Origin of the sequence: Candidatus Nitrosopumilus koreensis AR1, assembly GCF_000299365.1 — an archaeon.
Classification (GTDB): domain Archaea; phylum Thermoproteota; class Nitrososphaeria; order Nitrososphaerales; family Nitrosopumilaceae; genus Nitrosopumilus; species Nitrosopumilus koreensis.
On the sequence record NC_018655.1, the window covers coordinates 1,245,044 to 1,639,964 of the forward strand.

At 34.1% G+C, this 394,921-nt stretch carries 462 protein-coding genes, 14 tRNA genes and 10 pseudogenes (1 of these 486 only partly in view); 202 read left to right on the forward strand and 284 right to left on the reverse strand.

Annotated elements, in window-relative coordinates; genetic code table 11:
* Positions 1–1,312 carry the 5' portion of a hypothetical protein gene (locus NKOR_RS07420; protein ID WP_156794367.1) on the reverse strand. The gene continues 206 nt to the left of window position 1, outside the view, so the window shows 1,312 of its 1,518 coding nt (coding positions 1–1,312); it begins with the start codon at positions 1,310–1,312; its stop codon lies off the left edge, out of view.
* Between the two features lie 238 nt (positions 1,313–1,550).
* Here NKOR_RS07420 and NKOR_RS07425 point away from each other — a divergent pair.
* Positions 1,551–1,664, forward strand: a tRNA-Met gene (locus tag NKOR_RS07425).
* Positions 1,665–1,787: 123 nt separating this feature from the next.
* Here NKOR_RS07425 and NKOR_RS07430 read toward each other — a convergent pair.
* From NKOR_RS07430 to NKOR_RS10695, 4 genes are all read right to left on the reverse strand, one after another.
* Positions 1,788–2,588, reverse strand: coding sequence for an amidohydrolase family protein (locus tag NKOR_RS07430; protein WP_014963741.1), 801 nt, complete (start codon positions 2,586–2,588; stop codon positions 1,788–1,790).
* Entirely contained in the window at positions 2,578–3,192 is a 615-nt protein-coding gene (locus NKOR_RS07435; RefSeq protein WP_016939323.1) for a GNAT family N-acetyltransferase, read from the reverse strand. The genes NKOR_RS07430 and NKOR_RS07435 overlap by 11 nt, the downstream gene beginning before the upstream one ends.
* Positions 3,193–3,362: 170 nt before the next feature.
* On the reverse strand, positions 3,363–3,524 hold the full coding sequence (locus tag NKOR_RS10075; RefSeq protein WP_016939324.1) for a hypothetical protein: 162 nt from the start codon (positions 3,522–3,524) through the stop codon (positions 3,363–3,365).
* Positions 3,525–4,123: 599 nt separating this feature from the next.
* Complete coding sequence (locus NKOR_RS10695) at positions 4,124–4,252, reverse strand: CxxC-x17-CxxC domain-containing protein (RefSeq protein WP_014963743.1); 129 nt, start codon at positions 4,250–4,252, stop codon at positions 4,124–4,126.
* Positions 4,253–4,660: 408 nt separating this feature from the next.
* Here NKOR_RS10695 and NKOR_RS07445 point away from each other — a divergent pair, with 408 nt between their 5' ends.
* Both NKOR_RS07445 and NKOR_RS07450 read left to right on the forward strand, forming a co-directional pair.
* A complete protein-coding gene (locus tag NKOR_RS07445) occupies positions 4,661–5,590 on the forward strand; it encodes a transcription initiation factor IIB (RefSeq protein WP_083879807.1) in 930 nt (309 codons plus the stop codon).
* Between the two features lie 2 nt (positions 5,591–5,592).
* Positions 5,593–6,171 carry a TATA-box-binding protein gene (locus NKOR_RS07450; RefSeq protein ID WP_014963745.1) on the forward strand — a complete coding sequence of 193 codons (579 nt, stop codon included), beginning with the start codon at positions 5,593–5,595 and terminating at the stop codon, positions 6,169–6,171.
* A 26-nt stretch (positions 6,172–6,197) separates the two neighbouring features.
* On the opposite strand, the gene NKOR_RS07455 is transcribed toward NKOR_RS07450, so the two are convergent.
* Together NKOR_RS07455 and NKOR_RS10080 are read right to left on the reverse strand one after the other, a co-directional pair.
* Positions 6,198–7,061 carry a prohibitin family protein gene (locus NKOR_RS07455; RefSeq protein WP_026089983.1) on the reverse strand — a complete coding sequence of 288 codons (864 nt, stop codon included), beginning with the start codon at positions 7,059–7,061 and terminating at the stop codon, positions 6,198–6,200.
* A 590-nt stretch (positions 7,062–7,651) separates the two neighbouring features.
* Entirely contained in the window at positions 7,652–7,807 is a 156-nt protein-coding gene (locus NKOR_RS10080) for a hypothetical protein (RefSeq protein WP_185736692.1), read from the reverse strand.
* Positions 7,808–8,497: 690 nt separating this feature from the next.
* Between NKOR_RS10080 and NKOR_RS07465 the strand changes: the two genes are divergently transcribed.
* Entirely contained in the window at positions 8,498–8,812 is a 315-nt protein-coding gene (locus tag NKOR_RS07465) for a translation initiation factor eIF-1A (protein ID WP_014963747.1), read from the forward strand.
* A 121-nt stretch (positions 8,813–8,933) separates the two neighbouring features.
* Here NKOR_RS07465 and NKOR_RS07470 read toward each other — a convergent pair whose 3' ends face one another.
* The 4 genes from NKOR_RS07470 to NKOR_RS07485 all read right to left on the reverse strand — a co-directional run bounded on the left by NKOR_RS07470 (position 8,934) and on the right by NKOR_RS07485 (position 11,969).
* Positions 8,934–9,110 carry a hypothetical protein gene (locus NKOR_RS07470; RefSeq protein ID WP_232202949.1) on the reverse strand — a complete coding sequence of 59 codons (177 nt, stop codon included), beginning with the start codon at positions 9,108–9,110 and terminating at the stop codon, positions 8,934–8,936.
* A gap of 187 nt (positions 9,111–9,297) precedes the next feature.
* On the reverse strand, positions 9,298–9,822 hold the full coding sequence (locus NKOR_RS07475; protein ID WP_014963749.1) for a hypothetical protein: 525 nt from the start codon (positions 9,820–9,822) through the stop codon (positions 9,298–9,300).
* A 781-nt stretch (positions 9,823–10,603) separates the two neighbouring features.
* Entirely contained in the window at positions 10,604–11,533 is a 930-nt protein-coding gene (locus tag NKOR_RS07480) for a transcription initiation factor IIB (protein ID WP_014963750.1), read from the reverse strand.
* Positions 11,534–11,786: 253 nt separating this feature from the next.
* Positions 11,787–11,969, reverse strand: coding sequence for a hypothetical protein (locus tag NKOR_RS07485; protein WP_014963751.1), 183 nt, complete (start codon positions 11,967–11,969; stop codon positions 11,787–11,789).
* A gap of 392 nt (positions 11,970–12,361) precedes the next feature.
* On the opposite strand from NKOR_RS07485, the gene NKOR_RS07490 reads away from it, so the two are divergent.
* Together NKOR_RS07490 and NKOR_RS07495 are read left to right on the forward strand one after the other, a co-directional pair.
* Positions 12,362–12,589, forward strand: coding sequence for a hypothetical protein (locus NKOR_RS07490; RefSeq protein ID WP_014963752.1), 228 nt, complete (start codon positions 12,362–12,364; stop codon positions 12,587–12,589).
* A 616-nt stretch (positions 12,590–13,205) separates the two neighbouring features.
* Positions 13,206–13,718: a PEFG-CTERM sorting domain-containing protein gene (locus NKOR_RS07495; protein WP_014963753.1), complete on the forward strand. Its 513-nt coding sequence runs from the start codon at positions 13,206–13,208 to the stop codon at positions 13,716–13,718.
* 377 nt (positions 13,719–14,095) lie between these two features.
* Here the strand turns inward: NKOR_RS07495 and NKOR_RS07500 are convergent, their stop codons facing one another.
* The 11 genes from NKOR_RS07500 to NKOR_RS07555 form a co-directional block, all read right to left on the reverse strand.
* A complete protein-coding gene (locus NKOR_RS07500) occupies positions 14,096–14,371 on the reverse strand; it encodes a hypothetical protein (RefSeq protein ID WP_014963754.1) in 276 nt (91 codons plus the stop codon).
* Positions 14,372–14,699: 328 nt separating this feature from the next.
* Complete coding sequence (locus NKOR_RS07505; RefSeq protein WP_039774045.1) at positions 14,700–15,620, reverse strand: transcription initiation factor IIB; 921 nt, start codon at positions 15,618–15,620, stop codon at positions 14,700–14,702.
* 10 nt (positions 15,621–15,630) lie between these two features.
* Positions 15,631–15,885, reverse strand: coding sequence for a hypothetical protein (locus tag NKOR_RS07510; protein WP_014963756.1), 255 nt, complete (start codon positions 15,883–15,885; stop codon positions 15,631–15,633).
* 282 nt (positions 15,886–16,167) lie between these two features.
* A complete protein-coding gene (locus NKOR_RS07520; protein ID WP_014963758.1) occupies positions 16,168–16,449 on the reverse strand; it encodes an AlbA family DNA/RNA-binding protein in 282 nt (93 codons plus the stop codon).
* Between the two features lie 107 nt (positions 16,450–16,556).
* The gene (locus NKOR_RS07525) at positions 16,557–16,943 is read right to left on the reverse strand and encodes a DUF6659 family protein (protein WP_014963759.1); all 387 of its coding nucleotides are present in this window, start codon (positions 16,941–16,943) and stop codon (positions 16,557–16,559) included.
* Positions 16,944–17,157: 214 nt separating this feature from the next.
* Positions 17,158–17,661, reverse strand: coding sequence for a hypothetical protein (locus NKOR_RS07530; protein WP_238535966.1), 504 nt, complete (start codon positions 17,659–17,661; stop codon positions 17,158–17,160).
* Between the two features lie 609 nt (positions 17,662–18,270).
* Entirely contained in the window at positions 18,271–19,047 is a 777-nt protein-coding gene (locus tag NKOR_RS07535) for an N-formylglutamate amidohydrolase (RefSeq protein WP_014963761.1), read from the reverse strand.
* On the reverse strand, positions 19,044–20,675 hold the full coding sequence (gene ggt, locus NKOR_RS07540; RefSeq protein ID WP_014963762.1) for a gamma-glutamyltransferase: 1,632 nt from the start codon (positions 20,673–20,675) through the stop codon (positions 19,044–19,046). Before ggt ends, NKOR_RS07535 begins: the two co-directional genes overlap by 4 nt.
* A gap of 12 nt (positions 20,676–20,687) precedes the next feature.
* Positions 20,688–21,491, reverse strand: coding sequence for an ion transporter (locus NKOR_RS07545; protein ID WP_014963763.1), 804 nt, complete (start codon positions 21,489–21,491; stop codon positions 20,688–20,690).
* A gap of 10 nt (positions 21,492–21,501) precedes the next feature.
* Entirely contained in the window at positions 21,502–23,148 is a 1,647-nt protein-coding gene (gene corA / locus NKOR_RS07550; RefSeq protein ID WP_014963764.1) for a magnesium/cobalt transporter CorA, read from the reverse strand.
* An 81-nt stretch (positions 23,149–23,229) separates the two neighbouring features.
* On the reverse strand, positions 23,230–25,392 hold the full coding sequence (locus NKOR_RS07555; RefSeq protein WP_014963765.1) for a M20/M25/M40 family metallo-hydrolase: 2,163 nt from the start codon (positions 25,390–25,392) through the stop codon (positions 23,230–23,232).
* A 115-nt stretch (positions 25,393–25,507) separates the two neighbouring features.
* Here NKOR_RS07555 and NKOR_RS07560 point away from each other — a divergent pair, with 115 nt between their 5' ends.
* Complete coding sequence (locus tag NKOR_RS07560; RefSeq protein WP_014963766.1) at positions 25,508–25,984, forward strand: cupredoxin domain-containing protein; 477 nt, start codon at positions 25,508–25,510, stop codon at positions 25,982–25,984.
* Here NKOR_RS07560 and NKOR_RS07565 read toward each other — a convergent pair.
* Positions 25,981–26,847, reverse strand: coding sequence for a methyltransferase domain-containing protein (locus NKOR_RS07565; RefSeq protein WP_014963767.1), 867 nt, complete (start codon positions 26,845–26,847; stop codon positions 25,981–25,983). The two genes, NKOR_RS07560 and NKOR_RS07565, sit on opposite strands and share 4 nt — an antisense overlap.
* Before the next feature lie 86 nt (positions 26,848–26,933).
* On the opposite strand from NKOR_RS07565, the gene NKOR_RS07570 reads away from it, so the two are divergent.
* Together NKOR_RS07570 and NKOR_RS07575 are read left to right on the forward strand one after the other, a co-directional pair.
* Positions 26,934–28,130, forward strand: a complete 1,197-nt coding sequence (locus NKOR_RS07570) for a hypothetical protein (protein WP_014963768.1) — start codon at positions 26,934–26,936, stop codon at positions 28,128–28,130.
* Positions 28,131–28,133: 3 nt separating this feature from the next.
* Entirely contained in the window at positions 28,134–28,952 is an 819-nt protein-coding gene (locus NKOR_RS07575; RefSeq protein ID WP_014963769.1) for a SirB1 family protein, read from the forward strand.
* Here NKOR_RS07575 and NKOR_RS10085 read toward each other — a convergent pair.
* The 4 genes from NKOR_RS10085 to NKOR_RS07585 all read right to left on the reverse strand — a co-directional run bounded on the left by NKOR_RS10085 (position 28,949) and on the right by NKOR_RS07585 (position 30,295).
* On the reverse strand, positions 28,949–29,119 hold the full coding sequence (locus tag NKOR_RS10085; protein ID WP_014963770.1) for a hypothetical protein: 171 nt from the start codon (positions 29,117–29,119) through the stop codon (positions 28,949–28,951). The genes NKOR_RS07575 and NKOR_RS10085 overlap by 4 nt on opposite strands.
* A 73-nt stretch (positions 29,120–29,192) precedes the next feature.
* Positions 29,193–29,354, reverse strand: coding sequence for a hypothetical protein (locus NKOR_RS10090; protein WP_014963771.1), 162 nt, complete (start codon positions 29,352–29,354; stop codon positions 29,193–29,195).
* 35 nt (positions 29,355–29,389) lie between these two features.
* Positions 29,390–29,476 (reverse strand) — tRNA-Ser (locus NKOR_RS07580).
* Positions 29,477–29,536: 60 nt separating this feature from the next.
* Entirely contained in the window at positions 29,537–30,295 is a 759-nt protein-coding gene (locus tag NKOR_RS07585) for a metallophosphoesterase family protein (RefSeq protein WP_014963772.1), read from the reverse strand.
* Positions 30,296–30,405: 110 nt separating this feature from the next.
* On the opposite strand from NKOR_RS07585, the gene NKOR_RS07590 reads away from it, so the two are divergent.
* Entirely contained in the window at positions 30,406–31,437 is a 1,032-nt protein-coding gene (locus NKOR_RS07590; protein WP_014963773.1) for an isocitrate/isopropylmalate dehydrogenase family protein, read from the forward strand.
* Here NKOR_RS07590 and NKOR_RS07595 read toward each other — a convergent pair whose 3' ends face one another.
* The 9 genes from NKOR_RS07595 to NKOR_RS07635 form a co-directional block, all read right to left on the reverse strand.
* Positions 31,438–31,971 (reverse strand): HemK2/MTQ2 family protein methyltransferase, encoded by a 534-nt coding sequence (locus tag NKOR_RS07595; protein WP_014963774.1) that lies wholly within the window; start codon positions 31,969–31,971, stop codon positions 31,438–31,440.
* Positions 31,949–32,650 (reverse strand): 16S rRNA (adenine(1518)-N(6)/adenine(1519)-N(6))-dimethyltransferase RsmA, encoded by a 702-nt coding sequence (gene rsmA, locus NKOR_RS07600; RefSeq protein ID WP_014963775.1) that lies wholly within the window; start codon positions 32,648–32,650, stop codon positions 31,949–31,951. The genes NKOR_RS07595 and rsmA overlap by 23 nt, the downstream gene beginning before the upstream one ends.
* Positions 32,647–33,213 carry a DUF655 domain-containing protein gene (locus NKOR_RS07605; RefSeq protein WP_014963776.1) on the reverse strand — a complete coding sequence of 189 codons (567 nt, stop codon included), beginning with the start codon at positions 33,211–33,213 and terminating at the stop codon, positions 32,647–32,649. Before NKOR_RS07605 ends, rsmA begins: the two co-directional genes overlap by 4 nt.
* 20 nt (positions 33,214–33,233) lie before the next feature.
* Entirely contained in the window at positions 33,234–33,560 is a 327-nt protein-coding gene (locus NKOR_RS07610) for an RNA polymerase Rpb4 (protein ID WP_012215766.1), read from the reverse strand.
* Between the two features lie 2 nt (positions 33,561–33,562).
* A complete protein-coding gene (locus NKOR_RS07615) occupies positions 33,563–33,736 on the reverse strand; it encodes a DNA repair and recombination protein RadA (RefSeq protein WP_014963777.1) in 174 nt (57 codons plus the stop codon).
* Between the two features lie 83 nt (positions 33,737–33,819).
* Complete coding sequence (locus NKOR_RS07620; RefSeq protein WP_012215770.1) at positions 33,820–34,002, reverse strand: 30S ribosomal protein S30e; 183 nt, start codon at positions 34,000–34,002, stop codon at positions 33,820–33,822.
* 40 nt (positions 34,003–34,042) lie between these two features.
* A complete protein-coding gene (locus NKOR_RS07625; protein ID WP_014963778.1) occupies positions 34,043–35,767 on the reverse strand; it encodes a B12-binding domain-containing radical SAM protein in 1,725 nt (574 codons plus the stop codon).
* A 51-nt stretch (positions 35,768–35,818) separates the two neighbouring features.
* Positions 35,819–36,631 (reverse strand): dihydroorotate dehydrogenase electron transfer subunit, encoded by an 813-nt coding sequence (locus NKOR_RS07630; protein WP_016939708.1) that lies wholly within the window; start codon positions 36,629–36,631, stop codon positions 35,819–35,821.
* Entirely contained in the window at positions 36,615–37,526 is a 912-nt protein-coding gene (locus NKOR_RS07635) for a dihydroorotate dehydrogenase (RefSeq protein ID WP_026089986.1), read from the reverse strand. Before NKOR_RS07635 ends, NKOR_RS07630 begins: the two co-directional genes overlap by 17 nt.
* Before the next feature lie 86 nt (positions 37,527–37,612).
* Here NKOR_RS07635 and NKOR_RS07640 point away from each other — a divergent pair, with 86 nt between their 5' ends.
* A complete protein-coding gene (locus tag NKOR_RS07640) occupies positions 37,613–38,890 on the forward strand; it encodes an NOP5/NOP56 family protein (RefSeq protein ID WP_014963781.1) in 1,278 nt (425 codons plus the stop codon).
* Between the two features lie 113 nt (positions 38,891–39,003).
* Here the strand turns inward: NKOR_RS07640 and NKOR_RS07645 are convergent, their stop codons facing one another.
* Positions 39,004–39,465 carry a hypothetical protein gene (locus NKOR_RS07645; RefSeq protein ID WP_026089899.1) on the reverse strand — a complete coding sequence of 154 codons (462 nt, stop codon included), beginning with the start codon at positions 39,463–39,465 and terminating at the stop codon, positions 39,004–39,006.
* Positions 39,466–39,568: 103 nt separating this feature from the next.
* Between NKOR_RS07645 and NKOR_RS07650 the strand changes: the two genes are divergently transcribed.
* The 4 genes from NKOR_RS07650 to NKOR_RS07665 all read left to right on the forward strand — a co-directional run bounded on the left by NKOR_RS07650 (position 39,569) and on the right by NKOR_RS07665 (position 45,237).
* A complete protein-coding gene (locus NKOR_RS07650; RefSeq protein WP_014963783.1) occupies positions 39,569–41,662 on the forward strand; it encodes an AAA family ATPase in 2,094 nt (697 codons plus the stop codon).
* A gap of 91 nt (positions 41,663–41,753) precedes the next feature.
* Positions 41,754–43,895, forward strand: coding sequence for an alpha-2-macroglobulin family protein (locus tag NKOR_RS07655; protein ID WP_049800826.1), 2,142 nt, complete (start codon positions 41,754–41,756; stop codon positions 43,893–43,895).
* Between the two features lie 38 nt (positions 43,896–43,933).
* The gene (locus NKOR_RS07660; RefSeq protein WP_014963785.1) at positions 43,934–44,446 is read left to right on the forward strand and encodes an adenine phosphoribosyltransferase; all 513 of its coding nucleotides are present in this window, start codon (positions 43,934–43,936) and stop codon (positions 44,444–44,446) included.
* Complete coding sequence (locus NKOR_RS07665; protein ID WP_014963786.1) at positions 44,446–45,237, forward strand: S-methyl-5'-thioadenosine phosphorylase; 792 nt, start codon at positions 44,446–44,448, stop codon at positions 45,235–45,237. The genes NKOR_RS07660 and NKOR_RS07665 overlap by 1 nt, the downstream gene beginning before the upstream one ends.
* Here NKOR_RS07665 and NKOR_RS07670 read toward each other — a convergent pair.
* From NKOR_RS07670 to NKOR_RS07685, 4 genes are read right to left on the reverse strand one after another with little or no spacing between them, the layout of a single operon-like run.
* A complete protein-coding gene (locus NKOR_RS07670) occupies positions 45,234–45,518 on the reverse strand; it encodes a hypothetical protein (RefSeq protein ID WP_014963787.1) in 285 nt (94 codons plus the stop codon). The genes NKOR_RS07665 and NKOR_RS07670 overlap by 4 nt on opposite strands.
* A gap of 8 nt (positions 45,519–45,526) precedes the next feature.
* Complete coding sequence (locus NKOR_RS07675) at positions 45,527–45,925, reverse strand: hypothetical protein (RefSeq protein WP_014963788.1); 399 nt, start codon at positions 45,923–45,925, stop codon at positions 45,527–45,529.
* 21 nt (positions 45,926–45,946) lie between these two features.
* Positions 45,947–46,297: a hypothetical protein gene (locus NKOR_RS07680; RefSeq protein ID WP_014963789.1), complete on the reverse strand. Its 351-nt coding sequence runs from the start codon at positions 46,295–46,297 to the stop codon at positions 45,947–45,949.
* A 41-nt stretch (positions 46,298–46,338) separates the two neighbouring features.
* A complete protein-coding gene (locus tag NKOR_RS07685; RefSeq protein ID WP_014963790.1) occupies positions 46,339–46,560 on the reverse strand; it encodes a hypothetical protein in 222 nt (73 codons plus the stop codon).
* Between the two features lie 16 nt (positions 46,561–46,576).
* Between NKOR_RS07685 and NKOR_RS07690 the strand changes: the two genes are divergently transcribed.
* Positions 46,577–47,089, forward strand: a complete 513-nt coding sequence (locus tag NKOR_RS07690; RefSeq protein WP_016939457.1) for an Hsp20/alpha crystallin family protein — start codon at positions 46,577–46,579, stop codon at positions 47,087–47,089.
* Here the strand turns inward: NKOR_RS07690 and NKOR_RS07695 are convergent, their stop codons facing one another.
* The 7 genes from NKOR_RS07695 to NKOR_RS10095 all read right to left on the reverse strand — a co-directional run bounded on the left by NKOR_RS07695 (position 47,090) and on the right by NKOR_RS10095 (position 52,418).
* On the reverse strand, positions 47,090–48,202 hold the full coding sequence (locus NKOR_RS07695) for a DNA topoisomerase IV subunit A (protein ID WP_014963792.1): 1,113 nt from the start codon (positions 48,200–48,202) through the stop codon (positions 47,090–47,092).
* A complete protein-coding gene (locus NKOR_RS07700) occupies positions 48,189–50,072 on the reverse strand; it encodes a DNA topoisomerase VI subunit B (RefSeq protein ID WP_014963793.1) in 1,884 nt (627 codons plus the stop codon). The genes NKOR_RS07695 and NKOR_RS07700 overlap by 14 nt, the downstream gene beginning before the upstream one ends.
* Positions 50,059–50,631: a KH domain-containing protein gene (locus tag NKOR_RS07705; RefSeq protein WP_014963794.1), complete on the reverse strand. Its 573-nt coding sequence runs from the start codon at positions 50,629–50,631 to the stop codon at positions 50,059–50,061. Before NKOR_RS07705 ends, NKOR_RS07700 begins: the two co-directional genes overlap by 14 nt.
* Positions 50,628–51,407: a serine protein kinase RIO gene (locus tag NKOR_RS07710; protein ID WP_014963795.1), complete on the reverse strand. Its 780-nt coding sequence runs from the start codon at positions 51,405–51,407 to the stop codon at positions 50,628–50,630. The genes NKOR_RS07705 and NKOR_RS07710 overlap by 4 nt, the downstream gene beginning before the upstream one ends.
* 74 nt (positions 51,408–51,481) lie before the next feature.
* Complete coding sequence (locus tag NKOR_RS07715) at positions 51,482–51,778, reverse strand: DUF424 domain-containing protein (RefSeq protein WP_014963796.1); 297 nt, start codon at positions 51,776–51,778, stop codon at positions 51,482–51,484.
* Positions 51,778–52,200 carry a translation initiation factor IF-2 gene (locus NKOR_RS07720; protein WP_014963797.1) on the reverse strand — a complete coding sequence of 141 codons (423 nt, stop codon included), beginning with the start codon at positions 52,198–52,200 and terminating at the stop codon, positions 51,778–51,780. The genes NKOR_RS07715 and NKOR_RS07720 overlap by 1 nt, the downstream gene beginning before the upstream one ends.
* A 71-nt stretch (positions 52,201–52,271) precedes the next feature.
* The gene (locus NKOR_RS10095) at positions 52,272–52,418 is read right to left on the reverse strand and encodes a DUF5679 domain-containing protein (RefSeq protein ID WP_014963798.1); all 147 of its coding nucleotides are present in this window, start codon (positions 52,416–52,418) and stop codon (positions 52,272–52,274) included.
* Positions 52,419–52,667: 249 nt separating this feature from the next.
* Here NKOR_RS10095 and NKOR_RS07725 point away from each other — a divergent pair, with 249 nt between their 5' ends.
* From NKOR_RS07725 to NKOR_RS07740, 4 genes are all read left to right on the forward strand, one after another.
* Entirely contained in the window at positions 52,668–53,168 is a 501-nt protein-coding gene (locus tag NKOR_RS07725) for a hypothetical protein (protein WP_014963799.1), read from the forward strand.
* A gap of 70 nt (positions 53,169–53,238) precedes the next feature.
* Positions 53,239–54,384 (forward strand): DUF373 family protein, encoded by a 1,146-nt coding sequence (locus tag NKOR_RS07730; RefSeq protein ID WP_014963800.1) that lies wholly within the window; start codon positions 53,239–53,241, stop codon positions 54,382–54,384.
* Positions 54,385–54,560: 176 nt separating this feature from the next.
* Positions 54,561–55,262 carry a polyprenyl diphosphate synthase gene (uppS, locus tag NKOR_RS07735; RefSeq protein ID WP_255348572.1) on the forward strand — a complete coding sequence of 234 codons (702 nt, stop codon included), beginning with the start codon at positions 54,561–54,563 and terminating at the stop codon, positions 55,260–55,262.
* Positions 55,259–55,678 (forward strand): bis(5'-nucleosyl)-tetraphosphatase, encoded by a 420-nt coding sequence (locus tag NKOR_RS07740; protein ID WP_014963802.1) that lies wholly within the window; start codon positions 55,259–55,261, stop codon positions 55,676–55,678. The genes uppS and NKOR_RS07740 overlap by 4 nt, the downstream gene beginning before the upstream one ends.
* Here the strand turns inward: NKOR_RS07740 and NKOR_RS07745 are convergent.
* The 3 genes from NKOR_RS07745 to NKOR_RS07755 are packed head-to-tail and all read right to left on the reverse strand — an operon-like array spanning position 55,658 to position 58,110.
* Positions 55,658–56,398 (reverse strand): orotidine 5'-phosphate decarboxylase, encoded by a 741-nt coding sequence (locus tag NKOR_RS07745; RefSeq protein WP_014963803.1) that lies wholly within the window; start codon positions 56,396–56,398, stop codon positions 55,658–55,660. The genes NKOR_RS07740 and NKOR_RS07745 overlap by 21 nt on opposite strands.
* On the reverse strand, positions 56,379–57,059 hold the full coding sequence (locus NKOR_RS07750) for a hypothetical protein (protein WP_014963804.1): 681 nt from the start codon (positions 57,057–57,059) through the stop codon (positions 56,379–56,381). The genes NKOR_RS07745 and NKOR_RS07750 overlap by 20 nt, the downstream gene beginning before the upstream one ends.
* Positions 57,060–57,108: 49 nt before the next feature.
* Entirely contained in the window at positions 57,109–58,110 is a 1,002-nt protein-coding gene (locus NKOR_RS07755; protein WP_014963805.1) for an adenylosuccinate synthetase, read from the reverse strand.
* An 80-nt stretch (positions 58,111–58,190) separates the two neighbouring features.
* Here NKOR_RS07755 and NKOR_RS07760 point away from each other — a divergent pair, with 80 nt between their 5' ends.
* Entirely contained in the window at positions 58,191–58,652 is a 462-nt protein-coding gene (locus NKOR_RS07760; protein ID WP_014963806.1) for a hypothetical protein, read from the forward strand.
* Here NKOR_RS07760 and NKOR_RS07765 read toward each other — a convergent pair.
* Complete coding sequence (locus NKOR_RS07765) at positions 58,649–58,930, reverse strand: Fe(2+)-trafficking protein (RefSeq protein ID WP_014963807.1); 282 nt, start codon at positions 58,928–58,930, stop codon at positions 58,649–58,651. The two genes, NKOR_RS07760 and NKOR_RS07765, sit on opposite strands and share 4 nt — an antisense overlap.
* A 139-nt stretch (positions 58,931–59,069) precedes the next feature.
* Here NKOR_RS07765 and NKOR_RS07770 point away from each other — a divergent pair, with 139 nt between their 5' ends.
* From NKOR_RS07770 to NKOR_RS07795, 6 genes are all read left to right on the forward strand, one after another.
* Positions 59,070–59,255: a hypothetical protein gene (locus NKOR_RS07770; protein WP_014963808.1), complete on the forward strand. Its 186-nt coding sequence runs from the start codon at positions 59,070–59,072 to the stop codon at positions 59,253–59,255.
* Positions 59,256–59,337: 82 nt separating this feature from the next.
* Positions 59,338–59,547 (forward strand): hypothetical protein, encoded by a 210-nt coding sequence (locus NKOR_RS07775; protein ID WP_014963809.1) that lies wholly within the window; start codon positions 59,338–59,340, stop codon positions 59,545–59,547.
* Between the two features lie 60 nt (positions 59,548–59,607).
* Entirely contained in the window at positions 59,608–60,249 is a 642-nt protein-coding gene (locus NKOR_RS07780; RefSeq protein WP_014963810.1) for a hypothetical protein, read from the forward strand.
* Positions 60,250–60,367: 118 nt separating this feature from the next.
* Positions 60,368–60,655: a winged helix-turn-helix domain-containing protein gene (locus tag NKOR_RS07785; RefSeq protein WP_014963811.1), complete on the forward strand. Its 288-nt coding sequence runs from the start codon at positions 60,368–60,370 to the stop codon at positions 60,653–60,655.
* A 123-nt stretch (positions 60,656–60,778) separates the two neighbouring features.
* Complete coding sequence (locus NKOR_RS07790; protein WP_014963812.1) at positions 60,779–61,408, forward strand: L-threonylcarbamoyladenylate synthase; 630 nt, start codon at positions 60,779–60,781, stop codon at positions 61,406–61,408.
* Entirely contained in the window at positions 61,405–61,926 is a 522-nt protein-coding gene (locus tag NKOR_RS07795; RefSeq protein ID WP_014963813.1) for a THUMP domain-containing protein, read from the forward strand. Before NKOR_RS07790 ends, NKOR_RS07795 begins: the two co-directional genes overlap by 4 nt.
* On the opposite strand, the gene cgi121 is transcribed toward NKOR_RS07795, so the two are convergent.
* Genes cgi121 through NKOR_RS07810 form a run of 3 tightly spaced genes read right to left on the reverse strand, consistent with a single transcriptional unit; the run spans position 61,918 to position 63,893 of the window.
* A complete protein-coding gene (gene cgi121 / locus NKOR_RS07800; protein WP_014963814.1) occupies positions 61,918–62,691 on the reverse strand; it encodes a KEOPS complex subunit Cgi121 in 774 nt (257 codons plus the stop codon). The two genes, NKOR_RS07795 and cgi121, sit on opposite strands and share 9 nt — an antisense overlap.
* A gap of 38 nt (positions 62,692–62,729) precedes the next feature.
* Positions 62,730–63,107 (reverse strand): hypothetical protein, encoded by a 378-nt coding sequence (locus NKOR_RS07805; RefSeq protein WP_014963815.1) that lies wholly within the window; start codon positions 63,105–63,107, stop codon positions 62,730–62,732.
* 30 nt (positions 63,108–63,137) lie between these two features.
* Entirely contained in the window at positions 63,138–63,893 is a 756-nt protein-coding gene (locus tag NKOR_RS07810; RefSeq protein ID WP_014963816.1) for a TatD family hydrolase, read from the reverse strand.
* Positions 63,894–63,989: 96 nt separating this feature from the next.
* Between NKOR_RS07810 and NKOR_RS07815 the strand changes: the two genes are divergently transcribed.
* Positions 63,990–64,211, forward strand: coding sequence for a histone family protein (locus NKOR_RS07815; protein ID WP_014963817.1), 222 nt, complete (start codon positions 63,990–63,992; stop codon positions 64,209–64,211).
* Positions 64,212–64,322: 111 nt separating this feature from the next.
* Here NKOR_RS07815 and NKOR_RS07820 read toward each other — a convergent pair whose 3' ends face one another.
* A complete protein-coding gene (locus tag NKOR_RS07820) occupies positions 64,323–64,787 on the reverse strand; it encodes a cupredoxin domain-containing protein (RefSeq protein WP_014963818.1) in 465 nt (154 codons plus the stop codon).
* Between the two features lie 75 nt (positions 64,788–64,862).
* Between NKOR_RS07820 and NKOR_RS07825 the strand changes: the two genes are divergently transcribed.
* Entirely contained in the window at positions 64,863–66,614 is a 1,752-nt protein-coding gene (locus tag NKOR_RS07825) for an AIPR family protein (protein ID WP_014963819.1), read from the forward strand.
* 157 nt (positions 66,615–66,771) lie between these two features.
* Positions 66,772–66,939 carry a hypothetical protein gene (locus tag NKOR_RS10100; RefSeq protein ID WP_016939461.1) on the forward strand — a complete coding sequence of 56 codons (168 nt, stop codon included), beginning with the start codon at positions 66,772–66,774 and terminating at the stop codon, positions 66,937–66,939.
* Here the strand turns inward: NKOR_RS10100 and NKOR_RS07830 are convergent.
* Complete coding sequence (locus NKOR_RS07830; protein WP_014963821.1) at positions 66,936–67,520, reverse strand: hypothetical protein; 585 nt, start codon at positions 67,518–67,520, stop codon at positions 66,936–66,938. The genes NKOR_RS10100 and NKOR_RS07830 overlap by 4 nt on opposite strands.
* Positions 67,521–67,624: 104 nt before the next feature.
* Here NKOR_RS07830 and NKOR_RS07835 point away from each other — a divergent pair, with 104 nt between their 5' ends.
* Positions 67,625–67,885, forward strand: coding sequence for a winged helix-turn-helix domain-containing protein (locus tag NKOR_RS07835; RefSeq protein ID WP_014963822.1), 261 nt, complete (start codon positions 67,625–67,627; stop codon positions 67,883–67,885).
* 3 nt (positions 67,886–67,888) lie between these two features.
* Here NKOR_RS07835 and NKOR_RS07840 read toward each other — a convergent pair whose 3' ends face one another.
* Complete coding sequence (locus NKOR_RS07840) at positions 67,889–68,101, reverse strand: hypothetical protein (protein WP_014963823.1); 213 nt, start codon at positions 68,099–68,101, stop codon at positions 67,889–67,891.
* Here NKOR_RS07840 and NKOR_RS07845 point away from each other — a divergent pair.
* Both NKOR_RS07845 and NKOR_RS10105 read left to right on the forward strand, forming a co-directional pair.
* Positions 68,094–68,348: a hypothetical protein gene (locus NKOR_RS07845; protein WP_232202989.1), complete on the forward strand. Its 255-nt coding sequence runs from the start codon at positions 68,094–68,096 to the stop codon at positions 68,346–68,348. The two genes, NKOR_RS07840 and NKOR_RS07845, sit on opposite strands and share 8 nt — an antisense overlap.
* Before the next feature lie 35 nt (positions 68,349–68,383).
* Positions 68,384–68,524: a hypothetical protein gene (locus NKOR_RS10105; protein WP_016939462.1), complete on the forward strand. Its 141-nt coding sequence runs from the start codon at positions 68,384–68,386 to the stop codon at positions 68,522–68,524.
* A gap of 31 nt (positions 68,525–68,555) precedes the next feature.
* Here NKOR_RS10105 and NKOR_RS07850 read toward each other — a convergent pair.
* Positions 68,556–68,629, reverse strand: a tRNA-Thr gene (locus NKOR_RS07850).
* Positions 68,630–68,682: 53 nt separating this feature from the next.
* On the opposite strand from NKOR_RS07850, the gene NKOR_RS07855 reads away from it, so the two are divergent.
* Positions 68,683–69,981 carry a phosphomannomutase gene (locus NKOR_RS07855; protein WP_014963825.1) on the forward strand — a complete coding sequence of 433 codons (1,299 nt, stop codon included), beginning with the start codon at positions 68,683–68,685 and terminating at the stop codon, positions 69,979–69,981.
* Entirely contained in the window at positions 69,965–70,915 is a 951-nt protein-coding gene (gene thiL / locus NKOR_RS07860) for a thiamine-phosphate kinase (RefSeq protein ID WP_014963826.1), read from the forward strand. The genes NKOR_RS07855 and thiL overlap by 17 nt, the downstream gene beginning before the upstream one ends.
* Here the strand turns inward: thiL and NKOR_RS07865 are convergent, their stop codons facing one another.
* Entirely contained in the window at positions 70,916–71,275 is a 360-nt protein-coding gene (locus NKOR_RS07865; protein ID WP_232202990.1) for a hypothetical protein, read from the reverse strand.
* A gap of 75 nt (positions 71,276–71,350) precedes the next feature.
* Here NKOR_RS07865 and NKOR_RS07870 point away from each other — a divergent pair, with 75 nt between their 5' ends.
* Positions 71,351–71,854, forward strand: a complete 504-nt coding sequence (locus NKOR_RS07870; RefSeq protein WP_014963828.1) for a 30S ribosomal protein S11 — start codon at positions 71,351–71,353, stop codon at positions 71,852–71,854.
* Here the strand turns inward: NKOR_RS07870 and NKOR_RS07875 are convergent.
* From NKOR_RS07875 to NKOR_RS07885, 3 genes are read right to left on the reverse strand one after another with little or no spacing between them, the layout of a single operon-like run.
* The gene (locus NKOR_RS07875) at positions 71,851–72,162 is read right to left on the reverse strand and encodes a hypothetical protein (RefSeq protein WP_014963829.1); all 312 of its coding nucleotides are present in this window, start codon (positions 72,160–72,162) and stop codon (positions 71,851–71,853) included. The two genes, NKOR_RS07870 and NKOR_RS07875, sit on opposite strands and share 4 nt — an antisense overlap.
* The gene (locus NKOR_RS07880) at positions 72,162–72,569 is read right to left on the reverse strand and encodes a DNA-binding protein (RefSeq protein WP_014963830.1); all 408 of its coding nucleotides are present in this window, start codon (positions 72,567–72,569) and stop codon (positions 72,162–72,164) included. Before NKOR_RS07880 ends, NKOR_RS07875 begins: the two co-directional genes overlap by 1 nt.
* Entirely contained in the window at positions 72,566–74,014 is a 1,449-nt protein-coding gene (locus NKOR_RS07885) for an RtcB family protein (protein WP_014963831.1), read from the reverse strand. Before NKOR_RS07885 ends, NKOR_RS07880 begins: the two co-directional genes overlap by 4 nt.
* Positions 74,015–74,320: 306 nt before the next feature.
* Here NKOR_RS07885 and NKOR_RS07890 point away from each other — a divergent pair, with 306 nt between their 5' ends.
* Both NKOR_RS07890 and purB read left to right on the forward strand, forming a co-directional pair.
* Positions 74,321–74,518: a hypothetical protein gene (locus NKOR_RS07890; protein WP_232202991.1), complete on the forward strand. Its 198-nt coding sequence runs from the start codon at positions 74,321–74,323 to the stop codon at positions 74,516–74,518.
* A 38-nt stretch (positions 74,519–74,556) separates the two neighbouring features.
* Positions 74,557–75,917, forward strand: a pseudogene (gene purB / locus NKOR_RS07895) (adenylosuccinate lyase).
* Here the strand turns inward: purB and NKOR_RS07900 are convergent.
* On the reverse strand, positions 75,910–76,665 hold the full coding sequence (locus NKOR_RS07900; protein ID WP_014963834.1) for an asparagine synthase C-terminal domain-containing protein: 756 nt from the start codon (positions 76,663–76,665) through the stop codon (positions 75,910–75,912). The pseudogene purB and the gene NKOR_RS07900 sit on opposite strands and share 8 nt — an antisense overlap.
* A 72-nt stretch (positions 76,666–76,737) precedes the next feature.
* On the opposite strand from NKOR_RS07900, the gene NKOR_RS07905 reads away from it, so the two are divergent.
* From NKOR_RS07905 to NKOR_RS07915, 3 genes are all read left to right on the forward strand, one after another.
* Positions 76,738–77,016 carry a 4a-hydroxytetrahydrobiopterin dehydratase gene (locus tag NKOR_RS07905; RefSeq protein WP_016939465.1) on the forward strand — a complete coding sequence of 93 codons (279 nt, stop codon included), beginning with the start codon at positions 76,738–76,740 and terminating at the stop codon, positions 77,014–77,016.
* Positions 77,017–77,078: 62 nt separating this feature from the next.
* Positions 77,079–77,894, forward strand: coding sequence for a 6-pyruvoyl trahydropterin synthase family protein (locus tag NKOR_RS07910; RefSeq protein WP_014963836.1), 816 nt, complete (start codon positions 77,079–77,081; stop codon positions 77,892–77,894).
* A gap of 7 nt (positions 77,895–77,901) precedes the next feature.
* Complete coding sequence (locus NKOR_RS07915) at positions 77,902–80,217, forward strand: valine--tRNA ligase (RefSeq protein ID WP_014963837.1); 2,316 nt, start codon at positions 77,902–77,904, stop codon at positions 80,215–80,217.
* 13 nt (positions 80,218–80,230) lie between these two features.
* On the opposite strand, the gene NKOR_RS07920 is transcribed toward NKOR_RS07915, so the two are convergent.
* The 6 genes from NKOR_RS07920 to NKOR_RS07945 form a co-directional block, all read right to left on the reverse strand.
* Positions 80,231–80,722 (reverse strand): tetratricopeptide repeat protein, encoded by a 492-nt coding sequence (locus tag NKOR_RS07920; protein WP_014963838.1) that lies wholly within the window; start codon positions 80,720–80,722, stop codon positions 80,231–80,233.
* A gap of 164 nt (positions 80,723–80,886) precedes the next feature.
* A complete protein-coding gene (locus NKOR_RS07925; protein WP_014963839.1) occupies positions 80,887–81,483 on the reverse strand; it encodes a PEFG-CTERM sorting domain-containing protein in 597 nt (198 codons plus the stop codon).
* 906 nt (positions 81,484–82,389) lie between these two features.
* Positions 82,390–83,070, reverse strand: coding sequence for a thermonuclease family protein (locus NKOR_RS07930; protein ID WP_014963840.1), 681 nt, complete (start codon positions 83,068–83,070; stop codon positions 82,390–82,392).
* Positions 83,071–83,129: 59 nt separating this feature from the next.
* The gene (gene pdxT / locus NKOR_RS07935) at positions 83,130–83,747 is read right to left on the reverse strand and encodes a pyridoxal 5'-phosphate synthase glutaminase subunit PdxT (RefSeq protein WP_014963841.1); all 618 of its coding nucleotides are present in this window, start codon (positions 83,745–83,747) and stop codon (positions 83,130–83,132) included.
* A complete protein-coding gene (gene pdxS / locus NKOR_RS07940) occupies positions 83,744–84,712 on the reverse strand; it encodes a pyridoxal 5'-phosphate synthase lyase subunit PdxS (RefSeq protein ID WP_014963842.1) in 969 nt (322 codons plus the stop codon). Before pdxS ends, pdxT begins: the two co-directional genes overlap by 4 nt.
* 31 nt (positions 84,713–84,743) lie before the next feature.
* Entirely contained in the window at positions 84,744–85,277 is a 534-nt protein-coding gene (locus NKOR_RS07945) for a hypothetical protein (RefSeq protein ID WP_014963843.1), read from the reverse strand.
* A gap of 90 nt (positions 85,278–85,367) precedes the next feature.
* On the opposite strand from NKOR_RS07945, the gene NKOR_RS10110 reads away from it, so the two are divergent.
* Positions 85,368–85,522, forward strand: a tRNA-Trp gene (locus tag NKOR_RS10110).
* A 98-nt stretch (positions 85,523–85,620) separates the two neighbouring features.
* Here NKOR_RS10110 and NKOR_RS07955 read toward each other — a convergent pair.
* The 6 genes from NKOR_RS07955 to NKOR_RS07980 all read right to left on the reverse strand — a co-directional run bounded on the left by NKOR_RS07955 (position 85,621) and on the right by NKOR_RS07980 (position 93,030).
* The gene (locus tag NKOR_RS07955; protein WP_014963844.1) at positions 85,621–86,049 is read right to left on the reverse strand and encodes a hypothetical protein; all 429 of its coding nucleotides are present in this window, start codon (positions 86,047–86,049) and stop codon (positions 85,621–85,623) included.
* Between the two features lie 356 nt (positions 86,050–86,405).
* Positions 86,406–87,092: an HNH endonuclease gene (locus NKOR_RS07960; protein WP_014963845.1), complete on the reverse strand. Its 687-nt coding sequence runs from the start codon at positions 87,090–87,092 to the stop codon at positions 86,406–86,408.
* Positions 87,093–87,195: 103 nt separating this feature from the next.
* Positions 87,196–87,951, reverse strand: a complete 756-nt coding sequence (locus NKOR_RS07965; protein ID WP_238535967.1) for a hypothetical protein — start codon at positions 87,949–87,951, stop codon at positions 87,196–87,198.
* Positions 87,951–88,142: a hypothetical protein gene (locus NKOR_RS07970; RefSeq protein WP_014963847.1), complete on the reverse strand. Its 192-nt coding sequence runs from the start codon at positions 88,140–88,142 to the stop codon at positions 87,951–87,953. The genes NKOR_RS07965 and NKOR_RS07970 overlap by 1 nt, the downstream gene beginning before the upstream one ends.
* Positions 88,139–90,466 (reverse strand): ORC-CDC6 family AAA ATPase, encoded by a 2,328-nt coding sequence (locus NKOR_RS07975; protein WP_014963848.1) that lies wholly within the window; start codon positions 90,464–90,466, stop codon positions 88,139–88,141. The genes NKOR_RS07970 and NKOR_RS07975 overlap by 4 nt, the downstream gene beginning before the upstream one ends.
* Before the next feature lie 281 nt (positions 90,467–90,747).
* On the reverse strand, positions 90,748–93,030 hold the full coding sequence (locus tag NKOR_RS07980) for an aconitate hydratase (RefSeq protein WP_014963849.1): 2,283 nt from the start codon (positions 93,028–93,030) through the stop codon (positions 90,748–90,750).
* Positions 93,031–93,166: 136 nt separating this feature from the next.
* Here NKOR_RS07980 and NKOR_RS07985 point away from each other — a divergent pair, with 136 nt between their 5' ends.
* Positions 93,167–93,799 (forward strand): hypothetical protein, encoded by a 633-nt coding sequence (locus NKOR_RS07985; protein WP_014963850.1) that lies wholly within the window; start codon positions 93,167–93,169, stop codon positions 93,797–93,799.
* A 9-nt stretch (positions 93,800–93,808) separates the two neighbouring features.
* Here the strand turns inward: NKOR_RS07985 and NKOR_RS07990 are convergent, their stop codons facing one another.
* The 3 genes and pseudogenes from NKOR_RS07990 to NKOR_RS08000 form a co-directional block, all read right to left on the reverse strand.
* On the reverse strand, positions 93,809–94,375 hold the full coding sequence (locus NKOR_RS07990; protein ID WP_014963851.1) for a hypothetical protein: 567 nt from the start codon (positions 94,373–94,375) through the stop codon (positions 93,809–93,811).
* Between the two features lie 17 nt (positions 94,376–94,392).
* Positions 94,393–94,632: an Lrp/AsnC ligand binding domain-containing protein gene (locus NKOR_RS07995; protein ID WP_014963852.1), complete on the reverse strand. Its 240-nt coding sequence runs from the start codon at positions 94,630–94,632 to the stop codon at positions 94,393–94,395.
* A gap of 43 nt (positions 94,633–94,675) precedes the next feature.
* Positions 94,676–95,094 (reverse strand): annotated as a pseudogene (locus NKOR_RS08000) (EVE domain-containing protein).
* Between the two features lie 254 nt (positions 95,095–95,348).
* Here NKOR_RS08000 and NKOR_RS08010 point away from each other — a divergent pair.
* Positions 95,349–95,609: a hypothetical protein gene (locus NKOR_RS08010; RefSeq protein ID WP_014963855.1), complete on the forward strand. Its 261-nt coding sequence runs from the start codon at positions 95,349–95,351 to the stop codon at positions 95,607–95,609.
* On the opposite strand, the gene pheT is transcribed toward NKOR_RS08010, so the two are convergent.
* Positions 95,580–97,223: a phenylalanine--tRNA ligase subunit beta gene (gene pheT / locus NKOR_RS08015; RefSeq protein WP_014963856.1), complete on the reverse strand. Its 1,644-nt coding sequence runs from the start codon at positions 97,221–97,223 to the stop codon at positions 95,580–95,582. The two genes, NKOR_RS08010 and pheT, sit on opposite strands and share 30 nt — an antisense overlap.
* Positions 97,214–98,377: a phenylalanine--tRNA ligase subunit alpha gene (pheS, locus tag NKOR_RS08020; RefSeq protein WP_014963857.1), complete on the reverse strand. Its 1,164-nt coding sequence runs from the start codon at positions 98,375–98,377 to the stop codon at positions 97,214–97,216. The genes pheT and pheS overlap by 10 nt, the downstream gene beginning before the upstream one ends.
* Before the next feature lie 271 nt (positions 98,378–98,648).
* Here pheS and NKOR_RS08025 point away from each other — a divergent pair, with 271 nt between their 5' ends.
* Complete coding sequence (locus NKOR_RS08025) at positions 98,649–99,761, forward strand: tryptophan--tRNA ligase (protein ID WP_014963858.1); 1,113 nt, start codon at positions 98,649–98,651, stop codon at positions 99,759–99,761.
* Entirely contained in the window at positions 99,758–100,039 is a 282-nt protein-coding gene (locus tag NKOR_RS08030) for a hypothetical protein (RefSeq protein ID WP_014963859.1), read from the forward strand. The genes NKOR_RS08025 and NKOR_RS08030 overlap by 4 nt, the downstream gene beginning before the upstream one ends.
* A gap of 118 nt (positions 100,040–100,157) precedes the next feature.
* Here the strand turns inward: NKOR_RS08030 and NKOR_RS08035 are convergent, their stop codons facing one another.
* The 3 genes from NKOR_RS08035 to NKOR_RS08045 all read right to left on the reverse strand — a co-directional run bounded on the left by NKOR_RS08035 (position 100,158) and on the right by NKOR_RS08045 (position 101,331).
* Positions 100,158–100,529 (reverse strand): hypothetical protein, encoded by a 372-nt coding sequence (locus NKOR_RS08035; RefSeq protein ID WP_014963860.1) that lies wholly within the window; start codon positions 100,527–100,529, stop codon positions 100,158–100,160.
* Positions 100,526–100,852 (reverse strand): hypothetical protein, encoded by a 327-nt coding sequence (locus NKOR_RS10440; RefSeq protein WP_014963861.1) that lies wholly within the window; start codon positions 100,850–100,852, stop codon positions 100,526–100,528. Before NKOR_RS10440 ends, NKOR_RS08035 begins: the two co-directional genes overlap by 4 nt.
* A 405-nt stretch (positions 100,853–101,257) precedes the next feature.
* Positions 101,258–101,331, reverse strand: a tRNA-Ala gene (locus NKOR_RS08045).
* Between the two features lie 80 nt (positions 101,332–101,411).
* Here NKOR_RS08045 and NKOR_RS08050 point away from each other — a divergent pair.
* Positions 101,412–101,966, forward strand: coding sequence for a thioredoxin family protein (locus NKOR_RS08050; RefSeq protein WP_014963862.1), 555 nt, complete (start codon positions 101,412–101,414; stop codon positions 101,964–101,966).
* A gap of 33 nt (positions 101,967–101,999) precedes the next feature.
* A tRNA-Ile gene (locus NKOR_RS08055) sits at positions 102,000–102,074 on the forward strand.
* On the opposite strand, the gene NKOR_RS08060 is transcribed toward NKOR_RS08055, so the two are convergent.
* Positions 102,075–102,968 (reverse strand): B12-binding domain-containing protein, encoded by an 894-nt coding sequence (locus tag NKOR_RS08060; RefSeq protein WP_014963863.1) that lies wholly within the window; start codon positions 102,966–102,968, stop codon positions 102,075–102,077.
* A gap of 1,291 nt (positions 102,969–104,259) precedes the next feature.
* Here NKOR_RS08060 and NKOR_RS08070 point away from each other — a divergent pair.
* Positions 104,260–104,679: a hypothetical protein gene (locus NKOR_RS08070; RefSeq protein WP_014963864.1), complete on the forward strand. Its 420-nt coding sequence runs from the start codon at positions 104,260–104,262 to the stop codon at positions 104,677–104,679.
* A gap of 5 nt (positions 104,680–104,684) precedes the next feature.
* On the opposite strand, the gene NKOR_RS08075 is transcribed toward NKOR_RS08070, so the two are convergent.
* Positions 104,685–104,808, reverse strand: a tRNA-Leu gene (locus tag NKOR_RS08075).
* A gap of 91 nt (positions 104,809–104,899) precedes the next feature.
* On the opposite strand from NKOR_RS08075, the gene NKOR_RS08080 reads away from it, so the two are divergent.
* Both NKOR_RS08080 and NKOR_RS08085 read left to right on the forward strand, forming a co-directional pair.
* A tRNA-Thr gene (locus NKOR_RS08080) sits at positions 104,900–104,973 on the forward strand.
* Between the two features lie 143 nt (positions 104,974–105,116).
* The gene (locus tag NKOR_RS08085; RefSeq protein ID WP_014963865.1) at positions 105,117–105,980 is read left to right on the forward strand and encodes a DNA adenine methylase; all 864 of its coding nucleotides are present in this window, start codon (positions 105,117–105,119) and stop codon (positions 105,978–105,980) included.
* Between the two features lie 86 nt (positions 105,981–106,066).
* On the opposite strand, the gene NKOR_RS08090 is transcribed toward NKOR_RS08085, so the two are convergent.
* The 3 genes from NKOR_RS08090 to NKOR_RS08100 form a co-directional block, all read right to left on the reverse strand.
* Positions 106,067–106,579 carry a hypothetical protein gene (locus tag NKOR_RS08090; RefSeq protein WP_014963866.1) on the reverse strand — a complete coding sequence of 171 codons (513 nt, stop codon included), beginning with the start codon at positions 106,577–106,579 and terminating at the stop codon, positions 106,067–106,069.
* 233 nt (positions 106,580–106,812) lie between these two features.
* Positions 106,813–107,289: a hypothetical protein gene (locus tag NKOR_RS08095; protein WP_014963867.1), complete on the reverse strand. Its 477-nt coding sequence runs from the start codon at positions 107,287–107,289 to the stop codon at positions 106,813–106,815.
* Positions 107,286–107,606, reverse strand: coding sequence for a hypothetical protein (locus tag NKOR_RS08100; RefSeq protein WP_014963868.1), 321 nt, complete (start codon positions 107,604–107,606; stop codon positions 107,286–107,288). Before NKOR_RS08100 ends, NKOR_RS08095 begins: the two co-directional genes overlap by 4 nt.
* A 117-nt stretch (positions 107,607–107,723) precedes the next feature.
* On the opposite strand from NKOR_RS08100, the gene NKOR_RS08105 reads away from it, so the two are divergent.
* Both NKOR_RS08105 and NKOR_RS08110 read left to right on the forward strand, forming a co-directional pair.
* A complete protein-coding gene (locus NKOR_RS08105; RefSeq protein WP_232202994.1) occupies positions 107,724–109,589 on the forward strand; it encodes a sensor histidine kinase in 1,866 nt (621 codons plus the stop codon).
* A 50-nt stretch (positions 109,590–109,639) separates the two neighbouring features.
* On the forward strand, positions 109,640–110,005 hold the full coding sequence (locus tag NKOR_RS08110; RefSeq protein WP_014963870.1) for a response regulator: 366 nt from the start codon (positions 109,640–109,642) through the stop codon (positions 110,003–110,005).
* Here the strand turns inward: NKOR_RS08110 and NKOR_RS08115 are convergent, their stop codons facing one another.
* On the reverse strand, positions 110,006–110,869 hold the full coding sequence (locus tag NKOR_RS08115; protein WP_016939482.1) for a hypothetical protein: 864 nt from the start codon (positions 110,867–110,869) through the stop codon (positions 110,006–110,008). It abuts the gene before it with no gap.
* A 49-nt stretch (positions 110,870–110,918) separates the two neighbouring features.
* Between NKOR_RS08115 and NKOR_RS08120 the strand changes: the two genes are divergently transcribed.
* Positions 110,919–111,083, forward strand: a complete 165-nt coding sequence (locus tag NKOR_RS08120) for a hypothetical protein (RefSeq protein WP_232202995.1) — start codon at positions 110,919–110,921, stop codon at positions 111,081–111,083.
* A 27-nt stretch (positions 111,084–111,110) separates the two neighbouring features.
* On the forward strand, positions 111,111–111,389 hold the full coding sequence (locus NKOR_RS08125) for a hypothetical protein (protein WP_014963872.1): 279 nt from the start codon (positions 111,111–111,113) through the stop codon (positions 111,387–111,389).
* Between the two features lie 112 nt (positions 111,390–111,501).
* On the opposite strand, the gene NKOR_RS08130 is transcribed toward NKOR_RS08125, so the two are convergent.
* The 4 genes and pseudogenes from NKOR_RS08130 to NKOR_RS08145 all read right to left on the reverse strand — a co-directional run.
* Positions 111,502–112,515: a hypothetical protein gene (locus tag NKOR_RS08130; protein ID WP_014963873.1), complete on the reverse strand. Its 1,014-nt coding sequence runs from the start codon at positions 112,513–112,515 to the stop codon at positions 111,502–111,504.
* Between the two features lie 270 nt (positions 112,516–112,785).
* Positions 112,786–113,436, reverse strand: coding sequence for an ammonia monooxygenase family protein (locus tag NKOR_RS08135; RefSeq protein ID WP_039774008.1), 651 nt, complete (start codon positions 113,434–113,436; stop codon positions 112,786–112,788).
* Positions 113,437–113,569: 133 nt separating this feature from the next.
* Positions 113,570–113,932 carry a hypothetical protein gene (locus NKOR_RS08140; protein ID WP_014963875.1) on the reverse strand — a complete coding sequence of 121 codons (363 nt, stop codon included), beginning with the start codon at positions 113,930–113,932 and terminating at the stop codon, positions 113,570–113,572.
* A 118-nt stretch (positions 113,933–114,050) separates the two neighbouring features.
* Positions 114,051–114,332: pseudogene (locus NKOR_RS08145) on the reverse strand (methane monooxygenase/ammonia monooxygenase subunit C); the annotation flags it as partial.
* A gap of 248 nt (positions 114,333–114,580) precedes the next feature.
* On the opposite strand from NKOR_RS08145, the gene NKOR_RS08150 reads away from it, so the two are divergent.
* The 3 genes from NKOR_RS08150 (at position 114,581) to NKOR_RS08160 (ending at position 116,122) form a co-directional block, all read left to right on the forward strand.
* Entirely contained in the window at positions 114,581–115,150 is a 570-nt protein-coding gene (locus tag NKOR_RS08150; protein ID WP_014963877.1) for a methane monooxygenase/ammonia monooxygenase subunit B, read from the forward strand.
* A gap of 94 nt (positions 115,151–115,244) precedes the next feature.
* Entirely contained in the window at positions 115,245–115,559 is a 315-nt protein-coding gene (locus NKOR_RS08155; RefSeq protein WP_014963878.1) for a hypothetical protein, read from the forward strand.
* A 38-nt stretch (positions 115,560–115,597) separates the two neighbouring features.
* Positions 115,598–116,122, forward strand: a complete 525-nt coding sequence (locus NKOR_RS08160; protein WP_014963879.1) for a hypothetical protein — start codon at positions 115,598–115,600, stop codon at positions 116,120–116,122.
* Between the two features lie 101 nt (positions 116,123–116,223).
* On the opposite strand, the gene NKOR_RS08165 is transcribed toward NKOR_RS08160, so the two are convergent.
* Both NKOR_RS08165 and NKOR_RS08170 read right to left on the reverse strand, forming a co-directional pair.
* Positions 116,224–116,493 (reverse strand): hypothetical protein, encoded by a 270-nt coding sequence (locus NKOR_RS08165; protein WP_014963880.1) that lies wholly within the window; start codon positions 116,491–116,493, stop codon positions 116,224–116,226.
* Positions 116,494–116,604: 111 nt separating this feature from the next.
* On the reverse strand, positions 116,605–116,937 hold the full coding sequence (locus NKOR_RS08170) for a hypothetical protein (protein WP_014963881.1): 333 nt from the start codon (positions 116,935–116,937) through the stop codon (positions 116,605–116,607).
* A gap of 124 nt (positions 116,938–117,061) precedes the next feature.
* Here NKOR_RS08170 and NKOR_RS08175 point away from each other — a divergent pair, with 124 nt between their 5' ends.
* The 14 genes and pseudogenes from NKOR_RS08175 (at position 117,062) to NKOR_RS08240 (ending at position 129,149) form a co-directional block, all read left to right on the forward strand.
* Positions 117,062–117,511 (forward strand): 30S ribosomal protein S15, encoded by a 450-nt coding sequence (locus NKOR_RS08175; RefSeq protein ID WP_014963882.1) that lies wholly within the window; start codon positions 117,062–117,064, stop codon positions 117,509–117,511.
* A complete protein-coding gene (gene recJ, locus NKOR_RS08180; RefSeq protein ID WP_014963883.1) occupies positions 117,511–118,932 on the forward strand; it encodes a RecJ family nuclease in 1,422 nt (473 codons plus the stop codon). The genes NKOR_RS08175 and recJ overlap by 1 nt, the downstream gene beginning before the upstream one ends.
* Positions 118,895–119,137, forward strand: a complete 243-nt coding sequence (locus NKOR_RS08185; protein ID WP_026089905.1) for a KEOPS complex subunit Pcc1 — start codon at positions 118,895–118,897, stop codon at positions 119,135–119,137. Before recJ ends, NKOR_RS08185 begins: the two co-directional genes overlap by 38 nt.
* A 48-nt stretch (positions 119,138–119,185) precedes the next feature.
* Positions 119,186–120,402: pseudogene (gene serS, locus NKOR_RS08190) on the forward strand (serine--tRNA ligase).
* A gap of 40 nt (positions 120,403–120,442) precedes the next feature.
* Complete coding sequence (locus NKOR_RS08195; protein WP_014963885.1) at positions 120,443–121,054, forward strand: 30S ribosomal protein S3ae; 612 nt, start codon at positions 120,443–120,445, stop codon at positions 121,052–121,054.
* 26 nt (positions 121,055–121,080) lie between these two features.
* Positions 121,081–121,506: an RNA-binding domain-containing protein gene (locus tag NKOR_RS08200; protein ID WP_014963886.1), complete on the forward strand. Its 426-nt coding sequence runs from the start codon at positions 121,081–121,083 to the stop codon at positions 121,504–121,506.
* 192 nt (positions 121,507–121,698) lie between these two features.
* Positions 121,699–123,156 carry an NAD(P)/FAD-dependent oxidoreductase gene (locus NKOR_RS08205; RefSeq protein WP_014963887.1) on the forward strand — a complete coding sequence of 486 codons (1,458 nt, stop codon included), beginning with the start codon at positions 121,699–121,701 and terminating at the stop codon, positions 123,154–123,156.
* Positions 123,157–123,196: 40 nt separating this feature from the next.
* Entirely contained in the window at positions 123,197–123,991 is a 795-nt protein-coding gene (locus tag NKOR_RS08210; RefSeq protein ID WP_014963888.1) for an AAA family ATPase, read from the forward strand.
* On the forward strand, positions 123,992–125,554 hold the full coding sequence (locus NKOR_RS08215) for a vWA domain-containing protein (protein ID WP_014963889.1): 1,563 nt from the start codon (positions 123,992–123,994) through the stop codon (positions 125,552–125,554).
* A gap of 66 nt (positions 125,555–125,620) precedes the next feature.
* A complete protein-coding gene (locus NKOR_RS08220) occupies positions 125,621–127,162 on the forward strand; it encodes a pyridoxal-phosphate dependent enzyme (protein WP_014963890.1) in 1,542 nt (513 codons plus the stop codon).
* A gap of 19 nt (positions 127,163–127,181) precedes the next feature.
* Entirely contained in the window at positions 127,182–127,622 is a 441-nt protein-coding gene (locus NKOR_RS08225) for an ASCH domain-containing protein (protein WP_014963891.1), read from the forward strand.
* Between the two features lie 66 nt (positions 127,623–127,688).
* Entirely contained in the window at positions 127,689–128,252 is a 564-nt protein-coding gene (locus tag NKOR_RS08230; protein WP_014963892.1) for a TATA-box-binding protein, read from the forward strand.
* A gap of 19 nt (positions 128,253–128,271) precedes the next feature.
* Positions 128,272–128,493, forward strand: a complete 222-nt coding sequence (locus NKOR_RS08235) for a hypothetical protein (RefSeq protein ID WP_014963893.1) — start codon at positions 128,272–128,274, stop codon at positions 128,491–128,493.
* 71 nt (positions 128,494–128,564) lie between these two features.
* Positions 128,565–129,149, forward strand: a complete 585-nt coding sequence (locus NKOR_RS08240) for a hypothetical protein (protein ID WP_014963894.1) — start codon at positions 128,565–128,567, stop codon at positions 129,147–129,149.
* On the opposite strand, the gene NKOR_RS08245 is transcribed toward NKOR_RS08240, so the two are convergent.
* A complete protein-coding gene (locus tag NKOR_RS08245; RefSeq protein WP_014963895.1) occupies positions 129,139–129,822 on the reverse strand; it encodes a hypothetical protein in 684 nt (227 codons plus the stop codon). The two genes, NKOR_RS08240 and NKOR_RS08245, sit on opposite strands and share 11 nt — an antisense overlap.
* Before the next feature lie 97 nt (positions 129,823–129,919).
* Complete coding sequence (locus tag NKOR_RS10115) at positions 129,920–130,096, reverse strand: hypothetical protein (RefSeq protein ID WP_016939487.1); 177 nt, start codon at positions 130,094–130,096, stop codon at positions 129,920–129,922.
* Positions 130,097–130,215: 119 nt separating this feature from the next.
* Between NKOR_RS10115 and NKOR_RS08250 the strand changes: the two genes are divergently transcribed.
* Positions 130,216–130,557 (forward strand): P-II family nitrogen regulator, encoded by a 342-nt coding sequence (locus tag NKOR_RS08250; protein ID WP_016939488.1) that lies wholly within the window; start codon positions 130,216–130,218, stop codon positions 130,555–130,557.
* A 137-nt stretch (positions 130,558–130,694) separates the two neighbouring features.
* Here NKOR_RS08250 and NKOR_RS08255 read toward each other — a convergent pair whose 3' ends face one another.
* The 5 genes from NKOR_RS08255 to NKOR_RS08275 all read right to left on the reverse strand — a co-directional run bounded on the left by NKOR_RS08255 (position 130,695) and on the right by NKOR_RS08275 (position 138,890).
* Positions 130,695–130,934, reverse strand: a complete 240-nt coding sequence (locus NKOR_RS08255; RefSeq protein WP_014963897.1) for an Lrp/AsnC family transcriptional regulator — start codon at positions 130,932–130,934, stop codon at positions 130,695–130,697.
* A gap of 140 nt (positions 130,935–131,074) precedes the next feature.
* Entirely contained in the window at positions 131,075–132,037 is a 963-nt protein-coding gene (gene dusB / locus NKOR_RS08260) for a tRNA dihydrouridine synthase DusB (protein WP_014963898.1), read from the reverse strand.
* Between the two features lie 41 nt (positions 132,038–132,078).
* Positions 132,079–134,247, reverse strand: coding sequence for a thrombospondin type 3 repeat-containing protein (locus NKOR_RS08265; RefSeq protein ID WP_016939835.1), 2,169 nt, complete (start codon positions 134,245–134,247; stop codon positions 132,079–132,081).
* Positions 134,248–134,328: 81 nt separating this feature from the next.
* A complete protein-coding gene (locus tag NKOR_RS08270; protein ID WP_016939836.1) occupies positions 134,329–136,497 on the reverse strand; it encodes a thrombospondin type 3 repeat-containing protein in 2,169 nt (722 codons plus the stop codon).
* Between the two features lie 11 nt (positions 136,498–136,508).
* Complete coding sequence (locus tag NKOR_RS08275; protein ID WP_014963901.1) at positions 136,509–138,890, reverse strand: thrombospondin type 3 repeat-containing protein; 2,382 nt, start codon at positions 138,888–138,890, stop codon at positions 136,509–136,511.
* A gap of 195 nt (positions 138,891–139,085) precedes the next feature.
* Here NKOR_RS08275 and twy1 point away from each other — a divergent pair, with 195 nt between their 5' ends.
* Complete coding sequence (gene twy1, locus NKOR_RS08280; RefSeq protein ID WP_014963902.1) at positions 139,086–140,114, forward strand: 4-demethylwyosine synthase TYW1; 1,029 nt, start codon at positions 139,086–139,088, stop codon at positions 140,112–140,114.
* On the opposite strand, the gene rdgB is transcribed toward twy1, so the two are convergent.
* Together rdgB and NKOR_RS08290 are read right to left on the reverse strand one after the other, a co-directional pair.
* Positions 140,074–140,640, reverse strand: coding sequence for an RdgB/HAM1 family non-canonical purine NTP pyrophosphatase (rdgB, locus tag NKOR_RS08285; protein ID WP_014963903.1), 567 nt, complete (start codon positions 140,638–140,640; stop codon positions 140,074–140,076). The two genes, twy1 and rdgB, sit on opposite strands and share 41 nt — an antisense overlap.
* Positions 140,624–141,244 (reverse strand): KEOPS complex kinase/ATPase Bud32, encoded by a 621-nt coding sequence (locus tag NKOR_RS08290; protein ID WP_014963904.1) that lies wholly within the window; start codon positions 141,242–141,244, stop codon positions 140,624–140,626. The genes rdgB and NKOR_RS08290 overlap by 17 nt, the downstream gene beginning before the upstream one ends.
* A 37-nt stretch (positions 141,245–141,281) precedes the next feature.
* Here NKOR_RS08290 and NKOR_RS08295 point away from each other — a divergent pair, with 37 nt between their 5' ends.
* Positions 141,282–141,605 (forward strand): hypothetical protein, encoded by a 324-nt coding sequence (locus NKOR_RS08295; RefSeq protein WP_014963905.1) that lies wholly within the window; start codon positions 141,282–141,284, stop codon positions 141,603–141,605.
* On the opposite strand, the gene kae1 is transcribed toward NKOR_RS08295, so the two are convergent.
* Both kae1 and NKOR_RS08305 read right to left on the reverse strand, forming a co-directional pair.
* Positions 141,602–142,585, reverse strand: a complete 984-nt coding sequence (gene kae1, locus NKOR_RS08300) for a KEOPS complex N(6)-L-threonylcarbamoyladenine synthase Kae1 (RefSeq protein ID WP_014963906.1) — start codon at positions 142,583–142,585, stop codon at positions 141,602–141,604. The two genes, NKOR_RS08295 and kae1, sit on opposite strands and share 4 nt — an antisense overlap.
* A gap of 1 nt (position 142,586) precedes the next feature.
* Positions 142,587–143,774, reverse strand: coding sequence for a redox-regulated ATPase YchF (locus NKOR_RS08305; protein WP_014963907.1), 1,188 nt, complete (start codon positions 143,772–143,774; stop codon positions 142,587–142,589).
* A 72-nt stretch (positions 143,775–143,846) separates the two neighbouring features.
* On the opposite strand from NKOR_RS08305, the gene NKOR_RS08310 reads away from it, so the two are divergent.
* A complete protein-coding gene (locus tag NKOR_RS08310) occupies positions 143,847–144,395 on the forward strand; it encodes an adenylate kinase family protein (RefSeq protein ID WP_016939837.1) in 549 nt (182 codons plus the stop codon).
* A gap of 31 nt (positions 144,396–144,426) precedes the next feature.
* Complete coding sequence (gene tgtA / locus NKOR_RS08315) at positions 144,427–145,938, forward strand: tRNA guanosine(15) transglycosylase TgtA (RefSeq protein WP_016939489.1); 1,512 nt, start codon at positions 144,427–144,429, stop codon at positions 145,936–145,938.
* A 38-nt stretch (positions 145,939–145,976) separates the two neighbouring features.
* On the opposite strand, the gene NKOR_RS08320 is transcribed toward tgtA, so the two are convergent.
* On the reverse strand, positions 145,977–146,279 hold the full coding sequence (locus NKOR_RS08320) for an ATP-binding protein (protein WP_014963910.1): 303 nt from the start codon (positions 146,277–146,279) through the stop codon (positions 145,977–145,979).
* A gap of 289 nt (positions 146,280–146,568) precedes the next feature.
* Between NKOR_RS08320 and NKOR_RS08325 the strand changes: the two genes are divergently transcribed.
* The 4 genes from NKOR_RS08325 (at position 146,569) to NKOR_RS08340 (ending at position 149,178) form a co-directional block, all read left to right on the forward strand.
* Positions 146,569–147,834 carry an MBL fold metallo-hydrolase gene (locus NKOR_RS08325; RefSeq protein WP_014963912.1) on the forward strand — a complete coding sequence of 422 codons (1,266 nt, stop codon included), beginning with the start codon at positions 146,569–146,571 and terminating at the stop codon, positions 147,832–147,834.
* Entirely contained in the window at positions 147,815–148,678 is an 864-nt protein-coding gene (locus NKOR_RS08330) for a DNA glycosylase (protein WP_014963913.1), read from the forward strand. The genes NKOR_RS08325 and NKOR_RS08330 overlap by 20 nt, the downstream gene beginning before the upstream one ends.
* 33 nt (positions 148,679–148,711) lie before the next feature.
* Positions 148,712–148,786: transfer RNA gene (locus tag NKOR_RS08335), tRNA-Arg, on the forward strand.
* Positions 148,787–148,827: 41 nt separating this feature from the next.
* Positions 148,828–149,178 (forward strand): hypothetical protein, encoded by a 351-nt coding sequence (locus tag NKOR_RS08340; RefSeq protein ID WP_014963914.1) that lies wholly within the window; start codon positions 148,828–148,830, stop codon positions 149,176–149,178.
* Here the strand turns inward: NKOR_RS08340 and NKOR_RS08345 are convergent.
* The 8 genes and pseudogenes from NKOR_RS08345 to thrC form a co-directional block, all read right to left on the reverse strand.
* Positions 149,175–149,636, reverse strand: a complete 462-nt coding sequence (locus tag NKOR_RS08345) for a cupredoxin domain-containing protein (RefSeq protein ID WP_014963915.1) — start codon at positions 149,634–149,636, stop codon at positions 149,175–149,177. The two genes, NKOR_RS08340 and NKOR_RS08345, sit on opposite strands and share 4 nt — an antisense overlap.
* Positions 149,633–151,222, reverse strand: a complete 1,590-nt coding sequence (locus NKOR_RS08350) for a cytochrome b (protein WP_014963916.1) — start codon at positions 151,220–151,222, stop codon at positions 149,633–149,635. Before NKOR_RS08350 ends, NKOR_RS08345 begins: the two co-directional genes overlap by 4 nt.
* Positions 151,206–151,811: a Rieske (2Fe-2S) protein gene (locus tag NKOR_RS08355; protein WP_014963917.1), complete on the reverse strand. Its 606-nt coding sequence runs from the start codon at positions 151,809–151,811 to the stop codon at positions 151,206–151,208. Before NKOR_RS08355 ends, NKOR_RS08350 begins: the two co-directional genes overlap by 17 nt.
* 43 nt (positions 151,812–151,854) lie before the next feature.
* Entirely contained in the window at positions 151,855–155,661 is a 3,807-nt protein-coding gene (locus tag NKOR_RS08360) for a S8 family serine peptidase (protein WP_016939838.1), read from the reverse strand.
* A gap of 31 nt (positions 155,662–155,692) precedes the next feature.
* On the reverse strand, positions 155,693–156,661 hold the full coding sequence (locus NKOR_RS08365) for a hypothetical protein (protein ID WP_016939839.1): 969 nt from the start codon (positions 156,659–156,661) through the stop codon (positions 155,693–155,695).
* Between the two features lie 105 nt (positions 156,662–156,766).
* Positions 156,767–161,908 carry a hypothetical protein gene (locus NKOR_RS08370; protein ID WP_014963920.1) on the reverse strand — a complete coding sequence of 1,714 codons (5,142 nt, stop codon included), beginning with the start codon at positions 161,906–161,908 and terminating at the stop codon, positions 156,767–156,769.
* A gap of 215 nt (positions 161,909–162,123) precedes the next feature.
* Positions 162,124–163,456, reverse strand: a pseudogene (locus tag NKOR_RS10675) (ThiF family adenylyltransferase).
* Entirely contained in the window at positions 163,456–164,670 is a 1,215-nt protein-coding gene (thrC, locus tag NKOR_RS08380; protein ID WP_014963921.1) for a threonine synthase, read from the reverse strand. Before thrC ends, NKOR_RS10675 begins: the two are co-directional and overlap by 1 nt.
* A gap of 216 nt (positions 164,671–164,886) precedes the next feature.
* Here thrC and NKOR_RS08385 point away from each other — a divergent pair, with 216 nt between their 5' ends.
* Positions 164,887–165,459: a hypothetical protein gene (locus NKOR_RS08385; protein WP_014963922.1), complete on the forward strand. Its 573-nt coding sequence runs from the start codon at positions 164,887–164,889 to the stop codon at positions 165,457–165,459.
* Position 165,460: 1 nt separating this feature from the next.
* On the opposite strand, the gene hisI is transcribed toward NKOR_RS08385, so the two are convergent.
* Genes hisI through hisG form a run of 9 tightly spaced genes read right to left on the reverse strand, consistent with a single transcriptional unit; the run spans position 165,461 to position 172,762 of the window.
* Positions 165,461–165,790, reverse strand: a complete 330-nt coding sequence (hisI, locus tag NKOR_RS08390; RefSeq protein ID WP_014963923.1) for a phosphoribosyl-AMP cyclohydrolase — start codon at positions 165,788–165,790, stop codon at positions 165,461–165,463.
* A 22-nt stretch (positions 165,791–165,812) separates the two neighbouring features.
* The gene (hisF, locus tag NKOR_RS08395; protein WP_016939492.1) at positions 165,813–166,610 is read right to left on the reverse strand and encodes an imidazole glycerol phosphate synthase subunit HisF; all 798 of its coding nucleotides are present in this window, start codon (positions 166,608–166,610) and stop codon (positions 165,813–165,815) included.
* Positions 166,603–167,313, reverse strand: coding sequence for a 1-(5-phosphoribosyl)-5-[(5-phosphoribosylamino)methylideneamino]imidazole-4-carboxamide isomerase (gene hisA, locus NKOR_RS08400; protein WP_014963925.1), 711 nt, complete (start codon positions 167,311–167,313; stop codon positions 166,603–166,605). Before hisA ends, hisF begins: the two co-directional genes overlap by 8 nt.
* Entirely contained in the window at positions 167,310–167,912 is a 603-nt protein-coding gene (hisH, locus tag NKOR_RS08405) for an imidazole glycerol phosphate synthase subunit HisH (protein WP_014963926.1), read from the reverse strand. The genes hisA and hisH overlap by 4 nt, the downstream gene beginning before the upstream one ends.
* Positions 167,912–168,499, reverse strand: a complete 588-nt coding sequence (locus NKOR_RS08410; RefSeq protein WP_014963927.1) for an imidazoleglycerol-phosphate dehydratase — start codon at positions 168,497–168,499, stop codon at positions 167,912–167,914. Before NKOR_RS08410 ends, hisH begins: the two co-directional genes overlap by 1 nt.
* A 28-nt stretch (positions 168,500–168,527) precedes the next feature.
* Positions 168,528–169,448, reverse strand: coding sequence for an HAD-IA family hydrolase (locus NKOR_RS08415; protein WP_014963928.1), 921 nt, complete (start codon positions 169,446–169,448; stop codon positions 168,528–168,530).
* A 4-nt stretch (positions 169,449–169,452) separates the two neighbouring features.
* A complete protein-coding gene (hisC, locus tag NKOR_RS08420; RefSeq protein ID WP_014963929.1) occupies positions 169,453–170,523 on the reverse strand; it encodes a histidinol-phosphate transaminase in 1,071 nt (356 codons plus the stop codon).
* Positions 170,523–171,785, reverse strand: coding sequence for a histidinol dehydrogenase (gene hisD, locus NKOR_RS08425; protein ID WP_014963930.1), 1,263 nt, complete (start codon positions 171,783–171,785; stop codon positions 170,523–170,525). Before hisD ends, hisC begins: the two co-directional genes overlap by 1 nt.
* A complete protein-coding gene (hisG, locus tag NKOR_RS08430; protein WP_014963931.1) occupies positions 171,785–172,762 on the reverse strand; it encodes an ATP phosphoribosyltransferase in 978 nt (325 codons plus the stop codon). Before hisG ends, hisD begins: the two co-directional genes overlap by 1 nt.
* A 56-nt stretch (positions 172,763–172,818) precedes the next feature.
* Between hisG and NKOR_RS08435 the strand changes: the two genes are divergently transcribed.
* Positions 172,819–173,694, forward strand: coding sequence for a N,N-dimethylformamidase beta subunit family domain-containing protein (locus NKOR_RS08435; RefSeq protein ID WP_014963932.1), 876 nt, complete (start codon positions 172,819–172,821; stop codon positions 173,692–173,694).
* Here the strand turns inward: NKOR_RS08435 and NKOR_RS08440 are convergent.
* Together NKOR_RS08440 and NKOR_RS08445 are read right to left on the reverse strand one after the other, a co-directional pair.
* Positions 173,691–174,950: a hydroxymethylglutaryl-CoA reductase, degradative gene (locus NKOR_RS08440; protein ID WP_014963933.1), complete on the reverse strand. Its 1,260-nt coding sequence runs from the start codon at positions 174,948–174,950 to the stop codon at positions 173,691–173,693. The genes NKOR_RS08435 and NKOR_RS08440 overlap by 4 nt on opposite strands.
* Before the next feature lies 1 nt (position 174,951).
* Positions 174,952–176,043: a PQQ-dependent sugar dehydrogenase gene (locus NKOR_RS08445; RefSeq protein ID WP_014963934.1), complete on the reverse strand. Its 1,092-nt coding sequence runs from the start codon at positions 176,041–176,043 to the stop codon at positions 174,952–174,954.
* 83 nt (positions 176,044–176,126) lie between these two features.
* Here NKOR_RS08445 and NKOR_RS08450 point away from each other — a divergent pair.
* A tRNA-Met gene (locus NKOR_RS08450) sits at positions 176,127–176,216 on the forward strand.
* Here NKOR_RS08450 and NKOR_RS08455 read toward each other — a convergent pair.
* Positions 176,217–177,569, reverse strand: coding sequence for a tRNA(Ile)(2)-agmatinylcytidine synthase (locus NKOR_RS08455; RefSeq protein WP_014963936.1), 1,353 nt, complete (start codon positions 177,567–177,569; stop codon positions 176,217–176,219).
* A 58-nt stretch (positions 177,570–177,627) separates the two neighbouring features.
* On the opposite strand from NKOR_RS08455, the gene dph2 reads away from it, so the two are divergent.
* A complete protein-coding gene (gene dph2, locus NKOR_RS08460) occupies positions 177,628–178,623 on the forward strand; it encodes a diphthamide biosynthesis enzyme Dph2 (protein ID WP_014963937.1) in 996 nt (331 codons plus the stop codon).
* Here the strand turns inward: dph2 and NKOR_RS08465 are convergent.
* Positions 178,618–179,217, reverse strand: coding sequence for a tetratricopeptide repeat protein (locus NKOR_RS08465; RefSeq protein WP_014963938.1), 600 nt, complete (start codon positions 179,215–179,217; stop codon positions 178,618–178,620). The genes dph2 and NKOR_RS08465 overlap by 6 nt on opposite strands.
* Before the next feature lie 6 nt (positions 179,218–179,223).
* On the reverse strand, positions 179,224–180,297 hold the full coding sequence (locus tag NKOR_RS08470) for a zinc-binding dehydrogenase (RefSeq protein ID WP_026089907.1): 1,074 nt from the start codon (positions 180,295–180,297) through the stop codon (positions 179,224–179,226).
* Between the two features lie 87 nt (positions 180,298–180,384).
* Between NKOR_RS08470 and NKOR_RS08475 the strand changes: the two genes are divergently transcribed.
* Both NKOR_RS08475 and pheA read left to right on the forward strand, forming a co-directional pair.
* On the forward strand, positions 180,385–180,936 hold the full coding sequence (locus tag NKOR_RS08475) for an exosome complex RNA-binding protein Csl4 (protein ID WP_014963940.1): 552 nt from the start codon (positions 180,385–180,387) through the stop codon (positions 180,934–180,936).
* Positions 180,937–180,939: 3 nt separating this feature from the next.
* A complete protein-coding gene (pheA, locus tag NKOR_RS08480) occupies positions 180,940–181,755 on the forward strand; it encodes a prephenate dehydratase (RefSeq protein ID WP_014963941.1) in 816 nt (271 codons plus the stop codon).
* Here the strand turns inward: pheA and NKOR_RS08485 are convergent.
* Genes NKOR_RS08485 through folP form a run of 3 tightly spaced genes read right to left on the reverse strand, consistent with a single transcriptional unit; the run spans position 181,752 to position 184,582 of the window.
* On the reverse strand, positions 181,752–182,219 hold the full coding sequence (locus NKOR_RS08485) for a hypothetical protein (RefSeq protein ID WP_014963942.1): 468 nt from the start codon (positions 182,217–182,219) through the stop codon (positions 181,752–181,754). The genes pheA and NKOR_RS08485 overlap by 4 nt on opposite strands.
* A 35-nt stretch (positions 182,220–182,254) precedes the next feature.
* Positions 182,255–183,685, reverse strand: coding sequence for an IMP dehydrogenase (guaB, locus tag NKOR_RS08490; protein ID WP_014963943.1), 1,431 nt, complete (start codon positions 183,683–183,685; stop codon positions 182,255–182,257).
* A gap of 45 nt (positions 183,686–183,730) precedes the next feature.
* Entirely contained in the window at positions 183,731–184,582 is an 852-nt protein-coding gene (gene folP, locus NKOR_RS08495; protein ID WP_014963944.1) for a dihydropteroate synthase, read from the reverse strand.
* Positions 184,583–184,616: 34 nt separating this feature from the next.
* Here folP and NKOR_RS08500 point away from each other — a divergent pair, with 34 nt between their 5' ends.
* From NKOR_RS08500 to NKOR_RS08520, 5 genes are read left to right on the forward strand one after another with little or no spacing between them, the layout of a single operon-like run.
* A complete protein-coding gene (locus tag NKOR_RS08500; RefSeq protein ID WP_016939495.1) occupies positions 184,617–185,351 on the forward strand; it encodes a 6-hydroxymethylpterin diphosphokinase MptE-like protein in 735 nt (244 codons plus the stop codon).
* A 35-nt stretch (positions 185,352–185,386) separates the two neighbouring features.
* Positions 185,387–185,959, forward strand: coding sequence for a hypothetical protein (locus NKOR_RS08505; protein WP_014963946.1), 573 nt, complete (start codon positions 185,387–185,389; stop codon positions 185,957–185,959).
* A 4-nt stretch (positions 185,960–185,963) separates the two neighbouring features.
* Complete coding sequence (gene guaA, locus NKOR_RS08510) at positions 185,964–187,487, forward strand: glutamine-hydrolyzing GMP synthase (RefSeq protein ID WP_014963947.1); 1,524 nt, start codon at positions 185,964–185,966, stop codon at positions 187,485–187,487.
* Positions 187,488–187,850 carry a hypothetical protein gene (locus tag NKOR_RS08515; protein WP_014963948.1) on the forward strand — a complete coding sequence of 121 codons (363 nt, stop codon included), beginning with the start codon at positions 187,488–187,490 and terminating at the stop codon, positions 187,848–187,850.
* 14 nt (positions 187,851–187,864) lie between these two features.
* On the forward strand, positions 187,865–188,125 hold the full coding sequence (locus tag NKOR_RS08520) for a DUF2024 family protein (RefSeq protein ID WP_014963949.1): 261 nt from the start codon (positions 187,865–187,867) through the stop codon (positions 188,123–188,125).
* Here the strand turns inward: NKOR_RS08520 and NKOR_RS08525 are convergent, their stop codons facing one another.
* The 3 genes from NKOR_RS08525 to NKOR_RS08535 are packed head-to-tail and all read right to left on the reverse strand — an operon-like array spanning position 188,126 to position 192,418.
* Positions 188,126–188,995 (reverse strand): ROK family protein, encoded by an 870-nt coding sequence (locus NKOR_RS08525; protein ID WP_016939497.1) that lies wholly within the window; start codon positions 188,993–188,995, stop codon positions 188,126–188,128.
* Positions 188,996–189,032: 37 nt separating this feature from the next.
* A complete protein-coding gene (gene thsB, locus NKOR_RS08530; protein WP_014963951.1) occupies positions 189,033–190,658 on the reverse strand; it encodes a thermosome subunit beta in 1,626 nt (541 codons plus the stop codon).
* 44 nt (positions 190,659–190,702) lie between these two features.
* Positions 190,703–192,418 (reverse strand): adenine deaminase, encoded by a 1,716-nt coding sequence (locus NKOR_RS08535; RefSeq protein ID WP_014963952.1) that lies wholly within the window; start codon positions 192,416–192,418, stop codon positions 190,703–190,705.
* 117 nt (positions 192,419–192,535) lie between these two features.
* Between NKOR_RS08535 and NKOR_RS08540 the strand changes: the two genes are divergently transcribed.
* Positions 192,536–192,817 (forward strand): 50S ribosomal protein L44e, encoded by a 282-nt coding sequence (locus NKOR_RS08540; RefSeq protein ID WP_012215962.1) that lies wholly within the window; start codon positions 192,536–192,538, stop codon positions 192,815–192,817.
* Complete coding sequence (locus NKOR_RS08545) at positions 192,814–193,011, forward strand: 30S ribosomal protein S27e (RefSeq protein ID WP_014963953.1); 198 nt, start codon at positions 192,814–192,816, stop codon at positions 193,009–193,011. The genes NKOR_RS08540 and NKOR_RS08545 overlap by 4 nt, the downstream gene beginning before the upstream one ends.
* Here the strand turns inward: NKOR_RS08545 and NKOR_RS08550 are convergent.
* The 5 genes and pseudogenes from NKOR_RS08550 to NKOR_RS08570 all read right to left on the reverse strand — a co-directional run bounded on the left by NKOR_RS08550 (position 192,994) and on the right by NKOR_RS08570 (position 197,175).
* Complete coding sequence (locus tag NKOR_RS08550; RefSeq protein ID WP_014963954.1) at positions 192,994–193,578, reverse strand: NTP transferase domain-containing protein; 585 nt, start codon at positions 193,576–193,578, stop codon at positions 192,994–192,996. The two genes, NKOR_RS08545 and NKOR_RS08550, sit on opposite strands and share 18 nt — an antisense overlap.
* Positions 193,575–194,300 carry an adenosylcobinamide-GDP ribazoletransferase gene (gene cobS / locus NKOR_RS08555; RefSeq protein WP_014963955.1) on the reverse strand — a complete coding sequence of 242 codons (726 nt, stop codon included), beginning with the start codon at positions 194,298–194,300 and terminating at the stop codon, positions 193,575–193,577. The genes NKOR_RS08550 and cobS overlap by 4 nt, the downstream gene beginning before the upstream one ends.
* Positions 194,293–195,263: pseudogene (locus tag NKOR_RS08560) on the reverse strand (cobalamin biosynthesis protein). The gene cobS and the pseudogene NKOR_RS08560 overlap by 8 nt, the downstream one beginning before the upstream one ends.
* Positions 195,260–196,099 (reverse strand): cobyric acid synthase, encoded by an 840-nt coding sequence (locus tag NKOR_RS08565; protein ID WP_014963956.1) that lies wholly within the window; start codon positions 196,097–196,099, stop codon positions 195,260–195,262. Before NKOR_RS08565 ends, NKOR_RS08560 begins: the two are co-directional and overlap by 4 nt.
* Complete coding sequence (locus tag NKOR_RS08570) at positions 196,096–197,175, reverse strand: pyridoxal phosphate-dependent aminotransferase (protein ID WP_014963957.1); 1,080 nt, start codon at positions 197,173–197,175, stop codon at positions 196,096–196,098. The genes NKOR_RS08565 and NKOR_RS08570 overlap by 4 nt, the downstream gene beginning before the upstream one ends.
* An 83-nt stretch (positions 197,176–197,258) precedes the next feature.
* On the opposite strand from NKOR_RS08570, the gene asd reads away from it, so the two are divergent.
* The 3 genes from asd to cyoE all read left to right on the forward strand — a co-directional run bounded on the left by asd (position 197,259) and on the right by cyoE (position 199,804).
* Positions 197,259–198,335, forward strand: coding sequence for an aspartate-semialdehyde dehydrogenase (gene asd / locus NKOR_RS08575; RefSeq protein ID WP_014963958.1), 1,077 nt, complete (start codon positions 197,259–197,261; stop codon positions 198,333–198,335).
* A 351-nt stretch (positions 198,336–198,686) separates the two neighbouring features.
* Positions 198,687–198,872, forward strand: a complete 186-nt coding sequence (locus NKOR_RS10700; protein WP_016939844.1) for an Lrp/AsnC ligand binding domain-containing protein — start codon at positions 198,687–198,689, stop codon at positions 198,870–198,872.
* A gap of 2 nt (positions 198,873–198,874) precedes the next feature.
* Complete coding sequence (cyoE, locus tag NKOR_RS08590; protein ID WP_014963960.1) at positions 198,875–199,804, forward strand: heme o synthase; 930 nt, start codon at positions 198,875–198,877, stop codon at positions 199,802–199,804.
* Here the strand turns inward: cyoE and NKOR_RS08595 are convergent.
* Positions 199,799–200,008 (reverse strand): hypothetical protein, encoded by a 210-nt coding sequence (locus NKOR_RS08595; protein ID WP_014963961.1) that lies wholly within the window; start codon positions 200,006–200,008, stop codon positions 199,799–199,801. The genes cyoE and NKOR_RS08595 overlap by 6 nt on opposite strands.
* 322 nt (positions 200,009–200,330) lie before the next feature.
* Between NKOR_RS08595 and NKOR_RS08600 the strand changes: the two genes are divergently transcribed.
* On the forward strand, positions 200,331–200,831 hold the full coding sequence (locus tag NKOR_RS08600; protein WP_014963962.1) for a hypothetical protein: 501 nt from the start codon (positions 200,331–200,333) through the stop codon (positions 200,829–200,831).
* A 13-nt stretch (positions 200,832–200,844) separates the two neighbouring features.
* Here NKOR_RS08600 and NKOR_RS10680 read toward each other — a convergent pair.
* Together NKOR_RS10680 and NKOR_RS08610 are read right to left on the reverse strand one after the other, a co-directional pair.
* Positions 200,845–200,985 (reverse strand): annotated as a pseudogene (locus tag NKOR_RS10680) (DUF5679 domain-containing protein); the annotation flags it as partial.
* A 475-nt stretch (positions 200,986–201,460) separates the two neighbouring features.
* Positions 201,461–201,958 carry a hypothetical protein gene (locus tag NKOR_RS08610; RefSeq protein WP_014963963.1) on the reverse strand — a complete coding sequence of 166 codons (498 nt, stop codon included), beginning with the start codon at positions 201,956–201,958 and terminating at the stop codon, positions 201,461–201,463.
* A gap of 109 nt (positions 201,959–202,067) precedes the next feature.
* Between NKOR_RS08610 and NKOR_RS08615 the strand changes: the two genes are divergently transcribed.
* Both NKOR_RS08615 and NKOR_RS08620 read left to right on the forward strand, forming a co-directional pair.
* On the forward strand, positions 202,068–202,451 hold the full coding sequence (locus tag NKOR_RS08615; protein WP_026089908.1) for a hypothetical protein: 384 nt from the start codon (positions 202,068–202,070) through the stop codon (positions 202,449–202,451).
* Positions 202,448–203,131 carry a hypothetical protein gene (locus tag NKOR_RS08620; protein WP_014963965.1) on the forward strand — a complete coding sequence of 228 codons (684 nt, stop codon included), beginning with the start codon at positions 202,448–202,450 and terminating at the stop codon, positions 203,129–203,131. The genes NKOR_RS08615 and NKOR_RS08620 overlap by 4 nt, the downstream gene beginning before the upstream one ends.
* A gap of 1 nt (position 203,132) precedes the next feature.
* Here the strand turns inward: NKOR_RS08620 and NKOR_RS08625 are convergent, their stop codons facing one another.
* The 10 genes from NKOR_RS08625 to NKOR_RS08670 form a co-directional block, all read right to left on the reverse strand.
* On the reverse strand, positions 203,133–203,798 hold the full coding sequence (locus tag NKOR_RS08625; protein WP_014963966.1) for a hypothetical protein: 666 nt from the start codon (positions 203,796–203,798) through the stop codon (positions 203,133–203,135).
* Positions 203,799–203,838: 40 nt separating this feature from the next.
* A complete protein-coding gene (locus NKOR_RS08630; RefSeq protein WP_014963967.1) occupies positions 203,839–204,252 on the reverse strand; it encodes a hypothetical protein in 414 nt (137 codons plus the stop codon).
* A 51-nt stretch (positions 204,253–204,303) separates the two neighbouring features.
* Entirely contained in the window at positions 204,304–204,789 is a 486-nt protein-coding gene (locus NKOR_RS08635) for an acyl-CoA thioesterase (protein WP_014963968.1), read from the reverse strand.
* Between the two features lie 54 nt (positions 204,790–204,843).
* Positions 204,844–206,175: a UbiD family decarboxylase gene (locus NKOR_RS08640; protein WP_014963969.1), complete on the reverse strand. Its 1,332-nt coding sequence runs from the start codon at positions 206,173–206,175 to the stop codon at positions 204,844–204,846.
* Positions 206,168–206,509, reverse strand: coding sequence for a proteasome assembly chaperone 4 (locus NKOR_RS08645; protein ID WP_014963970.1), 342 nt, complete (start codon positions 206,507–206,509; stop codon positions 206,168–206,170). The genes NKOR_RS08640 and NKOR_RS08645 overlap by 8 nt, the downstream gene beginning before the upstream one ends.
* A gap of 17 nt (positions 206,510–206,526) precedes the next feature.
* On the reverse strand, positions 206,527–206,970 hold the full coding sequence (locus NKOR_RS08650) for a hypothetical protein (RefSeq protein ID WP_014963971.1): 444 nt from the start codon (positions 206,968–206,970) through the stop codon (positions 206,527–206,529).
* 309 nt (positions 206,971–207,279) lie between these two features.
* On the reverse strand, positions 207,280–207,858 hold the full coding sequence (locus NKOR_RS08655) for a hypothetical protein (RefSeq protein ID WP_014963972.1): 579 nt from the start codon (positions 207,856–207,858) through the stop codon (positions 207,280–207,282).
* Positions 207,859–207,963: 105 nt separating this feature from the next.
* Positions 207,964–208,290 carry a hypothetical protein gene (locus tag NKOR_RS08660; RefSeq protein WP_014963973.1) on the reverse strand — a complete coding sequence of 109 codons (327 nt, stop codon included), beginning with the start codon at positions 208,288–208,290 and terminating at the stop codon, positions 207,964–207,966.
* A 79-nt stretch (positions 208,291–208,369) separates the two neighbouring features.
* Complete coding sequence (locus NKOR_RS08665; protein WP_014963974.1) at positions 208,370–208,711, reverse strand: nascent polypeptide-associated complex protein; 342 nt, start codon at positions 208,709–208,711, stop codon at positions 208,370–208,372.
* Complete coding sequence (locus NKOR_RS08670) at positions 208,708–209,181, reverse strand: PUA domain-containing protein (protein WP_014963975.1); 474 nt, start codon at positions 209,179–209,181, stop codon at positions 208,708–208,710. The genes NKOR_RS08665 and NKOR_RS08670 overlap by 4 nt, the downstream gene beginning before the upstream one ends.
* Before the next feature lie 91 nt (positions 209,182–209,272).
* Here NKOR_RS08670 and NKOR_RS08675 point away from each other — a divergent pair, with 91 nt between their 5' ends.
* From NKOR_RS08675 to NKOR_RS08700, 6 genes are all read left to right on the forward strand, one after another.
* Positions 209,273–210,319 carry a phosphate signaling complex PhoU family protein gene (locus NKOR_RS08675; RefSeq protein WP_014963976.1) on the forward strand — a complete coding sequence of 349 codons (1,047 nt, stop codon included), beginning with the start codon at positions 209,273–209,275 and terminating at the stop codon, positions 210,317–210,319.
* A 56-nt stretch (positions 210,320–210,375) separates the two neighbouring features.
* Complete coding sequence (hflX, locus tag NKOR_RS08680) at positions 210,376–211,488, forward strand: GTPase HflX (RefSeq protein ID WP_014963977.1); 1,113 nt, start codon at positions 210,376–210,378, stop codon at positions 211,486–211,488.
* Positions 211,478–212,011, forward strand: a complete 534-nt coding sequence (locus NKOR_RS08685; protein ID WP_016939411.1) for a tRNA (cytidine(56)-2'-O)-methyltransferase — start codon at positions 211,478–211,480, stop codon at positions 212,009–212,011. Before hflX ends, NKOR_RS08685 begins: the two co-directional genes overlap by 11 nt.
* Positions 212,012–212,037: 26 nt before the next feature.
* Positions 212,038–212,355, forward strand: coding sequence for a hypothetical protein (locus NKOR_RS10705; RefSeq protein ID WP_016939846.1), 318 nt, complete (start codon positions 212,038–212,040; stop codon positions 212,353–212,355).
* A gap of 241 nt (positions 212,356–212,596) precedes the next feature.
* The gene (locus tag NKOR_RS08695; RefSeq protein ID WP_014963979.1) at positions 212,597–213,001 is read left to right on the forward strand and encodes a hypothetical protein; all 405 of its coding nucleotides are present in this window, start codon (positions 212,597–212,599) and stop codon (positions 212,999–213,001) included.
* Between the two features lie 39 nt (positions 213,002–213,040).
* Positions 213,041–214,432 carry an NAD-dependent succinate-semialdehyde dehydrogenase gene (locus NKOR_RS08700; RefSeq protein ID WP_014963980.1) on the forward strand — a complete coding sequence of 464 codons (1,392 nt, stop codon included), beginning with the start codon at positions 213,041–213,043 and terminating at the stop codon, positions 214,430–214,432.
* A 143-nt stretch (positions 214,433–214,575) separates the two neighbouring features.
* Here the strand turns inward: NKOR_RS08700 and NKOR_RS08705 are convergent, their stop codons facing one another.
* The 12 genes from NKOR_RS08705 to NKOR_RS08755 all read right to left on the reverse strand — a co-directional run bounded on the left by NKOR_RS08705 (position 214,576) and on the right by NKOR_RS08755 (position 221,547).
* A complete protein-coding gene (locus tag NKOR_RS08705; RefSeq protein WP_014963981.1) occupies positions 214,576–214,863 on the reverse strand; it encodes a hypothetical protein in 288 nt (95 codons plus the stop codon).
* Between the two features lie 2 nt (positions 214,864–214,865).
* The gene (locus tag NKOR_RS08710; protein ID WP_014963982.1) at positions 214,866–215,423 is read right to left on the reverse strand and encodes a hemerythrin domain-containing protein; all 558 of its coding nucleotides are present in this window, start codon (positions 215,421–215,423) and stop codon (positions 214,866–214,868) included.
* Between the two features lie 95 nt (positions 215,424–215,518).
* Entirely contained in the window at positions 215,519–215,809 is a 291-nt protein-coding gene (locus tag NKOR_RS08715; protein WP_014963983.1) for a hypothetical protein, read from the reverse strand.
* Between the two features lie 36 nt (positions 215,810–215,845).
* Positions 215,846–216,502, reverse strand: coding sequence for a 2,5-diamino-6-(ribosylamino)-4(3H)-pyrimidinone 5'-phosphate reductase (locus tag NKOR_RS08720; protein WP_014963984.1), 657 nt, complete (start codon positions 216,500–216,502; stop codon positions 215,846–215,848).
* The gene (locus NKOR_RS08725) at positions 216,489–217,679 is read right to left on the reverse strand and encodes an amidohydrolase family protein (RefSeq protein ID WP_014963985.1); all 1,191 of its coding nucleotides are present in this window, start codon (positions 217,677–217,679) and stop codon (positions 216,489–216,491) included. The genes NKOR_RS08720 and NKOR_RS08725 overlap by 14 nt, the downstream gene beginning before the upstream one ends.
* Positions 217,673–218,425, reverse strand: a complete 753-nt coding sequence (locus NKOR_RS08730; protein ID WP_014963986.1) for a GTP cyclohydrolase IIa — start codon at positions 218,423–218,425, stop codon at positions 217,673–217,675. The genes NKOR_RS08725 and NKOR_RS08730 overlap by 7 nt, the downstream gene beginning before the upstream one ends.
* A complete protein-coding gene (gene ribH / locus NKOR_RS08735) occupies positions 218,422–218,838 on the reverse strand; it encodes a 6,7-dimethyl-8-ribityllumazine synthase (RefSeq protein WP_016939414.1) in 417 nt (138 codons plus the stop codon). The genes NKOR_RS08730 and ribH overlap by 4 nt, the downstream gene beginning before the upstream one ends.
* Positions 218,839–218,840: 2 nt before the next feature.
* A complete protein-coding gene (gene ribB / locus NKOR_RS08740) occupies positions 218,841–219,506 on the reverse strand; it encodes a 3,4-dihydroxy-2-butanone-4-phosphate synthase (protein ID WP_014963988.1) in 666 nt (221 codons plus the stop codon).
* 78 nt (positions 219,507–219,584) lie between these two features.
* The gene (locus NKOR_RS08745) at positions 219,585–220,169 is read right to left on the reverse strand and encodes a riboflavin synthase (protein ID WP_014963989.1); all 585 of its coding nucleotides are present in this window, start codon (positions 220,167–220,169) and stop codon (positions 219,585–219,587) included.
* 54 nt (positions 220,170–220,223) lie between these two features.
* Positions 220,224–220,928 (reverse strand): tetratricopeptide repeat protein, encoded by a 705-nt coding sequence (locus tag NKOR_RS08750; RefSeq protein ID WP_014963990.1) that lies wholly within the window; start codon positions 220,926–220,928, stop codon positions 220,224–220,226.
* A gap of 65 nt (positions 220,929–220,993) precedes the next feature.
* A complete protein-coding gene (locus tag NKOR_RS10125) occupies positions 220,994–221,137 on the reverse strand; it encodes a hypothetical protein (RefSeq protein ID WP_016939415.1) in 144 nt (47 codons plus the stop codon).
* A gap of 59 nt (positions 221,138–221,196) precedes the next feature.
* Entirely contained in the window at positions 221,197–221,547 is a 351-nt protein-coding gene (locus NKOR_RS08755; protein ID WP_014963991.1) for a response regulator, read from the reverse strand.
* Positions 221,548–221,602: 55 nt separating this feature from the next.
* Between NKOR_RS08755 and NKOR_RS08760 the strand changes: the two genes are divergently transcribed.
* Complete coding sequence (locus NKOR_RS08760; protein ID WP_014963992.1) at positions 221,603–222,214, forward strand: hypothetical protein; 612 nt, start codon at positions 221,603–221,605, stop codon at positions 222,212–222,214.
* A gap of 1 nt (position 222,215) precedes the next feature.
* Here NKOR_RS08760 and NKOR_RS08765 read toward each other — a convergent pair whose 3' ends face one another.
* The 13 genes from NKOR_RS08765 to NKOR_RS08820 form a co-directional block, all read right to left on the reverse strand.
* The gene (locus NKOR_RS08765; protein WP_014963993.1) at positions 222,216–223,070 is read right to left on the reverse strand and encodes an HpcH/HpaI aldolase/citrate lyase family protein; all 855 of its coding nucleotides are present in this window, start codon (positions 223,068–223,070) and stop codon (positions 222,216–222,218) included.
* 7 nt (positions 223,071–223,077) lie between these two features.
* Positions 223,078–224,157 carry a zinc-binding dehydrogenase gene (locus tag NKOR_RS08770; RefSeq protein ID WP_014963994.1) on the reverse strand — a complete coding sequence of 360 codons (1,080 nt, stop codon included), beginning with the start codon at positions 224,155–224,157 and terminating at the stop codon, positions 223,078–223,080.
* A gap of 42 nt (positions 224,158–224,199) precedes the next feature.
* Positions 224,200–224,481 (reverse strand): DNA-binding protein, encoded by a 282-nt coding sequence (locus tag NKOR_RS08775; RefSeq protein WP_014963995.1) that lies wholly within the window; start codon positions 224,479–224,481, stop codon positions 224,200–224,202.
* A 6-nt stretch (positions 224,482–224,487) separates the two neighbouring features.
* Positions 224,488–224,940, reverse strand: coding sequence for a 30S ribosomal protein S19e (locus tag NKOR_RS08780; RefSeq protein ID WP_014963996.1), 453 nt, complete (start codon positions 224,938–224,940; stop codon positions 224,488–224,490).
* A gap of 31 nt (positions 224,941–224,971) precedes the next feature.
* Entirely contained in the window at positions 224,972–225,238 is a 267-nt protein-coding gene (locus NKOR_RS08785; protein ID WP_187146205.1) for a ribonuclease P protein component 4, read from the reverse strand.
* Between the two features lie 83 nt (positions 225,239–225,321).
* Positions 225,322–225,395 (reverse strand) — tRNA-Gly (locus NKOR_RS08790).
* Between the two features lie 22 nt (positions 225,396–225,417).
* A complete protein-coding gene (locus NKOR_RS08795; protein WP_014963998.1) occupies positions 225,418–226,086 on the reverse strand; it encodes a ribosome biogenesis protein in 669 nt (222 codons plus the stop codon).
* Between the two features lies 1 nt (position 226,087).
* Positions 226,088–227,215, reverse strand: a complete 1,128-nt coding sequence (locus NKOR_RS08800; protein WP_014963999.1) for a beta-galactosidase — start codon at positions 227,213–227,215, stop codon at positions 226,088–226,090.
* A gap of 46 nt (positions 227,216–227,261) precedes the next feature.
* Positions 227,262–229,913, reverse strand: coding sequence for an adenosylcobalamin-dependent ribonucleoside-diphosphate reductase (locus NKOR_RS08805; protein ID WP_016939417.1), 2,652 nt, complete (start codon positions 229,911–229,913; stop codon positions 227,262–227,264).
* A 205-nt stretch (positions 229,914–230,118) separates the two neighbouring features.
* Entirely contained in the window at positions 230,119–232,284 is a 2,166-nt protein-coding gene (nrdD, locus tag NKOR_RS08810; protein WP_014964001.1) for an anaerobic ribonucleoside-triphosphate reductase, read from the reverse strand.
* Between the two features lie 136 nt (positions 232,285–232,420).
* Positions 232,421–232,582 (reverse strand): hypothetical protein, encoded by a 162-nt coding sequence (locus NKOR_RS10130; protein WP_182126295.1) that lies wholly within the window; start codon positions 232,580–232,582, stop codon positions 232,421–232,423.
* A 71-nt stretch (positions 232,583–232,653) separates the two neighbouring features.
* On the reverse strand, positions 232,654–233,019 hold the full coding sequence (locus NKOR_RS08815; protein WP_014964003.1) for a Zn-ribbon domain-containing OB-fold protein: 366 nt from the start codon (positions 233,017–233,019) through the stop codon (positions 232,654–232,656).
* A gap of 1 nt (position 233,020) precedes the next feature.
* Positions 233,021–234,184: a thiolase domain-containing protein gene (locus tag NKOR_RS08820; protein WP_014964004.1), complete on the reverse strand. Its 1,164-nt coding sequence runs from the start codon at positions 234,182–234,184 to the stop codon at positions 233,021–233,023.
* 47 nt (positions 234,185–234,231) lie between these two features.
* Between NKOR_RS08820 and NKOR_RS08825 the strand changes: the two genes are divergently transcribed.
* Positions 234,232–234,690 carry a DNA topoisomerase gene (locus tag NKOR_RS08825; protein ID WP_014964005.1) on the forward strand — a complete coding sequence of 153 codons (459 nt, stop codon included), beginning with the start codon at positions 234,232–234,234 and terminating at the stop codon, positions 234,688–234,690.
* Here NKOR_RS08825 and NKOR_RS08830 read toward each other — a convergent pair.
* The 7 genes from NKOR_RS08830 to NKOR_RS08860 form a co-directional block, all read right to left on the reverse strand.
* Positions 234,674–235,480, reverse strand: a complete 807-nt coding sequence (locus tag NKOR_RS08830) for a carbon-nitrogen hydrolase family protein (protein WP_014964006.1) — start codon at positions 235,478–235,480, stop codon at positions 234,674–234,676. The genes NKOR_RS08825 and NKOR_RS08830 overlap by 17 nt on opposite strands.
* 170 nt (positions 235,481–235,650) lie before the next feature.
* Positions 235,651–235,827: a tautomerase family protein gene (locus NKOR_RS08835; RefSeq protein WP_014964007.1), complete on the reverse strand. Its 177-nt coding sequence runs from the start codon at positions 235,825–235,827 to the stop codon at positions 235,651–235,653.
* Between the two features lie 33 nt (positions 235,828–235,860).
* On the reverse strand, positions 235,861–236,619 hold the full coding sequence (locus NKOR_RS08840) for a rhomboid family intramembrane serine protease (RefSeq protein ID WP_014964008.1): 759 nt from the start codon (positions 236,617–236,619) through the stop codon (positions 235,861–235,863).
* Between the two features lie 76 nt (positions 236,620–236,695).
* A complete protein-coding gene (locus tag NKOR_RS08845; RefSeq protein ID WP_014964009.1) occupies positions 236,696–237,961 on the reverse strand; it encodes a hypothetical protein in 1,266 nt (421 codons plus the stop codon).
* An 84-nt stretch (positions 237,962–238,045) separates the two neighbouring features.
* Positions 238,046–239,647: a hypothetical protein gene (locus NKOR_RS08850; RefSeq protein WP_014964010.1), complete on the reverse strand. Its 1,602-nt coding sequence runs from the start codon at positions 239,645–239,647 to the stop codon at positions 238,046–238,048.
* On the reverse strand, positions 239,604–239,810 hold the full coding sequence (locus NKOR_RS08855) for a hypothetical protein (protein ID WP_014964011.1): 207 nt from the start codon (positions 239,808–239,810) through the stop codon (positions 239,604–239,606). Before NKOR_RS08855 ends, NKOR_RS08850 begins: the two co-directional genes overlap by 44 nt.
* Before the next feature lie 32 nt (positions 239,811–239,842).
* Complete coding sequence (locus tag NKOR_RS08860; protein ID WP_014964012.1) at positions 239,843–241,546, reverse strand: hypothetical protein; 1,704 nt, start codon at positions 241,544–241,546, stop codon at positions 239,843–239,845.
* 112 nt (positions 241,547–241,658) lie between these two features.
* Here NKOR_RS08860 and NKOR_RS08865 point away from each other — a divergent pair, with 112 nt between their 5' ends.
* Both NKOR_RS08865 and NKOR_RS08870 read left to right on the forward strand, forming a co-directional pair.
* Positions 241,659–242,483, forward strand: coding sequence for a CFI-box-CTERM domain-containing protein (locus tag NKOR_RS08865; protein ID WP_016939850.1), 825 nt, complete (start codon positions 241,659–241,661; stop codon positions 242,481–242,483).
* A 63-nt stretch (positions 242,484–242,546) separates the two neighbouring features.
* Complete coding sequence (locus NKOR_RS08870) at positions 242,547–243,410, forward strand: PEFG-CTERM sorting domain-containing protein (RefSeq protein WP_026089909.1); 864 nt, start codon at positions 242,547–242,549, stop codon at positions 243,408–243,410.
* A gap of 13 nt (positions 243,411–243,423) precedes the next feature.
* Here NKOR_RS08870 and NKOR_RS08875 read toward each other — a convergent pair whose 3' ends face one another.
* Positions 243,424–244,053, reverse strand: coding sequence for a hypothetical protein (locus NKOR_RS08875; RefSeq protein WP_014964015.1), 630 nt, complete (start codon positions 244,051–244,053; stop codon positions 243,424–243,426).
* Between the two features lie 102 nt (positions 244,054–244,155).
* On the opposite strand from NKOR_RS08875, the gene NKOR_RS08880 reads away from it, so the two are divergent.
* A complete protein-coding gene (locus NKOR_RS08880; RefSeq protein WP_014964016.1) occupies positions 244,156–246,939 on the forward strand; it encodes a copper resistance CopC/CopD family protein in 2,784 nt (927 codons plus the stop codon).
* Here the strand turns inward: NKOR_RS08880 and NKOR_RS08885 are convergent.
* Genes NKOR_RS08885 through NKOR_RS08895 form a run of 3 tightly spaced genes read right to left on the reverse strand, consistent with a single transcriptional unit; the run spans position 246,929 to position 249,374 of the window.
* Positions 246,929–247,717: a metal ABC transporter permease gene (locus NKOR_RS08885; protein ID WP_014964017.1), complete on the reverse strand. Its 789-nt coding sequence runs from the start codon at positions 247,715–247,717 to the stop codon at positions 246,929–246,931. The two genes, NKOR_RS08880 and NKOR_RS08885, sit on opposite strands and share 11 nt — an antisense overlap.
* A gap of 32 nt (positions 247,718–247,749) precedes the next feature.
* Positions 247,750–248,472 (reverse strand): metal ABC transporter ATP-binding protein, encoded by a 723-nt coding sequence (locus NKOR_RS08890; protein WP_014964018.1) that lies wholly within the window; start codon positions 248,470–248,472, stop codon positions 247,750–247,752.
* Complete coding sequence (locus NKOR_RS08895) at positions 248,466–249,374, reverse strand: metal ABC transporter substrate-binding protein (protein WP_014964019.1); 909 nt, start codon at positions 249,372–249,374, stop codon at positions 248,466–248,468. The genes NKOR_RS08890 and NKOR_RS08895 overlap by 7 nt, the downstream gene beginning before the upstream one ends.
* A gap of 91 nt (positions 249,375–249,465) precedes the next feature.
* On the opposite strand from NKOR_RS08895, the gene NKOR_RS08900 reads away from it, so the two are divergent.
* On the forward strand, positions 249,466–249,849 hold the full coding sequence (locus NKOR_RS08900; RefSeq protein ID WP_014964020.1) for a CopG family ribbon-helix-helix protein: 384 nt from the start codon (positions 249,466–249,468) through the stop codon (positions 249,847–249,849).
* Here the strand turns inward: NKOR_RS08900 and NKOR_RS08905 are convergent.
* From NKOR_RS08905 to pyrB, 3 genes are read right to left on the reverse strand one after another with little or no spacing between them, the layout of a single operon-like run.
* Positions 249,830–251,194 carry a PEFG-CTERM sorting domain-containing protein gene (locus NKOR_RS08905; RefSeq protein WP_014964021.1) on the reverse strand — a complete coding sequence of 455 codons (1,365 nt, stop codon included), beginning with the start codon at positions 251,192–251,194 and terminating at the stop codon, positions 249,830–249,832. The genes NKOR_RS08900 and NKOR_RS08905 overlap by 20 nt on opposite strands.
* Positions 251,195–251,215: 21 nt before the next feature.
* Positions 251,216–251,926, reverse strand: coding sequence for an LON peptidase substrate-binding domain-containing protein (locus tag NKOR_RS08910; protein ID WP_014964022.1), 711 nt, complete (start codon positions 251,924–251,926; stop codon positions 251,216–251,218).
* A gap of 50 nt (positions 251,927–251,976) precedes the next feature.
* Positions 251,977–252,906: an aspartate carbamoyltransferase gene (pyrB, locus tag NKOR_RS08915; protein ID WP_014964023.1), complete on the reverse strand. Its 930-nt coding sequence runs from the start codon at positions 252,904–252,906 to the stop codon at positions 251,977–251,979.
* A 41-nt stretch (positions 252,907–252,947) separates the two neighbouring features.
* Between pyrB and pyrI the strand changes: the two genes are divergently transcribed.
* Entirely contained in the window at positions 252,948–253,409 is a 462-nt protein-coding gene (gene pyrI, locus NKOR_RS08920; RefSeq protein WP_014964024.1) for an aspartate carbamoyltransferase regulatory subunit, read from the forward strand.
* Between the two features lie 36 nt (positions 253,410–253,445).
* On the opposite strand, the gene NKOR_RS08925 is transcribed toward pyrI, so the two are convergent.
* The 6 genes from NKOR_RS08925 to NKOR_RS08945 all read right to left on the reverse strand — a co-directional run bounded on the left by NKOR_RS08925 (position 253,446) and on the right by NKOR_RS08945 (position 258,346).
* Positions 253,446–253,736, reverse strand: coding sequence for an ATP synthase subunit C (locus tag NKOR_RS08925; protein ID WP_014964025.1), 291 nt, complete (start codon positions 253,734–253,736; stop codon positions 253,446–253,448).
* Between the two features lie 67 nt (positions 253,737–253,803).
* The gene (locus NKOR_RS10640) at positions 253,804–253,935 is read right to left on the reverse strand and encodes a hypothetical protein (protein ID WP_016939419.1); all 132 of its coding nucleotides are present in this window, start codon (positions 253,933–253,935) and stop codon (positions 253,804–253,806) included.
* A 1-nt stretch (position 253,936) separates the two neighbouring features.
* Positions 253,937–254,566, reverse strand: a complete 630-nt coding sequence (locus NKOR_RS08930) for a V-type ATP synthase subunit D (protein ID WP_014964026.1) — start codon at positions 254,564–254,566, stop codon at positions 253,937–253,939.
* Between the two features lie 4 nt (positions 254,567–254,570).
* On the reverse strand, positions 254,571–255,956 hold the full coding sequence (locus tag NKOR_RS08935; protein ID WP_014964027.1) for a V-type ATP synthase subunit B: 1,386 nt from the start codon (positions 255,954–255,956) through the stop codon (positions 254,571–254,573).
* Positions 255,953–257,731, reverse strand: a complete 1,779-nt coding sequence (locus NKOR_RS08940) for a V-type ATP synthase subunit A (RefSeq protein ID WP_014964028.1) — start codon at positions 257,729–257,731, stop codon at positions 255,953–255,955. Before NKOR_RS08940 ends, NKOR_RS08935 begins: the two co-directional genes overlap by 4 nt.
* A complete protein-coding gene (locus NKOR_RS08945; RefSeq protein WP_014964029.1) occupies positions 257,732–258,346 on the reverse strand; it encodes a V-type ATP synthase subunit E in 615 nt (204 codons plus the stop codon).
* Positions 258,347–258,418: 72 nt separating this feature from the next.
* Between NKOR_RS08945 and NKOR_RS08950 the strand changes: the two genes are divergently transcribed.
* On the forward strand, positions 258,419–260,518 hold the full coding sequence (locus tag NKOR_RS08950) for a V-type ATP synthase subunit I (RefSeq protein ID WP_014964030.1): 2,100 nt from the start codon (positions 258,419–258,421) through the stop codon (positions 260,516–260,518).
* 18 nt (positions 260,519–260,536) lie between these two features.
* Here NKOR_RS08950 and NKOR_RS10135 read toward each other — a convergent pair whose 3' ends face one another.
* The 3 genes from NKOR_RS10135 to NKOR_RS08960 all read right to left on the reverse strand — a co-directional run bounded on the left by NKOR_RS10135 (position 260,537) and on the right by NKOR_RS08960 (position 263,166).
* Positions 260,537–260,701 (reverse strand): hypothetical protein, encoded by a 165-nt coding sequence (locus NKOR_RS10135; RefSeq protein ID WP_016939853.1) that lies wholly within the window; start codon positions 260,699–260,701, stop codon positions 260,537–260,539.
* Between the two features lie 53 nt (positions 260,702–260,754).
* Positions 260,755–261,531 (reverse strand): sulfurtransferase, encoded by a 777-nt coding sequence (locus tag NKOR_RS08955; protein WP_014964031.1) that lies wholly within the window; start codon positions 261,529–261,531, stop codon positions 260,755–260,757.
* Positions 261,532–261,603: 72 nt separating this feature from the next.
* Positions 261,604–263,166, reverse strand: coding sequence for an ammonium transporter (locus tag NKOR_RS08960; RefSeq protein ID WP_014964032.1), 1,563 nt, complete (start codon positions 263,164–263,166; stop codon positions 261,604–261,606).
* A gap of 129 nt (positions 263,167–263,295) precedes the next feature.
* On the opposite strand from NKOR_RS08960, the gene NKOR_RS08965 reads away from it, so the two are divergent.
* The 4 genes from NKOR_RS08965 to NKOR_RS08980 all read left to right on the forward strand — a co-directional run bounded on the left by NKOR_RS08965 (position 263,296) and on the right by NKOR_RS08980 (position 265,988).
* A complete protein-coding gene (locus NKOR_RS08965) occupies positions 263,296–263,961 on the forward strand; it encodes a hypothetical protein (protein WP_014964033.1) in 666 nt (221 codons plus the stop codon).
* A 61-nt stretch (positions 263,962–264,022) separates the two neighbouring features.
* Entirely contained in the window at positions 264,023–265,060 is a 1,038-nt protein-coding gene (locus tag NKOR_RS08970) for a V0D/AC39 family V-type ATPase subunit (RefSeq protein WP_014964034.1), read from the forward strand.
* Positions 265,061–265,070: 10 nt separating this feature from the next.
* Positions 265,071–265,307 (forward strand): hypothetical protein, encoded by a 237-nt coding sequence (locus NKOR_RS08975; protein WP_014964035.1) that lies wholly within the window; start codon positions 265,071–265,073, stop codon positions 265,305–265,307.
* Positions 265,308–265,340: 33 nt separating this feature from the next.
* Positions 265,341–265,988, forward strand: coding sequence for a Dna2/Cas4 domain-containing protein (locus NKOR_RS08980; RefSeq protein ID WP_016939421.1), 648 nt, complete (start codon positions 265,341–265,343; stop codon positions 265,986–265,988).
* 242 nt (positions 265,989–266,230) lie between these two features.
* Here NKOR_RS08980 and NKOR_RS08985 read toward each other — a convergent pair whose 3' ends face one another.
* Positions 266,231–266,785, reverse strand: coding sequence for a hypothetical protein (locus NKOR_RS08985; RefSeq protein WP_014964037.1), 555 nt, complete (start codon positions 266,783–266,785; stop codon positions 266,231–266,233).
* A 69-nt stretch (positions 266,786–266,854) separates the two neighbouring features.
* Between NKOR_RS08985 and NKOR_RS08990 the strand changes: the two genes are divergently transcribed.
* Positions 266,855–267,205 (forward strand): hypothetical protein, encoded by a 351-nt coding sequence (locus NKOR_RS08990; RefSeq protein WP_016939423.1) that lies wholly within the window; start codon positions 266,855–266,857, stop codon positions 267,203–267,205.
* Between the two features lie 5 nt (positions 267,206–267,210).
* Here the strand turns inward: NKOR_RS08990 and pyrH are convergent, their stop codons facing one another.
* The 3 genes from pyrH to tmk are packed head-to-tail and all read right to left on the reverse strand — an operon-like array spanning position 267,211 to position 269,703.
* The gene (gene pyrH, locus NKOR_RS08995; RefSeq protein ID WP_014964039.1) at positions 267,211–267,894 is read right to left on the reverse strand and encodes a UMP kinase; all 684 of its coding nucleotides are present in this window, start codon (positions 267,892–267,894) and stop codon (positions 267,211–267,213) included.
* A complete protein-coding gene (locus NKOR_RS09000) occupies positions 267,891–269,105 on the reverse strand; it encodes an HD domain-containing protein (protein ID WP_026089910.1) in 1,215 nt (404 codons plus the stop codon). Before NKOR_RS09000 ends, pyrH begins: the two co-directional genes overlap by 4 nt.
* Before the next feature lie 16 nt (positions 269,106–269,121).
* Complete coding sequence (tmk, locus tag NKOR_RS09005; RefSeq protein WP_014964041.1) at positions 269,122–269,703, reverse strand: dTMP kinase; 582 nt, start codon at positions 269,701–269,703, stop codon at positions 269,122–269,124.
* A gap of 99 nt (positions 269,704–269,802) precedes the next feature.
* Between tmk and NKOR_RS10645 the strand changes: the two genes are divergently transcribed.
* The gene (locus tag NKOR_RS10645; RefSeq protein WP_255348570.1) at positions 269,803–269,925 is read left to right on the forward strand and encodes a hypothetical protein; all 123 of its coding nucleotides are present in this window, start codon (positions 269,803–269,805) and stop codon (positions 269,923–269,925) included.
* A gap of 64 nt (positions 269,926–269,989) precedes the next feature.
* Positions 269,990–270,370, forward strand: a complete 381-nt coding sequence (gene hsp14 / locus NKOR_RS09010) for an archaeal heat shock protein Hsp14 (RefSeq protein WP_014964042.1) — start codon at positions 269,990–269,992, stop codon at positions 270,368–270,370.
* 1 nt (position 270,371) lies between these two features.
* Here hsp14 and NKOR_RS09015 read toward each other — a convergent pair whose 3' ends face one another.
* The 7 genes from NKOR_RS09015 to NKOR_RS09045 form a co-directional block, all read right to left on the reverse strand.
* Entirely contained in the window at positions 270,372–271,916 is a 1,545-nt protein-coding gene (locus NKOR_RS09015) for an ABC1 kinase family protein (RefSeq protein ID WP_014964043.1), read from the reverse strand.
* A gap of 3 nt (positions 271,917–271,919) precedes the next feature.
* Positions 271,920–272,303 (reverse strand): hypothetical protein, encoded by a 384-nt coding sequence (locus NKOR_RS09020; RefSeq protein WP_014964044.1) that lies wholly within the window; start codon positions 272,301–272,303, stop codon positions 271,920–271,922.
* 55 nt (positions 272,304–272,358) lie between these two features.
* A complete protein-coding gene (locus tag NKOR_RS09025) occupies positions 272,359–272,556 on the reverse strand; it encodes a hypothetical protein (protein ID WP_014964045.1) in 198 nt (65 codons plus the stop codon).
* A 162-nt stretch (positions 272,557–272,718) separates the two neighbouring features.
* Positions 272,719–273,051: a hypothetical protein gene (locus NKOR_RS09030; protein ID WP_014964046.1), complete on the reverse strand. Its 333-nt coding sequence runs from the start codon at positions 273,049–273,051 to the stop codon at positions 272,719–272,721.
* A 39-nt stretch (positions 273,052–273,090) separates the two neighbouring features.
* On the reverse strand, positions 273,091–274,398 hold the full coding sequence (locus tag NKOR_RS09035) for a COG1361 S-layer family protein (RefSeq protein WP_014964047.1): 1,308 nt from the start codon (positions 274,396–274,398) through the stop codon (positions 273,091–273,093).
* A complete protein-coding gene (locus tag NKOR_RS09040) occupies positions 274,398–275,075 on the reverse strand; it encodes an ABC transporter ATP-binding protein (RefSeq protein ID WP_014964048.1) in 678 nt (225 codons plus the stop codon). The genes NKOR_RS09035 and NKOR_RS09040 overlap by 1 nt, the downstream gene beginning before the upstream one ends.
* 19 nt (positions 275,076–275,094) lie before the next feature.
* Positions 275,095–276,252 carry an FtsX-like permease family protein gene (locus tag NKOR_RS09045; protein ID WP_016939427.1) on the reverse strand — a complete coding sequence of 386 codons (1,158 nt, stop codon included), beginning with the start codon at positions 276,250–276,252 and terminating at the stop codon, positions 275,095–275,097.
* Between the two features lie 146 nt (positions 276,253–276,398).
* Here NKOR_RS09045 and NKOR_RS09050 point away from each other — a divergent pair, with 146 nt between their 5' ends.
* On the forward strand, positions 276,399–277,301 hold the full coding sequence (locus tag NKOR_RS09050) for a winged helix-turn-helix transcriptional regulator (RefSeq protein WP_014964050.1): 903 nt from the start codon (positions 276,399–276,401) through the stop codon (positions 277,299–277,301).
* Between the two features lie 24 nt (positions 277,302–277,325).
* Positions 277,326–277,841, forward strand: a complete 516-nt coding sequence (locus tag NKOR_RS09055) for an NUDIX hydrolase (RefSeq protein ID WP_014964051.1) — start codon at positions 277,326–277,328, stop codon at positions 277,839–277,841.
* On the opposite strand, the gene NKOR_RS09060 is transcribed toward NKOR_RS09055, so the two are convergent.
* Positions 277,842–278,822, reverse strand: a complete 981-nt coding sequence (locus tag NKOR_RS09060) for a phosphate signaling complex PhoU family protein (protein ID WP_014964052.1) — start codon at positions 278,820–278,822, stop codon at positions 277,842–277,844. It abuts the gene before it with no gap.
* Between the two features lie 65 nt (positions 278,823–278,887).
* Between NKOR_RS09060 and NKOR_RS09065 the strand changes: the two genes are divergently transcribed.
* From NKOR_RS09065 to NKOR_RS09095, 7 genes are read left to right on the forward strand one after another with little or no spacing between them, the layout of a single operon-like run.
* A complete protein-coding gene (locus NKOR_RS09065) occupies positions 278,888–279,799 on the forward strand; it encodes a pantoate kinase (RefSeq protein WP_014964053.1) in 912 nt (303 codons plus the stop codon).
* Between the two features lie 9 nt (positions 279,800–279,808).
* Complete coding sequence (locus NKOR_RS09070; RefSeq protein WP_014964054.1) at positions 279,809–280,573, forward strand: 4-phosphopantoate--beta-alanine ligase; 765 nt, start codon at positions 279,809–279,811, stop codon at positions 280,571–280,573.
* Positions 280,566–281,405, forward strand: coding sequence for a 3-methyl-2-oxobutanoate hydroxymethyltransferase (gene panB, locus NKOR_RS09075; RefSeq protein ID WP_014964055.1), 840 nt, complete (start codon positions 280,566–280,568; stop codon positions 281,403–281,405). The genes NKOR_RS09070 and panB overlap by 8 nt, the downstream gene beginning before the upstream one ends.
* Positions 281,395–282,639 (forward strand): bifunctional phosphopantothenoylcysteine decarboxylase/phosphopantothenate--cysteine ligase CoaBC, encoded by a 1,245-nt coding sequence (gene coaBC, locus NKOR_RS09080; protein ID WP_014964056.1) that lies wholly within the window; start codon positions 281,395–281,397, stop codon positions 282,637–282,639. Before panB ends, coaBC begins: the two co-directional genes overlap by 11 nt.
* Positions 282,636–282,815, forward strand: coding sequence for a hypothetical protein (locus NKOR_RS09085; RefSeq protein WP_016939429.1), 180 nt, complete (start codon positions 282,636–282,638; stop codon positions 282,813–282,815). The genes coaBC and NKOR_RS09085 overlap by 4 nt, the downstream gene beginning before the upstream one ends.
* Complete coding sequence (locus tag NKOR_RS09090; RefSeq protein WP_014964057.1) at positions 282,812–283,654, forward strand: methyltransferase domain-containing protein; 843 nt, start codon at positions 282,812–282,814, stop codon at positions 283,652–283,654. The genes NKOR_RS09085 and NKOR_RS09090 overlap by 4 nt, the downstream gene beginning before the upstream one ends.
* 15 nt (positions 283,655–283,669) lie before the next feature.
* Positions 283,670–284,152 carry a hypothetical protein gene (locus NKOR_RS09095; protein WP_014964058.1) on the forward strand — a complete coding sequence of 161 codons (483 nt, stop codon included), beginning with the start codon at positions 283,670–283,672 and terminating at the stop codon, positions 284,150–284,152.
* Positions 284,153–284,154: 2 nt separating this feature from the next.
* Here NKOR_RS09095 and NKOR_RS09100 read toward each other — a convergent pair whose 3' ends face one another.
* On the reverse strand, positions 284,155–285,219 hold the full coding sequence (locus NKOR_RS09100) for a M24 family metallopeptidase (protein ID WP_014964059.1): 1,065 nt from the start codon (positions 285,217–285,219) through the stop codon (positions 284,155–284,157).
* A gap of 72 nt (positions 285,220–285,291) precedes the next feature.
* Between NKOR_RS09100 and NKOR_RS09105 the strand changes: the two genes are divergently transcribed.
* Together NKOR_RS09105 and sepF are read left to right on the forward strand one after the other, a co-directional pair.
* Positions 285,292–286,305 carry a DUF814 domain-containing protein gene (locus tag NKOR_RS09105; RefSeq protein ID WP_014964060.1) on the forward strand — a complete coding sequence of 338 codons (1,014 nt, stop codon included), beginning with the start codon at positions 285,292–285,294 and terminating at the stop codon, positions 286,303–286,305.
* Between the two features lie 73 nt (positions 286,306–286,378).
* The gene (gene sepF / locus NKOR_RS09110) at positions 286,379–286,657 is read left to right on the forward strand and encodes a cell division protein SepF (RefSeq protein WP_014964061.1); all 279 of its coding nucleotides are present in this window, start codon (positions 286,379–286,381) and stop codon (positions 286,655–286,657) included.
* On the opposite strand, the gene NKOR_RS09115 is transcribed toward sepF, so the two are convergent.
* Together NKOR_RS09115 and psmB are read right to left on the reverse strand one after the other, a co-directional pair.
* Positions 286,649–288,589 (reverse strand): beta-CASP ribonuclease aCPSF1, encoded by a 1,941-nt coding sequence (locus tag NKOR_RS09115; protein ID WP_014964062.1) that lies wholly within the window; start codon positions 288,587–288,589, stop codon positions 286,649–286,651. The genes sepF and NKOR_RS09115 overlap by 9 nt on opposite strands.
* Positions 288,590–288,596: 7 nt before the next feature.
* Positions 288,597–289,229: an archaeal proteasome endopeptidase complex subunit beta gene (gene psmB / locus NKOR_RS09120; protein ID WP_014964063.1), complete on the reverse strand. Its 633-nt coding sequence runs from the start codon at positions 289,227–289,229 to the stop codon at positions 288,597–288,599.
* Between the two features lie 77 nt (positions 289,230–289,306).
* On the opposite strand from psmB, the pseudogene NKOR_RS09125 reads away from it, so the two are divergent.
* A pseudogene (locus NKOR_RS09125) lies at positions 289,307–290,370 on the forward strand (NAD(P)-dependent glycerol-1-phosphate dehydrogenase).
* Between the two features lies 1 nt (position 290,371).
* Here NKOR_RS09125 and NKOR_RS09130 read toward each other — a convergent pair.
* The 3 genes from NKOR_RS09130 to NKOR_RS09140 are packed head-to-tail and all read right to left on the reverse strand — an operon-like array spanning position 290,372 to position 292,842.
* The gene (locus NKOR_RS09130; protein ID WP_014964065.1) at positions 290,372–291,118 is read right to left on the reverse strand and encodes a peptidylprolyl isomerase; all 747 of its coding nucleotides are present in this window, start codon (positions 291,116–291,118) and stop codon (positions 290,372–290,374) included.
* Positions 291,119–291,160: 42 nt separating this feature from the next.
* Complete coding sequence (locus tag NKOR_RS09135; protein WP_016939431.1) at positions 291,161–292,306, reverse strand: pyridoxal-phosphate-dependent aminotransferase family protein; 1,146 nt, start codon at positions 292,304–292,306, stop codon at positions 291,161–291,163.
* 41 nt (positions 292,307–292,347) lie between these two features.
* A complete protein-coding gene (locus NKOR_RS09140; RefSeq protein ID WP_026089912.1) occupies positions 292,348–292,842 on the reverse strand; it encodes a nicotinamide-nucleotide adenylyltransferase in 495 nt (164 codons plus the stop codon).
* A 62-nt stretch (positions 292,843–292,904) separates the two neighbouring features.
* Here NKOR_RS09140 and rtcA point away from each other — a divergent pair, with 62 nt between their 5' ends.
* The gene (gene rtcA, locus NKOR_RS09145; RefSeq protein WP_026089913.1) at positions 292,905–293,927 is read left to right on the forward strand and encodes an RNA 3'-terminal phosphate cyclase; all 1,023 of its coding nucleotides are present in this window, start codon (positions 292,905–292,907) and stop codon (positions 293,925–293,927) included.
* On the opposite strand, the gene NKOR_RS09150 is transcribed toward rtcA, so the two are convergent.
* A complete protein-coding gene (locus tag NKOR_RS09150) occupies positions 293,907–294,404 on the reverse strand; it encodes a CopD family protein (RefSeq protein WP_014964069.1) in 498 nt (165 codons plus the stop codon). The genes rtcA and NKOR_RS09150 overlap by 21 nt on opposite strands.
* A 99-nt stretch (positions 294,405–294,503) precedes the next feature.
* Between NKOR_RS09150 and NKOR_RS09155 the strand changes: the two genes are divergently transcribed.
* On the forward strand, positions 294,504–294,980 hold the full coding sequence (locus NKOR_RS09155; protein WP_014964070.1) for a hypothetical protein: 477 nt from the start codon (positions 294,504–294,506) through the stop codon (positions 294,978–294,980).
* A gap of 8 nt (positions 294,981–294,988) precedes the next feature.
* Here the strand turns inward: NKOR_RS09155 and NKOR_RS09160 are convergent.
* Positions 294,989–295,062, reverse strand: a tRNA-Val gene (locus NKOR_RS09160).
* 82 nt (positions 295,063–295,144) lie between these two features.
* On the opposite strand from NKOR_RS09160, the gene bluB reads away from it, so the two are divergent.
* The 3 genes from bluB (at position 295,145) to NKOR_RS09175 (ending at position 296,550) form a co-directional block, all read left to right on the forward strand.
* Positions 295,145–295,855: a 5,6-dimethylbenzimidazole synthase gene (bluB, locus tag NKOR_RS09165; RefSeq protein ID WP_014964071.1), complete on the forward strand. Its 711-nt coding sequence runs from the start codon at positions 295,145–295,147 to the stop codon at positions 295,853–295,855.
* A 24-nt stretch (positions 295,856–295,879) separates the two neighbouring features.
* Positions 295,880–295,972 (forward strand) — tRNA-Arg (locus tag NKOR_RS09170).
* Positions 295,973–296,022: 50 nt separating this feature from the next.
* Positions 296,023–296,550 carry an NADPH-dependent FMN reductase gene (locus NKOR_RS09175; RefSeq protein WP_014964072.1) on the forward strand — a complete coding sequence of 176 codons (528 nt, stop codon included), beginning with the start codon at positions 296,023–296,025 and terminating at the stop codon, positions 296,548–296,550.
* A gap of 412 nt (positions 296,551–296,962) precedes the next feature.
* On the opposite strand, the gene NKOR_RS09180 is transcribed toward NKOR_RS09175, so the two are convergent.
* Both NKOR_RS09180 and NKOR_RS09185 read right to left on the reverse strand, forming a co-directional pair.
* A complete protein-coding gene (locus NKOR_RS09180; RefSeq protein WP_014964073.1) occupies positions 296,963–297,424 on the reverse strand; it encodes a hypothetical protein in 462 nt (153 codons plus the stop codon).
* Positions 297,425–297,509: 85 nt separating this feature from the next.
* Positions 297,510–297,740 (reverse strand): hypothetical protein, encoded by a 231-nt coding sequence (locus tag NKOR_RS09185; RefSeq protein ID WP_014964074.1) that lies wholly within the window; start codon positions 297,738–297,740, stop codon positions 297,510–297,512.
* A 236-nt stretch (positions 297,741–297,976) separates the two neighbouring features.
* On the opposite strand from NKOR_RS09185, the gene NKOR_RS09190 reads away from it, so the two are divergent.
* Both NKOR_RS09190 and NKOR_RS09195 read left to right on the forward strand, forming a co-directional pair.
* Positions 297,977–298,453: a peptidylprolyl isomerase gene (locus NKOR_RS09190; protein WP_014964075.1), complete on the forward strand. Its 477-nt coding sequence runs from the start codon at positions 297,977–297,979 to the stop codon at positions 298,451–298,453.
* The gene (locus NKOR_RS09195) at positions 298,454–299,347 is read left to right on the forward strand and encodes a hypothetical protein (protein ID WP_014964076.1); all 894 of its coding nucleotides are present in this window, start codon (positions 298,454–298,456) and stop codon (positions 299,345–299,347) included.
* Here NKOR_RS09195 and NKOR_RS10140 read toward each other — a convergent pair.
* Both NKOR_RS10140 and NKOR_RS09205 read right to left on the reverse strand, forming a co-directional pair.
* Positions 299,334–299,489, reverse strand: a complete 156-nt coding sequence (locus NKOR_RS10140) for a hypothetical protein (RefSeq protein WP_016939432.1) — start codon at positions 299,487–299,489, stop codon at positions 299,334–299,336. The genes NKOR_RS09195 and NKOR_RS10140 overlap by 14 nt on opposite strands.
* Positions 299,490–299,717: 228 nt before the next feature.
* The gene (locus NKOR_RS09205) at positions 299,718–300,194 is read right to left on the reverse strand and encodes a hypothetical protein (RefSeq protein WP_014964078.1); all 477 of its coding nucleotides are present in this window, start codon (positions 300,192–300,194) and stop codon (positions 299,718–299,720) included.
* Between the two features lie 130 nt (positions 300,195–300,324).
* On the opposite strand from NKOR_RS09205, the gene NKOR_RS09210 reads away from it, so the two are divergent.
* Genes NKOR_RS09210 through NKOR_RS09220 form a run of 3 tightly spaced genes read left to right on the forward strand, consistent with a single transcriptional unit; the run spans position 300,325 to position 302,066 of the window.
* Complete coding sequence (locus tag NKOR_RS09210; RefSeq protein WP_014964079.1) at positions 300,325–300,774, forward strand: hypothetical protein; 450 nt, start codon at positions 300,325–300,327, stop codon at positions 300,772–300,774.
* A gap of 11 nt (positions 300,775–300,785) precedes the next feature.
* Positions 300,786–301,679, forward strand: a complete 894-nt coding sequence (locus NKOR_RS09215; protein ID WP_014964080.1) for a PfkB family carbohydrate kinase — start codon at positions 300,786–300,788, stop codon at positions 301,677–301,679.
* Between the two features lie 39 nt (positions 301,680–301,718).
* Entirely contained in the window at positions 301,719–302,066 is a 348-nt protein-coding gene (locus NKOR_RS09220; protein WP_014964081.1) for a dUTPase, read from the forward strand.
* On the opposite strand, the gene NKOR_RS09225 is transcribed toward NKOR_RS09220, so the two are convergent.
* Positions 302,063–302,539 (reverse strand): tetrahydromethanopterin S-methyltransferase subunit A, encoded by a 477-nt coding sequence (locus NKOR_RS09225; RefSeq protein WP_014964082.1) that lies wholly within the window; start codon positions 302,537–302,539, stop codon positions 302,063–302,065. The two genes, NKOR_RS09220 and NKOR_RS09225, sit on opposite strands and share 4 nt — an antisense overlap.
* Positions 302,532–303,665 (reverse strand): DegT/DnrJ/EryC1/StrS family aminotransferase, encoded by a 1,134-nt coding sequence (locus NKOR_RS09230; protein WP_014964083.1) that lies wholly within the window; start codon positions 303,663–303,665, stop codon positions 302,532–302,534. Before NKOR_RS09230 ends, NKOR_RS09225 begins: the two co-directional genes overlap by 8 nt.
* A gap of 35 nt (positions 303,666–303,700) precedes the next feature.
* On the opposite strand from NKOR_RS09230, the gene NKOR_RS09235 reads away from it, so the two are divergent.
* On the forward strand, positions 303,701–304,273 hold the full coding sequence (locus NKOR_RS09235; RefSeq protein ID WP_014964084.1) for a hypothetical protein: 573 nt from the start codon (positions 303,701–303,703) through the stop codon (positions 304,271–304,273).
* A gap of 55 nt (positions 304,274–304,328) precedes the next feature.
* On the forward strand, positions 304,329–304,517 hold the full coding sequence (locus NKOR_RS09240; RefSeq protein ID WP_014964085.1) for a C2H2-type zinc finger protein: 189 nt from the start codon (positions 304,329–304,331) through the stop codon (positions 304,515–304,517).
* Positions 304,518–304,525: 8 nt separating this feature from the next.
* Here the strand turns inward: NKOR_RS09240 and NKOR_RS09245 are convergent, their stop codons facing one another.
* The gene (locus NKOR_RS09245) at positions 304,526–304,816 is read right to left on the reverse strand and encodes a hypothetical protein (RefSeq protein WP_014964086.1); all 291 of its coding nucleotides are present in this window, start codon (positions 304,814–304,816) and stop codon (positions 304,526–304,528) included.
* 13 nt (positions 304,817–304,829) lie between these two features.
* Between NKOR_RS09245 and NKOR_RS09250 the strand changes: the two genes are divergently transcribed.
* On the forward strand, positions 304,830–305,876 hold the full coding sequence (locus NKOR_RS09250) for a tyrosine--tRNA ligase (RefSeq protein ID WP_014964087.1): 1,047 nt from the start codon (positions 304,830–304,832) through the stop codon (positions 305,874–305,876).
* Here NKOR_RS09250 and cobJ read toward each other — a convergent pair.
* The 6 genes from cobJ to NKOR_RS09280 are packed head-to-tail and all read right to left on the reverse strand — an operon-like array spanning position 305,870 to position 311,030.
* Entirely contained in the window at positions 305,870–306,667 is a 798-nt protein-coding gene (gene cobJ / locus NKOR_RS09255; protein ID WP_014964088.1) for a precorrin-3B C(17)-methyltransferase, read from the reverse strand. The genes NKOR_RS09250 and cobJ overlap by 7 nt on opposite strands.
* 45 nt (positions 306,668–306,712) lie before the next feature.
* Entirely contained in the window at positions 306,713–308,176 is a 1,464-nt protein-coding gene (locus NKOR_RS09260; protein ID WP_014964089.1) for a DUF7482 domain-containing protein, read from the reverse strand.
* 38 nt (positions 308,177–308,214) lie between these two features.
* Entirely contained in the window at positions 308,215–309,618 is a 1,404-nt protein-coding gene (locus NKOR_RS09265; RefSeq protein WP_014964090.1) for an aspartate kinase, read from the reverse strand.
* Between the two features lie 35 nt (positions 309,619–309,653).
* Complete coding sequence (gene pcn, locus NKOR_RS09270) at positions 309,654–310,400, reverse strand: proliferating cell nuclear antigen (pcna) (RefSeq protein ID WP_014964091.1); 747 nt, start codon at positions 310,398–310,400, stop codon at positions 309,654–309,656.
* Positions 310,401–310,434: 34 nt separating this feature from the next.
* The gene (locus tag NKOR_RS09275; protein ID WP_014964092.1) at positions 310,435–310,749 is read right to left on the reverse strand and encodes a transcription factor S; all 315 of its coding nucleotides are present in this window, start codon (positions 310,747–310,749) and stop codon (positions 310,435–310,437) included.
* A 2-nt stretch (positions 310,750–310,751) separates the two neighbouring features.
* The gene (locus tag NKOR_RS09280; protein WP_012216139.1) at positions 310,752–311,030 is read right to left on the reverse strand and encodes an RpoL/Rpb11 RNA polymerase subunit family protein; all 279 of its coding nucleotides are present in this window, start codon (positions 311,028–311,030) and stop codon (positions 310,752–310,754) included.
* A gap of 51 nt (positions 311,031–311,081) precedes the next feature.
* Between NKOR_RS09280 and NKOR_RS09285 the strand changes: the two genes are divergently transcribed.
* The 3 genes from NKOR_RS09285 to NKOR_RS10150 are packed head-to-tail and all read left to right on the forward strand — an operon-like array spanning position 311,082 to position 311,958.
* Positions 311,082–311,618: a hypothetical protein gene (locus tag NKOR_RS09285; RefSeq protein ID WP_014964093.1), complete on the forward strand. Its 537-nt coding sequence runs from the start codon at positions 311,082–311,084 to the stop codon at positions 311,616–311,618.
* A gap of 30 nt (positions 311,619–311,648) precedes the next feature.
* On the forward strand, positions 311,649–311,801 hold the full coding sequence (locus tag NKOR_RS10145) for a hypothetical protein (RefSeq protein WP_014964094.1): 153 nt from the start codon (positions 311,649–311,651) through the stop codon (positions 311,799–311,801).
* Positions 311,802–311,811: 10 nt separating this feature from the next.
* The gene (locus tag NKOR_RS10150) at positions 311,812–311,958 is read left to right on the forward strand and encodes a hypothetical protein (protein ID WP_014964095.1); all 147 of its coding nucleotides are present in this window, start codon (positions 311,812–311,814) and stop codon (positions 311,956–311,958) included.
* A 1-nt stretch (position 311,959) separates the two neighbouring features.
* On the opposite strand, the gene NKOR_RS09290 is transcribed toward NKOR_RS10150, so the two are convergent.
* Complete coding sequence (locus NKOR_RS09290) at positions 311,960–312,454, reverse strand: dual specificity protein phosphatase 23 (RefSeq protein WP_014964096.1); 495 nt, start codon at positions 312,452–312,454, stop codon at positions 311,960–311,962.
* Positions 312,455–312,502: 48 nt separating this feature from the next.
* The gene (locus NKOR_RS09295) at positions 312,503–313,144 is read right to left on the reverse strand and encodes a cyclase family protein (RefSeq protein WP_014964097.1); all 642 of its coding nucleotides are present in this window, start codon (positions 313,142–313,144) and stop codon (positions 312,503–312,505) included.
* Between the two features lie 75 nt (positions 313,145–313,219).
* Between NKOR_RS09295 and NKOR_RS09300 the strand changes: the two genes are divergently transcribed.
* A complete protein-coding gene (locus NKOR_RS09300) occupies positions 313,220–313,477 on the forward strand; it encodes an Lrp/AsnC ligand binding domain-containing protein (RefSeq protein WP_014964098.1) in 258 nt (85 codons plus the stop codon).
* Here NKOR_RS09300 and NKOR_RS09305 read toward each other — a convergent pair.
* The gene (locus NKOR_RS09305; protein ID WP_014964099.1) at positions 313,472–314,620 is read right to left on the reverse strand and encodes an aminotransferase class V-fold PLP-dependent enzyme; all 1,149 of its coding nucleotides are present in this window, start codon (positions 314,618–314,620) and stop codon (positions 313,472–313,474) included. The genes NKOR_RS09300 and NKOR_RS09305 overlap by 6 nt on opposite strands.
* 26 nt (positions 314,621–314,646) lie before the next feature.
* Between NKOR_RS09305 and NKOR_RS09310 the strand changes: the two genes are divergently transcribed.
* Complete coding sequence (locus NKOR_RS09310; RefSeq protein ID WP_014964100.1) at positions 314,647–315,243, forward strand: hypothetical protein; 597 nt, start codon at positions 314,647–314,649, stop codon at positions 315,241–315,243.
* Between the two features lie 130 nt (positions 315,244–315,373).
* Positions 315,374–315,673, forward strand: a complete 300-nt coding sequence (locus NKOR_RS09315) for an ATP-binding protein (RefSeq protein WP_012216147.1) — start codon at positions 315,374–315,376, stop codon at positions 315,671–315,673.
* A 32-nt stretch (positions 315,674–315,705) separates the two neighbouring features.
* Here the strand turns inward: NKOR_RS09315 and NKOR_RS09320 are convergent, their stop codons facing one another.
* Complete coding sequence (locus NKOR_RS09320) at positions 315,706–316,701, reverse strand: cupredoxin domain-containing protein (protein ID WP_014964101.1); 996 nt, start codon at positions 316,699–316,701, stop codon at positions 315,706–315,708.
* Positions 316,702–316,848: 147 nt separating this feature from the next.
* Between NKOR_RS09320 and NKOR_RS09325 the strand changes: the two genes are divergently transcribed.
* The gene (locus NKOR_RS09325) at positions 316,849–318,624 is read left to right on the forward strand and encodes a HAMP domain-containing protein (RefSeq protein WP_014964102.1); all 1,776 of its coding nucleotides are present in this window, start codon (positions 316,849–316,851) and stop codon (positions 318,622–318,624) included.
* Here NKOR_RS09325 and NKOR_RS09330 read toward each other — a convergent pair.
* Both NKOR_RS09330 and NKOR_RS09335 read right to left on the reverse strand, forming a co-directional pair.
* Positions 318,621–319,775, reverse strand: a complete 1,155-nt coding sequence (locus tag NKOR_RS09330) for a J domain-containing protein (protein ID WP_014964103.1) — start codon at positions 319,773–319,775, stop codon at positions 318,621–318,623. The two genes, NKOR_RS09325 and NKOR_RS09330, sit on opposite strands and share 4 nt — an antisense overlap.
* Before the next feature lie 100 nt (positions 319,776–319,875).
* Positions 319,876–320,298: a universal stress protein gene (locus NKOR_RS09335; RefSeq protein WP_026089917.1), complete on the reverse strand. Its 423-nt coding sequence runs from the start codon at positions 320,296–320,298 to the stop codon at positions 319,876–319,878.
* Positions 320,299–320,421: 123 nt separating this feature from the next.
* Between NKOR_RS09335 and NKOR_RS09340 the strand changes: the two genes are divergently transcribed.
* The 3 genes from NKOR_RS09340 to NKOR_RS09350 are packed head-to-tail and all read left to right on the forward strand — an operon-like array spanning position 320,422 to position 323,243.
* On the forward strand, positions 320,422–321,246 hold the full coding sequence (locus tag NKOR_RS09340; RefSeq protein WP_014964105.1) for a CBS domain-containing protein: 825 nt from the start codon (positions 320,422–320,424) through the stop codon (positions 321,244–321,246).
* A gap of 1 nt (position 321,247) precedes the next feature.
* Positions 321,248–321,931, forward strand: a complete 684-nt coding sequence (locus NKOR_RS09345; protein WP_014964106.1) for a VIT1/CCC1 transporter family protein — start codon at positions 321,248–321,250, stop codon at positions 321,929–321,931.
* Positions 321,932–321,941: 10 nt separating this feature from the next.
* Entirely contained in the window at positions 321,942–323,243 is a 1,302-nt protein-coding gene (locus tag NKOR_RS09350; protein ID WP_014964107.1) for an APC family permease, read from the forward strand.
* Here the strand turns inward: NKOR_RS09350 and NKOR_RS09355 are convergent.
* The 3 genes from NKOR_RS09355 to NKOR_RS09365 all read right to left on the reverse strand — a co-directional run bounded on the left by NKOR_RS09355 (position 323,230) and on the right by NKOR_RS09365 (position 326,830).
* Complete coding sequence (locus NKOR_RS09355; RefSeq protein ID WP_014964108.1) at positions 323,230–323,886, reverse strand: hypothetical protein; 657 nt, start codon at positions 323,884–323,886, stop codon at positions 323,230–323,232. The two genes, NKOR_RS09350 and NKOR_RS09355, sit on opposite strands and share 14 nt — an antisense overlap.
* 72 nt (positions 323,887–323,958) lie before the next feature.
* On the reverse strand, positions 323,959–325,404 hold the full coding sequence (gene glnA / locus NKOR_RS09360) for a type I glutamate--ammonia ligase (protein ID WP_014964109.1): 1,446 nt from the start codon (positions 325,402–325,404) through the stop codon (positions 323,959–323,961).
* Between the two features lie 79 nt (positions 325,405–325,483).
* Positions 325,484–326,830 (reverse strand): KamA family radical SAM protein, encoded by a 1,347-nt coding sequence (locus NKOR_RS09365; protein WP_014964110.1) that lies wholly within the window; start codon positions 326,828–326,830, stop codon positions 325,484–325,486.
* 158 nt (positions 326,831–326,988) lie between these two features.
* Between NKOR_RS09365 and NKOR_RS09370 the strand changes: the two genes are divergently transcribed.
* Genes NKOR_RS09370 through NKOR_RS09390 form a run of 5 tightly spaced genes read left to right on the forward strand, consistent with a single transcriptional unit; the run spans position 326,989 to position 332,218 of the window.
* Positions 326,989–328,728, forward strand: a complete 1,740-nt coding sequence (locus NKOR_RS09370) for a mechanosensitive ion channel family protein (RefSeq protein WP_014964111.1) — start codon at positions 326,989–326,991, stop codon at positions 328,726–328,728.
* A 47-nt stretch (positions 328,729–328,775) separates the two neighbouring features.
* Positions 328,776–329,651 carry a ribose-phosphate diphosphokinase gene (locus NKOR_RS09375; RefSeq protein ID WP_014964112.1) on the forward strand — a complete coding sequence of 292 codons (876 nt, stop codon included), beginning with the start codon at positions 328,776–328,778 and terminating at the stop codon, positions 329,649–329,651.
* Positions 329,651–330,598, forward strand: coding sequence for a TRM11 family SAM-dependent methyltransferase (locus tag NKOR_RS09380; RefSeq protein WP_014964113.1), 948 nt, complete (start codon positions 329,651–329,653; stop codon positions 330,596–330,598). The genes NKOR_RS09375 and NKOR_RS09380 overlap by 1 nt, the downstream gene beginning before the upstream one ends.
* Positions 330,595–331,494: a ribonuclease Z gene (gene rnz / locus NKOR_RS09385; RefSeq protein WP_014964114.1), complete on the forward strand. Its 900-nt coding sequence runs from the start codon at positions 330,595–330,597 to the stop codon at positions 331,492–331,494. The genes NKOR_RS09380 and rnz overlap by 4 nt, the downstream gene beginning before the upstream one ends.
* Position 331,495: 1 nt before the next feature.
* A complete protein-coding gene (locus NKOR_RS09390) occupies positions 331,496–332,218 on the forward strand; it encodes an SIR2 family NAD-dependent protein deacylase (protein WP_014964115.1) in 723 nt (240 codons plus the stop codon).
* Between the two features lies 1 nt (position 332,219).
* Here NKOR_RS09390 and NKOR_RS09395 read toward each other — a convergent pair whose 3' ends face one another.
* The 3 genes from NKOR_RS09395 to NKOR_RS09405 all read right to left on the reverse strand — a co-directional run bounded on the left by NKOR_RS09395 (position 332,220) and on the right by NKOR_RS09405 (position 333,965).
* Positions 332,220–332,942 carry a hypothetical protein gene (locus tag NKOR_RS09395; RefSeq protein WP_014964116.1) on the reverse strand — a complete coding sequence of 241 codons (723 nt, stop codon included), beginning with the start codon at positions 332,940–332,942 and terminating at the stop codon, positions 332,220–332,222.
* A gap of 79 nt (positions 332,943–333,021) precedes the next feature.
* Positions 333,022–333,420 carry an RNA-binding domain-containing protein gene (locus NKOR_RS09400; protein WP_014964117.1) on the reverse strand — a complete coding sequence of 133 codons (399 nt, stop codon included), beginning with the start codon at positions 333,418–333,420 and terminating at the stop codon, positions 333,022–333,024.
* Positions 333,417–333,965, reverse strand: a complete 549-nt coding sequence (locus tag NKOR_RS09405) for an AAA family ATPase (RefSeq protein WP_014964118.1) — start codon at positions 333,963–333,965, stop codon at positions 333,417–333,419. Before NKOR_RS09405 ends, NKOR_RS09400 begins: the two co-directional genes overlap by 4 nt.
* Positions 333,966–334,037: 72 nt before the next feature.
* Here NKOR_RS09405 and thpR point away from each other — a divergent pair, with 72 nt between their 5' ends.
* Genes thpR through NKOR_RS09420 form a run of 3 tightly spaced genes read left to right on the forward strand, consistent with a single transcriptional unit; the run spans position 334,038 to position 336,644 of the window.
* Positions 334,038–334,580: an RNA 2',3'-cyclic phosphodiesterase gene (thpR, locus tag NKOR_RS09410; RefSeq protein ID WP_014964119.1), complete on the forward strand. Its 543-nt coding sequence runs from the start codon at positions 334,038–334,040 to the stop codon at positions 334,578–334,580.
* A complete protein-coding gene (gene cca / locus NKOR_RS09415) occupies positions 334,577–335,908 on the forward strand; it encodes a CCA tRNA nucleotidyltransferase (protein ID WP_014964120.1) in 1,332 nt (443 codons plus the stop codon). The genes thpR and cca overlap by 4 nt, the downstream gene beginning before the upstream one ends.
* The gene (locus NKOR_RS09420; protein ID WP_014964121.1) at positions 335,883–336,644 is read left to right on the forward strand and encodes an RIO1 family regulatory kinase/ATPase domain-containing protein; all 762 of its coding nucleotides are present in this window, start codon (positions 335,883–335,885) and stop codon (positions 336,642–336,644) included. The genes cca and NKOR_RS09420 overlap by 26 nt, the downstream gene beginning before the upstream one ends.
* Here the strand turns inward: NKOR_RS09420 and NKOR_RS09425 are convergent.
* A tRNA-Pro gene (locus tag NKOR_RS09425) sits at positions 336,645–336,718 on the reverse strand.
* Positions 336,719–336,774: 56 nt separating this feature from the next.
* On the opposite strand from NKOR_RS09425, the gene NKOR_RS09430 reads away from it, so the two are divergent.
* Complete coding sequence (locus NKOR_RS09430) at positions 336,775–336,984, forward strand: hypothetical protein (RefSeq protein WP_014964122.1); 210 nt, start codon at positions 336,775–336,777, stop codon at positions 336,982–336,984.
* Here NKOR_RS09430 and NKOR_RS09435 read toward each other — a convergent pair whose 3' ends face one another.
* Positions 336,985–338,133, reverse strand: a complete 1,149-nt coding sequence (locus NKOR_RS09435; RefSeq protein WP_014964123.1) for an NAD(P)/FAD-dependent oxidoreductase — start codon at positions 338,131–338,133, stop codon at positions 336,985–336,987.
* Between the two features lies 1 nt (position 338,134).
* Positions 338,135–338,875 (reverse strand): SDR family oxidoreductase, encoded by a 741-nt coding sequence (locus NKOR_RS09440; RefSeq protein ID WP_014964124.1) that lies wholly within the window; start codon positions 338,873–338,875, stop codon positions 338,135–338,137.
* Positions 338,876–338,974: 99 nt separating this feature from the next.
* Here NKOR_RS09440 and NKOR_RS09445 point away from each other — a divergent pair, with 99 nt between their 5' ends.
* Entirely contained in the window at positions 338,975–339,196 is a 222-nt protein-coding gene (locus tag NKOR_RS09445) for an AN1-type zinc finger domain-containing protein (RefSeq protein ID WP_012216169.1), read from the forward strand.
* Here NKOR_RS09445 and NKOR_RS09450 read toward each other — a convergent pair whose 3' ends face one another.
* Both NKOR_RS09450 and NKOR_RS09455 read right to left on the reverse strand, forming a co-directional pair.
* Positions 339,197–339,481: a hypothetical protein gene (locus NKOR_RS09450; RefSeq protein WP_014964125.1), complete on the reverse strand. Its 285-nt coding sequence runs from the start codon at positions 339,479–339,481 to the stop codon at positions 339,197–339,199. It lies immediately after the preceding gene.
* A gap of 33 nt (positions 339,482–339,514) precedes the next feature.
* Positions 339,515–340,072 carry a DNA replication complex subunit Gins51 gene (locus NKOR_RS09455; protein WP_014964126.1) on the reverse strand — a complete coding sequence of 186 codons (558 nt, stop codon included), beginning with the start codon at positions 340,070–340,072 and terminating at the stop codon, positions 339,515–339,517.
* 53 nt (positions 340,073–340,125) lie between these two features.
* Between NKOR_RS09455 and glnA (NKOR_RS09460) the strand changes: the two genes are divergently transcribed.
* Positions 340,126–341,586, forward strand: a complete 1,461-nt coding sequence (gene glnA, locus NKOR_RS09460) for a type I glutamate--ammonia ligase (protein WP_014964127.1) — start codon at positions 340,126–340,128, stop codon at positions 341,584–341,586.
* 5 nt (positions 341,587–341,591) lie between these two features.
* Here glnA (NKOR_RS09460) and NKOR_RS09465 read toward each other — a convergent pair whose 3' ends face one another.
* Entirely contained in the window at positions 341,592–341,861 is a 270-nt protein-coding gene (locus NKOR_RS09465; protein WP_014964128.1) for a hypothetical protein, read from the reverse strand.
* A gap of 54 nt (positions 341,862–341,915) precedes the next feature.
* Positions 341,916–343,619 carry a thermosome subunit beta gene (thsB, locus tag NKOR_RS09470; protein ID WP_026089918.1) on the reverse strand — a complete coding sequence of 568 codons (1,704 nt, stop codon included), beginning with the start codon at positions 343,617–343,619 and terminating at the stop codon, positions 341,916–341,918.
* A 102-nt stretch (positions 343,620–343,721) separates the two neighbouring features.
* On the opposite strand from thsB (NKOR_RS09470), the gene NKOR_RS09475 reads away from it, so the two are divergent.
* Complete coding sequence (locus NKOR_RS09475; protein ID WP_016939435.1) at positions 343,722–345,044, forward strand: serine hydroxymethyltransferase; 1,323 nt, start codon at positions 343,722–343,724, stop codon at positions 345,042–345,044.
* A gap of 1 nt (position 345,045) precedes the next feature.
* On the opposite strand, the gene NKOR_RS09480 is transcribed toward NKOR_RS09475, so the two are convergent.
* Positions 345,046–348,423, reverse strand: a complete 3,378-nt coding sequence (locus NKOR_RS09480; protein WP_014964131.1) for a DNA polymerase II large subunit — start codon at positions 348,421–348,423, stop codon at positions 345,046–345,048.
* A gap of 12 nt (positions 348,424–348,435) precedes the next feature.
* On the reverse strand, positions 348,436–349,188 hold the full coding sequence (locus tag NKOR_RS09485) for a phosphoglycerol geranylgeranyltransferase (RefSeq protein ID WP_014964132.1): 753 nt from the start codon (positions 349,186–349,188) through the stop codon (positions 348,436–348,438).
* A gap of 65 nt (positions 349,189–349,253) precedes the next feature.
* On the opposite strand from NKOR_RS09485, the gene NKOR_RS09490 reads away from it, so the two are divergent.
* From NKOR_RS09490 to NKOR_RS09500, 3 genes are all read left to right on the forward strand, one after another.
* Positions 349,254–349,616 (forward strand): hypothetical protein, encoded by a 363-nt coding sequence (locus NKOR_RS09490; protein ID WP_014964133.1) that lies wholly within the window; start codon positions 349,254–349,256, stop codon positions 349,614–349,616.
* A gap of 125 nt (positions 349,617–349,741) precedes the next feature.
* Positions 349,742–350,344: a winged helix DNA-binding protein gene (locus tag NKOR_RS09495; protein ID WP_014964134.1), complete on the forward strand. Its 603-nt coding sequence runs from the start codon at positions 349,742–349,744 to the stop codon at positions 350,342–350,344.
* 125 nt (positions 350,345–350,469) lie between these two features.
* Complete coding sequence (locus tag NKOR_RS09500; protein ID WP_007402644.1) at positions 350,470–350,631, forward strand: AbrB/MazE/SpoVT family DNA-binding domain-containing protein; 162 nt, start codon at positions 350,470–350,472, stop codon at positions 350,629–350,631.
* 4 nt (positions 350,632–350,635) lie between these two features.
* On the opposite strand, the gene NKOR_RS09505 is transcribed toward NKOR_RS09500, so the two are convergent.
* A complete protein-coding gene (locus tag NKOR_RS09505; RefSeq protein WP_016939436.1) occupies positions 350,636–351,022 on the reverse strand; it encodes a hypothetical protein in 387 nt (128 codons plus the stop codon).
* Between the two features lie 473 nt (positions 351,023–351,495).
* On the opposite strand from NKOR_RS09505, the gene NKOR_RS09510 reads away from it, so the two are divergent.
* Positions 351,496–352,677, forward strand: a complete 1,182-nt coding sequence (locus NKOR_RS09510) for a Cdc6/Cdc18 family protein (RefSeq protein ID WP_014964136.1) — start codon at positions 351,496–351,498, stop codon at positions 352,675–352,677.
* Here NKOR_RS09510 and NKOR_RS09515 read toward each other — a convergent pair.
* Positions 352,674–354,119 carry a DNA-directed DNA polymerase II small subunit gene (locus NKOR_RS09515; protein ID WP_014964137.1) on the reverse strand — a complete coding sequence of 482 codons (1,446 nt, stop codon included), beginning with the start codon at positions 354,117–354,119 and terminating at the stop codon, positions 352,674–352,676. The two genes, NKOR_RS09510 and NKOR_RS09515, sit on opposite strands and share 4 nt — an antisense overlap.
* Positions 354,120–354,196: 77 nt before the next feature.
* Between NKOR_RS09515 and NKOR_RS09520 the strand changes: the two genes are divergently transcribed.
* Together NKOR_RS09520 and NKOR_RS09525 are read left to right on the forward strand one after the other, a co-directional pair.
* A complete protein-coding gene (locus NKOR_RS09520; RefSeq protein ID WP_255348571.1) occupies positions 354,197–354,739 on the forward strand; it encodes a stage II sporulation protein M in 543 nt (180 codons plus the stop codon).
* 75 nt (positions 354,740–354,814) lie between these two features.
* On the forward strand, positions 354,815–355,708 hold the full coding sequence (locus tag NKOR_RS09525) for a cupredoxin domain-containing protein (protein ID WP_026089919.1): 894 nt from the start codon (positions 354,815–354,817) through the stop codon (positions 355,706–355,708).
* Here the strand turns inward: NKOR_RS09525 and cbiE are convergent.
* Together cbiE and NKOR_RS09535 are read right to left on the reverse strand one after the other, a co-directional pair.
* A complete protein-coding gene (gene cbiE, locus NKOR_RS09530) occupies positions 355,705–356,421 on the reverse strand; it encodes a precorrin-6y C5,15-methyltransferase (decarboxylating) subunit CbiE (protein ID WP_014964140.1) in 717 nt (238 codons plus the stop codon). The two genes, NKOR_RS09525 and cbiE, sit on opposite strands and share 4 nt — an antisense overlap.
* 2 nt (positions 356,422–356,423) lie before the next feature.
* A complete protein-coding gene (locus tag NKOR_RS09535) occupies positions 356,424–356,915 on the reverse strand; it encodes a hypothetical protein (protein WP_014964141.1) in 492 nt (163 codons plus the stop codon).
* 72 nt (positions 356,916–356,987) lie between these two features.
* On the opposite strand from NKOR_RS09535, the gene NKOR_RS09540 reads away from it, so the two are divergent.
* The gene (locus NKOR_RS09540; RefSeq protein WP_016939859.1) at positions 356,988–358,523 is read left to right on the forward strand and encodes a peptidylprolyl isomerase; all 1,536 of its coding nucleotides are present in this window, start codon (positions 356,988–356,990) and stop codon (positions 358,521–358,523) included.
* Here the strand turns inward: NKOR_RS09540 and NKOR_RS09545 are convergent.
* Positions 358,524–359,880: pseudogene (locus NKOR_RS09545) on the reverse strand (NAD(P)/FAD-dependent oxidoreductase). It lies immediately after the preceding gene.
* 72 nt (positions 359,881–359,952) lie between these two features.
* Positions 359,953–360,603: an ACT domain-containing protein gene (locus NKOR_RS09550; RefSeq protein WP_232202984.1), complete on the reverse strand. Its 651-nt coding sequence runs from the start codon at positions 360,601–360,603 to the stop codon at positions 359,953–359,955.
* A gap of 119 nt (positions 360,604–360,722) precedes the next feature.
* Between NKOR_RS09550 and hsp20 the strand changes: the two genes are divergently transcribed.
* The 4 genes from hsp20 (at position 360,723) to NKOR_RS09570 (ending at position 364,145) form a co-directional block, all read left to right on the forward strand.
* A complete protein-coding gene (gene hsp20, locus NKOR_RS09555) occupies positions 360,723–361,220 on the forward strand; it encodes an archaeal heat shock protein Hsp20 (RefSeq protein WP_014964144.1) in 498 nt (165 codons plus the stop codon).
* A gap of 27 nt (positions 361,221–361,247) precedes the next feature.
* Entirely contained in the window at positions 361,248–363,389 is a 2,142-nt protein-coding gene (locus NKOR_RS09560; RefSeq protein ID WP_014964145.1) for a CDC48 family AAA ATPase, read from the forward strand.
* Between the two features lie 29 nt (positions 363,390–363,418).
* A complete protein-coding gene (locus NKOR_RS09565) occupies positions 363,419–363,637 on the forward strand; it encodes a hypothetical protein (RefSeq protein ID WP_016939440.1) in 219 nt (72 codons plus the stop codon).
* 64 nt (positions 363,638–363,701) lie between these two features.
* Positions 363,702–364,145, forward strand: a complete 444-nt coding sequence (locus NKOR_RS09570) for a coiled-coil domain-containing protein (RefSeq protein WP_014964147.1) — start codon at positions 363,702–363,704, stop codon at positions 364,143–364,145.
* A gap of 14 nt (positions 364,146–364,159) precedes the next feature.
* On the opposite strand, the gene NKOR_RS09575 is transcribed toward NKOR_RS09570, so the two are convergent.
* Both NKOR_RS09575 and NKOR_RS09580 read right to left on the reverse strand, forming a co-directional pair.
* Positions 364,160–365,080 (reverse strand): transcription initiation factor IIB, encoded by a 921-nt coding sequence (locus NKOR_RS09575; RefSeq protein ID WP_014964148.1) that lies wholly within the window; start codon positions 365,078–365,080, stop codon positions 364,160–364,162.
* Positions 365,081–365,256: 176 nt separating this feature from the next.
* On the reverse strand, positions 365,257–365,448 hold the full coding sequence (locus tag NKOR_RS09580) for a DUF1059 domain-containing protein (RefSeq protein ID WP_014964149.1): 192 nt from the start codon (positions 365,446–365,448) through the stop codon (positions 365,257–365,259).
* A 125-nt stretch (positions 365,449–365,573) separates the two neighbouring features.
* Between NKOR_RS09580 and NKOR_RS09585 the strand changes: the two genes are divergently transcribed.
* Positions 365,574–365,954, forward strand: coding sequence for a fluoride efflux transporter FluC (locus NKOR_RS09585; protein ID WP_014964150.1), 381 nt, complete (start codon positions 365,574–365,576; stop codon positions 365,952–365,954).
* A 6-nt stretch (positions 365,955–365,960) separates the two neighbouring features.
* A complete protein-coding gene (locus NKOR_RS09590) occupies positions 365,961–366,188 on the forward strand; it encodes a hypothetical protein (protein WP_014964151.1) in 228 nt (75 codons plus the stop codon).
* Here NKOR_RS09590 and NKOR_RS09595 read toward each other — a convergent pair whose 3' ends face one another.
* Entirely contained in the window at positions 366,189–366,461 is a 273-nt protein-coding gene (locus NKOR_RS09595) for a hypothetical protein (protein WP_014964152.1), read from the reverse strand.
* A gap of 108 nt (positions 366,462–366,569) precedes the next feature.
* Here NKOR_RS09595 and NKOR_RS09600 point away from each other — a divergent pair, with 108 nt between their 5' ends.
* Positions 366,570–367,049: an Hsp20/alpha crystallin family protein gene (locus NKOR_RS09600; protein ID WP_014964153.1), complete on the forward strand. Its 480-nt coding sequence runs from the start codon at positions 366,570–366,572 to the stop codon at positions 367,047–367,049.
* Here NKOR_RS09600 and NKOR_RS09605 read toward each other — a convergent pair.
* Positions 367,038–367,265: a hypothetical protein gene (locus NKOR_RS09605; RefSeq protein WP_014964154.1), complete on the reverse strand. Its 228-nt coding sequence runs from the start codon at positions 367,263–367,265 to the stop codon at positions 367,038–367,040. The genes NKOR_RS09600 and NKOR_RS09605 overlap by 12 nt on opposite strands.
* Before the next feature lie 107 nt (positions 367,266–367,372).
* Here NKOR_RS09605 and NKOR_RS09610 point away from each other — a divergent pair, with 107 nt between their 5' ends.
* Positions 367,373–367,672 carry a hypothetical protein gene (locus NKOR_RS09610; protein ID WP_014964155.1) on the forward strand — a complete coding sequence of 100 codons (300 nt, stop codon included), beginning with the start codon at positions 367,373–367,375 and terminating at the stop codon, positions 367,670–367,672.
* Here NKOR_RS09610 and NKOR_RS09615 read toward each other — a convergent pair.
* Positions 367,669–368,613 (reverse strand): COG1361 family protein, encoded by a 945-nt coding sequence (locus tag NKOR_RS09615; protein WP_232202985.1) that lies wholly within the window; start codon positions 368,611–368,613, stop codon positions 367,669–367,671. The two genes, NKOR_RS09610 and NKOR_RS09615, sit on opposite strands and share 4 nt — an antisense overlap.
* A 115-nt stretch (positions 368,614–368,728) precedes the next feature.
* On the opposite strand from NKOR_RS09615, the pseudogene NKOR_RS09620 reads away from it, so the two are divergent.
* Positions 368,729–369,633, forward strand: a pseudogene (locus NKOR_RS09620) (transcription initiation factor IIB).
* On the opposite strand, the gene NKOR_RS09625 reads toward NKOR_RS09620, so the two are convergent.
* Positions 369,630–371,105 carry a cation:proton antiporter gene (locus NKOR_RS09625; protein ID WP_014964157.1) on the reverse strand — a complete coding sequence of 492 codons (1,476 nt, stop codon included), beginning with the start codon at positions 371,103–371,105 and terminating at the stop codon, positions 369,630–369,632. The pseudogene NKOR_RS09620 and the gene NKOR_RS09625 sit on opposite strands and share 4 nt — an antisense overlap.
* A 113-nt stretch (positions 371,106–371,218) precedes the next feature.
* Between NKOR_RS09625 and NKOR_RS09630 the strand changes: the two genes are divergently transcribed.
* Positions 371,219–371,761: a hemerythrin domain-containing protein gene (locus NKOR_RS09630; RefSeq protein WP_014964158.1), complete on the forward strand. Its 543-nt coding sequence runs from the start codon at positions 371,219–371,221 to the stop codon at positions 371,759–371,761.
* A 36-nt stretch (positions 371,762–371,797) separates the two neighbouring features.
* Positions 371,798–372,313 carry an adenylyl-sulfate kinase gene (gene cysC, locus NKOR_RS09635; RefSeq protein ID WP_014964159.1) on the forward strand — a complete coding sequence of 172 codons (516 nt, stop codon included), beginning with the start codon at positions 371,798–371,800 and terminating at the stop codon, positions 372,311–372,313.
* Here the strand turns inward: cysC and NKOR_RS09640 are convergent.
* The 5 genes from NKOR_RS09640 to NKOR_RS09660 all read right to left on the reverse strand — a co-directional run bounded on the left by NKOR_RS09640 (position 372,305) and on the right by NKOR_RS09660 (position 375,403).
* Positions 372,305–373,120 carry a 3'(2'),5'-bisphosphate nucleotidase CysQ family protein gene (locus tag NKOR_RS09640; RefSeq protein ID WP_014964160.1) on the reverse strand — a complete coding sequence of 272 codons (816 nt, stop codon included), beginning with the start codon at positions 373,118–373,120 and terminating at the stop codon, positions 372,305–372,307. The two genes, cysC and NKOR_RS09640, sit on opposite strands and share 9 nt — an antisense overlap.
* A 9-nt stretch (positions 373,121–373,129) precedes the next feature.
* The gene (locus tag NKOR_RS09645) at positions 373,130–373,336 is read right to left on the reverse strand and encodes a hypothetical protein (protein WP_014964161.1); all 207 of its coding nucleotides are present in this window, start codon (positions 373,334–373,336) and stop codon (positions 373,130–373,132) included.
* A gap of 40 nt (positions 373,337–373,376) precedes the next feature.
* Positions 373,377–374,117, reverse strand: a complete 741-nt coding sequence (locus NKOR_RS09650; RefSeq protein WP_014964162.1) for an SDR family NAD(P)-dependent oxidoreductase — start codon at positions 374,115–374,117, stop codon at positions 373,377–373,379.
* Between the two features lie 265 nt (positions 374,118–374,382).
* Positions 374,383–374,814, reverse strand: a complete 432-nt coding sequence (locus NKOR_RS09655) for a hypothetical protein (RefSeq protein ID WP_014964163.1) — start codon at positions 374,812–374,814, stop codon at positions 374,383–374,385.
* Between the two features lie 37 nt (positions 374,815–374,851).
* Positions 374,852–375,403, reverse strand: a complete 552-nt coding sequence (locus NKOR_RS09660) for a hypothetical protein (protein WP_014964164.1) — start codon at positions 375,401–375,403, stop codon at positions 374,852–374,854.
* Positions 375,404–375,529: 126 nt separating this feature from the next.
* Between NKOR_RS09660 and NKOR_RS09665 the strand changes: the two genes are divergently transcribed.
* The gene (locus tag NKOR_RS09665) at positions 375,530–376,177 is read left to right on the forward strand and encodes a Snf7 family protein (protein WP_014964165.1); all 648 of its coding nucleotides are present in this window, start codon (positions 375,530–375,532) and stop codon (positions 376,175–376,177) included.
* 25 nt (positions 376,178–376,202) lie between these two features.
* Here the strand turns inward: NKOR_RS09665 and NKOR_RS09670 are convergent, their stop codons facing one another.
* Entirely contained in the window at positions 376,203–376,664 is a 462-nt protein-coding gene (locus tag NKOR_RS09670; RefSeq protein ID WP_014964166.1) for a hypothetical protein, read from the reverse strand.
* A 102-nt stretch (positions 376,665–376,766) separates the two neighbouring features.
* Entirely contained in the window at positions 376,767–377,408 is a 642-nt protein-coding gene (locus NKOR_RS09675; RefSeq protein ID WP_014964167.1) for a hypothetical protein, read from the reverse strand.
* A 316-nt stretch (positions 377,409–377,724) separates the two neighbouring features.
* Here NKOR_RS09675 and NKOR_RS09680 point away from each other — a divergent pair, with 316 nt between their 5' ends.
* From NKOR_RS09680 to NKOR_RS09710, 7 genes are all read left to right on the forward strand, one after another.
* On the forward strand, positions 377,725–378,012 hold the full coding sequence (locus NKOR_RS09680; protein ID WP_014964168.1) for a winged helix-turn-helix domain-containing protein: 288 nt from the start codon (positions 377,725–377,727) through the stop codon (positions 378,010–378,012).
* A gap of 3 nt (positions 378,013–378,015) precedes the next feature.
* Complete coding sequence (locus NKOR_RS09685) at positions 378,016–379,020, forward strand: helix-turn-helix transcriptional regulator (protein ID WP_016939446.1); 1,005 nt, start codon at positions 378,016–378,018, stop codon at positions 379,018–379,020.
* Positions 379,017–379,367: a hypothetical protein gene (locus NKOR_RS09690; RefSeq protein WP_014964170.1), complete on the forward strand. Its 351-nt coding sequence runs from the start codon at positions 379,017–379,019 to the stop codon at positions 379,365–379,367. Before NKOR_RS09685 ends, NKOR_RS09690 begins: the two co-directional genes overlap by 4 nt.
* Positions 379,368–379,426: 59 nt before the next feature.
* A complete protein-coding gene (locus NKOR_RS09695; protein WP_014964171.1) occupies positions 379,427–379,621 on the forward strand; it encodes a hypothetical protein in 195 nt (64 codons plus the stop codon).
* 41 nt (positions 379,622–379,662) lie between these two features.
* Positions 379,663–380,376, forward strand: a complete 714-nt coding sequence (locus NKOR_RS09700) for a 7-carboxy-7-deazaguanine synthase QueE (RefSeq protein WP_014964172.1) — start codon at positions 379,663–379,665, stop codon at positions 380,374–380,376.
* Positions 380,377–380,439: 63 nt separating this feature from the next.
* Positions 380,440–380,997, forward strand: a complete 558-nt coding sequence (gene folE, locus NKOR_RS09705) for a GTP cyclohydrolase I FolE (protein WP_014964173.1) — start codon at positions 380,440–380,442, stop codon at positions 380,995–380,997.
* 40 nt (positions 380,998–381,037) lie between these two features.
* Positions 381,038–381,292: a hypothetical protein gene (locus NKOR_RS09710; protein ID WP_014964174.1), complete on the forward strand. Its 255-nt coding sequence runs from the start codon at positions 381,038–381,040 to the stop codon at positions 381,290–381,292.
* A 2-nt stretch (positions 381,293–381,294) separates the two neighbouring features.
* Here the strand turns inward: NKOR_RS09710 and NKOR_RS09715 are convergent, their stop codons facing one another.
* From NKOR_RS09715 to NKOR_RS09725, 3 genes are read right to left on the reverse strand one after another with little or no spacing between them, the layout of a single operon-like run.
* Complete coding sequence (locus tag NKOR_RS09715; RefSeq protein ID WP_014964175.1) at positions 381,295–381,969, reverse strand: 7-cyano-7-deazaguanine synthase; 675 nt, start codon at positions 381,967–381,969, stop codon at positions 381,295–381,297.
* Between the two features lie 11 nt (positions 381,970–381,980).
* A complete protein-coding gene (locus tag NKOR_RS09720) occupies positions 381,981–382,904 on the reverse strand; it encodes a homoserine kinase (protein ID WP_014964176.1) in 924 nt (307 codons plus the stop codon).
* Complete coding sequence (locus NKOR_RS09725; protein WP_026089921.1) at positions 382,904–383,662, reverse strand: ATP/GTP-binding protein; 759 nt, start codon at positions 383,660–383,662, stop codon at positions 382,904–382,906. The genes NKOR_RS09720 and NKOR_RS09725 overlap by 1 nt, the downstream gene beginning before the upstream one ends.
* A 137-nt stretch (positions 383,663–383,799) precedes the next feature.
* On the opposite strand from NKOR_RS09725, the gene NKOR_RS10155 reads away from it, so the two are divergent.
* From NKOR_RS10155 to NKOR_RS09735, 3 genes are all read left to right on the forward strand, one after another.
* The gene (locus NKOR_RS10155) at positions 383,800–383,955 is read left to right on the forward strand and encodes a hypothetical protein (RefSeq protein WP_016939448.1); all 156 of its coding nucleotides are present in this window, start codon (positions 383,800–383,802) and stop codon (positions 383,953–383,955) included.
* Positions 383,956–384,042: 87 nt separating this feature from the next.
* Positions 384,043–385,059, forward strand: a complete 1,017-nt coding sequence (locus NKOR_RS09730) for a lysylphosphatidylglycerol synthase transmembrane domain-containing protein (RefSeq protein WP_014964178.1) — start codon at positions 384,043–384,045, stop codon at positions 385,057–385,059.
* Positions 385,060–385,094: 35 nt separating this feature from the next.
* A complete protein-coding gene (locus NKOR_RS09735) occupies positions 385,095–385,889 on the forward strand; it encodes an SDR family oxidoreductase (protein WP_014964179.1) in 795 nt (264 codons plus the stop codon).
* Positions 385,890–385,896: 7 nt separating this feature from the next.
* Here the strand turns inward: NKOR_RS09735 and NKOR_RS09740 are convergent, their stop codons facing one another.
* From NKOR_RS09740 to NKOR_RS09755, 4 genes are all read right to left on the reverse strand, one after another.
* Positions 385,897–386,301, reverse strand: a complete 405-nt coding sequence (locus NKOR_RS09740) for a hypothetical protein (protein WP_014964180.1) — start codon at positions 386,299–386,301, stop codon at positions 385,897–385,899.
* Positions 386,302–386,312: 11 nt separating this feature from the next.
* On the reverse strand, positions 386,313–386,624 hold the full coding sequence (locus NKOR_RS09745) for a hypothetical protein (RefSeq protein ID WP_012214433.1): 312 nt from the start codon (positions 386,622–386,624) through the stop codon (positions 386,313–386,315).
* Between the two features lie 153 nt (positions 386,625–386,777).
* Positions 386,778–388,013: a glycosyl transferase gene (locus NKOR_RS09750; protein WP_014964181.1), complete on the reverse strand. Its 1,236-nt coding sequence runs from the start codon at positions 388,011–388,013 to the stop codon at positions 386,778–386,780.
* Positions 388,014–388,044: 31 nt separating this feature from the next.
* A complete protein-coding gene (locus NKOR_RS09755) occupies positions 388,045–389,160 on the reverse strand; it encodes a THUMP domain-containing protein (protein WP_016939449.1) in 1,116 nt (371 codons plus the stop codon).
* 83 nt (positions 389,161–389,243) lie between these two features.
* Here NKOR_RS09755 and NKOR_RS09760 point away from each other — a divergent pair, with 83 nt between their 5' ends.
* Genes NKOR_RS09760 through NKOR_RS09770 form a run of 3 tightly spaced genes read left to right on the forward strand, consistent with a single transcriptional unit; the run spans position 389,244 to position 391,810 of the window.
* Positions 389,244–389,969 carry a phosphoadenylyl-sulfate reductase gene (locus NKOR_RS09760; RefSeq protein WP_016939450.1) on the forward strand — a complete coding sequence of 242 codons (726 nt, stop codon included), beginning with the start codon at positions 389,244–389,246 and terminating at the stop codon, positions 389,967–389,969.
* A 1-nt stretch (position 389,970) separates the two neighbouring features.
* Entirely contained in the window at positions 389,971–391,113 is a 1,143-nt protein-coding gene (gene sat, locus NKOR_RS09765; protein ID WP_026089922.1) for a sulfate adenylyltransferase, read from the forward strand.
* 31 nt (positions 391,114–391,144) lie between these two features.
* A complete protein-coding gene (locus NKOR_RS09770) occupies positions 391,145–391,810 on the forward strand; it encodes a hypothetical protein (RefSeq protein WP_014964185.1) in 666 nt (221 codons plus the stop codon).
* 77 nt (positions 391,811–391,887) lie between these two features.
* On the opposite strand, the gene NKOR_RS09775 is transcribed toward NKOR_RS09770, so the two are convergent.
* Both NKOR_RS09775 and NKOR_RS09780 read right to left on the reverse strand, forming a co-directional pair.
* A complete protein-coding gene (locus NKOR_RS09775) occupies positions 391,888–392,469 on the reverse strand; it encodes a hypothetical protein (protein ID WP_014964186.1) in 582 nt (193 codons plus the stop codon).
* 90 nt (positions 392,470–392,559) lie between these two features.
* Positions 392,560–392,751, reverse strand: coding sequence for a hypothetical protein (locus NKOR_RS09780; protein ID WP_014964187.1), 192 nt, complete (start codon positions 392,749–392,751; stop codon positions 392,560–392,562).
* 76 nt (positions 392,752–392,827) lie between these two features.
* On the opposite strand from NKOR_RS09780, the gene NKOR_RS09785 reads away from it, so the two are divergent.
* Both NKOR_RS09785 and NKOR_RS09790 read left to right on the forward strand, forming a co-directional pair.
* Positions 392,828–393,610, forward strand: a complete 783-nt coding sequence (locus NKOR_RS09785; RefSeq protein ID WP_016939452.1) for a hypothetical protein — start codon at positions 392,828–392,830, stop codon at positions 393,608–393,610.
* Positions 393,611–393,680: 70 nt separating this feature from the next.
* Positions 393,681–394,847, forward strand: coding sequence for a glycosyltransferase (locus NKOR_RS09790; RefSeq protein ID WP_014964189.1), 1,167 nt, complete (start codon positions 393,681–393,683; stop codon positions 394,845–394,847).
* The last annotated feature ends 74 nt before the right edge of the window (positions 394,848–394,921 follow it).

Sequence of the window (394,921 nt, forward strand, 5' to 3'; positions counted from 1 at the left end):
GAATATAATCAGTTACATGGCAACTTGAATAATCATATCCTCTAGCAAGAACATCTCCATACATCAAATCAATTTTTACATTAAACAATTCATCATTAGAAGAAACCCCAGTTGATTTTGCACCAGCCTTTCTAGCATTATCAACCACATCATAAAGCAATGGGGTTACTCCAGGCACTCCTACAAGTTCAAATGTAGGATTTGCTCTTGCAATCAGATTACCCTGATAAAACTCAGGAAATTCTACAATCTCAGTTCCACTATCAAAACTAAATGTAGCCACGGCTTTAGGACCAGTACCCATGTTATAATCAACTGTGACAGGCTCAGGTTCATTGTCTGGATTTACAGGACTCAATCCAGAACACTCAACATCAAGAATTTCTGCAGTAGCAAATCCGCGTTTTCCAGTATACCCTTCTTCTTTATCTTGCAAAGTTAGTATATCATATCCACTTACAATACAGCCCTCATATTCAAGTCCACGTATTTTTTGTTCAGGTACTGCTGTTAATCCACTCAATTTTTCAGGAATTACAAATTCTACATTAACATCAAAGTCTTCATTAAAACTTGTCGCAAGGCCATCAACTTTTTGAGATTTTATAATTGCATTGTCAATTAATGGGTGAGGTAGCACTGCAGTGATTATTTGGAAGCTTGGAGTTCCAATATCTTCCTCACTAAATCCTCCAGTTGATGTAAAGATTACAGATTCTATCTTTTCAGCACCATTATCAAAGTCAAATGTTAGAAAAGTTCGTAAATCATTTGCTTGTTTGAATGGCAATGCGCCATAATCTGTAAAAGTTCTTTCTCCAGGACGTACACTTGGAAAATTTTCTTTTTGATTGATTGATACACCACCGCAGTTAAACTCTATGGAATTGACAATAGCAAATCCAGAGTTTGCTGCATGATAGGATTCATAATCATCATTTTGGGTTGTTACAGAATGTGAAGTGATTTCACAGTTTCTGTATGAGAATGATTTCAAGGTTGTATCAGCTTGCATTATTTTTACATCCGCATCAAAAAATCTATGATCATATTCAAATGCACTACCGCCAGTTAATTTTGCTAGTCTGAATTTGTATGCTTCATCTAATGCCATATGAAGATGAGGGTTATGACCAACTACACCTTCCATCGAAAAACTAGTTCCAGAACCAGATACTATATCAGAAGTAGTTGAAAAGACAGGGAAATTTACAGTTTCAACACCGTCTCTAAAATGAAAAGTCGCCACATTGTGTATTCCTGCTACAAAATCATATTCATGAGGAATTCCCTCATCATCTGCAAATGCCATGTTTGAAGATACTTGAGAATACATTAGAATTGTTGAGATTATTAGAATGGATGTCAGAAAAGCGGTTTTTTGAAAAAATCTCTTCATTGAGGCCAATATTCCAAAAAAGAAGTTAAAGAGTGAGTATTCATTGCAAGGCAGTGTATTTTTTTGAAAAAATTTAGTTATAAAAAAACAAAAATGCAAGCAAAATTTTGAAAGAATCATTTAATTTCCCATATTTTCAGGCATATACTATGCCGGGGTAGCTCAGCCTGGTTAGAGTGCCAGTTACTTGGTAAACTCTAGCGGTTCTCCAACTAAGGCAATACTCATAATCTGGAGGTCGCGAGTTCGAAACTCGCCCCCGGCACACATACGGCATCCAACTAAAGATGCAATACAGTACCAGGTTCAAAACTATGTAGAACTATGCAATTTTCACAGGGTATCTAACTACACTGCAATGGAGTTTAATTCACGTGGGCTTGGATAATTAGGATATTTTGAATAATTTTTTTGCATGTTTATACATGAAACCATCCCTGAACTCACTTTTGATTTTCAATTTTGCAACAAAATTAAGATAAGAATCCATTGTACTTATTGGCCAATCAGTACCGTATAGAAGATAACGAGGTTCACCTGCATAGTTGATAAGCTCTGCAACTTTTTCCTTTATCATTTTTTCAAAATAATGATCAAACGAACCTATTACCAATCCAGAAACGTCTGCATACACATTCTTATTTTTGTAGAGAACTTCTTGGGCATCTTGAATCCAAGGATTTCCTAAATGACACATAACAATTTTTAGTTCAGGATTGTCTACTGCAACCTCATCTAGGTTAAGTGGTCTTGCAAAACGCAACTTTCCCTTTTCAGAATAAGTATCTCCCGTATGAAACATCACAGGAATGCCAAACTCTATGCATGTATCATAGACTTTTTGGTAACGCTCGTCATACGGATAATAATGCTCATATCCAGAATAAATCTTCATGGCTTTGATTTTACCGTCTTTTATCCATTGCCGATACTTTCGCAAGTCATCATCTGTATGGTTGTCAATGGTAAATCCTGCTGCAATCCCTAAATTGTCATATTTTTGAATGGCGTCAATGATCTGTTTTGTTGATGGACGTTCAGAATTGACTTTGTAAGAAGACAGTATTATGGCATAATCTACATTATTGTTGGTCATCTCAGTTTGAAGTGCGTTTAAACGATCTTCCAAGTTTGGAACATTCTGAAGTAGTTCGTATTGATTTATGTGAACGTGGCAATCAATGATCATTGTCTACAAAATTGGGGTTTTTCCATTCAATAAAAGTTGCATAGTTTAGAGACCTAGAATCTTTGATGTAATTTGGCAGAATTTTGATAAATCTGAACCCATTTCTTAATTGGAATGATAAAACAGGTTCTCGTATTTCATGGCGTTTGACCTTTTTGACATAATCAATCGGAGTCAATGATTCTGCATGTTCACAGTAATTGAAGATTCTTCCGCCTGCAATAATCCTTTTTAGTCCTAATTTTATTGCAAGATCCTTTCGGGCATTATACAATTTTGTGGCAATTCCCAATCGTCTAAAATCAGGATGAGTTAATACCTCTGCTCCATAAAGAGTATCTCCTTTCGGATCATGATTTTTAAACATGCTATCTCCACAGACTTCTCTCCACGAATGTTCTTTGTATTCAGGATTTAATGTGATTATCAAACTACTAGACGAACCAACTATCATGTCTTTGTATTCTGCTACAATCTGCCCCTCAGGAAATTTGTTTATATGCTCTTTGAGGTGCTTGGGTTTCCAATAGACCCCTTCAGCTGCCATGTAAGGAAAGGCAACTTTTTCTAATTCAATAATTTTTGAGATATCCTCCAAATCCATTTTACGGACAGTTACATAGTTTTTAGTATTCATGTTATTTTTAGCAATTTTATAGTATTTTTTTACAAATAAAAGAATTCAGAGAATTGGTTGAATGTGTATGGGATTTGATCTCAGGGAATTAGACTAGTTTGAACATTTTTGTTTTATCTTTATTATGCAAAGATATGTCATGATTCCTTGTGTTGAACAACCCAGTCTTTGATTGCCATGTCTGTGCGATGTTTCTGACATCTGACATGAGGACATGGAATCAATCTAGTGCATTCTGGCTCTTCACATTTTCTATATGATCCTGGAATGTTGGTTCCTTTAGGAGAAATTAATGTCATGTTAATTTTTTGACCGTTTAGAACTGCTCTTTTTCAAATGGGTTTTTTCGTGTTTGCGTACTTCATCAAACGTGTATGATGTTCCAATCCAATGAAAATCGCATTGACTGCATCGATACTTCATTTTTTAAGACACCTACACCCACAGTCAAACATTCCAGCTTTTTCCATGCATTGTTCATGATGTTCGTTATAGCACTTGTTACAGGTTATCATCTATGAAGACCTCTTTACCAGATGAGTCTTTTCATGGAGAAGTAATTGCTGGATGTTATCTTCAGCTGCATCCCAAGTGAAATTGCAGTGTTTGCAACGATATGTCATTATTTGGCGGTACTCTCTGATTTCTTTTTTTCAGATTCTGTGAATGCATTTACATCACTAGCACTTTCGGTTTTACAAGAACCAATTTTCAGTTTTTCAAGTATTTTTTTAAACATACTTTATCTAGTTTATCTACGATATATACCGGCGTAATTCAACAAAAATTCCAATAATGTTAATCCTTACAAATTTCATAAAAATAAAAAAAGAGGTTTTGAGAATATCTGAAAATAATCTAGTTTAAAATTAATCAAACGAAACTAATCTAAAATCTTCTACTTTCTATGTTTTGGCAAACATTCTTTGCAATATACGGGTCTATCCTGTTTTGGTTCGAAAGGAACTTCAGAATCTTTACCACAGTCAGCACATGTACATGGGTACATTTTTCTTTCTTGTGACATACTTTTGATGAATTTCTTAGCTATAAGAACCGGTGTATTTGGGGGAAAAAGATCAATAATACATCTTGTTCTTATAATAGAAGAAAAGACAAGAGCATGAAAATAAAAACCACAAATATGACTAATTGTGTGGGTATTTCAAATTTCAACGGGCTTGATTTGATGCAATATGAATTATAGAAAATCTATTCTTTACTATCTTAACATATTGGATTCAGAATATGAAGAAAATAATGAGACCTTATCAGATGATTAAGAAAATTTTTTGATGAGATAAAATATGCCAGCGTAAACTCAAAAATCAAAGGCAAGAATAGATCACTATGTGATTGGGATTAGGCACAAAAAATAATTGCAAAATAAGCCAGTTATTATATGATGAATAACAATTGATTGCGGAATGATTTTTTGGTTTTAGAAGTTATCAAGAGCGACTCTTTCTGCAATCGTTGTGGAAAAAATAGTGTGATTTCAGATAATGAGACAGGGGAAAGATTTTGTGATAAATGTGGTTTTGTAATTAGAGAAACATTACAATCATCAGGCCCAGAATGGAGGTCGTTTGCAAAAGAAGGAGGTACTGATCCAACCAGAACAGGAGCACCAACGTCGCTTACGATGCATGACAGAGGACTGTCCACAGTTATTAGTCAAAGTAACAGAGATGCTACTGGTAAGCCACTTTCAACATCTATGAAAAGTACCATTGAAAGACTGCGAACTTGGGATAGCAGAAGTAAAGTAACTTCATCTGCAGATAAAAATCTCAGACAGGCACTTGGTCAGTTATCTGTACTTAAAGACAAACTTTCACTTTCTGATTCTGTAAATGAAAAAGCATCATACATTTACAGAAAAGCATTAGAAAATGGACTAGTAAAAGGCCGCTCCATATCAGCATTAATTGCAGCATCAATATATGCAGCATGCAGAGATACTGAAACTCCTAGAACTCTAAAAGATGTTGCCGATGCAGGTAACATTAAGAAAAAAGATATTTCCAGATGTTATAGAATATTGCATTATGAATTGGAACTCAAGATGCCTGTTGTAAATCCAATTCAATGTATTGCAAGAATTTCAAGTAAATTACGAATAACAGAAAAATCAAAGCGCTATGCAATCAAAGTACTTCAAGTTGCTCAAGAACATGAAGAAAGTGCTGGAAAAGATCCTATGGGTATTGCTGCAGCTGCATTATACCTAGCATGTGTCAAAAACAATGAATATGTAACTCAACGTGATGTTGCAGAAGCATCAAATGTTACCGAAGTCACAATAAGAAATCGATACAAAGGTCTAAGATTAGACCAAGATACAGAATTACAGGTAAAATAGATATGGTTCAAACAAAAGCTGTAATTGCAATAGTCAACGTGGTGGCATCTGCAACAATAGAACAAAAACTAGATCTAGTGGATATCACAAAAAAATTTCCTCATGTAGAATATCATCCAGAACAATTTCCAGGTGCAGTATTTAGACTTCAAGAACCAAAAACTGCAACATTACTTTTTGGTTCAGGAAATATGGTATGCACAGGTGCAAAATCAGAAGAGATGGCAATTCAGGCTGTAAACACGGTTGTTAGAAAACTAAGAAAAGGTAGAATCAAGATTAAGAAAGAACCAAAAGTAACAATACAAAATATTGTATCCTCAATTAATCTTGGGGGCAAGGTTAACTTGGAACAAGCAGCTAGGACTCTTCCCAGAAGCATGTATGAACCAGAACAATTTCCAGGATTAATTCACAGAATGCTAGATCCTAAAACCGTAATTCTGATTTTTGCTTCAGGAAAATTAGTTTGTGTTGGAGCTAAACTTGAAAAAGAGATACATCGTTCCGTAAATCAAATTCATAGCTTGTTAGAAGAGAAAAATTTGATGGTATATGAAAACCCTGTATTGAAAATCTAAACTGTTGAAAATACACTACTAGTAACTTAAGGGGCCATCGGTATCTGAATAAACGGAGTTCCGCCTTCACCAACTACCAGAGGCAACTTTCCATCCCAGGCTTGTGTTTTTAGCCATTCCAAATAGTTTGGATTCTCAGAAAGTGCCTTATTGATAATTGCGATTGCTTCGGCCTCACCTTTGGCTTCTGCAATATTTGCATTAGCAAGACCAATGGCGTTTGCTTCACGTTGTCTTGCCTCCACCTCAATTCGTCTCAAATCATTTTCGGCCCGAAGTGCGTTTTGCTCTGCCTCTACTTTGGACTCGATGGCTTGAGCAAATAATGGCGAGAATTCAAAGTCAGTGATGGAAATCACATCTGTTACCACATTAAATTGGTTTAGCCTTTCTGTGATTGCAGCTTCAATATCTTGTTTGACAAGAGGCCTTTTTGTAATTAATTCTTCAGCATTGTACTTTGCAGTGACTTGTTTTACTGTCTCCTCGATTGCAGGCTGAATTACTCTGTTTTCATAATCCAGTCCCAAATTCTTGTAGAGTGTGTGTACTCTTTCTTTATCGGGATGATAGTTGACTGTAACTGTTGTCTCAACTGTCTGCAAATCTCTTGATGCACTGCGGGCATCACTTGCATATTTTAGAGTACGAACTTCAATGTTGACTACTTCATCTTGGAATGGCACTACAAAATGCAATCCTTCATCAAGTGGAGGTTGCGTTAAATCAACTGCATTCCAGTGTAAAAGAACGCCTCTGTGACCAGAATCCACGATTTTTACTGACGCAGTAGCTATTACTCCAATCAAAATAAGAACAACAATTCCTATTGCAACACCTTTTGCGGCATTCATATTTACATTAACACTAGGCGAACGGTATTGAGACAAGTACAGATTGTAGTTGTTTCTCTTTATTATACCCGTAGATTAACGCGGGTTTATTAGTAAGAACAGACATTTTATTGCGAAATGATTTTTTGGAATTTGATTCAATTCAGAGTTATGCAAACTCGAGTCTATAGAGGCTCAATTAATGAATGATTATACTTTTACACGTAATTGTTTAGAATTAGATAGAAAATATCTTTGCCATGATTGTGTAAAGAATTCATGTAATGTTGTAGAACAAATGGCGGTTTCATAGTTGTTCAAATCAAAACTTCGGAATCGTGATCAATCATCTAATATTATAATAATTACGCTGGTGGGATTATCCATACTGTTTGTTTATTTTGGATTGGAGCGATGAATATGACAAGGAAATTTGCATTAATTGAAAAAATACAGATAGTCACTTTTCAAGGATTGCTTCAACGCATAAAAATTGAGAACAGATATGGTTAAGAAAAAATGTGATAGATGCGGTTCTGTTTTAGGAATTGAAAGTACGAAAACAAAACAAAAATTTTGTGGCAAATGCAAAAAAAAGTTTCAATTGCACCGATATTAGACAATCATTCTGAGCAGATAAGGTGAGACTATTCCTTATAGTGAACTAGCAAAGAATTTCCCATGACAGGCATCACTGCAATTATGTTTTCACCTTTTTCTGCTAGAAAGTCATTTACCACATCTTGAAGATATACGCCTTCAGACAGTGTCTTTGTTTCAAAATAGCGAATTTTATGAATCATTGTAGATAAAAAATGCATGTACAAGTATATTATACTTTGAAAATGAGAAAAATTTCCCTAAATACTAGTGTGACATACAATAGTATGAACTGTAACAAGAAAAGTGAAGCACATCTTTGGAGATATTCGAAACACAATAAAATTCGTAGATGCTTAAAGTGTAAATCTAGACTGCCAATTACTGAGAAAGAATACTATCTCAAATGGGGCATGCATGAAAACATTGCAAAGTAGATAAATTATATTTTATTTATTTTCCTATTTCTCTTGCACAAGTTGATGAACAAGTAGAATCATGACTCAAACTTTCATATTCTCTGCCACAATGAACACATTTTCTAAAAGACATGTAATAATTACATGTTCATGTTATAAAAGAAAACATTTTTTCAGTTAATTCTATTGTTAGGAACAATCAGACAAAACCATCTATTTGAATTCAAAAGACAAAGAAGTTATTAAAAAACAAAACAAAATTCAAGATAATTCAAGTTTAACAAACAAATCCAAGTTTAATTACTTTCTTGAATATTCAACCACTTAAAGGAGGGTTAGATGTAGTTTAATCGGTTTAGTGGAGTTGAAGATGAGACAGTTTTGTTCACTCACTGCCACTATTCCAAAATTAATTTTAAAATTCAAATTTCATGTATTGCCAACGTTAATAGTGTAGAGTGCTTACTAATTGCATTGGGAAAACGTCAAGTAAAAAATGAAAGTGCACTAAAGGAAATAAAATTGCCTGCAAATGAGGAAGAGCAGTTTGGAAGAGTTATCAAAATGATGGGAGGAGAAAATCTCATGGTAAAATGTCAAGACAAGGTTGTCCGAAGAGGACGTATTAGAGGTAAACTAAAGAGAAGAGTGTGGATCAGAGCCAATGACGTAGTGATTATAGCACCTTGGGAATTTGGAAAAGAGGATCGAGGAGATATTTTGTGGAGATATACACTGCCACAAGTAGAATGGTTAAAACAAGAAAAATACATTCCGCTAGACTTTTAGATTCAAGTCCTTAGAGACGTTTGGAAACAAAGAAGATTCAATTTAGAATCACTGGACCAGACATCACCATTTCAACTCTAAAAATGGGTACATTATCAATGAAATGCATCCCAAACAAGATTTAATGTTGAATACAAAATTTACAAGGGATAAACCCTTGGTTTGTTGCTTGTTCTAAAATATCTGGTGTAAAGTACTGTCGATGTTTCATATCTATGTTGTAAATATCACATTCTTTTTTCTTGCAAGCAAGATGGTGAACAAGTTTAGATTTAGCATCTCCCAAATATCCTGCCATTTTTAATCCTCCAAAAATTTGTGACGCATGATACATTCGTATTGATTTTTGTATCCTGGCATCTTGACTTTAGCATTATGCAGACATGTGTTTTGTGTAATTATTTTAAATACCAAATCAAAACACCCTATCGTTAATTATGCACTCCAAATTTTTATCCTGTAAGTGACGTTATTCTTAATCATGATTATTCACTATCCTGTAATTTGTTATAATCCAACATAATTTTTGGGAGTTTATCATCATGGTTTATGTGAATTTTGTGTTTTTTGCAGTAATGAAAATAATTTGGCCAGTTCTTTTTAGTTGTGTTTAAAAAATCCTCTCCAACCATATCATCATACCAATCAATAATGCTCAAACCATATGCAAAAAATCGTTCAAGATAGGTAGCAATTCCTTTTGGTATTTTTCCAGCATCATCTAAAAAGGCTATCTCATCCACGGTGTTTAGATAATCATTTGCATATCTCTTACAATCATCTGTAGTTTTAAGAATGGAGTTTTTGTTAAGACGATTTGTCAAGTCTTCATGAAATCCTCGTAATAGTTGAGAGTAAGTTGTGTTGGTGCTTTCATGGATATTTTTCCAAGTAATCACAACCAACACAGCAAGTATAGTTGCAGTTACAGAACTTACAATAATTGCAATTGTGGATAAATCTAGAGTTTGTGGAATTTGCAGTAATATACTTTCAAAATTAAGCAACATAGTTTTATCATTAATCTACCTGATTGAAAATACAATCATTATGAGTCTGGGTCATTTTTATGGTTCCCAATGACAATCGCAATTACATCCCTTTTGGCAATGAACTCTTTTACAATCAGAACATGTTTTTTGATAATGGGATGGTATTGTGTTCACAATATTGATAGTTGTTTCATCCTAATTAACCTACAATTAAGGAAGATCTGCAAGTAAAACAGAAGTAATTACCATATCGTAGTGGTGTAAGTTTGGGAATATGCATAAAAGTACTGAATTAACTACTCAGTTACGTATACCAATTGGCAAGAAATCATCTGCATCTTATATGTTAGTACGGCCTCTTAATGTATGACAAAAAATTCATTGCCAAAACAACAAAGTAAATACAACTATCAATCAACTAACCAATTCTTGTATGGTGGAAACTAAATTTGTACTGTGCAAATTGTGGGAATCAGGCAAGTTGGAGAGATCCTACATGTAACAAATGCAAAAAACCATTACATCAAACAAATTGTAAAACAAAGTCATCTGATTGCAAATGTCACCAAATCAACGAACAGGCATGGACACAAAAAAAGACCCCAGATACAATATAAAATAGATTTAATCTAGATATTTTTCTAATTAATTCACTTTGAACATTTGTCGCATGATGATTCACCAATCATGCTATTTACAGGTTTGAATGTATTGTGGCATATTGCACAGATGTTTAGTAAGGTTATTCCATTAACGACAGTAGGATCTTTTTGTTTTTCTGTCAATTAATCAGTCTCTGCTAATTGATTGTTGAAAACAAACCCAACTTTGTTTTAAATTCACGAATTCTATTTCTTATTGAAACTGTACTGGTGTTTGCAGCTTCGGCAACTTGGGTTTGGGATTTTAGTTCTCCAGTAATCACACATGCTGCATAAATTACAGATGCTGCCAAAATTTCCGGATTTTTACCAACCGTGATTCCTGCATCTTGGGCTACAGTTAAAATTTGTGTTGCTTTGCGAATTGTTTTTTCAGATAATTCAAGTTTACTGGTAATCTTAGAAATTAACTTTATTGGATTTACTACATTTACTGTAAATCCCAATTCTTTAAACAATATGCGATAAGCCCGAGAGATCTCTTTTCTTTTAATCACAAATTGAATGGCAATTTCTGTTAGAGATCTATCATGTTCAAGATCCTTGCATGCCGCATACAGGCATGCTGCTGCAACCGATTTTACGGTTCTGCCTCGAATAAGATTTCTCTTTATTGCCTTTCTATAAAACAGAGATGCTCGTTCAATTATAGTGTCAGATAGGCCTAATTTTGATTGTACTTTGTCAAATTCCACAAGTGCAACCCTAAGATTTTTGTCTGCCGAGTTTTTTGTTTGTGACCTACTATCCCATTTTCGTAGTCTTCCAAATATCTGAACAGTTTTTACAGGTAGAGGTTTTCCAACTGAATCTCGATTCTGTGCACCTATGATTGTGTTTAGTCCTTTGTCATGCATTTTAAGTGTCAACCCAGGACCAGTTCTTGTGTTATCAGATGTACTTGAAATAAATCTACGATCCGTCCCTCTGTATTCAGCATTTTCTGAAATTACAAATCCACAACTTGAACAAACAGTTTCTCCAAGAATCTCATCAGTTACAAATCCAGAAGCATTACAGTAATTACAAAAAATTTTTGCTTTTTCAACTGTTGTAGTTAATGTCAAAAATTTTCGCTAAACCGTTATAGTTATTTTTTTAGCAATACAATCAGAATGAATTTCCTTATCTGTATTAATATTGCAATTGTGGCAAATAAACTCTATGGGGTTTTTACATTCAGAACAGCTTTGATATACTTCCATTCTGTTTCCACATTTTCTACAAGAGGTTATTTTCATGACTTACAATGTGTTATTGTTTGTATTAAAGGTGTGTAAAATTAGTAGACACTAATGTACATTGACACCACTAAACATTTTAAAGTTCATGAGATATGTACTCTACATCATCCTCATCAGATAATGCATCATGAAATTTTTGAAATATTGAATCATCCATTTTAGATAGAAATAACATAAATTCTAATTCCAATACTTTCAAACGATTCATTTCTGCTAATTCTTTTTCCATTATTTTTGATACGATTAATTGTTGATTCATTATAATTTGATAATTGGTAACCCATGTAAAAGATGGGAAAGATGTAATTCTATTCGTCTTTTTTAGAAGAGTCGTCTTTCTTTGGCTCTTCTTTTTTCTCGTCGTTACCGACTACTATTGTTGGGTTCTGTTCTTTATTTTCCATATCTATATAGATATTAAACTACATATATACTTAGTCAAAGAAGTTTATAGATAGTCAATTATATGTATAGAAAATTAGGCACAAAATAACAAAATCCAGCCAGTATATATCATAGAAGAATCATGAAAGGTATGTTCAAAAAATAATTGAAAAACTAAGGTTTGGGTCTTGTAAGACAATGCCTTCTAAAGATGCAGATTCATTCAAAGAAGCTCAGAAAAACAACAAAGAGGATTTTAAAAAATAAATGAAATATCAATGCAAAACATGTAACTTTCATTGGGAAGGCACTTCACAAACTTTTGACGAGGTACGTGATCATGAAAAAACTCATTTAAAAAATAAAACTACTGTTCGTTGTAAAGTTTGTAATGCATCAAAGAGTATGATTGATGTAGAGCATAATTCAGATGAAAAATGGGAGTGTCAAAATTGTGGGAACATACTTGATATGCAAGGTCTAATTAGTTCATAGTAAGACAATGACAAAAATAGATTTTAATATTTTTAACACATACAACACTCTTTATACTTTGTTTCCATTTTAAATGCATGTCAAATCAACTATATTGCCAAGTATGCCATAAACTCAAATTCACCAAGTTTGATAAACAACAAAAATGCGAGTGTAAAACAGGTAAAAATTAAATCATTTTTTGACTATTTCCATAACAGTTACTTTTCAGTCCACCAATGATGTTTCTCTTGGATGTTGTGATGTAAAAGCATATGTAAGATTTTTTTAATATTTTTGAAAACTTTGAAATTCATTAATTGAGTATTTCCTTTTTCCACACATTGCATGCAGGACATCTATTTGTGATTTTTTCTCCTAATTTTTTCAAGAATACATTTCCACAATTATCACAAGATCTTAGATTATCAGTTGTTATCAGGTTATTACTACGTCTTTCTTACTTAAGTACTGGATCATTTTTCAAACAAGAATCAATTAGAATACTGTTAGGCACAAAATCTCAACAATTTCAAATGCAATTCCTTGACAAACGGTTCATAATGCTGACAAATTTGTCGATAAAAGTAACAGAAAAGTCAGCGTTTGTTAATATTCCCGAATTCACATACGGTACATGGCAACAAAAAATAATCCAGGACAAAAAATTTTATGTTTTTCGATATTATTTATTGCCGTATTTGCTGTTACAAATTTTCACACATTTGCATTTGCAGAAATCTCGCTTTCATCTTATGATTCTATAATTGGTCCAACAGATAGACTGCTCATAATGGGAACCATAGAGGGAGATATTCAATCATTTAATCCAATCAAACTTGTAGTTTATGATCCATCAGGAAATATTGTTTATCAACCAAACGTGGCAATTGATGGGGATGGCAAATTCAAATATCTGATAACACCAACTCTTCCTAGCTTTGATGATGGACAATATGTTGTAGAAGCAAGTCAAGAAGATTTAAAAGAAAAAACACAGATGTATTTCACAGTTTCAAGTGATATCTCTGATGGTTTATTTGATGAGGACATGGAAACTGAAATTATACCTGAATTTGGAACAATTACAATGATGATTCTTGTTGTTTCAATTATTAGCATATTGGCAATTACAACCAAAACAAAATGATGTTCAAATCATCTTCCATTTAATAAAATAAAAAAAATAGTCTAAACTAAAAACAACTCTAGTTTTGATTTCTGTGGTATTGTTAATAGAAAATTTTAGATGATACTCAATATACAGAATTAGTTCCACCATAGATAAAAAATACCGCCATGTGGTTTGGCGAAGATATGAGACACATCTATTCAACTCACTTAGGGCATATAGAAATTGAAATAATTGAGTCTTGACAACTACAAAGTATATCTCTGAACATCATACTGCAAGTCCAAAGAGAATATGGTCATGGCTGCAATATGGCAATTATCACCCAATTTTACTATGTTTTATCAAAGATAACACAATGTAAAAAGAAAGAATGGGATTAACCCAAAAATTGATTAACGTTTAGATTTTTTGGCCTTACGTTTAGTAGTCTTTGCTGCTTTCTTAGTAGTTCGTTTTGCTTTAGTAGCTGCTTTCTTTGCTGTACGTTTAGTAGTTCGTTTTGCTTTAGTAGCTGCTTTCTTTGCTGTACGTTTAGTAGTTCGTTTTGCTTTAGTAGCTGCTTTCTTTGCTGTACGTTTAGTAGTTCGTTTTGCTTTAGTAGCTGCTTTCTTTGCTGTACGTTTTACTTTTTTTGCAGTTTTTTTGATAGCTTTTTTGGCTGTTGCCATAACTAAAAGAAAACTCTTTGTTCTTTAAGTACAAAACAAATGGACAAACTGAGCTTTAGTTAATTTTTTTTATGTTAAATTCAAAAGTTATTTTTCATTCTTTATTCTTAACATTGATCTAATTCTATATCATTTTGAAGACAAAGAGGTATACAAAGAATTTTGTAGTGATCTTGTTGTTTTTTTAGCTTTTTCAGTAATTTGCCACAAATAATTTGAATCTTAATTTTTATAAAAATTAAAAAAAGATAAAAATTGATTTTCTTTATAAGCAAAATAGTACGGCATCAAACTAAACAGAACTCTCTACCTGCACACACAAATTAATTTAAGATTCTAACTTGAAATTTGGCTGTTTTTTTAATCCTTTGTACCTATTTCTTATGGTCACTTCTGTTACTCCTGCCGCCTCGGCAAGATCCCGTTGAGTAATAGAGCCACCATGTTTCAAACAAGCAATGTATAATGCAGTTGCAGCAAGCCCCATAGGGTCTTTTCCAGCAGATTCTTTGTTATTCTGAGCTTCTTGAAGTACTTTGATTGCATGTCGTTTGATTTTTTCAGATAGTTCCAATTTGCTTGAGATTCTCGATATGCATTGAATTGAATTTACAACAGGCATCTTGAGTTCCAATTCATGATGCAATAATCTGTAACATCGAGCAATATCTTTACGTTTAACATTTGCAGCATCTGCAACATCTTTTAGAGTTCTAGGAGTTTCAGTATCTCTGCATGCTGCATATATTGATGCAGCAATCATTGCAGAAATAGATCTTCCACGAACTAGTTTTTTCTCTAATGCTTTTCTATACAAATATGCAGCTTTTTCAAGAACATTTGTAGAAAGTGCAATCTTGTCTTTTATTCTAGTTAATTCACCGAGTGCTTGTCTGAGATTTCTATCTTGAGGTTCATGAGCTTGGCTTCTGCTATCCCAAGTCCGTAATCGTTCAATGGTGCTTTTCATAGATGTTGATAGTGGCTTGCCAGTAGCATCCTTGTTTATTGGATTAATTACAGTAGATAGCCCCATATCATGTATCAAAAGTGATGAGGGTGCTCCAGTTCTTGCGGGATTTGCCCCACTATCTGTCTGAAATGCCCTCCATTCTGGACCTGACTCATTTGATTTTTCAGAAACAACATATCCACATTTACCACAAAACTGTTCTCCAGTAACATTATCAGTCTGCATGGAATTTTTTCCACAGCGTAGACAGTTAGAATCTGTAATTGAGACCACCATGAAAGGTGCTTTATGCTGCCACCTTTTTTATTGGGATTTTAAGTGATGAAACATTTCTAATTTTTTCATCTTGTGATTCTAATTTTGAGTCAGATTGTGTATTGTCAATATCTGCATTCTCAAAGATTATATTTTCATTCGTTAATGCCGCACGAAATTTTTGAGACATTGTTTCATCCATTCGGGTTTTAAAAAACAAGAATTCTAATTCTAATCTTTTCAGCCTATTCATTTCAGATAATTCTTCTTCAATTCTTTTTGTCATGATCTATGTTCCATTCATCACACTTAAAGATGATTGTATTTGGAACGGATTTGCATTTTGTGAAGAAAAAAATGAGCGGAAAATCATTTTTTTAAACAATCACACCCACAAGAAAACATTCCAGCTTTTTCCATGCATTGATCATGATGCCCATTATAGCATTTGTTACAAATCACCATTAGAACTCACTTTTTTATGGGTTTTTTCGTGTTCCAACACTTTGGAAAATGTATCAGAAAATCCATCCCATTGGAATTTACATTTTTGACAATTGTATTTCATCTATTTTACCTTCTTAGAAATTGGAATTTCTATGGTGGAGACATCTCTTTTTCGCCCATCTTGAGATTCTAGTGATTCAGAATTGATTTTGACACATCCTACTTCAAATGCGTCTGTTTTTTTTAAGAGGACCTGAGTGACATCTACTGCAAGTCCAATACTCATACCTCTGGCCTTAATGACTATGGAATCTAATGAAGATAGTTGGATTATTGCAGAGGTGACATATGACATTAACGGTTTTTTTCCGATAAAAATTGTATCATGTGGTTTATCTAACATACAAAATTAGATGTAATGCCTCATTTAAAGTGGGTGTGTGAATCTAGTCACAAATATCATAAAAATGAAAAGAGAACATCATCTTTTCTTGTTATTGTTATTCAATACTAATTTTGATGCAAATCAATTATGTCAAATAGATCTTCAGCTCGTTTGATTATTTTTGAAGAACTGGTGTCTTTGTCAGCACTAATCAATACTAGATGATTGGTAGTGGGAACACTTATGATCATGACATTTTTCCTTCGTGATGTAATATAGTCAATTGGGCCAAGAATTTCATCTAGTTCTTGTCTCATTCGTAAATCAAGCATCATTTGCATATAGACCATCTTGATTTTTTCATCATCTAACAATCTTGGAATTCCTGATTTGAATTTGCTTGCTACTGGTCGTCCTAATTTGTTAATTACTGCAACATGCCTAATTTCATCCATTTGAACCAGTTTAGCACATGCATTGTCTAATGAACTAATTTTTTCAACTGAATTCATTTTGAATTCATAGTCCTGTTTTTGTGAGACTTTTCATGAACAAGAATCTCTTGAATTTTATCAGAGTTTCCTTCCCATTGAAAACTACATTTTCTACAATTGTAATTCATTTCTACAGTTTTTTATTATGAAAATTTACATATCAATGAAGAGTAAATTGATGAAAATTTGTACAAAGTTAATCAGTTGACTAAATTCTGAGTAAAGTCAATCATCAAAGCATTTTACGTTCTATTTTTGGGTAAGATTTATGCTCATAATCCCATGAAAATTGTGTTTTTAATGGATCATATGCTTTAACCATAATCCAAGATGAAGGACATGCTTCTTTATGTAATCGATAATCTTTTCCTACCACTTGTTCTTTATCAGTAATTATAAGAATATGCTTTGTTTTTTTATTTTCATCATAACACATATTGAATTTTATAAGAAATTTGTCGTGTCCAATTTTGAGTGTAGACAGTATTTTTGCATCAGATAAAATTGTAGAGGTACTGAATGTATTTGTAATAGAAGTGTGTTTTTTTATAAAATCCGGATCTCCATACAACATCATACATTTGTCCATAATGGGGTATGAAGGATATCTTTTACGAAACTCATCTTCGCCCATCTTCAAAAATTTTGAATGAATTGTAGTACAACGTATTTCATCTGATTTTTTTATAGAAATACTTGCAAAAGAATCAGGCAGAAAATAGATTGTAAATAGCATGGCAGCTATGAGAAAAACCAAAATTTTTTGCATGATTCACATATCCTTCAAATAATAAGAAAAGAAACATGTCTCAATTTTCATACATGGACAGGGTTTGGTTTGAGGCATGTTTCCTTGTTTTATTATTCTTCATCAGTACTTGCTTTTCGTTTTCTTTTTACCAATGTTTTTGCCCCCACAACAAAATCCAAAAATCAGTATTTTAGATATGAATCGGTTATTTTCTTCCAGAACAAAGTCAACCAGTTAACTTCATCTATGCTTTAATCAAGAAATATCGTTCTTAAATTTAGAATTAACTACATTAATTTGAGACATATTTGAAAAAGATTAGAAAAAAGCTGTTTTTTGAAGATAGCGAAATGGTAAAAAACTGCAAATATTGCAATAAAGAATTTAGCAATAATTCCAGTGAATACTGTTCAAAAAAATGCGCAAGTATGAATGTTTGAGGTAATATGCTGTTTGAGAAATGCATATGTTGCGGCAGACAATTTGTTGATGATTCAGAAGATTATTGTTCCTATCAATGCGAACTCATTGCATCCATAACAAAAAAGAAATTCTATTTAAAAAAGAATCTCAGATAATTTCATTTTGACAAAGTTACACCATCATCTTTGAGATTAAGAGATTCAAAGATTCTTCAAACTTTTTGTTTAATTTTTGAAGATGTACTGGTTTGACAGATAGAGATTCTGCATCAAACCAGGGTTCAGATAGATACAAGTCTCTATTCATCTCAACTTGAATCCATGGAATAGGCTTATTTCCATATGTTTTTGTAATGTATCCCCCATGAAATGGATCATTTAGGGATATTTCTTGTCTATCAATCGAATAAGATTTAGAGATGCAATCAGCTAAAAGTTCAATCATTTCGTCTGAACATGTGTTTCCGTCTTGATTTGAAAGACAAAACAACGGGCGTTTCTTGTCTTTGCCATCTGGAGAAATTCCAGGTGCAACGGATGCCATGGAATGGCAATCAAGACATAACTGTAAATCCAGCTCGGAAAAGCTCTTTTGGAGGGTTCTATGATAAGGCATATAGTATAACTCAATCAACATGTTTCTAAGAGAATCATCAGGTTCTTTTCCTGAAATATAGATTGGTTTTTCATAACATGTCAAACTTTTGATTAGTCCATCAGAGTTATCAGGAGGCATATCTTGTAATGAGCGGTTAAGATCAACAAATGCTCTTGCAATATCTGTCTTGACTACACGTTGAACTTTGTCTCCTAAATCATATAGTTCAACTACAAAAGGATCAGAGTCATCAAACAAATCTTTATTTGTAATTGCCAGATGCCCATCAAGTTCATTTGGTTTTTTAGTTCCTCCATGTGGGATGGACAGTAATATCGGTAGCTTGTTCAATCTAATCCTTCAGCTGTCCCATCACGTCTGACCTCTGCTACACCATGAAATCCTTGTTGTGATTGTAATTTCATTGTGGCATGAATTGCACCATGATAAAACGAGTATCTTTCTTTGACAGAAATTTGATATCCCATGTCTTTAAGATATTGTACTATTTCATCACGAAATCCACCATCCTCTATACTGACTGTGCCGCCAATTGAACAATGAAATCTAGGGCGTTTGATAGCATCACTCATTGGAAGATTACCATCAATAATCCTAGATAGAAATTGAGTGATTGTTGAAAAAATTCTTTGACTTCCAGGACTTCCAACGACCATCCACAGTTTAGAATCATTGAAGATCAATGCAGGTGAAACAGAAGTCCAAGGAATTGCATTTGGTCGAATATAGAACGGATGGTTTGGATTTGTAAATTCAAAAGCTGACATGTAATTATTATACAAAAATCCCAATCCTTCAGCCGCAGCTTTTGAACCATAAGCTAATTCAATTGACTGTGTGATTCCTACTGCATTTCCCTCATTATCCATAGTTGAAAGATGAGTTGTATCCTCTCCTCCAAAATCAGGATCCATCATAGGTAATGTAGCATCCATGGAATTGTGGATTGAGTCTGCCATTTGTTTTGCAAAAGATCTTTGAAGGTGAAGTTTGTCTTGTGTTTGTTTGTAAGTGTGTCGATTAAATGGACGCTGTAATCGGTGCAAAAATGCCTTTCTGAAAGTTTCTGCTACAAAGTGATACGAACTTGGTTTTGAACTTCTTAGGAATTTTGATGGTAGGTGATTTAACATCATTAATGTGAGTAGTAAAGTTCTTCCGGCAGCTGGAGGAGGCATTGTTGTAACTGTAAAATGCCTGTATTTTCTGCTGAGCGGTTTTTTGATGATTGGTTCTGGCATGTATGCCAAATCTTCCTCTCGAATCAAGCCCTTGTTCTTTTTCATATCTTGAGAAATTTTCTTTGCAATAGAGCCATGATAAAAAACAGTATATCCGTATTCAGAAATTATCTTTAATGTTTCAGCTAGATCATGTTGTACAAATGTGTCTCCTACGTCATAAGGAACCTGTCCATCTTTCAAAAAATATTTGGCACCTGATTTTGATTTTATTGAGAGGAATTTGTCAAGTTCCCTTATTTGCAAATCGTGTTGTAGTTGTGTGATTTTGTATCCCTTTTTTGCAATCCGTATAGACGGAGCAACAATTTTTTGCCAAGACAACTGTCCAAATCTTTCATGCATAAAACCTACTGTTGCCAAGGTGCTTGGAATAGTAGTTGCTCTGTAGCCTAGTTTACGCTTTTTTTGTAATCTGTATTTTGATGAATGAGCTAAAGACGGTGCACGGCTTGAACCATCAATTGCAAATGATTTTCCATTGTAATGCATTATGACCATTGATTGACCGCCAAGTCCTGATGCTTGAGGTTCGCATACTCCTAAAGCTAACGCAGTTGCACATGCAGCATCAATTGCATTTCCTCCTTTTCTGAGCATCTCAACACCTGCTTTTGTAGCATCAGGAAACGCTGATGCAACCATTCCCTTTTTGGCAACGGCGCATTTCTTATCTGCAGTAGGCACAAATGCTTTTTCTATATGTTCTACATCCAATCCATTTCTCCTCTAATTTGGCGGCAAATCCTTTCCACAATGTGGACATGTGTTGTTGCTCCGTTCTTTTCTTTTTCGGAGTTCCTCAGTAAATGCAGACGCCATGATACCTGTTGGTATTGCATATACAGCAATACCTAAAATTGCCACGCCTGCACCGATAACTTTACCCAGTATGGTTACAGGATAAACATCCCCATATCCAATAGTTGTCAGTGTTATTACACCCCACCACATAGATGCAGGAATACTTGAGAATATTTGGGGTTGTGCCTCATGTTCTGCATAATACATCAGACTAGATGCAAAAATTAACACTATGAAAAGAATAAAGAATGCAACAGCCAAATCCCCTGCTTTTGCTTTGAAAACTTCTCCAAGTGTCTGCATTGGTTCAGAATATCTAGCAAGCTTGAACAATCTGAATAGTCTCAGAAGACGTATTATTCTGATGAATCGCATATCTGCAACCACAAACGGTAAGAAGAAAGGCAGTATTGCAGCTAAATCTATCAGCATCATTGGAGTAAATACAAATCTTAGCAATGCAAATTTTTTATTCTGATACTTTGGATTTAGTTTACAAACAATTAATCTCCCAGCATATTCTGCTGTGAAAACTAATACTGAAAATATTTCAAAAGGAGTAAACAGATAGCCGTATTCATCTAAAACAGATTCTTCTGTTTCAATAATTACAAATAACACATTTACTGCAATCAAAGATATTATGAAAATTTGAAAGCCTTTTGCAAGTTTATCATTTGTAGTGCCTTCAAGAATTTCATAAGTTCTTTGTAAGATGACGTTAACCATGATAAGATTACTACATCCACCGCTTCTTTTTGAAATATGCTATCATAGTAGTTGCAATAATTCCCATAGCTCCAAGCATTACAAAATAGCTTCCCTCCCATGCTAGTTCTGGAACATATGAAAAGTTTGTTCCATAGATTCCAGCTATGAATGTTATTGGAATGAATATGGATGCAATAATTGTAAGAGTCTTCATGACTTCATTCATTCTGTTGCTTACACTGGAAAGATAGGTATCCAACATACCTCCAATTACATCTCTTAATCCTTCTATAGAATCAGTAACCTGAATTGTATGGTTATACACATCACGAAGATACGGTCGGGTTGTTTCTGAGATCAGAGTTGATGAGTCACGTTCTAGAGCATTAATGATTTCTCTTCCGGGCCACATTGCTTTTCTTAATGCAATCATTCTACGCTTGAGTGTTTGTATGGTCTGCATGGTTTCAGCAGAAGGATTTTGCATCAATTCCTCTTCCAGATTTTCAGTGACATCTCCAATCTTTTCCAATACTAGAAAATAACTATCAACAATAGCATCAATTATAGAATAAGCTAAGTAGTCACTTTTGCGTTTACGAATTGTGCCAGTGTTGTCTCGCAGTCTTTTTCGAATACCATTAAAAAAATCATCCTCAATTTCTTGAAAAGTCACAAGGTAATGTTCAGCCAAAATAATTGAGACTTGTTCTAATTCTAATTTTCCTGTTTCAACAACATAATGAGGCATTTTCAATATGATCATAATATAATCATCAGAGATCTCTACAGAAGGACGTAGTTCGGTGTTCATAATATTTGATTGATGAAGTGCATGAATGCCAAAGTTATCGCCAAAAGTTTTGATGATGTTTGGATCATGAATGCCAATTACATTTACCCAAGATACATTTGGTTTGTGTTTAGAATCAAGACATTCATCAAAAGTTGCATCATGAATTTCATTGATGTTATCACCGTCATATTCTATCAGATTGATAATTGCCTTGTCTACTTTTTTTTCACCTACATGAATTAAAGCACCAGGGCGTTGACCAACAGTGTCTGATAGCGTAGTTTTTTGTGTCTTGGTAGGATTCCTAATTCTCATCATGTTAGGAATATCTTGTAATCCAAAATCCCTAGTGATTTGTTTGACGGCAGAAGCTTTGCTTGCAACACCTACAATGATAAATCCAGCAATTATTGAAAAAAGAATACTAACAGCTAAGGGTGTGAAATTCCCTACAAGTGCAGCTTGGTAGATTGCAGATACGTCAGTTTGTGTTCCAGTGCTGGCTATCAATCCAATTACTGAGTCCAACAAGAAAAACAAGAAAGAGATAGATGCACCGATAATTATTGCAGTGAAAATTGTAATTTTTGGTGGAACCTCTATGTATGGTTCACCTTTGTATGGAGACAAATATTTCTTGTAACGTATTATCAACAAAGCCATTATGGTGATGATGATGGTAGATGTTATCCACCATGCAACAAGCCATGGTCCTTGAGAAGTTCCAATTTGTTCAACACCTGAAATAAGATCTTGGATGTTGCCCGTAAGAGGTATTGAAAGCAGTGATGTAGCAATACCAATAACAATCTGATACAAAAATGCAAAAATAAACCCGTAAACAAGTCTGTTTATAATTATTCCAAAACTATTGTTCATTGTAAATACTCCTTTGCAGTATTTTCTCAGCATAAATTGATGTCTGTTGGTTTTTTTCTAAATCCATTTAGTACTCCATATCTATTTACTACATCGATATAATACCGATGCCAGTAATGCAGAGCGTTCTACTATGCTGTCATGAAGGATATATTCTTGGGTGGAACGATATCTATGACCAATAGGACCAAATCCATCTAATGCAGGCAATCTAGAAGGCACGTTACTAATATCTGAAGACATTATCTGTTCATGACGTTTTATTTTCAACTCATGTTTTTTAGCTAGTTCCTCCACAATTTCATAAAACCGTTTATCAGATGCTTCCTCAATAACAGGAGGTCTTGTTTGTATTTGGTTTATTGCAACTTCTAGGTTTTTTTGTCCAGATTCCTTCTTTTGCATAATGGTTCTAATCTTAGAATCCATTGTTTTCCCCAGTGCAGGAGTTTTGAAACTACATACTAATGTCAGGGTGGCATAATTTGGAGTATGTCCATGAGTGCCTTGTGCAACAACAGATGTTGTTCTCAAACGATAATTTTTTTCATCTTTTGAAAGCTTTTCAATTGCTGCAATCTTTTTGCCAAGTATTGGAATGATTCCATGTATATCAGAAGATGTAGAGTTAGGCGGAGTAGTAAATCTAATTTGATAATCATTTCTACCATAACACGTTGTAATAATTCCACCTTCTTTACTTGCAGATTTTAATCCGATGATATATTTTGATTTTCTAGAATATTGTTGGACAAGTTTTTTGCTAAAACGTCCGCCCAGACTATCATCAGTTGTAAGCAAAACACCGCATTTGATTTTCTTGAGACGTTTTGAATAGCGTAAGGCGTGCAATGCACCTAACATTACGGTCAAGCCCCCTTTACTTTCAGCTATTCCAGAACCATAAATTCTATCATCGTCTTCAAAATATGAAATAAGATCATTTGGTCCGTAATGGGTATCCATATGAGAAATTATCAGTACATCATTTTTCTCTTCGTCATGATTTTTAAAATAACGTATATCTCCAACATCAAGTTGCCTATACAAATGCTCAGAGAAACCAAGATGTTTCATTCTTCTAGACAACATTGAGCCTAACTTGTTCACATTATCAATATTATATACATGGGTATTCAGGTTGACAAAATTTCGTAAAGTTTCTTTTTGACTTTGCAGATGGCTTCTCAAATAAGTACGGGCAACGATACGAAGAGGTTGAGTAAGATCAGGTTCTGTTTCTGCCAGATGAGAAGAACCAAAATATCTTATTGTTGCAACATCTAAAATTTTATTGATTAAAGATTCGTAAGTGTATCCTGCTGTTTTGGCAGCATAAAACAAAGAGCCACCTATACCTAAACTCGCCATGGAGTTTAGTTCAAGAATGTAAAGATTTCCATCTTTGTCCATCCTAAAATCCACTCTACTATAATCATTCAGCCCCAATGCAGCAAATGCTTGTATGCACATTTGTTTTATCTCCTCTGTTTTTTCTTTGGATATTTTTGCAGGACATGTTTTATCAACTCCACCTATTTTTTTTTTGTCAGAAATTGTCTGTATTTGATCAGGATGACCAAGATTAATTTCAACAACTGGAAGAACTTCTATATTCGGACTGTTTCCAATAAGTCCCACTGCAAATTCCCGTCCAGAAATAAACTGTTCAACTAGTATATCTTGTTGGAATTTCTCAATTTGTGTTTTCACTGCTTTTCTCAGATCATTCCAGTTATCTACTACTTCCATACCCATGGATGTAGATTCTAATTTTGGTTTTACAATGACTGGAAATACCAGATCATCAAATACATCCTCCGGAGTTTTGAACACCCAAAAGCCAGGGGTAGGAATGTTGTTTCTTTGCAGAACAATTTTTGTCATTACTTTGTCTTGTACAATTGCATGGCCCGCAGGGCCTGAGCCAATGTAAGGGATTCCAAGCATCTCCATCATTGCAGGAACATGAGTGTACCTGTTTTGTCCTTGAATTCCGTATGCCATATTGAAAACCATTCCAGGGTTCTCGCCTGAAACTACTTTTGGCATAAACTCACGTAACTCATCGGCAAGATGCATATCACCTTCAATAACTTTAACAGCATGACCACCTTTTTCTAAAGCCCTTGCAACTCTTTCAACAGCTTTTGGACTGTAATGCTCTTTTGTAGTCATGCCAAAAACGTTGATTACGTCATTTGGATCAATTTGTTTTTCGTTATAGATTAAAGAAACTTTCACTTATCATCATTCTTTTTTATTATATTTATACTAGTTTTTTAATTTATTACCAAAGTTGAATTCAGTAAGTCAATTTCAAATAGTTTCTTTAATGAGAAAAATCATATCAATATAGTTGAGACAAAATGACAAAATTTTGATCATTATAGGATTAGTTGCAGGAATGGTAGGAATGGTAGGAATGGTAGGATTTATCGGACAAGGAAATGTTAGACATGTGTCAATTTTTTGGACTGAAAAAGTTGAGCAAACAATAGTATTTCAAGAAATAGATGGAGAAACACAAATCAAAGCAATCAAAGGAGTTAAAGGAGATAATAACCCAACACTAATCTCACGTACATCATTTGCTTATGTCTTGACTGTGATTAACAATGGAACCACCCATCATAGATTATACATTGATGGATTTAACATCCAAACAGACTTGCTTGAGCCAGGACAGAATGACACAATTACAATTTACCCAGACAAAGAAGGTGAGTTTACCTATTATGACAAGAGGCAGTATCTAGAACCATTAGGAAAAATCAAGATTTTTTCAGTGGTGCCTAGTGACGAGTTTACTGGAGTCTGGAAAGACCTAATCTAGTATTTTTGTGCAATAACAAAATCTACTTTGTATTTTAGTGTGGCACGGGCGTTTAACTTTAGGTTCCATGGGATAAAGGATGGTTTTTTTGTGGAAGGTGAAATTTTGAATCCCAAATTTATTAAATTTGCACGTAAAAGGGATTCATCAACAGGATTTTTTACAGAGTTTGGACCTCTATCAAAATCATAAGGATCAGATATTATAAAATATCCTTTGGTAATTTGTTTGGATATAGACTCTAGTAATTCTAGTGGCTCTATTATCTCTAAAACATTTAGAGCCAACACCAAATCAAACTGCATTTTACCAAATACAGGATTTAGTGAATCAGCTACAAAATAATCCAAGTTGTCTTTGAATTGTTTTTTTGCAAATTCTAAAGCACTAAAAGAACGATCTACTCCAAATACCAATTCATGTGAATTAGCCAAATGACTAGTCATTATACCTATAGAACACCCATGTTCCAAGACAAGTTTTGATGAAGGTAAAGAAGATAGATTATTCTTTATCGCTGAATAAAATTTTGAATTTTTACTGTTTTGGTAAATTTTAGACCATTTCACTTCAAGACTACTTCGATCATTGTCTTTTGCATTCAAAGACGATTTCACAAAACTCTTGAGTTTTTGTGAATGAACTGAGGTATACAACTTACCTCCAAGCACACGTCTAGAAGAAAGATATTTTGTAAAATCATCCCACAAGATGGGAATTTTTTTTATGATTGGGAATTCTAGTTTACATTTTTTGCATTCTAAAATTCCTTCTATGATTTCTTTTTCAGACAAAAACACATCAATTTCGAGTTTTGCCCCACACCTAACACATCTCAGAAATTTAATACTTGATGGTAACATACGAGAAATCAATTGTTACAAACTATATTTCTTTGATGCAAAACCAAGATAATATTAAATGTAGTAATCAATGATTTGATTTCAAAATGGGAGAGTTTGAAGAATTTGCTGAGGCACTTTTTGGTCAGTTATCAGTAGAAATCGACGAGGAAAAAGAGATTTCTGGACTTGCAATCAAGGCAAAAGAGGACTTGGCAGGAAAAATAGAGTTCAAAGATCTAGAAAAAATTGCAAGTGACATACTCCCAGAATTCAAAGTAAAAGTCAAAGAATTTCTAGGAATTGATGTATCAGATAGCATAAAGTTAGAATTTCCAGAGCTTGAAGATATAAAAAGACTCAAGGGTGAAAAAGTTTTTGCAGACAATGAATCAAAAGAGTTTGTAAGAGAATTATTTAATGCAGTTGCAAAAGAAGACCAAAAAAAGATTGCAGAATTAATGAAACAAGATACTGCAAAATATTTGGTGTATTCAACATATGCTATTCAATATATTTCAAAAATCACTACAACATATGGGGATTATCTTGATGGTACAATTTATCTCAATAAATTCATCTTGTCAAGGTATCCACAAATTATTCTACACAAACAAGGAGAACCATACGAAGCAAGGTTTGAGAATGTAAACTCAGGATACATGGGTGGCATAAAAATGGCAGTATTAGAAGAATTAGTCCATTCCACACAAGAAAGATTACATAAAATCAACAAGGAATCTGCAATGCAAGTGAATAAAATTAATGAAGAGTTAGCAAAAATAATTCTAGAACTAGACACAGAAACTGTTAACATGCTTGCAGAATATTGCCAATTACAAACAGTACCAGATGATTTCCCATTTGCAAAAAGAGCAAACCTATTTTTCTTTTTGAATCCAGACCATTTTCTAATTGAGCAAATTGGACCAGATGTCATGACATTTACGCATGTAGAGATGGATCCAAAAATAAAAGAAGCAATCCCACAACTCCTAGACATTTACAAAAGATGGCTTGCACCAATCCAGCATCACCATGCAGCATTTACTGCAATGGAAGGCATGGCAGGATTTGCAATTGAGAATATCCTAAAAGACGACAAAGACTTTCAAAATTATCTTACTACGTTTATGGGAACAGACTTTTCATCATATCAGGTAAGAAAGAGTATGGGTAAGGATTTTACAAAGACAATATACGAAAAATTAGGCTCAAATACTTTCAAAAAAATTATCGAAGTTCCACCAAACACACGAGAGCTAAAAGATCCTCAACTATACATTGATAGATTGAGTCAGTAATAATTGGAAGAAAATTTTGATCCATTTGTTGCAGAATGGTATGCATTTGTAAAAAACCCAAATTTCAATCTAGTTGAAAAATGCCTCAAATTTGCACAGATTCTAGAATATCCAGATCTAGATATTGAAAAATACATTGAGAAAATCAGCAAGATAGGAATGTCACTAAAAGAGTCAGTTAGTGATGTAAAGAATCCAACTTATCTTATTTCTATGTTAAATGAGCATCTGTTTGAGAATTTAGGATATAGTGGAGATGATGAAGATTACTATAATCCAAAAAACAATTTCCTAAATGAAGTATTAGATAAAAAAACAGGTCTCCCAATTACCATTTCAATTCTTTATGTAGAAGTTGCAAAGTTTGTAGGTCTGGATCTAAAGATTGTTGGATTCCCCAGTCATATTTTGGTAAAACATAATGAAGAAATCATACTAGACCCATTTTATGATGGGCGATTACTAGACATCGATGACTTGCAAGAGATTCTTGACACAAATTATGGTGGAGAGATAGAATTCAAACCAGAGTTTCTAGATGAGATTGAGTCTGAGCAAATACTAGTTAGACTCACTCGTAATTTGAAGAATTCATATGTTCAATCTTTTGTTTATGACAAGGCACTTCGTTGTGTCAACATGGTATTAGCAATTGAACCAGAATCTCCTGAAGACATTAGAGACAAGGGGATATTAGAAGAAAGATTACTAAATTATGATAATGCTTTAAAATATTTGAATAAATATTTGGAAATTAATCCAAATGCAGAAGATGTAGATTTTATTTTAGAATTAATTAGAAGTATAAAGACAAAAAATTAATCAATAATAGAATCTATGTCTTGTCCTTTCTTAATCATTGAGATTTCATGACGAGCAATTTTGTTTCTCAATGCTCTTTTGAGGATATCGACTTCGCTTCTGAGTAATGCAATTTCATCTTCAAGTTTTGCAACTCGTTCATAGATGGTTTCAGCTTCTGAACTCATGATTATCTATCAGGAAAAAATTGTCTTAAAAAGTTATGGGTAAATATTTTGATGGGCAGGTTAGCTTTTTGCACTATAATTCAAATTCTTGGCGGCATTTTTCACACTTTGCACGCTCTTCGCCAGGAGAACCAAGAATGAATATTTTACCAATCGTTTTACAAACGGGACACATTCCAGTTGTTGCATTTTTAGGACCTGTACGTATAATTTTTTGAGTTTTTCTTCGTCCCATGTAAAAACTTCTCGAATCGGTCTATTAAGTTTTAATGGCGCGGGGAGGGGGATTTGAACCCCCGTGTCCTTGCGGACATGGGATTAGCAATCCCACGCCCTACCAGGCTAGGCGATCCCCGCACAAAGATGGCTAGAATTAATCTGTAAATAAGTCAAACTTTAGAGAAATTTTTTGAAAACTTAAGCGTTGTCTAGTTCATCATGAAATTGGCTATAATTATTCACAATTTCATTGATTGGAACCCGTTTCCCACCAACGATCTTCAAGTCAACTTGGACTGTCTTGTCAGAGATTGTCAAAATGTTGTACGTGTTTTCAAACAACCCACGTACTCTCTCAGAGGTAGCAGTTCCAGCATTTACAACAGTCAGTGTTCTAAAATTCCAAGCCCATGGTCTGTGTTTGTGTCCACACAATACAACATCAACTTTGGAATCAAGTACTGTTCTTAACACATCACCTGCATCAACTACAGTTAGTTGATCAGAACCAGTATCAGGAATTGCAATAAGGTGATGATGCATTGCCACAATCTTTATCTTATCTTTGTATTTTTTCATGGTTCTCTCTAACCAAAGGTTTTGTCTGTATCCTACTTCACCTTCGTTTCTATCAGGTCTTGCAGTACCAACAGTTACCAAAACAACATCATCACCTAATTCATTAACAGTTTGAAATGGAAAGAATCTCTTGAATAGTAAATAACCAGTATTTCTATAATCATGATTTCCACTAATTGCAATAATTTTTTTTGTATTAAATTTCTCCAACAGAGATTTACATTTCTCATATTCTTTCATCAAACCTTCATTTGTCAAATCACCAGTAATTACAATCACATCAGGATTCAGATCATTGATTTCTTTTACCAATACATTAAATTTTTCTTCTAAGAATTGTGATCCAACATGAAGATCAGAAATTTGAACTATTTTCATTTAAGATGGTTTTACAAAAATAACTATTAAATCATCTCTATAGATAACATGTAGAAATCATTTCCAAGCAAGGTAGAATTAAATAATAAACTCCTCAAAAACTTGCAGTTTTGACTAAAAAAGCTGCAGTGATGAAAGGAGACGGAATAGGACCAGAAGTTGTAGATTCGATGTTAAGAGTTCTCAAAGAATGTAATTTCCAGTCAGAATTAGTTCTATGTGAGGCAGGTTCAGAGCAATGGGATAAAAATGGTAGAAAAGATGCATCATACATCCCAGACGCAACAATGAAGATTTTAGAAGAATCAGACTGTTGTTTTAAAGGCCCAACAACTACAATTCCAGTTCCAGGGGCGCCAAGGAGTGTTGCAGTAACACTAAGACAGAAATTTGATCTTTACGCAAATATTAGACCAACTAAAACTTATGATAGATTAACTCCAGATAGAAAACTTGATTGTGTTTGTTTTAGAGAAGCAACTGAAGGACTCTATACAGGAGTAGAGGCAAAAATTACAGATGATGCAGCAATTGCCATTAGAAAAATTACAAGACATGGAAGTAGGCGATTAATTAATTCAGCAGTAGATTGGGCAAATAAATTCAATATGAAAAAGATGGTTGCAGTAACAAAAAGAAACATCCTAAAACAAACAGATGGGATATTTTGGGAAGAAACTCAAAAGGCCATTGAAGGGACAGATATCGAATTATCTGAAATATATATTGACAACATGGCACAGCAAATGGTAATTGCAACTGAACAATTCAATGGATCAGTATTAGTTAGTACCAATCTATTCATGGATATCATTTCCGAGCTTGCATCAGCACTTGTTGGTTCAATAGGATTAATTTATTCTGCAAATATTGGGGATAATTATGCAATGTTTGAAGCTGCACATGGAAGTGCGCCACAATTTGCAGGACAAAATAAAGTAAATCCTACTGCAACTGTTCTATCAGGAGCATGGATGGCAGATTATCTTGGTGAAAGAGAAATCAGAGATGCAATATTTGCAGCAACAGAACAAGTAATCAATGAAGGAAAAGCAGTAACATGGGACATTGGCGGTAATGCATCTACAACACAAATGACTGATGCAATAATCAAATATGCAAAAGAAAAATTAAGAAAATAGTTAGTTAACTGCTTCTACTAGAATTAATTCCTCAAAGAAAAGTTTCTTTTTTGCTATAATACGTGTTTTCAAACCTAATTTTTGTGCATAATCTATGAGTTTTTGATAGTTTGAAAGAGAAGACGTAACAAAAACAAACTTACCACATTCCTCAAGATTTTTTATAGCAGAATCAAATATTTTTTTAGGAATCTCAAATCCTTCAAATCCACCATCTGTTGCAATATCCAAGATTTGATCAGTTGCCAAGTATGGAAGGTTACATACAATAAAATCAAATTTTATCTTTAATGCATCTGAACCGTTACAACAAATCAAATTCTGTGTTTTGTAAGAGCTTTGATGTTGTAATACTTCACAATTAATATCAGTTCCAACAACTAAAGAAAAATTTTCAGTCAATAGCTTTGTCAGATATCCAGAACCGCTTCCAATATCTAATGCATATTTTCCTTTTTCGTTTTCAATGTTGTTTGCAATGAAAAAGGTATCCTCAGATGGAGGATATTCATCATTTGAGAATTTGTTTTGCAAGATTTACTATTTCATCTCCAGACAAGTCATCAACACGTTTCTCTATTACAGTTTTTTTATTGAATTGTTTTAGAATATTTTTCACAGTCTTTCTTCGGTATGAGAAAATTTCATTAATGGTAGAAATTAGTCTTTTGTCCATATTATTTTTCTTTGTTATTTTCAGAATTACAGAATCAACTTTTGGAGGTGGTGAAAAATTATTCTTTCTAACATTAGATATTTTTTCTATATCAAATGCATAAGTGGCAATAATACTTACTGCTTTTCGATTCTTGGATTCTGCAACAAGTTTTTCTGCAAATTCTTTTTGAACCATAATTACTCCATGGGAAAATGAACGTTGAGCCAACCACTCCACAGCATCTTTGCTCTTAGAATAAGGCAGATTTGATACAAAAATAGAAAATGAGTCTTTTTTCTTGAATCCGTCACCCGATTTTAGAACAAGATTTTCAATATCTGAAAATTCAGTTCTTGCCTTTTTTACAAGTGTTTCATCTGCATCAATAGAAATCACCTTTTTTGCTTTTTTGCATAATAATGGAGTCAATATACCCAATCCAGTTCCAACCTCAAATACAACATCATTTTTTGTGATTTTAGCCTCAGATACGATAGATTCTGCGATTGTTTTTGAGTTAAGAAAGTGTTGTCCCAGTAGTTTTCGTTTTATCATCTCTTAACAAAGAGATTCATTCTACTTTCACCAGTAATTTCATCCATGATTCGTTCTGTGATGTGTTTGATTGGTTCTTTGAATCCAACTCTTTCTTGTAAATCCTCATAACTCTCAAATTGTTTTTTTTCTCTTTCTTCTAGCATTGTTTTCATGTAAGTTTTGCCTATTCCTGGAATCAATTCTAATGCATGAATTCTAGGGGTCAATGGTTGTGCTTTGTTCAAGTATTCAACAAATTTTGATTCATTCTCAGTTACAATATTTTCTACAACGTTTTGTAATTCACTTTGAGCAGATGAAGATATTTTTTCATAGTCCATCTTTCCCAGTACAGATTGAACTTTGGTTCGTCCTTCTTTTCCAATATAGATTCTCTCACCTACTTCAAAGGTAGAATTTTCAACTCCAAGAATTTCCAGGATAGTTAATCTATCTTCACCAATTGCAGTGATGATTATCCCTTCCCTTCCTCTAACAGTAGATGATTTACCTCTAGGATTAAAATCTAGAACATATGCATATTCCTCATATTTTCTAGGTGGGGATTGTGCCCTATACAAAATTAAATACTCCTGAGAAATTAAGAATGCTCCTTAATTATCTTGAGCATTTTTTCCAGAGTTTCAGCAAGAATTAATTTTTTCCAACCAAACGTGAAAGAACGTAACTCTGCCATACTTGTTGGTCTAATGTTAACAATTTCAACAGCTTCATCTTCTGTTAATTCACATTCTTTGATGAGTTTTTTCTTCATCTCTTTTGCATCTTTAGGATCAAGTGATACAAATTTTGAAACATAATCATAGGTCCAACGTTGTATTTGATCCATCTCTTCAGGATCAACTTTACCTAAGATTTCTTTAACTTCTGAAAGAGAAATAGCTTGTTTCTTTTGTACTTCTTCCATAACTATACACCGAATGGTTTTATGTGATCCAATCTAGTGATTAAGGTTTTCGATTTAATTTCTACAGGACCTCTAACGATGAGGTCCATGACGTTGTGGACACCTGCATCGGATAATTTTCTTGTAGTTACAGGACCTACGCCCTCTAAACTATCTAATCTTAAATCTTCTACCATACCGTATGGTACGGTACCAGTACTTTATAAGAGTATTGTTTTAAAAAATGATCGCACAATGATAAAATTTTAGAGAAAATTGACTATCGTCTCTTTCTTCGTTGCCCAGGTTTGTTTTGACCAGGGAATCTACCTAAGACAAATCTCTTTTTGAAATTACTCTTGTTCCTAAGACTAGAATTAGTACCTACAATTTTGCGTCCTTCTACCTTTGGAGTTTGTCCTCTTACTTTGCCTGCTTTTGTAAGCGAACCGTGAGTTGCCATAATCTACATAGCAAATTAACGAATTTATGTATTTGGAATACTACCAGTATTTTGCCTTGACAGTTTCGATAACGTGCTCATGTTCTTTGCTCTTTCTGCGAGCATATCTTTCCATAGCACCTAACGGAACACCACCCAGTGACCTTGCAATTGCATTGAAAAAGTATCTTTGAGGTCCCTTTGAACCAGTCTTAGTCATGAATTTCTGAATGCCATACTTGAAATTGTGCTGCCATGTCTTGTAAAGAACGCCTAGTTGTGCAGGAGTCATTTCATTTCCAATATTAAAGAAATCAGACTTTTCAAGTAATCCAATTGGGACAAATGTCAAGGCTGTTGCAGTAAACATAGATTCAGGTTGTTCATGTTCTAATTCACTGATTAAACGAATAGTTTCCCATGAATCTTCTGGTTGTTCATCATTATCAAGTCCCATGATTAGAGTAAATGCAGGAATCCAATAATCCTGGTTTAAGGTCTTTACACCCTCTTTTACAACCCAATGCCATTCATCAGGAGAATAAGGTGCCAGTTTTCTGTCAGCATATTTACCAATTAATCTCAAACTTCCAGTTTCAAATCCGGCTTGAACGCCAATCATGTTGTCAGGTCCTGCTTTCATAATTCTAGACAGATTTGGAATTAATTTTTCATCAGCAATTGCTCCTGCCAATGTTCCATGAGTGGGGTTTGTATGTTCAACACCCGTAGACATGATTGCAGTAAACAGTTCTTCTAATGCTTCTCGATTTGGTTCCATTCCTTTTGCAGTTCTTGGATCCATTCCATAAACAAAGATATCATCACTATGAACCCATGCAGATTTAGAACCACCTTTCTTAATGTTAATTTCAATTTCTCTTTTGACTTTTTCTGGAGGATAATATCTTAGTGATCTTAATGTCACATCACAGAATTTACATCCTCTTCCACAGCCTCTCATAACTTCAATCATTCCATGCATACTTGGTTCTACAATGTCTGGAATCTCTTCAAGCTCTGGTCTATCCCAAAAATTAACAAACCTTCCATGAAGTTTTCTGCCGTTTCTTTCAAATTCTTTAATGTTAACTTTGAAGTCACTTCGTTTTCTGAAAGGATCCATATTTTCAAAGTCACCGTTAATCAAATAGTTGAAGAACCTACCAGCATGTCCGTCAATCTCGGGTGCAATACCTCCAAGCTCACCTTCTAAAATTGCATAAATTCCAAACTCTTCAATTTTTTCTGGATCATAGTTATATTGCCAAGTTCCAGATGCGCCCGAAATTACTTTGGCCTTACTTCCAGTTTTAGCTTTGGCAGCTTTGATTCTACGATGTAGTTCAGTGTTGTAATACTCATCATAAGACATTTGTTTTCTACCATAAGTAAATGTCATAGTTACTGGCCCCATTCCTAATGGATCCATTTCATATGTTCCAACAACTAGTGTTTCAGGTCCAATGAATTTTTCAATATGATCAGGGTGTGCGACAACAACATCTTGTCTGCTAAATCCGTCTCGTAATAGACCAGCCTCTAGTTTTCGTAAACCGTAAGGAGCATAATTTGCTACACCATTTGTGTGAGGAATATAATTACAGATAAAATCAAACAAAATCTTTGGAGTCACTTGTTTTCCAAGAATTTTATACCAAAAGCTCTTGGGGTCTCTATTAGGGTCCAAAGCTGGAGCACATCCAAAAAACGTGGCAAGAGACAATCCCCGGTATGGAGACATCAATGTACGATCAGCAGTTAATACAATTTTTGGAGTTCCCATTCCCTTCACGCAATTAATTTTATGATTTATTTTAAACCTTGCTGGTCAAACTTAATAATTTTCTAAAATTCCAGCCTTATTCCTATGATAATTGCCAAATTCCTTATTTTGGGATAGGTGTTCACCATCAAAGACAGTTCCATCCTTACATACAAGATCTTCACCCATACAACAACTGCCACATATTCCAACACCACACTTCATCATTCGTTCAAGGCTGGCCTGTACAAAGACACCCCTAGAATGAGCAGATTGGACAGTTTTGTACATCATTATTTCAGGTCCACAAACATAGACTGCATCATATTTTGTTTGGTTTAGATGTTTTTCAACTAAATCAGTGACAAAGCCTTTTTCACCATAACTTCCATCATCAGTTGAGACGATTACTTTGTGAGTATTGTTTGTCAAAAGTCTATTTGCCAGTTCTTCAAAAAATACTTCATTTTTTGACTTTGCACCAATCAAAACAGTCACATCATCTGTATGTTTGACATGTGTAAGTAATCTCATCATAGGTACAAGACCAGTCCCTCCACCAACTAACAAAAGTTTTCCTTCTTTAAGATCAAAAGAATTTCCATAAGGGCCTCGAATTCCAATTTGTTGGCCTACTTTCACATTAAACAATCCAGTAGATGCTACTCCATGTTTTCGAACAGTGAATGCTGCTTTTCCAGATTCATCTGAAATCATCACACTCATGGGTAATTCATTAATTCCAGGAATCCAAACCATTGCAAATTGTCCTGGGAGAACACTTGGCATCACATCATCAGAAAAAACCAGAGTTCGAACGGTAGGAGTTTCATCAATTACTTTTTCGATTGTAACAATTGTTGTGTGATTATAATTTCTTTGCAAGCCCAACCATCTCTTTTATTTTAGAATAATTTTTTTTCTCCATGTATTGTAATATTCCTGTATTAATTTCATCAAATACATCTATCCAATTATCACCTATGGCACTTCCAAGTTGTATAGCAGAAGCTCCTGCTAGGAAAAATTCCACAGCATCCTCCCAAGTAGAAATACCACCACAACCAATAATGGGGATATCATATTTGGATGAAATTTCATAAACACATCTTAACGCAATTGGTTTGATTGGAGTTCCAGACAAACCTCCAAACTTATTACTAAGGATAGGGCGTTGTGTTTCAACATCTATTGCCATTGCCCTAACGGTGTTAATTGCAGTAATGGCATCAATTCCAGATTCAATAGCAGTTCCCACAGTGTTTAGATAATGAGTAGTTCCCAAACCAACTTTAGCAATAACAGGCACATTAGTAGAATTTTTTACAGTAGAAACAATCTTTTTTACTAGTTCAGGATCATCACCAACCTCCAATCCAACTTTTGCAACATGAGGACAAGACAAATTCAGTTCATAAGCTGCAACTTTGCAGTTTTCAAATTGTTGAATCATCTTTTCAAAATCTTCAGGAATAGAGCCTACGAGGCTTACAATTATTGGAACATCTTTGTTAGGTTCAATCATTTTTGCAAAATTTTCTGCACCAGGATTTGAAAGCCCTACAGCATTAATCCATCCTCCTCCCTTAACACTAAAGATTGTAGGATTTGGATAGCCTTCCCATGGTTCTGTACTAAGAGATTTGGTAACAACAGCCCCTGCACCTGAACGATAAAGACGATTAAAAACATCTAACGAGATTCCTAGAATTCCAGAGGCCAACATAACAGGTTTGTTTAATTGGATTGGACCGATGGAAGTTGTAAGATCAGGCTCCACTTTGATTAATGGAGGGCAGTTTCGAATATAACAGTTGATTTGTGATTCTAGTACCTTTTTTAAAGGCGATTTAGATTGAACTAGACATGTATTCTGTGATTTTAACAGAATTGGGAATCTCAGTTTTTGATGATGATAAACTAGAAAAATCATTTTCATTTTCAAATCCTGTAAAAGAGTATCTTTTAATAAAAAACAAAGAATCAAAACTAAACGAACTCATTAATTATCTAGCTTCAATTCAAAGAGGAGTTTCAGTAAGTGATGAGTCTCTACTTGCAATTTTAAAAAAAAGTAACATAGATTCTCAAATAATGGATGATTCAGAATTAGAAAGAATACAAGCATCAAAACCACAAATTATTGTTGATTCAGGATTTGCATCTAATCCTCAGGATGCATTAGGAAAACTAAGAGAATTTGCTTTAGGGTTATCATCTTCAAAGGTTACAGAAGTATCTGAAAGTCCAGACTTGCACATTATTCAAGCAATTAATTCATTAGATGAGATTGATAAAATTGCAAATGCTCTAAGTTCAAGATTAAGAGAATGGTATGGATTACATTTTCCTGAACTAGACAACGTCATTGATAGTATCAATGGTTATGCACAAATAGTCATAGCGGGAAAACGTGAATCATTAACAAAACAAGTTTTTGAAGATGCAGGTTTTCCAGAATCAAAAGTTGAGATGTTATCTTTAATTTCTACAAAAAGTAGAGGAGGAGACATATCAGATGTCAATTTAACAATTGTTCAATCAATTGCAAAACAAATTTTAGACTTTCATGAATTACGTAAAAAACTTGAAGAACATATTGAATCTGAAATGGAATCAATTGCACCAAATCTTTCTGCAATACTTGGCACAGCAGTAGGTGCTAGAATTTTGGGAAGGGCTGGCAGTCTTAAAAGATTGGCATCACTACCTGCAAGTACCATCCAAGTTCTTGGGGCAGAAAAAGCATTGTTTAGATCATTAAAGACTGGATCTCAACCACCAAAACATGGATTATTGTTCCAACATGCAATGGTTCATGCAGCACCTAGATGGCAAAGAGGAAAAATTGCAAGAGCAATTGCTGCAAAAGCAGTCATTGCTGCCAGAGTTGATGTCTATGGCGAGGGATTAAACAACACACTGCTTGAAAAGCTCAATATCAGAGTGGATGAAATAGGTAAGAAATACGAAAATCCAACAGAAAAAGACATCAGAAGACCAGAATCATTTAGACGAGATGGAGGTAATTTTAGAGACAGAGGCGGACGCAGAGATTTACTGTTTTCTTTGCGGGTTTTGCTTCTGCTTTTTTTGTTTTGGCTTTCTTTGGAGCAGAATCTAATACTTCTTTTTCTTTTTTAATGCATCAAGTTCGGCCTGAATTTTCTTTGCTTCATCAACTAGTTTGTCTTTTTTCTTTGCCATCAAATCACCTTATTTTTTAAATTTAACTTCATATTCTCCATAAGTCATTCCTATTTAACAGTAAATTTTTCACTAATCGAGATGTTTTTAAGATCTTTTGAAATCATTTCTGCTACAATTTGATATGAGCCAGGAGTGTCAATTATTTTTGAAAATTCATCTCCAACAGGAATTAACTCATTTCTTTCATCAAAACACTGTTCAAAAAATCCACCCTGAGTAATTACATCCTTTCCAGAATAGATGGTTATGTAAAGATCTCCACAATCAAATGATGAATCCTTTACTTCAATTGATACTTCTACAGATTCGGAAGAAGAATATGATTTTGATAATCCAATTATTTTAATATCAGAATCATGTGAAGACGAGTCCCTAGAATAAGACATAGAAGGCATCATGTTTAATTCTCTATCAGGTTCTTGAAGAACAGCACCCATAACAACAGATCCAAAAACGATTGAAAGAATCACGGGTAAAACAAATACAATAAAGGTTATCTTTGATACCATTTTATTTTAAAATCGCGGTTTCCCCTATATCTATTTAGCAAAACAATCAACTTCAGATCAATTTGACGAATGAGTTAAATCGTAGCCGACTAAATATCGCTTGATGCGACTTAGAAAATTCAGAGTTAGAGCATATCGTTGCATTCATGATTCTGGAGAGATTACAGTCGGAGATTTAGCAGCATTTGTTGGAAGAAATGAGAGTGGAAAGACTACTATTCTTCAAGCATTAACTCTTTTGAATAGAGATGAGGAAGTTTCAGAATTAGATCTTTGTGACGAAATGAGTGAAGATCTCAAAAATGAGATCAAATTGGCAGAAGGGGAATTTGAATTAAATCAGCATGAAATTAAAATGTTAAAAGAAAAGTTTCCAAGTCTTCCAGAAATAAAAAAAATTAGATTATTTAGAACAAATAGAAAGCCCAAAGTTCAATACGAGTTTGATGATATTGAGCTTGGAGAAGAAGAAAATAAAGGACTCAATTCATGGGAAAACTTCTCAAAACAGATTATCGAATTTTTAGATACTATTCCAAATCACCTTAGAATTCAAATTGATACATCATTCTTTGAAGGAAGAGTCCCAAATAATCAAGAATCGTTTGATAGAGGAATGGCAGAATTTAGCAATCAATTTCATGTTATTGCAATTCAAGAACCCAAAGTAATTGAAGAATGGGAAAAAATCTATGCTAAACCAGAAAATCAATTTTCAAATTTACTAAGTGGAAAAAGTGAAAAAACAGCTCTACAAAACTTCATAGAATCAGAGTTACATCCAAGATTTGTTTATTTTTCAGATTATAAAAAAATCTACGGTAACATAAATCTCAACGAATATCTTAGAGAGGAAAAAGGAGATAGGGCAGACTCTATTGAATACATAGAGGAATTTGACAAAGCTGAGACTGTAAGAAATCTATTCTATCTGGCAGAGTTAGACATGAACGAGTTAGAAGAAGTTAAAGAGAGTCCATCAAAGTGTATCAAGTTACTAAATGCTGCAAGCAATAGATTGACTAGAAAACTAAATCCAGCATGGAAAGGAGATCCAATCCATGTAGACTTGAGATACAATCCAGGAAATATCATGAGTGTTGTGATTTCAGATGTTCACAGGGATGGTACAGTAACCAATACGGGTTTACTAAACAGGAGGGCAGAGGGTTTTAAATGGACATTTTCTTTTATTGTAAATTTTGCAGCTGAAACACAAAGAGCAGAGTTAAAAGAAGCAATTCTACTTTTAGATGAACCTGCAAGAAATCTTCACCCAACCCAACAGATGGGAATTTCAGATTTGTTAAAAAATTTGGCAGGATCTAACCAAGTTCTGTATGCAACACATTCACCGTTTATGATCTTTGATTATACACCTGGAAACTTACTTGTAGTAGAGTTAGATAAAAGAAAACACCTAAGCAGAATATTTTATGATTATTGGAACGCAGATGATAAAACATTAACACCAATTTTGTACGGATTATCAAGAGGGCAAGTAGAATCTATTGTAGACAGAGAGATAGGAACAAACTCCAGACCAGTCATCATAGTTGAAACAATGTCTGATTCTATGTATCTAAATGCATTTGATAAATTCTTGCAAGATCCAAACATCTCAATGAATCCATTAAACGTGGTTGCAGCGTATAACAAAAATTCAGTTCTACCTTTGGCAATTTTTTACAGAAATCATGGATACAGAACGTTTATTCTATTAGACAATACTGAAGAATCTAAACAAATTTCAGCTCAACTAGTTTCAAACGAATTTTCAGCAGTTCAAACTATTTTCTTTGAATTGGAAGGAAAAAAGCTTGAGTCAATTGAAGACTATATTGTTATTGAAGACTATCTACATCCAGTTAATCAAACATACGAGATTAAATTAAGACAAGAAGGATTCTCAAATCTTACACCAGAAGATGTATTATCAAAAGAGGGCAAAGGTAATTTAGAAAAATTAAGAAAGATTTGGCAGGAACATAGTGATGATGATTGGGGCAAATTTGACAATGAAGAAATTACCAGATACATATGTGAAAAAATTGCATTAGAAGAGACTGATTTTCTCTCCGATAAAACAAAAGACCAGTTTAGATCATTGTATAGACTAATTGCAGAGCGAATTAGACAATATCAAAATGTTAGTACAAAGTCAGATTTAGATAAATTTCAAAAGGCCAAAGCTTAAGAAGTTTGCTCATGATAAATACTGAATTTAGAAATATGGAAATTAAAAAAAAGATTTAAGGTTTAAGAGAGAGATGAGCAGTTTGAAAATAATGAACAAGCCCTCTATGAGAGGAATTTTACTCTCAATTGTATTGTTATTTTCAATAGCGTTAATTTCAATTCCACCAGATGTTTACGCTCAAGGAATTAATGCAGAAAGTGTAGGACTGGAAGAGACAACAATAATAGAATTTACAAATGATTCAGATGAGGAGATCAATAGTTTTAGAATATGGTTAGGTGCAGACTTCAATTTCAAGTCATTTAAAACTGAAAAAGGATGGGTAGGTGAAAAAACTCCACAAGGAGTCATTATTTTTACAACTTCAGAATCAATCAAAAAAGGAGAGTCAGTGAAGTTTGGAGTAAAAACAGACAACAAAAATCCAGGAATCAACTGGAAGGCAATTGACATAAAAAGTAATGAGCAAGATACAGGAAAAGTACTACCAAAAGAATTACCCCCAGTTGTAGAAAATACAGAAATTAAATCAGGAAAAACATCCACAGGTGCAGGAATTCTTTCAGATTCAATTTTTAGGATAATCCCAGAAAAACCTAATGCAGGTTCATCTATCAGAGTAACAGGAGATAATTTTGGAGCATCACAAGAATTTGATTTTTACATAGATAATTCAAAAATTGGCAGTTTTGAAACAGATGAAAATGGTCACTTTATGACAACAATGAAAATTCCAGAAAATCAAGATGCAGAAAGAGTAGATTTTAAGGTTAAAGATAGTGACGGAGAAGAAAAAAAGATCAGTTTAAGATTAGGACAAGTAGAAAATAGAATCCCAATTGCAGAAAACATTAAACTTACAATTAAGGGAATTCCAGATGTAATTCATAGAGGCGACTTTTTAGAGATTTCAGGTACAGGAAAACCCAACAGTGCAGTTACTGCAGAAATTAAAACAGAAGATGGAAAAATAATTAATTCAAGAACAGCTGAAATTGATGCTAAAGGAAACTGGAAATTGGCGGAACCAATAATCATTCCACTAGACACCCCATTTGGTAAATATAGTGCCACTATTACTGATGGAAGAGAAAATATTCTAAAATCATGGACAGTGGAAACAGATAAAAAAATAATCATTGCACCATCTGAATTAAAATTTGAACTTGGCGAAATAATGCAATTTAATGGAACAGCGGTGCCTAACAAACCAATTGAGATTGTTTTAGAAGATCCTCAAGGAAAAGAATTGTTTTCAGACATAATTCAGGTAGATGAATCAGGATTTATAGAATTTGAATACAAAACAGAACAATCATCTGCTAAAGGCACATACACATTAATTGCAACTCAAGAAAAAGATACAGAGTTTATTTATGCCGGATTAGGTCAACTACCTACAATTCCAGTCAATTTAGAATTTGATAAATTAAATTATAGCACTGCAGATACAGCAATGATTTCATTTACTGGAAAAGCTTCTGAAATCATTAGCTTGTTAATCATAGATCCATCTGACAAACCAAAAGGTGATACGATTTCTATCAAACTAGAACCAGACGGTACTGCAGAATATGAACTTGATTTATCAGGATATGCATCAGGGGTCTATTCAGCTGTAGCTAGTAAAGGAAGTGCACAAAGTTCAGAGATCTTCACAGTAGGATTACAAACAGGATCAGGGGAAATTCAGATAAACACAACAAAGTTAAGTTATGCCCCAGGAGATTCCGTGTTAATTTTAGGAGATACTGCAAAGAACGTGTTGCTTACAGTAACAATGAAGGATCCTGATGGAAATATAGTAAAAGAAAGACAAACTTTTTCAGATAAGAACGGAAAAATTTCAGAAGGGTCATTTAGAATCCCATCAGAGGCAAAAAGTGGAATGTGGACAATTACTGCAAAGAGCGGCTCAAACTTTGACACGATAGAAATAGAAGTAATATCAACAGTTACCGAAGGCATACAAATTTCTGTTCAAAAAGGTGCAGATATCCCAGGATATGGAAAAACTTTGCAAATAAAGATAGTAGGAGTTAGTCAAACAGTAAATATTGATATTATATCTGAAGAAGGAGAGATCATAGAGTCACTATCGTTCCAAGCATCATCACAAGGAGAGATAAATCAACCATGGATAATTCCAAAAGATACAGAGCCAGGAACATACACAATTAAAGTACATGATGCGTTTACTTCAGGCGAAACTACATTTGAGATAGAGTAACATCAAACAATTTTATTTTACCTAAATTCACCACTTCTATGAACCTAAAAGACAGAATAGCTGAATATCCAAATTTCCCTAAAAAGGGGATTTTATTTAGAGATTTTAGCCCCATCCTAAAAGATCCATCAGCAATGACAACTATTGCTGATGAATTTTCAAAACATTTTCATCCAAAAAATATTGATCTTTTTGCAGGAATAGAATCAAGAGGATTCATTCTTGCTTGTATTCTAGCCACAAGATACAACAAGGGAATGATGATGATTAGAAAGGCAGGAAAACTACCAGGCAAAACCATAAAGATGTCATACACAATTGAATATGGAAAGGATACCATAGAGATTCAAAAAGACATAATCAAAGAAGGACAAAGAGTCCTTATTTGTGATGATTTGCTTGCTACAGGAGGAACAGCTAAGGCATCTGCAAAACTAATTGAAAAAGTAGGAGGAAAAATTGTAGGTTTTGCATTCATTATTGAATTAACAGATCTTAATGGAATGAAAGGAATAAGCAAGTATGATTGTAAATCATTGGTGAAGTATTAATGGAAAAAGATGTAGAAATTGGGATTTTTGGCGGTACTGGAATTTATGACTCAGGATTACTAGAAGATGCACAAGAAGTAGATATCGACACCCCATATGGAAAACCATCAGACACAATAACAGTGGGGACTTTCAAAGGAAGAAAAATTGCTTTTCTTCCTAGACATGGAAAAAAACATACAATTCCCCCACATATGATTAATTATAAAGCAAATATTTGGGCATTCAAAGAGTTAGGAGTCACAAGAATTATTGCTCCATCAGCAGTCGGAAGCCTAAAAGAAGAATTAGAGCCAGGGCATTTTGTATTGCCATCACAATTTCTAGATTTTACAAAATCAAGAGACGGTTCATTTTCTGAAAACGGCAGAGTTATTCATATTTCAGTAGCAGATCCATTCTGTCCAGAGTTGCAATCATCAATTACAAAAGTTACAGACAATCAAAATATAAAAATTCATAAAAATTGTACATACGTATGTATTGAAGGCCCAAGATTTTCTACAAAAGCAGAATCAAAATTCTACAGAACAACAGGTGCAGACATTATCGGAATGACACTAGTTCCAGAATGTCAACTAGCAAGAGAAGCACAGATTTGTTATGCATCAATCTCAACAGTAACGGATTATGATGTTTGGGCAGAAAAACCAGTAACTGCAAAAGAAGTATTAGAAACACTTTCAAAAAATGTTGAAGGAACAAAGAAAATACTAACAGAGTTAATTGAAACAATTCCTGAAATTAGAAGTTGTTCTTGTGCAAAAGCATTAGAAGAAGCAGAATTCTAGTCGTCAACAAATGATTCTTTTTTGAGTCCTTCTGGAAGAGACAAATCTCCTTGAAGTAAGTTTCTTTGAAGAGACATTATTACCTCGTCAACATCATAACCTAGTTTTTCTAATTCTTTTTCAGTAGTTTTTGAAATTTTTGCTCCAACATTTTGTCCACCTATTCTTCCAAAAGCAATTGCTGTAAAACGAAAATCATTATCACCTATGGTAAATTTACCATTAATCTTTGCAGCCATTTGACTGCCATGAATATCATTAATGTGAACTTTGAGTTCCATGTTAGAAATTAAATTTCCACTGCTTTGTTGACGTTATCATCAATCAAAAAGCTCCAGTGTTTTTCATCTTCAACTTTGTAATCTTTTACTGTTAAAGGAATTATCTTTTCATCAAGACATTCGTGCTTGATTTCGCCATTTTCTTTTAATTTTACTAATTTCCACTTGTATTTTCCCTGTTGTAATTTACAAACTGTAACACCCCATTTTGCATCAGGATCGATTTTTGGCATCCCTACAAGATCAGCTAATTCTTCAATTCCAAGTTGTTTTTCTTCACAAAATCTTTTCTTACAAACACCACATCTCCAAACATCAACGGACCCAATAGTTCTTTCATCTATGTTGATGTTAACCACACCAAAGTAAACAGGTTGATGTTTGCATGTTTCAGTATCAATAGTCAATGCAGTTCAAAAATCGAAGTGTTATTTAGTTCTTGCATCATCATATGGTTTTTCCAAAATCACACCTATATTATCAACAACTTTGTTTCGCTTAAATTCAATATTTTCTCGCTCACACATTCGTCTATACATGTTAACCACAGTAAATCTGGGATGCATTGCCTCAAATTCAGTTTCAGAAATATCTATGAAAGCACCCAGATTCATCAGATCTTTTGTTGCTATTTTTGCATCATTCAAAGAAATCTTTAATTTTTCTGAAATTGTTTGAGGAGACATTTTTCCATAACAGGTAACAAGCAAATACACTTTGGCCTGTACAGAATTCAAATGAATTTCAGATATTAGATCATCTTCAATTTTAGAATCCATATTTTTCAATTAGATGATTGTAATAAAACATGATCTATGCATTATTTTTTTACCAACAGTTTTTTTGAAATTTTTAAGGAAAAACCCATTGCAATAAAGTGAATTACTGCACCCAAAATTGCCCCTAAAATCATGTCATCTAGAAAAACCCAAACTAAGACAAATGCAATAAGAGAAGGAACAGATATGATTACAGCAACAACTGTACCTCTAATCATAATTTCACGTTTTGTTAATTTGGTAAATTTTTCATCCTCAGTCATAGCTCAAATTTTAAAAATGGTAATAAAAACCAAAGATACTTTATATTTGGTAAACTCAGATTTGGACTGTTTGGCAAGTTACAAAGGTGCATATTCAAATGAACAATCACTAAATTTTGTAATTCCAATAATTGTAATCTTATTTCTAGGAATAATCTATATCATGACTCAAAGAGCAGATTCAGGTTTTGTTAGTTTCTTCTTAATTGGAGCCGCAGCACTAACAATGTTTTACTGGGTCAGAGTATTAAAGAAAATGACAAAAGACCAAAAACCACTCTACACACAATCAAGAGAACAAGAGCAAAAGAATTGGGTATATGATCTTATCAAAGGTGAAGGGGAATTTGTTTTTGTTGCAGAAGTTCCAGGTCCTGAAGACAAAATTGCAGTAAGACTAGTAGATGGAATGCTATACATCAGAGGAACTGCAGGATTTTCAAAAGAAGTGCCAATAGAAGGTGCAAACAATATGCAGATATTTGATTTCAAATATAGAAATGGTGTATTGACACTTAGGATAAAATAATTACAGACTTTTTGCTAATTCTAATTTTTGCGGCAAATATTTGTCAGTGATGTTAGTTAGACCATATTTGGCAAAGGCCTCCAATTCAGCTTTTCTTTTTAATCTTAGAAATACTTCTAATTCTTTTTTCCAAATTCCTGATTCATATCTTGGATCTTTTTGAAGATCATAGCATCTCTTAATGTCAGATTCAGTCATTGGGATTGTTGGTAGTTTGTATTTTTCTATATCAGTAGCCCAAACCCCAACCCATTTTGCATCAGGTACGGTTAATTCTCTCAGATGTGCAGCATTTGCAGAACCAGATTTAATCACCATGGCAATGTGTTCTCCGTACACATCACCATCAGTTAGAATGATTACAGGCAATCCCAGCTCATCATGAAGGCGCTTAAGTAAAGTTCTGGTAGAACGTGGAGCTTGTCCTCCAGTATTGATAATAATAGATTTGAATTTTTTATCAATTTGTTCTTCAACAAATCTTGTAAAAAGACCACCCTTCTCAATTGCAATTACAATTTCAGCACTAGTATCAACTAATTCAGCAGTTGTCAAACTAGGCCCAATGGAATAACCATCAGGATGATTTGACAAATTCATTTTTTTCCCCTCATAACCAGGAATAGTATATTCTATATTCAAATCACCAAAAATTGAGCTTCGCTCTTCTGGAAAAATATGGAAATCCTCCCTAGGTCTCGAGGTTACTGCTTCCAAATCAACAATTATGTTATCGGATTCAGATTGATCTTCAAATTCTATGGCAAATGCTTGTGAAGAGTAATACACATCTCTTAACGTAGATGACTTTTTCTCTTGAGTTAAACGATTTGCAAAAAATGCAAGCCACATTAATTGTGTGAAAGAGCGCAGTTGAGCAGAGTTTTTAGCACTTCTCAATGCATTTGAATTGCCTAAAATGTATTGCCTTAATTTTTTATCATAAACAATATTACCTACAGATCTACTCGGGATTGAAAATTTGGGAAATCGTCCATTTTCCAAATCCTCATAGATTTTTGCTCCGTGGTTTTTTAGAGATTCAAGAACACTTTTTTGTTTTTCTTTAGCCTTTTTACTAATTTCTTTAGCTTTTTCTTTATTTGTTTTCAATTGGTTTTTCCTCCTCTACAGTTTTTGTTTCAGGTTTAGTTTCAATAGGTTCTAGTTCATCTAAAATTTTCTTGTAATTAGGTTGTTTTTTCTTTCCAGCAAGTTCAGTACAAAACTCTGCGATCATTGGGATGTATTTTGCATAAAGATTTGCCCTCTTTTTTGCCATTTCAGCTTGTCCTCGTTTGGACATAAATGCCGCAAGTTTTCTTGACAAGAATTGTAGTCCTAATCTTAATTCACGTTCAATCTCTTGCCTATCTGCAACATTTTCTTTTCCTGCAGTCTTGTACGGAATTCTAGTTGAACAAATATGAGACACTATGATAAATGGTGGATCGCCTTTTACCTTGTATCTACCCCAATCAGTATCATTTACAACTTTTAGGACCACATCACTTCCTTCATCATAAAGTAATGGGATTCTGTTTGCGTATCGATACACATGTGGCCCACCCGATTTAATATCACCACCATATGCAATTCCCATCTCAACGATAAATGGAAATCCCGAATAAGCTGACGCTGGTCGTTGAACTACTGCAACAAAATCAGGATTGAAAAATTTCTTGATTCCTTTTTCTAACGGCTCCTCACCTAATGGAGCCAAACAACTAGAGTCCGGAGCCATAAAATCATCGAATTTCTGTAATGAATCACTTAGGTTTACTAGTTCTTGATTGGTAAAAGTACCCATACGTTTTTCAGGTTTGAAGCCTGCAAATTCTGCAAATTTTACAGCTGTAGTTGGACCTATGCGCTGAAATCGTTTTGTAAGAAAAGTTGTCAGTGGCTCACCTTGAACAGTATTGGTGAGTTGCTTGAAATACTGACTTTCAGGATCCATATCAACTGTTTTTGATTGAGAGTCTCCAAAGTCCCAATAATGTAATTTTTTGTTTGGAACATCAAGATCTTCAATTCTAATTTTACTTAATTTTTCAAAATCCATTTTAAGAAATGACAACAAAGCTATTACCACACGAACCTGACGAGAGAGATTTTTCCATTTCTTTTTTGCTTTTGCCATAATTGCAGTAAAGCTAAGACTTTGTTTTGATAATCCTAAATCTTTTCTTACCTTTTCAATCATTATATCATCAATGGTTGGGATTTCAAATTGAGATTCAACTATCATTCTTCTTATTCTTTCAACATCAATTCCATGTGGATGTGGTCTGATAATTGTTGGTGGAGGAGGTATATCTTTTACAAATCTAGGATGATGGAACTTTTGTCCTTTAGGATCATCAAAAGTAATTGTCGCATATGGAGTAATTAATGATGTTTCATAGACATAATCACGAATTTTGTTTCCTGCTTTAGAGTAATCACCCTCTAAACAAATACTGACTGAAAGTCCTTTTTTTGCAACTTCTTTTTCAGTATGTTTTACAATTATCGGTTTGTTCTTTTGAATATCTAATAGAATTTCAAATTGATTTTGGATTTTTGCATCGACTGAACTTTTCACAATTACTGGTTTGTTGGTAGTAATTTGGCCATACAAAATTGCCATTGTTGCACCAAGACCAAACATACCTCTTGCTTGTTTTAATCCAAATTTGGAGCCATAAAGAACAGTTCCAAATGCAAGTGGAATATGTTTAGCATCAACTCCTGGTCCATTATCCTTAACAGTCAAAATGTAGGGTTTTGGGTCTGGTTTGTCAGGATCGACAGCCTTGATTGTCAGGTGTACATCAGGCAGAATACCTTTTTGATCACATGCATCAAGAGCATTTTCAACAAACTCCCTAACAGCAGTATATAGTGAACGGGTAGGATTACTGAATCCAGCCAAGTCACGATTACTGTAGAAAAACTCACTAGGAGAGATTTGATTAAATTTTTCTTTAATAGAAGACATCTTGATCTTCCCACAATTTCATTTTTTCTTGTTTTTCTTTTCTGTTTGCAGCTTCTAGTTTATCATAAACTGCACCATGCATACTCCCGCTTGAAATAGAAGATATTGCATCTACTGCTAATCGTAATTTACTTGCATCACCAATAATTGAAACTGTTTTTCCATAAACTGAGATATGAGTACCGCTAAGATTTTCCATATTTCTTCTTGCTCTACCACCTTCTCCAATAATTCTCCCTTTTATCCTTTCAACATTTGCGTTAGATTTTCCGGCAAACTCTCTAAGATCTATAACATGCAATGTGTTTTCTCCTTTCAACAGAGTCAAAGCGTTTTCAGGAGAAAATCCTCTACCAATTGCTGTAACAATTTCCATCGCTTTGAATGGTTGGATCTTTTCAACATCACCATTTGACTTTATGAGAACTTCGCCAGTCTCCCCATCAATATCCAAAATGACATGACATAGGTTTTCAATTTTAGATTTAACATTACCTGATTTACCAATCAAAACTGCAATTCTATCATTTGGGATACGGAGTAATTTTTCAAAGCTCATTTTACAATATCCTCAAATAATTTATCTGGATCTTCAACAGAAACCCCTCTTTTTTTGAAGAACCTGGTAATGTTATTAATGTCTCTCTTAAGAAATTCTTGAGTATTAGGGTGTCTCAAATCGACTGCAGAACCTAAATCAAAAACTACCAGTCCTTTTTGGGTCTTGAAGATATTATATTCTGAAAAATCACCATGGACCAATTTTGCTTTTTGATACATATCTTGTAGAATTTGGATTGCCTGACGGTAGTCGTTTTCATCGACTTGTGAATCCAATAACTGTTTAGATGGTGCACCGTTTTCACCCACAAATTCCATTGCCAGAACATTATTTGTTACATAGAGTGGTTTTGGAACGGGGATTCCAGCCTCAAAGCATTGCGTTAGATTGCGATATTCCTTTCTTGCCCAGAGATAGACTAGATTTTTTGTTCCCTTTTTGACACTAGAGAACCGTGGATCACCAAGAATGTATGGCTCTCGTTTTTTAAAATTTGAAGTACTTACAAGATAAATTTTCAAGGCTACATCAGAATCACTTTCATCAACTCCCCAAAACAAAACAGATTCTTTTCCAGCACTTACAGCACCATTGACATATGCAATGACATGATCTGTAATCATTTTGTACAGAGTCATAACAGTTGGTTTGTCTAAAACTTCGTTTATCACTTTGCCTTTTTTAAAACCATCATCCAAAGTTTTTCGTTTATCTTTTGAAATTAATTTTTTATCTAATTTTGATTCTAATTTTTTACTTAGTATGTCAGTCATTAGTTTGTAATACTCCCACTAGATAAAATGAATTTCTTTTTTTAGATGAAAATATGTGAAGTAAAAATAGCATCTTACATTTTAAAGACAATAAGAAAAGGAACTCCAGAGATTTTTTTAACACCATTTTCAGAACCAACACCCAATCCAAGAGATAAAGAGATAGTTTCATCTCCAACCATGTTAATGATGGCAGAATTTTTTAGTAGAGTTTCAGCTTCTTCTTTTTCCACAAATCTTTCTCCATAATATCTTTCACTGATGTGCATGTTTAGTTCACCTTCAACAATTGTTTTACCCAATAGTTCTGCATCACAAATATTCAACATTGGATTTCTTTGGTAATCAGTTTGACGTACTGCAAATGGCATTATGCATATTTACCTTTTAGAGTAGATTTTGCACCACAAGCTTCACAAATTAAAAATGATATACGATTTTCTTTTAGAATTTTTGTATCAGGGCTTTTGCAAGTTGGACATTCAAGATAATCTTTAACATAAATTTGAAACAGTCTGGTAAAGTCATCAGGATCACGTCTTCCAATAAACATGGCCTTGTCACCAATTCTTTCAGCAGGAACTGCAAACTCCTTTGAGAGATATTGCAATACTTTGTCAGGATCTCGTCTAAGCACCTTTGGGAATTCAGAGAAATTACGCAAGAAAGTTTTTTGGCCTTCCCACATCACATCTACGACAGGGAGTTCAAACCTAGCAGTAGATCCCTTTTCAGTATCACCTAGTTTATCCTGTATCCTTTTGAGTAAATTCTCATATTCTGCTTTGGTCACTAAAAAATAGTGTAGACTATACCCTATATTGGTTTTTGAAAAAGAAGAATCGTGTGGATTTTATTTCTAAATTATTCCATTTTTCCAATTCGGAAAACATTAGTTCCACATTCAGGACATGTCCCTTTTACTGCAGGACGTCCATTCTTTAGTTTAGTTTCTTTGGGGTTTTTGATGTCCCTTTTTTCGCGACATTTTACGCAATATGCTGTAACCATTCTAAAAATTGTCAAACATGGTGGTATTTAGGAAGAGGCTGTGAAAAATATTTCACTACAGGCTAGACGCAGGTAAATTTTTTTGTGCCTCAGAAAAAGATTTTCTCATAAAATTTTAACGAATGTTAGTACTTTTTAGAAAATTATGGTCAAGATTATGCTAAAAGCGAATTTTTCTAATATTTGTTTAATAATTGAAAATTTCTTTAAAGATTATCAATTATAAACTCCCAAACATTAAGAATTAGAATGGCATCAAAGAAAGGAATTGCAGTTACAATAATCATTTTAGCTGCAATTACTGGAGCAAGTTTTTTTGTATGGATGGTTCCTCAACAAAATGAAACCACATTCATCGTTACAGATTATGAAGGTTATCTAGATGGAGTAAAAAACATTCATGAAATTTTACAAGAGTCAACTGAAATTGAATATCAAAAACTTCTAGATAAGGATATTACACCAGAACAATATATTGCATCAGCTGACATCACATCATCCCAAATAACAGCTCAAATTAGTGAATTTGTCACATCAAAACCATCTGAAGAATGGCAAAATAGCTACATTAGTTACATGGATGCCATGAAGAAATTTAATGCATATGTGATAGAAACCAAAGTTCTAGCAAATCTAATAGAGAATGAAAGTTCAGAAGAAGAAATTTCAGAGATAAAACAAAAGATTGAATCATTAAAATCAGAATCACTAGAGTTAGTTAAGATTTCTGATGAGTCAAGACCAGACTAGCCTCAAAACCGAATTTTAATAATCATAATTGTTGGAAATCGTTAAAAAGTAATTCTACAAAACAAGATGAATGTCTCAACGCTCAGGCAAAGTAGAAAAAGATGTTAATGCATCTACGGCTAACAAATTACTTGTAATTTGTGTTGATAGAGATAATGATGTGGGCGAAAAGGCAGGAATAGTTACACCAGTAATTGGCAGAGATTCCTGTATTGAGGCAGCACAAAGATTAGCATTAGAAGATCCTGAAGACGCAGATTCAAATTCTATTTTTTCAGCAATTAAAACATACGAAGATTTGGTTAGTAAAGGATACCAAGTTGAAGTAGTTACGGTTGCAGGAATCAAAGATAGAGGAGTGCAAGCTGATGAAAAAATTCTTAGTGAAATAAGAAAGGTCTTAGAAAAATTTTCTGCAAATGGAGCAGTCATAGTTTCAGATGGGGAAGATGACGAAAGTGTCATTCCAGTTATTCAAAATGTCTTACCAGTAGTTTCTGTACAACGTGTTGTAATGAAAGTAAGTAGAAGTGTAGAGTATTCTTATGCAGTTTTTGGAAAATATCTAAAAATGATTGCATATGACTCGAGATATTCAAAATTTTTCTTAGGTGTTCCAGGAATACTTTTGTTAATTGGAGGAATTGCTACTATATTTGATTACACAGCAGAAATATTTGCAGTTCTTGTTAGCATTTTGGGTGGAGCATTTTTAATTCGAGCATTTGATATTGATAGAGTTTGGTCAAGTTGGTCAAAGCCTACACCTATGGGTTTTATCAGAATGTTTACAATGGTTGCAGGAATATTGTTAATACTTTCATCAATACCATCTGGAATTGCTGCAATTGATCCAGAATTAATTGAGTCAGATACAGGGTTGGTTGGAAAGATTACTGATCAAATAATTATTGGACAGTTTGTTTCAGGAGTATTACCAATCCTATGGACAGGACTTGGTGCAATATTTGCAGGAACGTTACTTAGTAATTGGATTGGAGGAATACCAAGACAAATCAGCGATATTTTGAGAATAATTGTTCTGATTGCGTTGTATCCAACAATATACCAATTTACCAACATCATGATTTCTGATGTGAGTTCATTTACTTTGATTCCACCATTACTTGGAGGTTTAGCAGCTACCTTGGTTTCAGCCACAATTCTCTTCAAAAAATACAGAAAACATAAAGATCAAGAGATGGTTTCAGATTAATTTGAGCCTGCAATCGTATGTAGGCTAAATTTTTCAAAAACACTGATATCTTTAATCTTATAGTAATTATCAAAAGGTGAACTGATATTAGCAAAATTAAAGATGTAATTTTTCAGTTATCAGGTCTATACAAGATTTATGGTAAAAGGTTAGAAAACGAGATTCAGAATGGAGATATTCCTAACCATGTTGCACTAATTTTAGACGGGAATAGAAGATGGGCCAAAAGGCATCTAACAATTCCAAAGGAAGGGCATTGGAAAGGGGCAGATGCAGTAGAGAACCTTCTTGATTGGTGTGAGGAATTTAATATCAAAATTGTTACGTTGTATGCACTATCAGCAGAAAACTTGGACAGAAATGATGAAGAATTAGAACATTTGTATGAATTAATTCGTATGAGATTAGAGAAATTATACAACGATCCACGAATTCACAGATGCAAGATGAGAGTAAAAGGAATAGGAAGAATTGAGTTGTTGCCTGAATCTATCAAAGAGGTTCTAAAACGATTAGATGATGCTACAAAAAACTATGACAATCATTTTCTAAATATTGCATTAGCATATGGTGGGCAGTATGAATTAGTTGATGCAGTAAAAAAGATAGGTGAAAAAATTAAAGACGGTCAATTAAATGTTGAAGATATTTCTAAAAAAGAGATAGAATCAAATCTTTACACATCACACTTACCACAATCATCGCCAGATATGATTTTGCGTACATCAGGTGAAAAAAGACTTAGTGGTTTTTTGATGTGGCAAAGTGCATATAGTGAATTAGTTTTTATGGATATTTTTTGGCCAGAGTTTAGGAAAATAGATTTAATGAGGGCCATCAGGACATTTCAAGAAAGAAAAAGAAGATTGGGAAAATGATAGAAGAGACATCTGCTGGAATTGTATTGTTTAGAAAAGAAGATTCTAAAAATCTGTTTTTGCTGTTGCATTATCCATCTGGACATTGGGATTTTGTAAAAGGAAAGATGGAAAAAGGAGAATCAACACACGAAACTGCAATCAGAGAAACAAAAGAAGAAACAGGAATAACAGATATCAATTTTTTAGATGATTTTGAAGAATGGATAGAATACAATTTTCAATACCAAAAAGAATTGGTTCATAAAAAAGTGGTTTTTTTCCTGGCAGAGACAAAAACTAAGCAAGTAAACATTTCACACGAACACTTGGATTATACTTGGATGGATTACAATACTGCAATGGAAAAAACTACATTTGATAATGCAAAAACGGTACTAACAAAAGCTCAAATGTTACTTACCAAGACTGTCTGATTGCAAACTTTTTGCAACATCAATTGGTTTTTTTGCATTGAGAATTGTTCTTCCTACAATCAGATAGTTTGTTCCAGACGAAATCACTTCATTTGCATTTCCACCTTGAGTTCCAACTCCAGGAGAAAAGATGTCGAGTTTTTTTCCAGCCTTTTTAGAGCAATACTGAATGATTTTTGGGAAAGTGGCTCCAACTACAATCCCATCAACTTTTGCAGTTAGGGCCCAATCCAAGAACAGTTGATAGAGTTGCTGTTTTTTTTGCATTTTGACTTCGATATCATAAGACAATTTAGCCTCAGGAGCACTCATGTGGCACAAAGTAATCACACCTTTTCCATTTTTGTGAGCAGATTTTACCAGATTTTTCAAACTATCTAATCCCATTATCGGATTGGCAATAACTGCGTCAAATCCTAAATTCCACAGGTTTTCTGTAGTTACACGATTTGTGTTACCAATGTCATTTAATTTGATATCTGCAATGGTTTGCAAACCATATCTATGAGCTGTTTTGTTTATTTTGAGAATTTGTTTTCCACTTAATGGAAGTAACAAATGAAAATTTAATTTTATTGCACAAAGATATGGATGTAGTTTTTTAATATTTGAAAGGGTTTTGGTTTCCAAATTTTTTACAGAAGGATCATAATCATTGGCAAGAATTACTTTGCCGTTAGTTTTTGCGATCTGTGAAAGTCTAGTTTTGAAGGTGAGCATAATCAACTAATGGATGAGTGTCTTTTAATTTTATTATTTTGATATACGAATAGCCATGCTCAGATGGACTGTCAACAAACGTTGGTTCAACAACATTACTTGTAGAAAATTTCAAAAATGGTTTTTCGGGATCATGATCAAGTAACACATGACAAAAATAGGAAGTTCCTTCTTCTTGAAAATTCATGAAGACACCAAGAAGCCACTTATCATTGTGTGGAAATAAGAACAAAGGAAATGGTATTTCCTCAAAGCCCCAAGTAAGTTTTGCAAGACTGGACATGTCTTCTAATTCAATTGGCTGATATCTATCAAGCGTACCATTTCCAGGTTTCAGTGTTTTTGGAAGAGATTTTATTCGAACAATGGGAGAATACAGTTTGCTAGAATCAGAAGTAGTATCTACAATTTCAGATTCTTCTTTTCCACCCTTTAGTCCATAACGAAGATAGTGGCCATTGTGCTCAAGTGGTGTGTAATACACAATTGGTTTTTCTTTTAGAACATCCATTTGTACAGATAGAATTTTTTTGCCATTATGATCATGAAGAAAAGACACGCGTGGTGCACGCTCAAGTGCACAAACAAGCCTAGTGAATTCTAAAGTAGAATTAACCTGGATGTAACGTGGTTGTTTATCAACAGTAGTAGATTGTTCCACGAAGATGTACGATCAATTAACAAATTAAACTTATCCAAAAATTTGGAGCCTAGTTTCTTCTGTCAATTACATCATTGACAGTTGGTCCGGTTCCAATAATTGTAACAGGCGTGTTTAATTCATCTTCAATATTTTTTATGAATGCTTTTGCATCATCAGATAATTCATCGTATGAAGTTTTTCCAGCACAATCTGTAAACAACACATCCAATTTTGTTATAGAGATTTGCGTTGCGCCATTAAGCATGATTGCACGCCTAGCTAAATCAAAATCAAAATCAGCTGCACGACGTTGACGGCCAGTTACAGTTCCAAACTCAGACCAGCCCTTCTTTTCAGCCTCCTCAAGTGAGAGTTCTTTGTCAAGAGGTCCCGTTCCCACACGTGTTACATAGGACTTGAAGACAACAATTACTTCATCTACTTTAGTGGGACCAAGTCCAATATCAGCACATATTCCTGAAGCAGTTACGTCTTTGGAGGTCACAAAGGGGTATGTTCCATGCCATAATGAAAGAAATGTTCCTTGAGTTCCTTCAATGAGCACATTTTCATTGTTATCCAAAGCAGAATTAATCTCATAAGGAACATCCACAATTAGTGATGATAATGAATCAAAGTCTTTTGCTAATTTTAAGACCCTCATTGCCCTATCAGCATTTGCAGGACCGGTTCCAGAACCCGTACTGCCAATTTTCTCTTTTAGTTCGCCCTTAGAGTCTCTTGCAAGATGTGTTTGCTCAATTATACCACAGTGTTTATCGATAAATGAGCGACCTGAAACACCAAAATCTTCAATCTCTTTTTTTAGTACATCTGGATTAATCACTACGCCAGGGCCAATCATGACTTTGGCATTTTTGTTTAAGAATCCACTTGGAAGCATTCGAACCTTGTAGACTTTGTCGCCATCTTTTATTGTGTGTCCAGCATTTGGACCAGCACCACCACGAACTATGATTTTTGGATTGTCTTTGATTGCCAAATATGAGATGATCTTTCCTTTTCCTTCATCTCCAAAAAATCCACCAACTACAACAGTAGATGTCATATTGTTGAACTTGAACTTGGTTTATTTAAGCTAAAGTGGTCTTGTATCATTTTATAACCAAGATAGAATTTTCTAGATCGATGGTTGGAGAAAATTTTGCAGGAAACATCATTATTAATTTAGCAAATCTTCCAGACTTTCTTAGAAATCCAATTTTAAAAAAACGCATGATGGAATTCTTTTCACTATCAAAACCAGATCAAGATGAAGTGATCAACAACGCATTAGAAGCAGGGCCAACAATTCCGTTTCCAAATTTTGCAAAGCTTTTCAAAACATGGCTTAAGATTTTAACTACACTTTCAGAAGAACAAAGAGAAGGACTATTTTCTGCATACATTACCGAAGTCTCACAAAATCCACAAAAATTAATCGCTTTTAATCTAGATGGCATTTTAGAGATTTATCTCACACTAGATGATGGTGAAAAGGAAACACTTGCAAACACGGTAAAAAGAATAATCAGCAATCTAGATGAGGATAAAAAGAGAAGAATAATGTTAGTTATTCCAGAAAATGCGAAAAAGCACTTGAAGTTTTAGGCACCTGTTGGCTCGTCAGGCTTTCTGTTATCCTCATTTGTATAATCTATAACTTCTCCTTCAGGAGACATTACACCTACAAAGATTTTCTCGTGTTTTTTCAATAATTTCCTGTGATCAGGCATGGACATATCAAGTTTCATTTCATTCATTACCATTATTTGGTATTCCTTCCATTCAGCCCAACACTTGTTACAGGTAGGATATTTCTCAGCAACTGGACCCAATTGTTCAGTATCAGGAATATCATTCTTGCATTTTGTACAAGTACGACTCATAGAAAATAGCAATCTGAAACTCCTTTTATCTTTTTAAAATTAACATGAGTATCCACAATTTTTCGAATTTTATATTAAATATGATACCTAGTTCAGATATTTTCTCTAGTTTTTTATGTCATAAAGCAGTACTGTATTCATGGTACTTGCATACATTGGAATTGCAATAGGTGTTTTGATAGTGGTAATCTTGATTGCAAAGATTGCAAGAACCAACCCACGTGAGGTTGCAGGAATAGATAGATATTGCAAAAAATGTGGCCTTGAAACAAAGGGACTTAATTGTCCTAAATGTGAGAAGAAATCCAAGTCATTTGGCGTATAATTCATAGTAGGTTCTAAACCATATTCAGTAAAACAACTATGTGAATGTAAAGTAATAATAATTAACAAAGATCAAATCATTCATGAAGATAAAGTGTCCTAAATGCAAAGAAGATGCAGAATTGGCACCAGATTTTTCTTTTGTAAAATGTGGATCTTGTGATTTAGACATGAGTTATGGAGAATATATCAAATTTGTAGCACATAATGAAGCAACATATTCAGACATACTTGGAGACTATGCAGGCAGTACAGAAGGACAAACTGCAGGGTCATTAGACGAATGGGATTAAAACCAGAGTAAAATCATCCATCAGATTAAAATAATTAGTTTAGCAAGTTTCTAAACATCATTGGAATTTTTATTAGAAAATATACTTAACCTTATAGGATTTTTGGTAGGCCTTGGAATCGGAATAATGTCATTAATTGGGTTTAGAAATACTGGCAGTCCAACATTATTTAGATTAACTATTGCGTTTTTTTCAATTAGTTTAGGGTTCTTTGTAATTTGGGCAGGATATATGGCAGAAGACTTTGTCACAAAATCAGGAAACATAGAAAGATGGGTACAAACATTAGGAATTGCAATTCAAACAGTAGGATACTTTTTCATTGCGTTTTCACATAGCATAAAATCATTTTTTCCAAAATCAAGTTACTTTAGATCAGTTGGAATCTTACCATTGTTTTTAGTTTCATCTGTTCAACTAGAGCATCTCTTTAGATCAGTGTCATTCATTTTGTTAGCATATGGTGCAATTGAAACCATGCTATCATATTTGGACAATAGGAACAAAGGTGCAATTTCTGTTTCAGTAGGGTTAGCATTATTAGCATTGGGTGAGTTTTTGGGATGGTATTCATTTGTATTCCCAGAATCAATTCTGTATTCTGTATCAATGGTAATCAAAATTGGTGGCTTGGTTGCACTGTTCATTCCAGTTAGTAAGGTTCCTCTAACCAAAATAAAATTTGATGAAGGATTGGAATAATTTCAATCTAGGCTCAAAATTTAACAAAATGCAAAATTTGTCAAATTCTTTTATCTTTTTAGTATATTGGAAAATATCAACGTCCTATCATAGAAATTATCAAAATAATTTGTAGAAAATGGCAGAGTATAGAACCCACATGAAAATTATCGGAGACATTCTATCAACTACTAGAGATGACCTTCAGGACGAGGATGGAGCAACAGTAACTTATCTAATCAGAAAAGCAAACATTTCTCATTCCAGAATTTCAAGAATTTTAAAGACATTAGTTTCTCAAGGACTATTAGAGCAAGTAGACACTCAAGGTTCAAACAAGTACAAGATCAGTCAGACAGGTAGAGAATTCCTTCAAGCATATTACAAATTTACAAGCTTTGCAGATAACTTTGGATTAAGCATTTAGTCTTCTTCATCTAAATTATCTAGATCATCATCAAAATCATCTTCAAAATCTGTATCCTCATAATTTGACTCAGACATACTGTACAATAGAAAAAATTTACTGTTAAAAACTTTTCAAAAGAAAATGGTAATTAAACAAAAAAAAGAAGGCAAAGCATTGAAAGTAGATTGTAATAAAGAGGGAATTGAAAAAGCATCTCAAATAGTTGAGAATGGCGGAATAGTTGTTTTTCCAACAGACACGGTATATGGTATAGGTTGTAACCCTTACAACAAAAAATCAGTGGAAAAAATTTATGAGATAAAGTCAAGAGACGTTGCAAAATCATTTCCAGTTTTAGTTTACTCAAAGGAGATAGCTAGTCAGATTGCTCATTTTGATAAAGTTGCAGAAAAAATTGCAAAGAAATTTTGGCCAGGTCCACTAACAATTATTTTGAAACTAACTGACAATAAATTAAAAGAATCATTAAATTTGAAAGACAAAATTGCACTAAGAGTTCCAAATCACAACTGCACGTTACAATTACTGAAAAGATGTAATTGTCTAATTGGTACCAGTGCAAATGTTTCAGGACAATCATCATTTTTTGATCCTCAAGAATGTATCAAAAATGTAGAAAATTATGATATTTTTGTTGATGGAGGAACAATTACAAGCAAAGGTGAATCAACAATTATTGAAATAGAAAATGACGAGATCAAGGTTATCAGGGAAGGCTCTTTGAGCAAAGAGGAGATTTTAGACGCATGAATTTGATAATCACATGTGCCAGACACCTTGAAACCGAAACAGAAGATGAACTAAGGGGATTTTTAGAAGAGTTTGGAGATTCTGATCCCAAAGTTACAATTACAAATATGTCAGGTATTTTGACTGCTGAAACAAAGTTAGATCCAATTGAGGTCGTAGGAAAAATCAAGGAAATGCTTCTTGATGAGCCATGGAGTGTAAGATATTGTTTGAGAATTATTCCAATTCAAAGAGTAGTTGAAACAAAAATCGAAGAGATAGAAAATGTTGCTGCAGAGATGGCTGAAAAAATTTCAAAGGATGAAAAGTATAGAATTTCAATTGAGAAAAGAAATTCAGATTTGTCTAGCAAAGAGATTATTTCAAAAATTGCAAACAAGATAAAAAATCATGTATCACTGGAGTTTCCAGACAAAGTTGTCTTAATTGAGATTTTAGGAAATAAAACTGGCATGTCCATACTAAAAAAATCAGACATCCTAAGTACGGAGAAGACCAAGCGCAGCATTTCAGAGTAAAATTGCAGCTTTTTCAACCAAGATATCTTCAAGAGGGTTCTTAGAGTAAACTGAATCAATTTGTTTTTTTGATATCTTAAAGCAGCTCTTCAAAAACTTGTCATTATTTTTTGAGAACAGTGGAATTGTTATGGATGATAATTCTTCAGATAATGAATCTAAATTTTTTTTATTTCCGATTGCAATTAAAATAAAATCAGTTTTAGCTTTTATTCCAGCAGAAGAAATTGCAGCTGAAATTTGTTTTGTCAATGCAAAACGCATCAAAATATCGGTTTCAAGTTTTTTTGAAATCAAAATATTCTTTTTTTCAGATTCTATTGAAAGTGACAAAATTTTTTTCAAATGAGAATTATTCAATACGAATTGGCTTGATACTGCCTGAAGTTGGAGTTTAGGGAATTTTTTTCTGAGATTATCAAGGAATGTGACATCAATTGTTTTTTGCCCCTTTATTTGGATAATTTGGATTTGTTTTGAGGAAATTTTGTAAAGCAGTTTTTTTGTTGCACCACCATGAATTACAGGTATTATACTTACGACATCATTATTTTTAATCATTGTATCTTTTCCATCCATTGCAGAAGAATCAACACCATTTACAGCAATCAAAATATTTTCAGTATCTAATTTTGGAGAATCATCAGATTTTAATTGCAATAACAAGTCAATTAATTCTTGAATAGTAATGTCTGATTGTTCAATTTCTAATTCATCTTTTGAGAATGATTTTTTGGCACCGCCAACAAGTTTTACCTTAATCATGATGTTTGATTAAAAGTTTGAAATTAATAATTAATTTGTTATTTGGATTTTTCTTCAGCAGTATCAGTTGTATCTGCTGCAGGTGCTTCTGTGGTTTCAATGGTTTCAGTTGTTTCAGCAGTCTCAGTTGTTTCTACTGCAGGTGCTTCTGTGGTTTCAGTTGTTTCTGCAGATTTTGTATCAATTTGAGATTCTTCTTCTAGTTTTGAAGATTCAATTTGAGCTTGTTTTGCCTTTGCTTCTCTAATCTCTTTTTTGATAAATTTTGTAATATATCCTGCAACTTCGTTTTTTAGGCCTTTTGAGCGAACAATAGAAACTTGATCTAAGACCTTTTTGTTATCAGCAAAGTCTTCACCAAACTTTGATTTGTGAGATTCCAAAACTTCGTATGAAAGGCGTTTTATTCTATCCACGCCTCGTCTAAAGATTAGGGTATTTTATATCTATATTCCAAGATATGAGTTTGAATTTTTTTCTAGCAGTATTGCAGTGTCGTCAAATGTTTTACCAAGAATTTTAGAGGCACAAAAAATCACACTAGGGATAAACCCAATTTGTCCAGACTTCATTTCAAAACATCTAGAAAATCTAACAGGTCCATCAGTTTCTACAAGAATTTTAGATTCATCACTCTTTGACAACAAAGTTTGTTTGTCATTAGCATAGATCATAACGGGTCCAAAGGATACAAAAAATCCCATATCCATGGCCCTTTGAAGTTGCTTTTTACTTCCATCAAACCAATGTAGTAAGGCATGTTTGGTATTATAGGAAGTCATAATTTGAAAAACATCATCTAGACTTTTTCGTGAATGAATAGATACTGGTTTGTGGAATTTTTCTGCAACAGATAAAAGAGTTTCAAAGACAAGAGTTTGTCTTTTAGAATCTTCATCGTTTTTAGTATAGGTAGGATCTAACCCTATTTCACCAATTCCAGAAAGAGTATCATGATTATTTTCTATCATTGTAACTACTTTTTCCAAGTCATCATTTGCACATTCAGGATGAATTCCAATAAATGGCAACACAAGATTACTTTTTTTTGCTAGTTCCAAAGTTTGTATAGAGTTTTCTGCATCCATAGACACGCAACATGCTTTAATTTTCAAACATTCCATTTCTTTTAAAATGAAATCCATGTCAGAAGAATATTGAGGATCAGATAAATGAATATGAGAATCAAAATACCAAGTCATTTCTTGATCAATTCTTAAAATAGTCTGTATAAATCGATTCCTTAGTGATATTTTTTAACTCATTATCTTTTTTCGGAAAAAACTAAAACAAAATTTATGAAATCTTCAGAATTAGGTCTATCGGCCATGTATAGAATTTTGAAAAAAGCTGGTGCGGAAAGAGTCAGCGATGAATCTGCAGATGAATTAAGAAGAGTAATAGAAGATGTGGCAAATGGTATTGCTAAAAGTGCAGTAGACATGGCTTCTCACGCAGGTAGAAAAACTGTAAAAGGTGAAGACGTGAAATTAGCTTCAAAGCCATTTAACAAATTCTAATCTAAAGAGTTTAATTGTTCATTTTGTGTTTTTCAAAACGGTACTCTGGCAGAACGGTTATGCGTGGGCCTGCAAAGCCTATACAAGGGGGTTCGACTCCCTCGGGTACCTTTATTCAACAATAACTTGTCCCTGCATCCATGGATGTAAGGTACAAAAATAATCAAAAGTTCCTACATCATCAAAAGTAAGTGTATAGGCTTCAAAGGGATCCATATATCCACTATCAAAAAGATCTATGGGTGCATCATAAAATCCAGATGTGACACTATGAAATGCAGAATCTTCATTTACCCATGTTACAGATTCACCTGCACTGATTGTAATGACAGATGGAATGTAGCATCTATCTTCTGCCTCACAACCGGGACGAGAAACTTTTGTTGGCATTATAACATCACCTTTAATCTTAGATTCAGATTGAAAAATTTCTTTAACAGAATCTGATGTTGATTCAGGAGCAGGTTGAGGTTCTGGCTCAGGTTGAGAGTCTACATCAAAATTTGAAAATGCAACAGCTAGAGCTATGATGATAACTATTCCAATTATCCCATAGGCAGTTATTTTCTTTATCAAATCTTTTCACATCTAAAACAGAGTTATTACATAATTACCAAATTCTCTAAATATATAACATACTAGAAAAGTAAATTGGCTCAAAATGGAAACGGGTTATTAGAATACATACCTGGCTCACACACACTACTAGTTCAAAAAAACTCTAGTCCACCTCTTGAAGGATTTGCAGAAAACGTTAGAGGCAGCATACATGAATATGCTGAGAATTCAAAAAGCGATGTTGAGAAAGGAAATAATTTTCTTCACTGGATATTAACACGAGTTTTTGAGGCTACAGAAGATGATGCTGCAGATGCAATCGTAGATGGAGCAAATGACTTGGGTATTGATGCATATCTTCCAGTAGATTTTTCAGATAACACAATTAGATTATTTCAATCAAAGTACGGAACATCTCATTCACTAGAGGCAATTGCAAAATTCAAAGAAGATACAAAAAGGTTACTTGCAAAAGATGTTACCAAAATGAGACCAGAATTGGCACAGCTTGTAACAAAGATCAAGGAAAAAAATCTCAAAGTAAAATGCTGTTATGTTACAGATCAGGAAGTAGATTATCACGATGAAATGGTAGAAGTAATTGATGAAAGAAAAATCATTCAAAAATTATGGGACAGGATAAAAAAGCCAGCAGCAGGTAAAAAATCATCAATACGACTAGAAAAAATGCTCAGACATGAAAATACAATACTAGGTATTTTGAAACTACGTGAACTTACAGAATTTGTAAGTAAGAACAGAGATTATGTCTTTGAATCAAATATCAGACAATGGATGCAGTTTAAGACTACAGTTAACAAAGGTCTACGAGAGACACTACAAAGTAATCCTAACAAATTCTTTTTCTACAATAACGGAATAACTATTGTAGTAAGTGATTTTTCAGAACTAGGTGAAAACATGATTGAGCTTCATGCACCACAAATAGTAAACGGTGCTCAAACATCAAATTCCATACTTGATCATTCAAAAAGAACAAAAAACATGGATGGCTCCATGACAGTAACAATAATCAAAGCAGATGATGAACAAGAACAAAACAACATCACAAAATATAGAAATTCACAAAATTCAGTGCGTGGAAAAGATTTAGTTTCTTTAATGGACTTTCACAAGTCAATCAAATCACAGTTAAAAAATTGTGGTTATTTTTATGAAATTCAAGCAGGTTCTTTTGATACAAAATCAAAATCCAAACAATGTGAATATTTGGGAGATTCTACATACAACAATTATCTTCCAGATAATCACAAAAAAGTTATTGTTGCAAAAGATGCAATTCAATCTTTAGTTGCAGGAATTGAACAGAGGCCAACAGAGGCATACAGCTCACCAGCTCAATTTCTCCCAAGAGGTAGCAAGTATGATGACATCTTCAATGACAACCTAAAAGATGATTACAGAATTCTGTTGTACCCATATCTTGTTAAGGAATATGCAAAAAAGTCATTAAAATATGGAAAGAAGGGAGGTCACAAAACAAAAAGATACGCAACATTGTTCTTTGTTGCAGTGTACTTTAGAATACTACACAAGAAGATTTTGGAATCAAAGGGGGATTTTAAGGGAGACATTAGGAAAATAGAGCCTGTTTTTCGCAGCTTCAAACTTAATTCTAGAATTCTAAAGCTAGCAGACGTGATTGTAACAAAATTTCTTGAAGATACAGTAGTCGATGATGAGATAGAGATGGCAAATACAAAGCACAATTTCTTTTCTCAGCATGTTTGGAATGAAACCATGCTTAGAGTGATTGATAAAAAAATTAGGCAAGAGGAAGATGAGATTTTGGCATTAAAGAAGCTAACAAACAGTTTGTTGTGATTCTAAAAAGGTAGAGTCCAACCAAGTAAAAATCTTGCAGGAGGTTTACATTGGTCAGACTACTACCTGAATTTTATAAAAACAAGTGGTATTTAACATAATTTTTATCAAGTTTTCTAGAATGTTTTTTATATCGATTAAAAAGAGCAGAAACACTTTGGTATTAAAAGAAAAATGTGCAATTTGTAGTGAAAAAATTAAGCTTCGTTTCAATCCGATGGAAGAATGGGGAATTGAAGGTTCAATCTGCGGAGATTGTTATTCAAAAAAAATTAACGAACACTATCCCGGTGATCATGTTAGAGTAAACAAGCACTTAGACTAGTTCTGATCTAATTTTGAAAATTCATTTGCATTAAAACAATTCCAAACTAGAGGATCAGTCTTTACATCTTTTTCTTCAAGAAATTTGATATCAGTGATTGTTTTTTTCCTTTTCAGCAAGTTTACTTGGAAACTAGAGAACTTTTTACAGTCACATTTGTTGTATAAACATACATCATCATCACCTTCGTCATGATCTGCTGCTTCATGACCACATTGACACATTGCATCTTTTTTTACATCACTAAGGGATTTTTTAGCGTACGTACCCAATCGTAGATAAGCTTCTCCTCCATGTCCTTTCTTAAAGCGTTCATAATTTTCTGATTTTTGTAAAATTTTAAAGAAAGACAAATTCGTGTCAGGTTTCTGTGAATCAGATCCCATAATGAACCAATATTTGTCGCCAACCTCTACAAATCGGATTTTAATGGATGGATCTACCCAATAACGTATGGTATCATGCCACAAAGAAGCAGATTCTTTTCGATCAGAGACCAAAGGGACAACATTCATCCTAAGATCATAGTATCTGTAAGCAACACCAACAAAGTCATTAAACCAAGGTATTGAAGCAGACATTGTTGGCGAATCAGGCTAGAGATTATTTATCTGAACTGATTAATGGTAATACCCTTATATCTGAGTTTTAAAATAGAGTACGTATGGTTTCCTATAGAACTAGTATGCAGATTGTTGCAGATTTGTTGACTGTTACTGAGCAGTCAGGACAAGAGGGCATCAAAACAACATCCCTTCTAACAAAGGCAAACTTATCACATTCTAGACTATCCAAATTCCTAGAAAATTTGACTGGCGCAGGCCTAATCAATAAAATAGAATTTGACGGAAAAAACACCTTTGTAATTACACCAAAAGGAAGACAATATTTGGAGTCTTATGCAAACTTTTCAAGTATTGCAGAATCATTTGGTCTAGAACTCTAAAATCTATTTTCTGGATCTTCGTCTAGCATTTGCCTTTTGTCGTTCTTTTTTCTCCTTGTAAGAACTGTAAATGACGATAATGATTATTCCAGCAATGGAGCCGTAAAACAATGGAATGAAAGGTTGTTCACGAAGCTCACCTGTTGTTGGAGAGAAAAACGCAATTGGAATTCCAACTACCATAAAAATCAGAATTACAGTAAGATACTTGTCCACATCCTACGTAATTTACAAAACCATATATCTTTTTGAGATCACCACAAAACTCAGAGAATACATGGCAAAAATGCTAGAATTAGGAGGATTGGTTTTGATAGCAATAATGTTTGCAAGTTTTGTAGGAGCTTTCCAACCTACAGTTGAACCTGGATTATCACCATTATTCTGGGGATGTGCAGGAGCTGCCCTTACAATAATCATGTATAGAAAATTCAAAAGAAAACAAGAAGACAAAATTGAATGAAAAAAATTCAGTAATTATTAAGAATTGATCAATATTTGATTAACCGACAGATCTATAAAGGACAATTTCAGGAAAGTTATGAGGGGAATATGGCAGAGCAAACTAAACAATGGTGGGAAGGTTTAGGTAAAGAACTAGAGATTGACATTGAAACCCTTGATGAATCAAATTCTTAATAATTTAGAAATATTTTTGAAAAAAATTACAAGCCTCGGACGGGATCTGAACCCGCGACCTAACGCTTACGAGGCGTTCGCTCTACCAGGCTGAGCTACCAAGGCACGTTTGGGTAAATCCATCAGAGTTAATAAAAAGCCTTTCTGAGTTGGATTAATTGAAAAAAACAATTTCTGGAATTCGAGGTATATTCGGAGGAGATCTCAATCTAAAAGATGTGTTAGAGTTTTGTAACAACTTTTCATCGTTAATCAAATCACAAAAATGTGTAATTGGAAAAGATACAAGACCATCAGGTTCCATGATAAAAGATACAGCTAGTGCAGCATTGATGAAAAATGGAATAGATGTTTTTGATTTAGGAACTGTTCCAACACCAGTTGTTTTCAGAGAAGCAAGAAAATATGGTGCAGGAATAGTTGTATCATCATCTCACAATCCTATTGAATGGAATGGTATGAAATTCATCATTGAAGGACGAGGAATTAATGAAAAAGAACTTCCACAAATTATCCAAAAACAAGAAATCACAAAATCAAAAATTGGCACTGAGCAAGAAATTTCATCGCCATATATTGAAGATGCAGGAAAAATCATAGGAAATTTAGAAAATCAGCCCGAAATTGTAGTCGATATTGGTGGAGGTGCAGCAAAAGGATTTGCACCTGAATTGTTAGAGTCTATCGGATGCAAGGTTCACAAAATAAATGAGAACCTAGAAGGATGTTCCAGAGGTCCTGATCCTACTGCAGATAACTTGTCTGATCTTGTTTTAGCATCAGCTAAAAAAGAAATTGGGTTTGCATTTGATCTAGATGGCGATCGCCTTGTTGTAGTTAGAAATGGAGTAAAGCAAACACCAGATGTAACGCTAGGATTAGGAGTTGCAAAGTCATTAGAACTAGGATACAAGAATTTTGTTCTAAGTATTGATACAAGTGTTTCAGTTGAGAAATTTATCAAAGAAAACGGAGGAACTGTTCAAAGAACTAAAGTCGGAGAGGCAAATGTTATTGAACAAATGTTAGAAAGCAAAGCACAAGCTGGAGGAGAAGGAAGTAGCGGAGGTTTCATTTTACCTGAATTCAATTATTGCAGAGAAGGAATTCTTACCAGTGGTTTAATTTCATCTATGTTAGGAACTGAAAAGTTCAATGAGATTTTGAATTTTATGGAAAGCTATTTCCAAATCAGAGATAAGACTGAGATCGATTCACAATTTCATGACAAAGTGATTGATAAAGTACATTCAACGTTTGCTAACGAATATTCAGAAGTTAATACGTTAGATGGAATAAAAGGAATCATTGATGAAGACAGTTGGGTGTTAATTAGAAAATCAAACACTGAAGACATCATAAGAGTTTCAGCAGAATCAAATGATAAAGAAAAGTGTAAAAAAATTGTAAAAGACACGATAGAATTGGTGAAACAAAGTTATGACAAAATTAGATGAATCATCTATAATCAAAGTTTTTCAAAGAAGACTAGGAAACAAGAATTTTGTTTCTGAAGACGTGGAGGTTTTTAGTTTTGGTAAAACCAAGATTATAGCAAAAACAGACACCTTGGTAGAAAGTACTGACATTCCACCTAAAATGAAATTAGAAGACGCTGCAAGAAAAAGCATAGTAGCATGTGTAAGTGACTTTGCAGCAAAAGGAATCAAACCACAATATGGTATAATTTCAGTCAATTTTCCTTCAAACATTTCACATACAAAAATTGAAGATGCTGCTAAAGGATTTAGAAAGGCATGCAAAGAGTTTAAAATTTCCATTCTAGGTGGCGATACAAATGCAGGAAGAGAAATTGTGTTTAATGTATGCCTGTTTAGAATATCTAATGATATAGTGCTCAGAAGAGGTGCAAAGAACAAGGATCTCATTTTTGCAACAGGTCCATTTGGCTATACCGCAGCAGGATTGAGCATACTATTACACAAAAAGAAGGGAAAAAGAGAATTTGTAAAAAAAGCTGTCAAGTCAGTGCTGCGTCCAAAGCCAAGAGTAGATTTTGGGGTGAGAAATAAAAAATATTTTTCATCGTCAATGGATTCAAGTGACGGTCTATCTACTACACTAAATGAAATGTCAAAACAATCAAAAAAGAGATTTGTCATTACAAATTCTCCACACAAAAAAGATTTGGAAGATTTTGCAAGATCACAAAAGTTGAATCAAGACAAACTAGTTTTCCACGGAGGAGAAGAATACGAGTTTTTGTTTACCATTAATTCAAAATACAAAAAAACCATCCTAAAAAACGCAAAACTACTCAAGACACCAATTATTGAGATTGGTTATGTAACTACAGGCAAGGGAGTAGTCTTGCAAAGAAACAACAAAGAGATTCCTTTGAAAGATCACGGTTGGAAGCACTTTAGATAATTATTCATCGTGAGATACATCTCTTTCAACATTATTTACAATGCTAAAAACAGATTCAGCAGGCAAAGCTGCAACACACTCAGTCATCCACAAATCATCAAGGTACAACAATCGTTTTCTGTCATCTTCTGGTAAATCATCAGGGTTTGCTTCAGGATATAGTGTATGGATTTTGTATCCTTCATTTGCAATCTGTTGGCATTTTTTTTCCAAAGGAGACAAGATTACTTCGTTGATCGGATTCATTGATTGTAGTGCCATAGAACCAAACAATGCAGCAGCTACTGCAATGCCAATTGCCAAAAACAGAATAGAGCCCATATGAAGACTGATTTTTTTCAGTATAAGAATAATAGTCATTTTTGAGTCAAGGGACCAAATTAAAGCAAGATTGGAAAATCAATGTTTTTTAAACCCCTTTAGGTTTGGTAGTCATTGTCAGAAACTGAAGCCAAAGTTGAGGAAGCACCTGTCGAAGAGACAGAGGCACCTGTCGAAGAAGTTGAATCTGAGGCAGTAAAGGAAAAAGCTCAACCAGAAGCAAAGAGTGAAGGCCCAGAAAAATGGGGAATTGCCCACATTTACAGTAGTTACAATAATACAATTATTCACATGACTGATCTAACTGGTGGAGAAACTGTTGCCATCAGTTCTGGTGGAATTCATGTCAATGCAGACAGATACGAATCATCACCATTTGCTGCAATGAAAGCTGCAAATGCAGTAGTAGAATCTGCAAAAACAAAAGGATTCACAGGATTCCACATCAGAGTTCGCGCAGTAGGAGGAGTTGGTTCTAGAGTACCAGGTCCAGGTGCTCAAGCTGCAATCAGAGCATTGGCAAGAGGTGGATTTAAGATTGGAAGAATTGATGATGTTACACCTATTCCTCATGACACCACCAGAAAGAAGGGTGGAAAAAGAGGAAGAAGAGTCTAGTTAACGACTTTAATTTTTACTTTACAATTTTTAGAAGCAAAATAGTCTGTCATAAATTCAGCAAACTTTTCTTCTGGGTTACTGGTTCTGTATTTTGATAGCATGTCAGCAAACTTTTCTTCAATTCCTTGATGCAGTTCTGGTTTGAATGCAAGTTTGAAAAAAGTCCAACCAAAGTTTTTTGTTGGCTCACTGATCAGGTATCCGTTGTATCCGCCAGTCAGAGTCTCCATGTGAGATAATGCTTTTTTGATATTGAATACATCATCTGAATAGTTTTTTGTAGAAATTTCTAAAGTGATGCTCATTAGTCATCATTCTCAGATGATTGTTTACTAAGTTTATCAGTTAATGATACAAACTTGCCGTCTTGCTCAATATTGATTTTAGTTTCCATTCTGATGTGTAGTCCAACTGCTCTAAACAGTGCCAAGAGTTTTCCACCATCAAGTGTTTCGTTTAGTTCGCCTGACTTTATCAACTCAGATAATTTTTGTACAATCATTTTAGTTTCATTTGGAAATTGAGATTCTGCATTTTGCAAAACTTCCAATCCTCTAAATCCCAAAACTTTGACTAGTATGTCTCGGGGGTTTTCAGCAGGTTTAGGCGGGTCAGATGGTTTTTGAGAATCTTGTCTGGATACAAGATTTTTTTGCATCTCTGCCAATCGCTTTGCTTTTAGTCTCTCAAGTTCTGAATCTTCTTCGCTCAACCTTTAATCACACCTATAGGCACTAATTTTGCCACTTTGGTGGCAATTCCTAGATTGTGAGAAACATCAACTACCGCATCAACATCTTTGTAGGCTTGGGGTGTCTCTTCCACAACTCCATCTCGGGTCAACGCCTTGATAAAAATTCCCTTGTCGTTTAGAGATTTTTTAACATCATTTTCAGTATAATTTCGTCTTGCCTTGGAACGAGACATTGTTCTTCCAGCACCATGGGCAGTAGAACCAAAGCTAAGATTCATTGAATTTGGTTTTCCAAGCAGAATCCAACTGGAAGTTCCCATAGAACCAGGTACCAAGACAGGTTGACCCAAATGGCGATATTTTAATGGAATTTCATCTCTATTTGCAGGAAATGCTCTAGTTGCCCCTTTTCTATGAACAACCAACTTTCTTTCCTCGCCATTTACTTTGTGTTTTTCTACTTTTGCAATATTATGTGCAACATCATAAACTAATTTCATGTCAAGATCAGATTCTGTTTGATTAAACACGCGTTCAAAAGATTTTCTAGTCCAATGAGTAATCATTTGTCTATTACTCCAAGCAAAATTTAGTGCTGCAAACATTGCTTTTCTATAAGACTCACCCTCTTCAGAAGAATTAGGAACACATGCAAGTTCTCTATCAGGCAGATCAATACCATATTTTCCCATAGCCTGTTCTGAAACTCTTAGGTAATCACTGCAAACCTGATGACCAAATCCTCTTGAACCACAATGAATCAAAACAGTAATCGTTCCTTCTTTGATTCCCATTTTAGCAGCTGCTTCTTCATCATGAATCTCTGTAACTTTTTGAATTTCAAGAAAGTGATTTCCAGAACCCAAACTACCAAGTTGTGGGGCTCCTCTTTTTCTTGCTTTATCAGAAACTTTGTTTGGATCAGCATTTTGAATCTGACCATTCTCTTCACAAACATCTGAATCATTAGAAGAACCATAACCATGGTCAATTGCCCAGTTCACACCTTTCACCAGAACTTCATCAAGTTCCGAATGACTTAGTTTAACAGCACCTTTAGAACCAACACCTGATGGAATAGAGCTAAAAAGATCAGTTACTAGTTCTTTTAATTTTGAGCGAACCGTTTGTTCAGTTAAATTTGAGCGCAATAATCGCACTCCGCAGTTAATATCATAACCCACACCGCCAGGACTGATCATTCCTTCTTCAGCATCCATAGCTGCAACGCCACCAACAGGAAAACCATATCCTTCATGACCATCAGGTAAAACAACACTATGCCCCACAATTCCAGGAATTGAAGAGACGTTACGTGCTTGCATAATGGTTCTATCAGAAAGCATCTTCTCAAGCAATGCCTCATTAGCATAGATTTTCACAGGTACTTTCATACCCAAATTAGAATCAGCATCGATTTGGTATTGGTTTTCTCCAATTTTTTTTGGAGTTGTAGAAGACATGTAATCGGTAAATTTTGTGTTCAATCCAATTTAAATCATCAGAAGAATTATGCATGATTTTGTTTTTTGAAAATCATGGATAATCTTAAGTTCAATTATTACAAGTATTGTTTATGGATAATGATCCTTTTTGTCATTGTGGCTCATGTGGTCATGAAAAAGTGGATGAGTGTTATTCAAAACAGTGCTCCTGTTGTTTAACTGATCATCAAGGCGCTTTTGGAAAAAACAGATAGTAAATCAAATTTAATAATTAAATTTGAAATTGACAAGACAATTTATCTATTAGAGACTGTTTATAGAAATATGGTTCAACGAAAATTAACTAAAGAAGAAATAGAAAAACAAAAAGAAGAACAAAAAATGAGAGCAAAAGCATCAAGAGCCGCAAGAAGAAGTGGAAAAAGCATCAAAAAAGAAGGCAAGGTAAGCAAATCAAAGGCAAAAACAAAAGAAACTAGATCTCAAAAGAAAGTTGCCACAGTAAACAAATCACGATATTAAGGAGTAGATTTATTTTCCAATGGATTCAAGTTAGAACATTGGCAATTCTACCCATTGATAGTGGTCGTTATGGCACTAAAGAGATGATGGAGATTTTTAGCGAACAAAAAAAATTAATTATCAATTAGAGATAGAAGGTGCCGCAGCAATTTCTCAAAGTGAAATTGGCATGATTCCAAAAGCAGTAGGTAAAAAAATTCTCAACGCTGCTACATCAGGCAAGATTACTGCAAAAAGAATCAAACAACTAGAAGCTAAGAGTGATCACGATACTGCAGCACTAGTAGAATCACTAAGTGAAAAATGTACAAAAGATGCCAGACCATGGATTCATTATGGATTGACAAGTAATGATTTGGTCGATACAAGCAATTCAATGCAGATGCGAGATGCATTACAAATTATTGAACCAAAGGTTGCAAAGATGGCATCAATTCTTGCAAAAAAAGCTGCAAAGCATTCAAAGATTCCAGCAGTTGGAAGAACACATGGACAACATGCAAGCATCATTTCATTTGGTTTGAAATTTGCAAATTGGGCTGCAGAGATGGCAAAACATGTAGAGAGAATTGAAGAGATTAAGAAAAGAATTTTGATTTGTAAAACATTAGGTGTTGTTGGGACAGGTTCGTTAATGGGTGCAAAATCACTTGAAGTACAACGAAGAGCTGCAAAACGATTAAAATTATTCCCAGCAGAAGTTACAACACAGGTAGTTCCTAGAGAAAGATATGCAGAATATGTGTTTGAGTTGGCTTTGATTGGCGCGACTTTAGAAAAAATTGCAATAGAAATTAGAAATCTGCAGAGAACTGAGATTGGAGAAGTTGCAGAACAATTCAAAAAAGGACAGATGGGAAGTAGTGCAGTCCCTGTTAAAAGAAATCCAATCAAGAGTGAACGTGTATCATCATTATCTAAATTAGTAAGAAGTCAGGTTGCAGTATCTTTTGAAAACATTCCATTATGGCATGAACGTGATCTTTCAAATTCAGCAAACGAGAGATTTGTTATTCCTACAGTATCCATACTAGTAGATGAAATGTTAGAAACTATGACTAAAATTATTTCAAACTTGATGGTAAATGAAAAGAGAATTGTAGAAAATCTTTACATCACAAAGGGGCAGATATTTGCAGAATTTGTTTTAGAGGCACTAATCAAAAAAGGCGTGCCAAGATTTGTAGCATACAGAGATGTACAAAGAGTAGCATTTGAAGCAAATGACAAAGGAATATTCTACAAAGATGCAATCAAAAACGATAAAGCATTTTCATCAAAGCTAACTGAAAAGGAGATTGATGCCATATTTTCACCAGAGAAACATCTTGGAGCATCACCTGCAATTATTAGTAATGTACAAAAATCTGTTCAAAAAACAGTAAAAAAATTCATCTAGTCTTTAGAAGGGATTTGTGAATTTTTGAACCATATTGTAGTGCTTTCTTTCTTTTAGTACAAGACAATTCAGGAACACCAATCACACTTGCCAATTTTCGTATGATGTGTTTTCTGTACAAATCTTCAGAGTCTAAAATTTTTTCAGAGATTGGAATAGTTTTTGCAAAGTCAATGAACTCAGGAGAAAGCAGTGGTTGCAGGATTTGTACATTAAATTCAGATGCAATAAGATTTACTGCCTTCATCATCTTTAATTCATTATCTAGTTTTGACGTCATTACTTCATTGATTTTTGATTCACCTCCTGAAAACGCTTCTCGATATGCATTATAGCCACAAAACAACTCGTCAATTCCGTTTGCAGTAACTACTGTTTCAAGGCCCAAACTTTTTGCAAGTTTTGATACATAATAAAACGCAATACAATTTTCGTTCCATGAAAGATTATCAGTTTTTATTTTTTCATGAATAGTGGACGAAATAGATGGGAAAGTTTCTGAATCAATTTCTAATATATGATGAGGGTAATTCAATTGTTCATTGACCTGTTTTGCAAATAAGATGTCATGTGATTCAGAAAATCCAATAGTAAGCAAAGTAATATCATAGTTCATGTCTGAGCAAATTTTTGCAATTAGAGTACTATCAACACCTCCAGAAAAAGCAATTCCAATTTTGTTTTCTTTTACAGTTTGAGAAATTGAATTTTTGATTTTTTCAAATAACTCTTGGTATTTAGCGTCCATCTTTATTCTCTAAATTCTACAAAGGGTAATGAATCAAACTCTTTAACTATTATTTAGAATAACATACAATAGATGATGAAACTATCACAAGAAGAAATTGATGACGAGTTGAAGAATTTGCCAGGATGGAGTGTGGTAAACGAGAAACTACACAGAGAAATTGAGTTTGATAGCTTCAATCAAGCATTTGGGTTTATGACTAGAGCCGCAATGGAGATTGAGAAGATGAATCACCACCCAGAGTGGTTTAACGTGTATAATAGAATAACAATAGACTTGATGACTCATGATGCAGGCGGCATCACAAAAAATGATATCAATCTGGCTCGAATCCTAAATTCTCTAGTTTGAGTATAATTCTAGGCACAAAATTTTCAGAATTTATATAATGACTCTAGGGCAGATGATTTCACATGACAACAAGTCCCACAGTATTAGACTCTGATTTCAAGTATATTGATAAAAATGGAAATTTGCTGAGAACTCGAACAGAGCTAACAGTAGCGCAGATGCTTTCTTTTCTTGATGAAGAATACCACTACAATCACAAGATCACATTAAAAAATGGAAACGAGGTAACAGTTGATTTCAAAACTGCAAAAGGACTCATTGAGGTAATTGATAATGAGGAAGATATTGCAAAATACAAACAAATCAAAGAAGACTTTCCTGACCAAAAAATTATGGCAATTGGACATGGAAAATATGTTGCACAGATAAATGAATTACAAGATATCGTATTTTATGATAAAACACCTCAAACTGGTTCTATCTTTTTAGATGATGGATCATTTGCATTTGATTATGCACACATACTTCCACTAGTTGAGAAATGCTCCATTTTACATGGACACACATCATCAGTAATGGTAGAACTAGTTGGACAGATGAAAGACAATTTACTTGTAGACTTTGGAGTTGCAAAAAGAATCGTTAAAGAAGTTTTAACCGCATTTGATCACAAATTTTTCATTAACAGAAAATATCTAAAATCCGAAGACGACTCTCATTATGTAATTTCATTTGAGGGTCCTAAAGGAATGTTTGAATTGCAAGTTCCAAAGAATACAACTTATCTTTTAGAAGGAGAGGCAACTGTAGAGAATCTTTCAAGTGAACTTATCAAATTACTAGCACCAAAGATGCCAGCAAATGTTGAAGCAGTAGGTGTTTACATCTATGAGGGATACAACAAAGGATCTCATATCATCTCAAATATTTCAAGATAATTAAAAAATGGACCCAAAAATTACTGAAAAGGCATGGAATCCAGAGTTAGAAGCACAGGTTCTAAAAAAATGGCAGGATTCAGACATTTACAAATTCACTCCCACTGATGATAACTACACCATAGATACACCACCTCCATACCCATCAGGCAGGCCTTGGCACATTGGAGCTGCTGCTCACTACTCCCAGATAGATATGATTGCAAGAACAGCACGAATGAATGGAAAAAATGTCTATTTTCCAATTGGTATTGACAGAAATGGATTACCTGTAGAGTTCTACACTGAGAAAAAACACAACATAAGAATGAGAGAAACAGAACGCGGCGAGTTCTTGGATTTGTGCAGAGAGGCACTTGATGACTTGGAAGAAGAGATGGTACTGATTATGACAAATCTTGGTTTGAGTGGAGACTTGAAGAATCATTACAGAACAGATTCAGAAGAATATCGTGCATTAACACAATCCACATTTATCACACTATGGAAAGAGGGAAAAATCGTTCTTGCTACTAGACCAAACAACTACGATTGGGTTTCAGGAACTACAATTGCAGATGCTGAAATTGCATACCAAGACTTGCAGACAAAGCTAGTCCACATGAAATTCAAGATAAAAGATACTGATAAAGAAATCATCATTGCAAGTACAAGGCCAGAACTACTTTGTGCATGTCGTACCATTATAGTCAATCCAGAAGATGAAAGATATGCTCCATTTGTTGGTAGTAAGGTAATAGTTCCAATTACTGGTGCAGAAGTGGAAATCAAAACTCATCATTCAGCTCAGCAAGACTTTGGTTCAGGAGCTGTAATGGTTTGTAGTTATGGTGACCAAAACGATGTTGCGTTGTTTAGGGAAATGGAACTAGAAGAGATTGTTGCAATTGGACTAGATGGAAGGATGACTGAAGCTGCAGGAGCATATGCAGGCCTTAAACCAAAACAAGCAAGAGAAAAAATTATTGAAGATTTAGAATCAAATGGATTTGTAGAGAAAATTGAAGAGATTAATCACAGAACTCCAATTTCAGAAAGAAGCAAGATTCCAATTGAGATTATTCCAATGGAGGAATACTATCTCAAACAGAAAGATTCTGTTGAAAAAATGCGAAAATTAGGCTCAGAAATTACGTTTTACCCTTCTATGCACAAGCAAATTTTGATGAATTGGCTTGATTCAATTTCAATTGACTGGCCAATTTCAAGACGAAGATACTATGGAACAGAGATTCCTATCTGGTATTGCTCTAGTTGTAATGAGCCACATGTTCCTGAACCAGGAAAATATTATCAACCATGGAAGGAGAAGTGTCCAATTGAAAAATGTACAAAATGTGGAAATGGTGAATTTACTGGAGAAGATAGAACATTTGATACATGGATGGACTCTAGTGTTTCACCACTGTTTGTCTCAAAGTATCACAAGGATAAAGAATTCTTTGATAAAGTGTATCCAACATCAATTAGGCCACAAGCAAAAGATATTGTAAGAACTTGGTTGTACTATACACTTTTGCGTTGTGATATGTTAACTGGCAAAAAACCATGGACTGAAGCTTGGATTATGGGTTATGGTCTTGATGAAAAAGGGATGAAGATGAGCAAAAGCAAGGGAAATGCAATTGATCCACTTCCAGTAATTGAAAAGTTTGGTGCTGACACTTTTAGATTCTGGAGTGCTAGTGAAATTAATCACGGTTATGACTTTAGATGCAATGAACAAAAAATAGAATCAACAAAGAAATTTTTGAGCAAGCTATGGAATGTCTCCAGATTCTTGTCTAGCTTTCCTGTAATCAAAGATGCAAAACCTACAACTGTTGACAAGTGGATTTTATCAGAACTAAACAACTTGATTAAGGATTGTAAGAAAGGATATGACCAATACAATTTCTTTGTTCCAGCAATTGCAATTAGAGAATTCACATGGAATCTTTTTGCAGCTCACTACATTGAGATGGTCAAAAAACGTGCCTACGGGGAAGGATTTTCAGAAGAAGAAAGAGATGCTGCAATTTACACCCTACACAAGACACTCTCAACAATTCTAAAACTATTAGCACCAATCACTCCATTTATCACAGAACATCTCTGGCAGACACTATACTCTGAGACTAGCATCCACACAGAAAGACAAGTGGAAGCAGAAGAAGTAGAGGACTATTCCAAAATAACAGAAGAGGTTGTTCAGTTCAACTCTAAGGTCTGGAATGAGAAAAAGGCAAAGGAGTTGTCATTGCGTGACTCTATTGCAACTGAGATTCCTGAGAGTTTGTCAGAATTTAAGAAAGATTTGCAGTCAATGCATAATTTAGAATAAAATCTTTAGAAGATTAAACTGTAATTGCTTTGAATTCATTGAGTTTTCTTATTCCTTCAAATTCTATATCAAATTTAGCTTTTTCTTTGAATGAAAAATCTAATTTTATAACATCAGATAGAAGCTTTATTCCCTCTTGAATTTTTCCAGATTTGATAAAAGATGATGCTTTGTTGTAAAGCGTAGTTGGGTTGTTAGGTTTTTCTTTTAGAACTTTATCATAACAATCTATAGCAATATCACATTGTCCCAGATAATGGTGAGCCAATCCTTTGTTAAGTAACGCCAAGAGATTTTTTTCTTGTAAAAGAACATTATCGTATTGGATAATTGCTTGCTCGTATCTGGCAAGCTGTCCTAAGATATGCCCTTTTTTTAGCAAGGCTTGGATATGGTTTGGATCTTGTGCAAGGACTTTATCATAAATTATCAGTGCATCTTTTGGATTACCTAGATTCATCAATGTCTGACCATTTTTTATCAGAGATTCAATTGTATCAGACATCAAGTAATGGTTTGATTTTATTTTCTATAAATTCTTCTGATACTCTAGTTTGTCAGAATTTAAGAAAGATTTGCAGTCAATGCATAATTTAGAATAAAACATGTGCATTACGATCAATGTTACAAATTGAATCCATAGAGTATTGCTCAGACATTCTTTTCTTCTTAACTTGAGGTAAATGATTTGAACACCATTTTGTTTTTGGCACCAATTACAATTACACTTGTGATTGAAACAACTAGGATCATCATTGCAATTGTCCCAAATTCAGGAACTATGTTAACGTCAATAGATTCTCCATTAGATATAATCATGGAACTACTTCCAACATGGTGTAATGTGATAGTAATACTCACATTATCATTACTAGGTAATGCTTGTGTAAGATGGTTACGAATACCCATTTGTTGATTTATCATTGTTTCGTACAAAATGACTTCATTATTTTGAGATGCTAAAATATCATAGTTTACATCGACTAATTCTTTTCCATTCTTATCAGTAAACCTTACATTAATTGTCATGTGTTCACGCTCTACAGGTTCTGAAGCTGTAACAAATATCCAAACAGACCCATCTTCAGAAACAGTCTGAGTTTCTATCATAGAGCCAAGATGATTTGCACCAATACTCAATTCAGCTTTTGAACTAACTGTCTCTTCTGCAAATGCAAATGTGTGAAAATTTGCAACAGCAAATATTGTTACAAGTAATATTGAAAAGCATAAAATTTTTTGTCCTGGATTCTTTTTTGTTGCCATGTATAGTATGTGAATTCGGGAATATTAACAAACGCTGACTTTTCTGTTACTTTTATCGACAAATTTGTCAGAATTATGAACCGTTTGTCAAGGAATTGCATTTGAAATTGTTGAGATTTTGTGCCTAACAATATTCTAATTCATACTAATTGATTCTTGTTTGAAAAATGATCCAGTACTTAAGTAAGAAAGACGTAGTAATAACCTGATAACAACTGATAATCTAAGATCTTGTGATAATTGTGGAAATGTATTCTTGAAAAAATTAGGAGAAAAAATCACAAATAGATGTCCTGCATGCAATGTGTGGAAAAAGGAAATACTCAGTTAATGAATTTCAAAGTTTTCAAAAATATTAAAAAAATCTTACATGTTCTATACGCGTATCTTACTATTAAGGAGCCCTTTACATTAAGATACAAGAGCAGGTTATTACAGTGAAAGTGTAATTAACATCATGAATACTGCTCCATCATACGGACAAAAAAGATGTTCTGACTGCAAAACAAACAGATGTCAAAATGGTTGTAATTGTGATTGTCATTGGGAGCCATAAACAATTTTGACACACGGTATTTTTACTCAAGAAACATGTACTCATGATGCCAAAGTCAGGATGGCAGGACTCAAGGACATGTATGAATGCACTAATTGCCATAAATTCATCCCTATTGTTGAATCAAAAGTACTCTGATCTTTTGTTTTGTTTAGAGAAAAAAAGAGGATTGTTAATCCTCAGATTATAAAGAACTATTTCTTTTTTGAAGCTTTTTTAGTTGTTGTTTTAGCTGCTGCTTTTTTCTTGGCTGCCATGAAAGGTCATTAGTTTACTAGGATTTCTATAGGTGAAATTAAAAAAAGTACACAAAACAAGTACTATTGGAAGTACAATTTAGGAAGTACAATTTAGGATTCACAACCTATCCCATCTTTGTCTGCATCAAGTCTATGTGGATCAGGTTGTAACACTGTGAACCTCTTTTGGGATATATCTCCACAATCCAAATCAGGTGAAGAGGAAGGTATACAGAAATCAGGATACGATGGATCACAGTTTGTAGTTTGTTGGGTGGTTGGTTCATTTTCAAAAGTACCACATCCATGTTTTAGTGCCCATGGTTGAGTAGAAAATTCGCTTTGATCACAAAATGCTGAATAAAGGTCTCCAAGACCTGAATCAAGTACCTCTTGGTTTAGATTCATACCATTACAATGAATCACTCCCAAAATTCTACCGTATTTGTCTTGAAGCTGGTTATCATCTTGGTCAACTACAACTGCAGAACCAACTGGACAAAGCTCTTCAACAAAGCTGCTAGCTTGCCCACCATCATATTTTAATTCAGGAGCATCAACTAATGCAAATCGGATAGATTGCCCATCCACTTTGATTGTATCCCCGTCAATTACTGAAGTTACAATTCCAGAAATGCATCTAGCAGTACCCAAACATTGAGATGAAACGTCAGGTTTGGTAGAAATATCTTGAGAGTACGTCTCTTTATTTTCAGAGTTTGGATTCGATAATGCAAAAACTCCAAGTGCAATAACTGCAATTCCAATTACTAGAGGTATTGCTTTGTTCACGACATGTTTAGAATTAAAGTTTATTTAGATAAATCTATAGAAATTGAATTTTTTTGGGATTAATTTTTTGAATCTTTGACTAGATTTACAAAATACTTGTGAACTGCCAAATCGTCAGTCAATTCAGGATGAAAAGAGGTTCCAATTATGTTGCCTTTTTTGATTGCAACAATTTTTTCATTGAATTTTGCAAGTACTTCAATATCGCCAGATGTAGACGAGATTGCAGGTGCACGAATAAAGACTCCGTTGTAACTTGGAATTCCAATAGAATCCATTGAAATGTTTGCTTCAAATGATTCTCGTTGTCTGCCAAAAGAGTTTCTTTCAAGTTCAATATCTAGAAAATCAAATAATGGTTGCTCTGTTTTTCCTACAACTCTATCACTAGCATTGTTTGCCAATAGTATCATTCCTGCACATATTCCTAAAACAGGCATTCCAGATTCTACTTTTTGTTTGATTACTTTTTGAGAGCCATTTACTAGAGATAATTGTCCAATGGTAGTACTTTCACCACCAGGAATAACTAGTCCATCCATTTGAGATATTTCGTCAGGAGTTTTTACAACATGAACGGTTGCATCTTGGTTTAGGTCAGCAATTGATGCCACCAAAGAAGATACATTTTCAGCAACATCACCTTGTATTGCTAGAATACCAATTTTGGCACTCATGCAGAACCGCCTCTATCTTGCATACGTAATTCTAGTGTTTTAACATCTAATCCAAGCATTGATTGTCTTTCATCAATCATTTTTTGTGCTTCTTTGACTTTGTCAGTCTCATTCCAGAAAGTAGTTGCCAAGACAATTGCTCTTGCACGCTCTTTTGCATCATTGGCATTAAAAATTCCAGAACCAACAAAGATTCCATCACATCCCAATGACATTAGGTATGCTGCATCAGCTGGTGTTGCAATTCCACCGGCAGCAAAGTTCACAACAGGTAATCTGCCAAGTTTTGCTGTTTGCTCAATAATATCATAAGACACTTTGAACTCTCTTGCCATTCTAACCAAGTCTTGGTTGTCTCCAGAATCATAAATTGATTTTATTGTTCTTAATTCATCATTTACTTTTTTAATATGAGTAATAGCTTCTGCAACATTTCCTGTTCCAGGTTCTCCTTTTGTTCTAATCATAGCTGCACCTTCTTCAATTCTTCTCAAAGCTTCTGCCAAAGATCGTGCACCGTTTACAACAGGAGTTGTGAGATCCCATTTCCAAATGTGACGAAGTTCATCAGCTGGAGTTAACACTTCTGATTCATCAATCATATCAACATCAGTTTCTTGCAAAACAAGTGCTTCATTGACATGACCAATTCTGCATTTTGCCATTACAGGAATTGTAACTGAATCCATAATATCTTCAATAATTCTAATACTTGCAGTTCTTGCAACGCCTCCTGCTTTTCTAACATCAGAAGGAAGTTTGTCTAGAACCATCACAGATACTGCGCCTGCTTCTTCTGCAATCTGAGCTTGCTCAACAGTTGTGACATCCATTACAACTCCGTTCTTTAGCATGTGGGCAAATCCACGTTTTAGAGTTGATGAACCACGAATAATATCAGCAGAGTCTGATTTATCAGAAATTATACCCTTTGCGTCTTTGCGTTCTCCAGATAGTGGAAGCATAGTATAATTTTGCCCAAATGGCTATTTGTACCTATTCACTAATTTCAGAAATTATCCGGTCTAGTTCTGATTCAACCATGGTAACTATTGGGGGAATAAAACCATCAGTTGCGTTTTGCTCTGGCCAATGAATTTGGTTTACGCGTCCGTTTAGAGTCACCTTGACATTAGACTTTTGGTATTCAGTCACGTTTTCAAGAATTGGAAAAGACTCAGACGGAATTGCCATGAATCCTGTCTCCTTGATTAGTGCCTTGATTTTGTTTAGTTTTTTTTCATCAAGACTAGAACGAATGTCAGGTTGAAGATATCCTTGCTCTGTCACTGAATACTTTATCTCGCCGTCATTTTTTATAACAAGAATCTCAGTCTTTTGTGCACCAGTTCTCTCAGTTACTCCATAATCAATTGTCTTTAGTTGATGTTTTGTGTATTCGATTTCAATTCTATCAAAAGAGTTAGCTGCTGAAATTGGAATTTCGTTTTTTGTTAGTAATGGAACGGAAATCAGTAATGCAACAATTACTGGAATTGCACCTAATGCTAAGAGAATGGGTTTTACCATAATTTGTCGACTGTAACAAATGAAAAATTATTGCAAATAAATCTTGGTTAAAAGTAACTTAAAATTCAAGTCCGATTCATTCTTGATTGTGGGGTCGTAGCCTAGCCTGGTAGGGCGACAGTGTCTACGAAAAAAGATCACCGCTAAGGGCTCCAGAGGTAAACTAAGCTAAACTGACTCACGGATGATGTAAGTTTGGAGCTGTAGTGACCCGTAGGTCGCCGGTTCGATTCCGGTCGGCCCCACGTCCTCTAGATTTCTTGTCTTACTTTTGTAAAAAAATAATTGTGTTATCCGGAGTTTTTCTCCGGAGTTACGCACAAAAAAAGAAGATTTTGCGGAGTTAGTTATGAAAATTCAAGTGACTTTGATCTTTGATAAACTTTTGTAGTATTTTTTGCTCCTTGCGCACATATTTGATTAGGTCATCCACTGTAGTCTTTTGCGTTACTAAGTTTAGTATTTGCTTTAAAATTCGAAATTTTTTTAAGGGATCGGATTCAGCGTCGTAGTTTTTCCAGTATTCTTTTTTGATAACTGGGAGTGTTTCCATTTCATTTTTCTCCTTATTACGAAATTCATCAGATAACAGATATTTGATAAAATTTATTCTGTGTTCTCTTAATTTTTTAAGTAATTTATAGAATTTTGTTTTTTCCATAGGATATCCATGGGATTTTAGATATGCTAGTGATTCAGATTCAGATAATCCTTTATCAATGCAATGTATGATGTGATCCATTCGATCTAATTTGTTGTTGTTTTGTTTCATGAAATACATTACAACAACTTTGTTTTGTATTGATTGGTTAATTTTTTGTTATCAAGTAAAGAGATCAAATTGTTTTATGATAAATTGTTGTAGTGAAAAATTCTAAAATGAAGTTGGTGAGCTAACAGCGAGCTAACAGCGAGATAGTAAAAGTTACAATCGGAATTAATCACAAAAACTTTTTTGTTTTTTCCAAAAACTTCTCTTAAGGAGAATTGTTTGTTTAGTTCAAATCTCCCTATTAATTTAAGTTTGAATTCGACCGGACAAGTAGAGCAAGTTGTCTCTAAAAAAGTCCCATTTATTCCTAAAATTTTGAAAATTAATGATTGAGAGATTTGGAATGGTGTCAAGGATTAGACAATATTGTCTCGTTTTTCTAAATTATGTTTAGCACAAAGAATTTGTATATTTTCAGCAGTTATTGAAGTTCCACCTTTAGAGTGAGGGATTACATGGTCAAAATGCAGGTTTTCTTTAGAACCACATTTAACACATTTTCCTTCATCTCTCTTCCAAACTTCTTGTTTTATTTTTGTAGGAATAATACGTCTGTTGTCAAGCTTGGTTTGTTTTCGTGATTCTACTTCTTCAGTAGTTGCTTCAAGTCTAAATTTGAAAACATTTCGGTTACCGTCTGATTCAGTCCAAGAATCAGTCAAATTGAAAACACCATTGTAAGCCCATATTCCAGGTTTAATTTTTTCATAAACTCGAACTTTTTCAGCATCTCTTCTTCCTTTTTTAAAATTTTGAGCTGCGTAATGGAATTTTCCATTACGTGTTAATGTTCCAATACGTGAAGTTTCAGGTTGATCAACAGATTTAGGATTTTTGACACCCCAATTTTTTGGAACGTCATGGCCTTCATAAATTAAGGTCAATCCATTATCTTTCAATTCATCTTGATATGGCGCATTAGGGGCCTGAGACATTAAAATGACAGAATATGTTCCACCAATCTCAAAATTCATTCCATGTTGTAGATGAATACCATTTTCTCGTTTAACCATTTCATCATAATCGATAATATCAGTACTCAAAGACAAATTTGATAGGGTATCTGTGTTAATATGAATTTCTTACTTTTCATGTTACATTTCAAGACACTAGTTCCTTTTAGTTCGGAGATTCCGTGGTTAAGAATTATTTGTGCATTAATGGATACTGAAAGAAAAATGTTCTTCCTATGCCTGATGATACTGGGTCCTTTATTTCATCTTCAGGAAGCTCTTGTGTCCATTTGTATGGTTTAGGGTATAATACTTGAACATCTTCATGATTTTGAGAAAATTCTGCAATTGCTAAACACTGGCTTTTAGGGCCTATGTTAACAATACAAATATCGTACTCATCATGATGTACTTCATAAATCTCCTCTAGTTTAGCAATAGTTTCATTTGGAGTTAATGCAGAAACAGAATTGGTTTCTGAACTTTCTAATAGTTTTTTACACTGCTCTATTGTTATTGCATTCCATTTCTCCCGTTCATTGTTTTGCGACGTCTCGTAAAATGTGATTAAAAGATCTGGGTCAAATTCTTCTACAACAGATTCTGCCCTACGTGATTCCCATCCCAAAAACATAATCATTAAGACTTTTTTTGATTGATCAGGAATACCAGGATAGTTTGGAAGAATGATTATTTTTTCTAAACCTTGTGAAAAATTCATTGTGTATTCTTGTGGCTCTGAGTAAAGAATGTCTGATTGCTTGTTGTGAAGTAAAGTTATGTTCAAAAGGGAATACAAGAACAACCTGGTAAATGATGTAATATCGATCAGAATGCTTTCACTGTTTTTCACATATGCATTTATTGTTTCATTAAATCGCTTTGGATTATCTGGTTCATTATTAATCGTAATTATTTCTCCTTCTACTATTTCCTGCAGTATTACCATCATGCGATTTTGATTTTCTTTATTTTTTTCTCTAATTTTGGTTCTTCTGGATGGAATAAATTTAGGATTACATTTTTTACAGTTGTTTTGCCCTTTATTTTTTCCAAACTTCCTAATGTCCTATCTTCAAACCCTGCCGAGATTATCAAAAGATCGTAATTTTCTTTGATTTGTTGATTTAGCACACTCATTTTGACCCCCCTACTAGTTTTTCATGAATTGAACTAATCAAAACATCTCCTCTAATATTCAAAGGTAAGATCTTTTTTGCTTTGAGAACATTCATCTTTTCAATTGGTCCTTCAAGAACTGTTGCATATGATGTAAGTTTGAATTCCCCTTGATGTCTGTTTATTAAATGAAAAATTGTCTTGAAGTCTAGATCGGACATACTATACCCTATAAACAGGAAATTCTTTCGTAGGAATGTATCTTTAAGTGCATTAATTATTCCGGGTCTTGTATTGTCTTCATCTAAAACATCTCCATCTGTAATTACAAACATTTCTGGATTGTTAAAATCTCCATGAATTTTGTAAACTAAAGTACAGTCGTTAGTAGCTAATGGAATTGATTCATCTCGTGTTATTTTTTGAATTTTGTGACCTTTATTAGACAAAGCATCTTCTATCGAAGTATCCCAGTTAGTTGTAAAAATTATCTTTACCCCTAAATCTGCCAATTTACTATAGGATTTAGATTCCTTTTGTTTTGATTGTTCTAATACTGATTTGATAAATCGAATGACATCTACTCTGCTTCTTTTTGTAATTGCTCTTTCTGCAATGGTAGATAGATCCTCTCCTGTATATTCAATACGAAAATGTTTTGCAATACTTCGTGCTAATTCTCCTCCTGTAGGATATCCAAGTTCTGTAGACAATCCAGAACCAATGAAAATTGCTAATTCATCTTTTTTAATATGGTCTACAATTTCATCAACTACACCCAAATGCGGAATTAAAGTTTCTGAAGATTGTATGGGTTGAATTTTCTTTTCGCCAAATTCTATTTTTGTGCCTGAAATAATACTTCTTTTATCTACTAAATTTTCTAAATCTTGTGCAGTTATTTCTTTGACTTGATGAGTGGTAAGCGGTAAATCAAAGTAAGGCAGTAAATCGTTGTTGAGGGTGATGGACAATAGTTTAATCTTATCTCTAGAATATCTCTCGAAAGAAGGAGCCATTAAATAAGAACGTTTGATTGCAATAGACAGAATTTCAAGAGTTTCTTTTGAGATGTTCTCTGGATCTTTGATTCCTATCTGTAAATAATTTCTTTTAGTATTTCTAAGATAATTTTGGAACCATAATCCTATTTTGAGGATTAATGCACGAAATAGATAAACTGAGATTGCAGGAATATAATCAATTCCATCCATTTGTTCACGTGCAAATTCTTTTACAGCAATTTGTTGAACTTTACGAGGAATATACCGCGTACTCCCATCCCACTTTGAGATTGTCATGTAAAGTAAATCCAAAAAGGTTTTAGCATTTCCACCAGATAAAATAACAAAATTAGTCAATCCAGAATAATCTGGTTTTTCATCTTCATTTTTCGAAGACTTTGGTTCTCCGTCTAATAATTCCTCAATAGTGGTACCAGTATTCTCTAATCTCTTATTCACCATAAGTTTAAAGAATTTTTGCAGTTCAGTCTGTTCAGGGGAACCAGGAGTAACATTACGTGCTCCAATATTTACAACTTGATAGTCTTGTGAAAAATCCAAATACATACCACCTGTAACTCGAGATGTTGTTAGTCCTACAGGCAATGATGCTATTTTGAACAAGGGTTTTCTTACCGAAATGATGTCTGAAAGTACTTTTTGTTGGTATTCACTTAATTCATGATATTCATCTAATAAAACTACCAGCATCTTTTCTTCAAACTCCTTTATTGATTCTTGTAAAAAATTCTGAATTTCGGCTAACTGTGAGGTGTCTGTACATTCTTCAACAATCGTACTGGTTATGTTTGTTTTTCGAATATCTCTAATTTTGGCCCTAATAGCTTTTCTGATTTCGTGAAACTTTGATTCGGATGTCAAACTAAAAATTTCTTTTATTTCATCACATACAGTCTCCTCTTCATTATTAGTAACAACAAAAAAATTTTTTTCTTTAATCAACGCTAATTGTTTTGTTAGAATTTCACAAACAGTCAGATTAAACAAATGAACAAAACGTTTTTTCCAAATGTTCTGAGGATTTCCATGTTCATCAAGAATTTCTTTTTCACTGCCGAAATAATGTTCGTTACACCTAAGATAAATTCCCAGATAAGATTTGTCATAGTCATTCAATTTTTCCTGATTAAATCGTTCAATTTGAACTGGAAATGAAAGATAATTCAATACCATGGATTTGCCTGCCCCTTTTGGCCCCATAAGATACACAGTATCCCTATCAATAATTTTGGAAAAATCAAGTGAGGGAATGAACAATGCAGATATTTCTTTAGGATTTAGTCTTTCAGCTTTTGTAATTTTTAAATCTATGCCAGACAAGTGAATTTGTTAAAAGTCAAAAATAATTAAAGTTTCTTATTTTCACAACCTGTGAATGAATGATTTAACTAATTCAAAATCTTTTGAGAAGATTTGGTTTGTAGATGTTCCACAATTTGTCATCAACCAGATAAAATTCATTTAATTAAATATCATGGTTAGTTACTAATCTGTTAAATTCCAGATACTATTTTGGGTCATTTTTAGTTCTCTCATAGAGCATAGATGTTTTAGTTCAATACCCTCAAAATCAAATTATAAGAAATTGAAGTTTTAGAATCTTATTTATTTCTCAAAACATTAAGAGCAGAACCAGCTTTGAACCACTCAATCTGAGATTGGTTGTAAGAATGATTCAACATGATTTCTTCTTTGTTTCCATCACTGTGTGTAATGATACATTTGACTTGTTTGTGGGGTTGCAGATTATCCAAATCAACCAAACTAATTTTATCATCTTCGAGAATCTTTTCATAATCATCAGGGTTGCTAAATGTCAATGCCAACAAACCTTGTTTTTTCAGATTCGTCTCATGAATTCTAGCAAGGCTTTTTGTAATTACTGCAGCACATCCCAGATACCTAGGAGTCATTGCTGCATGTTCTCTACTACTTCCTTCACCGTAATTGTTATCGCCAATTATCACCCATCTCATCTGTTTTTCTTTGTACTGTCTTGCAATGCTTGAAAATGGTTCAAGCTGGCCATTTAGAATGTTCTTGCCTTTGCCAACTTCATCATCAAATGCATTAACTGCACCTAGCAACATGTTATCACTAAGATTATCCAAGTGTCCTCGCAAAGAAAGCCATGCACCTGCAGGAGAGATATGGTCTGTTGTACACTTTCCTTTAGCTTTTACCATTATTGGAAGCTCTTCAAAGTCTTTGCCATCCCATTTTGGGAAAGGTTCGAGTTTTTGGAGTCGTTTACTGTTAGGATCAATAATTACTTCAATATCATCAGAATTCTCAGGTGGTGCAACAAAGATTCCTTCAGGTCTCATAAATCCCCGTTCTGGAACTTCAGGAGCAGGTTTTGGAGGCTCTAGTTTGAACTTTGTTCCATCAGCTGCAGTCAATTCATCAACTAGTGGATTAAAGGATAGTCTTCCGCCTAAAGAAAGTGCAATAATCATTTCAGGACTTCCAATGAAGTTCAGTGTGTTGCGGTGTCCGTCATTTCGTCCAGGGAAATTTCTGTTAAAGGTTGTGACTATGGTATTTTTCTCATCATTATCTAATTCAGGTCTACTCCATTGACCAATGCATGGACCACATGCATTTGCAAGAACAGTTGCACCAATGTCTTTTAGAGAATCCATTTGTCCATCACGTTCGATTGTTCCTCGAATTTGTTCAGAACCAGGAGTAACTAGTAATGGAATTTTTGCCTTGATTCCTTTTTGTTTTGCTTGCTCTGCCAAGCTTGCAGCCCTTGACATGTCCTCATATGATGAGTTTGTACAACTTCCAATTAGTGCAACAGAAATTGGATCAACATAATCATTTGATTTTACATCATCAGCTAGTTTGGAAATGGAACGTGCCAAGTCAGGGGTGTGAGGCCCTACGATGTGAGGCTCCAGAGTCGAGAGGTTAATTTCAATTACCCTATCAAAGAATTTTTCAGGATTTTCTTCAACTTCAGGATCAGCTACAAGGGAATCTTTGTTCTGATTTGCAAGTTCTGCAATGTCACTTCTGTTTGTATGTTTTAGATAAGTTTCCATTCTCTCATCATATGGGAAGATAGAACATGTTGCACCAATCTCTGCACCCATGTTGGTAATGGTTGCCTTTCCAGTACAACTAATTGATTTTGTTCCAGGACCAAAGTATTCAACAATGGAGTTGGTTCCACCTGAAACTGTAAGTTCTTCAGCTACTTTTAGAATGATATCTTTTGGAGCAGTCCAGCCGTTTAGCTCACCTGTTAATTTTACACCTATTCTTTTTGGGTACAGTAATTCCCAAGGCAGTCCGGCCATTGTTTCAGCTGCATCCAGTCCACCAACACCTATTGCAATCATTCCCAATCCACCTGCGTTTGGAGTGTGTGAATCAGTTCCAATCATTAATCCACCAGGGAAAGCATAATTTTCAAGAACCACTTGGTGAATGATTCCGGCACCTGGTTTCCAAAAACCACATCCGTATTTTGCAGCAGCTGATTGCAAGAATTTGAACACTTCACTATTCTCATCAAGGGAGACTTTCATGTCAACATCTCCTTGTACTTCAGCTCGAATCAGATGATCACAGTGTACAGTTGTTGGCAGAGATGTTTGTTTGAGTCCAGCTTGCATAAACTGCAACATTACCATTTGTCCTGTTACGTCTTGTAATGCAACTCTGTCAGGTTTCAAAAAGACATAGTCTTTCCCACCAGCGAAATTTGTATCATCAATTTCATTAAAATGTCCTGATAAGATTTTTTCAGTAAGTGTTAGTGGTCTGCCAGTAACATTACGGAATTTGGCGATATTTTCTTTTAATTTAGCATAAACACCGGAAACAAGTTCTGGAGTAGAATCAACATTCACAGTATGCAAAGAATGCATCCCGAATTTAATATTTACAATTAGAAAATTGGAAAATAAACGCATTAGGCATGCAAATTCTTAACAATTATAAGCCAAAAGCAGCTTTCTATTTCATTGTTGGGGAGTTACATGTTTTTAGAATTGAGGTGTAAAAATGGTCAATAAGGGTTTCCCAAAATTTGGTATGTCTCAAGCAGGTGCATTTGTTGCAGCCTTGAAAAATTACAATTTACCTGATTTCATTTTGGTACTTGTTGCCAAAGAGTGCAAGTCAGAGCTTCTAGAAAGAGGAAGAATAGATGACAGATTACAAAGTATGAATGATGATGCATTAGAATTATTGCATAAAGTGTTTGTAGGTTGTGAAGAAGATGATGCAGGAAAATATGCCCAGTACAGATTCTATGCATATGTCTCAAGCATGTACCACAAATGCGAAGTTTTAGTTAATGAAACAATTCCTGGTGCAACAGGCAAAAATCACAAAATTCCTGTTGCAGTTAAAAATAACGGAATGTATATCGCAGTTGCATACAACAAAGCAACTGGCAATCCAGTAAACAAGAAAGAAACATCAAGATTCTATGAAATGGTAGATGATATCAAGAAAGGTGATCATGGGACCATGCTAACTGATGCAATTTATGGCTCATCAGTAGGATTTAGAGGAGACGCACTAGTTGAATTGGAAGAATTGAGCAAATCAAGAGATGATGATCCTGAAAACAAATTAGATTTCAAAACTGCAAACTTTGAAAATAATATCTACTCTGTAACAAAGTGTTAATTTAAAAAATCACAATTTTAGTTCTGAAGTGTCCATTGTTAGAAACATTGGTTTTCCGTCAGTTCTTTTGAAATGTTCATCATACTGTTCAAATTCTAATTGTTCAAAGAGATGTTTTGTCCAGATATCATGAACTTCTCTAGGATGTTTTTTGTGTCCTAGTTGTCTTAATTGTTCATGAAGTATTTCATGAGATACAGTAGTACAATTTTTTTCTGCAAGGAACAATTCATCATCTGATTCTTTTAGTGGTTGCCAAAAGACCATTCCAAAATTTTCAGAATGATATCCTTCACATGTACAGTCAGTCCACATTGGTCTGAAATGAGTCAGATAGAAATGATAGATGTCTTTTCCTCTTTGGTCATGATCACGCAACAGAGTATGTGTGTCAAGTCTTTGCAAGATACTCGTAGGCTTTGTGATCATTTCATCACATCTAACTTCATAATCCTTGCCAAACTTTTCTTTAATCCATACCTTGAAGAACTGGCTCATTTTTTTGACATATTCAAACTCAAATTGTCGCTTTTCGCGTTCTTCTTCTTTTACTACAAAAATAAAGTGTAGAATCATAATAAGAAAAAAGGGTGTTATGTCTGGCCTTCAATACCCATAAGGGTTAGTGTTGAACGAATCTTTTCAATTTTTCTGATTTTCCAAGTGATTGTTTCTCTGAGTTTCTCAACGGTATCAGATTCGATCTTGGCCAAAATATCATATGCGCCGAAAGTTCCATGAACTTCCTTAACACCTTCTAGGCCCTTTAGTTGCTGTATAATTGCCTCTTCAGAACCTAGTTCACAGTTGATTAACACATAAGCTGTTGCCATGGTGTAATTACATAAATCGACTATATCAATAAACCGATTACGTTTAGCTTTGAGAGATCTTTAAAATCTCATCCCAGATTGGCTTTGGAACAGGCATCACAGATAATCTGGAAATTCGTATCAGTTCCCAATCTTTGAATTTTTTATTTTTTTCATTTCATCAAGGGTTACAGGGCGCTTTAGTGGTTTCTTGTATTTTACATCAACGACGATAAAACGCTCAACGTCTTCTTTTGGATTAGAGTAAGGTTTGGAAGTAACTTGCATAATTCCTACTGCTTGTCTTTCAGTACCTGTATGATAAAACAAGACAAGATCACCAGGTTTCATTTCTTTCATGTGTTTTAGTGCCAGGTTGTTGTGGACTCCATCCCAAACAGTGGTTTTGTCTTTTTTTAGTTGCTCAAACGGATATCCTCTAGGCCCGGATGGTTCTTGTTTTGCAAGCCAATAGTTTACCATTTCAAATTTCGTATCATTAAGGGATGCTTTATGGTTTATGTAAAAAACAAAATGTTCCCCGGTTCTGACTCGCACAATCTCATTGGTATTTTAGCCAAAACCTCCTTGGGTTCTGAAACCGGGGTTGCCCATAATGTAGCACGACTGGGTGAATTAGAAATCATTGGTATCATTACGATCGACATCATCCTAATCCGTCTTCGTGCCTGCTCTTGGGCGATTAATAATAGAGCATATCCTACTAAAAACCATTGATGAGAATAAAGAACCAAACGCTGTTTTTTAGCGGAATAATTGTTTTAATTTTAGGAACAACAATCATAATTTTTGATTATCCACAGATCCAGTTTTTAGAAAATATGGATTCTGAATCATATTATTTGCTTGATGAAGAAAAAAAGAGAATTCATCAAAGAATGATAATTGAATTTTTTGCAGGAATGGGAATTTTTGTTGGAGGGATTATACTACTGGCATTATCTTTTCTAAAGCGATTTGAGAATGGACTCAGATAAGGATATTTCAAATCCAACTACAGGTACACGGATTTTATAATTTTCAATAATCTTAGAGCTTATTTCGCCAATAACACCAACTGATTGATTGTCTATAATCACAGATGCACAGTGTCCTTTTTCAAATGAGGGATGTTCAGTAGTTTTTGTTTTAATGTCTAAACCAAATCCTGTCTTTAGTGCAGATTGAAGGACAGATTTTATTTCAGTAAAGTTTGTGTCTTGATGAGCACTAATTGCAGAAAGATTGATTTTTTCAGATATAGGATCATTTAAAGAAAAGACAGTTCCAGTTTCAAATAATTTCTGAGGATATGATTCATGAATATTTTTTGAAAGATTTTCTAGCAATCCAGGTAAAATAGAATCACGTAAAATTGTGTGCTCTTGACTTTTTGAATCAAGAACAGAGATAATTTCATTTGGTTCTCTGTTAGCCATATCATAAAGAACTCTTTTACTAGTCAAGCTAGAATTCAATGCTTCAAGATATCCAAGTCCTATCATTGTTTGACTAAGAGATTTTAGTTGTAGTGATATTGGATTTGTTTGACCAAGTGTTTGAGAAGGAGATAAAGTTGGTTCAAGGTTTTGAATTCCATATCCTAAAGCAACTTCTTCAACTAAATCCATAGGACCAAAAATATCAAATCTATATGCAGGGATTGTGCAGACAATGTTCTTGCCTTTAGCAGATGCATCTAGTCTTGATTTTTTTAGTGAAGAGATTATTTTTGAAGTGTTTAGGTTTAGGCCAAGTGTTTGATTAATCAATGCTGGACTAACAGTTATTTTTCTTTCAGCAAGTTTTGGAGAAGAGTTTTTTGCACCTGAGATTTGGACAGATTCCAAAGAGAATCCGGCACTTTGCAGAATTGTTGCAACTACAGATAACATGTCTTCAGCATCGGCTTTGTTTATTCCAGTAACCTCAACAAAGAGATTCTTTGTTTTTGTAGTTACAGTAGTTACTGCAGCATTGATTATTGGAGGAAATGATACAGTTTTCTTATTGGCATCAAGTATCAAAGGCATTTTTGTAGAATTTGCAAGCAAATTACCATAGTCTTTTCCAACATCAGTTGTTTCAAGAATTTGGGTTATTGACAATTCTTTGTCTGAATTTAATGGTGTGAAGGTGTGTTTTCTGTCAACTGTGGTATAGACTAGAGGAAATTGGATTTTATCTAAATCATGAATTCCAATTGAGGATTTTTTTCTCTTTCTTCCAATACCAAAATGAAGATCCTCCTGCATTGCCATGAGTTGTTTGATGGTTTTATCATCAACTTTTCCATTTTTTGCAACAATTCCAGTCACATATGGCCTCACTTTAGAAACATCAGGTTTTACAGAAATTGCATATTGTTTTGATTTTTTGATTTTTAGTTTGATTGCACCGGTTTTTAATCCCAACAATCCTTGCATTCCAAGTGCAATTCCAAAATCAGTAGAGTAATCGGGTCTGTTTGGACTGTATTCTATTCTAACAAGATCTTTGTCTTCAGATTCAATATCTAATCCTAGAAAGGGTAACGATTCTGCAATTTGTTTTTTTGATGCCTTTCCAATTAGTTTTTGAAGACTGGAATAAGATAATTCAACTACTGGCATTTTGTTGCACTCCTAAGCCAATTCAAATTGTTATTGTAAAATTCCCTTACATCATCCAAACCATACTTTAGCATGGCGATTCTTTCAATGCCACCACCCCATGCCAAAACAGGTTTTGTTATACCAAGTGGTTTTGTAACTTCAGGTCTAAAGATTCCCATTCCAAATAGTTCAACCCATTTTCCCAATCTTTCATTATACACCATCGTTTGAAGTGAGGGTTCAGTGTATGGGAAAAATGTTGGCCAGAACTTTATCTTTGTAATTCCAATTCTTTTGTAAAATTCTCGCTGAATTCCCATCAAGTTTCGTAGGTTAGCGTCTTTTCCAACAACAATGCCTTCAATTTGATTAAATTCTACAAGATGTTTGTAACTTACTTTTTCATTTCTAAAAACACGACCTAACGAAAATACTCTGGCCTCATCAGGTTTTGTTTCTGCAAGATGCTTGATTGTAACACAGGTAGTATGAGTTCGTAAAACCATCTTACGTGCTTCATTAATATCCCATTGGTATCTCCAATTTTTTTTATGAGAATCAGAAACTTTTCTAATTTGTTGGGGAGTTGCGATTTTTTTGTCAGAAATACCGTCAAGATAGAACGTGTCTTGTAGTTCCCGAGCAGGATGATCCTGAGGAGTAAATAACGCATCAAAGTTCCAAAAGCTTGATTGAGTCATATTTCCATAAATTTCTGAAAATCCCAATGTAACAAAGATTTCACGAATTTCATCAATAGTGTCTTTTAGAGGATGAGTTCTGGCAACAAAAACTTCAGGAACTTTAGCTTCTACATCAATCCCTCCAGAAGAATCATCAAGGTTAAGCGATTTTGCAGAATCAGTTAGAGTGATTTCTCTAGTCTTTACTACTTCTTCTATAACAAAGTCAGGGCGTCTCAAAAGTCCTGACAGATCGTCCTTATTCAGTTCATCAACTGGAAGTTTTTTCTCACCAATTTGTTTTAGAGATTTTTCTCCAGGTAAAACCGATGGAGGATTTTTCAGAGAAATTTCATCAGAGGTTGCTTCAACCCAATTATTTTTTCTTGCAAGCCCCATTGCAGGCCCAAACACTGCTCCTAGTTCTTGCTGTAAATCAGATAATTTTGATTTGGTCTTTAGCAGATCTAGCAGTCTTCTTTCAGGCAATCCTTTTTGAAAAGATTCTTTTCCATTTTTTCCTAAACTAACAATACTTGTTTTAGTCTCATCAACATTTGCAAGTTCTTTTAATTTTAGCCATTCAATTCCACGTCTAATTTGGTCAGGGGAAAGATTAGTAGATTTTTCAAGACTTTCTGGAGTTTGTTTTGGATTCTCTTTTAGCGATGTAATGATTTTTTTTCAATATCATGAAAAACCTGTGACAATAGTGAAAGTTCGAAAAAGACTTTTTAAACCTTAACCTAAGTCAAATTGAATGTCAGCTGATGACTTTATTGTTACTCCTTGGCATGTTGAAGGAGATATCGATTACGATAAATTAATCAAAAAATTTGGAACTGAAAAAATCTCTTCAGAACTAAATGAGAGAATCAAGAAGATTACTGGAGAAGACCATTTCATGCTAAGAAGAGGTATTTTCTTCTCGCACAGAGAAATGAATAGAATTCTTGATGATTATGAAAAAGGTAACAAATTTTTCCTATACACTGGAAGAGGTCCATCAGGTCACACCCATATTGGTCACTTGGTTCCATGGGTTTTTGCAAAATGGCTTCAAGAAAAGTTTGATGTTAACATGTATTTTCAGCTCACTGATGATGAAAAGTTCTATTCAAAACCAAACTTGACTTTGGAGGAAACAAGAAAATTTGCTTATGAGAACGCACTAGACTTAATTGCATTAGGTTTCAAACCTGACAAAACAAAAATCATAATCAACACAAGAAATATTCAAACACTTTATCCAATAGCAGCTCAAGTTGCAAAGAAGATTAATTTCTCAAACACTAAAGCAACTTTTGGATTTACAAATGAGACTAATATTGGCATGATTTTTTACACATCATTGCAGTCTGCTCCATGTTTTATTGAAGACAAACCAGTTTTGATTCCATTAGGTGTTGACCAAGATCCTCACTTTAGACTTACAAGAGACATTGCACCAAAGATTGGAAAACCAAAACCAGCATTAATTCACAACATAATGATTCCAGCATTAGAGGGACCAGGAGGAAAAATGTCAGCGTCAGATGAGAATGGAACAGTTTACACAACAGATGCTCCAAATGTTGTAAAAAAGAAGATTAACAAATATGCATTTTCAGGAGGACAACCAGATCTTGAACAACATAGAAAGCTTGGTGGAAATCCAGACATTGATGTATCATATCAATATCTTAGAATATTTTTTGAACCAGACGATAACAAACTAAAATCAATTTATGACGACTACAAATCAGGAAAATTACTTTCCGGAGAACTCAAAGCAATACTAATTGAAAAAATGAATGAGTTCTTGGCAGTACATCAAGAAAAACGTGAAAAAGCAAAAGAACAGATAGAAGAATTTCTTTTTGAGAATAAATGAAGATAACAGTTACATGTGAAGACAAGTATGAGGCTGAAAAATTAGCCAGTCTTATTTTCATCAAAGATGGTAAAGAGACATTCATTACAGGAATTCTAAATATCGTAAAAAACGAACTAGTGATATCATTAAAAGATAAATCAGCTCACAGCATTTTGCTTGAAAGCGAAGTAAGTGTAGAAGAATTTGCAGATTTTACTCAGTCAGTAATTGACAAAGAGCACAAAATAATCTCCACAAAAATTCGTGAAAATCAAGTGGAGATTGTTAAGGGCTGAATCTATTGACCAAAAATGGCCCAGAGGGCTACTGCCCCAACTACTGCAATTAGAGAAATTCCCAATGCCTTAAAGTCACCATTCATAATTTGAATTCAAAATTATTATAATTAAAGTGTTAATAAATTCTCAAAGATGATTTTGGATCATCGTGGGAAAAATTTACTTTTTTACGTTTAGATTGTGATCTTTGTTCCTTAGGTTTTACAATAGGTTGTCTAATTTCATTGCAATTCAAGCACAATACCTTGAGTTCATCTCGTGCAAGTTCTGGTTTTGAGATATATTTTCCCCAAGACGAAGCAGCACCTCCACGTCTAATACTATCAAATGTCTCATCATCAGAAATATGACTAAATCCTAATGCTCGTTCATCTCTAAATCCACAACTAGAGCAAACTTTTCCACCTAGAATTTCAAATAATTTCTCTTTTAGTGATTGATAAAATTTGTCAGAACCATCAGAAAAGAAACTCTCTTGTTTTTTCAATAATCGGTCAGTCTTGGATTTAGGGCGAGATTCATCTCTGCGAGAATCTCTTCTGCTGTCTCGTCTACTGTCTCTGGAATATCTATCGTCTCTACGAGACTCTCTTCTGTCATCTCTTCTAGATTCCCTTCTAAATGTGACATTTCCAATATTTTTTGTCGGAGCAGTCCTTCTAATGCAAAGATCTTGAGATATTTTATCATGGTAATTCTATTGATTCCAATTTTTTCAGAGATCTCTACTCCAGACATTCCAGATTCAGAACCATCCAAAACTGAAATCAGCTTCTCTCGAATTTCTTCCTCAGAATACCCTTTACCCATAATTGCTTTTGGATGAAGGTATTGTATAAAGACTAATTTTCATGTATCGTAATAACTTCGTATAGCATACATTATACGAAGTTATACGACCTGTGAAAAAGGGAATTAAAGTAAAATCAAAAAATGCACTTAGAATTAGTTTTTGCATCAGATTTACTTGAGATAAGGGATTAATTTTCTGTAACATATCATATAGTGAACAAGAAAGGTAACATCGTTTAACCTAGTTTACACTAGTAAAGCGGTAATTGCTAACCAGTAAATTAATCCTGGAGCTAAACCAACAATTAGTGGAATGAACACAGGCCATCCATCTGCTGCGCTTGCCATGAGAAAAACGGAAACTCTTCCTATTTAAATCCATCCAGCAGTCTGAAATCCAGCATAGATCGACGATATAAAAAGTGGACCGGACGGAATTTGAATCCGTGACCCCCCGCGTGCAAGGCGGGTATACTACCAGGCTATACTACCGGCCCACACGAGGTTTGATTAATCTGCAGATTTTAATTGTTGTCTTCTTGGCAAGGATTTTATTTGAAAGCAAGAAAATTTTCTCATGGTACTTTTAGAATCTCAAGTCAAGCTAAAAGCAGGAGATATTGCACCTGACTTTGAGTTATTGGGAATTGATGACAAGAAACATTCCCTAAATGATTATTCCAATTACAAAGGAATTTTGGTGATTTTCATGTGTAATCATTGCCCATATGTAAAGGCAAAAGTTGATGCCCTAAACGAGTTGTATGAAAAGTTTGGAAAAGATATTGCAATTGTTGGAATCAACAGCAATGATTCAACTGATTATCCTGAAGACAGTTTTGAGGCAATGAAAGAGACTGCAAAAGAGAAAGGATTTGGATTTGATTATTTGGTAGATGAAACACAAGAGGTTGCCAAGAAATATGGTGCAATGTGTACTCCAGACCCATTCTTGTTTAATGCCCAAAAACAGCTAGTGTTCCATGGAAGAATTGACAACGCAATGAAACCAGAGGATACTGCCACCGAGAAGACCATGATTAACAACATGCAAAAATTATTGGATGGAGAAAAAATAGAAAAAGACTTTGATCCATCTATTGGTTGTTCAATCAAGTGGAAAGAAAATTAGACTTAAATGACTCTGGCCTAGAGGTTTGATCGTGGGCTCGTAGCTCAGCTTGGCTGGAGCGTTCGACTGATAATCGAAAGGTCATGAGTTCGAATCTCATCGGGCCCATTACTTTAGATTTTGATATACTGTTTGGGACCACTGAATAATTTCATCTAATTTATCTGAAACAAGGTCAGAGTTATTTTTTGATTTTTTAGAAGGAATTCCACAAAGGATTAATTTCATTCGTTTGCCAGATTTTTCTTTGGTTGGGTTAATAGAGTCAGCAAAAAAGTTCAGCCCTTCCTCAGTTTGTGAAAAAACAAGTACAATCATAATTCCAGGTTTTTGTTTCCAGATTTTACCTACCAGTTTTTGAAAATCAAGATCAAACAAGACATTGATAGCAGAAGACATGTCTCCCAAATGAGAAACCCTCCACCCATCTGAATGATATACGGTAGATGCTGCCTCTGCAAGAAGGCTGCTTTGAAAATCAGCTGAAATGACAACTATGTTTTTTTTAGAATCAGCAACTATTGGAATCTGATTTAATATTTGAAGAGATTTTGAAATTGTAGTTCTGAGAAGGTTTTGCTCAGCAGTGCCAATTTTTCCATCATCAAAGATACTCCTCACATAGTCTATTGCAGGATAAATCACTTCCATTATCAAGCGATTCACAGAAGCTCCTGAATGAAGACAGTTTCGAATCAGAGAATATACTTGGTCCTCATTTCCTTTAATCAGATAATCAAGGTATTGAGGTGCCACTTTGAAATAATCATCAGGAAAGTTGAAAGATTCTTGACCAGGTTCTAAAAACCACAAGGTAACATTTCCAATGTTTTTTTGTCGGACCAATCCCTCTGCTGCAAATACCTTGAGATACTTTGTCATGGTGATTCTGTTTACTTTCATTTGTTCTGAAATCTCCACACCAGACATTCCGGATTCAGAGCCATCCAAAACTGAAATCAGTTTTTCTCGAATCTTTTCAGTGGAATATCCTTTGCCCATTATTGCTCTTGGATGATGGTATCGTATAAAGACTGATTTTTCTCAAGTTCTAATTTTGTGTAACTTTTTGTAATTAACGTAAAGCAGCGTAATTTAACGTGAATTACATTAAACCACATTAAATCACATTAAATCACATTAAACTACATTAAACTACTGTAAACTAGTGTAATTCAATCTAATTTAATGAAATTGAGCGTAAAAATGAGACCAATTTAATCCGTAATCACTGTAAATTACACGTAACTTTCTGTAACTACAGTGTAACTACGGTGAACTTTACGTAATTTACACTGTGTACTATCGTAGTTTTGCGTAACTTTTTGTAATTAACGTAACTTAGTGTAACTTAGCGTAAATTAGCGTAAGTTATGGTAAGTTACTCTGATACACTAATTTACGGAAATTAGAGAATAGTGAAGAAAATCACAAAGTTGGGTTTTAGAATAACTTTGATGGTTATTGATTATCTGATTTAATTTTCAACCTTGTCAAATATGTGCAAAGGCAACACATTGTTGCAGATGGGACAATTTGGTACAAGGTCGCTTGTGATTATTGTCTCGCATTTGTCACAAATTCGCATAGAAACCAAGTGGCAAAAATTTTGAATTTAAACCAAGAGCAAACATTCCAATTTTGGGAAAATATCCAATCATTTTTGTATGGTTGTAATTGGGTTTGAATCGAGAGGGTATTGGCAAAGGTTTGCAGTTACTGTAAAGAAGAATTTGAGGGAGCAGACAGATTTTGTAGTATCAAATGCAAAAAGTCACACATTACGAAACTTGAAAACAGAATTAAGGAAGCCGTCAAGAATGATCCAAGCCACACCAAAAAAATAAGCGATTCTTGATCAACCGAAAGGTAACAAGTAGAAAATCAACCTATAAGGTCACAGTACCTAAGAGAAGTATTTGAAAAGGGAAATTTTCTCAACAACGGCATACCGCCGTTAATCCGTTACGGAATTCGATAAAATAGTTATGAAATTAGCTTTACATTTCAGTGATAAAGTAAACTAAAGATGTACACTGTGCCTGAACAAGCATATTCTTCAAAATCATTACATCTTCCATACAATACATTATCATAACTAATATTTCAAGAATCATGTAGTTTTGGAATAGTTCAGGTGTGAACAATAAACATAACATTACAGTGATGAAGTTAAGTTAATTGTGATTTTATTTGTCATTTGACGGTTTTCGATAAAACTATGTCCCGACCCTTGACAGGGAGAATTTGTCCCATGGACTTGACAGTACCGTAAAAATAAAATCTTATATAGATGGGTACCTTAAAGTACGGTAAGGGAAAAGTAATGCCAAAAGCCGGATTCAAATCAATCACAGTTTCAGAAAGCGTCTATGATAAATTCAATGAGGTTTATCAAAAGAGCAAAGACGACCTTGCAATGAAAGGCGTCAATAGTTTCTCCGGTTATGTTACTTACATGTTAGAGGAGATGATGCAAAAGGACAAGACCTTTGCAAGATATGCTCCAAAGATTGAAAAGATTTCAGTCGATGATGATAGAATTATTCTAAAAGACAACATCAAAAACAGAATTGCCGAAGTTGCAGTTCAGAAAGGAGAGTTGTTCTGCCAGCTCTGTGATGAAAAGGATTGTGTACATGTAGGTTATGTATGGTCCATACCAGAAGTCTACGAAGTCCTTAACGCCAGAGGAATCAAACATTCAAAATAGTTGTATGGAGGAGGTGGGATTTGAACCCACGAACTCCTGAGAGACAGGATCACCCATTATTTGATCTTAAGTCCTGCATGTCCAAAAGCACAAGATGCGCTTACTTTGGCCAGGCTTGATTACTCCTCCAAAAGGGTAGAAATCTGTGTGAAATTTAACAGTTTAGAGATTTTGTCAAGATAATGAAGAATTATAAGGATTTTCTACAGGGTGAATTTGTGCTTCGATAGCTCAGCCTGGTAGAGCGTTACCTTGGTAAGGTAAAGGTCGCGGGTCCGGATCCCGTTCGAAGCTTTTTAATTTCTTCAGAATTAATTTCACAAAAATCACGAAATTACGAAGTTTGTATTTAAGCTCTCACTCAACTAGGAAAAAGTTAGTTCGAGATCAATTTTTTTTGTGTCCCTAAGTGTTAAAAAATTCTGTGATACTAACTATTGAAACAAGTATACTCCCAAGTATCAAATGTAATCCCAAAACCATTTGTAAAGTGGGCCGGTGGAAAACGCCAACTTATTCCAATTCTAAATGAGAATCTGCCAAAATCCTTTGGGACATATTATGAGCCATTTATCGGGGGAGGGGCATTGTTGTTTCATATCCTCACAGAAAGAGATGCTCAAAAATGCAGCATCTCAGATTTGAACTCTGACCTAGTTTTAGCATACACCACTATTCGAAACAGAATTGATGAACTCATATCATCTCTAAAAAATCACGAGAGAAATTATCACAAAGATTCAAAATCATACTATTATTCAGTCAGGGAATCAAACCCAAGAAGTGAGATTGAAAAGACATCAAGACTGCTCTTTTTGAATCGAACCTGTTTTAACGGATTATACAGAGTAAACAGCAAGGGAAAATTCAACGTCCCACTTGGCAGATACACAAATCCAAATATCGTAAATGAGGATAACCTCAGAGCAGTTAGTACCATCTTACAATCAAGCAAGGTTGCCATCAAGTGTCGCGATTTTGAGGCAGTTTTGGGAGATGCCAAAAAAGGCGATTTGGTGTATTTTGATCCACCATACCAACCAGTAAGTGATACTGCCAATTTTACAAGTTACACAAACAAGGACTTTACTGACAAGGATCTTAGAAGACTAGCAGAGCTATGCGACAAGCTAGATTCCAAGGGATGCAAAGTTTTACTATCCAATTCAGATTCAAAACAAGTTGCAGAAATGTTTTCAGGAAAGTCCTGGAAGACAAGCAAGATTCAGGCAAACCGTTCAATTAATTCAAATTCAAAAAAGAGAACAGGCCACTTTGAATTACTAATTAAGAATTATTAGACTGACATTAGTTTGAATTCGACCGGATTCAAGTCTGAAGTTCTAATTTGGTTCCAATATACAATAAAAAATAAAAGTTGTGAGGATTAGTTTGTATCAAATATGCTTGTAATTCCTAATCCTGATGCACATTCATCTCTTGGACCAATTGTTCCAGTTGCTGCAAATCCTGTCCACTCATCATTTTCAACGATTACAAAATGATCCTTTGCTGAAAATTCAAGTGCTGGACTTGTAATGTCTGTAAGACAAAAAGATCCATCAAATGCTGCTTCGTGTGGATGGTAACCTTGAACTGGGGATGATCTCTCAACTCCAACCTGATGATCATTGAAAGCAGGGTGAATTACTACTGCATTTACTCTTACTGCTTCTGATTCAGATTGTGTTGGAATGCTAGTTGCATAGAATACTACTGCATCTGGCATACTCTTTTTGTTGATGTTTTTGACATCATCTGCTACTTCAATGGTTACTGTATTTCCATCGGTAGTTGCTGAAACTATATCTGTATTAGATCCATTTGCCATAACTGGGACGATTGCCATCGTCAATGCAGCTATTGCAATAATAGTTCCTGCTAGAAGTGATTTTTTCATGGTACAGATCCTTGATGATGAATATTTAGTTCTTACTATATGAAATACATAATTAATCTTGATCGGAAAATATGAAATAATATAAAAATATTCAAACGTGGCAATGATACTTTATTCTATGCACGATTTTTAATCCTAAATCTGTATTTTTATTGAAATAGATCAAATGGAAGCAGATTACACGCTAATGATACTGTAAAAAAATTAAAAAGAAAATGTTGGAAGGTTTCAGTCTAAACCCTTCCTCCCAACAGAATTCTGTATTTAGTGATTTCTTTTTGTCTTTCTTGTTGTTCAGACTTACTAATTGCGGAATCACTGTTTAGTGCATCATTGAATTTTTGAAGTGCCTCGTGTTTTTCAATTAATTCTGCACCCAAAGTTTTACCATCTTTTGCATTCATTGTAGCACCATATGTTGAGCACTCACCTTTCTTGATGGTTTTATTTACTCCAAGAACTTTTTCATCAATATCTGATTTCAAGATTACAGCTGTTATAGCCAAGTTATGATCAGTTGCACATGCTTTGACAATGTATGTCCACATATCTTTTTTGCCTTTCATTGGCTTTACAACCACTTTTTCTAAATATTCTTCAACAGAGCCATCATGACCTGTATGGTATACTGCTTCGGCTACTTGTATTGATGAGAATGCTATTGTTAGTACAAGGATTGATGTTAAACTTCCGATTATTTGTTTTTTCATTGTTTCACCTCCTTTGTAAATTCATTAGCAATTTTATTTCCAAAAGAGATCAAAATTTTACAAGCATCATGTGATTTTGTTTCATCAGTCTTGCCACATTTGACACAGTGTCTGGTAACTGCTCTTTTACAACATATGCAAATTGATAATGGAATTAAAGGCCCATTACAATTTGCACATGCATAAAAAACATTCTTTGAAATATTTTTCACATCATTTGAGCTGACAAATTCTATCGTGGGACAATAGATTGTTGCAGTAGAGATAGACTCATTTTTTGAATTGTCAAATGAAGATACTTCTTTCAAAGTGTTCATGAAACAAGTAACAGGATTTTGTTATATGGCAATAACTTGTAATTTGTGGTATGCCATTTTTTAATTCAAATTAGTGATGTTTAAATTCGCATCTCATTGATCTTGGCTGGATATCTCTTGAAAATCTCCGTAATGATAATTGCAGTTATGTTTGTAGTTTCTTTAATATTTACAATAGTAGGTATTGTAACTTTTGAACTCAGTGCAGATGAGATTAAGAAATTTTTGGGCTCACGAAATGAAGGTTTTGCATTCAATATGATGCAAGATATTGATCAACATATTGAAAACAGAATATCTGATTTTCAAAAACTAACAAATCTGAATCTTATTCATGCTGCACTGCTTGAGTCAAATGAAAAATTTGAAAAAATTGAAGATATTCAAGCGTATTTGGATCTAAAAGAAGACGAAATTGAGTTTACTGAACTATCTCCTTTTGTTGGAGGAGTCTCAGATGAGGTTCTAACAGACGAGCTTGTGAACACAATAGAATTTTATCGCGAGGAATACAACTATGATGTCGTTGAAGAATTGTTTGTTACCAATGCCTATGGTGCAAATGTTGCTCTAGGATCAGGCACATCCGATTATTCTCAAAGTGATGAAAAATGGTGGCAAACTGCACGAGATACAGGCAAATATGTCGGAGATGTAAATTATAATAAAAATTATGATAGTTATTCAATTGATTTTGCATTTAGCGTAAACGACATTGATGAAAATTTTATCGGAGTATTGCGTGTTGTGATCACTCTTGATGATCTTCTTAGCACTTTTATCGAGGATTCTGAAATAATTACGATTTCTGAATACAATGTTTTGTTATTAGACAGAACAGGAAATTCTATTTATCAAAATAACCAAATACTCAGATCTAACGTACCTGTAGAATACTTTGAAAACATTTCTCAAGGAGCAGACGTGGGATTTTTTGAATTAGTTGACCCAGTAGATGATCTACAGCTAGTTTCTTATGCAAAATCTACCGGATACAATACTTTTGAGGGATTTGATTGGATTGTGGTTGTAGAGCAGAGTAGTTCCTCAGTAGTTCAAGAGCTTGTAGAATTACGTAATTCAATTTTGTTAGTGTCTATTTTAGGAATGATTGCATCAATAATTGGAGGGTTTTTTATTTCAACAAGTGTTTCTTTGCCATTAAAACGCTTGACAAAAATTGCTAGTTCTATATCCAATGGGGATTTTGATATTAAAACAACAGATAGTAAGATTGATGAAATTAAAACAATCAGTATTTCTTTTGAAAAGATGGCACAAAATCTCAAAAAATTAGTTGAAACCGAAAAACAACTAGCCGAAGCAAACATGCGAGTAAAACATGAGCGATTAAGTGCCATTGGAGAACTTGCAGCTAGTATGGCTCATGATATGAAAAATCCACTTTCGACGATTCAGAGATCCGCAGAGATTCTACAAAAAAATGCAAAACCTGATGAAGAATTGCAAAAAGTTATTGATCGAATGAATCGAGCAATGGATAGAATCACTCATCAGATAGATGACGTGTTAAATTACGTCCGAATTACACCGTTAGAACTCAAATCAATTAAAATTACAAAATTATTAGAATCAGCAAAAGCATCTATGGACATACCAAAAAATATCTCATTATTCATTCCAAATTCAGACATCGAGATAAAATGTGATGTGCAAAAATTAGAAATTGTTTTTATCAATCTTTTCTTGAATTCGATTCAGGCAATTGGAGAAAGTAAAGGAGAAATCAAGTGCAAGATTGAACAAAAAGATTCCACTGTAATCATTGAGATTCAAGATTCAGGATCAGGCATACCTGAGGATCTTTTTCCGAAGATATTTGATCCTCTGGTTTCTTCAAAACAAAAAGGAACAGGATTGGGTTTGTCTACCTGCAAAAACGTAATTGAACAACATAAAGGAACAATATCATATCAAAATAATCCAACCAGATTCACCATAATTTTTCCATCCTCGGATTAAATGATACATCTGTTCGAAAGTTTTATCATGCATAAAAATTGAAATTCAGCATGTCTTCCAAAAAAACAATTCTTTTAGTAGATGATGACATCGATCTTTTGGAAAATACTGCATATCTGATTAAAAGTATCGGATATGATGTAACTATTGCTGAAGATGGTCAGGAAGCAGTAGTGAAATACAAAGATATTCGCCCAGATCTGACCATAATGGATGTCAAGATGCCTAAAATGGATGGTTTTGATGCATTTTTTAAGATAAAACAATTTGATTCAAATGCAAAGGTCATACTAATCACAGCATTTGTTCTGGATGAGAAAAAACACCTAAAGGCAAAAAATATGTCATTAATTACAACTATCAACAAACCTTATTCTTTTGAGCAACTCGAAGAAATTGTGACAAAATATGCATGATTATGGGTTTTCTAATTTTTTCAATTTATTGAATCTATCATTATAAAATTTTATGGATTCATTTACAAAATTATAGTACCATTTTTTCAATTTTAAATCCCCTTGAATAATTTTTCTCCATTGTTTTATCTCTAATGAAGAACGTTTGCCCGAAGATCTTAATCTAGATGGTACAAGTAAGTTTGTATAAAACCATGCAGATATTTGATTTGCCAATTCTTTTTCTTCAATCTGTTCAAAATTGTTTTGGTATTTGATATTTAGATATGTCATCAACTCATATACAGGAAAATTTGAAATCTTTGCAATTTGAATATTATCCATGAACAAACCCCCTGCTAAATTTTTTAATCTATAAACTTCATTTCCAATATTTGATTTTAGGTAATCCCATCTTCCAAAAACTAGTGGCAACACATTTGAATATTTTTCTGCCATAATGTCAATTTGCTTATGTGATAAATCTAAAACATCCAAACAATACAAAATCCCGTGTAATGATAATCTGTATTTATCAGCTGGTGCTTTTGCATAGCTCTTTCCATCCTTTACCACGAGTCCTGCTTCCAATACGCCTATGGTATGTTTGCCCCTTGCCATCCTTCCTACCAACAGTCTTCGATATTCTTTTTCTTTAGTTCTAATTCCTGCAGAATCGTCAATATGCGTTTTTGCCATTCCCCATGTAGTCAGTGTTCCATTTAATGCCAAGATTTCTAGCATTCGTTGAACATTTTCATGATGTTTTATTCCAGGTTTTTTTCTGAAAGAATAACTTCCAAATAATCTCTGAGATGTGGGCCTTGTGTACATTTTGTAGGCATGAAGATTCCCGTAAACTGTACCTTGATCTTTTGATGGCATGCCACAAATTACAGGGTATCGACAAATAATAACTTCACTAATTATTTCCATGAAACAAATAACAGTTGAAAAGTCTGTCCCAACTCAGACGCTGTCAACAAAACAGGTTGGAAGTGATGCCAAAAACGCGCTTCCAACCAATACATCTTACAATGGCAGCGACATTATGGGATTATCTTGGATCTTCATGGAAGAACTGAGTGATTATGCTTAGCCAACTAGGTGGAGGTGAAAAGAAATAATGAAAACAATCTTTGCAATATCTATCATGGCAATCTTGGCTACTGGCGTAATTGCTCCAGCATTACAAGATGCTTATGCAGTAAAAGCTGATAAGGTAAGCCAATTATCTCCAAAATCATTTGGTGAAAAAACAAAAGCCAAATTACAAGTTGATAATAACAAAACCCAAAAAAGTGGATTTGAGTCAATAAAGAAAGAAGAAGTTAAAACCTTCAAGAAAATTGCTTCTGAATACACGGCAAAACAATTACTCAAAAAACTCTATAGAATGGGATAATGATTTTTTATTCCTATTTTCTATTTTTTATGCATATCATATTTTAAGAATTATTGTTCAGTATTATCCTGAATACATTCCTATCAAACAGAAATGAAAAATAAAAAAGGGATTATACTAAAGTGACTTTTCCAGAACCATCAAGGAACCATTGGCTTGAAACCTTACTGCTTGGCATCACAACGTTGAAGGATTCTGGACTAGTTCCAAAATCCCCTTCAAAATTGTTTTCAGCCTTTACAAGCAACTTCACGGTAGTTGGGTTTTGATTATTATCAATCACATGGGCAATTACTACCATGGTGTTGGTTTCACCTGAGAAACCAGGGGATGCTCGTGTCTTTCCAAACAGTACTTCATAGGTCTCACCATCAATTTCAATATGACCTCCGGTTACCTTGAATTTGGATTGGCCATCTCTAGCAAATATTGACTCTAAGAAGAGTTCACCTGAGTAATCAACTTGCGTTGTTGCATCAGATATTGCGACTGCCTTACCATCTAATGTTAAATGGTAATTGTTTGTCACATCATCTCCTCCAGGAGTTTTGCCAAAATAGGTGCCAGATTCTAGTTTGAGCATGATTGTTTGGAATCTGTTTTCAAGTTCTGTCAACCTCTGTTTTAGTTCTGCAATAACTTGCATGGCTTTTACTTTAGCATCATTGCTGTTTTCAGCAGATGCCATTGCAGAAACAGAGACTGAGGTTTTTGATTCCATTTCAGATTTTTCTTCAGACTTTACCTGAGCACCCATGTCGGATTTTACTTTAAAATCCCAAATTGAGCGAATCTCATCTTCTGAAAGCCCAGTCTGTGATTCTATTGATGCAATAATTGTAGCCTCATCATCGGTTTCAAGTACATATGCATCAGTTTCTCCGTCAAAATCAATTTGTACAGTTGCTTTTCCGTTGTTCACAGAAACTGCTATTCTTGTTTCAGATTTTGTTTTGTCTTCAGAATCATCTGGTGAATCATTCTTGTTTTCTGTACCTATTTTGACTTCAGCTCCAATACCTACACCTACTTGTGTTTGGGCAAATGTAGGAGGTATGCTAAGAGCTGTGGTAGCACATAACATCATTGCAATCATAGCAAATACAGTTATGCTGTTTTGTTTCATGGTCCAAAATAAACAAAATAATTATATCAAAATATACTCCTATTTGCGGGGTGCCATTCTGGTTAAAAATGGAATAAAAAAAGAACAATCACAGCACATATTTTGTGGATCAAAAAAGATCATAAATCAAAGTATTTGTTGGAAATTAACTAGTGAAAATTACAATTCATGTCAAATATTGAGTTGGTAAAAAAATTCCATATGAGAATGTTCAAAAATTTGTTTAGAGTTTACACTAGAAGTAAATAATAAAATGAAAAGGTTGGGTGTTTAGTCCCACTTTGACCAAGCGGCCATCCATCTGTAAGTCCAAGTGTTCAATTTACAACCTAATGCTGCAAATGTACATCCCAAAACTGCACCTGCACCTGCACCGAGAGCGACTGGGCTGTTATAGAACTTACCTACTTGGGGTTCTATCGGTGTCATGTATGGTGGCAATGTTGGTCTTGGATATTTGAATGCCGTTTCAAGTGGGTCTGCTACTGTTATCAGGTTTACCATGTTGAACAATGGTAAAGACATTCCTACCAGTACACCGCCGAACAGTATCAAGGAGTGCTTGTTCTTCTTTGTTGCCCAGTATACTAAGTCCAACAGCATTGCTGATGGTAGCCAAACTGGAGTTACAATGAAGTCATATGGATAACCGAGTGAAAACCATGCGGCTTTTGCTATCCATGTGTATACTGTCATAATTAGAGCGTAGTACGTTGCTGTGCCTGGAACGCCAGTAAATGTAAGGTAATATGTTGCACCTACTAAAAGCATCAACGTTTGCGATATTGAGAATACCGTGTACGAAGTCCAAGCCCAGTCAGTGTAGAAGATGTAGTCTCCTGCGTTAATTGTTAACAGTGTAGAGTTAACTGCAACCACTACTATGAACAAGTAGTGTGTACATCGTCTTAACCAGACCATATCAAGGTGAAGAAACGGTCAGTATATAAAATTTTAGAGTGTGATGAAGATCGTTGCATAGGAGACATGCATCACAGATTGTTCTTAAAAATTAAAATGAAAAAGAAGTGTATCTGAAGGGTTTTCCTTCTGATTACCAACCGACGTATAATGATACAAATAGCACAAATGCTACGGTAGCAGCAATACTGCCCCCAACTATACCATTACTATTCTTGTTGGAACCTTCTTCCATGACTTTAACACAGAAGATGTAACCTATTGCCTCAATGATTGCAAGCACGATGAATGCAAAGTGGCCACTTGCTGTTGGATATGCCCAAGGATAATAGAAGTATCCTGCGGCAGTACCGCCAAAAGTAGCTAATAATGCAGCCCAATATGATACAGTAATAATACCAGTCATATTTTCAACGCGTTTTCCAATCATTCGTTCAACGTCAGCACTGGATGATCCACCGCTACCGCCTGAACCGAATCCTTTTGGAAGAGTCATTCTGGAATTATTCTAATACAGAATCCTTTTAAGTCTTTCTTAAACTGCAGATAAAGGACGATCTACGTCCTTTTTGAAAATAATAAAAGAGAAAAAATTGTGCGTTTGCACATTTTGTCTATGGAATAGATCTACTGTACAATTTGCCTTCTAAGGCCATCTTGTACATCTCTGCGACATATGGGTTCTCTCCTGGAGTTTCTGCACCTAGTTCTACGAGTCTAGCATATACTCTGACTACGTATGCAAGTGCACCCATGAATGCTACTACAACACCCATGTTAAACATCCAGTGATTTGGAACTGCAAAGATTTCTTCTACAAACCAGAAGTGCCACATCTCATTGACTCCAATTGTAAACATAGTTGCTAAGTAACCAAGAATGGTCATTTTCAAACCTTTGGTGTATATTGAGAATATAAAGTAAGAGATTGAAATCAGATGTTTTTTTGTAAAATTTTTAATGAATTTACGATAAAATCTTAAAATAATTTTATTTTATATTTTTTCATTACAAAAATAACAATAGTTTTTTGCCATTTTCAATGGTTAACATCAATGATTAACATTGGTATTAGTATCGATCCTCGCAATGAAGGTAAAACATATAACGACGTGTATTATCTTTCACAATATTAGGGATAACTATGGTCGAAAAAAAGATTTTCGTATTCGGACTAGCTGTCGTACTTGCACTAGGAACTTTAGGTTTCAACTGGGTTGAATCCGTACTTCCAACTGCAGATGCACACGGTGTCCAAGCACAACTCCAGAGTCGTTTCGTCAGAATTGAAGATGAAACCTTTAACAGACAATCCCTGCAAACTGGTGAAACCTTGACACTTCAAGGAACATTAGTCAGTCTTGTAGAAAGAGACCTTAGAGGATGGATTTCCATTTTCTCAGAGTCAACTAACGCAGGTAACAGATGGGAGATGCTCGCAAGAGACCCACCAGGAAACGTCTTTGACATTCCAGGAAACTCTGTTGTAGATTATTCACTATCTGCAAAAGCACTTGAAGCAGGTGTATACCACGTACACACCCAACTCAATGTAGCCAAAGTTGGCCCAGGACTTGGTCCAGGTCAAACAGTTGTCGTTGAAGGAGAACCAATTATCAAACCAATCCCATATACCAACATCGCATATCAATCAATTATGATTGGCGTTGGATATGTCATTACGTTTGCAACACGACCCTGGCAAGTAATCTAAACACCCAACCTTTTCCTTTTCATTTTCTAAACACCTCTACGATTAACGTAAGTCAGAAACCAAGTCTTATCTGCAATTAAATCAAATAAAAAATATGCTAAACTTCAAAATCAAAAAACTAGATATTTTTCAAAGTTATTTTTTTGGAGAAGTGGAGTTTAGAGAAGACCCATACAAAATCAACGTACAGAATCAAAGAAGGGGCAAAGTCCTCAAGCTACCTTTTGAAATCAACCCAAAAAGAGAAAAGGTTCTCGTAAGAATAACAGGTCCCAAGGACTTGTTTGTAGAAGACTATCTCCCATACAAGGGAGAATCAGAATGGCTTGAAATTGATTCAGATGAGATCACATATTTTCTTGCAGACCATCAGGACCAACTAGACACAATTGAGATAATGTACGAATAACAGAAAGGACTTTAAGGAATCTGACAAAAGCCATCATTATGATATGGCCAGGAACTGGTGATCCTTACAAGAGGAAAAAGACACTAAAGTTTCTAGGGATAACGGCCATAATTGCAATATCTGTCGGAGTTGCAAGCAGTGTAATCCAAGGTCAATTAGGACAAGACAATCCTCTCAAAGTTTGCATCAATGACAGAGATACTCCTTACAAAATCAAAGCCACATTAGAGATAGTTATTGACGGGCTACCAGCAGAAATTCCTGCCAACATTAATTCAGGACTTGACGGAGAGTGTCAAAGGACAATGTATACTCTAACAAATGACGGTACGATTTATGCCGAATGGGAAGAAGATTACCCATTTGAGATTGGACACTTTTTGTGGATGTGGGATTTCCCTCTAAGAGACATGGACCAAAGCAAGTCAGCAATTTACGTAAATGGAAAGGAGTCACCTCATTTCATTAATCACCCATTCCAAGACGGATACCACTACAAGGCAGAATTCACATCAAAGGCATATGATGAATCAAAGGATACAGACTTCCTTCCTGAAAATTAGACAATTGTAGACTTTGTAAAAATCAGATAATTTCAAAAAAACAAGTCAGAGCTAGAGTTCTCTAGAGAATTAAAAATAATGAAAATGATAAAGGTAGATTTCTACCAGTATTTTCCGTTGTCTGGAATAAGACCGATACCTTCTCTTTCAAAGTGTCTGTCCAATTCATCGACCCATCTCTCACGGTTGTCCTTGTAAGCCCATCCGTGAACACGTAACCAGAATGAGATAATTCCAAGGAGGAATATTGTGAACATCATGGTTCCGAAGATGTAAATCATTACATCATAGAATAATGGATCATAGTTTGGTCCTAGTTGTCCTGTAAGTGAAGACAGGATGCTAAGGAAAGTTCCTACGATAGGAGTCATGTATATTTTGGCCCAATTTCTGCGATATATACATTTCTTTTATTATCATAAAGTACGAGATCAGTATTCACTAAAGGTTAGATAATAAAATAAGAGAAAAATTAGGTTTGCTTATCCTCTACCCATTGCTGCGTATTTACCAGATCTTCCTCTAATGAAGAAAGCTCCTGCAATACCGCCAAAGACTGCACCGGCAATAACTGCTGCACCAACGACACCACTAGCATCAAGATATGGAGTTCCTGAACCAGATGATGGGTTTGCTTCAGCAGCTTCAATTCTTCTTCTTTGAATTTCAAGTGCTTCTTCTAAGGTATAGGCTCCCGTTTCTCCTTCGCCACCTACGTTGCCCATGTATTGAGCAAATGCAACAGAAGCTGCACCAATGGCACCGAAGAAAAATACAGATAGCATGGTTGCTGTTAAGAGTACTTTTGTATTCATACCGTTTACCTAATCGATTGGACGAATAGTACTTATTTAAAACTTTATTCTGAGCCCCAAATTTTGAAGAATGTACGAGATCAGGATAAGTAACGTTTAATTCTGCACTGAAGTGAGCCAAATTATGGGACGAATGCACACACATAGACATGGAAAATCACATTCCATTAGACCAGCTACTCTACGTGCACCTTCATGGATCACACAAAGTCCTGCAGAAATCGAAGAATTAGTAATAAAATACTCAAAAGATGGTCTAACCCCAAGTCAAATTGGAATCAAACTAAGAGACCAACATTCAATCCCACTAATCAAACCAATTACAAAAAAGACTATTGGAGAGATTTTAGAAGAAAATGATTTGAAAGCAGAAATGCCTGAAGACCTTGAAAACATTGTCAAAAAAGCAGTAGGCCTTCAAAAACACCTCAAAGCCAACAAGGGAGACAGAAGAAATGTCAGATCTTTGGAATTAATTGAAGCCAAAGTTCACAGATTATCAGTCTATTACAAAAGAATTGGCAGAATTCCAGCAAACTGGAAATATAAATCCGTGGTAGCTCAATTAGAGTAATGACAAAATCACTTGATGAATCACTTTCATTTTTCAAAGATAAAGTTTCAGATTGTATAAAATCCAAAAAATCGATTTTTGTTACAACCCATATTGATTGTGATGGATTAACATCTGGAAGTATCATTACCAAAGCACTGATCAGAGAAGGGGCAAATTGTACTGTTAGAACATCTAAAGAATTTAGCAAAAATATTGTAGAATCTTTCAAAACAGATTCCAGAGATTTTCACATAGTTACAGATCTAGGAGGAGGTTTTGCAAAGGATCTAAATGAGACATTGGGAGACAATTGGATTGTCTTAGATCATCACCAGATTTCAGATGAAGAGATTGAGAATCAAAATGTAATCAATGCATGGAAATATGGAATTGATGGAGGAAGGGAAATTTGTGCAGGAGGCATGGCATACCTTGCAGCCATAGCACTTGATGAAAAAAATTCAGACTTGTCATCCATAGCAGTTGTTTCTGCACTAGGGGACAGACAGGATCAGGGAGAAAGAAAATCCTTTACAGGAAAGAATTTTGAAATTGCAAAAACAGCTAAAGAGCAAGGATTAGTTGAGATTGATTTGGATTTATTATTGGTAGGAAGAGAGACAAGACCTCTGCCAGATGCCCTTGCTTTTACATCACAACCATTTGTTGAAGGATTAACCTGGAATAGAGATGCCTGCCTTTCTCTTCTAAATTCATCTGGAATCCAATTAAAGGAAGGAAGCAGATGGAGGGTTCCAGCAGAGCTAAACGAAGAAGAAAAGAGGCAAGTCATAGAATCAATTACCAAGTTCACATCTGGAAAAAATGCCACTGAAATAATGTCAGAATTAATCGGATATACCTACACATTTCCAAGAGAAGACAAAAGGAGTTTTCTCAGAGATGGTAGAGAATTTTCAACTATGTTAAACTCTTGTGGAAGAATAAGTCGTTCTGGAGTAGGAATGGCAATCTGCATGGGAGACAGAAATAAGATCCTAAGAGAAGGGGAGACCATTTTGACAGATTATAGAAAGATGATCAGAGAATACATGAACATCCTCTCAAATGAGAGATGGAGAATATCAGAAAGTGAAACATGTGTGATGGTAAATGGCGAAGATATTGTCCCAGAAACAATGACTGGAACCATCTCATCATTAATTGCAGGGTCTCCAAAAAATTCAGGAAAAATTGTAATTTTGAGAACAAAGGGTGAGGAGAACACAATCAAGTTTTCATCAAGAAAATCATTTGGGTGCAAATCAGATGTAAATCTAAGTGAATTGATGAGAGAAGGGGCCAAGAGATTTGACGGAGTAGGAGGAGGCCACGATGCAGCTGCTGGTGCAAAAATAACTAAAGACAAATTGGATGAATTTCTCAATTATTTAGAAGTAAATGTCGTTAACGTGTCAAGTGCAGGTAGTTCTCAATAATATCTCAAAAGAAAAAGCAGAAGCTGTCAAAAAAGCACTAGAACCAGATAATGTGGACTTTCCAGAAGGATTGAGCCTTTATGTTGAAAATATTGATAACAAACTTGTTTTTAATTTTGAAAGTAAGAAGAACATGAAACAGCTAATTGGGACTATAGATGAAGTTATGGATCATATTCAAGTGGCACTTAAGGTGATTGAGTAAATGTTAGATCCCAAACTAATCAAAGAAAAGCCTCAGATTATCCGAGATATGCTCAAATCAAGAGCAGTAGATTTTGACCTGGATGGACTAATAGAGTCTGATCAAAAAAGGCGAGAGTTCATCATAAAAACAGACGAATTACGAAAAAAGAAAATCAAGTGGCCTTGGATATTGCCCAAAAAAAGAAGGCAGGAGAAGACGCATCAGAAATTTTAGCTGAAATGAAAAACGTTTCAGCTGAGCTTGCAAAGTTAGAATCAGAACAAGAAAGCATTGAAAACAAGTATTCCAAGTTAGCATTAACAATACCAAATCTTGTTCATGAATCAGTCCCAGTTGGAGCAGATGATACTGCCAACAAAGAAATGAGAAAGTGGGGAAAAATTCCTGAATTTGATTTTAAGATAAATGATCACATAGACATATCTGAAAATCTGGATTTGGTTGATTTGGAGAGAGCAGCCAAAGTAGCAGGTGCCAGGTTTTATTATCTGAAAAATGATCTGGTAAGACTAAACCAAGCATTAATCCATTTTGCATTAGACTTTCTTGTAGAAAAAGAGTATTCACTAATTCAGCCCCCATACATGATTAATCGCCAATCAATGGAAGGGGCAGTAATTGCAGACGATTTTGAAGAGGTAATCTACAAGGTTGAAGATGAGGATCTTTACATGATTGGAACATCAGAGCATGCCATGGCAGCAATGCACTCAAAAGAGATCATAGAAGGAAAAGATCTTCCCATCAGATATGCAGGAGTAAGTCCATGTTTTAGAAAAGAAGCAGGGGCGCACGGAAGAGACCAGAAAGGAATCTTCAGAGTACACCAGTTTGATAAGATTGAGCAATTTGTTTTTGCAAGGCCTGAAGACTCTTGGAAAGAACACGAAAAGATGCTAGCAGTGGCTGAAGAGTTTTATCAAAAATTGGAGATTCCACACAGAGTCATGCTGCTATCAACTGGAGACATGGGAAAGATTTCAGCTAAAACATATGACATTGAAGCATGGATGGCAGGCCAGAATTCCTATAGAGAAATTGTCTCATGTTCAAATTGTTTAGACTATCAAGCAAGAAGATTGAAGATAAGATTCAGAGACAAAACAAATGAAGACACACATTACTTGCACACACTAAACAGCACCTTGGTGGCCACAACCAGAGTCTTGGTCTCAATTATGGAAAATTTTCAGACAAAAGATGGACACATCAAAATTCCTCATGTTTTACAGAGTTACATGGGAAATCAGAAAGAGATCTAGTGACATACCCTTATATTTTGGGTTCAAAGGTCGATAATAATTGGCACGTAGAAAAGGTAGAGTAAAGGACAAGTGGCGAGAAAAACGCTGGGTCACTGTAAATGCTCCAGATTCATTTAACAATGTACCAATTGCATATGTTCCAATTACAGATGATGAAAATGCTGTAGGAAGAGTTTTAGAAGTTACACTATATGATATTCTAAAAGGAGATCCTTCACAACATCAGTACAAGATCTATTTCCAAATTGACAAAGTTGATGGAGAAAAAGCATCAACAATTTTCAAGAGATTTGAATACTCAAAAGAATTCTTACGTAGTTTAGTAAGACGTGGTTCATCCAAAATCAATTTCATTATTGATGTAAAAACAAAAGACGGATACATCTTTAGAATCAAAGTAATTGCTCTAACACATAGACAACTTAACACATCTAGAAAACATGCACTCAGATTGATTGCAAGAGATGTAATTAACAAGACAATTCCAGATATGACAATTGAGCAATTTGTTCAAGCCACATGTTACAGTAAGATTAACTCAGACATCATGGCAGCATTCAAGAAAGTTATCAGAGTAAGACATGTTGGTCTTGAAAAAGTAAAACTCATCAGAACAGCTGATAAAGAAACAGTTTTGCTTGAAGCATAAACACTCAAACATTATTCTATTACATCATGAATGACAAGATAGAGATCACAATTGATGCCATAGTTCATGCAACTGAGGATATTTCAAAAATTTTCCAATCCTTTGAGATACTGGATTTGAAAGAAGAGGACTTTACCATTAACGAGACTACAGGTCATTTTGATAACCCAATCATCATACTTGGTGCAAAGATTTCCAAAAAACAGGCTCTAAATTTTATAAAAAAATTAGTAGAGATGTTGCCAGATGAGCAGGTTAAAGAATTAATCAATGAGATTGAAGAAAGAACAGTTGATTCAAGATTTCACATGAGACTAGACAAACAAGAGTTAGTAAAAGGCAATGTTACAATTAGTGAAAAAGATACAATAAAAATAAAAATTCACACGCCAGTTTACAACAAAAAAGATACTGTCAAAACGTTTACAGAAATTTTTCAAATTGCCAACTAGATTAAATAGAATAAACCCGCAATACAGTTTGGGAATGAGGAGATAACAGCCGCTCCAGTCTGAGCGAAAGCTTTGAAGACGCCGCGACGAACCGACCCCAAATTTTGAATCGATCATAAATCAAAAACATACTATTTCTTGGATAATTCCATGGTATTATTTTAAATACGGATAGACGAACCTCTCATTATCGTGGCAGATTACGACGTTATAGTTGCAGGTGGAGGTCTTGCAGGTACAATCACAGCACAAGCTATTTCTCACTATACAAATCAAAATGCAAAAATTTTGGTTGTTGATAGAAATACAGAATTTCTCCCAGGTAGAAAATCACTAGCAGGTTGGGTTTGCGGAGACGCATGCTCAAAAGAAGCAGTGGACTTTATGGCTAACAGAATTAAGGTTCAATGGAGCAGACCAGAAATTGAACATGATGTAAAAGGAGTAATGGCATTTTCACCAGACAAAGAAACTGCGATTCCATTTGATGGTGCAGGATACATGTTGAATCGCCAGAAACTCCCAGAGATTCAAAACGAGAGGTGCAAAAAAGCAGGAATTGATTTTGAATATGAGATAAACCTTACAGGTTTAATTTATGATGGACAACAAGTTGTTGGAGTTCAAGGGTTAGATAACAAAACAAAACAACCATTTAAGAAAACAGCAAAAATTGTCATTGACGCTACAGGAGTAACATCCATGCTTAGAAATGGATTACAAAACTCAACCAAGGTGGAAAAAAGAATCGATAGACGTGATTTGGAATCTACTGGAAGATACATTATGTATTTTGAGCCAGGGCAGAAAGATCTAACAGAATTTGATCCTGATTATTGTATAATCCATTTAGATCAAGATATTGCACCAGGCGGATATGGATGGGTATTTCCAAAGGCAGAAAACAAAGTCAACATAGGTTTAGGAGTTGAAAAGTCACTTTTAGAAAGAAGAAACAAGAGATTAGGCAAAAAAGACAATGTTGAATCTTTAATGAAAGAGTATCTGAATAGAAACGCGGCAATTAAAAATCCAAAACTTTCTGAAGATCCAGAAGACATTAACAACAACTCTGGAATATTCCAAGTTTCAGTGAGAAGACAAAATGATTGCATGGTTTCTGGAGGGTACATGATGGTTGGAGATTCTGCATGGATGCCAAAACCAATTGATGCAGGAGGAATTGGCCCAGCATTAATTGCAGGGACAATTTTAGGAAACAACGTTGCACAAGCATTAGAAGCAAATGATGTATCAGAAGCAAGTCTGTGGCAATACAACTTGGACTTTATCAAAGAGTACGGATACAAAACTGCAGGTCTAGAATTGTTTAGAAGACTAGTCCAACAAATGACAAATGAGCAAATCAGTTACGGCATGAAACATTTCTTAGGAAATCTTGATGTCGAATCAATCAGTAAAGGTGAACATCCAGACTTTTCAGGTTTGGGAAAGATTGGAATGATAATTAGAGGTGCAATGAATAAAACAGTTGCAGACGGATTAAGATACACATCAAAAGAAAACCAATGGTTAGTAGAACACTACAACAATTATCCAAAAGATCCATCTGGTTTTGATGAATGGAACAAAACACTGCACCAAAGAATGGATGCAGCATTTGCAAAAGTAGAAGCATTTGGAAAATAGATCTAACAATAAATATTGTCAAAATCAATGAAAACGTACTTTGGAGGAAGTTCAATATCTTGATTGGAACAATTCAATTCAAATCCTCAACAAGGCATATGATTCAGGTCTCTTTGTACTGATTATAGGACCAAAAGGTACGGGAAAAACATCACTGGTCAGAGATTTTGCAAAAAGCAAAGGAATCAATCTAGAATCAATAAATTTTAGCCTCAGAACAAGAGAGAGTCATCTGGTTGGAACCAAAACTCTCACAAATGGAACTGTAAGTTTTGATGAAGGACTCTTGATAAAATCAATGAGAGAAGGAAGTATGCTATACTTGGATGAAATTAATTCTGCAGAGGCAGATGTCTTACTTAGATTAGATGAAGCATTGGATGACAGACGACAAATTGCATTAAAGGAATCAACAGGAGAAGTCGTAAAGGCAAAAGAAAACTGGTTTGTTGTTGCTACAATTAATCCATTGACCCACAGCGGAACAAAAGAGCTACCGCCACAACTGTTGAGCAGATTTCCAGTCAGAATTAGATTGGAATACCCACCTGAAGAAATAGAGTTAGAGATTGTAAAAAAACACGTATCAGGAGAACACGATTCAGAAGTAACCCAGGCAATCAAATTAGCAAATACACTAAGACAAGCAGCAGCTGTTGAAGAGTTATTTTATTCTCCGAGTTTAAGAGAAACAATTGCATTTGCAAAATTATTAGATGGAGGAATGGCCCCAAAAGAGGCAGCAAAGTTTGTGTTTGGAAATGTCTACACACAGTGGGGAGATATAGAATATCAAAAAGTTAGCGACATTATTACCTCAATGTTTGGAAATTAAATGCAATCAGTCAAGCTTCAAAATGAATCACTAGTAGAGATTGCCACATTTCTGGTAAGAAGGTGGTCTGAGAGAGACAATATCATTGTAGAGATTTCAGATAAAATTGAAACAAAGACAAGACTAAATGAAAACAAGGTAATCCTGACTCCATTAGAAAAAAGAATAGGAAATGATTTTCAAAAATACAGACAATTTAGAACTTCGTTATGGTATGAAGCAATGAGAATAAAGTTTTGCAAAAAAATTCTCAGCAATGATCACGCATTTGGTTTTATTCTAAACACAATGGAGACCAGACGGATAGAAGAGTTGGGCAGGAAAGTATGGAAAGGAATGGACAATGAAATTATCTTTAATTATGCCTACATGTTGGTTTCTAGACCACAATTACACACAGTTTATGGAAAAGCAAGAATAGTTGAGGCATTTTATCAATACTTTATGTTTGGTGCAATCAAAGGAGAGATTCAATCAAGCCATTTTGAAAGAATAAAAAAAGCAGATGCATTTGCAAAAAAAATTGTCAGCAAAGCAATAGAAGAAAATCACGATACAAAGTGGCTTGAAAAAAATGTCAGTGAGATTATCAATATTCTTGAAATCGATTCACTACTAACAATTCCAGGGTCATTACCATTTATGAAAGCTGGAATGCCACTATCTGAAGAAGAGTTGTTAAGGGTTCTAAAGATAGTTTCTAAAAACAAAGAAAGTGATTTTGGTGCAGTTGATCCGTCTGCAATACTAAGAGGAGAAAATGTGATTGATGAATACAATGTTTTGTTAGATGAAGACAAGAAAACAGAGAACAAGGGATTGATGCCTGAAGCAATCGGAGTGCAAACACCATCTACAAGAAATGTCGATGAAACAAAAATCTACGACATGAGTTTGATTAACGGATTAAAAACAAAATTCAAAGAATGGAAAACAGGTTGGAAAGAACAGCATTTGAATTCAGGTGACGAATTTGATGAGGAAAATTACATAGAAGGAAATGAACCATTCTTTACAGACATAAAAAAATCAATCAAAACCAAAATTGTCATTTTGTTAGATCATTCATCTAGTATTTCCGCAGATGCAATAGAGTACAAAAAAGCCACGTTGGCTCTTTGCGAGGTATTGGCATATCTAAAAGTAAAATTTGCAGTTTATGCATTTAGTACAGAGAACAGATCAGTAGTATGCTGGTCCATAAAACCAGACAACATGAAATGGAATAATGTCACTGCAAAAAGATTGGCACAAATTGTTGCAAACGGTTCAACTCCCCTAGCAGAAGTATACGACAAGATGTTTCCAATCTTGCAATCAAAAAGACCAGACATTTTTTTGACATTAACTGATGGAGAGCCATCAGACCCTGATGCGGTAAGAAACATGACAAAATCACTCAAAGGTCTAGGTATTAGCATGGCAGCACTTGGCCTAGGACCAAACACGGTTAGGGCAACAACTATTGCAAATAATCTAAGACACTTGGGATATGAAAAAACTATGGCAGTAAGCAGACTGCGAGACATTCCAAACAAAGTCATCAAAATTTTAAACATCTGAGTTGAAAATAGGCTGAACTAATTTTCTATAGATATTTTATTGAGAAAAAATCATCTAAATTAGAAATTGTCAGATACCCAAAATTACGATCCTGCATTGCTTGAAAAGTTTGAGCAAGAGATATGGAATAAGATTCCACACGTAGAAGGAGATAAGATCGTAAATGCAACACCGCTAGTTGATCTCACACAAGATTTGAAAGAGTGCGCAAAAAGTGTCTTTAAACTAAACCTTGATGACAAGGATTTCAAAATTTATGGAAAATTTGATTCAGAATTACTTAGCGGCTCAATCAAAGTAAGAGCAGCATCTCATATCATTCATGAGGCAATCAAAGAAGGAAAGTGTAATGGAAAGAGAGTAGTCATAGAGGCCACATCGGGAAACTTTGGAATCGCATTAGGATTATTGTCAAAACTTGGTGTTACTGTAGTTGCACTTGTTTCAAGAAAATTGCAAGAAGGCGTATTCAAAGAACTACGAAATGAGAATATCAAAATTATGGATTTAGACATGGATATTTGTCCAGCTCCTGGAATGGAGAACAAAGCAGATGAGATGGCTGCAAAGGCAACTGCAGGAAATATTCGCTCACAATTAACTGAGATGGGATTTGACCCACAAGTGTTTGACAACAATCTTGCAGAGATTGAAACATTGTTGGCAAAACAAGATATCATTAACTTGGCAAGATATCTTGCAGAGATTTACGATTTGTTTTGTCCAAAACAATACGACAATGAATTAAACATTGACATTCACAATACAGTAACTGCACCTGAGATTGATCAGCAGTTACATGAACTTGGCGACTCTCTAGAAGACTATGCATTGTTTTGCTCTTTTGGTACAGGTGGTACATCAGGTGGTTTGAGCAAGTACATGTCTGAAAAATACAACAAAAAGGCAGTTCATGTAGTATTTCCTCCACTAGGCCAAGATGTTGCAGGAATCAGAACAAAATCAAAAGCAGAGGGCTTGACACTATACAATCCTGAATTATATACAGAGCACGAGATTGATTTTGAAAATGCAAAATTAATTCTCAAGTATATGGTTGACAAGGGACACGACATTGGTGAGAGTAGTGCATTGGAATTGTTTGCAGCACTAGAAATGGCATACAAAGGAGAAATCAAAAAGGCAGTAGTAATTATTGCAGATGGAATTGAAAAGTACAAAAAGAACTTTGAGATGATTGGAAAAAGTGATGTTCCAATGAGAGTTTCATTGGAAGATGCAGCAGCTGTTGCAGGAGATTATGACAATATTATTTGGGTTCACACACAATACACACCCAAAGAAGAAGGAATAGAGATGATTGCAAAATCATTAGGTGTGGATAAATCAAAGATTACTGTGCCAAAAGCATCTACCATTAACAATCTATTATCAACCCAACAAGTTCCAGAAGAATTAAACAAAGAACTGCAAGGGTCTAAAGGAAAATCATTGCTAGTATGTATGGCAGGAAATACGTCACTTATGACTGCACAAGTGTTGGCCAGTAAGGGAATAGTTACCCAAAGTTTGAATGGGGGAATAACAAACTTGCCTGAAGGAAGGGGTAAAAATCCTGGAGAATATATCCAAGTAGCTAGAGAATAATAATGTGAAATGTCTCTCAGTGTCACAACCATTTGCTGATTTAATTATTTTAGGAAAAAAGACAATTGAGTTACGAAAATGGAATACAAATTTTCGCGGCGAACTATTAATACATTCACCATTAAAAATTAGAACAGAGGATTGCAAAAGACTAAAAATTAACAAAAAATTTGTCACAGGTGCAATAGTTGGCAAAGTGGAATTGTATGATGTAAAAAAATACGATTCACAAAAACAGGTTAAACTAGATCAAAAATTTCATTTTGCATCAAAAAACTTTCATGACAGAACTTTTGGATTTTTGTTAAAAAACGCAAAAGTGTTTAGAATTCCAATTCCATACAAAGGACAACTAGGGTTGTTTGAAGTAGACTTGCCCAAAACAAGGATCAAAAAAAAGGAGATTGTAACTGATATTATTGATGAAGAGTATCGGTACCAATGGATTGGGCACCATTAAACAAACCCAAATTTCTCGTAAAAATTTGACTAGTATATATAAAGGGCCTATTTAAAGTCCCTCGTTATGCCTCAAACAAAGCCAATTGTAAGTGTTGAAAATGTTGTTGCATCTGCATCAGTTGATCAAAAAATTGACCTTAACGAAATTACAGAAAAGTTTCCAGATACTGAATATCATCCAGAACAATTTCCAGGACTAGTCTTTAGACTAAAGAGTCCTAGAACTGCAACACTAATTTTTAGAACTGGAAAAATGGTGTGTACTGGAGCTAAATCCGAAGAGATGGCAATCAAAGCTGTAAACACTGTTGTTCAAAAATTAAGAAAAGGTAAAATCAAAATTAAAAATGATGCAGTAATTACTGTCCAAAACATTGTTGCAGCAATCAATCTAGGTGGAAAAATACATCTAGAAAAAGCTGCAAGAACATTACCAAGAAGCATGTATGAGCCAGAACAGTTCCCAGGACTTATTCACAGAATGCTTGATCCAAAAACAGTAATTCTGTTGTTTGCATCAGGAAAATTGGTATGTACTGGAGCTAAAAAAGAATCAGATGTATATCGTTCTGTTCATAACCTACATTCAGTCTTGGAAGAGAAAAATCTAATGATTTATGATCAATAGATTTTTTTAAAAATAAAGATTGACTGAAAATAATTTTGAAGAACAAAAGATAAAGTTAACTCCAGATACAGGATTTGATTTAGTTGGAATTGACTATTTTGCAGAGCCAGGAAATCAATTGTATCTTGTAGAGCATTTTGAAATGTATCAAGATGCATTGAATGCAAAAAAAGAAAGAAAGAATCCTGACGAATATTTTATTTTGTACAAAGGTGCAGGCGGAGAATTTTTCAGCAGATAAGCCAGAAAAATAGAAGAACTGTACTAAATTTTACAAACTCTCTTATCATTAGGTTTTTGATTCAAAAATTCATGGCCGATGATACTAATGATTTGATTGACAACATTTATGAAAAAAACAAGCCTGTACACAATGAGCATACACCTCAAATAGTTCGCAAAAGCCAAAAAGCAAAGTATCAGATTTTTGATGAATCAGAGTTTGCTCGCGGAAGGGAGGTTTTAGGTGATCTTATCGTACATGGAATGATAGCCTCAGGTGGGACCGATATTGACTGGCTAATTGAGCACAAGGGCGGGTTTATCATTCTAGAATTCAAAGGATTTCACAACGACAAGATAAACATCGCAAAAGGCCAAATGATTGCTTATGAGAAGTTACATGAAAAACTAAACCAGTCTGCAAAATGCTACCTCTACATTATAGGATGCGATGATATTGATTTTTCAAATCCGGATGCAACAGTATGGGTTTTTGAGATGAATCAATGGAAAGCAAATGCAATACCAAAAAACACCAGCGATATCTACGGGGATGAATCTAATCGTCAAAACAAGTTCATAGTTTATCGTGAATACATGGAAGAGATCAGTGTAGAAAAATTAAGAGACATTATAGATTCGCACTGGAAAGAGTTTGAAAGAATTATGCAGTAAATGAAAATGTACGGGATTTTGTTTCAGCGCCATTATCTACCTTGATGGTATATGTACCAGAATTCTCCCATCCCGGACCACCAGCAATTGCAAGCGTAGAATATTGTCCGTTACTTTTCAGAGAGAGTTGTTCTGCCCAAACAAGTTTTCCATTTTGATTTTCTATGGATAGATTTACAGAACCAATAGTATCTGAAACGCCACTAATTGAGATAATGTCCTTATTGTTATAAGATGGAAAATCAGTTTGGATTGTCAATGATTCATTTTCTGTTGGAGTATCTACAACATTAGGAGTCATATCAGAAATTCCACCAAAGTATACTGCAGCTGCAATAATTACCACCAAAGCAATTCCTCCAACACCTAACATCAATTTTGAATTCTTTGAGGATGCAGAGGTGGTTTTAGGTGGTGATTGAATTGTTTGAATTTTTTGAACAGAAGGAGTTTCAGGCAATACAACATCTGGAACTACAGGTTTTTCAGCACTAGTAGGAGTTTCAGGTTTTCTTCCAAGATGTTTTTCTGATAGTTTTTTAACATAATTTCTTTCAAAATTGCTAATGACCTCGTTATTTTCACAAGCTCGACGAATCTGTTTTAGAATTCTATCATCGCCAAAATCTTTTTCCAAAAGTGCTTTTACATCATCTAGTAACGGATCAGTCACAAATATTTTCCATCGTTATGATTATTTATGAATTCCTTGCTAAAGATATGCAAGGGTTTTCCAGGTTCGGTTTTAACTCAAAAAGGATGATTTTGAACTATTTTGAGTAAATTTTCTGGGCTTGAATGATAACGGTTCTGATGTAATCCTTTGCAGTAGAGTCAGACACCCCCATCTGTTTTGCTCTTTGATACAGAATGCCTTCTTGAGGATTACTCAGATAACATTTTAGAAGATAGTTGAGTCGATGAGATCTTTTTTCATCATTTTTCATAATTTTCCTTCTTTTCTGTACTAAAAAGCTCAGAGGATTATGAAATAACCAAGAATGTATCATAAAATCCTAAAAAAAACATATGATCTTTTTTAAACAATAGTAAAAAACAAATGAAAATGAAACGAATTGAGGCAACGGTTCAAGCAGATAAGGCCGGTGCAGTTTCTGATGCAATAAAAGACGTTGTCGGAGGATTCACTATCGTAGAGGGAAATGGTAGAGGTTCTGGAAAAAGACAGCAGATGAGATCAGGAAGAGGCACAGGTTCATTCACTGCAGAATTTAACAAAGTTGCAACAGTAGTAACAATAGTAGATGACTCAGAAGTAGAGAAAGTGTCTTCAGCAATAGCTGATGCAGCTTATACAGGAAAGGGTGGAGATGGAATAATCACAGTCACCAATGTAGAAAGTGCTCTAAACATAGCATCTAAAAAGACGGGTTCAGAAGCCCTCTAATCATTTTATTTTATTAAAATTTGTAATAATCAGCTGAGAGGAGATTCTCCTCTCAGGAGGTATCCTTTTGGAGGACATGTTTTTTGAAGGGATAGTGTCTTATTGCAATCTAAGTATAAAAGCAAAGGATTTTGGATTTATTGTTGTCCTTCAATTCCCATTAGAGTTAGTGTTGATCTAATTTTCGGAATTTTTCTTATCTTCCAAGTAATGGTTTCTCGTAATGCTTCTACTTGACCAGATTCAACTTTTGCCAGAATATCATATGCACCAAATGTGCCATGGACTTCAATAACACCTTCAATAGATTTTAGTTCTGATATCACAGCTTCTTCAGAACCTAGCTCACAGTTTATGAGAACATAAGCTGTTGCCAATTATGATTCAACTCCTATTTTCATAACTAAAATGCCATCTTGAAATATATAAGAATAGTCCGATTTACTTAAAAATTCAACATTATTTTATGCTAAATCATTAACATTTGTAAGGAAAATTATTAAATTAAAAAATAAATTTAAGAAATAAAATATGCCTCATTCATTATCTTTTCTAATTCTTCCAGATTTTTTGAAAAGGTAATTTTAGAACGTAATTTGGAACCTCCACGCATTCCTTTTGTGAATCGCATTGCCTGACTTTTAATGTTGGAGAATTTGATTTTGTATTGGATGGTAAGATGCAAGTAATCAAAAAAAGAGTCTAACCTATCTTTGAAAGAGTATTCTTTGTAAGAATTTGTCTTTAGATAGTCATTGATTTGTTCAAACAAGAAAGGATTACCCATAGCACCACGTCCAATCATGACATAGTCACAATTTGTTTCATCAAGCATTGTTTTGGCATCCTCAGGGGTGGAAATATCACCATTTCCAACTATAGGTATGCCAGATATTTCTTTTAGTTCCTTGATTAATTGCCAATCTGCATTTCCAGAATATCCTTGACTAACAGTCCTAGGATGAAGAGTTATCATTTTAATTCCTTCATCTTCTGCAATTCCAGCAATTTCTCGAAAAAGAAATTTACTTGCATCTGTTACGCCAGAACGAATTTTTAGTGTTACAGGTTTTTTTACAGCACTGACAAGAGTTTGAAAAATTTGTTGTGTCAGATTTGTTTCTTGTAAAAGTGCACCACCTGCCATTTGTTGTGTAATGTGTGGTGCAGGACACCCCATGTTATAATCAATAATATCAAAATAAGGTTCCACTATTGTTGCTGCTTTTTCTAATGCAACAAGATCAGATCCAAATAATTGAACAGATATGGGTCGTTCTTGTTCGGAAAACTCAATAAACTCTTGAATTGTTTTCATGTTTTCTTTGAATTGTTTTTCTTTTGCAATAATACTATGAATATTAGTAAATTCAGTTACAACTAGTCCAGCACCCATTCTCTTGCATTGTAGTCTTAATGCAGGATCACTTACACCTGCCATAGGAGCTAAAAAGGCCCTACTTGAAAATTTGGGAAGCATAAACAGACTGAATAATTTGAATATATTTACTATTTTAAAAATTAGTAGTCAGGACAGCCGTCTTCATCTCTATCACCATCATAGTCTTCAGGATCTAGAGGACACAAGTCTTCATCATTAATGATATCATCTAGATCATCATCATGAACAAATCTTTGTTGTTCTGGAGCAGTATCTGGGCAACCGTCATGATCATTGTATTTGTTCCAGGTCTCAGGACTTGTTGGACAAGAGTCAATTCCATCATAAAATCCATCACCATCAGAATCATATCTTGTAGGAGTAGTGGATGCTGCTGCCAATACATCAGGGCAACCGTCCCAGTCCAAGTATCCATTAAAGTTCTCTTGCTCATCAATACATGAATCCCATCTATCATCTATTCCATCACCATCAGCGTCTGGGAAAGAGTATGAAGAAGTTACAGTTCCTATAGAATCTGGACAACCGTCAGTGTCTTGGAATCCATTGTAAGTTTCAGGTTGTGTAGGACAATCATCAGAGATATCTAAAATGCCATCTCTATCTGAATCAAGAGTAGAAGAGAAATTATCTGGGCAACCGTCAGTGTCTTTGAATCCATTGAAGGTTTCAGGTTGATTTGGACACAAATCAATGTTATCAACTATTCCATCACCATCAGAATCATGAGTAGAATAACCATCTACAAGAGAATCAGGGCAACCGTCAGTGTCTTGGAATCTATTGTAAGTTTCTTTACTATAAGGACACTGATCAACGCTATCAATTATTCCATCAAAATCGGCATCTGCAGTTGAATCATATGCAATAGTGTCTGGGCAACCGTCATCATCTTGGAATCCGTTATATCGTTCACCAATTGTAGGACACATATCGCGTTCATCTGGAATTCCATCATAGTCAGTGTCAAGTAATGCAGATTTTGAGAATCCAGGAGTATCTGGACAACCGTCATCATCTAAAAATCCATTAAAGTTTTCTTTCAAAGAAATACAGGAGTCCCATCTATCTTCGATTCCATCACCATCAGTGTCTGGGAATGTGTAAGTTGAGATTATAGAATCTATAGAATCTGGACAACCGTCAGTGTCTTTGAATCCATTGTAAGTTTCAGGTTGTGTAGGACAATCATCAGAGATATCTAAAATGCCATCTCTATCTGAATCAAGAGTAGAAGAGAAATTATCTGGACAACCGTCAGTGTCTTTGAATCCATTGAAGGTTTCAGGTTGATTTGGACACAAATCAATGTTATCAACTATTCCATCACCATCAGAATCAGAAGAATATTTGTTATCAAATAAAGTATCTGGGCAGCCATCAGAGTCTTGGAACTTGTTATATGTTTCAGGTTGATATGGACAGTCATCAAATGAATTTAGTATTCCATCACCATCAGTGTCTCCACTAATTGATAATTCTAAAACATCAGGGCAACCGTCTTCATCTTGGAATTTATTGAAATTTTCACGTTCTAGTGGACATGCATCAACATCATCACCAATACTGTCATAATCAGAATCAATAAAACCATCAGAGTCAACACCTGGAATATCTATACATCCATCTCTATCTTGGAATCCGTTGTGATTTTCAGGCTCATTTAGACACTGATCCCATCTATCATCTATTCCATCACCATCAGCATCTGGGAATGTGTAAGTTGAGGGAACACCATCAATTACATCAGGACAGCCGTCAGTGTCTTGGAATCTATTATAGGTTTCAGGTTCTAGCGGACATGCATCTTTGCTGTCAGATATTCCGTCTTGATCACGGTCTAGTAAATTTAATTCATCATCAGGACAACCGTCAGTATCATCAATTCCATTAAATGTTTCAGGTCGGTTTGGACACAAGTCTAGATAATCAGGATAACCATCACCATCAGAATCAGCAACTCCTTTTGCACCGTCAGGGGACAAATCAGGACAGCCGTCTTCATCTTGGAACTTGTTGTAAGTTTCTTTTACAGTTGGACAGTTATCAACATGGTCTTGTATACCGTCATAATCAGCATCATACCAAGGAACAAAGTCTGCAGGACAACCGTCAATATTGTCACCATATTGAGGATCATAGTCTTCTAGAAGATTAGGACAAAAATCTTCACTGTTTGGGACACCGTCACCATCAGTATCAATTGCTTGATTTGCATAGATACTGGGAGACATTCCTATGGATAGGGTGAGTAAAAGTAAAAATCCTAAAAGATAGTGTTGTTTCATTATTTCCCTGACTCCGCTATTATCAAGTATTTATTAAGTTTCACGTTAAATAGATTCTTTCAAACTACTATAGAATCGAGTTTATGGATCAGGACAACCGTCTTCATCTCTGTCACCATCATAGTCTTCAGGATCTAGAGGACACAAGTCTTCATCATTAATGATATCATCTAGATCATCATCATGAACAAATCTTTGTTGTTCTGGAGCAGTATCTGGGCAGCCATCATAGTCTAGATATTTGTTCCATGTCTCAGGACTTGTTGGACAAGAGTCAACGGCATCAGGATAACCATCACCGTCGGAATCAGCATAAGTTGGAGTAGTGGATTCTGCTCCTGTTATATCAGGGCATCCATCCCAGTCTAGGTTATTGTTGTAGTTTTCTGGCTCAAAAATACATGCATCCCATCTGTCTTCGATTCCATCACCGTCAGTATCTGGGAATGTGTAAGTGGAATCTACAGCATCTACAGAGTCAGGACAACCGTCAGTGTCTTGGAATTTATTGTAGGTTTCAGGCTCTAGTGGACAATCATCAAAGGCATCCAAAATACCATCCATATCTGAATCAAGAGTAGAGGAAGAATTATCTGGACAACCGTCAGTGTCTTGGAATCCATTGTAGGTTTCAGGTTGATTTGGACACAAGTCTAAGTAATCAATAATTCCATCACCGTCAGTGTCAGCTGAGAGTTTGTTGTCTGCAATATAGTCAGGACAACCGTCAGAGTCTTGGAATCTGTTGTAGGTTTCTTTTGCAGTAGGACATTGATCTACATCATCAAATATACCATCACCATCAAAGTCACCTATTGTTTTGTAAAGAATACTATCAGGACAACCGTCTTCATCTTGGAAGCCGTTGTAACGTTCAGCAATTGCAGGGCATTCATCTAAATGATCTGGAATTCCATCATAATCAGTATCAATCACATCACCAGCAGTTGTACCTACAACTTCAGGACAACCGTCTTCATCTAAAAATCCATTAAAGTTTTCTGGCTCAAAGATACACGAATCCCATCTGTCTTCGATTCCATCACCGTCAGTGTCTGGGAATGTGTAAGTGGAATCTACAGCATCTACAGAGTCTGGGCAACCATCCCAGTCTTGGAATTTATTATAAGTTTCAGGTTGATATGGACAATCATCTACAATATCAAAAATTCCATCTCTATCAGTATCAAGTTTGTATAAGGAATCATCAGGACAACCGTCTTCATCTTGGAAGCCGTTGTATGTTTCAGGTTGTGTTGGACACAAGTCTACATTGTCAATTATCCCATCACCATCAGTATCAAAGGAAGATTTGTTATCTGCAACATAGTCAGGACAGCCGTCTTCATCTTGGAATTTGTTGTAAGTTTCAGGACTGAAAGGACAAGCATCATTATGATCTAATAATCCATCACCATCAGCATCACCAGTAATTTGTAATTGTAAAACATCAGGACAACCGTCTTCATCTTGGAATTTGTTGTAATTTTCACGTTCTAGTGGACATTCATCTACGGCATCAGGAATACCATCAAAATCAGCATCAGGAGCTTCAGGATTTGTTATTCCAGGAATGTCTGGGCAACCGTCCCAATCTAGATTATTGTTATAGTTTTCTGGCTCAAAAATACATGAATCCCATCTGTCTTCAATTCCATCACCATCAGCATCTGGGAATGTGTAAGTTGAGGGAACACCATCAATTACATCAGGACAGCCGTCAGTGTCTTGGAATCTATTATAGGTTTCAGGTTCTAGCGGACATGCATCTTTGCTGTCAGATATTCCGTCTTGATCACTGTCAATTACAGAACGATCATCATCAGGACAACCGTCAGTATCATCAATTCCATTAAATGTTTCAGGTCGGTTTGGACACAAGTCTAGATAATCAGGAAAACCATCACCATCAGAATCAGCAACCCCTTTTGCACCGTCAGGGGACAAATCAGGACAACCGTCTTCATCTTGGAATCTGTTGTAGGTTTCTTTTACAGTTGGACAATTGTCAACGTGGTCTTGAACACCATCATAATCAGCATCATACCAAGGAACAAAGTCTGCAGGACAACCATCAATATTGTTACCATACTGAGGATCATAGTCTTCTAAGAGATTAGGACATTGATCAATATCGTTTGGTACACCGTCACCATCAGTATCAATTGTTTCGTTTGCATAGATACTGGGAGACATTCCTATGGATAGGGTGAGTAAAAGTAAAAATCCTAAAAGATAGTGTTGTTTCATTTTATGAACACCTAAGGGTCAGGACATCCATCAGTGTCTAAGTCACCGTCATAGTCCTCTGGTTCAAGTGGACATAAATCATATTCATTGATAATGTCATCTAGATCAGCATCATGTTTGTATCTTGATTGTTCAGGTGCAATGTCTGGACAGCCATCTTCGTCATTGTATTTGTTCCATGATTCTTTGAGGTTTGGACATAAATCAACATCATCACTTATTCCATCTTTATCATTATCAACTATCATATTTCCAAGTGGAAGAATGTCTGGGCAACCGTCATAGTCAACATATCTATTCCAAGTTTCACTTTGTGTTGGACACATATCCATTACATCAGGAACACCATCGCCATCAGAATCAGGTTGAGTATTATCAGTGTCTGGGCAGCCATCATCATCTTGGAAGCCATTATAATTTTCTGCAACTAATGGACATTCATCATCAATATCATTAATTCCATCATTGTCTGAATCAACTACAAATGACTCAGATATAGTGTCTGGGCAGCCATCATCATCTTGGAATTTATTCCAAGTTTCTTTTGCAGTTGGACATGCATCTATTGCATCAGGAATTCCATCTCTGTCTCTATCATGACTTAGAATGTAATTATCTGGGCAACCGTCACGATCAAGAATTCCATTATAGGTTTCAGGTTGGTTTGGACAATGATCATTGTAATCATTAATTCCATCATGGTCTGAATCTGGTAGACCTTTGTTGTCAGATACAGAATCAGGACAGCCGTCTAGGTCTTGGAATTTATTGTAAGTTTCTGGACTTAATGGACATTCATCAAGGGAATCTATTATTCCATCAAAGTCAGTATCTAAACTGGTAATAAAGTCAGGATAATCGGGGCAACCGTCTTCATCTTGGAAGCCGTTGTATCTTTCTCTTTCCAATGGACACTCATCAACTGAATCAAGTATTCCATCATAGTCAGAGTCTGCCTCAGATGGGTTATCTGGGCAACCGTCTTCATCATTATATCTATTCCAAGTTTCTGCAGTTGAAGGACACTGATCTAATTCATCTCTAATACCATCACCATCAGAATCTAAAACTGCAATATCGGGACAGCCGTCAGCGTCTTGATATCCATTTACAGTTTCAGGTTCAAGTGGACATTTATCGTTCAAATCAGTAATTCCATCACCATCAAAATCTAATGCAGACAATCCAGATGTAGAATCAGGACAGCCGTCTAGGTCTTGGAATTTATTGTAAGTTTCTTTGGCAGTAGGACATTCATCAAGAGAATCGATAATTCCGTCTCTATCACGGTCTCCAGAACCATAAGTGTCAGGACATCCATCTCTATCTTGGAAGCCATTAAAAATTTCTGGTTGGTTTGGACACAAATCAATGTTATCAATTATTCCATCACCATCAGAGTCAGATGCTCCTTTGTTATCTGCAACAAAGTCAGGACAACCGTCTAGGTCTTGGAATTTATTGTAAGTTTCTTTGGCATTGGGACATTGATCAATACTATTTGGAATACCATCAAGATCAGAATCACTATCACTTGAATAAGGAGGAATATCAGGACAACCGTCTTCATCTTGGAAGCCGTTGTAACGTTCAGGTTCTAAGGGACATGCATCATCAATGTCCATTATTCTATCACCATCTGCATCATTTAGGGAACCAGTAAAAGATGGGATGGAATCAGGACAACCGTCATAGTCAGCAAATCTATTGAAAGTTTCAGGATCAGTAGGACAAATATCAAATTGGTTTGCAATGCCATCACCATCAGTGTCAATAAAGGATGAATCTAATGCAACATCAGGACAGCCATCAGTGTCTCTATAATCATTAAACACTTCAGGTTCTGTTGGACACAAGTCTCTTGAATCTTGGATTCCATCATTATCAGTATCTACAAAAGCAGAGTCAGTAACAGAATCAGGACAACCGTCTTCATCTTGGAATCTATTGTAAGTCTCTGGACTTAATGGACATGCATCAATTGAGTCAGGAACACCGTCTCTATCACGGTCTCCAGAACCAAAAGTGTCAGGACAACCGTCTCTATCTAAAACGCCATTAAATGTTTCAGGCTGTGTTGGACACAAGTCTACAGTATCTACAAAGCCATCCCCATCAGAATCAGGCAATCCTCCTTTTCCACCTTGAGGAGAGATATCAGGACAACCGTCTTCATCTTGGAAGCCGTTGTATCGTTCTTTAAGACTTGGGCATTGATCAATATGATCTTCTATTCCATCATAGTCTTCATCATACCATGGAACAAAGTTTGATGGACATCCATCTATAGTGCTTTGATAATCTTCACGTAAATTTGGACACGCATCTACAGCGTCATCAACACCATCATTGTCCAAATCACCTTCTACTGCAAATGCAGGATTGATGGGCATGCTGGTTAAAGTCGTTAATAATAACAATAGAAATGGTAAAGTATGTATTTTCTTCAATGCCTAAAATATTCCTGAGGATCCAGTTATTAAACCTCACTCTAAATTTGGCTAAAAATATCAAAGGTTTTGGTAAAAATTTCAGTCTTGAACAAAAAACTCGATCAATTTAAGTAAACCAAAACAAGATCTGGACTCATGAGTTGTTCAGGTGAAGTAGTTGATAATGAAGAACAATTAATTCAAATCAAGCCTGCAATATCTGAACAACTAAAGAAAGCAAAGTATGGTGTTTCTGATCATTCAACTGTAGAACTATGTCACTGGACAAAAAAATCATTCAAGCATGAAGGTAGTTGCTACAAACACAAGTTTTATGGGATTTCGACTCATCGATGTATGGAATTTTCACCAGCAGGAATGCATTGTGAGAATCGTTGTGTTTATTGTTGGAGGCCAATGGAGTTTTATGATTCGCTAGAAATGAAACCAGAACAAGTTGCAGAGCCTAAAGAAATTCTAACTAAACTAATGGCTGAAAGAAAAAAATTGATCAATGGATATTATGGAGATTCAAGAAATGACAAACAAAGATTAGATGAATCATTACTTCCCAGTCATTATGCTATTTCACTTTCAGGAGAACCTACAATGTATCCTAAATTACCAGAATTAATAAAATATCTAAATTCACTTGAAGCAACAAAATCAATTTTTCTTGTTACAAATGGCCAAGAACCAGATATGATTCAGAGACTACAAGACGAAGATGCACTTCCAACACAATTGTATTTATCAACTAATGCAGCAGACTATGAATCATTTTTAAAAATTAACAAACCAAAATATGATGATTCATGGGAAAGATGGAACAGAACACTTGGCATGTTAAAACACCTTAACACTCGAACGGTTCTAAGAATTACGTTGATTAGAAATTACAATGATCAAAAAGAAATGATTCCAGCATTTGCTAAAATGTTTAAAGAATCAAGTCCACATTTCATTGAAATAAAATCTTACATGCACATTGGACGTTCCACTAACAGACTAGAACACTCCAACATGTTAGAAATGGAAGAAGTGAAAAAATTCAGCGAACAAGTTGCAAAACAGAGTCAGATATTTTCAGTAATGGATGAAAGTTTTGTTTCAAGAATTTCAATTTTACAAAACAATAAAAGATTTATTGATCGTTGGATTCCAGCTTATGCAAATACCAATTAGAAAATTTTCTTAAAGCCTTGAATCTGTGTGATAATTCATTTTTACATTTTATTTCTGCAAATGTTTTTTTAGAATTTTTTGGAATGAAAATTGGATCATATCCCCAACCTTTACCCTTTTGAATTTTCGAAATTGTCCCATCTAGTTTGGCATCAAATGATTCTAAAATTTTTTTGTCACAGTAAGTAATGATTGAAACAAACTTTGCTTTTCTTTTTGTTGTAACAAGTTTTAGAATTCCTTTGTTGCCAATTGTTTTGAATACATAAGATGAGTATGGGCCTGGAAATCCATTCAAAGAGTCAATGAATAAACCATCATCTTCAATTATTATCGGTTTTTTACATTTTGAAAATGCATCCAGTGCTTTTTTTTCTGCAATTTCTTTTAATGAATTAGATTGTATTTCTTCCAAACTTAATTTAAGAAAACCTAACTTTATTCCAAACGAGTTCAGAATATTTTTGGCCTCTTTGTATTTATGGGAATTTGAAGATACAAAAAAAATATCAAACGACTTGTGCATACCTACCACGACTTTCTATATCAGATACTAATTTAGTAATTTTCACATAATTGGCACTTCCAACTATTGATTTGTATCCAAGTAGAAAATTTTTCCAAGCAGATTCCATGATTTTTGCATGAGCACTATTCAATATTTCTTTGATTAATCTTAAATCAACAGCATGATCCTCAGGCTTGATTGTATTTTGAGACAAACCAAAATCAATTACATATACAGTATTTTTGTATAAAATAAAATTCGAGGTGGTTAGATCTCCATGCATAATGCCATTTTTGTGAAGCATGCCGACTAATTTTCCAATTATTTTTGATAGATGAATAATTTTTGATTCTGATAAATCATGAATGGGCTTTCCCGGTATTTCCTGCATAATGATTGAAGAGTTTTCCAAGTTTACAAAATAAACAAGAGGTGTAGGGATTCCAAATGATTTTACTTGAGAAATTATTTGTGATTCTTTAATTGTTCGTTGCTTACGAATTTTTGAATCAAGTGAAGGATTACGATAATTTTTTGTTTTTCTAATTTTTAGGATAGCGCGAAAATCTTGCCATGTTATTTGATAAATATCTGCCTCAGCTCCTTTCTTGATTAGTTTCATTAACGTTATATTCAAATGAATTCAATAAAAATTGATCATGGAAGAAGGAGAAAAAAGAATAAAACAAGAAGATTGCAGTGAAGACGTTTTAGGATCAGGAATTCTTACATTAACTAACAAAAGATTAGCTTTTGATAAAACCAGAGCAAGAATGATGGATTTCTCAAAACATATGGGAGACACAATATTAAATGTCACATTAGATAATGTGACTAAAACATGGAAAGAAGGATTACTAATGAAAAAGGTATGTTTTATTGCAAAAACAAGCGAAGGAGACAAGACCTACAAATTTGGTGTATTTAATACAAAAAATTGGCTCAAAAGTATCAATGAGGCAATTGAGAATTACAAAAACTAGTAATTGACTTTAACAGTATCTAATCTCCAAGATTGTGTAACAAAAGTATCTTTGAGTAAAGCTCCTTTCTTGACTTTAGATTCTAAAAGACCAGTCCAGCAAATTTGGCTACCACAATCGCCAGCATATCTTAATGGAACAACATAAAATTTGGAACCGTGGCGCTTACACACATCCTGCAGCATTTCAGATAATCTTTTGTTAGCAGCGACACCACCTACAACCATTAATTCCTTTTTTCTTGTAAAAGATAAAGCACGTTCTACAGCTTCTGAAATCATTGCAAATGCAGTTTCTTGAAGAGAATAGCATGCATCAGATTTATTTTTTCTTGCTACAGATTTTGTTGCTGAAAGTAATCCAGAAAATGATACATCATTTCCCTTTACTGAATACGGTAATGTAACATAGTTTGAAGATGTTGACGCTAATTCTTCTATATTTTTTCCACAAGGAGATGCAAAACCTATTGATCTTCCAAACTGATCAAGCAGTTGGCCCAAAGTAATATCCAGGGTTTCACCAAATACCCTCCATTGTTTATTTAGAAATGCCAAAAGCATTGTATGACCACCAGATACTAAAAGAACCAAAGGATTACTTGCACCAGTCAATAATTTTCCCAATTCAATATGTCCTAATGCATGATTAACAGGATAAATTGGAATTTTATAAAATGAAGCCAGTGATCTTGCAACTACAGCTCCAACACGCAAACAAGGTCCTAATCCAGGACCTGCAGCATAAGATACAATATCTAAATCATTAATTTTGATATTTGCTTCGTCAAGACATTCAGATAATACAGATGAACTGTTCTCAATATGATGTCGTGAGGCCTCTCTAGGATGAATTCCTTCTCCATCCGCAGGACGAAATATTTTCCGGACATCTGAGAGAATCTTTCCCTTGTTTCCCTTTTTTTCTATAACTGCACATGAAAATGTATGAGCTGTGCTTTCTATTCCTAATCCTAACATTTTATCCCCTGCTTAGAGTTGAAACAATTTTGATCACATCACCATTTTTTAGTTTTTGATCACCACTGATTCTTTGTTTTGTTTTACAGTCAATTGCATGCAAGAATCCTTTTGCTATATCAGCATGAATTAATCCTGCCAAGTCTTTTGCAGTAGAATCTTGTGGAAGTAATTTAGTATCAGGTAAAACCATACCGTCCTTATTGGTAAGTTTAGTCTCATCTTCAACTGGATAAACTACTATAAAGTTAAGAGAGTCAAATACGGCGGTGTTTAAGATTTTTTGAATCCCAGTAGACGGAATTTTTTCAAATACTGTTTTTACCAAATCAAGAGCTTTTTGTTGAGGAGGTGCAATCTCTTTTCCTTCAGGAATTGTGAACCCTTCATCTCCAGAAGAGTAATTTACAATACCAGCTTTTGATGCTTTACGTAGTAACAGTTCAGTTTCAGCACTACAAGGAATAACACTACCATCAATTTTTTTGATAATTTCCAGATCAGGACACAAATCAGCTTTGTTTGCAGCAATAATCATAGGTTTTGTATTTTTTCGTAGTTCTTTTGCAAATGATACCATGTCATCATCATTCCATTCTTTTGGATCTCGTGAGATAAAACCTAGTTTTTGCAAAACATCCTGTACTTGAAAGTCTTTAATTCCCAAACCAGTAAACCGTTTTGCAATTCCATCTGTAAGTTTAGCTCTTTTTTGATGAATTTCTCTAGTAATTTTATCCCACTCACGTTTTAAAATATCAGCAAACCATTGATCAAATTCATCTTGAACAAATTCCACATCTTCAAGAGGATCATGAGTTCCTGGTGGAACAGGTTGTCCTTGAATGTCAGTAGTTCCAGCAATATCAACAACGTGAATCAAAACTTCAGCTTGTCTTGCATCATCAAGAAATTGATTTCCTAATCCCTTTCCTTCATGGGCTCCAGGAACCAATCCAGCAACATCAATGAGTTTGACAGGGATGAATCTAGTTCCTTTAACACATAATTCATTTTGATGTTCAATTTTGAAATGTTTACAAGCACAATCAGATTTTACATATGCAACACCAACATTGGGCTCAATTGTTGTAAATGGAAAATTTCCTGAAGCTACAGGTGTCTCAGTAGCAGCTGAAAAAAAGGTAGATTTTCCAACATTTGCTTTACCAAGTAAACCAATTTGCAATGATCTCAAGAATCTAATTCTACTTATTAGTATTGCAGAAATCGTTTAATGGTCACAAAACAAAATTACAGCATGTCAATAGTCATTACAGGGAACCCAGGGGTTGGAAAACATACCATTGCAAAAGAACTTGCACAAAAAATACAATTAGAAATAATGGATATTAATCAAATAGCAAAAGATTCAGGGTTATTTGAAAAAAATGATGAGTCAAATGATGTTGATACAGAAAAACTCAAAGAAATTCTAAAAGAAAAGATTTCAAATAAATGCATAATTGTAGGCCATTTGGCACCATATGTTCTAGATAAAAATAGAGTCAGTACTGTTATTGTATTGAGACGCAACCCATATGATTTAATCAAAGTCTACAAACAAAGGGGATATACTGAAAAAAAGAGTAAAGAAAATGCCAGCAGTGAAATTTTAGGTATCATTACATATGATGCAAAAAATCAATTTGAAGAAAAAGTTGTGCAAATCAACGTTAGTGAAAATGAAATGCAAGATATTCTAAATAAAATACAGGCATCTATTTCAGGCAATCAGAATTCTGAAGAAATAGATTGGCTTGAGTCAGTTACCAAAAATAATGATTTGAAAAAATTTTTTGTTGATTGATTAAATAATACCTTTTGATTTGAAAATGTACTTGTTTGAGATATCAAAAACAGATTTGGCAGGACGCATAGGTACTATAGAGACAAACCATGGAAAGATTGAAACGCCAGCTTATGTTCCAGTTATTCATCCAGTAAAACAAACAATCCCCTCAAAAAAAATCAAAGAGATTGGTTTTGACATAGTAATCACAAATGCATACATTACAAGAAACAACTATGGAGATAAAGCAATAAAAAAAGGAATTCATGAAATTATAAATTATGATCGAGGAATCATGACAGACTCTGGAGGCTATCAAGTTTTAGAGTACGGAGATGTTCCAGTATCTCCAACAGAGATGGCAAATTTTGAAGAAGGGATTATGACAGACTTTGCAATTCCATTAGACAAACCAACAGGATTTGGACTTCCAATAAAAAAAGCAGAAGCATATGTTAAACATACACTTAGAGTATGTAAACAAACTCTTGAGAATAGCAAAGACAATGGACAGATTTGGATTGGGCCAATTCAAGGAGGAGAACATTTTGATCTTGTTGCAAAATCAACAAAAGGTTTGATCAAGATGGGTTACAAGATGTTGGCTTTAGGAAGTCCAGTTGAGTTCATGGAGTCATACGAATATAGATTATTAGCTCAGATGATTGTAGCAGCAAAAAAACAAATTCCACACAATATACCATTACATCTTTTTGGTGCAGGACATCCATTAACGATTCCATTTGCAGTGGCATTGGGTTGCGATACGTTTGATTCTGCATCATACATGCTGTATGCAAAACAAAACAGGTACATCACAGAAGACGGAACACGGTACTTATCAGATATAGCAGTGTTTCCATGTAATTGTGAGATATGCTCAAAGTATACCCCTGAAGAATTACGACAGTTAGAATCAACAGAGAAAATAAACGAACTTGCAATTCATAATCTGTATGCAATAAAATTAGAAGTTGACAAGGTCAAACAGGCAATACACGAAGGCAGATTATGGGAGTATGTTATAAAAAAAGCAAGGGCACATCCAAAATTATTTGAGATGGTCGAAGTAATGACAGAAAATGCTGAATTTCTAAAAATTGCAACCCCAAAATTCAAGGAAAGAGCAATTTTTCTATTTGACAAAGAAGATCAATACAGACCTGAAGTGCAATCATTTCATGAGATAGTTAGGGAATTCAAATCAAAGAAAAAGAAACTGCTAATCACAAAAGAATCATCAACAAAACCAGGATATCTATCTCATCAATTTGTAAACATGGCAAAAAAACTCAAAGATTTTGATGAAATTCAAATTTGTCAATATAATCCACAATTAGGATTGATTCCAATTGAGATTTCAGATATGTTTCCTGCTGCACATCATGAGACATCAAGAATGAATTTTGATCCTGAAGAATTCCCAGAATTTGGAAAAACATGGCACATATTTTTTGAAAAAAATCAGTTTTCAGAAATTCGATATGATAAGGATGATGAATTTTTAAAACATTTTGTAAAAACATTGCCAAAAAAAATCAAGAAAAAATCTTTTTCGTAATTAAAAATAAGAAAAAAGAATGTGCTAAAAGATTCAGCTTATAGTGCTGCGTCTTCGGCCCAACCGTTAATGAAGACACCGTTTTTGTGAAGAGGTACTGGTTGTCCAGCAGTGTAATTCATTGGTCTCATCCAAAAGATTGATTTTGTTGGGCATACACCGATGCATGCACCATCAGAAATACATCTTTCTGGGTAGAAGACAAATGCTTTACCTCTCTTCCAGCCTTCAACTGGTTTTACTCTAAGGACATCTGGACCAAGTGTTGTACAGATTTCTACACATAGTGCGCATCCGATACATCTTTGTTCATCAATGTCTGGAAGTATTGCTATTGGCATTACAACAGTAAGATTGCTTGGTTACTATTTAAACCATGATTGATATCCATAACCCTGTTATGAAATTTGATCGTCAAAAATCATGCGCAAAGTTTGGACTGAAAATTTTAAAAAACAAAAAGATAACGTGATTATCACGTTTATTTTCTCATTGCGTCTATTTGACCAGAAGTAACCCAGTCAAGTAATTCTGCAGAAGATGGATTGAGGTCTGCTTTCTCCATGTTAGGCATAATGATCGGTTTTCACTCAAGAAGGTTTTAACGTAGATGAAAATTCATCTTAATTCTTGAATGTCAAAGTTTTAGGAGCAGCCAATGAGGTTGGCAGATCAGGTTTTTTAGTAAATTGTAATGGAACAAACCTCCTACTAGATTACGGAGTGTTGTTTGGTAGAAGGGGCACACCACCACAATATCCGCTTCACGTAAAACCCAAGGATTTAGATGCAATAATAATTACACATGCTCACTTAGATCATTCTGGAAATGTTCCATCACTTTTTGTAAGTGGAAATACTGACGTATATGCAACTCCTCCAACATTTGATTTATCAAAATTATTAATTGAAGATATGCTAAAAATTGAAAAAAATTCACATCCATTTGACATACCTGAATTAAACAATATGATGAAAAATGCAAAAGAGATTGGATTTAGGCAAAAGGTAACTAAAGGTAATGCAACGTTTGAGCTAAGAGAATCAGGACACGTGATTGGTGGAAGTACAGTACTAGTAGAATCTGAGGGAAAACGACTATTCTATACGGGAGACATTAAAACAAATGGATCAAGAATGCTTCGAGAGATGGATTTGGATATTGGAGAAATTGACATGTTAATTACTGAAAGTACATACGCCAAAACAGAACAAAAACCAAGAAAAGAGTCCGAAGATGAACTAATAGAATTTGCAAAAGAAGTAATGGACAGAAAAGGCATATTGTTTATTCCATCATTTTCAGTTGAGCGTTCTCAAGAAATTGCATGCATTTTAAGGAATGCAAATTTTAAACATAGAATCATCATGGATGGGATGGCATTAAAAGTAAATGAAATAATGTTTAGACATCCAGAATATCTCCGAGATCCAAAAGTATTTTCTGATGCAATTAAAGGTGCTACTGCAATAACAGATCATGCTGAAAGAAAACGGGTAATGGAAGAACCCTGTGTTGTTATTTCTCCTGCAGGTATGCTAGTTGGTGGAAATGCAGTTTTCTATTTACAGCATCTAGCATTTAATGATAAAAACGGGATTGCTCTTGTTTCATATCAAGGCGAAGGCACTCCAGGCAAAAAATTGTTAGAAACAGGAAAGGTATCAGCTAGAGGAAAAGATATCAGCGTAACTGCACAGGTAAAACAGTTTGAGTTTTCAGGTCATGCAGACAGAAATGAGTTATTTGACATGATAAAAAAAATCAAAGGAAATCCCAAAGTACTCACAGTACACGGAGATTCTGAATCATGTGATTTGTTTGCACAAGAAATACATGAGAAATTTGGATTAGAGGCACACTCTCCTGCAGTAAATGAAGAAATTACTGTATGATATGCAAGTCAAACAACCAATAGATGTAGAAAATTCAATAAATAGCGGCCAAGTTTTTCTTTGGAAAAAAAATGACAAGTATTGGTATGGGATCAATGGTCAAGATGTTCTTCAGGTAGACGAATATGGAAAAATAAAATCTCTTAAAAATTATAAAACAGATTTTTTTAGAAATAAAGATAATTTTGATAAAATAATAAAGTCCATTTCAAAAGATAAAATAGTAAAAAATGCTGTAAAAAAATATCCAGGATTAAGAATCACAAAACAAGATCCTTTTCAATGCATAATTTCATTTATTATATCATCTAATTCAAACATCCAAAAAATTAAAAATAATTTAGAAAATATATCAAAGAGATTTGGGGAAAGAATAGAATACAAAGATCAGGAATTTTTTTTATTTCCTAATGCAAGAATACTTTCCAAAGCATCAATAAATGAAATTAAAAAGTGTGGTGTAGGATACCGTGCAGAATTCATAAAAGAAGCTGCAAAAATTATATCCTCTGAAAAATTCAAAATTGAAAACCTAAAAACAGACAGTTATTCTGATGCAAAAAAGAAAATGTGTATCATTCCAGGCATAGGAAACAAGGTAGCAGATTGTATTTTGTTATTTTCTCTTGACAAATTAGAAGCATTTCCATTAGATAGATGGATGATTAGAATTTTAGAAAAATATTATTCAAAAAAATTTCAATTGAACACAAAGACAATTACAGAAAAACAATATGAAATTCTACATAAAAAAATTGTAGATTATTTTGGCCCATATGCAGGATATGCTCAACAATTTCTCTTCAAAATGGAAAGAGAAAACTACAGAAAAAAGTGGCTGTAAACCCTTAAAATGGTAATTAATTGCTAGGTTTTTGGGCCCATAGCTCAGCATGGATAGAGTGCCGGACTTCTAATCCGATGGTCAAGGGATCGAAGCCCTTTGGGCCCGCTTAACAAAATTATTTATTCTAACCAGAAGATGGGTTTTTTGTGAAAGATATAGAATTCAAATTAAATTCAACAGATATTCATCCAAATTCCGAGATTAAAGGAACAATTACTGTGTCATATCCAGGCAGATATGACGGAGTAGTAATCAATACACAGATTTTGGATTCAAATGAACACATCACCTACAAGTCATACAATGGAAAAACCATTTCAAATAATGTGGCAAGATTATTTATCAACAAAGACGTCATGATAGATGACAAAGCAGAATTTACTGCAGTGATAAAATTTGAGCCAACCCAAGAATATGAAGTAAAATTCAGGGCATCAATTATTGAACAACACAAAGAAATTGAAAGTCAAATAATTTTTGCAAAGTATTCTAACTAGAATCTGCTCTTTTCTACAATAACTGAACCAGTCATCCATGGATGAGGTTGGCAATGATAATGAACTTCTTGTGGCTCAGTAAATAGAAATTCATAGGTATCTCCAGGTTTTAGAACACCAGTAGAGCCAAAATCACCACTGTACGTATCAGCATGCCTATGATCAGGGGTCACAGTGTGAGCAGTATCATCATGATTTTCCCAAATCACTTTGTTATTGATTTCTAACAACGCTTCAGCTTTGTTTGGAACGTAGTTTTCATTACCTTCTATAACAGCACCAGGAACAATTTGTATAATTAGTTCTTTTTCAGGATTCAAAATGTGTTCAGATACAGAAGGCTTTGCCAAAGATTCTGGAAGGTAGAAAGATGTGTAAAATACAACAGTTGCAGACATGCCAACAATTAATGCAATTAATCCTATACCATATGCATGACTTGATGTTGGACTACTCATAATTTTTTCACCCCATCAAGATCATCGGTTCCAATATTTGAGTCATTACTTGCACCAACTCCTAAATCGGATTGAGATTTTGGAGTAGGAATTTCAGGAGCCAATTCTTTTGGTTTTTCCTCTGGTTTGGTAGTATCTTCTGGAAGTTCACTTTGTTCAGATGTCTCAGGTTCTGCAAGTTTTGGTTTTTCATCAGATACTGGAACTGGTGGTGGCGGTGGAGCATTTTTTTGTTCACTTAATCCATATCTATACACATGGAAGAATGCTGCAAATACCAACAAAATAATTCCAATAAAGAACAATGATACATTCTTCATTCCTGTTAATGCTGCATTATATGCTGCAATGTTTAGAAATACTTGGAATGCTAATAATGCAATCAATACCCAATTAATCCATTTTTCAGAAAGATTGATTGTAGCCACTTTCTTTGGACCAGTACTTTTTGCAATCTTTGATTTTCTTTCTGCTTCATTTGCAAGCTTAATCATCATGTAAGTGAATCCAAATCCTAAAGGAACCATTAAGATCATTGTAGAATAGAAGAATATTGGATCAATTACCAGACGTTCTACCAATGGAACTGAGATGTCAGGTGAGATATAGAATCCCCAATAAGTTGTGACCATTATTTGTGCAAGACTAGTAATTCCAAATGCAGTGACAATTGGTCTTTCTCTCCAAGAGAATTTCTTGTATCTATCAATGAATGGAACCAATACAAACGATATGATAAATATCAACGGCCAGAGTAACCCTGTTACAAACTTGTCATATTGTGTCCTCATGAACGCGTAAATTCCTGTCAAATACCACTCAGGAACAGTAACACCAGGCGGTACCGTAGGTTCAAACTTGAATCCCATGTCAATTGGGAACACACCTCCTGTGATGAGAATTGCACCACCAATTGCCATTACCATAGGTACATCAAATACTAAGAACCGTGGAAAATGAACAGCCATCAATCCAAGCATAACAATTGGTAACAAGAATACATGTTGAGCATAGAATCTTAATACAAAGTCAGAAAACCCACTACCCAACGCTGCATCACGAATTGTCGGGCCTGCAACAGGGATAGACGTTGTTAGAGACGCTGCAATACTAATTGCAAGTTCTGCTCGTTCACTAAAGATAACATCATATCCAGTAAATGCTTCTAAAATAGTTACAACACCCAAAATAACACCAGTCATCCATAATACTTCATTTCTAATTTTGTATCTTCCACTAAAGTATTGATAATACATGTGAAGAACAGCCAAGAGTACCATTGCATTAGAGCCATGATAGTGTATGTTTCTTATATGGAAACCAAATGGAACTTCGTCATTGATGAATTGAACACTATCCCATGCCCTATCCAAAATTGGTTGATAATAAAACATGAGTAGAGCTCCAGAAATTCCTAGAATGATAAATACAATGAATGTTAACATTCCCAAAAATCCAAATGGACTTACAAATCTTGCAGGAAATGAAAACTTGATTGCAGTAAAGATGGTTCTATCTACACCATCCCATAACCAATAAAGAAATTCAACTACACCGTTTCTTCTTTGCTCAAGCGAAACGGCCATATCCAATTACTCCATTATCATTTGCATTGAAATTTGGTGGCATGATAAACACCAATCCATCTGAATCAATTTCTAAAGTTAGTTTAGGTAAAGTGTTTGAAGGTGCTGCTTGTACTGATGCAGGACCAACAAAAGCAGTTCCAGTTACCGGATCATACATACTTCCATGACAAGGACATTCTCCTCTTTTTCTTCCCTCATCAGGCCAATATTTCCATAAACACCAAAGATGTAAACAAATCATACTATAAGCTCTAAATGCAGAGATATCATTTTTCCCACCACCTAATTCTTCAGGAAGTCGGATGAATTGCCACTTACGAAATGCTTCTGCGTCAAGTGCGGCATCCCCTGTAGCTGGATATGTAATGACTTCAGCGTGATTAACTGGATAAGTGTTAACATTTGCTTGAGTGCCATCAGGCAAAATTACAGGTACCTTTTCAAGAGAAGCCTGATTTGGGTTTGGCATGAAATTTCCAAATGGGACAAACGGAGCAAAAGCTAAACCAGTTCCTGCGGCACCCATTAACTTTAGAAAGTCTCTTCGGGATAATCCGGCAGACTTTTTTGTCCCCACCTCTGACATTCAAGCTGACGTACTCGCCAAATTGCTTATAAACCTTGTTCAGTTACTTGGTAGGTTTTTGTCTAAGAATAAAGACAGAAACAATTCCGATCGCAACCCCTATTGCTATTCCTATTGTTATTCCAGTTGCCAAGGACGAATTTGTTTCTTCAGAGGAAAATACCACATCTTTTTGAATGGATTCTTTTGTAATATTTTCAGACATTTCTCTTGTCTTTGAATCAGAAACAGGTTGTTTTGATTCTGTAATTATTTCTGTATTTTGTGAGATTGTTTCCGGAGAAATATCTGTAAATTTAGCTACAAGCGTGATTGGTTCAGTTGTGAAGTTTCCTCCAAACAAGGTAGAATGCGTCAACAGAGTATAAGTGCCAGTTTGATTGATTGGCACATACAACACAGTTGATGTATCATCTTTGTTTTTTACTGGAAAAAATCCACCACCTTGACTAAATGGAGTGTTTCCTAACCAGTCAAGTGATGGCCATCCAAGAAAATGACCAAACACACCAGAAGGAACATTTGTTTGAATTATTTGTCCCAAGGGGTCCATAACAAATACGGACAGATTTGTATCACTGTTTTTCCATGAAATTTCAATTGCTGCAGAATTTACAGATTCGTTTTGTATATCAAAGTAATATTGTCTCCAGTCACCTGCCATGTAACGATTAACCATATCAAATGCACCTTTAGTGTATCCATTTCCATAAAGAATACTGTCACTTTGTTTTCCTTTGAGCATAATTGTAGAATCATTTTCTGTTACTGGTTCTGTTATTACAAAAGATACAGGTGCATTTACTTCATGCAAGTTACTCTGGAAAGTTAAAAATCCTTGATACACACCAGTTTCTAAATCATCGGGAGTAACCAAAGTAACATCTATTGTTGAAGAATCATTAGGTGGAACAATTATCATTTCAGATTCAGGCCACAGCATAGACCATTTATCATCTTGATAATAACTTGCAGATATAGTATAATCCATTGATGTTGAGTTTTGATTTGTGTTTCCTAACCAGTAAGAGTATCGTGTTGGAACTGGATAAACGCCAACTAGTGGAACACCATCAAATTTTTCATCTGGTTCTGAAATTCTAATTTCCTGAACGGTTCCCCAAGAGCCTCCTCTATTGACTAGAGATATTTCATCACTAGTAACTTTTGTATCATTGTTATTATCCAACCAATCATACAGATACAAGGAAGATATTTTGATATCATCTGCAAAAACATCCGAAGTATTATTCAGGAATTGATTAAAAGGAAAATTTACATTAAGAACCATCAAAGAAGATTCATCAGGAACAGGATTTTTCTCATCAAAAAAATCCATTAGATCTTCATGTTGTTTGACATCAGATAGTTTTACATAGTTTGGAGCAAATGTGTCAGTTTTGTTTAGTATAGAGTCCTGCTGTCTTGGTATTGTTGTTCCATTAAATTGAGTTTGTTTGATTAAGGAAAGAGTTTTTGATTTCACATCAATTGAAAGTGGTATATCAGTAGGGTTTTTGATTGTAAAAGTTGCAGTTGTTCTGTCCCCGGCATTTAATTGTCCTGCAAACCAACTAGTCATTGGAAAGGAATGCGAAGGAAGTTTAAACTGTTCAAACCCTACTTTTGTAGAATTAAAATTGTCAATTATAGGGTCAAGTATACTTTTGATGTTTTCATAAGAGTCATTGTTTGATACAATAAACACTTCGTTATTTCCGTGTACATAATCCAAGGCAGACTCTGTGTTTACCAAACCAGAGCCCTGAGTAAATGGATCATTGTTCATATCAGTTGCAGTGGACATGAGGATATTTTTTATTAAGAAGGGATCATAGTCTTGAGATTGTTTTTTCATCTCTTCAATCAATATGGCGGCACTCCCAGATACTAGTGGTGCTGCCATGCTAGTTCCTCCAAATAATGAAAAGGATTCATCTTTGGAATTTTTTTGAGTTTTTATCACATTTGAGGGAACAAACCCATGTGCACCCATACTCATCACATCAGGTTTCGGATCACCTATAGCTGTGGGTCCTCTGCTAGAAAAATCAACTACATGATTATAGTGTTCAGTAGAATTTCCAAATCTTGGTTGTTCTTTGAATGGGCCATAACCAACAAATACATTATTTGTAGTTGCCCCAACTGCAATTCCAAATGGAGATGCATTTGGCAATCCTATTGTTCCATATCCATGTCCAGAATTTCCAGCACTAGAAACCATGACAACTCCAGGATAATCATCATCAAGTGAATGAGGAGTTGCAAGCATACTTTGAATTAAGGACAAGATATCCATTCCAGGTGCAGCATTAAATGATGGAAAATTCGAAACACCCCAACTATTAGAAATTATATCTACTCGAGGTTTACCAGAAAATGTCCAACCATTATTTTCATTTTCAAATCCTGCAGACCACAACCATGCATAAACAGTATCTCCAAACCATAATGCCTTTACAGGTAAAATTTTGGCATCAGGTGCAACTCCTGTTATGGAATATTTTTTCGTGTCATTATAGATATCGTATGTTTCTTGTCCACGTGAGATAATTGACGCAGCACTGGATGTACCATGCCCCATAAAATCAGTCATAATACCAAAGAATTCACCATCAGGATCTAATGCAGGTAAAAGCGTTCCATTAATTGCATTTAATGTATCATCAATTTCAGTAGAGTTGTTTCGAATGACACCATAAACATCTAAAACTTGTGCACCAAATGTTCCTGCACTATAATCATTTTTTCCATCAGCATTTGAATCATAAACAAGAAACTCTTTGCCACTTCCTAGAACGATTGGTTTTTCATCGGTAAAATCAAAGTCATAGTTTGGTCTTTGACCAGAAGGCAGATCAAATCTAGTATAATCCTCCCACGATGTAGTCATGTCTGGAATTATAGTATCATAAACTCCAGGAATAAAAGAATCAATTACAAGAACAGGTACAACTTGAATTTTTGCAAGAGGTCCGCTTAATCCCCCTTGATATATCACACCCAAGTGATACACACCACTTTTTGATTTTATGTAGTTTCGATTGTCTTGTCCAATTTTCATATCATTTGATAGTGTCCCGTTAAAAACTGGAGAAGAGCCAATTTGAGGAAAGAATGAATTGTAAATTGGAATATCACTTCCCTTTCCCCCCTTAGAGATATCAAGAAACACCCCTTCCTTTGTTACATACGCAGAGGAGGTCATATGTGGTGGGATTGGCTTACTATAATTTCGGATTATTTCGTTTTCATCAATGTATGCAAAAAAAGTTGCATTTGTTAGAACAATCCCTTGTCCATCAGGATCAAGCATAATTGGATGATTAATTTCATCTCGTGCAAGAGAGTGTTGAATGTCAGGATTTGAGAAATCTACCCCCGTATCCACAATTGCAACTACTATACCATTTCCTGATGCGCCATAATTTTGTTTAGCATTGTTTGAACCAGTAATTACACCAATTCTTGAAGCATCTGGAATTAAATCATTTGATGAATGAAAGTCAAGTTTAGAATCCTCAATCACATGAAGGCCTTGTACAGATAACATTGAAGCTGATTTTTCAGATAATAATGAAACATAAAAAAATCCATTATCAGACTGAGCCCCATAAATGGAGTTATTCTTAAGATAATCAAAATTTTGAGAGTTTGTTCCAAAAATCAAATAACGTTTGAAATTATTTTCAATAAAAAAACTATTATCTATATCTATTATTTGAGAATCAAATTCAATTTTATTTGGTTCATCTTGCAAATATACATCATCGCCAGTAAATGCATATGAGTTTGTTAGAACACATGATAAGAGAATGATTGAAAAGAAAATAGCCACTTTGGGCATCAAAGAATTTTTGTTTCTTACATTATTATAACTATCTTCTTCGTGCCAAAATTGCAATCTGTAATGCCACAATAATTCCAATAGATGCAATTATCGGAAAAAGCAGGGAATTTAGTTGGGATGACGCTTCACTGATAAACCCCACAGAAGTAGAAATGGTTCCTGTACTTTCATCGATTTTATTACTTGCAGTTTCCAATGTAGTACCAAACCCTTCAATTTCAGATTGTAAAACATCTAGTTCTTTGGAAGTCTCATCTAAAATTGTGTTTAGTCTAATTATTTGCTCAGATATTCCACCTAGATCTTGACTCAAAACAGTTGTTGCAGCAGAACCATGAGATGTTGTGCCCTGGCTAAATGCTACAACATGAAACACATGTGTTCCCTCTTCAATTGGAGTGTAATCGACATAGTACAGTCCTTGATGCAAAGTCTTAAAGGAATTAGTTAAAGTAACTGACATTCCTGAAGGCAAATGAACATGTGTAGTCCCAAGTAATTCAGCGGGTTGATTTCCTATCAACAGTCCGTCACTTGTTATTTGTACAAATACTCTGATTGGTTGATTTATTGCTGCAATCTCTGGTGCAAATACCAATGTGTTTACAATTCTCTGTACAGGAACATTAAGGAGATCAGCAGTTGAGGAAAACTGTACATCAATTTTTTTTGATATACCATCTTGTTCGGTACTAATTACCTCAACAGTGTATGTCCCATATGGAAAATTAGTTGATGGTTGGGGCCATGTCAATAAAGAATAATTAAAAGAGCCATCAGGATTTGTAGTTAGTTGATCAAACTTTGCGATTGTTTCATCAGGTGCAAATAACCTTAGAATCAAATTCTCTTCGGGCAAACCAGTCCCATAAACTTGAAGATTATGTGATGGTGCATAGACTTTGCTGTTTGTAGATAAATCAAGTGCTGCATAAGAGTTTGGAATTTGCATCATTAACAATATAGAAAAAAATAGAAACAAAATCTGAAATTTCATTTTAATTTATTGCCAACCTTCTCCTAGATATTACTTCTGGAAAAATTGTCTATAACTTTCGTTAAGTAGGATTCAAAAAAGAAAAAAGGGTAATGTGAACTAGTTTTATCTTACGTTGATAGTTGTACTAACTGGTGGTGATAATGCCGTTGGATTATCAACAGACTCCCAAACGAATGCAGTTGCCGTGTAGGTTCCTGCTTGAGTTGGAATCCATGATAAAGCTGGGCTGAATGATTGACCAGCAGATAGTGAACCTGTAATCCATGCTAGTGAGACTGTAACACCGTTAGCATCCTGAATCTGTACCAAGTATGCAAATGGTTGCTCTCTATCCTGACCGTTTGCTAAGTCAGCGCTGATTTGTACCTGTTGGTCAACGGAAACAGAATCTAAGCTGTTACCGAATGCATCAACGGTTCTCAAGTTAGCAGCTGGTGCTCTCTCGAGAGGTGGTACTACAGTGCCAATTAGTGAAGTGGCAGTAATATCAAGTTCATCTGCAGTTGTGTATGGATCAGGTAGTGTATTGTCCTCATATTCTGCAGTGACAGTGTCACCTTCTGAAACTCTGAGTCTGTGACCAGATGATTCATCAAGGGTTGTGAAGAACACAGTTCCCTCAAAGATTCCGGTTGCCTCATTAGTCTCAGTTACAGTAAGGTCAATACCTCCGGCATCGGAGTCAGACCACACATCGACATCGAAGTTGTCGACTGCTTCTGGATCTAAGTTCATGTCTGGATCAATAATTCTTACAACACCTGTTCCGCTAGCTGGATAACTTGCTTCAAGCCATTGGACCTCACCGATGTTCCATCTGATAAGGGCAGAGCCTACAATTGTTTCATCCTCTGAGAATTCAAAGGAGACAGTAAGTCCGTCATCATCATCAGTAGCTAAGAAGCCACCTGTTGGACCGCTACCAGTTGTGGTACCGGTTACATCGCCTGTGTTACCATCACCGTCAGCATCATGGGCGGAGAAACCTGTGAGGATTACTTCACCTGTGAAGATGCCTGTGTCAGTACCAGTTTCGACGAGTTTGTAGTTGTTGAGCTTGTGTCCTCTGGTAGAGACCTTTATTGGATCTTTATCAGTATTTCCAATCTCATCAACTAGATCACTGTCAAAGTTGTGATCTGGTGCGACAATGGTAATGTAAACTTTGTCAGTCCATGTGTATACTTTTTGGTCAAGTTCGACAGTTGCACCGAAGTTTGAAGTGTAGATTGTCAAGTTGACATCTTCATCTTCATCTCCTACATAATCAGATCCGGATGGACCCCAGTCAGTATACTCGAGGACAATTTCTTCTCCTCTTTCTAAGTTATCACCATCTAAAGCATCAGGAATTTCGATGACAATCTGGAAGATACCAGTAGAGTCACCTGTTTCTCTGAAGTCAGTTGGTTCTGGGTCAAATGCGGCTGCTGCGCCACTAACACCCTTGTTACCCATGGTTGTTGTTGCGGCATCAGAGTCCCATTCAATCAAGTCCAAGTCATAGGTCTCAGCAGCATCATTGTCAAGATCAAGGTCTGGCTCAATGAGTGTTAAGATCATGTCGGAACCGATAATGTATACGGATTTGTCGGATTGCAATACACCATTTCTAAGATCAAAGGTAGCAGAGTCAGTAACAGTATTTTCGGAACCTGATGCATCAGCTGGATCAGTGTATTCTACTTGGAGGATATCTCCTTGCAAGATACAGTATTCTGTTCCAGAAGGTGCTGCGGCATCGAATCTGTTAGTGTCAGCTGTACCAGAGGTACCGTCAAGTGCAGCATATAGTGTACTATGATTTGCACATGTGGTGGATGCTGGTCCGTCGGTGAATTTAATGTCTACATCCAACTCGTAAATACCTGCATCTGGGGCGATTTCATCAATCTCACCGAAGCTTCTAATCTTGCTAGTGGAGTTGTTATCACCAACATCAATTAGTCCAGTGTTTCTTTCTGAAGCGCCTGCATAACCGAGAACGACTTTACTTGAACCTCTGATTACAGAGATTTTAAGTGCGTCATCTTGGTTCATTACATCTTCACCAGATGGGTTTACGTCAAAGTCTGGGTCGTTAATTCTTACGTGAATTGTTAGATCTCCTGATGGCAACTCCTCATCAGAATCAATAGTACCAGAAATGCCTGTGGCATGTATTGGGAATACTGATCTTCCGTTTGGAGATGCGTTTGCAGTAGCTGAAGATTCGCCTACGGTACCAAATGGTACGGGGTAGACGGTTCTATCAAGACTGACTGAACCAGTGTTTGCTCTAACGCCTGCAGAATCACCGACTTCAACGATTTCACCAGAGGCATCTCTAAAGTCAACATAGTTGACTTCAATGTCGAGACCAGTGGTTGATTCGTATTGTCCTGGAGAACCAGTAGTGGTGGTATCTGCATTTCTACACCAAAATGATGGTATTTGGAAGTCACCTACAAAGACACCAGTTTCTTTACCTGTTTCAATTAGAGTAAATCCAGTTGCACCAAGTCCAGTATCTGATAGTACATCTTCTAATGATGAAGTTGCAGTTGCAGCTTTACCATCAGATGTACATGTGTTTTCATCAGGTGTTTCCCATTGAACATCATCAAATGTGACATCTAGTAATCTACCAAGTTCACCAAAGCTCAATGTTTGAGTTGTTTTGGAACCAACCATATCTTCGGTCTTTCCAGAACCTTGTTCGACTACGGTAAAGATGTCAATGAGGTCAGAGTCTACGTTAAGATCTAAGTCTTCTAAAGTAATTACTACAGTATCAGCTATCTTGTATGAATCTTGATTAAATGATACAACACCAGAGTGGCTTGGAGCCTCTTCTTGATCAGATACAGGAGTTACTACACCATCTGCACCCAAGTCATTATAGTTGACTCTTGGTGCGTCTTCGTCAGTAAGATCCTCAATTACGATAAATGATGGATCATCTGCGATTGGTGTGATACCAGCAAAGGTATCTGCATCCTGTATGTTAATTTGGTTAACCATGATATACTCAAGTGAACCTTCGAAGGTACTTGTGTTATCACCTGTTTCTTCGGCCTCAATTCTGATTATTTGGTTTGCAAACCTTTCGCCAGCCTGCACACCATCATCAGTGAAACCAAATGAGAAGAAGTCAGCAACGATTACTTCTTTGTCATCAATACTGGCAATACCATTTGTGGTATGTCCAGCACTAGCTACGTTAAACTCGAATACGAGACCCAAGTTTTGACTAGATGGATTAGTTGATGTGAACAATTCACTATCAAGTCCATTTAATGATACATAGTCTTGCATCTTAGTAGAGTTATCTACTAGCAAGAATGCATTGTTTGAAGTACCATTGAATTTATCGTTATCAGCAAGAATTGCAGTTGTTTGGTTAATTAAGAAGATAGTAACATCTGAGCCTCCAAATGATTCAACGTTATAGTTGAAGAAGTTAAAGGCTACACCTGTTGAACCTGCTTTCTTAATTGTTTTTTGCAATTCTTCCATTGTTGTTTCCAAGTCTATTATTACCGTATCAAATCCTGCAGTTGTGTTTGCAGTCTGTGAGATTATTGCTCTTTGACTGAAAGTGTCTACTGCAGCAGTAGAAGTTATGTTATTGTGGTTTGCAGATACGGATACTAGATTATACGTTACTTGATCACCAGCAGCAGGTGAAGATGAACCAATAGTACGTTCTGTTACATTGAATATTGCAACATCTGGTGCTGTGGTAACTTCACCAATGGTGAATGGATCACCGGTTTTGAGTGCTGGAATTAAGGTTACGCTTGGGTTGTCCAAATCTAAGTCTTCATCGGCTCTGCTGTTCTTGTTTTGATCAGCATCAACAATGACTACTGGAATCTCTTCACCAGAGGTCCATTCGTCATCGACTGGCTGAATATCAATACTTGCAAAGTCGAATCCTACAAGAATAGTTTGAGGTGTTTCATTGTAATCGATTGATGCGGAGGTTCCCCTCTTTGCATTATCTGTAATCTTTAGTACTGATTTGTCAGATTCATCATAAGTACCAAAGACACCACTGTTTGGACCTTGTTCGGTGAGGGTAACTGGGATGGAACCTATACCTAACTTAGCTGTCTCATTTGTAATACCAAATGCAGATGCATTGTTGGTACTAGCAGTTGAGTTAAGTTGGTCTAAGACAGTATCGTCATTATCCTGGATTGTCAAAACTTTTGTGCCAGAGTTTTGTGCATCGGTGTTTAATTTCAATACACAATTGTCTTCACACATCAAGTCTGACAATGTAGTTCTCAGAGATAATGCGCTTCCACCTGAAGCACCGTTTTCATCGAATACTTGGTAAAATGTATCAACATTGAAGGATGATGTTGTATTCTTCACGTTGGTAGCAAATGTCCAAGAGTCTTCATCAGTTGGGTCAATGTTTAACCATAAGTCAGTAACTGTTGCGTGAACTTGTGCCAATCTTGGATATACAGCTCTGTCCAAACTCAATTCGGCAAATTGATCAACAGTATCAAAAGTAAGTGTTGTTGATTGAACACCACCACCTTTGTTGTACTGTACGACAACGTTACCTGTTGGGTTTAGAGTATAGAGTTGAACGAAAGGCCAGGCATCATCAGCAGTAAGACCGATTTGGCCTCTGTTGACGTTTGTATTGCCTGCGTTAGGATCTTTTGCTTCTCTTACAACGTTATTGGTACCATTAGCTGTTGATCCAGTAAGGCCAGCAAGATTACATGTTGAGGTGATTGTACCACCAGAACTGCTTCCTGTTTGTGTACCGTTACCTGATCCTACTGTAATTGGAACTGCAATACCGTTTGTTTCAGAAGTTGAGAATCCTAAAATCGATGTACCAGATGCTGCGGAACAGAATGCACCAAAGTCCAATCCAGAACCTGCTGTTGTAGCAGTAGAGTCTGCGATTTGGGCTTGGTCTCTGTCTGCAAAGTAACCATACCAGTTACCATCAACTGCTTGAAGCATTCTCAGTTTCTTGCCGTTAACAGTTACGTCTGGTTCACCTTTTGCCTCATCGGTATCATTGATGTCACTGTCAATTACGACGACCTCAATTACTTGAGGTCCTGACATGTAGTTATCAAACTGTGAGTTTTCTGCGGAAACAAAGAGATTGGCGTTGGCTGCATGTGCAGCAGGCATTACACCTGGAACTGCAAATGTCAGTCCACCGGCAATCATAATTGTCATTAATGTAAGACTAGTTATTTTACGTCCTATTTCGTTATTCATGTTATTGACATTTTTCTTTAAAATTAGTATTTAACCGTAATGGACGAATTGTCCACAATTGCACAAAATATTGAAATTTTTTTAGCAATTATTATATTTTGATATAATTCCTATAAAATTAGCCTATAAGAATTATATATTATACTCTAAATATTAAAATGATCGTCATATTTTTTATATTTTCAATAGATTTTATGGAATTTTTACAGCATATTTTATGCTTTGATCTGTTTGCCGAGGAGGCTTTTGTACAATGTTATAGCGTCGCCTTCATCTTTTGGTCCAACTACTACCGCAGATCCTTTCTTCATAAAGCTTACAGACAAATCATTAGTTCTCATCGATAACCCCAAGTCTCCTTGATTGTCTACAATGAATCCTTTTTCTTTTGCAATGTTGGTTACTTGTTCTACATTAAGATCAAATGTATCAGTTGGCGTAATGGAATAGGTTCTCTTTCCTCTATTTCTTCCACATAACTCTTCTAAAATGAATTCCTCTTTTTGTGTGACTTCAAGTTTTCCTGTTCCACAAATTGGGCATTCATCAGCTCTAAATGTTCTTGTGAAATTAAAATCAAGATTTTCTAAATCAACATGTAAAATTCTTTCAGAGAGATTTGGTTTTTTTCCAAGAATTATTTTTACAGCTTCTGCAACTTCAATTGCACCGATAATAGAAAGTATAGGAGGATGAACACCTTCAATACTACATGTTGGCATTGTATCTTCGTTTAATTCTGGAAACATGCAAAAATAACATGCAGATTTTTTTGGCAAGATGGTAAAAGCTTGTCCAGATGTTCCAACTGCAGCACCTGTAACAAATGGAATGTTATATTTCACACAAGCTTTGTTTAATGCATATCTTGCATTAACACTATCAAGCGCGTCAATTACAACATCACATCCTTCAACAACTTCTAATGCAGTATAATCATTTATTGAAATAGCTAGTGCTTCAATTTTACATTCAGGATTTAATTTTTGTAGTTTTTTTTGCAGCAACTTCTACTTTGACTTGTCCAACGTCATCTTCATCAAACATCATTTGTCTATGCAAGTTTGATAATTCAATTACATCTCTATCAATAATTCGTAAATTTCCAACTCCCATTGTAGCTAATCTAGAAATTATTGGATGCCCTAGACCTCCAGTTCCAACAACACATACTTTAGCATTTTTTAGTTTTAGTTGTCCACCATATCCAATTTCTTCAAGCATTACTTGTCTCGAAAATTTGTCAAGTTCTTTTGAGGATAGTTCTTCAGAGCCTCCAGCAACTGCAGGCAAAATGTAAACCTCATCACCATCTTTTAGAGGAGTTTCCATTCCAGAAGAAAATTTAGCATTCTTACCATTAATGTAGATATTAATCAAAGAACGAGGAGCCCCATTGCCTTCTAAAACTCGTCTCTTAAAATCATCACCCATCAGTTCAGAGATTTTGGCAAATGCGTCTTGCAATGAATTTGCAGACACTTCAGTTTTCTTTTCCCCCCCACCTTGATTTAGAACGGAGGGAATTGTAAATGTGATATTTGCCATTAGTTTACTACCGCCGAAATTTCTGAGATATCTGCTTTGAGTACTTTTGGTTTTTGTAGTACTTCCATAATAGATTCAGTTGCTTTAAGACCATTTCCAGTTACATAACATACAACCTTATCATTTTTGTCAATCTTACCTTGTTCTACCATTTTTTGCAATACAGAAACAGAAACTCCTCCAGCAGGTTCTGTAAATATTCCTTCAGTTTTGGCCAAGAGAAGTATTGCATCTAGAATTTCTTTGTTGTTACATTCTTCAGCAAACCCATTGTATTGTTCTAATCTTTTTAACACATATCGTCCATCTCCAGGATCACCTATTGCCAAACTTTTTGCAATAGTATCAGGATTCTCAACTGGGATTACATCTTTAGATTTTTTCTTGAATGCATCAACAACAGGTGCACAACCATGTGGTTGTGCTGCAATCATGTGCATGTTAGATACATCACCAAGTAATGAGACATTTTGTAATTCTTCAAAGCCTTTACAAATTGCATTAAGCATTGCACCACTACCAACTGGAACAATTAGTTGATCAGGTACACTCCATTCAAGTTGTTCTGCAACTTCATATGCCAAAGTTTTAGAGCCTTCTACATAATGTGAACGCATGTTAATATTTACAATCCCAATTCCCTTAGAGTCACCAATTTGTGCTGCAATTCTGTTTGCATCATCATATGTTCCATCAACTGCAACATAGTTTGCACCATAAGACAAGGCTTGTGCAATCTTTGCCATTTCAATATTGCTTGGTGCAAATACATGACACGGAAAACCACCTTTTGCTGCATGAGCTGCAGTGGCTGATGCTAAATTGCCAGTTGATGCACAGCCAACTGCAGACAATCCAAATTCTTTTGCTTTTGATATTGCGACACCTGCAGGTCTATCTTTGAATGAAAATGTAGGATTTACAGAATCATTTTTTATGTATAGATTATTGAGTCCAAGTTTTTTACCCAAGTTTTCTGCTTTTGTTAATGGAGTCATTCCAGCATCAATACTAACAATGTTTGATTTTGATTCTATTGGAAGTAATTCGAAATATCTCCAATACGTATGTTCACGATTAGAAAAGGTATCTTTGGTAACAGTTGGAAAATCATATTTCACATCTAAGGGGCCAAAACAATCATCACAAATATACTTGAAAGCAGTATCATACTGTTTTTTGCATTCTCTGCATTGTAGTGATGTTCTAGCCAAGATCAGTTTTTCCTCCTAAATCATACATAAAAAATCCTAATATCAAATTAAGTAATACTTAATTTTAGTGTATAAAAAATATAGTAAAAAACTATCAAAAATACCTAGAAAATAGATGTCAAAAATGAAACCATATGTATTTTCTACAAAAAACTAGATTTTAATAGATTTTATACAATAAGGAAGGTTTTTAGTGATTTTTTATTAATCTGTTTTATGAATGGCAAAGTCATAATTCCCATCATTGCTGTAGTAATTGCAATAGTTGCAATGATTGCAATTAATTTTGAACAACCAGAAACCATGGAGGTTGAGGATACGGTAAATAAGGAATTGGATCCAATTGAAGAAACAATACCAGAAATTCAAGAAAAATTAGAAGACATTGAAAAAATAAATCTTGAAAACGAATACACACCAAAAGAGAGAGAGTGGATTACTTCAGGACCATTTCAAATTGATCGAACTGAATATGTGTTGGGAGAGAAAATTTTTCTCAGAATTGGCGGATTAGATTATGAAGAAAAAGGTCAAGTTGTATTTTTAAAACCAAAAAACAGTACACATTACGAAGTTTATTTATCAATTCCATTTGACGGGGCAGAAAAACCAGCATTCAATTATTATTTACAACCACAGCTTTCAAAATCAAGTGGATATTGTTCTGTGGATGAATTTGTAGGAGAATGGAGAGTTGTTTTTAGAGGGACCGATTACCCTAATTTAGAATTTAAAATCATAAATAAGATACTTCCAGGAGATGAAGAGAGTTATCAACCTGTTTGCTAATTTATTTTTCAAGTGAGTTATGAAAACATACTCTCTCTCCAGTGTGACATGCAGGTCCCGATGGTTCAACAAGATAAATAATGGCATCAGAATCACAATCGACAAGAATTTCTTTGACTTTTTGAGTATTACCAGATTCTTCACCTTTCATCCAAAGTTTGTTTCTAGAACGACTGAAAAACCAAGAGTTACCAGTTTTCTTTGTTAGTTCCAATGATTCCTTGTTTGAATATGCAAGAGTAAGTACATCTTTGGTGTTTGCATCTTGAACAATAATTGGAATCAGCCCTCCACTTTTTTCAAAATCAATTTCTTCAATTGTTTTATCCATAGACACTCATGACAGGATTTCTTTATAATCGTACAGAGATGTTTTTCTCTCTAAGAATTTCTTTGACTCTATTTACCGATTGGTCTTCATAGTGAAAAATTGAGGCAGCTAAAGCAGCATCAACATTAGATTTTTCAAATATTTCATACATGTCTTCTGGTTTTCCACATCCTCCAGATGCAATAACTGGTACAGAAACAGTATCAACTATTTTTTTTGTAAGCAAAACATCATATCCATCTTTTGTTCCATCTTTATCTATACTAGTTAGAAGTACTTCTCCAGCACCAAGTTCTGTTGCTTTTTTTGCCCATTGAATGGCATCAAGTCCAGTTTCCCGTTTACCACCATAAATGAAAACCTCAAACCAAAACTTTTTTCCATTTTCTTCAAACATTGTTTTAGTAGAATCCTCAGAATAATTTCGTTTTGCATCTATAGCTATCACAACACATTGTTTTCCAAATACAGTCATAAGTTCAGTTAACAGTGTAGGGTTTTTTACAGCACCTGTATTCACTCCAACTTTGTCTGCACCACTAAGCAAAATATTTCTTGCATCATCCATACTGTTTACCCCACCACCCACAGTAAATGGAATATCAATGACTTTAGCAACACTAGCTACCAGTTCTTTGATTGTTTTTCTTTTTTCTTGAGATGCAGTGATATCTAAAAAAACAAGTTCGTCTGCTCCATCTTTACTATATTTGGCAGCAAGCTCAACTGGATCTCCTGCATCCTTTATTGATTCAAAGTTTAATCCTTTGACTACTCGTCCATTATCTACATCCAGACATGGAATGATTCGTTTAGTCAACAAGTTGTTTTGCCTCCTCAATTGATATCTTGTTTTCATATAGTGCTTTACCCAAAATTACTGCAAATGCATTTTTTGTTTGTACATTTGATACATCATCAATATTTGATATCCCACCACTTGCAATTACATTTGTATTTTGTATAGCACATGCTTTTTCTAAAAATTCCAAGTCAGGGCCTTCCATTGTTCCATCCTTGCTTACATTTGTGAGTAAAAATTCGGTAAATCCCATGTTTACAAATTCATGTATTGCATCAATCAAAGGTGTTTTTGTACTCTCTTTCCATCCATGTGTAACAATAAATCCATCTACATGATCAACTGAGATTACAATTTTTGAAAATCCATATTTTTTAGCAATATATTGCAATAATTCTTTATTTTTAAATGCCAAAGTACCAAGAACAATTCGAGTGGCAAAAGAAATTGCCCTATCAATTGTTACCTCATCACGTAGACCACCAGCCACCTCAACAGGTATGGACAATTCCGTTGTAATTTCTTCAATCAAATCCAAATTACTTCCAGTTCCAAGTGTTGCATCTAAATCAACAATATGCAACATATCAGCTCCTGCTTCTTGCCATTTTTTGGCAACAGATACAGGATCATCACTATAAACCGTTTTTTGTTTAGGATCTCCTTTGTATAATCGAACTACTTGTCCATCCATCAAATCAATTGCAGGAATTATTTTCATTTAGAACACTCACGTAGAAAATTCTTTAGCATTAATGCACCAACATCGCCTGATTTTTCTGGATGAAATTGAGTTCCAAAATAATTTTCTTTTTGAACAATAGATGGGACTTTTACATCATAATCAGATTCTGCAACTATTACATCTAGATTTTTAGGATTTGCTCTGTAAGAATGTACAAAGTATACCCACGAATTGTTTTCTACACCCTCAAGAATTTTATTTTCTTGTTTTATTTCAAGTGCATTCCATCCCATGTGTGGAACCTTTAGAGTATCAGGTAAAACAATGACATCACCATCAATTATTCCAAGACCTTTTTCTTTTCCTTCCTGACTCTTCTCAAAGAACATTTCCATTCCCAGACATATCCCAAATACAGGCGTACTGCCCACAACCTGAAGAAAGTCTACAGAATCACGATTAATACTCTGTATTGCAGGATCAAAATTTCCAACTCCTGGCAAAAAGATTCCATCATATCCAGTTAGTTTGTCAACTTGAGTTTGAACTTCTACGGTTGCATTTTGTTTTTCCAGTGCATTTTTGAGACTGAAAATATTTCCAGCTCCGTAATCAAAAATAGCAATCTTTGTCATTACATTGCGCCTTTTGTACTAGGGATTCCTTTTTGTTTTGGGTCTTTCGAACATGCAATCCTAAATGCTACTGCCAAGGATTTTATTGCAGATTCTACCTTGTGGTGATCGTTGTCCCCATACTTTACAGTAAGGTGGATACAGCTGTTAAGATTTTGTAGTAAAGATTGGAAAAAGTGTTCAAGATCTTCTTTTGATACATCTTCAATCTTTGTTCTCTTGATGGACAAAGATAATTTGTAAAATGGTCTTTTTACCAAATCTACTGATACTTCAGCTAATGATTCATCCATTGGAACAGATGCATAGCTAAATCTAGTAACGCCTGTTCTATTTCCTAATGCTTTATCAATTGCATTTCCAATTGTAATTGCAGTATCTTCAATTAAGTGATGTACAATATTGTCTTTTGATTTTGCTTTTACTGTTAAATCCAACATTGCATGTTTTCCAAATGCAGTAATCAAGTGATCAATAAAGTTAACATCAGTAGATATGTTGGTTTTTCCTGTACCATCAATGTTAACTGTAACTGAAACACTTGTTTCTTTTGTTTCACGTTTTATTTTGCTTGAGCGTTTTTTCATTTTATCACCAGAGAATAATCATACTTTATCAAACTAAATTTAATACCTTCGGAATATCATTTATTGATTCAAGAATCATTTGCACGCCTGACTTTGCAAATAGTTTACGTCTATCTTCAGGATTTGTGCTTGTACCCACAATTGCACAAAAAGTGGTAGGATTTCCTGCCGCTGTTGCATCTTTTGCCATCATATAATCCTCCATTGAATCGCCCACATACAGACAATTTTTTGAACCCATAGCTTGTATAGCGCGAATAAGTGCTGCAGGATTTGGTTTTGCCAACGCTCTTGGTTCGTCTTCTAAAAATGCAGAGCTGTTTATGTCAAAGTAATTTAGCATGTCTTTTAGGGAATAACGAATTGATTCAATTCCTCTGCCAGTAACAACTGCCAATTTTTTTCCAAATTCTTTTTGCAATGTTTTCAATAGAGATACAGATAAAATTACTTTATCATTTGAGATCATACCTTTTTCAGAAAATTTTGATGGTTTTTCAAACAATTTTTCATACAGTTCTGGTCCAAAAAAAATCTGATCAAAGATAGAATAAACTGGATTGCGGTGTCTATCATCTAATGAACCTAATTTAGATAAAAATTCAGAAATATCACAAATGGATTTAACATAACTCTGAACAGAAAGTATTCCAGTTTTATCAGTATTTGATATAACTTTACAGATAAATTCAGAGGGATTCTCGTTTAGTTTATCAGCTACATACAATGACAATACTGCAGCATATGTCAAGTCAACTTCATCATTGAATCCCCCTGATGCTTTGAACCCATCAATTATTTTATGATCAATAGTAATGGAATCAATTCCTGCATATTCTTTAAGGATGTATTTGCATGTCTTGTCGATTGTTTTGTCATAAGACTGAGTAATATCTACCAACACTCCATCACAATCAAAAATTATAGAATCAAATTTTTGATTGTTCAATTTTTTATCCTAAAAGATCACGTATTGCTAAAAGGAATTTTGAATTCATTTCCTTAGTTCCAACAGTAACACGCAGACATCCAGAATGAGAACCAATCTTACCCAGTTTACGTATGGAAATTCCTTGTTCAACTAGTGCAGCAAACACACGCTTGTCTGCACCTTTAGCATCAAATAGGACAAAATTAGCCTTGGAATCAAATACTGTAAAAGCATCGTATTTGCGTAGAGTCTCAATGATTTTTTTGCGCTCGGCCTTGATGATTTCTGCTGCCTCCCTCATCTGATCTACTTTGTCCAGTGAGGCAATTCCTGCCTCAATTGCAAGAGTGTTAAGAGGATATGGATATTGCAATACTTGGTTGAACACCTCAACTATTTTCTTGTTTGCCACAAAGTATCCTAAACGAAGACCTGCCAAACCAAAAGCTTTGGAAAATGTTTTGACAACTACAAGATTGTCATATTTTTTGGTTAGTGAAACAGTTGATGAGTCACCAAATTCTCCATATGCTTCATCAATAATTACCAACCCATCAAATTTTTTGAGCAATGATTCTATCTGAGTCTTTGAAAATTGGAAACCAGTAGGATTGTTTGGGGAATCCAAGTATAGAATTTGACATTTTCCTAAATTAGCATTGAATTTTTCAAGATCTAATTTCATATCAGATGAAAAAGGGATCTTGATACAAGGAATTGCATATAGTTTACATCGTTCTTCAAAAAAACCAAATGTTGGATCAGACGTTAGAATTCTAGTCTTTTTTGATGCCAGGTTTGTTAAAAACAAATCCAAGATTTGATCAGAGCCATTTCCAACACCAATCATGTTTTCAGAAACTTTAAGATACTTTGATAGTTTTGATACCAGTCTTTCTATTCCACCCAACGGATATTCTCTAACATCAGAATTTGCTCTAGCATAAGAAATGACATCCTGTTGAAATTTTTTGTTTATTACAAAATTCTCATTAGAGTCTAGTTTTAAAACATCATCAAACTTTTCAGGTTTTTTGTAACCACTTAGCTTTGCATATTCTTCTAATTTTTTTGCATACCACGAGTTTTTCATTACAATCTACCCCTTACTGCCTCATAGTGATTTGGCAATCCTTCTGCTAAAGTGAGATCCTGCATAGATTTTGATATTTTCTGTAAATCTTTTTTGCTAGTTTCTACTTTGGTTAAGAGTTTTACAAAATCTAATACAGATAAGGAACCTCGAGTTTTGCCAAATCCGTTTGTTGGTAATATGTGATTTGAGCCTAGTAAATAATCACTTGCAGAAGATGGACTGTTTTTTCCGAGTAAAACTAATCCAGGATTTTTGATTTTATTCCATTTTTTAACATTTTTGCTCATAATCTCCAAGTGCTCAGGTGCCAGATCATTTACAATATTGACAATATCAGATGCCTTACACACACCAATGAATCCATTTGATTCAAGACTAGATTTTACAATCTTTGAGCGCTGAATATTTTGGAGTTTAGAATTTACACTAGATTGGATTTTCTTTGCAATTGAGTTTGAGGTAGTCAGTGCATAACAAAATGTATCTGAAGAGTGTTCTGCTTGTGAAATAAGATCTAGTGCTGCAAGATCAGCATCTGTTGCAGAATCAATGACAATTCCTAGTTCAGTTGGACCTGCCATCATGTCTATGGATACAATATTGCTTACCAGATATTTTGCTAAAGTAACAAATGCACCACCAGGTCCTACAATCTTATCTACTTTTTTGATAGAAGGTGTCCCATATGTTAATGCTGCTATTGATTGTGCACCACCAGTTTTGTAAATTTCAGTTGCGCCACAAATATCAGCTGCCACAATCGTTAATGGATCTATATTTCCTAAAGAGTTAGGTGGAGATACTACAACTATTCTTTTCACACCTGCAATTTGTGCAGGAGTAACAGACATTACAGCAGAACTTGGATATCTTGCCATTCCACCTGGCACATAACATCCAACGCTATCAATTGGAACAAAGGATTTTGAGAGTTTTGTTCCATCAAATTTTATTGTAATATCTTTGAACTGACGTTTTATTGCAGATTCTGCTTTTGATAATCTTGATTTTGCGAGTTTGATTGCAGAGATATCCTTTGCTGAAACTTTAGAGTATGCACTAGTAATTTCACGTTGTGAAACTCTTAATGACGAAATTTTACCTGCTCCAAACTTTTTTTCATATTTTTTAAGTGCAGTATCACCATTATTTTTTACATCGTTGAGTATAGATTCTACAATTTTCTGGTTTTTTGAAGAGTTTTTTGTGCCTATTTTCTTTAGAAACTGCTCTGGGTTATTAATTGAAATGATTTTCATCAATTTTCCTCATCACGTTTGATCTCCTCAAGTTCCAGGATTTGTCGTGGTTCATGTACCACTAATCCTTGTGCAATCTTTCGTAATTTTGGAATTATTTTGTGAAATTCTGATTTTTTAATCACTGTGTTTACACCATACCAACCATCTTCGCTTAGTGGACTAATTGTTGGTTTTTTTAATGATGAAATTTGTTTTAGCATCTTTGGTAGATTCTTCTCTTCTACATTTAGGTAAATGTGTAGGTATTTTTTGCCATGTACTGCACCTCTCATCAGAGTAACAATATCAAAAATCTTTTCTCGTTTTGCTTTGTCTTTAAGTGATTTTTTGTTTACTATTAGATGTGCAGTTGATGTGAGAACTTCATCTACAATTTTGAGTTTATTTTGTTTTAGCGTAGTTCCAGTTTCAGTTACATCCATGATTGCATCCACATCTTCTGGGGGTTTTGCCTCTGTTGCACCAAATGACAGATGAATCTGAACTGATTTGTTAGTTCCAATACGCAGCCAAGGAGTGATAATTTGTGGATCTTTGTTTCCAAAATATTTTTTGTAAGATTTGCAACTCTTGATAAAACGAGACGCGGTTGTGAGATATTCAGAAGAAATTCTCAAAGTCTTTTTCATTTTAGCATAATCTGCAATCATTGCATCTAGATTTTTGTATCGATAATTATCTGGAAATGCAATAACTAGTCTAATCTTACCATATTCTAGGTCCAGAATTGGTTCTACATCAGCGTTTGTTTCACCTACCCAATCTTTTCCAGTAATTCCTACATCGTATAATCCTTCATTAACTAAGGTTGGAATCTCCTGAGGTCGAAGCATCTTTACAATAATTTTTGGATCATCAAGATATACTCTGTATGTTCTACTCTTACGGTTGACCTTGGTCCATGACCTCTCCAAAAGCTTGAATGTAGCTTCCTCCAAACTTCCTTTAGGAATAGCAAACCTAATTTCAGACATAATTTTACTTCGAAAAACCAGTATATAACAGACTATTTAATTTAAAAGCAACATAAATGAAAAAAGTAGTTTTCGCTCTAAGTGGAATAATAATACTAATCACAGTTGTTTTAATATTTTTTTCACCACAAGAGAATTTGTCCAATACAGAAGAAAAAAACATCAGCCAAGACATAGTGTTTGATTTAAACTATAACCCAGGTGGAAATCGTATTAATTTAGATACATCAGACCTTTTTTTGCAATACACATATGAAGAAGATCTAAACAAGGACATGAGTTTTAGATATTCTTGGTTTGAACCTAAAGAAGAATCACTGTCAATAATTAACGAAATGAAAAAGGGTGTGGGTAAAACAATTGTTATTCTTCCAGTTTTTACTCATTCTGCATATGGTTCAAATGGATTTTATGATTATTATGATGGAATTTGCGGAAAAGAATGTTTAACTGTAAAAATAGATAGAGTACAACCACCGCAATATAATTCAGGAAAAAATGCAATCCAGATTTTAAATTTATTAGGATTTGAAATGATTTCTGATATTGATGTTCATAAAAATCCCAACATTTTGGTCCAATACGATAAAGTAATTTTGTTACATAATGAATATGTCACAAAAGAAATGTTTGACGCAATTGATTCACATCCAAAAGTGTTGTATCTTTATCCAAATGCCCTTTATGCTGAAGTATCTTATGATGAACAAAACGATGAAATCACATTAGTAAAAGGTCATGCATATCCAGATTCATCAATAGATAATGGGTTTAATTGGGAATTTGATAATACTAGACCGTATGAATATGATACAGAATGTGCAAATTGGGAATTTTATAAAATTGATAACGGTGTGATGTTAAATTGTTATCCAGAATACATTATTTGGAAAGACACATCACTACTTGAATCAATAATAAAAAACGATTAATTCATACTTTTTACTAGTTCTTTAGCATTATCAAGAGAAATATTATTTTCTTCAATCATCTGAGAAACTATCTTATCAATCTGCTCAGTAGTGGCACCTGCTGCGGATGCCAAGTTTCTTGCATGAAGACGCATGTGTCCTTTTTGTATACCATCAGTTGCAAGTGCCCTCATAGCACTAAAGTTCTGAGCAAGACCTGTTGCAGCAATAATACAGGCCAGTTCTTTTGCAGATTCTGAACCTAGAATTTTGGTACAAATTTTTGCAACAGGATGAACATTGATGATGCCACCTACAATTCCAACAGACAATGGAATTTCCAGAGTACCAACAAGATTTCCATCAGAATCTTTATTCCATTCAGACAATGAGCGGTATTGCCCAGAGCGTGCAGCATATGCATTTGCAGCGGCTTCTATTGCACGACTGTCTTGTCCGGTAGCATTTGCCACTGCAATGATTCCATTCATGATTCCTTTGTTATGAGTTACTGCTCGATACACGTCGTGTTTTGCAAATTGATATGCATGAATCATATTGTCTACAACCTCGTCACCTCCAACTGATTCCTTATCAAAAACAGCAGTTGCCTTTACCATACGTCTCGTAGAATAATTTGATAGTATTCTGAGAAGTGTTTTTCCTCCAGTTAATTTTTCAATTAATGGGGCAACACCTTCACACATTGTATTGGTAACGTTTGCACCCATTGCATCACCTACATCAATCAAAAGTTCAACAATTAACATTGGTTCAAAATCGGTGTCAAGTTTTTTGCATGTGATCTCTTTTGCTCCTTTTCCCATCTTAGAAAGTGTGTTACTTTTTGAATTTGCAAGATCCAAAATATCTTTGGTGTTTTCTTTGATTTTAGATATTGCATCATCTATATTTGCACCTAAAACTTGAATCTGTCCTATACTGTAAGACTCATCAGCAGCTACTGTAAACCCGCCTTTTGATCTTGCAAGTTTGGCTGCCTTTGATGCTGCAGCAATTACAGAAGGCTCTTCAATTACCATAGGTACAAGATAATCTTTGTTGTTGATTTTGAAGTTAGTTGCAACTCCTAGTGGTAGTGAAAATGTTCCAAACGCATTTTCTACCATCTTATCTGCTTTATCAAATGTAATTCCACCATCAGGTAGTTCTAATGATTGAATATCATCTTCCGTTAGATTTGCAAAATTTTTGATTACATCTAGTCTTTCCTTTCTAGTCTTTTCAAAAAATTTTGAAATTGACGAGTCAGGCATTTTATTTTAATATCCTCAACAGTTTATCATCATTGGCATCCGGAAAACCTTTTCCATCAGTATTAGAAGTAATCACATAAAGATAACCATCAGGTCCCTGCACAACATCTCGGACACGTCCAATTCCACTCAGTATTGATTTTTGAGAACTCAAACCTTCTTCAAAATCTACTTGATACAGATTAGATGCCCTCATTGATGCCATGATAAAGGGGAAGTCAAAATCAAATTTGTCACCAGTGTAAAATAAAATTCCTCCCGGTTCTATACTAGGATCATAACAAAGGATAGCATCTTCAAAACTTTCATTGCCTGAGCATTGTTGCTCAGGCCAACCATAATTCTCACCTGCCAAAATCACATTAATTTCATCATTCTTTTCAGGTCCAAATTCTGCCACATACAAATTACCATCACCATCCCAAGTCATTCCTTGTGGATTTCTATGTCCTAATGAATACACAGGAGAATTTGAAAATGGATTATCATCCGGAATAGAACCATCATCGTTTAGTCTCAAAATTTTTCCAGACAAAGAATTCAGATCTTGTGGCAAATGTGAAGCATCAGATATAGTTCCAGTTCCCACATACAATTTTTCATCAGGACCAAATTTGATAAATCCACCATTTGTAAAAGAAGAACCAGGGATTTTATCAAATATCGTTTCTGCGTCTTGAAGTTTATTTTCAGATTCTGTAATTCGGAGTATTTTATTCCACAAGTTTCCATTTTCTTCATAAGTCAAAAATACATAGAGAAGGTGATTCTCTGAAAAATTTGGATGCAGTGTAATTCCTAACAGACCACCATCAAAAACATTAGCAGAACGTAATGCCGCAAGTGGGGATTCTAATTGTATATCATTTTCAATTACTCTGATAAAACCATCCTTTTCTGTTACAAAAATTAGATTATCAGAAACTGCAATTGAACGAGGTTTATCTAGATTTTCTGCCAAAATAACTACTGAGTCACTTTTAGAGTTAATGTTAGGTTCAGGTAAAGGAATAGGATCTGAAGGAGAAGCTAAAACAAATACAGAAAACACAACAGCAACAACAATTACTGCAATTGAAATTTTTTTGTCCATGAAAATTCAAGTTCTTCAATTCATATTAATTACTTTCAAGAATTCAATAAAGCGTATATACGGCTCGTGTTCATTTCTGGATTAGCGGGGTGGGGAAGCCAGACTATTTAGGGCTAGGTCATCCCGGCGGGCTCATAACCCGCAGTTCAGTAGTTCAAATCTACTCCCCGCTACTAATTTTGATAAACACAAAACCAAGGAAGAGATTTTTTGAAATTATTTGATTTGTTTGTGACACCTTGTCTTTGTCTAGGGCGTGTAAGATGTCTATGGGCAGAAATTTTTGGCAGATACAACTGTTTATCAATAGATCTGGGAATTTTTTCAGTTATTTTTCTTGGTGATTTTTTCCCACAACGAACGCATTGAAATCCTTGTCCTTTACCTTTAGATTTCATTTTTTTGTTGCATTTTTTGCAAGTTGGGTTTGATGTTATGAGTTGATTTTCAAGGGAAAGGATCTCAATAAATTCAAGATTAATAATTCGAGGGAAATTTTTTGAAGCTTTTCTAACTCCTCCGCCAACAGAGATTTTATCGCCTTTGATTAAATTTGATGCAATGACCGATATACCTGTTGGTTTGTAAACTGCACACCAAAATTCGTTATTGTTTGAGAGAATTTTGAAAAAAACATGGCCACCTTTTACAATTTTAGGTGAATTTGATACAACACCAGTCAATTTTCCAGATGCGTATGGCTTTAGAGTTTCAAAAGTAAGTTCATGTTTCAAATGATCACCTGTTCCTTGATTTGATTTAAAGATCATATAACCATCCAACCTTTCTTCACTTTTCAGAATCTTAGAAGCGTGAATCAATGAACCTACATTCTCTCCGCGAACACCAAAAAAAACAGGGTCTGGGCCATGAGGAGTAATCAAAACACGTCCTTTTTTTGTATCAAAACTATTGAAAGTGTCAGGATATGTTTTTTCTTGCATTTCTTTTACGCTTTTTATAGAAATTTTTCTTTCTTTTCCAAATTTTTGTTTTTTACGATAACTCAATAATTCCAATGTGTGATCATGAAAATCGTATCCTATTGCACCAATTGCTCCAACAAGTCCTTGTCCATTTCCTTTGTAAAAATATTCAAGATTGTTTTTTTTAGCAAATTTTTTTGCATTGTTTCTGTTAATCAATTGCCACAAAGCCAAGTCACTAAATTTTGTAAATTCAGAAGGAATAGACTCGCTTTCAAAAAATACCAACCCAGGATTTGCACCATTTTTAGTATCAGAATATTTTGAGACAAGATTTTTGATTTGCTTTTTTATTTTTGATGGTTTGCTAGTCTTAATTCTAATAGAAACAGCTCCGTTTCCACGAGTTTTCCATGGGATATTTGGATTAAATCGTACTAATCTTGGAAAATCAAGAAATTCTGTTTTTTGTTTTTTGAGTAAATCAACTACTTTGTACGCTAGAAAAGTAGTGCACATTCCTTTTGGGGAATCAGTATCGTCAAATCCAATGTTAAGAACAGTTTTTTTTACCACAATTTCTTTGGGTAATTCAGACATTTTTAGTTGTTGCAAGATGCAGTTGGTTTAAATTAATAAAATAACATTTCAAGCTAAATTGATAGTTATAGATGAAAGGAGGATTTTTCAGGAAATTGAGGAAAAAAATCCAGCATCAGTTTCATTAAATGGTCCAGATGGAATTCTGCCACAAGTGCAAGAGACAGCAAAAAACATAACAAAAAAATTTGGCATTCCAGCATATGTACTAGCTGACACCACTTGGGGGACTTGTGATTTGAACTCAAATGGTTCCAAAGTTCTAGGTGCAGAAATTCAATTTAACATAGGACACACCATTAACACAGAGACATATGAAAAAAACTTGATTCTCATCGATGCATACGATGATGTAGAGTTTGACAGTGTTGCAAAAAAATGTACCGACATATTGAAAGGAAAAACAATTTCGCTGGTTACAGATAGCCAACATCTACATCAAGTAGACAAAGTTGAAAAAATTTTGACAGAAAATGGAATTACAGTTAAGATTGGAAAAGGCAAAGGTCAGTTAAATGACGGACAGGTATTTGGTTGTGAGTTTTATCCTGCAACAGATCTCAAAAAAGAAGTTGATGCATATGTTTTCCTAGGACAAAGTAATTTTCATGCATCTGGAATCGCCTTGTCTACTAACTTACCAACGTATGTTCTAGATCCTTACTTTAATGAAGTAAGAGAAGTTACAGACTTTGCACAGAAGTTAAAAAAGAAAGCAACTCTTGCAATTTACAAAGCAGCTGAAGCAAAAACATTTGGAGTGATAGTGGGGCTAAAAGAAGGCCAACTATCAAAGGTATTTGCATTAAAAATTAAAGAAGAACTAGAAGCAGAAGGAAAAGAAGTCCAACTATTTGCACTTACAGATATCACAAATGACAGGTTAAGAAATCTAAAAGGAATTGATGCCTTTATTCAGGTAGCATGCCCACGTATTTCTACAGACAATCAATTTGACAAGCCGGTTTTATCTTCACCACAGGCAAATGCACTTTTAAAAATCCTGAGAAACGAAAGTATTGAAGGATATCTAGAAATTCCACATTGGTTATGACACTAGTTTCTGAAATCTAGAATCATTAGAAACGTTTTCAAATGATTTTGATTTTTTTGCTTTGATTTTGTATTGAACTCCTTGGGAGATTGCCTTTTCAAGTAAGATTAGTGAATCGTTAGTTTTAGAAAGCATTGCAAGATTACATGATTTATCAAATAAAACATCACCATTATCAGGATAGTCTTTTAAGATTTCATCACAACATGAAATGGAATCAGCATACTTACCCAGAGAAAACAGTATTCTTTCTTTGTGATACAATGCAATATTGTATTTTGGATTATGCTCCAAAATTTTATCACATAATGACAGGCCTTCAGTAAATTTGCCTTGTTTTCTAAAAGAGGAGATTTTGTTTACCAATACAGAAAGATCATCAGGGTGATTCTCAAGTGCAACATCATAACATTTCATGGCATTATCAAAATCTTTTAGTTTACTTAGGGCATATCCTTTATTGTTAAGAGAACTAAGATGTTTTGGGTTTTCATCTAGAATTTGATCATAATACGATATTGCCTCTTTGAACCTACCTTGTAAAAATAACCTGTTTCCTTCATCTAAGATAGAATTTGTTTTAGGATCATCCATCAAAAATCAGCTTGGTTTCATTATGATTTTTCCAAAAAGTCCTTTGCCTTTTAGCATTTTAGTATGAGCTTCAGCTGCTCTTTCAAGTGGAAAAACAGAATCAATAATAGATTTTATTTTTCCTTGAGACATCCAATAAAATCCCTGTTCAAGCTCAGCTCTTGTGCCTTGTGTTGAGCCTAAAATGTTGATACCTTTAAAGAAAATATGTCGCAGATCAGTTTTAGCATCATATCCAGTTGTAGCACCAGTAGTGACTACAGTTCCACCATAGTTTAGAAGAGTAAGTTCCTTGTTCCAATGGGTACCACCAATGTGCTCAAAAATTACATCAACTCCAGGTATATCCCCATATTGTTTTGGTATTTTTTTTGCAATTGATCTTACTTCTTTGTGCCAATCCTCTTTTCTGTGATCAACTGCATAATCAGCACCAAGTTCTAACAGTTTATCTAACTTATCAGGACTTGCAGTTGCAATTACAGTACAGCCAAAAAGTTTTGCAATCTGAATTCCATAGTTTCCAACACCAGAACTTCCACCCATTATCAAAACTAATTGTCCCGGTTGGATTTTTGCTCTACCAACTAACATATGCCAAGATGTTAACATAGTCATTGATGCAGCAGCTGCTTCATCATATGAAACGCTTTCAGGGATTTTTACGACATTTACTTCTGGAAGATGTGTATATTCACAATATCCACCCCAAAGAGGGCCCGTCTCAAATCCCCAGATAGTTCGTTTTTTGCAGTCATATTCTCTTCCATCCGTACATGCTTTGCAAACTCTACAAGACATGTTTCCATGAGAAACTACCCTATCACCAACTTTGATATTTTTCACATCACTTCCAATAGCAGTTACTTCACCTGCAGCATCAGTTCCAGAAATATGAGGTAGTGGAATTGCTAAAGGTTTGCCCCTCATTCCCCAGATATCATCATAATTTAGTGACGCAGCCTTTACTTTGAAGACTACTTCGTTTGATTTTGGTTCAGGAATCGGAATATCTTTAATTTTCAAAATTTTTGAAAAGTCGTCATCTGTGGTATATTCATCATAAACCAGAGCTTTCATGGTTTTTTTCATATTTTTGGAGATATATGATTTATCAAGATCATTTATGCCACAAACAATTATAATCATAAAAACAAGAATTTTAGCATGTCTGAAAATGCAACATTTCCAGGTGAGAAAATAGCATCTATTGAGGAATATGAGGCCGGATACAACGCTTTTGATGACGGAGACATGGTCAGAGCAGCAACAATTGGAGAAAAAGACATTGACAAAACCACCAGAACTGCAAACATCAAACATCCAAAAGATCTGTCCATACCTAAAGTAGGAGATGTCGTGATTGGAACAGTTGCAGCAGTAATGTCATCTATGATTGCAGTTTCAATTGACTACATAAATGGAAATCCCACTACATCAAAAGTAGAATGTGTATGCTCAACAAGAAACATTAGAAAAAGAAACATTGCACTTGTTAACGATATTGCAAAATTAAAAATTTTAAATCATCTTAATGGAACTATTCATGCAACTATTGATGAACCAAACTTGGGAGTACTATTTACAAAATGCCGAAAATGTGGTGGAAAAGTAGTTCCAATGAGGGATGCCATAAAATGTACTGAATGTTCTTGGATTGATGAAAGAAAACTATCTACAGACTTTGGCAAAAGTGATTTCGTTAAACTGAGAGAATAAAAAATGATTAATGTATCGTTCCAAGGTGAACGAGGTGCATATAGTGAAGCTGCTGCAAGATCATTCTTTAGTGAAGATATTGAAACGGTTTCATTTGCAACGTTTGCCGAAGTTTTAGATAGTACTACCAAAGATAAAACAGAATATTCAATTTTGCCTGTAGAGAACTCAATAGAAGGAAGTGTTGGAGAGAGTTATGATTTATTGTATTCAACATCACTAAATGTAACAGGTGAGGCATATCACAGAATAGAACATTGCCTTATTGGAACAGGTAAGATAGATGAGGTAGATACAGTTTATTCACATCCACAAGCCCTAGGTCAATGCAGAAAATTTGTTGAAGAACATAAAATGAAAACAATTCCTACATACGATACTGCAGGTAGTGTAAAAATAATCAAAGAGTTAAACGAGAAAAATTGTGCCTGCATTGCAAGCAAAACAGCCTCGACAATTTACGACGTCCCCATCATTGCAGAAAACATTGCAAACAATTTGAACAACTATACAAGATTTTTGATATTATCAAAAAAAGAATCAGCAATTACAGGAAACGACAAGACTTCGATAATTTTCTCAATAAAGCACGAACCTGGATCATTATACAGAATAATAGAGAATTTTCACAAAGATAATGTAAACTTGACAAAGATAGAGTCTAGACCTACTAGAACAAACACTTGGGAATACAATTTCTATGTGGATTTTGAAGGGCATCAAAAAGACTCTAAAATTTCAGAAATGTTAGAAAAAATCAAGCAAGATACATTATTTTTGAAAGTTTTGGGATCGTATCCTTCAGCAAAACTGAGCTAAAATCCTTTGGGCTTTCTTAATGTAAAGCCCATACTAAATCCGATAATCACCATTCCAGCAGTAATTACTACCAAGTGATATGTGAATAGAATTGGATCAACTGTAATATTCAGTGTTCCAACAATATGTAAATCAGTAGAACCAGTATTTTGTATATCTATCATTGTAATGCCATCTTCTAGATGAGTCCATTCTAGGGTAACTTTTTCAGAATGAGAGGTCATAGGAATTTGTAATCCGTCACCAGGGCTAGATAATTTAAGATCAAATTTATCACCAGTAATAGTCATTAGTTGTTTTCCGCCACTGTTGGCTCTGATTTGATAGGAAGTGGACTCGCCAATTCCAAATGTTTCATCAACTTCAACTGTTTGCAAACCAATGTCTGAAATTAATGAATACACACCTATTCCAATGATTGCGATACCAACAACTAATCCAATTATGGTTCGTTTTGATAACATGATTCAATCAATTCTGATACTGCTTAAAAAATTATCTACATTAAAGAGACATCATGAGGCTGACTCTCTGCAAATCCAGCTCTTGACATTTTGATAAATTCTGCATTTGCTTGCATTTGTGGAATTGTGTGGGCACCACAATAACTTAATCCTGAACGGACACCACCTGCCAATTGTTTTAGGATATCAGTAACTGTACCTTTGTATGGAACCATAGCTTCAACTCCTTCTGCAACATAGTCATTCAAATCATCATCAAGTGAGATTGAGCCGGTCTCTTTTGACTTTCTGCCAATAGAAGCTGCAAGAGAAGCCATTCCACGATAAACCTTGAATCGTTTACCATTTTTAGTCAAAACTGTACCAGGAGATTCATCAGTACCTCCAAGCATACTTCCAACCATTACAGAGGATGCACCAGCAGCTAATGCTTTTGTTGCATCACCAGATGTTCTTGTGCCACCATCAGAAATTATTGGAATACCATAATCATTTCCAATTTTTGCACAGTCCATTACTGCAGTTAATTGTGGAACACCAGAACCAGTAATTACTCTAGTAATACAAATTGAACCAGAACCTACACCAACTTTAACGGCATCAACGCCAGCCTTAATCAAATCCTCAGCACCATGAGCAGTTGCAATGTTGCCTGCAATTAATTCACAGTCAGGAAATGCCTTTTTGATGTTACGAACTGTACTAATTGCATTTTCACTATGACCATGTGCAATATCAACAACAAGAACATCTGCTCCTGCATCTAAGAGAGATTCACTTCTCTCTAAAAAGTCACCCTTAACACCAACTGCAGCGCCAACTAACGGTCTACCTTTCTTATCTTTAGATGCATTGGGATAATCAGTGTTATTTGTAATATCTTTACTGGTAATCAATCCTTTGATAATTCCAGCATCATCAACAATTGGTAGTTTTTCAATTCTATGTTTGTGTAAAATATTTTTTGCTTCATCCAAAGTAACTCCAGGTTTTGCAGTAACAACATCTTTTGTCATCACATCAGAAACTTTGCCATTTGAATTAGCAAAAAGTAAGTCTCTTTCAGTCACAATTCCTACTAGTTTAGAATTTGAATCAACAACCAATAAACCAGAAATTTCTTTATCTTCAGCATAATCCAAAGCATCTTGAATAGATTTGTCTGATGAAATAGAATATGGATTTTCAATCATAACACTGCCTGAACGTTTTACCTTTAGCACCTCATTTGCCTGCTCCTGAATCGTCAAAAATCTGTGGACAATCCCAATTCCTCCAGCACGGGCCATGGTTGCAGCCATAGCAGATTCAGTTACCGTATCCATATTTGCGCTGACAAAAGGAATGTTGATGGTAATATTTCGAGATAATTTTGTACTCAGATCGGTCTGACTTCTACTTGTAATATCTGAATATTTGGGTACAAGAAGAACGTCATCAAAAGTTAATCCTTCTTTGAATTCCAATGAAACCTTGTTAAGGAAGTTAAATATTGATTATAAGCCTTTGTGTTATTTTTTCAGATTTGATGCAATGATGACTGCTTCTTTTGTTGCTTTTACATTATGAGTGCGTATAATATCTGCACCATTAATTACAGAGATTACTTCAGCAGCAACTGAACCAAATAAGCGATCAGAAGGATTTTTTTTTTGTAAAAGTTCTCCAAGAAAAGATTTGTTTGAAACTGAGACAAGAATTGGATATTTTCCCTTTATAGAATTCAAATTTTGAATTATGGACAAGTCTCTTTTTACCCAATCAGTTTTGATTTTAGTAAAAAATGGCCCTTTTCCTTCTTTTCTAAAAAATCCAATTGATGGATCCAATACAATCTTTTTAGAAGAGATATTAGATTTTTTTGCGATCTTCAAACTGTCTTGCAGTAGTTTTTTGGTAACAGTTACATGATTTCCAGTTACAACTTTTGAATCAAAAGCACATAAAATCAGAGAGGGTGAAAATTCTGAAACAATATCCTTCATTCTCACATCATATTTCAATCCAGAAATATCATTGATAATGTCTACACCATACTCTAAGGCATCTTTGGCAGGTTTTGCCCTACAAGTGTCAACAGATATTGGAATATTAGATATGTTTTGAATTATTTTTACTGCTTCAATGATTCTCTTTGATTCAGTTTTCTCAGATATTGTTGTGGACAGATATGGTGCAGTGGACATACCACCCACATCAATAAAATCAGCACCATCATTTTCCATTTCTTTTATAGAATTTTTTATCTGATTTTTAGTGGTGTTGATAGATTTTTTGTAAAAGGATTCAGGACTAGTATTCAAAATACCCATAATACGGATTGGGTTTTTTCCACCCACACCCACATTAGCAATTCGAGTCACATAGTTTATCAAAAACTAATGCAATTTGAGTCATATGATGATTTCAGGTTGGAAAAAAGAATATTCGGATATTTTAAAAAAATTCAACTATGATCAGAAAAAAGACAAGGAATCAGCCATATTGTTAGATTCAATTCTCAAAAAATCAAAAGTTGATGAAAAAATTTACGATTTAATATATGGGAAAACTGTGTTCGTAATAGGTTCTGGTCCTTCATTATCATTTGCAATTCCAAAACTAAGGAATCTAAAAAAAGGAACAAAAATTGTAGCAGATAGTTCATTAAAACCACTGTTAGAAAATGGAATTATTCCAGAAATTGTTGTAACTGATTTGGATGGAGATGAGTCTTCATTAAGAAAAATTGCTAAAAAATCCATCTTTGTTGTTCATGCACATGGCGATAACATTGAAAAATTAAGTTTATCAAAAGAATTCAAAAAATGCATAGGGACTACACAGACAAAACCATTTAACAAAATACAAAACTTTGGAGGATTTACAGACGGAGACAGAGGAGTGTTTCTAGCGAGTCATTATGGTGCAAAAAAAATTATTCTGTTTGGAATGGATTTTGGAAATAGAATAGGAAAATTTTCCAATACAAAAAAATCAGAAAGAAAAATAAAATTGATGAAGTTAAAAAAAGGAAGATCACTTTTGGAATGGCTTGCAACCAATACAAAATCTGAATTATTTACCACATCAATGCAGATCAAGGGATTCAAAAAAATATCATACAAAGACCTGAATACCATAATTACCTAGAATGCATTTAATACCCATCTCCCATTTACTTAATTATGAAATTTTCAGAGGAACAAATGAAGGGCATCATTACTTTGAAAGAAAGTTTGATCGAACAAGTCGATAAACATCATGAAGCCATAAAGATTTTAGAAAAAGACATTACAATTTTGGATCTGTTTTTAAAAGAATCCAGCTTTACCAAAGCCTCACAATTAACACCCACAGAAAAAGTTGAACCTCAAGAATCAGTAGAGACAATCAAAGAAATAAAAAACTCAATTCCAATAAAACAAGGAAAAGATGGAAAAATTATTGCTAACGCATTTGTTACTCCTGAACAAGTATCAATAGTGTTAGATGACAATATTGAGATTAACGTCGATACACCTCCTTTCAAATCATTTTTCCTAGACAGAATAATAGGAGAAATGAAGAAGAAAGACTCAGCAGATGTGGAGAATGGAAAAATACAAAGAGAATCAATAATTGATTATATCATTAACAAAAACGGTTCAGACATTAGAGAAATTATTATCAAAAACTATAGACAAAAAGAAAGAATCAATGAATTAATCAATACAGCAGGATGGTCATTATCAAGGATGCTAGAAAATATCAACAAGTGATTATATGGATAAGATTGTAGTTTTAGATTTTGGATCGCAGTATAGCCACTTAATTTGTAGAAGAATCAGAGAATTTTCAGTGTACGCTGAACTAGTTCCTTATGATATAAGTTATGAAGAGTTACAAAAACACAATCCGAAAGGAATAATTTTTTCAGGAGGGCCATCTAGTGTTTATAATTCGGATGCACCAGTTCCAGAAAATAAAATCTTTGAAATGAATTTACCATTACTTGGAATTTGTTATGGCCATCAACTAATTGTTAACAAATATGGTGGTAAAGTAAAAAGGGCAAACAAAGAGTATGGCTCATCATTACTTACAATTGACAATGACAAAGATTTGCTAAATGGTATTGGTGAATCAGTTAGAGCATGGATGAGTCATGGTGATGAAGCAGAAGAAATTCCTCCAGGTTTTCAGGTTATAGGACACACTGAAAGTGCAAAAGCAGCAGCAATAGCATCATCTGAAAAATCTGTGTATGGAATTCAATTTCATCCGGAAGTTGTTCACACAGAACAAGGTACAGAGATTCTCAAGAATTTTGTTTTAAAAGTCTGTGGAGCAAAACAAGATTGGACCATGGAGGGTTTTATTGATTCTGCAGTAGAAAAAATCTCAAAAATTGAAGGAAATGTACTTTGTGGGGTTAGTGGAGGCATAGATTCTACTGTAGCAGCATTGTTAATTCACAAAGCCATTGGAGACAGACTCAAGTGTGTTTTTGTAAATAATGGATTACTAAGATTAAATGAAGAAACAGAAATTGAAACAATGTTCAAAGATAATTTTAACGTGAATTTTACATCAATTAATGCAGTAGACAAATTTCTTGGAAAACTCAAAGGAGTAGAAGACCCTGAGAAAAAGAGAAAGATTGTAGGAGAGGAATTCATTAATGTTTTTACAGAATTTGCTGAAAAAAATGGCCCATTCAAATGGCTGGCACAAGGAACTCTTTATCCAGATGTAATTGAAAGTGGAGTTTCAAAAGGACCTGCAGATGTTATAAAATCACATCACAATGTAGGTGGATTACCTGACTGGCTTAATTTGGAAATTTTAGAACCGTTAAGAGAATTATACAAAGATGAAGTAAGAATGATTGCAAAAATTCTTGAAGTTCCAGAAAAACTTTTCATGAGACATCCATTCCCAGGTCCAGGATTAGCTGTTAGAATTATTGGAGAAGTTACACCAACAAAGCTACAGATTGCCAAAGTTGCAAGTAAAATTGTAGAAGATGAATTAGTAGAAGCTGGCATATATGGAAAAGTATGGCAAGCCTATGCCGCAGTAGGAGATGACAGAGCAGTAGGAGTTGTTGGAGATGAACGCAGATATGGAAATATAGTAATGATCAGAGTTGTAGATTCAATTGACGCAATGACTGCAGATTGGACAAGATTACCACATGGACTTTTAGAAAAGATGAGTAACAGAATAACAAATGAAATTGAAGATGTAACATGGGTCACATATACAATTTCAAGTAAGCCTCCAGCAACAATTGAGCCCCAATAGGTGAAAAATTTGGAATATGAAAAAATTTGTGATGAAATTTTAGAGTGTGATAAAAAAATCAGATATGTTGGAGTGTATGATTATGGCGAATTACATGACAAAATGCGTACAGGGACAGATAGTTATCTATCAAAAGAAGAAACAGAATTATCTTTATCTCAAGCAGTCTATCGCTGGTCAACACGTAAAAAAATATCAGATAAAATTGGGAAACCAGTTTTTGCATTAGCGAAATATGAAAAGATCTATAGAGTAACAATTCCTATTGGTGGTGCTGGATTAATTTTGATTAGTGCAGAATTAGATGCAGATGTAAATGGGATAGTAGAAAAAATTTTAAAAATCAAAAATAAATACTCGTAATATTTGTGATGAATATGGATTTTCATGTCTTTGATACATATGTTAAAGCAAAAGATGGCCATACAATGCATTTTGATGTAGTTACTGATAACAGCAATGTAGAAAAAGCAATTTCCTTTGCAAAAGAATGGCTCAATACAATTGGAGAAGGGGATTCCAAAGTTACAACTGAAGAATGTAAATTTTGTCACACACAATCTGTTCCTGAAGACATTGAAATTGAGATAATGACTAACGGTTATTTCATTTCAAAGATGGAAGGATGTCCTGAATAATTAATTGAGTAAAGCAGCACCATAGACGCCAGCAGAATCACCTAATTTATTTTTCAAAATAGGAGTATCAACTAAATCTGAAAATACTTTTTCATAAACTGATTTTTTTCCTTCTGTGTACAAGAAATCAATATTTGATAAGCCGCCTCCAAGAACAATTGCATCGGGATCCAAGATATCAATAACATTTGCTAGTCCAAATCCAAAATTCTCCAAAAACTCATTTTTCCATTTTTGAGCAACATCACCATCAATATTAGAAAGGATTTCAGGCATGGATTTTTTTTCTCCTGTCATGATTTCCCATCTTTTCTCCAATGCTGGACCGCTAATGTAGGTCTCCACACAACCAGTTTTTCCACAATAACACGGATTTCCATTACGATGTAAAGTATGATGTCCCCATTCTCCTGCAATGTTGGTTCTTCCTGAATGAAGTTTTCCATTAATAGAAATCCCGCCACCAACACCAGTTCCCATTATTACACCAAAAACAGAAGCAAACTTTTTTGCCGCACCCAGTTTAGATTCGGCCATTACAAAACAATTTGCATCATTTTCCATAGAGATTTTTTTGTGTAGTTTTTCTTCTAGATCTTCTTTTAGAGGTTTTCCAATTAGACATTGAGTGTTGCTGTTTTTTATCAATCCAGTTTGTTTTGAAATTGCTCCAGGAGTGCAAATCCCTAAAGAAAAATCTGAAACATCACTTGTGATTTCTGAAACTAGATTTGAAATTGTATCAATTATTTTATGATAATTTTCTTGTGGAGTAGGAACTCTTTTTCTTTCTAAAACATATAATGAATCATCTAGTAAAATTGCTTCAATCTTTGTTCCACCTAAATCAACACCTAATTTGTACAACAATGATTTAAGAAGATTAGAATGCTTAAGTTTTAATTGATTATCCCATTGGAGGCATGCCACCGGCACCGCCTGATCCACCAGATACTGCAATTACATCATCAATTCTAAGAATCATACATGCTGCTTCTGTTGCAGATTTGATAATCTGTTCTTTAACAGCAACTGGTTCTACAACATCAATAGAAAGCATATCTGCAATCTTTGTGTTTTTAGCGTCAATACCAGTCCACTTGCGACCTTGATTTTGTTTTGCTCTCAAGTTAGCCATTGTATCAATTGGATCCATTCCTGCATTTTCAGCAATTGTTAATGGAATCACCTCTAATGCTTCAGCATATTTCTTAATTGCAAGTTGTTCTCGTCCGTCAAAATTATCAGCCCAATCCTTGAGTTGTGAGGCTGCAAATGCTTCTGGTGCACCTCCACCTGCCACAATCTCTGGTTTTTCAATTACATCTTTTACTACCATAAGAGAGTCATGTATAGAGCGGTCAACTTCATCAATTACTCTTTGAGAACCACCGCGAATCAACATTGTTACAGATTGTGGATGTTTGCATCCTTCTATGAATACCCATTTATCAGATTCAACTTTCTTTTGGTGAACCAAATTAGCAGAACCTAGATCTTTTTCAGATAGATCATCAATGTTGCTAATTACACGACCGCCAGTAGCTTTTCCTAGTTTAATCATATCACTTTCTTTTACACGTCGTACTGCCATGATTCCGTTTTTGGCAAGATAATGTTGTGCAATATCATCAATTCCTTTTTGGCAGATTAAGACATTAACTCCAATATCATGTAGTTTGTCAACCATTGCCTTTAACATTCTATTTTCTTCTTCCAAGAACATCTGCATTTGAGTTGGATCTGAAATTCTAATTTCAGAACTCATTTCAGTTTTTTCAATTTCAAGTGCAGAGTTAAGTAAAGCAATTTGTGCCTTGTCAATTTTGGTAGGCATTCCACTATGGACAATTTCTTTATCTAAAACAATTCCTTTAACAATTTGTGTGTCTTGGATTGAACCACCAGATTTCTTTTCGACCTTGATATTTTCAAGATCAACAGAATAATCTTCACCTTTCTTAGTAACAATACTAAGAATGGCATCAACTACAATTTTTGATAGTATGTCACTATCTTCTGAAATTAATTTAGACTGCATACTTGTTGTAGCAATTTTAATGAGTGATTCTCTATCATCAGGTTTGATTTTCTTTGATAATTCAGAGTAAATTTCAAGAGTTTTTTCTGCTGCTGCTTGATAACCGTCAATAATTGTTGAGGAATGAACATCTTTTTTGAGAAGTTCTTCAGCTTTAGCTAAAAGTGTACCTCCAAAAATGACAGAAGAAGTTGTACCGTCACCAACTTCATTATCAACGGTTTTTGAAATCTCAACCATCATTTTGGCTGCTGGATGTTGAACATCAATTTCTTTGAGAATTGTTGCACCATCATTTGTTATAGTAACATCACCTAAAGAATCAACTAACATTTTATCAAGGCCTCTAGGCCCAAGACTGCTTTTTACTAATTCTGCAACTAATTTTGCTGCTGCAATATTGTTTTGTTGAGCATCCTTACCTTTTTGTTGTAACGCACTCTCTTTGAGTACCAAAACAGGTCCATTTGGTCCTTGTTGAATTGATGCCATTTAGATTCAGCTTCAATCCGCTGAATCCCCCTTTTTAACATTACTTAGTTGATCGGTGAGATGTAGCTTCGGTTTTTCACATCAACAATACCTCCTGAAAGAATTCTAACAGAAGGTAAGGCCAAGAAAGGCAAGAATAACGGTATTAGATGAGGTCTGGAAAATTTACATCCAGAATCAACAAGAGAATTGTTGATATTTTCAAAATTAGTTGAAACTTTTTCAAAAGAATCTGTTGAAACAATACCTGCAAATTGCAAAGGCAACGAAGCAATAACCTTACCAGATTTTACTACAACAAGACCTCCTTGATTTTTAATTATATGATTTGAGGCAAATGCCATATCAGAATCATTTGAACCAATGACAATCATATCATTTTCATGAAAACTCCAAGTTGACGCAAACGCTCCAATATCAGCTCCAAAATTTTCAAGAAAGCCGATAGAATGCCTATTTGTTCCACAAGTTCTATCAAAAGCTGCAACTTTCCATATATCAGAATCTAAAGATGCGGAAACTAGATTATCTTTTGATTGGAGTTGAGACGAATTCAGTTTTGTAATAATTTCTGTTTGCATAAAAATAGTATTTGCCATAACATCTTTCTTTTTAGATTTTATTTGAAAATCATCTTTTGAGAATTTCTTGAGTTTGACAGTGTTTTTGATCCAAGAAGGTATTACTTTTTTCTTTATTGGAGAAACAACTTTTCCGTTTGACACTACAAGTTTTCCTCCTACAAACACGGTTTTAGGTTTGAAGGATTTCAAATCATCGAAAATCAAAATATCAGCCAACTTACCAGGTGCAATTCCACCTAGATCTTTTCCCATGTTATAATAGTCAAAGTTGTTTTTTGATGCCATAGCTACTGCATCAATTGGATCTAAGCCAAGTTTGATTGATTCACGAATACAATGATCAATATGGCCAAATTTTGAAATATCGTTTGGATCAAGGCCATCTGAACAAAACATCAATCGGTTAAGATACGTCCCATGAGATAAAACTCGTGGGATAATTTCTTTCAAATCACGTCTAATAGAACCTTCTCGGATCATGATCCACATTCCAAGACGTAATCTCTCTAACACTTGATCAAAATTAATTGGTTCATGACAAGAAAGAATCCCAGATGAAACATATGCATTGAGTTTTTTTTCACTTGCACCCGCAGTATGACCGTTAATTATGCAATCACATTCCAACATTGTTGAAAGGGATTTCATTGTTTTTGGTTCGCGAAGAGTAACTTTTGTCCAAGAAAAAACTTCACCCATTCCAAGAACATGAGGATGTTTTATTGCGGCCTTTTCTTGGGACAGAGTAAGAGTCTTACTGTTACTAAATTTTGCATCAACAGGTAATCCACCAGGTACAACTTGGAAAATCCTTACAGGAAGATCTTCCCCTAGTTTTAAAAATTCTTGAAAGCCCTTGTATCCTGCTACACTAACAACATCAATAGGATCAGAAAAAAGTGAGGTTACACCACAAAGAATAGCTTGTTTTGCAAATTCTGATGGAAGAACAAATTGATCAATATGTAGATGTGGATCTGCAAATCCAGGACTAACATACTTGTTTTTAATATCAATGACTTTAGTTTTAGGACCTTGTGCATGTGTTGCATCGGGCCCAACATATGCAATTCTATCACCAGTTATTGCAATTTGAGTTTTAGGGATAATTTCTCTTGTATAAACAGACAATAAGTTACAGTTTTTTAAAACAAGATCTGCCTTTTTTTCACCCATAGATACAGAATTCAAGGATGAGATCGAATTTGCTAGGCTCGAAGTCACAATTTTGGATGGGTTTTGCACCTATTATAGATTCAATGCTTAAATTACGGTTGAGAAGGTTTTGTTGGTATGAACATACCAAAGGTGATCCGAAAGTATTGTGCAAAATGTAAGACACATACTGAACAGAAGGTCTCCATTTACAAGGCTGGAAAAAGGCGTGGTTCTGCAAGAGGTGAACGCAGACATGCTGAGCGTAAACATGGGTATGGTGGGCAAAAATTCCCAAAACTAGCAAAGCCAGCCAAAGTTACAAAGAAAGTTACTCCTATTATGACATGTACCGTATGTAAAAAGAAATACAATAAACTAGGTGTAAGAATTAAGAAATTTGAGTTGGTGGCAGCATGAAAAAAGATCACATTGAGATTCCAAAACCATCAAGTAAATTCCAAAAAATTAATTGTAATGAATGTGGCGAACTGCAAATAGTTTATTCCCATGCATCAACACAAATTGCATGCAATTCATGTGGAAACACAATTGCAGAAGCAACAGGTTCTAAAGCAAAAATTAATGGTAAAATCTCAGGCAGTGCTGAGTAAATCATAATCTTGTTTAGTATTTAGATTAAGTGCAATTCTTTTATCATCAAGTATTATGTAATTTTCTTCTAAATTTTCAAGTGAATTAATTTTTTTAGAATTTATCAATGAAATTCCTGTAAAATGACATTTTTGTTCATTATGAGTTATTGAATAATTAGATTGAATTCCAATGGATGTTAGTAGTTTATCAGTAACAAGAACACTTGTCCAAATTTTTTGGGGATCATACTGGTTTACAATTGTTTGAATGACTTTCTTGTCTAACAAGGGCATGTCACCAGATGTGACTAAAATTGAATCATTGAATTTTTGTAATGCCAAATTTAGATCTTCAACATAACCTATTCCAGAAGTATCAAAAATTTCAATATTATTTTCTTCTAGTAATTTTTTTGTTTTAGGTGAATTTGGACTAGTAACTGCAACAATTTTAGAAAAACAGTTTGAATTTTTTAATGAATCAATGACATGAAGAACAATGGGCTTTTTGTATTCTAGTAATAATTTTTCATTATCTAAATTCATGCGAGTGCCTTTGCCACCTGCCATAACAATGCCAATCATATTGATACAAACACCATCAAGGAAGCTAATCTTGTAAGTTCATTTGTAGCACCAATTACATCTCCAGTTATTCCACCAAAACTTCGAGTAGATATTCCCAACAGGAATAATGTCAAAGTGACTGTAACTCCAAGCATTATCAATCCAGTAGTCTCACCAATTACCACCACAGGAATAAGCATGATGATAAAAGCGGCACCTAATTTTTTCTTGTCTTTCATAATATGTACAAAGGGAGAACTTGAGCCCGATATAGCAGAGTTGCCCAAACTTGCCATAAGCACCATGGAAAATTTGGCTAGAATTTCACTGATCAGAACTGCCTTAAACAAATCAAATCCGCTAGTAAGGGATATTGTGACAATCAACCCAACAAGATACAAAACAAGTCCTACAATTCCAGCTGAACCAGTAGATAGATCTTTCATTGCTTTGATTTTTTTTTCTTTTGTTCCTTTTACCATAAGTCCATCTGCAAAATCAGCTAATCCATCAGCATGATGTATACCAGTAACAATTGCAATAGATGCAACAACTAACAAACTAACAAGCAGTGGATCTAAAAAGAAAGACAAGCCAAATCCAATTGAACCAATTAAAAGTCCAATTGCAATTCCAACAATAGGAAAAACGTACATGTATTTTGCAATGTTTTCTAAAGTTGCACTTGATGAAGGAAATATTGTCAAGAAAGAAAAGACATAACCTATTTCCTTAAGCATGAATCCACCATCCAATTAATGTTAAAACAGTAATAATTGGAACAATTACAATTCCAAAGAAAAGAATTGAAGTTAATTTCATTATAGATATTGCAGAACGTACATGTTCTTTTGTAAGAGTAATTTCACCATCACCTAATTTGTAATGATTTATTTTTTCAAATTTGGTTCCAAGTGCTCCGGCTAATGCAGCCATAGGATATCCTGCGTTTGGACTTTCAGTTTTTTTACCATCACGAATCATTGTCTTGTAAGATTCTTTCCAATTATTTTGTAAAAGGGCAGACGAGATAATCATTACAAATCCAGTAAGTCTTGATGGAATGTAATTTAATACAGTATCACATGTAGCAGCAAACCATCCTAAATTTTTGAAAATATCAGTTTTGTATCCTATCATAGAGTCAGCAGTATTGATTATTCTATACATAAATGCGCCAGGTAATCCAAAAATTGCATAATAAAACAAAGGACCAGTTATTCCATCGACAGTATTTTCACTTACACTTTCAAGTACGCCTGAAATAATATGATTTTTGTCTAAATTAGAGGTATTTCTCTTAACAATCATAGATAAATTGGCTCTGGCAGAATCCAAATTATCCATCTCAAGGGACTTTACAACTGCCATGGCATAACGTTCCATTCCTTTTATTGCAATAGTAGTCTTTAGCAATAAGATTCCAACTACAACTGAAACTACCAAGGTTATCCAATCAGTTGTAAGGAATGAAATTCCAAGATCCAAGATCAAAAGCAACGTAACAACAACCCCAATAGGAATGCTAACTACAAATATTCCACCAAGTTTTTCAATTTTTTATTTTCGTTTTGTCCAAGTGGAGTCAATTTAGCAATTAGTCCACCAATCCAAGCAGTTGGATGATACTTATTCTTTGGATCACCAAATGCAAAATCAAGTATCAATGCAAACCCTACAACTATCAAAGACTCTAAAATCATTTTATCATCATCTCAATTGTTTTAATATCTAAATTATTTTTTACAGTTTTTGCCAGTTTGTCTAGTTCTTTATCTATTTTTGAGATATTATTTTTAGTCCATGTAATTTGTTTTGCTTTGACATTAAGTGAATCTTCTTCAGGGAGATTCATTTTCATCATGGGAATAGTCCCAATAATAGGGATCTTTGTAAGTTGTTTTATTTTTCTAAATCCTGGTTTTAGGACATTAATGTCTCCTCTAAATTTATTTAATACAAATCCTTTTACCAATTTTTTATATTTTTTTTCAATTAAGGCCATAGTACCAATCAAACTTGCAAATGAACCGCCTTTGTCAATATCTGAAACCAAAAATACAGATGCATTTGCTTTTTGAGCAATTTGCATATTTGCAATATCATATTTTTGTAAATTAATTTCAGCTGGAGAACCTGCACCTTCCAAGATTACCAGATCATAGTTTCTTTTGAGTTTTGATAATGAAGTAGTAGCTGCTTTGATTCCTTTTGATTTTACAAATTTTGTATAGTAATCTTTTGCATGCATTTTCTTGTAATATTTTCCATTAAGGTAAACTGCACTATAGTAATTTCCCAAAGGTTTGAGCATTATGGGGTTCAAGTCAGGTTCGATTGGGCACTTTGCAGCAATAGCTTGAATTGCCTGAGCACGAGAAATCTCAAAATCAGGAGTGGTATAACCAAAATTAGACATATTTTGGGATTTGAATGGAGCTACACGGTATCCTTTTTGTTCAAAAATTCTACACAATGCTGCAACTAACGTTGTTTTTCCAGCACCAGAAGATGTGCCCTGAATCATCAAAGACTTCATGCTATTGCCTCCATAGCAGATACAAGTTTTAGATTATCTTTATGAGATTTTACTGCAATTCGAATATAGTGATTGTTTAATCCACGGAAATTTTTACAATCACGAATCAATATTTTATGTTTTAATAATTTTTTTTGAATTTTTGTTGAATCTTGTTTTGTTTTTATTAAAATAAAATTTGTTGAAGAGTCATGACATTCAAAGCCAGTAATTTTAGCAATTTTCTTTTTTAGAAAAGTTGATTCTTTTTTAATAAGTAACTTTGATTTTGTAAGGTGTGATTTATTTTTAATTGCAGTAATTCCTGCTTCTTGAGCTAATGCATTAACACTCCAAGGAATTTTTATTTTTTTTAAAATTTCAATTATAGTTTTTGAACCAACACCATATCCAATTCTGATTCCCGCTAATCCAAATGATTTTGTTAATGATCTTAAAACAAAGAGATTATCATATTTTTTTACTAAATTTATTATAGATTGATCTGATTCAGGTACCAATTCAATAAAACACTCATCAACAAATACAAAACTGGATTTATTTTTTGCAGCTAAGATTATTTTTGTTATTTGTTTTTTTGACAATATAGTTCCAGTTGGATTATTTGGATTACATACAAAAACACAGCCATTCATAGGAATTTTTGAAATGAATGAATCTATATTTTCAGAAAGATTCATTGTTTTAAAAAAAGTAAATTTACAATCAACAAGTCTTGATGCAGATTCATATTCACTAAAAGTTGGAGTTGGAATTAAAACATGCTTTTGAGATAGAAATGAATTACAGAAGTTATAGAGTATTTCAATTGCGCCATTGCCAACAACTATGTGAGAATCTGATAATCCAATGTATTTTTTGAGGCTGGAGATTAAGTTGATTGAATTTGTGTCAGGATAATGCTCCATTTTATCTAGTCTTTTTTTTATAGCAGATTTTACGGATGAGGGCATTCCTGCAGGACTAGTATTTGAGCTAAAATCTAAGACATCAATCTGTTGATTTCCTCTAGAAAATCTACCCCCATGAGATATTGGGTGGTGTTTGATAATGCTTGTTTTTGTCCGAATTTTCACATTACAAAGTAGGAACAGGCGATATAGTATCTTTTGGTAATATGAATAACGATTATTAATTGAAACCAATCAATAGTTTATTCATGGAGAAGAAAAGAGTTGCAATTATAGGGGTTACAGGTTCAGTAGGACAAGAATTCGTACAATCTTTGAATAACCATCCATGGTTTGAGGTGACTCAAATTGCAGCCTCAGAGCGTTCAGCAGGCAAAAATTATCTTGATGCTATTAGAAATGAAGGCGGAATTATCATGTGGGATGTTGGGGGAGAAATTCCAGAATATATCAAATCAATGAATGTTAAAACAATTGACGATCTTGATACATCACAATTAGACCTAGTATTTTCAGCAGTTGAGTCAGTTGCTGCAAGAGACATTGAGACTAAAATGGCAGCAGAATTACCAGTAATCTCAACTAGTTCTGCATACAGATACGAAGAAGATGTTCCAATTCTCATCCCAGGTGTAAATGATGACCAAGTTGAATTACTTGAAATTCAAAAGAAAAATCGTAACTGGAAAGGGTTTGTAGCACCACTACCAAACTGTACAACTACAGGTTTGGCAATTACACTAAAACCATTACTTGAAAAATATGGCGCAAAAAAGGTCATGATGACTTCAATGCAAGCAATTTCAGGTGGTGGAAAGTCGGGAGTATCAGCAATGGGAATTACAGACAACATCTTGCCATACATTCCAAAAGAAGAAGGAAAAGTCAGGCTAGAAACAAGAAAAATCTTAGGAAAACTAAAAGACGGTAAAATCGAAGATGCAGACATCAAAGTTAGTTGTACATGTACCAGAGTTCCAGTAATTGATGGACATACAGAATCAGTCTTTGTTGAAACCTCTGAAGATATTGATCCAGCTAAAGCAAAAGAGCTTTACAATAATTGCAATAAAGAAATATCAGTTGAAGGATTGCCATCAGCTCCAAAAGAATACTATGCGTTCCACGAGGATCCAACAAGACCTCAGCCAAGAATGGAAAGAGAAGTTGGTGGTGGAATGACCACAACAATTGGAAGAGTAGAAAGAGAAGAATTGTTTGATAAGGGACTCAAATACATGTTATTCTCACACAACAAAAAAATGGGTTCAGCAAAAGGTGCAGTGTTATTAGCTGAAATGTTATACAAAAAAGGCAAGATCTAGATTTTTTTTGCAATTTTTTCAATAATAACTTTATAAGAACCAGAAATCTAGAACGACTCAGGTGTTTTAGACGGCAAAAGTAGACGAGCTAGATCTTCAGATTTTATCAGAATTATCTAACGATGCATCTATTTCTGTTCCACGTTTATCAAAAAAAATCAATGTAAATTCATCAGTAGTATATTCAAGAATTAAGAGATTAGTGAAAAGAAAGTTAATTGAACGATTTACAATTGTTGTAAATGATGCTGAATTAGGATACAATGTCAAAGCATTAACCGGAATTAACATGGATACAAAAAACGTGATCATATAATTTCAGAATTATTCAAGATTGACGGAGTAAGAGAAGTGGCAGAAGTTACTGGAAGATTCGATATTCTAGTTACAATGTATTCAAAATCACTAGATCAGATGCATAAAATGGTCTCAGAGAAAATAGGAAGAATAGAAGGCATTCAGTCTTCAGAATCCTTTATTGAGATGAAATCCCGTGCCAAAGCAATGCCATATATGCCATCAAAGGATAGTGACTAGTATTGCAAAAACAAAAGTCAGAATCCAGAGTTGCAGTATACTATGAGCTAACAAAGCCAAAGATATGGTATTTGTTAGTATTTACCGCATTTGGGGCTGCTTTAACAGCATCCAATATTTATGGAATTGAGATTGCCCCATCTACATGGGCACTAATGTTATTTTCAGTTGCAGCAGGTTCTGCTGCAGCAAATACTTTGACAAATTATCACGATAGAGATATTGATGCAATAATGGAAAGAACAAAAGGCAGACCACTCCCATCAAAAAGAATCTATCCTGCAGTAAAAGCACGTAATTTTGGATTAGCATTAGCTGGAATTTCATTAGTATTAGCATTTGGAATTTCATTTACAACTACATTAGAACAGGGAATATGGGCAACTGCATTCATAGCATTTGGATTACTAAACAACGTTCTAGTATACTCATATGCACTAAAACGAAATTCAAGAACTAATATAATTTTAGGAGGATTATGTGGAGGTTCACCACCAATGATTGGATGGGTTGCAGTTACAATGTCAGACCTATGGACTATGGGACTTGCAATGGCAGGACTAGTATTCATCTGGATTCCAATGCATATTTGGGCATTAACATTACATTTCAAAGATGATTATAACAAAGTAAATGTTCCAATGTTAACAGCAGTTCAATCAGAAAAAACATCCGCAAGAGCAATTGCAGGTTCAACAGTAGTCATGGTATTGTTTTCAATTGCACCATTTTTCATAACAACACAAAGTGGGGAAGAAATGGTAGGAGGTGTTTATCTATGGACTGCAATTGCATCAGGTGCTTTGATGATTGCATTGTCAATATGGGTAATAGTAAAACCTATGGAAAAAGCGTCATGGACATTGTTTAAGTTTTCTAGTCCATATTTGGCAGTACTGTTTATTGCATTAATGGTAGATTCTGCATTATAATATACTGCTTTTTTCATCCAAACTGTTAAGCTCTTTTGTAATGGTAGTATGTTTTTCAACTAATTCTTCAATTTCTTTTTGTAAATCAGTTGAATTCCATTTTGATGAGATTAAAGAAGATAGTTTTGCAACAATACTCCACTGAACATTATTTTGTTCATCAATTAATTCTAAGAAGCGTTTTCCCTTCTCATCATCATTCATAATTTTGATGAAATTGATCAGTGATAAAAATCTGTAGCAGGTAATAATATAATTTCAAAGTTTTATTAAGAATTTGTCAAATGTTTAATCATTATGCAATGCAGTATTTCAGAATGCAATTCAAAAGCAGTTCAAACAGTAAAGATCAGTTTTAGAGAGACAAGAAACCTCTGTAAAGAACACTCAAAATTATTCAAAAATAAGGATAAAGAATACCTCCCAAATTTTACAAAAGCCTCAAAATTCAAATGAATCAAGTTCAAATGTTTTCAAATTTTGAAATTATTGAAAGATTTAACATCTACTATTTTTAAACTACCATATGGCTGTTAAGAAAAAGACTACAACCAAAAAAAGACCAGCAAAAAAAGCAACCAAGTCGAAAGCGACGAAATCTAAAACAACAAAAGCCAAAACAACAGCAAAATCTTCCACAAAAAAGCCAGAATTTGAAAAGGCATGGAAAGAATACAATTCTGCATTAAATGGATGGAAAGAATCACTAGCACAGTGGCAAAAGGCTACAAATGAAACTTTGATGACATATCATGATGCATGTCAAAAAGCAATTGAATCAGATGCAGAGTTATTGAAAAAAGTTAGTTCCAGTTGGGAAAGTACTTGGGAAGAAATTGGCCCTGAATACATCAAACAACAAACAAAGATGATTGAAAATATTTTCAAAGAAACCAATATTGAATCGATCAAGAAATTTAATGAGCAATGGGAAAAATTCCTAAAAACATCAGGAGATGATTCAATCACAGCATATCAGGAAGCCATAAAGAAATTCAATCAAGCTTGGCAATCAGGTCAAATGTAATTTTTGAAAATAATTATTTCTTCATTTTTCCAATACGAAAAACTTTACAGTTACAGGTTGAACAAGTTCCCTTTATTGCAGGTCTTCCATTTTTCATAATTGTTTCCTCAGGGTTTTTGATTTTCCTTTTTGTTCTACATTTTACACAATAAGCTTCTGGAGAGAATGAATCAGTAGTTGTATTAGAATGATGAACAAGTTTTTTCTCTATATCATCTAATTTTTTATTTTGTTTTTGTAATGTTTGAATGATTTCATGTTCAATATCTGCAGCTTCTAGTTTTTCAATTTCTTTTTCTAATTCATTGACCTTTGAAATCTGCTCTTGAGTAGGTTCGTCAGAAGAAGGATGTAATTTTGAAAATAACTCATCTTCTAATTCGTTAATTTGGTCCCGGAGATCATCAAATTCAGAATGTTGTTCAACAGGAATTTCTTCTTCAGGTTCAGATTGAACTTCAGGAATAGGTTTTTTGGATAATTTATTCTCTAATTCATCAATTTGTTTTTGAAGTTCGCCTAATTGTGCAAATTGTTCAGGAGTAGCTTCTTCATGTTCAGAAATTGTTTCCGTGGCACGGTCTATTTCTTCAAAAATATCGTCTGCAGATTCTTTTGGTAATGAATCTCTAGGACTGGATGGAGAGGGTTCCTGAATTGTGAATTGTTTCTTCCGAAACAGGTTCTAGTGCTAGGTCAAGTTCTTGAGGAAGTTCTTCTGCAGATTCTTTTGGTAATGAACCTCTAGGACTGGATGGAGAGGGTTCCTGAATTGTTTCTTCCGAAACAGGTTCAAAAGATAATTCTGATTCAATTAACTCAGGGTTAGATACGCTAGGTAAATCTCCTAGAAAATCTAATTTCACTTTATTTCTATCAATTCGTAAAAACGGAGTGCCGTCTATTGAAAAAGTTTGAATTTTGTGTCCCTTTTTCCAGGAGTTTTTTCCACTGTAAATTGTGATGTAGGACATTCCGTTTTTAATGTCAGATGAAATGGTTAATCGATCAACAGGTTTACCTTTAGTGATGCCTTGATCTGTATCTTGATGTCTAATAGCAACAGAAATCAAATGTTGTGCGTTATAACTGACTTCAGAAATTAGATAGTCAGCCCATTTATCCATTATAAAAAATAGTGATTATTTTCTAGTAAATAAGCGAGTCTAAATCTAAAGATTCAAGAATTAGGCTTGAAAAATAAGATTATAATTGGTTTTAGAAAACCATGTTCAAATGGAAATTTCTGTAGAGCCATGGAAAAAACTCATAATTCATGAAGTCATTGAATACAAATTTGATGATTGGGTAAAACAAATAGCATTTAGTACTAGATCCTCAGGAGGAGCCATTCCAACAATGCAATGGACAAACGGCATTGTATTCTCACCAGCAAATTTTCCAACTACAAACGCCACAGTTGAAGAGCAGTTGAAAGGAATTTTACATTGGTCATCAGTATCATTTGCAATAAAAGAGAAATTTGAAAAACAAATAGTCAAAGAAAATGCTACAATTAATCTAGTAGATGTAAGTGTAAATGAAATTTTTAAAGAGTTAGCAATTAGTTTAAAATCACAATCAAAATTTACAAATACTGAATCTGGCAATAACCAATGAATATTGATAAAGCAATTGAAGATTGTAAAATTTATCTAAAACAGATAAAACAATACGATCCTGATCCTTTTTACGTTAATTATTTTTTTTCCAAATTCATAGATTCTGTAAACACAATACTAGATAGTATTTTTGAAGAAGCAAATAGAGATTTTGGATTATTTATTACAGAAAAAATATCACAAGAAGAGTTTCTTAAAAAAGCTAAAGCAAAAAATGATACTAAAGCAATTAAATTTTCAAAATGGTATACGGATAAATTTGATCAAGAACACAATAGTAGACTTCCAAAAGTAATAAAAAAAATATGTGAATTAAAAAGTAAACAAAATGTATTACCAGAAATAAAAATTATGATAAGAGCACAAGATAGGTATGAAAATGACATCAATCAACAAATCATAGTGGGTTTAAGTAATGAAAAATTACGTTCAAAAGATGAATTACAGATTGAGATCAATAGACAGTTACCAGTATTTCTAGAAATAATTAATCATAAAAGAAAAGAAAACAACGAGCCTGTCGTGAATGAGAACCAGATAACAACATCGGCATTTGTTGATGTTGAAGATATTTTCGAGACTGAAATTGCATATGCATCTGAGATCTATATTCCTGTATTGATAAGATTAGTTGAGGAATCAAGGAAAAAAATCAAAGAATTAACATCTTGGGATTAAACTAATCTGAAAACCCAAATATGGAATGCTCATCTTTTATTTTAATTATTGGAAAATATGAGAAGCCATGATCAATAGTATCTGAGAATTCAGGGTTTTTTCCCTGATTGCCTTGATATTTTAAGAAGTTTTTTGTTGGTTCGGAATCTAACTCTACATAATTGAAATTGTAATACACTTCATCCATTTCTAGTGAGGTAATATAACCAAGTACCCAAGATGTTTTTCTGGGCAATGCAAATAATGTGAGATTTTGTCCATCGGGAAATTCAGGATCATATGTTAGTCTAGCTAAACTTCCAAGATCTTTTAGACGAATAGGATAAAACTGATCAATAATTTTTTCTTCTTTTTCAGGTAAGGGTGAAATTTCTGATTCTGCATGTATAACAGGAGCATAATGAGAAATATTTTTTGTTGATTCTACAATTTCACAAATCTCTTTGTTACCAGTTATTTGATAGGATATGTATCGTCCAGATTTTTTTAGAGGAGTGTAAAAAATCAGCAAAGTATTTGCAAGAAGCATGGTGCTTGAAACAACTCTTTTGCCGTTAAATTCCTGGGAATAAACTCGTTGTGGATATTCTCGAAATGCACAAGCATATCGTGCTAGATCATCAAAACTAGATAATTCAACAAAGCATTCATTTTGAGAAATGGTCATAAAAAATTAAGAATGAATGATGTTTTTATTCTTTCAAAATTTATTTAGATTTTGGCCACATTGAGCCCCATGTTTCAGTGAATTTTTTCATCATTTCACCATATGCATTCATCTGTTCTAATCCAGATGAGCTAAGACTCTTTTGCCAATTCTCAACAAATTGTTTGAAAGTAGCCATGTTACTATCATTGAGAGCTTTTTGCCAGTTCTCACTGAATTCTTTGAAAGAAGTCATTCCAGCATCGGTCATTGCTTTTTGCCAGTTTTCTCCAAATAATTTCATGGTTTCATTGCTAGATTCAATGCTTGCTTTTTCCCAAACTTCATTGAACTTAGATTGCATTTCATTACTGGCAGTTTGAATTTGCTCAAAAAGAGATTTCCAATTTTCAAGAGATTTTGTATATTCTTGCCATAATGAATCCCACTCATTATTTTTTTCTTGTTCAGACATTAACTAAAGAAAGAGTTCATTATTCTTAAATGGTTCCATGAAAATCAAAAATTATTTCTGTCGATTTTGCAATCTTTTTTCCATTCTTATTTTTCCTTCTTCAAATTTGACTCGATCCTCATCTGTTTTTAAAGATAATTTTGGAACATGCATAGATTTTCCATTTTTATCTAAAGCAACAAAGGTAACAAAAGCAGTTGCAGTCACAGTTCTAATTCCTGTAACAATATCTTCAGCCTCTGCTTTAACTTCTATCTCCATAGAAGAATTATGCACATAATTTATTCGAGCATTTAATGAAAGAACATTACCAACAAAAACAGGTTTTAGAAAATTTACACTATCCATACATACAGTAACAGCATTTGATTGAGAATGTCTTTGAGCGACAATTCCTGCAACCATGTCAATATGTTTTAAAATTTCACCACCAAATACATTCCCAGCTGGATTAGCGTCAGAAGGAAACATTCTAACAATAACTTCAGCATGAGATTCAGATGGACTCTTTTCTCTAAGATTTGATTCAGATGACATTTTATCTATAATAATTTTAATTAATCCAAATTTAATTTAATCAGTTGATTTTGATTATTTGAAATATTTTTCAAGTTTAATTTTGTCAATTTTTGGGATTTTTGCCAATTCAAATCCCTCTGGACGTTTTGAAAGGGATCTAGTTGCATCAATACCCATTTTTGCAGTTTGTAATTTCTTTTGATCACTTGAAGGATCAAGACTAGAACCACGTACATTTTTTAAGATTATGAGATCCTTATCTGCTTGGAATCTTGTTGCCATAGCATATTCTACCGCTTCGGCATTATTAGGGTCAATATCATCATCAACTACTGTAACTTGTTTTAATGAGCGATGAGATTCAAATGTTTTTTTAATTATTTTTTTTGCATCAGATTCATTTTTCTTTTTTATTTGTACAACAGCATGCAACCAATTACATCCACCATTTGTCATGGAGACTTGTTGTGTTTGTCTGAACGCTTTTTTCAAATCACCATTTAGTTTTGATTCAATAGGCATTCCCATTAACAATCGATGTTCAGAATATCCAGATAAAACATCATGAAAAATAGGATTATTTCTAAAATACAAGTTTTCAAGTTCAAAAACAGGTTGGGATCTTTTATGGTCATATGTTTGGAGCATCTCGACCATCCATTCAGGATGGGTTTTGTCCTGAAGAACTTTTCCTTCCATAACAATTTCTGAACCAGATGGCACGTTTAGTCCGGTAAAGGGAAGTTTTGTTAAAGTTAATTTTCCACCTAACAAAGAGTTTGCAATATTAATCTCATCTTTTCCCCACTGTTCTTGATATGCACCTGCAATAGAAATTGCAGGGTGTACACCAACAGTAAGTGCAATTTTTAGATCCTCACCATGTTCTTTAGCATCAACAAAACATCGATGCAAATGACGTCCTTCAACCATTCTTATTGAAAAATGAGTTTTGTCAATTGGCATCATTCTATGAAAGGATGAATTTTGTTTTCCAGTTTCTGGATTCTTAACATATGCAATTGAAGAAGTGATAAATGGACCAGATTCCTTTTCGAAATGAGTAACAATAGGCATGGAAAAGAGATTTTTTGACCTATTTTCTTGAAATTTTCCAGAGGATATTATTTTAGGTGCTTTTGCCTTTTTTATTGCAGAAATGACTTTTTCATGAATATTATTTTCGGTTCCACCCACTGCAAGAGCAAAGCGCTTTCTAGTACCAACCAGATTAGCAACTAAATGAAAATCACTTTCTTTAATATTTTCAAACAATACAGCATGTGAACCATCAACCTTTGCAGTAATTCCTGCAATTTCATATTTTGTTGAAACTTTAGTTTTTATAATTTTGAGTTCTTTACTTTTCTTAATTTTAGAGATATAATTTCTTAAATCACTCATTCTCAACCGTCTCCATAATTTCAGACATTAAGTCTTTTGCAGTATTTGATCCTAATTCTTTTTGAATAAATGCAGAAACCAATACAATACCTCGCACTCTAATGCTGATTTGTTCAGCAATAAGTTTGAGAAAAAGAGAATCGGTCTTAGAAGGAATTATAGTAGTTGTGACGGGAGTGGGACCAGTTGCCATTGAAGCCACCATCGAACCTATTTTATTTGAACCCTCAGATACAGAAATAAAATAACCATTTTCAAATTTTTGAATGTTTAAAGAAAAGTTACGGCCCTCCAAATTTACCAATTTTTGGAAAAATCCATTTGGAGAGTTCAATAAGCTATGAACAAGTCTTATGCTTTTATTGCTATTGATTCACTATCTTGGGAAGCATCAAGCAAAGCAGGATTTTTCTTGCAGTTCTTTTCATGTTTATCTGGATAGACAAACAATTTCTCACAGTGTTTGCATGGAGTTTTTTCCTTAGACTTTGTTGTTTTAGTTTTTGCAGTTTTTCTTTTAGATTTTGCTTTTACTGCAATTTCTTCAACTTCTGGTTGAACTTCTGTAGCAGATTTTGCCTCAATAGAATCAGCTTCAACTCTTGCACGTAGTTTGGCTTTGTATTTCAAATTACGTGGTTTAGTTCTTAATCTATAGCCACAACATGGACACCATAGTCCTTCCCATTTGATGAATATTTCACAAATTTGACATCGACGTTGTCCAGAAGCATATCTTCCGGTTCCAACAGGCTTTTGAGCCTTATATCTTACACAAATTCCTTTACAAGTCATCTTGGTAGTTTATTATAGAATTCATAAGTATATAAGGGTGGATCGATGAAATTTAGAAAAAAATAGGAAAAAAGATGAAATAATTTCAAGTAATTTTACGATCAGTATAATTAGTTTCAACGAAAAACAAGAAATCTTCAATAAATATGTATAGCTTGTTTGATTTTCATCTTTTTTGAAAAAATGACATGTATCAATATAGTTGTTTAACAAAAAATTTCAGTTTTTTCTTAAAAAAATGTAGAAAATAGATGAATATCATACAATATTATTTCATGAAAATTGAAGGGAATCATTAAATGAAAAAAACTAGCCCGTCATAGACAGGGGCAAAATTGAATGTCTATGGCCATCTCTTTGAGAGATGTATTTTGCAGACAGCATATCTCGTTTTCCGCCTTGATTAAAATTCTTAATTTTCATACTGGTTTTCCTTTCATCAACAAATTCTAATTCAAAAGATGAACAAAAATTGAGATTTAACATAGTTACAATTTGTTTGGCAATTCCCATATGCCCATTTCCAATCTTTACAATTTTTCTTTTAGCCCTAAGACCACCCAGAACTCTAATAATATGAATAACTAATTCTTCAACAGATGAATGAAATGAACTCTCAATCTCTTTTCCATAGTAAAATACAGACAAACCAGTTCTTTCCCCAGGATCAATTCCCAGAATCAGATGATCTTCCTCAAAATCAAGATTTAGTTTTTGCATCATAATGCCCCTAATGACAGTAGGATGATGTTCAAAAATATCCTCATGAAGTAGTGGTATTTCACAAATTTTTGGTGATTCTTTATGGGTGGTAAGAATTAGGTGTCCCGAATAATTTTGGATATCCTCAGGTAGAATGGAATCAAATGACAGTTTAAGGGCCTTCAAATAGGTTGAAAATCTATAATATGGTTTACCATAGGAAGTGGCAATTCCAATACGAGAGTTAAGTAAGGGATCGATATTAGACAAAATGAAATATAGAATTTAGGATTATGCCTTCAAAACAGTTGACACGACATGTTTCACTGCTTCATCAAAATTAGCATCAATTTTTGATTGAATTTCAGATAATTTAGCCTCGCCTTCTTGAGCAATTTTTGCAGATTCAGCAGTGGCTTTTTCTTTTGAAGCATTTATCAGAACTTCGGCTTCCTTAGTTGCCATTTCTCTAGTTTTTTCCACGAGAGAGTCTATTTCATTTTGAGCCTTTACTGAAAGTTGTTTTTTCATATCTCCAACCTTACTGTTTAAGGAATCAATATCATCTTCCAAGACAGTTAGAGATTTGATAATTCCAGTGACTTTAGATTCTGCCATACTCATTACACTCAAATTTCAATAATTCCATTAATTAAATCATTCAGTTTTTGGTCAATTTTAGGCACAAAATATTGGATCATCCAGTGGTTAACAGTAAAATTGCCCTAGCAAGATCGCCTTTTGCTTCTTCTAATGCACTTTTGGCTTTTTCTTCATCAACACCTGCTTGCTGGCTAACAAGTTGGATATCTTCTTCAGAGAATATAGGGACTTCTAATTCTCTTTCCTCATAACTGTCAGCAGTTACAGTAAAAATTGAATTATCTTTTGCTTTCATTTCTGTAACAGAAGGCTTTGAAATAATGATCTCTTTTTTATCGGTCTTTATGATAACTTCCTGAACATTTGACATCTCATTCATATCAAGACCCATCTTGTCCATCATTCTTCGCATTTCACGATTGCCTCCGCGCATCATAGTTCTTTTTCCTCTTTACGACTTTTTAAACTATCTCTAACCTTAACGGCCACACCTCTATCAAAATCAGAAATCATCTCATATGATAAAACAGCCCTTCCAACTGCAATCACCTTATTTTTGAATAAAACAGGAGTGTCGCCAGAAATTCTAACATTTTTTCCACATTTTACAACATGCTTGCAAAATACAGATCTGCCATCTTGAACAAATGGTGCAGCATCTTTGTTTATCTCTACACAGTTTTCTCTGAACACTTTACTTCTCAGGAGTATTTGAGCAAAGTAAGGACTAATTGCTAAACCACCATCGATTCTTAAAGTACATAGTAATTTCCCTTTATGGATAACAGTTCTAATTCTACCAGTTTTTCTTGAAAAAGTCATTTCAATATCTTTAGGTAGATATTTTGAAACGCCACTACCAAACAAGGCATCAAGTGAAGACTGTAGCTTTAACACATGATCCATATTCAGATTTCAATCTATTCTAAATATTAGTTCAATGATCATATATATCAAAATGTGCAAACTATATAGAATAGTTTTTTTTCTTTAGATTATGGAAGAAAGAGAGGAAACAAGGAAAATTCAATTTACAGGTAAATCATCATACATAGTTTCATTACCAAAACCATGGATCATGGATTTAGGATTAAAGCAAGGAGATCAAATTAGAATGATAAGAAAAGGTTCTTCAACTTTAGAACTTTATCCACCAAAATTTGAATCACGCAGTCCAAAGAAAGAAGAAGCTACGATTGAAATAAGCTCAGAAGAAAAGGCATCCTCGATTGTCAGAAAATTAATTTCACTTTATTTTTTGGGTTTTAAGACAATTAACGTAAAACCAAAAGATGGCAGATTGAGTCCAGCCCAAAGAAACACAGTAAAAGAAGCAGTCAAGCGAATGTTGATGGGTTCAGAGATCATTTCGGATTCCAGTGGAGGAATAACAATACAAGTCCTAGTTAATTTATTAGAATTATCAATAGATGGTGCATTCAAAAGAATGATCCATTTAGCAAAATCAATGTCTAGTGATGCAATCCTGGCTGTAAAAGAAAACAATGCAGATTTAGCACAAGAAGTAATAAACACAGATGATGAAGTTGACAGATTTGGATTTTATATTATTCGTCAATTAAAGATTGCAATTCAAAATGAACACATGCTAAAAGAGATGGGTTTTAGAAATCCTAGAGATTGTCTTGGATATAGATTGGTTGTAAAGAATATCGAGAGAGCAGGAGATCATGCAGCATTTATTGCAAAAGATCTTCTAGAATTCAAGAAATCAGTGAAGAAAGAAATATTGGACAAATTGCAAGACATGAATGAATTTTGTCTGTCAGTACTGGATGATGCTTGTCTTGCGTTGTTTAAAGAAGACTATCCACAAGCAGAAAAAACCATCGAAAAGACAAACGATATTACAAAATATGAGAAAAAAATCAGAGATGCCTCAAAATCACTTAAAGATGACGAGGAGATCTATAGAGTTAGAAGAATGACTGAAAACATCAAAAGAGTTTCAGAATATGCCAGCGACATTGCAGAAATAGTATTGAATATGAATATTGAAAAGACAATCAAAAAAACGACATAGATTTTCAAAACAGGTAGAATCTTTAACCCAAGTTATAGTAAAAGCATAGAATCAAAATGAAATCAGCCATTTTAATCACATATGACAAGGACGACGTGATTAATGAAGCAAAAGGACTTTGTGATGCAGCAGGATTACAGGTTGTCCACATAATTAAACAAAAATTCTTGAAAAAGCCAAAGTACGGTATAAGTGGAGGAATTTTAGAGAAGCTTGAAGAGATTTCAGAAAAGATCAGGCCAGATGTAATTGTGTTTGATGAGATTTTAAAACCAAGTCAAAATTATAACTTGGCATCAGTTTTGCATAGAGAAATTTTAGACAGAGAAGCACTAATTCTTGAAATTTTTGAAAGCAGAGCATCAAGCTCAGAATCAAAATTACAAGTAAAGTTAGCACAATTAAGATATGAAATGGCCAGAGCAAAAGAAAAAGTTCGACTTTCGAGCATGGGAGAACAACCAGGATTTATGGGAATAGGAAAATTTGAGGTCGATGTTTACTATAATGACATTAAACATAGAATGCAAACAGTTAGATCCAAACTTGAAAAAGCTGGAAAACAAAGAGAGTTACATAGACAAGGAAGAAAAAAAATGGGATTCAAAACAATCTCACTTGCAGGATATACTTCAGCAGGAAAAACAACATTGTTTAACAAGATGACAGGAGAAACAAAAATTCAAAGTAGTGAATTGTTTACAACACTTTCAACTACTACACGAAGAGTTACAATTAATCAAGTGCCATTTTTAATATCAGATACAGTAGGTTTTATCAGCAAATTACCTGCTTACATGATTGATGCATTCAAATCAACGTTAGAAGAATTAGGTCATACAGATATCATCATAGTAGTAATAGATATCAGCGATTCATTATTTGAATTGAAGAAGAAATTTTCTAGCTGTATGAGAACATTAAGTGAACTAGGAGTTGAAAAAGACAGGATGGTGTATGCACTAAATAAATCAGATTTGTTAGAAAACAGTGAGATTGAAGAAAAAATAGAAACACTCAATCTAACAGACAATAAAAAATGGATTCCAGTTTCGGCAAAAACGGGTAAAAATACAGAAAAACTCAAGGAATTGATTAAGGATATTTTGGAAAGTTATGATTCTTACCAATTTGAAAATAAAGGAATTGAAAAGACCTATGGAAATTGAAGTAGTTAGAATTGGACAGAGATTAGTCAGAGACGACAGAGTTACAACCCATGTAGCATTAGTATCAAGGGCATTTGGAGCATCAAAAATATTCATGACAGAAGTTAATCCAGAGATAAAAGATACTTTGAGAAAAATTAATGAAACATGGGGAGGAAATTTTACAGTTGAATTTATTGAAAAATGGAAATCAGTTATCAAGAAGAAAAAAGAAGACAATTTCAAAATAGTACATCTTTCAATGTATGGTGAAAAAATTAATGAAGTTCAAGAAAAGATTCGTAAAGAAGAAAAATTGTTAGTTGTTGTAGGAGCTGAAAAAGTTCCCAGAGAGATTTACGAGGTGGCAGATTATAATGTGGGAGTGGGCAGTCAACCTCATTCTGAAATAAGCGCTCTTGCCATACTATTAGATCGTATTCAGACAGGTCAACAATTTGAGAAAGAATTTCCAAATGCAAAAAGAAAGATTATACCCACAAAAACAGGCAAAAATGTACAAGTAAAGGAAACAAGGGATTAATAATAGAAAATTAGGAAAGATTAGAGTTGGTAGACAAATACGAAGATCCTTTTGTTAGAATAGCCTCAATGATTGGAGGAGATGAATATCTCAAGGTTGCTCGTTCATTACTAAAAGCAGAAGATGCAACTGATGAAGAAATTGCAAGTTCTACAGGTCTTAGAATTAACATGGTAAGAAAAGTATTGTATGATCTTTTTGGTAAATCTCTAATCACAGGAATTAGAGTAAAAGATGAAAGAAAAGGATGGTTTGTTTACAGATGGAGAACTAGAAGAGAAGAAGTAGAACATTTCATTGAAAACCAAAAAAGAAAATTGAAGAAAGATTACAACAAAGACTAGATTATGAAAATGCATCTGATTTTTATCATTGCGGAAATGAAGATTGTCCAAGAGTAACATTTGAAGATGCACTTGAAGGCATGTTCAAATGTCCATCATGTGGAAATGTCCTAAATCTGAAAAAGAACGATAAATCTAAAAAAGCATATCAAAAGAAAATTGATGAAATCAAAAAAGATATGCAGCAGATTTTCTAATTATATTGAGATAATACTAAATACTTTTTAGAGGTATTTTCTTTATGTCTCAAGATTCAGAACCCTCAGTTTGTAATATTTTCAAAGATAATTCATCTAAAATAATTAATAAATTAGAAATGCAGATTCCATCTCATTTTCAAATATATTCAGACATGTACAAAGAATATCTTCACATGCTAGATGATGTGTTTGGAACATGTATTATTTCTGAAAAAGAATTTTTTGATAAAATAAATGCGGACGAAAATTCCATGAAACATATTAAATCATTTTCAGACAGCATGACAGATTTCTGGATAAAGCAGATTGAAAATTATGACAATTATCTGAAATGGTACTATCAAATGAGAATTTCAGGTATGAAATCATATGACCAATTTGTGCATATTATGATGAATTCATATTCCAAAACACTTTCAAATTTTACTAAGAGTCTTGAAGATTAGGTTACTAAATTAAATAGGAGAAATTGTTTTCAAAAAACCTTGAATCAAATTACTACAGTAAATCCCACTACAGGTAAAGAGATCAACACATTTTCACCAATGGATAGAGATCAAGTATTTGAATTAGTTAGAAAAGCAAAAAGGGCATTTCCTGAATGGAAAAAAGATTATGAGAAACGTCGAAGTTACATTTACAATTTAGTTGAACACCTTAAGAAAAACAAAACAGAGTTAGCAAAAATTGCAACTAGTGAGATGGGAAAAGCACTCAAAGAATCAATTGGTGAAGTTGAAAAATGTGCTTGGGCCTTGGAATTTTATGCAGATCATGGAGATAGTTTTCTTTCAGACGAAGTCTTAAACACAGATGCAAGGAAGAGTTTTCTTACATTTGAACCATTAGGAGTAATTGGTTCTATTATGCCATGGAATTTTCCATATTGGCAAGCTCTAAGATTTGCAGCTCCATGTTTAATGGCAGGTAATGTAATTGTGATGAAACCATCCAGAATTACCATGCAATCAGGAATTGAAATTGAAAAAGCATTCACAGAAGCAGGGATACCAGAGGGAGTGTTTTCAACTGTAACTGGAAGTGTTGATTCTGCAAACCATCTAATTGATTCAGAAGTTAATGCAGTGACATTTACTGGCAGTACTAATGCAGGAGCAAAAGTTGGAGAAAGATCTGCCATGAATCTAAAAAAATGTGTTTTAGAGTTAGGAGGAAGTGATCCTTTCATAGTTTTAGATGATGCCATCATAGAAAAAGCGGCTGAAGGCGCAGTTAAAGGCAGATTTATCAATTGTGGGCAAAGTTGTGTAGCCTCAAAAAGATTCTTTGTGGGCAAGAATATTGCTAAAGACTTTATTGAATTGTTTATCAAAAAAGCATCTCAACTAAAAGTAGGAGACCCAATGTCAATGGATACAGATATTGGTCCAATTTCTAATAAAGACGGGTTAGAAACAATTTCTGGAATTGTTGAAGATGCAAAGGAAAAAGGTGCCGAAGTACTGTTAGGAGGAGAAAAGATAGAAGGTAACGGATATTTCTACAAACCAACAATTCTAACAAACATTACACCAGACATGAGAATTGCAAAAGAAGAAACATTTGGACCAGTTGCTCCAATAACTATTGTTGAAAATGAAAGTGAGGCAATTAAATTGGCTAATGATAGTGAATTTGGATTAGGTGCCAGTATATGGACACAAGATCTTGCAAAAGCAGATAAAATGTCAAGAAGGATTGAATCAGGAATTGTAAGTGTAAATAATGTAGTTATCTCAGATCCAAGAATTCCTTTTGGAGGAATAAAACATAGTGGTTTTGGAAGAGAGTTATCAAGATATGGGATGTTAGAATTTGTAAATCTAAAATCAGTTAGATTCTACGACAACTTGACACATCATCATTACGTAGAATAATTTTTCATAGTTGAAATTATGAGGATCCTTTAAGTATAATTTTAGCGTATTATATACTGACGAGGACACTCGATGACATACATTGTTGAGTGAAGATCAATGAGATCTTAGGAACGCCTTGAGCTTTGATATACGTTCAGAGTTCATGATTCCTCAAGGACGGAGTCCTCGTCAAATTCTTCATCATCTTCACATTCTTCTAATTCTACATAAATTGGAGTTTCATCTTCAAAGAAAATCTCAATGCAGATATCAGTAGATAAAGTAGATACTATAGTTTCAGCCAATTCTTTTGGAAAATTTCCTAAGCGACCGGGATCAGATGAATATCTGTACTCAGTTACCACATCATCATGATAAAAATCGAATTCAATGTCCCCATTTGCAAATTTTCTCACAGCAATTACTTGGCCAAATATGCTGAGAGTCATGCCTAATTTCCTTGCTCAGCAACATCTCGTGTGAGATTTTCAGCCAGATCTTCATAGTGTTTTCGTGATTTTCCCAAACCGTTGAGTTTTTCGGTTTCAATCTCGTTTAATTCACCATCAACCTTTTGTGCTACATATTGCAAACGAGCTTCTGCCATCATAAACAATCGATTATTTTCTTTCCAAAGGTGTTCTGTGATATGTTCAACATATTGTTTCATATCACTAATCAGTTTTGTAGAATCACCTGAAGAAAGGTATTCTTTTGCAGAAGCCTCCATGTTTGATCCAATTTCTCTAGAACGTTCATGATCCATCAACATCATTGCTATAGGTCCCATATTTTTTGGCATTCCAGCTTGTTCTAATGCAGGAAACAAAGAATTTTCTTCTTTACTATGATGACAAACATCGGTAAAGTTTTTGGAAAAATCAATTACAGGAAGTAAGATAGATTCAGGAATTTTTTTATTTTCGTTTAATAATTGGATAGTTGCATCCATTGCTTTGATAACTTTTTCAATTAAATCATGATCACGTCTTAATGATGCAGTTGACATGATGATTTTACATAATTTCTGGTATCTATATCTTATTTTTTCAAAAATAATTAAAAGATAGAAATTAGTTAACGAGTTATCGTTAACGAGTGGTTTTAACGATTAGAGAGGCTTTTTGATTTTACAAACGCCCAAATCTTTTTGGTCATTTCACTTGGAGCAATTGGTTTGTTGCCAAATATTTGTTCAGCAGTTTCTTTTCGACCTGCAAAACTAATGGAGTATCCACCAAATGCGGGTTTCTTTGCTTTTGATTTAGTAGTTTTCTTTTTTGGTGCTGCCTTTCTTTTTGGTGCTGCCTTTCTTTTTGGTGCTGCCTTTCTTTTTGGTGCTGCCTTCTTTTTTGTAGTAGTTTTTCTTTTGGTTGTTTTCTTTTTTACCGCCAATTTCTTGTAGTTGTAATTCAAATAAAGTATAAGAACTTAGAGCTTTTCATAATGTAGAACTAGATGATTCTTGAGCCTCTTTACTGATTTGAGTCTAAGATTTGGAGAATTGGAAATTTTGCTGAATCCTGTACCACGTAAATAGGATATAGAATCATCACCACCAATTAAGAATGGTGACAAGGTGATAATCATTTCATCAAAAAAGTCATGCTTAACAAATTCCCAATTTACGGTTCCCCCACCTTCAACAAGGATTGTTTTGATATTTTTTTCAGAGAGTTTTTTTAGTAATAATTTTAGATTAACAGAATTTTTGCCAACAGTGATTATTTCAATGGGAAATTTTTGTAATTTTGCAAGGTTGGCGTTAGTAATTTTTTTAGATGTTGCAATAATGGTAGGAACTTGGTGGCTTGATTGTAGAATTTTTGATGTTTTAGAGATGCTTCCTTCAGAATCTAAAATAATCCTAGTCGGATTTTGCCCTTTAGTGTGACGAACAGTCAGCATAGGGTTATCACGAGATATAGTATTTTTTCCCACAAGAATTGCATCTACACTAGAACGTAATTTGTGTAGTCTCTTGATATCTTCTTTAGATGAAAGTTTTGAATCATTTGTTTTTGTTGCAATTTTTCCATCAACAGATATTGCTGCACTAAGAATAACATGAGGTCTAGAGTTTTCCATGTACGATTTTTCCTCCAATCATGACAGCTTTTATTGCAGATTCAGATGCTCTATGAACAATTGATGCATAAGGATCATGTATTGGTTCTAAATCCAATGCATGTTTATCAAGAAATATACAGTCAGCAATCTTTCCAGTTTCAATTATTCCGATATTTTTTTTCAGTATTTTACCACCATTTACCGTGGACATTTTTAGAATTTCTTTAGGATTAACTCTTTTTTTATGAATGCCCATTGTGACTTTCCAAAGATAATCCATTTCTCTAAACATATCAGGTGAGTTTATCATTACATTATCTGTGCCTAATGCTAGCGTACAACCTGCTTTTTGCATTAAAGTGATGTCAGGAATCCCTTCAGCCAAAGAGGCATTAGCTCTTGGACAAATAACAATGCCTCTGATTTTTTTTGCTGCAGCACGTAAATCACTTTTTGATGCATAAGTCATGTGTACAAGAAAATGGGGTTTTAGAGACAATGCCCGAATTGTTTCAGATTTTCCAGTCATCTTTTTAGATTTTGATACGCTTTGTTTGGTTTCAGAAGAATGGATTGCTCTGATTTTTGATGTTTTAGAGTAATGATTAAGAACTGAATTACTATTTTCGTTTGCTCCACTTATACCCAATCCATCACATTTTTGAAGAATCAAAGGCAATTTTTTGGCTTGTTCTTTTGGAATAGGTAGATTTTTTTTAATTTCAAGTGAATCTTGGTAAAAATCTACTCTTCCCAAAATTATTGATCGAATGGGGAGTTTGGATAATGTTTTCTTTAATAAAATCACACCATCTAATCCCCCTTCTCTAAAATCAACAAAAGTGGTAATGCCTTTTCTAATCATAGAGTGGCAAGTATTTTGCATAAAATTTGATAAATTCTCAGGAGGTGTGTTTTTTAGAATTTTTGATTTTGCTCCAAAAACAGGATGTATTTTTTTATCTACAGAACTGTCAAGTGTAACATCCTTTCCAATAGAATCACCTATGTGAGTATGTGCATTAATGAATCCAGGAATAAGTAATAGTCCTTCACAGTCAACAGAATCCTCTTTAGTACTTGGTTTTATGTTAGGTTGGATTCGCTTGAATTCTCCATTTTTGATTTGAATATTTGTTTGTGAAACAAAATCTAATTCTTTTCCTAGTAGTAGGCTAATATTTTTGATTAACATGATAATTCATAAACTTCAGGTTTTTCTTTTCCTGAATCTCGAATTTCACGAATAGTATCTAGTGACTTTGTGGCTAGTTTTACAGCTTCTCTACAAGTACTTGCATTACCAATACCGCAATTCAAAGAAATGTTATCATCATTTTTTATCATATTGATGAAATTTTGGACAGAGTTTTTTGCATCATCACTTGCAACCACCATGAAATTATCACCACCCATAAAAAATGTCAGTGAATTTTTTTCCAAGAAATATTTTGACATTTTTGAATACAATTGAAAAATTATTGAGGATATTTCGTATGGGGAGTTTGTCGTTCTCCTAGAAGTAAGATCATCAACATCTAAATGCATTATAGTAACTTTGGAGGAAGATGTATCATTTACAAAACCAAAAATGTTGTATTGTTTATCTAGAATAATGTTATTTTTCTTGCCTTCATATGCTTTCAGATTTGCATCAAATGGAGATTCAGCAAATCCAATTGAAATGGCCAGATGTATTTCAAATGATTTTTCAAGGGTTTTTTGAATTTGGATGTGATCTTCTAGCCCAAGACCATTTGAAACAACAAAGAATTCATCAAATCTGTTAAGAAATACAAGACAATTTTTTTCAGAAAATAATTTTTGTACTTGTTTGTAAAGAGATGCCTGAAGCATTTGAAGTTCATGTTCTCTATCACTGCCCAGAGTCAAAGTCCATGGTCCATAACCAGTTATTTTTAGAATGCTTAACTGAATCATTTTTGAATCCTTTTTAGTTCAGAGGAGATTTTTACTACAGCTTCCACTGCACGTTCAGCTACAGGTCTTATTCTAGCATGTGCGTGTCTTTCTTGCATGCCAGGACCAGATATTCCTAAAGATACTGGTTTTTTGTGTTTTATAGATAAATCAGTTAATGCTTGAGCAGCTGCATGAGAGATAACCTCATCATGTTTTGTTTGTCCCTTGATAATTGCACCTAAGGTAACTACTGCATCAACATCACTTTTTTGCAACAAAGCATCAACAATGATAGGCATATCATATGCACCAGGTACAGAACAAGTATAAGTTATTTTTAGCTTTAAAGAATTGGCTTTTTCTTGTGCAACTGAAAACATCCTAGATGTCACTTTGTCATTAAATTCCGAAACCACTATAGCAATATTCAAAATTAATGCACCTTAGCGTATTCTAATAGTTCTTTTCCATCAATTAATGGAATTCCATTTTGTTTTCCAAACTTTTCTGCCTTGTCAACAGATAATGCAGTATATGTTTCAGCATCCATCATTTCACAAATTGCAGTTACAGGAGTCAAACCTGCAATCTGTGCAAGATATACGGACATCTCTGTATGTCCTTGACGTGCTGCTAACAAACCTTTTGATGCAATTAACAAAGGAACATGTCCAGGAGTTTTAAATGATGATGCGAACTTTTTTTGTTTGTTCTCAACATTATAGATATTTGCCATTTCTCTTATAGTCAAAGATCTGTCATTATCAGTAATTCCAGTATAAGTCTGATAATGATTTACAGACAATGAAAATGTTGGATGATCACCATAAGGTGCCAGTCCCATGATCATCTCCTTATTTGGAATTGAGGAATCAGATAAAATTTCGTGCATATATTTTAGTTCTAATGAATTTGCAAAGTTGTTATCTATTGCAATACAAAGTAATCCACCAGCATGTTGACGCATTCTAGCAACATGTTCAGGAGTAACAAATTCTGCAGCTACTACCATGTCAATCTCATTTTCCCTTCCTGCAGAATCAAACAAAAGTACAAACTCTCCTCTTTTTAGAGATTGTAATGCAGATTCAAGAGACATAAACAAAAAAATCCTCAAACGGATTATAAAGTTTACTAAAAAATTGGTAATTACCACTAAAGTAGTAGATTATCGTGTTTATTTTAGGATGTATTTCCCAAGAATGTCAGTTTCAATATTAACTTTGTCGCCTACTTTTTTGGTTTGAAAATTTGTAACCTCAATTGTATGAGGAATTAATGATACAGATGCAAGATTTTTTTTAATGTCAACTACAGTCAGGCTTATCCCATCAACTGCAATGGAGCCTTTCTTCACGACATACTTTGCTAATTTTTTAGGTACCTCAAACCAAACTTGAACTTCTTTAGGTTTTTTTAGAATTTTTTTGATAATTCCTACTCCATCAACATGACCTAAAACAAAATGACCTTCTAGTCTATCTCCGGCTTTTAAACTTCGTTCAATGTTTACTATTCCACCAACTTTAAGATTTCCAAGATCAGTTTTCTTTGTTGTCTCTTCAATCATTTCAAATATACAGTTTGATTTTGACAGTTTTGTTGCCGTAAGGCAAACACCATTTAGTGCAACGCTTTGTCCAATTTTAAGTCCTTTTGCATGTTTTCCCAGATTCACAGTCATTTGTATTGCACTTCTATTTTTTGTATTTTTAGAAATTTTTTCTACCTTACCTATTCCCTCAACAATTCCAGTAAACATCAAAACTATCTACAAATTCATGTATAAAATGATTTAGATGATTTTCATGTAAAATTATTTGTCATCTAATTTCTTAAATTCATTTTCACAAACTTGATGGAAAAGAGAACATTTGTTTTCTTTTGCATCTATCTTAATTTTTTCCATATCTTTGTTAAGAATTCCCTGTGCAGCCAAAAATGCATCATCCTTCTTTCCTAATTTTTCAAACAGTTTTGATTTAGCAAGAGGAATTTCCTTGAGGCTAGAGTCAACTGATTGGGCCTTATCATAAAGTTCTATTGCACTTTCATAATCTCTCAAATGGCTATAAGATATAGCTTTATTCATCAAAGCAGTAACATCATTTGGATCTATTTCAAGTGATTTGTTATAACATTCAAGCGCATCTTTGTGTCGATTTAATTCATTCAAAGACAAACCCTTACTATTCAAAGCCCAAGAATCACGGGGATTTAAAGAAAGAATTTGATCACATAATTCTAGAACTTGTTCATATTGATTCAGACTTTCTAATGCATAAATTTTATTTTTTAATGCATAAGTATCTGATTCTTTTATTTCAAGAACTCTATCACAATATTTTATGGCTTCTTGATATCTTTGTAGATAAATCAAGGATAGACAGATATTTTGCAGTGCAACCATGTCATTAGGGATTTTTTCAAGCAGTCCCTTGCAATAATTGTACATCTCCTCATATTTTCCTGCATTAAACATTCTAGTAATGACATTACATGGGTCTAGCAGATTAACCATTTTCTAACAATTAGAATAAAATTTCATCATCTTTAAGATAATCTGAAAAAAGGAAAATTTCTTAGCTATTTTAAGACTTTACGAATGGTTTCGTTTAGGACTTTGGAATAGCTGTAAGAAGTTTGTTCTTGTTGAATTAACTTTGCTTGACGAAGTCGAAGTTTTTTATCGATGTCATCATCAATCATTATTGTTACTCGTTTGGCCATTTATGTTAAATTATGATAATTATAATATAACATTATATGAAATGTCCCAAAAATGGGAATTAGTTGTTTATGTTAGAGATGACATGTTCGATGTTAAAGGGTTTTTGGATTACAGGCACATTCAATTTTTCTAATTTCTCTTCAGTCTGACTACTTGTATCGGCAGTAACTGCAATTATCCGTGCTGTTGGTTCAATTTCTTGAATTTTCTTAATTGCATAAAAACCAGAACCATTAGGCATATTGAGATCAATAAGAGTCACATCAGGTTTTAATTTTTTAAACAATTTAACAGCGGTGATACCATCAAATCCATTTCCTACAACATTAATGCCCTTCTCTTCAAGAAATTCGGAAAACAGTCTAACAGTATCTTCATCATCATCGACAATAATCACAGACTTGCTCATTATATTTATGAAAATGCTATAAGTTCTTTATATCTTACATCTTTAGATATCACACATGGCAGGATTAGACAAATTAATTTCATTATCATTACCATCAATAATTAAGAAAAAAATTGATGTTGACACGCTAAAAAAGATTGAACGAGAATTGTTTTTAGAACATGGCATGTCAATAAAACTTTCAATGGAGCACTTTCAGACATTATTAAAAATTATCAAGAAAAATTCCGAAATAGATGTCAGCAGATTTGAAATGGAATGTCTGGAACAACTATTCCAAATAAAAAAATTAAAAGAAAACTATCATGTTACAATTACCAATTCAAAATTAATTCATTTTATTTTAGACATACTTGGAGACGATGAAACCAGAAAGATGATTTTATACATTTTAAAAAGTGAACATACCATACCTGAAATTATAAAAGAATCTGGAGTTCCCAAAACCTCAGGGTATAGAAAAATAGAGAATCTATTAATCAATGGGTTTTTCATAGAGACAGGAAAAATCCTAAGTGAAAGCAAAAAAATTTCAAAAATTCAATGCGTATTTCAAGAAATTTTAGTTGATGCTAAAAAAGAAAAACTTACAGTCAGTGGAATTGTGCCTAAAAAAATATTTGAGAAAAGCACAACAATGAAATCTATTGTTAAAAACCTAGAATGAATTATTTAACAAGGTCAAGTAGTGCCTTTGCTTGTTTAAAATGAACCTCATCAATCATTTTTCCATCAACAGTAGTAGCACCTTTTCCTTTTTTTGTTGATGCAAGATAGGTTTTGCAAACTTTCTCAGCCCACAAAATTTCACTTTTGTTTGGATGAAACAATTTGTGAGTTACAGAAATATGATCAGGATGAATAATGCTTTTTCCAGAATAGCCCAAACTTTTTCCAACTTTGCAATCTTTTTCTAATCCTTTTGTATCTTTAAGATCTTGCCAGATGGCATCAATTGCAGCAATACCTGCTGCACGTGCATCTACAGGAATTTTTCTTCTAGAGTATTTTGCACCTTCAGATTCTTTAGTATATTCTACTCCAAGATCATTGAGAAGATCAAATACGCCAAAAACTACCGCTGATACTCGTTTACTACAAGAAGCTATTTCGTAGGTGTTTACAACACCTTCTGCAGATTCTATAGAAGGGATTAGTTGCACGGGTTTTAGTTTACGTGTTTTTTCCAACCCTGAAATTATTTTTTCAATTTTTTTGAGTTCTGTTGTGTTGTTGACCTTTGGAATTACAATTCCATCAATTCCTTTTTGAACAATTTCTTTAAGATCTGCAGGAATTTTGCCAGACAGAGGAGAATTTGTACGAACAAAAATTGAAGATTTGTATGATTTTCTAGATTTGAGTGCAGACTTGATTAGCTTTCTTGCAGTTGTTTTTTCAGCATCTGGAACAGAGTCCTCTAAATCAAAACAAACAATATCAGCCTGTAGCGTTTTTGCTTTTTCTAGAAACCTAGAATTATTTCCGGGAACAAAAATGAGACTACGAAAGAGCTGAGTCATTAAATGACTAAGCGCCTTCTGGCTTCATTAAGATTTTGCCAAAGAGTCCCTTACCGGTTAACATCTTTGTGTGAGCCTCAGCTGCTTGCTCAAATGTGTAAGTTGAGTCAATTGCTGCTTTGATTTTTCCTTGACCCATCCAGTAAAGGGCTTGATCAAGTTCGGCTTTGGTTCCTTGTGTTGAACCCAAGATGTTAGTTCCCTTAAAGAAGATGTGTCTCAGGTCAGTGTGTGCATCATAACCTGTTGTTGCACCACATGAAACTAGTGTAGCACCATATTTGAGTAAGGTTAGTTGTTTGTTCCAATGAGTCTCACCAATGTGATCAAATGAAACATCAATTCCTGGGACTTCACCTTTCTTTTTGGCAATTTCTTTGGTAATTGCTCTTACTTCTTTGTGCCAATCATCTTTTCTGTGATCAACCGCATAATCAGCACCAAGTTCTAGACATTTGTCTAATTTGTCTGGGCTTGCAGTTGCAATAACATCACAATTGTATAGTTTTGCAATTTGAATTCCAAAACTTCCTACTCCAGAACCACCACCCATAATAAGTACGGTTTGACCGGGTGTAATCTTGGCTCTACCAACTAGCATATGCCAAGAGGTAAGAATTGTCATTGATGCAGCTGCTGCTTCATCATATGAAACGCCTTCAGGAATTTTTGAAACATTAACTTCTGGTAAGTGGGTTACTTCTTGATAAGCTCCCCAAGTTGGACCAGTTTGGAATCCCCAAATCATTCTGTTAACACAGTCAAATTCTCTTCCATCCGTACATGCTTTACAAACTCTGCATGACATGTTTGAGTGGGAAACTACTCTATCTCCAACTTTGATATTTTTTACATCCTCTCCAACTGCGATGACATCACCTGCAGCATCAGAACCTGAAACATGTGGTAATGGTACAGGTACTGGTTGTCCTCGCATACCCCAAATATCATTATAATTTAGGGCTGCAGATTTTACTTTAAAAACAACTTCATCTGCTTTTGGTTTTGGTTCATCTATATCCTGGACTTTAAGGATCTTAGCATAATCATCATCTGGTGCATATTCATTGTATACAACGGCTTTCATGGATAAAGCAGTACCTTTCCCATAATTATATTTTATCTGAGATCAGACACGATTGAACTTGAAATCTCGTTTTGGTTGTTGTGTAGAAAGCAAAATTTGCTTTAATTGATCGTCTGAGATTTGGCCAGGAATTTTTCCTTGGGTTGCCATTCCTATCAAATATTGCTCCACAAGATCTGCTAATTCTGGCTTTACCATTTTGATATTGTTTAATCTCATTCTTGCTTCGGGCACAAGAATCTGTTTTAGAATTTGTTCTTTTTGTGCAGATTGCTCGTGATCGTTATTATCTTGAGAAAAATCGTTTGAATCAGGAAAACTCATTTTGAATCAAGTGTAAACTTTCAATTGAGGATTTTCAACAATCATTTCTTTTAGAATTTCTGTTGCCAGTCTGTCAAGTTTTTGCATACCATGTTTAGAAACTACACGACCTTTTTTCTCAACTTTTTCCAGATAACCTAATTTTTCTAATCCATGAATGGCATTTCTAATAATTGCGCCGCCAGCATCTTTGTGATGAGCTGCACCATATCCAGATGGTTTGCCACCACCATAATCTTTTCTTAATTCGTTAATTCCAATTGGGCCGTGAAGGTAAATTTTTCTCATAATTGAAGCACATCTTGTATACCACCAATCACGGTTTTGTGGTGGTTTGTCAGCATGAGCTCCAGTTTTTACAAATGGAATCCAAGAAGGTGCTGGAATATCCTCATTTTTTAAAATATCAGCTAGTTTTCCTATCAGCACATCTGCTGGTACGTCATACACCTTTGCCATGAAGACAAAAAATTGAGAATCGTCTTATAAATCATTGAGATATTATTTTACGATAAGTATGCCCACACAAGTAGCAAGATATTCTGATCGACTTGACAGACGCTCTACCTAAACGGATTCTAGAATTCACTCCAGGGGCAATGAATGATTTGCATTTTTTACAAAAAACCATTCTAAGCTCATAAGGCATTCGGATTTTGTGTCTAGTACTAATCCTTCTAGCAAGAAGTGCCTGGCGCTGAGAGAGTTTGGGATTTTCTTTTGCATTACTGATTGCATTTTTTATTAGAATGTGCATTCTCTCCATTGCAAGTTTTCTTACTGCAGGTTTCACAATAATTTCTGAGGTCACACCTAAAAATTACTTGTTATTAGAAAAGATGCAGTCAGCGGGATTCGAACCCGCGTCACAGGGTTGGAAACCCCGAATACTAACCAGGCTATACTATGACTGCAACAGAATGCAAATTTTGAGTCCTACATAAAAATGGTTTTTTCACACTCATACAGCATTCTGGCAACTACAGTGTGTCCTTCAAAGGATTCATCGCCAACCGAATACATTTGAGTGAACTTTTTTTCAATTATATCTGAAAAGTGTCCCTTTTGGAATCCCCCAAATACAAGGCAGGAGTCATTTGAAATATCGGCAGCAATTTTTTCATAAGAGTTCAAGTCGCCTTTGGTAGAAAACCCCAGTACATTTGATGGGTTTATTTCATCTACTAGTTCTGGAAATGTTTTGTCTTTGATTTCAAGTAGGACATTATTATTTGCAATTATCTTTTTTTCTTTATACAATTTTTCAATTAAACCTTCGAATCGATGATATGATTTTGGCACATGCACATTTGATCCAAAAGAAATTACCTTATCATCAACTGTATGAACATAAAATTTGATTTTATTTTTTTGGTAAAGTGGAATTGTTGTAGCTTCAAGTATTGAAAAATGTACAAGGTCTGGCCGTCCTCTTTTCAATTCATTGTCAATTCCTTTCATTGCTGCAAAATGCCATGAATTATCCAATAGAATTTCAGATGGATGTTTTCCCAATTTTCTTGCATGGGAAATTACAGATGGATGGTGTTTTAATTCAGACGGTACAAGCTCTAATGCAGATTCTGCTAGAATTAAAGAAATCATTTTAGTTTATCATTTGAATTTGATTTTTAAATTCATTCCAACTTGGTTTTGGATTGCCGTTCTCATCAAATAATCCTGCATTACAGACGTAATGGTTTAGTCTCTCAATTACATGCTCACTACTTCCAAAACCAGAACCGCCAATCTCAAGTTTGCTTTCTCCAATATCCTGTGCTTCAAATGAGCAAGTTCCTTCTGGCTTGTCATATTGTCTATACCAAGTAAAAAACTCCAACTCTGATTCATTTTCTGTATAAAATTCAAAAGATTTTCCTACAAATTCAGTCTGAGAGTCTTCACTTCCACCAACAAAGTCAGATGTGCTCCAACTAATCTCAAAGATTGCAGCCTTTTTCTCACCTGCCAAATCAAAAATTTGTTCTAAATCTTCTTTTGCTTGTTGTGGAGTTTTTACCATCTCATTTAGGACATCAACAGGAGAGTAAGAAAATGCTACAAAATCACCAACATCTAGATCAGTTACGATATATCTCAAGTTCTTACTCAAAACTTGGTGTAATGCAAATGAATTTCCAATTTTTACATCAGGATGTTTTTCTTTGATTTGGTCATACACTCCTGTGAACAGTTCTTTGTAAGCAGGAATGTTTTGTTCATGATATCGGAATTGAGATTCTGTTTGTCCTGCAAGAATCACTGTATCAATAATGTCATATCGTGATAAAATTGCATCAAGTACGCTAACTACTCTATCTTCTCTAAGAGATTGAATTGGTGGGTTTCCAATCCAACTTGGGAAAGGTCCAAGAGTTTCTCCGTTAATTATTGAAAAGTAAAGTGTAACTTTGAGATCATTTTTTTTGTTAAAGCTCATCAGTGCATCAGAATATTGCCAATCATATTCCCCACGCTCTGGTTCAACTAAATTCCAGAAAAGATAGACGTTGCTTCGTCCAATACCAGATTCAGATGCAGTAGAATAGATCTCATCTAGGTCTTGCAGTGTTACAGATTGAGTTGGAGGATTTATGACTAGTCCAATTTTATCATTAGTTTTTTGAGGAATAACTTCAGTATCTGGAATGCTAAGAACTCCAGCTGCAATTGCTATAACTACAGCTATAACTACGGCTACACCTACAGTCACGCCTAGAATCTTCTTATCCATAAGAACTCAAAAAGAAAAGAAAGTAAAAAAGTTGTGATTCTGTTATTTATCCAGACGTACAACCACTAAATCCGCATTCAATGCAGATACTGCAACCTTCTACAAATACAAGATTGTTTTTGCATGTTGGGCACAGACGATCTTCTGAAACTTCCTCTGATTGAATGGGTTCAGATTTTATTTCTTCATCATGTACCTTTAATGCAAGTGCTGCATTAACTTGGGATTTGATGTAGGGATTTGTTATTTGTTTTGTAACATATTCTGTCACATGTTCACTAGGAGTAACATCAAATATTTTTTGAGCATTCTCACTTGTCATGTGAAGAACTTGTTTGTGTCTAGAGCCATCACGGTAAACTGTAATTCCCTTGAGTCCAATTTCATGGGCTAACAGATATGCTGACTTTACATCTTCTGCAGTTACATCATATGGCATGTTGATTGTTTTTGCAATTGCATTTCCAATCCAGTCTTGCCATACACCTTGAGCCATAAGGTGATCAGACCAGTGAATATCCATTGCAGTGACAAAGACATCTTGCATCCATTGAGGAATTTCTTCGATCCCTTTCAATGAACCATAGTTGTCTGCAATCTTTGCAAGAATTTCATCTGTGTATAGATTATTTTCTTTTAGGACTTGTTCAACAATTTTGTTTGTGTAGAAGAATCTTCCTACAGTAACTCTCTTCTCAAAGACCAATGCAAATGCAGGTTCCATTCCATTTGAACAGTCTGCAATCATTGACAGAGTACCTGTTGGGGCTACAGTTGTAGTCAAGACATTTCTTATTCCGTATTCCTTTATTTTTTCAATCAATGCATCCCATTCATAGGAGTGGGATTCTTTTGGTTTTTCATAATAACCTGCAACTGGAATCTTTCCTTCAGGATATTCAGTCTTAGAACACAATGGGAATTCACCACGAGATTTTGCAAGGGCTACACTTTCTTCCATGGAATAATATGTTAGGGCTTCAGAGAGTTTGGATTGTAATTCATATCCTTCTTTGGAGTTGTATGGAATTCTTAGTTTGTACAACAGATCAGCTACTCCCATTACACCTAAACCAATTCTTCGAGATTCTTTTGATGCTACGTTGATCTCTGGTACTGGATAGTTGTTAACATCTATGATGTTATCAAGGAATCTAGTAGTCTTTCTGATTGTTTCCTCATATCTTTGCCAATCAAATTCATAGGTTCCATCTGCTTGTCTCTTGACAAGATTTACCAAATTGATTGAACCAAGATTGCATGATTCGTATGGGTAAAGACTTTGTTCACCACAAGGATTTGTTGCACGTAATGGTGCTTGTCTTGCTTTTGCAAACACGTTGTATTTGTTAATTTGATCAAAGAAGATCAAACCAGGTTCTGCACTCTTCCATGCAGACAATGCAATCAAATCAATTAATTGATGTGCATTGATTTCTTTGACTGGTTTTTTGTCACGTGGACTACGTAAGACATAGTTTCCATCACTGGTATTTACAAGTGCATGCCAAAAGTCCTCCCAAATACCTACACTGACGTTAAAGTTTTCTAAAACTCCAGGTTCTGTTTTGTTTGTGATGAACTTTTCAACATCTGGATGCCATGCTTCAATAATTCCCATGTTAGCACCACGTCTCTTTCCACCTTGCTTTACTACTTCAGTTACAGTGTTAATGATGTTCATAAATGACACTGGACCTGATGCAACGCCTGATGTAGAAGCTACAATATCACCTTCTTCACGAAGATCAGAGTAGTTTATTCCCACTCCACCACCGGATTTGAAGATTAATGCTGCATCAGAAGTTGATTTCATGATTTCTTCCATGCCATCATTCATTCCAAGCACAAAACATGCAGAGAGTTGACCTAGTCTGCCACCTGCATTCATCATTGTTGGTGAATTTGGCAAAAAGTCTTGTGCAACCATCAGATCAAAGTATTCTGTGATTTTGTCTGCATAGCTGTCTAGTTTTTTAGCTGCAAGCAATGTCAAAAGTTCTTTGAAGCTTACTTTCATCTGACCCTTTCCTGCAAGAGTCACATAGTGGTTGATGAGTGATCTGAAATGCCATTTGTTGAAGAAGTAATCTCCAACTTTGAATTTGTAATCAAAGGCATCTAGTTTTTCAAGATAAGATTTTGCTTCCTCTACGTCTTGAGTAGTGTGCCCTGACTTGTCAAATACTTGTGCATCATACAACATATCACCAATCCCTACAAGAATTGCAACTCTCTCAAACATCTGAGTTGGAGACTCAATAATCTCATTTTTTCCATTTCTGAAAAGGTATCTTGATGCTAAGACTCTGAGACAGTTCAAGTCAAACTTTTTGGAAACTGGATCTAAGGCCTTTAGATTTAGGACCTTCATCTTTTCGTCTCTTAGTTTTCGTCTCTCATGTCTGTAAACAATGTAGGCTTTAGCAATATCGCTATTACCACTATCAATCAAAGTAGACTCTACAATATCTTGAATGTCTTCAACTGTAGGTGTTCTAGAACTAGTAAATCCTTGTTCTACTAATTTGTTAACAACATTATCTGCTAACTGGTCGGCTAGGCCACGGTCGGCTTTAGAGGTGGCAGCCAATGCCCTGAATATGGCATTTGAAATTTTATCTTTATTGAAAGCCGTAACTGCGCCACTGCGCTTACGGATCTCACTGATCGTATTTTCTATTTGTGAATTATCCATTATAATCTCCCCGTAGAGGGTTATGATCAATGAGAGTATAAATGGTTTGTCAGTTTTTGTCTAAAAATTCGGTTCAATAAAATTGACAACGGTACTATGAATTTCATAACGGCATAACTTGCACAGTAGACGATGATCGTACAGGTCTGAAACAGATCAAAAAGTTTTCAAAAATGATCGTAACTAGTTTGCTCAGTTATGAAATTCAGACAACGTACGGAGACTTGCACTTTGGACACTTGTCATCAAAGGGTTCGTCCTTGAACCCACATTCACCGCATATTGCAATCTCTTGAACAGGTTTAAAGGAAGTCGTAAGTTCTGATGCTTTCTCAATTGCCTTTTTGATTTCTGCAGGCTTAGCATCCTTTGCGATTTTCAACGTTACAAACAATCCTCCGTTAAGCAGCTTTGAGAGCTTGTTGCATTCAGATATTGGCTCGCTTTTGTTAGTATAGTCAGAGATCTCAGATGCACTAATTTCTATTCCTTCTGAGTAAGAATCGCCATCCATAGAGTTCAAAGAGGAGTTTTTACCGTATTTCTCACCATCTAGGGTTGCAAAACGAGTAGAACTCTCAGTCTCAGTCATGCAAATAGCCACAGGATCACCTAATTCTTTGCCTTTTTTGGCTCCAACATCAACTGCGGTCTCAATTACCTTGTGAAGGATTTCATGCCCTTCCTTATTATCCTTGAATCCAAGAATGTTAAAGACTGCCTCCTTGAGGCCCACTAAATTAATGACTAGTGAAACAGTGCTTCTTTGCATGTACTGGGTGTTTTTAGCCAAGATGGGATTCAGTCCGCGTCTTGTCAGATCCGAGATGTCTTTCTTTCTTAGTGCCATAGATGACAAAGCTGGTTTCATCAACAATGCCAATCTTGCTCTAAAGTAAGTTTCATCTTTGTTTGATTCAAATGCTAATCTTGGAAGGTTAATTGATACTGATTGGAGCATAATTGATAGTGGACCAGAACTTTTGGTTGAGCCGTTTGTAACTCCGTAACTTGATGTTTGTCCTTTAGCAAACATAACTTTACCACCAATTGAAATTATTTCGGATACAGCTTCAGAGACATCAGTAATCTTTCCTTTTTCATTGTCTATGATCAAACCAATTTTTGGAATTGGTGTGATCTTTGCATAGTTTTGATATGCATTAATAATTGAATTAATTATTTTTGTATCAGATCCTAGTTGCAATCTGATTGAAACATTAGTACTTGATTTGTTATATTTGGAAGTTGTAGATGCAGTTGCAAATGCTGCAGTTAATTTTTGTTCTAGTTCTGGAAGTGACTTTGAATGTTTTGAAAATAATTGAACTAATCCATCAAGTACAATTTCTTGTGAAGCTTCTTTTGAAAGAAGTGAGATTACAACAGACAATGCACTGGTAATTTCGTCTAATTGTTTTGATGCAGGAATTCTTGAGACATCAAGATACTTTCCACCAAGATCTATTCCATCTTCAATTAACTCTTTAACATTAACAAAAACTGTATCAGGAATCATTGACCATACACCAGGATTTGCAATATGTAGATCACCAGAGAGATGAGAGTCGGCTACATCTTTTGGTAAGATGTTTGTAAGAAGATGTTCAGCAAAAACTCTTTGTCCTGTTTTAAACAAGAGACCTTCAGCACCGTTATCTACATTATCTAAGTTGGTAATCATCTCTTGAACATCATAAACAGGCAAGCCTAGGCGTGCAAGCTTGTTACGATATTCTTCGTGACCGTGCTCAAGGAGCACAGAATTCACCATTTCTCTGATAAGCGAGCCTGTAAGATAGGTAGTCTGATACTTGTAAATTCTGTTTTCAACTTCTTCAGTAATTTTTTGTGCAAGTTCAAGTGGAAGACTACCCTCACGAACAAGTGACTGAATGATTTTATGAGAATTAAATTCTTCAATGGATTCATGTGATGTTCTAACATACATCTTTCCACTTTCAATAATTGATCTTTCTTCGATTTGTCTTGCTAAGCTCAAAACTAATTTTCCAAGATTTGTAATTGTATAACGTCTTTCAGATTTGTTTAATGCAACTAGTGATTGTCTAAGTAATTTTCTCAAGTGGTATGCAAATTTTCCACTTTCTTTTTTTGATTTGAAACCGGCAAGTGATTTTAGTTCTGAATAAGTTAAAGGACCTTTTGAATTTAGGATTCTTAAGATATCGATTCTGTTAGGGCTTGCCATTACAGAGAAGATCATTCTGACACGTTTTGAGGTAGACTGTAAAATGCCACCCCGTTTTGATGAATCCGAATCGTCATCCAAGTCTGCATCTAGATCATCGTCTTCGACATCTAGATCACCTTCAAGATCTAATTCTAGTTCTTCATCACTCATTTTCATGTACCTTTCTAAAAAAAAGCACTAATTAAGACTTATGACAGTATTAATTTGGATCGTTTTTGATCATTTTTCTAAATGCATACAAGGGTTTTAGATCTAATTTTGAAAAATTATGAAAAAGATCAGATAACATAGATCATTTTTCTTGAACATCTAATGAAAATTCCGATGTAGAGAGTTTCTGTCCACATGACGGACACTTTCCACTATAAGGATTCATTACATCTTTTAGAGATTTTAACATCTTCATGTTTGTGATCTTTTCACCACATTTTCCACATGTAACTTCTACAGACATGATAATGATCATTGATGCAAAATAATTAAGAATCGATTCTGATTTTTTTTAATTAATTCAAACAAATATTTTTACTGTTTTTCGATGATGATTCCTCTTTCATCGAAACCAGTAATTTTTGCTCTAGTCCCAACCGGAAGATCAGAAGGGGTAGCAATTCCTGCCATAAATCCTGAAATCCTCAAATCAGAATTATCCAGTTTGAGCACAACAAAGGCATATGGAGTATATTTCTCAAAGCCTGCAGGAGCCACAGTAATTATGGTATAAGTGGCAATTTCGCCAGTACCCTCCAAAAGCACATCCTCAAATCCCTTACTGCCACACTCTCGGCAAAAATATGCTGTAGAGAGATGAAGATATCCACAATCAGTACACTTGTGAGTTAGGAGTTTACCATTTTTGGCGTTTTCAATTACTTGTTCTTCAACAGACATTTTACACACTCTGAAAAACATGAACAGCACAACTTGCACCAGTTGCACCAAAATTATGAGTTAAACCAATCTTTGCATCTTTAACAGTTCTTGCACCAGCGTTTCCAGTTAATTGATCATACACTTCTACTACTTGTCCAACACCAGTAGCTCCAATTGGATGTCCTTTTGACTTTAGACCTCCTGAAGGATTAATTGAAATATCAGAATTTAATTTTGTTCGGCCTTCACGAACTGCTTGAACACCTTTTCCTTTTTCAAAGAAACCCAAGTCTTCAGTGTCAACAACCTCTGCAATTGTAAAACAGTCATGCACTTCTGCAAAGTCTACATCTTTTGCAGTGATACCTGCCATCTTGTATGCATCAGCTGCTGCAAGTTTTGTACTTGGAATTGTTGTCATGTGATCACGTCCTTGTAATGCAGCAGGAGAACCACCACGACCAGAACCAATCACTTCAATATAATCACCGCCATGTTCTTTTGCAAACTTTTCTGAACATAGAATTACTGAACTTGCTCCATCTGAAAATGGACAGCAATCAAAAAGTTTTAGTGGACTTGCGACTACTGCAGAATTCATTACATCATCAATAGTAATTTTTTTCTGCATGTGAGCTTTTGGATTTAAGAAACCATTATCATGATTCTTTACTGCAACTCTTGCAAAATCTTCTTCAGTTGTGTTAAACTCTGTCATGTAAGCTCTTGCCATTGATGCAAACAATCCTGGAAATGATGCACCAGCCTGGCCTTCATAGAAAAAGTCTGAACAGTATGCAAAGTATGTTGTTGTCCATTCAGTTCCTGTGTGGGTTACTTTTTCAACGCCAGTAACTAAAAGACAATCATAAAATCCTGCTGCGACATTTGCGTATGCTTCTCTAAACGATACAGAACCACTGCCACATGCAGACTCTATTGTTAATGATGGTTTGTCGGGAATTCCTAATCGGCTCATCAAGACAGGACCAATGTGTACCTGTTTGTCTGCAACCCCAAATACGTTTGAGATGTAGGATGCTTTGATATCTTTAGGTGAAATTCCTGCACTCTCTATGGCTGCAACTGATGCCTGAGTAGTGATATCTGCTATACTATCGGCTAATTTGCCATATTTGGTGCTGCCTGCGCCAAGAACACAAACCTTTTCCACAAATGTCACTGACCCAAGTCCCTATAAAAATCGTATTAGTAAATTCATCATAGAACATGCCATCAAAGAAACTTCAAACTATCCAGATCAAAAAGACTGTTGTCAGACATTCAGTAAAAACTACAAAGTCAAAAACTAGCATCTTCAAAAAAGAGATCATCCAGTATTTAGATAGTAACGGGTATCTCTCTTGGTCTTCAAAAGATAAAAAATACATGATTCTTGGAACAAATTCTCCAAAAAACGGACTTGTTCCATGTCCCCAATGCAAACTGGGAGAATTAATGGTAATTCGTTCTAAAACAACAAGAAAAAGATTCATGGGTTGTTCTAATTTTTATGGTGGATGTAAAGCATCCTCACCTCTACTTCAAAAGGCAAAGCTTAGAGCAACAAAGAGTCCGTGTGATGTATGTAAATGGCCGATGGTAATATTTCGTTATTCACGAAAACAAAAGTGGTCAAAGCAATGCTCTAACTTTAATTGCAAAAGCAGAGTCAAGCCTTCAAAGTAGGATAAACATCTGTTCTTCTGTTCTTTAGTAGTGGTAAGACTTTGCGTGTTTGTTTTACCTTTTTCAAATCAATATCAACATATCCTATTCCTTGTTTCTTTTTCATGTCAAGTAAGACTTTGCCATAAGGATCGACTACCATACTTCTTCCACAGTAAATATTGCCAACTTGATCAGGTGCAATGACATAGCAACCATTTTCAATTGCACGTGTTTTGTTAATTGTAATCCAATGTTCTTCTTTCATGTTTCCCTTTACCCATGCTGATGGTGCAATTAGTATTTCAGAACCTGCTGCTGCAAGCGAGCGTGACATTTCTGGAAAACGTAGGTCATAGCAGATCATCATTCCAATTTTTCCCAACGTTGTCTTTACAGGCTTTGCAATCTTTGAGCCTGATGCCATCTTGTCTGATTCTCTAAAGCCTAATGCATCATAGAGGTGAATTTTTCGGTACGTAGAGATTACTTTACCTGTTTTGTCAATTACAAACGAAGTGTCATAGACTCTGTCTTTTTTTCTACTCTTCTCATAAAACGAACCAACAACTTGAATATGATTTTCTTTGGCAGTAGTTGCAATTGTTTTTACAAAGTTTCCATTAATGGTTTCAGCAAGATTGGCAAGCTGTTTTGGTGTTTGAGTAGAGTTTGTATAAAACATCATAAATTCTGGGAATGCACTCAGTGTTGCATTTTTTGAAGCTGCTTTTTTTATGTATGAAATAATTTTCTTTAGATTGGTTTCTTTGTTAGTTGATGCTTTGAACTGTACAACTGCAGCTTTCATTGAGAATCATTAATCATATCACAATAAAAGGATAAACTGTTGGTACAATCGTAAAATGTACCATTTTGTTATTATGCAAAGTTGCTCTACTAAAATTACACCGACCATAGTGTGTGTATGTCATCCTACGACGGGATAGAAGTTATTCCAGTCAGTTTTTTTAAAAATAATTAAAGTTGGTTTCCTGCCAAAAACCAATTTTCTTTAGGATTGTCTTCAAAAACAACAATTACGTGATTCTCTTTTGTTTTTAGAATCTCAACTGCTGATTTTGTGATTGCTTTTGCGTATTCGTCTTTTTGTTCCTGAGATCTTCCAGGATACATTGATACTGTAATCAATGGCATGAAGACACAAACTAGATTCAGGAATTTATGCTTTCAATAATCTGGTCTGTATCCGTATCTTGTACCGTATGTGTACTCTGAACTATGTGTCTTTTTGTAGAGATATCCACTTGCAAATCCTATTGCGAATCCTCCAATGTGTGCCATATATGCAACACCACCACCAGCAACACCAAAACCACCTATGAAGAATGGTAAGAGATTTTGGAAGACTAACCAGAATGGTAAGAACCACTTAGCTTGAATGTGCATCATTCTCCAGAAAAATCCCAACATAAGGAATGTAGTAATTCTAACTCGTGGGAACATTGCCAAGTATGCACCAAGTATACCAGATATTGCTCCTGATGCACCAACTGCAGGAATAGAACTTGTTGGATCAATTACAATGTGAGCTAAACCTGCACCAATTCCCCATGCAAGATAAATTAAAAGAAATTTTGCCTTACCAAATTTTAGTTCAATATTATCGCCAAATATCCACAAAAATAACATGTTACCACCCAAGTGCATCAGGCCACCATGCATGAACATTGAACTTAGTAACGAAAAGTAAGGAGTGTCAGGACAAGCAATTCCCGGCTGAATCATTGATGAGAAACCAGTAATGCAACTAGGAACTGCACCCCATTCAAAAAACATGAATGCAGCATTTTGGTTTGAAAATTCCCAGAATTGACCAGTAACAGCTACTTCATAAAAGAAAATTACGACATTTAGTATAATTAATCCAATTGTGATTTTTGGTTTGAATCCTGGTGGATGTGGGTTTTCATCTCTTAATGGTAGCATTAGTTATTTAGCTTGAATGAAATTTGTATAATAAGATTTTTTAATTAAATTATAAATTATTTGTCAAATGTTTTAACTAAATTATAATTATTTTCCTTTCAACAAGATTTTCAATTATATTTAGAAATTGTTCATCAGAAATTTTTTCTTCATACCACCAACTTGCAGGAGTTTGTACCCATGCAGGGATTCTCCATTGTGATTCAGAAACTATCTCACGTGTTGGAACAGATACAATCTGTTTCTTAAGGAGGAAATCAATTCCTTCAAGAAATTCTGAATCAGAAATTTGTTCAGTTGCCCACCAATCTGCATTTTGTTTTATCCATGCAGGAATTGTAGGTAGTTCTGGAGGCAATCCTTCATCAAAACCAGAAATTTTCAAAATACCTTGAGATTGCGGTCCAACTGTAAATGCAACATGCCAGAACCCCATCTCATCTATGCTTTGAATAAATTCTATAGGCTCATCATCAATAGTAATAGAAAATTTTTCATTTCCTGAAATTGGAGCAAATTCAAAATTAGCATATGTATCTAATGGATAACTATTGTAGCCTTTGATAGTCATTGTTGTACCAGACTCATCAAATTTTGCAGCTGAATACCATGCTCCTGAGTCATATCTAAAATCAAAATCACCATCATTTTTCTTTACAGTTACAGGAATTACAGTAGTATCAACTGGCGCAAAGCAAGAGTAGAAACGTACTGGTTCAGAGACAGATGGATCTGGATAGATAGTAAAATCTAGAATCTGTCCTGGTTCAATTTTTTCAATTGGCTCAATATTGTGGGCAACATCTAAGATAAACTTCTCATAACCATGAACAATAGCATACACTTTTGGATTGTATACTGTATGATTTCCAACATTCTCAATTTTTCCAGTAACATGTCCATCATCATGAGTGATCAAAGTTTTGTCATAGATAATTTGAATTGGAATACGATCTTTTTCAGTTTTAGTGTAACTTAGTTCTGCATCTAACAATTCAGGATTTTCACCACGTATATCGGGGAATTTTATTTTAAAAGGAATGTCAGTCATTGCAGGGATTGGCACATGAACAAGTTCTTTAGTAATTTTTGTTGCATCATCAATAACAGAAATTGTGATGGTTGGAATCAACGCAAAATCATTTTGGTTTTTGACATTTCCAACAACAGTAAAAATGCCTTGATAATCATAGTAACCAGTGTATTCATTTGTTGGAATAAAGACATCAGCAAATGCTATCTGCGGAACAAGAAATATGGATAAAATGATTCCAAATAGAAGAGTTTTGTATGATATCTTAGAATGAATTGATGATATCTTCAAATCACGCGTTGTTTTCATAGTGCTTTTAGGCCTAAACAAAGTAGTGTAATTTTCTTAATTATTCATTTAAACCGACTGGTTCGATTATCAAATCAGTGTAGATTAAACACGAATTATTCCTTTTTGAATCAAAAATTCCAATCCTTGTACGAATGTTTGATTGTCTATATGTCCTGCAGCCCACCATGCAGCATTGTTTCTAATCCAAGATGGTATCTCTTGAGACTCTGAAGTTTCCTGTTGAGTTGGAGGAAGTATAATAATTTGATTTTTGATTAGATATTCTATTCCTTGTACGAATGTACTATCATCAATTTGTTCTTCAGACCACCACAATGCATTGTTTCTAATCCAATCAGGAATTATAATTTCTTTTTGTGGTGTAACTCTATCAATAACAATCGGGATAGTTGTTTGTGCAAGCTCATTATTATTAAGATTATTAAAATTAAGATGCGCAATTCCTGTTACATCTTGTGGAATAAAAAATTCAACTACATTGTGTTCTTCTCTTGAATCAGTACTAATTCCATTTTGTTCAAAAATTATTCTGTTATTTTGTGTAATAGAAAATTCATAATTGGTTGAAACAGGTTTGTTTTTTAAGAAGACATCAGTTACATCAAAAATTATTTTTGCATTTGAATTAGATTTTAGATATTCTGGTTCCCAAGATACAAGAATTCTGAATTGCCCATTTTCAGTAACTGAGCTCAAATGAGGGTAATCCTTATCAGGTTTAATTACAAAATTCATCCCATTTGCATTTGAGCCATTTTCAAGAATGTTGAGTAATTCTTTTTGATAAATAATAAAATGGACTATACGGCCGTCAGAAAAAAAATCATCTATTGTGATTACATCTTCAGAAAGTTGCACTCCATTAATGAACATAGTAAATCCAGATACAAGCAAGTCACCAAATGTTTTTGGAATAACTAGTTCTTCATGTACAACAGATGTTTGATTGATGTTTGTATAACTCCAGTCAAAAGGCATTGAATATCTAATCTCTTTTGAATCAGAATCATATTCAAAGTCAGAAATCTCATCATAATAAGTAACGACATGAATATTCTGATCTCCAAAGTTAGGATCAACAAAATCATGTCTAGAGGTCTGAGCAATAGAAATTCCTGCGTTAAAAACTAGTGGTTCTTCAAGTGTATTGGAATAACTGTCAACAGTAAGTACACTAATATCAAATTTGTATAATCCTCCTTCGCTGAGCTTTGGACCCTTTACATGAATCATCCTACTATCCAATCCTAATAACGAACCAAAGATACTGCTTTCACTTTCTTCCTCTACAATAATAGAATCTGTTTCTTCTGAAACAAAGTTAAAGACTAAAAATCCATTATCAGCTTTGAATTCTTGTTCAAAAAGAAACTGTTCTCCCTTTTCAGATGTTATATGAAAAATAACGTCACGTAAAGTAATTTTAGAATCAAAATCAATTAACGAAATCGATATTTGTTGTCCATCAATTGCTTCAGGATCACCTTTTGATGAAGAAACTTCCAGAGCCACTTGCTTTCCGTTCAATTCGACTGGAGGAAATGTTTCGCTTCCTACCCCATGACCATGAACGTCAGTAAATGAAACTAAAAACAAAGAAGAGATTAGAAGTAATACAAATAACGATGGAGATTTCAATCTATGTCCACTTGTTTGGATCTTTTTTACGAATTTCTTTTCCATCAATTGTAACTGAATCTTTTTCTTCAAAGATAGTATGCCATTTGCCATTGCTTGGGAAAATTTTATTCATCTCTTCAACTTTATCGTTAGTTGGGGGTTTGTTCATCAATGCACCCCACTTCATGTTAGGAATTTTTGGCATGATATCATTGATGTCTTTCATATACTATCACTTGACTGAATTTATTTAAAAACTTATGATTGAATTCTCATGATTCCTTCTTTAATCAAGAATTGAATTCCTTGAATGAAAGAGCTATCATCAATTGCACCTTCTGCCCACCAACCTGCATTGTTTTTAATCCATGCTGGGATTTCATTAGAACCAGAACCTTGGCCTTGTGATGTTGGTGGAATCTTTAGAATATCTTCTTTAATCAAATATTGAATGCCCTGAACAAAGGAATTGTCATCTATTTGTCCATCAGCCCACCAACCTGCATTGTTTTTAATCCATGCAGGTATTGCAGCAGGAGGTTGTACATCAGGAGTTTTTCCTACACTAGGACCAATCTCAATTATTCCTGAACCAATTCCTGCATAAGTTTCATCATATGCTAATCCAGTACCTAAAGCTCTTACATCAATTCTGTAAGTTCCTTGAGATGGAATGTAGATTTTTTGAACATCAATTCCTTCAGAAGCTATAATTCCAGGCATATCAGGATTATCTCCCAAGAATGTCTCTAAGATCTTATCATTTTCATCAATAAAAGAAACAACATATCTCATATCACGAATGAGATCTCTGTTTTCATCAAAGAATGCTATTTCAAAAGGTACATCATCTCCGGCACCGTAATTTCCATCCCATGAAATATTCACAGTTGTTGGAACCTGTTCATAGTTTGTGGTGTCAACAAGATAGAATTCAGTAGAACTCTTTGAAACTTCATCAAGTGGCACTAGTTTCAAGTTCATTTCTGTGTTATCATAGTGACTTGGTCCCAATGTTTCATTGATTTTCTGCAATTCAGCTTTGGTAATTAAAAAGTGAACAATATTGGTATCATCATATGAATAAGGATCATTTAGTAATGCACGTTGGTCAATTTCTACACCATTGACATATCCCTTGAACTGTTTACCTTCAGCGTAAGGTGCAAAGGTTTTTGGAACTCTAACTTCTTCATGAACTACTTGAACTAAATTAACATAATCAGGATTCCAATCAAATGGCATATGAAATGAAATTGAGTTATCTGATTGATCAAACTTGAAATTATCTACATGATCATAGTATGTTTTTATAACAACTGGCACTTCAGCGTTTGCGGTTTGTATCAGAAAGTTTTGATCTTGTGCAACACTAACATAAGTTTCATAGCTTAGAAGATTTGCTAATACAGTTCTAGGACTAGTTGCACCTTCAATATCAACTCTAATCTTATACAATCCACCATTTACAAAAATAGGACCAGTCATTGATGGTCGTGCACAAATATCTAAGTTATCATCAGTACATTCTGCGCCTTGAACAAATAATGCACCGGGAGCACTAACATGTTCAGAACCACCATAAACAGTACATTCTTCAGGTTTAGGTTCATCACAGTTAGGATTTGGCTTAATTTTTACATCCAGTCTTCCATCCAAATCATAGAAAAGATTTCTAGCTAAAAGTTCGCCACTTTGCCATACTTCTATTCTATATGTTACTTTATCGAGATTTGTGTCAGTTAAGGTATCAAAGAATCGTACTTGCATGTTAGCTGAATCAACTTCACCTACTGTAATATCTGATGGACTCAATTGTGTACGTACTGTTACTTCCATATCACCAAAACTCAATGCTGGAGCTTGATCACCTCCTAATCCATGTCCAAACACATCAGGAACTAATGTCGGTATTGTGAAAATCCCAACAATTACAATTAGTAATGCAAACTTATGATACAATAATAAAACTATGAGAAATCCATATTTAAAGATGGCACAGTATTTCTATGCGTGATAATTTTTTTTAAAAAATCAGAGTACGATTTTTATTTATCGATTTAGGACAAATAGTATGAAAGTTATATTTGCGTTATTACTAATACCATTTTTGTTAACAGTTCCAGCTTTTGCTGAAACCCAAACATTACCAACTGAAAAGAATACTTTGGATGTAAAATTAACATATGATGAAATTGAACCAGGTGTTCAAACAAAGATTGGTATAGATTTTATCAATCCACAAACTCAAAAAATTCAAGAACATATTGATTATACGGTAGCTGTATCAAAAGATGGTGAAAATGTATTTGGACCAATTCCACTTACACACACATCTGTGGGATCTGTAAAAATTCCAATAGAGTTTAATCTTGGAGAAGGAATATACTCGATGGACTTTGAGATTGAAGGTATTTTATTTCAACCAATTCCAAAAGAATCGGTATCTTTTGACATTCTAGTAGGTGAAGCCAATGCACAACCAATTACACCAATAGAGAATGAAAAACTAGATGGTGAAAATGGAGGATGTCTTATTGCAACAGCAACATTTGGCTCTGAGATGGCACCACAAGTACAACAACTAAGAGAACTTAGAGACAATACAATTCTAAAAACAAATTCAGGAATGGCATTCATGACAGTTTTTAATCAGTTCTATTATTCATTCTCACCTGCTGTTGCAGACTTTGAAAGAGAGCAACCATTTTTCAAAGAAGTTATGAAAGTAACACTTACTCCAATGTTATCATCATTATCATTACTAAATCATGTAGATATTGATTCAGAACAAGAAATGCTGGGATACGGTATCTCTGTAGTACTACTGAATCTTGGAATGTATATTGGAATTCCGGCATTTGGAATTCTAAGATTGTACCAGTTTAGAAAAAACTAGTGTGTATCCATTTTCTGGAAATTCTAGTGAGGTTTTTATGTATCTGAGCAAGTAGTTTGATTAATGAAGACTATAGCAATTTGCTCTTTCTTCGTACTATTTGCTATGGTAGCTGGATTAGTTGCAACAACACCAGCTGCTTTTGCAGATCATTCAGAAGTCACAATCTCACCAGCATCAGGTTCTGGTGCACCAGGTTGTGAAGAAACCGCAGATGGATGTTACATTCCAAATACTGCAACAGTTGATGTTGGCGGTGTTGTTATCATGTCAAACACTGACACTGCAGCACACACATTCACATCAGGAACTCCAGATGATGGGCCAGATGGTGTATTTGACACCAGTCTATTAATGGCTGGAAATTCATTTGAGTGGAGTCCAACAGTTGCAGGTGAACAGCCATATTTCTGTATGGTACATCCTTGGATGCAAGGCTTGATCATAGTACAAGAAGCAGGAGCTGAAGAAGCTGATGATCATGGTGATGAGATGATGATGCCAACAGGTGCCGCTGCAGCAACAGGAATGTTGTCTGACGGTACAAAAGTTTCTGTCTGGACTACAACACCTACTAAAGGTGAGATGATGGAAATTTCTGTTCAATTTGAAGGTGCAGAACATGTCAATCACGATATGAAAGTCACACAAAATGGTAATACAGTACTAGATGATAAGGGCGCACATCATCATGATGGAAAAGGAGTACATATGACAAAAGCTCTTGGTTCATCTGATCCAGTAAACATCACAATTACCTTCCAAGGTTATGGTGTTGATGATCCTAAAACAGGACCAATTGGTGAAAAAGTAGTATTCTCAAACGTTGTTCCAGAATTTGGTACAATTGCAATGATGATACTAGCTGTTGCAATTATAAGCATTGTTGCAGTTACTGCAAAATCTAGAGTCATTCCAAGATTTTAGGAATCCTCTTTTTCTATTTTCTTTTTATTAAAGCAATTATCGCCAAGATTATAGCTGCTCCGGCAATTGATAATCCAAATATTGCAAAGTCATAAGCTGTTCCACCATCAGATGTTACTTCAGTTTCACCTGACTTTAGTTTAGAAACATCTTGTTGTAATGATGAAATTGCATTCTTTAGAGCAGCAACATCAGCAGCACCTTCACTGCTAGTAGGTGGGAAATCTAACACTGCGGTAGGCTCTACATCCTCAATAGGGATTTTAATATCAATAGGAGTTCCACGAATTTCTCCTTTTAGTTCCACCATGTATGTTCCTGTTTTAGTTGGAATTATAGGTGAAAAATAATATCCAGGTTTAGGATCAGAATTTATATCAATTTTCTTTGTTGCACCACCAAACATCACAGTTGCATCAACATCTTTGAAAGCACTTGTGATTCCTGTAAATGTACCTTCTTTTTCTCCACGTTCAATCACTTTTAGAATCAGATCATTTCTAATGCCTACAACTGGAGGCTCGATCCCCCATCCTGCTTCAATTTCGTATGGTTCGACATGAACAGTTGTATGTGCAAATGATGGTGCAATCATTCCAATTGAAAACAATAAACCAATAATACCAAAAACTAGTATTTTCATTGTTATCATTTCATAATTACACGTTATTATCTTTACGTGAATTGGCACAAATATCAAATTTGTGAAAACTGTTTAAATTATCAAAGATGATCCTAAGAGTAAATGCAAAAATTTCTCATCACGTTATTGGTAATATCATTTATTTCAATTCCATTTGCAACAGCACACCCATTTACTGAAGAGACAATTCCAAGTTTGACGTCTAATGCCCCATCTGGAACAACTGAAGTGATTGTATATTTTTCAGAACCAGTTGATATTAACTTTAGTGAACTCAAAGTATTTGATACAAATGGAGATCAAATAGACAATAAAGATACAGATTACTATGAAGGGGAATTATCTCTAATAATTACAACACCACCATTAGAAGATGGAGTTTACACTGTATCAACCAAAGTTCTCTCTAAAGTAGATGGCCATCTAGTTCCAGATGCATTCTTGTTTGCAGTAGGAGATGCTGTTATTGATCCCTCTTTACATAATGTAGAACGACCATCAGAGACAGTATTTCTGCCTGAAGCTGGTGCCAGATTACCAGGATTGGTAGGTCAAACGATTGTTTTAGGTGCAGTGATTTCATCACTCATAATTTGGGGTACACAAAATAAACAATCGATAAAAGATGAACTAGAAAAGATTCAATCTTTTCATCACGGAAAATTTATGTCAATTACAGGAATTGGACTTGTTTTAGTTTTCATTTCAGATATTTTGATGATTGCAGTTCAAACAGTTAGATTAGAAGCATCGCCGATTGATGCAATCCAAACTGATTTTGGCAATATTTGGTTAATCAGAATGACCATAACAATAGTATTACTAGGCATATGGTTTGGGTTAGACAGAAAAAAAGTACTATCAAGGAAAAATCAAATTGCAATGTTAGTAGTATCGCTTGTATTAATTGCCACAACAAGTCTAATTGGACATGGTGCAGCTAGTGGAGAAACACCTGCATTAGTATTAGATTACATTCACAATTTGGTTGCAGCAGTTTGGATAGGTGGAATTTTCTATTTTGTTTTCACATTGCTTCCAACATTTTCACAATTAAAAGAATCATCTAGAGAAAAGATGAGCCTATTAATGATTCCAAGATTCTCAATTGCATTTATCATTGCAGTAGGAATCGTTATAATTACAGGACCAACATTGATGTGGTTCCTAGAAAGTGATATTGGATTAATTACAGAATCAATTTACGGTCAATTAATTATTCTAAAAATTGCCATTGCAGTAGTAATAGTTGCATTTGGAGGATTTTTCCAGTTCAAAGTACAAAAAAATGCAGAAAGAAATTTTTCATCAGGAAAAATTTTTGTACATAAAAAACTAAAGAGATCACTCAAAGTTGATGCCGTATTGGGAATAATACTTCTTGGAGTGGTAGCATTACTAACTAACGGAACATTACCTGCAGGAGAAATCCAAAAAGTTGATGCTCAAGAAATTATCTATGGTTTCAAAACGATAGAATTTACAGAGAACGCAAAATTTGATATCGATATTTCGCCATTTTCAAGCGGACCAAACACAATCCTAATCAAGGTTAGTGACTTTGAAGGAAATCCACTCTATGATTCAGATCAACTCAAAGTCAAAATATCAAATCCATCAAAGAATATCGCACCAATTGAAGTGCCAATGGAGATAATCAAACAAGAAGAGAACAAACCAATAGAATTCCAAGGAGAATTAACATTTGGATTTTCAGGAGAATGGCTAGTAGAAGTTGAAGCACAAAGAACCGATAATGCAAGCGAGTCAAAGCTTTTGAATTTACTAGTAAAGCCAAGACTGACAGACATACAAACTCAGATTATCGAATATGAACTACCAGAGGACGCAAAACCGCTCTTTCCATTGTATGATGGGCATGATTCGATTTGGGTAAGTGATGCATCAGCGCCACGAGTATGGCAATTTTCACTGGATTCACAAGAGTTTACACCATATTCATTTGATGGTGTAGTTACAACATTCCTTACGCAGGACAAACAAGATAGAATTTGGTTTGTGGATCCACCAAGGAATCAGATTGGATTCATAGATCTTCAAACAAAACAGATCACAACAAAATCTATTCCAAAACTTGATCCTACAATCTCAGACAATACACCATTGTTCATAAAATCAGACTTTGATGGAAACATATGGATTACAATAATCAACAAAGACAGAATTGTAAAATACATACCAGGAAATGACGAATTTGAAGAAATTGTTTTGTCAGGAAAAGATAACTTACCGTTTGCATTAGCTCTTGATAATGATGGAAAAGTATGGTTTTCAGCAACAGGTACAGGAAAAATAGGATACGTTGATCCAAAAGACAATAAATTGATTGAATTTACAAAAGAGCCTCCACTACAAGGACCAGAGGCATTGCTTTTTGATGATGATGGTAATCTCTGGATTGCAGAACATACAGGCTTGGCAATCACCAAATTCAATCCAATTTTAGAAACATTTGAGAGAGTATCAGTCCCAAATGAAGAGGCACTACCATTTGGAATGACATTTGACAGATACGGAAATGTTTGGTTTGCACAGCACACGATAGATAGCATAGGTGCATATGATCCAGATAACAATAATTTGATTGAGGTTCCTATTCCATCAGAAACATCATTTGTGCAGTTTATGACATCAGATGGAGACAATAACGTATGGTTTGTTGAACAACAGACAAACAAAATTGGAACAGTAAAGATTACTGAGATTCCCGGTATTACATCGCAAGTTCAATCATCTGCCGAATTTGAATTAAAGTATACAGAACTTGCATCACCACTAATTGCGTTAGGAATCATTGCAACGTCTTTGTTTTATGTAAAAAGTATTCAGGATAAAAGAAGATTAAATTCACTAATCAGGTCTTAGAAAGCAATCCAGATGATTTAATTCCCATAGTACCAGCTAGCAATCCAATTGCAATCAAGACAATTGTTCCTGCAGGAGTAATATCAAAGATATAAGAAACCAAAATTCCCGTTACAACTGAAAAAATTGAAAAACTCATAGAAATAATTGCAGTTTGTTTGAAACCTTTACCATACATTATTGCTGAAACATTCGGAATAACAAACAATGCAGAAATCAACAGTACCCCAACAAGCTGAATCGAGGTGACAACTGTAAGGCCTGCCATAAACACTATTAGATAATTTATCTTCTCTACAGGGATTCCACTGACTTTGGCTTGCTCTTCATTAAATGTAGAATAAAGAATCTGTCTAAACAAGACCAATATCACAATCAGAATTGCGCCAGTAAGTGCAAGTATCAAAACAGTATCATCAACACTGACTAGTAGAATGCTACCAAAGAGGAAACTAAAGATATCAATTGTAAACCCTCCTGAAAACCCAATAATTACAAGCCCAACTGCTATGCCGGAGGACAAAAGTACTGCAATGGATGCATCTCCAGATATGTTGAATCTGTCTTTTACTCTAGTAATGATCAATGCACTAATTATTGATACACCATAAGCAGTCCATAATGGATAAACTCCTACTAAAAGACCCAAAGCTATTCCACCAAAAGACGAATGTGCTATTGCATCACCAAACAATGAATACCGTCTAAGAACCAAAAACAATCCAACAACTGAACAAAGAATTGCAATGGCAATCCCAGAGATTAATGCTCTGTGCATAAAACTGTAAGTTAGAATTTCAAAAGACATGACTAATGATGATGCATATGCTCCTGCATCGATGCTTCAGAGTATTGTTTGACAAGATCATCATCAGAAAAGAATTTTTCAGATTCTCCATGAAAGAACAAAGTTCTATTTAGACAAGCAACATGATTTGCTAATTTGTTTACAGCATCCAAGTCATGAGAAGACCAGATAATCGTAATCTTTTGTTTAGAGTTTAGTTCACGTAAAATACTGTAGAACAGTTCTATGCTTTGCTGATCAATTCCAGTTACTGGTTCATCTAAAATCAAAAGTTTAGGATTATTCACCAAGGCTTTTGCAATAAAAACTCGTTGTAGTTGTCCTCCAGATAGTTCTCCTATTCTTCTATTTTGTAGTTCATGTATCCATAATTGCTGTAAAATTTCATTGATCTTGTTTTCATCAGATTCTTTTCGTAATCCCATCCTTACAACATCACCTACAGTTGCAGGAAAATTTTTTTCAAAAATTGGTTTTTGTGGAACATATCCAATTTCTTTAAGATAATTTCTTGATTGTCTAATGTCTTCTCCAAAAAACTTGATTTGGCCTTTGTATGTTGTATTGAGTCCAAGCATGCAATCAAAGAGAGTTGACTTTCCAGCACCATTAGGCCCAATTATGCCTAGAAAATCACCCTGATTAACCACAAAACTCACATCATCAAGAGCTTTTACATCAGGATATCGAACAGTGAGATTGTTAATTTCAACTGCCTTCAACATAGTGCCTCCTTTAGGTTCTCAAGATTTTGGTTCATTTTTTCAATGTAGGTTCCATCAGATGCAATCTCTAATGAGGATAAAACCAAAACTTTGCCGTCAATTTCATGCGCAATGGTTTGAGAAGTTCTAGCATCAACTGTTTCTTTGCTAAAAATTATTTTGATATTAAGTTCTTTTGCAGTTGTAATTACACTCTCTAGCTTTTTTGCAGTGGCTTCTCCATGTGAATCAGTCGAAGAGATGATTGTGTGTTGATGTAAGCCATACTCATCAGCAAAATATGAAAAGGCATCATGAAATGCAATAAAATCAGAATTACAATTTGACAAATCATTTCGAATTTGTGAGTCCAATAAGTTGAGTTCTTCAATGTATGATTCAGCATTGGATTGATAAAATTGCACGTTTTGAGGATCATGTTTTGAAAATGCATCTGCAATGTTTTGAACTTGAATTTTTGCATATACAGGATTTAACCATATATGCGGATCTCCTGATTCATGATCATATTCATCTTCTTGAGATTTTTTTGCTAAAATTCCATCGCTTGTATCAATTATAGTTCCCTGATAGTTATTATCATCAAGTTTATCGACCCAATTTTCAAAACCAATTCCATTAATAATTATAAGATCAGATGCTTGCATTTTTTGCACATCTTTAATTGTTGGTTCCCAATCATGAGGTTCAACTCCAACTGGAACAAGTAATGTGACATCAACTTTGTCTTGTCCTACATTTTGTGCAAATTCATGCAACGGATTAAATGATGATATGACTTGCAGTTTTGAATTTTCTGGAGAAGTAGATTCGGTGTTTGGATTTGTTCCATAAACTGCAAGTGAGCTTAATGGAATTACTACAGATATTACAATTATTGCAAGTTTGGTTTGTATATTCACGCAACCGTTAATTAAAATTTTATTAATAAATCTATAAAATCTTAATAATATTAATTGCTAAACTTATAAGATAATTAATAACATTAGGCATATGCCAATAGTATCAATCTCACTAAATGATGAGATTCTATCTGAGTTAGACAAATTGCAATCAAGCATGGGTTTCTCAGGAAGATCTGAGGCAATCAGGGCAGGAATCAGGGCATTTGTTTCAGAAGAAAAACAAAAGTCAGATTTATCAGGTAATATTCATGCAATTCTTTTGGTGGTACACAATGATGAGTTTGATCATGTTGTGTCAGGGATAACTCATAACTTTGAAGATCTAATAACTACACATCTTCACAGTAAAATTGACAAAGAAAAATGCATGGAACTTTTTGTAATTGATGGAGATGCAGAAAAGGTTTCTACAATGACAAAAGACTTTCAGATAAACAAAAACATGGATACTGTTAGACTTGTTGCAATCTAAATGAATTTTTTCTGGTAATAAAAATTACAGATGCAATAGAAATTATCAATACAAATAATGCAATTGTGCCAAATTCAGGTGCAACTACCATACCAAATTCAGTTTCTTGTCCAGTATTTCGTATATTTTCAAATTTAATTATTGTAGGGCCTGTTTGATCTTCTGCAAATGTATATTTTTCAAATTCTCCACCAACTTGGGCTACACCAGACACGCGATGTATCTCCTCTCCATTTTGAATGATTACAAATGTATAATCAGAATTTCTCAATGGATCATTTGTTCTTCCGTCTCGGATAGTAAAAATAAAATTTGTTTCAACACCAGGTTCAAGATCCGCAGGATCCCATGACAGATTTACTTTAAAGTCCTCACTTTTTGTGTATGCCTCTAATGGAAAAGCAGTTTTATCGCTAGTCAATAAAGTAAATACAATATTATCAGGCAATTGTTCATCTGATTTTTTCATTTCATTTTTTATATATCGGATGTGATCCTGCAGCAAAACAAAATGCACTATTCTTTCATGATCTTCTGTATAATCATCAATTGATACTGAAGATTTGAATAATTCAATTCCATTTACATACCCAGAATAGCTAGGGGACAAAAGTTCAACAAAATCTTTTGGGAAATGAACTTCTACATGAATTACTGAAATGTGAGACATCTTACTTTCTTTCCAGTCAAATGGCATCTCAAATCTTACTTGTTTTGCACTAGGATCATACTGGAAATTGTCAATTTTATCAAAATATGATTTCATTCTAAATTGAACGTCATTGCCCTCAAGATCTTTTTCCATAAAAGACGATGTGCTAACTACACTCAAATCTGCATTGTAGATGCCAGAATCCTCTATAATGTTGGTAGGCTCATCAATTGTTCTAACTTCAATCTCAAAATTATACAGACCACCTGAAGAAAATAATGGTCCAGTTATCTCAATTGGATCTGACACAGTTCCATGCCAAGCCCCAAGCAGAGAGTCTTGCTCACCATGTATTGTTATCTCACCTTCATTTGATGGATTCACCTTGATTGACAAAACTCCATTTTCTGCAAAAAAGTAATTTCTAAAAATCATTTCATTGCTATGAAACAATCCAATGAGAAATGTCACGTTTTTTGCAGGTTCGTCTGTTTCATTATCAGTTGCAGTTATTGTGATTTGTTCTTGACCACCTTCAAATGTCAATGGCATCTCTACTGAAATTGAAATGTCTTTTCCAGCAACATTTACTGAAGATATGGTATCAATTCCCAACCCATGTCCGTAAACACTGCTAACAGGAAATAGCAAGCATGCAGATAATGCCAATATTGAAAATTTTGTAAATGACATCATCAAATTTTTATCCCAGGGTTATTTTATTGTCAGCAATTCTTCAACCTTTTGAATTAATTCATCCATTGTGGTAGCCTCCAAAATTGGTTGCAATTCATGAGGGTCCTTTGCACCAAGTGCAGAAAGCGAATAGATGTAATCAATTGTTGGCGTATCAGTTGTAAGATAATACTGTTCTAAAACATGGTCTAGAGAATGTGGTTCAACTACTTGTGGTAATGCTTGTTGAATAATTTTCTTTTTCCACAAGTCTACAAGTTTTTCCCATTGCTCAAGGGATATACTCTCATCAATTTCTGGAATCATTTCAACTTCTGCTCTAATGTACATTTTTTCTTCAGTTCCAATCTTTTCATGCATCTCAGAAATTTGCTGATGACCTTCAACAGAGAGTGGATCGTAGTTTTCAGGTTGTGGAATTGATGGGGGAATAATTTTTTTAATTTTAAATGAATTTCGTCCTAACGTTTCAATGTGAAGTTGCAGTCCATCCATTTCAACATCTTCACACTTTGTAATTTTGGCAATAGTACCTATCATTTGAGGCGAATTCCAGCCATTAACTGAATTGCCTTCATCAATTAAACAAACGCCAAACTGGCCATCGCCTAACATGCAATCATCAACTAGTTGTTTGTAGCGAGGCTCAAATATTCTCAAAGGAAGTTCTTGTCTAGGAAACAAGACCAAATCTAGAGGAAAAATCGGAATAGTTTTTGTTTCTGTCATTAATCATGTTGAAACGTCTCTAGATATATGGAATACGGATATTCTAAAAATTAAAAGCCATTTTCATTTAATGTCAAACCCAGTAATGCAGCACGAGTATATTTTCCATATTCTGCCTGCTCAAAATACTTTGCATTTTTTGTTTGATCGATGTCTGTTGAAATCTCATCAATTCTTGGAAGAGGGTGTAAAATTATACTGTCTTCTTTCATTTGTTTGAGTAAATCTAGCCCTACAACATAACTTCCCTTTACTTTGAGATATTCTTCTTCATCAGGGAATCTTTCTTTTTGAATTCTTGTCACATACAAAACATCAAGTTCATCAATGTGGTCTTCAATTTTAGTTGATTCAGTAAAATCCAATTTCTTTTTAATTTCATAAGTAGAGTCAGACCTGATTCTAAGTGATTCTGGGGAAATTAATTTTATGTCAACATCATAGTTTCCCAATCCATGCAAAAGTGAATAAACAGTTCTTCCATACTTTAGGTCACCTATGATTCCAATTTTTAGTCCATCAATCTTTTTCTTTTCTTTTTTGATGGTAAACAGATCTTGAATTGCTTGAGTTGGGTGTTCTTCAGTTCCGCTGCCGGCATTGATGACAGGTTTGTCTGAAACTTCAGCTGCAAATCTACTAGAACCATCAAGAGTATGTCGCAAAACAAGTATGTCAGAATAGATAGACATTATTCTAACAGTATCAGCTAGACTTTCACCTTTCTGAGTTGATGACGAATTAATATCAGAAATTCCTAGAGAATTGCCACCAACAGATGCCATTGCAGAATCAAAGCTAAGACGGGTTCTGGTACTTGGTTCATAGAACAGATATGCTAATGTGTTGCCCTTACAGATTTCTCGTCTGTCAGAGGGGTTTAGTTGCATGATTTTATCAGTAGCGGTAAAGATTTTTTCTAGTTGATCTTTGCCAAAGTCTTTAATTGAGATTATGTCTCTTTGATAGAACTCGTTCATGCTCTCAATGATATATACAGGTGGGTATACAAAGTATTCTGATGGAACAGTCCGAACTTTTGGTTCGACGAATCAAAGAAGGTACTGTAATTGACCATATTGATGAAGGCAAGGGTCTACAGGTACTCAATGCTTTGAGAATAGATGGGAAAGATGGCAGTTTGATTACCATAGCGTTGAACGTGCCAAGCGGCAAATTTAAGAAAAAAGACATCATCAAAGTAGAAAACAAGTTTCTAAAAGATGATGATACAAACAAAATCGCAGTTATTGCTCCAAAGGCAACAATCAACATGATCAAGGACTACAAGCTGGTAGAAAAGAGAAGGGTGTCACTGCCAAATGAGATTGATAAGATATTTCGATGCTCAAATCCAGACTGCATTACAAACAGCACTGAACACATTGAATCAATTATGGATGTAATTGACAAGGAAGGAACTGTACTCAAATGTAGATATTGTGCAAGAGTACTGGATGTAAACCAGCTAAAATATAATTAAAAATTTTAAAAATTGAAAAATGTTGTTGTAGGACTATTACTGTCCTAAGATGATAAACATCATAACTATACCGTAGATTGCGATTGATTCGACCATACCTACGAAGATGAATACCTTAGATTGTAAAGCTGGGTTCTCACTAATGACTGCAAGACCTGCTGCACCTACTTGACCAAGACCAATGCCTGCTCCACCTGCTGCAATACCAAAGGCCAAACCAGCACCAAGGAGTTTCATCGAGTCGCCACTAGATGCACCATCTTCTGCTGCAAATGCAACTCCAGTAGATCCTAGAATTGAAATTGCTGATGCTGCCAAAAGTAACATGACGATAGTTTTCATTTACGATGTGGCTCCACTGGGTCCATATTTAAATCATGTTGGGAGAATTTTCTTAAATTCGATCTAAGGTTTTCTTTTTGAAAGAACTCAAATCATCTTTTACAGATTTTACAAAATTATCATAATCTGCATCTAATGTTTTCTTTGAATTTTCAACAAGTTTTTTAATTTCTTCTTTTGCCATTTTACCTGCTCTCCATCTTAGCCTTGACTTTTTTTAACTTTGCGAATTCTTCTCTTTCTCTTTCCTCAAGAGTAGCAATGATGAATCTTACTTTTTGTTGGTATTGAGGAATAATGACATTTTCAAGAGCATTAAGTAACTTCTGAGTCTTTTCTAATGCTTTTGCTAGGCTAAAGATAGAATTTTCATATTCAGCAGCTTTGCAGATTTTTGGCAATAGTTCTTTGATCTGTTTTGCTCCTCGGTCAATGGAGGAATTTGTATCAGCAAAACCATATGGCATTGATTTTGTATCTTTTTCAGTAACAGATAATGCAGGAATTTTTACATCAACTACTCTTCTGACATTAACATCTACTTCCATTACAGGTGGAGTGGATTCAGCAACAGAATCTACAGTTGAAGTTCCCAATGCCAAGTATGCTTCGTTTACAGAATTGTAGATGTCTTGTAAAGGCTCCCAAATTCCACCTCGAGCTTTTGAGGCTTCTTCAATCATTTCTTCAATATTTTTTAGAAGGACTTTACGTTTATCGTCTAGAATTTTTTGGACCATTATGGCCACTTGGCTAGATTTTTTGTATTTGAAAAGTTCAATTTTTGTGGCAGCAACATTTTGTCCAAACGACATTTTGCTACTCTTCCTGGTAATATTGTTCTACGTATTTATCTTTGATTTTTGTAATTTCGTTCTTTGGTAATTTGGATACAATCTTCCATAAGATACCTAATGTCTCTTCAATGGTTCTATTCTCATCAGTTGCTTGTGAGAGGAATTCATTTTCAAAGACATCACCAACATCCATGTATTTCAAATCAATTTCAGTAAGTCCTGCTTTACCTACAATTCCTGCAAGTGCTCGGACTTCTTGTGCTCTAGAATATGCATCATAAACTTGATTTGAAATTTCACCATGATCTGCTCTGGTACTTCCTTCACCAATACCGTCTTTCATTAATCTTGAAAGACTCATCAGGATGTTAACTGGAGGATATACTCCTTGTCTGAACAAATCCCTACCAAGTACAATTTGTCCTTCTGTAATGTAACCAGTAAGGTCAGGAATTGGGTGAGTAATATCATCAGAAGGCATTGACAAGATTGGAACTTGCGTAACACTTCCTTTCTTTCCATTTAGTTTTCCTGCTCTTTCATAAATTGTTGAAAGGTCTGTGTAAAGATAACCAGGATAACCTTTTCTTCCTGGTACTTCTTCTCTTGCTGCACTAATCTCTCTTAGTGCTTCAGCATAGTTTGTCATATCTGTAAGAATTACTAGAACATGCATTCCTAATTCAAATGCCAAATATTCAGCGACTGTCAATGCAACACGAGGAGTGATAATTCTCTCAATTGCAGGATCGTCTGCTGTGTTTAGAAATAGTACACTTCTTTTTAGAGCACCAGACTCTTCAAGACTTCTTCTGAAATATTCTGCTTCACTGTATTGCACACCAATTGCTGCAAATACTACAGCAAAATCATCTTGTGTGCCAATTACACTTGCCTGTCTTGCAATTTGTGCTGCTAACAGGTTGTGAGACATACCAGAACCTGAAAAGATTGGAAGTTTTTGTCCTCTAACCAGAGTAATCATTCCATCAATTACAGATACCCCAGTTTGAATGAAATCTTTTGGATATTCACGTTGTTCTGGATTCATTGGTTCACCATTAATGTCAATAAATGAATCAGCAATTGGATCTGGAAGGCCATCTTTTGGTCTACCTAAACCATCAAAGACTCTGCCAAGTACTTCTCTTGATACTGGCATTTCCATAACTTTGCCTACAAATTTTGCATTTGTTGCAGCAATAGACAATCCAGTTGTTCCCTCAAAGACTTGGACAATTGCTTTACCGTTTCCAACTTCGAGAACTTTACCTAATCTTCTTTCACCATCTTTAGTTTCAATTTCAACTAATTCGTCAAATGCTGCGTTTTCAACGTCATCTACAATAACTAGAGGACCTTTGATTTCTGCAATCTTACTGTATTGAACTCCGCCTTCTGTTGTCAATTTGAAACTTTCACTCCCGTAATTGATTTGAATTCTGCTTGCATGTCTGCATCTAGTTGATCAAGTTTTGGCATCTCATCATCTTTGACATCCATTCTTGCTTTGAGAATTGAAGTAATGCTTGACATTGCGCGGATATCAGCAAGAGGAGTTCCTTCCTTGATTGCTTGTTGACCTTTTTTGTAAAAGTCAACTAGTAATTTCATTAGTTTGTATTGTTTTTCTGGGCTACAATAAGTATCAACATCATCAAATGAGTTTTGTTGTAATAGACCAATCTTTACCATTCTTGCAACTTCAAGAATTAATTTTTCCTCATCTGGAAGTGCTTCAGGTCCTAATAGTCTGACAATTTCTTTTAGTGTATCTTCTCTTTGCAATACGCCATAAACTTCACTTCTGAGACTCAACCAATCTTCGTTGATGTTCTCACCCCACCACTTTGCAATATCTGCAAGGTAACCAGAATAGCTGTTCATCCAGTTAATTGATGGATAGTGTCTGGAATATGCTAGCTTTGCATCCAAAGCCCAGAAAGTTTTGATAAATCTCATGGTATGAGTTGTAACTGGCTCTGTAAAGTCACCACCAGATGGTGAAACAGCACCAATCAAAGTTACAGAGCCATCACGGTCTGGACTTCCAGATGCTCTAACACGTCCTGCTCTTTCATAAAATTCTGCTAATCTTGATGCAAGATATGATGGGTAACCTTCTTCTGCTGGCATCTCTTCTAATCTACCACTCATTTCTCTGAGTGCTTCAGCCCATCTACTTGTAGAATCTGCTACAAGTACAACGTCTTTACCCATATCTCTGTAATATTCTGCAATTGTTACACCAGTGTAGATACTTGCTTCTCTTGCTGCTACTGGCATGTTACTAGTATTTGCAACAAGTACAGTTCTATCCATAAGTGGTTTTCCACTACGTGGGTCTTTGAGATGTGGGAATTCGACAAGTACTTCTGTCATTTCGTTTCCTCTTTCACCACAACCGATGTAAACTACAACTTGTGAATCTGCCCATTTTGCAATTTGGTGTAATGTAACAGTCTTTCCGGTTCCAAATGCTCCAGGAATTGAACCTGTTCCACCTTTTGCAATTGGGAAGAATGTATCAATGACACGTTGTCCAGTAAGTAATGGGACTGTTGGATCGTATCTGTTCTTGTATGGACGTGGTTTTCGTACTGGCCATCTATGATACATTTTAAGTTCAACGGTTTGACCGTCACTCTCAGTTGTTGCCAATACAGTTTCTAAATCATAATCTCCTTCTGATACTAAGTTTGAAATCTTTCCACCTTTGTGGTCTGGTGGAACCATGATAGAGTGTTCAATAAGATCAGTCTCTTGTACAGTCCCAATAACATTTCCTGCTGCAACTTCATCGCCATTACTAACTGATGGTACAAAGTGATATTTTTTGGTCATATCAACAGGGGTAGTTGTAATACCTCTTCCAATAAAGGAACCAGAAGCTTTTGATAATTCTCTTAGTGGTCTTTGAATTCCATCATAAAGTTGTCCAATAATTCCTGGACCTAACAAAACGCTGAGTGGGTTTCCTGTACCAACTACAGGTTCACCTGGTTTTAATCCACTTGTTGATTCGTAAACTTGGATAAATGCTACATCTCCAGTTAATCTAATTACTTCACCTACTAATTTTGAATCTCCTACAGTTACAGTTTCATACATCTTTGCTTCAGACATACCATCAGCCCTAACTGCAGGACCACTTACCCAAACAATTCTACCTTGAGCTGCCATCTATTCTCCTACTCCGAATTTGGATGCAATCTCTTTCCTTATTAAAGGCTTCAGACGTTCAATTCTTGCATCGATCGTATTGTCAAATGTCATTGCACCATCTTTTGATTTTACAACAACACCACCAAGACAATCAATTGTATCAGAAGACATTTCAGCTCCTGAAAATTGTGACAAAGTTGATTGAACCACATCTTTGTCTTTTGCATTTGTAGAAACTGTAATTTCTGAAGTTCCCAAGATTTGAGTTGCTTCTTCAATCATAGTTTTAATCAAATTTGAATAATCACCACTACGATCAGTATTTGCAATTTGATCGAGTGCTTTAGAAAATACTTTGGTAACTGCCTCTTCTAATGCCATTAATTGCTTGTTTCTAGCCTCAATATCGGCACTTCCGATAATCTGTTTTTCAATTTTTTCAGCTTCTTTTTTACCATCTGAGAGAATTTTATCATATTCAGCCTCTAATTTAGGAACAGAATCATCAAGATTTTTTTGTGAATCATCAAGTGCTGATTTGATATTTGAAAGGACATCATTTTCAGTATTTTTTAGAATTTTGTCAATCGTAACTTCTAAAGAATTAGATGTCAATGGGTGCCGTTCATCCATAATAGATTTTAATGTTTGGGAAAGATGACATCAGAAAGATATTAAACTCAATGAAAATACCCAAAATTTGTCTTGGGAACAGCCGATCTGAAACTTGGAAGTGTAATTTTGCCAAGAAGCGAGTCTCCAAAAGCAATTTCAAGATTAACTGAGTTTGAATGGTATCACAAAGTAGATTCTGCAAATGATCTGGTAACCCCTGAAATAGATGATCTTTTGTTAAAAGCACAACAAACATTCCAATCAATTGATGATGTTGTAAAAGGAATGGGAATTCCTTTGACTGTTGGAATTATGGAGATCATGTTCAAGGGAACTGTAATCAAGAAAAAAGACTATGAAATTAATGAAATTGAAGAGATGGTAGCAGACTTAGAAAAAGAAGCACCATCAATTATCGAAGAACCGGCAAAATTACTTGAAGAGGCTGCAAATACTAGAACATCAATTGATGAATATACCTCGCTCAAAGAAACCCTAGAAATCATCAAGAAGTTAAACATGGATATTTCTGGATTTGGTTTAATGAAATATTTTTTCACAAATCTCTTTGTTATTGACACTGCAGATTATGACGAAATTAATCGCTCTCTTGAAGGCATTACAATTTACAAATATGACTTGGATAACAAGGAAAAATCTGCAATTCTAGTAATTTCAGATACTGCAGATTCTGAAAAAGTTCTCAAAGTCTTAAGAAGTTTCAACTCCAATTCATTTAAAATTCCAGAAGGGTTCCCACAAGTTCCCAGTGAGGCATATGCACTTGCTGAATCAAAAATTAAAGAATTAACTGAGAAACAAACAAAGATCAAAAAACAGTTAGCAGGATTAACAAAGAAAAACAGACGGGATATTTTGGCTATTCATGAGAAAGCCATGGTTGCAAAGGATGTTCTTGAAACCTTGAGAAAACCAGGTGGAACCAAAAATTTTGCAGTGATACAGGGGTTCATTCCAGCAAAGATGGAATCAGAGTTCAAAGATTCAACAAAACAATGGACATCAGTTGTAGAAGACATTACTGATCCAAAACTAAAGGAACAGATTCCAACATTATTTGACAATAAGAGATTTGTTAGAACATTTGAAGTAATTACAAAAAGTCAGGGAATTCCAAAAGCAGGAGAACCAGACCCTACACCAATGATTGCACTAATGTGGCCAATTTTCTATGGACTGATGTTTGCAGATATGGGTCACGGATTATTACTCATGGGAATGGGACTTTTGTTCAAAGTAAAAGGACAAGGAGAGCTTTCTAGATGGGGAATGCTCATTGCAATTTCTGGTGCAGCAGCAGCAATAGCTGGTGTGGGTGCAGGGGAAGCGTTTGGCTATCACCTTGATCACATGGGCCCATTTGAAGGATTGTTAGAAGAAGGTGGAGCACTACATTCAGTCAGTTGGTTAGTAGGAATCCTGAGTGTTGCAGAATTAACATTTGAACAAGTAATTGATATTCTTAAAGTTTCATTATTCTTAGGAATTGTACATCTTGTTTGGGCAATGACTTTGAGAATTATCAGATTAGCTAAAGAAGGACACAAGATGGTAATGTTTACTGAAGCAATTCCAAACATCACACTTTATGGCGGAATTGTCGTTATCATGATGTGTGCAATTGGTTCACAATATGATGTAATGAACATGTATTCTAAAGTTCACACAGAATCAGTTCCATGGGTTACAATGTTCTTAGGTGATTGGGCCCAAGTATGGATTGTAACTAGAATTGCAGTAATTACAGTAATTGCATCAATGGTTATCATGATGGTTGGCGGCGTAATGCACGCAAAGAAACATCCAGAAGACGGCGCAGATCCTGCAAGTGTTATCATGGAAGTATTACTTGGAAAAACAGTAGAAAGTTTAGCTCACACAATTAGTTATGCCCGACTTGGAATTATGTTACTGGTACACGCGGCGCTATTATTGACAGTAAACAATGCATTCGTCTCACTTGGGGGAGCAGAATCTGGAGGTGCAATGGCAATGATAATTGGAGGAAACTTGGGAATTATGATGATTGAAGGATTAATCGTGTACATTCAGTCACTCAGGCTGCACTTGTATGAATTCTTTACAAAGTGGTATGTGGGCGGTTCACAGTCATTTAGACAAATCAGACCAGAATTGATTTACAACCAATTTATTTGGAAAAGAAAATAAAATTTAAAAAAAAGAATCTTAGTTACCTTTAGCTTTATCGTGTCCTTTTTTGGCAGCATCCTTTGTTCCTTCATATCCTTTGGTTCCAAGTTCTGCACCTTTTTCAACACCTTTCTTACCAAGGTCGGCTCCCTTTTCAACACCTTTTTCAGCAGTGTCTTTGAGTTTTTTTAGAAATCCCATGTTGAATATAGTGATATGATACATAAAAAGATCTGTGAGATTTCAAACAAGGATTACTGTTTTACTGGAAGTTCCAATCTGTTTCCCCATTCACCCCAAGAACCAAGGTAAACTTTGACATTTTCAAATCCAAGTTTTTTCAAAACCAAAAATGTGTTGGCAGCCCTATATGCACCCTGACAATAAGTTACAATTTCAGTATCTTTTGGATAATCATACATTTTTGATAATTCATCATCGTTTTTGAAAGTCCCATCTTCTTTGAGGTTTTTATTCCAGTCAATATTGATTGCATTTGGAATATGACCTGATCTAGCAGCACGAATTGTATCTCCATCATATTCTCCAGAGGAACGAACATCAAGAATTTTGAGATTTGTAAGATTGTCCCGGATATATTCAAATCCAGAAATTATGCCAGTGTTGATTTTGCCTGAAAATTCAGATGGTTTGAAACCGTTTGGTTTTATTTCAAGTGGAAGATTTTCCTTTTGCCATTTTGTGATCCCACCATCAAGCATCATAACATTTTGATGAGAAAAATACATCAACATCCAAACACCTCTAGCTGCAAGCATTCCAGAAACTGAATCATAAAAGATGACTTTTTTTTCAGGTGTTACTCCAAGAAAAGATAGTAATGATTTTGACTGGTTATTGAAATTCTCAATTCCTTGTCTTGTAGTATCAATCCAATGAAATGCAAATAGATCCAAATGAACTGCTCCTGGAATATGACCTTCAGAATATTCTTTGAAAGAACGAGTATCAGTAAGAATTACATCAGGATCATTTAGAATAGAATCTAGTTTGGTTGTTGAGATTAACATGAATTGGATAAAATGATCAAATCTAAATTGATTTGGATTAAATAATAAAAAGAAGAAAAGAAAAGGGTTTTTCTATTCGTTTACGTATGCTCTTTCTCCGTGCTGAGCCAAATCGAGACCAATCTCCTCTTCTTTAGGAGTGACTCTGATTCCGCCAGGCCATACGGCATCCATTACTTTGAGAATTACTATGGTAACACCAAAGGCATAGCCTATTGATATTGCAGCACCAATGATGCTGATTGCTTGCTGTTCCATTCCTTCTGCAGTGCCAGTCCATGCACCAATACCGTCTCCAGTATCCCAGATGTGTGGACTTGCTAATGTACCAGTTAAAATTGCACCTGTAAGACCACCCATTCCGTGTACTCCCCATACATCTAATGCGTCATCCCACTTGCGTGAATTTTTGAATGCTACACTTGCATAACAAATTGTACCAGCTGCAATACCGATAATAATTGCAGCCATTGGACCTACCCAACCTGAAGCTGGAGTAATTGCTACTAATCCTGCTACTGCACCTGATGCTGCACCAACAATACTTGGTTTTCCTGTATGTGCCCATGACATCAAGACCCAAGTAACTGCAGCCATACCAGTTGCGGTATTTGTAACAGTCCATGCGCTGACGGTAATGCCGTCTACCATTACTTCACTTCCTGCGTTGAAACCAAACCATCCAAACCATAGGATACCTGCACCGAGGACAACCATTGGGATGTTGTGTGGTTCCATTGGCACTTTGCCATATCCAAGTCTTCTGCCAAGGACTAAGGCTCCTGCCAATGCAGCAAATCCTGAAGAAATGTGTACTACAGTACCACCAGCAAAGTCTAATGCATACGATGGTGATAGATCTGGATTGAGGTCTATTGCACCTCCTCCTATGTATCCTCCTCCCCAGACCCAATGTGCTATTGGATCATAAACGAAGGTTCCCCATAAGAGTACGAATATGACTAATGCGCTGAATTTGATTCTGTCAATCAAACCACCAATAATTAGAACTGGTGTGATGATAGCGAATGTTGCTTGGAACATTGCAAATAATTGGTGAGGTACAGTACCTGGCCAACCTTGACTACAATATTCACCGTCTACCATCGCATTCATTTGATAAGCTGCAGACCATGTGTCAGCACAAGGACCCACTTCACCTAATGGTGCATAGTGAGATACCATGTTGAATCCAACATAATCTAAGTTACCCATGAACATGTTTGCGTCATTATCAATTCCGCCAAATGCTAGTGAGTATCCCCATAGAACCCATTGTACTGACATGAGACCCATAACAATGAGAGTCATACCAAGTACGTTGACGATGTTCTTTGATCTGGCTAAGCCACCATAAAAGAAACCGACACCTGGAGACATGAAGAGTACTAATGATGTTGCTGTGAGCATCCATGCTGTATCACCTGTATCAATAAGACAAGGTAGCATGTTGCCTTCGCCATCATCATACCAACATTCGTTAGGATTGCCAGTGTAAATTCCACTGGTTCCTGCGACATATCCGTCCATACCATCTTCAACACTTTGTGCATATGCCTGTGACATTGCACCTGCTGCTGTGATGGATACTGCGGCTACAAGTAATAGAGCATACTTGTAGTTCCTAGAATTCATTGAATTTATCGAAATTGGATTTTATTTAAGGGTTGGAGACTCCAAAATATTTAAAAAAGTAAATTATTATATTTTAGTATATTCTGATAGTAACATAAAATATGAAAATTATGTTAATGGGACACGAACATGGGAAAATCAGAAACTAAACTAGCAATATTTGATACTTTCAAAACCAAGGGAGATGATCTAACAGGAGAAGCTCAACGACAGAGAGCGATCATAGGAATTCTTGCAAGTAATGCCAATCCGGCTGAAAGAACCAGAACAGGGATCTCACAAAAAATGGCAAAGAAACAAGGAATTGCTTGGAAGAATATCTATTCAGGTATTTTTCGAGATTTAGATGAAATTCTCCTCCCAATGGGAATTGCAGAAGAAGACGGAAGATTGCCTCTACAAAGAGGACCTAAAGCTCTGCAGGAAAAAGGCATTCCATACTATCACCTTACAAAGAGAGGGATTTTAATTGCTCTTTCAATAAATGATGTCAAAAATAGGGAAAATTTACTAGCTGAGTTTTTTGCAAAGTCTGAACCTAAAGAAAAAGAGTTTGAGAAAATTCTATCCAGTCTTTTAGAGACTAGCCCTAACTTCACATATTCAATTTTTCAAAAATATGTTAAGGCATTTTGTGATAATAAAATCAAGGACCTTCTGCCATTTGATCTCTCAAAATTAAGATACATTGGAGATGAATCATTAATTATTCAAAAAGAGATTCTATCAGCCTTTGTCAAACTCTCAAAACAAGAAAAAGAAGACGCCATCAAATTTCTTGATAAAATCACTTAGAATTTGTTCCTAAACTAGATCGCCAAACATTAAAATCCGTTGCCTATTGAGATTGATCGAAATGGGCGGTTCTAAGAATGTCTATGCTTCTGTTAAGGCCTACAGTAAAAGGGGTAAATTACTAACTAAAGCAGATTTTCAAACATTAGCAGAATCTAGAGATTTAGAGGAGTTAATGACTAGAATCAAAAATACTGTTTATGGAGAAGCAGTAGCAGATGTCCAAAAGCCATTTACCTCTCAGAGTATCGAATCTGCCCTAAGAAGTAAATTAGCAGATATCCATTATTCTATTGCAAAAACATCAGGAAACTCTGGTGTACTTGATGCATATTACATGAAATTCATTGTCTCAAATCTAAAACAAATTCTAAAAGGCAAGGTATTAGGAAAATCGCAAGAAGAGATTGAAACTCATGTAAATTTGCATGCTGAAGAATTAATCAAACAAAGAGATATTGTTGTCAAAGCTTTGGTTGCCAAAGATTTTGAAGAAGCAGTTGCAAGTCTAAACTCTGTTCAGTTTGGAGAAGAAATTGCAAAAGCAGCAGCGCTATACAATGAGAAGAAGAACGTCCAAATTATTGACACCTATTTTGATAAAATTCTATATCAACATCTAGCTGGCGCAATGAAGAATTATTCTGACAAAGAAGCAACAAAATTAGTTGCAATGGATATTGACTTTTACAATATTCTCAGTGTTATTAGAGGAAAGTTTTGGGGATTGCAAGAAGACCAAATTCAAGATTTGATAATTCACACAAGTCCACCTGCAAGAGAATTGCTTGGAAGAATGATGGCAGCAGGAACTGTCAGAGATGCATTCAATGAATTATCCAGTACAAAATACAAAGAACTTGTACCACAAGTTGAAAATGAATTAGATGCAATTGCTGAATTTGAAAGAGCCTTTGAGATGATGATCTATAGAACATCACTTAGATCATTTACAAAGATGTTTAGCTTTGCAACAATTGTTGGGATTACCAAATTAACATCATTTGAGGTAAGAAATCTAGCCGCCATTGCTTTTGCAGTGGAACAAAAGATTCCAACTGAGACAACAATGTCAAAATTAATCCTAGAAGAAGAATAGGAATTCTGAGATGTTTAATCCTTCAAAGAAAAAAACCAATGTTTCTGCAGAAGTTTTAGTAAATACAATCTGGGTTAGTTCATTTTTGGCAATGATTTTCACATTGCCACCATTAGGACTATTCCTAGGAATCTACTTTATCACAGGCGAATTAGTCATTGGGGCTGTAATTGGTTTTGGAGTACATTTTGTGATACTAGCATTTTCAGGCAGGATTTCAAAGGCCATTACCAAGATCATGAGCTAAACCTTAAGAGATGAAAGGAGAAGGTAATGCATCATGATGGGAGATAGAGATTTTCGAACTACCATTCAAAATGCAATAAAATCAATTGGTAATGAATTAGAAATTGATATAGATTCAAAAGATATCCAAACTATACACCTTCAAGAAGTCGTCCGATGTATGAGACGTTCGTATTATGACAGAATAGATCCTCAAGAAATTGAAAGGAGGGGATTCAACGAGCTTCTTTCAGGATTATTAAGAAAATTGCAATATGGTAGCGACCCAAAGAATTTTGATATTAATGATATCAAACTCCAAGGACAAGCAGATATGATTGTAGATGATGCAATTCTTTTATTCAGATCAGCTACTGAAGAATTAGAAAACCCTCATGCAAGTGATGTGTTGTATCTTAATGCATGTATGTGGATATATGACAAAGAAGACGGAATTATTGTATACATTACAGGAGATAGAAAAGAAACAACATTCTCATTAACACGTAACAAAAAGATGTTTGAAGACACTATACGTAGAGTGAGAGTGTTAAACAATCTACTCAAAGAACAAAAAGTACCAATCTTAGAGCCATCTACTGAATGTAGTGAGTGTCAATATTATGAAAGATGTTTTACAAAAAAGAAGAATACTAAACAGGTATCCCTATCAGAGATGTTAGGACTAGGCAAAAAAGATTAACCTAGATAAATGAAAAATATTGTAAAGGAAAAATTCCTTTGTTTAATCTAGTGGTTCAGGGTGTCCTTTACCACGAAGAGCGAAACACACTACTGCTAGTGCAATTGCGACTCCTGCTGCTGCGCCGAATGCGGCCATTCCTGCTTCTGCCATTTGATAAAAGCCCAATGAAATGGCTTTTATAACTTTGCCAATATTTTGCTTCTAAAAACAAATTATCATAATTTTAAAATTTTATGATACTATTGGGTAAATTCAAAATGAAGTTGGTTTTCTTGTCCACTTGTCATAGAACTCAAATTGTAAAACACATCACCAGAAACTTTCCAAGTATTAGCGTTAGATTCAAAAGCAGACCACAATTCAGGAGTATTACCAGAATTTCTCAACACAATTTCATCTCGCAATATGATAGAATTTTCACCAAGCAAAGTATAGTAGTTTGAACCGAATTCAACCATTCCTTCAGCCCTATGTCCAATTTGACCTCCACCTATTTGCTCAGATTCAGAATACCCTGTCTCAAATAATTGATAATCCATAGTTGTAACAATCATAGAACGAGTGTTAGGATTTGAAATTTTAAATGCGATATCAATTGTAGCAGAACGCTCTGATATTTTTGAAACATTAATCTCTTCTAATGTAATTTGAAGAGGTTCTACTTGGGAAGCAATTGGAGTGTTACCGGTTTGTTCTTTAGATTCTAAAGTAATTGAGGGTCCCATCAAAAGAATACCACCTAATACGGCAGCAAGTGCTGCAATTGCAATTCCAACAAAAACCTTAGGATTCATAATTTTGAAGACTCTTTAGATATCTTAAATGTTGAGATAGTTATTATACCATTGGGAGTAGAAAAAATTATGCAGTATTTTCAAGCAGTACAACAGGGAAAACAACGAGCAGGGAAATCACAAATGAAGATGTTTAAAGCAGCAGGGTTTGGAATGCTAACTTTAACTACTAAAAAAATTGATGGTAATTTTCAGCCTGTTGGAGATGAAGATTTTACTGCAGTAATCAATTCGCCAGAAGGATATGTAGCTATAATTGTAGACAATGATGGATACACAAAAGCTCAATCAAAGGCAGTAGAAAAGGAAGAGGCTCTATCAATTTACAAAAAACTCAGAGAATTAGGAATGGATGAATATGCAGGAAAAGAGATTCAGATTTGGTCAGAGACAAGACCTACAATTCAAAATGAATCTTAAAAAAATTATTTTGTTGGAATAATTATCTCAGTTCCCAAATTGCTACCCTTAATGGCTTTTTCTATAATTTTTGGGCTGGCTTTAAGAATTCGTGTTTTAATTTTTGAGCGCTCAATGATTTTTAGAGCAACTATATCCATCAAATCATATCCTCCAGCAATTGAATCCTCATGAACTAACATATTTTTGAGATTTTTTAGTTCAATTCGTTTGAATTTTTTTGCTTTTTTGAATTTGTTTGGATCCATGTCATAGACTCCATCAACATCAGTAGCGTTAAGAAATTGCTCAGCTTTTACTTTTTCAGCAATCAATGCTGCAGTACCATTTGTACTTTGACCAGGATGTAACCCTCCTGTAACAACAATTAATCCATCATCTACGGCATGTCTAACTTCTTGAAGAGTGGTTGGTGGATGAGAATATGCCTTATTTTTTAGAGCATAAATCAAGAGTTTTGCATTTAGTCGAGAAATCTCAATTCCTAATTCATCAAGAGTTGATTCATCTGCACCAGATGATCTTGCATGATTAATGTAATGTCTAGCTATATTTCCACCTCCAGCAACAATGATAGGCTGACAAACTTTGCTGATTTTTACTAAGAATTCTGCCCAATCTTTTAGAAGTTTAACATTATCCATAGCAAAAACTCTACCAGATAATTTGATTACAATTCTTTTTTTCATTCTAGTTCACCAATGATGGATTTTGCGGCAATTTCAACTTTTTTTCTGTTCTTTTGAGAGGTATAGATTCTAAGAATGTTCATGAATCCCGAAATAGCAGAAACAACAGGAATTTCTGATATAGGCATCTCTTTTGCAGAAGATTTTCCGTTCTCGTTTGTGATCAGAATAACAGATTTTGATTCATTTTTGGATGGTGCAAGTGGAATTGAAGGTGTAACTGAGCTATCAACAAAAATCTCATTTTCTGAAACTTTGGATTTTTTAGAAATGATAGTTCTTAGTTCGTTTGTTTTTGTTTTCTTTAGATTTTTTCTACTTGTTAGAATACTCTCAAATACACATTTTAACAATTTTCTATTTTGGTAGTCTTGTGCAAATTTTCTTGCTCGTTTCAATTTAGAAGATTTTGATGATATTAAACTAGAAAGAATGTATTCGTCTGTTAGTTGGATAAATTCATCTATGCTAAAAGTGGAAAATCCAAATTCATCATCTGAAGATCTTAATGCCTCAAGTAACATAACTTCAGCTGCTCTGACGGTCTTATGAAAATAAACTGCTTTGAACATTTGATATCTTGAATGCATCATTGATTCAAAAGAGTACAATGCTGAACGTTCTAAGGCAAGTTTCTTTTTATTAACATCAAGGGATTGTGTAATTCTTTTATGATCAATTTTTGCATGTTCTGCTCCTGTAAAATATCCATCTCTAAGTAAATAATCCATCATATCTGCACTAAGAGCGCCTGAAACAATTTCGTTTAGGTATTGAAATTTTGAATCACCAAACGCAATTTTTGTTACAAGTTTTTTATCAAATCCATTTTTTGTCAAGATGTCACCAATTTCAGATTTTAAAATAATCTCTTTGCCAAAATCTTCATGAGAGATTTTCTTTTCTTGAATTATCTCTTCAAATAAATGTGAAAATGGTCCATGACCAATATCATGTAAAAGACCTGCTAATCGTAGGATCTCAATATCATCAGATTTGAGAAATCCTTTCTCATTTAATGTGTGACCTGCCTGACTTGCAATATGCATAACTCCAAGAGAGTGTTCGAATCTTGTATGCTGAGCAGCAGGGTATGTTAGATGAGCTCCAGATAGTTGTCTTATTCTTCTTAATCTCTGAAAAATCGGATTATCAATTATGGATAATTCATGGTCATATACTCGTATAAAATCATGAATCGGATCTATTATGTCTAGATAATTTTTTTCATAGTCCTATTTTCTTTGAAAATGTTTTCATAATTTCTTCATGTACTTCTTGTTTAGGTTTTGACGCATCGATTATTTTCCAATGTTTTTTCTTTGCAGTATTTTTATAGATTTTAGAAATTTTTCTCAAAAATTCTTTATTTTTTTCAAATTTATCTCGGTTGGTTTTTTGTCGGTTAAAAGATTCTTTTTGAGTTACATCAAGCAAGATCACCAGATCTGCTTTTGGCAACCCTGCATCTAGATTTTCTAACCATTTTTGTTTCATACCATTGGCCAAACCATAGATGAGGTTTGAATGATAATATCTATTCATTATAAGAACAGAATTTTTTTCTTGTGCATCTAATATTTGGTCTAATTTTTCCCACCTATTTGCAGCTAAAAGACAATGAATTACTTGTGGTGGAAATTTTCTTTTTCCATCAAGATATTTTCTAATTTCTTTTCCAACAGGAGTGGTATAGTCTGGAAAATGAAATAGTTTAGTTTTGATTTTCCTTTTTTTGAGTGCTTTTTCTAACATAGTTGATTGTGTTAATTTTCCTGCTTGATCTCCGCCTTCAATTACAATTATCATAAGTTATCAGAACAGAGAAATTAATTAATTAAAAATCTATCAAAGCAAATTCTTGAGAATTTACGAATTGTTTAATATCTTCGTAAAATAATTCAAGATATGGCTGAAAAGTACACATGTCCTTATTGCGAATCAATTTTTGAGAGTAAAGATGACCTTTCAAAGCATATAGATAGAATTCATGGAGATTCCGGAGTTTTAGAAGGCTCAAAATCATCCTAAACTTTTTTGTTTTTCCAAAATTTCCATTAAGGTTTATAACCAAAAATTTGCCACATAACACGAAATGGGACTAGTAAAAGAAGTGATAAAAGAGATCGGAAACAAATCACGAGAATTCTATGAGTTTGTTTTACCACCAATTGATATGTATCTTAATTCGGATAATCTTAAAGTAATTATTGACATTCCAGGATTCTCAAAAAAAGACATCAAACTTACTTTATGTGGAGATATTCTTTCAATTCAATCATGCAAAAAAGTAGATGAGAAAGAATCTGAATCATTGATTTTAAAACAGAGACCAAATATCATTGATAAAAAAATTAGACTTCCAATAGATATCAAACAAGGAGAAGAAAAAATTGATTCAGCAAAATACGAAGATGGTGTGTTAACGCTTGTAATTCCTGTAACCAAGAAAGGAAAAGATATCTCAATAGAATAAACTAGTGTTTTCTAAAAATTGCAGAGCATATCATTATCAAACCAGAAGTAAGCATTCCAGTCATTCCTAGAACTTCATTTGTTTGGTATAACAATACAGAACCAACAAAAATTGCGGATGCAAAAATACTTCCACCAAGAAAGACCATAGGTTTCTTTTTTTGCATAAAGATTTCAGCTTCATCCATAAATTTTTCCATTTCAGGTCCTAATCGTAATGCAGAATCAATTGATTTAGAAAATTTTTCAAATGAAATCTTTAATTCTTCAACATAAGCTTTTGGGATCATGTTTTCTTCTTGCAGTATGTTTCGCAAGACTTTGACAAACTTGAAATCAACATCATGTGTTTTGTAAATCCCTTCAATAATTGATGCCATTCTCATGTACAAAGCTAGGTTTTTTGGTAAAACGAAAGGAAATTTGCTCATCGTTTGATTTGCAAGTTCCATTAGGCTTTGAACTTCCATCTCATCAGGTTTGTTTCCATACATTGCACGAATTGATAATTCAATACCTTTTTCGATAACTTGTCTATTGTATCCAGGAGTAAGCATTCCTAATTCTGCCATTGCATTGACTACTCTAGGAGGATTTTTTTCAACTAATGCAAGATACAGCCTAATGAGTTTGTATCTTGTTTCATTATTTATTCTCCCTACCATTCCATAGTCATATAGAATCAGTTTTCCATCATCAGTTACTGAAATATTTCCTGGATGAGGATCTGCATGGAAAATGGAATGTTTGAGAAGCATTGTAAAAAAGACCTTATGGACATCAATCACTAATTGCTCTCTGTCAACACCTTTCTCATCAAGTGCTTGCACATTTGTAACCTTGATTCCAGGCAAATATTCCATAGTTAGAACGTTTTTTGATGAATATTCGTCATAAACGGAGGGAACTAGCACTTTATCATTATTTTCCATATCTTGTTTGATTTTTTTCAGATTCTCAGATTCGTTTGTATAGTCCATCTCTTCACGAATGGTTTCAATGAATTGAGATAGCATGGCTTTTGCAGAATATCTAAGATTGGGATCAACAAATCTCAAAGCTAGTGGCAAAATTTTCTTTAAGACTTTGAGGTCTTCTCGTACAATTTCTTCAATACCAGGTCTTTTTACTTTAATGACGATTTGCTGACCAGAGATAGAACCACGATACACTTGTCCTAAAGATGCACCAGATATAGAATTTGTATCAATATCGTCAAATTTTTCATTAATTGGTCCCAAATCTTTTTCGATGATTGGTTTTACTTGTTCAAATGGAGCAGATGGTACACTATCTTGTAATTTAGATAATTCTTCAAGATATGGTTGAGGCAGAATGTCTGCTCTAGAAGATAGCCATTGTCCTAGTTTGATGTATACAGGTCCCAAAGAAACAAAAGTGTCAAGAGCTTTTCGTGCATTTTTTCTAAATTGTTCAGAATCTATTGTATTTTTTTCTTGTTGTGCCCATTTTTTTCTATCTTTACGTAGAGCCAAAATAGATGGCAAGAGTTTGACCAATACATAAATTGTTCTTCCAGCAGACATTGCTTACTCCAAATAGTCTTTGACCTTTTTTGATGCAACATATCCAATGTATCCTGAGATAATTGATGAAACTAATCCAGATGTTAAAGAAAGTTTTTTTGAATTATTGTTAAAAACAGATTTTGCAATTTTAGTTCCTCCAAAAATTGCACAAGCTAAACCAATCAAAACTTCAGGTGCATCATAAACAAGGTGACCAACAGGATCTTTTCTTGGATCAATTTTATCAGTATGTACTAGAAATTTGTCATTATATTCTCTAATGTGTAAATTACCATAACGATATTGTTTTAATGCTCCATTTTTTTGTCCCAGAATAGTTTCTTCTGCTCCGCCAATCATAAATTCACGTAATTCTTTTGGAACTTCAATCTCATCAAATGGCATGATCGCAAGATCTAGTAATTGCTTATATTTTTAGTGTAAAAGACAAAATTCTAAATTAATCTTTGAGCCTGTCTTTTGTAAAAATTACAAAACTAATACTAAAGGCTATGAGCATAGCAATTCCAGGAATATACGCATAGTTGAATCCAACTCCAGGATGGGTTTGTTGGTGATAGTTATTGATAAGAAATGTAACAACTAACAAAATAGAACCAATTATTGTTAGTTTTCTATGAATTTCCACTAAATTCATAATTTTGATAGTTACTATATGAATTTAGAAAAAAATTACAATAGTGGGGTCGTAATAAATCCCACAATACTACCAGCTAGAAATAGAAATATTCCCTTTGCCATATAGATTCCCAATATAATATCAGACAATTATGATATAAGTTTTGAATTGATTTTCAGATCAGGGATTAGATTTCATTTCAGATAATTTTTGGATTACCTGTTCGAGTTCTGCTTTATTGTCACGAATTACTCGTTTTACAACTTCAATTTCTTCATTAAGCCTTTCTAGTTGTTCATTATCAGAATTTTTTATTTGGTTTTCTAAATCTGCTAAAACTTGTTTATTATACTGATTAATTTTTTCTAATTCATTTTTGTAGTTCTCCAAATTTGTATATTGATTTGAAATTTTAGGAATATCTGCAATTTCTTGATTTGTGATAAAACCAGAAACAGCAACAACGGCCCCTATCACTAACACTGAAATAATAACAATAATACTTAGTCTCATTTTGAATCGTTCTCTAGTCTACAGATAAAGATTAAAAATTTAATCACTGGCGTCAATTGTAGTTTTTTTACGCCTACGCATTACGTAAATTCCCACAGCAATAGCAATTACAACTGGAACAATAATCATTGTAGAATCTAGACCAGATTCATCATCATTTGAAGGCTCATTTACAAGAATAGTAACATCTTCAATAACAAAGAGCTCATCTCTAACACTATCTTTGTATCTTACGGTAATTGTAATGTCATGTTCCCCATATTTTGGTTCACCATCAAATTCAATTGGAATGTTAAATGGTACAGGTGCATCAACTTCAATTTCGTCAATAAACTGAGTGTTTGGTTTAATGTTTGAATCACCACGAGGTTCAAGACTTACAAATCCAAACAAACCATCTTCATTTCCTTCATTGATGATTTCTCCAATTACCATCTGTGTTCCAGATAATTCAATAACATCAACATTGAATATTGTAAGTTCTATCAGTCCTTTAATGTAAAAATCAACAATTTTTGAAATCACATGTTGATCACCATGAGCATTATAGTACGATATGGACAAAGGAATTCTCAAAGTATCATCTTTGAGTCCTTCTGGCACATACACTGTTGCAGTAAGATGTCTAGTAGACTTTGGTTCGATGTTTCCAACATCCCAATTAGATTCTAAGATTACGACATTCTCTACATTAGTAGTAGATGACGTAGTTGATGCACGTTCTGTTTGTGTATTAGATGCAACAATATCAACACTGGAAATTGGAGCTGTTCCATCATTTGCAATTTCAATTACTACATTGTTTGTTCGCAGAGAAGTGAGAAATGGTTCTAATGCTCTTACATTTATCACACTGTCACCTGTTACCTTGAAATCAAAGTCTTCAAACGCAGTTCGAACACCAGATTCTCTTAATCTAGAATAATCGACTTTGACAGTTCCAGGATATTGCTGAATATTGACATTTTTATCTATATTTACAAAGAATGTAAGATGGAAAGTCTCTCCCGCTAGAGAGTTTGAATCACTATCAGCTTTAATTATTGATCCAGGACCATCAGATGCAGAAAAACCAAAGGGTAATGACAATTGTCCTTTGATTCCTGTGATATCTTGAGTTCCGACATTTGCAAAGACTACAGTAAATGGAACATTGCTATCTCCAGCCTCAACTTCTATTTTCTGATTTAATGTGCCAAAATATGCATCTAAGAATTTAACGTCACCGAAATCTCTTTCAAAAGGAGAATCTCCAAACCCACCAGATGTAATTTGCCCATATGAATTTCCTATGAATAGTGGTATTACCAAAATTCCAAGTAACATAAAGAATAGTTTTTGATTCATTATGCTAAAACCTCCATTTCAGATGGCATATCTCCCTCAAAGGCCTTGCCATCTTTTATCGTAATTACTTTATCCACATCACCAAAGTGTTGACGATCGTGTGTAACAATAACAAATGTTTGGTTGAGTTTTTTTGCCATAGACTTCATCAGTTGAACGATAGTTTCAGATGTGACAGAATCAAGATTTCCTGTTGGTTCATCTGCCAAAACAATTGAGGGTTTATTGATTAATCCTCTTGCAATTGCTGCTCTTTGAGCTTGTCCTCCTGAAATATTGTTTGCACGTTTATACATTTGATCTTCTAATCCAACTGCTTTTAGCAAATCTTTTGCATCTTTTTCAGCAGTGTTATTTGTTCCTGCAATTTGTCTTGGCAGCAACACATTTTCCAAAACTGTTAGGTCAGTAAGCAAATTTGAAAACTGGAAGATGAATCCTAGTTTTTTATTTCTAAATGAAGATATTTTGTCGTCATCAAGAGTAGTAGTATCAGTTCCATCAATGAAGATCTTGCCACTTGTGGGACGGTCAAGCAAACCAATCATGTTAAGTAAGGTAGATTTTCCTGAACCAGAACTTCCAACAATTAAAACAATTTCACCTTGTTCTACTGAAAGAGTTGCATTATCAAGAGCTTTGACTCTATTCTCGCCTTCACCATAGACTTTAGTCAAATTGTTAATCTCTAATACCTTAGACAGTTCTCATCGCCTCCACTGGTAATAGTTTAGTCGCCCTATACGATGGATAGAGCGATGCAATAATAGCTAAAACAAAAGAAGTTAAAGCAGTTTGAATTATCTTCTCCCAATTGTAAGTTACTTCAAGAGGTAAACTATTGTTAAAAGACATTTTGGTTTCCTTTGCATAGAAAGTATATCCCAAGCCTGCGGCTGTGCCTACACCGGCACCTATTGCACCAATAATCATACCTTGGAAAATAAAGATAATCAGAATATCTTTTCTTTTAGCTCCAATAGATCTCATAACACCAATTTCACGGGTTTTTCCATTTACTAACATCATCTGAATTGTTACAATAGCAAAAGCTGAAGACATCATTCCAAAATAACCAATCATGTTAATCATTGCAATACCAGATCTAAAACCAGCAAGTTGTTCTTCAGCTGATTCTTCTATTGTTTCGGCAATAAAATCATCATTTGGAAACGAACGCAAGAAAAATTCCTTTACTTCAAATGCTTTTGTAGGATCATTTAGTTTTACCATAAAGGATCCCGTATCACCTTGTCTATTCATCATATCACGCAAAGTATCAATATGAACAACTGCTGTATAATCAAATCCTTGACCTCCAGGTGACTTTGCAATTCCTGAAACAGTAAATCTTCTTATTTGATCCTCTCCCCATCTGTCAGTTACTAGAACTTTTACACTGTCACCAACTTGAGCTCCACCAAGATCTCTTGCAACATTAGAACCTAATACAATAGAATTTCTTGAAAAAACATAGCTTCCTTCTGAAACAGTTTCATGGACAGTGGATGCCCTAACATCTCTAAAAGGATCAATTCCAACTATAGGAATTCGTGTTTCTTCAATTAGTTTTCCATTCTTTGTCATATTCATTTCAGCAGTTGATGAAAGCCGCGGCGTTGCCGCTTCAACATATGGAATTCGTTCAAACCAATTTACAATAGATAAATCTGATTTATCGATATAATCTGCCTCATCAGTTACAAGAATGTCACCATTTCTATAATCACTAATATCTCGAACAATTGCATCAAACAATCCCTGAAAAATTACAAAATTTACATGAATTACTAAAATCCCAATGGTGACAGCTAAAACTGCACCAATCAAACTTCCTTTTTTGTTAAACAACATTCTTTTTGCTAATCTTAATCGATATTCCACGGGATCAATAAAATAGTCTGATATATAATGTTTATAATGTCTAGTGCTAATAATATAGACAATTTTATATGATATTGGTTAACTATGAATTGTAGAATAGTATCAAGGATGATAAAATGGACAATTTAGATATGAAAATACTGAACAGATTGCTCAATAATTGTAGAGAATCTGATAGACAGATAGGAAAGGAACTAGGAATTTCAGGAGGAGCAGTACGTGTCAGAATAAAAAAAATGCAAGAAAGAGGAGTTATTGAGAAATTTTTCCTCAAAATCGAACCTCCAATTTTAGGTAATGGTGTTTTGTATTTTGTAGTATCAGGAGAAAATATCCAAGAGATAATAGAGCAAGTCAGTTTAGTGGGCGAACCTTACATAGTTGTCCCATGTGTGGGAGGAGTTACAGTATGTGGTATCGCTATTAAAGAAAATTTAAAACAAAAAATAGAGCTTGCAAAAAAATTAATGAAAGATCTCAGAGTCTTGTCAATTTTTGAAGCTGAAAATTCAGAGTTTAATTCTAATTTAACAAAAACAGATTTAGAAATTTTAGAAGAGTTGATTAAAGAACCAAGACAAAAAATTGAGAAAATTGCAAAGAAAACAGATCTATCAACTAAGACAATTACAAGATGCATAGAAAAATTACATAACAATAATGGTTTTCAATTTACTTTAATTTATGATCCTACAAAAATTGAAGATTTTATTCCACATGCAGTACTTACATGGATTGAGGGGGATTTAAAAGAAACATTAGAAGATTTGAATAATACATTTTCAGAATCTTATTTACAAATTCCTTTTATTGCAAAAAATCAAATTGTATTATTTTTGTACAGTAATAGCATATTTGAAATGGATGAACTAGCACAAAAAATTAGAACAAGAAAAAATGTGAAATCAACAGATTTGTTCATTCCTAAAAAAATTTCATTTTATACAAATTGGATCAAAAATGCAATCAAAGAGTCAAAGAAATCATCAAAATTGCATCTTACATATCAAACAAATTAAATAATAATGATTTTATGAAATTGCATGAAGAAAAAGAAGATCTACGAAGGTAAAATTTTAGGTCTTAGTGTTTATGATGGCAAGATAGAAGGTAGAAAAGTAAAACGAGAGGTTATAGAACATAGAGGAGCTGCTGCCATGCTAGCCTTTGATGAAGATAAAAAAGTAATTTTGGTAAAACAGCATAGATTTCCACATGGGTATGTTTTAGAGATTCCCGCAGGCACATTAGAAAAAAAAGAGCATCCTATCAAATGTGCATTTAGGGAATTAGAAGAGGAGACAGGATATAGAGCAAAGAAAATGACTCCGCTAATCACATACTATCCATCAATTGGTTATAACTCAGAGATAATCCACTGTTTTGTAGCCTCAGGATTGAAGAAAATTGCCGAGTTGAAACTAGATGATGATGAGATTCTTTCAGTAGTAAAAGTAGATATGAAAAAACTACTCAGTATGATAAAGTCTGGGAAAATCCAGGATTCAAAGACCATATGTGCAGTTTTGACATATGCTGCAAAAAAGAAACTATACTAATTATTCATTATAGATTGGTTGAACAAGATCTGCCACATCAGCCCAAGACTGAGCAATTCTTTCAAACATAAACACCATATCAAGAAAATCAATTGGAATTTCTTTTTTGTTGCCTAATGTGACTCTGAGTTTACCAAGTTTGTCTTCAAATTTTTTATGTAGCGATATTGCCTCAATTGCCAAAAGCCTATCAGGTTTTGTAAAAGCATCAATTGATTTTTCTGCTAATTTACTAAAGTCTTTTACAACATCATAGATTTTCTTGTATTGTTCCTTTGATAGAGAAGAGTTGTAAATAAAATCAGAAAGTTCTACAATAGAATCACCAGCATTCTCAAGAATATTTGCTGCAACTCTGTAATCAAGAACATCAATATTTTCTAAATTATATGCATTTGCTAACCTTTTATCAACAAGTGTACTACGAATTAATCGTACAAGTAAGAAATATTGTCTATTTACTTCTACATCACGTTTTGATAATGTTTGTAAGTTTGATTTATCATCAGTGATTAGACCATTAGATGCATCATTATACATCCCAAGTGCAATTGAACTCATACGTTTGAGAATTTTTTCAGGATTAAGAGTGGTAGAATCTAATAGAAACTGCATGTTAATGTGTGATGCGTCCTCTTCAATTATCTCCATTCCAACAAGTCGTCTCATAGAATTACGAATTTTTTCTCTATCTTCTCCGGGAATCATAGAATCAGAAATAATCTCAATAATATCATATCCTAAAAGATAAGCACCTGTAATATCAGCTACAATATTTTCTTCTTTTGGTAAGGGGTATGAAATTACAAGTTCTTTTGTTGGACGTGTTTCTCTGTTTGCAGAAATTGAAATACTATCTTGGCCAGTTTCGAGTTCAACTTGACTACTTTTGTCTAATTTGTTTGCATCAACCCACTCCTTTGGGAGTGAAACTAGTATGCTACTTCCAATTCTTTGTAGGCGTCTTACAAATTTAGTCAATTTATACTAATTTAATTAATTTAAGCCATATTCTTATATTTTGTGTAAAATTTAAACTCAGATCAATGGAAGGAATTGCATTTTGTCCTGCACACATCACAGGTTTCTTCAAGGCCCATTTAGAAAACGATCAAAATAATTTAGAAAGTCTAGGTTCAATGGGAGCAGGATTTTCAATCAAACAAGGTGTTACAACCAGAGTAACAGTTGATGAGAAAAATAGTCATAAATTAAACTTTAGAATCACAACAAAGGGATACCAATCAGATAAAACAGACATTTCAGAATATGTATTAAATGAATTTCTAAAGATTGGAGATTTTAAAAATAAATTCTTTGATATTGAACATGAAATTTCAATTCCAGTTGGGTATGGTTTAGGTTCTAGTAGTGCGGTAGCATTATCATTATCGTTTGCATTAGATCAAGCACTTGATACAAAATTAGATAAAAACACAATTGGAAAAATTGCACATAATGCAGAAGTGAATTGTAAAACTGGATTAGGAGATGTTTTAGCTTCATTTTATGGAGGATTTGAAATCCGTGTAAAACCAGGAGCCCCAGGAATTGGAACAGTTGAAAAAATTACTACAGGTGAGATTTCAGTCATTATGATTTGTTTTTCACCGATTTCAACTAACAAATTCATTAAAGAAAGACTGTCTCAAATTAATGGACTCGGAGGAAAGATGGTTAACAGATTATTAGAATCAAAAGACTATAAACACTTTCAAGACATGTCACTAGAATTTGCAAAGTATGTAGATGTAATGACACCAAGAATGCAAAAAATTGTAGATGAATTAATTCAAAATAATATTAAATGTGGAATTGCACTTTTTGGTGAAACAGTTTTTTCAATGGTTCCAAAAGAAGATGAAAATAAAGTTTTAGAAATTTTACAAAAATATTCTGATGGAGAAATAATCAAATCAGAATTAGACGATATTGGAGCAAGAGTTCTTAATAATTAATTGAAACATATGACATTAATTCCAAAGTCACATCCAAGAGCAAAGTCACTTTTAATTCGTGAAAAACTAGTTAATGGTTTTGACAAAGGATTGGTTGCAAAAGAAGGTCTTTTAGCTCAAGGTAGAGGTGAGGCATTTGACTACCTACTTGGAGAAAAAACAAATAAGGCTGCAAAACTGGCAATAAAGGCAGCAGCTGCTCAATTACTTCAGGCTAAACGACCTGTAATCTCAATTAATGGAAATGTAGCGGCACTGTGTCCAAAAGAGATTGTAAGACTATCAAAACAAGTCAAAGCCAAACTTGAAGTAAATCTATTTTATACAAATGAAAAAAGAAAACAGGCAATCATCAAAATTCTCAAAAAAAATGGGGCAAAAGAAATCCTAGGCACGAATCCATCAGACTCTACAAGATTGCCAGGAATTGATTCAGCACGAAGGATAGTAGATAAAAATGGAATTTTTGCAGCTGATGTAGTAGTTGTGCCATTAGAAGACGGAGACAGAACAATGGCACTAAGAAATGCAGGAAAAACAGTCATTACGTTTGATCTAAATCCACTTTCACGAACTTCACAAACTGCAGATATTACAATTGTAGATAATATTACACGAGCAATAGAATTACTAATTTCTGAGTCTAAAAAAATATCAAAAAGGAATGGAAAAGGTCGTGAAAAAATAATTTCAAATTTTGATAACAAGAAAAACCTAACAGAAAATGTTATCCAAATAAGAAATAATCTGACAAGGAGGGCAAGAGTTGCATAAATCAGTACAAGACATTGTAAATATGAAAAAAGAAAAGAAAAAGATCTCAGTAATTACAGGTTATGATTACACATTAGCATCACTATGTGACAAAGCAGGAATTGATGTATTACTAGTTGGAGACAGTGCAGGAATGGTAATGCTTGGTTATGAGAATACAATTCCTGTAACAATGGATCAAATGTCTATGTTTACTGAAGCAGTTAGTAGAGCACGAGATAATGCGTTGCTTGTTGCAGATTTACCATTTATGTCATATCAAGTAAGTATAGAAGATGCAATTAACAATTCAGGTAGATTAATCAAAGCAGGAGCTGATGCAGTTAAACTAGAAGGAGGTTCAATCATGGCAGAGACAATTAGTGCAATTGTTGATGTTGGAATTCCTGTTATGGGTCATATTGGATTACAACCTCAAACAACAATGCTGTCACAAGGTTACAAAGTACAAGGGAAAACAAAAGATGCTGCAATAAAACTAATCCAAGATGCAAAAGAACTTGAAGAAGCTGGTGTGTTTAGTATAGCATTAGAGATGGTGAGTCATGAGGTTGCACAGATAATTTCAGAAACAGTGAGTGTGCCTACAATTGGAATTGGCTCAGGAGTAAATTGCGATGGGCAGGTGTTAGTGGTTCAAGACTTACTTGGAATGTACGACAAAATAAAGCCAAAATTTGCAAAAAGATACATGAATCTATCTGAAGACATTGTAAAATCACTTGAAGATTACAAGAATGACGTAGAATCAAGTGCATTTCCTGCAGAAGAAAATTGGTTTTCAATGGATCCTGAAGAATTAAAAAAATTACGTGAGCAAATTGGCAGTTAAAAAGAAAGTAAATGATCACCCATCATTAGATATTGTTTCATCACACGGTGTAGAGTTAACAGGAAAAAAGATAGTGTTATGTGTTGCAGGAAGTGTTGCTGCATACAAAGCAATAGAGCTTGCAAGGCTGCTTATGAGACATGGTGCAGATGTAACATGTGTAGCAAGCGGTGCAGCAACAAAACTAATTCAACCTGATTATTTCAAATGGGCCACAGGAAATGACGTAATTACAAAACTCACTGGTAAGCTAGAACACATAAAATTAGCTGATTACAATCAATCAGATTTAGTAATTGTATATCCTGCAACTGCAAACACTTTGGGAAAACTTGCAAATGGTATTGATGATACTCCAATTTCAACAGTTTTAACTGTAGGATTTGGATCTAAAATTCCAATTTTGATGTGTCTAGCAATGCACGAATCAATGTATGATAATTCAGCTGTAAAAAACAATATTGAGTTTCTAAAAAACAAAATTCAATTTCTTTCCCCCCAAATGATTGAAGGAAAAGCAAAAGCACCAGAACCTGAAGATGTTTTAGAATTTGTGTTAAGGAAATTTGGTTTTTCATCTACATTACAAAACAAGAAAGTGTTAATGACTGCAGGACCAACAATAGAATACATTGATCCTGTTAGAGTAATAACAAATCTTAGTTCAGGAAAGACAGGAGTGTTATTAGCTTCAGAATTAATTTCAGCTGGAGCCAAAGTTACTTTGATTTATGGTCCAGGAAGTGAAGAACCACCCAAAGGTGCAAAAATTATCAATGTTACAACAAACAAAGAGATGTTTGATGCAACAAAAACAGAACTAAAGAAAAAATATGATATTGTGATTATGGCAGCAGCAGCATCAGACTATACCCCCGAGAATACATCAAAATCCAAGATAAAGAGTAACAAAAAATCACTCACAATCAGGCTCAAAAAAGCACCAAAAATCATTGATCAGGTAAAAAAATCTCAAAAAAATACCATACTAGTCGGATTCAAGGCTGAAACAAATCTATCAAAAAATGCTCTAATCAAAGCAGCTAAAACTAAATTAAAAGAATCTGATGCAGATATTATAATTGCAAATGATATTGGAACAAAATATCAAAAGAATCCAAATAACAATCAAATCATAATTGTTGATGACAAAAAAATAACAACATCGGGATGGAAGAGAAAAGAGAAGATTGTGAAAATAATTAGAAAAGAAATTGAAATGAAAATGAAATGAAAAATTCTGAATTAAAAAAATTAGTATCACAATATAAAGAAACTAAAAACCAACAAAAAAAGAAGCATGCAGATAATTTTAAACTAGCTGAAAAACTAAAAGAAATAGAACACAAGTATTTTCATGAAACAGGAAGAACATTAAAATCAGATCTAAAAGAGTTTAAAGAAAATTGAAAGTAAAGCCATTTGATTATAAAAAACGAAACATATCAGTTTGGAATGAAGTTGCACCAAGATATCATAAAAGATGGGCAACAGCTAAAAAAGGCCCATTTCAAAGTACAAAAAAACTAGTTGAATTAGTTGGTGTAAAAAAAGGAGATCATATTCTCGATGTTGCAAGTGGAACAGGGGTTGTTACAAAATTACTAAATCAAAAGGCAGGAAAATCTGGATTTGTGGTTGGTGCAGATACATCAACTACCGCAATCAAAGTTGCAAAAAAATGGAACATTAAATCTTCAAATTTATTATTTGTCAATGCCGATGCTGAAAACTTTTCATTTAAAGAAAAATTTGACATTATCACATGTCAGTATGCACTGTTTTTTTTTCCAAATGCCCAAAAAGCTCTAAAAAATATGAAAAATAGCCTCAAAGAATCAGGTAAATTGGGAATATCTGTTCATGGACATCCTGATAGAGTCCCATATTTTGATAGTATTTTTGAGGCTGTAACTCAATTTATCCCAAATTATGTTCCACCTGGAACTCCAGATTTTGATAGATTTGGAACAAAAAAATCACTCAAAGATGAGATAAAAAAAGCAGGCTTTAGAAAAATCACAGTAAAAGATTACAATTTTCCATACAGCCCAGGTAATTTTGATCAATATTGGGGTAATTATCTCAGATATGTAGCAAAACCAATCAAAGAGAAATTAGATTCGCTTGAAAAATCTCAGAGAAGAGAACTCAAAGAGATGGTTAAAGAGAATACAAAACCATACACAAAAAAGAATGGTATAATTGAATTTCCTTGGGAAGTTTTAATTTTAACAGCAAAACACTAGGAAATCAGAAGAGAAATGGTTAAAGACAAAAAAAAGATAGATGAAGAGAAACCAAAAAAGTCAGGTCTAAAGGCATTTCTTAAAAAAAGAGCACCATTTTATCTTGCAGCTATTGCATTAATAGCAATTTCAGCTCAAAGCGTACTGTCAGAGAAAAATTTTGAAAATAGTCTACCAGAGTTATCAGGAGAAGAACAAAGGGCGGTAGATATTTTGATGAATTATAATGCAGGAGTAGAATCCAAATTGACTGTAAAAGAAGTGATAAAAAATCAGATAGATGAAGAATATCCAGATGAGAAAATTTATGAACACAAGAAAACTGTTCTGGATTTGAATGTGACAAATGTAAATTCAGATGAATATAATGTAATTTTGAATTTCAAATCATACAAAGGAGAAATGAATTTTGATTGGAATGTTAATGTTGACACCAATACAATTACATCAAATAATCCTGAATCAAAACATGTAATTGATGTGGTTACCTTTTCCTAGGCTCAAATTGTGACTAAATCTTTTGTAAATTTATGCATCACAATAGGTTTTTTCTTAACAATCAAAGAATCTTCTATTCGAATTCCAAATTTATTTTCAATATAGATTCCTGGTTCCACTGTAATTGCCATATTTTCTTTAAGTTTTGTATCGCTTCGATATGAAACTGTTGGTAGTTCATGTACCTCCAATCCAATTCCATGTCCAGTTGAATGAATAAAATATTGACCATAATTTTTTTCATCAATGTACTTTCTACATGCATGATCAACATCTTTACAATTTACATTTGGTTTTACAGCTTTTAGTCCAAGTTTTTGTGATTCTTTAACAATTTCATATGCTTCTTTTGCTTGTGATGAAATATTTCCTATTGCAAAGGTTCTTGTTGCATCAGAAACGTATCCTTTGTATCTTAATGTAAGATCGGTTACAACAAGATCACCTTTTTTGAATTTTCTCTGTGTTACCTGAGCATGTGGTAATGCCCCATTGGGACCACCTGCAATAATTAGAGGGTTTAAAGTGGATTTGTATCCAGTATCAAACATTTGTTGTTCCATTGCATAAGTCATTAAAATCGTCTGTAATTCTGATTCTTTTTGGCCTACTTTGATCTTTTTTGCGCAGATTTCAAACATTTCATCAATGATTTTGGATGCTTTTTTGAGTATTTTGATCTCATTTTCATCTTTAATTATACGAGAATTGTAAAATGGTTCTGTAGATGATTTTATTTTTGGGACAGATTTTTTCAATGATGTCATTATAGGATAATTTTGGCAATCAGTACAAACACTGTTTTTCTTTATTTTCTTTACAAGTGAAGATACAAGACCAATTCCACGTTCTGCAGGAACAACATCACAGTCTTCAGATTCATCTTTGGCTCTTCCTACTTCAAGTTCTGGGGCAATTATAGTAGTTTTCCCATTTTTTTCTAGCAAACCTATTGCTTCACCCCAAAATCCAGTCATGTAAAAGAGGTTTTCAGGCTCAAAAGTGACCAAAGTATCACAACTGATCTTTTGAGCATGTTTTAGTAGATTTTTTCTGCGTTGCTTCACACACAAAAAACACTCGTTTCTCAATTTATGTATGATGCAAAGTTTGTATATGGAAATTCCTCCTAGATCGCTGTGACTGAAGAAAAAGAGAAGAAAAAAGTGGTTGCATTACTGTCAGGCGGTTTAGACAGTCAACTTGCAGTTAGAATGATGCAAGAACAAGGATTTGATGTTTCAGCAGTTGCAATAAAAACTCCATTTTGTGATTTTGATTGCGGAAGAGGTTGTGGATTTGAGATTAGAGAAAGAGCTGATGATCTTAATGTAAATTTGAAAACAGTATATCTTGGTGATGAATATATCGAGATGTTAAAGAATCCAAAACATGGAATTGGTGCTGGATTCAATCCATGTATTGATTGTAGAGCTATGATGTTTGATGCTGCAAAAAAACACATGGAAGAAATTGGTGCAGAATTTATTGTATCAGGAGAAGTGTTAGGTCAACGTCCAATGAGTCAACATGGACCTGCATTAAGAACTATTGAAAAAGAATCAGATCTTGTAGGAAAAATTGTGAGACCATTATCTGCTGGATTATTACCAGAAACAATTCCTGAAAAAGAAGGTTTGATCAAAAGAGAAAATCTGGGAATGATAAGAGGTAGAACAAGAAGAAACCAATTAGACATGGCAAAAAAATATGGAATTGAGAATCCTCCTAATGCCGGGGGAGGATGTTTGTTAACAGAACCACAATTTGGAATTAAAGCTAAAGATCTTTTCAGTCATGTTGAAACACCAACAATTAATGATATTGATTTGTTAAAAATTGGAAGACATTTTAGATTAGATGAAGAAACAAAATTAGTAGTTGGAAGAAATAAAGATGAAAACGAAATGATCAAAGCAATCGCATTACCAAATGATATTTTACTTGAGGTAAAGGATCATGTTGGACCAACTTCAATTCTACGAGGCAATAATGCAAAAAATCATACAGAATTTGCATCATCAGTTACACTAAGATATTCAGATGCTCCAAAAGATCAATCAGAGATTGTTTTAGTAAAAAGAGGAGATGTTAGTGAAGAAATTAGTGCAAAGAGCATAGAAGAAGAAGCTTACATTAAATTTAGAATTTAGGCGTAAATTTCTAAAAAAATTAGTCAAAACTAAGGAAGAGTTTTTGAGGGAGTAGATCGCATTTTTAATTAGAATGCAAAAACAAGAAAATACGACATTTCTAAAGGCCATAACCATTAGAGATATCAGCGATGTTCATTCGATTCAGGAAGATATCAAAAAAGATATGATTTTGATTCTTAGGGTGACACCTCTAGCTCAAAAAGATGTAGATCAGCTTAGAAAAGTTGTTGAAGAATTGTATTCTATTGCAAAAAGTGCTGGTGCAGATATTGCAAGGTTAGGTGAAGAAAGAATTATTGTTGCTCCATCTAACATAAAGATCTGGAAGCCAGAATATGATCTAAAATAATTTTATTGCTTCTTGAATTTGAGGATAATGAGCTGGAACTCTATGCATTCTTCTAATATTCATAGCAAGGTTTTCGGATTTCTTTCTTTCACCGTGATTAACTAAAACTCTTCGGAGTTTTGGTCTGAGTCTTTGTACAAATGACATTAATTGATTATAATCACTATGCCCACTAAATCCATCCAATTTCTCTACACCACAATTGATAGTTACAACTTCTACTTTACCTTCTTTTCCTAACATTGTTGCTTGTTTTGATCCATCAAGCACTCTTCTTCCCAAAGTTCCATTCACCTGATAAGAAACAAACAGTACTTTGCTCTTTTTATCAGGAGCAATATTTTTGAAGTATTCTAACACAGGTCCACCCTCTAACATTCCGGACGTTGCTAAAATTATACATGGAGAATTTTCTCTCATAGGTTCTTCTCTAGCATCAGCATGCTCAATATTCGTAAAATATTCAGAATCAAATGGATTATCATCAGTTTCTAGAATCTTTTGTTTGAGTTCACGTGCAAGATATTCAGGATAGGATTCATGGATTGCAGATGCCTCTGAAATCATTCCTTCAGTGAACACTGGTGCCTCAATCATTTCTCCAGATTTCATATAATGATCAATAACCATCATGATTTCTTGTGCACGACCAACTGCTGGAATAGGAATGAGAACTTTGCCACCATCAGCTAGAGTATTGTTTACTGCATTAATGAATGCAGATTCAACTTCTTGTCTACTAGGCTGTATGTCTTCTTTAAGACCATATGTACTTTCTATGAGTAGAGTTTCAACTCTTGGAAAATTCCAACTAGCAGCTTCAAATAAAATACTTTTTCCAAATTTGATATCACCAGAATAAACAAAATTGTGATCACCATTTCCAATATGAAAGTGACATAATGCAGAACCTAGAATATGACCTGCATTTGCAAGAACTAGTTTAATGTCAGGAGAAATATCAGTTACGGTTCCATATGGTAAAGTGATTGTTTGTCTCATAATTTGTTTTACATCACGTTCAGAATAGATTGGGGTTCTTCCTTGAGCAGCAGCAACTTTGATTGCATCTAATTGAATTAGATTCATCATAGGTAGTGTTGGTTCTGTACAATAGATTGGTCCTTTGTATCCATATTTACATAATGTAGGTAAAAATCCAGTATGATCCAAATGGGCATGACCAATAACGACTGCATCAAGATCATCTAATGTTATATTCAAAGAATCTAATCTAGGAAATGCATCCATTGGAGAACGTGCTCCAGGGTTTATTCCACAATCAATTAGTATCTTACTTTCAGGTGTAGACAATAATAATGATGAACGTCCAACTTGACCAAACCCACCAAGAGTAAAAAGTGAAACTTCTGTTCTTTGTGTTAGTCTAGGTCTAAAAATTTCATCGCCAACTTGTTTTAGTTGCTTACTTCTTTCAGCAGAAGCCTGTTTAAGAGTTGCATTAATTGTTTGAATAGTACGAGAGGGAACAGTTGTAGCCTTTCTTACACGTATTTTCCAGCCTGTTTTTTCAGTCACTTCAGCATGATTGAATTCTTTTGCATTTCTTTGCAGCAACCAGGGTCGTTTTGCTTCAATTGAAACTTCTCCAGTTGCAGTATCAAACAAAGTGGCTTGCAATTTTGCATCATCAGGAACTAAACTTGCAATAATTTTTCGTGCTTCATCTTCAGGTTTTCTAATTGATTCATCAGTTCTAACAACAATTCGTTTTTTAATAACACTAACAAGATTTGAAATTGTTTGATTATTTTCCATTAGATAACGTGGAGAATTTGTGTAAAGTGCAATTCGCGGTCCTTCGTATTCAATTTTTGTAACATTTGCTTCTTTGGGTATACTTTGCAGTATGGTGGCCATTATATTCTGGCTGCTAGGAGGTAATTCTTTTTGTTGTTGTTTTCTTTGCATTAAATCACTAAAGCTCAATGACTGCTTTCTTTTGTTCTTCAGTCAAAAGACGGAATCCATCTTTATCCATTACTGCGATGTTAATTCCATCGCCGGTACCAATGTTTCTAACTATTGCGGCTTTTACAGCTCTTAAAGCAATTTTTTTTGCTTCTTCAACTGTAAGATCTTCTTTATACTCTTCTTCAAGTAAACCATAAGCTACAGGTGAACCACTACCAGTTGTAACGTATGATTTTTTTTCAACTGAACCAAACATATCTATGTTAAACAGTGCAGGGCCTTCTGTATCATAACCACCAACCAAAATATCAGCCATGAATGGGTAGCCTCTATTTTGATGGAAGATCAATGAACAAAGTCTTGCAAGTGAATGAATTGAAATTGGTCCATGTTTTTCAACCCTATGAAGATTAGAATGATAACGTAAAATATCAACAATGTTTTGAGCATCAGCAACACCACCTGCAAGTGTTAGTCCTGCATGATCATCAATTTTTTGAATTTTCATGGTGTTGTTGTTTGCAATGAAATATCCAGCACTGGCCCTCATATCTGCACATAAAACTACACCATCCTTTGCCTTGATACCTACAGTGGTAGTCCCGTGCAGAATTTTTTCTTCGACATTATTTGACAAAAAATACACCTATTAAGATAAAGTAAATGGCATTTCACCCTTTTAAATAACTTTTTGATCTCTGGAAATCATAAATAATGACAAAAAATCAAGATCGCATGAAATCCCATACAATGGAGTTACCTAGGCAGATTGTTGTAGGTGAAAAGAACATAAATGAATTTGGAGAATTTTTGCACAATTTAACAAAACCAAAAAAAATTTCTCTAATTTCAGGAATTCATGTTAAAAAAGTTCTCAGACAAAGAATTGAAAAATCATTAAAAATAAAAAAATCAAATTTGTATGGCATACATCAAAAGATAATCAAATTAGTACTCTAAATAGAATTCAAAAAGATGTAAAGAAAGATCAAAGTGACATTATTGCAGGTATTGGTGGTGGACGATCTGTCGATACTGCAAAATTAATTTCTTTTAATTTAGATATTCCATTTGTTAGTGTACCAACTGCGGCATCACACGATGGGGTATCAAGCCCATTTGTTTCAGTTAAAAGTGACAAACCACACTCTATTGTTGCATCTGCACCATTAGGAGTTTTTGTAGATATAGACATTATCAAAAAAGCACCATCAAGATTGCTTGCTAGTGGTTGTGGAGATTTGGTAGCAAATATCATTGCGGTCAAAGATTGGCAATTAGGTCATCAAAGAACTGGAGAATATTATGGGACTTATTCAGCAGAATTAGCTATGATGAGTGCCATGATGGTATTAGATAATTCAGGGAAATATGCAAAAAATGGATTAGATGCAAGAGTAATTGTTGAAGCTTTGATTAGTGCGGGAGTAGCTTCGTGTATTGCAGGGAGTAGTAGACCATGTTCTGGTGCTGAGCATCTTTTTTCACATGCTTTGGATAAAATTGCACCAGGAAAGGGATTACATGGAGAAAAATGTGGAATAGGTTCTATCATGATGGCAAAACTTCAGGGACAAGATTGGAAAAAAATCATAAGAACATTGAAAAATGTTGGAGCACCAACCACAGCAAAACAAATTGGTTTAACTGAAGATCAGATAATTGATGCTTTAGTTATTGCACAAGATTTGAGACCTGAAAGATATACAATTCTAAAAGAGATAGAGATGACAGAAAGAAAGGCAAAAAGTCTTGCAAAGAGTACTAAAGTGATTTAATTTAAGCAGCCTTTTGTTCAGGTGCTTTTTCTTTTGTCTCAGGTTTCTTTTCCTGAGTTTGTTTGTTGATATGAGTTTCAACAAAGTTTACTTTTTCTAAAGTAGGAACAAATTTGAAAATATCTAATTGGATAAAATGTTTCATAATTTGTAAACCATCTGCACGAAGAATTTCTTCTGGAATGGTAATACTAACTTCTTTATCTTTTAAGTCAAATGAGATTTTTGAATCTTCTACTGGGAGTCTATTTTTTAAAATTCCATCGACTTTATCAGTTGGAGAATCAAGGGATTTGATAACGTTTACATCAAAAAGAATTGTTTTTCCTGCATATCTATGATTATAATCAATTTGAACTCTTCCTGAGCCAATAAAACGAATGATTCCTCGTTTATTATCAACTTCAATTGTATCACCAACTGAAACTTTCTCTGCATCTTCACCTAGTTTCCTAATTGGAATCATTCTGACTTTACCAGAATCTCTTTCTCCAAACCCTTTGTCAGGTGTAACTTCAACTGTAAGTTTGTCACCAACAGCTGTTTTTGCAAGTGCTTCATCAAGTCCTTTAAGAACTGGATATGAAACTTCGCCAATTGAAACTAGTTTTGGTTGATATTTGACATTTTGTTCATGAATAGAAAATTTTTTTGCGTCCTCTTCAATTGTTGTGTCAAATACTTCTTCACTATCTTTGACCTTTGCTGTATAATCAACTAAGATTAGTGAACCTTTATCGAAAGTCAATGTGATCGGTCTCGAATTTCCTTATATTAAGTTAACAGAGATTTAGAGAGACTTTAGTTTTTCTTCAGCAGTTTTTAGTCCTGCTTGAGAGTCTACTTCATATCCCATCATTGCTAATGTTGATGAAATTGCAGAGATTGTTCTCATTACATGATATGGACTAACTTCACCCATACATCCAACTCTGAATACTTTACCTTTAAGATTTCCAAATCCTCCTGCAACAAGAACTTTGAATTTGTTTGCAAGTGTATTTCTAAATGTCTTGTCTTCAAGACCATCTAGATAGTTTAAGGCAACAATAGAAATGGAACGATCTTCTTCCTTGGCAAATGGAGACAATCCCATAGCACTAAGTCCAGAGTATAAGGCATCTGAACAAACTTTGTGTCTATTGAATACATTCTGCAGTCCTTCTTCAAGTAAAATTGCTAATGCTTCTCTATATGCATATAGTAAAGGTAAGGCTGGTGTGAAAGGAGTATGTTTTTCTTCATCATAATATTTGAAGTATCTTGCTAAATTGAAATACATTGTAGCCGGAGGATTTTCTTGCATGTATTTTTTAGCTTTAGGGCTAACTGAAATTGGAGAAATTCCTGGAGGTGCAGCAATTGCTTTTTGTGCTCCAGTCATACATACATCAATATTCCATTTATCAACTGGAAGTGGTGCTCCACCTAAAAGAGATACAGAATCTACTACATAGAATGCATCATTTCTAGAAGTTAAGTCAGATACTTTATCAAGATAATTGACCATTGTTCCTGTTGATGTTTCGTTATGAACAACATAGAATGCTTTAACATCTTTGTTATTGTCAAATGCTTCTTTGACTTGATCAAATGTTGCATTTTGTCCAGGGGGGGTTTCAAGTTTTACAACATTAGCTCCTTGGCCTTCAATTAATTGAGATAATCTATTACTAAATTCACCATTAACTGGAATGATTACTTTGTCACCCTTCTTAACAAGATTAACAACGCCTGCTTCAACAGCACCAGTTCCAGATGCAGATAATGCTACAATATCGTTTTTAGTTTCAAAAACTTGTTGAGTTTTATCAACTACGTCTGTGTATAATTCAACAAAATCATCGCTTCTATGATTGATGATTGGTGCCAACATTGCTCTCATAACTCGATTAGGTACATTTGTTGGTCCAGGAAGCATTGAGAGATATTCCATACGTTATCTACCAGTCAGTACTATACGGGGTTTATTTATAATTAGAGATTTTTTAGACGTTCTTTGGCATTATTGTTTATCAAAAAAATTTCTGTGCCTTTGGGTACTAGAGAATTCCAATTCTGATCGCTAATAATCAAATCTCGAACATTTGTTCCAGACAGTTCGTTTCTTTTCAAAAAGGGAATTGGAATAACTTGAATATCTCGTTTTGAGTACAGATGATTTGTCAATTCATCATTGGAAAAAACTATATCAAATTCTGGAACTATAGTATCAATTTTTTCAATCCATTTTACATGATTATCTAAATCAGGGATAAAATAGATTGAAATTTTTTTTTTCATGGAATCATCTATTGATGACAGAATCATTTCCTTTCGTTCTTCTGCTGAAAAAGGATTATTTTTTTCAGGGGGTTTGTTAGAACTCCCCAAACCTACCCACAACTTATCTACTTTTGATAGAGCAAAGCGTAGCGCTTCAAGATGACCTAAGTGAAAAGGTTGGAATCTTCCTATCAATAGACCATTCATACAAAGATATAGAAAATTTCTTTTTAAAAAACTATCATAAAGAGTACCAAGAAGACAAACTTGTGGATTTTATAAAAATCAATGGAGAGTTTGGGGAAGGTGGAGGTCAAATTATTAGATCTGCAATTACTCTTTCATGCATTACAAAACAACCAATCCATATTGAAAACATTAGAAAGAAGAGAAAAGTTCCTGGGTTAAAACCACAACATCTTACTGCAATTAAAATTTTAAAAAAAATTTCAAATTCCAAAGTTATTGGTGATGAGATTGGCTCTACTGAATTAAAATTTATTCCAGGACAAATTGAAAATTCAAAGTTATTTGAAGACGTAGGAACTGCAGGAAGTATATCGTTAATTTTACAAGTTTTAATTCCTGTAGTAGCAATCTCACAAAAAAAACTTGAACTTACTATCAAAGGAGGCACAGATGTACAATGGAGTCCTACAATTGACTATACACACCATGTTCTAAAAGAAGCATATTCAAGAATGGGAATTCAATTTTCATTTGAATTAAAAAAAAGAGGGTATTATCCAAAAGGAAATGGTGAAATTGATTTGAAGATTAATCCATCAATAATAAGAGCTATTTCATTTTCAAAAAGAAAGACAACTCAAGCAAAAATTGTTTCTACCTTATCAAAAATATCATTTAAAAAAATTGAAAGCGAGATTATGAAGATTAAAGAAAAATTAACTAAAGAAGATTTTCTTGTTGAAGTAGAAATTAAAGAACAAGAGGCTCTAGATTCTGGTGCATCTTTACTAATTTACAGTATTGATGAGAATTCAATCATAGGAATTGATGCGTTATATGACAAAAAAACTCAGAGGTTTAAACTAGATTACAATAAATTTTTAGATGATCAATCAGTAGATGGAAATCTTGCAGATATGCTTGTAGTTCCCGCAAGTCTAGCTGAAGGAAAAACTACATTTGAAGTAAAAGAGATCACAAAACATTTAGAAACTAACTTGTTTGTAACATCAAAAATTACAGGTTGTAAATACGGAATAGGAAGATTATCTAATGGTTTTGAAGTAATTATTGAAGGTATATCATACCCCAGCATCAAGTAAGGCCGCAAAAAACAGTATTGCAACTGATAAAACTACAGTAATTTCTCCAAGAATGATAATTTTTTTTCTTAATTTTTGAATTTGTGGTTCAGGCATTTGATTGGACATTATTTTTTCTTCAACATCTTTTCTAATTACTCTAACATGTACTGCATATGTAATAATTAATGCAATTACAAGAAGTATTTTGATTATAAGATAAGTACCATAACTTGTTGCAACAAGAAGATCGGGTTTGCTTAATAACATATGTGAACTATACAATCCAGTTGCCATCAAAATAATCAATGAGGGAACAGCTATTTTGTTAAATCGTCTTCCAACACGAATCATGATTTGCATTCTTTCTTCAAGTGAATTTGTCATGGTTTTAAGAAGTGGAGAAAAAACTATTCCGATAAATAATGAACCGCCCACCCAAATTGCAGCTGCAACAAGATGAATCCAAGTTAAGATTGCTTGTTCAATTGCTGCCATGGTTAATCATAATTGTAATGAAATATTATGTATTTGGATCTTGACAACCTTTTTTAGTTGTACATAATGTGATACATTGAAATGGCATTACAGAGTAAGATGACAGTTTATGTTGCAATAGCAGGAGTACTTGCTTTGATGGGAGGAATTGTTTACTATGCTAGTTTAGATAATGCTCAATTAGAACAAGCTGAAATTGAATTGTTTAGTGTTGAATTAAGAGATGTGGATGAAGTAAAGAACCAAGCAAAGTTTGATGTTACATTTCTTGTGAAGAATCCTAGTGATAAAGCATTTACAGTTGGAGTTATTGACTATCATCTTTTTACTAATGGAATCGAATTAGGTTCGGGGCAATATTCTGCAATGGATGTTGCATTACCAGGAAGAGCAGTGTTTTCTTCAGGTGATCAAATACCTTTGAAAAGCACATTTGTGCTAACAAAATCTGAAACAACACCAGAAATTTATGAAGATATGATAAATGAAAAAATCAATAGTTTTTCTGCTGAGGGAATTCTTACCACTCAGACTTCATGGAGCACTATTGACAAAGAATTCAGTACTGGATTTTAATTAAAAAGTGGGCCGAGAGAGATTCGAACTCACGATCACCGCCGTGTCGAGGCGGTATCCTAACCAGCTAGACTACCGGCCCATTGAAATACAAAACTAAATGGTGGCATTATTAACGTTTAACAAAAGAAAGGATGAATAAAAAGAAGAAAGGCGTGAATTAGTTGAAAGATAATTTTACTGAAGAAGAGAAAAGAGGATTCTACAAGGCAATTTATTCAAGAAGGGATGTTAGATCTCATTTTACATCAAAGCCTATAGAAGACGATATTCTTTCAAAAATTCTTCATGCAGCACATCATGCGCCATCTGTAGGATTTTCACAACCATGGAATTTTATTTTGATAAAGGATATTGAAACAAAAAAGAAAATTAAAGAATCATTTGAAGAAGAGAAAAATCGTTCATCACAGTTAGTAGAAGAACCAAAGAGATCAAAATATCTTTCATTCAAGTTAGAAGGAATTTTAGAATCTCCAGTAAATCTATGCGTTACATATGATCCATCAAAATTTGGCCCATTTGTGATTGGCAGATCAAGTATTCCTGAAGCAGGATTGTATAGCGTATGTTGTGCAATTCAAAATTTGTGGTTGTCAGCAAGAACTGAAGGAATTGGTCTTGGATGGGTAAGTATTCTATCAAATGAAACATTAAAAGAAAATTTAGAATTACCAGAACATGTTGTTCCTGTTGCGTATTTGTGTTTAGGATACGTAGATGACTTTGCAGAAAAACCAGATCTTGAAACTGCAGGATGGTTACCAAGATTAGAACTAAAAGATGTAGTATATTTTGAAAAATGGAATGATCAAAAAAATGAAAATTGGCGAAGTATTCAAAAAATGATCAGAGAAAATTTTGACTACGCTTAAATAATTAAGAATGTTTTTTTTGCTGGGCTTGTGGCGCAGAGTCAATTTGACGCGAAACATGGATAGCGTGGTAGCCTCCTAAGTTACAGGTCGAGGGATCGAAGCCCTCCAAGCCCGTTTTATTTTTTGTAATGGAAATTTAAATAGAAAGACAAGTGGTTTGAAATATGAAAATTGTAGTAATTTCTGGCAGTCCTAGAAAGAATGCAAATACACAGATCATAATGAAATATGTTTATGAATACACTAAATCAAAGAATCAGGATACAAAATTTATCAATCTATCTGAAGGTCAGATTGAATGTTACAGAGGACCTGAAGAAGAATATAATGAAGCTACAAAAAATGCGGCACAAAACATTATGGATGCAGATGTTTGGTTGATAGGATCACCTATTTACAATTCATTTTTTAGTTCTGCATTAAAAAATCTGTTTGAATACATCAATTACAAAGAGACTGCAGGAAAGGTGGCAGGGATGGCAATTTTGGCTGCAGGAAATATTGGTTTTGTTGATGTTCAGACGTTAATTACCCAGTTATTATCATATTTCAGAGCAATCACAAATCCAAAGGCTGTTTTTTTAACTACCGAATCTATTACTGAAAATAAAATTTTGAAGGACGATGCAAAAAATAGGTTAAAAGAAATGGTGGATGAAACTTTAGAAATTGCAACAAAATTACAAAAATAGTGTATACATATGTCTGGTAAAATAATTTATAATTTTAACATCAGAGATTAGATTGTTTTTCAAGAAATTTTTTAAATCATATGATAAGATTAAAAAATGAAAATTGAATAATAGCAATTATTTTCTAATTTAAGAATACATCTGCTAATCTTTATCATCAAATGACTAATACATTTTTAAAAAATCAATTTAAACAATAAAAATTACATATTAGAGTCATCAAATATTTCATTCGTGTTAAAACTGTAAAAGTCAAATACTGACAAAACATACAAGATATACAATTGAGCGAAAGAAGAGATCCTACAGAATTATGTTCATGTAAATGTCATTATGGAGGTGCAGAAAGTTGTCCGGGTTGTAAGAGTAATCACGGTGTTGTTTGTTGTCATTGCAAGGACTAAGTTTTAGTTTATTTTTTCTTAGATGCTAGCATTTTCAGATTAGCTAATTCAGTTTTCAATGATTCAATCTGAACAAGTGTTTGAAGATTAGAAATTTCTTGATTTAGTCGTTCAATTTCACTGTCTTTTAGTTTTACAGTTTCTTTTAGATTGTTTAGTTCAGAAGATAAATCATTTTGAATTTGTTTGATTTCTGAAAGACTCACTTGTGTACCAGTAGTTGTAGTTTGAATTGTTTGTGTATTACTCAAGCTTTTTTTTTCGTTGTGATGAGCATGTTTATGCATGTAATCTGTGCTTTTTTGTGAAATCCAGCAAGTAAATGCTAAGAACCAAGTGATTGGGACGGCCATAATGAATACGAAATTTAGTATTGGTGCAAAGTCTACAAAATATGGCCAAAGCCCAGTCAATACGGCTGCAAAAACAGCAGTTACAACTGTAGCTAAATGATTTCCCAAATATCCCATAATTGATTTGAAAAATTCATTGTTTATAATAGTAATGGTAAAATTCACAGAAGAATAATAATTAAAAAGAAAAAAAGAGCCGATTTTATTCGTCTTCTTCAGAAGCAGTAGCTGCTTTAGGCATATCGGATTGTAGGATTTGGATTTTTTGTAGTAACTCAGTTCTTAGATCTCTTGCAACCCTTCTGACTGTTGGTCTTGGAACGCCAAGCTCATCAACTACTTTGGTATAGATGTCTTGTTTGTCAGTTACCCCTTTGTCAAGATAAGAATTAATTGCTTCTTTAATGATCGTACTCTGATTTGTGCGATTCAACGAATTCTAAACTTTAATTGTTCTATATAAGACTATAACTTTTGAAATGTCTAAAATCTAATTTACGGAATTCATATTTTTTATCACATAAAAAATTCTAAGTCTTCAAAAATTTAATGCGTTAACGAAAAACGTACTGATGGTTATAGATTTTTCAAGATAGACATACAATCTATAAGAATTCTCAGAAATATTTTCACAAAAGACTCTTATGATAATAGTACAGAGTGTTTCTGATGACTACAGCAAACATTGAAACAAATTTCGGAAATATTTCATTTAAACTTCTACCTGATTTGGCTCCTGAAACGGTTAGGAATTTTGAAAAATTAGCTAGAGATGGATTCTATGATGGTACTCTTTTCCATCGAGTTATTCCAGGATTCATGATTCAGGGCGGAGACCCCAATACAAAAACAGATAACAAAAGTTCATGGGGAATGGGAGGTCCAGGATATAACGTCAAAGCGGAATTTAGTTCTAGATCTCATTTGAGAGGAATTGTTTCAATGGCAAGAGCACAAGATCCAGATAGTGCAGGCTCACAATTCTTCATAGTAACAACTGATAGTACATTTCTAGATAGACAATATACTGTATTTGGAGAAGTTGTTGAAGGTATGGATATTGCAGATAAAATTGTAAATCTTGAAAGAGATGGCAATGATTGTCCTTTAGAAAAAGCAGAAATGCTTCATGTAACTGTGGAATAAATGAATTCAAAGATTTTTGTAATTTTAGTAATTATTTCTCTGATATCTGTTATTCCTACATCTTATGCACAAGTTTCAGTTGCAGACAAAGCTATTCAGGAATTAGTTGAGGTTAGAATTGATTCAGACGGTAGTGTACAGGTCATACATGTAATTAAATCAGCAACAGAACCTAGACAAGTTGATTTGATTCCTGGAACAGTTTCAAATATTTTAGTTACAAATGAGCAAGGTGAAGAAAAACAATTTGGAGAGATTGGAAATAGTTCAGTATTAATCATGCCATCTAATGAAGATTCTATTTTACAATATCAACTTGAAGATGTTATTTCAGAAATAGAAAGCATATGGACATGGAATTTTTTGTATCTTGAATCAACCAATTTTATTTTACCTCAAGAAGTTGATCTATTGTTTGCAAATGAACGTCCAGTTTATTTGGATGAAAAAAAAGGAATTACATGTCATGGATGTCAGATGCTTTTAGAATATTCCATAAATGAATCAAGAGTTTATGAAAATGTAAAATGGGAAGATGATGAATTTTTAGTTGAGATAAGAAGTCAGACAGGTATTGATGAATTTGTTTTTAACCAACCCTCAAAGAGCATTACATTTGAGATTACTGGAGAAAATAGATTTGTTACAACAGTAATCCCTTTAGAATTATTGTGGGAACCATATACAGCGTTTCTTGATGATGAGAAAATTCCAGCTCAACAGTATATCAACAACGGAACTCATGTTTGGGTTAATATCAAACCAGATACATCAGGACAAGTTAGTATTATAGGAACAACTGTTGTACCAGAATTCCCAATAATTGCACCGCTTACCATAGGATTTTTGATTATTCTTGTGTTACCATTTATGAAAAAATTTAATCTCCACTAGAACCACAGGAACAAAATCCATATTCATCAATTCTAACATTACATATAGGGCATTTTTCACCATAATCTACTTCCCATGGTTCTTTTCCAAATAGTTTAAAGTGATCATCGATTTCAATTGGAATTTCGCGCTTTTTTTCCAATAATTTGTATAGATGTTGCAACTATACATACATTATCGGAGAAAAAAATGAAAATTGAGTGTGGATGTCACTGTATTAAGTGTAAAAGTACGAATCTAGAATCCAATAAGATTGGGCCAGTAGAAAAAGATGGATACTTTGACATGCATCATACATGTAATGAGTGCAATACACATTTTGATCATTTAGAAGGAGAGACTTTTTCTAATTGTGAAAAATGTAATTTTTCTAGTTAGCCACTAGAGATTCAACAAAATAATGGGTTCTGTTCTCATGAGAGTTTTTCATAATCTCTTTGTTTGATGCCATTTTTGCCAATGCTTTTGATACATCTAATGGACTTGCAGCCCAACCGTATTCACGTAGTTGTTCAACAGTTTCTGTAACTGTTCTGGGTGAATCAAAGAATCTACTAGTTTCTAAAATACGTAATTTTGATTTCACTTCATTGGGAGAAATATGTGTTGGTTCATTAAATTCTGGTTCAAAAGTTTCTGCATCCTCAAGGGATTCTAATCCAAATTGAGTCGGATTTTCAGTAGATCTGATAACTGGTTCAGGTTCATAAACAATTTTTGCTTGATTTTCGGGCAAATGGTTTAACATGCTTTCAATAATTTCGCCTAATGTTTGATTGTCAACGTAAAAATCTCTAGAGTCAACCTCAATTTCATTCTCTCCTAACTTGAGTTTAATTCTAGCCATACAAAATAATCATAGAATTTTGATTTATTTTGTTAGCTCTAAGGAGCTTAAAGAGTAGATCAAATCTTTTACACAATTTATTGGGATTTTTTCCCTTTTGTGTTAAAATGTAATTTTCTTAAAATTAGTCATGAATTCATCAAAAAGGGGCGGATTAATCGTTCTTTTTATTCTAGGAATGAGTATTTTTGGATATTCACAATATGCTTCAGCATCTCAAATAGGAGTAAGTATTACTCAAAGTGAATTATTGAATGAGAATGAAAAAGGAGCAAACTATAACATAGAATTACAATTTGAAAATCCATCTTTGTTGATATTGACTTCAGGTGCAACTGAATTCTTTGTTATTACAGATGATCAGATGGTAGGAAAAGGTCAGTTAGAACCATTCATACTACAACCTCTAGATAGTAGTTATGTAAAGGGGACTTATCACACAGATTCAAATGATAATGAATCTAAATCAGTAAAAATTACAGGAGTGACAAAATATGATGCCATAATTACATCTGTTGAAATTCCTTTTGTTTATTATCCAACAGAAGAACAAGCAAGAGAATTTATACATCAAAAATAATTTCTTCACAAATGCTTACTGTTTTTGGTTCAACCGCACTAGATACAATTAGAACACCAAAAAAAACACTAAAGAATGTTTTAGGTGGTGCAGCTACTTTTGCTGCAATTTCTGCAAGTAATTTTGTAGATACTGGATTAATTGCAGTTGTTGGAAAAGATTTTCCAAAACAGCATCACAAAACCCTATCAAAATATCTTAATTTGGAAGGGTTGTCTATTAAAAATGGAAAAACATTTCGTTATGATGGGAAATATGATGATACACTAAGCACTAGATCAACATTAAAAACAGAACTAAATGTTCTTGCAGATTTCAAACCTACAGTTCCTGAGGAGTATAGAAAATCTCAATTTGTATATCTTGCAAATAATGATCCTGAACAAAATACTGCACTAATCAAAGAATTTGATAAAGTAAAATTTTCTATGTGTGACACAATTGATTTTTGGATTTCAACCAAGAGAGATGCTGTGATAAAGATGATAAAATCTGTAGATGCAGTTGTTATCAATGATGAAGAAGCAAAACTTCTCACAAAAGAATTCAATCTGATAAAATGTGCAAAAAAAATGATGCAGTGGGGAGCAAAATATGTAATTATTAAAAAAGGTGAGCATGGTTCACTAATGTTTTATGATGATGTAATTTTTCCAACAGCAGGTTTTTCGTTAGAAGACGTGGTGGATCCTACAGGTGCAGGCGATTCTTTTGCAGGTGCCATGATCGGTTATCTAGCAAGTAAAAAATCAACTAGTCTTTCTGAGATCAAAAAAGCAGTTGTTTATGGGAATGTTTTAGGTTCATTTGCAGTTGAAAGATATGGATTAGATGGTTTGTTGAATATTAAAAATGGAGATATTACAAAAAGAGTCAAGATGTATGAAAAAATGATCAGATTCTAAAAAGACTTAAGTTCAATAATTTCTCAAATTAATTTATCATTGTCACAAGAAGTAACTGAAGACAGATTAGATACTATTTTCCAACTTCAAAAAGGATTATCAGAAATGATGAATCTTGATAGATATCCAAAAGATTCAGAAGGAAGAGTATCTGCATTATGTACTGCAATAATGCATGAAGCAGTTGAATTACAAAGAACAACCAATTGGAAATGGTGGAAAACGCCAACTAAATTTAATGAAGCAGAAGCAAGGGAGGAATTAATTGATATTTGGCATTTTGTGGTTCAGGCATCCCTTGAGTTAGATCTCACACCAGATGATATTGTAGCAGAATACAAAAAGAAAAATGAGATCAACAGAGAAAGACAGAGAAGCGGTTATTAAGAAATTTTAATTTTTTCAGAAATTACTCCAAAGTTAGTTTCATTAATCAAATTAATGATTCTAATATTTTTTTGAAAGTGTTCTATTGCATTTTTAGAAATTGTTAGATAAGGATCTGGACTGGTGGAATTAATGATTCTGGAATTTTCATCAATTCCATTTTTATGCAATTGCAGTAATGAATGGCCTGATTTGTGACCCCAAACTTCTTTACCACAAAGAATTATTTTTTTGATATTTTTGTTTTGGTAAACATATTGTATCATATTGTCGATTCCTTTATTTTCTGAAAATAATCTGCCAATAATTGCTACTTTAGATAATATTTCAGAATCTTTCAAATCATCAAGTAATGATATGCTAGCAAGTGTACATATTGCAATTTGTGAATTGGTATTACCAATGTAAAATTCCTGCTTTATAGGCAGAACAACTTTGCATATTTCTCCAATTATGTTTCCAAGGCTATTCATCTACTAAATCACGCACGGTTTTTGCAATATATTCAATATTTTTGGCAGATACATTTGGATGAACAGGTAAAGAAATTACATGGTTTGATGCCCAATCAGTATTTTTTAATTTTGATTTTATTTTATAAATAGGAATTTTATGAACAGGTATTGGATAATAAACTGCAGCACCAATTCCTTTGGAATTTAGTTTCTTTAAAATTGAATTTCTATTTTTTGTTGCAATTGTGTACAATGACCAATTAAATTTTTCATTTTTTCTTTCTGTAGGGAGTTTAATTTTTGTATCAGACAATAATTCTGATAACAGTTTTGCGTTACGTCTTCTTAGTTGAATGAATTTTGGCAATTTTTTAATTTGAATCTTAGCTATTGCAGCACTAATTTCAGGAAGTCTTAGATTTAATCCAAATATTTTAGAATCATATCCTTTAACCATTCCATGATTTCTAATCATCTGTAATTTTTCATAAAGTTTTTTATTGTTAGTAACTATTACACCACCTTCACCAGAAGTCATTACTTTTCCTGGATAGAGGCTATAGCATCCAAGTTCAAAAAATGTTCCAGTTTGTTTGCCTTTAAAAGTCGAACCAAGAGATTGTGCAGCATCCTCAACTACGGAGATATTATGTTTTTTTGTAATTTCTCTAATTCTATCAAGTGATGATATATGCCCATACAGATGTACAGGCATTATTGCTTTAGTTTTTCTAGTAATTTTTTTTATAATGGATTCAGGATCAATTGTAAAATTTTCTTTTAAAATATCTACAAAAACAGGTTTTGCTCCAGTAGATGCAATTGCATTTGCACTAGCTACAAATGTAAAAGATGGAACAATAACTTCATCTCCTTTTTTTATATCAAGTGCATAGAGTGCAGCTTGTAGTGCAGCAGTACCAGAATTTACTGAAACAGCATATTTGGTTTTCACAAAGGTTCTGACAAGTTTTTCAAATTCCTGTACATTCTTTCCACCATCCTTAGAGGCAGAAGTTAATCCTCCCGACTTTACTACAGATACAACTGCTGAAAGTTCTTCCTTGTCTAAAATAGGCGTGTTGATTGGAATTTTCACAAATTTGGTCCTAATTACTACTGTATAAAGACAATCACTACGCATGAATTTTTATATTTCAAAATTTGGCAATCGGCATAATGAAATCACGTCATCTAGAAAGAACAGATAAAGGGTACAAAGTTTTTCTGTATATTTTCTATGTTTGTGGATTCATTATGGCATCATCACTAATCTTTGGAGTATACGTTACAATGATTGAGTGGATGGAGAATGGCACATATGTAATGGGAGAAGCCATACACAATACAACTATTCCATTTGAGAATTTTGCAAGAGTGTCAACCTGGATATTTTTTTCTACAATCATTGGATGGTATTGTGTATCTAGAATAGGTTGGAGAAGAACGGCAGGAAATAAAATTGTTGGAACAAGAATGGCACTACTTCAGTTAATGCTATTAGGATTTTCAATTATTACTTTGTTTGAAGTGTTGTATAACTTTTCAATATTAACGGCTCAGATTTCTGCGGGAATTGTTGATGGAGTACTTCCAGATATTGATAAATTATCAATCGGATATCCGGATCCGGATCGGCCTTGGAATACAATCTTTGCAATCAAGATGTTTTTTGCAGCATTTATCATCAGTACTCATGCATTCTATCTAAGTACAAAACCTAGAAAGCCATTAAATGAGCCAGATGTTTAAATCCCAAAGCAAATTTTTGTAAAAACTATTTTTTCTAGTATGATCAAAAAGTATCATGGGATTGTTTGGTGGAAATGAAAATAAATTAAAATGTAAAAAATGCGGAACAGTACTTTCAGATTCAGAGAGACTAAAGAAACATCAAGAAATAGCCCATAATAAGAAAAAAGAAAAATGCAGAGTTTGCGGAACAGAATTCAATACTCAAGAAGATCTAAGAAAACATAAAAAAAATTGCAAGTGAATTTTTGATTATTCAGAAAGGCCGGATTCATATTTTGGAGGTCGTTTAAGTGCTTTTTCTATAGATTCCAAATTTTTTATTTCATTTTTTGAATTCATAGTCAAAGTTTTGACCATTTCTGTGCCTAATTGTACAGATTGTTCAGGTAATGTCTCTAAGAATTTTTCAAGACCTTTTTTGTAATTTTCAATTAATTCCAATCCTTCTTCAAGAGTCATAATTAATGATTGAATGGTCTTGTATTCAAAGTTTCCAAATTTTAAGAATTTTTTGAATAACTTTATACGTTTACTACTCAAGAGTTGATTTGATTTGGATATAACTGAAAAAGTTGATTTGATTGAGAGATCACCAACTGAAGAAGTTGTAACACGTGATGAACTAATTGAGTTATTCAAAACAAATTCATCTCCAAAACACTACATTGGTTTAGAAATTTCTGGTTTTTTACATCTTGGAAGCTTAATTAGTACAGGATTCAAAATTAATGATTTTGTAAAAGCTGGTGTAAAATGTACAATATTTCTTGCAGATTGGCATACATTAATCAATGACAAATTAGGAGGAGACTGGGAAACAATTTCTAAAGTTTCAAAATATTATCAAGATGCTTTCAAATTAGTTTGTCCTGATGCTGAAATTATTTTAGGTTCAAAACTTTATGAAGAAAAGACAGAGTATTGGTCAGAGCTTGTGAAATTTACAAAACACATGTCATTAGCTAGAACAATGAGAACTCTAACAATTATGGGACGTTCTGAAAATGAAGAGAAGATAGATGTTGCAAAATTACTTTATCCAGCAATGCAAGCAGTTGATATTCATTCTTTGGATGTAGATATAGCACATGCTGGAATGGATCAAAGAAAAATCCACATGCTGGTCAGAGAGATATTTCCTAAGATGAAATGGAAGGTGCCAGTAGCAGTTCATCACAAACTATTACCAGGACTGTCAAAGCCTGCAGATACTAGTGATACACAGATTCTAGGAAAGATGAGTAAATCTGATCCAAATTCAGGAGTCTTTATTCATAACACAGATGAAGAAATTAAGAAAAAAATGAACAAAGCTTGGTGTGAAGAAGCAAACATACAGAACAACCCGTTATTAGAAATTGCAAAGACTGTGATTTTTCACGAATTTGATGAAATGAGTGTAGAAAGACCTGAAAAATTTGGAGGAAATGTATCATATCAAAATTATAATCAGCTTGAAACAGATTTTGCAGAAAAGAAGTTACATCCAGGGGATTTGAAGCAAACAGTTGGAAATTATTTGGTTAGAATAATATCTCCAATTAGAGACAAGTTGAATCTAACTGAAGAATTACATAATGCTATTAAGAAAAGTTACTGAACTTTGAGATCTGGATTAGTTTGTTCTTCTAGATTGTATTTTGATTTGTATCCTCTTGGATTTATCATCAAATCTTTGTAAGAGTATGTAGATGAATTTCCCACTATTACAGTACTAGTCATTCCTAATTTGTCTGAATGGTTTGGTAGATTTTCTAAGTCAGTCATAACTATTGTTTGAGATTCTCTATATGCACTCATAATAATTGCAACAGGAGTTGTTGGCTTTCTGTATTTTAAGAGGATTTTTCTAGTGTCTTGTAACTGATGAATTCTTTTTTTACTTGCAGGATTATAAATTACAAGAACAAAATCACCTTGAGCTGCAGATTCAACTCTATTTTCAATAACTTCCCATGGAACCAATAAATCACTCATACTTACAACTGCAAAATCTGTCATAAGTGGTGAACCTACAATAGAAGCACAGGAATTAAGTGCAGACACTCCTGGAATTACTTCTACTTCAAGTCCATCTTTAGGATTCCAGCCACCTTCAGCTAGAGTTTCATAGATTAATCCGGCCATTCCATAAATTCCTGGATCTCCGCTTGATACAAGTGATACAATTTTCCCTGATTTTGCAAGATCAATGCATTGATGGGCTCTTTCAACTTCTTGTGTCATTGCATAACGATGAACTGTTTTTCCTCCGATAAGATCTGAAACTAAATTTACGTATGTTTCATAACCTACAATAGTATCACTTTCACTAATTACTTCTTTTGCTCGAAAAGTCATATGATCATGGTGTCCAGGACCTACACCAACAATGTACAATTTTCCAGTCAATTTTAAAACAAATCATCTTTTCAAGTAATTTATCCCTTTAGTGAATTATTGAAAGGGATCAACAAATGGACAATTTACTATATGATCACTATTAGTTGGTCGTGCTATACTTACAGTGATTAGATCATCAGTTTTGAATGAATCTATATCAGATTTTGTTTCAAGAATTTTTGCATTTTCTGAATCATTCCATTCAATTAGATAGATTCTCCACATTGGGCTATAATTTTCATCGCCTAATCCAGCAGTAGCAATTCCAGCTTGAAATCCTAGTGGACCTGAACCTTTAATCCCATTTTTGAACTGGAAAAGATCAACTGCTGCAGAGTGTTTAATTAGATTTGCAGATGTTGGAGATGATGTCACTCCCATCATTTGAGCAGGACCAAGCGGAGTAGCATCAGTAACAATATAGTAGATTGTTCTTCCATCAGGACCCCATCCTCTATGAGCAACAAATGTTACAGTCATTTCTTCTTCATTAATTTCAGTGATTTGACCTCCCCCATATGGCATATCATCAGTAATTTCTTTCTCAGAACGTACTTGCATCTGTCCATCAGGCCAAAGTATCTGTGGAGTGTTTAGAACAATACCTGTTTCATTAAATTCAATTCGTCCACCTTCTTCAGCTGCTATTACATCACTAGCAGATTCAAAGACAGTTGCTTTTTGACCTGTTTTCCAGGTTACCTCAATTACAGAAGATAATGCACTATATTCTGATTCTTGCTGTGGAGTGCTAGAGAATACTTCATCTTGGAATCCATAAATCCCATCTCCTTTAATCCCATTTTTAAAAATGAATATTTTTTGAAGAACATCTTCTGAAACATCAGCTAGAACAGGTGCAAGTTCTACATTCCATTCTTGTTTTTCTGATAGATTTTTTGCATACTCTTCATCGCTTCCATCAGTAATAATGTACAGAACTTTTTCTCCTCCATAGATTCCTTTATGCATTGGGATGGTAGCTGGGACATTTGTTCTAGAAAGTAATGATGATGGTTCTTCTTTTTCTAATTCAATTTTTTGCATAATAATTTCAGTTGGTTGTCCCCTAATCCAGCCATCAACACTAACTGTTGATGTGAATGGTTTAGAATTTGGAGAGTGCAATCCAAGTGCTGCTCCTGTAAATTCAAAAGATCCCGATTTTTCTTGTAAGTCAATTAAAGATAATCCATATACAGTATCACCATCAATACTCCAGGTAGGTTGGCCTTTTGCATCATTTGAGTTAATTTCATGTAAAACAACAATCTGAACAGGCTCACTAGAGGTAAATGTCATAGAACCGTCATAGATTGTCCCTTCATTAGGTGACAGAATCAGAGACAATTGGTGGTTTTCATGTCCTTGCCCTGGATCTTGAGATGATGAAAAAGTTTGCGTGAAATGAATTTTTTTTCTAGAACCTGCATCAACAAACTGATCAGATATTGAAGAAATTGTAATAATACTTGTTGCAAAAATACCAATAATTAATATCGCAACTAGTTTACTCAACAAGTTTCATTGAGATTATTCCCTTAAATGATTTTGTCCTAATTGATTTTATCTAATTCAAATGCATTGTGTAATGCACGAACAGCTGCATTGGTATCAGAATTTTTAACTACAAATGCAAGATTTAGTTCAGATGAGCCCTGAGTAATCATTGATACGTTGACTTTATTTTTCTCAATTGCACCAAAAACTTTAGAGGCAACTCCTACAGTTCCACGCATTCCTGAACCAATTAATGCAATAATTGCTACATTTGTCGTCACTTCAAGTTTTTTGATGATTTTTCCTAAAAGTTCCATCTCAAGTGAGCTTACAGCTTTGTCAAGATCAGTATTCTTTACAACTATTGTTATACTAGATTCAGAAGGATTTTGAGATATCATCATAACATTGATTCCTGCTTTTGCTAATGTTGCAAAAATTTTTGCAGCAGTTCCGGGAGTTCCAACCATACTTCCGCCTCTAATGTCGATTAGCCCATTATTTTGAACATTGCTAACACATTTTACGGTATTTTTTACTGCTGATGAAGGAGAAGCTGTTACTAGAGTTCCTTCATTTTTTACACTAAAGGAACTTCTAATCTTCATTGGAATTTTCTTTGACAATAGGGGCTCAAATGTGCGCGGATGTATCTGTTTTGCACCGAATAATGCCATCTCAATTGCCTCAATGTAGGAAACTTCTTTGAGTAATTTTGCATTTTTAACTATTTTTGGATCTGCAGTCATTAGTCCGTCTACATCACTCATCAGCCAAATTTCATCTGCTTTTATGCAAGTACCAATTATGGTTGCAGAATAATCGGAACCTCCTCTTCCAAAAGTAGTTACATGTCCATGTTGATCTGCACCAACAAAACCTCCAACAACAGGTATTGTTTTCTTTAAGAAGATGTTATCCACAGTTTTTGAGACTCTTAATCTAGTTGTATCAATTAGAGGTTTAGATTCACCAAAGTTAGAGTCAGTGACAATTCCTACTTCTTTTCCAGTCAGAGGTATTGATTTCTTACCTGAATCGTTGATCGCCATTGAAACTAGCTTTATGGACAATCTTTCTCCAAATGAGAAGAGATAATCCATCGTTCTAGGAGTAACTTCTCCTAGTAATACCATCCCATCAATTAATGCAATAAGTTCTGTAAAGTCTTCATCAAAGTTTTTTAGCAATTTTTTTCGTAGATCTAATTTTTTGATTGTTTGTTTTGCTAGTTGTTTATGACGGTTAGTTATTTTTGATGCTAGTTGTTCAGCTTTTGATTTGTTTTCTTTTTTTATTGATTCAGATATCTCTATTAGATCATCTGTTGTTCCACTTGTTGCAGAACACACAACTACAATTTCATTTTTCTTAGATAGTGTGTTTAGATGATTAGCTACTGCTCTAATGTCTTTGGCAGACGAGATTGATGTTCCACCATATTTTATTACTAGTCTCAATTCAAAATACTTGAATTAGTTAATCTTTAAATGCTTTAACTTTCCACGCGTGGAGCTAAGTAAAAGTGAATTCTACCAATATTAGCTACTTTGAATTCAATTCTGAGTGGTTTTGCGCTTGAAAATTCACATGTAATAAAGCCAGCAGTGGTTCCTACTGCTTTTACTACAGGATTTAGATACTCCAAACTATAGGTTCCAACACTATCTTCTTTTGAAGAGATCTCTTCAATATCTTCATCGTCTTTATCTAAATCAATGGTAACTTCTCCAGAGTCTCCTTTTCCTGAAAAATCTCCTTTAGAATCGGATGTATGTATTGTCAGATAATCTGACACAACCTGAACATCACCTAGAATCTTGTCAAACTTTGATGAGGACAATATAATTTTAGAATCATAAGGAATTTTTGGCAATGGTGTATCTGTTGCAGAGCTTTCAATTAAACGCATTTTGTATTTTTTATTTTTACCTACAGTAACAAGTAACAGATTTTGTTCAGAAATGCTGATTTCTATACTATCTTTTTTGTCTGCTCTTTTGATAAGTTTTGAAAATTCATCTATTCTTACTCCAAATTTTATGTCACTGTCACACTCATATTTTTCAAATGCAGAATTAGGCCATGAGATATCTATTAGAGCAACATGAGATGGATCCATTCCTCTAAAAGAAATTCCTTCAGCTGTTGCAACAAAAGTTGCTTCTTCAACAAGTGTCGAAATTGCGGAGATAATTGCTTTTAGATCATCAGAACCACTTGTTTTTGCTCCAAAAGTCAAATCAATTTTGTTGACTTTACGTTCCAGTTAAACGTTATGCGTAATTACGCCAAGTATTCTTACATTTTGTACAGCGATAAAATTGTGTTGTTGGTTCATCTGCACTTCTTGTTTGAAGCATCCACCAAACTGCTTCATCATGTCCACATTTTTCACATTCAATTTTGATGGTTGGATGAGATTCTTCTCCCTCATTTCCTTCAAAAGCCAAAATGGATTCTTCTTGTTCGTTTTCAATAATTTTTTTGGCCTGCTTTTCTTCTTGTCCTTCTGTATAACCACATTTTGAGCATTGAAGGCCAGAGGTACCTTTTTTTAATTTAACCTCACATTTGGGGCAAAATTTCAATTCTAATTTACCTTAAGTTTTGAATTAAACAATTGTTTGAACTCATCTGCCATTTTTATTGCTGAATCTGTTGCTTTCTTTATTTCACCTAGTGGTTTTGAACTAGAATTAATTCTCATCCAACATTCATTTGTAAGTGGATGTTTTACAATAACACCTGCAAAATCAATATTTGATTCTTTTAGAAGCTCATGTTGAATTAGGTACAAAATTCCAATGTCGGTTTCAGTGATTGAAAGGTTGATTTCTTTGGCTTCTGAACTGATCACTTGTGCGTTCATGTATTCAGAAAAAGCACTTATTGCGGATATAAATCATTATGAGCAGTAGAAATGGGCGAAAGCAGGATTTCAGACATAGAATTGGTAAAATCCAAGGATGAATACTCTTCAGACGAAAATATTGAGATAAACGTTAGATTTTCAGTCGAAGGTGACCTAAGAGACTCATTTAATGAGGCAAATTGGACTAAAGCGTACAACAACAATGATGTTTCATTCAAAATGAAATGTGGTGTAAAATTGACTACAGGCGGATTTAGGAAAAAAGAGTTAGGCAGAACAATTGATACCTACAGAAAGGCATCAATATTTTGGACACGTAATCCTAAACTTGTTAACCCTATGAAAGACAGAAGGATTTGGGTTCAAGTGGCTAAAAATTTTGAGCCATTTATCAGACTATCAGAAGAAGAGGTAAGGCAAGAATTGTTTGATTTTAATGAAAAATTTGTTTTCAAGGCAGAAGATTTGGGAAAAGGTACACACAAAATTGGTGCAGAAGCATTTGCATCATGGCAAAAACACGATTTTACAGAACCAGGAAGCGTCAAGAACAATTCAAAAGAGATTGAAATCAAAATCAATTAGGGATATAAGGAACTTTTTGATGAAATCAATATGGCAAAATATGATGGTCTATTAGGTCAGCCAATTCTTGAAGTTGAAGATCCTGACAAGGAAGGTGGAATTACCTTTATCTTTAAAGATAACAGATTTTTATTCATCAAGGCAAATGATGGAAAAATTGAAACGGTATCAATCCCAGAATAGGTGAATATGAATGGAAAAATATGATGCAATCAAAATGTTAGAACTTGTCAAGGTAGAAGATCCAGATTCAGATGGCGGTCTCACTATGATTTTTCAAGAAAATAAAACTTTGAAAATCAAAATTGTCGATGGAAAATTAGTTTCAGAATTTGTTTAAACTAATTTTTTACATGTTTTTCATAAAAACCAATAGCTAGTTCTTGTACTTCAGATTGAATGGAACCTGGTCTTTCTTCACGAATTTTTTGAATAGCTTTCTCTGCGGAAAAATTTTTGTATTTTACAAAATAACATGCAAGTATTGTTCCAGCTCTTCCCATTCCTGCTGCACAATGAACCATCACTGCTTGATCATTTGTAATTTGTTCATGGATAAAATCTACTGCAGAATCAATTTTTTCCATATCCGGAGCTGTAAAATCAGGTGTAGGTACATGAAGATAATCAATATTTTGTACCCAATTATCAGGTAAAGCGTTTTCAGTCATAGTTACAATTGATTTTACACCCTGATTTACAATCCAACCAAATTCATCAAAACTTGTTGGCATACCTGATCCTGCTAATTTTTCTTCAATCAGCCAAGAAAAGTTAGTAGGTTTTTTTGTAATTTTTCCATGAACTTTTCTCCAAAGATTACCAGGTTTGCTCATGATAGATATCAGCATTTACTATATTTTTAGCATTACGAAAGAACATAGTTAGAATGCCACGGCTCTTACAGGAGAACCTGTTGCATCTTTTAGTTTTAGCGGAAGAATTGTAAAATTAAATTCCTTTGATGAAATTTTATCCAAATTTGCGAGGTTTTCTACTATCAAGATATTATTTTTTGATAAGACATGATGAACAGTAAATGATTCATCTTGTCCAAGATCAATGCTAGGTGAATCAATGCCTACAAGGTTTATCTTTTTTTGTACAAGATATTTGGCAGCAGATAATGCTAGTCCAGGATTCTCTGTAAAATAATTATTATTTTTAAGATTTTTTTGCCACCCGGTAAAAAAGAAAACAGATGAATTGTTGGGAATATTTCCATTTTTTTTCTCGAATTGGAGAATTTCTGATTTTGTGATGGGCGAATTTTTTGATTTTTTTAATTTGACCAATATGGCTTGGCGCATTAGTCTATCAAGTGGAATCTGATCAATTTTGATACCATTTTTAACAAAATGAAAAGGTGCGTCAAGATGAGTTCCAGTATGTGAGCTTAGAAACAATAACTCAAGATTATATCCATCTTCTTTGATATTTGACCAAAAAATGAACTGTGGTTTTGGAGAACCGGGAAAACTTGGAATAGATTTGGATATTGTAAGTGTTAGATCTATCGGTTTCACACCAGTAAGACAAAATGCTAATTAATCAATTTTTGAATTATGAAAAGTTAAATACTCTTTGAGTAAAAATTGCGTGTGCCTACTGCATATGTTCTACTAAATTCTGATTTAGGATCAGATGAATCAATCATCAATGAAGTAAAGCAAATCCTTACAGATGAGGATGTCACCTATGAAGTTCAAGGTGTATACGGAGTATACGATATCGTCTTAAAATTGTCTTCAGATGATGCTGAAAAACTACGTTCAATTATCACCAATAAAATCAGGAAGATTACCAAAGTTCAATCTACTTTAACCATGATGGTCATAGAAGAACAAGAGAATCTATAGTTTCTTTATTGCATCAATTACTGATAGTATTTCTGATTCAGTGTTAAAGAAATGAGGTGATGCTCGTACAATCTTTTTTTCCATAATTTCTCTTACAGCTAAGATTATGTTTTGTTTTTCAAGTCTGTCAACAAGTTCTTGAGAATCCATTCCATCAATATTAAAAGATACAATACTAGTTCTAGTATTAGGATCTTCAGGACCAAACAAAATAATTTTTGGAATTTTAGATAATTCTTCTCTGAGAAGATTTGACAAATGTTGATTTTTTTTACGAATGTTTTCAATTCCAAAATCAAGCAAGTAATTTGCAGAAGATTCTAATCCAACAATTCCAACATAATTTCTAAATCCAGTTTGGAATTTATCAGGAAGTTCTTTGAATGCTAGATTTGTATCATCATACATAATGGCAGATTCTCCACCAATAGTTTTTGGTTCTAACAGTTCGCTTGATTTTCTATTGCAATAAAACAAACCAGTGCCCATAGGACCACAAAGCCACTTTGAACCATTAAAGGACATAAAATTACAATTCATTTTAGAAACATTAACATCAATACAACCTACAGTTTGTGCGCTATCAACAAAAAGAGGCACCTCATCATCAAGAATTTTTGCGATTTTAGATATTGGTAAAATTGAACCAGTGTTATACAAAGCGTGGCTCAGAGCAACTAATTTTGTATTACTGTCTATTAGTGATTCTAGATCTTCAAGTTTGAAAAACCCATCTTTGTCAATTGTAAGATTTTTTATGGAAATCTTTTCTTTTAGTTTTAGCCATGGAAAAAAATTTGAATGGTGTTCATGAGTCATTCCACGTATAATCATGTTTGAATTTTCATTAAATGCAAGACCGTTTGCAACAATATTGATCCCATCAGTAGTACTTTGAGTTAAAACCACTTCATCAGGTTGACAAGAGATAATTTTTGCTATTGTTTTTCTTACAGATCTTAGTTTTTCAGTTACAAACGGTTCTGATTCCTTTGAATCAGGGCCAATAGAGTTGTATGATATTAGAAAATCTTTCATTGCTTCAATGCTTTGGGTTGGCATTAGAGAAACTGATGCATTATTTAGATAGATTTTATTAGAATTAGGAAAGTCATCTGAGATATCTTTTGATGCTAAATTCATTATTATATCTGTAAAATGCTAGATGGGTGTTGGATAAAAGTCCTGACCAAATTTTAGATAGCAAACTAGTTAATATTCAAAATGAATTTAGAGAGAAGATACCCAACATAGTACTTTGTTCAGAGCCATTTCACAAAGCAGAATTCCTAAATAAATTAATCAACTGTTTTGAGAAACCAGTGATTTTTGTAGATATAGATTTACTTTATACAGGATATGTTGAATCAGGAATAATTCAGAAAAGAGACAATGTAACAATTCTTCACATAACAAAAGAGAATTGGAAAAAAGAATTTGCAGGAATAATTTCTAAGATCTCAAAAGAAGAGTTTCTTGTAATTATTGATTCGTTTAATGGCATCTACAACATGTTTGATGATTTAGAATCAGCCATATTCATTAATTCGTGTATCATGTTACTTTCATCATTAGGAAAAGATACGAGTTCGTCTATTGTCATTACTGCAATGGCTAGGAAAAAAGAAAAGGAGGGTTGGATTCTTACTCCAGGGGGAAAGCAGATCATAAAATCTGCTAAAACAGGGGTTTACTTTCTAAAGAAGATTGAAAATAACTTGAGTATGCGTTCCATAGATGAAGATTCAAAAAATTTCAAGACATAGAAGTGGAAAAAACTGGTTTTTGTTTGAAAGGCGATCAAAAATCAAACGCCGTTATAAAATTTCAAACGCCGTTATAACGTGATATTTTTAGGCAAATTATATTAATGACAAATCAAGATTTTATTTTGTTATGCCAGTAGGAATTATTCCAGACATAAGCGAACAAATGTGTATCGGATGCGCACTATGTGTAGAAATCTGTACAACACTTGGTCCAGATGTCCTTAGAGTAAAACCAGTTGAAGGCTGGAAGAGAGGTAAAGCATTTGTCTTTTACCCAGAAAGATGTATTTCTGATGGTGCATGCATCGGTGTATGCCCAACAAAAGCAATCTTTTGGATGAGACCAATGGACTTTACTGTTGGACAACCAGTTCCACTCCACAAAGATTCAGTCTTCGTAAAAGGTTGGACCGAATTAATCGATTAGATTAGTTCAACTTTTAATTTCTTTTTCTTATTTTAGACTTTAACAGCCCCAGGTTTGGTTTTTGATACATCAGGTTTCTTCTTCAACCAAAATAATACCGCAATAAACATTACAGCTGGAATAAGAATAATGACAATCATCAACTCGTAATATGTTGTCAATCTTTGTGCAGGTTTAATATGAAAAGTTTCATGAGTAGTCTTTTCTGGATTATCATAAACTGCTGCAGTGAAATCCACTGATCTTTGTTCTTTAGATTCTACACCACCAAACACAGTAACACTTTCCTCAGCTAAAAGCGATGGAGAGTGAATTCCTTCTATTCTAACTATGATTGAACCAGAATCAGTAAAAACAAAATTTCTGTAATCACCACCAATCTGACTTAATCCTTCATCACGGAAAATTTCTTGACCATTTTGAAAAATAACAAAATCATATTTCATTTCTGCAAGATTGGAATTTGTTTGTGGATCATAGAATTGATATACAAATTGAATTTTTTCATGTGTTTTAATTACCGGAGGATCCCACGACAGATTCACTTCAAGATCTAAATCTGGAGTATATTGTAATAAAGGAAATTCAACTTTTTGGCCTGTTGCATCATGTGGATAATCAGGAATCTCCTTTTCAACAACTACAATTCCTTCCATCCAAGGATGAATTGTGCAGAAATAAGAAAAAGTTCCTGATTCTTCAAATTTGTATGACCAAGAGTCTCCTGGTGAAAACTCTCCACTATCAAATATCCCATCAGGTTTTCCAAAATTTTTATTGTCCATCCAACCAAATCGCCCTGGTCCATCACCACTAGTAACTGTATGAGTCTCTCTGTCATCATTATACCAAGTTATTGTATCTCCAACAATGACGTTAATCAAAGGAGGGTCATACCAAACTTCTGCAGGAGTATTTAGTTCGGGATTGTACGCACCAAACGGGATATCAACTATGTATTCATCTGCAAAAGCAAAAGGAATCGAGCCTGAGAATAGGATTATTGAAAGTATGAAGAAATAATGCATAAATTAAGAACGTTAAATTTTATAATAAATCTATCAGGTTATTCTCAAAATCGAAAGTAATTATCAGATGAAAGAATTATTGGAGATGAAATATACTTGGAAATACTAGAAGCCTTGATATTTACATAAAAACAACAAAGAATAAAATTGACAATCTCAGTAAATCTTGGTAAAAAACTTGTTTTGCTTGTCATGCTTGTAACAATGACTGCTTTAGGAGTCATATCTTACATGAGCATAGATTATTCCACTGAGACTCTTAAAGAGAGGGGAGGGGAGTTGCTACACGGTGAATCAGATATCAGAGGAGAATCTCTAAGATTACTTTTTGAGACAAGAATAGAACAAAACAAGATTCTTGCAAATGATCCTATGATTCGATTTTTGGTTTCAGAGATGGATGGGGTTTCAGAACTAGAATTAAAATCTATGAAAGAAGAAAAACGTAGAGATTTTCTAATTCAAGTACAAGCATTTCAAGAACTTGTCGGATTTTCAATTGGATTTGAAGATACTAAAATAATTGGGAATAATGGAAATGTGTTCTTTTCACTAGTAGGAATATCTGATGAGGATTACTCTCAAAACGAGTATTTTCAGAGAGGGTTAAAGGAGTCATTTGTTGATTTTGAACCTTCAGGAACGGGTAAAAAAATGATTGTTGTTACTCCTGTTTATGCCATAGATAGTAAAATTGGAGATGAAGCTATTGGGGTCATCATTTCTAGAATGAGAACTGCTGCAATTGACAATATTTTGCTTAACAGAAGTGGATTGGGTGAAACGGGTGAAGTCTACATTGTTAATAGTGACTTTGTAATGTTGTCTGAATCTAGATTTTTTGAAAATGCAGTATTTGAACAACGAGTAGATACAGTTGGTGTTCAAGAATGTTTTACCAATAACATGGAATATGTTGGAGTTTATCCTGATTATAGAGGAATTTCGATATATGGATCATCTTATTGCATGCCAGAATTTGGTATTGTCTTGCTTGCAGAAATGGACGAGAAAGAATTAGTTGAACCAATAAAAATTCTACAGACCAGAATTGTCCTTACTAGTTTACTCATAACGATGGCAATGGGATTAGTTGCATTTTTTGCTGCTGAGTCATTGTCACATCCACTACGTGCACTCAAAAAAGCTGCAAATAAAATTGCAGATGGTAATTTTGATGTTAGAACCAATATCAAGACAAGAGATGAGATTGCAGAATTATCTAATGCATTTGATTTAATGGCACAAAAATTACAAGAATCATTAATCGAGATTAAACAAAAAGACGAAGTCATCAAACAGCTTGAAGGTGATACGTTGTTGAAGTTCTCACAACGTGAAGAAAATGATTGTGTCGGAGTAATTGACATGGCAGATTCTACTAGAATATCATCAAAATTATCTGATCAGGATATTTCTAAGCTATATGAAATATTTTTGAATTTTATGGCAAAGATTGTTATCAATCACAAAGGAGAAGTCATAAAAAATATTGGGGATGCATTGATGTTTAGATTTGCAAACGTAGATACCAACAATGATGAAAACATGAAAAATATTCTAGAATGTTGCTTGTGTATGGTTGAATCACATAGAAAGTTACAAGAAGAACTTAAAAAAGAAAATATGCCCATAGTAGATTATAAAATTAGTTTAACATATGGTCCTGTCAAAGTAGCTGAAAGTACTACTTCAAAAATTAGTGATGTTTTTGGTCCTACTGTAAATCGATGTTTTAAAATAAATTCACTTTGTCCTAAAAACAGCTTAGTTGTTGGTGAAAATGTAGAAAAGATCTTTAGGGATTTTTCAGAATATGAATTTACAGAATTATGTATAATTGAATTAAAACAAAAATACGGTTACAATATTTTTGAAGTCAGAAGAAAAAGGCCAGAGTATTTTAATAAAAAATCTGATTAATTTCTAGAAAAACCAAACTTTGATGCCCAACCTGATTTTTGTTTTTTTGTGGGTTTTTTTGATAGATTGTTGAGCATGTCATATGTAATTGTAAATCCATGTCCTACCATGGTTGCATCATTTGCATAGTTTGCCTTGTTAGGAACAAATTCATCAGATAAATCTTTGATTTTCTTTGTTTTGAGATCAAATAATCTAATTTTCTTACCGTTTTCTAATTCAATTTTTGCATCACCACTCAATCCTTGAATTGAGAAATTTTCAAAAAATCTAATTGAGCCTCCTTCTTTTAGTTTGATAACAGAATCATACGTAAATTTTCCTCCATAAAACAAGACCTCACGTGCAGAGATTGTTACATCATCTTCTACATTTAGAACAATAACTGTGTCAGCGTCTAAAGACACGGTGTTTACTACATTTTCAGCAATAATCTTACCATTTGGAGCCGAAACTTGAGTTCTGTGTTCCAGTATTTTATAGACGCCAACCTTTCCATCAGGATCTTCAACTCTAAATTTTCTGCCAAAAATATTTCCTACTACAACGTTTCCATTATCTACAATAATTTTAGCACCATTTTCAATTTTGTATTTATTTTCCACAGGATCAACAAATTTGAAGTCTCCTTTTGTTAGATGAATATTTGTTTGAAATTCTTTAGTCCAAGATGGACTGGTAATACTTCCCTGCATAGTAATTGGGCCATCATAAGTTAAACTTCCAGCCATAAAATTTCCTTTAATAGATAAAGCACCATTGGCTTTTCTTTCCAATTCAATTTCACCAAGAGTTTTTGAACCAAATAATCTTGAGGCAGTTGAATTTGCTCGATTTAATGCTGCTGCCCACTCTTCAGCTGTTTTCATTTCTTTAGACAACTGTTGTCCCAGAATCTGATTTTTTCTTTTTACATCTGCTTCAGATTCATCAGAATATACTCTTGAGTTTTTTATTTTTTCAATATCTGTTTCAGGATATTTTTTGCCAATTTTTAGATCCTCATATGCTTGTTTAATTTTTATGAATTGTTCATTTTCTCCACCACGATCAGAATGATACTGTAAGGCTAGTCTTCTGAATGCATCACGAATTTCTTTATCACTAGTTCCTTCGACAATTCCTAAAATATCATAATTACTTTCAACCATATCCAGTACTGTCCAAATAATTTTTCATAATTCCTATACTTTTAGGTTATTACATTTACAAAATATCAAGGATTTGAAAATAAAAAATTAGAAAGGGGCACTATTTGACAACTAATACAGGTATCTTGGTTTTGTGCATTACATAATTTGATGTGCTTCCAAGAAATGCTTCTTTTGCACCACCCACACCTCTTGCACCAATTACAATCATGTCAAATTTGCCCTTTTGAGCGTATTTGACAATTTCAGAACCAGTGTGACCACCGCCTGTTTGATATTTGAATTTAGCACCAGCATTTTGTGCTTTCTTCATTGCAGGACCAATAGCTTTTACGGCTTTTTTTTGTGCATCATCTTTCATTTTTTGTGTATACTTTATTCCTGCTGTCAGAGGCAAATGAAATACATAGAATCCAGTAATTTCAGCACCACTGCCTTTCGCAATCTCGATTGCTCTATCCAAACCACGATTGGCATTTGCAGAACCATCAAGAGGGACAAGAATTTTTGAAAACTTTGCCATGTCTGACATCTGAATTCAACCAATATAAGAATAATTAGTATTTCCAAAGATGAAACTGGAAATTATAATCAGAATTGAAAATTATATCTGCAGTTTTTATACAAAAAATATTGTAAATTAAGAATGATAATTACTGAAATTTCAAACAAGCCAATCTCTATTATCAAAAATTCTACAATTTCAGATGCAATCAAAATGTTACTAAATACAAAGATCAGCAGATTAATTGTAAATGATGGTGGAAAACATATTGGCATAATTACTGAAAAAGACATAGGGCTGTTTTTGTTTTCAGAAACAACAAAGAGAGGGTTGGAAGAAATTCCCATTACAGACATTATGAATCCAATTGAATTTGTTAAACAAGATATTACACCAGAAGATGCTGCAAAGATAATGATTGAGAGAAAAGTTAGCTCATTAGCTATAGGTGAAAAGCAAGAAGTTAAAGCAATAATTACTAAAAGTGATCTTGTGAGATATTTTGCTGAAAAACCATCAGAAAAAAGTAAAGTTGTAGATTTTATGACTCATGATTATGAATATACACATACTGCTGCACCATTGTATAAAGTTGTAAGAAAAATGTTAGAAAAGAAAATTTCAAGAATTATAGTAAAAAATCAACAAGAAGAACCAGTAGGAGTTATTTCATTTAGAGATTTGTTTAGGATATCAATTGAGCTTGGCAGTGAAGATGATTTTTCGGGCACAAATTTTGACAATGTTAGACGTGGATTTCTCTCTACAGAAGGATTTGGGGATATTTCATTAGCTAGAGATGTAATGAGTAAGGGGCTAATCACTATCAAATTCAATGAAGATTTAGTAGAAGCATGTAATGTGTTATTAGAGAATAATGTAAGCGGTCTAGTTGTTCTTGATGGGAATAATAGTATTGCAGGGATAATTAGTAAAAGTGATGTAGCAAAGGCACTGTCATCATAACATGAAATGGCATTTTGATGATTTTGTTTATGGCTCTATTGATGGAGCAGTAACAACTTTTGCAATTGTTGCAGGAGTTGTAGGAGCTGGTTTATCACCTGGAATTATTTTGATTTTAGGATTTGCAAATCTTTTTGCAGACGGATTTTCAATGGCAGCTGCAAATTATCAGGCATCAAAAGCCAAAAATGAGTTTATCCAAATGAAACGAAAACAAGAAGAATGGGAAATTGACAATTTAGCAGAACAAGAAAGAGATGAAATCAGAGATATTTACAAGGAAAAAGGATTCAAAGATGAATTATTAGAAGAAGTTGTTAGGATCATTACATCCAGAAGAAAAGTTTGGGTGGATACTATGATGAAAGAAGAATTAGGATTAATTGAAGATGAAAAAAATCCTTTAGATAGTTCTTTTAGTACTTTTATTGGATTTAATCTAATTGGCTTAATTCCATTAATACCATTTATGATCTTCATAATGATTGGAGTTGAACCAAATTCGGAGGCATTTAGTTATTCTATAATTGCAGTAAGTGTAGCATTCCTTCTTGTAGGTATGATCAAAGGAAAAATTGTAAAAAAATCAAAAATTCGTTCAGGAATAAATACACTAATCATAGGAGGAGTAGCAGCATTTGTTGCATATTTTGTAGGATATGGATTAAATTTTCTAGTAAATTAGGAAAGCGTAAATGTCTGAACTAAAGCGACACATGGGACTTTTTCATCTCATCATGTATGGTGTTGGATTAATTCTTGGTGCAGGAATTTATGTATTAATTGGTGAAGCTGCAGGATTTGCTGGAAATTCAATGTGGATTTCTTTTTTGTTAGGTGCAATAGTTGCAATTTTTGCAGGGTTAAGTTATGCAGAGTTATCTGCACTATATCCAAAAGCTGCTGCAGAATACACATTTGTAAAAAATGCATTCAAGAATAATTTCTTTGGTTTTATTATAGGATGGTTAACAGCAATTACATCGATTATAGTTGCTGCAACTGTTTCATTAGGATTTGGAGGTTATCTTACTCAGTTTGTTGATTTACCAATTACGATTGGAGCAATATTTTTGATTATAGTTTTATCGATTGTAAATTTTATTGGGATAAAAGAATCTGCATGGGCAAATACTATTTTCGCATTAATCACTGCAGCAGGCTTAATTCTAATTATTGTTATTGGTTTTAGTGCAGAACCAGTTGAACCAATAGACTATTTAGAAGCACCAAATGGAATTACTGGGATAATTCTAGCATTTGTTTTGATTTTCTTTGCATTTATCGGATTTGAGGATATGGCAAATGTTGCTGAAGAAGTTAGAAGACCTCACAAAACAATTCCAAGAGCAATAATAATATCAATAGTCATCACGGGTATAATTTACGTTCTAGTTTCATTATCAGCAGTAAGAATTCTAAATTGGGAAGAATTGGCATTATCCTCTGCGCCATTGGCAGATGTAGCACATTCAGTTTTGGGTACAAATGGCAGTATTACCTTGTCATTAATTGCGCTATTTGCAACTGCAAGTACTGTTCTGATAACATTGGTTGCTGGTGCAAGAATTCTGTATGGAATGGCAAAAAGCAATTCATTGCCTCAATTTTTAGCCAGAGTTCATCCTAAGACAAATACACCATGGATTGCAGTTGTTGGAATTTTGATAGCATCAATTGGATTTGCCTTTGTTGGAGACATTGTAATTATAGCAAATATTGTAGTTTTTGCAGTAGTTATCACATTTGCAGCAATTAATTTGGCAGTAATTGTCTTGCGATATACAGAACCAGTATTGGAAAGACCATTTAGAGTCCCAGTCAATATTGGAAAATTTCCAATTTTACCATTGTTTGGATTCGGAACAACTATCTATATGGCATTACAATTTGATATTCAAGTTGTTTTTGTAGGGCTAGGCATTATGGGAATTGGAGTAGTTTTGTATTTGGTTTTAAAAAGAAGAAATTATTTTGTAGAGTCTAATTCTTTTTAGATTTTGTAAGTGCAACAACTGCAATTGCTATACCTATTAGTCCAACAGCTGTTCCTGCATAGCCCATATCCATTTGTTGTTTAGTCTCTTCTAAATCATTTACAGATTCTTTTAGTTCACCAATATCCTCAATTAATGCAGTATGTCCATCAATCATTTGTTGTATTGTAATATCAGATGGTTCAGGAAATTCAATGTATGCTCGTTCTTCAACTTTGGGAGGATGCATTGATAAACTAATTGGAGTATCTGTTATAGTTCCCAACACATTAGCCTGATAAAATCCAGATACAGTAGGATTAACAAATGCATAATATTTTCCAGGAATGTCATGGTCTGGTGAAAGTGGAAGCATTATGTTTTCATCTTTGAAAATTAATTGTATTTTTACTGTTTTTTTTAAACCTTCAATTCCGTTTTGAAATTCTTGAGATTCTGCACATTTTATGGGTTTTGAAATTTCAGGACATGGAATTAATGGACTAACATAGAATTCAATCGCATTTGTTTCTCCTGAAACAACTGGTTCATTCATCCATCCAATTTCTACTCTATATTCACCAACAGCATCTATAGTATGTCCATATACGATTCCAATTGAGCTTGGAATCAACAATAAAAGAAATAAAATTTCAAGTTTCATGCTAAAAAAACTAGATTTGATTTTAAAAATGTTATATTGTTTGAAATTAGTTATACTATGAATTTGTACCAATTATGCATCAGCATACATTGAAACTTCCCATGCTGTTGGGGTTTGAGCAAACGCAACATATTCTTTGTATTTTAATTCAGAATACACATCAAGAAAGTCTTTTGTGAACACTTCTTCAAGGAATTTTGAATCAGAGGATAAGGAATCAAGGGCACCTTTTAGCGATACAGGTAATGAACCAATTTTATATTCCCTTTTCTTTTCTGAAGAAAGTTTGTAAATATTTTCTTCAATTGGATCTCCAGGATCAATTTTATTTTTAATTCCGTCTAAACCCGCAAGTAATAATGCAGCTTCTAAGAGATAGATGTTTGCAGTAGGATCAGGGACTCTATATTCAATCCTCTTGCTTTTTTCTTGATTTCTATTATACATTGGAACTCTTATTGCAGCTGATCTGTTTCCCAATCCCCAGCAAACATTGACTGGTGCCTCAAATCCAGGAACCAAACGTTTGTAAGAATTTGTTGTAGGATTTGAAATTGCACATAACGCTGAGGCATGGCTCAAAATTCCTCCAATGTAATATCGTCCAGTCTGACTCATTTGTGCTTGTTCATCATCTTTATCATACATTACATTTGATTTATCATTCCATAAACTTTGGTGAGTATGCATTGCTGAAGCATTATCACCAAAAATTGGTTTTGGCATAAATGTTGCAACTTTGTTTTTTCGTTTAGCTTTGACTTTAACTAAATTTTTCACTCCAATTACATGATCAGCCATCTGGATCATTTCATCATATTCAAGATTAATTTCACATTGACCAGAAGTTGCAACTTCATGATGTTCTGCTTCTATTCTAATTCCAAAGAAATTATACAAGTCATCACATACATCCTTTCTAAACCCCTCAAGAGTATCCTTAGGTTGAGATGGATAATATCCTTCTTTCAGATTAATTGCAGTACTAACATTTCCTTTAGCCCAAGGTGATTCTTTAGATTCAATAGAGTAACCTGAACCACCATATGATTGAGTTGCAGCGTATGGAGATGGATAAACATTGATAGTGTCAAAAACAAAAAATTCTATTTCAGGTCCCCAATTTGTATGAGTGAATCCGAATTCTTTGAGTTTCTTTGTTGCTTTATGTGCAATTCCTCTTGAATCTCTGTTGTATCTTGAACTTTCATCAGTACTCCCATCATACAAATCACAGAAAATTCGAGCATTTCTCCTATTACCAGGATCATAATCAGGTGGAAGAATTTTAAATGAAGTTGGATCTGGCATTAAAATCATATCAGAATGATTTACAGCTTTGAATCCAACAATTGAGCTTGCATCCAATTTTTCAAGACCATTTACAAAACTATTTTCATCAATTGCATAGCTTGGCATACCAACGTTATGCAATTCACCAAAAATATCTACAAACCAAAAATCGAGAAATGATATTTTTTCAGCTTTTATGGTTTGGAGCACTTGTTCTGCGTTCAATTGATAATTTTAGAAAATCAATTTACTAATGTTATCATGTAAGATAGATTTGTCAAGATGGTCAGGTAAATTATGAAAATTAACTGCTTTTTGATGCCTTAATTGCATTTAATTCGTCTTCAAAGAAGAATTTATCACCAAATGCAGGCTTTAAATCATCTAACCAAATCGCATTTTCATCATATTTTGCAAAAAATGGTTTTTTGACCCAATCTGGGTTTCGTCCCTGCAAAAATCTCAAAACCAGTAATTTCTGGCCGTTAAATTCTGTAGTTCCAACGACCTGAACTTTTCCAGGAGTTGCTGACATACTAGGTCCGCGTACAGTTCTTGCCAACCCACTAACAGTAGAATATGCTTGGCCAAAGGTTTGATATGCTTTAACCAAAGGAACTCCAAAATAATGCTGAGCGCCTGTATCTCTTACAACAAACATGTAATATGGAATACATCCAAGTTGGACCTGTTTTGTCCACATTTTTGACCACATTTCTGCATCATCATTGATATGAGCTAAAAGTGGCGATTGAGTTCTAATTTGAGCGCCTGTTTGCCTTACTTCTTTGATTGCAGACTTTACGGCATCAGTTGATAGCTCGTTTAGATGGTTAAAGTGAGCCATAAATGCAAGATGTAATCCATTATCAGTGATCTTTCTAAAAACATCCAACATTTCTTGTGAATCTGAATCAGTCAAAAACTTGTATGGCCAATAAGAAAGTGCTTTTGTTCCAATTCTAATTGTTTTAAGATTAGGCAGTTTCGCTTCAATTAAAGCATCAACATATTTGGAGAACATTTTTGCTTTCATTATCATTGGATCACCACCGGTAAAGAGAACATCTGAAATTTCAGGATGTTCTGAAACATATTGAACAAGTTGTTCTCCTTCTTGCATTGCAAATTTCATTTCATCCATACCAACAAATTGAGGCCATCTAAAACAAAAACTACAATATGCATGACAAGTCTGACTTTGACTTGGAAAAAACAGACAAGTTTCCTTGTATTTGTGTTGCATGCCATACAATTTTGTTCCATCATTCAAAGTTGGGACATTTAGCTCCATTTGTCCTGCTGGATGAGGATTAAGTTGTAAACGAATTTCATTTGCAACATTTGCTATCTCTTTTTTATCAGAAGTATTTTTTAGAGTATTTTCCATTTTTGAGTAATGTTCAGGCTTTAGCATTCCTTTTTGAGGAAATGTCAAAACATACATCGGATCGGTTGGTATGTTATCCCAATTGATCAATTGTTCAACCACATAGTTATTTGCCTTAAATGGCAAAACATTTCCTACAACTTCCATCTCAAACTGTTTTTCTTCAGAAAGATTCTGAATTTGTGGAAGATCACGAAAATTTGATAATGTGTATGATTTGAGTGAAGGAGAATCATCCCAAACTGATTCTTGATAGGTCACTTAGTAATTAGCACGCTAACCCTTGTTAAAGGTTACAAATTTTTTACGCATAAAACTGTTCAAATTTAATAAAAAATTAGCAAAAATTTTAAAAAATATGAGAATATTCCTTAACATTTTATTCTAGACTATGAATGTGATTAGAATAGGGAATCATTTTGGCAGAAGAAGACATTTCACAAATTTCAGTAGGAGAATTTGAGACTGTTTCACAGCTTCTAGCATCTTCAGAATCACTCCAGTTGGCATTTATCATCATGATAGTTGGAATTATTGGAATTGCCATAGGATATAGAAAATTTTCATCTTGGGTAAGTTCACAAAAATTCTATTATCAGAGACCACATGTCTCAAGATTTCTTAGAAGAGCTGTTTTGCCTTTTTTTGCAATTGCTCTAATTACAACCATTAACATCTATACTCAGACAGGTATCTTACTAGAAGAGGATTTTAATGCAGTTAAAGATGGAGAAATGGCTCCTCAAAAAATATTTGCAAAAATTCTCAATACTTTCAACATACTTGTAATAGGATATACTGTTTCACATCTTATTCCAATAGCTCTTACTAAACGTGATAAATCAATTTTAGAGAGAGAAGACTTTGATGCTTGGTTTGAAATGCGTGGGTTTGTTGATGATAATGGTGATCTATTTCACAAGTTGTACAAATGGGTACCTCCAAAAATCACACCTGAAGATATTGAAGAAGATGAATTCAAAGAATTGTTAAAATCCAAAGAAGGAATGCAAAAATTAGAACAGTTCAGAACAACAAAAGGTAATCCCATTGGAGGATATGAAAAATTAGTGGAAGATCCATTTGAAGACTGGAAAAAATCAGAACGGGCAAAATATGAAAAATATTTTCAAAATTGTGTTTCAGGAAACAACCAATCCGGAAGAAAATTAACACCAGGTGCAAAACCAGAGGAAATTTATCCCATTGATGTTTGGCGAGAAGAAAAACGCACACATGGTTATGAACCAATTATTCCAAGTTCTCGTCCTCCAGGATATGCTGAAAAGAAAAGAGAGGGAATTCCAAAGTCTGCAAAACAAGTTCTACCGATAGGGATTTTTGCTGCTACCATTTTGGGAGTTATTGCATGGTGGGGAGTAGATTTGATAGTTCTTGCTACAGCAACTGGTGGTTTCTCAATTGGTTTAGGTTTAGCATTACAAGAAACGATGCAGAATTATTTTGCATATATCATGATTAGAAAAGACAAGATTGTAGTAGAAGGAGACAGAGTACAATTAGAGACAGGGTATAACGGATATGTACACAAAATAACTCCCAGAGTTACATACATTAGAGATGCATTACACGAATCAATTGCAATCATTCCAACAAGACAACTTGTTTCAGCACAGATTATCAATTATACAAAAGAAAACAAACTTGTTCCAGCAATAGTCAAAGTTGGTGTTTCATATCTTAACAACCCTCGTCAGGTTGCATCTATTTTAGTAAAAGTTGGAAAACGAGGTATGAAGGAGATTGTTGATGGTAAAGGAAGACATCTAGTAAGACAGAACAGATGTCCATATCTAGATGAAAATAAACCAAGTTGTGGTTGTGACAGAGATATTCATGTAGAAGTTGTTCAACCAGTAATTAGATTTAATGATTTTAATGATTCCTCACTTGACTTTTCAATGTGGCTGTATGTAAGAGATTACGGTGCACAATTCAAAACAAAAACTGATTTGAGGATGATAATGTATGAAGAGTTTAAGAGATACGACATCAGAATTCCATGGCCAATTAGAACCATCTATCAAGGTGATGAAAAGAAAGAATTTGAAGAAATCAGTAAAGGAGATCAGGATAGAAAAAGAGTGCTGGATGAATATGGTACGGGCGATATTGGACGTGGTGGCGGAGAAGACTAATCTCGTTTTCTCAAAACTTAAGAATCCCATCAATTCACATTTGCTTGTTGACAAAACTATCAGTAATTTGTGGAAAAGCTTCTGAAGATTTGGGTAAGAAATTAGCTAGAAAAGTTAAGGCAAATCTGGTAAGAGCAGATGTTAGGATTTTTCCTGATGGAGAAAGTAAGATCACATTAGATGGAGAGATATCAAAAAAAAAGTCAATTGTAATACAATCAACATACCCACCTGTTGATACGAATCTAATACAGATATTATCCATGATTTCAAAAGCTAAAGAAACATCATCTGAGGTAGTTACTGTAATTCCGTATATGGGATATGCAAGGCAAGATAGAGAATTTCTACCAGGCGAGATTGTTACAATGAAAGTTTTAGCAAAATTGTTCAAAGGAGCAGGCGCATCAGAAATAATTGCAGTAGACATTCACAGTTTAATTGGACTCAAATATTTTACAATAAAATCAAAAAATATTTCAGCAATTCCAGATCTTGTCAAGTTTTTTAAGAAATTGAGCCTGAAAAATCCATTAATTGTTTCACCAGATCAAGGTGGAAAAGGAAGGGCAAAAGAGTTTGCAAAAAAAATGGGAATAGAATACATCGCTCTAGAAAAAAACAGAGACAGGAAAACAGGCAAAGTAAAGATTAAAACAAAAAAAGTAGATGTTGTTGGAAGAGATCTAATTTTAGTAGACGATATGATAAGCACTGGTGGTAGCATAATTAATGCAACAAAATTTCTGAAAAAAGAAAAATGCAACAAAATATTTGTTGCATGCACTCATGCTCTTTTGATGAATAATGCTGAAAAGAAAATTAAAAAATCAGGAGTTACAAAAATTGTAAGTACAAATACAATTCCTGGTAAAACATCAATAGTTGATGTATCAGATACAATAGCAAAGGCAATAGTATAATGCCAGAAAGTTTTTTTGTATTATCCAAAGATCAGTTAAAAATTGCAGTGGATGAAATTATTGCTATATCAAAATCTTTTGATAGATTTTCCAAAGTTAAAGTTATTTCAAATTTAGTGATTATTCAATCAAAAACTAATTGGTATGAAATTTCAAAACGAGCATCATTTGTTAAAACATCAGGACAAATATTACGAAAAATGTCAGGATTGTTTCTTGATGAAGAGCATTTTGAAATATTAAAAAATGCAAAAACCTTTGTTTGTAGAATTATTAATCTATCATCAAATCAGTTTAACATACCAGAATTAGAAAATTCTATGGGTGATATGATATCAAAATTTTCTAATGCAAAAGTTAAGCTTGAAAATCCAGACATTACAGTATACCTAATTTTTACAGATAAAGAGAATTTTTTTGGATTCTCCAAAAAAATCGAAGATCAAAAAAGGCCAAAAAAAGTAATAACTCAACCACATGAGTTAGATTGGAAATTAACAAGAACAATGATTAATCTCATTGGATTAAAAGAAGGAGAAACAGTATGTGATCCTTTTTGTGGTACAGGTACAACACTCTTAGAAGCAGAATCAATGGGAATTCATGCAATTGGATTAGATTTTGATAAAAAAATGGTAGAAATTACGAAAAAAAATCTCAAAGAAAATGGCTATAAATCAAAAATAATTCATGCAGATTTTCAAGAGATCAAGAATTTATCTGACAAGTTTGATGGAATTGTTACTGATTTCCCATATGGAAAAACCTCAAAGACATCAGAAAAACCAGAAGAAATCATAAAGAAATTTGTTGCCATAATGCCAAAAAGAAAGAAAATGGCCATAATGTACAAAAAAGAATTGGGAGACAATCTAAAACTAAAAGGATCAAAAAAATATCAAATCTATAGGCATAAAAGCTTGACAAGGACAATTTTGATAAAATGAAGCTTGTATTTCTAGGAACATCAGCTGCTCAGCCCACTGAAAACAGGGGTTTATCATGCATTTGCCTTGAGAGAGAAGGAGAAATTCTTATGTTTGATGCAGGAGAATCTGCCCAAATCTCCTACATGAAATCAAAATTAGGATGGAATAAAAAAATGAAAATTTTTGTTACTCATCTTCACGGAGATCATTGTGTAGGAATTTTAGGGTTGCTGCAAACAATGTCTATGCAAAATAGAACAGAAACATTAGAGATTTTTGGACCAAGTGGAATTGAGGAATTTATTGCTGCAAATATCAAAATTTTAAATTTTGGATTATCATTTCCTATTTTAATTAACACAATTAAAGATGAAAAAATTTTTGAAAATGAAAAATTTACAATACGAACATGTAAGGCTAATCACTCAATTGTTGCATTTTCATATTTGTTTGAAGAAAAAGACAAACCAGGAAGATTCAATGTTGAGAAAGCTAAGGAATTAGGAATACCAGAAGGGGAGTTATGGAATAAACTACAAAATGGAAATGAGGTTACAATTAATGAAAAAATAATAAAACCTGAACAGGTTCTAGGAGAAAAACGTCCAGGTATAAAAATAGGAATTTCAGGTGATACAATGCCTACAAAAGAATTAGAAGAATTTTTTGAGGAATGTGACTATCTTGTATTTGATTCTACATTTCTTGATGAAGAAAAACAAAAGGCTCAAGATACATGTCATTCAACTGCAAAACAGGCTGCAACACTAGGAAAAAATGCCAAGGTTAAGAATTTAATCTTGACACATTTTTCAGCTAGATACAAAGATGAGTCTAATCATTTGAGAGAAGCAAAAGAAATTCATGATTCAGTGATTACTGCAAGAGATCTTTTAGAAATAGAAATTAAATGAAATGTTTGAGTCAATAAAAGACCAAATTAAGAATGTAAAGAAAATTGTTTTTGTTACAGGTGCTGGCATTTCACAAGAAAGCGGAATTCCTACATTTAGGGGCAAAGATGGTCTATGGAGAAACTATGATGCGATGAAATTAGCTACAATTGATGCATTTTATGAGAATCCAAGATTAGTTTGGGAATGGTATAACGAACGAAGAAAAAATATTTTTTCAGCACATCCAAATAATGGACATAAAGCAATTGCAGAACTGGAAAAATTAAGAGATGTTGTAGTTTTAACGCAAAATATTGATGGATTACATCAGAAAGCTGGTAGTAGCAAAGTTCTAGAATTACATGGAAGTATTGTAAAAATAAAATGCACTGTTTGTGATTTTATAGATGAGATGATGACAGATTTTTCTGAAAGTCCTCCTTTATGTAAATGTGGAAATATTTTAAGGCCAGATGTTGTTTGGTTTGGAGAAGCCCTACCACAAGATGTTTGGCAAAAGGCAATAATTCATGCAAATCAATGTGATTTGATGATAATTGCAGGTACATCTCTTGCAGTATCCCCTGCTAATACATTACCAATGTATGCAAAACAAAATAATGCATTGTTAATAGAAATTAATCCAGAAAATACTGAAATGTCATCAGAAATGGATCTGATCATAAGAAACACCAGTGCAAACATACTACCAGAATTTATTTCACTGTTTAAAGAAAATTAGATCATTTAAGTGAGAATATTCCATTAATTTGTGAATCTGAAGAATCTCCAGGATTAAACACAGACGATGTAACAGTACCATAATCTTCATGCTCTACCACCATATCTACGTAATATGGAATACCAGATATGTCATGTACAGTTGTTTCAAAATTTGAAGTAAAGAATGTTCCAGAAAAAATCTCTTTTTCGTTAGTTCTAATTATGACATCAACGCTTTGGGTTTTTTCACTTGAGTCAGAATATTGAAGAAGAATTTCATCATTTGATTTGTGTGTAGTGGATAATGACAATGTTTCATGAATTAATGGAGACTGATTATTTGGAATGATTGTTTCAGATTGAGAAGACTGTGTAGTTTCAGGTTCAGAATTATCTGAAAAAATATTTTTTATGGATTCAATAGGATTAAGATTTAAAATTTCTTCACTAATAATTTTTTGAGAAGATTCTTTAGTTTCGATTATTTCATTAGTAATTTTATCTCCAGTCTCACTAATTTCTTTTGTTACAGCATTATTTGTAGAATCAACAATTTTATCAACAGATTGATCAATCCGTTTTTCAACAGAATCAGATGCTTGAGTGCCAAAATTTGAGACGTCATTCTTTATAGAATCAACGACAGCTGCAGATGTTGATGGAAATATAGTGTAAATCTCATTTGAGAATATCATCCCACCTAGAACAACTATTCCTATAATTATGCCTAATTTTATGAACATCCGTTAATAATTCAAAAAAATGGATTTTAGATTCATACTGAAAAAAATAGTCAAAAATGATTGAATTTTCTTAGCTAATTTACATCTCATACACAAACCAATCAATAATTTCATCAATTTTTGACGAAGTAAGTACTACTTTGATTGGTCCAAGAGGAGATTCTTCAGATTCATCACAAATGACTATTTTTTCTACAAATGCAGCTTGTTTATTTAGATAAAACCAAGTTGAATCATTTTTTAGATTTTTTTGTAGATTTCGCCTATAGGTTTTTTGAAATTGTTTTGAATGAACTGCTTCATATATTTTTTCTAGAGAGGTCAAATCTTTGGATTCTGCTGAAATTGAAAAATTTTCAATTTTGATTGCAGAGTATGGAAAAATGTTTGATATTGATTTTTGTGTTTTTTCTGGATCTTCTGAAGGATTTATTGCACAAAACATCTCAATTTTACAATTTAGATTTGGAATTTTCATTCTACCCACCTTTGGATAATTTCATATGCTGATTCTATTAGTTCGTCTTTTGTCAATCCGATATTAGATATTGCATAATCAGATAATGCAATTGAGTTGCTAATTCCAACACCTAATTCACGATTATCTCTTTCTTCAAAATGTTCTTTGGTTTGAGGATCATCAGATCTTCCTCTCTTTTGCAAGAAATCAAATCTAGTGTCAGTTGATGCATGAATAGCTAATAATTTTACATTTCCAATTTTTCTTAAAACCTCAATTTCATCATTTGAGCGAACACCGTCAATCAAAATTACATTAGAAGTGGATGATTCAATTTGGGGTTTTATCAATTCAGCTACTGCGCCAGGTCCATTTTTTTCTCTAAGTTCAAGCATTAACTTTCCAAGATTTGATCTTGATGGTTCCAAGTTTCTTTTTTTGGCCTCATCTCTTACAGCATTTCCCATATTGATAATATCATAGCCTTTAGGTTTTAGTCCTTCAGCAATAGTAGATTTTCCAGCACCTGGCATGCCTGTTAAACACACAATCAGTTTTGTCATTGCATATCAAAAACTAAACTCGTCTATGAAGCTACCGGAAATTATTATAAAGATACGTCAAAGAAAGTTGTAATGCGAACTTTTGTTGCAATTGAAATTTCAAATAATGATGTAAAAAATTTTATAAAAAATTTTCAAAGTAATTTGAAAATTAATGCAAAACCAATAGATCCAGAACAATTACATTTTACACTACAATTTTTGGGTGAAATTTCAGAAGAAACGGGGCAAAGAGTGATTGAAGCACTACAAACTATCATGTTTTCTGAATTTACTATAAACTTGAAAGGCGTAGGAGCATTTCCTAAACCTAAATTTCCACGAGTGGTTTGGATCGGAACAGATGAAAAAGGAGGAAGAGATCTGATTGAGTTGGCAAAAAAAGTAGAAAACGTGTTAAAACCATTAGGATTGGTTTCAGACAAACCATTCAAGCCACACATTACAATATTTAGGATTAAAAAGAAGATCGGAGATATAACAAAAGAATTGAATGAAAGAAAACATATGGATTTTGGAATGCAGAAAGTTTTCAGTATAAAATTAAAAAAAAGTGAACTTACATCTAGTGGACCAATCTATTCCGATTTAGAGGAGGTAATTGCAGTAAAATGAAGAAAATCATTTCCAATGTGATGAAGAATGTCATCCCTACAAAAACAGTAGAAAAATCAAAAAAAGAAATTGCAGACTCAGCATTAGAATTGGTTAAAAAAGAAATTGAAAAGTTCCCTGAAATCATTGGATTAGAGTTTGGTGGTTCATTTGCTAAAGGCACATGGCTATCAAAAGATGCTGATGTAGATATTTTTGTAAGATTCAAAAAGTCTACATCAGAAGAGAAGTTTGAAAGAATTTCAAAAAAAATTGGTTTTGATTCATTGAAAAAATTTTCTCCATATGTAAGATATTCTGAACATCCATATGTTGAGGCTAAAATGAAGGATACTAAGATCAATGTAGTACCATTTTATGATGTTAAAGTTGGAGAATGGAAAAGTGCTGCAGATAGATCACCGTTTCATACAAAATTCATGTTAAAATCATTAACACCAAAAATGAGAAACGAGGTTAGAGTTTTGAAAACATTTCTAAAAGCAAATAGAATTTATGGTGCAGAAATTGCAAAGCAAGGTTTTAGTGGATATGTTTCAGAAGTGTTGGTTTTACATTTTGGAAGTTTTGAGAATATTATAAAATCAATTTCTAAAATTGAAGAAAATTCAATCATAGGAAAAACTTCAAAGAAATTTGATACCTCTTTGATAATAGTTGATCCAATAGATACCAATAGGAACTTAGCTGCAGCAATTTCTAATGAGAATATTGGGAAATTCGTTCTTGTCTGTAGAGCCTTTAAAGAAAATCCCAAATTAGAATTTTTTAAAAATAAAAAATTAAAAATATCAAAAAAATATTGGGAAAATTTGCTATCAATAAAATTCAGTTTTAAAATCAGGAGTCCAGATATAATTTGGGGGCAGATAAAAAGGGCCACCTCATCATTGAGTACACAGTTAGAATTGGCAGGTTTTACAGTTATACGAAGTAAAGCTTACACAGACCAACAAAAAGAAGCATATCTCTTTTTCTTTTTAGAATCGGCAAAAATTTCCGATATTCATGTAAAAAATGGGCCTGATTTTTTCAGGGAAGGTAGTTCCAAGAGCTTTATTTCTAAAAATCTTTCAAATACAGAATTAGTATGGGTAGGTAAAAATAAAAAAATAATCTCTCTAGGAAACAGGCAGTACACAAATGCTGATAAATTCATGACTAAATTTTTAAAAAATAATCTTCAAACAGGCATACCAAAAGGCCTTCAAAATGACTTTAAACGTGGTTTCAAAGTGGGTGTTGGAGAAAAAGGATTAAGCAAATCAATTAAAGAGGTTGCAAGTGAGTTGATCTCAACAGATGGCATATTCCTTCATTTCAATTAAGAAATTTGGAAAAGAGCCATACTCAACAATTCTTGGGTATCCAAAGGCAACATCACGTCAGATAAAATCTCGAATTAATGAATTAGAAAAATTAAAAATTAAATCGATTTCATTAATTGGTCCGACAACATTGGGAAAGTTGGAGATTCTTGGAAAAGGATACGCAGGTGTAGTTGTTCTTGCAAAAAAAGGAAGAAAAGAAATTGCGTTAAAAATTAGAAGAACAGATTCTCAAAGAAAAGAAATGAAAAATGAAGCAGAATTATTGAAATTTGCAAATTCTGTAAATGTTGGACCAAAAATGTTTGATGTAAGTAAGAATTTTTTGATAATGGAATACATAGAAGGGAATAAAATTATTGATTGGATAAATTCGTTAAAAGGAGTAGGTAGTGCAAAAAAATTAAAATCAACAATAAGAAAAATTCTTGAAGATTGTTTTAATTTAGATCAAATCGGTTTTGATCATGGTGAATTAAGTAATATCTCAAAACATGTCATTGTTGGAAAAACAAAATCTACTCTGATTGATTTTGAGAGCTCTAGTGTTAAAAGAAGACCATCAAACGTAACATCAGTTACTCAGGCAATCTTTATTGGTTCAGGAATTGCAAAAAAAGTGCAGAAAATTTACAAAAATCCACCTAAAGAAAAGATTATTGATGCTCTAAAGCAGTATAAACAAGAAAAGTCTCCTGAAAATTTTGAAAATCTCTTGAAAATTTTGAAATTGTAATGGGACCGGCAGGATTTGAACCTGCGACCACTAGTCCCCCAGACTAGTATCATACCAAGCTAGACGACGATCCCTTGTCACAGAGGCATAAAATGAAATTATTAAATCGTCGTATTAACAAATAAAAATTGTGAAAATTTGTAATATTTGTCACAAGATTTCTGCTACCGGTGAAGATCATACAGATTGTGTTCAAAAAAGGAATATAGAGTTAGAGGCTGAGGATTTTAAAAACAGCATTGCTGAAAAACTAAATCTTTCTAAAAATGATCAAGATTTGGGTGTTGAGATGAGAGCTGTTTTAGAACATCTGGCAAGAGAGAAAGAAAATCCTGATTGATTAAAACCATCTCGAGAGTCTTTCTTTTTCAAATTCTAGTTTGTTTGAAAGATTTTTTGAAGTTTGTGCAGAAATACTGGTGGAAGGCTTTGGTTGTGAAAACATATCTACTTCAATAACCGAAGCTGTATCTCTCCCCGATTCAATAAAACAGCCTCCTTTTCCATCAAATAATTCAGATTCTTCTTTTGACTGAAGTATTGAGACAATATTTTTGGCAACAGTTATTCCCTCACCTTCTGCAAATATTCCGGCTTTTGGTACTGCCATGTTTTCTGTAACTACTAAACTGGTTACATCACCTATTGCAAATACATTTTCAAAAGGAGTTTTGCAGTCCCTATCTATTGGAATAAATCCAGGTTCTTTAGCCAATCCAGAATCATAAATTACTTTTGGAGCAATATGAGGTGGAACAGCTAAAAGCAAATCAAATTCAGCTTCACTATTTTCAAAAATCAATTTGTTTGATTCAACTGATTTTATTTTAGATGAATTATGAAAAACAATTTTTTCAGAATTTACTAGTTTAAGAATTTCTTTACTAACTTCAGGACCAGCAGCAGGCAATGTAATTGGAGCTGGGCTGTAAAAGTCAATTTGAACAGAATCACGGACTCTACGTTTTCTAAGCATAGAATCTATCAATAAACTAGCCTCAAATGGTGCTGGAGGGCACTTATATGGCATTCCCATTATAGAAATAGCAATTTTTCCAGAATCAATATTTTGAAGTCTATTATGAATTTCTGAAAGTTGATTATGATCATACAAATTGAATCCGTTTTCTGTTAATCCGGGAATTTTTTGTGGAGCTAAAACGGCACCTAATGAGATTACAAGAAAATTATACGGTATGTTTTGTTGTTTGGTCTGAATGTTTTTGTTTTGAATGTCAATTGATAGAATTTCATCTTGTATGAAGTTTATTTCTTTTTTTTCTAATTCACGCAAATGTCCAATAGAATTTTCAAATGTTCGTGTTCCATTAATTATCCATAGTTTAGCAAACCCTACCATAAACCAGTCTTTTTTATCAATTATGGTAATTTTTACTTGTGATGAAGATAATGAATTCCTAATTTCATTTGCAGTAGAAAGTCCACCAAAACCCCCTCCTAAAATAACAACGTATGGAATATCTGTCAAGTTAACGTTCTTGGGTTGTAGGTCTTATCAAAATTTCATTAACATTAACGTAAGAGGGAGAATCTACTGCAAATAAAATGGCATTTGCTATATCCTCAGATTGTAATGCTTCCATTTTTTTTGCATTCTCAACAAATCCTTTTAATGATTCGTCAGTAATTGTATTGTTAAGTTCTGTATCTACAACTCCAGGTTCAATACTTGTTACTCTAATGTTTGAACGAACGCTAAATTCTTGTCTTAGTCCCTCACTAAATGCTGCAACTGCATGTTTTGTTGCACAGTATACACTACCAGCTGGAAAGACAATTCTTCCTGCTACTGATGAAAGATTAACAATATGACCCGATTTTTTTTCTTTCATGTGAGTGATTACGGACGCAGTGGAATACAACACTCCTTTGATGTTCACATCAACCATTTTGTCCCATTCGTCTACCTTAAGATTTTTGAAGAAGCTCAAAGGCATTAGTCCCGCATTATTTACTAGAATATCAATAGAATTCCATTTATCTAAAACAGCTTTTGCAAAATTATCACATTCTGATTTTTGTGTGACATCTAGTTTTTGATAAAAAACTTCTCCTCCGTTTTCAGTTATTGTTTTTGCAAGTTGTTCTAATCGATCGACTCTTCTGGCACCAAGAGCAACTTTAGCACCTGCTTTTGATAATGCTAGAACAGTTGCAAAACCAATACCACTACTAGCTCCAGTTATTATTGCTACTTTGCCTTTAATCAATTAACTAAATTGAATTTTAACATCGTAAAAATGTTTAGACAATGGAAAATTTAGTAAAATACTGGCAACTTTATTAGAAGAAAAATAGTAAATGAAATTGTGAAATCTGAAAAATGTGCATATTGTGGGGATTTAACAGACTTACCATTTCAATGTAATTACTGCAAGGATCCATTTTGTTCAGAGCACAGACTTCCTGAGGAACATAGATGTGTTAAACTAAGTCAAATTAGAGCAAAACGATTTGGTGAGAAAAAAGTTATCAGAGATGGTGGAAGAGATAGACCAAATATTTTTAGAAGGATTTTTGGACGATTTTAATCAATAAGGACTTTTTTCAGGAGATATTTTTGCACGTCTTCCTTGATAAATTAGCGCAATAGCAAGCGCAAACATTACCAATGCAGTTAATGGGAAATTTTGAGGTGCAGGCAAAATAAACCAGTAATAAACTCCAAAACCAATAGATACGGCAGCTTGTGTCCATAACTTTATCCATTTAGGAGCTTTTATTGCTCTACTAATACCCTCAACAATAAAAATTCCAATTACAGGATAAATTGTATAAAAAAGAAAATCAATTACATCAACACCAGTATGAGACATCTAATTAGAAAACAACTTAGGTATAATTTCTATCTAATCTTCTAAGCGAACTTTTGTTGCAGCATTTTTGGCAATTAGTGCCTGAGCATTCTCATATGGGATAGTAGCAATATCCTCAGCTTTGAAGGGACCGTATTTTTCAAGATCAGCTCCTACAATTTCACCTATCTCCTGTAGAAATCTTACTGCAATTCTCTTTGTTTTGTGATTTTGAGACAAGGACTCAAGGAATTTTGATTTTCCATTAATTGTTGCTGAAAAGATCATTTCTTTTCTATCTTTTTTCTCCTCTTGTGAATCTAGAATGAATTTTTCTTCATCAAGAAGAAAGCTAATTTCCAAATCTTTTAATTTTGAAATTTTTTCCAGTCTAATATTTATCAACAAAGATGTAAGTTCTGTAGCCATTTCTATCATAGCTTCTTTGATTTTACTTTCAACACCATCAAACTCCTGTTTTTTCAAATTTCCTATAAAATCAGATAAATTTCTGTAAAAGTTTGGATTAATTTCTAATAAAGAATCATCTTCAATTTCTCGCAATACTATATGGTGAAGATAATTGATATCAATTTGATTTGTTTCAGACATTTCTTACCTAATCCTTAAATGCTGGATGTATTTGTGTTTGATTGAAGTATAAATTGCCCTATAAAGTCAGTCACGGAAAAGCAATCCAAGTAACATATTCACCTGACGAGGTTTTTTCAAGAATTCAACATGAGGGAATTCAATTTATCGATCTTCAATTTACTGGTTTAACTGGTCATTTTCATCATACCACAATTTCAGCAGACACATTTACTCCTGAACAGATGAGAGACGGGCTACCAAAATTGGATGGTTCATCCATTGTGGGTTTTACTAGTATTGATGATTCAGATTTACTTCTAAAACCCGACCCAAATACATTTGCAATAATTCCATGGATGACAGAAAACAAAACAGCTAGAATGCTTTGTGATGTATATTGGGGAGAAGGTAGAGGCAGATTATCAAGAGATCCTCGTGGAATTTCTCAAAAAGCTGAAGAGTACATCAAAACACAAGGATTTGATTTTAGTACATGGGGTCCAGAGGTAGAATTTTTTGTTTTTGATAAAGTACATTGGGATGTTTTAACACCATACAAAGGACAATCATATTCAATTGAATCTAAAGAAGCACCATGGAGTCAAGAGGGAGATGGATATCCAATGGGATTACAGGAAGGATACTATCCCAGTACACCATCAGATACGCTTACACCATACAGAAATGAATGTGTAAATATTCTAAAGAATAATTTTGGGATTTTATGTGATAATCATCATCATGAAGTTGCAACAGCTGGCCAATGTGAGATTGATATCAAATATGATTATATGACAAATGCGGCTGATGCTGCACAATCTTACAAATATGTAATTAGAAATGTTGCTCAAAAATATGGCAAGGTTGCAACAATGATGCCAAAGCCAATTGCAATGGATTCAGGTTCAGGAATGCATGTTAATGTTAGTTTATGGAAAGGAAAGGAAAATACATTCTTTGATCCAGATGATGAAGACGAACTAAGTCAGACTGCAAGATACTTTTGTGGTGGAATAATTAATCACGCAAAAGCGTTATCAGCAATTTGTAATCCAACCACTAACTCATATCATAGATTAGTGCCAGGTTATGAGGCTCCAGCATACATTGCATGGAGTTCTGGAAACCGTTCGGCAATTGTCAGAGTTCCAAAACATCTCAAAGGAAAAGAATATTCCAATCTAAAGAGATTAGAATTTAGAGCACCTGATCCTTCATCAAACCCATATCTTGTATTTGCTGCAGTTACTGCAGCTGGTATGGATGGACTCAAAAAGAAGACGGATCCTGGTGATCAGGTTCGTGATGATATTTTCAAAATGACAAAATCAGATAGATCAAAGAGAGGAATTGGCGTTCTTCCAAAGAGTTTAGGAGAAGCGTTAGATGAGTTAGAAAGTGATAGAAAATTCCTTAATCCAATTTATACAAATGATGTAATTGATAAAATTATAGAATTAGAAAGAAGAGATCAACGTGAAATTGCCATTAGGCCCCACCCACACGAATTTTATCTGTACTTTGATGTTTAGACTCTTCAACTAATCTGAAAAATATAGTACAATGAAATTGCCATTAGTGCAAATCCACTTCCAAGAAATATTTCTCTTCTTTTTTCTGATGTTGCAGACTTGTACAACAAAACACCACCTGCCAAACCTACAAACAATACCAAAACACCTACAACAACACTATCAAAACTAGTGTTGGTGATTAATGGATGGAAAAATCCTGCCAGTAATGTAAAAAAAGCAATCAAGTAAACATACTTGAAACCAGTAAGGAATTTTGATGAAGTTTTATTCAATGTTGTTCGTAAAAGCAGTTATCAAATAAACTTTTGAAAATTTTCAAAAATAATCTACATCATTCCGCCCATGTCAGGCATTCCACCCATTCCAGGGGGCATTCCACCCATTCCACCCATTCCAGGGGGCATTCCGCCTTCACCGCCGCCAGGTGGACCGCCGGCAGATTTTTGGGTTGCAATTACATCATCAATTCTCAGAATCATACATGCAGCTTCGGCAGCTGCAGAAACAATTTGGAGTTTCACTGCAAGAGGTTCAATAATATCACTAGATTTCATATTTCCAATCTTTCCTTTCATTACATCAATACCTGTCCATTTCTCACCTTTCTGTTGTTTTGAACGTAATAATGTAAGAGTGTCAATTGGATCCATACCAGCATTTTCTGCGAGTGTTAATGGAATTGATTCTAAGGCATCAGCAAATTTTTCTGCAGCTAGTTGTTCTCTTCCTTCAAGAGATTTAGCCCAATTTCTGAGTTTTGTAGCAGCATATGTTTCAGGAGCTCCTCCACCTGCCACAATCTCTGGTTTTTCAATTACATCTTTTACAACCATCAGTGCGTCATGAACAGAACGTTCTACTTCATCAACTACTCTTTGTGAACCTCCACGGAGAAGTAAAGTAACAGATTTTGGATGTTTGCATCCCTCAACAAATACCCACTTGTCTTCCTCAATCTTCCTTTCCTCAACAAGGTCAGCACTTCCAAGGTCTTTTTCAAAGAGATCATCAAGATTTGTAACGATTCTTGCACCTGTTGCTTTTGCTAGTTTTGTCAAGTCACTTTCTTTAATTCTTCTAACAGCAATAATTCCTGCCTTTGCAAGATAATGTTGTGCCATATCATCGATTCCTTTTTGGCACAATACTACATTTGCACCAGAACCAATGACTTTGTCAACCATTGTTTTTAGCATTCTGTTTTCCTCATCTAGAAATGATTTCAATTGTTGTGGATTTGAAATGTTAATTTTAGCATCAGTTTCAGTTTTGTTTATTTCTAATGCTGTATTAATTAAAGCAATTTTAGCATCATTGATTTTTCTTGGCATGCCTCCATGAACAATTTCTTTGTCAAGAACTATGCCCTGAACAATCATTGAATCCTTAATTGAACCACCAGCTTTCTTTTCAACTTTAATATCATCAATATCGACACCATATTTTTCAGAGTCTTTTTCTGCAACAGCAAGTACTGATTTTACAATAATATCGGCAAGTAGATCAGAATCTTTTCTAACAAGTTTAGTTTGCATAGAAGTTTTTGCAATTTTATTAAGAATATTTTTATCATTTGCAGAAATTGTATCTGCAATACTTTCAAGGAATTGTTTGGCTTTTTTTGCAGCTTTTCTATAGCCGTCAACAATAATTGTTGGATGGACATCTTGATCAATCAAGGATTCAGCATTTTCAAGTAGTGCTCCTGCTAAGACTACAGCAGAAGTTGTTCCATCGCCAACTTCATTGTCAGTTGTTTTAGAGATTTCAACTAGCATTTTTGCTGCTGGGTGTTGAACATCAATTTCTTTGAGAATTGTTGCACCGTCATTTGTAATAGTAACATCGCCTAATGAATCAACTAGCATTTTATCCATGCCTCTAGGACCTAGGCTGGTATGAACAATTTCAGCAACTATTTTTGATGCGGCAATATTGTTCTTTTGTGCATCTCTACCTTTAGTTTCTGAACCGCCTTCTTTGAGCAAGACGACAGGCATATTTCCTTTGGAAGTAGCTTGCATACCCATTGATGCAAAAACTCCAGATTCCCCTTTTATACCTTCCAGATCAAGAGTGGATGGTTTACAAACTATCGGTGTTTTTAAATTGGGAAAATCAAGTTGCAAAATATGGTTAAATCACAAAATAAAGAATCTTACAATAAAATTTTTACAAAATTAAAGGAGCATCATAAATGGTTTGAAAACTCAATCCCATTAATTGCCAGCGAGAACATCCCAAGTCCTGCAGTTAGAGAAGCCATAATTTCAGATTTTGGCAATAGATACGCCGAGGGTTGGCCTGGAGAAAGAGTCTATGCGGGTTGTATCTACATTGATGATGTAGAATTTGAATGCATGAAACTGGCTAAAAAATTATACAAAGCAAAGTTTGCAGATGTTAGACCAATTTCAGGTGTTGTAGCAAATCTTGCAGTGTATTCTGCTTTTTCAAATCCAGGAGATGTTATGCTAGCCCCATCTATTCCAGCTGGGGGCCATATTTCACATGGTAAAAAGGAGCATTCTGGAACTGCAGGATTGGTTCATGGTTTAGAAATTGAGTTTTATCCATTTGATGCAGAAGAGATGACAATTGATGTAGACAAAACAAAACAGAAAGTAAAGGAGTTAAAGAAAAGTAATCGGCTTCCAAAAATAGCAATGTTTGGAGGCTCATTATTCTTGTTTCCACATCCTGTCAAAGAGCTTTCAGATTTTCTAAAGAGTTATGATATGCACATCAATTATGATGCAGCTCATGTTGCAGGATTAATTGCAGGTGGAAAATTTCAAGACCCACTTCGTGAGGGAGCAGATACAATGACAATGAGTACTCATAAGACTTTGTTTGGACCTCAGGGGGGATTAGTTCTAGGTTCTGAGAAACATGGGGAACCAATCAAAAAAGCTACATTCCCAGGTCTCACAAGTAGTCACCACATCAACAATATGGCAGGAAAAGCAGTAGCATTTGCTGAGGCTTTAGAGTTTGGTAAAGATTATGCCTCACAAGTTATAAAAAATGCAAAATCACTTGCAGACGCATTAAGTGATGCAGGATTCAAAGTCTTAGGTGAGACCAGAGGATTTACCCAATCACATCAAATTGCTGTCAATGTTTTAGATTATTCTGATGGCGGAAAAGTTGAAGCCGACTTGGAGAAAGCAAACATAATTGTAAACAGACAATTAATTCCGGGAGACATCAAAGCAGGAAGGAATTATTTCCATCCAGGCGGAATCAGATTAGGGGTTTCCGAGATCACCAGACTTGGAATGAAAAAGAATGAGATGCAAGAGATTGCATCATTCATCAAACAAGTAGTAATAGATAAGAAAGATCCAAAGAAATTACTGTCCAAAGTAAAGTCATTTAGAAAGAATTACCAAAAGGTGAAATTCTGTTTTGACAATAAATTAGGCGCATATGAATATGTCAAATTGCGATAATTCAGGCATAGTCTGTAAGAAGTGATTGGTCGCCTGGACTTTTTCCAAATACTAATTCAATTTCATCAGCAAGTGCATGAATCCTTCCCCGTTGATATTCACTAACATCATATTTGTCAACAAGTCTTTTTGCAAGTTTCAAATATTTTTCTACAGAGCCACGAGTTATTGTAGGAATTAGTTTATGGCCACATACACAAGTTTGGATTAGTGGCATACGTCGATAAGATTTACCACATCCAGTACACCTAAAGTTTTGTCTAGCATATGCTCTTAGATTTCCCATAATGTCTGGTACAAGATGAGTTGAAATGACATCTGAAACAATTTCTGAAGTATTTACAGCATCAATCAATTCTGCATTTTTAACTTGCATATCAAATTTGTCTAGCATCGATCCAAGAGTCGAATATGCACTGCGTGATTTTGAAGTTGTAAGAGATGATGTTGAGTGAGTGAAATAATAGTCATAAAACTGTCTTTCTGTTTCAAGTCTAGATTTGATAATTTCAACTGATGAAATATCTGGGGCTTTGACTTGTTGAATTGTTGATTCAAAAAATTCCAAAGGAAATGATTTTGTGACCTCAAGATTATGTGCTTGTGGTTGGGATTCATGTGGTAAAACAAGAGGTTGAACAAGCAGTGGCGCATCCATCAATCCACCTATAGCATCTGAAAGGAATTGTCTTGAAAAATTCAAAAGACTATCCATCAATAACATTATTGAGTCAGCATCGCCGTCTGCGTCCCTTCTTTTTGCTGAATGCCAGTTGGGAGTTGCAAAACAGACATGGGTTTCAGAATATCCAATGATTCTACCTACTATGCCAACTGATGTATGAGGAGCAAGACCAATTACCAAATGTCCAATCAGTTCTTTTGAGTTGTGTACATTGTAAAATGGAGTTTTACCATAGAATTTTTCTAAAAGCGTATCAATGTATTTGCAGATAGAAACAAGATATCTTCCACTTTCATAGGGGATTACCACATCTTGCATACGGAGTTCAACTATCTGTTCAGGATTTTCAAGGGGGTTGCCATCAATATCATGCGTATAACCTAATTCTTTGAGTTTTTCAATTGAGGTTCCAATCCAAGACGGTTTGAATTGTGTGAGAGGTGAGTTTGTCGCATCAAATCTGACAGTTCCATCTTTGAACACTGTAAGTCCAAAGTTTTGTCGGGCAAGTCCTTTTTCCAAAGGTTCGGCAATCTTATCTTGACTGATTAATTCCTTTACTCCCTTGAATGGTTCTTGTGCACGTAAACGGATTTTTTCTTGAGCTTCAAGGAGTTTTGATTTTAATGGAAATTCTTTATGTGAATACGCTAAAGCGGTTCGTTTGCATTTATCACAAAAAGGTTCTTCAAGTGTATCTCTACAATAAGGACACCTATAAGAAACGGTAGTTTTTGTACCACATTTTGAGCATTTTATTCCAATTGATGGTTGGTTACATTGTGTACAATGTCGATTGTAAATGTTAGTGAAAAAGTGTTCATTTCTAGATGCCTTTAACAGATCCCGTGTAGGCCCACCTTTGTCACTTATAGGAAACAACACATGTGTTGGCGGTTTCATCTGTCTAGGTGCAGCCTTTTCTGGTCTTCCAATCCTAACCCCAATAGATGTAGAAAACTTGTTTCTAATTTTAATTCCAGAGGATTTTGAAATTAATTGAGGAACGGATGAATCATTGATTTTAATTTGCTCTCGAAATAATAAATTAAAGAAAATTTTTGCTTCAAGGTTTTCAAGGAGGATGTTATCATTTTCAACTATATGTGGAACTCCTAATGTTTCAAGGATTTTTTTTACTTGTATAGAATATTCAATTGAGGTTTCATTGATTTTTTCAGGTTGTAAAAGTAGGTTGAGTTCTTCGGAGGATATTTTATCCCAAAAATACAGATAGTGTGGGTGAAGAGCCATATCAAAATCAATGGAGATTTTTAATGCTTCATCTATGGTTGGTATTTTATTGAGAAATTGGGTCAGATATTGATCCTTAGGTTCATATTTTTGGAGTTTTTGTTTTAGCTCTTCTATCCAGAATTCTTCTACATATCCTGATGGGATAAGTTGAGCATTATTTTCTAGGAAATCTCCAAACGATATTAGAATATCTCCAAGATGAAGTATTTTTTCAATGTCATTTTTAATTTCTATTCCATGTTTTGTATCTCTAATCTTCACAACATTTCCATTTTTCAGACGAACCACAGGAGTATCAATTGAATCAACAAATGCAACAGTAGAACCTTTTCCTGGAGTATCAATTTTAATTTGAGTTCCGACTGCAATTGTATGATCAAGTATCTCTGCAATTACAGGATGAATTCCGACTGCTGCAAAACCAGTATTACATGCTCTTCCATATCTTAATCGGAATCCGCCTAGTTTGTTAGGCATTGACAAGACTGATCTTCCTGTAATTACCTCATGCATCCTTTTTGTGGCTGCGTCTTCTTGTTTTTCACCAGTTTGAACAGCACCTTTTAGATCATTGAGCCATTCCCAGCCATCAAGATTGTACATTTCAATTCTTTTGAGTAGTTTTTTGGATCTTCCAATAAGACCGTCATTTAGAACACGTAAGGCACCTCCTCGTACTCTATCAGTTTTTATTCGTGCCATAGATTTGTGGTTTACAACCTCATAAGGATCTGTGTCTACACCATCTAGTTCTACAGGTAGATTTGAAATCACATGTTCAATATCTTCATCCAGTATATGGAATTGAAAACTACTTGCCTCTCTTTCATAGATTCTTAATTCCTCGACAAACCTGCCTGTTTCATCATCAAAAGAATTGGCTTGAAACTTTGCTAATCCGGCTGTCTTTCTAACATGATCAGCTATCAACATCGTAACGGCTGATTCTGTTCCTCCTGCTGAACGCATAGGGCCTGCAATAGAGACTGAAAGATATTCAGAGCCGTCTTTGTTTTTCTTTATCTTAACTTCACTGATTCCTTGTAAAGGAGCAATGGTAACTCCTTCAGTGACGATTGCCAATCCGACACGAACCGCCAAGTCAAGTTTTTCTTCCAAAGTCGAATCAGGTAGAGAGTATTTTCCTTGTGCAATCTCTTTTGATAGAATTAGTGCAGAAAGTTCTTTTCCATTGATTTTTAAGAGTTCTCTTAGAGGTTCAGCAATATCAATCTCATGCATTTTTGCTACACGATCAGCAAGATCAAATGCGATTTTCGGCTCAATTATGCCTGAGGAATCAACCAAACTGGATTTTGCAGATGCTGCAGCTTCAAAAATAGAATATGTTTCTGTGGACAAGTTTGAGTAATAATCAAGATAGTAATCAGGCATTTTGATGCCACTAATACGAGAAATTGCATCGTTTTCAGACATACTAGAGTTCTATCACTTGCTTCTTTGAATTGCTTTTGCTATTTCTTGGAGTTTTTTAAGACTACCACCTTTTTCAAGGAATGTGCCTATTACCAATGCATCAGCTCCTGCTTTCACTAAACTTTGGGCAGTTTTTACATCCTTAATGCCCCCACCTACAATCAAAAATCCATTAAACGTGTGTCTTACAGTTTTAACCATCTCTGGGGTGACACTAGATTTTGCACCAGAACCTGCCTCAAGATATACAAATCTCATTCCAAGAAATTGGGCTGCAAGTGCATATGCTGCGGCAATTTTGGGTTTTTCAAATGGAATGCCCCTTGCAGAACCAACAAACCATGCAGATGTTCCATCTCCAATTACAAGATATGCTGTTGGAAGTGGTTCTAGACCAAATTTGAGAACGCTTGGAGCCCCCAAAGCTTGGGCTTGGGAAATAAAATATGGATTCTCTGAGTTCATCAAAGAACTGAAAAGTATTGCATCTGCTTCAGGCACGACACCTGTAACATTACCAGGAAACAAGATTATTGGGATTTTGATGCCTTTTTTGATTCCTTTTACCACTTGTGCCATCTCTATTTGATCTGTAGCAGAGGAACCTCCAACTAAGATTGCAGACGCACCAATTTTTTCGACATCTTTGGCAAGTTTGGCTGAAGCTTCTAAGTTTGATACCTCAGAATCTATTAGAATAAACAATAGTGCGTTTTTCTTTTTTAATTCTGATTTCAGGAATGTTTCGACTTTGTTTCCAGCCATAGAAATGGTTCGTATGTGGCTCTTTAAAGTTTAATTGGAATGCAATTATACAGATTTGTATAGCTATGACAGGGTTTGAAGAATCTAATTTTAACAACATTATTAAAAAAATTATCAAAAAATCTTTGTTTACGGAGCGACAAATTGAAATTATTTTAAATCAAAAGAATCTTCTTGATTCAGAGTTTTCCATCTCAAAAGGTGCGTATTATAGGCAAGTTGGGCAGTCTAGGGAGAAATTAGTTGCATTATTCTATTCAATCATACTTTTACGTGGTCTAGGCATCATTTTGCCTGATGATATAGACGTGATATCAAAGCTTTCTGAGCAGATTAGTGTGATAAATGAGAGTGATATATTCCCAGAAAGGGAAGATGAGGTCATTGATGTGATTGACAGGCTTGTTAGGCAGGCATGTAATGTGTGATGTTGTGAGAATTGTTCATCAAACAAGTTGAATTGTTTGTGATAAGGTATGTGAGTTTGTTAATCTAAAGTGTGAAATAATGTTGTTCTATCACGATAAATCACGATACAGGCATGTAATGTGTGATGTTAGTTGAAATTCCGGACCCAGAAGTGATTTTGGGTGTGATTTTAGCCTTCATAGTAGGTTTGGGAGGGTTGTATGGATACTATAAGATTCGTCCATTCATAAAATCTAGGAGTGATATGGTTGATGCATCACAATCTGAACGTTTGGAGTATTATGAAAGGCAATTAATTGACATGAAAATACGCCTAGATGCATTAGAAATACAGGGAATTGAGCAAAAAACAGTGGATCCAAATTTAGAATTAAAGCAATTCTTGGAGAAATTAACAAAAAATGAAGTTAAGAGTAAGGAAAACCCAATATCACAAGAGTCACAACCAACATCTGAAAAACCAATATCCACGCCTAAAAGTTCCAATATTGAGCACACAAACCCTACCAATCATGTGTTGCATTTAATCACAAACAAGGATATGACATCACGTGACATACAAATCACATTAAAGAAGAGTCGAGAACACACTTCAAGATTGATGAAAAAATTGTTTGAAGAAGGACTTGTTAACAGAAATACACAAACCAAACCATACACTTATTCTATTACTGAAAAAGGAAAAGAAAAGGTTGAGGAAGTCGAAACAAACCCAGTTGTTGTTTGAAGATATTTTTCCAGTTTTCCCAAAGTCATTTTGTATAATTTTAGGCTAAAATTACAGGTTTTTATTATTAATTATAATTTACATAATTTATTAAATTATATATATTATTAAATTATAGTCATAATATGTCCGTACAAGAAAATGAGGTTTTAGTAAAGATTACATCTGCAGGAACTATTTCTATTCCAAAACAGTTTAGAAAGTATATGGACATTCAAAAAGGTGAATATGTTAAATTGATTTTGGGAAAAGACCGTCTTATTGTTAGAAAAATCATTATTTCTTGATCAGTTAGTGTTGTTTTTGGCCAATTTTTATGGTTTGGTAGGTCCATTCTCTACCATTTCTAATCCTATCCACCCTACCTTTTGATGAAAATCTGGATAAATATGTAGAAATTACACTAAGTTTGATAGGTTCATTGAATTCATCTTCGTATTTCTCAAGAATGTTTGTTGATGTGAATTTTCCCATTGGGAAGAATTTATCTACAATATGCCAAATTTTAGAGCCTACAGAATCTATGTTTGTTGTTTCTTGCTCTTCTTCTATATTCATCAAATCCATCATTTCAAATATCTTCAAGACTTTTTCCCTAGTCACATTACCTTCTAATTTAATATCATAACGTGCACCATCAGTATCTTCCATATCTATACGAATACGTTTTTTGGCCATAGGATCTATTCGATCTGATGTTAACAGTTCAAATGATCCGCGAATTTTTGTTAACTAAGTGGTTTGTTAACGTTGACTGTGTAAGCCACGCCTAGTCATTATTTTGTTATTAACAACTGATTATAATTAATTCCCCCAAACCATAGATTAATCACGCCTGGAGTGGAAATAAAGGGGTTATTTTTACCATATTCACACTGTTAACGTCAATCTTAACGCCTGGAGTGGAAATAAAGGGGTCAAAATGGGGTTTTTTTGTAATTCCTTAACAAGAAATTAACAGTTTGTTAACACCAAAACCCACACACCATTATTTCCACTCTTCTTTTTTTAATTATTTTTTTTTGGGGAAAAAACAAAAACAAACTAAAAATAATTAATTACAAACTAAACTACAATTACTATTCTATTCTTTACTCTCTTAATTTAGATATGGATATGATGATATTGATAGGAAACAAAGGTGTGTGAGTATGTCGGACCCAATTGATAGGTTGTTAGATGCCGCTGAATCTGGAAAATCAATTATTAAAAACAGAGAAATCCTACATTTTACCTATATTCCAAAAACCATCCAACATAGAAATGATGAACAGGAGCAGGTTACCCAATCTCTATTACCAATTCTTAAACAATCCAGACCATCAAACCTTCTAGTATATGGAAAACCTGGCACCGGCAAAACACTTGTTGTTAAAAAAATTATTTCAAAAATTCAAGAAAGGGTAGAGAAATCGAATTTCCCAATAAAACTAATCTACTCTAACTCAAAAAAAGAGACCACACTTTATGGATTATTAGTAAGTTTTGGCCGTCAATTAGGATTAAATGAAAAAGAATTACCCTCAACTGGTTTGGCTATTAGTGAGGTTTTCAAACGAATCCTAAATAATATTAATCAAGAAAAAACCAATGTAGTCTTTGTAATTGATGAAATTGATTATCTTGCAGAATTGGTTTCAAAAACTGGCAAGGATATACTTTACCAACTAACTAGAGCCAATGAAACTCTTAACACTGGTTCACTAACTTTGATTGGGATCTCAAATGACTTGACCTTCAAAGAAAAACTAGATCCTAGGGTGATTAGTGGTCTTGGAGAAGAGGAAATTGTCTTTACAAACTATAATGTTGAACAAATCAAAAAGATTCTAGAGGAGAGAATATCTGAGGCTTTCGAGGCTGATTCTGTAGACGAATCAGCACTAAATCTATGTGCTGCTTTGGCAGGGGGGGAGCATGGTGATGCAAGACGAGCAATCGATTTGATTAGGGTTGCAGGAGAATTAGCCGAAAGGCAACAATCAGACAAAGTCACTGAAAACCATGTCCGAGAAGCCTCTCAAAAAATTGAAGAAAATAAAGAAGAAACATCCCTCAAATCATATCCTCTGCATGAGAAACTAGTCATACTTGCTATAATGAAGGCTAATGGTTCATCTACTGGAGAAATCTATTCATCATACAAAAATCTCTGTAAAGTAGTAGGGCGAGACGAACTTACCCAAAGAAGAATTACTCAAATGTTAAGTGAGATTGAACTTTCTGGGATAATCTCTGGAAGACTAGTACACCAAGGAATTCATGGTAGAACCAAAAAATACAAACTAACAATTCCATCTGAAATGATAAAAAGACCTTCAAAGATGATTTAACTTTGCAAGATATTGTCTAGATTAGAATTATAATTTTGGTGGAAAACCTGAAAGGTCTTCAAATTTACTAACAAAGCAATACCTGGATTTGGAGTCATTCCAACACTTGCCTGAAATGGTGTCTGTTTTTGCCAAGAGCCTGAATTAACCAATAATATTCCCTTGTACATATCTAGTTGAGCCTTATGGACATGGCCTACATGAAAAATATCTGGTATGTCCTCTATTACCATAAGATCCTGCATTTCAGGAGCAATTGGGGTCTGACTGCCATAAATTGGACTCAAATGTCTGGCTCTCAGAAGATGTTTCATAACATTTGTTGGTTTGTCATAACTTAGACCAGGTGTGGTCTTGACAATATCATCAATACTTTGTCCATGAAACATCATAACTTTAACCCCATTCAATGAGACAACAGCTGGATTTCCAACCATGATCACATTCTCTCTATCCCACAATCCTGAGTTGTATTTTTTTGGTATTGCTGGTTGAGGAAGCGCTCTTCTTCCCGGATCGTGATTTCCAGGCATTATGACTATTTTGATATTTTTTGGAATATTCTCGATCAAACCTTCCACTTTTTTGAGTTGTTCCTCAATGGTTTGACAAACTAATTCCTTGTTTTGATTTGGATATATCCCAACTCCATCTACCACGTCCCCACAAATTAAAACAAATCGAATTTTTCTAGCAACAGGATCAGGGCTTGATATCCAAGAAACAAAGTCTGTAAACTCTTCTTCCATGAAATATTTACTTCCAATATGCAAGTCAGACAGAAATACTGCATATGCTTCTGACTCTGACTTGTTTGTGGCCTGATCAGGAATATCTGGCAAAATTAAATCCTTTATGATAAATCCAGAATTTTTCCCTGTACTGACCCTTACCATGACAAATTGGTCGATCAAAAGCGTGTCTGCATTTTTTTGTAACTCCTCATCAAAAATAACCCCTTCAAATGAGCCTGACGGATCCTCTAAAATCAACTTTGTTATGTTTCTCTCGCTATTTCTTGCAGTTACAAGACCACAAACATACATGTCATCCTTAGATCTTTCATTTTTTACAAAAGTTATAGACTTTAACATCCTAGCTTCTGGCCTGTCTGAAATTATTCTTTTTAGTTTGTTAAAACGGCTAGAAAATAATGCGTTATACCCCTTTACACCCTCACCAGTTGCTATTTTATCCGTAGGGTCCAACAAAATCTTAATTTCAGTTTCTAGTGATGGATCATCTTTGATTCCAAGATATGTTTCTAAATCATCCTGATTTATCTGAAATAATTTCTGTTTTGTTTTTTCTCTGACAATTTCCTTTATGATTCTCTCTAGTTTTCTTACATCAACATTTTCTAAGATCTTAAAAGCGTCAGGATGAATCTGGAATCCTTTGTTAAGTGCATAGTTTAACGCAAAGGACAACTCCTTTTTCATATCAAAAACTATGGTTTGGTTTAATTAAATCTGCGCCTACGCCGAACCCTCAAATATTGTTCTAATTGTATTGTTTTGTGAATAAACTCCGGATTTCATTATTTTTCATATTTATGGGAATCTTTGCAGGTGCATATCACCTTGGTTCAATATCTACAGTTAATGAAGAAGAAGCAAATACCTTCATGTCTGAATTTGAAGAGTTGGTTCTAGATATTGATGCATTTGGAATTTTTACTCATAATACAGCAATAGCACTACCAATGTTTATTCCAGGATTTGGTGTTGGGTGGGGGATTTTTTCGGCCTGGTCAACAGGGTTTGCATTTGCAGCTATTGCCACAACAACTCCTATTTTAGATGATATACCTCCTCTTACCATTCTGTTTTTATCTCCATTTGGATTAATGGAGTTGACAGCATATTCTTTAGGAATTTCTAGAAGTTTCATTTTGATCAGAGCAATATTCAAAAAAACCAATCTCAAACAATTCATTAAACCCACTGCAATTGAAATTGGAATTGTGGTTGGATTGCTTTTAGCAGGAGGATATCTGGAATTTTATATGATTGAACTTGCTCAAGAACAAGGCATGCAAATGCCTGGGTTAGACCTCTAATTTTTTAGTATTTGCCTATTGAGTCTAAAATAATTTAGTAGCAAATTATAAACCAAATTAAAAGACAAATTTGTTGTGAAGTTAGCTATATCGTTATTAGCATTATTTGTAATATTCTCAGGATATTTGTTCAATAACTCCTATGCAGAAATTTCTGAAAATCAGGCATTACTTTTAGAGGGTTCTGGATTTGCCGTAACCGAAGAACAAATCAAATTTACTGAAATTGATCTAGGTATATCCTCTCATGAACAGCGTGGTAGCACAATTAATTTTGTAATTGAAGATGGGTTTCTTACACTAGATGATGAGGAATTTATTATTTCAGAACTGGAAGGGAAATTTTTGCGTGAAGGCCGTTATATTAGAATTAATGGAAATATAGAAAGTTCTGATGAGTTTGATACTACCATTAGTTTCTTTGGAAGACTAGTTGCAGAAAGCAAAGACGCATCAATCTATGGTTTTACTGGTAGAATTACAACATCTGATGACACATACAAAATCATTTACACTACAAAATTATCTACATTATCAAAAATTGTTGAAGCAGATACAATAGAGGAACCAAAAGGACTTACAATTAGTATCCTTAAAGGCGCTTCCTTGAAAGGTGTTTCAGATAGTTATATTGGATTAATAGGTAGTTCAGCAAAATTAGGATATTTTTCAAATGATAGAATCTCAATAGAACCTGGCACAACAATTACTATGATGAATAACGATGTTGTATCTCATAGTATTCTCAGTGGAAAAGAAAATTACGGTGATAGACATAATCCATTTGATCCAGATGGAAGAATTTCAACTGGAGATATTGCACCAGGAAAATCAATCAACATAACGTTTCATGAAGCAGGATTCTACAGATTATATGATCCAGACTATCCTTGGATGAAAATTATTGCATATGTATTTCCAAGTTCAGATTCTTTAGTTCTTAGACAAGGCCAGAATCTAGGAAACTAGTTTTCCCATTGCCATCTATAATTCATGTATGAATCTAGGTTTGATTGATTAAATACCATGACTGATAAATCTGAAAATTCTTTTCCTTCCAAATCTTTTACAGTTCCTGTAAACCTAGTCTCGTTTTCAGTAGTTATTGCTTCAAAAACATGAACCTTTATCTTTTCAGTATCAAATCCATTCTTACGAAGATAAACTGCAATTTCTGATGGCATAAAATGCTTGTCTGGTTGTTTTGGCCAAGGTCTTGGGACTAAAACAACACTAAATCCATCAATCAATGCTTTTTGCAGCTCTAATTTTTTGTCTTCAATTGGAGTTGTTACATGCATTGTAATTACTTTGGATTTATCAAGTGGTACTTGTGCTTTTGATGCTGCCACTTGGATTGAACTAATTCCTGGAATAATTTCCACTTTTCCAAAAATTTCTATTAGTCTATCGACAACTTCTGATTCTGAAAAATTTACATCTCCTGTGAATGGTATTACCAAAGTCTTATCTCCTAATTTTGGAAGGATTTCTTGATATGATTTTTCTTGATCATTCATTGTAATCTCATGAACATCTTTGCCTTGGAGAAGATGTTCAATTGTTTTTAGAGTGTATTTGTACCCAATAACAATATCACAACTTTGAATAATTTCTCTTACAATTTCTGTTACGTATTTTGGTGAACCTGGACCAACACCAACAGCGAAAACTTTTCCCAATTTTACTTTGTAAATTTCTGTCTGTCTTTAATATATTGCACAAAAGGTGCCCAATCTACCTTCATGTATTTTGTAGGCTCTTTTGCAGGATATTTTACCCAATCTTGGGCAACAGAGTATTGAAACTTCTCTTTTTTCCCATTTTTTTCATATTCTAATTGTAAAACACTGCCCCAAGTCTTTTCCTCAAAACTAATACTGGAAATATCGTCAAACCCTAATTCCACATTTCGTTCATCTTCTACATCATTCATCAATTCATCCTCGTCATATCCATCATGACGAATCATCGTATTTTTTGATTTGATAAAATTTATCACCTGTCTTTGAGTAATAGCTTTCCACCATTTCATTTTGGCTTCTGTCTTGTGAATAAACATTAGATGTTTATCAGTAAGGACTAACATTCCTTCTTTGCCTCCAATTGATAGAAATTTTCTTGATTCTCTCCACACTGATACAATATGTGCCTGAATCTTTTCATCAGGTTGCATATCGATAATCTATTTGACTTTGTTAAAAACTAATACAATTGGCTTTTAAGTGAGATCCATAGGGGAAAAATATTGAAGAAAATATTTCTTGCAATTACATTTTCGTTACTTTTTGTGGGAGTTGTAAATCAAGCAACTGCTCAATCAGTTGAGTTTAATCCAATTCAAATAATGGATCCAGTAGTAATTATTGAAACTAATTTAGGGAAAATTGTAATAGGGTTTTTCCCAAATGATGCGCCAAAACATGTAGAAAATTTTCTTAAATTGTCGACTTCTGGATTTTATGATGGAACACTTTTTCATAGAATAATTCCAGGTTTTATGATCCAAGGTGGTGATCCAAACACAATTGATGGTGATCCAAACACTTGGGGAACCGGTGGCCCAGAAAAAAGATTGGATGCTGAGTTTAACACAATCAAACATAATCGTGGAATTGTTTCAATGGCAAGATCTGCTGATCCAAATAGTGGTGGTTCACAATTTTTCATAGTTCACCAAGATTCTAATTTTCTTGATGAACAATATACTGTGTTTGGAAGAATTGTAACTGAAGAAAGTTTTGAAACACTTGACAAAATTGCAGCAGTTGAAACTAATGAAAAGGATGCCCCTGTAGATCCTGAACAGGTTAGAATAACTAAAGTTACAGTTGTCAGCCGATCTGAAATTCCTGACTTGATTGAATTAACAGAGCCTGACCGAATTCAGACTGATGTTTTACCACCTACTGGAAACCAACAATTCGAAAGTGAAGAATATGATATTGCATTTGATGTACCTGAAGGCTGGCTCTTACAACAACCTGAAAAAACACAAGAAAACTCACCTGACTTTGTTGCAGTAGGACCTAAAGTAGGAAACATGAATCCTGTCTTTTCCTTAACAATACTTCCTACCGAACAGAAAACTTTGGATGATCTTATTGTGGAAAAAACTGATCAACTAACAGAAGTTATTGAATCAGGACAGTTGAACCTAATTTCAAAGGATAAAACCACAATTAATGGAAACGATGCATATGTAATTAATGCAGAAGGGCTCTTTTCTGCTAATGGCCAAAATTATAATGTAAAATTCAAAGAAGTTACCATTTATGATTTGGATAACTATTACACATTTTCATATAGTAACGGAATCGATGATTTTGATTCACACCTTGAAAGATTTGATAAAACAATAGATTCTTTCAAAAAATTATCTGAAGAAACACCAACTAATGGAACTGATGAAAATGGTGGGTGTTTGATTGCAACTGCTACATTTGGCTCTGAGATGGCACCACAAGTACAACAGCTAAGAGAACTTAGAGACAATACCCTTCTTGCAACAGAATCAGGAACTACATTTATGACAACTTTTAATCAATTCTATTATTCATTCTCGCCAACCATTGCTGATCTAGAGCGTGAATCCCCACTGTTCAAAGAAATTGTAAGATTATCAATAACTCCAATGTTGTCTACCCTTTCAATTCTAAACTATGCTGAAATTAATTCTGAACACGAGATGATCTCTTATGGTGTAAGTATTATTCTAATGAACATTGGAATGTATTTTATTGCACCTGCAATAATCATCTATAAAATTAGAAAACTAAACTAATTACCAAACATCATCAACTTCATCAAGAACCTTGTATTCTTTTTCTGGCTCACGTCTCATGAATTTCAATCTTGAGATGTCTCTATCAAAAATTGCATCAGCTACCCAATCAAGAAACACTCTAACTCGTTTATTCCATGTTGGAATTTTTGAGAGGTAGATATTTCTCCAAAGGAACCATGCAAAAATTCCATGAATATTCATTCCCAAAAATGATGCAATTCCAGTTCTTTTTCCAATAATTGCCATCTGACCTTTTGATTCGTATGTAAATTCAGTTTTTTCTCCATTTCTAATTAAAGCATGAAGATTTTTTGCAGCAATTTTTTGCTTGAGCTTCTGCAATTTGTGCAGTTGGAGCAAATGGCCTTTTAGTATTAGGATCTATAAATAATGCACAATCTCCTATTGCAAACACGCCTGGGAAATCATTTACCTCTAAATTTTTATCAACAATGATTTTTCCCTTATCTGTTTTGAATAATGATCTTTTGATGGTATTGACCGGTGTTACACCTGCAGTCCAAATTACAGTCTTTGATTGAATTGAACTTACAATTGAATCGTCAATTGCATCTTTATCAACATCTAATCTCTTTATCATGACCTCATCACCATTAAAACTGGTTACAGCTGTTTGCAACTTAATTTCAATTCCATGTTCTGTTAGTTTTTTTTGTGCAAACTTTGCAAGACTTTCAGAAAAACCTGGTAAGATATTTGGTAATGCCTCTAAAACTACAACTCGAATATCTTCTTTTTTGATATTTGGATAATACTTTCTGACATCCAGTAAGAGATCCACTATTTCTCCTGCAGTTTCAATTCCTGCAAATCCTCCACCAACAACGACAAAAGTTAGAAGACTGTGTTTTAGAATTGGGTTGGTTTCATTTTCTGCCTGCTCTAACATATCTATCATTCTATTTCTAACCATAACTGCATCGTTGAGTGTCTTCATTTGATAGGCATTTTTTTCAAGATCACTCATTCCAAAAAAGTTAGTTTCACTCCCTAATGCTACTACAAGAAAATCATAATGGAGTGAAATCCCTCTCTTGTTGCCACTTCCCCACAAATTTACAATCTTTCCGTAAGGATCAATGTTTTTGACTCTACCTTCATAGAAAATTGCTTTTTTTGTAATTGTTCTAATTGGCATAACGATATGTCTGGTTTCAATCATTCCGGATGCCACTTGGGGCAACATTGGAGTGAATAAAAGAAAATTATCCTCACTGACTAAAACAATTTCAATTTCTGAATCATTTTTGAAATATTTTTCTAATTGCCTGGTGCACTCTAATCCTGCAAAACCGCCACCTAAAACGACAATTTTCTTCTTATTTCGAGCCATTTGCTTACCCCAGAAAAATACTGAATATATCCTATAAGCTTATTTTCTCAAATTATTCTCATATCTGCCTATTTAGGCTCTAATGATATCTGAATGTAAGATCTCATACGCTTTAGATGCGTCTTTTTCATTTAGAATAATTATAATGCTATCTTGGCTGAAAAAGGCATTAACAAGTTCAATGCCGTTTGCATGTAATACTTCAGCAACATATGAGACAACGTCTGACTTATTTTGTGAATTTGGTATCGTGATCATGATTTTTGCAAGACCCGTACTGAAAATATCATCACTATTTGGGATATTGCCAAAAATTTGCCTAATGTCTTCCACATCTTCTGTAAGAAATCTAAACGAATCGGACATTCTAAAAAATTCATAGTTATTGGTAATCTTTGAGAATTTGTCTAAAATTTCCATTGGATTCATTTGGTTAGAATCTTTGATTGAAAATTTGATATCCATTATTCCATCTGTTAATACCAATCTTGCGTTCTTCAAAATTGGTTCTTCTCTTACCTCTTCTTTGATTTCAAATGAATCTGCATATCTCTTGATTGCTACGACTATTGTATTGAGGTTAACTCTGTTTCCTAGAATCTTTTCTATCTCTGGTTGAATTTTTACTGCTAAAGCTGTATAATTTATCAAATCCATTTTCATACAATCATAAATTGAACGATTTCTGGTAATTATCTCCCTGACAACCTCAGGTACAGACATGCTTGCTATTCTCATTAAGATTATTATATTATGTCAGTTATAATAGGATTATGTAAGAAATCAAAGATATATCAATAATCTTTATATAATGTCATATACATTACATATTATAGGTGAATATGACAATGTTCTTTGATAGTGAAATCGATAGAATCTTCAAGAGAATGTCTAGATCTTTTTTTAACACCAATGACATTTTTGAGGAATTCAAGGGAAATGGTTCTGAATCTGGTCCATTTTATTATGGTTATACAATGACCGTGGGCCCTGATGGAAAACCTGTTGTACAAGAATATGGAAATGTTAAACCAGGACAACTTCCAGCTTCTGATACACGAGAACCAATTGTTGACACAATTGTTGATGAAAAAGAAAAAGTTGTAAAACTCATAGCAGAAATGCCAGGAGTTGAAAAGACTGATGTCAAAATTGTTGTTGACAATAAAGTTGTAGATCTTTCTGCAGAACATGGTGATAAGAAATATCATGTTAAAGTACCAGTACAACACAAAGTTGATGAAAACTCTGCAAAAGCTTCCTACAAAAATGGAATTTTACAACTAGTCTTCAAATTAATTGAAGAAAAACCAACTGGTAAAAAGGTGGAGGTTGAATAATCCTCCCTTAATTTTTGAGGTAAAAAAATGAGTGAAATTATTTTAAAAGTTGATGAAATTCCACAACAACATGTTGGACGAGGAAGAGCAATCATTGATCCAAAAATTATTGAAGATCAAAATTGGAACACTGGCCAAATTTTGGAATTAACATATAATAAAAAAACCCATGTAAAACTCTGGCCAGGTAATCCTGAAGAATATGGTACAGGAATTGTCAAAATTGATGGGATGACAAGACAAAATATTGGAGCTGGAATTGGCGATAAAATTTCTTTAAAATCAGTAGAAGCCTCTAATGCTGAGCAAATTGTTTTGTCCCCAACTGAAAAGATCTCTGCTGAAGGATTACAAGAATATATGACTTACAACTATCTTAATCATGTATTTACAACTGGAGATACATTATCTCTTAATACACAAATGGGTGGACGAGTTCAATTCATTGTAACTAGTACAAAGCCTTCAAAACCAGTAATCGTAACTGAAAACACAATTTTCAAACTGGGGTCTATGACTAAGGCAGTTGATGTATCTGTTCCAAGAATAACATATGATGAATTAGGCGGTCTTAAAAACGAAGTTCAAAAAATTCGTGAGATGGTTGAATTACCAATGAGACATCCAGAATTATTTGATAAGATAGGTGTAGAAGCTCCAAAAGGAGTGTTGTTGTATGGTCCTCCAGGCACTGGAAAGACTCTACTTGCAAAAGCAGTGGCTGGAGAAACAAATGCCCACTTTATCTCACTTAGCGGTCCTGAAATAATGGGTAAATACTATGGAGAAAGTGAAGAGAAAATTCGAGAAATTTTCAACCAAGCAGAAGAAAACTCTCCAAGCATAATCTTCATTGATGAAATAGATTCTATTGCTCCAAAAAGAGATGAAGTTTCAGGCGAAGTTGAAAAGAGGATTGTATCTCAACTTTTGACTTTGATGGATGGAATGAAATCCAGAGGCAAGGTTGTAGTAATTGCAGCTACAAACAGACCAGACTCTATTGATCCAGCACTTAGACGACCTGGTAGATTTGACAGAGAAATTGAAATTGGAATTCCTGATGATGAGGGAAGATTTGAAATTCTTTCGATTCATACACGTGGAATGCCAATAGATGAAAAAGTTGATCTCAAACAAATCTCAAAAACAACACATGGATTTGTTGGAGCTGATTTGGAAGTATTATCTAAAGAAGCTGCAATGAGATCACTTCGTAGAATTCTTCCAGATATAGATCTTGATGAAGATAAAATTTCTTCAGAAATTCTTCAAAAAATAGAGATTACAAGTGAAGACTTTAGAGATGCGTTAAAAGAAGTCCGACCAAGTGCATTACGTGAAGTTCAAGTCCAAATTCCTAATGTAAGTTGGGATGATGTTGGAGGTCTTGATGAATTAAAAGAAGAATTACGCGAAGCAGTTGAATGGCCAATCAAGTACAAAGAGGCATTTGATTATGTTGATGTTGAAACACCAAAAGGAATCTTACTTCATGGTCCTCCTGGAACTGGTAAAACATTGATTGCAAAAGCACTTGCAAAAATGACAGAATCTAATTTTATCAGCATAAAAGGACCCGAACTACTCTCAAAATGGGTAGGTGAATCTGAAAAAGGAGTTAGAGAAATTTTCAGAAAAGCACGACAAGCTGCACCATGTATAATCTTCTTAGATGAAATAGATGCACTTGTACCACGAAGAGGCAGTAGTGGTTCAGAATCACACGTAACAGAAAGTGTGGTATCTCAGATTCTAACTGAGATTGATGGACTAGAAGAACTACACAATGTACTGATAGTTGGTGCAACAAATCGACTAGATATTGTAGATGATGCATTACTTAGACCTGGTAGATTCGACAGAATTATCGAAGTCCCAAATCCTGATGCAAAAGGTAGACAAAACATCTTTGAGATTCATACCAAAAAGAAACCCCTTGCAAGTGATGTGAATATTGCAAAACTTGTAGAGTTGACTGATGGATTTAGTGGTGCAGAAATTGCTGCAGTTGCAAATAGAGCTGCGATTGCTGCTCTCAAGAAGTATGTAGGTGGCAAAGCACAAAATGTTAAAGACATCAAGATATCTCAACAGGAATTAATTGATGCAATTGACAAGGTCAAGCCTCGAAAAAAAGAGGCTCCACCAACTCAATCCATAAAATAGTCTAAATACTAAGGAAAATGAGACAAAACATGAAACTGTATCTTGACTTTAACCCTTGCCAAGAATGCAACACCATGATGGCAGAACTTAGTAGTCCTGAGATGTTGTTTGCTGATGAAAAAACCCGAGCAGACGAATCTGCAAAGTTTCTCAGACACTTGACATATAACCACAACGAAGTGGTTCAAGCTGTAATGGATGATCTTCCAAAACAAAAAAGAGATCAAGAACCTGACTTCTACAAATAATCTTCTTTTTCATTACTAGAAATTAGTAATCATATTCATATACAAAATTACCCTAAATTCTTTAGTGCAAAAAATAAAAATCAGTTATATATTTGGCCTGATTGCAATTATCGTCTTATTTGGCATAACCCCTTCGTTTGCAGTTGAAACTGAACAAGAACCACAACCGCCAGAAATTCCTGAACCTTCACCTGAACCTAAACCAATTCCACTACCTGAACCAGAACCAACACCACAACCATTTCCAGGGGAAACCGAATCAGAAAAAATCCAAAGACTGACTGAAGAAAATGAAAAACTAAAACAACAAAACAAGAATCTTCAAGACCAAATATCCAGCCTGAAAAATGAAAAATTAGGATTACAATCTCAGATATCTGAGCTACGTGAAAAGATAGATAATCTAAAGGAAATTACAATGGAGCAAATTCGTGTAATTATGGATTTAGTAAGTAGATTAAAAGATGTATTTTATGAAAAAATAATTTCTCCTACAATTAACATGTAGGATTTTTTGGTTTTTTACTCATCAAGCTTTAATGTTTTCCTAATCAAAACAGCTCTGTTTCTTATTGTAACATCGCTTACTCCTGCCTCAACTGAGAATTTCTTTTGACTGATTTTTTCCCCGTTCATTATACATGAAATGTATAATGAAGCAGCAGCTTGTGCCACTGGATGTTTTCCGGCAGTGATCTGTTCTTTTTCACAGAGCTTTAGTATCTCAAATGCGCCCCGTTTTGTCTTTTCTTTCAAATTCATATTGTTTGAAATTTTTGAGATAAACGAGGAAGTGTCGTATTGATTAAGATTCAATCCAAGCTTTTTGATTATGGTTCTTAAATCTCTGGAAAGTATTCTTCTTTCTACATTACCGGCATTGGCAATATCATCTAATGTTCTTGGGATGTTGTTTTCTCTACATGACGCATATAACGAGGCTGAAATCAATGATGCCATTGTTCTTCCTCTAGTTAGTTTTGCACTAACTATTTTTCTGTAAATGTATGCAGCATTTTCTACTACGTTATCTGGTATTCCTAATTTTGTTTTCATCGAATGTAGTAAAGTAAAGGCCTTGCTCAAAGTAGCAGTTTTTCTTGATTTACTTCTTTGATCCCATGTTCTGAGTCTATTGAATTCATATTTTGTTTTACTTGATAATGCATTTCCAGAAGAATCTTTATTATTTCCAATCACAGTTGATAATCCTTTGTCAAACATCGTTAGTGATGTTGAAGGACCTGTTCGTGCTTGTTTCATAAAGTCTTCCTGAGTGTAACCGTTGTTTTCGTATGATGTGTCAGCTAAGTTTTGCACTAGAATAAGACCGCAACCCCCACAAAAAATTTCTCCTCGTTCAGAATCTGTTATTGCAGGATAGGTTTTGCAAGCGTCTAGTTTACACTTGACATCATAATCATTTGAATAATTTTCTACCACTGTTAACTAGTATTAGTCGACATAAAATAAAAATAAACTGTTAGAGGAAATTTTGAGATGAAAACTAAACTTTACAAACAAAAAATTCCTGATCTTTTTAAAAAATAAACTTCTTAAAAACAGTACGTCATACATCATATTAAATGTTAAAAATGAAAAAGAAATTCCTTTGAAAATTATTTTTTGATTGATTCTAAAGAATGGCCACGATTTTGGATCATCTGTGTAACTGCTTCTACAGTATAATCAATTCCATGCTCTTCTTCAAAATGGTTTCTTAATTTCTCAATTGTGCCAACAGATTTTTCTTCATCAATTTGATATTGACATTCAAAACCATAATCTTCACATCTAAGTTTGAGAGTCATTTAGTCTGGAGAAAATATTAAACCTATAAAAACCATGGACCTGTCTTTCACACAAACGAAATTAGTCATTTTGAACCTAAAATGTATCAAATAGCACTAATAACATCTGTTATTATGAATTAGATATGAAAGGGTTAGAGTTTATTTTTCTTGCAGCGGGTTCTGTTCTTGGAGCATTTCTAAGATACAAAGTAACAGAATCACCTTTGATCTTCAATACATTACCACTAAACGTTTTGATAGTAAATATGGTTGGCGCATTTGTTCTTGGAGCATTTATTGTTATTTCAGAACAATGGAATCTTGATGGAAGATATTCTCTTTTTGCAGCAGTAGGATTTTGTGGTTCTCTTACAACAATGTCTTCATTTGCTCTTGATTCTAGTAATCTGATAGAAAGCAATCATTATGGAACACTTGCAGTCAACATAATTGCCAATGTTGGGTTATCTATTGGAGCATTAATTGGAGGAAAATCCTTAATGAGTGCAATAATATCTAATTAATTAGAAATGGTCTATTCCTATCAAGTTGTAAAATTTCAATCAATATCATTTGTTCAAGGAACTCATTGGTCACAATCTGTAGGCGATAAAGGAATACTATACAAATCACTCAAAGATCCATTTTCAAAACTAATAGTTCAAACTAATGATGCAAAAAAATTATTTCATGTGCCAAAAGACAGAACTGTGGTTGTTACAAATGATACTGTTCATTTTCTAGGCGAATTAGCTTAGTTATTTAAAAAACTGATCAACTTGATCTCTATATTTCAGTGCAATCTTTCCAAAATCTGAAAAATCCTCTACAGTTGGATTTTTCATTCTCATTGCGTATTGATTCACAAATACAGACAAAGCACTACCTATGATTAAATTGTACACACCATCTGCAACATTATTTGAGTACGGAAATGCAACTTTAATAAAAGGCAGATATGACTCTGTTTGAGATATCATTAACTTGATATGCTTTTCAACAACATCTTCTACATCAGTAGGTATTGCCATGATTTTACTAGTATTGATTTCTTATAAGTAGATCTTTTACACAGGGTGTTGTTTTCAAAGTTGATAATTGCTTTTAGAATTTATTAAAAAAAATACTGGAATGGTTTTATGGTGGCAAAAAAACCTACCAAAAAACCTTCAGTCCCATCTCCATTTCTAACTTCAAGTTGGTTTGATATTGACAAATCAATTAATAATTTAAAAAAGGAGATGGAAAAAGCATTTTCTTCATTCCCAACAACAATGATGCCAAGAATATCACAAACATCTTGTGATATTATTGATGAAGGGAAACAGTTCCGTGTAAAAATGGATGTTCCGGGAATAAAGAAAAATGAAATAAAACTGAATGTGACTGAAAATTCTCTTGAAATTTCAGGAGAGCATAAGGAAGAATCCGAAGAAAAGAAGAAAAATTTCCTTACAAAAGAACGCAGTCAGGTATCATACTATAGAACTCTGCCTCTTTCTGAAAACATAGTTGCATCTAAGGTAAAGGCAAAACTTAGTGATGGGGTTTTAGATATAACACTACCAAAATCTAAACCTACAAAGACCCAAAAGAAGAAATCAGTCTCAATTCAATAGTTGTTCTTTCACAACCACTTGAGATAGATATTTTTCTTTTCCTTTTCTGCTTCTAGGCAAACACCTTAACTGCCTGTTACAACATGGGCAAGTTAGCCCGTCATAGTCTACAAATACTTCACAATAATTACATCTCTTCTGACCTGCAGCGTATCTTCCAATTTGTGACGGTTTTAGTGCTTTGTACTCTTTGCATTTACCAATACAATACGTCATCAATGAAGCCTAAAATTATTCAAAAATAAAAGGTTTGATTGCACTGCAACGCACTTTTTGAATATCTTCCAAATTGAATTTATAATACTAGTCTCCACTTTTGGCTGTTGCATTATCTGGATGAAAAAGTATTTGGAAATATCACTACAAAAGAAATCATTGGTGCAGAACCACCAGAAATTCCTGATACGAGAGATAATTTAGAAAACGAACTTGCAACTTTACTGTCCGAATTAGAATCACAGTCAAAAGAAAATCTTGAAAAACTACTAGAAAAACAAAAGGCTGCAGAGGATCATGTCAATAGTAGGCCTGGAGCTATGGCACTATCCCAACCTAAAATTCAATTGTTTACAACATACAGTCAAAGATACATAAAATCAATTAAAGAAAAATTAGAATCTTAGACTTTTTTCTTTTTGCTACGTTTTTTTGGAGATGCCTTTCTTCGTACTAGTAATGATATGATTGCACCTGCTGGAATTCCTATAATTGTTCCAAGACTAACATAGGGGGCAATAAAGAAACTTCCAATCCAAATTCCACCATCAGTTGTCAATTCCATAAATGTTCGTGGTCTTAGAGTTACTGAAACTGTCTGTGAATCTTCTTTTTGTTCTCCAACATCGTCTGTATATTGTACAATAATCTCAAATGGAATCTTGTATTCCGTATTTACTTCATCAGTTGGGGTGATGATTCTTGATGTTATTCCTATAGGAGTATTTTTTTGTATTTTAGAAAAAGTATGTGATGTTTCACCTCTAAACTCAATATCTTTAGGCGAAATGATCTTGATTCTAACATCTGTAATATCAATATCTTCAGAAATCACACCTACTTCTATTGGAAACTCTGCATTTGCAAAAATTGATTCAGGTGTTTTTGTATAAATTGTAACATTTGGATCAGCTTTTATGGTAATTGGAATTGCAATGTCATAAAAGAATGGTTCTTGTGGTGTTTTATTATTTGATACAAGAACCTGAGAATATTTTATGTTAAGAAAATGAATTCCTGGATTTGCATTATCTGTGATGTATAGATTGATATTTTCTCCATATGATCCACCTTGCGCCAATTTGTCAATTATGATATTTTTTGGCTCTACATTTAATCCTCGAATCTCAGATACCAAGAACTCAAATGAAATATCCTGTTTTTCTTCCCATCCGTTATTTTTTACTAAAATCGAGATAATTCCTTCTCGCCCTACTACAATTTCACCAGGATGCGTGATCTCAATATCCATCCCTCCTTCTAGATTCTGAACTAGGGTTTCTGCGTAAACATTTGGAATTAGCATAAAGAATCCCAACATCAAGGGGACGGTCCATAGCGGTCTCATTTCTTACCTCAAATAACTCCGTAATCCCTATTCTGTGTTATTGTCAGGCTCAAAATTTTGCAAAAAAACTTGTTGATTCATAAATACCAACCAACGGAGGACTCTAGAAATAATCATGGTAAGTAAAACAAAAGAACTCTGTCCAAGATGTGCGCAGGGAAAACTAGTAACTGATAATGAATCCGGAGAGATGTTTTGCTCCAAATGTGGGTTTGTGATCACTGAAAAATTACAAGAGGCAGGCCCTGAATGGAGATCATTTACACAAGACGAACACGGAGACAGGGCAAGAGCAGGCGCTCCTACCTCATTGACTATGCATGACATGGGTCTTGCTACAATAATTAATCCAGTAAACAAGGATGCTTCTGGAAGACCACTAACAGCTTCTATGAAAAGTACTATTGAGAGATTACGAACTTGGGATAGTAGAAGCCAAGTTCATGAACCAGTTGATAGAAATTTCAGACAAGCATTTAGTGAATTAAACAGACTAAAAGACAAACTAGCAATTTCTGATGCAGTAATTGAAAAGGCAGCTTACATTTACAGAAAAGCATTAGATAAAGGACTCGTTAGAGGTCGCTCCATTTCAGCTTTGATGGCATCAGCACTTTATGCTGCATGTCGTGATACTGAAACTCCAAGAAATCTAAAAGATGTTGAACAAGCAGCAAACATCAAAAGAAAAGATATCGCAAGATGTTACAGATTACTAGTAAAAGAACTTGACTTGAAGATGCCAGTAACTGATTCAATTCAATGTGTTGCAAGAATTGCCAGTAGAATTGGAATTGCAGAAAAACAAAGAGATATGCAGTTAAAGTGCTCAAAAAAGCACAAGAAAACGAAGTTTCAGCAGGAAAAGATCCAATGGGATTAGCTGCTGCTGCACTATACCTATCATGTGTCAAAAATGGTGAAGATAAGACTCAGCGTGATATTGCAGAAGCTGCAAACGTGACTGAAGTTACCATTAGAAATAGGTACAAAGGTCTCAAAGAATCCCTCGATCTTTAATCAAATTTTTCTTGAAAATTTACTTTTTTTACAAATCCACCTTCGTTTGACTCATCCATTAAATTTTCTACTTTTTTTGATTCATCTTTAGATGCACCATCATCAGAATCTTCAGGTGGTTTTACAAATCCACCTTCAGTTGATTCTGGAGGAGGAATATTTTTTGCTCTTCCCATTCCAATTGTTGTAATAATTACTGATGCCAAAATGATAAAGAATATGATTTGTGGATATGCTTCTGCATTTGAGAGCCCCATAGTTATTGGATATGTAGCGAGTACTGCTGCAGCAAGCCCTCTAGGAATCATAGAATTTGTAACAGCTCTGTCCAACTTGGAAAATCTTTTTGTCAGTGTAATTTTTGCAACAATTCCTCTTCCAAAGAAAACTGCAATTGTTACTAAAATTCCAAATATCATATATTCTATTTGTCCAAAACTTGCCATTAATCCAACAAATACAAAGAAAAATGCTCTTACCAAAAATGTGAGCTGGTTATGAGTTGGATCATCCATCTCGATTTTTGGTAATTTGAACTTAAGAATATGTGCTAGATGACTCTTATTTCCAACCATTAATCCAAATACTAATGCAGTTAATGCACCTGATTCTCCAAATGAATTTGCTAAGAAGAATAACACAAACAAAATTCCTAATGTAAGCATGTATCCATGTTGAGCATTTCCAAGCTTTGTTGAAACATACATCCAAGGAATTCCTACACCAAATCCCAGAACTAAACCTACTATAACTGCCCTTCCAAGTGTTTCTTGTAATGTCTGAATATCAAAATGTCCTGCAAGTACTGCTTCAAATAATATGAATGCAATAATTGTAGCTAAAATATCAGTTAGAGCTGATTCAAAACTTAGCATAGATTTTGCTTCTTCTGAAATCTGGACATTTCTAACCAATCCAAAAACAATTGCAGAACTACTTCCTCCAACAATTGAGCCCAACAAAATACTTTCTAACCATAACCATCCCAATGCATAATGTGCTGCAACTGCAATTACTGTAACTGACAAAATAAAACCAAGAATAGCTAATGTGGATGAAAAATGTGCTGTTCTTATAACATGTTTGATATCTAAATTTAATCCTCCATCAAACATGATGATTATTAATGCCAGTGCTGCAAAATATGGAACCACTTGAATTACAGCTTCTGGTTGAATCAAACCTAGTACTGGTCCTAGAATCACTCCTAGAATCATCAAGAATGCAACATCTGGTATTCCTGTTTTTTTAAAAAATGCTTCACCTGCAACTCCAAGAAAAATTACAACCCCTGCTGCAAGCAAAATTACATGAGCTGGAGCAATAACACCATCTTGAACAGATAATGTTCCAATTGAGTTTTGCAACTCTGTAATTCTTTCTAAAATAAAATTTGAATCAAAATTAGATAATGGTATTTCACCAAACTGGCCTCTAATTAAATTCAAAATAGACAAAACTATTGGATTCATCTATTATTGCATCTCAATATCTATGGATAAAAATTAAACTAGATTTGGTTAGTCATTTTAGCCTCATTAATTTTAGATACACCTTAAATCACCCCAAACAGTATTTTTCTTGAATGAGTGCTACAAATGAACTTCGCGCAGATCACGTACAGGTAAGACGTCTTGAAAAAATTGTTTTCAAATGTGCAGAGGAATTAAAAAATGGAACAGATATTCCATTTTCTGATCTTACAAAGATAACTATTGTTATATCTGAATTTGTAGATACAATTCACCATTCTAGAGAAGAGGACTCTTATTTTCCATGTGTAGCAAGCTATGATTCTCTAAAAGATGAAATTCATAAATTTCTGGTTGAACATGAATTTGGAAGAAATGTTGCAAGAAAAATCCATCACCATCTAAAACAATGGAAAGCAGGTGAAGATGCAAGAGAACCTGTCTCAAGATATCTTAAAACATATGCAATATTTCTCAACGATCATCTAAACAAAGAAAACAAATTCTTTGATAACGTAGAAGCTAATGTTTTATCAAAAGAGGAAGAAACAGACATGTATGAACAATACAGATCTATATTTGCAGTCGTAAAGAAAGTTGAGGATATGATCAAAGAAATTGATTTCTTAGAGAATCAACCTTGGTTTAAAAATTAACGTAAGCTCTTTATGGGCTGATTGGAAATTTTTTACATGAAACCTTTTGTTCTTTGGATGACTGGTCTCCCATGTTCTGGAAAGACTACAATCGTAAAAGATCTGCAAAAAGATATTCCAAATTTGGCAATGCTTGATGGAGATGAATTAAGAGAATGGTTTTCTCCAAAAGACTTTTCAAAAGCAGGACGTGATGAACACAACAAAAAAGTTGCTCATTTGGCAAAATTGTTGTTAAAACATGGTGTTCCAAGCGCAGTATCTCTGGTATCTCCATATCTTGAGAACCGAGAAAATGCCAGAAAGATTATCGACGCAGGTGATCAGTTTGCAGAGTGTTATGTCAAATGTTCATTAGAAGAGTGCGAAAAAAGAGATGTCAAAGGCATGTATGCCAAGGCAAGAAAAGGGGAGATCAAAGGATTCACAGGAATTGATGATCCTTACGAAGCTCCAGAAAAAGCAGATCTAATTGTTGATACAGAAAATGAATCACTTGATGATAGTGCAAACAAAGTAAAGGACTTTCTTAAATCAAGAAACCTACTCTAATTTTTTAAATTCATCAACTATTGTTTGATGAATAATTCCATTTGTAACTAGAATTCCATTTTGATGATACACTTCCTTATTGTTGTATGAAATATCGTTTCCCAGCATATCTGTCATTTTGCCCCCTGCTTCAGAAATTATACAATATGATGCAGCTGTATCCCATTCTTTCATTTTATTTGTAGTTGTAATGTATGCATCAGCCTCACCTGATGCAATTTTTCCAACCTTTAATGAACTACCTATACTTGTAAAGTCTTCAATTCCTAATTTTTTGATAAATGCTTTTTCTTTGTCTGACAGGTGATGCCTGGAGCCCACAGTTCTACACTTTGGAAGTTCTGATGTTGTAGTAACTGAGATCTTTTCCCATTCTTCATTATGATATCTAAATGCGCCCCTCTTCTTTTGTGCAACAAACAATGTTTTTTCAGTAGGCCAACCTATTACTCCTAGAATTGGTTTTTTGTTTTTTACAAGTGCAATCATTACAGTAAATTCACCTGTTTTATCAATAAAATCTGAAGTGCCGTCTAAAGGATCAACTATCCAAATTATCTCTTCAGATAATCTACTTTGATCATCATTATCTTCCTCAGATAAGATTTTGTACTCTGTTTTAGAAAGAATTTTTTTAATGATCTCGTTACTTTTTAGATCTGCCTCTGTAATTGGCGAATCATCTTTTTTGGTAAATTCTTCGAACTCACCTTTGTATATCTCCAAAATTGTATTTCCTGCTACTTGTGCTGCCTCAATTGCAATATCTAATTCAGGAATTTTTTCTGTAATTGGTATGCCTTTCAAAATACATTCCTATGTTGTAAGTTCTGGCTTTAGTGTCCATACCACCCCAAGCGCGATAAATGGAATGGAAATAATACCAATAATTCCCAGAATTGTGAAAAACTGAGATTCTGAAACTTCTGGATTGTTTACTATCCATGGAAGTGGCAAAGATACAATTATCCAAATAACTCCTAATAATACGATCAACTTTGCTTTAGCTTTTCTACTTTTCATCATGATTCATCTCTTTAGGTTGTATTAAATTCATGTGAATTTATTTTGTTGATTCTCCTCCATCTACTGCAAGAATAGCTCCAGTGATCCATAATGCGTCATCTGACGCAAAATAGAGTACAGCCTTTGCTACTTCTTCTGGTTTTCCTATTCTACCTAATGGATGTTCTGCATTCATGAAATCCCTATCTTTTTGAGTTTTTACAAATGGTTTTGTCATGTCTGTGTCTACTACTCCTGGACAAATACAATTCACCCTGATTTTGTTTTTTGAATATTCAAGAGCCCAACACTTTGTAAGTATGATTAATGCTGCCTTTGTTGCTGAATATGCATCAGCGTTAAATCCTTGATATGCCTTCAATCCTGCATCTGATGAAATATTAATTATTGATCCTGATGTTTTTTGTAAATGTGGGATTGCCTCTTTTGTAACCCTGTATTGTCCTGTAAGATTTACATCTAAAACTTCATTCCATTCATCTTCTTCAATTTCATGCAGTTGTTTTATCCTTGGAAAAACCCCTGCATTATTTACAAGAATATCCAACCTTCCAAATTTTTCAACAATTTTTTGTACTGCATTTTTCACCTCATTAGAATTTCTGATGTCCGCAGTAATTGCAAATACATTAGAAATTTCAGCTAATTTTTCTAATCGCTTTTGATCTTTTCCTGTAATTGCTACTTTGGCTCCATTTTCTAGCAAAACTTTTGCAGTGGCAAATCCTATTCCTCTGCTTCCACCAGTCACTAAAGCAACTTTTCCTGATAAAGACAACAGCTTTAGCATAAAACTTCGTAATTTATAGATCGATTTTTAGTAAATAGGAATAAAATATTTCAATAATTAAAAATTTATTTGTAATTTTTTATATAAACTATTAAATAGTTGAAGTTCCTATAACTATTAATGCCGAAGGATATAATTCCTATCGACTAAAATCGCGTAACCCCGCAGAACGACATAGGCAATCAAACGCAAGGTCGTTTGACAACGAGAGGGAATCTCTCATAGTTCTGCAATGAAGGGGATTACGCCTCTTTTAATTTTGTAAAATATCTACTGATACTGACCCTATCACATTTCCATTTGGATTAATAGAAATTGTAATTTGTTGATTCTCTGAAATCAAAATTTCTTTTTGACCTATATACTCCCAAGTAAAATATTGTGAAATTCCAGTTTCATGTGAAGTACCTTGTAGCCTAAAATCTTCTGAAAAATCTATCTTTTCTCCACTTAATGAAATTGATAAAATTTTTGGACTGCTACCATTTGGAACAAATCTAAATGAATATTCTCCACTATCAATTTCAAATGTTTCAGAATATACTCCCTCAATATACAAATCAGGATCTGCCAGTGTTACATGAAATATAACATTGCTTTTCTCACCAGAATCCTCTAGAGAGAAACTAACTAGAAAAATTCCAATAATTATAACTACGGGAATTATTATTAATTTTTTATTCAATAAAACAAACTCTAAATTCCATTATAAAAACAAATTTCTATTTTTCTCTTATCTTTTTTGTTAGTGCTTCTAATTTTTCAAGATTTTCTAAAATCCATGGATCATTTATCAAATCCATAATTTCTTCCATCTTGAATAGTTTTGGAGTAGTCATGCCCTCTTCAAAATCATATAGTTTGATTATTCTATTTTTTACGTTTTTAGATTCTATCTTTTTATTATGTGCAAAATTATGTGCAAAATCATTTCTAATTTCTCTAATTTTATTTAGCGTTTGCTGAATCCTTATTCTTGTTTTTTCATCAATCTCTTTTTTAAAATCTTGATGATTTTTCATGATTCTTGATATCCAAATTATTTTTGTTCCAAAAGATGCAGTTCTATCTTCATCAAATACTGTTTTGGCCCATAAAGGAAAATCATTTTTATCTCGCAAAAATAGATCTGAAATAATCACAGTAAGAGTTGAATCTAATACTGAAACATAACTGAGAAAATTACCTCTTATTCGATTTACCAAATTGATATATTCTTTGTCTGTAAGTTCTTGGGAATTATCTGGTAAATCAAAACCAAATACTTCATTCATAAGTTATGCCTAAAAAAATACTAAATAGATTTTTGTACTGCATTTTTCATCTTTGTTAGTCAAGTTACACATACTGTGAATCATTCTTTACACATGAAATTAAGTACATTTTCCTATAGTGAAACCATGGCTAATCTTAGTAAAAAGTGGACTAAACCGCCAACTCCTAGTATTGGTGAAAAACTTGGTGATGCAGTCAAGCCTAAAGGTGCTCTAAAACCAAGAGTACAAGAAGGAGTCAAAAAATTACGATTACAGATTCAAAAATTGGACAAAATGTTGTCAGGATTACAAGAACGTGATGGACAACTATTTGCAAGAATAGTAGAGGCAACACAAAAACATGATACTCAAACAAGTAAGGTTCTAGGAAACGAACTAGCCGAAATTAGAAAAGTTATCAAAATTATGAGCAGTGCAAGAATTGCCCTTGAGCAAATCGAATTAAGATTAACAACATTTAGTGATCTTGGAGATACCGTAGTAGCAATTATGCCCACCATGGGACTGATGAAGAATCTCAAATCGTCTCTTGGAAAAGTAATGCCAGGTGCAGAAGCTGAAATTGGCCAAATGGCTGAAATGTTAGGCGGATTTATGACTGAAAGTTTCTCAGGTGATGCAGCATTTGGTATGGATACATCCACAAATGCTGAATCTGATGCAATTCTCAAGGAGGCCGCAGCAGTGGCTGAGAGTTCAACAGGACAAATGTTCCCATCAGTTCCATCTGATGCAAGCACATCAACTGCAACAACTTCAAAATTTTACTAGAATAAATAAACTAATTTTTAAATTATTATGCTGACTCTCTAGATTCTTTTATCTTTTTAACTCTACTACCCTCATCATCAATAATTCTATCAACACCTGATAGTTTCTCCCGTAAATTATTGATTATAGTTCCAACTTCATCAGCTTCAGATTCTACTCGTTTTCTCTTTTCAGCAAGCTCTGAAATCCCTCTATTTTCTTCCTCAATATACTCACTAACTTTTTGGAGTTTCTCTTTAAGATTTTTGATATCTACTGATTCTTCTTCAATGTCTTTTTCAAGCAAAGTTCGTTTATCTTTAAGATTCTTAATCATTAGACCAACATAATCAATTGCCTCTTCAAGCTGGGCACGTTTCCCCATTAATTCCCCAATTCCAATTTGACTTGGAGTATCAGTAAATTCTGGAGTCTCTCCTGCAGTGTTTTCTTCAGGTCTTTCTTCTACCATTTCTCCTCCCTCTTCTTTCTTGAATTTATCAAACATTTTATGATTTACTTTTCAAAATGGGAATAAAAAGTTACTATGAATCCCAAAGCTGACAAGGTGAATGATTTTTACTCAAAAAAAAAGGAAAAATGTGGTGAATTATCTCACCGAAATTGAATTTCTGAACTCTTGGTTAGAATCAACTGATTTTTCAAAATTAGTATCTCCAATCTGAAGAAATTTGATATTTTGGCCCATCTCAGGATTTGTTGCAGAATTGAAGAGAACTTCAAAAACATTCTCATTTTCTGTAAACTTTCCAGAAAATACAACTTTGTAACTGAGATCCTCATCTGAGGCAGTTCCATGCATTACTACATGGGAACCATTGGATTTTCCACTTAATTCTAGGTCAAACTCTCTTTCTTCAAGACTGAGGACTCCGTTAGTTGAAATCTCCCACAAATCTTGCCCAACCTTTATTGCTTTTCCATCAAAGAGAGTAATCCCAGCATTATAGGCCTTGTAATTCATTATTGTCCAACCTGATATTTCAGTAGACAGCATTCTGTGCATATCTTCTTTTGAGGTATCAGATGGTAAAGCATAACGTTGGACTTCGAGCTTTCCATCAACCATTTTTTCAGTTAGAATTACTCCAAGTCCCTCTTTTTTGGAACTTTCTTTTGGCTCGTACACTCCAGCATTATCTGCAAACGAATAGGTTACAGTTATTGGAGATGCACCAAGCATCAAAAGAACAGCAATAACACCAATAGTTCTGTTTTGGGGTTTTACCATGCAAAGTACATACCAAAATGATAGATTAGGAACGGACAGAAATCGTTCTGTTCTTTATATAGTAAATTTCTCCAAATTTCTCTAAAATCATTCAAATTGAGATATTTTTCTTTAAATTTTCAAAAAATCTGTTTTTTGCATGAAAACTGGTATTTTTTATACAAAAAATTACGCACAAAATTTCTAGGAATTTTCTTCCCCGCCACAATTTTGCTAAAAATTCACCATTTTTTCCATTCAAAATGGCGTTCCGCTTTGCGTTCCGCTATGGTGTTTCAAAATGTTCCTCAATAACTAATTGATTGTATACTATACCATGTCAAAACAACAATACAGGTCCGAAATGGGCATTATGGGTGATATCCTAAACGTTACTGCTGATGGTGGTCGTGAAGGAATCATTGTATCTGCAATATCTCGCAAAGCCAACCTATCTCACTATGCAGTACTAGACAAATGTGAGAAACTGGTAGAAGCAGGTTTAGTCGAGTCTGTCAAAAATGACAGAAATAGAGTCTTTCAAATAACTGAAAAAGGACTTCAGTTTTTCCAAGAATTCAAGAGATTTCAAGGGCTCGTGGAGAGCATGAACCTAAGGTATTAGCCAATGAACCAACAAATCGTACCAATTCATAGGACCGAGTTTCGAGAAGATGGAATGCTTTTTGTAAGGACTGATGGTATCATCGATACAATGGTTAATGCACCTCTAATTGTTGCAGGATTGCTGGTTGTAGCACTAACGATGCCTTTGCAGACCTCATTTTCCGCCACTCGTACTCTTGATTTAATCATCAATACTGATGGTTCTACACATATTTCCTCCCAAATTGATGTGGATTCCTCAAACTTTGAACTGAGTCTTTTTGGCTCATCTATTGATAACTTTGTTGTACTTGGTGAGGATGACACTACTTTATCTAGAAATATCATTGCAGACAAAGCAATGATCCAAACAGATGGTAGTTCCTCTATTATTGTAAATTATGATATTCATGATCTGATTTCTAAAGAAGGCAGAATCTGGACATTTTCGTTTGACTCTCCCGTAAACTACTCTTTACTGATGCCAGAAAATTCCGTAATTGTGGGAATGAATGTTTTGCCTGAAAACATGGAACAACTTGATAGCCAAATCAAACTGGACATTCCATCTGGCCCTGCTAAAATTGATTATATCTTTAGTACTCCTGTAGATATACCTGCACCTACATCTGAATCTTCATTTGATTCTGTAACTATTGGTCTGATAGTTGGCCCAATTGCAGCTGCAACAGTTGCCTCTGTAATTATAGTAAAGAAGAGACAATCAAAACCTCAACTAAAAACAGAGGTAATTCAAATTACAAAACCAACAAAAGATTCACCTAATCCAGATACAATTTTCAATCTTAGACCTGATATGAGAGAAGACGACAAAGAGATTGTTAAATTCATCTCTCAAAATGGCGGAGAAGTATTTGAAAGTGATCTAAGGAAAAAATTTCTTCAACCAAGAACTACTATGTGGAGAGCAGTGAAAAGACTAGAAAGACTAGGTATAGTTGAAATTTATAAAAAAGATCTTTTAAACATGGTTAAATTACGAAATGATTTGGAGGAAGAAAATTGAAGAGTTTAGCATTACTAGCATTGTTGGTATTTGCAATAGGTGTTATCTCTACTAATGACGTATTTGCAGAACCTCTAGACATTGTTAACACATCTGTCTCAAATTATACTGGTCATTCAGCAACTGTGCATATTACTTGGAATCATGATAGTTCAGCTGAAAATTATAAAATTGGCTGTGTTAGTTGTAATCCAAATGTTGTAGACTTTACAACTGGTAATAACATGACCATCAATCATGTCACGCCATTTCCTAATGGTTCATATGCGTTACTCTATGTAATTAGTTATGATTATCAAAACATTATCATCAATGCAAAACAACTCATAGTTAATCTCAACCAATAATTTTCAAATCTACAAAAATTATCATAAACTTATTATAGATTTTCCATACAGGATCGAGCATGGCATCTAAAGCAATTACAGTTGGAGTAGGGATTCCAATGATTATAGTTGGTGCTTTGATGGCATGGTTATGGGCTCCATTGGAAGGAGATCTTCAAAATCAAGTAGAACTTGTTGGAAGTACTATTGGAATTTTAGGCATAGTGTTCTTTATCTCTGGATTGTTTTACACCAAAGAACCAGTAATGCATTAGAAACTCATTGAATAAATAATGAAAAAAATTACTATTGTTACTTGAAAGTAAGATTATTTGAGATATTTACATCTGTTGAAGGCGAAGGAATTCTCTATGGAACAAAGACACTTTTTGTAAGACTTGCAGGATGTCCTTTTACCTGTTTTTATTGTGATACTAAAGAATCTCTTCCACTTGATTCTGGAACCGAATACAGTATTGAAGAAGCAAACCAATTGATTGACTCTAATTTAAAAAACCAAACATACAAAGTAAATTTTACAGGCGGGGATCCGCTTATTCAACATCAAGCAGTTGCATTACTTGCAAAACATATACAAGACAAAAAAATTCCCACATATCTTGAATCTTCATGTTTTGATGTTGACAGATTTAATCATGTGTTACCATTTATTGATATTGTAAAGATTGAATTCAAAACAAAAGATTCAGACTTTGTTGATTCACAGCATTATGATAAATTAATTGGTCACACCATGAAATGTCTAGAATCTTCTGTTCGTGCAAAGAAAATAACATACATCAAGGTGGTTGTCAGCTCCAAAACTAAACCTGATGATTTCAAAGAATTAGTAAATCAAATCTTTGATACTGTCTCAAAAAATGATATTGATGGATTTATTATTCAACCAACATATGGCATTGCAGAACCCTCTCTTGATCTCTTACTAAGTTTGTACGATGTTGTTTTTCCTCATTATGTTGACGTCAAAGTTGTTCCTCAATTGCATAAATTCATTGGGGCTCCATAGGTATCATCTGCCTAACAGTCAGATTAGGTTCAAATACTAGAAAAATTGTCTCAAATCATCAAAATGGATGAAGACCGGGTAAAGAAACTCGTCAGAGAATTAATCATTGAAGTTGGAGAAGATCCAACTCGTGAGGGCCTACGTGAAACTCCTGAAAGAATTGCAAACATGTACAAAGAAATCTTTTCTGGATATGATTCTGATTCAGAGTTGGCTGTTCAGTTCTCAGAAGATTCTGATGTAGTTATTGCACGTGATATCCAGTTTTACTCAATGTGTGAACATCACATGCTTCCGTTCTTTGGTAAAATACACATTGCATATTCACCAAATGGAAGAGTTTTTGGAATTTCAAAACTAGTAAGACTAGTAGAAAAATACTCAAAGAGACTCCAAATACAAGAACGACTAACAAAGAATATTGCAGATGAATTGTATTCTCAGGGTGTAAAAGGAGTGGTAGTTTTAGCTGATGCAGAACATCTTTGTATGAAAATGCGTGGTGTTAGAAATGATGCAACACTTTCCTCATCAGCATTTAGAGGAATTTATGAAAATAAAGAGGAAAAAGAGAGTATTATGACATTAATTCGAAAACGTGCCTCTGATTCTTCCTTTTGACATATGAAAAATTAAATATCGATTATATTTCAAAAAAATCATGGATGATGGAAGAAAAATTGTTCACATTCCAAAAGAATCTTGGCCTAGTTTTACATGGTATGCAATTGAATTTGCAATAGTTCTTGCAGTCTGTATGCTGGTTGCAAGAGAGGTTGTTGGTACTCTCACAGAGTTATCCCCTGAAATTCAAAACTATATCTGGTGGGGAATTACTGGATTGATCTTTTTAGCTTGGTACATTGGAATAAGAGGATTTATCCTAAAAAAGAAGATTCTAAAAAATAGATATTAGGATTATTTTAGATATCTTGTTTTATCTGTAATGTTTGCTTTTTCAAATGCAATCTTTCTGTTGTTGCATGACTCACAAACCCCACAGTGAAATTTTTTGTTTGAATAACAACTCCAAGTTTTAAAGATGGAATTTCCCAATACTGTTTCTCCTTTCTTTAATAGATCACTTTTTGATAGTCTTTGTCTGTATGGAGACCAAATCTCTATTTTTTTTCTTAATTTTGAATTAATCCCATCTATTTCTCCTTGATTAAACGCAGCCTCTAGCTTTTTTGCAAAAACCGGTCTGCAATCAGGATAGTGCTTGTCTCCAGTATGTGCTCCATATACCACTAGGGATGCATTGAGTGTATATGCCCAGGCTGATGCAACAGATAGAAACACTGCATTTCTGATTGGAACTACAATAGAATACTCAAACTTGCTCGGAATCTTTCTTTTGGAACTTGTCAAAACATTAGAATTTCCATAAAGATCTTTCATAAAACCAATATCAATAATCTTGTGTTGTTTTAGTCCAAGTTTCTTTGCAAAAGTTTTTGCAGCAGAAATCTCCATACTTGCTTTTTGTCCATATGAAAAGGTAATTCCATACAACTCATATTTTGATTTCAGAAATGATACTGCACAAACAGAGTCTATTCCTCCACTAAAAACAACAACTGCTTTTTTCATAATTCATCAAATCATTTTCTTTTGTCTGCAGCACCCTTACTTGGTTTACAGATTACTGTCTGGCACTTTGTATTTGCTGATGTAAATCCTTTTGACATTGCTGAACTGATCTTCTTCAAATTTGCAGAACTCTTGGAAAATGCGATTACAGAAGGTCCTGCACCACTAATTGTAACACCTAATGCCCCTGCTTTTAGAGCATTTTGTTTGACCTTGGAAAATCCTGGAATCATATGCTGTCTTGCGGGCTCTACTATTACATCTTTAATAGAATTTCCAATCAAGTTAGGATCTTTTTTCATAAATCCTGCAACAATAGCTGATGCATTTGATAAATTCAAAATACTATCTGTTAATTTGATTTTCTTTGGAATGACGCCTCTTGAAACTTTTGTCTTTTTTTTAGGAACATCAAGTTTTGGAACAGCCACACACATTCTAAGATTTGTTGGAGGATCTATTCTAATTACTTGTAATGGATTTGTTTTGACAATTACAAACCCACCTAAAACAGAAGCAGCAACATTATCATAATGAACAGAACCTGCACTAGCTTTTTCACCAGAACCTGCAAATTCTACTAACGAATTTCCATCCAGTTTTAATTCAAATAATTTATCAAATGCTACTGCAGTAGCTGCAGCTGATGCAGCACTACTGCCCATCCCAAATCCTGCAGGAACACCTTTTTTGATTTTAATTTCAACACCACTCTTTATTTTGAATTTTTTTTTCATATTTTGAACAACTAATCCTGCTGTGTTGTTTTGTGGTTCTGTTGGAATGTTGTCATCAGTAACTATTGTAATTCCACTTTTGGTTTTTGTTAGAGTCACTTCGTCGTAAAATGCATCAATTGCCAAACCAAACACATCAAATCCTGGACCTAAATTTGCAGTAGATGAAGGTGCCTTTACTGTAATCTTTGATACCACTAATCTTCTACCTCCTCACCCAAGTTAAGAATTCTGCTAAGAGCTCCCTCCAAATTGACAAACCCATCACCAGTCACATTTGAAATTGGAATCAATCCTTGGGCAAATCCACTCAGATTCAAACCTCTCAAAATGTTTGTTGTTAATGTATAGGTATCACCATCTGCATCTTTTGCAATAGCATTCTCTAGTGTGCTCAAACTAGTTGACCATTGTAGAATATTTTTGAGATTTGCTCCAATGAGATCGGTTTTTGTTAATACATTAACTGTTGGCAAGTTCAAACGTAATCTAATTGATGTTGCCAGAAGTGCAATTGAAACAAAATTTACTGGAGTTGTAATTAATGCACCATCAAAAAGAAAAATACTTGTTTTCTCTTCTGATGAAATATTATCTATTAGAAAACGTCCACTAGAACGATACGCAAATAACTCAATTTGACCTGGAGTGTCAACTATTAGATAATCAGGATTTACTCTGTTTACTTCATTCTGAATGTCATCAATCTTTGATGCGATCAAATCTGCAGCCATTACTACTGCACCATTGGGACCAAGATCATATTGTTGCATGATAGATACAATGTCTACAAAATCTCTTACATCAACATCACAACTGTATGACAAGTTTTCTACTCCTGGATCTAAATTCAAAATAGACGTAAAGGCTCCATTCTTTGTATAGTAATCATACAGTTTTGATGACAGCAATGATTTTCCAGATCCAGCAGTTCCAGAAACAAAAATAGTTTTCAATCCAGTCTGATTCATAATTTGCTTATATTTCAAACTAGCTTGATTATGATCATCTAATCTATGAAAATACCAAATTGGTATCAAAAATCATAATTAAATTCCACTTGATCTTTAACTAAGAAAATTATACCTTATTTGTGATTCAAAGCGTATTTGAAAAAGAAACACGTCTCAAAGAACTAGTTGTAAAATTACTTGAGGAAAACAAATTATCTGATTTTGAGTTACTGGATTCATTATTTGGTGAAATCAGAGAGGAGCTTCAAAAACACCAAAAATCATCAATTCCATAGAAAATTTGTGCCTAACTTTAGGCGTAAAAAAATCTCCACAGTCAGATTTCTCAACTTTCATATTTGATTCTTCAAAAAAATCATTAAATGAATTGGAGACTTGCAGCTATTCCTGCTACCCTTATACCTATTTTCATTATAGCTATTCAATTTGATATTAAATTAGAAGATGTGTTAGCAATTGGGTTTTTTCCATTTATTGGTGCTGTTGTCGCAATGCTGATTAAGTTGGGTCTACAAGGAGTCAAATTTGCATACATTACAAGAAAATATCTTGGTAGTTTTGATTCTTTTTTGAAACTAACTGGTGTTCGTGTTGGTAGCGAATTTATCAAATTTACAACTCCAATGTTTATTGGTGCAGAGTTTATTGTGATCTATTATTTGCACAAAAAGGGTGTAAAACCATCCAAATCAACATGGATTGCCATCATGGATATAGTGACAGAAGTTTTTGCAGGCGGTTTGTTATCTATAATGGCAGGAATAATTGCATTGTTAAATGGTGCATATGTAGTTGCAGCAGTGGTTTTAGGAACTAGTATTATTGTAACATCTCTATGGATGGTGCTCTTCTTTTTATCATCTAAACGTACATTCCAAGTTCCCAAGATTCTGGGAAATCTTGTTAAAAGATTTGGAAAAGAAAAAGGTGTAAAGTATATTGACCAAACAAACTCTTGGATGAAAGAAGTATGTACAATGAGTAGAGAAAACCTAAAAACTTCTGAATCAAAAAAAGTTTTCACAATATCATTCTTCTTCTCACTTGCATCATGGTCATTTTATGGTATCTCATTTATGATAATTGGGCTAGGAACTGGATATGTTGTTAGTGCGTTTGATTCTATTATGGCAGTAATGGGTGCAAATGCAATTGGAAATCTTCCAATTACCATAGGCGGTTCAGGTCTTGCTGAATTTGGAATTGTAGCATATCTAAATAACCTAAATCCATTTGACTTTGATATTTCTGAAGGTGGTCTTGCTTGGGATGCAGTAATAGGCTGGAGAATTGCAACATACTACGTGCCAATTGTGGTTACTTGGTTGCTTTTAGTAAAGTTGGCCTTGAGTAGAATTTCAAAACCTCAAGCTACATAGAAACCACTTTATCTATAAACGATTTTTTTTGATTTGTGGATTTCAAAAATAAAACTATTCTAATAACTGGTGCTTCATCTGGGATTGGGAAACAGACTGCAATTGAATTTGCAAAATTGGGTGCTAACATAATTCTAGTTGCAAGAAGAAAAGAAAAGCTTGATGAACTTGCAAATGAATTAAAAAAATTCAGTATCGTAACTCTTGTTTGTCAGTGTGATGTATCAAATAAAGAACAAGTAAAAGAAATGTCAAAAACTGTTTTAGAAAAATTTGACTCTATTGATGTGTTAGTAAATAATGCAGGTTTTGCAATATATGGTTCTGTAAAAGAACTATCTATTGATGAAATAGAATCCCAAATGGAAACAAATTACTTTGGAATGGTATATTGTATCAAAAATTTTCTTCCATTTATGTTGGAAAAAAAATCTGGTCATATTGTTAATGTTGCTTCGGTTGCTGCAAGCTTTGGTCTTCCAGGAATTGCATCTTACTGTGCATCAAAATTTGCAATGCTGGGATTCTCAGAAGGTCTCAAACATGAACTAAAAGATACTGGAGTGGGAATTACCGTAGTTAGCCCAATAATGGTTAGAACAGATTTCTTTGATCATCCTTCTTTTGAAAAAATGCCAAAATATTCTCCAACATCACTTAGTTCTAATACTGTAGCAAAAGCAATTCTAAGGGCTGCAAATTCTTCAAGACTGGAAATTATTGTTCCTTCTGTAGTAAGGGGTGCTGTTTGGTTAAAACATACCTTTCCTTATTTCATAAATCCTATTATAGGAAAATCTTTCAAAAAACAATTAGATTCTGTAGAATGATTTTAAATTATTCTTCAGCGTCATCATCTTCGGCTTCACTAGAGCCTACATCTAACAATTCAAGTGATTTTAAATCAAATTGGTAAATTGCATTCATTTCAATCTCTTTTTCCTTTTCTAAATACTCTGAGACTTTTTTGCTAAGTGGTGCTTTGTGTTGGTCAAAAACAAATTCATAAACTTCTCCTTTCAACAAGTCATCCATTTTGATGCTTTTTGGAACATTCATAGTAACTATATGTCGTCCATCTTCTACTGCATCATACAACTGAACATCAATTTTGTTATCTTCATAATAAAATTCTAAAATGTATCCTGATTTTTTTAATTCCTCAGGTTTCTTAAATTTTGCATTTTGGATTTCATCTGTAACCCATTCAGGAATTTCATCTTCTTTCTTCTTTTTTACCATAATAACTCACGCTAATTTTCTGCTTTTTCTTTCTTACTTTTTGACCACCATTCTAAATAGTCGTCATGTTTATCATCACGTGTTCTTTCTTTTTGGTTGAGTTTGTATCTGATATCTGAAACTTGTTCTCTAGTAGCATAAAGGCCACATCGCTTACAGACAAAATTTCTTCTATTCTTCTCATCCATTTTCATTGGAATGTCAATTTCATCATATAATTTGAAAAGATCCTCTCTGCTTCTTTCTTCTTCAGGAACTTCTGATTCATATTTTTCTTGAATCTTTTTTCTCTCTCTGTGTGTACATTCTGGACAGTTAGGCACTGATGATTTGACTTAATTTTTTCCATAAAAGCGTTCCCACATTGTTAACTGATCGATATACATCTGACACGCGGATTTTTTCATCATCCCTTTCGGTCCGTTCGCCCATCGAAATCCCGCGTGCCAGATGAGCAAAATTCAAAAAATAATGTATTATCTCTTTTCTTCCAAGGTTTGGGCAGCAATCTTCGCTGAATTTTCAGCACCATCTGGAACAAAATTTTTAGAAAATTCCCTTAAATTCCCTGAAAATTCCTCGTAATTCTCTCTAATTTTGAAAATTCCCTCAATTACTTGATTTGTTTTTGTAGCTAATACTCCTAGATTCTTCTCCTGAGCCCATCTGATGTTGTTTGTATGCTCATCATAGATTGGGATTCCGATAATAGGTTTTGACTTTCCACCCATGATTTCACCCATAACAGTATGAGAACCATTTACTACTGCATATCTGCATAAATCCAACACGGTATCTTTTTCTTGCTCCGACAGAAATCCAACATCAATCTGAATCCAATCTATTTTTTTGTCTAGTGCATCAGATATTGAATATCTTTTTCCGTCTTTTCCAATCACTGAATCAATTTTTGGATCATTTCTTGCATGAGAAATAATTCTTCTTTCATTTTTCATCTTATCTTGTTGAAATACTTCTTCATATCTTTGACCTGTTCCATCATTTGTTGATTTGTTTCCTGTTCTCATCCAATAACCAAATTCACTATTTTCGATTAGTTTTTCAAGATCAGAACTTTCAACTTTGTTAATTTTTTTGCTATTTGTAAAGTGTCCAACATAAATTACTTTTTCTTCAGCTTCTTTTATGAAATTTAGGTTATACTCACACATTGTATATGGTGGTGGAGAATCTGCGACAAGAATTTTTGTTGCTTTTAAAATCTGTTTTGCAATAAAAATTAGTGATGGATATAGATATGATCTGGAATTATACAATTTGGGTCTAAATTGATTTGTTATAAATAAACTTGGTATGTTTCTATTTTTTGCTAAGATATTTGATCCCATGTCTCCATCATTAATTACCAAATCAAATTTTTCTTTGTCGTAGAGCTTTCTTTCTTCTCTAAGATAATTTGCAATTTGCCTAACTAGAGGTGGATTTTTTGAGATTGGTAGTAACAAATTCATCAAGGACATTGAAACACTTGGACCAAACTTCCCGTCAATTGGAGTTGGCATCAAAATTTCATGAATTTTTTCCCTTTGATCTGGGAATCTTTTTAGTAATTTTTCATACACATGATCCTTGCTTGAAAAATGAACCTCGAACTCTTCTTTGATGTATTTTCCAAGAACTTCGTTTAGTCTCATCATTCTAGAATAATGGCCACTTCCCCACGGGTAGATGAATTCTCCTATTTTGAGCACAATATTGAAACCAAATATGCCGTTTAAATTCTCAGTGATTTTCTTCTAGCGAATCTAAAATATCGTGAACATTGTTTGGTCCTACCTGAATAGAAATCATTTTTTTAGTTTTTTGGGCATTTTCGACTTGTTTTTTTGCAAAAGATGGAATTTCATAGGAGCTAATAGTCACAATCTTTTCTAATTTCTTTATACTTTTTTCCAAACCGATTTCTTTTGCTTCCTCAAACAAACTTGTGTCTACGCCAGATAATGGAATTAATGGAATTTTCTTTTTTGTAAATACTAGTTTTAATGCATTATCAATAAAATCTGAAGAAAATACCAGTGGTGATAAAGCCAACGACACTCGTTTATTTGAGTATTGTAACATTATCTCTAAAATTGAATTCACATATGTCAAATAATTCTTGATTCCATTTGGATTTATTTTTAGATGAAAGAATTCTAATTCAATTTTTTCTTGAACGAGTCTTGGAATAATTTGGTTTAGAACTTTAGCTAAATTCATTAATTCAGATTTCTGTCTATAACAAACTATTACTTTTGTATCATATCCTTGTTTTATTGTTTCATAACAAGATACTGCAGATAATTCGTCATATACTGCACAAATTGTCTTTTGACTTTGTGATTGATATGGAATTCCACCTTTTCCTTTATCTGAAAATATGCAGATATATGCATTATTTTTTGTAAGATATGTATACAACAATTTGTCATAATCTAGATCAGTTCCTGGATGAGCACCCAGCTTTGATTTTTTTTCTATAATATTTGATGTTGCAGCAATCTCCACATCTTTTGCAAGAAAACCTTTTGATGTTCCTTCAACCCTGACTAAGAATTTTTCACCTTTTAGGAGAAGATTCCCTCCTATAGAAGTAATTTCAGAAACAATATTTTGATAATTATTTTTTATTTGTTTTGCAATTGCAATCTCTTTTATTCCAAAAAGCATATTGATTGCAGATGATGCAAATACAGGATCATTGGCATCTACTAGAATAATTTCTCCATCACGTTTAACTGAATTGAATTGTTGATTTTTTATCTTCAAAATTTTTTTGATATTTGAAATTAGTTGTGGAATTTTATTTTTTGAAAATATGGTTGGAAAAACTACTACATATGACATTTCATCCATATTTTCTATTTGAAAATATACTTGTTTATAATTTAGGACAAAATTCGGGTAATCAATATAAAACAAATACTTCAATTGAATGTGTGACTAGATTTACGCAAGAACAAATTTATGATCTTAACTCAAAGATAAAGACAGCTGAAGAAGCTCTTCAATGGGTATCAGATAACCTTCATCCTAAAGTTGCAAAAGCTTCTAGCTTTGGCGCTGAAGATGCAGTTGTTATGGATATGATGCTAAAAATTAATCCTAAATTCAGGTTTTTTACATTAGATACAGGACGATTGCCACAAGAGACCTATGATATTATGGATGTCTTGAGAAAAAAATACAACATTACAATAGAAGTGTTGTTTCCTGATACCAAAGAAGTTGAAGACATGGTTAAAGAGAAAGGCCTTAATCTGTTCTATGAAAGTGTTGAAAACAGAAAACTTTGCTGTGAAATACGTAAAGTACATCCAATGAACAAAATGTTAAGCACTCTAGATGGATGGATTACTGGACTACGACGAGAACAGACCAAAATCAGAGAAGACGTTACAATGTTTCAACTTGATCATGGTCATGGTGGTATCCTAAAGATTAACCCAATAATTGATTGGACATGGGATCAGATTCAAGAACATATCAAAAAACACAACTTGCCATACAATAGCCTTCTTGACAAAGGTTATCCCAGTATTGGATGTGAACCTTGTACACGACCAATAAAACCTGGAGAAGACATTCGAGCAGGAAGATGGTGGTGGGAACAAGGAGAGCACAAAGAGTGTGGCCTTCATATAGAGCGTAAAAATGAGGATTAACATGTCAGAAAATGGTTCAATTAAACCACATGGCGGAGTATTAGTAAATAGAATTACAAATGTTGATCCTACCGGATTATTCTCAATTACAATTTCAGAAGATCTTGCAAATGATGTTGAAAATATTGCAGACGGAATCTTTAGTCCATTGGAAGGATTTCTAGGTCAACAAGATTTTGAGAGTGTTGTATCTCGAGGTAGATTGGCAAATGATCTAGCATGGACCATACCAATTGTACTGGATGTTGATGAGCAAACAGGCTCTAAAATGAAAGAGTCAGGCAAAGTCTTACTACAAAATCCTCAAGGGGTAGGCGTTGCTGTATTAAATGTAGAAGAAGTGTATACTTTTGATAAAGAAAAAACATCACAAGGAGTCTATGGGACAACTGACTCTTCTCATCCAGGTGTTGCAAAGACAATGTCAATGAAAGACTATCTTGTTTCAGGAAAGATTGACTATATTCAGAGACCTGAAGACTCTGAGATTAGAAAATACAGACTAACTCCAAAACAAACTAGAGAGGCATTTGCACAAGCTGGATGGAAAACCATTTGTGCATTTCAGACAAGAAATCCTCCACATGTAGCACATGAGATGCTACAAAAAACATCAATTACGACAAGAGATGGAGTCTTTGTTAATCCAATCATTGGAAAGAAAAAATCTGGTGACTTTGTGGATGAAGTCATCGTAAAATGCTATGAAACCATGATAAAATTATACTATCCAGAAAATAGATGTCGTCTTGGCACTTTACACACTGAAATGAAATATGCTGGACCAAAAGAGGCAATTCACCACGCAATTATGAGACAAAACTACGGTTGCACTCATATCATTATTGGTAGAGATCATGCAGGTGTTGGAAAGTTCTACGAACCATTTGCAGCACAAGAAATCTTTTCAGACTATCCCGAACTGGATATATCTCCCGTGTTCTTCCCACCATTCTTCTATTGCAGAAAATGCCTTACCTACACAACTCCAAAGGCATGTCCGCATGACAATGATGACAAAGAGCAAATCAGCGGAACCGCACTAAGAGAAATGATTCAAAATGGACAAGCACCTTCTGAATTTATTCTAAGACCGGAGGTTGCACAAGTTATCTTGAATCATCCAAAACCTTTTGTTGATTAGATATTTATTCAATCAGACTTGCACTAGCTCAATGAGATATCTGTTTGCAATAATTTTGATTTCTGGAATTTTTATTGCTCCTGCATTTGCTCAAGAGGTAAATCCGTCGCTGATCATTGATACAATAGAGATTCCTGCTGAAGAATTTAATCGAGTTTTACGTGATGCACCTATTGTTACACTAGATGACGTTCATGCGGTCAGCTGGCAAGTAACAATTGATAACAATCTTCTTTATGCAAATCCTGATGGAAATGCAGTCTTTAGACTTTATGATGTTGATACTGAGGATGAGTTTATCGAAGTGGGAATGGGTTCAATTCCTGACTACAAGTTTTGGGTTGCAGTACAAACTCCAAAAGAGGGATACATTGTAGTTCACAGTGATCTGGAAAGAGGTTGGTATCCTCAAGCAAAATCAATCATATCATTTACTGACAGAGCAGGTCTTACTGTAAACAATGGAGCAAGAATCGTTGTTACCAATCTGGATATTGGAGAATTTGCGATTGGTTCTTACTCTGTATATGGAATGGAAGGTTCTACTGATCCTCCTGCAGTTAATTCTGGAAGTATGGTTTTAGAATTTTTGTCAGGTGATCCCTCAAAGAATGCATTTGCAATGTTTCCATTTTATGTTGCAGCTGGAATTGGAGTTATAGTTGGAGTACTGTTCCTAACTAAGAAGCGTTCTTAATTTTTTAATACTTTGTATATTACAAAATATTTTTGTTAAAAAATAATAAAAAGAAATAGAATTCTATGTTAGAATATCTATGTGAGGGTTATATCCCATGATACAGTTAATGTGTCAGATGCTCCAACGTTAACTGCACTGAATACTTGTCTTGCAAGAAGTTCGCCACTAGAACCATCATTCATTAATACTGCTTCAACTACTGCTCCTGCACAATTTGCTCCACTAAAGGATGCATCTACTGTAACAGTGATTTCTCCAGATACAGAAGAATCTCCTGTAACTGTTCCATCTTGTACTCTGGCACATCCAGAGATAGCAGTACCAATTCCTACATCTGATGCATTAGCTGCAGTATTATTGGTTCCAATACCAATCCAACTGAATTGACTATCAGTAGCATTTCCATTCAAGTTTATGTTTGGAAATATTAGATCACCCATTGTATCTATGCCCACATCAACTACTAAGTTGTCAGTTTGAACATAATCAACAATATTTCCATCTACATCGGCTACAGTTAGTGTGATGTGTCCCATAATGTTACTTGATTCGGAATACATCTCAGAATTCTCTGTAGTTGGATATGCACTGAAAATACCTCCTACTGCTGCTGCAACGGCTACTACTGCAAACATTGCTGCTTGTTGTGTTTTCATAATATTGTGATATTCTAATTAATAATAAGACTAATGGCACTTTTCAGCATTATTTAGATCCTTTTTGGAACCAAACACAATTTTGAGCAATTATGGGTTTGCTTCCACACCAATACTCTCCTTGAGATTTATTGAAAGATTTTTGCCTTCTGGTACAGATTCATTCTCACTTGGAACATTGATCATTTCTTGCGAACCAAATTCTTCTGTACCTAGAGAATAGGCAATAACTCCCAAACCTATAACTCCGATTATCACTGCTATGATAATCCCAGATTTCATATATCATTATGGTGACTTAGCTATAAAAATTAGGATCATGAAAAAAATTTTAACACGGTCATCATTCTAGATTATATTGCAAACGATTGCTATAATTTTGTTATTTGCATTAAGTTTTAACTTGGCTTTTGCAGATGAAATTTTTATTACCAAAAGAACAGATGGCGATAAAACAATTTTTGATGGAAAATGGACGTTCTTACAAGAATGGAAAACGACAAGTGAAGATAAAATTAATTTTGATCAAGGCAAATATTTTGTTATGAAAACTGGTCATGACTATGAAAACATCTATGTCTTGATTGATTTTGTATCTGACAAAAAAAATGATACTAATATTGACAAAGCAATAATATGTTTTGATACAAAAAATGAAAAAAACAAAATTCCTGACTCTAATGATTTTTGTTTCTGGATAGCATCTGGTTCTAAACACCCAACTACAATTTCAGGCAATTCAGATTTCTCTAGTGTTGGAAACTGGAAAAATATCCCTAACCATCATTTACTTATTGCTGTAGCAGGCGTTTCAGATCAAAATGATAGATACAGTACTATCCCTCATATGACATACGAATTTAAAATTCCAATTGAACAAATTGGTAAAAATGATGTTTATGGTTTCTACATTACAGTTTATGATGGGTCTGAACAGAAATGGTTTAGTTGGCCAGTAAATGCAAATTCTATCAAATACCCATTTATTGCATCGCCAAGTCTCTGGGGAGATCTAATTTCTCCTGACAAATCAATTCCAGAATTTGGATACCCAATACTCTTAACTATTCCAGTGTTTCTGATGATAATTTACCTGTCCAAGAAAAATTTTTCTATATATAAGGCAAGAGATTTTCTTTAAAAAAATTAACACACATAGCCTTCAAATTAAAATTAAGATTTAATATCTAACAAATTTTTGTGTCTTAATAATGTCACAGCATGAGATTCAAGAAAATGGGCAAGTTTCTATTATAATCCCAACATATAACGAATCTCAAAATATTCTCAATATATTAAAATCAATAAAGGATAATTTACCAAAAAATATTTCAGCACAAGCAATTGTTGTTGATGACAACTCCCCTGATGGAACAGGAAAAATAGTTGAAGATTACTTAAAAAATTTCAAAAAAATTACAAATTATACAATTGAGATAATTCATAGAAGAACAAAAAATGGTTTAGGTTCTGCAATACTAAAAGGCATACAGCAGTCAACAGGTGATACAATTGTTGTAATGGATAGTGATTTTTCTCATCCTCCACATGTGGTTCCAAAATTAATTGAATCAATAAAAAAACATCATTGTGATATCGCAGTTGCATCACGTTACATAAAAGGTGGAAAGATTGAAAATTGGTCTGTAAAACGAAAACTAATCAGCAAGTTTGCAACATTGATTGCAAAAAAAGGATTAGGAATTAACACTAAAGATCCAATGTCTGGCTTTTTTGCATTTAAGAAAAATATTCTAACTGGGTTAAACATTGATGCAATTGGATACAAAATCCTTTTAGAAATTCTAGTTAAAGCAAAAAATGTATCAATTAAAGAAATTCCATATACCTTTCAAGATAGGAAATTTGGTTCAAGTAAACTAGGTTTGAAAACCGTTATAGATTACTACAAATCAGTTTGGAAACTGTATCGTTTTGGAAAACCACAAGAAGAACAAGAAAAACGCAGATCTGTAAAATTCCTCTACAAGGCTGCAAGATTTTACACAGTAGGTGCCTCTGGATTTGTTGTAAACTATTTGATCTCATTATTGTTTGCAGGTGGTATTTCCGATATGTGGTATCTGCATGCAAATGTAATTGGAATACTTGCTTCAATTACAACTAATTTCATCTTAAACAAGGCTTGGACTTTTGGTGATAGAGACTTTAGAATTAAAAGAACAATGTCACAGTATGGAAAGTTTGCCATGTTTAGCTCTTTAGGTGCACTAATACAATTGGGAATGGTCTATTTCCTAGTAGATGGTGCAGAGATTTCGTATCCATTAGCGTTAATCTTAGCAGTAGTAACAGCTGCATTTGGAAACTTTGTATTAAATAAGAAATTTACTTTCAAAGAAAACCTACTAAACTAGTTTTAAGAAATTAAAATAAAAAGAATAACTTACGTCTTTTCCCAACTACTCAAAGGTAGAAGTAGAGGTTCCTG

What these genes read in the sequence shown, in the direction of transcription:
- NKOR_RS07430 (WP_014963741.1), bottom strand. Translation starts at nt 2,588, where the DNA reads ATGATCATTGATTGCCACGTTCACATAAATCAATACGAACTACTTCAG.
- NKOR_RS07435 (WP_016939323.1), bottom strand. Translation starts at nt 3,192, where the DNA reads ATGGATTTGGAGGATATCTCAAAAATTATTGAATTAGAAAAAGTTGCC.
- NKOR_RS10075 (WP_016939324.1), bottom strand. Translation starts at nt 3,524, where the DNA reads ATGACATTAATTTCTCCTAAAGGAACCAACATTCCAGGATCATATAGA.
- NKOR_RS10695 (WP_014963743.1), bottom strand. Translation starts at nt 4,252, where the DNA reads ATGTCACAAGAAAGAAAAATGTACCCATGTACATGTGCTGACTGTGGT.
- NKOR_RS07450 (WP_014963745.1), top strand. Translation starts at nt 5,593, where the DNA reads ATGGTTCAAACAAAAGCTGTAATTGCAATAGTCAACGTGGTGGCATCT.
- NKOR_RS10080 (WP_185736692.1), bottom strand. Translation starts at nt 7,807, where the DNA reads ATGATTCATAAAATTCGCTATTTTGAAACAAAGACACTGTCTGAAGGC.
- NKOR_RS07470 (WP_232202949.1), bottom strand. Translation starts at nt 9,110, where the DNA reads ATGGCAGGATATTTGGGAGATGCTAAATCTAAACTTGTTCACCATCTT.
- NKOR_RS07475 (WP_014963749.1), bottom strand. Translation starts at nt 9,822, where the DNA reads ATGTTGCTTAATTTTGAAAGTATATTACTGCAAATTCCACAAACTCTA.
- NKOR_RS07485 (WP_014963751.1), bottom strand. Translation starts at nt 11,969, where the DNA reads ATGAATCAACAATTAATCGTATCAAAAATAATGGAAAAAGAATTAGCA.
- NKOR_RS07490 (WP_014963752.1), top strand. Translation starts at nt 12,362, where the DNA reads ATGAAATATCAATGCAAAACATGTAACTTTCATTGGGAAGGCACTTCA.
- NKOR_RS07495 (WP_014963753.1), top strand. Translation starts at nt 13,206, where the DNA reads ATGGCAACAAAAAATAATCCAGGACAAAAAATTTTATGTTTTTCGATA.
- NKOR_RS07500 (WP_014963754.1), bottom strand. Translation starts at nt 14,371, where the DNA reads ATGGCAACAGCCAAAAAAGCTATCAAAAAAACTGCAAAAAAAGTAAAA.
- NKOR_RS07505 (WP_039774045.1), bottom strand. Translation starts at nt 15,620, where the DNA reads ATGGTGGTCTCAATTACAGATTCTAACTGTCTACGCTGTGGAAAAAAT.
- NKOR_RS07510 (WP_014963756.1), bottom strand. Translation starts at nt 15,885, where the DNA reads ATGACAAAAAGAATTGAAGAAGAATTATCTGAAATGAATAGGCTGAAA.
- NKOR_RS07520 (WP_014963758.1), bottom strand. Translation starts at nt 16,449, where the DNA reads ATGTTAGATAAACCACATGATACAATTTTTATCGGAAAAAAACCGTTA.
- NKOR_RS07525 (WP_014963759.1), bottom strand. Translation starts at nt 16,943, where the DNA reads ATGAATTCAGTTGAAAAAATTAGTTCATTAGACAATGCATGTGCTAAA.
- NKOR_RS07530 (WP_238535966.1), bottom strand. Translation starts at nt 17,661, where the DNA reads ATGCTATTTACAATCTATTTTCTGCCTGATTCTTTTGCAAGTATTTCT.
- NKOR_RS07545 (WP_014963763.1), bottom strand. Translation starts at nt 21,491, where the DNA reads ATGGTTAACGTCATCTTACAAAGAACTTATGAAATTCTTGAAGGCACT.
- corA (WP_014963764.1), bottom strand. Translation starts at nt 23,148, where the DNA reads ATGAACAATAGTTTTGGAATAATTATAAACAGACTTGTTTACGGGTTT.
- NKOR_RS07565 (WP_014963767.1), bottom strand. Translation starts at nt 26,847, where the DNA reads ATGTTACCATCAAGTATTAAATTTCTGAGATGTGTTAGGTGTGGGGCA.
- NKOR_RS07570 (WP_014963768.1), top strand. Translation starts at nt 26,934, where the DNA reads ATGGGAGAGTTTGAAGAATTTGCTGAGGCACTTTTTGGTCAGTTATCA.
- NKOR_RS10085 (WP_014963770.1), bottom strand. Translation starts at nt 29,119, where the DNA reads ATGAGTTCAGAAGCTGAAACCATCTATGAACGAGTTGCAAAACTTGAA.
- NKOR_RS10090 (WP_014963771.1), bottom strand. Translation starts at nt 29,354, where the DNA reads ATGGGACGAAGAAAAACTCAAAAAATTATACGTACAGGTCCTAAAAAT.
- NKOR_RS07585 (WP_014963772.1), bottom strand. Translation starts at nt 30,295, where the DNA reads ATGAAAATAGTTCAAATTTCTGATCTTCATGTTGGATCACAATTCTTA.
- rsmA (WP_014963775.1), bottom strand. Translation starts at nt 32,650, where the DNA reads ATGATAAAACGAAAACTACTGGGACAACACTTTCTTAACTCAAAAACA.
- NKOR_RS07610 (WP_012215766.1), bottom strand. Translation starts at nt 33,560, where the DNA reads ATGGAAGAAGTACAAAAGAAACAAGCTATTTCTCTTTCAGAAGTTAAA.
- NKOR_RS07615 (WP_014963777.1), bottom strand. Translation starts at nt 33,736, where the DNA reads ATGGTAGAAGATTTAAGATTAGATAGTTTAGAGGGCGTAGGTCCTGTA.
- NKOR_RS07620 (WP_012215770.1), bottom strand. Translation starts at nt 34,002, where the DNA reads ATGGCAACTCACGGTTCGCTTACAAAAGCAGGCAAAGTAAGAGGACAA.
- NKOR_RS07625 (WP_014963778.1), bottom strand. Translation starts at nt 35,767, where the DNA reads ATGGGAACTCCAAAAATTGTATTAACTGCTGATCGTACATTGATGTCT.
- NKOR_RS07640 (WP_014963781.1), top strand. Translation starts at nt 37,613, where the DNA reads ATGTATTCTGTGATTTTAACAGAATTGGGAATCTCAGTTTTTGATGAT.
- NKOR_RS07645 (WP_026089899.1), bottom strand. Translation starts at nt 39,465, where the DNA reads ATGGTATCAAAGATAACCTTTATTGTATTTGTTTTACCCGTGATTCTT.
- NKOR_RS07650 (WP_014963783.1), top strand. Translation starts at nt 39,569, where the DNA reads ATGCGACTTAGAAAATTCAGAGTTAGAGCATATCGTTGCATTCATGAT.
- NKOR_RS07655 (WP_049800826.1), top strand. Translation starts at nt 41,754, where the DNA reads ATGAACAAGCCCTCTATGAGAGGAATTTTACTCTCAATTGTATTGTTA.
- NKOR_RS07660 (WP_014963785.1), top strand. Translation starts at nt 43,934, where the DNA reads ATGAACCTAAAAGACAGAATAGCTGAATATCCAAATTTCCCTAAAAAG.
- NKOR_RS07665 (WP_014963786.1), top strand. Translation starts at nt 44,446, where the DNA reads ATGGAAAAAGATGTAGAAATTGGGATTTTTGGCGGTACTGGAATTTAT.
- NKOR_RS07670 (WP_014963787.1), bottom strand. Translation starts at nt 45,518, where the DNA reads ATGGAACTCAAAGTTCACATTAATGATATTCATGGCAGTCAAATGGCT.
- NKOR_RS07680 (WP_014963789.1), bottom strand. Translation starts at nt 46,297, where the DNA reads ATGGATTCTAAAATTGAAGATGATCTAATATCTGAAATTCATTTGAAT.
- NKOR_RS07685 (WP_014963790.1), bottom strand. Translation starts at nt 46,560, where the DNA reads ATGACTGAGGATGAAAAATTTACCAAATTAACAAAACGTGAAATTATG.
- NKOR_RS07690 (WP_016939457.1), top strand. Translation starts at nt 46,577, where the DNA reads ATGGTAATAAAAACCAAAGATACTTTATATTTGGTAAACTCAGATTTG.
- NKOR_RS07700 (WP_014963793.1), bottom strand. Translation starts at nt 50,072, where the DNA reads ATGTCTTCTATTAAAGAAAAATTTAATCAAATCTCTCCTAGTGAGTTT.
- NKOR_RS07705 (WP_014963794.1), bottom strand. Translation starts at nt 50,631, where the DNA reads ATGAGCTTTGAAAAATTACTCCGTATCCCAAATGATAGAATTGCAGTT.
- NKOR_RS07710 (WP_014963795.1), bottom strand. Translation starts at nt 51,407, where the DNA reads ATGACTGACATACTAAGTAAAAAATTAGAATCAAAATTAGATAAAAAA.
- NKOR_RS07715 (WP_014963796.1), bottom strand. Translation starts at nt 51,778, where the DNA reads ATGCCATTTGCAGTACGTCAAACTGATTACCAAAGAAATCCAATGTTG.
- NKOR_RS10095 (WP_014963798.1), bottom strand. Translation starts at nt 52,418, where the DNA reads ATGGTTACAGCATATTGCGTAAAATGTCGCGAAAAAAGGGACATCAAA.
- NKOR_RS07725 (WP_014963799.1), top strand. Translation starts at nt 52,668, where the DNA reads ATGGCATCAAAGAAAGGAATTGCAGTTACAATAATCATTTTAGCTGCA.
- NKOR_RS07730 (WP_014963800.1), top strand. Translation starts at nt 53,239, where the DNA reads ATGTCTCAACGCTCAGGCAAAGTAGAAAAAGATGTTAATGCATCTACG.
- NKOR_RS07740 (WP_014963802.1), top strand. Translation starts at nt 55,259, where the DNA reads ATGATAGAAGAGACATCTGCTGGAATTGTATTGTTTAGAAAAGAAGAT.
- NKOR_RS07745 (WP_014963803.1), bottom strand. Translation starts at nt 56,398, where the DNA reads ATGCTCACCTTCAAAACTAGACTTTCACAGATCGCAAAAACTAACGGC.
- NKOR_RS07755 (WP_014963805.1), bottom strand. Translation starts at nt 58,110, where the DNA reads ATGACATCTACTGTTGTAGTTGGTGGATTTTTTGGAGATGAAGGAAAA.
- NKOR_RS07760 (WP_014963806.1), top strand. Translation starts at nt 58,191, where the DNA reads ATGGTTGGAGAAAATTTTGCAGGAAACATCATTATTAATTTAGCAAAT.
- NKOR_RS07765 (WP_014963807.1), bottom strand. Translation starts at nt 58,930, where the DNA reads ATGAGTCGTACTTGTACAAAATGCAAGAATGATATTCCTGATACTGAA.
- NKOR_RS07770 (WP_014963808.1), top strand. Translation starts at nt 59,070, where the DNA reads ATGGTACTTGCATACATTGGAATTGCAATAGGTGTTTTGATAGTGGTA.
- NKOR_RS07775 (WP_014963809.1), top strand. Translation starts at nt 59,338, where the DNA reads ATGAAGATAAAGTGTCCTAAATGCAAAGAAGATGCAGAATTGGCACCA.
- NKOR_RS07785 (WP_014963811.1), top strand. Translation starts at nt 60,368, where the DNA reads ATGGCAGAGTATAGAACCCACATGAAAATTATCGGAGACATTCTATCA.
- NKOR_RS07790 (WP_014963812.1), top strand. Translation starts at nt 60,779, where the DNA reads ATGGTAATTAAACAAAAAAAAGAAGGCAAAGCATTGAAAGTAGATTGT.
- NKOR_RS07795 (WP_014963813.1), top strand. Translation starts at nt 61,405, where the DNA reads ATGAATTTGATAATCACATGTGCCAGACACCTTGAAACCGAAACAGAA.
- cgi121 (WP_014963814.1), bottom strand. Translation starts at nt 62,691, where the DNA reads ATGATTAAGGTAAAACTTGTTGGCGGTGCCAAAAAATCATTCTCAAAA.
- NKOR_RS07810 (WP_014963816.1), bottom strand. Translation starts at nt 63,893, where the DNA reads ATGACTTGGTATTTTGATTCTCATATTCATTTATCTGATCCTCAATAT.
- NKOR_RS07815 (WP_014963817.1), top strand. Translation starts at nt 63,990, where the DNA reads ATGAAATCTTCAGAATTAGGTCTATCGGCCATGTATAGAATTTTGAAA.
- NKOR_RS07830 (WP_014963821.1), bottom strand. Translation starts at nt 67,520, where the DNA reads ATGTCTGCTTCAATACCTTGGTTTAATGACTTTGTTGGTGTTGCTTAC.
- NKOR_RS07835 (WP_014963822.1), top strand. Translation starts at nt 67,625, where the DNA reads ATGCAGATTGTTGCAGATTTGTTGACTGTTACTGAGCAGTCAGGACAA.
- thiL (WP_014963826.1), top strand. Translation starts at nt 69,965, where the DNA reads ATGACAAAATTAGATGAATCATCTATAATCAAAGTTTTTCAAAGAAGA.
- NKOR_RS07865 (WP_232202990.1), bottom strand. Translation starts at nt 71,275, where the DNA reads ATGACTATTATTCTTATACTGAAAAAAATCAGTCTTCATATGGGCTCT.
- NKOR_RS07875 (WP_014963829.1), bottom strand. Translation starts at nt 72,162, where the DNA reads ATGAGCATCACTTTAGAAATTTCTACAAAAAACTATTCAGATGATGTA.
- NKOR_RS07885 (WP_014963831.1), bottom strand. Translation starts at nt 74,014, where the DNA reads ATGTCTTCTACAACTCCAAAAAAAATTGGAGAAAACCAATACCAAATC.
- NKOR_RS07890 (WP_232202991.1), top strand. Translation starts at nt 74,321, where the DNA reads ATGGTTCAACGAAAATTAACTAAAGAAGAAATAGAAAAACAAAAAGAA.
- NKOR_RS07900 (WP_014963834.1), bottom strand. Translation starts at nt 76,665, where the DNA reads ATGGACGCTAAATACCAAGAGTTATTTGAAAAAATCAAAAATTCAATT.
- NKOR_RS07905 (WP_016939465.1), top strand. Translation starts at nt 76,738, where the DNA reads ATGATGAAACTATCACAAGAAGAAATTGATGACGAGTTGAAGAATTTG.
- NKOR_RS07910 (WP_014963836.1), top strand. Translation starts at nt 77,079, where the DNA reads ATGACAACAAGTCCCACAGTATTAGACTCTGATTTCAAGTATATTGAT.
- NKOR_RS07915 (WP_014963837.1), top strand. Translation starts at nt 77,902, where the DNA reads ATGGACCCAAAAATTACTGAAAAGGCATGGAATCCAGAGTTAGAAGCA.
- NKOR_RS07920 (WP_014963838.1), bottom strand. Translation starts at nt 80,722, where the DNA reads ATGTCTGATACAATTGAATCTCTGATAAAAAATGGTCAGACATTGATG.
- NKOR_RS07925 (WP_014963839.1), bottom strand. Translation starts at nt 81,483, where the DNA reads ATGGCAACAAAAAAGAATCCAGGACAAAAAATTTTATGCTTTTCAATA.
- pdxT (WP_014963841.1), bottom strand. Translation starts at nt 83,747, where the DNA reads ATGAGTGCCAAAATTGGTATTCTAGCAATACAAGGTGATGTTGCTGAA.
- pdxS (WP_014963842.1), bottom strand. Translation starts at nt 84,712, where the DNA reads ATGCTTCCACTATCTGGAGAACGCAAAGACGCAAAGGGTATAATTTCT.
- NKOR_RS07945 (WP_014963843.1), bottom strand. Translation starts at nt 85,277, where the DNA reads ATGGTAAAACCCATTCTCTTAGCATTAGGTGCAATTCCAGTAATTGTT.
- NKOR_RS07955 (WP_014963844.1), bottom strand. Translation starts at nt 86,049, where the DNA reads ATGAAACAAAACAACAACAAATTAGATCGAATGGATCACATCATACAT.
- NKOR_RS07965 (WP_238535967.1), bottom strand. Translation starts at nt 87,951, where the DNA reads ATGGTAATACTGCAGGAAATAGTAGAAGGAGAAATAATTACGATTAAT.
- NKOR_RS07970 (WP_014963847.1), bottom strand. Translation starts at nt 88,142, where the DNA reads ATGAGTGTGCTAAATCAACAAATCAAAGAAAATTACGATCTTTTGATA.
- NKOR_RS07980 (WP_014963849.1), bottom strand. Translation starts at nt 93,030, where the DNA reads ATGCATTCTTTGCATACTGTGAATGTTGATTCTACTCCAGAACTTGTT.
- NKOR_RS07985 (WP_014963850.1), top strand. Translation starts at nt 93,167, where the DNA reads ATGGTCAATAAGGGTTTCCCAAAATTTGGTATGTCTCAAGCAGGTGCA.
- NKOR_RS07990 (WP_014963851.1), bottom strand. Translation starts at nt 94,375, where the DNA reads ATGATTCTACACTTTATTTTTGTAGTAAAAGAAGAAGAACGCGAAAAG.
- NKOR_RS07995 (WP_014963852.1), bottom strand. Translation starts at nt 94,632, where the DNA reads ATGGCAACAGCTTATGTGTTAATCAACTGTGAACTAGGTTCTGAAGAG.
- NKOR_RS08010 (WP_014963855.1), top strand. Translation starts at nt 95,349, where the DNA reads ATGAGAATAAAGAACCAAACGCTGTTTTTTAGCGGAATAATTGTTTTA.
- pheT (WP_014963856.1), bottom strand. Translation starts at nt 97,223, where the DNA reads ATGCCAGTAGTTGAATTATCTTATTCCAGTCTTCAAAAACTAATTGGA.
- NKOR_RS08025 (WP_014963858.1), top strand. Translation starts at nt 98,649, where the DNA reads ATGTCAGCTGATGACTTTATTGTTACTCCTTGGCATGTTGAAGGAGAT.
- NKOR_RS08030 (WP_014963859.1), top strand. Translation starts at nt 99,758, where the DNA reads ATGAAGATAACAGTTACATGTGAAGACAAGTATGAGGCTGAAAAATTA.
- NKOR_RS10440 (WP_014963861.1), bottom strand. Translation starts at nt 100,852, where the DNA reads ATGGGTAAAGGGTATTCTGAGGAAGAAATTCGAGAGAAGCTGATTTCA.
- NKOR_RS08050 (WP_014963862.1), top strand. Translation starts at nt 101,412, where the DNA reads ATGGTACTTTTAGAATCTCAAGTCAAGCTAAAAGCAGGAGATATTGCA.
- NKOR_RS08060 (WP_014963863.1), bottom strand. Translation starts at nt 102,968, where the DNA reads ATGGGCAAAGGATATTCCACTGAAAAGATTCGAGAAAAACTGATTTCA.
- NKOR_RS08070 (WP_014963864.1), top strand. Translation starts at nt 104,260, where the DNA reads ATGGGTACCTTAAAGTACGGTAAGGGAAAAGTAATGCCAAAAGCCGGA.
- NKOR_RS08090 (WP_014963866.1), bottom strand. Translation starts at nt 106,579, where the DNA reads ATGAAAAAATCACTTCTAGCAGGAACTATTATTGCAATAGCTGCATTG.
- NKOR_RS08095 (WP_014963867.1), bottom strand. Translation starts at nt 107,289, where the DNA reads ATGAAAAAACAAATAATCGGAAGTTTAACATCAATCCTTGTACTAACA.
- NKOR_RS08100 (WP_014963868.1), bottom strand. Translation starts at nt 107,606, where the DNA reads ATGAACACTTTGAAAGAAGTATCTTCATTTGACAATTCAAAAAATGAG.
- NKOR_RS08110 (WP_014963870.1), top strand. Translation starts at nt 109,640, where the DNA reads ATGTCTTCCAAAAAAACAATTCTTTTAGTAGATGATGACATCGATCTT.
- NKOR_RS08115 (WP_016939482.1), bottom strand. Translation starts at nt 110,869, where the DNA reads ATGCCATCAAAAGATCAAGGTACAGTTTACGGGAATCTTCATGCCTAC.
- NKOR_RS08120 (WP_232202995.1), top strand. Translation starts at nt 110,919, where the DNA reads ATGAAACAAATAACAGTTGAAAAGTCTGTCCCAACTCAGACGCTGTCA.
- NKOR_RS08125 (WP_014963872.1), top strand. Translation starts at nt 111,111, where the DNA reads ATGAAAACAATCTTTGCAATATCTATCATGGCAATCTTGGCTACTGGC.
- NKOR_RS08130 (WP_014963873.1), bottom strand. Translation starts at nt 112,515, where the DNA reads ATGAAACAAAACAGCATAACTGTATTTGCTATGATTGCAATGATGTTA.
- NKOR_RS08135 (WP_039774008.1), bottom strand. Translation starts at nt 113,436, where the DNA reads ATGGTCTGGTTAAGACGATGTACACACTACTTGTTCATAGTAGTGGTT.
- NKOR_RS08140 (WP_014963875.1), bottom strand. Translation starts at nt 113,932, where the DNA reads ATGACTCTTCCAAAAGGATTCGGTTCAGGCGGTAGCGGTGGATCATCC.
- NKOR_RS08150 (WP_014963877.1), top strand. Translation starts at nt 114,581, where the DNA reads ATGGTCGAAAAAAAGATTTTCGTATTCGGACTAGCTGTCGTACTTGCA.
- NKOR_RS08155 (WP_014963878.1), top strand. Translation starts at nt 115,245, where the DNA reads ATGCTAAACTTCAAAATCAAAAAACTAGATATTTTTCAAAGTTATTTT.
- NKOR_RS08160 (WP_014963879.1), top strand. Translation starts at nt 115,598, where the DNA reads ATGATATGGCCAGGAACTGGTGATCCTTACAAGAGGAAAAAGACACTA.
- NKOR_RS08165 (WP_014963880.1), bottom strand. Translation starts at nt 116,493, where the DNA reads ATGACTCCTATCGTAGGAACTTTCCTTAGCATCCTGTCTTCACTTACA.
- NKOR_RS08170 (WP_014963881.1), bottom strand. Translation starts at nt 116,937, where the DNA reads ATGAATACAAAAGTACTCTTAACAGCAACCATGCTATCTGTATTTTTC.
- NKOR_RS08175 (WP_014963882.1), top strand. Translation starts at nt 117,062, where the DNA reads ATGGGACGAATGCACACACATAGACATGGAAAATCACATTCCATTAGA.
- recJ (WP_014963883.1), top strand. Translation starts at nt 117,511, where the DNA reads ATGACAAAATCACTTGATGAATCACTTTCATTTTTCAAAGATAAAGTT.
- NKOR_RS08185 (WP_026089905.1), top strand. Translation starts at nt 118,895, where the DNA reads ATGTCGTTAACGTGTCAAGTGCAGGTAGTTCTCAATAATATCTCAAAA.
- NKOR_RS08200 (WP_014963886.1), top strand. Translation starts at nt 121,081, where the DNA reads ATGAATGACAAGATAGAGATCACAATTGATGCCATAGTTCATGCAACT.
- NKOR_RS08215 (WP_014963889.1), top strand. Translation starts at nt 123,992, where the DNA reads ATGCAATCAGTCAAGCTTCAAAATGAATCACTAGTAGAGATTGCCACA.
- NKOR_RS08230 (WP_014963892.1), top strand. Translation starts at nt 127,689, where the DNA reads ATGCCTCAAACAAAGCCAATTGTAAGTGTTGAAAATGTTGTTGCATCT.
- NKOR_RS08240 (WP_014963894.1), top strand. Translation starts at nt 128,565, where the DNA reads ATGGCCGATGATACTAATGATTTGATTGACAACATTTATGAAAAAAAC.
- NKOR_RS10115 (WP_016939487.1), bottom strand. Translation starts at nt 130,096, where the DNA reads ATGAAAAATGATGAAAAAAGATCTCATCGACTCAACTATCTTCTAAAA.
- NKOR_RS08250 (WP_016939488.1), top strand. Translation starts at nt 130,216, where the DNA reads ATGAAACGAATTGAGGCAACGGTTCAAGCAGATAAGGCCGGTGCAGTT.
- dusB (WP_014963898.1), bottom strand. Translation starts at nt 132,037, where the DNA reads ATGCTTCCCAAATTTTCAAGTAGGGCCTTTTTAGCTCCTATGGCAGGT.
- NKOR_RS08265 (WP_016939835.1), bottom strand. Translation starts at nt 134,247, where the DNA reads ATGAAACAACACTATCTTTTAGGATTTTTACTTTTACTCACCCTATCC.
- NKOR_RS08270 (WP_016939836.1), bottom strand. Translation starts at nt 136,497, where the DNA reads ATGAAACAACACTATCTTTTAGGATTTTTACTTTTACTCACCCTATCC.
- NKOR_RS08275 (WP_014963901.1), bottom strand. Translation starts at nt 138,890, where the DNA reads ATGCCCATCAATCCTGCATTTGCAGTAGAAGGTGATTTGGACAATGAT.
- twy1 (WP_014963902.1), top strand. Translation starts at nt 139,086, where the DNA reads ATGAGTTGTTCAGGTGAAGTAGTTGATAATGAAGAACAATTAATTCAA.
- rdgB (WP_014963903.1), bottom strand. Translation starts at nt 140,640, where the DNA reads ATGCACAAGTCGTTTGATATTTTTTTTGTATCTTCAAATTCCCATAAA.
- NKOR_RS08290 (WP_014963904.1), bottom strand. Translation starts at nt 141,244, where the DNA reads ATGAAACTAATCAAGAAAGGAGCTGAGGCAGATATTTATCAAATAACA.
- NKOR_RS08295 (WP_014963905.1), top strand. Translation starts at nt 141,282, where the DNA reads ATGGAAGAAGGAGAAAAAAGAATAAAACAAGAAGATTGCAGTGAAGAC.
- kae1 (WP_014963906.1), bottom strand. Translation starts at nt 142,585, where the DNA reads ATGTTAGGATTAGGAATAGAAAGCACAGCTCATACATTTTCATGTGCA.
- NKOR_RS08310 (WP_016939837.1), top strand. Translation starts at nt 143,847, where the DNA reads ATGTCAATAGTCATTACAGGGAACCCAGGGGTTGGAAAACATACCATT.
- NKOR_RS08320 (WP_014963910.1), bottom strand. Translation starts at nt 146,279, where the DNA reads ATGCCAATAGCAATACTTCCAGACATTGATGAACAAAGATGTATCGGA.
- NKOR_RS08330 (WP_014963913.1), top strand. Translation starts at nt 147,815, where the DNA reads ATGAAGAAATTACTGTATGATATGCAAGTCAAACAACCAATAGATGTA.
- NKOR_RS08345 (WP_014963915.1), bottom strand. Translation starts at nt 149,636, where the DNA reads ATGAGTAGTCCAACATCAAGTCATGCATATGGTATAGGATTAATTGCA.
- NKOR_RS08350 (WP_014963916.1), bottom strand. Translation starts at nt 151,222, where the DNA reads ATGGCCGTTTCGCTTGAGCAAAGAAGAAACGGTGTAGTTGAATTTCTT.
- NKOR_RS08355 (WP_014963917.1), bottom strand. Translation starts at nt 151,811, where the DNA reads ATGTCAGAGGTGGGGACAAAAAAGTCTGCCGGATTATCCCGAAGAGAC.
- NKOR_RS08360 (WP_016939838.1), bottom strand. Translation starts at nt 155,661, where the DNA reads ATGCCCAAAGTGGCTATTTTCTTTTCAATCATTCTCTTATCATGTGTT.
- NKOR_RS08365 (WP_016939839.1), bottom strand. Translation starts at nt 156,661, where the DNA reads ATGAAATTTCAGATTTTGTTTCTATTTTTTTCTATATTGTTAATGATG.
- NKOR_RS08370 (WP_014963920.1), bottom strand. Translation starts at nt 161,908, where the DNA reads ATGAATAACGAAATAGGACGTAAAATAACTAGTCTTACATTAATGACA.
- NKOR_RS08385 (WP_014963922.1), top strand. Translation starts at nt 164,887, where the DNA reads ATGAATGGCAAAGTCATAATTCCCATCATTGCTGTAGTAATTGCAATA.
- hisI (WP_014963923.1), bottom strand. Translation starts at nt 165,790, where the DNA reads ATGGATAAAACAATTGAAGAAATTGATTTTGAAAAAAGTGGAGGGCTG.
- hisA (WP_014963925.1), bottom strand. Translation starts at nt 167,313, where the DNA reads ATGAAAATAATTCCTGCAATTGATTTGATGGATGGACAAGTAGTTCGA.
- hisH (WP_014963926.1), bottom strand. Translation starts at nt 167,912, where the DNA reads ATGACAAAGATTGCTATTTTTGATTACGGAGCTGGAAATATTTTCAGT.
- NKOR_RS08410 (WP_014963927.1), bottom strand. Translation starts at nt 168,499, where the DNA reads ATGAAAAAACGCTCAAGCAAAATAAAACGTGAAACAAAAGAAACAAGT.
- hisC (WP_014963929.1), bottom strand. Translation starts at nt 170,523, where the DNA reads ATGAAAAACTCGTGGTATGCAAAAAAATTAGAAGAATATGCAAAGCTA.
- hisD (WP_014963930.1), bottom strand. Translation starts at nt 171,785, where the DNA reads ATGAAAATCATTTCAATTAATAACCCAGAGCAGTTTCTAAAGAAAATA.
- hisG (WP_014963931.1), bottom strand. Translation starts at nt 172,762, where the DNA reads ATGTCTGAAATTAGGTTTGCTATTCCTAAAGGAAGTTTGGAGGAAGCT.
- NKOR_RS08435 (WP_014963932.1), top strand. Translation starts at nt 172,819, where the DNA reads ATGAAAAAAGTAGTTTTCGCTCTAAGTGGAATAATAATACTAATCACA.
- NKOR_RS08440 (WP_014963933.1), bottom strand. Translation starts at nt 174,950, where the DNA reads ATGCCTGACTCGTCAATTTCAAAATTTTTTGAAAAGACTAGAAAGGAA.
- NKOR_RS08445 (WP_014963934.1), bottom strand. Translation starts at nt 176,043, where the DNA reads ATGGACAAAAAAATTTCAATTGCAGTAATTGTTGTTGCTGTTGTGTTT.
- NKOR_RS08455 (WP_014963936.1), bottom strand. Translation starts at nt 177,569, where the DNA reads ATGTCTGAATTACCCAAAGAAATTGTGGTAAAAAAAACTGTTCTTAAC.
- NKOR_RS08465 (WP_014963938.1), bottom strand. Translation starts at nt 179,217, where the DNA reads ATGGATGATCCTAAAACAAATTCTATCTTAGATGAAGGAAACAGGTTA.
- NKOR_RS08470 (WP_026089907.1), bottom strand. Translation starts at nt 180,297, where the DNA reads ATGAAAGCTCTGGTTTATGATGAATATACCACAGATGACGACTTTTCA.
- NKOR_RS08475 (WP_014963940.1), top strand. Translation starts at nt 180,385, where the DNA reads ATGTCTGAAAATGCAACATTTCCAGGTGAGAAAATAGCATCTATTGAG.
- pheA (WP_014963941.1), top strand. Translation starts at nt 180,940, where the DNA reads ATGATTAATGTATCGTTCCAAGGTGAACGAGGTGCATATAGTGAAGCT.
- NKOR_RS08485 (WP_014963942.1), bottom strand. Translation starts at nt 182,219, where the DNA reads ATGTTATCAAAACGAACCATAATTGGATTAGTTGTTGGTATCGCAATC.
- NKOR_RS08500 (WP_016939495.1), top strand. Translation starts at nt 184,617, where the DNA reads ATGATGATTTCAGGTTGGAAAAAAGAATATTCGGATATTTTAAAAAAA.
- NKOR_RS08505 (WP_014963946.1), top strand. Translation starts at nt 185,387, where the DNA reads ATGAAATTTTCAGAGGAACAAATGAAGGGCATCATTACTTTGAAAGAA.
- guaA (WP_014963947.1), top strand. Translation starts at nt 185,964, where the DNA reads ATGGATAAGATTGTAGTTTTAGATTTTGGATCGCAGTATAGCCACTTA.
- NKOR_RS08520 (WP_014963949.1), top strand. Translation starts at nt 187,865, where the DNA reads ATGGATTTTCATGTCTTTGATACATATGTTAAAGCAAAAGATGGCCAT.
- thsB (WP_014963951.1), bottom strand. Translation starts at nt 190,658, where the DNA reads ATGGCATCAATTCAACAAGGACCAAATGGACCTGTTTTGGTACTCAAA.
- NKOR_RS08535 (WP_014963952.1), bottom strand. Translation starts at nt 192,418, where the DNA reads ATGGGTGAAAAAAAGGCAGATCTTGTTTTAAAAAACTGTAACTTATTG.
- NKOR_RS08540 (WP_012215962.1), top strand. Translation starts at nt 192,536, where the DNA reads ATGAACATACCAAAGGTGATCCGAAAGTATTGTGCAAAATGTAAGACA.
- NKOR_RS08545 (WP_014963953.1), top strand. Translation starts at nt 192,814, where the DNA reads ATGAAAAAAGATCACATTGAGATTCCAAAACCATCAAGTAAATTCCAA.
- NKOR_RS08550 (WP_014963954.1), bottom strand. Translation starts at nt 193,578, where the DNA reads ATGATTGGCATTGTTATGGCAGGTGGCAAAGGCACTCGCATGAATTTA.
- cobS (WP_014963955.1), bottom strand. Translation starts at nt 194,300, where the DNA reads ATGCTTAAGGAAATAGGTTATGTCTTTTCTTTCTTGACAATATTTCCT.
- NKOR_RS08565 (WP_014963956.1), bottom strand. Translation starts at nt 196,099, where the DNA reads ATGAAGTCTTTGATGATTCAGGGCACATCTTCTGGTGCTGGAAAAACA.
- asd (WP_014963958.1), top strand. Translation starts at nt 197,259, where the DNA reads ATGGAGAAGAAAAGAGTTGCAATTATAGGGGTTACAGGTTCAGTAGGA.
- NKOR_RS08595 (WP_014963961.1), bottom strand. Translation starts at nt 200,008, where the DNA reads ATGAATGATGATGAGAAGGGAAAACGCTTCTTAGAATTAATTGATGAA.
- NKOR_RS08600 (WP_014963962.1), top strand. Translation starts at nt 200,331, where the DNA reads ATGGCTGTTAAGAAAAAGACTACAACCAAAAAAAGACCAGCAAAAAAA.
- NKOR_RS08610 (WP_014963963.1), bottom strand. Translation starts at nt 201,958, where the DNA reads ATGGATAAATGGGCTGACTATCTAATTTCTGAAGTCAGTTATAACGCA.
- NKOR_RS08615 (WP_026089908.1), top strand. Translation starts at nt 202,068, where the DNA reads ATGGAAATTTCTGTAGAGCCATGGAAAAAACTCATAATTCATGAAGTC.
- NKOR_RS08620 (WP_014963965.1), top strand. Translation starts at nt 202,448, where the DNA reads ATGAATATTGATAAAGCAATTGAAGATTGTAAAATTTATCTAAAACAG.
- NKOR_RS08625 (WP_014963966.1), bottom strand. Translation starts at nt 203,798, where the DNA reads ATGACCATTTCTCAAAATGAATGCTTTGTTGAATTATCTAGTTTTGAT.
- NKOR_RS08630 (WP_014963967.1), bottom strand. Translation starts at nt 204,252, where the DNA reads ATGTCTGAACAAGAAAAAAATAATGAGTGGGATTCATTATGGCAAGAA.
- NKOR_RS08635 (WP_014963968.1), bottom strand. Translation starts at nt 204,789, where the DNA reads ATGTCATCTGAATCAAATCTTAGAGAAAAGAGTCCATCTGAATCTCAT.
- NKOR_RS08640 (WP_014963969.1), bottom strand. Translation starts at nt 206,175, where the DNA reads ATGAGTGATTTAAGAAATTATATCTCTAAAATTAAGAAAAGTAAAGAA.
- NKOR_RS08650 (WP_014963971.1), bottom strand. Translation starts at nt 206,970, where the DNA reads ATGACTTGTAAAGGAATTTGTGTAAGATATAAGGCTCAAAAGCCTGTT.
- NKOR_RS08660 (WP_014963973.1), bottom strand. Translation starts at nt 208,290, where the DNA reads ATGGCAGAATCTAAAGTCACTGGAATTATCAAATCTCTAACTGTCTTG.
- NKOR_RS08665 (WP_014963974.1), bottom strand. Translation starts at nt 208,711, where the DNA reads ATGATGCGCGGAGGCAATCGTGAAATGCGAAGAATGATGGACAAGATG.
- NKOR_RS08670 (WP_014963975.1), bottom strand. Translation starts at nt 209,181, where the DNA reads ATGGATCATGTGTTAAAGCTACAGTCTTCACTTGATGCCTTGTTTGGT.
- NKOR_RS08675 (WP_014963976.1), top strand. Translation starts at nt 209,273, where the DNA reads ATGGAAGAAAGAGAGGAAACAAGGAAAATTCAATTTACAGGTAAATCA.
- hflX (WP_014963977.1), top strand. Translation starts at nt 210,376, where the DNA reads ATGAAATCAGCCATTTTAATCACATATGACAAGGACGACGTGATTAAT.
- NKOR_RS08685 (WP_016939411.1), top strand. Translation starts at nt 211,478, where the DNA reads ATGGAAATTGAAGTAGTTAGAATTGGACAGAGATTAGTCAGAGACGAC.
- NKOR_RS08695 (WP_014963979.1), top strand. Translation starts at nt 212,597, where the DNA reads ATGTCTCAAGATTCAGAACCCTCAGTTTGTAATATTTTCAAAGATAAT.
- NKOR_RS08705 (WP_014963981.1), bottom strand. Translation starts at nt 214,863, where the DNA reads ATGACTCTCAGCATATTTGGCCAAGTAATTGCTGTGAGAAAATTTGCA.
- NKOR_RS08710 (WP_014963982.1), bottom strand. Translation starts at nt 215,423, where the DNA reads ATGTCAACTGCATCATTAAGACGTGATCATGATTTAATTGAAAAAGTT.
- NKOR_RS08720 (WP_014963984.1), bottom strand. Translation starts at nt 216,502, where the DNA reads ATGGAAAACTCTAGACCTCATGTTATTCTTAGTGCAGCAATATCTGTT.
- NKOR_RS08725 (WP_014963985.1), bottom strand. Translation starts at nt 217,679, where the DNA reads ATGTTAATCAAAAATATTAGCCTACTACTAGGAAAAGAATTAGATTTT.
- NKOR_RS08730 (WP_014963986.1), bottom strand. Translation starts at nt 218,425, where the DNA reads ATGATTCAGTTAAGCATTCTAAAAATAACTGGTTATGGACCATGGACT.
- ribB (WP_014963988.1), bottom strand. Translation starts at nt 219,506, where the DNA reads ATGTCTCTTGAATCTGCATTACAATCTCTAAAAAGAGGAGAGTTTGTA.
- NKOR_RS08745 (WP_014963989.1), bottom strand. Translation starts at nt 220,169, where the DNA reads ATGTTTACTGGAATTGTTGAGGGAATAGGTAAGGTAGAAAAAATTTCT.
- NKOR_RS08750 (WP_014963990.1), bottom strand. Translation starts at nt 220,928, where the DNA reads ATGGTTAATCTGCTAGACCCATGTAATGTCATTACTAGAATGTTTAAT.
- NKOR_RS10125 (WP_016939415.1), bottom strand. Translation starts at nt 221,137, where the DNA reads ATGGCCAAACGAGTAACAATAATGATTGATGATGACATCGATAAAAAA.
- NKOR_RS08755 (WP_014963991.1), bottom strand. Translation starts at nt 221,547, where the DNA reads ATGAGCAAGTCTGTGATTATTGTCGATGATGATGAAGATACTGTTAGA.
- NKOR_RS08760 (WP_014963992.1), top strand. Translation starts at nt 221,603, where the DNA reads ATGGCAGGATTAGACAAATTAATTTCATTATCATTACCATCAATAATT.
- NKOR_RS08765 (WP_014963993.1), bottom strand. Translation starts at nt 223,070, where the DNA reads ATGACTCAGCTCTTTCGTAGTCTCATTTTTGTTCCCGGAAATAATTCT.
- NKOR_RS08770 (WP_014963994.1), bottom strand. Translation starts at nt 224,157, where the DNA reads ATGAAAGCCGTTGTATACAATGAATATGCACCAGATGATGATTATGCT.
- NKOR_RS08775 (WP_014963995.1), bottom strand. Translation starts at nt 224,481, where the DNA reads ATGAGTTTTCCTGATTCAAACGATTTTTCTCAAGATAATAACGATCAC.
- NKOR_RS08780 (WP_014963996.1), bottom strand. Translation starts at nt 224,940, where the DNA reads ATGGCAAAGGTGTATGACGTACCAGCAGATGTGCTGATAGGAAAACTA.
- NKOR_RS08785 (WP_187146205.1), bottom strand. Translation starts at nt 225,238, where the DNA reads ATGCACATTCTAATAAAAAATGCAATCAGTAATGCAAAAGAAAATCCC.
- NKOR_RS08795 (WP_014963998.1), bottom strand. Translation starts at nt 226,086, where the DNA reads ATGATTTCTTTAATTCTAGCAGAATCTGCATTAGAGCTTGTACCGTCT.
- NKOR_RS08800 (WP_014963999.1), bottom strand. Translation starts at nt 227,215, where the DNA reads ATGGATAAGAAGATTCTAGGCGTGACTGTAGGTGTAGCCGTAGTTATA.
- NKOR_RS08805 (WP_016939417.1), bottom strand. Translation starts at nt 229,913, where the DNA reads ATGGATAATTCACAAATAGAAAATACGATCAGTGAGATCCGTAAGCGC.
- nrdD (WP_014964001.1), bottom strand. Translation starts at nt 232,284, where the DNA reads ATGAAAATGAGTGATGAAGAACTAGAATTAGATCTTGAAGGTGATCTA.
- NKOR_RS10130 (WP_182126295.1), bottom strand. Translation starts at nt 232,582, where the DNA reads ATGTCTGTAGAAGTTACATGTGGAAAATGTGGTGAAAAGATCACAAAC.
- NKOR_RS08815 (WP_014964003.1), bottom strand. Translation starts at nt 233,019, where the DNA reads ATGTCTGTTGAAGAACAAGTAATTGAAAACGCCAAAAATGGTAAACTC.
- NKOR_RS08825 (WP_014964005.1), top strand. Translation starts at nt 234,232, where the DNA reads ATGCCATCAAAGAAACTTCAAACTATCCAGATCAAAAAGACTGTTGTC.
- NKOR_RS08830 (WP_014964006.1), bottom strand. Translation starts at nt 235,480, where the DNA reads ATGAAAGCTGCAGTTGTACAGTTCAAAGCATCAACTAACAAAGAAACC.
- NKOR_RS08835 (WP_014964007.1), bottom strand. Translation starts at nt 235,827, where the DNA reads ATGCCATTGATTACAGTATCAATGTATCCTGGAAGATCTCAGGAACAA.
- NKOR_RS08840 (WP_014964008.1), bottom strand. Translation starts at nt 236,619, where the DNA reads ATGCTACCATTAAGAGATGAAAACCCACATCCACCAGGATTCAAACCA.
- NKOR_RS08845 (WP_014964009.1), bottom strand. Translation starts at nt 237,961, where the DNA reads ATGAAAACAACGCGTGATTTGAAGATATCATCAATTCATTCTAAGATA.
- NKOR_RS08850 (WP_014964010.1), bottom strand. Translation starts at nt 239,647, where the DNA reads ATGGAAAAGAAATTCGTAAAAAAGATCCAAACAAGTGGACATAGATTG.
- NKOR_RS08855 (WP_014964011.1), bottom strand. Translation starts at nt 239,810, where the DNA reads ATGAAAGACATCAATGATATCATGCCAAAAATTCCTAACATGAAGTGG.
- NKOR_RS08865 (WP_016939850.1), top strand. Translation starts at nt 241,659, where the DNA reads ATGAAAGTTATATTTGCGTTATTACTAATACCATTTTTGTTAACAGTT.
- NKOR_RS08870 (WP_026089909.1), top strand. Translation starts at nt 242,547, where the DNA reads ATGAAGACTATAGCAATTTGCTCTTTCTTCGTACTATTTGCTATGGTA.
- NKOR_RS08875 (WP_014964015.1), bottom strand. Translation starts at nt 244,053, where the DNA reads ATGAAAATACTAGTTTTTGGTATTATTGGTTTATTGTTTTCAATTGGA.
- NKOR_RS08880 (WP_014964016.1), top strand. Translation starts at nt 244,156, where the DNA reads ATGCAAAAATTTCTCATCACGTTATTGGTAATATCATTTATTTCAATT.
- NKOR_RS08885 (WP_014964017.1), bottom strand. Translation starts at nt 247,717, where the DNA reads ATGCACAGAGCATTAATCTCTGGGATTGCCATTGCAATTCTTTGTTCA.
- NKOR_RS08890 (WP_014964018.1), bottom strand. Translation starts at nt 248,472, where the DNA reads ATGTTGAAGGCAGTTGAAATTAACAATCTCACTGTTCGATATCCTGAT.
- NKOR_RS08900 (WP_014964020.1), top strand. Translation starts at nt 249,466, where the DNA reads ATGCCAATAGTATCAATCTCACTAAATGATGAGATTCTATCTGAGTTA.
- NKOR_RS08905 (WP_014964021.1), bottom strand. Translation starts at nt 251,194, where the DNA reads ATGTCATTTACAAAATTTTCAATATTGGCATTATCTGCATGCTTGCTA.
- NKOR_RS08910 (WP_014964022.1), bottom strand. Translation starts at nt 251,926, where the DNA reads ATGACAGAAACAAAAACTATTCCGATTTTTCCTCTAGATTTGGTCTTG.
- pyrB (WP_014964023.1), bottom strand. Translation starts at nt 252,906, where the DNA reads ATGAACGAGTTCTATCAAAGAGACATAATCTCAATTAAAGACTTTGGC.
- pyrI (WP_014964024.1), top strand. Translation starts at nt 252,948, where the DNA reads ATGGAACAGTCCGAACTTTTGGTTCGACGAATCAAAGAAGGTACTGTA.
- NKOR_RS08925 (WP_014964025.1), bottom strand. Translation starts at nt 253,736, where the DNA reads ATGTTACTTTTGGCAGCATCAGCAATTTCAATTCTAGGATCTACTGGA.
- NKOR_RS10640 (WP_016939419.1), bottom strand. Translation starts at nt 253,935, where the DNA reads ATGGCAAAAGAAGAAATTAAAAAACTTGTTGAAAATTCAAAGAAAACA.
- NKOR_RS08930 (WP_014964026.1), bottom strand. Translation starts at nt 254,566, where the DNA reads ATGTCGTTTGGACAAAATGTTGCTGCCACAAAAATTGAACTTTTCAAA.
- NKOR_RS08940 (WP_014964028.1), bottom strand. Translation starts at nt 257,731, where the DNA reads ATGGCAGCTCAAGGTAGAATTGTTTGGGTAAGTGGTCCTGCAGTTAGG.
- NKOR_RS08945 (WP_014964029.1), bottom strand. Translation starts at nt 258,346, where the DNA reads ATGGATGAACGGCACCCATTGACATCTAATTCTTTAGAAGTTACGATT.
- NKOR_RS10135 (WP_016939853.1), bottom strand. Translation starts at nt 260,701, where the DNA reads ATGGGATTTCTAAAAAAACTCAAAGACACTGCTGAAAAAGGTGTTGAA.
- NKOR_RS08955 (WP_014964031.1), bottom strand. Translation starts at nt 261,531, where the DNA reads ATGTTAATCTCAACAACCAAACTAGATTCTATTCTAAATGATCCTGAT.
- NKOR_RS08960 (WP_014964032.1), bottom strand. Translation starts at nt 263,166, where the DNA reads ATGAATTCTAGGAACTACAAGTATGCTCTATTACTTGTAGCCGCAGTA.
- NKOR_RS08965 (WP_014964033.1), top strand. Translation starts at nt 263,296, where the DNA reads ATGGGAAAATCAGAAACTAAACTAGCAATATTTGATACTTTCAAAACC.
- NKOR_RS08970 (WP_014964034.1), top strand. Translation starts at nt 264,023, where the DNA reads ATGGGCGGTTCTAAGAATGTCTATGCTTCTGTTAAGGCCTACAGTAAA.
- NKOR_RS08975 (WP_014964035.1), top strand. Translation starts at nt 265,071, where the DNA reads ATGTTTAATCCTTCAAAGAAAAAAACCAATGTTTCTGCAGAAGTTTTA.
- NKOR_RS08980 (WP_016939421.1), top strand. Translation starts at nt 265,341, where the DNA reads ATGATGGGAGATAGAGATTTTCGAACTACCATTCAAAATGCAATAAAA.
- NKOR_RS08985 (WP_014964037.1), bottom strand. Translation starts at nt 266,785, where the DNA reads ATGAATCCTAAGGTTTTTGTTGGAATTGCAATTGCAGCACTTGCTGCC.
- NKOR_RS08990 (WP_016939423.1), top strand. Translation starts at nt 266,855, where the DNA reads ATGCAGTATTTTCAAGCAGTACAACAGGGAAAACAACGAGCAGGGAAA.
- pyrH (WP_014964039.1), bottom strand. Translation starts at nt 267,894, where the DNA reads ATGAAAAAAAGAATTGTAATCAAATTATCTGGTAGAGTTTTTGCTATG.
- tmk (WP_014964041.1), bottom strand. Translation starts at nt 269,703, where the DNA reads ATGATAATTGTAATTGAAGGCGGAGATCAAGCAGGAAAATTAACACAA.
- NKOR_RS10645 (WP_255348570.1), top strand. Translation starts at nt 269,803, where the DNA reads ATGGCTGAAAAGTACACATGTCCTTATTGCGAATCAATTTTTGAGAGT.
- hsp14 (WP_014964042.1), top strand. Translation starts at nt 269,990, where the DNA reads ATGGGACTAGTAAAAGAAGTGATAAAAGAGATCGGAAACAAATCACGA.
- NKOR_RS09015 (WP_014964043.1), bottom strand. Translation starts at nt 271,916, where the DNA reads ATGTCTGCTGGAAGAACAATTTATGTATTGGTCAAACTCTTGCCATCT.
- NKOR_RS09020 (WP_014964044.1), bottom strand. Translation starts at nt 272,303, where the DNA reads ATGCCATTTGATGAGATTGAAGTTCCAAAAGAATTACGTGAATTTATG.
- NKOR_RS09025 (WP_014964045.1), bottom strand. Translation starts at nt 272,556, where the DNA reads ATGAATTTAGTGGAAATTCATAGAAAACTAACAATAATTGGTTCTATT.
- NKOR_RS09030 (WP_014964046.1), bottom strand. Translation starts at nt 273,051, where the DNA reads ATGAGACTAAGTATTATTGTTATTATTTCAGTGTTAGTGATAGGGGCC.
- NKOR_RS09035 (WP_014964047.1), bottom strand. Translation starts at nt 274,398, where the DNA reads ATGAATCAAAAACTATTCTTTATGTTACTTGGAATTTTGGTAATACCA.
- NKOR_RS09045 (WP_016939427.1), bottom strand. Translation starts at nt 276,252, where the DNA reads ATGTTGTTTAACAAAAAAGGAAGTTTGATTGGTGCAGTTTTAGCTGTC.
- NKOR_RS09050 (WP_014964050.1), top strand. Translation starts at nt 276,399, where the DNA reads ATGGACAATTTAGATATGAAAATACTGAACAGATTGCTCAATAATTGT.
- NKOR_RS09055 (WP_014964051.1), top strand. Translation starts at nt 277,326, where the DNA reads ATGAAGAAAAAGAAGATCTACGAAGGTAAAATTTTAGGTCTTAGTGTT.
- NKOR_RS09065 (WP_014964053.1), top strand. Translation starts at nt 278,888, where the DNA reads ATGGAAGGAATTGCATTTTGTCCTGCACACATCACAGGTTTCTTCAAG.
- NKOR_RS09070 (WP_014964054.1), top strand. Translation starts at nt 279,809, where the DNA reads ATGACATTAATTCCAAAGTCACATCCAAGAGCAAAGTCACTTTTAATT.
- NKOR_RS09085 (WP_016939429.1), top strand. Translation starts at nt 282,636, where the DNA reads ATGAAAAATTCTGAATTAAAAAAATTAGTATCACAATATAAAGAAACT.
- NKOR_RS09095 (WP_014964058.1), top strand. Translation starts at nt 283,670, where the DNA reads ATGGTTAAAGACAAAAAAAAGATAGATGAAGAGAAACCAAAAAAGTCA.
- sepF (WP_014964061.1), top strand. Translation starts at nt 286,379, where the DNA reads ATGCAAAAACAAGAAAATACGACATTTCTAAAGGCCATAACCATTAGA.
- NKOR_RS09115 (WP_014964062.1), bottom strand. Translation starts at nt 288,589, where the DNA reads ATGCAAAGAAAACAACAACAAAAAGAATTACCTCCTAGCAGCCAGAAT.
- NKOR_RS09135 (WP_016939431.1), bottom strand. Translation starts at nt 292,306, where the DNA reads ATGGAATATCTCTCAATGCTTCCTGGACCAACAAATGTACCTAATCGA.
- NKOR_RS09140 (WP_026089912.1), bottom strand. Translation starts at nt 292,842, where the DNA reads ATGAATGGTCTATTGATAGGAAGATTCCAACCTTTTCACTTAGGTCAT.
- NKOR_RS09150 (WP_014964069.1), bottom strand. Translation starts at nt 294,404, where the DNA reads ATGGCAGCAATTGAACAAGCAATCTTAACTTGGATTCATCTTGTTGCA.
- NKOR_RS09155 (WP_014964070.1), top strand. Translation starts at nt 294,504, where the DNA reads ATGACAGTTTATGTTGCAATAGCAGGAGTACTTGCTTTGATGGGAGGA.
- NKOR_RS09175 (WP_014964072.1), top strand. Translation starts at nt 296,023, where the DNA reads ATGAAAATTGTAGTAATTTCTGGCAGTCCTAGAAAGAATGCAAATACA.
- NKOR_RS09180 (WP_014964073.1), bottom strand. Translation starts at nt 297,424, where the DNA reads ATGGGATATTTGGGAAATCATTTAGCTACAGTTGTAACTGCTGTTTTT.
- NKOR_RS09190 (WP_014964075.1), top strand. Translation starts at nt 297,977, where the DNA reads ATGACTACAGCAAACATTGAAACAAATTTCGGAAATATTTCATTTAAA.
- NKOR_RS09195 (WP_014964076.1), top strand. Translation starts at nt 298,454, where the DNA reads ATGAATTCAAAGATTTTTGTAATTTTAGTAATTATTTCTCTGATATCT.
- NKOR_RS09205 (WP_014964078.1), bottom strand. Translation starts at nt 300,194, where the DNA reads ATGGCTAGAATTAAACTCAAGTTAGGAGAGAATGAAATTGAGGTTGAC.
- NKOR_RS09210 (WP_014964079.1), top strand. Translation starts at nt 300,325, where the DNA reads ATGAATTCATCAAAAAGGGGCGGATTAATCGTTCTTTTTATTCTAGGA.
- NKOR_RS09215 (WP_014964080.1), top strand. Translation starts at nt 300,786, where the DNA reads ATGCTTACTGTTTTTGGTTCAACCGCACTAGATACAATTAGAACACCA.
- NKOR_RS09225 (WP_014964082.1), bottom strand. Translation starts at nt 302,539, where the DNA reads ATGAATAGCCTTGGAAACATAATTGGAGAAATATGCAAAGTTGTTCTG.
- NKOR_RS09230 (WP_014964083.1), bottom strand. Translation starts at nt 303,665, where the DNA reads ATGCGTAGTGATTGTCTTTATACAGTAGTAATTAGGACCAAATTTGTG.
- NKOR_RS09235 (WP_014964084.1), top strand. Translation starts at nt 303,701, where the DNA reads ATGAAATCACGTCATCTAGAAAGAACAGATAAAGGGTACAAAGTTTTT.
- NKOR_RS09240 (WP_014964085.1), top strand. Translation starts at nt 304,329, where the DNA reads ATGGGATTGTTTGGTGGAAATGAAAATAAATTAAAATGTAAAAAATGC.
- NKOR_RS09280 (WP_012216139.1), bottom strand. Translation starts at nt 311,030, where the DNA reads ATGAACGCACAAGTGATCAGTTCAGAAGCCAAAGAAATCAACCTTTCA.
- NKOR_RS09285 (WP_014964093.1), top strand. Translation starts at nt 311,082, where the DNA reads ATGGGCGAAAGCAGGATTTCAGACATAGAATTGGTAAAATCCAAGGAT.
- NKOR_RS10145 (WP_014964094.1), top strand. Translation starts at nt 311,649, where the DNA reads ATGGCAAAATATGATGGTCTATTAGGTCAGCCAATTCTTGAAGTTGAA.
- NKOR_RS10150 (WP_014964095.1), top strand. Translation starts at nt 311,812, where the DNA reads ATGGAAAAATATGATGCAATCAAAATGTTAGAACTTGTCAAGGTAGAA.
- NKOR_RS09290 (WP_014964096.1), bottom strand. Translation starts at nt 312,454, where the DNA reads ATGAGCAAACCTGGTAATCTTTGGAGAAAAGTTCATGGAAAAATTACA.
- NKOR_RS09305 (WP_014964099.1), bottom strand. Translation starts at nt 314,620, where the DNA reads ATGAATTTAGCATCAAAAGATATCTCAGATGACTTTCCTAATTCTAAT.
- NKOR_RS09315 (WP_012216147.1), top strand. Translation starts at nt 315,374, where the DNA reads ATGCCAGTAGGAATTATTCCAGACATAAGCGAACAAATGTGTATCGGA.
- NKOR_RS09320 (WP_014964101.1), bottom strand. Translation starts at nt 316,701, where the DNA reads ATGCATTATTTCTTCATACTTTCAATAATCCTATTCTCAGGCTCGATT.
- NKOR_RS09330 (WP_014964103.1), bottom strand. Translation starts at nt 319,775, where the DNA reads ATGGTTGAAAGTAATTATGATATTTTAGGAATTGTCGAAGGAACTAGT.
- NKOR_RS09335 (WP_026089917.1), bottom strand. Translation starts at nt 320,298, where the DNA reads ATGGCAAAGTTTTCAAAAATTCTTGTCCCTCTTGATGGTTCTGCAAAT.
- NKOR_RS09340 (WP_014964105.1), top strand. Translation starts at nt 320,422, where the DNA reads ATGATAATTACTGAAATTTCAAACAAGCCAATCTCTATTATCAAAAAT.
- NKOR_RS09345 (WP_014964106.1), top strand. Translation starts at nt 321,248, where the DNA reads ATGAAATGGCATTTTGATGATTTTGTTTATGGCTCTATTGATGGAGCA.
- NKOR_RS09350 (WP_014964107.1), top strand. Translation starts at nt 321,942, where the DNA reads ATGTCTGAACTAAAGCGACACATGGGACTTTTTCATCTCATCATGTAT.
- NKOR_RS09355 (WP_014964108.1), bottom strand. Translation starts at nt 323,886, where the DNA reads ATGAAACTTGAAATTTTATTTCTTTTATTGTTGATTCCAAGCTCAATT.
- NKOR_RS09380 (WP_014964113.1), top strand. Translation starts at nt 329,651, where the DNA reads ATGCCAGAAAGTTTTTTTGTATTATCCAAAGATCAGTTAAAAATTGCA.
- rnz (WP_014964114.1), top strand. Translation starts at nt 330,595, where the DNA reads ATGAAGCTTGTATTTCTAGGAACATCAGCTGCTCAGCCCACTGAAAAC.
- NKOR_RS09390 (WP_014964115.1), top strand. Translation starts at nt 331,496, where the DNA reads ATGTTTGAGTCAATAAAAGACCAAATTAAGAATGTAAAGAAAATTGTT.
- NKOR_RS09395 (WP_014964116.1), bottom strand. Translation starts at nt 332,942, where the DNA reads ATGTTCATAAAATTAGGCATAATTATAGGAATAGTTGTTCTAGGTGGG.
- NKOR_RS09400 (WP_014964117.1), bottom strand. Translation starts at nt 333,420, where the DNA reads ATGAAAATTCCAAATCTAAATTGTAAAATTGAGATGTTTTGTGCAATA.
- NKOR_RS09405 (WP_014964118.1), bottom strand. Translation starts at nt 333,965, where the DNA reads ATGACAAAACTGATTGTGTGTTTAACAGGCATGCCAGGTGCTGGAAAA.
- thpR (WP_014964119.1), top strand. Translation starts at nt 334,038, where the DNA reads ATGCGAACTTTTGTTGCAATTGAAATTTCAAATAATGATGTAAAAAAT.
- cca (WP_014964120.1), top strand. Translation starts at nt 334,577, where the DNA reads ATGAAGAAAATCATTTCCAATGTGATGAAGAATGTCATCCCTACAAAA.
- NKOR_RS09420 (WP_014964121.1), top strand. Translation starts at nt 335,883, where the DNA reads ATGGCATATTCCTTCATTTCAATTAAGAAATTTGGAAAAGAGCCATAC.
- NKOR_RS09450 (WP_014964125.1), bottom strand. Translation starts at nt 339,481, where the DNA reads ATGTCTCATACTGGTGTTGATGTAATTGATTTTCTTTTTTATACAATT.
- NKOR_RS09455 (WP_014964126.1), bottom strand. Translation starts at nt 340,072, where the DNA reads ATGTCTGAAACAAATCAAATTGATATCAATTATCTTCACCATATAGTA.
- thsB (WP_026089918.1), bottom strand. Translation starts at nt 343,619, where the DNA reads ATGGGTATGCAAGCTACTTCCAAAGGAAATATGCCTGTCGTCTTGCTC.
- NKOR_RS09475 (WP_016939435.1), top strand. Translation starts at nt 343,722, where the DNA reads ATGGTTAAATCACAAAATAAAGAATCTTACAATAAAATTTTTACAAAA.
- NKOR_RS09480 (WP_014964131.1), bottom strand. Translation starts at nt 348,423, where the DNA reads ATGTCTGAAAACGATGCAATTTCTCGTATTAGTGGCATCAAAATGCCT.
- NKOR_RS09485 (WP_014964132.1), bottom strand. Translation starts at nt 349,188, where the DNA reads ATGGCTGGAAACAAAGTCGAAACATTCCTGAAATCAGAATTAAAAAAG.
- NKOR_RS09490 (WP_014964133.1), top strand. Translation starts at nt 349,254, where the DNA reads ATGACAGGGTTTGAAGAATCTAATTTTAACAACATTATTAAAAAAATT.
- NKOR_RS09495 (WP_014964134.1), top strand. Translation starts at nt 349,742, where the DNA reads ATGTTAGTTGAAATTCCGGACCCAGAAGTGATTTTGGGTGTGATTTTA.
- NKOR_RS09500 (WP_007402644.1), top strand. Translation starts at nt 350,470, where the DNA reads ATGTCCGTACAAGAAAATGAGGTTTTAGTAAAGATTACATCTGCAGGA.
- NKOR_RS09505 (WP_016939436.1), bottom strand. Translation starts at nt 351,022, where the DNA reads ATGGCCAAAAAACGTATTCGTATAGATATGGAAGATACTGATGGTGCA.
- NKOR_RS09510 (WP_014964136.1), top strand. Translation starts at nt 351,496, where the DNA reads ATGTCGGACCCAATTGATAGGTTGTTAGATGCCGCTGAATCTGGAAAA.
- NKOR_RS09515 (WP_014964137.1), bottom strand. Translation starts at nt 354,119, where the DNA reads ATGAAAAAGGAGTTGTCCTTTGCGTTAAACTATGCACTTAACAAAGGA.
- NKOR_RS09535 (WP_014964141.1), bottom strand. Translation starts at nt 356,915, where the DNA reads ATGCAACCTGATGAAAAGATTCAGGCACATATTGTATCAGTGTGGAGA.
- NKOR_RS09550 (WP_232202984.1), bottom strand. Translation starts at nt 360,603, where the DNA reads ATGTCTGTACCTGAGGTTGTCAGGGAGATAATTACCAGAAATCGTTCA.
- hsp20 (WP_014964144.1), top strand. Translation starts at nt 360,723, where the DNA reads ATGACAATGTTCTTTGATAGTGAAATCGATAGAATCTTCAAGAGAATG.
- NKOR_RS09560 (WP_014964145.1), top strand. Translation starts at nt 361,248, where the DNA reads ATGAGTGAAATTATTTTAAAAGTTGATGAAATTCCACAACAACATGTT.
- NKOR_RS09565 (WP_016939440.1), top strand. Translation starts at nt 363,419, where the DNA reads ATGAAACTGTATCTTGACTTTAACCCTTGCCAAGAATGCAACACCATG.
- NKOR_RS09580 (WP_014964149.1), bottom strand. Translation starts at nt 365,448, where the DNA reads ATGACTCTCAAACTTAGATGTGAAGATTATGGTTTTGAATGTCAATAT.
- NKOR_RS09585 (WP_014964150.1), top strand. Translation starts at nt 365,574, where the DNA reads ATGAAAGGGTTAGAGTTTATTTTTCTTGCAGCGGGTTCTGTTCTTGGA.
- NKOR_RS09590 (WP_014964151.1), top strand. Translation starts at nt 365,961, where the DNA reads ATGGTCTATTCCTATCAAGTTGTAAAATTTCAATCAATATCATTTGTT.
- NKOR_RS09595 (WP_014964152.1), bottom strand. Translation starts at nt 366,461, where the DNA reads ATGGCAATACCTACTGATGTAGAAGATGTTGTTGAAAAGCATATCAAG.
- NKOR_RS09600 (WP_014964153.1), top strand. Translation starts at nt 366,570, where the DNA reads ATGGTGGCAAAAAAACCTACCAAAAAACCTTCAGTCCCATCTCCATTT.
- NKOR_RS09605 (WP_014964154.1), bottom strand. Translation starts at nt 367,265, where the DNA reads ATGACGTATTGTATTGGTAAATGCAAAGAGTACAAAGCACTAAAACCG.
- NKOR_RS09615 (WP_232202985.1), bottom strand. Translation starts at nt 368,613, where the DNA reads ATGAGACCGCTATGGACCGTCCCCTTGATGTTGGGATTCTTTATGCTA.
- NKOR_RS09625 (WP_014964157.1), bottom strand. Translation starts at nt 371,105, where the DNA reads ATGAATCCAATAGTTTTGTCTATTTTGAATTTAATTAGAGGCCAGTTT.
- NKOR_RS09630 (WP_014964158.1), top strand. Translation starts at nt 371,219, where the DNA reads ATGAGTGCTACAAATGAACTTCGCGCAGATCACGTACAGGTAAGACGT.
- cysC (WP_014964159.1), top strand. Translation starts at nt 371,798, where the DNA reads ATGAAACCTTTTGTTCTTTGGATGACTGGTCTCCCATGTTCTGGAAAG.
- NKOR_RS09645 (WP_014964161.1), bottom strand. Translation starts at nt 373,336, where the DNA reads ATGAAAAGTAGAAAAGCTAAAGCAAAGTTGATCGTATTATTAGGAGTT.
- NKOR_RS09660 (WP_014964164.1), bottom strand. Translation starts at nt 375,403, where the DNA reads ATGAATGAAGTATTTGGTTTTGATTTACCAGATAATTCCCAAGAACTT.
- NKOR_RS09665 (WP_014964165.1), top strand. Translation starts at nt 375,530, where the DNA reads ATGGCTAATCTTAGTAAAAAGTGGACTAAACCGCCAACTCCTAGTATT.
- NKOR_RS09670 (WP_014964166.1), bottom strand. Translation starts at nt 376,664, where the DNA reads ATGTTTGATAAATTCAAGAAAGAAGAGGGAGGAGAAATGGTAGAAGAA.
- NKOR_RS09675 (WP_014964167.1), bottom strand. Translation starts at nt 377,408, where the DNA reads ATGGTAAAACCCCAAAACAGAACTATTGGTGTTATTGCTGTTCTTTTG.
- NKOR_RS09680 (WP_014964168.1), top strand. Translation starts at nt 377,725, where the DNA reads ATGTCAAAACAACAATACAGGTCCGAAATGGGCATTATGGGTGATATC.
- NKOR_RS09685 (WP_016939446.1), top strand. Translation starts at nt 378,016, where the DNA reads ATGAACCAACAAATCGTACCAATTCATAGGACCGAGTTTCGAGAAGAT.
- NKOR_RS09695 (WP_014964171.1), top strand. Translation starts at nt 379,427, where the DNA reads ATGGCATCTAAAGCAATTACAGTTGGAGTAGGGATTCCAATGATTATA.
- folE (WP_014964173.1), top strand. Translation starts at nt 380,440, where the DNA reads ATGGATGAAGACCGGGTAAAGAAACTCGTCAGAGAATTAATCATTGAA.
- NKOR_RS09710 (WP_014964174.1), top strand. Translation starts at nt 381,038, where the DNA reads ATGGATGATGGAAGAAAAATTGTTCACATTCCAAAAGAATCTTGGCCT.
- NKOR_RS09715 (WP_014964175.1), bottom strand. Translation starts at nt 381,969, where the DNA reads ATGAAAAAAGCAGTTGTTGTTTTTAGTGGAGGAATAGACTCTGTTTGT.
- NKOR_RS09730 (WP_014964178.1), top strand. Translation starts at nt 384,043, where the DNA reads ATGAATTGGAGACTTGCAGCTATTCCTGCTACCCTTATACCTATTTTC.
- NKOR_RS09740 (WP_014964180.1), bottom strand. Translation starts at nt 386,301, where the DNA reads ATGGTAAAAAAGAAGAAAGAAGATGAAATTCCTGAATGGGTTACAGAT.
- NKOR_RS09755 (WP_016939449.1), bottom strand. Translation starts at nt 389,160, where the DNA reads ATGGATGAAATGTCATATGTAGTAGTTTTTCCAACCATATTTTCAAAA.
- sat (WP_026089922.1), top strand. Translation starts at nt 389,971, where the DNA reads ATGTCAGAAAATGGTTCAATTAAACCACATGGCGGAGTATTAGTAAAT.
- NKOR_RS09770 (WP_014964185.1), top strand. Translation starts at nt 391,145, where the DNA reads ATGAGATATCTGTTTGCAATAATTTTGATTTCTGGAATTTTTATTGCT.
- NKOR_RS09775 (WP_014964186.1), bottom strand. Translation starts at nt 392,469, where the DNA reads ATGAAAACACAACAAGCAGCAATGTTTGCAGTAGTAGCCGTTGCAGCA.
- NKOR_RS09780 (WP_014964187.1), bottom strand. Translation starts at nt 392,751, where the DNA reads ATGAAATCTGGGATTATCATAGCAGTGATAATCGGAGTTATAGGTTTG.
- NKOR_RS09790 (WP_014964189.1), top strand. Translation starts at nt 393,681, where the DNA reads ATGTCACAGCATGAGATTCAAGAAAATGGGCAAGTTTCTATTATAATC.